Below are 461,373 nucleotides of genomic sequence, written 5' to 3' on the forward strand. Positions count from 1 at the left end.
ATATGTTAAGCAGGAAGAAGCGGTGTTATTTGTTTTTCTACCCCAAAGTAAGCTGGGACATAGAGGTATTAGGGTAAAGCTTAGAGAACTCAATGAAGATAAAGTTTATTCTTTTAATTACAATGGTCAACAGATAAGAAAGACTGGGAATTATCTTATGAAGTATGGGATAGATTTACGTTTAGTAGGGGATTATGATAGCACCATAATTCACTTCAGTGTAGTACAGTAAACCTTACTTTATGGTGTATATTTAAAAAGCTGCCACCAAGCTTTGAAAAATAAAGCTTAGTGGCAGCTTTTTGATTTTATAATTTTCTTCTTCTAATCCATACGACAACTCCTGTTATTAAAACTACTGCAGGAATAACAAGTACTACAAAAGCTGAAGCTGTTAGTCTGCTTAACCCGCTTACTTGTAGTGTATAGTTATCTAAATTTTTTGGCCTAACTGATATACTATCTTTTTTACCTTGAGCCCAGCTAACTGAATTCATAAAGAAGTCTAAATTAGCATTATTACTTAAAGATATTACTTGAGAACTAGTGAAAGTTGAATTAGAAACCACAACTATTTTTGTATCACTAACTTTAGGATCATTGGATTTATCTGTTACTGCTACGGCTATATTAAAAGGTCCATTTAAATCACCAGTTTGTTTTTCTAGTGTGTCAGTTTTTAAATTAGTTTTTCCCCAGGAATCATTAGAAGTTGTTAACAATGGCTCAATTGTTAAGGAACTTCTTTTATTTTGTGATATTCCTATGCTTTGAGCACCAGGGATAAGCACACGTAGATTATTATCAATTAATGAATTTAAAATATCATGATTCTTTTGATCAGGTAACAGAGATATAGGATTTTGAGAAACATAAGCGCTGTTACCTTCAACTGTAATGGCTCTTTGTAAAGATAAACCATAGTAGTTTAACACTGATTGAAAGTTTGGTAAATCATTTTCTGTTAAATCCATTAAAAATAGTGCTTTACCGCCCTTTGAAAGATAGCTTTTTATAGCATCTGCCTCTGGCTGAGATAGATCTCTTTTTGGAGAGCTCACAAGTAAAACAGAATCTTCTTTCAAATTAGCATCTTTTAGTGATAAGTTAATAGGTGTTACAGTGTAATTTTCTAAAGACAACTGATTTGCTACTTGTGGAGAGATTTCACTTTCTCCTTGTCCTTGTAAAGTATATATAGTAGTGCTTTTATTAGAGGTTACATATAATATACCAGAGGTTATACTTTGCTCAACCGCAAGAGATTGGGTTGTTGGCGCATAAGGATTACTGTAATCCGCATTTATAAAAGAATTTGGATCTAAAACTTTGAATTTAGAACCATTTTCGACTACTACAGAACCAATATCTACTTTATTGTTATCCTTGCTAAATTTTTGGGCTAGCTGAGGATATTTTGAAGGATCTTTATATACAATCTTAATATGCTTTGAATGTGCTGCATATTGATCCAAAATAGTCTTTACGGTATAGTTTTCTTGACCAGATTGATAAAATCCATATATTGTTATATCTTGTTTCAAGTTATCTAAAACTTTATAGGTTTGATCGGATAAGGTGAATATTTTACTTTTAGTTAGATCCTTACTCCAATTCAATTTTCCGATACCTAAATTTAGTGCTATCAAAACAACTAAAGATAATGCTATTGTTATTGTGGTTAATCCGCCTTTTTTTAATTTTTTTTCATTAAAAAAGTTTTTTATATTTATATTTTTCATTTATCAGTTCACCTCCCTAGTTCCATCTTCTTCTATCAATAATGTTTATAGTTAAAAGTATAAAAAATATAGAAAATGATATATAGTAAACTATTGAACTAGCACTAAGCATACCCATATTAAATGGTTCATAACGTTTCATTAGTGAGAACCAACCAACAAATTTTGCTATAAATCCATCATATAAATTTTTATTTTTTAGATAAATTATAAGAACTATCAAAGAACCTAGGATTCCTGTGGAAATACTAACATATACATTTTGAGTATTATAATACAAAAATAAGCTTATAAGAACTACTAAAACTACTGCAAAAATTACTCCAGATATAATGCTTGTAGGTAATCCACTGCCAATCCAATCAAGTATCCATATGATAAACAAGGCACCGAAGGTACCAATTGCAGCAGTAACCTGATTTTCTGTTAAGGCTGAAACAAAAATACCTATAGAAATAAAACATAGTCCTATTAAAACAAAGCCTATGTATGCACCAATAGTTTCACCTAATGGTATGGATCCAAAGCTTTTTAATATTATTGGGTAAATAAAGGTTATTACCCCAGCAAGTAAGAAAACAGCAGCAGCAGCTAAAAACTTACCTAAAACTATCTCCCATATTCTAAGTGGTGTCGTTAATAATAACTGATCTGTTTTTTCATGAGTTTCACTGGCAATTGTCTTCATAGTTAAAATAGGTACAAGAAATAAGAAAACAAAAATCATAGCGTAAAGTAGATTAGGATAAAGTCCACTGCCAGGTATTAAGTTTGATAAAGTAAAAAATATTCCTGATATTAATAGAAAAACGAATAGAAAAATATAGGATGCAGAAGAGTGAAAGTATGATTTCAATTCTTTATTTAGTATTTCCAGCATCTAAAGACACCTCCTTGGTTTGTTCTGTTACTTCTAAGAATATTTCTTCTAGAGTTAAATTTAATGGTTTTATCATAAGTAGAGGTATATTTGCTTTACTGAAAGCATTAAATAAATCCTCACGTATATCTCGGTCATTTTTAGATTCTACTACTAAATCTATAGTGTTAGGTTCTTTAACACCATCATCTTCTATAGAATTTATATCAGGTATTTTGTTTATAACTTCTTTTGCCTGATCCATTGATCCTTTTATTCTTAGAGACATTTTAGTTCCATAACTTAAATTTTTAGATAAATCTTCTGGTGTACCTTCTGCAACAATTGAGCCTTTATTTATAATTACAACTCTATCACATACAGCGCTAATTTCTGAAAGTATATGTGAGCTTAAAATAATTGTATGCTCTTTACTAAGCTGTGTAATTAAGTTTCTAATTTCAATAATTTGTTTAGGATCTAAGCCTACCGTTGGTTCATCTAATATAAGAACCTCAGGGTTTCCTATGATAGCTTGTGCTAATCCAACCCTTTGTTTATAACCTTTAGAGAGATTTTTTATAAGTCTTTTTCTCACATCATTTAGTTTGATAGAATCTACAATTGTATCTATATGCTCTTTTCTTTTGCTTTTTTCAACTTTTTTTAATTTACTTACAAAATGTAGATACTCTTCAACTGTCATATCTGTGTACAAAGGAGGAATCTCCGGTAAATATCCTATTTTTTTCTTAGCTTGAATTGGATTTTTAAATATATCAAATCCATCTATCATTACTGAGCCTTCTGTAGCGGAGAGGTAGCCAGTTACTATGTTCATTGTAGTAGATTTTCCAGCTCCATTTGGGCCCAAAAGACCTAAAATTTCGCCTTTTTTTATTTCTAAGTTAATATCTTTTATGGCTACATGATTTTCATAAGATTTTGTTAGATTTTCAATTTTAATCAACATTATCACCTCTAGACTATTTTTATCTTACTTGAAATTTATAACAAATGAATATGGCGTTTATGTGACAGAGTTGTGACTAGTATGTAAAGTTATTGTTAATAGAAGAAAAATAGACCATAGCTTTACTATCACAAGAGTAAAGCTATGGTCTATTAAAGTTTTTACTGAAGTCTTATCTATCAAATCAAGTATAGGGGAAGACTTATCATTCATTTTTTTTAGTAAAGATATTACAAGTTATCTTAATCCTATCCATGTGGCAAGATTAAATATTGAATGAATTGTTATAGGTACCCATAACGAATTATATTCTTTAAATAAATATCCCAAAACGAGACTAACCAATGAAATGGATATGATAGATCCCATTAGATCAGTTTGAGATGGCAACCATATTGGTATATGAATTGTTACAAATAATATGGTAGTTAATAAATTTGCTAGCCAAAAGTGAAAATATTTTAATAACTTTTGTAGAATAAAGCCTCTAAATGGTATTTCTTCAAGTATTCCTACCAATAATCCACTTACCCATAGTATACCGATATTTAAATTTATAGATCTTCCTTGTATTATAATATTCTTAATTATAAGCGATATTATAAATATAATACTTATGAAAAAACCAGTTGATATACTTTTTAGTAAATTACCTTTAAGTTTTAGATATTCAAGAGGATTAACTTTATCTCTTAACTTAAGATACAAGATAATTGGAATTATAAATATAAATAAATATAATGATAAATCGGTTATAAATAAACTTATATTAGCAGATATTTTACACCACCATCCTGTTAATCCATATACATGAATTCTTTGTTTCAATACTAAATATAGAATCCTATTGTTTGTATACATTACAACAACTTAAATTAAAATAAAAGATAAATATAATTATTATAAACAAGATTTATTTACTAAAGCATGATTTTAACGATAAGCTGTATATTTGTAATTATATCAAAAAATGATTAGATTACAAATTATGTTACTTAAATGAAAGTAGAGTAGTATAATAATTATCTTTTGGTATAAATGTTAATTTATTAAGAATATAACATATTTAAACATAATAACATGATAATTTTTAATTGTATTTAAACACTAGAATAATTAAATGTTTAGTGGTATAATATTTGGAGAAATTTATCAAATTGAGGAAAAAATGTTATAGTATTAAAGGGGGAGGGGATATCATGGATATTGCAGAAAAACTCAGTGAAAAGTGTACTAGTTTTATTAAGGATAACACAAATAAAACTGAAACAGAATTAGAAAAAATTCAATATGGTATACATGTAATTTTAATCAATATATTCAAGTTAATTCTGCTTTTTCTTACTGCATATTTTTTAGGTATATTAAATTACACTATTGTAGCATATTTAAGTTTTGCTACTCTTAGATCTTTTGCAAATGGAATTCATGCGAATTCTAGTATAAAATGTACTATTACTAATTATATAATTTTTTTTGGAAATGTGTATTTAAGCTTAAACTTTTCTTTAAATAAAATATATGTAGCAAGTATATTTGTAATAAGTCTCATACTGGTTATATTATATGCGCCAGCAGACACAGAAGAACGCCCACTTATGAGTAAGAATTTAAGAGGTAAATTAAAGTTTAAATCTATTTTAATCGTTTTGGGATTTGGTAGTGTAACCCTATTATTGCCAGGTAGTGTATATACGAATTTAATTACCTATTCTACTTTACAAGAGTCTATACTAATTACTCCTATGATTTATATTATATTTGGAAAAAAATATAAAAATTATGAAAGGATTAAAATTTAGATAACTTATTTTTGTAAAACTTATGGTGTTATCAGTACAGGATTATTATTTTATTAATTTGTAGCAATTGACATGATACCTATAGCAGAAGTAGATTGAAATAGAAAAGATATTATTAGTGAGAGGAGATGTAAAAATGCTTAATATTATAATTTGTGAAGATAATAATTATCAAAGAGAGCAGATTGAAATTATTATTAAAGATGAACTGAAAAAATTAAATTTAAATATGAGTATTGTCTTATCTACTAATACCCCAGAGAATGTGATTACATATTTAGAGAAATATAAAACAAACACATTTCTATACTTCTTAGATGTTGATTTAAAATCTAAAATAAATGGAATAGAACTTGCAAAAATAATTAGAAAAAGTGATCCTATGGGTTATGTCGTATTTGTAACATCTCATGCAGAACTCACGCTACTTACGTTTCAATATAAGGTACAAGCCATGGATTATATAGTTAAAAATAATTTAAATAGTATGAAAGATAAAATCAGTGAATGCATTAACGAAGCCTATAATGATTATAAAAATTCCAATACTATTAAAACAAATTCAATACAAATAAATGCTGGAAATAAAATCGTTTATTTTAATCTTGATGATATTTTATTTTTTGAGACAACCAGTAAGGATCACAAGATAAGAATACATACTTGTGAGGAACAGTTGGAGTTTTACGGAACATTAAAAGAGATTGAAAAAATGGTATCTTCTAATTATTACAAGCCCCATAGATCTTATTTGGTAAATACTAAGAAAATCAAAGTGATTGATAAAGATAATTTTATTATATATATGATAAATGGTGAATCTTGCTATGTAGCTGCACGATATCTGAAAGGATTGTTGAATAAATGTTCGATTTAATTTTCGAAATATTGTATCCATTAATCTTAGTGCTTAGCATTACAAGTATTATGATCAATATTTCACCAGATAAGCTAGAAAGAAGAAGTATAGGAATATTTATTGTAGCAAACTATTTTATCACTATACTTATACACATTTATAGGAAAGATACTATCTTAGCTGTAGTAGTAATCTTTAATATATTTTTGTACTTATATATAGCTTCTAGGCGTATATGGAGATCTATAGTTATAGCTCTATGTGTAAACATTATCTTTGCTGCAAGTGATGCTATAGTAGGATTTATTGATATTAACATTTTAAATTTTACTTATTCACAAGTAATTAGTAATTTAAAAATATATTTTGCTACAGGATTGCTTATCCTTTTAATATCTCATTTTCTCAGCAAAATAATGAGAATAATTTACAATAGAATATATACTGAAGGTAGTAATATCAAGGAATATTTAAAGGAAAACTTAATAGCAATCTTGTATATAGTGTCAGGGTTAGTTATCGTAAATGTTCACTTAATAATGTATAAAAGTCTAGTTAAGTCTATAGGTAGAGTTAACACTTTTTTAAACATGATACTCATAATAGAGTTTATTGGTATGTCAGTTTTATTGATACATTCAAGTAGTAAAAATATTAAAAATAAGCTTCGACAAGAATATAAAGAAAAGGAATACCAGCAACTTAAAGAGTATACAGATAAAATTGAAGATATGGATAGTGATTTGAGAAGATTTAAGCATGATTATATAAATATACTTCAAACATTAGGTGGATACATAGAAACAGGAGATATTGATGGATTAAAGGAATATTATCATAACGATTTATTGAAAGAGAGTAATGAAATAATAGATAAAGATAGATATTTATCATTACTAAAACACATTAAGATTGATGCCCTAAAGGCATTGATATCTTCAAAAATTATTAATGCATACTCATGCGGTATAGAAATGCAAATAGAAATTATTGATGATATACATGAGTTATCTATGAACACCATAGATATATGTAGGATTACTGGAATATTTATTGATAACGCTATAGAGGCAGCAATTCTATGTGACAAAAAGTATGTTAAAATTGCTATAGTAAAAAATGATGATTCTACAGTATTTATTATAAGTAATTCATGCTTAGAAGACACTCCACCAATTTATAAAATATACGAAGAAAATTTTTCTACGAAAGGTGATAACAGAGGAATTGGACTGAAAACAGTTAGACTCATTGTCAATGAAAAATATGATAATGTAATTCTAAATACTAAAATTAAAGATTGTATATTCAAACAAGAATTAATAATATATGATTTAAAGGCATGATAACTTAAAAAGTTTCATGCCTTTTGTTATGCAGTTAGTCCATTTTGTATAAAGACTTTGGCATCTTAGGCTCTCCAAATGTGTGTACCCAGCACATTGAGGAGGAGGTTGTTGCAACAAGCATTGCAATTGTACTTGCAAACAATGCTATAAGTCTTTTTGTAGTTTTTTTTTCCATATTCTCTACAATCCCTTCTAAATTTAAATTGATATAATAGTTAGATTATAACATTTAATTTACAGGTTGTTCCATAAAATATCGTGAAATACATGTATTTATATCGTAAAATATACCTATTATATTCTGCAGCGTAAAAAGCTATCTTTTCAATGTAACAAATTAGACATTATAACAGCTATCAAAATAAAAGTAAATATAAATGTCGTAAATTTATATTATTATGTCTTAAATGTACTTTTATGTAAATTAAGTAATTTTATGACGATATAAGGTGATCTCATGGTATTTGTATTTAATTATTTTCCATATGTAGATATAATTAGATTAAACTAATTATTGGCTATAAATCTTATAGTTTTTAGTTAGTAAATAAATGAATATAGGGGGAATATTCTTATGAAAAAAATTAAATACCTTGTTGCTACTATTATGATAAGCACACTTATGATTACAGGTCCAGCTGTAAAAGCTGCACCAAACGATGGGCATAATTTTACTAAAGGCAAATTATCAGAAAAATTAACAAAAGATATGAGCGGTGTTCAAAAGTTCTTTAATGATAACAAAGGTAAATTTGAAGTAGAGAATGTAGAAAATGATCTTACAAAAATTGATGAGAAAAACGATAGCCTAAATTTTAAACATATAAAGCTCCAACAAATTGTACAAGGCATTCCTGTCTACGGAAATCAATATATTGTTCACTTTAATAAAAATGGTGAAATATACGCAGTAAATGGAAAATTCGACTCATCAGCAAAAAAGATTAAAATAAATAAAGAAAAATTTATTAGTGAAAATAAAGCAATAGAAACAGCAAAATCTCAAGTCAAATTTGATACTCTTGAAATAACTCCTAAGGCAAAGTCTTATATATATAAAGTAAACAGCGAATACATTCCAGTTTATGAAGTAAGAATTAATTTTATAAGTCCTGAACCAGGAGATTGGCATTTCTTTATAAATGCTTACAATGGACAAGTTGTTGATAAATATAATTCTATTACTAAAGTAGCAACTACTGGTACCGGAACTGGAGTGTTGGGTGATACAAGAACATTGAATTTGGATAAAGTCACAGTTGGATCAAAAACTCAATATCAAATGAAAGATACAACACGTGGTGCTCAAATTACTACTTATAATTCTAAAAATACCTCTGCAGAGCCTGGAACTTTAATTTATTCAACTACAAATGTAATTAGTGATAAGGCTGCAGTAGATGCACATTATTACTCAGGAGTTGTATATGATTACTTTAAAAAGAAATTCAACAGAAACGGAATAGATGGAAATAATATGGCTATGAAATCAAGTGTACACTATTTAAGAAATTGGGTTAATGCACAATGGACTGGTACTCAAATGATGTATGGTGATGGTGATGGAGTTAAAGCTACAGCATTATCAGGAAGTCTTGATGTAGTTGGCCATGAAATGACTCATGGTGTTGATCAATATGAAGCTAATCTTACCTACAGGGATCAATCTGGTGCATTAAATGAATCTCTTTCGGATTCCTTTGGAGCATTTATTGAGTTCTATGCTCAACCATCAAAAGCAGATTGGCTTTTAGGAGAAGATGTTTGGACTCCTAATACACCAGGAGATGCACTTAGAAGTATGGCAAATCCTACTCTTTATGGCCAGCCAGATAATATGAAAAATTATGTATATACCTCTGATGATAATGGAGGCGTTCATACTAATAGTGGAATACCTAATAAGGCATGTTATCTGATTGCTACAAATCCAAGTGTTGGAATTCAAAAAGCAGAACAGATTTATTACAGAGCGTTGTGCAACTATTTAACATCAAGTTCTACATTCCGTGATGCTAGGTTAGCACTTGCACAGTCAGCAGAAGATCTTTATGGAGCAAATAGCGCAGAATATAATGCTGTAATTAGTGCATGGGATAGTGTGGGAGTTAACTAATAATTTTAGTTATCTAAAATAAAAATCTAAATTGATAATGCTACTCGAAAGTGAATATGGCATACCTTCACCTAAAATGTTACATAAACACATACATAGGAGGTAGTTGGTATGCCATACAATTAAGAAAAGCATGTGGTTTTAAACAAAACGTTATAAAACCGCATGCTTTATATTTATTATAATACTATTTTAACATTATACTCCTTAAGCCAGGTGTTAACCTGTATCAAATAAGCCAGTAACTGAGGTCCCCTCATAAGCTGACCAAACCAAGGTTCTTTAAAGGATGAACCACCGGTCTCAATTAAAATTTTTACTGAATTCTTATCTATCAAATCAAGTATAGGTGATGATTTATCATTCATTATATCTGTCATCCAATTCTGAACTATCTTTGTATATTCAGGATTATGAGTTTTAGGGTATGGGCTCTTCTTTCTATCTATAACATCATTAGGAAGAATTCCTCTTAAGGCTTTTCTGAGTATGCCTTTTTCCCTATTATTACAGAATTTAATTTCGGAAGGAATATTAAATGCATATTCAACTAACCTGTAGTCTGCAAAAGGTACTCTTACTTCTAAGCTGTTTGACATACTCATTCTATCTTTTCTATTTAATAGTGTAATCATAAACCACTTCATATTGAGATAGAATAACTCTCTCATTCTATGCTCGAGCTTAGATTCGCCATCTAAGTGAGGAACCTGTTTTATTGATTTTTGATATTCTTCGTTTAGATAACCTTCTAAATCCAGAGATTTAAGTTGATCAGATAAGAGCTGTTTTCTAGCACTTACTGATTTAGACCAAGGGAATGTATTTGCATAAATATCTTCAGGTCTTCTAAACCAAGGATATCCTCCAAATATTTCATCTGCACACTCACCAGATAGTGCAACAGTAGCGTGTTTTCTTATTTCCTTACAGAAAAGATATAGTGATGAATCTATATCAGACATACCTGGTAAGTCACTGGCTCTTACTGAGTCTACAAGAGCCTGAGCTAAGTCTTTGCTGCTGTTAACTATATTGTGGTGATTACTGCCAATATATTTTGACATTTTTAAAGCCCATTCTTTATCAGAGGTAGGTTCAAATTCATTAGACTCAAAGAATGCGTCGTTGTTTTCATAATCTATAGAATAGGTATCTAAAGTTAGACCTCTCTTTTTAAATTCAAAAGCTGCCACTGCTGAAATAATACTGGAATCTAATCCTCCAGATAAGAAAGTACAAACAGGAACATCAGCAACAAGTTGTCTTTTCACTGCATCAATTAAAAGACTTTTTACATGGTCAGCAGTAGTATTTTCATCTTCAGTGTGAATATTACATTTTAGTTTCCAGTATTCTTTAAGCTTTAAGCCATCTTTATCATAAATCATATAGTAAGCGGGAGGTACTTCATGGATATCTTTAAATATTCCACTTCCTAAGCCTCGGGCAGGTCCCATAGCAAAAATTTCAGTTAGCCCCTCTTTAGTTACTATAGGTTCAACATGAGGATGGGCAAGCAAGGTTTTGATTTCAGAACCAAATATAAGAGAATTACCCTTGATAGTATAGAAGAGGGGTTTAACTCCTAAAGGATCTCTTGCTATAAATACTTTGTTATCAGAATCATTCCATACTGCGAAAGCATATATACCATTGATATATTTTACACAATTTAATCCCCAGTGAATGTAAGATACCAAAAGTACTTCCGTATCAGAATAAGATTCAAAAGAATAACCTTCACTTATAAGAATTCTTCTCAAGTCTTCTGTGTTATAAAGTTCACCATTATATACAATAACGTATTTGTTTCCGCCAATTGTTTTAATCATTGGTTGAGCGCCACCTTTTGGATCTACAACCACAAGTCTTCTATGTCCTAAAGCTGCATGTCTTGAAAAAAAGTAACCTTCATCATCTGGTCCTCTTTTGCTTAAGGTTTTTGTCATGTTTTGAACTATTATTTTCTCTTTGGAAATATCTCTGTTAAAATTAATCCAGCCAGCAATTCCGCACATTTTCGTTCCTCCAATTTTTTATTTCTAGTGCACTATATTTGTTATAATTTATAGTTTATGCTTGAAAAAGTTATATGTTACTTTTTGACAAGTGTATTAATAGAGAAATTCAATTTTTATAAGATTTCTTAAGAAAGTATATTTTATGATATATATGAGTGTGTCAATATGGAACAGTTTACATTTATATTCATATTTATCGCAACAAAATGGAACAAGTTATATTGAATATTCCAATTTTTTGGAGTATTATAATAATTAAGATAGCTATTAATTATTTTGAAGGGGGACAATAAGATATGAAAAGATTTTCCTTACTATTCGCGGGGTTAGCTGTTGTACTATCCTTAGCAGGATGTGGAAGTAAACAAGCTCAACCAACGCAGGCAGAGCAAAAACCAGAAAGGACAATGATTCTAGCAACTACAACAAGTACTCAAGATTCAGGATTATTAGATAATATACTTCCTGTTTTTGAGAAAGAAAGTGGTATAAAAGTTAAAGTTGTAGCAAAGGGAACAGGAGAAGCAATGAAGATGGGGGAAAGAGGAGATGCTGATTGCTTACTTGTTCATGCAAAAGCACAAGAAGAAAAGTTTGTAAAAGATGGATTCGGGGTAAAAAGATATGATGTCATGTATAACGATTTTATAATAGTAGGACCTAAAAATGATCCAGCTAAGATCAAGGAACAAGCAGCAAGTGATCCTATAAAGGCATTAAAACTTATAAGTGAAAGCAAATCACCTTTTATATCAAGAGGAGATGAATCTGGAACACACTCAAAAGAAAAAGAACTTTGGAAAGCTGCCGGTATAACTCCAAGTGGAAGTTTTTATATTTCAGCAGGAAAAGGAATGGGAGCAGTACTTCAAATGGCAAAAGAAAAGAATGCATACACTCTAACAGACAGAGCTACATATTTATCAATGAAGGACAAGCTGGATTTAATAATTATGACAGAGAAAAATGATAAGTTATACAATCAGTATGGTGTAATAAAATTAAACCCTGAGAAACATAGAATAAAGGAAAAAGAAGCAGATGAATTTATAACATGGATACTATCAGATAAAACTCAAAAGCTTATTAGTGAGTTTGGAAAAGATAAATTTAATCAATCATTATTTATTCCAAACGCTAAAAAGTAGTTATAGTTGAACCTGTGGCATTATTAAAGGTATGTCCAGGTTCAATTTAAAATATAGATAAATAATATAAAAGTTAGGAGTGATATAAAGGTGGATTTATTTAATGTGGTTTCGGTTAATGATGCGCAGGATATTTTAGATGAGAAATTTTATTATAAATTAGAAAAAGAAGAAATTAATTTAGAAAAGGCTGTCGGAAGAATACTTTATGAAAATATTATATCAAAAGTAAATGTTCCTGAATTTAGAAGATCAACAGTGGATGGCTATGCGGTAAATTGCAGAGATGTAGCTGGAGCTAGTGAATCCATACCGGCTATACTTAATTTAAAAGGAGAAGTTTTAATGGGTGAATTAGCCGGACACAGCATAGATTTACCAGGAGAGTGTGTTTATGTTCCAACGGGAGGTATGATTCCTGATGAGGCAGATGCGGTAGTCATGATAGAATACACAGAAAAGTTAGATGAGGAAACAATACTCATAAATTCAACTTGCGCTAATGGTGATAATGTAGTACAAATTGGTGATGATATATCTATTGATGAAGTTGTCATAAAAAAAGGAACAAAATTAAGACCATATGAAATAGGTGTTCTATCTAGCTTAGGATTTACAGAAATTCCTGTATTTAAAAAACCAAAGGTAGGCATAATTTCGACTGGAGATGAAATTGTTGGTATAGGTGAAAGGCCAAGGCTAGGACAAGTAAGAGATATAAATACCTATTTGCTTTACTCATCTATATTGAAAGATGAAGCAGAGCCGATAAATTATGGAGTAGTTAAAGACGAATATGAATTGCTAAAAAGTACGGTAGATAATGCTTTAAAGCAATGTGATTTAGTTTTGATCTCAGGGGGAAGTTCTGTAGGAGTAAAAGATCAAACTATAAAGGTAATAGATTCATTTCAAGAATCAGAAGTGCTAGTACATGGAATTGCCATTAAGCCAGGTAAACCAACAATAATTTCAAAGGTATGTGGAAAGGCTGTTTTTGGTCTTCCAGGACATCCGCTTTCTTGTGCTATTATATATCAGATTATTGTAAAAAACTTTATTAACAAATTGCAAAACAATAGAGATGAAGAGTATCCAGTTCAGTGCAGATTTTCAATAAACTATCATAAGGCCAAAGGAAGAGAAGAATATCTGCCGGTAGTATTGAAGAATATGGATAATGAATTTATAGCAGAGCCTATATTTTCAAAGTCAGGTCTTATTACAGGATTTTCAAAAGCCTATGGGTATATAAAAATAGATAAAAATATAGAGGGATTAAGAGAAGGAGAGAAGGTTTTAGTTTATAAATTTAGCTAAGATATCTGAAAGAAAATAGACTGGCATACTGATTAGATATTTTCTTAAAATGTCTCAATAAGAATGGGGGGATTACCATGGGTCAAAATTTATATTTATCAAATTATGAGCTTAATGAAGCAATAAAAATATTATTTGAAAAAATCGAAGAAAAAGGTTCTTACGAAGAAATAGATACGGAAAAAGCTTGTGAAAGAATTACATGGGAACCAATATACTCTGTAATATCATCACCTTTTTATAATTGCTCAGCTATGGATGGTATTGCCTTAAAGTCAGAAAGCACATATGGAGCCTCTGAAAAAAGTCAAATTGAACTCAAAGAGGGAGAAGACTATATTGTTGTTGATACGGGAGACCCAATACCTAGAGAGTATGATTGCGTGATTATGGTAGAAGACTTAATTGGAAATAAGGAGGATAGCGTAAAAATATATAAAAGTGCAGTAGCATGGCAAAATATAAGGCCTTTAGGAGAAGATATAGTTGAAAATCAACTTATAGTTCCTTCCAATCACAAAATTCGTCCCGTAGATATAGGTGCAATGCTTGCAGGCGGAGTAAATAAGGTTAAGGTGTACAAAAGTCCAGTTGTAGGTATTATTCCTACCGGCACGGAACTAGTAGAACCAGGTAGTGACCTGAAAGTGGGAGATATTATAGATTTCAATTCAAGGGTATTTTCTGCACAAGTTTTAGAGTTCGGAGGAGTTCCCAAAAGATATGAAATATTAAAAGATGATTATGAGCTTATAAAGAATACTTTAATAAAAGCAGTAGAGGAATGCGATATAGTACTTATAAATGCTGGTTCTTCAGCTGGAAGGGAGGACTATACAGCAGATGTAATTAGAGAATTAGGTGAAGTTTTTATACATGGTGTGGCAATTAAACCAGGAAAGCCTGTAATAATGGGAAAAGTTAAAGGTAAGCCTGTACTTGGAATACCTGGATATCCTGTGTCAGCTTATTTTGTTATGGAGTCTGTAGTAAAAAAACTTATTGAGCAGTATATTGGTTTTGAAGGGAAAGAGTTAAAAAAGGTAAATGCAATAATATCAAGAAGAGTTATGTCTTCCTTAAAATATCATGAGTTTGTAAGAATAAAGTTAGGATATGTAGGAAATAAGCTTATAGCAACTCCATTAACTAGAGGAGCAGGTGCTACCATGTCATTGGTTAGAGCTGATGGAATCCTTGAAGTTCCACAAAGTGTAGAAGGTATTGAAGCTGGTAAACAAGTAGAGGTTAAGCTCTTAAAAGAGGAACAAGATATTAGAAACACTATTGTATGTATAGGAAGTCATGATCCAATAATAGATATATTGGCTGATCTAATACATGTTAAGAAAAAAGATAACTATTTATCATCAGCACATGTTGGAAGTATGGGTGGAATAATGGCATTAAGAAATGGAGAAACACACATAGCACCTATTCATTTGCTAGATATGGAAAATGGAGAGTATAATATATCCTATATAAGAAAATATTTATCGGATAAAAATATTAAATCAATAAAATGTGTAAAGAGAATTCAAGGGTTGATGGTTCAAAAGGGAAATCCTTTAAATATAAATTCAATTAAGGATATAGCAGAAAAAAGTCATAGATTTGTAAATAGACAAAGAGGAGCTGGCACAAGATTATTATTTGATTACAACTTAAAAAAGTTAAATATAAATCCTAAGGAGATTATAGGATATGAGAGAGAAGAATATACTCACTTAGCAGTAGCTGCGGCTATTGGAAGTGGCGATGCAGACTGCGGACTTGGAGTATACTCAGCAGCTAAGATGATGAATTTAGATTTCATACCTATTTGTAATGAGGAGTATGATTTAGCTATTCCATATGAATATCTAGAACTAGATATAATTAAAGGATTATTAGAAGTTATAAAAAGCAGAGAGTTTTTAAAGGAACTAGAAAAATTAGGGGGATATGAATATTCGGATGTTGGTACTATAATATAATTAGATAATAGAAGGGGGCTTGAAAATGGATGATAGATATGGGAGAAGCATAGATTATCTTAGGGTTTCTCTTACAGATAGATGTAATTTAAGGTGTATATACTGTATGCCAGAAGAAGGAGTATATAAAAAATCACATGAGGAAGTATTGAGATTTGAGGAAATTTTAGAGGTTGTAAATGCCGCTGCCCTTCTTGGCGTAAAAAAGATAAGATATACAGGGGGAGAACCCTTAATATTAAAGGGAATAGAAGAACTTATAGAAAAAACTTCAAAAGTACCTGGAATTAAAGACATAGCTATAACTACTAATGGAATTTTGCTTGAGGGTTTAGCGGATAAATTAAAAGAGTCAGGTTTAAATAGGGTGAATATAAGTCTTGATACCTTAAAGGAAGATAAGTTTAAGCAGATCACTAGAGGTGGAGATATAAATAAAGTTTTAAGAGCTATACAAAAATGTATAAGCATTGGACTTACACCTGTAAAAATAAATACAGTGCTTATAAAAGGAATTAACGACGATGAAATTTCTGACTTTATTAACCTTACAAGAGAACTTCCTGTAGAAATTAGATTTATAGAGCTTATGCCAATTGGACAAGGCGAAAAGCTTTATAAAAAAGGATTTATGTCATCAGATGAAGTTGTAGCTAGGTTTCCAGAGCTAAAGCCTCTAGAAACAAATAAAAATAGTACAGCCTCCTTATATAAAATAAAAAATTCGAAGGGAAAGGTTGGATTTATAAGTCCTTTAAGTTGTAAGTTCTGCGCAAGTTGTAATAGAATACGACTTACATCTATGGGAACTATCAAGCCTTGTCTTCATTCAGCTAATGAGTTGAATATAAAAGGGTATTTGAATAATGAAGTTTTGCTTACATCATCACTGAAAGAGGCTATATATAATAAGCCTTCACAACATAACTTAGAATGTGATAAAAAAAGCAGTAGCAATAAAATGATGTATCAAATAGGAGGATAACTTTATTTTAAAAGGAGGATTATATTGGAAGTAAGAAAAGAAGGCCAAAAATCATATGTTTATGAATCTCATAAAAGGTGTATTAATACGGGAATAGACACTAATCTTATATTTAGCAGAAAAATACTGCATGGAAAAGATTTTGAGGATAAGTTGAATCATAATAAGGAATTAATACTAAATGCTACTCCGTTTATAGATGAGTTATATAACTTTGTTAAGGGATCAAACTTTTTTGCTATATTAACTGACGGAGAAGGATGTATATTAAACGTTATTGGTGATGAAGGGATATTATCTGATGCCTTTAAATTTAAGATGATACCCGGTGCATATATGGATGAGGAGAATATTGGTACCAACGCTATGAGTCTGGTTTTAACTGAAAAAGTGCCAGTACAGGTATCATCAAATGAGCATTATATCAAGGCTTACCACAAGTGGACTTGCTCCGCCGCTCCTATAAAAGACGACGTTGGAAATATCATGGGAGTATTAAACTTAACTGGCTACAGTGAATTTGTTCATTCTCATACACTGGGTATGGTGGTTGCAGCTGCAAAAGCTATTGAGAGAATGATAGAAAATAATAAGAAAGCAGCATATAAAAAATCCAGAAGACTTGCAGATAGAATACTTTCCTGTAAGGCCATATATACTTTCAATAAGATTATTGGTCAGAATGAGAAATTTATTCAAATAATTGAATATGCTAAGAAGATTTCAGATAGTAAATCTACTATTTTAATAACTGGAGAAAGTGGAACTGGTAAGGAAGTTTTTGCTCAATCTATCCATAATCATAGTGATAGACATGATGAAACCTTTGTGGCAGTAAATTGCGGAGCGATTCCTAGAAATTTAATAGAATCTGAACTTTTTGGTTATGAAGAAGGAGCTTTTACTGGGGCTAAAAGAGGAGGATATGCAGGTAAGTTTGAAATTGCTGACGGAGGAACTATTTTTTTAGATGAAATTGGTGAGATGCCTCTCGATATGCAAATTAAGCTTTTGAGAGTAATTGAAGAAGGAATAATAAATAAGATTGGAAGTTCAAAACAGATTCCTGTGAATGTTAGAATTATTGCAGCTACAAATAAGAATTTAAGAAGTGAAGCGGAAAAAGGAAGTTTTAGAAAAGATTTATATTATAGACTAAATGTTCTTCCGGTACATCTTCCGCCTTTGAGAGAAAGAAAAGATGATATACCACTATTAATTAATTATTTTATGAAAAAGGCATCAAAACACTTAGAGAAGAATATAGTTAAGATAAATGATAGTCAATTAGAGTATTTTATTAATTATAATTGGCCGGGAAATATAAGAGAGTTGGAAAATATAGTTGAATTAATCATTAATACAGAGTCTGTTCCGATAGAACTTTTAGCAAAGGATACTTCATCAGAAATATTTGAGAGTAACTTACCGGATGAGTGTTTAAAGTTAGAATATATAGAAAGACAGCATATTATAAAAGTATTAAAAAGATATAATGGAAATGTAGCTGCTACTGCTAAATCATTAGGTATTGGAAGAAATACACTATATAGGAAAATGAATGGTTACTCTATAGATTGTTCTGTTTTAGGACGAAATTCCAAAATGGAACAATGATAATCGTTTTATGTGCTCTCTTTTGGAACAAAGTCTCTAAATTTTATAGGGGCTTTGTTTTTTTATTTAGATTATTATTAAGCCTATATTTAAGTCTAGGCTTAAATATAGGCTTAATACAAGGAAAAACTTGATGTAATTTAATATTGGCACAGTAATTGCTTATATATAAATATGAAATATCTATATATAAGGGGGATGTATAACATGTTCGGTTATAATGGAAAAGTTTTAAGAATTAATTTAAATGACAAAACTTTTAAAGTTGAGGTTTTAGACATTGATAAGGCTAAAAAATATTTAGGCGCTAGAGGTTTAGGCGTAAAAACATTATTTGATGAAGTAGATCCTAAAATAGATCCACTTTCACCAGATAACAAATTTATTATTGCTACAGGTCCACTTACAGGAACACCAGTACCAACAAGTGGAAGATTTATGGTAGTAACTAAATCACCTTTAACAGGAACTATAGCCATAGCTAACTCAGGAGGAAAATGGGGAGCAGAACTTAAGGCAGCTGGTTATGACATGCTTATAGTAGAAGGAAAGTCAGACACTCCAGTATATGTAAATATAGTGGATGATAAAGTTGAGTTTAAGGATGCTTCAAAGGCTTGGGGAAAACTTGTTTTGGAAACTACAACTATGCTTCAGAACGAAACTGATGCTAAGGCTAAGGTTTTATGTATAGGACCTGCTGGAGAAAAATTATCACCTATGGCAGCAGTTATGAATGACGTTGATAGAGCCGCTGGTCGTGGTGGAGTTGGAGCAGTTATGGGCTCTAAGAACCTAAAGGCTATAGTTGTAAAAGGAAGTGGAAAAGTTAAATTATTTGATGAGGAAGTGGTTAAGAAAGTTGCTTCTGAAAAAATAGCAATCTTAAGAAAAGACCCGGTAGCAGGTACTGGTCTTCCAACATACGGAAGTGCAGTATTGGTTAATATTATTAATGAGAATGGAATACATCCAGTTAAAAACTTCCAAGAAGCATATACAGAAAATGCAGATATGATTAGTGGAGAAACTCTAACTAAAGATTGTTTGGTTAGAAAAAATCCTTGCTATAGATGCCCAATAGCATGCGGAAGATGGGTAAAACTTGATGATGGAACTGAATGCGGAGGACCTGAGTATGAAACACTATGGTCATTTGGATCAGATTGTGATGTATATGATATAAATGCTGTTAATAGAGCAAATATGCTATGTAATGAATATGGATTAGATACAATTTCAGCAGGAGCAACTATTGCAGCAGCAATGGAACTTTATCAAAGAGGATATATCAAAGATGATGAACTATCTGCAGATGGTGTGTCACTAAAATGGGGAGATGCTAATGCTATAGTAGAATGGACTAAAAAGATGGGAGAAAGGGAAGGTTTTGGCGATAAGTTAGCTGAAGGTTCATATAGATTATGTTCAAGCTACGGAGCTCCTGAACTTTCAATGACAGTTAAGAAACAAGAGCTTCCAGCTTATGACCCTAGAGGTTGTCAAGGACACGGAATAACTTATGCTGTTAACAATAGAGGAGGCTGTCATATTAAAGGTTACATGATAAGCCCTGAAATACTAGGGTATCCAGAAAAACTTGATAGATTCTCATTGGAAGGAAAAGCAGCTTACGCTAGAGTATTCCATGACTTGACAGCAGTTATAGATGCACTTGGATTATGTATATTTACAACTTTTGGACTTGGTGCTCAAGACTTTGTAGATATGTATAATGCTGTAGTGGGAGGAGAGCTTCACGATGTTAACTCATTAATGATGGCAGGAGATAGAATTTGGACACTAGAAAAATTATATAATCTAGCTGCCGGAATAGATAGTAAGCAGGATACTTTGCCTAAGAGATTATTAGAAGAGGAAGTTCCAGACGGACCTTCAAAGGGACATGTTCACAAACTAGATGTTCTTCTTCCTGAATACTACTCAGTAAGAGGATGGGACGAAAATGGTATTCCTACAGCAGAAACTCTTAAAAAGCTTGGGCTTGACGAATATATAGGAAAATAGTAAATACCAATTTAATGAATACTCTCGCTCTTAGGAGTGGGAGTATTCAAAAGCATAAGTTGAGCTAGTCTATAGAAATAGCTCTTTATAATGAATGGAGTGGGAGCCTTACATTTGGTTGTTATTGAACAAAATAAAAATGATTTAGGAGGTGATAAGATGAAAATTGAAGTAAGATTATTTGCAACATTTAGAGAAGGAAGAGAGAAAAAATACTTTTTAGAACTTGAAGAAAATATAACTCCAAAAGATATTTTAGATATACTTAAAATAAATTCAGAAGAGGTTGCTATATTGTTGATTAATGGAATTGACGGTAAGTTAGATAAACCTCTTAAAGATAATGATATCTTATCATTATTTCCGCCAGTAGGAGGGGGCTAATTTGGAGAGATATAGTAGAAATATGCAAACTCTATCTTTAGAGGAAAACAACAAGCTAAAAAATCATAAAGTATGTGTGATAGGGTGCGGAGGACTAGGTGGATATATAATTGAAATGTTAGGTAGAATTGGAGTAGGTCGTATTACTGCGGTAGATGGCGATGTATTTCAAGAATCCAACCTAAATAGGCAAATCTTATCTGATGTTCATTCTCTAGGCAAAAGTAAATCTATTGCTGCTAAGGAGAGGATGATGAATGTTAATCCACTAATAGAAGTTAACTGCGTAAATGAACTTCTTACCAAAGAGAACTCTACTGAAATTCTAAAAGGACATGATGTTATAGTTGATGCATTAGATAGTATAGATGCAAGACTTATGCTGCAAGATGCCTGTGAAGAATTGAATATACCACTAGTATCTGGAGCTATAGCTGGTTGGTATGGCCACGTAACCACAGTATATCCAGGAGACAAAACCTTAAATATTATATACGGAAAAAAAATAGGAAAAGGCGTTGAAGCAAAATTAGGTAATCCATCTTTTACACCAGCTCTTGTAGCTTCGATTGAAGTAAGCGAGGTTATAAAAGTATTAATTGGAAGAGGAGATTTACTTAGAAAAAGAATACTATTTATAGACACATTAAGTCAAGATTATGAAGTAATTGAATATGAAAGATAAATGCATAGATGAACAGCTCATCTATGCATTTATTTTTTATTGAATTTCTCTAAAATAATAAGTGGAAAAATATCACACTTTTTTATAAATGTCAGTATAGTAATAAATAAGTATGCTTTAGTATTAATTTTTTAAATTATATACTAAAAAGGTTACAAGTAATGGCAGATATAAAAAAGGGGGACATTCATGAGTAAACTCAATATATATGGAAAAATAGATCTTAATGAATGTAAATACTTAGGAAGAGGCAGAAATGGCAAGGTATATTTACTGACTGATGGAAAAACAGTAATTAAAATATGTAGAATAGAGAAAAGTTGTATTGATGAATACAAGGTTTTAAAAGCAGCGGAAGGGAGTAGATATTTCCCTAAAGTTTACGAAAGACTTGGAAAAATTATGTTTAGAGAATATGTTGGAGGGGAAAAACTTCCTGTATATTTGAGGAAAAATAAACTAAGCAGAGAACTAGCAATAAGTTTAATTGGGCTTATTGAGGAATTTAAAAGACTTGGTTTTAGAAGATTAGACATAAGAGGAGAGCATATCTATGTACAAAAGGATGAGAGTGTGATAGTAATAGATCCATCAGGGCAAATAATAAGATCAGCTCGTTATCCAAAATCTATGATTAAAGAACTTAGAAGACAAAAATGTGCAAAGAGATTTTATGAAATATTAAAAGAAGTAAGGCCAGATTTGTATAGACAGTGGAAAAGATAGAAGTAAAATTAGCTGCAAGGCCGAAAGTTAACTTATACTCAGGGATATGTTGCCAAGCTTTAGCTAAGGTTCTCTTAAAACCCTTCACTAAGACTGGCACAAAGTTTTTAAATCTACTTCAGCTTTGAGAACATATCCCTCTGTATAAGTCAACTTTCTAGTTGGAAACCCTATAAAAATAGATTTGAATTTACTGTAAACTAAGGCCTAAGGACATAAATTCTCTTATAACTTGTATTTGGTCTTTAGGTACATTAGTAACTTGAAAAGATTTACTGTCATCTGTTTTGCACCAAATTACAAAATCCTCGCAGTTGTTTTGGAGAAGATCATAGTGCTTTTCTCCTAATCTTTCCTTTGATCTTTTAATAGTTTCTTCAGCATTAAATTTAGAATAATCTTTTAGGTCTAGTACAAAGTATTTACCATCAACAAAATAATTGTTCATATCTGTTTCCATGATTTCGGTATCTTCTGCTTTACCAGTATTGCTCCAATAGTGGATTACTTTGTTGTTACCTAAATATAAACCATAGTGATCATATTTATACCCCATAAATTCTCCAGAAACTCCTACAATATCTCCAATTTGGGCTTTCCTTTTTACTTTTACAGGCGCTTGTCTAACATCTTTTGTAACTTTAAATCTTACAACTTTTTTATTTTTAAGCTCAAAGTTTTCAAAATGAATCTTAGGAGAAACATTTATGGAATAATTTTTATTGAGAGAATATCCATCAATAGGTGGATTTATAATAATACTTTTCTTATCGGTACTTAAAAATACATAGGAGTCAACAGAATTACCATCCTTATCTTTTATAATGATATTTTCTTTTGTAGTATTATCAAAAACTATAGGATAATCAAATGTTACCCTAAATTGTTTATATTGAGATACCTCCAAAGGTTTTATATCAGCAGGATAAAATTTATAAATACAATAAAAAGTTATTATTAGCATAAATAAAAATAGAATTACTTTAAAAGGTTTCTTTACCATTCTAGCCTCCCTATATAATCATAAGTTATAAAATAGTTTAACATAATAATTATAATAAAGACAATAAACAGCTATTTGTAATTTTTCAAATAGCTGTTTTAAAATCTATTAATTTAAATATTTATCAAGTATATCATAGAGATACTGAAAATCAATCGGTTTAGCTAAATAGTCATCCATACCTGCAGATATAAACTTTTCTTTATCTCCAGACATAGCATAAGCAGTCATGGCGATAATCGGGGTATGTTTTTCTAATGAATCTTCATTATCACGGATTATTCTTGTAGCATTTACTCCATTTAACTTTGGCATTTGAATATCCATGAGTATTAAATCAACTTTATTTTCATTAAATAATTTTATAGCTTCATTTCCATCAGAAGCGATTAGATAATTATAACCTTTTTTATATAGTAAAGTTGAAATAAATCTCTGGTTTACTTCATTGTCATCTGCTATTAAAATAGTTTTACTATATACATTTTTTGATCTCAAACCTGGAGTGTTTTCTGATTGGCTAAAAATGTTAGCAGATGTATCAATATTTTTAGAGCAACTAGCTTGTTTAGAATCATCAACAGGTAAAAACTCTGCGGTAAAGTAAAAGCAGCTTCCATGGTCCTCTTTACTATTGACCCATATATCTCCATTCATCATCCCTACTAGGTGTTTACATATAGCTAGTCCAAGACCTGTTCCTCCATATTTTTTTGTATATGAATCATCCACTTGGCTAAAGGTTTTAAAGAGTCTATCCATTTTATCATCAGGTATTCCTATCCCTGTATCAGATACGGAAAATTGTACCTTTACTTTTCCAGTAGGACTAGGAATATGCTTAGCACAAACAATGATACTTCCTCTATCAGTAAACTTAAGAGCATTGGTCAAAAGGTTCATTAAAATTTGATTTAATCTCAATGGATCACCAATTAGAGAACCTTTTGTTAAAGTTGGCTCCACAAAATATATAAATTCTAAATATTTTTTATTTGCAAGAATTGAGAAGTTTTTAACTAATTTATTTATAGTTTCTTCCAGATTAAAAGGAACCAAATCTAATTTAAATTTTCCAGACTCTATTTTAGAAATATCCAGTACATCATTAATTATATCTAACAGATGCTGAGATGAAGTTTTAACTACATTTAAATATTCTGTTTGTTCTTCCGTAAGATCAGTCATTAAGGATAACTCTGTCATTCCCATGATACCATTTATAGGAGTTCTTATTTCATGACTCATATTTGCAAGAAATCTACTTTTAGCAATACTAGCTTCTTCAGCAGCAATTTTTGCTTTTCTTAGCTCCTCTTCATTTTCCATTCGCTTGGTAATATCTCTTCCAATAGAGTAAACCACTTTATCTTCCTTTACTATAAAAGAACTCCACTCTATCCATTTATAGTTACCATCTTTACAGGTATATCTATTTCTATATGTGATTCTGCCAGTTTCTAATAGTGAATTAATAGCATTAAAGGTGGCATCAAAATCATCTATATGTAGAAAGTTAGCAAAGTTTTTGTGTGAAAACTCATCTATACTCCAACCTAAAATCTTTTCTACAGCTGCACTAACTTCTAAAAAATTACCTTTAAAATCTAAGATACAGAAAATGTCGTCAGACAAACTAGTGAAATTTCCAACCATTTTTTCTATAGTTTTGACTTTTGTAATGTCCTGTACCTGAGCTAGTATAGATGTTATATCTCCATACTCATTTAAAATAGGAGTAATTAACATATCAAAATAACATATTTCATTTTCAGAATCTAAATAAGTTTTATTTGACTTAAGATTATATCTGCAGACTAGTCTTGATATTTTCTTACTCTTTACCTTATCTTTTATTCTATTTGGAATATATGGTGATTCAAAAAAATTATCGTATTTAAAGTCAGAAATAGTGTTTATTTTAAACATATTGCAAAAGGACTTATTTGCAGAAAGTGTATTCCCACTAGAGTCAAATATTTCTATGCCTATAGGAGATTGTTCATATATATTTCTAAACCTTTTTTCACTATCGTATAACTTTTCCGTAAGCATCTTATTTTCAGTTATATCTCTAGAGATAGTACATGAACCTATTACCTCTCCTTTATAATTTCTTAATGGAGATACATTTACAGACAAAAATATTTCTTCGCCGTTTTTACATAATCTTTTAACTTCATAATTTTTAATTTCTTCACCAGACTTAAGTGTATCTAACATTTCTCTAATATTTTTTCCACTTCTATCGTTATCAAGTATTGATAAGTTTTTACCTATTATTTCGCTTTGAGTATATCCATAAATTTTTTCAGCAGCTCTATTCCAACTTATTACAACACCATCTACATCTTGTCCAATTATGGCGTTTTCAGAAGAATCCTCAATAGCTGTCAATAATAGAGCCTTTTTAATATATTCATCTTTTTCAAGATGATAATTTAACAATAGAATTATATCATCTTTTGTTCTTATAAATTCGCCATTAAACTTCCATTTTATATTTTTAATTTTTATTTCATTTTGAAATGCGTAATTAGATATATTGTGTTTTTTGAAATGATTAAAGTTATCCTCGATAAACCATAATATATCATTGAGTTTGCGACCAACAATCGATAAACTTTCATCCATGTATATGCTAGTAAACATTTCAACTGCTGGAGGAGTAACAGCCTTAACCTGATTGTTAGTGTCAATCAGAATAAATGGTACTCCAATATTAGAAAGAAAGTGTAAACATTTGTATATATTTTCACTGCTCTTAAATAAGTTTTCCATAGTCTAATATAAAATAGCTTTTGCTATTTTAATAATTCACCTCTTTTCTGAAAAGGATTATTAGTTAAAATAATAACTATAATTACCTATCTTAAGTATATTACTTTAAAAATCCTTATTCAATAATAAGTTACTTATAACAAAAAAAGCAGTATATGTAATAAGCTTACATATACTGCTTTTTGTTATTTTAATTCTTCTAATAGCTGCTCAATTTTGGGAGTACAACGTCTTCCACAGCAAGGTCCAGAGCCAGCTCCAGTAGCCTTTCTAACTTCATCTATAGTTTTGGCTCCGTTTAATATAGATTTTTTTATTGATGCTCTTGATATACCTTTGCAAAGACAAACTTTTGTAAGCTTATCAAGAATTTCAGCATTTATATTTTGTTCCATTAATATCACTCCAATTATAAATTTTTATATAATAACTAATTATATTAATATCCTATTATATATTATTGAAAAAAATGGGGGGGCTCAGATTTAATTTATATATAAATTAAATCTGAGGGGATTCATCAGATTATAATAAATAAGGGAATAAGTGAATCAATATTTATATAATAATAAATATTTTATAATATTTATTATTATATAAATATTATAAAATTATTTTTCGAAAAAGTAAAGAAAAATTTAATTTACAAAAATGATATTATATTTTATTATTGTAGAATCAATTATTTTGGAAGTAGTTGTTATCCGTGAGCACTAATTTATTTCTTGTTTTGGAAGGAGCATATTACGATGAAAAATATTATAAATAAAATTCTAATAATAACTTGTTTATTTTTATTAAGTTCCTGTAATAATAAAATAAGTACAGAGAATAAAAATTCCAGCACTATTCAGAATACAAATCAAAGCACTAAAAGTACTTTGCAAAATGAGAAACAAAATAATGAAAAAATTATATATGAGATACTTGGAAAATCAAATAAGCTTACAGAAAAAGAAAAGGCTAGTGCGAGGAAGTGGATGGAAGATATTATTAGAGTAGCAAGAGAGAATCCTGATTATGTATTTGTGAATGGAGATACTGCTAAGAAACAAGTTGCATTGACTTTTGATGATGGTCCCGATGGAAGAACTACCCCAAAGGTTTTGGAAATATTAAAGCAAAATAATGTGAAAGGAAACTTTTTCTTTATAGGAGAAAATGTCGTTAAATATCCTAGTGTAGTAAAAAAAGCATATCAACAAGGGAATTTAGTATTAAATCATAGTTATAACCATCCAGATTTTAAGAAAGAAAATAACGATACAGTTAAAAATCAAATTCTTAGAACTGAGAATGAAATATTTAAGATAATTGGGAAAAAGCCTGCAATTATACGTCCACCTTATGGAGATATAGATGAGCGGATAGTAAAAGGTATATTGCAAACAGATAATAAAGCAGTTATATGGTCTATAGACACTTTAGATTGGTCACAAAAGGAAAGAGATAATATAATAAAAAATGTACTTGATAATTTGCGCCCTGGAGATATAATTCTTATGCACAGCAATGGTGATAAATCAGAAACAGCAGCTGCATTACCTAAAATAATATCAGGTATAAAAGAAAAGGGATATGAAATAGTCACATTAGATAAACTATTGGATATAAAGGCATATAAATAAAAATCCTACAATTTGTTCATATTTTATTCAAAATATTGTCACTTAATTGTCATTTTGTAAAATTAGAATTAACAATGCAGTAAAAATTTCAAAAGAAAGGAAGATATACTATGTTAAATTTTAAAAAGCTAGTATTACCAGCTATGCTAGCTGCATCAATATTAATTCCTGGTGCAGCTTTTGCAAGTCCTGTACAAAATACTGCAAAAAATGTGACAACAAATACAGTATCACAAAAAATGGAACATAAAAAATATAAAAATTTAATGGTTGATTTAAATACTCTAGAAAATTATGTTCCAGGATCTAAAGCTCAGCTTGAGCAAATCTTTGCAGAGAGAAGAGAGCTTATGAAACAGTTTAGAGAATTGTATTACAGCAAACTTGGAGTAGACACTTCTTTTATGAATGACTTTAAGAAAATAGTTGAAGATACTCACAAAAAAGTTGAAAGTGGAAATATGACAAAAGAGGATGCAAAAAAATATATTAAAGAACAGAAAAAAGAATTCAATAAAGAGCATGCAGATGAAATTAAAAAGTTGAAGGCAGCTAAGAAAGATTATGAAGAAAAACATAAAGATGAAATTACTGCCATCAAGCAGATGAAAAAGCAAAGTGTAGATATAACAAATGCTTTAAACGATGCTCTTAAATCAGGAGATGCAGCAAAGATAAAAGAAGCATATAATAATTATTTAAGCAATATAAAAGCTTCAAATGAATTCTTGAAAAATCAAATAAATTCATTAAAATCAGGAAAATAGAATAAAGTTAATAAAAGGTATTAGATACAATAAGATTTATAGTATCTAATACCTTATTTTAGTACACATTAGTAATATATTAAAAAAGTCTAAACAAAGTATCTGCAAAATTAAAAATTTAATTATTGACAAGTTTATCTAGTAGATAGAGTCTCTAGATAATCATTTCTAAGCTTTAGGTATTTGAAAGAGTAGAACCTTGTTTATAACTAATAGAATATTTTTTTTATCAAACACAAATTATATATAGTGTAAATTTTTAAAACTAATTATTTTGAATATTTATACACATTAATTGTTTTAATACAAAATAAGAGTTAGAAAATTAAGTGTATTGAATAATTATTCATCATTTTTTAATTTTAACATTTAATAAATCTTTAAAAATATGCAAAAAGTTAAATTGTACAGAAAAAATTAGAGTGAGGGTAAAATTTAAGGTAGTTGTATTGATACACTAAAAAATCCGACTTTGCAAGTCTTGATTTTTGTCTAACTTTATGGTGAAATATAAGCAGTCAAATATAACAATTTTTATTCAGGCACTTATGTAAACGACTGCGATTAAAAGAAAGGATGATAATAATGACAAAGGGAGTATTAAAAAATTTGCAACCAGTTGAAGTATTTAGATATTTTGAAGAACTTTCACAAATTCCAAGAGGATCAGGAAATGAAAAAGAGGTTAGCGATTATTTAGTAGCTTTTGCTAAAGAGCATAATCTAGAGGTAATTCAAGATGAAGCTTTAAATGTTATCATAAAGAAAAAAGCAACACCAGGATATGAAAATAGTCCTGCTATTGTTATACAAGGTCATATGGATATGGTATGTGAAAAAAATGTTGCTACAAAACATGACTTCACAAAAGACCCACTACAATTAAGAATTGTTGATGATATGGTTTATGCAACTGGAACAACACTTGGAGCAGACAATGGAATAGCTATTGCTATGGGATTAGCTGTTTTAGCTTCAAATGAAATAGCTCACCCTGCTGTAGAATTAGTTTGCACAACTGAAGAAGAAACAGGAATGGGCGGAGCAACTGAATTAGATCCTAAAAATATAGATGCAAGAATACTTATCAACATAGACTCAGAAGAAGAAGGAACATTCCTTGTAAGTTGTGCTGGTGGACTTACAGCAAAAACAATTATACCTGTAACATTAGAAGATGCAGATAAAAGTCTTAATACATATACAGTAAGAATCAGAGGATTAAAAGGCGGTCACTCTGGAATGGAAATTGACAAAGGAAGAGCAAACTCAAATAAATTAATGGGACGTATTCTTATGGAACTTAGCTCATTAGTAGACTTTAGAGTGGCTTCAATAAACGGAGGATCAAAGCATAATGCTATTCCACGTGAAATGGATGCTATTATATTAATAAAAGCTGAGGATAAAGCTAAAGTACAAGAAAAGCTTGCTGAATTAGAGGGAACATTTAAAAATGAATTTAGAACACCAGATCCAGATGTAAAAATAGAATTTGAAGAAATGACTCCAGGAGTTGCTAGAGTATTCTCAGTACAAAGTCAAAATAACGTGATAAACTACCTATACCTTGTTCAAAATGAAATCAATTCTATGAGCATGGATATTAAAGGATTAGTAGAAAGCTCATTAAATTTAGGTGTAGTAACAACTAGAGAAAATGAAGTAGAGTTTATTAGTGCTGTTAGAAGCTCTGTAAGAAGCTTGAAAATGGAAGTGTTTAACAGAATAGCTGCATTAGCTAAGCTTGTGGGAGGAGAAGTTTCTACAGAGTCAAATTATCCTGAATGGGCTTATAATCCAGATTCAAAAATTAGAACAATCTTTGAGGATACTTATAGAAAAATAAATGGAAAAGATGCGAAAATAGATGCAATTCATGCAGGACTTGAATGTGGATTATTTGGAGAAAAGTTCAATGGAGAAATGGATATGATATCCTTTGGACCAAATTTATATGATGTACACACTCCAGATGAACACATGAGCATTTCATCTGTTCAGAGATCATGGGAATTTTTACTTGAAGCATTAAAAGCTATAAAGTAGTATAATAAAGACCTGTTGTCAAATGCGTTTTGACAACAGGTCTTCTTTTTAAGCAGACATACAAAATCTTAAGCAGACATACAAAATCTTAAGCAGACATACAAAATCTTAAGCAGATATCCAAAATCTTAAGTAGGCATCCAAAATCTATGATTTTGAGATGATCACTTACACAGAGTGCTGATTTTGATATGGTCGCTTAAGCAGAGAACTCAAATCTATGATTTGAAGTGAATCGCTTACTCAGTGAGTACTCATTCGACGATAGGAGAAGGAGTTTCATATTAATTATTAAGCAACTTATATTTATTAATTTTGTGTTAATTGTTTAGGCACATTTAATGGGATGTGTTAAAATAGAAATAGTATATAAAACCTGAGGGGTCATTCGTAGTAATATATATAAAATAGAATGAGGAATGATAACTATGGAAACATCAACAAACAAAAGAACAAAAAAGAGAGTAAAGAAACCTAAGAAAAAGAAACCAATTTCTAAGGCTTTATTAATTTTAATGTCAATAATTTTACTTATAACAGTTTTTAGCTTTGGCAAAATAAAAGATGTATTTTCCTTATATAGGGATGCAGGTACTAAAGTTAAATCAATTTCAGAAGCTACTTTTAATAGTAGAGGTACTGTGTATATCTATGACAATAAGAAAGAAGTTATTGATAAACTTTATGATTCAAAGGATGTAGAGTATGTAAACTATGGACAGACTCCGCAAGCAGTAATGCAATCTTTTGTAGCTATAGAGGATAAGGATTTCTTTAACCATCATGGGGTTAGTCTTAAGGCTATTACAAGAGCAGCATACTCTATGGTTAAAAACAAGGGAGAAATTACCCAAGGCGGAAGCACTATAACTCAACAACTAGCTAAAAATGTCTTTTTGACACAACAGCAATCTATGAAGAGAAAAATTGAAGAGATGTTTATAGCACTAAAGTTAGAGAGAATGTATACTAAAGAACAAATACTTGAGTTTTATGTAAATAATATTTATTTTGCAAATGGAGCATACGGTATACAAGCTGCATCTAAAAAATATTTTAGCAAGGAAGTTAAAGAATTAGATTTATCTCAAATAGCTTTTCTTGCAGCTATACCAAATAATCCAGAATATTATGATCCCCTAAAGAATGAAGGTAACACAATACAAAGAAGAAATTTAATATTATCTAAAATGAAGGAATGTAATTTTATAACTCAAGGTCAATATGATGAGGCTGTAAATGAAAAAATAGCTCTGAATCCAGAAAAAGCGTATACAAAACAGAGCTATATTAGTTCATATGCAGTAGACTGTGCTGCAAAAGCATTAATGGAACAAAAGGGCTTTGATTTTAGAAATAGTTTTAAGAATGATAGTGATAGGGAAACTTATAATAAGAGTTACTCAGATTTATATACAGAATCTGTAAATGAAATATACAGAAATGGGTATAAAATATATACGTCAATAGATATGGAGAAACAAAAACTGCTTCAAGAATCTGTTGATAGTAAACTATCTGATTTTACAGAAAAGCAGGATGGTATCTATTCACTGCAAGGATCAGCTGTAACTATTGATAATAAAACAGGTACTGTAGTTGCTATAGTTGGAGGCAGAACTTCAGATAAAAAGGATTATTTAAATAGAGCATTCCAATCCTTTAGGCAGCCAGGTTCAACTTTAAAACCTCTTGTTGTATATACTCCTGCTTTGCAAAAAGGCTTTACACCTTCAAGTGTAATAGAGGACAAGTATATTGAAGGAGGACCACATAATAGTGGAAATGCTTACTATGGCAATGTAACTTTAAGTTACGCTGTACAGCTATCTTTAAATACAGTTGCAAATCAAATTTTTAAACAAATAACTCCTGAGTATGGTATTTCGTTCTTAAAGTCAATGAATTTTAGTAAAATAGTTAAAAAGGACTATACTTTATCCACGGCATTAGGAGGATTAACAAACGGGACTAGTGTTGTTGAAATGGCATCTGGTTACTCTACCCTTGCAAGAGCAGGGCAATACATTAATCCTACTTGTATACAAGAAATAATTGATTCTTCAGGTAATAAAATATACAAAAATAGTTATAAAACAAAGGAAGTTTATACAAAACAAGCAAGTACGTGGATGACGGATATATTAAAAGGAAGTTTTGAGAATCCATTGGGAACAGCACACAAATTAAAATTATATAATATGACAGCAGCAGGAAAGACTGGAACAACAGACAATTCAAAAGATGGATGGTTTTGTGGATATACACCATACTATACTACTGCAGTATGGGTAGGATATGATAAACCAAGAGAGTTAGATAGATTGTACGGTGGCACATATCCTGGGGGAATATGGAAAGACTATATGAATAAAATACATCAAGGTTTAGATAATATAGACTTTGAAAGACCAAATGGTGTTCAAGAATACAGTGACGATACTTCAACTAATGTGCCTGCTAATAATGAAACTCAAAAAAGTGAACAAGGTTCTGCACAAGATGCAGTAAAGAAGTATGAAAGTTGTAAATTGGATACGTTAGAAGATATTAAGCTGGCGGAACAATATGAAAATGAAGCGACTACTAGTGTTCAACAGCTAAAAGACTTAAATGTTAGAGAGCAGCTCTTGAGAAAAATATTAAACAGAAAAGCGGCAGTAACGCAAAGAAAAATTGAATTGCAGCAGGGTAATAAAAACACTGATGATAATACCAATAATGGTACAACTCCTCCATCTAATGTAGATAAGCCTAATGGAGATACAAATAATAATAATAATAATGGCAATGCTAATGATGGACAAAAAACAAATACTAATAATAATTCTACACAAAATTAAATAGTTTGTATTAGTTAAAGATAAAGAGCATTTCTAAACAGAAAAATTCTGGTGGGATGCTCTTTATTTATTGTAATTAATGTAAAAATTTATAATTTATAATTTATAATCAAGATACATAAAATAAGAAAAATCGGAGGTGGTATATATGAAAAAGAAGATTATAAAGGTTTCTTTGTTATTTTTTTGTGTTATTAGTATATTCAATAGTATGGCATTCACAGTACATGCATATGACAATAAAAGTATATGCTATTTAAATACTGGAGAGAGTAAAGAGAAATTATATGAAGACTTATTATCAGCATTACTATTTCAGCATATAGACTATGCAATAGAAAGCTATTATGGAAAGCCAAAACAATTTACAAATCCTAAAATTTTAAAAATAAAAAGATTAGAAAAAGATTCATATTATTTTGAAGCAACAATTCAAGTGGAAACTTTTGATGGATTAAAAAAATCAAATCTTTCTACTGATGTAATTACAATAAGAAATGATGACGGAGATATAGAAGTTACTAAATTTGAGCATAAAGATACAGTTATTAAAAGTTAATAGCAAAGTTATAGTTAATAATCCCCCGATTAGTTAGTTGGGGGATTATATTTGTAGTACTTTACATTATTTTATAGTACTTAGGTTGCCTTACTATATTTTGGCCTGTCTTTATAAAATAGCCCCCTGTAATCAGTGTTGTTAAAATTATCAATCCATTAATTATATATTTTCTATTGTCGAAAATATATATGTTTTGATTTCTGTTAACACTAATAATTAATAAAATAGTAAATATAAACCCAACCAGGATGAACATTTTCCCGACTATACGTTTCCAAACTTTTAAGTTATTTTTAGCTAGGCTAGTCATACCAATAAAACTTATGATTGATAAAATTATATATTTTATGAATAAATTTGATTTATTTAAGGAAAATGTGGTTAGCAATAAAAATGAAACACCAGCAATAAAGAAAAGACACATAAATATAGCTGCTAGAATAACTTGTGAACGTCTCAATAATATCACTCCTTTTATTAGACTAACATATTATTTTATTTTGTATATATAAAATATATTACTACATTTACAACGATTTGTTAATATATGTAAATAAAAAATACTATTCATATTTGGACATTTAAATTATTATAATAAGTTTTTATAATATGAAAATTGTAAAAATTGTCACGATAGTGTATTATGGTTATGAGTGTTTTAATATTAACAAATATAAAATTTACATGCTTTGGGAGGCATTAATATGATTTTTATTAAAAATGAAAATACAAATCCGTACATGAATCATGCAATTGAAGAATATGTATTAAAAAATTTTAATGAGGATTGCTTTATGCTTTGGAGAAATGATCCATGTATATTAATTGGAAAGCATCAAAACACTCTTTCAGAAATAAACATTGACTATGTAAATAATCATAAACTTCCTGTAGTTAGAAGAGTTACTGGAGGAGGAGCTATTTTCAATGATTTAGGCAATTTAAATTTTACCTTTATATCTAATAACAGTGAGAACTGCTTTGCAGACTTTGAAAAATTTACATATCCTATAATACAGGCTTTAAAAAAGTTATCTATAAATGCCGAGTTATCTGGCAGAAATGACCTAACTATTGATGGGAAAAAGTTTTCAGGAAATGCTCAATATAGTTATAAAAATAAAATACTTCATCATGGAAGCATTTTATTCTCAGCAGATATGACTAATTTAGTACAAGCTTTAAAAGTAAAAGATATAAAATTTCAAGATAAAGCAGTAAAATCAGTTGGAAGCAGAGTTACCAATATAAAAGAACACCTTAAGAAAGATATGAGTGTCGTAGAGTTTAAAAATTTTATAATAGAATCTGTTATGAGTGACCAGAAAAATGCAAAGCTTCATGAATTTACAGAAGAAGAATGGAATGAAATACAAAAGATATCAGATGAAAAATATGCTACCTGGCAATGGAATTACGGAAATTCACCCCAATTTAATTACTTTAATGAAAAGAAATTCAAAGGTGGAATTGTTCAAGTAAATATAAATGTACATAAAGGATTAATAAAAGATATAAAAATATATGGGGATTTTTTCAGTGAAAAGGAGATAAATGAACTTGAAGAACTTTTAAAAAATGTGAAATATTTAAAAGATGAAGTGATTAATGTTTTAGACATGGTTGATATAGAAAAGTATATGATCAACGTCTCTAAGGAAAATTTATTGGAAATTATATTTGGTTAAATACAACTAAAGGATTTGAGGTGTATAGTATGTACGAGAGAAAGCCTGAATGGTTAAGGGTTAGGATTAGAGGAGGAGAAATGTCTGGAACTGTACATGAGGTATTAAAGAAATATTCTCTTAATACTGTTTGTACAGAGGCAAATTGTCCTAATAGAATGGAATGCTATAATAAAAGAACTGCTACATTTATGATCTTAGGGAAAAATTGTACACGTAATTGTACTTTTTGTAATGTTACAAAGAAAGAGCCAGAGGCGGTTGATGTAAATGAACCAGTTAACGTAGCTAAAGCTGTAGAAAAGTTAAATTTAAAGCACGCGGTAATAACATCTGTTACTAGAGATGATCTTAAAGATGGTGGATCAGCTCATTTTGCAGAAGTGATAAAAGAGATAAGAAAACTAAATAAGGGTGTAACTATAGAAGTTTTAATACCAGATTTTAATGGTGATGAACAAGCCTTGAAAAATGTAGTAGTTGCAAAGCCAGACGTTATAAACCATAATGTAGAGACAGCGCCGTCTTTATATAAAAAGGTTAGACCTATGGCTATTTATAAAAGATCCTTAGAATTATTAGCTAATGTAAAAGCCATGGATAACTCCATTTTGACTAAATCAGGATTTATGTTAGGGTTAGGTGAAACAGAGGAAGATGTAATAGGTATATTGAAGGATTTAAGAGATGTTAAATGTGATATTGTAACAATTGGACAGTACTTAGCACCTTCATCAAAGCATCATCCTATTATAGAATATGTTCATCCAGATATATTTAAAAAATATGAAACTATAGGCTTGGGAATGGGTTTTAAACATGTAGCTTCAGCACCATTGGTTAGAAGTTCATATCACGCTGGAGAGATTTTCGAATAGTTTCATAATGAAATGAAAAAAATGAATTTCTCAAAATGATACCGATTTTGTATCGTTTTGAGAAAATTTTTATTCTAAAGCACTGAAAAACTCATTAATACGCTTGGTATAAAACTTGCTTTATTATAGATAATAAAGAAAATTAGAAGAGGGTTTTAGGGGGGGTTTTTATTATGCACATTCCAGATAATTATTTGAGTCCATCAACTTGTGCAGTTATAGGAACAGTAATGCTACCAGTATGGGCTAGAGCAGTGAAGAAAGTAAAGGCAGAAGTAAGTAAGAGAAAAATGCCTATATTAGGTGTTTGTGCAGCAGTATCTTTTTTAGCTATGATGTTTAATATTCCGGTACCAGGAGGAACTACTGCTCATGCAGTTGGCGCAGTTTTAATAGCTATATTAGTAGGACCTTATGCAGCTTGCATATCTGTTACGATAGCGCTGCTAATTCAAGCCTTATTCTTTGGCGATGGAGGTATACTAGCACTTGGTGCTAACTGTTTTAACATGGCTTTTGTTATGCCATTCTTAGGGTATTATATATATAATTTTATAAAAACTAGAGTAAAAAGTGACAAAGGAGATTATATAGCAGCCTTTGTTGCAGGTTATGTTGGAATATTGGCAGCAGCGTTTTTTACAGCTCTTGAATTTGGTATACAACCGCTTTTATTCAAGGATGCAGCAGGTGCAGCTATTTACTGTCCTTATGGATTAAATATATCTATACCAGCTATGGTACTGCCTCATTTACTTGTTGGAGTTTTAGAAGGAGCAGTTACTGCAGGTGTTTATTCATATGTTAAGAAAATGTCGCCAGGAGTTATATATGAAGGCAAAGCTACAAATAAAAAATCTCTGTATGGATTACTTGCTGCAATGATAATTCTTACTCCGATAGGTTTATTAGCGACAGGAACTGCTTGGGGAGAATGGGGAGCAGATGAGATAAAAGAGCTAGTAGGATACGTACCAAAGGCATTTGAAAGTGGATTTAGTCTTAATGCTATAGCACCGGATTATGCTATAGGTGGCGTAAATGAAGTTATAGGTTATATTATATCTGCAGCCGCTGGTGTTGCTATTCTTTTAATAATATTTAAGATATTAAGCTCAACTAAGAAAGAGCAAATTGCTAGCAGCAATAAAGCAGAAAATATTTCATAGATTAAAATAAAAAATAGTATGGTGCTATATAGTTATAGCACCATACTATTTTTAAATATTTGCTTTAATTAATTAAGCCTTAAAACCGGAGACCTTATCGTATAGTTGCTGAGCGAGTTCTGATAGTTGTGATACACTAGCTGCAACTTGTTGTACAGAGGCTGTTTGTTCCTCTACTGCTGCTGCCATGCTTTGAGTATCTTCTGAATTCTTACCAGCTATATTAGAAATACTTGAGGCTGTTGACTTTATATTATTAAATTCATCAGTGATTTCCTTATTTATTTTAGTTATATTTTGAACGCCTGAATAAGTATCATTGGCTTTTTGAACAATAGAGTTCAAGGAATCACTGCATTTTTTCATAAGTTCTACTTCTTTTTGAACTTCCTCAACACCATTTTTCATATTATTTTTAGTTGTATAAGTTTCATTTTGTATATTATTAATAATAGGTATTATCTGCTTTGTAGCATTAGCAGTTTGGTCTGCTAGTTTTCTCACCTCATCAGCAACAACAGCAAATCCTTTTCCAAGTTCACCGGCTCTTGCAGCTTCAATTGATGCATTGAGAGCCAATAAGTTTGTTTGATCCGATATGTCCGTAATAAGCTCTATTATTCTACCTATTTCCTTGGAGCTTTCTTCTAAAGCGCTTAATCTTTCAGAAACTTCACTTGAGGTGCTTGATATTATATTTAGTTGAATAACAGAAGCCGCTAAATCTTTGTTTCCAGATAAAGCTTCCTTTTCTGTTTGTAAAGAATGTTTGAGAACATCATCAATTATAAAGGCAATATTGTCTATTTTTTCTGAAAGAATATTTACTTTATCGAGTAAATTATTAACTTGATTTGTTTGGTCCATACTTCCTTCTGAGACCTCTTGTGCAGATACCGCTATAGTCTCAGTAGCTTGGCTGTTCTGGTAACTAATGTCCGATATTTGTTCTGATGTATCCTTAACACTTCTTGATGCATCACTGACAGATATTATGATTTGATGTATATTTTCTACAAATATATTAAACCATTTTGCTAATTGACCAATTTCATCTGCTGAATTTATGCTTATTCTTTTAGTTAAATCGCCGTTACCGCTAGCTATGTCTTTCATTCTATCTGTTAAATTCTGTAGTGGATTTATTATAGTTTTTCTTACAGTAAAAATAGAGGATATGATAATAATTAATGCTATTATGAGAAATATGCTACTTAATTCCTTTGATAACATAACTTTTTTGTTAGAATTATTATCTAACATGAAAACAACTTCATTAATATTATTTACAATATTATTTATATTTTTATTTATATAGTTTAAAGAGTTTTGCTGTGAAGATAGGTCAGGGGAGTCAATTATGTTTGTATATTCCTTTTTAAAATTTTGCCAGTCGCTATTAATTTTTTTTATTTTTTCTAGAATAGCGTTGTCATTACAGGCTGTAAGTTTAAGATCCTTGTCCCCTTTTTCAAGACCTACTAATATCTTTTCGAATTGCGTAATCTCCTTCTGCATATCTGACTTTATCTTATCCTTTTTAGTGTTATCCTTCTCACTTATATATAGATTAGCCATATAAGCTAGTTTATAGCTCCTCATCCTTTCGCTTCCAAAAAGGTTTATAGCTGGGGCATCACCTTTCAAATTATTAAAGGTAACAAAATTAGTGGTAACAATAGAAATTATAAGTAATGAAAGAAAAAATAATATTAATTTTAACTTCGTGTTTATTTTCAAATAACATACCTCCTAATATATTTTATTACTGTATAATCATTATTAGAAAATTACTTTTACAGCATATAAATATTATATTATTAATTATTGAATATAAAAAGCATTTTTTAACAATAAAATATAAAGTAATATTTTTATTAGAAAGTGTGGGAAAAAGAATTTGGTTTGCAATTATAATGACTACATTATCTACTGTACTATTGTCATGAGATTTTCCTTAGGAGCAGGCTCTTTTTCGTTAATCTTATCATTATTGTTGAAAAGTAGCTTTCCAAGTATAAAAATAATCGCAGGAGCTATGATTCTAGGATGTTTTAGCTATGGTTTTAGCATTGTACTATTTGTATTAGCTTTAAGAGGATTAGGGAGTGCCAGAACCAGTGCCTTATTTGGAACAGCACCATTCATTGGTACTATATTATCATTTATATTATTTAATGACAGGATAAGTGTAACTTTCATTGTAGCTTTACCTTTAATGATTATTGGTGCAATTTTGCTTCTGAGAGAAAATCATGAGCATGAGCACAGACACTGTCATGGTGATGGACATCATGAGCATCTACATAAAGAAGAAATTGATGATTTTTATGTATAGAATTATGATAAAATAAGAGTGGGTGATATTATGAGTACAAAGTGGACAAAAGAACAAAAGGATGCTATTTTTACAAGAAACTGCAACTTGTTAGTAGCAGCAGGTGCTGGCGCTGGTAAAACTGCAGTTCTGGTAGAAAGAATAATAAAAAGAATAACTGATGAAAAAGAAGATATAGATATTGATAGACTATTAGTTGTTACATTTACTAATGCTGCAGCAGCTGAAATGAGAGAGAGAATTGGAGATGCTATAGCAAAGGAACTGGAAACAAATCCAGATTCTAAAAAGTTGCAAAAACAACTTACGTTGTTAAATCAATCAAATATAATGACTATACATTCATTTTGTTTAAAAGTTATAAAAAATAATTTTCATCTCATAGATTTGGATCCGAGCTTTAGAGTTTGTGATAATACTGAGTCTATACTTTTAAAACAAGAAAGCTTAGAGGAACTGTTTGAAGAAAACTATGAAGATAGTAATAATGAAATTTTCCTAGAACTAGTAGATGCATATGGTGGAAAAAGTGATTTTCAAGTTCAAAATATGGTGATTAGTCTATATGAATTTGCTAAAAGTTCGCCCTGGCCCGAAAAGTGGCTAATGGAAATGGCCGAAAGATTTAATCTAGAAGGTGAATACAACTTTGGGGAGTCAGATTGGGCAAGTATATTACTAGATTATTTAAAAGTAGAGGCTTATGGATGTAAAAGTAAAATGAAAAAGGCTATAGAAATAGTAGAAAAGGCTGAAGGAATAGACTATTACTTAGAACCATTTAAAAATGATCTGAATAATATCAATGAAATATGTAATTGCAGTTCATGGGATGAATTTAAAGAAAAGTTCTTGCTTTTGAGTTTTGAAAAACTTCCTATAAAAAAGAATAAGGATGCAGATAAGATAGCAAAAGAAAGAACAAAAAAAATTAGAGATGAAGTTAAAAAGAAACTCAATGATATAAAAGAAGATATTTTTGATGGTAATGACAACATTGAAAGAAATTTGAAAGAATTATATCCTATGATGAAATGCTTAGTAAATTTAGTAATAAATTTCGATAAAAAGTATGGTAACAAAAAAAGAGAAAGAGGTATGGTAGATTTTAATGATATTGAACATTTTTGCTTAAATATTCTTACTACAGAAGATGATAATGGTAATATAGTACCTTCAGAAACAGCTTTAGAGTATAAGCAGCAATTTGAGGAAATACTTATTGATGAATATCAAGATAGTAATGAAGTTCAAGAGGTAATAATGAACATGATAGGAAACAAGAACGATATTCCTAATATGTTTATGGTAGGTGACGTTAAGCAAAGTATTTATAGATTTAGGCAGGCTAAACCTGAGTTGTTTTTAAGTAAATACAATACTTATTCAGAGAAAGCTGAAGATAGAAACAGAAAAATAAAATTATTTAAAAATTTTAGAAGTAGATCAGAGATAATATCTGGTGTTAACTACTTATTTAAACAAATAATGTCTGTAAATGTTGGAGAGTTAGATTATGATGAAGAGGAGGCTCTTAAAAGTGGAGCAACTTATCCAGAAACAGAGCAGATTTGCGGAGGAGACATAGAACTACATCTTATAGATAAAAACAGTGATAGTTTAAGTGAAGAATATGAATCTGAAGCTATAGATATTAATAATGATTCGGAAGAAGTGTTAGATAACATACAAATAGAAGCTAGGCTAGTAGCAAGAAGAATTAATGAACTTGTTAACTCTACTGATGAGCAGAAGTTTCATGTATATGACAAAAACATTAATGGATATAGACCTGTAAGGCACCAAGATATAGTGATACTTATGCGTGCTACGGCTAATTGGGCACCAACATTTGTAGAAGAGCTTACCAGTATAGGTATACCTGTTTTTGCAGATACAGCTACAGGGTATTTTGAAACCATTGAAATTAGAACAATAATGTCATTGCTGCAAATAATAGATAATCCTATGCAAGATATACCACTAATTGCGGTCTTACGTTCACCTTTAGAGTCTTTTACTTCGGAAGATTTAATGGATATTAGAATGATAAATAAGAATGTATCATTTTATGAAGCATTAAAATACATATGTAAGTGTGATGAAGAATTTGAAAGTAATAATGAAGAACTTGTTAATCTAAGTCATATAACAGAGGAACTCAGAAGGAAAGTATGTAACTTTGTAGAAAGAGTTAATATATGGAGAGATAAGGTAATTCATATGTCTATCGATGAATTCATATGGTATCTTTATAAATCAACTGGGTACTATGGGTTTGTGGGAGCTATGCCAGGAGGAAAGCAAAGACAGGCGAATTTGAGAATCCTATTTGAAAGAGCAAGACAATATGAAAGAACAAGCTACAAAGGACTTTTTAATTTTATAAATTTTATAAATAAACTTAGAAATAGCAGCGGCGATATGGGAAGTGCAAAGATTCTCGGTGAAAATGAAGATGTAGTAAGAATAATGAGCATACATAAAAGTAAGGGGTTAGAGTTTCCGGTAGTAATACTTGCAGGATGCGGTAAAAATTTTAATTTAATGGATATGAATAGAAATGTATTATTTCATGGAGAATTGGGGCTTGGACCAGATTATGTTAACCTTAGCAGAAGAATATCATATCCAACCATTGTAAAACAGGTATTAAAGAAAAAATTAAAGCTAGAAACATTATCTGAGGAGATGAGGATTCTTTATGTTGCTTTTACAAGAGCTAAAGAGAAGCTTATATTAACAGGCGTGGTAAGTGGTTTTGAAAAGGTTGCTGATAAGTGGTGTGGTGCATTAGATTTTAATAATATTAAAATACCTGAATATGCTGTTATGAATGCTAAAAGCTATTTGGATTGGATAGGGCCTTCGGTAGCAAAGCATGTAGATGGAAGACTAATTAGAGAGTGTGCAGGCAGCAACTATAATTTGCAAAATCAAATAGATGATGAATCAAAGTGGAGTGTTAAGGTTTGGAGTAAAGAAGATTTTAAGGGCAATTCTAGTGAAGACTTAGAAGAAATAGATATGATAAAGGAAATAGAAAGTATTAACTCAAATAATGAAATAAGTGAGTATAATCCAGAAATAAATAGAAGACTCAACTGGGAATATAAATATAAGGAAGCATGTAGTATACCAACAAAGTATTCTGTATCAGAATTAAAAAGAAAATTTTCTATGATAGAAAAAGGAGACAGCAGGGAATTAATAACTTCATCCACTCTAAAAAAACCGTCTTTCCTTCAGAAAAATAAATATATATCTCCGGCAGAAAAGGGAACTTTAATACACCTTATTATGCAACATATAAATTTAGACAAGACATCTTGTATTGAAGATATAAAAGAGCAGATATGCAGCTTAGTAATAAAAGAATTTATTACAGAAGAAGAAGCGAAAGTTATACCTATAGAAAAAATATTATTATTTTTTAAGTCTAGCATAGGGGGAAGAATGAAAAAGGCTTTGAAGATCTATAGGGAGGTTCCATTTTTTATAGAGCTATCTTGCACTGATATATACAATGAACTGCAGAAGGATATATATGAAGATGAAAAAATAATACTTCAAGGAATAATAGATTGTTATTTTGAAGAAGATGAGGAATTAGTAATTTTAGACTATAAAACAGATTATATAAAGGATATAAACGAAACTAAAGATAAGTATAAGCTGCAGATACATTATTATACAAGAGCTCTGGAGATGATGACAGGTAAACCTGTTAAAAACAAATATCTATATTTATTTTCCACAAATGAAATATTAGAACTGTAGTAATTAGGGGGGGTATTATGAAAAGTAAAATAGTGGCTTTAACTACAATGTTGTTTTTAGGAGTATTTTTAATAGCAGGTATAGGGATATCATATATAGGTAAGATAATCCTTCAAAATGTTCTTGTGGAAACTTTAAATAAGCAGGATGAAATAAACAATATAGTATCAAGGTTTAACCAGCAGAACATTAAAGTAATATTAATAGTAGTACTTATCTGTGGAATATTATCCTTTATTGCATTTGTTGTGTACTTTAATAGAGTATTTAAAGGCTTGGAGGATTTTAAAGGTGACCTTATAAAGATATCAGAAGGTCAATTAGCTGTAAGAGTTAGAAGTAACGGTTTTTTAGATGAGTTAGCTAAAAGTGCAAATACAATAGTTAATAATACTAAGAAAATTTTAAGTGAAATAGCGGAAGTATCACAAAAAAATAGAGATTTAACATTAGTATTGCAAAAAAATACAAAGCAGACAGAAGCAGCTGCTGGTGAGATAGCTAACTCTGTTCTAGCAATAGCGGAATCTGTATCGAAGCAGTCGCAGGATGCATCTTCTACAGGTGAAAGTACTAAATTAATGGCTGAAAATGCAGGAGAAATAGCAGAGCACGCAAGTGATACACAAAGTATTGCTGAAGAAATGATAAAAGTAATTAAAGAGAATGGAGAAGTTTTTAATAATATAATATTAAAAATGAAAAGTACAGGAGATATCAGTAATAATTTAGCTAATAGTGTTAAGGAACTTCAGAATGAAGCAGACCAAATAAATAATATAGCAAAAGTTGTAACAGAGATAAGCGATAGAACTAATTTGCTAGCATTGAATGCGGCTATTGAAGCTGCTCGTGCTGGAGAACATGGCAAAGGTTTTTCAGTAGTAGCTGAAGAGGTTAGAAAATTAGCAGAGCAGTCCTCTAGTTCGGCTGGAGAAATAAGAAAGCTTATTGAAGATATAACTGATAAAATCACAACAATAACACAAGAAGCTGACATGCAGGTTAAAGGGATAAATGAAGACATACTATTTGCTGATAAATCTAAAGATTCTTTTACTAAAATAACAGAGTCTACTCAGTCAACTTATAAAGCAGTAAATGCTATACAGCAGCTAGCAAAAGATACATATACTATGTCAGACAACGTTAATGATTTGGTAAATGATATGATTTCTAGTACTCAAGAGTCTTTAGCATTTACACAAGAGGTTTCAGCTTCAGCAGAGGAACAAACAGTTTCTATGCAGGAGCTTACTGGGTTAATTGATAAGATAAATGAATCTGCTGACGGTATTGATCTAAAGCTTAAAGAGTTCATTAACAATATAAATATAGGGGAAAAAGAAGAAAAAATTATCAAGGGAGGATTTGATAAATTAAAAGATATTCTAAAGGAATTAGATAGCAGGTCCTTGGGATTTGATAACTCCTCAAAATTTTTAAAAGAATTGTTAGATGCCAATAAAGAATTTGAATATATAGGTATAATTGATAGCAAGGGAATAATGAGATCTGCGAGTCATCAAATATCGAAAGATAATAATGATTTTTCATTTCGTCCATATTTTAGAGAATCAATGAATGGTAATGAATATAGTACTGAACCATATATATCTAATGTGAGCTTTAATTATTGTATAGCTATATCAATGCCTATGAAGGATTCAAAGGGAAATATCAATGGAGTGATTATGGCAGATATTTGTATTGAACAATAAATAAAACATATATAAACCGGAATTCTACTTTAAAAAACTAGAATTCCGGTTTTAATAATAAATAGTATAACAATAATTATACTAACAAATACTAACTATAATTGTTCAGTCTTAAAATTAATAGTTTTATATAATTTCGCAATACATATTAAAAAAATAGTAATAATCACACTATTGAATTATAAAATTGGTGTTAATTTATTGTGCTAAATGATTTTATTCAATATTCTTAATAAGGATAATATCAGATTCACATTTAAAGGTAAATTGCCATTTCACATGAATAGTGATATAATTTTTAGGCGAGGATTATAAAAAGAATGAGCATAGGAGGCATAAATATGTCAAAAGTTGTAGAGAAATTTTTAAATTATGTTAAATTTGATACTAGATCAGATGAAGAATCTACTACTGTCCCAAGTACTTCAAAACAATTAGTTTTAGCAGAAGAATTAGTAAAAGAGCTAAAGGAAATGGGATTGAAGGATGTATCCTTAGATAGCAACGGATATATAATGGCTACTTTACCAGGGAATACAGATAAAAACGTTCCTGTAATCGGTTTTATAGCTCATATGGATACAAGTCCAGAAATGCCAGGTCATAATATAAAGACTAAGATTGTTGAAAATTATGATGGTAATGATATCGTTTTAAATGAAGAGCAAAAATTAATTCTTCGTGTAGAGGAATCACCAGAAATAAAAGACTATATAGGAAATACTTTAATCACTACAGATGGAACAACTTTACTTGGAGCTGATGATAAAGCTGGTATAGCTGAGATAATGGCAGCAATGGAATACTTAACTCAACATCCAGAAATTAAGCACGGAGATATTCGTGTTGGGTTTACTCCAGATGAAGAAGTTGGACGTGGAGCTGACCACTTTGATGTTGAAAAATTTAATGCAGATTTTGCTTACACTATGGATGGTGGAGCAATTGGAGAATTAGAGTATGAAAACTTCAATGCAGCATCTGCTAAAATAGTTATATCCGGAAGAAACGTTCACCCAGGATATGCTAAGAATAAAATGATAAATTCTATGCTTATAGCTAAAGAAGTTATGAGTATAATGCCTGAAAATGAAACTCCTGGTACAACAGAAGGATATGAAGGATTTTATCACCTTGTTTCAATGAGTGGTGGAGTAGAGGAAACACAATTAAGTTACATAATAAGAGATTTTGATGCAGAGAAATTTGAATCAAGAAAGACTTTTGTGCAAGATGTAGTTAACAAAGTTAACGAAAAATATGGTTCAGGCACTGTAGCTGTAGAGATAAAAGAACAATATAGAAATATGAAAGAAAAAGTAGAGCCTGTAAAATATATAGTTGATATTGCATTCGAGGCTATGGAATCAGTAGGTGTAAAACCATTAGTTAGACCTATAAGAGGTGGTACAGATGGGGCAAGACTTTCTTTCATGGGACTTCCTACACCAAACATATTTACTGGTGGACACAATTTCCACGGTAGATTTGAATATATTCCAGTTCAATCAATGGAGAAAGCAGTTGAAGTTATATTAAAGATAGCTGAACTGTCTTCAAAAATGGAAAAATAATAAGATTAAAAAAGACCGAAGGTTAACCTTCGGTCTTTTAATTCTATATTTTACTACTTAGCTAAGGAATTATTAGTATTAACATTATTAAAGATAAATTGCCATTTATTGTGAATAATGATATAATTTTTAAGCGGAGATTATAAAAAGAATAAATAATAGGGGGAATTATTATGTCAAAAGTTGTCGAAAAGCTTTTGAAGTATGTTAAATTTGATACTCAATCAGAGGATGGCGTTGATAAGTGTCCAAGTACTGAAAAACAATTAGTTTTAGCTGAAGTACTAGTAGAAGAACTAAAAGAAATAGGAATGCAGGATGTATCTTTAGATGATAATGGATATGTAATGGCTACGTTGCCAGGAAATGTAGATAAAGATGTTCCTGTAATCGGTTTCGTAGCTCATATGGATACAAGCCCAGAGATTTCAGGAGAAAATGTAAATCCTAAAATTATTAAGAACTATGATGGTTCCGACATTGTTTTAAATGAAGAGAAAAATATAGTTCTTCGTGTATCAGAATCACCAGAGCTAAAAGACTACATAGGTAAAGATATAATAACTACAGATGGAACAACTCTACTTGGAGCTGATGATAAAGCTGGTATAGCTGCAATAATGGCAGCAATAGAACATTTAATACAACATCCAGAAATTAAGCATGGGGATATTCGTGTTGGATTTACTCCAGATGAAGAAATAGGTTGTGGAGCTGATCATTTTGATGTTGCAAAATTCAATGCAGATTTAGCTTACACTGTTGATGGTGGAGCAATTGGCGAATTAGAGTATGAAAACTTTAATGCTGCCAGTGCTAAAGTAGCTGTAAACGGAGTAAATTATCACCCAGGATATTCTAAAAATAAGATGATAAATTCAGCTCTTGTAGCAAATGAATTTATTTCTATGCTTCCAGCAAATGAAACTCCAAGTACTACAGAAGGATATGAAGGATTCTATCACTTATTATCTTTTAATGGTGGAGTGGAAGAAACTACTTTTAGCTATATAATAAGAGATTTTGATGCTCAAAAGTTTGAGAAAAGAAAAGCATTAATGCAGGATATAACTAATAAGTTAAATGAAAAATATGGTGACGGCTGCGTAGTTACTGAAATAAAAGAACAATATAGAAACATGAGAGAACAGATAGAGCCTGTAAAATATGTTGTAGACATAGCATTCCAAGCTATGGAAGAGGTAGGAGTAAAACCTATAGTTAGACCTATAAGAGGTGGTACAGATGGAGCTAGACTTTCATTTATGGGACTACCTACACCAAACTTATTTACTGGTGCTCACAACTGGCATGGAAGATTTGAATATATGCCAATTCAATCAATGGAAAAATCAGTTGAAGTTATAGTTAAAATAGCAGAACTATATGGTAAAAGAGAAAAATAGTGCAAATGCAATTCATAACATAAAAAAACTGCGACGCAGTTTTTTATAGATATCCAATCTGAGTGTTTGATTTATTAGCGGTATTCATAGGGGTACCTTAGTTAAGCCAATTATCAAAGTTAGATATCTATCAGACAAGTAACTAGAAAGTTAGCTTATACAGAGGGATATGTTTCCAAATCTGAAGTAGATTTAAAAACTTTAGACTGGCTAAAAGTTTTTAACGTGCTGAAGCTTGGAAACATATTCCGGCGTATAAGCTGACTTTCAGCCTAATCCCCTATATAGGGTCTTGTGTCGCATAATTTTTATAATGTGCTATTTAGCTATAGAGTTATCACATCTATAGTTCCTAACATAGTCTTCAAAACACCATTTAGAGTGAAATTTTGCTGCACTTCTGTAACCAGACTTAAAAAGTCTCAATGTTTTATCTGCATATATGTTAAATTCAGTAGGATCTACTCCCTCAGTTGGGATAAGTACAGTTCTAACTAAATTCTCGTCTTTTAACCATTCTCTGTTTTTTTCAACTGAAAGAGTATTGGCTATATCTAAAAGAAAAGATAATGGGTCTGTTTTTCCAAGACGTGTATTGCTAATTTCAGGAGCATCAAATTTAAAGCCGATAGTTGGCCATCTTGGAATTCCATGAATATCAAAGATGTTTATAGGGAAATTACAGCATACAGCACCGTCTACTATATAACTTTTTCCATGGGCATGAATAAATTCTACAGGCTTAAAGTAAAAGGGAATACTTATACTCATTCTTATCGCTTTTACAATGGGAAAGTTCATAGGATCAATGCCGTATTCCACTAAACTATCTGGTAGAATTAATGTTTTTCTCAAAGTTATATCCGATGCTATTATTTTAAGTCTGCTTTCTCCATTTGAACTTACATCTTTAAATTTGCTTACACCTTTAGCTTTTAGTAATTTGTTAATCCAATCTTCAAAATAATCACCAGAATAAATTCCTTTTTGAAGCACAAAACCCAAGGCTTTTCCCAGTAATGGTAGTTTTTGAATTCCGTCTTTATCCAAAAAGTCCTTAAAGTTCATTTCTATTAAAATTTTTTTTAATTCTTTGGCATTATATCCTGCTGCCAATAATGAGGCTATAACGGCCCCAGCTGAAGTTCCGGCTAATCTCTGCCACTCATATTCTTGTGTCTCAAAGTATGTTAAAGCACCGACAATACCAATGGCTCTCATACCTCCGCCTTCAAAAACAGCATCAGCTTTCATAGTATAATACACCTCTTTAAATTTTTTAATTTAATAGCACTATTTTTATAAATTACGAATATATATATATATTATTAAAACATGTAGTGAAAGGTTATCCAAATATTTGAAAATATTAAATAAATTTTTTTGAATTGCAGTTTAAAAATAATAAAAGTGTGATATTATATAGTTATATTTTTACATATATGTATTTATATTTAAAATAAAACTATATATAAATATTGAATTTTAGATAAAATAAAGGAGGAAAGACTTATGAAGGATGGTAATATTTTAAAAATACCAATGGATGTAATTGAGGAGTGCTTAAAGGAATGTTTAGATGATCCTAATAATAAGGAAAATAAAAAAGAAAAAACAAGCTTTGTTAGCAATAAGTAACAGTAGCCTGTTTTTATTATGCACTTAAATATTCACTATTAATAAGAATTTAGCATTAATAATAAGAATATTTCTTTTCAAGTGTTCTAAATATTATAACTAAAACTGAAGTGATTAATAAGTATATGGCAGCAGCTATCATAAATGGTGTTACGGTGAAGTCTCTGGTTACAATCTCTTTTGCAGCCCTTAGAAGGTCACCTATACCAATAGCTGCAACCAATGCCGTATCCTTAATAAGGTTTATACTTTCACTACAAATAGGAGGAATAACGTTTTTAATTGCCTGTGGAATTATAATATATACCATAGTTTGTCTATAATTCATACCTAGAGCTTTTGATGCCTCAAATTGACCTTTATCTACAGATTCAATACCGGCTCTGAATATTTCAGCTAAATATGCTCCATAGTTTATACTAAAAGCAATACTAGCAGCAGTTAACGGTTCTAATCTTATACCTATTACAGGAAGACCAAAGTAAGTAAAAAACAGTTGTAATAGCAAAGGAGTTCCTCTAAAGGCCCATGTATATAAACTTAATATAGTTTTTAAGGGTTTTATCTTTGAGATTTTTCCTATAGCAACTAGGATTCCTAAAGGTACTGAGAATATAGACACTATTATAAAAAGTTTTAAAGTTATTAAGCTTCCCTTTAGAATAAACCCTGTAATATCCGTAAGATTAGCCATTTAAACCACATCCTATCTTTCTATTTTGCAATAATATTTTTGCCAAACCACTTTTGAGATATTTTATCAGCAGTTCCATCAGCCTTCATAGCGTCTAAAGTTTTATCTAACTCTTCTTTAAAGCTTGAATCTGTCTTTCTGATACCTACACCATAATCCTCTTTTCCAAAATCGTCATTAAGAGTTTTGTATATTCCAGGCTTTTTAGCTAAATAATATCTGCCAACAACTTCATCTACAACTACTGCATCTAAGCGTCCTTGTTTCAAGTCCATCAATGCTTCAGTATTATCTGAGTACTTTTTAACTTCTTTTAGAGTTTTTGAAGTATTTGTATCTGCGGATAAAGCAGCTTCGCTACTACTTCCAAGTTGTAATCCCACTACTTTACCTGATAAATCTTTCTTAGAGCCTATCTGCGAATCATTTCTTACTACAATAATTTGCTTGTTTTGAAGATATACTTTTGAAAATGCTATCTGTTCTTTTCTTTTATCTGTAATAGTTAGTCCATTCCAAATTACATCTATGTCTTTATTATTTAAGCTAAGTATAATTCCATCCCATTGAACAGGTTTAAATACTACTTTAACTCCCATTCTTTTTGCTGCTTCTTTAGCTAAATCAATGTCAAAGCCAACAATTTCTCCTTTGTCATCTTTAAATCCCATAGGAGGAAAGCTATCATCTAATCCAACTACAAATTGTCCTTTTTGTTTAATGTCATTCCAAGAGTTATCACCAGACTGCTTGGCTTGTCCACAACCTGATAAGAATATTCCTAATGTAAATATAACTATAGTCAATAATATTAATCTTTTTTTCATTTTTACTAACCTCCAAACAATTTTAGATTAATTACAGTACTTATTATACTTTAGCATACTAAATTTGTAAAGTAATAAAATAAAAATATTATTAATATGCATATAAAAATATATACAAAAACATAAAATTATTATATAATTCAGAAAATTAATATTTTAGGAGGGGTTTAGATGAGCAAATTAGGAAAAAAAGTTGGATTCATAGGTGGAGGCCAGATGGGGGAGGCTATAATTAAAGGGATAATTAATGCAGGGTTATGCAGTGTTGAAGATATTTATGTAATGGATATTTTAAATTCAAGATTGGAATACCTAAAAGAAAATCTTCATATAGTCAATTCCAGTAGTGATAGAGGTACAGGATATGATTACTTAATAAATAATTGTGATATTATAATATTAGCTGTAAAGCCTCAATCCCTAAAGGAAGTTTTAGAGAGTATAAAGAATTGTAAATGGGATGAAAGACATATGATAATATCGATAGTGGGAGGCGCTAAGACTTCTACTATTGAAAAATACTTAGAACAGGTTCCAGTAGTGAGAGTCATTCCTAACACTCCGATGCTGGTTAATATAGGTGCATCAGGATTGGCTTTAGGGAAAAATGCAGTTCAGCAGCATGGAGAGCTAGCCTTATACATATTTAAGGCATTAGGTGTTGCTTACTTAGTTCCAGAAGCTTTAATTGATCCTATAACCTCCGTAAGTGGATGCGGACCTGCATATATCTACATGCTAATTGAAGCTATGGCTGATGGTGGCGTAGAAATGGGGCTTGCACGTGATATGGCTCAAACTTTGGCAGCACAAACTGTTATGGGGGCCGCTAAAATGGTACTTGAAACTGGTGATCATCCAGGAAAATTGAAAGATAAGGTTTGTTCACCTGGAGGTTCTACTATTGCGGGAGTAAGAGCCTTAGAGCAAGGAGGATTTAGAGGAATTGTAATGAACGCAATCGAGGCAGGTAAAGTGCGTATGGAAGAAGTGGGAAAGAAAGCAGATTAAATCATATAGAAAAACACAAAAAATAATTTAGATTTAGATAGTCTTTTGAACCCTGCACAATCTGGGGGAAATCTACCTGATAGAATAGTTTAAGGAGGAGTTAAAATGAGTAAAATAAGAAGTACTGATGAGCCAGTGGGAAGAATGGCTAAACTCATGGCAGAACTTTATTATTTCATGGCTAAAGAGATGATTGATAGGTTAGGTGAGGAGAAGGGAAAAGAAGCTGTAAGGGCATCGATAAGTAAATTTGCAGAAGCAAGGATAAATTCAATGTATGAAGAGGCTAGGGAAAAAGGATTAGAACTAAATCTTGAAACATATGTAAAAGTAAGAGATATGCCAGGCATTTCCTGGGAAAGAGATCCAAATAATCCTGAAGATATAACATATTGTCCAATGCATGATATGTGGAAAGAGCTAGGTGTAGAAGATATAGGAGCTATATATTGTGAAATAGATGATATATTGTATAAAGCTTTTAATGCAGAGTTTGAAAGACCTTTATGTAAAACCAGTGGAGATAACTGCTGCAGATTTATTGTTAGACCAAAAGATAAGTAATATAAGTTACAAATATTCAACATAGATACTTGACTTATTAGCAGTATTCATAGGGGTGCCTCAGACTATGGAGTTGCAAACCAGAAAATTGACTTACACAAAGGGTTATGTTTCCAAAGTTTTTAACGGACTGAAGCTTGGAAACATAGCCCGGGGTGTAAGTCAATTTTCTAGCTTGAAAACCTATAGCTTTAATGCTTTAGCAGCGGCTTTAATATCCTTCTTATCAAGAATTGCTGATATTACAGAAATCCCGTCAACGCCTGTTGACAGTACTTCTCTAAAGTTTGATTCGTTTATGCCGCCTATAGCTACAGCAGGTATATTTATTTTATTGTAAATTTCTCTTAAGCCGTCAATTCCTATAGGAACATCTATATCTTTTTTAGTTCCTGTAAAGAATATAGCGCCTATGCCTAAGTAATCTGCTCCATTTTGCTGTGCTTCTAGTGCCTCTTCTAAGTTACCTGCAGATATGCCAATGATTTTGTTTTTGCCAAGTATTTTTCTGGCAATAGATAAATGCATGTCATCTTGTCCTAAGTGGACTCCATCTGCATCAATTGCTTGCGCAATATCTATTCTGTCATTAATTATTAGAGGAACTTTATAATAGTCAGTTACTTCTTTTACTTCTAATGCTACTCTGTAAAACTCTCTTGTAGATATATTTTTTTCTCTTACTTGAACAATAGAGGAGCCTCCTAGAATTGCTTCTTCTACAACGGTTTTCAGGCTTCTTCCTTTTAAAAAATTTCTATCAGTAATAAGATATAAGCTATAGTCTACTGCCATATTATCCTACCTTCTTTCTTAATTTTTTCCTCAGATAAAGTATAGATACAGTCAATTAATTTAACTCTGAAGCTTCCAGGAAGTCTACATATTTCATATGCTTCCTCGCCAGCTAAATTCATTGAAAGAATCGCACATACAGTAGATATAAGCTTGTCTTCATATACTCCAGCTGTTGCAGCGCAAAGGGCACCAACCATACAGCCGGCACCAGTTACTTTTGTAAGCATCTCTGTACCGTTCTGGATAATAGCACTGCGATTTCCATCTGTTATAAAATCATCTTTTCCTGTGGCTGCAACAACACAATTATATTTTTGCGCTAATGATATACAAGATTCTAGAGCTCCTTCACCACTATCAAGAGAATCTACTCCACGAACCTCACAGACATCTCCTGCTAAGAATTTTATTTCTCCGATATTTCCTTTGATAACATCTACTCTGCCAAGTTCTAAAATTCTCTTAATTACTGAATTTTTTCTTGGAATAGCAGCACAAGCTACGGGGTCTAGTACTACAGGAGTATTGTTAACTTTAGCAGATATAGCTGCAAGTACAGCAGCTTCTTCTTGTTCTTTAGTAAGTGTTCCGACATTTATGTAAAGAGCTGATGAAATTTTTGTAAAATCAAAGACCTCATCATAGGCCTCACACATAGCTGGGGAAGCACCGTAGGCTAAAAGTATGTTAGCACAATCATTTATAGTTACATAGTTAGTGATGCATTGTACTAGGGGAACTTTTTTTCTTAAGTCATTTAATACCTCGCAAACTTTATTAGTATAATTCAAACCTTCTGAAGCGTTAATCATGTTTAACTCCTCCTAAATATAAAAATAATTAATTCTATTTATAAGAAATATCAGCTTTTTTGTAAACTTCTACGAAATGCCCAACAGGTCCAACGCCATGGCCGATAGAGAAAGAATTTTCTATTGCCTTCGTTATATAGTCTTTTGATAATTCAATAGCCTTTTTTATATCATTGTTTTTTGCCAAATGAGATGCTATCGCAGAGGATAGAGTACAACCGGTACCGTGAGTATTTTGAGTATCTATTCTATGACCTTTCAAGGTTAAAAAATCAGATCCACAGAGTAGTATATCATTGGCATCATTACATCTATGACCGCCTTTCATAAGTACATTTTTGGCACCTAATCTTTTAATCATTAATGCCGCTTCCTTCATATCATCAGAATCTTCTATTTTCATGCCTGTTAAGACTTCAGCTTCAGGAATATTTGGAGTCACAACGTCTGCTATAGATATTAAATCTTTTATGGCTTCCTGTGCTTCAGGTCTAAGTAAGAAATATCCACTTTTTGAAACCATCACAGGGTCTACAACTACATTTTTCGCATTGTATTCTACGAGCAAATCTTTTATCGTTTTTATAATCTCTATATTGGAGACCATTCCTATTTTCACAGCATCTACTTCTATGTCATCAAATATTGATCTTATTTGGGCTTCTATAAGTTCTTTAGACACCTCCATCACATTTTGAACGCCTATAGTATTTTGAGCTGTTACTGCTGTAATTACACTCATTCCATAAACACCAAGGGCACTCATAGTTTTTAAATCTGCTTGTATACCTGCACCACCACAGCTATCAGAACCTGCAATTGTTAATACCTTTTTCATATAAACACCTCTATTCAAAAATAGTACTTAAGTATAATATAGTTTTATTAAATGAAACTCCTTCTCCTTTCGTCGAATGAGTACTCGCTGAGTAAGCGATTCACTTCAAATCAGAGATTTGAGTTCTCTGCTTAAGCGATCATCACAAAATCACAGCTTTTGGATGCCTGCTTAATGGGTAGAATAAGACTTTTAAAGCGCAAATTTGTAATATAAAATCGTGATTTAAATCTATGTAATAATTTATTGAATTAATAAATTAAAAAAAGTGTATTGCAGAAAAGCAATACACTAGGTTTGTCTAATTATAATATTATAGCTGCTTCCCTACGCCAGGTCTAACTGGATCAGGTTCAAAGGGTTAGAGTAAAACTCCTCTCAGCCTATTTTTAGGCACCCCCACAAAATATTTAGTTTTATACCTAATATTTTACTACAATAAATAAAATTATCAATAGGGAACTCCACATGTAGAAAACCACTTACACCATAAAAAATATAATGAGTGGTACTTTCATTATTTCCTTAAATGTATAGAATAGAATTAAGAAGAGTAAAAATAATTGATGGAGGAATAAAAAATGAAGATAGGAGTTATTATGGGAGGCATATCTTCCGAGAGAGAAGTGTCTTTAAATTCAGGAAGGGAAATAGTGAACTATTTTGATAAGAATAAATATGAGGTTGTTCCTATTGTTATAGATAAAAAAGATGACATAATAGATAAAGCTAAAGATATAGACGTTGCATTTATTGCGCTTCATGGTAAGTTTGGAGAAGATGGTATAATTCAAGCTGTACTCGAAACAATGGATGTTCCATACACAGGTTGTGGACCTTTGACCAGCGGTGTATGTATGAATAAGGATATAACTAAAAAGGTATTAAGATCAACAGGAATTAACACTGCAGATTGGCTATGCGTTAGAAGCGTAGAAGAAATAGACTATGATTATATAGACAAAATGGGATATCCTGTGTTTGTTAAACCAAACAGTGGTGGTTCTAGCGTAGCTACAAACTTAATTAAGAAAAAAGAAGATGTAGAAAACGCAGTAAGACTAGCGTTAGACTATGATAACGAAGTTATGATAGAAAAGTATATAAAAGGTGATGAAATAACTTGCTGTATACTAGATGGAAAAATGATGCCTATAATTGCTATAAAGCCAAAGGCAGAATTCTTTGATTACACAGCAAAATATGCTGATGGTGGCTCAGATGAAATTATAGTTCAGTTTGAAGAAGGTCTTCAAAAGAAAATAGAGGAGATGGCATTAGATTGCTGGAAGGTTTTAAAGTGCAATGTATATGTAAGAGTTGATATGATAATAAAAGATGGAGTACCTTATATACTTGAACTTAATACGCTTCCAGGAATGACTAAAAATAGTCTTTTTCCTAAGAGTGCTAAGGCTGTAAACATGTCATTTACTGAATTATTAGATCAAATAACAGAAATTTCATTAAAAGAAGTAAGGTAATTAAAACTTAATCTAAGTAGATAGTAATGATTACAAGATCAAAGACTCTCCTCAGAATATGAGGAGATTTTTTTATGAAAAAGTGTTGACATGCAGCTTTTAGATTATTATAATGTAAATTAATAAATTGAATAACAATTCTTACTTATCAAGAGAGGCGGAGGGACTGGCCCTATGAAGCCCGGCAACCAGTATTATTTTATATAATACATTGGTGCCAATTCCAGCAGCGAAGGCTGAGAGATGAGGATAACGATGAGTTTCAAGCTCGAGGTTTTCCTCGGGCTTTTAATTTTGCAATTCATAAGAATATGGCCGGCCGAAAAAATATTTATATTCTTATAATTGCTAGTAAGTCCATCTTAGCCGTTAAAAATAGCTGTTTCTGCCTTTGAAGGTAGAGATTTTGCAAAACCATATAAACAGGATTCTTGGATTCAGGTGGAGTTTTAAACTCCATCTGAAGCTTAGAAGCCGTTATCCAGGGTCGTAGCGCCACTTATCCCCAACTTTAAGAAGTTGGGATGTTAGTGGCGATAGACATCGGATAAACTAAAATTTGATTTATTAAGACTAAAATACTAGGAGGTAATTTAATTATGAAAAAGATTATATCAATTGTTATATCATTAATTTTTGTTTTTGCATTAGTAGGATGTGGAGAGAAAAAAGAGGAATCATCTAATAAGGATACTAAAAAAGTGATAAAAATAGGTGCAACGCCTGTACCACATAAAGAGATACTTGAACAAGTAAAACCAATACTTCAAAAAGAAGGCTACGATCTTCAAATCGTTGAGTTTACTGATTATGTAACACCAAATACAGCTTTAAATGATGGAGAACTTGATGCAAACTTCTTTCAGCATATACCTTATTTAACTAAGTTTAATGAAGAAAAACATACTGAATTAGACTATACAGTTAAAGTTCATATAGAGCCAATGGGAGTATATTCAAAGAAGGCTAAAAAGTTAGAAGAGCTTAAAGATGGTGCTGAAATAGCTATACCAAATGATCCAACTAATGGAGCAAGAGCATTAAAAGTACTACAAAGTGCTGGACTTATAAAGTTAAAGGATGGAGAGCTAATATCTAAATTAGATATAACTGAAAACAAAAAGAATATTAAAATTAAAGAACTTGATGCACCACAACTTCCAAGAGTTTTAGATGATGTAGATGCTGCAGTTATCAATACGAACTATGCAATTCAAGCAAACCTAAATCCTACTAAAGATGCTATTGCAATAGAATCAAAAGATTCACCATATGCTAATGTAATTGCAGTTAGAAAGAAAGATAAAGACAAACCATACATTCAAGCTTTATCTAAAGCATTAAATTCACCAGAAGTTAAAAAGTATATAGAAGATAAATACAAAGGAAGTATAATACCAGCATTTTAACATAGGTTTTTAGCTAGAAATCTTTATTTATCACCTCATTTATGTGAAAATATAATTGAGGTGAAAATTTATGTTTATTGATATAAAATTAGATAAAAACACACCTGTGTATATACAGCTAAAAGACCATATAAGTGAGTTGATACTTAGAGGAATGTTAAGAAGTGGAGAGAAACTTCCATCAACTAGGGAATTAGCTTCAATTCTAAATGTCAGCAGAAATACTGTGATTAATGCTTATGAGTTTCTCCAAGAGGAAGGTTTTATATATATGGAAAAAGGAAAGGGAGCTTTTGTATCAGATGTAAAAGTGAACTTTCAGGAAAAATGGACCGTAGATTGGAGTAGTCATATAAATAGCTATGCAAAAGCTTCAGAAGAACTGGATATAATAAAACATGAAACAAAGTGGAAAAAAGGTATGATATCCTTTAAAAGTATAGCCCCTGATGAAAGTCTTTTTGATGTGGAGGAGTTCAAAAAATCCTTCCTAAATAGAATTTCAATAGAAGGGGAGAAGATATTAAATTATGGCTATGCTCAGGGATATAAGCCTTTAATCGAATACTTATTTAAATATATGAGTAATAAAGGTGCAAATATCGAAGGTAAAGATATACTTATTACAAATGGTTTTACTGAGGGTTTCAATTTAATATTATCCAGTCTAACTGAAAAAGGAGATAAAATATTATGTGAAAATCCTACTCATAATACTGCTATAAAAATTATGAAACTTCATGGTTTAGAAGTCATAGGGGTAGACATGGAAGATGATGGTGTCAGTATAGATAAATTAAAAGAAAAGCTTTCAAAAAACAAAATTAAATTATCTTATTTTATACCATCATATCATAATCCTACCGGTGTAGTAATGTCAGTAGAAAAAAGAGTTGAGGTATATAAGGCTCTAAAAGTCCATAATGTACCTATAATTGAGGATGGATTTAATGAAGAACTTAGATATTCAGGAGCACATGTTTCACCTATTGCATCATTAAGTGGTGAGGGAAATAGTGTAATATATATAGGAAGCTTTTCAAAAATACTTTTTCCAGGAATAAGAGTGGGATGGATTCTAGCTGATAAGAAGCTTATAGACTACTTAGAAAGCGTAAAAAGAAGCAGGAATATTCACACGTCCTCACTAGATCAGGCTATCTTTTATGATTATCTTAGTGGAGGAAACTTTGAAAAGTATATTAAAAAAGCTAGAAAAGTTTATAAAGAGAAATATGAGTTTGCAGTAGAATGTGCTAAAAAATATATTCCATTTAATAAGCTTTTTGGAGAAGGTGGTCTTCATATTTTCATAGAATTGAATGATATTAAATCTAGAGAAGTTCTAGAGAAATGCTATGAGAATGGAATTATTTTTACACCAGGGGATATCTTTTATACAGATAATAGAGGATACAATACTCTAAGATTAGGGTTTTCAAGAGTAAGTAAAGAAGACATAGAGAAAGGCTTTAAAATAATTGGTGAAGTTATCAAAAATAAGATTTAATAAAATTACAATGGGGCTTTGAAACATAAAAAGGAGGCTATTAAAGTGAGTGTAGAAAATGTAAGAAATTTTTTTAAGGAAAGAAATCTGGAAGACCCAGTCTTTGAATTAGAGGACAGTGGAGCTACAGTGGAGCTGGCCGCGCAAGTTATAGGAGTAGAAGCTAAACTTATTGCTAAGACGCTGGCATTCAAATTAAAGGAGAAGGATATATTAGTTGTAACTCGTGGTGACGCTAGAATAGACAATAAAAAATTTAGGAGTTTTTTTAAAACAAAAGCTAAGATGCTTGATTTCAATGAAGTGGAAGAGATAACTGGCCATCCAGTAGGTGGAGTATGTCCATTTGGTTTAAAAAATCCTTTAGAAGTTTATGTAGATGTATCCATAAAAGATTTTGATTTTGTATATCCAGCTGCTGGTTCACGAACAACTGCATTGAAAATATCTCCAGAAAATATTCGAAGATTTACTAATGCTGAATGGGTGGACTTATGTCAAGGAGAATTGGTTTAATACATAAGAAACAGGGCAAAACTATGTAAACTAACTTCTATTTCTACATCGAGATAGAAGTTAGTTGTTTTTTATTAGCGGTCTTTAGTTTTATAAAGCAATTAGTGTAAAAGTGTACTTTTATTTTATTTCTAGAGTATTTTAAAATACGTTTTGTTGATATAAAATTAAAAAATTGATTTTTGAATCTTCTATTTATATAATAATATTGGTATGTGATAATGCTATTTAAAATATAGAATAGTAAGAAAGGTGATTACGTGAAAATTTCAACAAAAGGTAGATATGGGTTAAAGGCACTTATTGATATTGCTATGTATTCTAATTCTGAAGTAGTTACATTAAAGAGTATTTCGGAAAGGCAAAATATTTCAGAAGGATATTTAGAACAAATTTTTTCAACACTAAGAAAAAGTGGTTTAGTTATAGGAAGAAAAGGGGCTCAAGGGGGCTATACTCTATCAAAGTCTACCAATACAATAACTATTGGGGAAATATTAAGAACTCTAGAAGGAGATCTAGATTTAGTAGATGTTAGTAATACAAATGCTGCGGATGATTTAGAAAGATGCATAAATGAAAACTTATGGAATGTAATAAATAAAAATATTAATGATTATTTTGATAATATTACATTAGAGAATTTAGTTAACAAATATAAAAATGAAGTAAATAATTTTATGTACTTTATTTAAATAAACAATAGTTTATAAGAACTCATTTTTATAATGTTCAACAAATACAACCTTTTTGTCAGTTATAGTAGTGATAAAAGAGGTTTTTCAATTTTTTACTTATATATTAAAAGAAAATATGAATTTTTGCTGCTAAAGGCCATTTTTCTTAATTTAAGAAAATGGCCTTTTTTATTTAGTATATTTATTTAAAAAATCCTTAAAATAAATATACTAATATCCTAACATGGTGGTGAAATAAATGAATAAAGGGCTAAAAGTATTTTTGATTATTTTAGGTATACTTGCGATTATATTTTTACCTTTAATAGGTAGTTATAACTCTATAGTAGGACTTGAACAAAGAGTGGATGCAGCACAATCTAATATAGATACACAACTTCAAAGAAGATCTGATTTAATCCCCAATTTGGTGCAAACTGTTAAAGGATATGCTTCACAGGAACAAAAAATATTTACCGATGTTGCTAATGCAAGGTCTAGACTAGCAGGGGCACAAAATATTTCTGACAAAGCAAATGCAGATGCTCAGCTATCAACAGCACTTTCAAGATTGCTAGTTGTAGTCGAAAGGTATCCAGAGCTAAAGTCTAGTCAAAATTTTAAAGATTTATCTGTAGCCTTGGAAGGGACTGAAAATAGGATAGCTATTGCTAGACAGGATTATAATACTAATGTAAATAATTATAATACATCAATAAAAAGATTTCCCAATTCTATAATATCAAGTATGTATGGTTTCACTCCAAGACCATACTATAAGGCGAGTGAAGGGGCACAGGAAGTTCCAAAGGTGGACTTTACAAAATAGCTTGATTTTATAGCTTAGAATCAAAGAGAGATTTAAGCTATAATCTAGCTATTGTAAGGTACATAAAAGGTAAACATACATGGAAAAAATAAAAAATAATTTTAAAATAACTAAATTGTTTTTTATCTTTATCTTAATTTTTAATTTATTTTCGCCTAATATTATAAAGGGAGTTTCAAATATACCTAATCCAACGAATTTGAAATATATAAATGATTATGTTGGAATTGTTGATGATAATACTAAAAACTATATTGTATCACTTGGCAGTGAATTAGAAAGTAAAACTAGTGCTCAAATGACCATAGTTATAATAGATTCATTGAAAGGAAGAGATATAGAATCATATTCTAATGAACTTTTCAGAACTTGGGGTATAGGCCAAAAAGGTAAGGATAATGGGCTCTTAATATTATTATCAGTAAATGATAGAAAGTGGAGAGTAGAAGTAGGCAGAGAACTAGAGGGGACAATAACTGACATATATTCTGCTAGAGTTATGAATAATACGGCAGTACCACTTTTCAAGGAAAACAAATATAGTGAGGGATTAAGTAATGCTTATTCAATTTTTGCAAAAGATATAGCTAAGGAATACAATATTACTCTACAAGGGAATAGAGAAGTTAAGGATGTTACCCAGCAGCAAAAGGTGAAAGTTATAAACCCTATTATTATATATATTATTTTGGGCATCTTTGCTCTTGATATCATATTAAACAGAGCTAGAATAACTAGATTTCTACTTTATGCAATTTTTTGGAATTCTTTTTGGGGCGGAGGCCCAAGAGGAAGAGGCGGGGGAGGTCCCGGTGGGGGAGGCTATGGCGGATTTGGCGGTGGGAGCTCTGGCGGTGGAGGTTCTTCAGGAAATTGGTAAAATACTGTTCCGAAAAAATTAATTTTCGGAACAGTATTTTTTTATTGAATCTGTCCATTCTTTGATTTCTTTTCCGCTAGCCCACTGAGCCATAATCATAGTTTCATTTTTACCTAATTCTAGCTCTAGAGCTGGGTTACCAAAAGCACCATTAGAATATGGATACATAGTTAGCTTATTAGATGTAAATATACCAACCATATCCTTGTTCGGTGATGAAATTACATCTTCTGTATCAGGAAATGTTTTTACGATAGACTTATAGTTTGTATATAATTCATTATTTGAAGATACACTTTGAGGTAAATAGAGCTCTGTTTTGAATAAAATATAATTATTATACGTAGCGCATTTAAAGGTTTTTGCTATTTGAGGCACCCATCTACCGTCCTTTCTTCCGATGTTCCAAAATTCACCGGATGTAGTATTTATAGCATTTTTTTCGGAACATTCCCCTAAGTTTATTTTTTGATTCCTATATTTGTTTATAATAGGTATAGATTTTTCACTAAATATATCTTTCATAGTGACCTTGTTTTCTGTACTTTTATAGTTTGTCAGATTCTCTAAATCTATTACAGCACAGGTGTTATCACGGTAATATTTATTACCATCATGTGAAATTATATATGTAGAAACTCCAACGTAATTCTTATCAACGAAAGTTAGTTTGCTTCTATAGGTGCTGAATTTATACTGGAAGGTTTCAGGAGTGTATCCATCTCCAAAATCATTGGCCACAAGATATTCAATATAGTCCTCTGTATTTGTGAAGTTATATCTAACAGGTTCAATTCTCCAAAGGCTATTCTTATGAGGAACAACGACAAAATTTATTTCATTTATAATTTTTAAATTATTATTACTATCAGGTGTAATCCATAAGGTTCTATAAGTGCTTGTATCCTTATCTAAGTCATTTCTAAAACTAATCAGTAGGCCTGAGTTAAATTCTGAAGATAGATTAGTGTTAAAATTGAATGATTTCTCATTAGTAAGCTTATGGAAATATATTTTAACGCTAAAAATGAATAAGACAACTATAAAAAATACTGACAAGTATAAGGAATAATTTTTTTCTCTTTGTGAAAAATTCATATCCTACCTCCTTAATAGGAAAACTATTTTTGCTAGTATAGAGTAACTTGAGTAACTTTAATAATTATTTCTCCATAATTAAACATATGATTATAAAATTGCTTTTAATATAAAAATAGATTTAAAATTATTTTGAGAATTTTGAAGGAGTGTTTATGGGAAAATTCATTTATGTAAATTTTTTTGCTGGAAATTATTGAACTATAATCGCATTTGTGATTAATTGTAATAAGTGGGATAATTTCTCATAAGTATATAATGTGTATTTAGGAAAACAAAAAATAAATACATGTTGTATAGGTTTGCTAAAAATAAAAAATAGAAAGGGGAATTTTGCATGGGGGCAAAAGCAAAGAAAGGTGATTGGGTCCAAATCCACAGCATAGTATTAAAGGCTCAAGAAAGGACGGGGAAGATTCCAGAAGACACGAAGAAGGTTCCACTTGAAATGTGGGTAAAGGGATTTTTAAATGATGACTCTAATTTTGGAGATATAGTTTCTGTAACAACTTTAACTGGAAGACAAGTGAAAGGAGAACTTGTTGAAGTTAATCCAAAATATATTCATAGCTTTGGAGATGAATATGTTCCAGAACTTTTAAGAGTTGGCATACAAGTTAGAAGTATTTTGAAGGAAGGTGAAGACTAATGGTTAAGGATAATAGTTATTCAGCTGTTATTGGAAGAAATACAGAAATAATAAAAAATGCAACAGGTGTTGATTATTCAAAATACGAATCTGGCGGAATTGCTTTCGATTATGAAAAAATGATGAATGATATTGGATATACGTTAGAAGATATAATAAAAATACAGAGAGAGGTAGGAGTTGGGAATACACCTCTTTTGGAGTTGAAAAATCTAACTGCCTTAGCGAAAAAGACTGCTGAAAAAGGTAAAGGAGCAAGAATATTTGTAAAAGATGAACAATGTAATCCATCGGGAAGTTTCAAAGATAGAAGAGCATCAATTTCAGCATATCAAGCTAAAAAGCTTGGATATAAAGGAATTGCTGCTTCAACCAGTGGAAACTACGGTGCAGCTGTTGCGTCTCAAGCAGCGATAAGAAACTTAAAATGTATAATTGTACAGGAGTGTTATGATTCAAAGAAAGTTGGACAACCAGAGATATTGGAAAAGCAGAGAAAGTGCGAATCATTAGGAGCAGAGGTAATTCAGCTATCTGTGGGACCAGAACTTTTTTACACTTATCTAAGAGTATTAGAAGAAACAGGATATTTTAATGCATCTCTTTATTCTAACTATGGAATAGCAGGTGTTGAGTCTCTTGGTTATGAAATAGCAATACAGTGCAGGGATATGTTAGGGAGAGATCCAGACTACGTTATTGCAACTCAAGCAGGTGGTGGAAACTTAACCGGAACTGCTAGAGGACTTATAAAAGCAGGAGCAGTAAGTACAAAGATTTATGGAGCAAGTGTTGATTTATCAGGACTACATATGGCTTCTGATAAAGATTTTAATAAGAAATCCTTTACAACTGGTCATACTGGGTTTGGCGTTCCTTATGCAACTAATCCAGATCATTCTGATGTTCCAAGAAGTGCAGCAAGAACATTAAGATATATGGAAGAGTTTTTAAATGTTAAACAAGGGGAAGTATTCTATATGACAGAGGTTCTAGCTAATTTAGAGGGAATGGAAAGAGGGCCAGCAGGAAACACATCCTTAACAGCGGCTTTTGCTTTAGCTAGAGAATTAGATGAAGACAAAGTTATAGTAGTTCAGGAAACCGAATATACTGGAGCAGGAAAACATCCATTGCCACAATTAGCATTTGCCAAAGCAAATGGAATAGAAATTAAATTTGGTAATAGTAATGAGGAAAAAGCAGGGATAAATATAATTCTTCCAGAGCATCCATCACATATAAAAACTAGGTTCGCAGATATGAATAAATTAAGAAAATCATATATTAAGAATGCTGCAAAACATGTAGGAGCAACAAGTGCAAGTGAAGAAGATATACAGTTCTTAATGGATGATACAAGATCAAATAGAGAATTTGTCATTGAAACTTTAAAAGAATTGGGGATAGAAATTAAGTAGTATGTAGAATTCCATAACATATATTAATAAAAAGGGGGAATTGTTTATGGAAGGAAAAGAAAATACGCCGATTCTAAAAAGAGAGATTAACCTCATGCAGGCGACACTGCTTGTAGTCGGTATAGTTATCGGAAGTGGTGTTTTCTTTAAGCCGTCATCTGTATTCAAAAATTCTGGAGCGCCAGGGCTTGGAATTCTTGCTTGGATAGTTGGATGTATAATAACGGTAGCTGGAGCGCTTACTATTGCTGAAATAGGTTCCGCTATTCCTAAAGCAGGTGGGTTATTTGTTTACTTAAGAGAATTGTATGGGGAAAAATATGCATTTTTACTTGGTTGGGTACAAACACTTATATACTATCCAGGGGTGTCAGCAGCTTTAGCAGTAGTTTTTGCGACGCAATGTACAAGCTTTATAGATTTATCGCCAGCAGGCCGAAAAGCGGTAGCTATAGGACTCATTATATTTCTTACTATTGTAAATCTTATTTCTACTAAGTTTGGAGCCAAATTTGCGGCAGTATTTACTATTGGAAAGCTTATACCTATAGCTGTAATTATTGTATGTGGTTTTGCTATGGGAAAAGTTCATGAATTTACTCCAATGACAACTTCAGCGAGTACTGGAGCAGGTTTTGGGGCTGCGCTTTTAGGAGTTCTGTTTGCTTATGAAGGATGGGTTGCAGTGGCTAATATGGCTGAAGAAATGAAAAATCCTGCTAAAGATTTACCAAAAGCTATAGTCGTAGGCTTGATTATTATTACTATAGCATACTTAGGTGTTAATTTAGCAATAATTAATACAATGTCAGTAGCTGATGTTGCCGCGTCTAAAAAAGTAGCTTCCGATGCGGCTGTTATACTATTTGGGCCAGTAGGAGAAAAGCTTATCGCAGCAGGTATTTTAATTTCTATCACTGGATGCTTAAGCGCATTTATAATGACTGGTGCAAGAATACCTTATGCTATGGCTATAGATAATATATTTATATTTAAAAGCTTCTTTAGAAAGTTAACTGAAAGACAAGCGATTCCTGCTAATGCACTTATATTTGAAAGCATACTAGCTTGTATATATGCTTTATCTGGATCTTTTGATACTTTAACTGACTTAGCAGTATTTGTTATATGGTTATTTTTTATACTTGGCATAGCGGGTGTATTTAAATTAAGAAAGAATTTCAAACACCTTATACCACAAGATTCATATAAGGTTCCATTATATCCTGTAGTTCCTATAATAGGCATAGTTGGAGCACTATATGTTGTTATAAGTACTCTTTTCACTGGAACTGCTAATGCATTATTTGGTCTTGGAGTTACTTTAGTTGGGGTTCCAGTTTATATGTACATTAAAAAATCTGAAAGTAATAAAGGAATTTCAATGTAAACAGAAAAAAAGCTATAGAATCCTGTTTAGTTTCTTTATAGAAGCTAAGCAGGATTTTTGTTTACAAAATGTTAATAAGTTTGACACTAAGATGTCAAGCAGTACATATATATTTAAAAGTATGTTCAAAGATTTTTAAAAAAATGTTTACTTAATATTCAAATATAAAATGCTTATAAGGGAAGGGATGAATTTATGCAAGCTGCCAAAATAAAAAAAATCTTAATAGCTCTACTTGTGGTAACTGTAGTTGGATCAGCATCATATTACGGTTATAAAAAGTATACAAGCAGTAAAACAACTACTACAGCTAAATTTGCAACAGCTAAGGTTAAAAAATCAGATATAGCAGTAACTGTTGAAGGAACAGGAATGGTTACTTCAGCTGAGGAAACAGATATTTATTCTTCTAATGGTGGTATTGTACAACAATTACCTTTTAAACTAGGGGATACTGTTAAAAGTGGTGATTTGTTTTGTAGAATCGACGATACGACTTCACAGAAAAACATAGACACAGACAAAAATAATATAGCTCAAAAAACTCTAGATTTAAAAAATCTAGAAATTACTTTAGATAATTTATATATAAAAGCTCCTATTGATGGAACTGTAAAATCAGTATTTGCTACTGCTGGAGATGATGTTGCTTCTCTTAAACCAGCATATGGTGGCTTAGCTGTAATTACTACAGGTAGTGATGGATCACTAGAAATACCTATACCTTTCCCACAGTCAGGAAAAATTTCACAAGTATATGTATCCTCAGGTAGCACAGTAAAAAAAGGAGATACTCTATTTAAGCTTGATGATTCAACTATAAAAAACAATATGGAAGCAATAAAGTTACAAATACAACAGCTTCAAAATGATTTGAACACTCAACAAAATAATTTATCAAAAACTTCAATAATATGCCCAAAGGATGGAATTATATCAAATTTAAACATAAAACAAGGTGATTATGTTGATAACACTAAACTTATAGCTGCTATTATAAACCCATCCAATTTACAAATAATAGTACCAATAGATGAAATGGATATAGATAAAGTAAAAGTGGGAGAAGATGCGACTATAAAGGTAGATGATATAAAAGATAAAACATATACAGGACATGTAGAAAAGGTTTCTCAAGTTGGAAAGACGACTAATAATGTTACTACTTATGATGTTACATTATCATTAGATAACTCAGAACGATTAAAGGTGGGAATGAATGTCAATGCAACCATTGCCGTTGAAAAGAAAACAAATGTACTAGCTATACCAACAGAAGCTGTTACAGAAAGAAACGGCAAAAAATATGTAATGGTTCAAAGTAATACTTCAAGTAATGGCATTACTAGCAAGGGAATTAGTAATGTTCAACGTAATAATGATACTAATAGTAGTGAAAATAATAGTTCTCAATCTAAAAATGGTAATTCTAGCACAGGAAACAGCAAGCAATCAAGAAATAATTCGTCAGGCCAGAATAGTACAAATAGGAATTCATCAGGTATTCCAGGAAAACCTGTTGTTATACAAACTGGAATACAAAATCAGAATATGGTTGAAATAATTAGTGGACTTTCTGAAAATGAAACAGTAATAATACAATTTCCACAGTCAAATAACAGTAATCAAAATATGATGAGAAACGGAATGAATGGAATGAATGGAATGAATGGCGGATTTGGAGGAACTGGAAATGGAGCTGCTAGAACTTCAGGTGGCGGTGGTAGAAATTAATATAGGGTTACAAGGCGGTCAATTGATTTACACCCCGGACTATGTTTCCAATCTTCAGTCCGTCAAAAACTTTTAGTCAGTCTAAAGCTTGTATTTCAAGATAACCTAAGAACTTTCGAGAACTCGCTATGCTCAAACAACTCTAAAGTTCTAAGGTTCTCTTAAAACACTTCGCTAAGACTAACACAAAATTTTTAAATCTACCTTCAGCTTTGGAAACATAGCCCTTTGTATAAGCCAATTTTCTAGTTTGAAATCCTATAGGTAAGTTAAAATATGCAGTTTAGAAATGAGGGATAAATTTGAGTTGTGCTGTAATTGAAATGAAAAATATCAGTAAAGTGTACAAGGCAGGAAGTAATGAATTTAAAGCACTTTATGATGTTAACTTAACTATAAATAAAGGTGAATTTGTATCCATTGTAGGACCTTCAGGTGCAGGTAAATCCACATTAATGAATATAATAGGATGTCTTGATAAGGCATCTTCAGGACAATATATGTTAGATGGAATAGATACTAATTGTAGCGATGGTAAACTGGCAGAAATAAGGAATAAAAAAATAGGGTTCATATTTCAAAACTATAACCTTTTACCTAAGCTGAGTATATTGGACAACGTACAGTTACCGTTAATATACCAAGGAATTAATGATAAAGAAGCAAAACAAAGATCAATTGAGAGATTGCATAAAATAGGACTTGGAAACCATATAAAACATAAGCCCCCTGAACTTTCTGGTGGTCAAATGCAAAGAGTTGCTATAGCAAGAGCCTTGGTTACTAGGCCAGAAATGATATTAGCTGATGAGCCTACAGGAGCTTTAGATAGTAAAACTGGTAAAGAGGTTTTAGAAATTCTTAAACAATTAAATAATGAAGGTAATACAATAGTTCTTATAACTCATGATAGGGATATTGCAGCACAAGCAAAAAGAGTAATAACAATAAGTGACGGAACTATAGCATCAGATGAGGTAAAGATTGATTCAGATGTGGCTTATACCTTATCCAAATCATAGTTGAACTTATAAATGATAGAAATACAATAAGAATTATTAAAAATCCTTAAAGGAGAGAATAGTAGAGATGAAATTCACGAGTATAATGAAGATGGCGTTTTTTTCTATACTATCAAATAAGATAAGGTCTCTTTTGACTATGCTTGGGATAATAATAGGAATTTCTTCTGTTATAGTTTTAGTAGGTATGGGAGAAGGTACTAAGCAAAAGGTTGCTTCGCAAATAGAAAAATTGGGAACTAATCTTATAACAGTAAATATAGTAGGTAACAGAAATAAGGCTGTATCTACTAGTGAGCTAGAAGAATTAAAGAAAAAGCCAGGGGTAAAGGACATAGCACCAGTATTAAATCAAGGTAATATAAACATTAAAGGCGGGGACAAAACCGCAACAACCACTATGGAAGCTAGCACTCCTAATTATTCTACAATAAGAAAACTCAATGTGGATAGTGGAAGATTTATTGAACAAAATGATCTGGACAACAGATTCAAAGTAGCTGTAATAGGTGTTACTGTAGCAGATGAACTTTTTGGTAGTAGAAATGTTGTAGGAGAAGCTATAAACATAAATGGATACAACTTTAATATAATTGGAGTCTTACAGGCACAAGGAGGTAGTGGCGGAAATTCAGGAGATGACAGGATAATAGTCCCACTAACAACAGCGCAAAGAATATTGAAAAGCAGAGATATTAGAACTTTTTATATTGAAGCATCAGACAAGGATAGTGTAAGTGAAGCAATGGGATATTTACAATTATTCTTAAACAAAAAGTATAATAATGATACGAAAAGTTATAGAATATTTGACCAAACGAGCTTATTGGAAACATCTAATCAAGCAAATGATAGTATGACAGCAATGCTGTCTGGAATAGCAGGCATTTCACTAGTTGTAGGCGGCATTGGTATAATGAATATAATGCTGGTATCTGTTATTGAAAGAACAAAAGAAATTGGTATTAGAAAAGCAATAGGAGCTAAGCGGGAGAATATACTCACGCAATTTTTAATTGAAGCAGGAAGTATAAGTGGCATAGGTGGAATGCTTGGTGTGCTATTTGGATATGCCTTTGCATACATTGGAAATAACTACTTAAAAATGGATATTACAATATCAAATAATGTTGTTGCTGTTGCTTTCTTATTTTCTGTACTTGTTGGAATAGTATTTGGTATGTATCCCGCGAATAAAGCCTCTAAACTAAATCCAATTGATGCGTTAAGATTTGAATAGACTTTATGTGGGAAACAAAGCAAAAAATTAGTTTCCCTACAGAAGTGAGAATTATATATCTTCAACTATGGGTAAAAGTATTTTAGGGTAGAATGTTGTTAAAACTAATAAAATTAGTTTTAACAGTATTTTTTGCAAATATTATTGACAAAACTTTCTAAGAAAATAAAACTAAAAAATTCGAATTTATTTTATATAAAATGGGATTGTGGGTGTTTTAGTTGGGCCTCCAGTTTATATGTATATTAAAAAATCTGAAAGTAATAAAGAAATTCCAATGTAAATAAATAAACCTCTGTTGATTACATATTATGTATACTCAGCAGGGGTTATTTTTATATATTGATGAATAGTTTAAATTGAATTTTTAGTTGTACTTTTTTACTAAAAATTAAATATTTTAAAGAGTACTTCAATAACTATTTAGAAATATTTCTAAATATTTCTAAATAGTTATTGACACCATAAGTTGGTTGTACTATTATCTATTTAGAAAAGTTTCTAAATAGATAATGAGAGGTGATGCTTTTGGGGTTTGCTGAAACCTTTAAAGCTCTTTCTGACCCCATAAGACGTGAGATACTAATTATGTTAAAGGATGGAAAGATGTCTGCAGGTGATATAAGTTCAAAATTTAATATGACAGGTGCCACTATATCCTATCATTTATCCATTTTAAAGAAATCTGATCTTATATCAGAATCAAAATACAAAAATTATATTTATTATGAGCTTAATACTTCTGTATTTGAGGAAATTATGCTCTGGTTTTCACAATTTAAAGAGGTGAATAAAGATGAAGAATAAAATTAAATTATTTTTATACCTAATAATAACTTTGATGCCACTAATAGTAACCCTGATTTTATTCCCTACATTACCAGAAAAAGTTCCTATGCATATAAATTTTAGAGGAGAAATAGATGGATGGGGAGACAAGTATCAGTCATTAGGTTTGCCTATAATAACAATTATACTTAGTTTTGTTATTCCTAAGTTTTACAAAATGGAAAACAACGAATATAGCTATAGGCCTATTAATATGATTAGTTTTGGATGTGTATGTTTATTTAATATACTTACTTATATATTTTTGTATACAGCATTTTATCCAATAAATCATAATTCTAATAATATTATTTCTGCAGCGCTATGTATATTTTTTATTGTAACTGGAAATTTCCTACCTAAGATTAAGCAAAATTCTTTTGTAGGTATAAGACTTCCATGGACACTTAATAATGAAGCTGTTTGGTATAAAACCCATAGGTTAGGTGGAATGGTGTGGGTTTTAGGTGGCATAATTATGCTTCCATTGTGCTTATTTTCTAGCAGCAGTCATAGTCCAATAATATTGGTTATTGGATTAGCTATAATTACTATTATTCCTTCAGTATATGCTTATGTTATATACAAAAGGATAAATATATAGAATACAAAAAGTGTTATAAATATATTTTTTTGGGGGGAGCAATATGTTAAAAAAACAAATAAAATTAAGGATAGCTTTAGCTCTTGCGGCTTGTGCTATTTTATCCTCTTCTGTTTACGCTGATTCCAGGGTAGAAAGATTATATGGTAACGATAGATATGAGACAAGTATTAATATAGCTAATTATTCTAAATCTGGTCAGTTGGATAGTGTTATTGTTACTAATGGAGAAGATTTTGCAGATGCACTTTCAGGGAGTATACTTCAAAGTTTAGGAAATTACCCTGTAATGCTTGTAAATAGAAGTGTAAAAAATAGCGACAAAACTTTAAATTATATTGAAAATAATTTAAAGAAAGATGGTACTATATACATCTTAGGTGGAGAGGCTTCTGTAAATACTGAATTTGAAAGCTACTTTAAGGAAAAAGGCTTTAATAAAGTGGTAAGGTTAGGCGGAAAGGATAGATATGAAACAAATATTAAAATAGTAAATTCAGCTAATGTAAAAGAAGGTACTCCAATAGTTATAGCTAATGGTGAAAATTTCCCCGATGCTTTGAGTATATCAAGTACAGCAGCATACAAAGGATATCCTATTTTTATAACACCTTCAGATAGCATTCCAAAGGCGGTAGAAGAAAAAATAAAGGAGATCAAGCCTTCAAAAGTATATATTATAGGAGGAACAGGATCTATAAGCAGCAGCATAGAGAATAAAGTAAAAGAAATTTCAAAGGATGTAGTAAGAATACAAGGCAAGGACAGATATGAAACTTCCATGAATGTATGTAAATATTTTGATAAAAGTTCAGATAACATAGTAATCGCTAGTGGGGAAGCTTTTCCAGATGCACTTTCTGGTAGTGCAATTGCGGCTAAGTTTAAAGCTCCTATAGTTATAACAGATGAATCTAACGCTAATAGCTTTAAAAATTATGTAGATAGTCAAAAGTTTAAAAAAGTTATAATACTGGGAGGAGAAGGTGTAGTTTCAAAAAATATTGAAAAAAGTTTAAATGATAATATAGAAATAAATGTAACTAATGATTTGAAAGCCAAAGCTGAGAGTTTTGTAAACTATTTGGCAGCTAAAGACATAGATAGAGCTGTAGGAGAACTAAGTAGTGATCTAAGGTCAGGCAGTGGAGAAAGTATAATGAAAAATTATTTTTCCAGTTTAAGCTTTAAAGGAATAGATATGAATCCTATAAGCATAAAGCAGGAAGATTTACCACTTGGAAACATGGTAACACTAACTTATAAAGTAGTAGGGGCTTCTACAACTATAGATACAAAAATAAAATATGATAATAATGGACAAGTTTATGATTTCACAGCTAAAGCTACTCCGGGAGAAAGTAAATACAAACTTCCTGTTTATGCAAATACAGATAACTTTACTGAAAAGGATGTGCTTATAGATGATGGAAAATATAAGCTGTCGGGAGTATTAAGTATACCTAAAGGAAATGGACCATTTCCGGCAGTAGTACTTGTTCATGGAAGCGGTGCTAATGATAAAGATGAAACTTATGGAGATACGAAGGTATTTAAAGATATATCATCAGGACTTGCTTCAAAAGGAATAGCAGTACTGCGTTATGATAAAAGAGCAAAGGAATATGGTTGCCTAAGTTCAGTAGATATAAAACTTGATTTAAATAAAGAAACTGTAGATGATGCAGTAAGTGCTGTAAACTTACTAAAGAAAACTGAAGGTATTAATCCAAATAAAGTTTTTGTTTTAGGACACAGTCAGGGTGCAATGCTTACATCAACAATAATAAAAGGTTGTGGTGATAACGGAGCAGCTGGTGGAATAATGATGGCTGGACCAGTAGATTTTCTTGATACATTTTTAGAGCAAAGTAAGTATTTAAATTCTATAGGAAATATGACTGAGGAACAGTTAAAATCTATACAAGGCTTATACGATTTAGTAAAAAATAATAAGGAGTTTTCAGGAAATATACCTGACGATTCACCGATGTTTGGCGCTTACCCATATTACTGGTTAAGTGTTAAGAATTCAACTCAGGTAAGTGATGCTGTAAATCTAAAGGTACCGCTTCTTATTCTTCAAGGAAAGATGGACTATCAAGTGGATATTTCTAATTTAGATAAGTGGAAAAATGTATTAAGAAATAAGCAAAATGTGGACTATAATTCTTATGATAAATTGAATCATTTTTTTATTGAAACAAAAGCTAAAACCCCAGCAGACTATGGTAAAGCTGCTAATGTTCCCGATTATGTTATAAATGATATAATAAGCTGGATAAATAAGTACTCAAAATAAATTTAAGATTTGTAGCAGAAAATATCAAAAAATCTCCTTCATAATAAATTAAAGTTATATGGTATAGGAAATAATTAGTTGGAGGAGATTTAATGAAGACAAAAGCTTATTACATGAATCTTACAGGAAGTCATTATGAGGTAGGAAATTATTTGAGGAATATAGTAAAGGCATTGCCAGATGCTGGTGAAAGTTATAAAATTAAAGGAACAACATTTTCAAAAAAGAAATTAATGAAATTTCTAGACTCTTTGATGAATTTTATCTTGGTATTATGGATTAGCTACATTAGGAGTTTTAACTCTTATAGCATCAGACGAAAATCAAATAGTTAAAGACATAAAAGAAATTAGTGACTTTATTTATGAAAAAAAAGGATATGGAATGTGGAGTTTAGAAAAATCTATGAGAATCATACTCTCAGCTAATTTAGTTTCTGACTTTTATGTGGATGAAATGAAAAAGGGTGTGATGGAGGTATCTTTAGCAAACAGTATTAGTGCCATCATTACTGCTGCCTCTGCATCATCTTCAAGTTCATCATAATGAACAAATACTAGGTTCAGATAAAGCCTAAACTTTGTCTGAACTTATTTTTTATTCAAGTAACGAATTTAACTGAATATATACACAGTATTATGCTATAATTTTAGTAAATACTAAATAAGCGAATTTTAACTATAAGCATGATAACTAATGGAGGTATACATATGAAAAATATTGAAGAAAAAATTATATATAAAGGTAAATGGATAGCTCTAAAGGAAACTTCATATACAGCTAAAAATGGAGAGAAAATAAGATGGGAAAGTATAGAAAGAACTAATACTAATAGAACTGCAATTATAATAGCTAAATTAGTTCCATCCAACAGATATGTATTTATAAAGCAATATAGACCAGCTATAAATAATTATATCTTAGGTTTTCCAGCTGGGTTGATAGAAGGAGAAAGTTTAGAAGAAGAGGCATTAAGGGAGTTAAAAGAGGAAACTGGTTATTTTGGAACTGTAAAAAGTATAAGCCCTACTCTATATTCTAATGCTGCATTATTAGCTGATACTGTTCGATTAGTGAATATAGAAGTTGACGAGAGCTTAAAAGAAAATAAACACCCAGTTCAGCATTTGGAGGCAGAAGAGGAGATAGAAGTTATATTAGTTTCCAAAAGTAATGTGAAAGATTTTTTAATAGAAGAGCAAAAGAACGGAACAGCAGTAGGAGTGGGACCATGGTATGTATTTTGTGGTATAAATTGTTTTTAAACTTTTATTTGGAGATGATTTAAATGATAAAATTATTAATAATAATGTGCAGTATAATTGCAATACTGTTAACTTTAGTAGTGGTATTGGTATTCATATTTTTGGCTTCTGGAAATAAAAACAAGAAGTAGAATGTATATAGTTTAACATATAAAAGTAAAGCTATATACATTCTAATAGTTTTATGAATATATATCAGAAAACTCTATATTTATTCTTTCAACATAATTTTTGGGGACATATACATTTTGGCTGCTCATATTATCATCTTCTGTAAGAATTGCAGGCAACTTTATTATAAATTCTGTACCTTGTCCATAAGTACTTTTGACGAAAATTTCGCCACCATGAAGTTCAACTAATGACTTCACTAAAGATAAACCTATGCCGCTGCCTTCATGGTTTCTTGTTAGTGATTTATCTACCTGTCTAAATCTTTCAAATATTATGGAAAGTTTATTTTCAGGTATGCCAATACCGGTATCCTTTACGGAAATTACTATGTTATCTGCAGCGTCATGTACTGTTACAAGTATTTCTCCTCCAGGTTCTGTGAATTTTACGGAATTGGATATGAGGTTTAAAATAATTCTTTCTATTTTATCGGGGTCACATGAAATAAGCTTCTCTTCTACATCAGTGTCAAAGATAAGTGTTATAGATTTATGTTCAGTATATTTAGCAACTGATAAGGTAATATCTTCTACTATACTTACAATGTTATAATTAGAAGGATGTATTTCAAAGTATCCAGAATCCATTTTAGTTATATCGATCAGGTTGTTAACAAGTCTCAGTAATCTAAAACAATTCTGTTTCATTGTAGTTAGATATATTACCGATTTTTCTTTTGAGAGGCTTATATTACTAGCCGGATTCAATATTTGCAGGGCACTTAAAATAACATTTAAAGGAGTTCTTAACTCGTGTGAAATATTTGCAAAGAATTCAGTTTTTATTTTGTCAAATTCTCTAGCTTCTCGAAGCAGCCTAGCATTCTCTTTAAATTTCTCCTGTAACTCTGCAGCTTTTTTATTTTGACTTATATCTTGAGCAACTACAAGGGATGCTACAGTTCCTTTATATGGGAAAAGGCCGCTAACTACCTGAACATCTATAATAGAGCCATCTTTTTTTATGAATTCTTCTTCAATTAACGGAGCAAATTGCTTATAAGCTTGTACAATATTAGTTCTTTCTCTAGCTAATTCATGAAAATCCTTACTAATAAAATCAAATATCTCTTTTCCTATAAGTTCAGTAGGAGAATCTAAACCTAACATTTTTGCAGTAGCGTTATTTGCAAAAACTACTTTGTTATCTATATGTAATAATATGCTTGCAGGAAGAAACTCTATAAGCTTCCTATAGTAGTTTTCGCTTTCTCTTAATAATTTTTCATCTAGCTTTTGCTTTGTTACATCACGAAAACTGTATAGCCTTCCGATTAGTATATTGTTCTTTATTAATGGGCTAGAAAAACTTTCAAATATCCTTCCGTCTCTTAGTTCAAGTAAAGTGAAAAATTTTCTTTTAGTGTTAAACACTTGTTTAATCTTATATTTTATATCTTCTGCGTTTTTAACTTTATTTATAACAAACTTAAGAATATTATTTTTACTTATAGGATTATCGTAGATTTCCATGATGTTTTTTATGTATTTATTGTAATTGATTACTTTTCCAGTTGGATCTAGTACTAAAATCCCTTCGGCAGTAGAATCAAATATAGCTTTTACTGTTTCTTTATTCTCATACAATTTATCTTCTGTATTTTCTAATTTTGTGCAATCCTCTGTTGAAAACATAACTCCATTAAAACCATCTACATTATTTAGAATATTAATTTTTATATTAAAATATTTAATCAGTAAATTTGTATTATCAGTATAGAAAAGAAATCGATCTAGAAATATTGTTTCCTTAGAAGAAAAAATATTCTTTAATCTGTTTGCTATAGAATTAAATAAATAGGAAAACTCATCAAAAAAGTTTTTTCCGATAATATCCTCACGATGAATACTAGTCATAGATTCTTGAGCGGAATTCCAAAGAATGATATCAAAGTTGTTATTTAAGACCACAATACCAACAGGGGTATTTTCTATAATATTTTCAAGCATATCGCTAGGATAACTTATATTATTGTTTTTCATAAAAGAGGAATAATATGAGTTAGACATTTCAACCTCCTTCTTAAGTAAAAATTCATATTGTTATATATTCTACATATATTCTACAAAATGATGTAAAATCCTTTCAAAATATTTAAGTTTAGGATATACTTAAATAAAAGCTTAATATGTTTTGTTATAAATTAATGATTTGAGTTTTATGCTGTTTTCAGACAATGCATAGATATTAGGTGAAGATATGGATCCGTGAAAATAAGTGTTTAATTATGATATATTTTTAACAGAAAAGTATTTTTTATTTTAATTATTTAGAAATTGTTGGTATAATAGTGATATTTAAGTAAGATTATTTTTTCACTTATATTTAAATACATAGAATGTGCAGGTGTGATTTATGGAAGAATGGCTTTTTAAAAAAGATAACTATGTACCACAAAATGATAAGGACAAGTTTATAGATAAAAGTATATTTTCTATACTTCATGTGTTATCCTTAATAAAGAGAAACTCTAAGATTAATAATGGTTTTATATATAATATTAATAGTGTTGTAAAGGTTTTATTTACAGTTTTAAATATAATATTTTTATCAATGTCAAAAAACTTTACATATATACTTTTAGTAGATGTATATTTTTTATTAATTTTAAGCTTATTAGATGTAGAAGACATAAAAAAGGTTTTATCTATAAGTTTAGTTGTTCCCTTATTTACGTTAGTAATGCTTGCACCTTCAATAATAATGGGAAATGTAAAAAATAGTATTTTATTAATCACAAAGGTAATTGGCACTATACTTATTGTTAATATCCTATCTTATACTACTAAATGGCATGATATAACAAAGGCACTAAAGCTTTTCTTTATACCAGATGTATTTATATTGGTTTTTGATATTACTATAAAATATATATACATTTTAGGTGAATTCTCATTAGAAATGTTTTATGCATTAAGGTTAAGATCTATTGGAAAAAATGATAATAAATATTCATCTGTAACAAGAATAATGGGTAATCTTTTTTTAAAGTCAAAAGAAATGGGCGATGAAATGTATTCAGCTATGGAATGTAGAGGGTTTACAGGAGAATATTCATCTTATACAAATTCAAAATTTGGTATCAAAGACTTGATATATGGCTCTGTCAATATGCTTGTTATATTGTTGTATTTTTATTTTGCTAGGATGTGATATTATGATTCAAATTAAAGATATTATCTTTAAATACAAAGATGCAGAAGTGTTAAAAAATATAAACGTAGATATTAAAGAAGGAGAATCAATTGCTTTAATAGGTCCAAATGGAAGTGGAAAATCAACTTTTTTGAAGTTATTAAATGGAATAATATTTGCGACAAAAGGAAAGTATTATTTTAACAGTGAAGAAATAGATAAAAAGAAAATGGAGAATAGTAATTTTAGTAAGCTTTTTCATAAAAAAGTTGGATTTGTATTTCAAAATTCTGATGCACAACTTTTTTGTTCAAATGTTTACGATGAAATAGCCTTTGGACCAAGACAAATGGGAATGGACGATAAGGAAGTAGACAGAAGAGTTTGTGACTGTTTGAGACTTCTTGATATTGAAGATCTAAAAGATAGAGAGCCATATAACTTAAGTGGTGGAGAGAAAAAAAGAGTTGCTATAGCTGCGGTACTTGCTTTAAATCCAGAAGTTTTAATTTTAGATGAACCTATGAATGCAATTGATCCAAAGGGAAAAAAGTTTTTGAGAGAGCTTATGATTAAACTAAATAACAGTGGAAAAACTATAATTTGTTCTACTCATGATTTTGAATATGTACAAGGTATCTTTAAGAGAGTGCTAGTGTTTGCCGAGGATCATAGTATTATAAGAGATGACAATTATGATATTGTAATTAATGATAATAGCTTTTTAATAGAAAATAACATAAAGTGAGAAAAAAGGCATTAGACATTGCTGAGGTTATTTTTATAAGTTATTATGGCTACATATTACAAATAGATATTATTGACATATATGTTGGGCTATAATAAACTAAGATTGAAAAATAAATATTACGAGTTTAGGTGCCTTTTAAAAGGTGAAAAGGGAATGCGGTTAAAGTCCGCAGCAGCCCCCGCTACTGTAATTGATGACGAACCTTCAGCATGCCACTCTTCATAAGAGGAAGGTGAAGGCGAGAATGATTCATGAGCCAGGAGACCTGCCTAGATGTGAGTAGTATAAGCTTTCGGAGGGAAAGTACTTTTAATATGATCACTTCCGGCTTAAGCCGGTTTTTTTATGTTAAAAGCAGCAAACTTTGGAAGTTTGCTGCTTAAATTTTTGAAAAAAATGATTATATGTAATTTGGTGTAAAAATGATTTAGCAATTAATGTATAATTGATAAAGCGGAATTTATATATACAAGAGGGGGATATATATTTATGGCAAAAATAATGATTCAAGGAACTGGATCTTCTGTAGGAAAAAGTATACTAGTGACGGCGTTATGCAGAATTTTTAAGCAGGATGGATATTCAGTTTGCCCGTTTAAAGCTCAAAATATGTCGTTAAATTCATACATAACTTTAGATGGCAAAGAAATGGGACGTGCTCAAGTACTACAAGCATATGCTGCAGGTCTTCAACCAGAAGCATATATGAATCCTATACTTTTGAAGCCTACATCAGATAAAAAGTGCCAAATCATAGTTAATGGTAAGGTTTACGGAAATAGCACAGCTATGGAATATCATAATATGAAACTAGAATTTAGAGATATGTTAAAAGATCATTTTGAAAGTATGGAACAAAAATTTGATATAATAGTAATGGAAGGCGCAGGAAGTCCTGCAGAAATAAATTTAAGAGACAGAGACATAGTAAACATGGGTATGGCGGAACTAGTTGATGCACCTGTAATTATAGCTGGTGATATAGATAAGGGAGGCGTTTTTGCATCACTTGCTGGTACAATGCTCTTATTTACTGAAGAAGAAAGAGCTAGAGTTAAGGGTACTATAATTAATAAATTTAGAGGAGATGTGGAGATATTAAAACCAGGTCTTACTATGCTAGAAGATATTATAAAAGTGACCTGTATGGGGGTAGTTCCACATTTTACCCTGGCATTGGAAGATGAAGATGGAGCAGTAGAATTTAATACTAAAATTACAGGTAATATTGATATCGCAGTAATTAAGTTGCCACATATTTCTAATTTTACTGACTTAGATGCTTTAAAAAGTGAGGAAGATGTTTCGGTAAGATTTGTAACTTCCGTAGAAGAACTAGGACATCCTGATCTTGTTATTATTCCAGGAAGCAAGAATACTATTGAAGATTTGCTTAAATTAAGAGCATGTGGATTGGAAAAAGCTATAAAGGATTATAGTAGAACTGGATTACTTATTGGTATATGTGGTGGTTATCAAATACTTGGAAAGGTTCTAAAGGATCCTTATGGTGTAGAAACAGATGTAAAAGAGACAGAAGGTATGGCAGTGCTAGATGTAGAAACTGTTTTTGAAGAAGAAAAAGTAACTACAAGAGTAAATGCTGAAAGTATGGAAAAGTTTAATGTGTATAAGAATGAGGAGTTAAAGGAAAATAGAAAACTAAATATTTATGGCTATGAAATTCATATGGGAATATGCAATTATGGTAAAAATGCAAAACCTTTATTTAAAATTATGGATAAAAACGGTGAAAAGGTTGAGCTTAATGATGGAGCTATAAATGAAGAAGGAAATATTATGGGAACTTATATACATGGAATCTTTGATGGAGTAGATTTTAGAGAATATATTCTAAATAAGATAAGGGTATCAAAAGGATTAGAGGTTAAAAAGTCAAGCACCTATGAAAGTCTTAGAGAAAAAGAGTTAGATAAGCTTGCTGACATTGTTAGGGAAAGCTTGGATATTAATAAAATCTACGAAGTAATGGGAATAAATAGTAATGGGAATAAATAAATTTTTGAGGTGAGAAATTTTGATTACATCTTTCCTTATGACCAATGTTTTAGACATATTGTTAGCCATGCTAATAGATTGGATAATTGGAGATCCTCATTGGTTTCCGCATCCAGTTATTTATATAGGCAAACTCATAGCTTATTTAGAAAAAAAGGGAAGAAAGCTGTGCAAAACTGATGCTGGCATTAAAGCTTTTGGAGGTCTTATCGTAGTAGTAGTTGCACTTATAAGCTTTATCATTCCATTTTTTATACTTGCCATAACAAAACATGTTTTATGGTTATATCATGTTTTAAATGTAATGATAATATGGACTACCCTTGCAGCTAAGTGTTTGAGCAGCGAAGCTAAAAATGTGTACTATGCATTAAAGAACAATGATTTAGAAGATGCTAGAATAAAACTTTCATATATAGTTGGAAGAGATACCAAGAGCCTTGGTGATAAAGAAATAATAAGAGCAGATGTAGAGACAGTAGCAGAAAATGCAGCAGATGGAGTAATTGCTCCGTTATTTTATGCCATAATTGGGGGAGCTCCTTTAGCAATGATGTATAAAGGTATTAACACAATGGACTCAATGCTTGGATATATGAATGAAAAGTATAAACACATTGGATTCTTTCCAGCAAAGGTAGATGATGTAGTTAACCTTATACCTGCAAGGCTTACAGGGTTACTTATCTGTATAGTTGCCTTTATTGTAAAGGGAAATCCAATTGAAAGTTTTAAAATAATGATAAGAGATAGAAAAAATCATAAAAGTCCTAATTGTGCTTATCCAGAAGGAGCTGCAGCAGGAGCTATGAGAATACAACTTGGAGGTACAAATATTTATTTTGGAGAAGTTGTATACAAACCAACTATTGGAGATAAGAAGCTGGATCTAAGTTTTGAGCATATAAATGACTGCATAAAGCTTATGTATGCCGCAGAAATACTGATGGTTGTAATGTATATCTTAGGAATATTAATGATTAAAGTTTAGTTATCAATAAATAAACATATGTTAATTACAGTAAAACATATAATACTAAAATAAATATACAGGAAGTGATTACATTGGAGCATGGAGGAGATGTTTATACAGAAGGTTTGTTCAAAGGCAAGAAACTAATTGATTTTAGCTCGAATATAAACCCTCTTGGGGTGCCGAAAAGCTTTAAAAATCATATAGAAGAAGCTTTGAACTCTGTGGAAAGATATCCAGACATACAATATAGGAAGCTGAAAGGTTATATTGTGGATTATATAAAATTTAGTAAAGATTATTTTGAAAATGAGCTAACCCATATAGAAACGGTAGACTCAAAATTATATGAGGATAGCATAGTACTAGGAAACGGAGCAGCAGAAATTATAGATTTATCAATAAGCTGTTTTAAAAGTGTATGTTTGACGGTACCATCTTTTGTAGAGTATGAAAAAAGCGCTCTAAAATGGGGATGTGATATAAAGTACTCCTTTTTAACAAAGAATTTAGAGTATGATTATGATGATATATATTTAAAGCTCAAGGAAACAGAGGCTTTAGTTATAGGAAATCCTAATAATCCCAATGGTTCAGTAATAGACAGGAATAAATTTAAAGAAATTATGGATTATTGTGAGAAGAATAATAAAAAAATTATTATTGATGAGGCTTTTATTGAATTCACAGGAAAAAGAGGATTTAGTTTTTTAAAAGAAGCGGAAAGTTATAGTTGTATATTTATAATAAAGGCTTTAACAAAATTTTATGCTATGCCTGGAATAAGGCTAGGCTACGGAATATCAGCAGATAAGGAAATGATAAAAAAAATAGAAAGTAAACAAAACCCATGGAATGTAAATTGTTTTGCTGAAATTGCAGCAAAATATTCTTTGAGTGACAAGGAATATATAGAAAAGTCATTAGAGTGGGTTGAAGTAGAAAGAGAATTCATCACTGAAGAGCTGAAAAGTCTGACTTTTATTGAAAGAGTATACAATACATATAGTAATTTTATTTTGTGTAAGCTTCAAGAATTAGATTGTAATAGTTTATATAATCTATGCTTAGACAAAGGAGTCGTTATAAGAAAGTGTGATAACTTCATGGGATTGGACAAAGATTATGTAAGGTTTGCTATAAAAGATAGAGCATGTAATGAACTGCTTATAAAAACCTTAAGATCATTAAAATTTTAATTAATTATCAAAAATATGGGGGAATATAAATGAAGAAAAAATATACGATACTTATGACCCTAGCATTAATTATAAGCTTAACTACTAGTGTGTATGCAATGCATATATCAGAAGGATTTTTACCACCGTTATGGTGTGGTGTATATTTTGTTTTATCTGTACCTTTTATTATTATGGGATTAAAGCACATAAAAAAGAAAACCGCAAAAAACAAGGATATAAAGATGCTTCTAGGACTTGTAGCTGCTTACGCTTTTATACTATCAGCCATGAAGATACCATCTGTTACAGGAAGTTGTTCACATCCTACAGGAACAGGTCTTGGAGCAATATTGTTCGGACCTTTTGTAATGTCAGTTATAGGGCTTTTGGTTCTTATATTTCAGGCTCTGCTTTTAGCACATGGAGGAATAACTACTTTAGGCGCAAATGTATTTTCAATGGGAATTGTAGGACCAATAGTGTCTTACTTAATTTTCAAAGTTGTTAAAGGAAAAAATAAAAAAGTGGCTGTATTTTTAGCGGCAATGTTTGGAGATTTAGCAACATATTTAACTACATCTGTACAGTTAGCCTTAGCTTTTCCTGCTAAGACTGGAGGAGTTTTAATATCCTTCATAAAGTTTTTCTCTATATTTGCAATAACTCAAATACCGCTTGCTATAATTGAAGGTATTTTAACAGTAGTTATATTCGAATTTATAGAAAATTACTCATCTAAAGAATTAAAGGATTTAAGTGAGGTGTAGTGTATTGAAGAAAAAAAATATTTTGCTAATCCTTTTATGTATAGTTTTAATGAGTTTATCTTTTATTATTGGAAGTATGAGAGGCGGAAGCTTTGGGGGAGCAGATGAAAAAATAGAAACTACTATAAATCAGGTAGATAAAAATTATAAGCCTTGGGCCAGTAGTGTGTGGCAGCCGCCGTCAGGTGAAATAGAAAGTTTTCTTTTTGCACTTCAGGCTGCTATAGGTGCAGGATTTATAGGGTATTATATAGGAAGGAAGAAAAATGCTAAAACTGATAATGGCTCTGTCAAAAATCAGTAAGCTTTCCGATATTCATCCTGGTGAAAAGATGCTGTTAAGCATATTTCCTATTGCGGCAATAGGTTTTTCACATAGTGCTGTTCCAATAATATTAAACATAATAGTTTTTATAATATTACATGCATATAGTAAAAATAATAGAAAAATAGTAACAAAGTTCACGTTGGAGATAGGAGCATTTGCTGCATTTTCTTCTATAACCTTTATCTTTGATTATGGGTTAAGCTACTGTGCTATTATTTTGCTTAAAAGCTTATCAGCAGGCTTGTGCCTATCCTTTTTTTCTTTAACCACTCCAATAGATGATGTTTTATTGATATTATCTAAGCACAATTGGTTAAAAGACTTATGTGATATAACTAAGAGTATGGAAAGATTTTTAGTAGTAATAGATGAAGAATACTATATACTTTATAATTCAATAAAATCTAGAGGCGGATTTGATGGATTTAAATTAAGAATTAGAAATACAGGAAAGATGGCCGGTCTGTTATTTATAAATACAATGAATAGATGGAAAAGCATAAAAGATGGAATCGATAGTAGAGGATATAGAGGATATACTCCATACTTAGCAAAGGAATTTAATTTTTCATTTTTTAGATTAGGAGCTGTATGTTTATATACTATAACACTGACACTAGCGATTTATACATTTAATAATAGTCCTATATTGTTTAAGTAGATATATTACAAATTTAACTAGATTATAGTAGATTTAATGGAGATGGTGAAATGATACAACTTATAGGTCTGAAAAGTGACGTTAAATTAGAAGTGAGAGAAAAGTTTTCAATAATACAAAAGCGTTGTGAAGACTATGTAAGAAGATTAAATAAGGTTTGTGATGAAGTCGTAATAATAAGTACCTGCAATAGAACAGAGATATATTTTAATTCCGGTAGAACTGATGAAAGCATGGTAAATGATATTTTTGAAGTATTGAATTGGAATAAAGATTTAGTTAACTACACTTTTCATTACAAGGGAAAAGAAGTTGTAAGGCATATCATGGATGTGGTATGTGGATTTCAATCTCTAATTTTAGGTGAAGATCAAATTTTAGGGCAGGTAAAAGATGCCTATGAAACAGCTTTGCAGGTTAAGTCTATCAATAAGGAATTACAGAGACTTTTTCAAGCAGCTGTAACCTGTGGAAAAGAATTTAGAACTGAATCAAGTCTTTATAAAATACCTGTTTCCTCTTCATCAATAGCAGTGGCTGAAAGTCGAAAACATGGTGCAAAAAAATTTATGATATTGGGCTTTGGTGAAGTTGGTCAGCTAACAGCTAAATATATTTTATCTGGTTCTTTTGAAGTGCTTTATATAGCTGTTAGAAATCCTAATGTTGTTGACATAGAAGATAAAAGAGTAAAAGTTATTTCTTTTGAGGATAGAGTAAAATACTACGAAGAGGTTGATTCAATAATATCCTGTACTTCAGCACCTCACTGTGTAATAAAGAAAGATAACTTACCACAAAGACCGTTACTTATCTTTGATTTAGCTGTCCCAAGAGATGTAGAGATAGAGGTTCAGTGTTTAGATAATATAATATTATATGATATTGATAAGGTTAGCTCTATTGATGATGAGAACAGAAGAAAAAGAAAAGAAATAATGAAGAATAATAGGTCTATTTTAGATAAATACATTAATGAGTTTATCCAATGGCAAAAAATACAGGATATTTCTCCGGAAATAGTTAAGCTTAAAAAGTGCGGAGAAAGAGTTTACAAAGAAAGATATAAAACTTTTAAAAACAAAAGAAATACAAAAGACGCTGATAAGCTTGCAGAAATACTTCTGAAAAGTACGTCAGATGCTTTTATTAACAGGGCAATAGATGTATTGAAAGAAGAGCAGTTAAAGGGGCGTGTAGACGATTGTATGAGAATAATAAAGAAGATATTTTACGTGGTAGAATAGACTATACAATGGTATCATTAATATCCCCAAAAATAAACGTGCTTATCATAGGAGGCGGAAGAGCAGCGTTAACTAAGGCTAGAACTTTTGTTAAAAAAGGCTGCAGAGTATGGGTAATTTCAAAAGAGTTTACTCAGGAATTTAATGAACTAAGCGGTTACCCAAATTTAAAATGTATTAAGGGCGAATATAGTAAGCATTACATAAGCGATAAGCATATAGTAATAATTGCTACTAACTGCGAAGAGACAAACCAAAATATAAGAAATCACTGTGAAGAATTTTATAAACTATATATAGATTGCAGCATGCCCAAAAAGGGGCTATGTATCACAACTTGTCAAAGAAGTACTAAAAATATTACCTTTGGAATTAATATAAATGATTTCAGTCCTAAAACTTCAGTTTTTTTAGCTGATAAGATAAAAAATCAATTAGAAAAATATGATGATTTTGTGGCATTTACAGCTTTTATAAGAAACAGTATAAAGGATTTTGAAAATAAGAATGAAATAATGAATTTTATATGCTCTGAGGATTTCCTATTCTTTTACAACAAGGGGATGGCAAAGAGTGTATTTCAAATGTTTTATCCAAATACTCAATTGTTTAAGGACTAACAAATAAAAAGGTGGGATTAATTTTGAAGCTAAGAATTGCAACCCGTAGAAGTAGGTTGGCCCAGGTTCAAACAGAAAGCATAATGAAGCTTTTAAAAGAAAACTATAATATAGATAGTGAAAAACTTCTTATAGAGACTATTGGGGATAAAAGACTTGATGTAGCATTAAACAAGATAGGTGGAAAAGGCCTTTTTGTCAAAGAAATTGAAATGGCTCTTCTTGAAGGAGAAGCAGATGCAGCAGTTCACAGTATGAAAGACGTACCATTTGAAGTGCCTGAGATGTTTAAAATAGTTGCAATACCTGTAAGAGAAGATGTAAGAGATGTATTTGTTTCTATGAATGGAGTATATTTTACAGAATTGCGAAAGGGAGCAAGAGTAGGTACAAGCAGTAACAGAAGAGCTGCTCAACTTAAGCTTTTAAGACCAGATTTAGAGATAGTGCCTATAAGAGGAAATGTTCAAACTAGAATAGATAAAATAGAAAGAGAAAATCTAGATGGAATAATACTAGCCGCTGCAGGTCTTAAGAGATTGGATATGGAAAATATAATTACTGATTATTTTGCAGTAGATGGAATAATTCCAGCAGTAGGTCAGGGAGCTCTAGGAATTGAAGTTAAGAAAAATAGCATAAATGGAGAAGTGTTTAAAAAGCTTGAATGTGAAGAAGCTAGAATATGCGTAGAGGCAGAAAGAAGTTTTATGAGAACCTTAGGTGGAGATTGCCATGCGACTATAGGGGCCTATGCAGAATTAGAAGGAAATATAATGAATATAATAGGAATATTTCAAGTGGGACAGAAACTAATTAAAAAAGATATAAGCGGAAACAGAGAAAATTATATAGATCTTGGCAAACAATTGGCTGAAAAAATATTGAATGCATAGGAGGAACTAAAAATGGGTAAGGTTTATCTTATAGGGGCTGGACCTGGGGATGAGGAGCTTATAACCTTAAAGGCAATTAGAAAATTAAAAGAATGTACTGCAGTAATGTATGACAGATTGTCAGGAACAGGTGTTTTAAAGTATTTAGATGAAAAGTGTAAGATATATTATTGTGGTAAAGAACCAGGATGTCATTATAAAACTCAAGATGAAATAAATGAGATGTTAGTTCAGTTGGCTAAAGAAGGCCATATTGTTGGAAGAATTAAAGGTGGAGACCCATACATATTTGGCCGAGGTGGAGAAGAAGCTTTAAGACTTATAGAAGAAGATATAGAGTTTGAAGTTGTACCTGGAATTACTTCTCCAATATCCGTACTAAACTATGGAGGAATACCTGTAACTCATAGAAAAATAGCGCAAAGTTTTCATGTATTCACAGGAAAGAGTGCTGCAAAATTAAATATAAATTGGGATGCAGCGGCACATGTAGGAGGAACCCTTATATTTTTAATGGGATTTGAAAATCTAGGAGTAATTTCTGAAAACCTAGTAAAATGTGGAATGGATGAGAATACGCCATGTGCAGTTGTAATGAGAGGAACTACTGCTAGACAGAGAAAAGTAGTCAGTACTTTAAAAGACATACAGGAGAGAGCTGTAGAAGCTGGACTACACTCACCATGCATAATAGTTGTAGGTGAAGTAGTTAAGTTTAATGATGAATTAAATTGGTATGAGAAAAAGCCGCTATTTGGAAGGAATATATGCATTACACGGTCAAAGGAGCAATCTGCTGAGATAAGAGAAAGATTAATAGATTTAGGTGCACAGGTTACAGAAATAAATTCAATAAAGATAAAGTTTACTTCAGAAAATATGAATGAGCACTTAGATAAACTTCCAAATTATGATTACATAGTTTTTACAAGTGTTAATGGAGTAAATAGCTTCTTTGATCAGCTAGTTGATAAAGACTACGACATAAGAAGAATAAATGGAACTTTTGCGGCTATAGGACCTGCTACAGAAAAGGCTATTAAAGCAAGAGGAATCATTCCTAAAATTGTAGCAGAAAAGTTTGTAGCTGAAAGCTTATTTGATAAAATGAAAAATTTTGTAAAGCCAGGTGACAAAGTATTTCTGCCGAGATCAAAACAAGCAAGACCTTATTTAGCAGATGTATTAAAAGAAGCCGGATGTATAGTAGATGAATGCTACACCTATGAAACGGTAATAGGTGATTTGATTGATAAAAGCTGTTTTGAAGATGTAGATACAGTGGTATTTACTAGTCCTACTACAGTAAGAAATATGATTGAACTTGTAGGATTAGATTCTATAAAAGAAAGAAATGTTATTTCTATAGGACCAATAACAGGTAATGAGTTAGAGAAACATGGAATAAGTTATTCAGTTTGTAGTGAGTATACAACTGATGGAGTTATTAATGAGCTAATCAAAAAATAAAATTTAAATGATTAAAAAATAGAAAAGAGGTAATTTATTATGTTTAGAAGACACAGAAGACTTAGACAAAACGAAGTTGTAAGATCTATGGTGAGAGAAACTATAGTTGATCCATCAGATTTTATATATCCTTTATTTGCAGTAGAAGGAACAAATATTAAAAGAGAAATTTCATCCCTACCAGGAAACTATCATCTCTCTGTAGACAGATTGCAAGAAGTAGTAGAAGAAATGAGAGAAGTAGGAGTTAAAAGTGTAATATTATTTGGAATTCCTGAGCATAAAGATGAATGTGGAAGCGGAGCTTATGATGAGAATGGAATAATACAAAAGGCTATAAGAAAAATAAAGGAAATTGATAAGAATATCTATGTTATTACAGATGTTTGCATGTGTGAATACACAAGTCACGGACATTGTGGAATAATCCATGGTGAAGATGTAGATAATGATGAAACTTTAGAATACATGGCTAAAATAGCATTATCTCATGCTAAGGCAGGAGCAGATATGATAGCACCTTCTGATATGATGGATGGAAGAATAGATGCTATAAGAACAATTTTAGACGAGAATGGCTACAAGAACGTTCCTATTATGGCTTATAGTGCTAAGTATTGTTCAGCTTTCTATGGTCCTTTTAGAGAAGCAGCAGATTCAGCACCTTCATTTGGAGATAGAAAAACTTATCAAATGGACCCAGCTAATGCAAGAGAAGCCATGCTTGAAATTGAAGATGATATAGATGAGGGAGCAGATATTATAATGGTTAAACCAGCATTGCCTTATCTAGATATAATAAGAATGGCTAGAGATAGATATGATGTACCAGTAGCTGCTTATAATGTAAGTGGTGAATATGCTATGGTTAAAGCTGCAGCTAAAGCAGGCCTTATAGATGAAAAGAGAGTTGCTTTAGAGATGTTAACATCAATAAAGAGAGCAGGAGCAAAAATGATTATAACTTATTATGCTATAGAAGCAGCTAGGTGGTTAAGAGAAAAATAGATTGTTGAAATGCTAACAGTTGATTAAATAGGTAGTAATATCTTGGAGGCATGACAATTAATAATTGTCATGGGCAGATAAGGAATACAGGAGGCATAAAATGAGAAACTCAGATATATTTAATGAATCTAAAAAATATATGCCAGGAGGAGTTAATAGTCCAGTAAGAGCTTATGTAGGGCTAGACATAGATCCTCCTATAATTAAAAAGGGTGCTGGGGCATACATCTATGATGAAGATGGAAATGAATATGTAGATTTTATAGGTGCCTGGGGACCAATGATATTAGGTCATTGTGATGAGGATGTAGTAAAGGCTATAAAAGATACAGCAGAAAAATCAATAGCTTTTGGGGCGCCAACAGAACTAGAATTAAAGCTTGCAAAGTACATTTGTAATACTGTAGATAATGTTGATATGTTAAGAATGGTTAACTCAGGTACAGAAGCTACAATGAGCGCTATTAAACTTGCAAGAGGATGCACAAAACGTGATAAAATAGTTAAGTTTGCAGGCTGTTACCATGGACACTTTGATGGATTCTTAGTAGAAGCTGGTTCAGGAGTGCTTACTTCAAATATTCCAGGTTCACCAGGAGTACCAGTAGGAAGCATAGAAAACACCCTTATAGCTCAATACAATGATAGTGAAAGTGTAAAAGAGCTTTTTGAAAAGCATGGAGAAGATATAGCGGCAGTTATTTTAGAACCAATAGCAGGAAACATGGGTGTTATTCCAGCAGATAAGAAATTTATTGAAGATTTAAGAGAGATATGTACAAAATATGGAGCTATCTTAATATTCGATGAAGTTATGACAGGCTTTAGAGTAGCTTATAAAGGAGCAGAGAGCCTTTATGGAGTTAAGCCAGATTTGAAAACTTATGCAAAAATAATGGGAGGTGGGCTTCCATGTGGTGCATATGGTGGAAGAAGAGATCTAATGGAACAGCTAGCACCAATGGGTCCGGTTTATCAAGCCGGTACTATGTCAGGAAACCCTCTTGTTATGGCAGCAGGTTATACACAACTTCAAAAACTATACAATAATCAAGGCTACTATGATCAAATGGGTAAGCTTGGCGAAATGCTTCAAAAGGGAGCAGAAGAAGTTGCTAAAGAAAAAGGATTACCGCTAGTTATAAACAGACGTGTAAATATGATGACAATGTTCTTTAATGAAGGTGGAAAAGTAACTAATTTTAAAGAAGCTAAAGCTTCCAATACTGAACTATATGGCAAATTCTTTAAGCATATGCTAAAGAATGGAATGTTCTTATCACCATCTCAATTTGAAGCAATGTTTATATGTACTAGACATACAGAAGAGCACATAGAAAAATATATAGATTTAATGAGAAAATTTTAGTTTAGGCATCTGAAAGAAAATAGACTAGTATACTGACTAGTTATTTTCTTGAAGATGCCACAGAAAAATACTGCGGAAAGAGGCGATGTGGTTTGAGAAGCTTAGTCATATCCTCGAATAGCAGTGGTGGAGGAAAAACTACAATAACACTAGGACTTATGAAAGCTTTGATGAAGAAAGGCTTTGATGTTCAAGGATACAAAGTAGGACCAGATTATATTGATCCAGCTTTCCACAGTTATATAACAGGAAAACCTTCAAGAAACTTAGACTTGTACCTTATGAGGGAAGAGGGGGTAAAGGCCTCCTTTTCTAGAGGTACAGGAGACATTGGAGTAGTAGAAGGAGTTATGGGTTTTTATGATGGTAAGGGAATAGACTCGATGTATTCTACTGCACATGTATCCAAGGTTTTAAACCTTCCAGTACTGCTTATCATAACACCAAAAGCACAGAGTACTACACTGTGTGCTGAAATTAATGGAATATTAAATTTTGAAAAAAATAATATAGTTGGAGTTGTATTTAATAGTATTAGTGAGAGTTATTACAAGCTATTAAAGACTGCAGTTGAAAAAAATTGTAACACTAAGGTTTTTGGGTATGTGCCTAAAGATGAAAAGCTTGCATTAAAGAGCAGACATTTAGGTCTTGTTCAAAGCAGCGAAATAGAGGATTTAAATGAGAAAATAGAGTTATGCAGTGAATTAATATTAAAACATGTTAATGTAGAAGAATTATTAAAATATTTTAAGGAAACAGAAAAGTACAGAGATAACTTTCATATTGAAAATAAAAGTATACGAATAGCGGTACCTTATGACAAAGCATTTAGCTTTTATTATAGGGAAAATATTGAGCTTTTAGAAGAAGCAGGAGAAGTTATCTATTTTAGTCCATTAAAGGATAGAGAATTACCGGAAAATATAGACTTTTTGTACATAGGTGGAGGCTATCCTGAAGTATTTATAAAAGAATTAAGCAACAATAAATCTATGCTTAGAAGCATAAGAGAAAGATTGGAAAGTGGACTAGGTTGTTATGCTGAATGTGGTGGATTAATGTATCTTACCAGTGGCATAGAAGATACAGATAGTAAAAATGTATTTGAAGCAGTAGGTTTTTTAACAGGACATGCTTATATGACTAAAAAACTTCAAAACTTTGGATATGCAAAGCTGAAGGTTGAAAAAGAAAATGATGTTTTGCCTACTGGGTTAGAAATAAACTGTCACGAGTTTCATAAGTCCTATGTAAGTTTAGAAGAAGAAAAAATTTACGGATTAATAAAAGAGACTTATGATGGCTCCCTAAAAACATGGAATTGTGGATATGCAAAAAATAACACATTAGGGACCTATGGACATGTTCATTTCTTTGGAAATATGAAAATGATTAAAAGTTTATTAGATAGATTTTAGATCTGAAACTTATTGTGGTGTTAAGGTAAGTAAAGGGGGAAAAGGCATGGGAGTGCTACTTGAAGAAACCTTGAAACATATAAAATCAGCAGATAAAGAAGCTATTAAAAAAGCATGGAATAGATTGGACAACCTTACTAAGCCTATAGGAAGCTTAGGTGAATTAGAAGAAATAGCTGCAAAAATGGCTGGTATTACAGGAAAAATTCATAATAAAATAAATAAGAAAACTGTAGTAATAATGTGTGCTGATAATGGTGTTTATGAAGAAGGAGTGAGTAACAATACACAAGATACAACAGTAACAGTTACTAACAACTTTACTAAAGGTATAACTGGTGTATGTGTCTTAGCTAAATATGTAAATGCGAATATTACTGTTGTGGATATTGGGGTAAAGGAAGACTTTAATCATCCTAAGATAATAAATAAAAAAGTAATGTATGGCACTAACAATATTGCTAAAGAGCCTGCAATGACAAGAGAGCAAGCAATTCAAGCAATAGAGGCAGGAATAGAAATTGTAGATAACTTAGTAAAGGAAGGTTACAATCTTTTAGGTACAGGTGAAATGGGAGTTGGTAACACTACTACCAGTGCAGCAGTTTTTAGTGTGTTATCAGGAATTTCTCCAGAGGTTGTAGTAGGAAAAGGTTCGGGACTTACAGAAGAACAATTAATAATTAAAAAAAGTGTGGTTCAAAGAGCAATAGAAACAAACAGTCCTGATAGAGATGATATTATAGATGTTTTATCGAAGGTTGGAGGATTAGATATTGCTGGCCTTTGTGGATGTTTTTTAGGAGCAGCTAAAAATAGGATGCCAATTGTAATTGATGGATTTATATCCTCAGCTGCAGCACTATGTGCAAATAAATTAAACAATAATGTCAGAGATTTTATATTCCCTTCCCACCTTTCAGCAGAACCGGGAGCTGCATATATGATGCAGGAACTTGAATTAAATCCAATGCTTAATTTACGAATGAGACTTGGAGAGGGAAGTGGATGTCCTCTAGCATTTAATATTATTGAGGCTTCATTATGTGCTATGGACAACATGGCTACCTTTGAAGAGGCAGCTTTAAACAAAGAATGTTATGTAGATATTAGGGAAAAGAAGTAGTAATAAAAGGGAGAAAGATATGATGGATTATATAAAGGTTCCTATGGATATAGAAAAAAAGAGCTTTGAAATAATTGGAGAAGAAATGGGTGAGCATAATTTCTCTGAGGAAGAGCTTCTTATAATTAAAAGAGTTATACATACTACTGCAGATTTTGAATTAAAGAATTTAACATATATCAGAGACGGAGCTATAGCTAGTGCCTTGGAACTTCTAAGAAAAGGAGTAACTATATATACAGATACTAATATGGCTGCCTCAGGAATAAATAAAGGCGTATTAAGCAAATTAAATTGTAAAGTAGAGTGCTTTGTATCTAGAGAAGACATAGCGCAAATAGCTAAAGAAAGAGGAATAACTCGCTCTATGGCAGCGGTAGAAAAAGCTGTAGAGGAGGGAGTAGAATTCTTTGTATTTGGAAATGCACCTACAGCATTATTTAAACTTAAAGAGTTAACTTTAGAAGGAAAAGCTAATCCTAAATTTATAATTGGTGCGCCTGTTGGATTTGTAGGAGCAGCTGAGTCAAAAGAGGAAATAGAAAAGTTAGGAATTCCTATGATTACTGTAAGAGGAAGAAAAGGTGGAAGCAATATAGCTGCTGCAATTGTAAATGCTCTTATGTATATGATTACTAGGTAGTATGGGGAACAAGACCGAAAGGTAACTTACGCTTCGGTCTATGTTTCCAAGCTTCAGTACGTTAAAAACTTTTAGTCAGTCTAATGCTCGAATTTTAAGCAGAGAACCAAAATCTATGATTTTGTGTGAATCGCTTACTCCTCTGACGTAAGGATGAGGAGTTTCATATGACATAAGTCGCTATGCTCAGTCGGACCAACTTATCAATTAGCATTGATAAGTCGCTCGTGAAAAGCCATTTAGGCTTTTCACTATCTAAGGTTCTAAGATTTTCTTAAAATTCTCCGCTAAGACTGACACAAAGTTCTTAAATCTACCTTCAGCTTTGGAAACATATCCCTTCGCATAAGTTACCTTTCTAGTTAGTGTCCCTATATCTAGTATATTTACTTAATATTTTAGATACATAGGAAAAAAATCTCTCAGATATAGAAGGTGAAAATATGCTAGATATGTATGTAAATTGTGATGGAAAAAGATTAAGATGTGGATATACAACAGGTTCCTGTGCAGCAGGAGCAGCTAAAGCAGCCACTTCTATGCTTTGTTTTGGTGGAAACTTAAAGGAAATAAATATAGATACCCCAAAAGGAATAAAACTTACACTTCCAATAGAAAAGATTGAAAAGGGACAGAACTATGTGGAATGTTGTGTTATAAAAGATGGTGGAGATGATCCAGATGCTACTCATGGATTAGAGATATGGGCAAGAGCAGAAAAAAAAGATTCTGGTTATAGCTTAAAAGGTGGTAAAGGAGTAGGAGTAGTTTGCAGTGATGGTCTTTATGTAAAAAAAGGAGAACCTGCTATAAATCCGGTGCCAAGGTCTATGATTGAGAAGGAAGTAAAAGAAGTTCTGCCAAAGGAAATGGGAATTGAAATAACTATATTTGTACCAAAAGGCGAAGAAATAGCTAAAAAGACCTTTAATCCAAGACTTAATATACAAGGTGGAATATCTATCCTTGGAACTACAGGTATAGTAATGCCTATGTCTGAAGAGGCACTAATAAAATCTGTAGAGCTTGAGGTGAATCAGAAAATAGCTCAAGGATGTGAGGACCTAATACTCTTATTTGGTAACATGGGAGAAAACATGGCAAATAAGCTGGGGCTAGATAAGAGTAAAATGGTCATAATGTCTAACTATGTTGGATTTACTTTAAATTGCTGCATGGATAAAAAAATTAATAAAATATTGATGGTAGGACATATAGGTAAGCTTTGTAAAATTGCCTCAGGATGTTTCAATACTCACAGCAGGGTTTGTGATGTAAGATTGGAGACTTTAGCTCTAGAGCTGGCATTGATGGGAGCTAATACGGAACTTGTGCAAAAGGTGTACAATGAAGAGACTACTGAAGGAGCTGTAAAACTTCTGGGCGATGGGTATGAGGAGTTATACAGAAATATAGGAGTTAAGGTTAAACAGAGAATTGAACAGTTTACATATAACACTATAAAGGCAGATGTTATTATGTACTCAATGGAACGAGGAGTACTTTATAGCAGTTTGTAAGTAAATAAGGAGTTATAAGGTAATATGAATGGGAAAGTTTATGTTGTTGGAATAGGACCTGGTAGTAAAGAGTATATACTGCCTAAGGCAATAGATACTCTTAGTAAATGTGATTTAATTGTGGGTTTTAAAAGAGCTGTTGAAAGCTTAGAGTTCATAAATGTAAATAAGATTGTTGTAAGTAAGATTGCTGAGGTAATTGACATTATTAATTGTGATAAATACAAAAGTATAGGTATTGCAGCTTCGGGAGATCCGCTTTTTTATGGAATAACGGATTATATAAAGAAAAATTACTTGGGAAATATTGAAGTAATTCCGGGACTAAGTTCTTTTCAGTATATGATGGCTAAGCTAGGCAAAAGCTGGCATGGAGGTTTTTTAGGAAGCCTTCATGGTAGAGAGCAAAATTTTCATCAAATTGTAGAAGAAAATAAAATTTCCATATGGTTAACTGACAGCAAGCATTCACCTTCTTATATGTGTAGCTTGCTAAAAGAAAAAAATATTAGAGCAAACATATATGTAGGGCAAAATCTTTCTTATGAAGATGAAAAAATTATTGGTGGAAGTATAGCAGAAGTAGAAAATATAAAATTTGATGGCCTATGTGTAGCTGTCATTGAAAATTTATCTAAAGAGTAAAAGTTAAGTAAAATATCTGTATTTAAAATATAGAGGAGAATAAGTTTATGATCTATATAAAGGATGAAGAATTTATAAGAGGAAACTGTCCTATGACTAAAGAAGAAGTTAGAGTCTTAAGCACTGCAAAGCTTCAGCTTGAAGACTATTACAGAGTTCTAGACATTGGGGCAGGAACAGGTTCAGTAAGTATACAAATAGCTAATATATGTTCAAAGGGCGAAGTAGTTGCCATAGAAAAAGATGAAGAAGCATTAGAGATTATAGAAAAAAATAAGAATAAGTTTAATGCAGGTAATCTTAAAGTAATTAGGGGAGAAGCATTAGCTGTTGAAGAAAATATATATGGGATGTTTGACGCCATATTTATTGGAGGCAGCGGTGGCAATATAGAGGATATAATTATGCATTACCACTTGAAATTAAAAAGTGGATGTAATATGGTTTTGAATTTTATTACTCTAGATAACTTATATAAAGCTATGAATACACTAAAAGACTTAAATTACGAAATTGAGTGTGTCCAAGTCTCAGTAAATAAAATCAAAGGCAAAAGTTATATGATGGTTGCAAATAATAGTATCTTTATTTTAACTGGAAAAAAGATTTAGGATACTAGGCCGAAAGTTAACTTATACGCCAGGATATGTTTCCAAGCTTCAGCACGTTAAAAACTTTTAGCCAGTCTAAAGCTTGTGTTTCAAGATAACCTAAGAGCCTTCGAGAAACTCGCTATGCTCAGACAACTCGAAGGTGCTAAGGTTCTCTTAAAACCCTTCACTAAGACTGGCACAAAGTTTTTAAATCTACTTCAGCTTTGGAAACATGTCCCTCTGTATAAGTCAACTTTCTAGTTAGTAACTCTATAAAAAAGTATATGGAAGGATGTGAAATATTTGGATAATAGTTCTATTAAATTAGGTACATTGTACGGTATAGGAGTTGGTCCAGGAGATGAAGAACTGCTGACTTTAAAAGCTGTAAATGTTATAAAAAAGTGTGATGTAGTAGTTGCTCCATCTGCTAAAGAAGGTGGAAGCAGCATAGCACTAGAGACAGCTAAAAACTTTATAAGCGAAGATAAAGAAGTTATTGTAAAGCACTTTCCAATGGGGGGAGCAGAGCAGGAAGAGAAAATATATAAGGCATTTAAAACTATAGAGGAAAAACTTAAGGAAGGAAAAGATGTAGCTTTCTTAACTATAGGAGATCCATTTGTATATAGTACTTACATATATCTTTTAAAATACATAAAAGAGCAGGGATATAATACAGAAACAGTTCCAGGAATTACATCCTTTTGTGCAAGTGCAAGCTTAGCTGGAGAAAACATCGTTATAGGTGATGAAAGAGTATTAATAATGCCAGCAACACAAGTTGATGAAATAAAGGATGAAAAGTTTGTAGTTATAATGAAATTATACAAGCTTGAAGAGAAGGTATTAAATACTCTTGAAGAAAAAGGTTTTAGATATGTATATGTAAAAAGAGCATATAGAGAAGGTCAGCAGGTAATTAGAGATAGAGAAGAAATACTAAAAAATAGAGATTATATGTCACTTATCCTAGCACAAAGAGATTAAGGCATCTTAAATTATAAAAAGGAGAGACTTATATGGAGAATATAGTATATTTCATAGGAGCAGGTCCAGGAGATCCAGACTTAATAACAGTTAAAGGTAGAAAGATATTATCCGAAGCAGATGTAATAATATATGCAGGTTCACTGGTAAGCAAAGAACATTTCGAACATTGCAAAGAAAATGTAGAGATACATAATTCAGCCTCAATGACATTACAAGAGGTTATTGATGTGGTGGTAAAGTCTTATAATGAAAATAAAAAAATAGTAAGACTTCATACAGGAGACCCAGCTATATATGGAGCAATAAAAGAGCAAATGGATGAGCTTGAAAAGTTTAACATACCCTATGAGGTTGTTCCAGGAGTAAGTTCATTTACGGCTGCTGCAGCGGCAATTAAAAAGGAATTCACACTTCCAAATGTAAGTCAAACAATTATACTTACAAGAATGGAAGGAAGAACTCCAGTACCTGAAAAGGAAGACTTGGAAAGATTGGCAGGCATAGGAGCTTCTATGGCTTTATTCCTATCAGTTGGTATGATAGATAAAGTTGTAGAAAAGCTAAGAAAAGGTTATGGAAGAAATGTTCCTGTAGCAGTTATACAAAGAGCAACTTGGGGAGATGAAAAGTATGTTATAGGAACCCTTGATGACATTGCGGAAAAAGTTAAAGAAGAAAACATAACTAAAACTGCTCAAATACTTGTGGGAGATTTTATAAACTGTGAGTATGATAAGAGCTTATTATATCATGAAAATTTCACTCACATGTTCAGAAAGGGAAAAGATGAAAATAGCAGTAATTAGTGTTACGAAATCTGGAGATGCTATTGCAGAAAAGCTTAAAAATTCTTTGGATATAGAACTGTATTCTAAAGAATTAATAGAGAACTTCAGACTTAAAGAAATTACTGAAAAACTCATGAAAGAATATAAGGAAATAATATTTATAAGTTCTACAGGCATAGCTGTAAGAGCAATAGCAGAATACATAACATCGAAGGATAAGGATCCAGCTATAGTAGTTGTAGATAATTCCAGCAACTTTGCAATAAGTCTTTTAAGTGGACACTTAGGTGGTGCCAATGAATTAGCTTTGCAGGTAGCAAAAATCTTAAATAGTATACCTGTTATTACAACTGCTACGGATAACTTAGAGGTTGAAGCTCCAGATATGATTGCTAAGAATAATGATTTAGTAATAGATAGTCTAAAAGATGCGAAAAAAATTGCTGCATTACTTGTTAATAAAGAAAAAGTAGGTTTTATAGATTTAAAATCAAAAATATCTTTACCAAAAGGATATACAGAAGATTTTGATGACATAAATGGATTAGTTTATGTTACACATAATTTAAATGAAGATGTTTATGAATTGAATAATATAGAGAAAAATAATAAGCTTAGTGAAAAAGTAAAGGATATTGACAATCTTAAGCTTATAAGAAAAGATATTGTACTTGGCATAGGTTGTAGAAAAAATTTTGAGCCTGAAAAGATGAGGGATACAGTTGAAAAACTGTTAAAGGAAAAAAATATAGATAAAAGAGCAGTGAAATTCATTGGAACTGTAGAAGTAAAAAAGGATGAAAAAGCTATACTAAAGCTTAGTGAACATCTAGGCTGCAAAATAAAAATATTTTCCATAGAAGAAATAAAAAAGGTTCAATATAAATATTTAGGCAGTGACTTTGTGGAAAAGACCATAGGAGTACGTGCGGTATGTGAACCCTGTGTTGAGTTATTAGGAGCAAGATTAGTTTCGGAAAAAATAAAAGCTAATGGAATGACAGTGTGTATAGGAGAGTTAGATACTTTCTAAATGTATGTAGAAAAGGATGTGTTAATTTGGGTAAGCTTTATGTTATAGGAATTGGTCCTGGAGGACTTGATCATATGACCTTAAAAGCAGTAAAAGCGCTTGAAGAAAGTGATGTTATAGTAGGATATACAAAATATATAGAGTTTATAAAACCTTTAGTTAAAGATAAGCCTGTAGTTTCTACAGGAATGCGTGGAGAAGTAGAAAGATGTAAGCAAGCTTTAGAATTAGCTAAGGATAAAATAGTATCAATAGTAAGTACTGGAGATGCTGGAATATATGGTATGGCTGGACTTATTTTAGAAATGAGAAAAGATGAAGATGTAGAAGTTATTCCAGGGGTTACAGCATCTTCAGCGGCAGCTTCAGTAGTTGGAGCACCTCTTATGCATGATAATTGTAATATAAGTCTAAGTGACCTTATGACGCCATATGAACTTATAAAGAAAAGAGTGGAACTAGCTGCAGAAGGAGATTTTATAATCTCTCTTTATAATCCTAAAAGTCACGGAAGACCTTTATATTTGCAAGAGTGCATGGATATTGTAAAAAAGTACAGACAAGAGAATACTCCAGTGGCAGTAGTTAAAAATGCATTAAGGGATGGGCAGGAAACAACTTTATTTACTATAGACACTTTTGATGACAGTGAAGTTGATATGTTCTCAATAGTAATAATAGGAAACAGCAGAAGCTTTATAAAAGACGGAAAATTTATAACACCTAGAGGATATAGGGTATAAGGGAAAAGTCCAAAATTTAACTTTGTAGATTGTATCCCTATATAAATAGTAAATAAAAAAGTTTAAGTAATTATGAGGTGAAATAGATGAGTGGATCAAAAAAAGGTATATTAGTAGCAAGTTTTGGAACAAGTATTATGGAAACCTTTAAGGCATGTATCGAATCTACAGAAAATAGAATAAAAGAGTGTTTTCCTGAGTATGAGATAAGAAGAGCATTTACTTCTGGCATGATTATGAAAAAGCTAAAGGAAGAAATGGATCTTCATATAGATAATGTTGAAGAAGCTTTAGAAAAGATGAAAAATGATGGTTTTACAGAGGTATATGTACAACCTCTACACATTATGCCTGGAGACGAGTATGATAAGTTAGCACGTCAGGTCAATAAATATATAGATTCCTTTGATAAGCTAGTTTTAGGAAGGCCTATATTATATAGAGAGAAAGACTATAAGATAGCTATAGATGCTTTAAAAATTCAGCTTCCAGAAATGAGAGAAAATACTGCTGTAGTGCTTATGGGGCACGGTTCCACACATCATGCTAATTCATGTTATGCACAGCTACAATGTATGTTGAATGATGCTGAATTAGGAACTATATATGTTGCAACAGTTGAGGGATATCCTACATTAGAAAGCATAATTCCAAAGCTTAAAGAAGAAAACATTAAAGAAGTTACTTTAATGCCATATATGCTTGTTGCAGGAGATCATGCTATTAATGATATGGCTGGAGATGAAGAAGATTCATGGAAAAGTCAATTGGAAGAACAGGACATAAAGTCACATGTATACCTTCATGGATTAGGTGAAAATAAAGAATATCAAGATATATATGTACAGCATGTTAGAGATTGTATAGAGGGCAATCCTTTAATGGCTGAATAATAAGTTGGTGATTAAGAAATGATAGGATTAATTCTTGGCACTTCAGAGGGAAGAAAAATTCTTTCTTTATTAAACAATTATACAGAGGATATTTTAGTGTCGACAGCAACAGAATACGGTGGTGAAATTTTAAAAGACTACAAATATTCATATTTAAATACTAATCCTCTAGATTTAGAAGGGCTAGTAAGGTTGTTTAAGGAGAAAAATGTAAATTTACTAGTAGATGCTTCTCATCCTTATGCTTTAGAAATTAGTAAAAATGCTATGAAGGCTTGCGAAGTTTTTGGTATAGAATATTTGAGATATGAAAGGCCTTCATGTGTTGATAAATTTAAAAATGAAGAGAAAATTATAGAATTAAAAGACTATGAGGAACTTTATGATAAGCTAAAAAATATTAAAGGTAATATTTTAAATACCACAGGAAGTAGAAATTTGGACAAGATTCTTTCTATGAATCTGGAAAACAGGATTATCCATAGAGTTTTACCATCAGTGAAAGTTATGCAAGAATGCATTAATAAGGGTTTAGATGCAGGAGATATAATTGCAATAAAAGGCCCTATAAGTTATGAGCTAAATTGTGCCTTTATTAAGGAATACAAGGCGCAGGCAGTTATTCTTAAGGATAGTGGTATTCAGGGTGGTACTGAAGAAAAGCTTAGGGCTTGTGTTGATAATAATATTTATGGATTTATCATAGGAAGACAAACAATGAAATATAATAATGTCTTTTATGATACAGAGGATTTGGTTAACTACTTATTAGATAGAGTGAAACTAAAGTAAGATTAGTTATTTAATATGATTAGTACTATTTTAATAAGCTTAAGATACTGGCTATGAAATAAAGACTTAAGCTATCAAAGAGTAAAGGATGTTAGATTTTATGGAGTTTACAATAAGTTACCCAGGAAGTTTTGGAGAAATACTACAGGGAAAAGTGAAGAATAAAGATCTTCTGTTGTCTTGCCCTGTAGATATATATACAAAAGTAAAGGTTTTTGAGTGTAACAATATACAAAAAAAATATAATAACAAAAAATCCGCAGACTTTCTTCGAAATGTTTTGGAGTTATGGGGTTATGGCCAGTATTATAATACTATAGATATAGAAATAAACTCTAAAATACCTTATGGAAAAGGACTTGCTAGTAGTACTGCAGATTTATGCGGAGTATATTATTGTCTGCTCAAAATGTTTAATAAAGAGTTTAACGAAACAGAGCTTATGGAACAGTGCATAAAAATAGAGCCAACAGACAGTATAATATTTAAAGAGATGACTTTATTTGACTATAAGAAAGGCTTATATAAAAAACAGATGGGAGAATATATTTCTTATAATATACTAGCCTTTGAAGGAAACAAGGTTGTAGACACCGTAGAATTTAATAGTAAAAAGCTACCGACCTTAAGTGATGTAGATGATTTAATTCCAGTTTTAGAAGAGGCTATAAGAGAAAAGAACTTAAGAAAGCTTGCTTATGTTTCTACGGAAAGTATAATAAGAAATCAAAAAAGACTTTATTATGACTTTTTAGAGCAAATTATTGATATAAAGGATAAAACTCATGGTTTAGGTATAATGGGAGCTCACAGTGGAAATGTGTTGGGCATTATATATGAAGATGAAGAAAAACTTAATTATGCAAAAGAATTTTTTCAGAATGTAGCAGAATATAAGGTATATTCAGTAAAAACTTTAAATTCTATTGAAATATAAATAAACTATTATGAAGAAAGAAGGCATTGTTATGGAAAAAGGATATATTCAAGTTTATACTGGTAATGGAAAAGGAAAAACCACTTGTGCTTTAGGGCTATCTCTTAGAGCGGTTTGTGCTGGAAAAAAGGTTTTCTTTGGACAATTTACTAAGGGAATGAAGTACAGCGAATTAAATGCACCTAATTATTTACCAAACTTTACATTAGAACAGTTTGGCAGAGATGTTTTTATACTTGGAAACCCAACAAAAGCAGATAAAGAAGTTGCTAGGAAAGGTTTGCAAAAAGCAGAAGAAGTTTTAACTTCTGGTGAATATGATGTTGTAGTTTTAGATGAAATAAATATTGCATTGTTTTATGAACTTTTCTCAGTAGATGAAGTTATAGAAATTTTAGATAAAAAAGCTGAAAAAACAGAAGTAATTCTCACAGGAAGATATGCAAATGAGAGAATTATAGAGAAGGCAGATTTAGTTACAGAAATGAAAGAAATTAAACACTACTATACTCAAGGTGTTCCAGCAAGAAAAGGAATAGAAGACTAAAAAAGAGGGTTTTGGACCCTCTTTTAGTTTATTTCATTTGTATACCTCGGATGAGGTACAAAAAATTCATCTATTTCTATCGGCATAAAGCTCAACCCCCAAGTACTTAGCGTTATTTTACTTTTTTGTGTAACATTTTCGTTATTTCTGCTTATTATGAAACAAAGACTATTTAAAAATTTTTAAACTAGGGGGTGAGAAAATGGTTACGACTATGATTATTGCCTTTAGAGAAAGCTTTGAAATGTTGCTGGTTATTGTTCCGCTTTTAGTATATCTTTCTAAGATAAATAGAACAGACTTGAAGAAGTATTTATATGTTGGTTCAGGTAGTGGAGTTGCTTTAAGTGTCTTAACTGGGGTAATTATATTCAATCAAGCTAAGTCTATAGATGCAGCAGTTCAGCATATATTCCAAGGATCTATGATGCTATTTTTGGCAGCTTTGATATTATACAGCATAGTTCTTTTAAGAAGGCAAAGTAAAGCTCTACCAACTAAAGAAGAAGACAATATGAATGTAAAGATTACAGCTGTAAGTTTATTTACACTTGCATTTTTGACAATATTTAGAGAAAGCTTGGAAATAACTATTTTTACTTTACCTTTTATAAATGAAGCAGCTTTAAATATAGCAATTGGTATAATATTAGGAGCTTTGATTTCAATTATTTTAATGTATCTTGTGTACAAGCAAACCCTAAAACTTAGTATAGAATTAATATTTAATGCACTAACAATAATTTTAATACTCATAGGTGCTTTGATGTTTGGAGAAGGGCTTGCAGAGTTAATGCCTTCTATGGGAGAGTCAATTGAAAGAGCAGGAGAATTGATCTATGCTATTCCAACTCTTTATATATTTTTGAAAGACATGATGAAAAAATATATTAAAAAATTGTAATTAACTATAGAAAATATAAAGGCATAGTATATCTTATACAGGTATATACTATGTCTTAATTTTTTTATTTGTAGGATATTATCAATTTGCATGAATTATCTGTAAAATATAAATTTTCTGTAGCAAGGAAGTGGAGAATTCATTAGAAATAGGGAATATATTAAAGAAATAATATGATTAATTAATAAATATCATTAAATGGACTTTCAAATGATTGGATATATGGATTAGTCCAATTATGAGTCCATTGACTATTTGAAGGGAATATTATAGAATTTATATAGTAGCTAGAAGGCGCAATAACAAAGGCTTCCTATGTATAATTATCTAATATATGCCTTCTAACTATTTAATACTTTTACATAATTGTTTATAAAATGGATTAATACATTGTTTTTATTAAGGAGGCATCATTAGATGTTAATTAAAAAGGAAAATCTATTAAGAGTTGCGATGATAGTTGTCGGCAGTTTAATATATTCTATCGGAGTTAATATATTTATAATACCACATAAATTTTTGAGTGGAGGGGTAGCTGGTATAGCAATAATTTTACAGTATTTAACTACAATGCCCTCAGGTTATTCTGTAATTCTTATAAATATACCTATATTTTTAATAGGAATAAGAGCTATAGACAAGGAATTTGGTATTTTCAGTTTTATTGGAATGGCAGCAATGTCTCTATCTCTAATATTTACAAGAAATCTTCATAATCTTTATTATATGACGGATCCATTACTTTCTGCTTTATGTGGAGGAATTTTAACAGGCCTTGGTGCAGGAATCATATTTAAAAATAGAGCCTCACAAGGAGGAACAGATATTATAGCGGTAGTAGTTAAGAAAAAGTATGGTATGTCCATAGGAAGAATAGCATTTATGATTAATGTAGTAATAGTAACTATGGGAGTATTTATAGGAAGCTTGGAAACAGCTATATATACTTTAATTTCAATGTATATGAGTACTGCAGTAATAGATAAAATAATTCAAGGCTTTGATAAGGAAAAGGTAGTGCTAGTAGTAACTCAAAATAGTGATAAAATAAAACAGGTTATACTAGATAAGCTGGGTAGAGGTGTAACTTATCTTTATGGTGAAGGTGCCTATACTGGTGATAAAAAGAAAGTTATATACTGTATCTTAACACCAAAAGAAATTGAACAAGCTAAAAACTTAATTGAAGATATAGATTCAAGTGCAGTAGTATCAATAATGGATACTGCTGAAGTAAAAGGAAAAGGCTTTAAGGCCGCAGCATTTTAAAATTTAATATTACTAGAATTTATCATCCCCCAGATGGTAGTTTACGCTCCCTAGTTTAGTTTCAAAACTAAACTAGGGAGCAATTTTTATATGGAGTTATTGACTTAGTTAAATTTTATCCATGTATTGTTATTTATATTTTTTTCTACATAGGGAAAACTAAAGAACACTATTAAAAGGTAGATGATTATTATGAATAAATCACCACTAGAAGAATACATGGATAAGTTGAAGAACATGGATGACAAAGAGTATCTATATGGCGTTATTCTCTATCATGTAGCGCCTACATTACTAAGTGATAAACCATCCTGTATAATTACATTAGGTAAGAACAAGAGAAACTTGAACTTATTGTGGGAAAGATATAGGGAAGATTTTTTATCTATAAGTGAACTAGAGATATACGAAATAAAGAAAAGATTTGAAAGTAAAACTTTATTTATTTATGACAGGGATATGCTTTCTAAAATTATTTATCAGGATGAAAATATAAGGTTTCTAAAGAAATTTGGTTATGACAAAAATTTAAGTGTAGATGAGATGCTGCAATTACTGAAGGAAAGATTTAAATACTTTTGTCCGCATGAAATGGGAATATTTCTAGGTTTTCCATTGAGAGATGTGGTTTGTTTTATGGAGCATCCTGATCAAAAGAGTCTGTTATCTGGATATTGGAAGGTTTATGATAATGTTCATTATACTGAGAAAAAGTTTACCAACTATGATAATGCAAAATATACTATAGTTAAGGCTGTACTACAAGGTATGCTGCCATCTTTAATTGTAGAAAATAAAAAGAGAGAAATAATAATGTATTAAAAGAGCAGAGATAATTTAATATCAGCCTGCTCTTTTTTAGCAAAACATTTTGTTATTTATTCATAAGCCTCTCTTTAATTGCCTCCTGAATAATTACGCCAGCTGGAGTTAAATTTTCCTTATGAAAAAATATTACCGCTGGCTCAACTTTATCTGTTTTTTTATTGATATTAGTGGTATTTACATCTTTTCTCATAAAAATACCTCACATAAATATATTTAAATAAACAATCTTTGAAATGTATTTTTAGTTGTTTATTAATATAATATTCTTAGCTGTGAGGGTAAAAAGTATTCTAAGATCTCAAATTTAACTTACAGTCTTTTTGCTTAATAGTACTACAAGAAGTAGCGCCACAGATGTTAAAGCTATAGTTCCTCCTGGAGCACTATTAATAAAATAGGACAGAAATAATCCAACAACAATATCTATGAATCCAAAAATTATAGAAAATATTAATGTAGTTTTAAATCCTTTGTGCAATTGAAGAGCTGCAGCAACAGGCATTGCTATCATAGATGATATGACTAAGATACCCATTATTCTTATAGATACGGAGACTGTTGCACCAACAAGTAGAGCAAAAAGATAATTTATAAGTTTAACTTTTACTCCAGCAATTTTTGCCCCATTTTCATCAAAAGTTATGTAAAGAAGATGATTGTAAAGCAATGAAAGAGCTATAACTGAGATAATGCTCAGTGCAAAAACTGTATAAAGCTCATTTTTTGAAACTGTTAATATACTTCCAAATAAGTAAGAGTTAACATTAGCATTAGTTTTACCAGTACTTATTAATGTAATGGCTATACCTATAGATAAGGTCATTACAATTACAAGTATTAGTTCCGCGTATTTTTTATAATAATCCCTTAAAAATTCAATTAAAAGACCACATATGGAGGTAAATATAAAAGCACAAATTATCGGATTATATCCAAGAATTAGCCCTAGAGCGACTCCTGCAAAAGAAGCATGTGATAAAGCATCCCCCATCATAGAATATCTCTTAAGTACAAGAAAAACACCTACTGCAGGGCATAAAATAGATATAAATACTCCTGCAATAATTGCATTCTGCATAAAACCATACTGTAACATTTTTTCCTCCTTTTAGTCGGAACACTGGCTAATTTTGCTTGTTTCCCTTCGGGCACTGGGTAACTTAAGATTTTCGCTTTCGCTCACAAGTTAGCCATAAAAGTTCATTTAGAACTTTTACCTAGCAAAATTATCCGTTAAAGTCCATTTAGGACTTTAACCTCCAAAATAATTTTTGTTTTGATAATTTGTTATATTAACTAGGAAACTCTTATAATTCTTTTATATTCTTCTATTGTGTATAAACTTGCAGAACCGCTGTCCATAATGCAAATATGTGTGGAACAATCTAAAGCAGCTTTAAGATTATGTTCTACAGCTAATACTGTTATACCTAAATGTACATTCAAATGTTTGATTATGCTATATATTTCTTTCTGACTTTGTATATCAATACCAGTAGATGGTTCATCAAGTATTAGTAATTTGGGATTACCCATTAAAGCTCGAGCAATGAATATTTTTTGTTGCTGTCCACCAGACATATTCCCTATTAAAGTATGCTGAAAACTTTCCATTCCTACAGCGTCTAAACTTCTATGAATTGTTCTTGGATTTTTTAGCCTTAAAATTTTCATATGGCAGCTTAACATTTCAGTAACAGTGATAGGAAATTGAGAGTTAAAACTTTCAACTCTTTGAGGTACATATCCAATTTTATCAGTATGTAAATCTATATTTCCACTGGAAGGATTGAGCAAATTTAATACAAGCTTTAAAAGAGTAGTTTTTGCACTACCATTTTCGCCAAGTATAGATACATAACTTCCATCCCGTATATTTAAATTTACATTATTAAGTATATATGGTTTATTTCCTGTATATGAAAAATTTAAATTTTTAATTTCAACCATAAATAAGTTTCCTCCTGTTTTATATTTTTCAAAATTATGTAAATAATAACTATTATATTACATAATGTATTCAATAAACAATAATACTATTAAATATCATTGACAAAAAAAACATACAATATTATTATATATCCAGATGCAAATTATTTGCAACAACACTTAAAAATTATTTATTATTTAATATAAATAATAAAAATCAGGAGGCTGATATATTATGATAAAAAAAATGGGGATGCTAGTAATAACACTATTTTTGATGGTTAGCTTAACGGCCTGTGGAAATAAGAGCGGAGATGCCTCTGCAAAAGATAAAAATACTTTTGAAGGTAATGATAAAAAAATTAAAGTAATGACAAGTTTTAATGCTTTGTCACAGTTTGCAAAAGCAGTGGGAAAGGATAAGGTTGATGTTCAAGTAATCGTGCCTAATGGAACGGAACCTCATGATTTTGAACCAAAGCCTAAAGATTTGGCAAACTTAAGCAAGGCTCAAATATTTATATACAACGGATTTGGAATGGAAGGATGGGTAGAAAAATCTTTAAATGCAGTAAATAATAAGGACTTGGTGGTAGTCGAAGCATCTAAAGGTTGCGATCCAATAAAAAACACAGATGAAGATTCCATAAAGGAGCATGGACAATATGACCCACATACATGGATAAGTTTAAGTATGGCTAAAATAGAGTCAAAGAACATAGAAGAAGCGTTAATTAAAGTTGATCCATCAAATAAAGACTACTATGAAAAAAACTATAATGAGTTTGCATCTAAGCTTGATGCTATGTTAAATGAATATAAACAGAAATTTAGTGGAGTTAAAAATAAAAACTTTGTAACTGGTCATGCGGCATTTGCATATTTCTGTAGGGACTTTAATTTAAATCAAAATAGCGTAGAAAATGTATTTGCTGAGGGAGAGCCAACTCCAAAAAGAATGCAGGAGCTTATAGATTACTGTAAAAAGAATAATGTTAAAACTATATTTATGGAGGATATGGCTAGCTCAAAAGTATCAGAAACTTTAGCCAAAGAGGTTAACGCAAAAGTCGAAAAAATATATACTACAGAAAGTCAAGAGGATGGAAAAGATTATTTACAAAGCATGAAAGAAAATTTAGAAAAGGTTTATGAAAGTCTGAAATAGCAGGTTATATACCTGTTATTTTTTTATAATAAAATATTAATTTAATAAATTTTAATACATTTATTAAATTAGCTGAATATAATAGTAGTAATGGAAGAGGGGAGGTTAAAGCCCTAAATGGACTTTAACGGGATGCCTAGCAGAGGAAACTGGCTAGGCATCCCAGTGATTTAATTGCTCAGTCTTCCGACTGGAAGGAGGAATGATTTTGAAGAAGACCTATGTTTTAGATACCAATGTTATTCTGTACTCACCAGGAGCAATTTTTACCTTTGGAGATAATGATGTAGTCATACCTGAGGTTGTGTTTGAGGAGCTAGACAGTTTTAAGAAAGACAAAAATGACCTTGGAGCTAATGCGAGACATGCGGCAAGGTTGATAGACAGTCTTAGAAAAGAAGGCAATCTCAATAAGGGGGTAGAACTCCCTGGTGGTGGAAAGCTTAGGGTTGAAATGAATCATTATGATACACAAATTCCACCATCTTGGGACAAAGCTAAGCCTGATAACAGAATAATACAGGTATGCAAAGGTCTAAAGGAGCAAGGGAAAAATGTTTGCTTAATTACAAAAGATACCTTTGAAAGAATTAAAGCTGATACAGTTAATATAGATGTAGAGGACTTTCATGAAAAAGTTGTTCCAGATCATGAAAGTCAATATACGGGACGTATGGATGTTTATGCAACATCTGAGAAAATATCAGAATTTTACCGTAAAAAATTTATGAATATAGATGATCTGTTATATTATTCAGTTGAGCTTGATAAATACTTGAAGCCTAATTTAGACAACAATCAATTTATTATAGTACACTGCCTTCATAACCCAAAACAAACAGCATTGGGAAGATTTGATGGAAATAAAATAGTGCAGCTATATTATAAAGATAATATACCTCTGGGAGTTAATGCGAGAAATGTAGGGCAAAGGTTTATACTAGAAGCATTATACACAGATGCAGAAAAAGCTCCATTAGTAATAATAAAAGGCCCAGCTGGTACCGCTAAGACGCTTTTTTCACTTGCAGTAGGGTTAGATAAGATTATGGAAGAAGGAAAAGATCAATTTAGAAGGATTTTAGTTTGCAGACCCAATGTTACTATGGATGAGGATATAGGATTCTTGCCTGGAACAGAACAGGAAAAAATATCGCCTTTTATGAGACCGGTATTGGATAATCTAGAGATATTAGTAGATTCAGATGAGAAGGAAAGATATAAAAATGAAAAAGAATTATCAGATAAAATAAAAGAGTTGTTTGATAGAAGAATTATAACTACAGAAGCAGTTGCATATTTAAGAGGAAGGTCTATAGTTAAAAATTGGGTTATTATAGATGAAGCACAAAATCTTACACCAAAGCAGGTAAAATCTATTATAACTAGAGTTGGAGTCGGTACAAAACTTATTTTGATAGGAGATCCAGAACAGATAGATCATCCATTTTTAGACTCTAGATCAAATGGACTGTGTTATGCATCAGAAAAAATGAAAGGAAGTGCTCTGTGTTATCAAGTAACTTTAAAATATGACGAATGTGAAAGGTCTCCATTAGCTTATGAAGCTTCAAAAAGGCTTTAAGTATAGTAATATTGCTAAATTTATAAAACAATTAAAAATATATGAGAAATTAAACATCCAAAAAGCATTAAGAAGGTTTTAACCAGAATTATGTCTTTTTGGATGTTTAATTTTTAAATAACAAAGTTTTTGCTATATTTATAACTATTTCTATTTAAAAAATATATCATTTATTGTACAATGTTGTAAGGTATTAAATTTAGAAAGGGTAGGTTTAACGAATGAATAAGAGAAAAACCGAAGGAACTAAGAAAAAGTCAATTTGGAAATTGATCTTAGGTTTTTTGATTTTTGAGATGATATTTACAGGTATTACTGCGCCTCTAATAGTATTTCATGGGCCATTTGAAAACGTAAAGAAGACAATAGTAGGTGCTGCTATGACAACACTTAGCCATCAATATATAGCTAAATTATTTTTATCAGAGGAAGAAATAAATAAAATTTTAGGAGAAAATGTTGTTGAAACTATTCAGCAAGATAATGCACCTATAAATTTTAAAAATACTCATGATAGTAATATTGAAAGAGAAGATATTAGTGATGGAAGAAAGTTTAAAGGATATATGTTAATTGTACATGATCCTACTAGAGTTAAAGTAGGTTATAGCAAAAAATTAGGTGTTGAAGGAGAATTAACAAGTCAGATAGCTAGGGATAACGGGGCAGTAGCTGCAGTTAATGGTGGAGGCTTTACAGATAGCTCATCTGGAGATAGTAAATGGACAGGAACTGGTGGAAAGCCTGTTGGAATACTTATGAGTAATGGGAAAATACTTTACAATGATTTAAAGGAAGATGAAGAAAGAGATGTAGTGGCTATTACTAAAAGTGGAGCGCTTTTAGTTGGGCCGCATAGCTTAAAAGAACTTAATGAACTTGGTGCTACAGAAGCCATTTCTTTTGGACCTGCATTAGTAGTAAATGGTAGAGGTACTATAAAATCCGGTGACGGAGGCTGGGGAATAGCTCCTAGAACAGCTATTGGACAAAGAAAAGATGGAGCTATACTTTTATTAGTTATTGATGGAAGACAAACTACGAGTGTAGGAGCTACGCTAAAAGATGTTGAAAATATAATGCTTCAATATGGTGCTGTTAATGCAACAAACTTAGATGGAGGATCATCTTCAACAATGTATTATGAAGGTGATGTAATAAATAATCCTTGCGATCCTTTAGGAGAAAGATCAGTTCCATCGGCCATTTTTGTTAAATAATTGTGGAAGTAAGTAAGATAATTATTAGAAGGAGAGTAAGGAATGAAGATTTTTAAAAGGATTTTTTTATGGATTCTTATATCTTTAACCATACAGTTTGCAGGACTTTTCTACGCAGAAAAGTATTTATTAGCCACAAACACATCTATCAAGACTAAAAAAGTTGTAAAAAGCGAAGTCAAAAAGCAAGATGCAGAGGTGAAGGTACCTGATAATGCAACTCATGTTAATGCATCCTTTAATGCAAGATATTTAGCTTACTATGACGGAGATGTTTTAAAAGTAATAAATACAAAAACTGGAGAAGAAAAGAAAGTAGATTTCGAGGATGGGGTACAGGTTTCATTTTACAAATGGCTTCCAGATAGAAATAGAATGCTTATAGCAGAAAAAGAAACAGGCAAAAAAGGCTCCAGTTTCAAATTAGCATACTATGATGTAGATAAAGATGTTAAGGAAGATATTAAGGAACTAGATTGGGCAGATAAAAATGCAGAGGTAGAGGATATTCAAGCTTCACCTTTAACAAATATTATATATGTTAAAGTAGCAAACGGTGGTAAGAGAAGTAGTATATATTGGATTAATATAATGAAAGAAATGAAAAAAGTAGATACAATGGCTTATATGATAGGAAAGATAAAAGTAGTTCCTCATGAAGATAAGCTTATATATGAGGATCTTACTCATCATAGAATATATACAACAGGACAAGATGAACCTCTTGATATAAATGGAGTAAACAATCCCTCACTAATAGCTGTAGATGATGAGGACAGAGTATATATTGGTGAAACTCAAGATGATAAGATTAGCAAAATTTATTATGGCAGTGTAAAAGAAGGAAGAAACTCTCTGCAAACTATTGATTTAGGCACTGCAGTAGATAAAGATGCGATATTCGTGAGTTCTCAAGGAAAGATTTATATAAATGATAACCTTAAGGGAGTTGTCAGAGAAGTTGCTTCAGGAAAAGAGTATATTTATCAAGGAAGATTTATTCAAATGTATACTGATGGAATAATATCAGTAAGTGACGGAAAAATGGTGAAAACTCTATTTAACTAAAGATATTTGTAATTGTTAGGGGATGTTAGGATAGAATTCTGTTCTAGCATCCCTTGTAAATTTTAATTTGTTTGTTTAGATTACTGTAAATAAACTTAGTTGGTGTTTAAAACGCAAACTGAAGTAAGTTTCACTTTATTGAGTAATGTCAATACTTTTGTTATAATGAAAGTAATTTTGTTTAAATGTAGTAATAATGTAAGAAAGGGTGATTTGATTTTGAATAACTGGTTACTTGAGAAAATACTTATAATACCAGCCATACTTATAGGTTTTGCATTTCATGAATATGCACACGCATTTGTAGCTGACAGACTTGGGGATAAGACTCCAAAGTTTCAAGGAAGACTTACCTTAAATCCATTTGTTCATATAGATTTAATGGGGTTTTTAATGATATTAATTGTAGGTTTTGGGTGGGCAAGGCCTGTAGAAACCAATCCTAGTGCTTTTAAAAATAGATATAAGGATGATTTAAAAGTTTCCATAGCTGGACCAATTGCTAATTTAATCGTAGCATTTATAGGTGCTATATTAGCAGCGCTTCTATCGAAATTCGGTTTTTTTGGTATGAAAGGTATACCTTTATTATATGGAATTGTTGGTAGTATGCTTTCTGCAATAATAAGTATAAATTGCATGCTTTTTGTCTTTAATCTAATACCACTTCCTGGATTAGATGGATTTCATGTGCTGAGAGATTTGTTTCCATCGACTTACTATAAGATATCAGATTCCATATATAAATATCAGATGATTATACTAATACTTTTTATAGCAACTCCAATTTCAACTTATATTGTTGGAATTCCGTCGCATTACTTATATAGTACATTTTTAAGAATTGCTAGTACCTTGATATAAGACACATGAATTTTTCTACAAAAGAAGGAGGTTTCATATGAGACTTAGAAAAAAATGGTGGGCAAGACCGGAAATGGAAGCAAGCCCTTTAGTAATAATAGAGCCAAAAGAACTTAAAGGAAAGTGGCAGGAAGAGTTTAAAAATAATAATGATATATACTTGGAACTAGGTTGTGGAAGAGGAAGATTTATAACTACCAGAGCACAACAAAATTCTAATATAAACTTTATAGGTGTAGACCTTAAAGATGAAGTTTTAATATATGCATTGAAAAAATTAGAGGATACTGAATTGCAAAATGCAAGGCTTATTCCTATGAATATAGCTGGAATTTCTGAAGTCTTTGAGAAGGATGAAATAAGCAGGATATATATTAACTTTTGCAATCCTTGGCCGAAGGAGAGACATAACAAAAGAAGGCTTACTCATTCAAAGTTCTTAACAGAGTATAAGAAATTTTTAAAGCCTAACAGTGAGATATGGTTTAAAACAGACGATACAGAACTATTTGAGGATTCACAGGAATATTTCAAAGAAAGTGGATTTTCTATAGAGTATTTAACATACGATTTACACAAAAGTGATTTTACGCAAAATGTAGTTACTGAATACGAGGAAAAGTTTACTTCACTTGGAATGAAAACTATGTTTTTAATAGCAAAGTTATTGTAGTCCGAAAAAATAGTTCTGACACTTAAAAAAGTCCTGACAAAAAAATGAAATATATAATTTATGAAGAATCTCCTCTTTTGATTTAAAACTAAATCAAAAATGGGGGATTTTTTTATTGTTTCCTGTGCTTAAGCTTTAAAGATTGAGAAAAAAGATTATAAATTTTATTTATATTTTTTAGAAAATTTATTTTATTAGGTTTGATATAGATTTATTCTTATTACAATGATAAAATGTAAAACATTAATTAGAAATAGATAAATGATTTTTTGCTTCTAAGTACATTACAATTGACGGAGGATAAAAACATATGATGACATTTATAATCGAATTGTTAATCAGAACTTGTATAGAAACAGTATATCTTATAGGAATGATTGTTTTAGTCGGATTGCTTCTTGGAGTATTACGAAATAATTCTATAAGAAATTTTCAGAGACGTTTTGGAAGTAAGGCATTAATGATAACAGGGTTTATTGGTGTTCCAATTCACGAATTGAGTCACGCCATCGTTGCTTTGCTGTTTGGACATAAAATTACTAAGATAAAATTACTTCAAAAACCGGATGAAAATGGGGTAATGGGATACGTACAACACAGCTATAACCAAGGTAGTGTTTATCAGCAGATAGGAAACTTTTTTATAGGCATAGCACCTATATTTGGAGGAATTTTTTCTATAATAGCTTTAATGAGATATATAATACCACAGGCTTATAACGGGTTTATCAATATATTAATTAAAAGCTTACATGTTACAGTGTTAAGCAAAAGTACAATTGAAGGAATAATTAATTCTTATTCTGGGTTGGTAAAAGTTATATTCTCCTTGAAGAACTTTGAAAATCCATACTTTTATGTATTCTTATTTATATCTATATGTATATCCTCTCATATATCTTTAAGTTCTGCCGATATAAAGGGAGCTTTCAGAGGATTATGGATTATATTTCTAATATTATTTATGGTGAATACTTTAAATTTATCAAAGTATATATTAGCTATTGATTTAATAAGGTATAACATTTTAATAACGGGAGTTCTAATGATAGCTGTAATGCTTTCCACAATAACATTTTTTATAAGTTTGATTTTTATTAGATAAGTTAGGAATAAGGATAGAGTCCGTATATAATAATTCTAACATTTGTAGGACCACATAATCCTCCATATGGAATAGATACTTTAACTATAACCAAAAATAATGGTGAGATAAAAGTAGAAGAATTTAAACATGAAAATGTAACAGAATAAATAATAGGAAAATAATCCACATTTCTGGAATAAATTGAGCCAGAGATGTGGATTTTTTATTGAGATTTTTTCGTTACCTCTTTTCATTAAAGAAATTACTTTTTTTGCTTTGAGCTATACTACAAATCCTTGTGAATGCAAGATGTAAAACTTATTGACATGTATAGTTTATAGACAATTTTCAAGCATTCAATTATTGCGGGAAAAGCTAGTATTAACAAAAAATATGTATAAATAATATACATAAAGTCAAAGAAGTTAATTTATAAGAAATTTAGTAAGACCACGTATTTTGAGGGGGTTAACACAGATAAATAATATGGCATGGTTTTTGCTAAATACATTAATGAAGGGGGGATTACTTTGAAATATGAAAACGTTGTTCTAGATAAACAAAATCATATTGCTACATTAAGCTTTAACAGGCCATCGGTATTAAATGCATTAAATAGTGATGTTTTAAAAGAATTTAATCAAGTATTAGATGAAATAGAAAATGATGAAGAAATCTATGTCCTAATAGTAACTGGATATGGTAAAGCTTTTATTGCTGGAGCAGATATATCAGAAATGAAGGATAAAACTCCGGAGCAGGCTAGAAAATTTGCGGAATTAGGGTTAGGCGTATTTAGAAAAATGGAACTTATGGAAAAGCCAATTATAGCAGCTATAAATGGCTTTGCATTAGGTGGTGGATGTGAATTAGCTATGAGCTGTGATATAAGAATAGCTTCAGAGAAAGCAAAGTTTGGACAACCAGAAGTTGGATTAGGAATCATCCCAGGTTTTGCAGGAACTCAAAGACTATCACGTTTAGTTGGAGTAGCTAAGGCAAAGGAGATAATTTTTACTGGCGATATGATCAATGCAGTTGAAGCGGAAAAACTAGGATTAGTAAATAAAATTGTACCTCACGATGAGTTAATGGTTGAAGCTTTAACTTTAGCTGAAAAGATTGCTTCTAAAGCACAGGCCGCAATAAGATATTCAAAAACTGCTATAAATAGAGGTGCGGAAAGTGATATAGAAACAGGAATGCTAATAGAAAAAGATCTATTTGGGTTATGTTTCTCAACTAAGGATCAAAAAGAGGGTATGGAAGCATTTTTGGAAAAAAGAAAAGCAAATTTTATAAATAAGTAAAATTATTAAAATACGGTGTGTTTTTAGGAGGAATTGGAATGAAAATATTTGTTTTAGGAGCAGGAACAATGGGCTCAGGAATTGTGCAGGCTTTTGCACAAACTGGATATGAAGTAGTAATGAGAGATATTGAAGAGAGTTTTGTTCAAAGAGGATTTGACATAATTTCTAAAAATCTTGAAAAAAGTGTTCAAAAAGGAAAAATTACTGCAGAAGAAAAGAAAAATATAGTTAGCAGAATAACACCTACAACAGATATGAGTTTAGCTAAAGATGCAGATTTAGTTGTGGAAGCAGCAGTTGAAAATATGTCAATTAAGAAAAAGATATTTGCAGAGTTAGATGAATTATGTAAGCCAGAAGCTATACTTGCTACAAATACATCATCATTATCTATAACTGATGTAGCAAGTGCAACTAAGAGACCAGATAAGGTTATAGGTATGCATTTTTTTAATCCTGTTCCAGTTATGAAATTAGTAGAAGTTATAAAAGGAATTGCTACTTCAGAAGAAACTAAAAATACTATAGTTGAGGTTTCTAAGAAACTTGGAAAAGATCCTGTAGAGGTTGAAGAGGCGCCAGGCTTTGTAGTAAACAGAATCCTTGTACCTATGATAAATGAAGCGGTAGGAATTTTAGCAGATAATGTTGCAAGCGCTGAAGACATTGATTTAGCTATGAAGCTAGGAGCTAACCATCCTATGGGACCATTAGCATTGGCTGACTTAATAGGAATTGATGTATGTTTGGCTATTATGGAAGTACTATATGCGGAATTTGGAGACTCAAAATATAGACCACATCCATTACTAAGAAAGATGTCAAGGGCTGGATATTTAGGAAAAAAGTCAGGAAAAGGATTCTTCGATTATAACAAATAATTGATAAAGTTCCACAAGAATATATAAGGAATTAATTGGAGGGTTAGAACATGAGAGAAGTAGTTATAGCAAGTGCGGTTAGAACAGCTGTAGGTTCTTTTGGCGGAAGCTTAAAGGATGTGTCAGTAGTTGATTTAGGAGCTATAGTGATTAAGGAAGCCTTAAATAGAGCAGGTGTAAAACCTGAATTAGTAGATGAAGTTATTATGGGAAATGTATTACAAGCTGGAAATGGTCAAAATCCAGCAAGGCAATCTGCTGTAAAAGCTGGCATTCCAGTTGATGTGCCATCCTTTACTTTAAATAAGTTGTGTGGATCCGGCTTAAGATCAGTTAGTTTAGCTTTTCAAATGATTTTATCTGGATATAACGATATTATAGTTGCTGGTGGAATGGAGAGTATGTCTAGAGCACCATATATTTTAAAAGATGCAAGATGGGGACAAAGAATGGGCGATGGAAAGCTAGTAGATGACATGGTATTTGACGGACTTACAGATGCTTTTAATGGATATCATATGGGAATCACAGCGGAAAACATAGCAGAACAATGGAATATAACTAGAGAAATGCAGGACACATTTGCTTTAAATTCTCAATTAAAAGCTGAAAATGCAATCAAAGAAGGCAAATTTAAAGATGAAATAGTTCCAGTAATTATACCGCAAAGAAAAGGAGAACCAAAGGTATTTGACACAGATGAATATCCTAAAGCAGGAGTTACAATTGAAAGTTTATCAAAATTAAAACCTGCCTTTAAAAAGGCTGGAACTGTTACTGCAGGTAACGCATCAGGGATAAACGATGGAGCTGCGGCATTGGTTATAATGAGTGCTGAAAAAGCAGCTGAACTAGGTATAAAACCATTGGCGAAAATTGTATCCTTTGGTTCAAAGGGATTAGACCCTTCAATTATGGGATATGGACCTGTTCCATCAACTAGAGAAGCTTTAGAAAGAGCAAAGTTAACTGTAAAAGACTTAGATTTAATAGAAGCAAATGAAGCTTTTGCTGCACAAAGTTTAGCTGTAGCAAAGGATCTAGAATTTAACATGGATATTGTAAATGTAAACGGTGGGGCTATAGCTCTTGGACACCCAATCGGAGCTTCTGGTGCTAGAATTTTAGTCACACTAATTTATGAAATGATTAAGAGAGATGCTAAAAAAGGTCTTGCAACCTTATGTATAGGTGGAGGACAAGGAGCAGCAGCTATTATAGAAAGATAATTAATAATTACTATAAAGTTAGAATGTAAGGAGTGTCTAAGGCTGTGGACCATTTTGGCTGTGGACCTTAAGCTCTTAACAAAATATATAAGGCATAGTAGAAGTTGGACAAGTATATGATTTGACTAGTTGTTATTCTAAAATATACAAACTATCCTTAATAATTAAACAAAGGTATACTTTATCTTTCTTCTACTATGTATTAAAAAATAGGAGGTAAAATCATGCAAGGTTTAACAATCGATCAAATAAAAGTTGGAGATAAGATTTCTATTGAAAAGACTATATCTGAAACAGATGTATACTTATTTGCTGGAATTACTGGAGATTTAAATCCAGCACACGTAAATCAAGCTGCATCAGAAAAAACAATGTTTAAGAGTAGAATTGCACATGGAATATTAGTTTCTGGTCTTATTTCAGCTTGTCTTGGTATGCATCTTCCTGGACCAGGAACAATTTATATGGGACAACAGCTTAAGTTTACTGCACCAGTTTATATTGGAGATACAATTAAAGCAGAAGTAGAAGTTATAGAAATGAATGTAGAGAAAAATAGAGTTAAACTAAGAACGGTTTGTACTAATCAAAATGGAAAAGTTGTTGTAGATGGAGAAGCATTAGTTATGCCTCCTAAAAAAGTTTCTGAATAGCTATTCTTAAATAAAATTTAAATAGATCAGTTAATTATATTTTACCTATATAAGATTGAACCCTTCCAAATAGACATAGCTAAAATCAATCTGATATAGGTAAAATATAAAATAAAGCAAAATTAATATATAAGAATTGTTTGATTATTAACAAACAATCAAATATCTATCTAAAAATCAAGAGGAGGACCAATTATGGATTTTACATTGTCAAAGGAACAACAATTAGTACAACAAATGGTAAGAGAATTTGCTGAAAATGAAGTTAAGCCATTAGCAGCAGAAATTGATGAAACAGAAAGGTTTCCAATGGAGACAGTAGAAAAAATGGCTAAGTACGGAATGATGGGTATTCCATTTTCTAAAGAATATGGCGGAGCCGGTGGAGATACTCTTTCATATATATTAGCAGTTGAGGAGTTATCAAAGGTTTGTGGTACTACTGGAGTTATTCTTTCAGCTCACACTTCACTATGTGCTTCAGTAATTGATAAATATGGCACTGAAGAGCATAAACAAAAGTACTTAATACATCTTGCAAAGGGAGAAAAGTTGGGAGCCTTTGGATTAACAGAACCAAATGCAGGAACAGATGCTGCAGGGCAACAAACTACAGCGGTTCTTGATGGAGATAACTATATAATTAATGGACAAAAAATATTTATAACAAATGGTGGAGCAGCAGATATCTTCATAGTATTTGCTATGACAGACAGAAGCAAAGGAACAAAAGGAATTTCAGCATTTATAGTTGAAAAAGGATTCAAAGGTTTCTCAACAGGTAAGCTAGAAGACAAGATGGGAATTAGAGCATCTTCAACTACTGAGCTTATATTTGAAGACTGTATAGTACCAAAGGAAAACTTACTAAGCAAAGAAGGAAAAGGCTTTGGTGTTGCTATGGGTACTCTTGATGGAGGAAGAATTGGTATAGCAGCTCAAGCACTAGGAATAGCTGAAGGTGCTTTCAATGAAGCGATAGCTTATATGAAAGAGAGAAAACAATTCGGCAGATCTTTAGATAAATTCCAAGGACTATCTTGGATAGTAGCTGAATTGGATACAAAAATCGAAGCAGCAAGACACTTAGTATACAAAGCAGCATGCAAGAAAGATGCTGGACTTCCTTACTCTGTAGATGCAGCAAGAGCTAAGTTATTTGCAGCAGATATTGCTATGGAAGTAACAACTAAGGCTGTTCAGCTGTTTGGTGGATACGGATATACAAAGGAATATCCAGTTGAAAGAATGATGAGAGATGCTAAGATAACTGAAATATATGAAGGAACTTCACAGGTTCAGAAGATGGTTATCTCAGGAAGTATATTTAGATAAGAATAGACAAGGAGGACAACATTAATGAATATAGTAGTTTGTTTAAAACAAGTTCCAGATACAACAGAAGTTAAAATAGATCCAAAGACAGGAACTCTTATAAGAGAAGGAGTTCCATCAATAATAAATCCAGATGACAAAAATGCTTTAGAAGAAGCACTTGTATTAAAAGAAAAGGTAGGGGCAAAAGTTACTATAATAAGTATGGGACCACCACAAGCAGAAGCTGCTTTAAGAGAAGCAATAGCTATGGGAGCAGATGAAGCAATTCTTATATCAGACAGAGCCTTTGCAGGAGCAGATACATTGGCTACATCAAATGCATTAGCAGGAGCATTAAGAAAGTTAGACTACGACATAGTATTTGCAGGAAGACAGGCTATAGATGGAGATACAGCACAGGTTGGGCCAGAAATAGCTGAGCATTTAAACATCCCGCAAATCACTTATGTAGAAAAAGTAGAAGTTGAGGGAGATTCCTTAAAAGTACAAAGAGCATGGGAAGATGGGTACGAAGTAATAAAGGTTAAGACTCCAGTTCTTTTGACAGCTATAAAAGAATTAAATGAACCAAGATATATGCATATGGCAAATATCTTTGAAACATACAAGAAAGAAATAAAAGTATGGAGTGCAGCTGATATAGATGTAGACAAATCTCTTCTTGGATTAGCTGGATCACCAACAAAGGTTAAGAAATCTTCAACAAAGGAAGCAAAGGGACAAGGAGAATTAGTAAATCTACCAGCAAAAGAAGTAGCAGCATATGCAGTTTCAAAATTAAAAGAAAAACACTACATCTAAGCAGGCATCCAAAATCTCTGATTTTGTGATGATCGCTTACTCATTTAAAAATTACAGGAGGAGTTTAAGATGAATATAGCAGATTATAAAGGTGTATGGGTATTTGCTGAGCAAAGAGACGGAAAACTTCAAAAGGTATCTTTAGAATTATTAGGAAAAGGCAGAGAACTAGCAGACAAGTTAGGCGTAGAGTTAACAGCTCTTTTACTTGGAAGTCATATAGATGATATAGCAAAAGAATTAGTAGCATATGGAGCAGATAAAGTAATATATGTAGATAATCCACTTTTAAAACACTTTACAACAGATGGATATACAAAGGTTATATGTGACTTAGCAAAGGATATAAAACCAGAAGCAATACTAGTTGGGGCTACATTCATAGGAAGGGATTTAGGACCAAGAGTAGCAGCAAGACTTGCTACAGGACTAACAGCCGATTGTACATCTCTTGATATAGATCCAGAAAACAAAAACTTACTTATGACAAGACCAGCCTTTGGTGGGAACTTAATGGCTACAATAGTTTGTGGAGACCACAGACCACAGATGTCTACAGTAAGACCTGGGGTATTTGAAAAGTTAGCTAAAGATACTGAAAGAATTGGAGAAATCCAAAAGGTAGCTGCAAACTTAACTGAAGCAGACGTAAGAACTGAAATGTTAGAAATAGTTAAAGCTTGCAAGGGCTGCATGGATATTGGAGAAGCTAAGATAATAGTTGCAGGTGGAAGAGGAATAGGAAATAAAGAAGGTTTTGAGGTACTAAAAGACCTTGCTGACGCTTTAGGTGGAATAGTAGCTGGATCAAGAGCAGCTATAGACAACGGATGGTTAGATAAAGCATATCAAGTTGGACAAACAGGTAAGACAGTTAGACCAAATCTTTATATAGCTTGTGGTATATCAGGGGCAATACAGCATTTAGCTGGAATGCAGGATAGTGATTACATTATAGCTATAAATAAAGATGCAGATGCTTCTATAATGAAAGTAGCTGACCTTGCATTAGTTGGAGATTATAAGAAGGTTATTCCTGAACTTGTAGCTCAAATTAAAGAAATGAATTAATTTAAAAAGTTATAAAATCTCTTTGTAGAATAAATTATAAAGTTACAAGATTACTTTTTTAACTAATTTCAAATCATGCCTAGGAACAACTTCAAATTTAGGTAGTAATAAACTGGGACTGTGTCAAAAGCATAGTCTCAGTTTTTATTTAATGATATAATACTAGTATGTATTTTGCTTGATTAGATGGTTTATTATAATATTTATTATAACAATACTAAGAGTCAAAAACTAAACGATATAGCTATGATTAAATCTATGAAATACGGCTTAAGAGGGGGATGGTTTATGTTTTTCAAGGAATGCTTTCAGTCTATTGTAGAAAATATAAATGAGGCTGTGATAGGAGTTGATAATACAGGAATTATATTTGTTATTAATAAAATGGCGGAAAAGTTGTTGGGAGTTAATGCTGAAAGTGGATTAGGGTTACATATCGAGAAAATCATACCTGAAACAAATCTACCCAGAGTATTGAAAAATTGTGAAAATGAAATTAATCAGAACTTTATAACCAATGGAAGAGAATTTATAACAAATAGAATTGTTATAATGTCGGAAGGAAAAGCAAAAGGAGCTATAGCTATTTTTTATGATATTACTAATCATAAAAAAATGCAGGAAGAGTTGAATGCAGATAAATCATATATTGATATTTTAGACACTATAATAAACACCTTTAACGAATGGATAGTAGTAACAGATGAAAAAGGTATTATTACTATGATGAGTAAGGCTTATAAAGAGTTTGTGGGGTGTGCTAATCCTGAAGGAAAGCTAGTAGATGAAGTAATAGAAAACACAAGGATGAGTAAAGTTATAGAATCAGGTGTAGCAGAAATAGGGGACGTTCAGGAGATAAAAGGGAATAAAATGATTGCTATGCGTGTTCCACTAAAAAAAGATGATAAAGTTATTGGTGCCATAGGAAAGGTAGTATTTAAAGATATTAGTGATTTTCATTCTCTTAGTAAAAAATTAAATAATTTAGAAAAAGAAGTTGAGTTTTATAAGAATGAACTTGATAAAGAAAGAAAAGCTAAGTATTCAATTGAAAATATAGTAGGAGATTCACCTAAAACAAAGGGAGTAAAATCTTTAGTAAAAAAGGTTGCGAATACTAATTCAAATGTTTTAATAATTGGAGAAAGTGGAACAGGGAAAGAACTATTTGCTCATTCTATTCATAATGCAAGTAAAAGGTATTTAGCACCATTTGTAAAGATAAATTGTGCAGCGATACCCTCGGAACTATTAGAAGCAGAGCTATTTGGTTATGAAGAAGGGGCTTTCACGGGGGCAAAAAAAGGTGGCAAAAAGGGTAAATTCGAATTAGCCGACGGCGGAACTATATTTTTAGACGAAATAGGTGATATGCCTATGAATATGCAGGTAAAGCTCTTAAGAGTCATTCAAGAAAAAGAGATTGAAAGAGTTGGTGGTAATACGCTAAAGTCAATCAATGTCAGAATAATAGCTGCTACTAATAAAGATCTTGAAAACAGCATTAAAGAAGGAAAATTTAGAGAGGATTTATATTATAGACTTAATGTAATGAAAATTTCAATACCTCCTTTAAGAGAAAGAAAAGAGGATATACCTAAATTAGTTAATGCACTTAGAATTAAGGTTGCAAGTAGATTAGGAGTATATGTAGAGGGAATATCTAAGGAGGCATTAGATTGTCTAGTTAACTATGATTGGCCTGGAAACATCAGAGAGCTTGAAAACGTTATCGAAAGAGCGATAAATTTATTAGACTCAGATATAGTTATTAAATTAGAACATCTATCTGAAAGACTGACAAAAAACAAATTCAAACGTTATAGTAATAAAAGTAAACATCTGAAAGTTATTGTCGAAGAGGTGGAAAAAGAAGTTATTCTCGAGTGCCTTAAGGAAACTAATTGGAATAAGAATAAAGCAGCTAAAATATTAGGTATAAGCAGAGCTGGATTATACAAGAAAATAGAAGAATATAAATTAGAGAGTTTAACCTAAAATATATTTATTGCTTGAGTATTTTAAACCTACATGTCAGAATAAAATGTACCCTTTGTCTAGGACAATAAAAAAAGACTATGCTGAATTAAGAAGATGATTTCTGTACTGAACAGGAATCATCTTTTTTAGTCCCCATTGATATCTGTAATTATTATAGTAAATCATGTACTTCGGATAAATAATTTTAGAAATAAATTTTAAAACATGTTGAAAATGATGTATAAAAAAAATACATGTAAATAAAATAGTCGTTTATAAAACTTGCAAAATAAAGGATATAAAGAAATAATAAATAATTAATGTACATAAAATATACATTAATTATTTATTTATTTTTTGTGTTAAATTAATTGAATAATAAATATTCTAAAAACATTGATATTTAAGAGTTTTGTTAACTTACAAATAATTCTATAGTTTATAGAAGTTTTGGCATGATAGTTGCTATATAAAATAGTACTACATAACTATAACATGGAGGGAGAAAAATGAAATCTAAAGTTATATCAAAAGAACAAGCAGTTGCCCTAATAAAAAATGGTGATACTGTTGCTGTAGGTGGTTTCATTGGATGTGGACATCCAGAAGAAATTACTATGGAAATAGAAAGGCAATTTTTAAAAGCACAAACTCCTAAAAATTTAACATTAGTTTATGCAGCAGGTCAAGGTGACAGTAAGGAGAGAGGATTAAATCATCTTGGACATGAAGGGTTATTAGGTAAAGTAATAGGAGGCCATTGGGGATTAGCACCAAAGCTTCAAAAATTAGCTTTAGAAAACAAGATAAAAGCATATAACTTGCCACAAGGTACTATATCACATATGTTTAGAGATATTGCCGCTGGAAAACCAGGAACATTAACTCACGTTGGTTTGAAAACCTTTGTTGATCCTAGAATTGAGGGTGGCAAGCTAAATGAGATCACTACTGAGGAGATAGTAAAGGTAGTTAAAATTGAAGATAAAGAGTATTTATTGTACAAAGCTTTTCCTATCAATGTTGTACTTTTAAGGGCCACATATGCAGATGAAGATGGAAATGCAACCTTAGAAAAAGAAGCTGCAACACTTGATGCAACAGCAATGGCACAAGCAGCTAAAAACTCAGGTGGATTAGTTATTTTACAAGTTGAAAAGATTGTAGCGAAGGGAACGCTAGATCCAAGAAAAGTAAAAATACCAGGAATATATGTAGATGCAATAGTTGTTGGAACACCAGAAAACCATATGCAGACTTTTGGCGAGAGTTATAATCCATGCTATGTTGGAGAAGTTAAAGTTCCTGTAGATTCATTAGATCCATTACCGCTTAATGAAAGAAAAATAATAGCTAGAAGAGCAGCTATGGAGCTTATACCTAATTCAGTTACAAACTTAGGAATTGGCGTACCAGAAGGAGTAGCAATAGTAGCTAATGAAGAGGGGATAGGAGATGAAATGACTTTAACTGTAGAGGCAGGCGGAATCGGTGGTGTACCTGCAGGCGGCCTAAGTTTTGGAGCATCTACAAATCCACAATCTATATTAGATCAAGCTAGTCAATTTGATTTTTATGATGGAGGCGGCCTTGATGTAGCCTTTTTAGGATTAGCACAATGTGATAAGGTTGGAAATGTAAACGTTAGTAAGTTTGGACCTAAAATTGCAGGCTGCGGTGGTTTTATTAATATAACTCAAAATGCTAAAAAAGTTGTATATTGTGGTACCTTCACGGCAGGTGGATTAAAGATAAGTGTTGCAGATGGTGAATTAGTAATAGAGAAAGAAGGAAAGGCGAATAAGTTCATCAATGCTGTTGAACAGATTACATTTAGCGGAGAATATGCAGCGGATATTGGACAATCTGTCCTTTATATCACTGAAAGAGCAGTATTTAGATTGTCTAAAGATGGATTAGTTTTAGAAGAGCTTGCTCCAGGAATCGATTTAGAGAAAGACGTACTAAATCACATGGAATTTAAACCAATAATATCTTCTAATTTAAAAGGTATGGACGAAAGAATCTTTAAGGAAGAGTTAATGGGGATAAAAATTAGATAAGCAGGCATCCAAAATCTATGATTTTGTGATGATCGCTTACTCATTCGACGAAGGAGAAGGAGTTTCATAAAAAATATATACAAAGTATAAATTAAATGGAGGTTTTATTAATGGGCGTTATAGGAATTATTTTAGCTCTAGGATTATTAATTTTCTTAGCCTATAGGGGATTTTCAGTTATAGTATTTGCCCCTATTTTCGCACTATTAGCGGCACTTTTATCTGGAATGGCTCTTATGCCAACTTATACGGAAATATTCTTGCCTAACTTAGCAAACTATGTAAAAGTATACTTCCCGTTCTTCTTATTGGGAGCAATATTTGGTAAAGCTATGGAGCAATCTGGTGCTGCCAAATCTATTGCAAAGGCTATTATAGGAAAGTTAGGAAAAGAAAGAGCAATGGTTGCCGTAATTTTATCAGCAGCTATTCTTACTTATGGTGGAGTTAGTCTTTTCGTTGTTGCTTTCGCAGTGTATCCTTTTGCAGCTGCTATATTTAAAGAAGCAGATATACCAAAGAGACTTATACCTGCAACTATTGGAATGGGAGCTTTCACTTTCACAATGGATGCTATACCAGGAACACCACAGATTCAGAACTCAATACCAATGAAATTTTTCAATACAGACCTTTATGCTGCACCAGTTTTTGGTATACTTGGAACTATAATTGTTTTTACAACTGGAGTAGCTTACTTAGAATGGCGTAAACGTAAAGCACAAGCAGCTGGTGAGGGTTATGGACAAAATCATAAAAATGAACCAGTAATTGTTGAAGATACGAACTTACCTAATCCTTTATTATCAGCTTTACCATTGGTTTCAGTGCTTGTTATAACTTTAATCTTACAAAAAATGGTTTTCCCTCATTGGGATATTACATCATGGGTAACCTTAGCACCTTACAATGTAGCTAAAACAGGTGTTGTAGGAACTATGAATAACTGGGCACTTATAATTGCGCTTGTTGTAGGTATAATACTTTCCTTTATTATAAACCCAAAAAGTATTAAAGGAAATTTAGCAACTGCTATCAACGCTGGAGCAATAGGTTCATTATTAGCAGTTTTAAATACTGCATCTGAAGTTGGTTTTGGTAACGTTATAAAATCCCTTCCAGGATTTAAAGTTATTGCTAATCATTTAATAAATATAAATCCTAATGGCAGCCCATTACTATCAGAAGCAGTAAGTGTAAACGTTCTTGCTGGTGTAACTGGTTCAGCATCTGGTGGTATGAGTATAGTACTTGATATGTTTGGAAAACAGTACTTAGATTGGGCTAATAGAATTGGTATGAGTCCTGAATTACTTCACCGTGTTGCTGCAATGGCATCAGGTGGTATGGATACATTACCTCATAATGGAGCAGTTATTACACTTCTAGGTATCACAGGTTTAACTCACAAACAATCATACAGAGATATCTTTGCTATTACTATAATAAAGACAGGAACATGTTTCCTACTTATCTTATTACAAAGTATCTTCCATTTCGTATAAAAGAAGCAGAAGAAATAGGGACGATTACTTAGCGAAGATAGGTTCGATGTTCAAAAAAGGAAACAGTCATTTAAACTTTGTAAGTTATAAATCCTTTCGAATATATACTTTTAACTGCATTTTACTTATCGGTATATGCAGTTAAAATTTTTTATTGAGGTGAATAATTAATGAGTAACGAATTTAATGAAAATAGTGAAAAATGTATATATGGTACTGCAATAGATAGTGCAAAATATATATATGAGCTTTTTGATGGTAATAGCACTGTAGCTATATACGACATGGAAAAAGTAATAGCATATCACGAAGCAAAGGAAATGAAACTTGGAATTACAGTAGGAGATTTAATCAAATCAAAAACTATTATTTATGAAGTCTTAAGAACTAAAAAACGTGTTTTCCTTCAAATTAGTAAGGAAAATTCTCCTTTTGGAGTTCCTTACATAGGAATGGGAATTCCAATAAAAAACGGAAATGTAATTATAGGAGGAATAACAATTACATCTCCTATAGTTAAGCAGGAAATATTAAGAGAAACTTCATCACAGCTTAGTGAAACATCTGACCAAACTAAAGAAGCTTCTGAAGGAATTGCAATGAACGCCAGTAATATAGCTACAGCAATGGATCAGCTTTCTATAAATTCAGTTCAAGCTCAAAATGAATTAAATGCTATAAGTGATGTAATTGCATTAATTAAAGGAATAGCTGATCAAACTAGATTATTAGCATTAAATGCAGCTATAGAAGCAGCTAGAGCTGGAGATGCTGGACGTGGCTTTGCTGTAGTCGCCAATGAAGTTCGTAAATTGGCTCAAGATACTAGTGGAAACGTTCAGGAAATATCTAAAAAACTTTTATCAATATCTTATATAGTTAATATAGTAATAAAAAAAATAGGAGAGCTTGATACACTTTCACAAAATCAAGCAGCAGCTACAGAAGAAATTACAGCTTCAATGAATAGCTTAGATGAAAGTATAAAGAAGATTATGGAGATTGCAAACAACTTGACTAATTAGCTTAGTAAATTACAACATTTACAGTAAGAAAAATAGCCTGTGTAAACTCCTATCAGAATATGCTTCTTAATATAAATTCAAGGAAGTACACAGACTATTATTTTAAAACTAATATATAATTAATTTAATGATTTAAATAAGTTTAATTATATACAAAATGCAGTTTTCACGCCTTATTTCAATAAATATTATTGAACAATAAATTTTTTTGCTAGTTTTATTGGGATATAGGATTCTTTTGCACTTCTTAGACCTTCAATCCCAAGATCCTGCTCTCTATTTATAAAAGGAACATCACTAAAATAAGCATCAACAAATGCTTTGTTTATAAAATTATATAATCCCCTAATGTCCGAATCTGCCTTTTCTATATGAATTATTGCCATGTCTTTGTTAACTTTTTCTCCTATGGTAAAAGCGGAAACTTTGTTATCAATAAATACGACCATACCTTCAAAATTTAATATGGAATTATTTTTTAAAAGTTCTTCTATAGCCCTTAATTCATATAGCAAATACCCTTTGCAAATATGCTTATGACACCACTCTCGAGCAGCTTTTATACAAGGTTGTATTAACTCTGCTGTTATAGGAGATGTTTCATAACTATAATTTTTAATAAAATGATTATAATTATTTTTTTTCTTATGGAGTTTTTTCCCTGACAAGCTTATAAGTTTGCTGCTCTCATATATATAATCAAAGTTATCTCTGTCTTCTAATATAGTAAAAGTATTCTCACCATATATATCATTAAGGTCATTAATAAAGCACTCCTCAGCATCTTTAAAAAGATACTCAAGTTCAAACTTACTTTTATTTTCAACTAAAAAATCTATTATATACTTCAAGTTTTCCTTTTTATATCCTATAGGCTGCATAAAATGATAGCTTCCATTAAAATCTGTTTTCTTTATAATCAAGACATCTTTATGAATGGTGTATTGTATGTCACATGCTTTTCTCCAAATAAAAAGATTAGTAAATGAATACTCACAAGTCTCATATATATACGGTTCTAAATATTTATCAAAAATTTTTTTATCTTCAATTGTAAGTGGTTTAAAATGTAGCATATTAAATACTTCCTTTCTTTGAAAACAAATACTAAGTGATACTAAATATTACCTAATTTTATATAAGTATTATATTATAAAACTGTTATTTAATAAAGTGAAACTTAGATAGATTCAGTTTTTCTATTTAATATATTATATATTTTATATATTATTTAGCATTCCAAGTAAAAATAAATTTACATATGTTAAGTACAGTTAACCTTGTGTTAAATTATGGTTATTATAGTATGAGGTGGAATATAGAGGTGCTAAAATAAATCTAGAATTAACATCTATGGTAGATTGTTCAATATTTAGATTTAGGGGGACTAGATGTGAAAAAAAGAATAAAGTTTAAGAAGACTATTTCGGATATTTACGAAAAGTTAAAACTTTTAAAGCCTATGAAAGAAAAGAAAAACAATAAAAACTTAGAAAAGTTTATCAGTAAGATGAGAATATTAAGACCTGAGATTATAAATAGTGTTTCAGTAAAAATAACTCTTCAAATAGGAATTCTTATTATATTCACATGCGGTATCCTAGGTACAGTATCTTATAATAGTTCTTATAAGGCATTAGGTGACACCATTGAATCATCTCTTAAGTCCAGAGCCTCAGAGTCAGCTAAGCTTATAAACTCTACACTAGAGCAAGACATAAAGGTAATGAGTGCACTAGCAGAAAGACCTGAAATTAAATCTATGAATGTTCAAAATCAAATACCAGTGCTTTTAGAAGAGGCACAGAGATTAAATTATGTGAATTTAAATATCATGGATTTAAATGGAATAATATACTTTTCAAATGGAGAAAAAACAAGAATAGATATTGAAAATATTTCGAGAGACAATGAATATCTAAAAAAAGCATTAAACGGTATACCAGCAGTTTCAGATCCCGTGACTAATACTGAAGGAGAACAAATTATTGCAGTAGCTGTGCCTATAAAAGATAAAGATGATAAGATTTCAGGCGTATTATTTTCAAATATGTCAACGAAAAAGCTTAATGAAATAGTTCAAAAGATGAAAGTAGGAGACAGCGGATTCTGTTTTATAATAAATAAAGATGGAACTAAAGTAGCACATAAAAACATGAAACTGGTTCTGAATAAAGATAATACGCTTAAAAATGTGAAAGAGGATTCAACATTAAAACAATTAGCTGAGTTAGAAACCAAAATGATTAAAGGAGAAACAGGATCAGGATTTTACAGCGAAAGTGGTGTGGAAATGTTCATGGCATATGCGCCTATTCCCAATACTAGTTGGTTTTTAGCATTAAGTATGCCTAAAAATGAAATATTCAAACAAGCGAACATACTTAAGTATGATATAGCAGCTATTACACTGATATTTATTCTTATAGGAGTGGGCGTAGGGCTGCTAATATCAAAATATATAAAAGTTCCTCTTTTAAAAATAAGAAAATATGCAAAAGAACTATCAGAGTGCAATTTATCACATAGAATAGAGATATTAAGAAGTGATGAGTTTGGACAAACTGCATCAGCATTAAATAATGCTATTGATAACATAGAAAATATAATAAATTGTGTTAAACTAGAAAGCAAGAATACACTTGATTCAGTACAGAACATAAATGATATGTTTATGAGTGTACATAGGAATGTGCAAAGGGTTTCTGAGACTGCAGACCAGATAACAGCAAATATGCAGGAGTCTTCGGCATTTATAGAAGATATAACTTCAAAAACTGTATCTGCGAAAGAGGAAATAAATAGGACTGTAGTTGAATCTCAACAGGGACTTAAATTAGCAAATGAAATAAAAGATAGAGCAACTATTATGAGAAAAGAAACAAATCAATCTAAAGTTAAAATGCAAGAAAGCTATGCAGTGTCTAAAGAAAAATTGAGTGATGCATTACAGGATATTAAGGTTGTTGAGAATATTTCCGTTATGACGGAGCAAATAAGAGAAATATCTAAAAAAACAAACATATTAGCTTTAAATGCTGCTATTGAAGCTGCAAGAGCTGGCGAAAATGGAAAAGGCTTCGGAGTTGTTGCAGGTGAGGTAAGAAAGTTAGCTGAGCAGTCTGCTGTTGTCGTGTCAGATATTCAAAAAAATATACGAGGAGTTTTAGCGGCAGTTTGTCACTTATCAGATTCTGCAGAATTTATACTAGATGTTATGAAAAATACAGTACTTGATGATTATGAAAAAGTGATAAATATAAGTGAAGATTATAAAAATGACGGAGAAACCATACAAAATATAGTAGAAAGGTTTTCGATTCTGTCAGAAGAAATGTATAAATCTATAGAAAATATAACTGAAAATATGGAGTCATTAACAGTTACAGTAGGGGAATGTGCAGAAGCTTCTGGACTTATATCTGAAAATATAAATAAAATTAGCAGTAGGACTGATCATATCGCGGCTCAGTCTTCAAAAAATGCAGAAGGTGCTGAGGAGCTTCTTAAGCTTGTAAGTGAGTTTCAAGTATATGAAAGTAAGACAGAAGAAAATACAATTATAATTGAAGAGAATATGAAAGATGAAATAAGTAAAAGTGCCTAGTAATATTTAGGTATAATTTAGTATTTTATTATAGTATAATAGATTTAGTTAATATAAACTAAAATATTAAAAACTCCTACTTAATATTAAGTAGGGGTTTTTAATGTTAACTGAGTAATATATAAGGAGTGAACATTATAAGTGGAAAATTTAAAAGGTAAGGTTGCAATAGTAACGGGGGCGTCAAGAGGCATAGGCAGAAGTATTGTTTTAGAACTTGTAAAAGCTGGAGCAAATGTAGTTGTAAATTATAAATCTAACGAAAAAGAGGCAAATAAAACTTTAGAATATATAAAAGATTTAAAAGGAATTGGAATAGCAGTTAGGGCAGATGTAAGTATTTATGAAGAAGCAAGGATGCTTGTTAATAAGGCAATAGAACAATTTGGGAAAGTAGATATTCTAGTCAATAACGCAGGAGTATCTAAGATTGCACTTTTTATGGATATGAATGAAGAAGAGTGGAACCAAATAATAGATATAAATCTTAAAGGAACAATTAATTGTTCTCATAATTTAGTTAAACATATGATTTCTAGGAAATGTGGCTGCATAATAAATATATCTTCAATGTGGGGGAATATTGGAGCGTCCTGTGAAACAATTTATTCTGCAACAAAAGGAGCAGTGAATCTGTTCACTAAGGCGTTAGCAAAAGAATTAGCGCCTTCTAATATAAGAGTAAATGCCATAGCTCCAGGTGTTATTGATACAGAAATGAATAATTGGCTAAGTGAAGATGAGAAAAAAGGGCTAGAAGATGAAATACCTATGGGGAAGTTTGGAAGCGGACAGGATGTTGGAAAAACAGTGTTATTTTTATGCGGAGAAGGGTCTCAATATATAACCGGACAAATATTAACTGTAGATGGAGGGATGACTTAAAATTAAGTGTTTTTGTATGAAATATAAAATAAAATTTATCCGAATAATAAACAAGATATATACAACTTATGTACAAGTTATTCACAGACTTATCCACAGGCTGTGAATAAAATATAGAAAAGTATAAAGTTTTAATATATATAGATTATTCTTGAAATTGTATAAGGAGCAACTTAACATATAATTAAAAAAATTAGCTTATTAATAGTATTATATTAATAAATATCTCTTAAATTTGTTAAAGCATAATATATCCAGGTTTACAATAAAATAATTGTGAATATAGACTAGATTTTTTCTTGAATTTGTTTTATTATAGTGACATAATTATCTGATTAATAAGATTTTTTAGAAAAGGGGTTGAGGGTATCGTGATATATTCATTAATTTTCGGGTTAGTAACATTAGGATTCGGAATAATACCTAAAATAGTAAGACCTAAAAAAATAAATTCATGGTATGGTTACCGTACAACTTTATCAATGAAGAATCAGGAAACTTGGGACGAAGGAAATAAGTATTCTACTAATCAGTATATAATAGCTGGAGTTATACTACTTATTTTAGGGAAAATAGGATTTGCATTATTTCAAAGTAAAGGATATTTAGTTCCTTTAGTTGCATTTATTCCAGTATTGATGTTAACTGTATTTACAACAGAAAAACATTTAAAGAAAGTTTTTGATAGTAATGGCATAAGAATTAGCAGACCTATGAAGTTAAATAAAAAAGAGCAAAGTAGCTAAATTGAAGGGTTAGCAGGAAGTATTTGCTAACCTCTTTATTTTTTGTTTATATTAAAAATAAGCTTAATGTTACGAAAATAATATTAATAATAATTTGCAATTTTAGTTTTAGGAGGTGACCTAGTTGTTTTGCAGTAAAAAATGTATGACAACTTTTATAATTACTTTTGTACTTTCTATGTTCTTTATTTTTGGTAGAGTTTGTCATGCACAAGAAGACTATAAAATAATGCAATCTAAAGAAGCAGTAGATTCAAAAAAAGTTTGGACAATCAAATTTAATAATGCCGTTGATTATACTAAAATGAGTGACTATATACAGGTTTATGAATATGGAACGAATAACAAAGTACAAGTTACTCTAAGTTATAATTTAGAGGATAGATCAATAAGTGTAACCCCTTTAAGTAGCTATGAAAACAACAAGATTTATACCTTAGAAATTGACAGTGGACTTAAATCTTCAATAGGGAAAGAGTTAAAGACACCTGTTAAATTTAATTTTACTATTAAAGATAGCACTGTTACACAAGTTGAAAATTCTAATCATATTAATGCTGATGATAAAGAAAAACTTTTGCAAGAAAAGACAAACCAGATAATATTACAAGTTATAAAGCCTAATATGAAAGATTATGAGAAAGAGCTAGCTCTTCATGATTATTTGGTAACACATTCTACATATGATAAGAGACTTTTCACAGGAAATATGCCAGATGAATCTTATACTGACTATGGTGTACTTATTAAGGGTACTGGGGTCTGTGAAGGATATGCTAGGGCAATGAAGCGTTTATTAGACGCTGTAGGTATAGAGAGTATAGTAGCCATTGGTGAGGCAAAAGACGGAGAGGAATGGATTGGACATGCTTGGAATATTGTTAAAATAGGAGGACAATATTATCAACTAGATCCAACCTGGGATGATCCAATAACAAGTGATGGAAAAGATGTTCTTAGGCACTCTTATTTTAATATTACAGATAAGCAAATATCTGCAGATCATAGATGGGATGAAAATTATCCAGTTTGTAATAGCACAACTTATAACTACTACAATTTGAATGTTTCAGAAAAGGATGATGGACAAGATATTACAACAGTAAGAAGTTACTATCAATTCTATGGTCTAATTAAAAACTCTATGGAGAATAGTGTCTCCAGCATAAGTATGAAAATATTAAATTATGATGAAACTACTTATGATGTGAGTGCTACTCTAAAGAAAATAATGAAAAGCAATCCACAAATAGATTATAATGGATGTAGTATAAAATCATATTATGACGACGTAAATAATGTGGAATATGTAAAAATAATTTTTGATAAGTAGGAACATAGATATCCAACTTGGATGCTTGACTTATTAGCGGCATTCATAGGGGTACCTCTTCTGTACTGTTAATAATTTTAGTTATCTCTAAGGGCTTGCTGGTTAAGCAGAGAGCCAAAATCTGTGATTTTGTGCGAATCGCTTACTCCTCTGACAAAAGGAAAAGGAGATTCATATAATATCTATGGTCTTAAATAAACTCGCTGTGCTCAGTCGGACCAACCTATCAATTAGCATTGATAAGTCGCTCGTGAAAAGCCATTTAGGCTTTTCACCAGTATTTAAGATTGTTGAGGTTCTAAAGCAGCTTCGCTAAGAGCTAACATAAAATCATTAAATGTACTGCCAGATATACCCCTATGAATACCTTAGTTAAGTCAATTATCGAAGTTGGATATCTATAATTTTCGTTAGTAAAAAAATTACTTATAAATTCGGTTGAAAATTGTCGCTGTAGATAAAGCTATAATTAAAATTGAAATACAATTAGGAAAGCGAAGAAAAAAGGTCTTACTATAAGTTATTTAAGTCATAACGCTTAGCAAAATAGATTTAGAGAATATTGATATTTTATTATATTTGTTCTATTATTTATATAACAAATATAATAAAGGAGGATGAATTATGGTAAGTAATTTATCAATAACTTTTATGATTGTATCTATGCTTTTATCTTTCGTACTACCGCTTGTATTAATAGCTTATTTCTATAGAAAATATAAAATATCAATAAAAGCAGTATTGGTAGGTGTTTTAATATTTATAGTATTCTCACAGGTGTTGGAGAAAATGCTTCATTGGTATGTACTAGTTAGAAATCCGCAAACTGCTGTAATGCTTACAAATCCTTGGATATATATGGTGTATGGAGGTTTGGCAGCAGGAGTTTTTGAAGAAGTAGGTAGATTCATCGGATTTAAGTTTTTACTAAAAGGCAAAACTCAATGGAAAGATGGTATGGCGTATGGTATTGGGCACGGTGGTATTGAATCCATATTAATAGGCGGAATGATGAGTTTACAATATATTGTATATTCAAATTTAATAAACTCAGGAATGTTTGAAAAAACTCTTGGAGCAAAAGTGCCTATTAGCTCATTGGAGTCACTAAAACAAGTTTTAATCAGTTCCTCGCCATATTATTTTGGAGTTATAGGAGTGGAAAGGGTCTTAGCAGTAACATTTCATATAGCACTATCATTGTTAGTATTATATGGAGTAAAGAATAGAAAAAATATTTATCTTTTATATGCAATAGTAATACATGCACTAATTGATTTCCCAGCAGCGTTATTTCAAACTGGACAAATAAAAAGTGTATGGATAGTTGAATCTATTTTACTAGTAGTGGCTTTAATTAGTTTAATATTTATAATAAAATTCAAATATATGTTTAGCAAAGCGAAAGATTAAAATAGTTAAATACTTTTGGAGGCAAAGCTATAGTTTAGGAGGGTGCAAATGTTATTGAAAATAAATTTTGAATCGGACGTACCAATATATGCACAACTTAAGAATCAAATTATACGAGGTATAGCTAAAGGTGAATTAGATGAAGGTGAGAGTCTGCCATCTGTAAGACAGATGGCAGAAGACATAGGTATTAATATGCATACTGTAAACAAAGCATATAATCTTCTAAAAGGCGATGGATTTATAACAATAGATAGAAGAAAGGGAGCGATAGTAAATAAAATCCCTATTCCTTCTTCAGGAGAGTACGATGATATACTAAAAGAAGAATTGGAGTCTATTATATCGGAAGCGTACTGTAGAGGAGTTAGTGAAGAAGACTTTGTTGAAGCCTGTAAAGGGATATATAGTATTTATAAAAGAAAATAAATATATAATGCAATATTAAAAGCTATTTTATGGAGGAATATATCTATGAGTGATAAAGCTATGGTTCTAATAACAACAGTTCCAATTATTATAATAATGCTTATAATACAAATGATTACACCTAGGCTTACAAGAAAAGATATCTACTTTGGTGTTAGAGTACCAGAGGAAGAGGTGGCAAAGGAAGAGTTAACAAGTATATATAAAGAATATATTAAAAATAATCTTGTGATATCTGTGATTTATATATTAGTTTTTTCTGTTCTTGTATACTTATCAGAAAAGTTTTGGGTTATTACTCAAATAGTAGGTATATGTTTATATTTAATAATATCATTTTTAATTTATTATAGATCAAATAAAAAAGTGAAAGAGATTAAAGATAAGAATGGTTGGTATAAAACTAAAAAGCCAGTTACAGTAATAGATACTAAGTTTACTAAGGACAAGAGAAAAGGCATTTTAGTATCACCTTGGTGGTTTATAATACCTGGAATTATTATAATAGTGAATATAATTATAGGTATAAATGTTTATGATAGACTTCCAGATTTAATACCTACTCACTGGAATGCATTAGGTCAGGTGGATGGATGGACTAAAAAATCCTATAAGGCTATGCTGCAAATGCCTTTTGTGCAGTTTTTTATGACTTTGGTATTATTCTTCTCATACAAGATTATAGGATGGTCAAAGCAGCAGATAAATGCATCTAATCCAGAAGAATCAAGAGAGAGGAATATAATTTTTAGGCGTAGATGGTCTGGGTACATGGTAATTATGGTTATACTGATTAATCTTCTTTTTACCTATGCAAATTTAAACATACTTCAAGTTATAAATACTAGTGGAAAAGGTATGATGGCAGTTACATTTTCATTTACAGGTATAGTTTTTGTTTTATCTATATATATGAGTTTAACAACAGGGCAAGGTGGAAGTAGAATAAAATTAAAAAGAGAGACCAATACTTCAAGTGGTTTAGTAGATAGAGATGATGATAAGTACTGGAAGCTTGGAAATAGCATATATGTTAATAAAGATGACCCATCGCTTTTTGTTGAAAAAAGATTTGGTATAGGTTGGACTATGAATTATGGAAGAATAGAAAGCATAATAATAACAATTGTATTGTTAGTTTTAATTATAGCAATGCCACTATTTTTTAGGTAAAGATATTAAACTAGACCGAAAGTTAACTTTCGGTCTTTTAATTCTATGTTTATCTCATATGAGAAATAGCACCAGATAAGAATGGAATTAGCCATATTAACCAAACAGCTATGCTGAACTTGTGAAACTTTGCAATCATTGCTTCGTTCTTTTTAATTAAAACATAAGTTGCCCATAGAGCATGAATGATCATTAAAATTATGGCAATTAAACCTGTAATTCCGTGAATAACACTTCCAGTTGACGAAGTTTTTGCTATAGACTCCATAACTAATGTACCTGTTGTATCACATGCTAAACCAATAAAAAACATTACTAAATGCCAAGGTTTAAGTCTCCCTCCGAGTTTTTCAGCCCATACACCTACTGTATAGAATAAAAGTGCTAAATTCATAAAAACAACTGCATAAATTAACATATTCATTTCTCCTTTTAAACTAAATTTTTTAAATTAAATTCATTTAAATAATATTTGCTTTCTCTTATATGAACTAAGTTCATATAGTTTTAAAAAAATATCTCATATTTTAATGTGAGAGATAGAGATTTTAACTAATAGATTTTCTCTTGCATTTTCAATGAGCTTTGGCATATTATTATTTTTTATGAACTGTGTTCATATTATAACATCAATATATTGAAATATCAATACATAATGTAGTGGCAATTAAAGGGAACCTAGATATCTAGGTTCCCCGTACTAAATTACTTTTTTATTAGTTTATCCGATGACTACCCGCTCTAATACTCCCTCGCACTCTGTGAAAGCGATCATCTCAAAATCATAGATTTTGGATGCCTGCTTTTCTCAAAGCGGGAGTAAAGAGCGGCTACGTCCCTGGATTCGTTCAACTAAGAATCAGGTGTGGGTTAAATGCCTAAATGGCATTTAACGGGCAAAGCCCAGGGTCGTAGACGAAACCCCATCTGATTCAAGTTTCACTTCATAAATCTTATAACTGAATTTTCTGCATGGAATTATTATATAACAATATGCCTTTATAGTTTAATATAGTCAGAGTGTACATATCCAACTTCAGAACCAGCTTTCACTTTATACCAGCGTCCACTAGTACCTAAAATTTCTACTTTACTTCCGTAAGGTAAAGCTGATAATACTCGTCCTGTCCATGGAGTATTTCTTAAATTTAATGTTGATGATGCATCACTAAGATTTACGGTACCAATTTTGCTAACTGAAGAAGTTGTAGCGGATGATGACTCAGCAGCAGTCCCTTGAGTTTGAGACACTGATACATAATTAGCAGATATATAACCAACAGTTCCATTGATATTCACTTTATACCAGCTGCCACTAGTTTCTAGAATTCCTACTTTTGTACCATGTGGTAAAGATCCTACAACTTGTCCACCAGGAGTGCTTCTAAATTTTAGCGCAGAGGATTTATCGTTTAAGTTTACAGTGCCAGATTTTAAAGTAGGCGCCTTATCTGTTGATGTTGATGAATTACTAGTATTTGGAGGTGTACTAGATGAAGCATCTGATGTAGATGTACTTATGTATTTAGAACTTACATATCCATAGGATGAATTAAATTTAATTTTATACCAATCTCCATAAGTAGCAACTATACTTACTGTATCTCCTTTTTTTAATGTACCAAGAATGCCTGACGAAATACTACCACTATTTCTAACATTTAATGATGAACTTGTGCTAGATAAATTTACAACACCTTTTTTTGTATTAGTTTCATTAGGCGTAGATGGTGGTGTATTATTAGCTGGAGTTTTATCAGTTTCAGATGAAGAATACTTTTCGTTAAGATATATATATCCCTTCAGATGTAAGTTACCTCTATCTTTTATTTCTTCCTTTGATAAAGATTTTACAGTTCCATCGTAATCACCTCTTACACTAAAGTTTCCTTCATTAAAATATATGGTATTTCCTTCAACACTTTCAACAAAAGCTACGTGGCCATAACCGTATTTCCCGCCAGACCATACTACTATAGAATTAGGTTTTGGCTCAGTACCGTATTTATATACATGATCTTTTTCATTAGCATACCACCAGTCTACTGCATTACCATAAAATTCAGAAGGCAGTGATATTTCAAGTTTTTCAAGAGCCCTTCCGTATGTAAACCAAGTACATTGACCTTTGTAACCATACTTAGTAAAAATATTTGTATTACTAGTGTAAGCACTACTTTGTGGATTAGGTGAAAATCCAGCAGCATGTACATTATTATGTAATAGACATTTACTGTTCATGATGGCTGCGGAAACAAAGAAAGCAAAAACTAGCTTTTTAGATCTATTCATGCTGTACCCCCTGTTATTTAATTTTTATATATAAATTATATTAAAAGTTTCATTTAAATTTAAATTCAAAGCTATTATCGTTTACAAATTTAAATAATTAATAGTTTATAGTAATATCTTACATGTATTTATCATACATTAATATTTTATCATAAATTTTAGTGGATTTGGTACAAAGATGTACATAAATATTATAAAATTTGAATTGTAAATAAAACATAAATTATATAAAATATTATAATAAGGTTTTGACTTTGTTAATTATGAAATGATTAAGAATGAGAAAAGAGTTGATTTTATGCAAATCAATGAGATAAAGATTTCCGTAAGGAATTTGGTAGAATTTGTTTTAAGAAGTGGAGATTTAGATAGTAGATTCACAGGAAGCAGTAGAGCATTGGAAGGAACAAAAGCCCACCAAAAAATTCAAAAAGAATACAAAGATAAGTTTTCTAAGGAAAAACAAATTCCTATAGATGAACTTGTAAATAATAAAAATATTAAAAAGGAATATTATGCTGAGGTAGTATTAAGGCATAATATTGAATATAAAGATTTTTTATTTATAGTTGAAGGTCGTGCAGATGGAATAATAATAGAAGGAGATAATTTTATTATAGATGAAATTAAAACTGTAACAAGACCTTTGGAAACTGTAGATGAAGATTATAACCATCTTCATTGGGCTCAAGCCAAATGTTATGCTTACATATATGCTCTGCAAAATAGTTTGAAAAATATAGATGTGCAGATCACTTACTATAACATAAATGATAATGAAACTAAAAAGTTAATACAAAATTTTAATATTAATGATTTAGAAAGTTTTTTTAATGACTTATTAGAAAAATATTATTTTTGGGCTAATCTAATAAAAGATTGGAATATAAAAAGAACTAATTCAATAAAAAATATAGATTTTCCATTTAGTAGTTACAGAAAAGGCCAGAGAGAACTAGCTGTGGCGGTATATGGAACTATAAAAGAAGGGAAAAATATTTTTGTACAGGCACCAACAGGAATAGGTAAAACCATATCTACATTATTTCCTTCGATAAAAGCTATGGGTGAAAATTTAACTTCGAAGGTTTTTTATTTAACTGCTAAAACAATAACAAGAAGTGTAGCAGAAGAAGCTATAAGGCTAATGATAAATAAAGGATTAGAGTTAAAATCAGTTACATTAACTGCTAAAGACAAAATATGTTTTAAAGAAAAATCATCCTGTAATCCAGAAGAATGTGAATTTGCCAAAGGGCATTTTGATAGAATAAATAATGCATTAAGGAAAGTTTTATCAGAAGAGAATATCATGGATAGAGAAACAATAATAAGATATTCCCGTGAATTTAATGTTTGTCCTTTTGAATTTTCTCTAGATTTAGCCTTATTAGCAGATTGTATTATATGTGATTATAATTATGCTTTTGATCCCAGAGTATATTTAAGGAGATTTTTTGATAATGATGAAAATTACGTTTTCTTAATAGATGAAGCTCATAATTTAGTAGATAGGGCCAGAGATATGTTTTCAGCAGAGCTTTATAAGAGTAAATTTTTAGAATTAAAAAAGATAATGAAAAATAAGGAACTCAAAATATATAAAGCTTTAGATAAGATTAACTCCTATATGCTAAAATTAAAGAAATTATATAAAAATCCTCATATTCAAAGTAATAACTTAGAAGAGATTTATCCTTTACTGAGAAAGCTTGTTTCAGAATCAGAACAGTGGCTTACTCAAAATAATAAAATAGAAGGACATGAACAGTTATTAGAACTTTATTTTAATATATTGACCTTTATAAGAATATCAGAGTTTTATAACGATGCATATGTTACTTATATAGAAGAACAAGATAACGATATTAAAATAAAAATGTTTTGTTTAGATCCATCGTCATTACTATATGATAGAGTAAAGCAAGCGAAAGCCTCAATATTTTTTTCAGCAACACTGGCTCCTATAAATTATTTTAAGGATATGTTAGGTGGATGTGATAACGATTATATTTTAAGGTTAGAATCTCCATTTCCATTAGATAATAGGGCAATATTGATTGGAGATAGAGTACCGACAAGATATAAATATAGAGAAAAAAGTTATTCAACAATCGTTCAGTATATTAAAACAACTGTAAGTAGTAAAAAAGGAAATTATATAGTATTTTTTCCTTCTTATAAATATATGAAAGATGTTTATAGTGAATTAAAAGAGCAGTATCCTCATATTAAGACTTTAATTCAAGATAGCTCTATGAAAGAAGAAGAAAGAGAGTTATTTTTAAGTGAATTTAAGGAAAATAATGAAGAAACTATGGTAGCTTTTGCAGTGCTTGGAGGAATATTTTCAGAAGGCATAGATTTAAAATATGATAGGTTAATTGGAACTATTATTGTAAGTGTTGGAATTTCTCAGGTATGCTTGGAAAGAGATATAATTATGGATTATTTTAATAAAAAAGATAATAAAGGCTTTAAATATGCTTATATGTATCCTGGAATGAATAAAGTTTTACAAGCGGCAGGTAGAGTTATTAGAACAGAAATTGACAAAGGTGTTATAATTCTTATTGATGATAGGTTTTCGGATTTAGAATATAAAAAGCTTTTTCCTAAAGAATGGTATCCTAATTTAGGTGTTAGAAGTATTAAAGATATAGAAAATAATCTTAAAGGTTTTTGGGGAAAATACTAAGTACCAAAACATTTAATAAAGGAGGAAACATCATCGTGGATAATTTAAATGAAATATTTGATGAAATTGATAACCATCTAATGAATGATGACAAACCCTCAATATATCTTAATGATTTGGTTAAAAGTAGAGTGTTCTCAGATTTGTATCCATTTACATTATTAGGAGAATTAATTGAAACACCTCAATCTCCAATATATCATCCAGAAGGAAGTGTATGGGAGCACACTATGATGGTCGTCAACGAAGCTGCTAAAAGGAAGAAACAAAGTGAGGATCCAAGAGCCTTTATGTGGGCTGCGCTTCTTCACGATATAGGAAAACCTCCTACTACTAAATTGAGAAAAGGTAGAATTACTTCTTATGACCATGATAAAGTAGGCAGAAAAATAGCTGTAGAGTTTTTAAAAAATTTTAAATGTAGTGATGATTTTGTAAGAAAGGTATCTTCTCTGGTAAGATGGCACATGCACACGCTTTTTATAGTTAAAAAACTACCTTTTGCAGATATAAAGAGTATGCTTTCAGAGGTAAATGCTGATGAAATAGCACTATTCTCTACCTGTGATAGGTTGGGAAGAGGAAATATGACAAAAGAAAAAGTACAAGAAGTTGAGAAAAATATGAAATACTTCATTAACGAATGTGAAAAGCATATGGGTGTAGGTGTATAACAACAAAGAGAGATGTTGCATTGGCAACATCTCTTTTTATTTTTTATAAAATTAATAAAAAATTGGTGATACTTTTCCATTAATGTTCATATTGTAAAAGTAGGTTGTCACATAATTAACAGAAAAAATATTAACATACATTAAATTTAAAGGGGATGACATAATGGAAAGATTAAAATCATTTATATTAGAGATATCCATAGTTATATTAGTTTTTTTCATAGTATGTATAGCTGGTTTGGTAGATATAAAAGCTAGAGAATATCCTAAAGATCAGCAAAGGATTAAAGAAATAAACGTTGTGTTAGAAAGTGATAAAAAAGATATTGAGGAAATGAGTATCAAAATAGAAAAACAGCATCAGGAGCTAGAGAAAATAAAAAAGCAAATGGAAACTCTTAAGGAAAAAGGCAATAGTGAAGAATGGAATAATACAGTTATAAATTATAATAATAAATTAATTCAATATAATAAGGATCTATCTGAATATAAACAAAAGTTAGATGAATATAACAAAAGATATAATAATTTTAAATCTCAAGGTAGAAATAGTGAAAATGTAATGGAATGGGTTAAATCGGTATTAGGAATTTAAAAATTATGCGACATAAGCTCTTTGTATAGGGCATAGGCTGAAAGTCAGCTTATACGCCGTGATATGTTTCCAAGCTTCAGCACGTTAAAAACTTTTAGCCAGTCTAAAGCTCGTGCTTCAAGACAACCTAAGAACCTTCGACAAAACTCGCTGTGCTCAAACAGGTCTAAAGGTTCTAAGGTTCTCTTAAAGCTCTTCGCTAAGACTGACACAAAGTTTTTAAATCTACTTCAGCTTTGGAAACATATCCCTCTGTATAAGCTGACTTTCTAGCTACTTTTCCTATAAAAACTGTGTCGCATAATTTTTATAATACTTGCCTTATTTTAATCTTACATATTACTTTGGATGAATTTTATTTTGTTTAAATATTTTCTATATATATGTAAAAATTGTATAATTAAGATAATATATAAGTGAAGAAAAAATAAAAAATAACGAAAATATTAAAAAGAAAATTAATTGACAAAAACATGAAATGGGTGATAGCATGAAAAACAAACATAAAGCTTTTCCTTTGATATTTTTGATATTTGGAATATTATTAATAGCAGCTATTTCTGGTCTATCTATCAGAAAGCATGTAAAAAGCGGCAGTATTAATGAAAAATCTCAACAAGCGTCTATAGGAAATAATAAAGAAAAAAATAAGAATGATTCAGAAATTTTTTTTGATAAACCTAAAGACATGCCATCACAAAATATGATTAAGGTGTATAAGGAAAAAAGAATACTAGAGCTTTATGGTGATGAAAAGCTTATTGGAAGATTTAAAATAGGGCTTGGAAGAGACCCATGGAAAGATAAAGAGGAAGAGGGAGATAACAGAACTCCAGAGGGAAGTTACTATATTTGTTCTAGAACTGGAGAAACTAAATATACATACTTTATGGGCTTGAGTTATCCTAATATCAATGATGCTCAAAGGGGATTAGAAAAAGGTCTTATTGATAAGGATGTATATAATAGAATTAAACAGGCTATAGATGAGAAAAAGCAGCCAACCTGGAACACTCCTCTAGGTGGAGCAGTGGGTATTCATGGAGGAGGCAATAAATATGATTGGACTTATGGATGTATTGCTCTCACAAATGAAGATATAAACATTGTGAAACAATATGCACCTATTGGGACTTTAGTAGAGATTTATAAGTAAAAAATAGATGGAAAATGCAGGCAAGTTATTGCCCGCATTTCTTATTTATTTTTTACTTATGCTTTTTAATGCTTTAACTAGAACATCTATATGCTTTTTAGTATTAAAATAACCTATTCCGATTCTAACGGCTCCTTTTTTTAGCGTTCCCATTAACGTATGTGCTGTTGGTGCACAATGAAGTCCTACTCTAACCATGATATCGTATTTAGCATCTAGTTCATGGGCAACATCTTCAGCAGGAATATCACCTAAATTAAAAGCTATAACTCCAACTATTTTTGTTGAATCTTTAGGTCCGTATATTTCTATATCTTTAACTTCAGAAAGTCTTTTTAGAGCATAATTTATAATAGATTCCTCTTTTTCCCTTATTTTATCTACCCCGATTGTATGAACATACTTAAGAGATTCACCAAGTCCTACAATTCCCGCAACATTTGGTGTACCAGCCTCGTATCTGTTTGGTAGATAATCTGGTTGAAATTCAAGTGTTGAGTCACCACCAGTTCCTCCAGCTTTTAAAGGTTCAATGCATAAATCACAATTTATTAAAAAACCGCCAGTGCCAGTTGGGCCAAGAAGACTTTTATGTCCGGTAAATGCTAAAATATCTATGTTATCTTTAACTACATCAATTGGATATGCCCCAGCGGTTTGAGCTGAATCTACAAGTAATCTAATATTATGTCTTTTAGCAATTTTACCAATTTCACTTATTGGCTGAATTGTTCCTAGTACATTTGAAGCATGTGTAAAAACTATAAGCCTAGTATTTGGTCTAATAAGTTTTTCAATATCTTCTGCATTAGTAATCCCCTCTTTAGTACATGGAACTGTTGAAATTTCTAGACACTTATCTCTTTCTAGCGTTTTTAATGGCCTCCACACAGCATTATGTTCTATGCCGCTTGTTATAACATGATCGCCTTTTGCTAAAAAGCCATTAATTACAGTATTTAATGATTCGGTAATATTTGAGGTAAATATGACCTTGGCAGGGTCACTTCCGTTAAATAACTTACAAATCATTTCTCTACAAAAGTAAACTAGCCTATCAGCTTCAACGGCAGCTTTATATCCGCCTCTTCCAGCAGTAGCACCAATATTTTTAATGTAATCTGTCATTTTATTAATCATCACATCAGGTTTTGGATAAGATGTAGCAGCATTATCAAGATATATTCCCAATACAAACACTCCTTCATACAAAGTACCATAGATTATAATATGGTACTATTTTTGAAAGTGTTACTGAATATAGGGTTATAAGGACGAAAGTTAATTTTCCTAGATATGCAGAAACTAATTTTTATTTATTTTTTTTAGTATTAGGGATACAGCAAGAGAAATAACACTGCTGAAGGATAGAATTTGATAAAGAAAAAATACATTTGAATACTGAAGAAGAAAGCCACCACCCATATTTCCGACAAAGCTGCCTAGTCCGACTCCAATAGCAGAATATAAGGTTATTCCAGAAGTCCTCATTCTTTCAGGTACAATTCTGTTGATATAGTTTAATGCTGCAACTAAATACAAAGGGAAAGTTATTCCTTGCATTAGCTGTATTAATATTACAGTATTATAATTTTGGCATATAGAGTCTAAAAAATATCTAAGAATGTATAGAATAAAGCAAATTATATAGAGATTCATATCCCCAACTTTCTTTAATAGTCTGTTGCCAAAGAAAAAAGCGGGAAGCTCACTTATTGCGACAACAAACCATAGAAGCCCAAGGTTAGATACATCTCCACCAGTTTTTTGTATAAGTATTGTAATATAATTACCATTTGCCCCCATGGATATATTTATAAAAAAAACCGTTATTATAAATACGAAAAATTTTTTATTTTTAATCAACACTAATAAATCATTAGGGTTTATCTTGTAAGCAGCAGGCCTTCCTTTAAAAGATACAGTTTTTAATAGAAAAAATCCAATTATAGACAAAATGAAATAGACATAAAATGTGCTATTTATGTTGGTTTTCTTTATAATAATTCCCATAACGAGAGCAATAACGGCATAGCCTGCAGATCCCATTAGCCTTACCTTGCCATATTGTATAGCTTTATCTTTTTCCATTAGATCATAACAATAGGAATCTGCTAAAGATGCTATAGGGCTTAAAAAAATCATAAATATAATAAGTACTATCAGTATTGGTATCCAACTTTTAACTAGTGAAAATAACAATACAACAATACAGCTTATTACTATTGATATAAGTAGAGATGACCTCTTGTTAAAATATTTATCTGTTATGTATCCCCAAATTGGCTGAATTATAACACCTACTAAGGAATTAACAGCTAAGGCTATGCCAATTTGTGAATAACTCAAGCCTTTGATTGTAAAATAAAGAGTAATGAAAGGATAATAGCATGCCATGAATCCATAAATTATAAAATAAAAGGAGTTAAGCTTAAAAAGTAAGTTTTTATTTTTCATACACACCTCATTTAAGACATCTGAAAGAAAATAACGAGTCAAAGATGCCTAAATTAAAAACTAGAATACTATAATATTATAAAGCAAATTTAATATTATTACTAATAACGCTAATAAAAATAATGTGTACAAGCTATTGACGGAAAATAATTATATTTATATAATGAATATATGAACAAATATTCATATGAAGCATATAATGAATTATAAAGTTAAAATGAATATAGATTAAGAGGAGGTTAAAGTCCTAAATGGACTTTAACGGGTAATTTTGCTAGGTAAAAGTTCTAAATGAACTTTTACGGGTAACTTGTGAGCGGAAGCGAACATCTTAAGTTACCCAGTTCCCGAAGGGAAAGGAGCAGAATTACCCAGTGTTCCGACTAAAAGGAGGAAAATGAGTTTGATGGAACAAAAGAATATTATTGAAAGTTGTAATTGTAAAATAATACATGAGGATTTGGTGACTAAAGTAAGAGAATGTATCCCAAAGGAAGAAACACTATACGATTTAGCAGAACTTTTTAAGGTATTTGGAGATACCACAAGAATTAAAATATTATGTGCCCTATTTCAGTCAGAGATGTGTGTATGCGATATGGCTGCATTACTTGGAATGACTCAATCAGCAATATCACATCAGTTGAGAGTATTAAAACAAACTAGACTAGTTAAATTTAGAAAAGAGGGTAAGGTTGTATATTATTCTCTAGATGATGAACATGTAAAACAAATATTTGATCAGGGGCTAATACATATAAATGAAAAATAGCTCAAAGTGTTCTTATTATTAAAAGGGGGGGGATAAAAATGATCACTAAAGCCAAGAGCCTAAAACAGCCTAAAGGCAATGTCAAAATATCAAAAACAGGAATGGCAAGTATTAATAGTGTAAGAAAGGTAAATAACTCTAATAAAAAATATACCTCTAAGAAAAAATACACCTCAGAAGCAAAAAAAATAGCAAGCCTTATAGCTGCTGGAAAAGATACTGTAAATGTTACAAAATCCAATGATAAGATAAATGAAATGAATACGTCCAATTCTTATAAAAAGAAACTAATACTTGAAGGATTATGTTGTGCCAACTGTGCAGCTAAAATAGAAAGAGAATCTAGAAATATATCTGGCGTGAAAGAAGCTTCTATAAACTTTATTTCAAAAGAGCTAACTATAGAGGTTATAAATAGAGAGAATGAAAAAAGAATAGTTGAAGATATAGAAAGAATTGTTAATAGAATTGAACCGGATGTAAAAGTGATAAGCGATATTAAAAATAAAAAGCACTCGCATGGACATAGTCACGAGGGAGACGAGGAAGAACTAGATAAAAATGAGCTGTTTAGGTTAGGAATAGGAGCAGCAATTTTTGGAATAGCCTGTGCATTTAGTTTCTCGGCAACAGTTGAATTTATATTATATTTTGTTAGCTATATACTGATAGGTGGAGAAGTTATTTTAAGAGCACTAAAAAATATTTCTAAGGGACAAGTGTTCGATGAAAACTTTTTAATGGGGATTGCAACTGTAGGAGCTTTTGCTATTAGGCAGTATCCGGAAGCCGTAGCGGTTATGCTATTTTATCAGGTTGGAGAGTTTTTCCAGGATATTGCAGTTAACCGCTCAAGAAAATCAATTTCTGAACTAATGAATATTAGACCTGATTTCGCAAATGTGAAAAATGGAATACTTATAAAAAAGGTATCTCCAGAAGACGTAAATATAGGAGACATAATAGTTGTTAAACCAGGAGAAAAAGTTCCACTAGATGGAAAGATAATTGATGGAAAATCTATGGTAGATACTTCGGCTTTAACCGGAGAATCTGTACCAAGAGAAGTGCAGAATGGAGATAACATTCTAGCTGGCTTTATAAATAAAAATGGTCTTTTGAATATTAAGGTGACAAAAGAATTTAGTGAATCTACAGTAGCTAAAATACTAGATTTAGTTCAAAATGCAAGCAGCAAAAAAGCACCTACAGAAAACTTTATAACAAAATTTGCAAGATATTATACTCCTTTCGTAGTTATATCAGCTGCTGCTTTAGCTTTTATTCCGCCGTTAGTTATAAGTGGAGCAAGTTTTTCAGAGTGGATATACAGAGCCTTAGTATTTCTAGTTGTATCATGTCCTTGTGCTTTGGTAATATCCATACCTTTAAGTTTCTTCGGAGGAATAGGAGGAGCATCTAGAAATGGTATATTAGTTAAGGGCGGGAACTATTTAGAAGCTTTAAATGATGTTGAGATAGTAGTATTTGATAAAACAGGTACACTAACAAAAGGCGTATTTAAGGTTACTGAAATAAAACCTAAAAATAACTTAACAAAAGATCAGCTATTACAATATGCTGCTTTTGCAGAAAGTTACTCAAATCATCCAATTGCAACTTCAATTTTGAAAGCTTATGGTAAAGAAATAAATAAGAGTGAAATAAAGAGCTATGAAGAAATACCAGGTCAGGGAATCAAAGTAAGATTAAAAGATAAAGAAATATTTGCAGGAAACATTAAGATGATGGAGAAACAGAATATTTCTTATGATAAGATACAATCACTTGGTACCATTGTCTATGTAGTTGTTGACAGACAATATTCTGGATACATTATAATATCCGATGAAGTAAAAGAGGATTCAGCTAAAGCTATAAAAGCATTAAAATCAGTAGGAGTCAAAAAGACAGTAATGCTCACAGGAGATACTAAAGTTGTAGGCACAAAAGTAGGAGAAGATTTAGGGCTAGATGAAATATATTCAGAACTTCTTCCAGATCAAAAGGTTGAAAGAGTCGAGATTTTAGACAAACAAAAACCATCTAAGGGAAAATTAATCTTTGTTGGAGATGGAATAAACGATGCACCTGTGCTTGCAAGAGCAGATATAGGGATAGCTATGGGGGGAGTAGGTTCAGATGCAGCTATTGAGGCGGCTGATGTAGTTATTATGACAGATGAGCCATATAAAATAGTTTCTGCAATAAAGATAGCTAAAAGAACAAAAAGCATAGTAATGCAGAATATAGTTTTTGCCTTAGGAGTTAAACTAGTAATTTTAATTTTAGGTGCATTTGGAATAGCTACCATGTGGGAAGCAGTATTCGGCGACGTAGGGGTTGCATTGATAGCAGTATTAAATGCTATGAGAGCAATGAAAATAGAAAAAATATAAAATATTACTAAGTTTTCGTAGAAATTTTATAAGGAAATAGATGAGGCTATGTTTCTCATCTATTTCTTTATTTCTAATACTTCTTTTAATCCTTCTGAAGTTAGGGATGTTCCAGCGCGGCCCTTTTGAATTCGAACGAGCCCTTCATTAGATAAATCATCAAGTGTTTTTCTTACATCGCTTTCTGTTATAAACACACCTGCCTCACGGGCTTTATCTAATATATTGCGGCGTCCAATACCTTTTAACTCTTTTCTAGAATCGTATAAGCATTTGAGAATAAAAGTTCTGCAATCCATTAAATTAATATCTTCTAAATTATTTGTTACGTTATGATCATTACTTATAAGGAACTTGTTTAAATCATTTACTTCAATTGTTTCTTTTTCAAGATATGCTAGATACTCAATACAATTTCTTAGCTCTCTTAGATTACCTTCCCAATTATATCTTAATAGAAAGTTTTTTGATTTGTCGGATAGCTTATAAGTTGCACCTATTTGATTTCTTATATGTTCAAACAATACTAATACATCATTTCCTCTTTCTCGTAAAGGTGGAATTGCTAAAGGCAACACATTTAAGCGATAGTATAAATCACTTCGAAACTTACCTTCTTTCACTAATTGCTTCAAATTTTTATTTGTAGCAGCTATAATTCTTATGTTTACATGGATAATATTTTCCCCACCAATACGCATAACCTCTCTTTCTTGAATGACTCTTAGTAAACGACTTTGCAATTGCAAAGGCATTTCACCAATTTCATCAAGAAATAACGTTCCATTATGAGCTATTTCAAACATTCCCATCTTTCCACCTTTTTTTGCTCCAGTAAAAGCACCTTCTTCATAACCAAAAAGTTCACTTTCAAGAAGATTATTAGGAATGGCAGCACAATTAATCGCTACAAATTGATAATTCTTTCTAGTGGAAGCATTATGAATAGCTTGAGCGAAAAGTTCCTTTCCAACTCCGGATTCTCCAGTGATTAGTATAGATGAATTTGATTTAGCCATTCTTTTAGCCATATTCTTAGTATCCTCAATAATATCACTAACTCCAATAATACTTTCAAATGTATATCGTGCTTTGTGTCCTTTGCTGAGCAATTGAGTTCTCAATTTATGCTGGCTTTTTTCCTTTTCCTCAAATATATTTGCAATAATTAAAAATCCAGTTATATCGCCTGCCGTTTTAACAGGCACAATTTGAAAGGAAATATAATTACTATTAATATTTATTAATTCTTGATCAATTAATATCTTTTTTTCAATTGCTTTTTTTATTGAAGAATGACGGATAACACTTACAACATTCATTCCAATATTCTTTGAATTTAGCTTAAATATTTCAGAAGCTTTTTTATTTAAGGCAAAAATAATTCCGTTTACATCAGTAGCAATAATACCCTCATCAATTACATTAAGTAATTCAAAGAACCTACTTTCTAGAATAGTTGCTCTATCTAATAATGTAGAAATGCTGCTTGATGCCTTCTTCAAATTTTTAAAGTACTTTAAAAATCTATCACTTCTTAATAAGTCTTCGCGATCTATTTTGATAGCTACATCACTTAGAGTTGAAATATCTAAAGTTCTATGTCCTATATCAATAATTTGTTTAACAAAAGATGGAACTTTATCTGCTTCACCAGGTGTTAAAGCAATATCAAGCTTTGGAATATTTTTTTTACCAGGATAAACAGGAATAAAATCATATTGAGTTAAACCAATTTGCCTGAATAGGGACAATGTTTCCATAGCCATTTCAGGGCTATAATTTACCAGAAGTATCTGTGAAGTAGATGGAATTTTAATAATCTTTTCATATTGTTCTTGCGTAATTGTGGTTGCTAGAATAATCACTTTTGCATTTGCAGGTATATATTTTTTTATTTCTACATATATGGAATAAAGAGATATTAGTAGTACATCTGCTTCTATTATATGGGTAATAGGATCGTTATCGAAGGAGTAGGTATCCACAGTTATCAAATCTAAAAATAAATCTTTCAATACTTTTTTATGTAGTTTTGCTACAGTTGAAAAGTTTGTAACAACGGCTATTTTTTTCATGTTACCTCCATTAATTTTATTACAAATCATTTTAAGGGATAGTAGGTTAATTATATTTAATTTTAATATTAATTTTACTATATTACAAATGTGGTTTAATAAAAATTAATAGGAAAATGGGGTAAATGGGATAAATGGATTTTAAATAACCCGTTTACCCTATTTATTTTGTAAATTGCTAATGAAATACTTGATAATCGGATAATATTTCTCGTATTACACATTGGCATCATAATTGCTTATATAAATAATGTATTTGCAAGTACTTTGAAATTAATTATTAAGAAAATAAAAATTACCATACAAGGAGGACCAAAAATGAAATATAATTTTGACGAAATTATAGACAGAAAAAGTAATTTTGCAGCAAAATATGATGAGTTAACACTTAAATATGGAAAAGGTGACTTAATACCAATGTGGGTTGCGGACATGGACTTTAAAGCACCACAACCTGTAATTGACGCAATGAGAAATAGATTAGAACAGGGTATATTCGGATATACATCAAGACCAGATTCTTATTATGAGTCAATTAGTCAATGGTTAGAAAAAAGACATGGTTGGAAGGTTGACCCTAAACATATCATTCATAGCCCATTGGTTATTCCTTCAATAAATGTAATAATCAAAGAATTTACAAAGCCAGGGGATAAGATAATAATTCAAACACCTGTGTACTCTCCATTCTTTGACGTTGTGAATAACAATAACAGAGAGTTAGTAATTAATCCTTTAAAATTAGTTGATGGAAATTATGTAATGGATTACAAGAACTTAGAAGAAGCGGCTAAATCAGGAGCGAAAATGCTTCTATTATGTAACCCTCATAATCCAGTAGGTCGTGTATGGACTAGGGAAGAGCTAGTAAAACTTGGAGACATTTGTTTAAAATATGGCGTTAGAGTTGTTTCTGATGAAATACATTCTGATCTTATATACAAGGGTAATAAACATGTACCATTTGGAATGATTTCAGAAGACTTTTTCAAAAATTCTATAACTTGTAGTGCACCAAGTAAGACATTTAATATTGCGGGCTTACAGGCTTCATATGTAATTTTTCCAACTGAAGAAGAAAAACAAATATTTGATCATGCATGGACTTTAATTGATATTAAAAGAAATAACTGTTTCAGCCTTGTTGCAACTGAAGCAGCATATAGAAATGGAGAAGAATGGCTTGAACAGCTATTAGAATACTTACAAGGAAATGTTGATTTAGTAAAGGATTACTGTGAGAAATATATACCTAAGATAAAGCCAAATAGACCAGAAGGAACTTATTTAATATGGATAGACTGTAGAGAGCTTGGAATGGAGAAAGATCAGTTAACTAAATTTATGATAGATGAAGTAAAAGTAGCATTTAATGCTGGATACGCGTTCGGTATTGAAGGTGAAGGCTATATTAGAATGAATATAGCATGTCCAAGGTCAATAGTTCAAGAGGTTTTAGATAGATTAAAAACAGCTATAGATAAATTATAAAGAATAAATATAAAAATGTATTCATTAGGGGGAAAATTACATGGGCCAAGAACAGAAACAACAACTTAAAAAGACGATGAATGTATTCCAAGGTATTATGTATGTAATAGGACTAGTAATTGGTTCAGGGGTATTTCTAAAACCGGCAGTAGTATTAAGAAATACTGGTTCCACAGGTGAGGCACTTTTAATGTGGATTTTTGGTGGTGTAATTACTATAGCTGCTGCTCTTACTGTAGCAGAGTTAGCCGCTTATATACCTAAGATTGGTGGATTATACACTTATTTAGTAGAATTATACGGCGAAGCCATTGGTTTCTTATTTGGTTGGGTATCAGCATTAGTAAATGCTCCAGGGACATGTGGTGCAGTTGCAATAGCTTGTGCTACATTTGCAACATTCTTTTTACCAATGACTGCTGTGCAGCAGAAGATCTTCGCTATATCTCTTGTTATAATATTGGTTATAGCACAGATAATTTCAACAAAATATGGAGTGTGGCTGCAGACAGCAGCAACAATAGGAAAACTTCTACCGATTGCAGCTATTATAGTTTTTGGTTTAATTAATGGTACGGCACATGATATTAGTTTTGCAACAATAGGAAATGTGAAAAGTGCGGGGACTGGAGTTGCATTACTTGGTGTACTATGGGCATATGATGGTTGGGTTACTACCTGTACACTAGCAGCTGACATGAAAGAACCGGAAAGAAATATACCAAAAGCTGTAGTTATAGGTATATCAACTGTTATGATAGTATATGTTGCATTTAATGCAGCTATATTCAATGTATTACCAGGTTCAGTTGCAGCAAATTCACAAAAAATAGGAGTAGATGTATGTACAAAACTCTTTGGTTCAGCAGGAGCTGCGTTTATAACAGCTGGAATGATGATTTCTGTATTTGGAACTTTAAATGGAATGTTAACCTGTGGTGCTAGATATACTCTTGCAATGGGAGAACGTGGACATTTGCCAGCAGCTAATGTTTTAGGTGCATTGCATCCTAAACTAGGTACTCCTATTAATGCGTTAATATTCCAGGCAGTAGTTTCCATAGTATATATACTAACAGGTACATTTAACTCAATAACTGACCTAATTGTATTCGTTTTATGGATTTTCTTTAACTTAGGTATTGGTGGTGTATTCATTCTTAGAAAGAGAGTAACTCGTAACCCAAAACTTTATCATGTTCCGCTATTCCCTATACTTCCTATAGTAGGATTTGTGGGAGGTTGTTACTTGTTATTTGCTACATTTAAAGACTCACCTTCTAGTGCTTTGTTAGGACTCGCAATAACTTTAATAGGTCTGCCTGTATATTTTTATTGTAAGAATAAAGCAATAAAAGAAGAACCAATAGATAAGAATATGAATTAGGCAAGCAAATAAAATTGCTTATTGATGATTCTAGATATAAAGCAATAAATACTTAATAGGTATATAAATAAACCCGGTAATTTTTACCGGGTTTATTTGTTGAGAGCTTTCATATAAGCCTTCATTTCATCGAGAGTCATAGCACCTGTTTTCTTATAAATTATGTTTCCATTTTTATCAATAAAAAACGAAGCTGGTATTCCTGTTATGCTGTATTTGGATGCTGTGCTCTGGTCAGAATCTAGCAATATTTGAAATTTATAACCATTTGAATCTATAAATGATTTAACTGTATCTTTATCTTCTCCTATATTTACAGCGATAATTATAAAATCACTATTTTTATTTTCCTCATATAGCTTCTGAATATCAGGCATTTCAGATCTACAAGGAGGACACCATGTTGCCCAGAAATTCAAGAATACACTTTTCCCTTTTAAGTCAGACAAAGATACTTCGTTGCCATTTAAGTCTTTAAGCTTAAAATTTGGAGCTTTTACTTTTACAGAATTAGGATTAATCACTACTGAGGGATCTGGCTGATTTGTAGTAGAATCGCTTGGATTCTGAGGCTTTTGTTTAGTAGATAAATTATTATTTATATTGTTATTAAAATTTTTTACTTCGTATACAGCTACACCTAAGATTAAAACAATCAATAGTGCTAATATACCCTTTTTCATTTTTTTCTCTCCATTCATTTAAAAATTAAAAAAATATAAGTAACGACTTAGTATATTAATGGTGTTAGTAAAAATCAGAATACCCATCAATACCATTAATATTCCACTAACAGCAGATAATATAGGTATGTACTTTAATAATTTTACCCTATACTTTAGAAAGTTTTCAATAAGTAGTGCAGTCAAAACAAAGGGAATTGCTAATCCTAAAGAGTAAACAATAAGAAGAAAAATCCCTTTGCTTATAGTTGCAGTACTAGCAGCATAAATTAATATTGATGAAAGTATAGGACCTATACAGGGGGTCCAGCCAGCAGCAAAGGCCATCCCCATGAATATTGAGCTAAAATTGCTTGGAGCATTGATGGTAGATAAAAATTTTTTTTCATAGTAAAATCTCTTTATCTTAATCAATCCTAAAGTGTGTAATCCAAATAATATTATTAAGACTCCTCCAACTTTTCTTAAAAGCCATTGATAGTTAATCAAAATCTTTCCCAAGGTGGTAGCAGAAGCCCCCATAATAATAAATATGATAGAAAAACCTATTACAAAACCTAAGGATTTATATAATGCATTTAATTTTGATTCCTTGTTTAGCTCGGATATAGAAGTACCTGTTAAATAACCTATATATGCTGGTACGAGAGGTAGAACACAGGGAGAAAGAAATGAAAGTAGTCCAGCAGAAAAAGCTAATATAGCAGATATGTTTTCCAAGATTAAAGTCACTCCTAACTTATTAAAATTAATGTGTATTTAATATTATAACTAAAAAATGTGGATAAATTATGAAGATGAATAAGATATATCAAAGTAATAAGTAAATTGAACAATTATTTTTGAATGAGGCTAATATTAATTAAATTTATGAACCTTTATATATTTAGGTATTAAGAACATATTAAATAGATATAGTTAAAAATTTTAGGAGATTTTGTAGATTGGCATAGAAATGAAAAGAATTAGTACAGTAAAAATACCTGTATCAATCTATTTTTAAAATTCGCCTAAAATCAAAGGAAAAAAGGTATTGATACAGTTAAAAATAAATTGTATAATAGACTCATAAGTAAAACAACAGATTTTAAATTTTCAAACTATTATAGTTTGATTCCGTTATATAGTTAAAATTATAGATTTAAATCAAGGAGAGATGTAAAATGATGAAACAATGGCAAGGATTCCAATTAGGAAAATGGACAGAAACAATAGACGTAAGAGACTTCATACAAAAGAACTATACAATGTATGATGGAGATAAAAGCTTCTTAGCAGCGACCACAGCTAAAACTAAAAATTTATGGGACAAGGCAGAAGCTCTTATTATAGAAGAAATTAAAAAAGGCGTTATGGACGTTGAAGCTAATGAATTCTCTGGTATAAACAACTTCAAACCAGGATACTTAGATAAAGAAAATGAAGTTATAGTAGGATATCAAACAGATGCTCCACTAAAAAGAATAATGAACCCATTTGGTGGAATGAGAATGGTTGAGCAATCCCTTGAAGAATACGGCTTCAAAATGGATGAAGAATTAAACAAGAACTTTAAGAAATACAGAAAAACTCACAACGAAGGAGTTTTCGATGCTTATACAGAAGAAACAAGAAAAGCAAGAACAGTAGGTTTACTTACAGGACTACCTGATGCTTACGGAAGAGGAAGAATAATAGGTGACTACAGAAGAATAGCACTATATGGAATGGACTTCCTAATAGCACAAAAGAAGAAAGATTTAAAAGAATTAAAAGGATCTTGTGATGAAACTATAAGACTTAGAGAAGAAGTTTCAATGCAACTTCGTGCTATGCAAGAATTAAAAGCAATGGCTTTATCATATGGAATAGATATATCAGCACCAGCTTCAAATGCTGTAGAGGCAGTTCAATTCGTATACTTTGGATACTTAGCTGCAGTAAAAGAAAATAACGGAGCAGCAATGTCACTAGGAAGAAACACTACTTTCTTAGATATATTCATAGAAAGAGATCTTCAAAGTGGAGCTATAACAGAAGCTGAAGCTCAAGAAATAATAGACCAATTTGTTATAAAACTAAGAATGGTAAGACACTTAAGAACTCCTGAATACAATGACTTATTTGCAGGAGACCCTAACTGGATAACTGAATCAATCGGTGGAGTTGGAGTTAACGGAAAGTCATTAGTTACTAAAACAGCTTTCAGATTCTTACACACACTAACAAACTTAGGACCAGCACCAGAGCCAAACATGACAGTACTTTGGTCAGACAAACTTCCTAAAGGCTTCAAGAAATATTGTGCTGAAATGTCAATAAAGACAGACTCAATCCAATATGAAAATGATGATATAATGAGACCAATATATGGAGATGACTACGCTATAGCTTGTTGCGTATCTGCTATGGAAGTAGGTAAGAGAATGCAGTTCTTCGGAGCAAGAACAAACTTAGCAAAAGCATTACTTTACGCTATAAACGGTGGAGTAGATGAAAAGAAAAAAGCTAAGGATGGCAGCTTAATAGAAGTAGTACCTGGAATAGAAAGAATAACTGATGAAGTTCTTGATTTCGATAAAGTAATGGCTAACTATGACAAAGTATTAAAATATGTAGCTGAGCTATATGTTGATACAATGAACACAATACACTACATGCACGATAAATATGCTTATGAAGCAGGACAAATGGCTCTTCACGATACAAAGGTTAAGAGATTCATGGCATTTGGTGTAGCAGGATTATCAGTTGCAGCTGACTCCTTAAGTGCAATAAAATTTGCTAAAGTTAGACCAATAAGAAATGAAGAAGGAATAACAGTTGACTTTGAAATAGAAGGTAACTTCCCTAAATACGGAAATGATGATGATAGAGTAGATGATATAGCAGTAGAATTAACAAAGAAATTCTCAACTGAGCTTAAGAAGCATAAGACATATAGAAATGCAGATCACTCACTATCAGTGTTAACTATAACATCAAACGTTGTTTATGGTAAGAAGACAGGATCAACTCCTGACGGAAGAAAAGCTGGAGAAGCTTTTGCACCAGGAGCAAACCCAATGCACGGAAGAGATGAGAATGGAGCTTTAGCATCACTAAACTCAGTAGCTAAAATACCATACAGAGAATACTGCCAAGACGGTGTATCAAATACATTCTCAATAATACCAGATGCACTTGGAAAAGATGAAGAAAGCAGAATAAATAACCTTGTAAACTTAATGGATGGATACTTTGCACAAAGTGCATTCCACTTAAATGTAAATGTACTTAGAAGAGAAACTTTAGTAGATGCTATGGAAAATCCAGAGAAGTACCCAACTCTAACAATAAGAGTTTCAGGATATGCTGTTCACTTCAACAGATTGACTAAAGAACAACAAAAAGAAGTTATAAGCAGAACATTCCACGAAAAAATGTAGTAAATAACACTATTATTATAGATAGAGTTGTTATAAAAGGAAGGGAGCTTAATAAAGGCTCCTTACCTTCCCCCTATTAGTGTAGTATAATAAGGTAAGTAAATGTTAAAGATAGTCCTAATGTTATCCAATCCCTATAATTGAATATATAATTAAAATGGCCCGTTGTTTTAATAACAACGGGTATATTTGCAAATAATACTTATAAATAAAAAAGGTGGAGATAAATATGACAATAGGAAGAATTCATTCCTTTGAAAGTATGGGGTTAGTTGATGGACCAGGAATCAGATGCATAGTATTTATGCAGGGGTGTGCATTGAGATGCGCATATTGTCATAATCCTGATACATGGGCTTTTGGACAAGGAAACGAGATGACACCTCAGGAAGTGCTTAAAAAGTTAATTAGATTTAAACCCTACTTTAAAAATGATGGTGGTGTTACTTTTTCAGGTGGAGAACCACTTATGCAGCCAGAGTTTCTTATAGAAACATTAAAATTATGTAAAGAAGCTGGAATTCATACAGTTATTGATACAGCAGGATACGGAATCCCCAAATATTATGATGAAATACTAAAATATACAGATTTAGTTCTTCTTGATATTAAGCATGTAGATGATGATGGCTATAAGAATCTTGTAGGACAGAGCAAAAATGGATTTGATGAGTTTTTGGCTGCAGTGCAGAAAGCTAATACTAAGCTATGGATAAGACATGTGGTTGTACCAGGTTTAACAGATTCTGAAGAACATATAAAAAAGCTGGCAAAGATAATAAAAAACATAAACAACGTAGAAAAAATAGAGCTTCTTCCGTATCATACATTAGGAGTAGATAAGTATACTAAATTAGGAATAGAGTATAAGCTAGCAGATGTAGACTCTATGGATATGGAAGACATTGAAAAACTAGAAAAAATATTAAAAGAAGAATTGAGATAATATTTAGCATAATTTTACGGGAGTGTTTTCTAAAGAAAATACTCTTTTTATGTTTAAATTATAGACAAAAATAATTCCAATGCAACCTTTAAAAAAAGAAAATTCAAGTGCTTAAAAAGTCGCATTAGAATTTTAATAACACTGAGAAAAAAATATAATATATTTTAGGGGGAGAGTCCTAAAATAAATGGATTAAAGTTAGTGAAAGCAACAATAACTTAACCCTATATTAATTATAACATAGCAAAATAGAAAATCAATAATTGTTTGACAATATTTAGAAAATTATAATAATAGCATAAATTGCTATTAGAATCTTTCGGTAAATGTGTTTTATTAATATATAATTATTCTGTGCAAAAATGAAAGATTATTCTATGTTATATTATACAAAAAATGGATAAATACTTAATAAAATTGAGAACCAAGCTTAAAGATTGAGTTTTATAATTCAAAATGGAAATTGTTTTATTATGCACAAATATGTTATACTAATTATATAATAAATATTATAATACATATCATTCGCCTAAAAAAATCAATATAGTATATCATTAATATTAAATACATCAATATTTTAAAGGAGAAAGATTAAGATGATTTTCTATGATGAAAACAACTTAGATATAATAGAAAAAGATATAAGATATATTCAATTATTGGCCAAGCAATATCCTACAATATCAAGCGCAAGTACAGAAATAATAAATTTACAAGCTATTTTAAATTTGCCTAAGGGAACGGAACATTTTATAAGCGACGTGCATGGAGAAAATGAATCCTTCACACATATGCTGAAAAATGCCTCAGGAGTGATTAAAAGAAAAATAGATGACGTTTTTGGAAATTCTTTAAGGGAAGAGCAGAAGGCAGGCCTTGCTACGTTGATTTATTACCCAGAGCAGAAATTGGACCTAATTAGACAAACGGAGAATAATTTAGAGGATTGGTATAAGATAACCCTTTATCAACTTATAGAGTTGTGTAAGAATGTATGCTCAAAATATACACGTTCTAAGGTTAGAAAAGCTCTTCCTGAGAATTTTGAGTATATAATAGAGGAATTACTTCATGAGCAGGATGATAGAGTTGATAAACAAGCATATTATAATGGAATTATAAAAACTATAATAGATATAGATCGCTCAGGAGACTTTATTATAGCTATAGCCAGTGTAATCCAAAGACTTGTTGTTGATAGGCTTCATATTATTGGTGACATTTACGACAGAGGTCCTGGGGCGGATATAATTATGGATGCTTTAATGAAACACCATTCTGTAGATATTCAGTGGGGCAATCATGATCTTTTATGGATGGGAGCAGCTGCGGGATGTGAAGCTTGTATATGCAATGTGCTTAGAATATCATTGCGATATGCAAATTTGAGAACTATAGAAGATGGTTATGGAATTAACTTATTGCCATTAGCTACTTTTGCTATGGAATTTTATGGTGAAGATGAATGTAAAGGTTTTGTTCCTAAAACATTAGATAAGAATATCAGTGCAGGAGAGATGGATCTACTTGCCAAAATGCATAAAGCTATATCCATTCTTCAGTTTAAAGTTGAAGGTCATATTATAAAAAGACACCCAGAATTTCAAATGGATGATAGACTTGTTTTAGATCATATAGATATAGAAAAAGGAGAAATTAATTTATATGATAAAACTTATAAACTAAATGATACAAGCTTCCCAACAATTGAATGGAATGATCCTTATAAACTTAGTGATAGGGAAGTAGATTTGTTGGGAAAACTAACAAGATCATTTATTAACAGTGAAAAGCTTCAAAGACATATTAAGTTTCTGTATAGTAAAGGAAGTATGTATTTAATATATAATTCTAATGTTTTATTCCATGGATGTATTCCATTAAATGAGGATGGAAGCTTTAAAGAAGTTAAAATAGGAAATATAAAATACAGTGGTAAAGACTTGCTAGATAGAATAGATCGTGTGGCTAGAGATTCATATTTCTTTAAAGAAGATATACAAGGGAAAAAATATGGAATGGATATGATGTGGTATTTGTGGTGTGGTCCAGATTCTCCGGTATTCGGTAAGGCTAGAATGACTACCTTCGAAAGATATTTTGTTAATGATAAATGTACACATCGTGAGCAAAAGGATTACTACTACAGTTATAGAGATAATGAGCAAGTATGTAAAAATATATTAGCTGAATTTAATCTTGATCCTAAGACTTCACACATTATTAATGGTCATATTCCTGTAAAAACAAAAGAAGGAGAAAGCCCAATAAAAGCAAACGGAAGGCTACTTGTAATTGATGGAGGTTTCTGCAAAGCGTATCAGCCAGAGACGGGAATTGCAGGATATACTTTAATCTATAATTCATATGGTCTATTGCTTACTTCCCATGAACCTTTTGCAGCTATTAAAAATGCTGTAAAAGAAGATAAGGATATACTTTCATCAACAATGATATTAGAGCATGTAGTAAGTAGAAAGAGAGTAGCAGATACAGATGTAGGTAAAGAGTTAACAGAGCAGATAGCAGAAATGGAAAAGCTTCTTATTGCCTATAGAAAGGGTTTAATCAAGGAAGGAAGCAAAGAAAAGATAGTATAAACAATAAATTTAATAATGATCAGACGGAAAAGGTTCCGTCTGGTTTTTTAATTTTTCTAAAAAACAAAAAACATCAGCAGTGGATGCTGATGTTTGGTTTAATATTTATTTATAAACAGGATACTTATTACATAATTCTATTACCTCTGTTTTTATTTTTGATAAATCAGTATCTCTATTTTCTATAGCATAGTTTATAAAGTATGCTATTTTCTTCATTTCTTCTTCTTTAAAGCCTCTTGTAGTTACTGATGGAGTACCTAGTCTTATACCACTTGTAACAAAAGGACTTAATTTTTCGAATGGTACAGTGTTCTTATTTACAGTAATACCTATGCTATCTAAGAGTTTTTCTGCATCTTTTCCTGTGATATTCTTATTTGTTAAGTCTACTAAAACCAAATGATTATCTGTACCACCAGATACTAATCTAAATCCATATTTCAAAAGCTCCTCTGCTAGGACACTACAATTTTTCACTACTTGATCTATATACTCAGTATATTCATCTGTCAATGCTTCACCAAAACATACTGCCTTCGCAGCAATAATATGCATTAGAGGACCACTTTGAACTCCAGGAAAAACAGACTTGTCTATGTCTTTTGCATATTTTCCCTTACATATAATAGCTCCACCTCTTGGCCCTCTCAAGGTTTTATGAGTTGTAGTTGTTACAAAATCAGCATATGGTACAGGTGACATATGTTTTCCAGCAGCAATAATTCCAGCTATGTGAGCCATGTCTACCATCATGTAGGCACTGACCTCATCGCAAATTTCTTTTATTTTTTTAAAGTCTATCTCTCTAGGATAGGCGCTGGCGCCAGAAACTATCATTTTAGGTTTATATTTTAATGCAAGCCCCCTTAACTCATCATAATCTATTCTTTCTGTCTCTCTGTTTACTCCGTAAGAAACAAAATTATAAAGCTTTCCTGAAAAGCTGGCACTACTTCCATGAGTTAAGTGTCCACCGTGAGTTAGATTCATACCAAGCACTGTATCGCCTGGTTGAAGAACAGCCATATATACAGCCATGTTTGCCTGAGATCCTGAGTGAGGCTGCACATTTACATACTCAGCATTAAATAGCTTCTTCATTCTATCTCTAGCTAAATCTTCTACTACATCTACGACACTGCATCCCCCATAATATCTTTTTCCAGGCAAGCCCTCTGCATACTTGTTTGTTAAAAAAGAACCCATAGCTTCCATAACGGATTTACTTGCAAAGTTTTCTGAAGCAATAAGCTCTATTCCTTCCTCTTGTCTTGACTTTTCTTGTTCAATAACTGTAAATATTTTTTCATCTGTATTTTTCAGATTTTCAAAATTCACTTTTGTAGCCCCCTTTTACTTTTAATGATGTTATTTATAAATTGCCCCATAGTAGGATTATAAAGTAATTTTTGAAAATTATCAAGTTAATTAAAAATAATAGTTTTTATTATAAATATTTTAAAAAAATACGACTATATTTATTATATTATAATTAAAATGTTTGTTTAACATAAATAAGTTCTTACAATCAGATTTTATAACAAAATGTCATAGATTATATGAAATATAGAATAAATACATTTAAACATAACCACAATAATATTACTTAAATGATTCCAGTTTAATGTTGGAGGGGATAAATATTATTAAGAATAGATTGATTACTACTCTTATAACTATAAATCTAATATTACTTTCGATTATACTTTTAGGAAAGATTAATTTTATTCATAGACTTGCAGCAGCATTAACTAAAGCTTGTTTGATTCCATTATTTGTTTCCTCTCTTTTATTTTATATAATCAGACCTCTTAATAATAACTTTATTAAGAAAGGTATTAGTAGAGGAAAATCAAGTTTAATTACTCTTAGTATATTTTTATTTACATTATGTGGGATTTTATCATATTTTAGTAAATATGCTTACTATCAATTTGATCAGATAATTAAGCAGCTTATGACTATTATTAACGATAGAAATCAAATTGATGGTTTTGTAAATTGGATTAATCAATTTATTAATATTAATGAGATATATACTCTATTAGCAGGTGTAGTTAAAATATATATTATTAAAATAGGTAAAAGTTTTAAAACTCTTTTAGGTTATTTTATGAACACCTTCTCGATGGTATTTCTTATATTAGTTATACTATTTTATATGTTGAAAGATGGAGATAAGTTTAAAAATAAAATAGTTTCTCTTGTACCTAAAAAATATAAAAAGCTCTCAGATGAAATACTATCTGAAAGCGATTCTATACTTAGTCATTATGTCAGTGGTCAGGCAAAAGTGGCACTTGCTCTAAGTTTGATGATATTTTTAGGATATAAGATTATTGGAATGCCAAGTGCGCTACTACTCTCTACGATAACTTTCATTCTTGCCTTTATACCTTTTGTAGGCTTTTTTATTTCAATGATAATTCCTGTAGTTATTGCTCTCAGTATAGGATGGAGGCTGGTTCTGAAGCTTGCATTGGTATTCATTATTGTACAGACCTTGAAAGGAAGGGTTGTAGTACCAACAATAATGGCTAAAAATATGAATATACATCCTCTAACTGATATCTTTCTAGTAATAGTAGCAATAACTGTAGGAGGACCTTTTACAGCCTTTGCTGTGGTACCTGTATATGCGATTTTAAAAAATCTATGTATGACACTAAAATTATTTGATAGTTAATACATAAATAATGTGTTAATAGTTAACTTAAATATTATTTAAATGTAAAAAATGGTGTATAATAACATAGGGCCTTAGTATAGACAAGCAGCTTTCAAAAAGAGTTCATATTATTATGAAAGAGAGAAAAATTATGAGATGGATTGATTTAATAAAAACATATAAACCCTATAATGAACAAGAGAAAAAAGATAAAGAAATAATTTTGCATTGCATAAATACATTTGATGATGTATTAACTAGAAATAATGAGATTATGCATATAACAAGTTCTACATTTATACTAAACAAAGCAAAAGATAAAACATTGATGATACACCATAATATATATAATTCATGGTCATGGACAGGCGGGCATGCAGATGGAGAAGAAAATTTATTAGCTGTTGCCATTAAGGAGGCGAGAGAGGAAACTGGAGTAAAAAATGTTCGACCTATTATTTCAGATGTATTCTCATTGGATATACTGCCTGTACTGGGTCATGTGAAAAATGGAAAATATGTATCAGCACATTTACATTTGTCCGTTGCTTATCTAGTTGAGGTTGATGAAGATGAATTACTTATTGTTAAATCCGATGAAAATAGTGATATTAAATGGATTCCAATAGAAAAAGTAAATGAATATAGCAATGAACCTCATATGCAGAAGTTATATGATAAATTAATATTAAAAATTAAGGAATCAAATATTTAAGAGAAACTAACCAGAAAGTTAACTTTCGGTCTAGTACTTTTATATTATCAAAAACAACTACAATATATTTAGACTTACATAAAGGAGCGGCATTTATGAATAAAACGAGACTAAAAGAAATTGACATTTTGAGAGCTACCGCATTTATTTTCGTTGTGGCACAACACACAGTGGGTGGTTTTTCTAATGTTGAAGGCATTAATTTTTTTGATTACACAATATTAAAGTTTTTATATGTTATGGCTAAAACAGCAGTTCCAATCTTTCTTTTTATAAGTGGACTATCTCTTTTTTATGTTTACTCAGATAAATTTGATTGGAAAAAGTACTATATTAAGAGAGTTAAATATATTTTTATACCTTATATAATATGGTCAGCAATTAATATGATTAAACTTGGTAATACAGATCGATTTAAAGATTTTATAGTACAAGTTATAGCAGGTAATGGTGGATATCACTTGTGGTATATGGGGATGATTGTCAGATTATATTTATTTTTCCCAATAATACTTTTTATAGCAAAAAAAGTTCATTTAATGGGCACTAAAGTTAGAAAATCGGTTTTTATAGGATTAGTTATTCTATATTATTTAATATCAAAGTATCAAAATATTATATCCGACAATATTAGTTTTCTTATATTCAGGAATCCATCTGAAATACAGCATAGAATTGTAAACATATCTATATTATTTTGGTTTTTATATTTTGTCTTAGGAATTTATTTTGCTTTAAATTATAGTTATTTTAAAAAGAAAGTTTTAGAGTATAAAGGTATAGTACTAGTAGGCTATTTTTTACTGTTTATATATGCCTATTTAAATGAAGTAAACATTGTAAGATTTGTTAGGGTACTATCTTTATTATACCCAGTATTTTCGATATTGGTCTTTTATATAATGTGTGTCTTTTTATCAGATAAAAATAGAATTTATAATGTAATGAACTTTATAGGTAAATACTCCTTTGTATCTTATATGGCACATATTATAGTCATAAATTATGTTGTTAATGAAATCAGAATCAACTTATATATCAAAGATTACTTAGTTTTAGGAGTTTTAGCGTGGATTACAACGGTAATAATAACACCAGTTTTATTCAGTATAGTTAGTTATATTCCATACTCACAATATATAACTGGCGTTAAGAGTAAAAATATATTGAATATAAGAACTTTGTTTAGTAATGAATACAAGGAATCTGCTTAATAATTTCGATGATTATATAAGTTAAAAATAAAAAACTTTGAATACCGACCTAACTCGTGATATTCAAAGTTTTTACTCCATTATAATAGTGATGAAAATACTCTGCAAAAGGCTTCAAATGCCTTGACCAATGGGGAAAGATTATTAAAATAGCTTTCAGTCACCCGCTTACTTACTTTTAAATCTTGAAAAAATAGATTTTCAAGTTGTTCAGTAATCTCTTCATCATAAATTACAGCATTTATTTCATAGTTTAGTACATAGCTTCTAATATCCATATTTGCGGTGCCGATAGTGCATATTTTGCCGTCGACAGAGGTTGTTTTTGCGTGTATAAAACCCTTGGGGTTATAGAAGTGAACCGATACTCCAGTTTTAATTAAATCTTCAAGATAAGTTCTCGAGGCAAAATAAACTAAAATATGATCATACCTTGCTGGAAAAAGTATATGAACATCAACTCCGCTTAGTACAGCAATTTTTAATGAATTAATTATACTTTCACTAGGAATAAAATAGGGAGTTGTTATATAAATGTGATCTTTTGCCATATTTATCATTTTTATAACAGCCTGCTCTATAGCAGGAAACTCTGAGTCAGGACCACTTTTTACAAGCTGCATTAACTTACCTTCTCCACCTTCTGTTTCAGGAAAAAATTCATCAAAGTCATCTCCGTAGTAAAAAAATTCTTCGTTAGCTTCTTTTATCGTAGCAAAGTCGTCTAAAAATACTGCCTGAAGACCATATACAAAGTCTCCTTTAACCATAATATGCGTGTCTCGCCAGTAACCGAATTTACTGCGACCTACATATTCATCACCTATATTTATTCCGCCTATAAAGCCAACCTTGCCATCAATTACAACTATTTTTCTATGATTGCGATAATTAATTTGAGTATTAATTTTTCTAAGAATTGGAGCTAAAAAGTAAGAGTATTGTACTATGTCTACTCCTACAGCCTTTAATTCCTTAATATAATTTTTACCTAGTCTTATACATCCTACTCTATCCAATATTAATCTAATTTTAACTCCTTCTAAGGATTTTTTTACAAGTATATCCTTTATTTCATTGCCAATTTCATCACTCTTTACTATATAGTATTCCATATGGATATGACTTCTAGCTTTTAGTAATTCCTCTTTTAATGCTGCAAACTTTTCAATACCATCCTTATAAATTTTAATGCTATTACTGTTAAAAAGAGGAGACTCACTATTTTTGGATAATAATTCTATTAAAGGAGCATAGGTATGGTCTTTTATACCTTTCATCGCTTCATATATTAATCTTTCAATATTTATTCTTGTTTCGTCATGAAGCTTATGTTTCTTCCAGTTACGTCCTAAAAAAATATATAAAAATAATCCTATTGGTGGAAATAATATAAAAACTAGCAGCCAGGCTATGGTTTTCTCGGGATTTTTCCTTTCTAGCACTATTACAAATATAGATATAATGGCGTTAAAGGCAATTATCCAGTATAAAGCTGATCTCATGTTGCATTACACCTCCCATTATAAGAATGTTTATAACTTACAGCTAAAAAATGTGCTTCATTAGGATATAATAAAAATAATACTCTTATTATCGAAGGAAATAAAGGGTTTTACAGTGAAACATAGAATATTTTATATTTATAGAATACACTTATGATAATAAAATTAAACATAATTATTTGAGAGGATGAAGAATTATGGAATTTGATAAAATAATATATTATGGCTCAACACCGATTTTTGTACTACTATTTATATTTTTGGTTGTTCTCCTTGTTAAACAAATAAAGAAGAATAGATAAGGTGGCCTGGCTTTTAGTAGCATCTTTAATTAAGATGCTATTTTTATTTTTACTCCTTATTCTTTCAAAAGGAATAGACTATAGCTTTAAAACACAAAATACTTATAATATGAAATATTAAGGAAGTGATTAATAGTATGTCAATGACAACTGTAAAAGCAACAACTAGAAAATTTGAACAAGGTAATGCTGTAAGATGTGAATGTAATGGATTTAGTATTATACTAGAACCAACTTCAACAACACAAGGCACAAACGCTAATATGAATCCTATGGAAGCAGTTCTTTGCGCATTAGGTGGCTGTGAAGCACTTGTTTCGATGAATTATGCTAAAAGTAATAATATCAATTTAAAGGATGTTTATGTTGAGCTCGAAGGGAACTTAGATTCAGACGGTATGTCAGTACAAAATGTTAAGCCCGGTTTTAATGATATAAAATGTAAGGTATATCTGGATACTGATGCAAACGATCAGCAAGTCAAAGCATTAACAGATTTCATAAAAAACAAAGGACCAGTAGTTGATACCGTTAAAAATCAAGTTCAGTTAGAAATACAAAGTGTAGTAAGAGCATCAGTAAAATAGGTTAAATATTTTTTAATATTATGATTTTAATGCAGGAAAGTATTAAATTTTAACACCTTCCTGCATTTTCATGATGTATATTTTAACTTTTTATGGTACAATTCTATTAATAAGTTTACAAGGGGGATACACGAATGAAAAAAATAGTTAGTCTAGTTGCAGCTGCTGCTATTACATTAGGAATTTCAAATGTGGCATTTGCAAAAGATGGATTCAATGTTAGTAGATTGTATGGAGCTGATAGATATAAAACATCTATTAGTATTTCAAACAACTTCAACAGTGGAACAGTTCAAAATGTTATAATTGCAAGTGGAAAGGATTTTCCAGATGCTTTAGCTGGAAGTGTACTTTCTAAAAAACTAAATGCGCCAATAGTGTTATCTGGTGGAACTGTGAATGACAGCGCAGATAGTATACAGTACATAAAAGACCATTTGGACAAGAATGGAACTATATATTTATTAGGTGGAACAGCATCTATTAGCAATGAATTTGTAGACTATATGAAGAATCAGGGCTATAATAACTTTGTTAGATTAGGTGGAAAAGACAGATTTGATACTAATAAGTATATTGTAAACTCAATGAATGTTGAAAAGGGAACTCCTGTAGTTATAGCAAATGCTTATGGATTTGCTGATGCATTAAGTGTGTCAAGTATTGCAGCACAAAAAGGATATCCTATAATAATGACTTCAACATCAAGCTTATCTGACGAAGCTAAAGATATGATTAAAAATATTGAGCCTAGCCAAGTATATATAATAGGTGGCTATGCTTCAGTTGGAGATAATGTTGTAAATCAAATAAAAGGTATGCTTCCATCATTACCAAATGATAAGATAATAAAATTAGCAGGACAAGATAGATATGAGACTTCATTAAGTGTATGCAAACACTTTAACTTAGACACTGATACAGCTGTAATTGCAAATGGAGAGAATTTCCCAGATGCATTATCAGGTAGTGCATTAGCATCAAAGCTTAATGCTCCAATAGTACTTGTTGATGGACAAGATATAACTAAACAAAAGGACTTTATATATGGAGGCAATTTTAAAAATATAGTTCTACTTGGAGGATATGGTTCAGTAGACTTTCCAGTTGAGTATTTATTAAAGGGTTCAGCATATATAACTCAAGAAGAAAGAGATTATATAAATAAACTAACAGAATACTGTGACGGTTATAAGACTGAGAGTACAAAGGCTGAAAATTATTTTCAAGATGTTATGAATAAGGTTACATCAGAAGATATGTTAGCAGGTTTTGAAAATCCTGATACAATGATGAGCACATTAGATAAGTTTATTGAACTATATAAAGGCTGTAGCTCTGCTATGGACACGTACAAGCAAAATTTAGTTAGTTTAAGAGATAAAGCTTCTAGTCTTCAAACTACAAATGGAATTGAAGCTCTTAAACAATCTTATATAAACAATATAAACCTTGATATACAGTCTGCAGATAAAGCTAGTGCTTTATTAAACTCTTATGTGAATGCCTTTAGCTCCTTTAGAGATGCTGTTAACTCTGGTGACGAAAGCAAAATTGAAGAAGCTGTTAGAAACTTAGAAAGCGTTGGGTCAAGCAGTCTTGAAGAACTTAACAGCTTAAAGGGTGGAGATCAAGGTATTAATGCATTGAAAGAAAAGTTAGTAAAGATAAAATCTAATATGGATTAATAATAAATGACAGGTTTGTACAAACCTGTCATTTATTGTAATTGTATAAAGTTTTATTCGATGTATATGTAAAAATAATAGTTCTTAGACTTTATCTATTTCAGGTACAACTTCAACATTTTCCTTTTCTTTATTACCAAAAAAGGTTGAAAGCAAAATAAATGTTCCTCCTATTATTTGAAGTAAGGTTAAGCTTTCGTTCAAAAATATAGTACTAAAAATAACAGCAGAAATTGGGTCTATATAGCTTACCACGGCTACTGTCTGAGCTTTTACATCTTTTATTGAAGAGAAATACACAACATAAGGTATTCCTGTATGAACTATTCCCACAATCAATATAAAAATTGCTGTTTTCATGCTAGATATATGAAGGTTATTTCTATAGAGTATAATAGGCAGAAGAAGTAATGCTGCAGTGGAAATTTGAATAACTGTCATTTCATATCCGGATAGGCCTTTAATATATTTATTCAGTAAAACCACTGAAGCATAGAATATAGCTGCAATAAGTCCAAATATAACACCTTTAGTATGGTTAAATGCAATATTTGAAGTTGTTGATTGATTACTCATTATTAAAAAAAGACCAGCCATAGCTCCTATAACAGCGAATAACTTTGACTTAGTGAACTTTTCTTTTAGCACAAAAGGAGATAGTAGTATTACAAATACAGGAGCACAATAATAGCTTAAAGTAGCATTAGAGACGGTAGTATACTTATAGGATTGAAAAAGAAATATCCAATTTAATCCCATAGCTATGCCTGAAGCAATAAGAAAACAAATGTTTTTCTTTCTATTTTTCCTTTGCTTTTCATCTAATTCTATTTTTTTATTATTTTCTTTACCAAATTTAAGTGCTAGACCATATAATATAAGTACAGTACTAGCTATAATTGCACGTAAAAAAACTGTCTCCATTGAAGGTAAGTCGATGTTTTTTACGAAGAGACCTACACTTCCCCATATAACCATAGAAATAATAATTTTAAACAATGAATTCAAGAATAAAACCCCCCATAGAACATTAGTTAAACATACAATAATATTCGTTATAGAATATCATAGCAATAGTTGTAAGTTAATTCAATGACAATTTGAAATATTATAAATCAAACAATTTTCATAATTTTTGACAAGTGTAATCATAATAAAGCTGTGATATAATTATAATATAAATGTGAATTAATTTAATCTATTAGTGGGAGGGGAAAATTTGCTTAAATGTGAAGTCTGTGGTAAGCAAGCGGATAAACACCATATAGTGTATAGAAGCCAAGGAGGCGTGGATTTTCCGCTTAACTTTAAATATCTTTGTTCTGAACACCACAGGGGGAAGAACGGACCGCATAAAAGCAGAAAGCTTGATTTAGAATACAAACTCGAATTGCAGCAAAGGTTAAATGATTTATTATATAGAGACTATTATAAAATAGATGAGTTAGTATATCTTCTTCAAATAAATAAGGGTATGTTGAAGAGGCTTTTAAAAGATTATAGGTTATATAAAGAAGGGTATAAAAAAGCAGATATAATATATAGACTAATGGGTAGAAAAATATACACAGAAGACATGCTAGAAGAATATTATGATTTTATAGCAAACTTTTAAATTTTATCTATTAGTATCAAATTAAATATTATGAAACGAAATTGGCTATCTAGAATTTTAAAACATAAAAATATACAGATGAAAAATGACAAGTGATAAAATTATAAAAGTCACTTGTCATTTTCTATAATCTGTGGTACATATAAAATATCAACAAGTTAATTTTCTTAATAATTTGTAAATTGAAATAAAATAAAAATAAAATTTTATTTTATTTCACTATATAGTATATTTTTAGAATAACTAGGCGTATTAAATCTCAAACTGAAAACTCTAGATATGTTTCTAAAAGTTTATGGGAGAAGGGGGCAACAAAAATGAGAGAGGACATATTGATGCTTTTAAGTTTGGAAGAAATTGAAAACACGATAAAGGGTTTGAAAATAGCATTGGAACACATTAATAAGAATAAAGTGGACATAGATGAAAATATGGAGGAACGTATAACTGACATGTTAAGAAAACTTCTATATGTTAAAACCGAATACTCAAATAAAGCTGACTAGAATTATTAATTAAATGCCTTACAGTAGGGTAACTTCAATTGTAAGGCATTTAGCTTAAATTTTACAGTTGTATAGAATGATTTATATGAGGCAAAATATATATGTAGTACTTAAAAGAATGGAGGATTAAAATTTATAAATGTGTAAAGGTTTTCGGGTTTGTTGACACATACATAAAATATTATTGTAAAATATACATATAATTAATAAAGGAATGTGAAGAGTATGAATATAGCATTTTTTCTTACACCAAAGAGTGACGTAGTTTATGCAACTTTAAGTACAACGATGGGACAAGTATTAGAATTGATGGAAAAAGAAAGATATACAGCTATTCCAATAATTGATGATAAGGGAAAATATGTAGGGACTTTAACAGAAGGAGATTTACTCTGGAAGTTAAAAAATACCCCTGGATTAAATTTTAATAATGCATATGATGTGCTTCTTAGAGAAGTACCAAGACGTAGGTGTAATAAATCTGTTTTTATTGATTCAAACATTGAAGACCTATTAAGGCTTTCAGTAAATCAAAACTTTGTCCCGGTGGTAGATGATAATAGAACTTTCATAGGGATAATAAAAAGAAGTGATATTATTAATTATTTTTATGATACTTTATTTAGTAAAGATAAGAGTATAGTATAGGTATGAACTAAAGTCCCTCTAGTTTTGTCCAGAGGCAATATGCATAAGACAAAACTAGAGGGATGTTTTTAAAAGTGTGAACCGTTATCATTATTACGCATAACTCTTCCTTTTGCCTGATAAATAGAGTCATTACCGTGGTCCATATATCCAGTTGTTGAATTTAAACTATTTTCATTATGATCTTTCATAGATTGTGCTACGGAATTTAGGATGCTATTTGAACTATCTTTTTTAAATACCTTTTTCTTACTCATAAATCCATCTCACCTTTATAATTTTATTTTTATTTAATAAATCTTTTAATTCATTTTAAATATTACTTTGCTGAAAATTTTCCTGATAGTCCAGGTGTTTCTTTAGAAGCTCTTCGTGTTTCTTGATTTTTATCTTTGTACTTATATTCCTTGTCTTTTGTAAATACCTCAACTTTTTTCTTAACCATTTATAACTCCCCTTTCAGAATTTATTTTCTCCTTGTGCGACATGTTTTATTCCATAATAACAATTCATTGATTTATGAAAAATTCAATTATTTGCAGCAAATGGAATGATTTAATAGAAAACTTTTGTTACAGATGGAACATAATAAATATATCTATAAGCTGGCATCCGGAGGTGATTTTTTTGTATCCAAGTATAACAGATATATTAAAAATAAATGACACAAGCATATTAATTTCAAAAATGAATCATCAATCGAATATAGTAATAGGTGTGCCACATCATACTCCAGTAGGGACTTTTATGATGCCCTGTGAGGATCATATATATGGAGATCAAAACACAGGGTATGTTGGTCATAATTTAGCAGAAAATTTAAATTGTAATTTTTTATGTGCATGTAATTATTTTATAGATTCAAATAAAAATAAAAATAATAATTATAGTGATTATTATATGGCATTAGAGAAATGCAATCTAAAGTATTTGGTTGAAATTCATGGCCATGGAGTAGAACATTGCGGTAATGATATTGAAATATCTTCAGGAAGTAAAGAAGATGAGTTTCATGCAATAAAGTTAAAAGATGAAATAAGAAGAATTATTGGTGCTCAATTAGAAGAAGATGAGAATAATGAGGATCTACGAAATCTTGAAAAAATAAATATAAATGCAGACTTTAATAAAATACACTACAAAGCCAGTAAGTCAGCAACAATAGTTGATAAAAGATGGATTAGCTATCATATAGAGCTTCCACTTATATTAAGAATAGAGGATAATAATGGGTATTTACCAAAGACGGGTTTGGAATTTGTTAACATATTATGCAAATCGATAAAAAATATTTGTTTATATTGACAATAATAGATTAATAGTATTATAATATTATTAAATTAATAAATGGCAATCCTTTGACGAGGAAGAGTAGCTATTATGTTTAATCACAGAGAACTGAGGGTGGTGGGATCTCAGTATGACAACAAATAGTGAATGGACCTTAGAGGAGTAAATTGAAATTCAAGATTCTTGAAGAGTAGTGGTTACCGTTAGCCGTACGTTATAATGGCTAGAGCATGTTGGTGCTTGAAGATGAGAGGTGTTTAATTATTATTATTTTTAAATACAATTTAGGTGGTACCGCGGATAACTCCGTCCTAATTTTTAGGATGGAGTTTTTTATTTTGTATAAAAATAAGTTTAATTTAAATAGGTTATCTATTTGAGGTTTTAGTGAAAGTTTTAAGAGCGCTCATGAATTTTCATTAAATATAAATATATAGAAAATTATTATTCAAAGGAGAGATTTTTTATGAATTCAAGAATAAATTTAAAAAGAATTATTATAAATTCACTGTTTTTAGGAATAGGTGCAGTCATTCACCAAATTGCTCCACCTATATTATTAGGGATGAAGCCAGATTTTTCTCTTGTGATGCTATTTATCATATTAATTTTGAATGACGATTATAAAACTTGCTTAAGTGCTGGAATTGTAGCAGGTTTATTATCAGCTGCCACAACAACTTTTCCTGGAGGTCAGTTAGCAAATATAGTAGATAAACTAATAACTATGAATGTAATATTCTTTTTATTGATACCTTTAAGAAATATATCGAATAATCAAGTGAAAATCACTTTAACTGCAGTAATAGGCACTATAGTAAGTGGAGCATCATTTCTATTTACAGCTTTAATAACAGTAGGTTTGCCTGCAAGTTTTAAGGTATTATTTATATCAGTAGTGCTGCCTGCTACTTTAATAAATACTATAGCTGCGTTTGTATTATTTAATGCTTTGAATGCTGCTACAAAAAGAACGGCTAGAGAAATATAATTTATATATTAATACTATATTTAAAATAATAACTACCTTAGATAGAATACAATTTTATCTAAGGTAGTTAATCAATGTTTTAGTCAAATCTTAATTGATCGTAAGCCTCTTCTCTATTTTCTTGTTTTTCTTTTATATTTTTAAGAGTTTGATCATCCATTTTTGAACCAAAATGGTCTACATATTCTTTTGTGTCTTCTATATTTTCTTTAAGATTTTCAAGTGGATGATCGTCATAAGTATCTCCATATATTATTGTATTTTTTAAATGTTGAATTTCAGCTTTTCTAGCTGCTTGAATATCTCTTGCATGAGCTTTTGCTTTAGGATCACCTATTTCTGAATATTGCTCAAGATGTCTTTCAGTTCTAGTGTAATTTTCCACAGTAGTAATCAATTCATCTAAACGATGTTCAGTTTTTTCTTCAAGTCTTCTTTTTTCTATTAAGGAATTTTTTTCTCTGTCTTGTTCATTTCCCATTGTGAAAGCCCTCCTCATAAACTATCTATTACATACTTATTTTGAGTTTTACAAGAGGGTTTAATACTATAGAAAGTTTTCTAAAATTACAATATCTTATTAGAAAAAATATTAAAATTTAATATTATATTATTTAATATTACGAGTATATTGTTATTATAGATATCTTAAGTTTTTCATGCTTATGTCTAATACTTTAAAAGAATGAGTAAGTGCTCCAGTAGATATAAAATTTACTCCAGTTTTAGCTATAGAATCTATTGTGTCTAATGTAACATTTCCTGAAGCTTCGGTTTGAGTTTTGCCATTTATAATTTCTACTGAAGTTTTTAATGTTTCTATATCCATATTATCAAGCATAATTATATCAGCACCACACTCTAAAGCTTCTTTGAGTTGAGCTAAAGTTTCAACCTCCACTTCTATTTTTCTAACAAAAGGAGCATTTTTTCTTACTAAATCAATAGCGTTTTTAATTCCACCAGCAGCATCTATATGATTATCTTTTATTAAAACTCCATCATTTAATCCAAATCTGTGATTAGTTCCGCCGCCAATTTTTACTGCATATTTTTCAAAGATTCTCATATTAGGAGTAGTTTTTCTTGTATCTAAAAGTCTAACATTAGTTCCTTCAAGTTTTTGTACAAATTTTTTTGTAAGAGTAGCTATTCCACTCATTCTTTGAAGAAAATTTAAAGCGACTCTTTCTCCGCTAAGTAAGATTTTAGTATTCCCTAAAATTTCACCAAATTTGTCACCTTTTTTTATTTCATCTCCATCCTGTACATAGAATAATACTTCAGCATCTCCAAGAATGAAAAAAACTCTCTTAAAGACTTCAGTGCCAGCTATTATACCATCTTCTTTAGCAATTAAATCTACGACTGCGTTTTGTTCGCTGCCTACTATAGATTCTGTTGTTATATCTCCATATTGTATATCTTCATTAAGAGCACTTTTTATAATATCATCAGCAAGTAACCAATTCATTTCTTATGTCTCCTCTCAATTTACATAATGTATCAATTAAAACATCTCTATTTAAATTTTTATAATAGTCTAAGGTGCATTGAATTTTTTCTGGCTTTGTTATTTTAAATTTTATATTTTTTATTTCCTTATTTATCTTCTTCGCACCTCTTTTTGAAAATACTAAACCTTCTAATAGAGAATTACTAGCTAATCTATTTGCGCCATGAACACCTGTACAGCTAACCTCACCAAAGGCGTATAAATTATTCATGGAGGTTTGTCCGTATAAATTTACATCTATTCCTCCCATAAAATAATGTTGCGCAGGAGAAACTGGAATTGGTTCCTTGCATATATTTACACCATTTTTTAAACATTCTTCATATATATTGGGAAATCTTTCTAATAAAAAATCTTTATTCATAAAACTAACATCAAGATAAACATTTTTAGAATTAGTTCTTATCTTTTCCTCACATATATGCTTTGTAACTATGTCTCTTGGAAGTAATTCATCTACAAATCTTTCGCCTCTGTTATTTATAAGTTTTCCTCCTTCACCCCGTACTGATTCTGAAATTAGAAATTTTCTACAATTTAGACTCTCATCAAAGAATGCTGTAGGGTGAAATTGTATATAGTCTAGATTTTTAACTTTTATATTATTTCGTATAGCTATAGATATACCATCACCTGTAATTATTCTTTGATTTGTAGAATTTTTAAAAATTCCTCCTATGCCACCTGTTGCTAATATACTAACCTTAGCATGAATATTTATTTGTTCATTATCTTTTATACAAATTGCTCCAGTGCACATATTACCATTTTTTAATATATCTACTAGCTCACAATTTTCATATATAGTAATATTATTTTTTGACTTTACTTTATTTAAAAGAATTTCTTCAACTCTTTTCCCAGTTATATCCTTATAATAAACAATTCTATTGATGCTATGGGCACCTTCACGTGTAAAACATAAAACTTCTTTATCTTTTTCAAAATCTACTCCAAGTTTGCAAAGAGTATCTATATTATCTATGGATTCTTCTACTAGAACTTTAACAGCATCAATATCATTTTCATATTTCCCAGCTTTTAAGGTATCTTCTGTAAAAAGATCTATGTCTGTATATCCTCTTGCTACAGATATTCCGCCTTGGGCTAAAGCAGTATTACATTCATCTTTTCTTCCTTTAGAAATCATAACTATATTCAAGTTATCACTTAGGTTTAGAGCAGAATATAGTCCAGCAACACCAGTACCAATAATTAAAACATCAGTAATTATGTTCATATATTTTAACCTCCAAGCTTGTGCATGTTTGATAAAGCATTGTAGGCTTTTTGTCTTATATTTTCATCTAATTCTATATTATATTCCATGTTTAAAAGACAATTATATACATCTTTTAAATAGGTTTTTTTCATGTTTATACAACTCATTCCGCCACCAGGAATGTAAAATTCCTTATCAGGATCATTCAATTTCATTTGATGAAGAACACCTTCCTCAGTAGCTATAAGAAATCTTTTATTAGAGCTTTTATTAACAAATTTTATGATTTCTCCTGTACTTCCAATAAAATCTGCAGCATCTCTAACAGGTTTTTCGCATTCGGGATGGGCTGCAATTAGTATATCAGGATGCAAGTTTTTGGCTTTAGCTAATTCTTCAGGTCTAACTTTTTTGTGAGTTATACAAAAACCATTCCATATAATAAACTTTTTTTCAGGAACCTGTTCTTGAATATATTCTCCTAGATTTTTATCAGGGAGGAATATTATTTCCTCTTCTTCTAAATTTCTTATTATTTTTAGAGCGTTGGAAGAAGTACAGCATACATCAGATATAGCCTTCACTTCTGCAGAAGAATTTATATAGCATACAACCTTTGCATTTGGATGCTTTTTCTTTAATTCTTCAACACCCTCAGCATCGGCCATATCTGCCATAGGACACCCAGCATCTATTACTGGAAGTAATACAGTTTTTTCAGGAGAAAGTATTTTGGCACTTTCAGCCATAAATTTTACACCACAGAAGACTATTACTTTTTCCTTGCAATCTTTGGCTATTTTACTTAGATAGTAAGAGTCGCCAACTGCATCTGCTATATCCTGAATATCGGATCTTTGATAATAATGGGCTAAAATTATAGCTTTTCTTTCTTTTTTTAATTTTAATATTTCATCTTTAAAATTAATCTCCATACAAGTTCCCCCAGAATACACATTTATTTTACAGATGTATATACACCTGTAAAATAAATATACCACTAAAAGTATATTATATCAACTTGGTTGGTTAATATTTTAAGTTAGTGAATTAAAGTATTTGAAGAAATAAATGTAAAATTCTTGTCAAATAATTTATAAACATGTCTTATGAAATTTTACAAAACTGCATCACATAATATAGTAGTTTATATTATTATATAGTATAATAGTACTTAACAATATAAAGTAGTTTATAAAATAAAATGAACTTATTAAGGAGGTTTACTCATTGGAATTTGATAAAGAAATACTTAAAGGTTATATTGACACAATTATATTATGTGTTTTGCAAGATGGTGATATGTACGGATATGAAATTGCTAAAAAAATAAAGGAAAAATCAAAAGAAAAATTTGAAATAAAGGAAGCTACTTTATATGTATCCTTAAAAAGGCTAGAAAAAAAGAATTATTTAGAAGGATACTGGAATGATGATGAAAGAACCGGAGGTGGAAGAAGAAGATACTACAGAATTACTGAAGAAGGCAGGAAGTATTTTTCAGGAAAGGTAGAAGAATGGGCACTTTTAAAATCATTATTAAATAATTTTATGGAGGTTATATTAGATGAATAAAATTGAGCGATATATCTATAAAATTTATGAGAATTTTGATAATGCAGATGAAGATACAAAAATATTGAAAGAAGAAATGAGAAATCATCTGTATGAAGAAGTAGAAGAATTAAAAAAGCAAGGACTAAGTGAAGAAGAGAGTATAGATAAGGCATTGAAATGTTTTGGAAAAGAGAATTCTGTTGTGAAGGAAATGAACTATATATTGAGAAATCGTAGTATATTTACAAAAATGCTTACTAAGGCAGGTATTATTGTCTTTATTATAGGATGCTTATTTCAAGTAATTAGTATATTCCATAACGGTGAAAACATCCAGTATTTTAGTGGAGATTTAATTAAAAATGGATTTAGAAGTATTTCATATCTATTATTTATGATTTCACTAGCCATTTGAGATATAGCTTTCTATTATTATTACTATCTTAAAAATAATGATTTAGTTGTTATGGCGTTTTTATTTTGTGATTTTGTCATATGTGTACCTTTCTGCTTCATATGGATTTATTTTCCGTACCATAAGATGGCAGGCATGGCTTTTATATTAGGGATTACTTTTATAATAACTTTACTTCTAAGGGTATATTATATTAAAAGAAAAAAATGAAATTATTATATAGATTTACAGCTTTCGGTCAAGTAACCATATATGGCTTTTTAAAGTTTAGGTATAGGTAATATGTACAAGTATAATAATTATTACTGCAGGAGATTATAAATAATACACGTAATAACCTTACATTAACAAATAATGGAGGTGTTCTATATATGAAGATAGGTGACAAAAGAAACTATAAACAAAAAGGATTTAGAGAAGGAACTAGGTTTTCAAAAAATCAGATAAAACAAACTATAGAAAAAAGAGCTTATAACGAAAGTGGATGGAACAATAAAGACGGAGAACAATATGAATAAATAATATTAAAGTAAATTTTAAATTATTAGATTTGATTATTAACAAATATAGTGATAAAATTATAACTAACCAAGTTATTTATGAATTCAGATAATTTTGGAAAGCTTCTGGAATATTTGACGCATAAATAGCACTATCTATACTTTTAACCTAACAGAGAGGAACGCTCTGATCTGAAGGGATTGTAGATTTATAAGTAGGTAGTCGGTATATATTTTATATATCTATAATTTGCGAATAATCTAACTTTCCCTAAGAATACAATGAATTTCCGATTTAAGAAAGAAATCTATTCTTAAAAGAAGAAATTTTAACTAGTCAATAGTTTAAATTTTTGAATTTAAACTGATCTGACAGATAAAGTATTTTAGGGAAAGTTTTTGTTTTTTTGTAGTAATTTTTAAAACTAAGAGAAGATATACTTCACTTATTTTTGAAATAAAATTACAATTTTTACTCAAAATGTTTGTTTAAGCAGACATCCAAAATTTATAATTTTGAGATGATAGCTTACACATCGTGCCGATTTTGATATGGTCGCTTACTCAGTGAGTACTCCTCTGAGTTTACGAAGAGGAGTTTCATACATCACTTTAAAAGAATAATATTTTCAAAAGTTATAGGAGGAATAAAAATGAGAGAGTATTTAGCAGAGGAGTTTATTATAGACTCTGAGATAAGAGAGTCTATAGAAGAGGGAAAGAAAAAGACAAATGACAGAGAGTATGTGATGAGTCTTATTGAAAAGGCAAAAAGCTGTAAAGGACTTACACATAGGGAAGCAGCAGTATTATTAAATATTGAGGACAAAGAAATACTAGAGGAAATGTTTAGTGCTGCAAGAAAGATAAAGGAAACTATTTATGGTAACAGAATAGTGCTATTTGCACCACTTTATGTAAGTGACTATTGTGTTAACGGATGTAAATATTGTGGATATAAGTGTTCGAATGAAGATTTTCCAAGAAGAAAGTTAACTATGGATGAGATAAAAGAAGAAATAGAACATATCGAAGCCCTAGGTCATAAAAGAATTGTGCTGGAAGCAGGAGAAGATCCTAAAAATTGTTCTTTAGACTATATAATTGATTGTATTAAAACTATCTATTCAATGAAATTTAAAAACGGAAGCATTAGACGTATTAATATTAATATTGCAGCTACTACTGTAGAGGATTATAAAAGATTAAAAGACGCAGAAATAGGAACATATACACTTTTCCAAGAAACATACCATAAACCAACTTATGAAAAATTGCATCCTACTGGACCAAAGCATAATTATAATTGGCATACTACAGCTATGCATAGAGCAAGAGCTGCAGGTATTGATGACGTAGGAATAGGTGTACTTTATGGCTTATATGATCATCAATATGATACTGTGGCTATGCTTATGCATGCTGAACATCTTGAGGAAGCAACAGGGGTTGGTCCACATACTATATCTATGCCAAGATTAAGAGCTGCCGATGGAGTAGACATTAAAGAGTTTCCATATTTAATTACTGACGAACAGTTTATAAAAATAGTAGCAGTTTTAAGACTTGCGGTTCCATACACTGGAATGATTCTTTCCACTAGAGAAGAATCAAACTTTAGAGATAAGGTTATATCAGTTGGAATATCACAGATAAGTGCTGGTTCATGTGTTGGGGTTGGAAGCTATTCAGAAAAGAATGCGCTTAAGCATTCTGATGAAAAACCTCAATTTGAAGTAGCTGATCATCGTACGCCATCTGAAATTCTTAAGAATCTTTGCAAATCCGGTTATATTCCAAGCTATTGCACTGCGTGCTATAGAGCTGGAAGAACTGGCGATAGATTTATGGAGTTTGCGAAAAGTGGTACGATTCACAATTTCTGTTTACCAAATGCACTGATGACATTTAAAGAATATTTGATAGACTATGCAGATGAAGAACTTAGGGTAGTAGGAGAAGAAACTATACAGAAAAATTTACTAGATATTCCAGATGAAAGGGTACGTATGGAAACCATAGATAAACTTAAAAGAATAGAGCAAGGTGAAAGAGATTTAAGATTTTAAAGCTTATAATGTAATAAAAAAACACTATGAGACTCATTTGATTTATGAGTTTCATAGTGTTTTTTTATTACAAATTTAATACAAAAAATTATATATTATACATTTCTAAAAAATAATTATTAATGATGATTATTTATCCATAATAGTAATCATACTTTAGTTTAATAAATTAATTACATTATAGGAAAAATAAATCAAATTTTAATGTTATTAAAATTTATGTGGGATATTTAATTAGAAAAAACGGGTAATTGTGAAAAAATAGACAGGTGAAAGAAATTAAAATTCTTTTTGCATGATAAATTTTTTGTTTTTGTATTTATATGACTTATTTTTTGATATTTTAATGGAAAAATAAGTTATTTTTTGAAGTTAAATTATAATTGTACTAAAGTATGGTTTGCAAAAATGAATATTTCAACCTATCCACTCATACTTTTAGATGGTTATGTAGGTTTTAAAGAATGATATATTATATAAAGAATTATCTTTAAATTTAGTAAATTTTGACGATTAAAAGGGGGATGTCTTATGAAAAGCAAAAAATTATTAACGTTAATGCTTACAACGGTAATAGTTTCCACCACTATGTTTGTAGGCTGTGGAGGAGGAAGCACAGCAACCAGTGGAACAAGTGGAAAGATGGATAAGGAACAGTATATGAATTTGGTTTTACAGATGGAGCCAAAAACAATAGACCCATCAAGATCTACAGATAGGTACAGCAACATAGTAATAACTGATACTCAAGAGGCTTTAACAAGATGTGAAAAGGAAAATGGAAAAGATGCAGTTAAGCCAGCAGGAGCTGAAAGCTGGAAAACTTCAGAAGATGGATTGACTTGGACTTTTAAATTGAGAAGCAATAAGTGGTCCGATGGACAAGAAGTAAAAGCTAAGGATTATGAATATGCTATGAAAAGAACATTGAATCCTGCTACAGCATCAGAATACTCTTATATGTTATATACTATAAAAGGTGCGAAAGAATATAACAAAGGTAAAGGTAGTGCAGAGGATGTAGGAATAAAGGCTTTGGATGATAAGACTTTAGAAATAAAATTAGCTCAACCTTGTGCTTATTTCCTAAATACAACTTACTTTAGAGTATTTACACCTCAAAGACAAGATATAGTAGAGAAGAGTGGAGAAAAATATGGTTCGGAATCCGATACGGTAATTTCTTCAGGGCCATTTATAGTTAAAAGCTGGGTTCATAAAAATAAAATGGAGTTAGAAAAGAATCCAAATTATTGGGATAAAGATAAAGTTAAATTAAATAAGGTTACATTAAAAATTATAGAAGATACTCAATCAAGAATGAATGAACTATACAACGGATCCATAGATTCAGCGGATGTTGAGAAGAAAGAATGGATAGATAAATTAGAAGCTACTAAGAAATTTGAGCATGTAGCAGGAGTAGATCCATCATCAGATTATATGTTCTTTAATACTAAAGATAAGCTATTCTCAAATGCTAAGGTAAGAAAGGCGTTTACACTAGCTTTTGATAGAGAAGATGCTGAAAAGACATTATATCCACTTACGAGAAAAGCCTTCTATGGATGGGTTCCACCAGGAATGCAAATTGGAGGAGAAGATTTTAGAACTAAGGCTGCAGAAGAGCCTCTTAAGAAGTTAAAAGAAGAAGTAAAAGATCCTAAGGCATTACTTGTTGAAGGGCTAAAAGAATTAGGTATGGATCCAGACCCAGCAAACTTAACTGTTACTGTAACAGCTGCAGGGACAGATGCAAGAGCAAGACAAATGGAAGAGTACAGGCAACAGGCCTTCCAGAAAGCTTTAGGATGTAAGGTTAAGATTGATTACATGGATTGGGGGATATTCCAAGATAAGACAAAAAAAGGGAAAAACTTTCAATTGGCTGCAATGGCTTGGACTGGAGATTATAATGATCCTATGACAATGCTAGATATGTGGACAACTAATTCGGATATGAATAGAACTTCTTGGTCAAATGCAAAGTATGATGAATTAATAGATAAGGCATCAAAAACTATGGACCAAAAGGTGAGATTTGAAGCGTTTAAAGAAGCGGAACAAATCCTATTACATGATGATCTTCCTATAGCTCCAATAGATTATAGAATTAAGACAAATTATAGAAGAACTTATGTTAAAGGAATGAGCGACACATTATTTGGATCAACACTAGAATTTAAATATGCTTATACTGAAGGAAGAGATTCAAAGTAAAGGTTTTCTTAGCTACAGCAGTGTATTTTAATACTCTGCTGTAGTATTTATAGGGATAGATTCAAATAATTGTTTTCAAAACAACAGAGTTGTTTTGATGCTTAATATGCAATTGGATTGGGGGAATCATCATGCTTAAATTTATTCTAAAAAGAATAGGGTATATGATAGTAACTTTGTGGGTTATTATAACTATAACTTTTGGGCTAATGCATGCTATACCAGGGGATCCGCTATCAGGTCTTGCCAGAGATCTGCCTGCTGAAATAAAGGCTAATTATTATGCTAAATATGGACTTGATAAACCTGTTTCACAGCAATATGTAATTTACTTAAAAAACCTAGTTAAAGGAGATTTAGGTGAATCTCTTACTAATCCTGGTAGAGACGTTAAAAATACTATAAAGCAGCAAATACCAGTAACAGCGCAAATAGGATTGCAAGCTATAGCCTTTGGTTTTGTTGTAGGTATAATTTTAGGAATTATTGCTGCATTCAATAGAAATAAAAAACCGGATTTTCTTGTCATATTTATAGCTCTTTTGGGAGTATCCATACCAAGTTTCGTGGTGGCTGCTCTACTTCAATATTCTTTAACGGTAAAAGTAACCTTATTCCCTACAACTGGTTGGGGAAGTTTTAAATATTCAGTACTTCCTGCACTTGCCTTAAGCTTTGCATCAATTGCTACTTATGCAAGATATATGAGGACAAGTTGTTTGGAAGTAATAGGTCAGGATTATATACTTACGGCGAAGGCTAAAGGAGTATCTGGATTCAATCTAGTATGGAAACACATTGTAAGAAATGCTATACTTCCTGCTATAACTATATTAGGACCACAGATAGCTGGCATAATGGTAGGCTCTTTTGTAATAGAAACTATTTTTTCAATACCAGGTTTAGGTTCAAATTTTGTAACAAGTATTACTAACAGAGACTTTTCTATGATTATGGGAATGACGGTCTTCTATGCTGCCTTATATGTTGTAGCTTTATTAGTAGTAGACATTCTTTATGCTCTAATAGATCCAAGAATAAGACTTGATGGCGCAAAGAGATAGGGGGTATAGTGTAATGGCTGAATTAGCAGAAAATAAGATTAAATCAAAAAAAGAAAAATTCACTATTATAGGTTGTAACGATTTTACTGGAAATGAAATAGTAAGACCTAATATATCATATTGGGAAGATGCATGGAGAAGGTTAAAACAAAATAAAGTTGCTATAGCCTCATTAATAGTATTAGCCATAATAACTTTATTATGTATTATAGGACCTTATCTTACTCCTTACAAATTTATGGCTAATGATTCCTCATCCATAAACTTAGGACCAAGTGGAAAACATTATTTTGGTACAGATGATTTAGGAAGAGATATGTTTGCGAGAGTGTGTGTTGGTGGAAGAGTATCTCTTATAATAGGATTAATAGGTGCGCTTATTGATACTGTTGTTGGTGTACTATACGGTGGAATTGCCGGTTACTTTGGTGGAAAAGTAGATGATATTATGATGAGGATTGTAGAGGTTTTAATTAGTATACCATATTTAATAGTAGTAGTTTTAATGTCACTTATCTTAGGTAAGGGAATAGTGTCAATTATAATTGCTATGACAATTACAGGATGGGTTGGCATGGCAAGACTTATTAGAGGACAAGTTATGCAGATAAAGGAACAAGAGTATGTACTGGCTGCTAGAGCTCTTGGTGCAAGTCCGATGAGAATTATACTTAAACATTTACTGCCAAATACAATAGGAATTATGATTGTTGCAATAACTTTTGATGTACCTGTATTTATATTTGGCGAGGCCTTTTTAAGCTTCATAGGACTTGGAATACAATCTCCAAATACGAGCTGGGGAGCAATAGCTGCTACTGCACAACAATATTTGATGTTCTACCCAACACAGTTATTTTTTCCATCACTATTTATAAGTTTGACTATGCTTTCCTTTAACCTTTTAGGTGATGGTTTAAGAGATGCACTAGACCCAAGATTACGTCAATAATGGAGGAGGACTAAGATATGGAAAAAGTTTTAGAGGTTAAAAATTTAAGAGTATCTTATCATACTTATGCAGGGGAAGTCCAATCTGTTAGAGGAGTGGATTTTTACCTAAGTAAAGGAGAAACTTTAGCTATAGTTGGAGAATCAGGTTGTGGGAAAACAGTAACAGCAAAATCTTTGATGAGATTAATACAAACTCCTCCAGGAGAAATAAAAAAGGGGTCAGAAATATTATTCAATGGAAAAAATATTTTAGATATGCCTCAAAAGGAATTAAAGAAGCTTAGAGGAGAGGAAATAAGTATGATTTTCCAGGACCCTATGACTTCATTAAATCCTACAGCTAAGGTTGGAGATCAAATTGCAGAAAGTTTAATTATTCATAGAGGAATGGGTAAAGCAGAGGCCTTAAAAGAAGCAGAAAAAATGCTTAAATTAGTTAATATACCTAATGCAGAAAAGAGAATAAAGCAATACCCACATGAATTTTCAGGTGGCATGAGACAGAGAGTTATGATAGCTATTGCACTTGCTTGTAATCCTAAAATATTGATTGCAGATGAGCCCACCACAGCACTTGATGTTACAATACAAGCTCAAATAATAGATCTTATAAAAGAACTTCAAGAAAGGCTGGGAACTGCGGTAGTTATGATCACTCATGACTTAGGTGTAGTGGCAGATATAGCTCATAGAATTCAGGTAATGTATGCAGGGAAGATAATAGAAAGAGGAAATACTGATGAAATATTCTATAATTCACAGCATCCGTATACTTGGGCTCTCCTGCAGTCTGTTCCTAGGCTTGATACTAAGCATAAAGGAGAATTGTATTCAATACAGGGAACACCTCCTGATTTACTAAAGCCGCCTATTGGATGTCCCTTTGCGTCAAGATGCAAATATTGTATGCCTATATGTAGAGAGGAAATGCCAGAGGCTACAAGGTTAAGTGGGACCCATGAAGTACTTTGCTGGTTGAAGGATCCGGATGCCCCACAGGTTGAAAATCCAATAGTGCTTAGTGGAGGTGCAAGATAGTTATGAGTGAGAATTTAATAGAGGTAAGAAACCTCAAAAAATATTTCAATGTTGGGAGAGGTTCAATACTTAAAGCTGTTGATGATGTAAGCTTTAATATAAAAAAAGGAGAAACCTTAGGTCTTGTTGGTGAATCCGGTTGTGGAAAAACAACCTGTGGAAGAAGTGTACTAGGTCTTTATTCTGCAACTGATGGTGAAGTATTATTTGAAGGAGTCAATATTCATAAAATAAATAAGAAAGATAGAATTAAGTTTACTAGACAAGCTCAAATTATATTTCAAGATCCATATGCATCCTTAAATCCAAGAATGACAGTAGGAGATATAATTGGAGAAGGGATAGACATACATAATTTATATACTGGCGAAAAAAGGATGGATAGAATATATGAAGTTCTTGAATTAGTTGGTTTAAATAGAGAACATGCATCTAGATTTCCACACGAATTTTCAGGTGGACAAAGACAGAGGATAGGTATAGCGAGAGCTCTTGCTATAGAACCTAAATTTATTGTTTGCGACGAGCCTATATCAGCATTAGATGTTTCAATACAAGCCCAGGTAGTTAATCTTTTAATTAAACTACAAAGAGAATTAGGATTAACCTATCTATTTATTGCACATGATCTTTCTATGGTTAAACATATATCTGATAGAGTTGGAGTTATGTACTTGGGATCAATGGTGGAATTAGCTTCTAGTAAAGAGCTATATGATAATCCAGTACATCCTTATACAAAAGCACTACTTTCATCAATTCCAATTCCAGATCCTGAAGTTGAGAAAAGGAGAAGAAGAATAATGCTTGAAGGAGAAGTTCCAAGTCCAATAGACACAAAACCAGGCTGTAAATTTGCAGCTAGGTGTGCATATGCTAAACCAGAGTGTATGGAAAAGACTCCAGAATTCAAAGAAGTAGAGAAGGGGCATTTTGTAGCATGTCACTCGCTTTAGAATTTAAAAAAGTATGGGTAAATTTATCATGAAACTTATTTTCTAAAAATAAATATAGTTTAATTATAGAATGAGTAGCTTTAAAATAAAGCTACTCATTTTAATGCTATTTTACTTATAACAATATCCCTCCAGTATAAAAGTTATTAGTGCTGGTAAAATGTAATATACAATTATCATTGTGAGTAAAAGAGTGTAAATTTCCAATAACATAATTTGTAATAAAATGATATAATGTAGATAGATAACATTTTCACAAATAGCATAATTTAATATCGAGGAGGAAAATCATGTTTCTGATGATTGACAACTATGATTCATTTGTGTATAACTTGGTAAGATATTTAGAAGAACTAAAAGAAGACGTTAAAATCTGTAGAAATGATAAGTTGACTTTAGAAGATATAGAGGGAATACAGCCAGAAGGAATTATAATTTCACCAGGTCCTAAGTCACCTGAACAATCCGGTATTTGTGTAGAGGTAATTAAAAAATTTAGTGGCAAGATTCCCATTCTAGGAATATGTCTTGGACATCAAAGTATAGGATACGCCTTTAATGCAAATATAGTTAAAGGTGAGGAACCTGTACATGGAAAGGTGTTTGAAGTTTATCATAAAAATAGTGGAGTATTTAAAAAAATTAAAAACCCAGTAAAAGTCACAAGATATCATTCCTTGATAATAGATAGAAAGACCATACCGGAATGCCTTGAAGTAACTTGCGAAACTTCTGATGGAGTGGTAATGGGAATTAGACATAAAGAATACCTTGTTGAAGGTGTACAGTTTCATCCTGAAGCAGAACTTACAGAGTGCGGACATCAAATGCTTAAAAGTTTTCTAGAAGAAGCAAGAGAATTTAATAAGTTTAGGTATCTTCAAAAAAACAGCTAGTCAGTATGCTAGTATATTTTTTGAGAATACCCTAAATAAAAATAAATGGACTGGGGGATAGCTATATGCAGGTTTTAGTTGAAGAAATAAAAACAGGGCTGGATGCTTTTGATATATATTCATTATTTAAAGAGGATAAAACAGCTGCAATTTTAGATAGTGCTATGACATGTGAAAATTTAGGACGATACTCCTTTGTAGGTTTAAATCCTTTCACTACATTTAAATATGAAGAAAAAACATGTACTATAAATGGAAAAAGAGTTAGTGGAGAACCTTTTAAAGAACTTAAAAAGCTCATTAATACATATAAAGTAGAAAATAATACGGAACTTCCATATATAGCAGGAGCTATTGGATACTTTTCATATGATTTAGGAAGAACTATAGAGGAGCTTCCTATTATAGCTTTAGAAGAGGTGAAAATACCTGATTGCTATTTTTATTTCTATGATAATGCTATTATAGTTGACAATCTAGAAAAGAAAACTTATATTACTGCTTTAGGGATATTAAAGTTAAGTGAAAATAGTGTTGGGGAAATAAGAGACAGAATATTAAAAGGGAATAGGGTTAAATATGATGAATTAAATAAAAGCGATACAGAATTTACATCAAACTTTGGTAAAGATGAGTACATAGATACTGTAGAAAAGGTTAGACAATACATAAAAACTGGAGATATATACATCACTAATTTAACTCAAAGATTCTGTTGTGATACAACAAAAGATCCTTATGAGGTTTATAAAAATTTAAGACACATAAATCCGACGCCTTTTGCAGCATTTATGAATATTGAGGACTTCAGCATTGTATCATCATCACCAGAGAGATTCTTAGAGATAAAAAATAATATTGTTGAGACAAGACCTATTAAGGGTACAAGGCCTAGAGGAAGAAATTGTGAAGAAGATTTAAAAAATAAGCTGGAGCTTATAAATAGTGAAAAGGATAAATCAGAGTTATTGATGATTGTAGACCTAGAGAGAAATGATTTGAGTAAAGTTTGTAAGCCTTTTTCCGTAAAAGTTACGGAATTATTTAAATTAGAAGAATACAGCACAGTATTCCATCTAGTGTCTACTGTAGTAGGAGAACTTAGAGATGAATATACTGCAGTAGATTGTTTAAAAGCTTGTTTTCCAGGAGGGTCTATAACTGGAGCACCTAAAGTTAGAGCTATGGAGGTCATAGAAGAATTAGAGCCTACAAGAAGAAACATATATACAGGATGTATAGGGTATTTCGGATTTGACGGAAATGCTGACTTCAACATAGTTATAAGAACTATACTTATGAAAGGCAAAAAAGCTTATCTTGGAGTTGGCGGAGGAATTACATGGGAGTCTCTAAAAGAAGCGGAATATCAAGAAACTCTAGATAAGGCTAAAGCTTTAATGAGAGTGTTATAAGAAAAAATTTTGTAAGATGTTAAGCTATAGAATTGTGTAGCTCTAGTATAAATAAAAAGGTGTGATAATACTTATGATAGTTTTAAATGGAAAACTGATAGAGGGACAAAAAGTTTTCTTAGATCAAGGTTTTTATTTTGGAAGAGGACTTTTTGAAACTATATTAGTTAAGAATAAGCCAGTGTTTCTTAAAGAGCATTTGAATAGAATAAATAATAATCTTAAAGTTATAGGGATTAACAGATATATAGAAGATGATGATGTAATAGATGCGATAGATAAACTAAAATGCACAGATTGTATTTTAAAATTAGTGGCTACAGAGAAAAATGTTATTTTCACTGATAGAAAAAACAATTATTCAAAAGAACAATATGAAAAAGGCTTTAGTGTAAAAATAAGTTCTATAAGAAGGAATAAGTATTCAACAATGACGTATTTAAAATCACTAAATTACCTTGAAAATATTTTGGAACACGATAAATGCATTGATGAAGGTTATAACGAAGTATTATTTTTAAATACGGAAGATAATTTGACAGAGGGTAGTATTTCAAATGTATATTTTATTAAAAACGACAAAATATATACGCCATCTGTTGATTGTGGATTGCTTAATGGAACAGTAAGAAAATTCATTATAAACAATTTTGAAGTAGTAGAAGGAAAATTTCAAAAAGAAGATTTAATAAATTCTGATGGTATTTTTTTAACTAATAGCGTTATGGGAATTATGAAGGTATCAACTTTGTATAATAAGGAGTTTCAAGATAATATTATTATAGAAAATATAAGACAATATTATGAAAATTATATAAAAGAAAAATATTAATAAGGAGGAAATCTGGAGTATTAGTTGAGGATTATAGGGTCACTTGGCGGTAAGTTAATTTATACATCGTTTGTTTCCCTATATATAAAGCCAAAGCTAGCCAGGAGTGCTATGACAAAAATAATGAGAATAGGAAAAAAAGACTTTGAACTTGGTAAAAGAACGTACATAATGGGGATACTTAATGTTACCCCAGATTCATTTTCTGATGGTGGAAGATTTAACGATATAGAAAGAGCAATAAATCACGCTAAGGAAATGGTAGCTCAAGGTGCAGATATAATAGATATAGGGGGAGAGTCTACAAGACCTAATCATAAGTCTGTATCAGAAGAAGAGGAATTAGAAAGAGTCATTCCTGTAATTAGAGCATTATCTAAGGAAATAGATGTACCAATATCAATTGATACCTATAAAGGTAAAGTTGCAGAGATGGCAATAAAAGAAGGAGCCGCACTAATAAATGATGTTTGGGGATTTAAGAAAGATCCATATATTGCAGAAGTAGCTGCGAAGTATAATGTGCCATGTTGCTTAATGCATAATAGAGACAATAGGAATTATAGTAACCTTATGGAAGATGTTTTAAAGGATTTGGAGGAAAGTGTAAACATAGCGTTAAAGGCTGGAGTAAAGCCAGAAAATATAATATTAGATCCAGGTATAGGATTTGCAAAGGATTATGAAGAAAATTTAATTGTAATGGATAATTTAGAAGAGCTAAATAAATTGGGATATCCAGTGCTTTTGGCAACTTCCAGAAAATCGATGATTGGAAATGCTTTGAACTTACCATCGGACGAAAGAGTTGAAGGTACGGTTGCCACTACTGTTATAGGAATTATGAAAGGATATGATTTTGTTAGAGTACACGATATAAAAGAAAATAAGAGAGCTGCAGTTATGACTGATGCTATAGTTAGAAGAAAGTAGTATTTAAACTGAGAAAAGGAGGGGACACCCTCCTTTTAAATTATAAAATTTTAATACTGAAAATTAATTTATATACTTATAAATTAAAAGAATAAACAAGGCCTATTTTGAATATAAAATATTGATAACTATTTCTATTATGAAAATTAGTACATAAATATCACAAATTAGCTACATTATAAATAAATTAAATAATAACCTAAAATTATTTTTTTAATGGTAAAGGGGGTATTGATGTATGGACATACTTCAAGATATAAATGGGCAGGATCTTAGGAAAAAGGCTATTGATGAATTAATTGAAGTTCAAAATAAAATAATAAATGACTGCTTAGATAGATATAATTTTTATAAAGTTGAGCTTGAGAAAATAAATATATTGGAAAGTCTAGAAGGCAATATTATTGAAGGTGGAGAAAAAAGAAACAAATATACTTCGGAAATTGATGGTGCTCTAAAAGAGGCGAAACAAGCTATCAGTTTAAAAATAAAACTTGAAAATCTTAAATAGGTAATGAAGCTTTTATAAAAAAACAAAACAACTCTTATAAGAGCTGTTTTGTATATGATATATTTAAATGGGGAGTCAAATAATTATAACAGTATTAGACTGTTATTTGAATTTTAACCAAATAATAAAATATTATACATTGTGTTATGTAATTAAGTAAAATAGTCAGATAGAATAATATACTATCTGACTTTTTATTTTTAATTTTCCAATGAGTAGAGAGCTATACTCTTCAAAATTGTATGAAGTATGTTTTGAGATTATTTTTTAATAATTTTCTACAAACATTTCAAAATATCCTTGTGGATGTGCACAAGCAGGACATGCTAATGGAGCGCTTTCACCTTTATGAATGTATCCGCAGTTATTACATTTCCATAAAACAGTTTCATTTTTTGTAAATGCCGTATTATTATTTAAATTATCAAGTAACTTTCTATATCTCGCTTCGTGGTGCTTTTCTACTTCAGCTATTTTATTAAAAACCGCTGCTACAGCTGGAAAACCTTCTTCTTCAGCAGTCTTTGCAAATTCAGGGTAAAGGTCTGTCCATTCTTCATTCTCACCATTTGCGGCTGCAAGAAGATTTGTTTTAGTGTCTCCTAGAGAAACAGGGAATGTTGCATTTATTTCTACTGTTTCTCCTTTTAAGTCTTCATTTAGAAATTTAAAAAATCTTTTTGCGTGCTCTTTTTCATTTTCAGCTGTTTCTATAAATAAATTAGAAATTTGTATATATCCTTCTTTTTTTGCAACAGAAGCGTAATAGGAATATCTGTTTCTTGCTTGTGATTCTCCTGCAAATGCCTTCATTAAGTTTTCAGCAGTTTTTGTACCTTTCAATGATTTCATAAAAATCCCTCCTTAAAATAATGTATATTTACTACATTCTACAAATATCTTATTATCCCTTTCAGTTTTGAGAAAATTAATAAAGTAGCTCATTGAAAAGCACATTATATACATACTTTCTACAGCATTAGCATGGACGTAGGTGTTTAATATTTTCAAAAGAGATAGTGAAAAAATTATAACTGCAGCTTAAACTGCAGTTATGTTTAGTTAATCTAGTGCATACTAGATAGAATTTTTTATTAATGATGATGGTGATAGTGGTGATATGGATAATAAGGATAATATGGATAATATGGATAATATGGATAATAAGGATAATATGGATAATAATGATGGTGGTAAGGGCGATGATGATATTGTCTGAAATCCTCATCAGCGTTATCATCCTCATCATCTCTATATTTCATATGATCCATACATTTACATTTTTCTTTATAATCCATGCTATATGGCATTGTTTGAGTAGGCATCATTTGAGCAGGGGAAACCTGTGATGGTATCATCTGATGAGGCATCATTTGCTGACCATACATCATTGGACAACAGCACATCATAGGACAACACATTTCGGAGTGATGATATTTATGGTGACCGTGATGGTGATGGTGATGATGATGACGACGAGTTTCATCAAGATTTGGATTAATTACTTCATTAAGATTTTGATTAGAATCTAAATTTTCGTTTCTGTACATTAATGTACCTCCATAAAATTCTTACACACAGTATTATAGTATGTATGGATATAAAAAATGTTACAGATTTATAAAAATTTTTTTGATAGAATCTATATAAATATATTAGCAGCCTCTCTGAAAAAGTATTTATCAACTTCAGATGGTTATTTATTTTACAAAACGTTAATAAAGTAAATAGTTATTTAACTTAGACGACACAAGAATGTAACAATTACCATTTATAATAATAATTGTCCTAAGTTAATAAAGACTTAGAGGAAATAGCTGTCCCCTTATAATTAAATATATATTTCACAAAGGCACTAGTAGAAATACTTGTGCTTATTCTTTTGAAAGAAGGAAGGGAAGCCATTTGACAAACTTATATAGGTATATTAAAATATACTAAGATTTATAAAACCGAATAAGACAGTTCGTAACCATCCTGTCTATAAACAAAACTATGGAATTGACTATTAAGACTAGTAGATTGTTTGTATATGAGGGGCGGAGTGCCTCTTTTTATTTTTTGTTGGTCTCTTTAGTTTAATTTCGTATTTTTGGGCAGGCTAAGCCCTTTTTTTATTGGTTAAATATGAACAATATCCCAACGAGGTGAACTATGAAAAAGATTGGAGTAACGACTACAGTACCTATAGAAATCTTAATTGCTGCTGACTATGAAGTTATTGATCTTAATAATATTTTTGTTACATCAGAAGATTACTCTAAGTATATTGATATAGCTGAAAGGGAAGGATTCCCCAAAAGCTGCTGCGCTTGGAAAAAAGGTATGTATGGCGTATGTGTTGAGCATGAAATAAAAGAACTAGTGGGAGTTACAGAAGGCGATTGCTCTAATACAAAGGCGCTGGAGGAAGTATTAGATATGCAGGGAGTTAAAATTTATCCTTTTGCATATCCACATGGACGTAAACTAGAGGATGTTAAAAGATTACTAGATAACTTCATGGATATGTTTGATGTAAATTTAAGTGATGTTGAGAAAGTAAGAAAAAGGTTAAATAAAGCAAGAGCTAAGGCAAGAAAGTTAGATGAGCTTACCTTTATTAATAACAAGGTGTCTGGTTTTGAAAACCACTTATATCAGGTAAGTTGCAGTGATTTCAATAGCAATGTAGATAAATTTGAGGAAGAGCTTTATGAAAAAATTGAAGAAATAGAAAAAAGAAGCCCTATTGATAAAAAAATAAGACTTGGATATATAGGTGTTCCACCAATGACCTGTGATATATATGATTATGTTGAAAATTTTGATGCTCATTTTGTATACAATGAAGTTCAAAGGGAATTTGCTTTCCCAAGAGCTGATAAAGCGGAAAATATATATGAACAGTATTATGATTATACTTACCCTTATGATATTAAATTTAGATTAAAGGACATAAAAAAGCAAATAAAAGAAAGAAAAATAGATGGAATAATACATTATACTCAGGCTTTTTGCTACAGACAGATAGAAGACATAGTGATGAAAAAGCAGCTAGATATTCCTGTACTTAATATAGAAGGAGATAAGTTGAATTTTTTGGATGCGAGAACAAAGCTTAGGCTCGAGGCATTTTTAGATATGTTATTAGACCTGAAAAAATTTCAAAAATAGCTTAATGCAGATAATAAAGAAGGTGAAGATGTGAGAAGACTTGGTATAGATTTAGGAAGTAGAGAAGTAAAGCTTGTACTGTTATATGATAAAAAAGTAATAAAAAAGTTTAAGATAAGTACTATGTCTTTTTATAGAGATTACTGCAGTTTCGATGGAAAAATAATAGTTAATCTTGACAAACTGGATGTAGGACAAATAGATTCAGCAGTATCCACAGGTTATGGAAGAAATAATACAGATTTAAGTTTTTTTACTCCCATAAATGAGATAAAAGCCCATGTCTATGGAGTACTATTTCAAACAGAGCTTAAAGATTTTATTCTTCTAGATGTAGGTGGACAGGATGTAAAGGTAGTTAAGGTTGAAAAAGGAATCATAACAGATTTAGAGTTAAATGAAAAATGTGCTGCGTCCTGTGGAAGATATTTAGAGAATATGGCAAACGTTCTTGAAATGCCCTTAGATGATATGTTTGAATACTATGAAAATCCAGTAGAACTGAACTCAACTTGTGCAGTTTTTTCGGAATCGGAGCTTATAGGAAAAATTGCTGAAGGAATTAGTATGGATAGGCTCTGCGCAGGAGTAAATTATTCTTTATATAAAAGATTAGAACCTTTACTTAAAAAGTTTTATGGTAAGACTTTAGTTTTATCAGGTGGAGTAGCAAGAAATAATGCTTTAAAAACATATTTGCAAAAAGATTATACTGAAATAATAAATTTACAAGATGCTCAATTTAATGGAGCTTTAGGATGTTGTTATTATGCTGAAAGGATGGGATTGTAATGAAAAAAGCAGTAGTTTTGTTGTCTGGAGGCTTGGATTCTAGTACGGCAGTTTATTTAGCTAAAAAAGAAGGCTTTGAAGTTTATGCGGTATCCTTTGATTATGGGCAAAGGCACGATAAAGAGCTTAATTGTGCTAAAAATGTAGCGGAAAAAGCAGGAGTTAAAGAACATGTAATTGTTACTACTAACATGAATGTTTGGGGAGGCTCTGCTTTAACTGATAAAAATATAGAGGTTCCTGAAGGAAAAGAGGATAGTAAAGACATACCAGTTACCTATGTTCCAGCAAGAAATATGATATTTTTAGCTTATGCTGCATCCTATGCAGAAGCTATAGGTGCTCAGGATATATTTATAGGTGTAAGTGAGGTTGACTACTCCGGATATGTAGACTGTAGAGAAGAATTTATAAATGCTATGGAAAATGCAATCAATCATGGAACTGTTTGTGCGGTAGAACAGGGAAGAAAAATAAAAATACATGTCCCTTTTCTTAATATGACAAAGGCTGAGGAAATAAAGCTCGGTATGGAGCTTGGAGTAGATTATAGTTTAACATGGTCCTGCTACAAGGGAGAAGCTTTAGCTTGTGGAACTTGCGATAGCTGCATGTTAAGATTAAAGGCTTTTGAAGAAGCAGGATATAAAGATTCTGTAGAATATAATCTATAGGGTTGATAGACGGTCAGTTAAAAACCCTATATAAGGTTTCTAGGTTGAAAGTTAGTTTTTATGTAATTAAAAGGAGAAAGAATATGCAAATTAATGTTGTTAAAGATAAAAATATATCATCTGTAAAAAAATTAGTTATTTCTGGACTTGTTATCGGAATGTATGTAATAGTTATGTGCTTAACTCAAAGTTTTGCCTTTGGACAGTATCAAATTAGAATTGCCACTTCATTATATGCATTAGGTGGAATATTTCCATTTTTAATTGTACCAATGGGTATAGCAAACCTTATTAGCAACACACTAATGGGGGGACTTGGAATTTTTGATATGGTTGGTGGAGCAGCAGTTGGAATGATGGCATCAGGACTTGCTTATTTAATTAAGAAACTTAATCTAAATGACTGGTTTGTAGCACTTCCTATAGTTTTTATACCAGGACTTGTAGTTCCAATTTGGCTGTCACTTTTAATACATGTGCCATATAAGATACTAGCTATAAGCATATGTATAGGACAAATTATTCCTGCAATAGTAGGAGTATTACTTATGAAACAATTAAGAAAGATTTTATAAGATTATAGGTAATTAAAGTCTGTAGACAAGATTTGTTGTTTACAGACTTTAATTATTTGATAGTGAATTTATTCTTATGTTTGTTTACTACCTGGCGCCAATTGGAATATAATTAACTTAAATACTATGCAAGGTAGGTGACGGGGTGGCAGGAAGAGTAAAAAATTTTATATTTAAAAATAAAATGAGATATGCAAAGGGAGCAATGGCTCTATTTTTAATAAATATCCTACAAGTTTCTATTCCAAGAATTACCGGGGAAATTATAGACCGTATTCAATTTGGAAGTATAAATGCTAACAATGTTGGCATGTACGCATCTATTATAGTAATTATTGCAATATCTATTTTTGTATTAAACTACTTAAGCAGACTGCAGATAACAGGTGCATCTATGTTATTTCAATACGAAACTACAAATGCAATATTTAAACACTTAGAAAAGCTTTCTATGAGTTTCTTCAACAAAAACAGTGTTGGTGAGCTTATGGCACTTTCAGTTAACGATGTTAATGCATCACGTTTAGCTTTAGGCAGAGGTGTTAACTTAATTATAGATACATTTTTCCTTATGCTTCTAAGTATAGCAGCCATGGGAAAAACTATAAATATGAAGCTCACTATCATGGCTTTTTTACCTATACCAATTTTAATAGTTGTAGTAGCAAAGTTTGGGGTTGTAATAAATAATAGATTTAAAAAAGTACAAGAATCTTTTGCTAGTTTAACTGAAAAAGTCCAGGAAAATATCGCAGGTATTAGAGTTATAAAAACCTTTGTACAGGAAAAAGAGGAAATTGAAAATTTCAAGATAATAAATGAAAAAAATTATGAAACAAACATACAACTGGTCAAAGTTTGGGGAATATTTTATCCTTTTATTGAATTTTTGAGTGCTATTTCTTATTTGATTGTATTGGTTTATGGCTCTTCTTTAGTATTAAAAAAGCAGATAACTATAGGAGATTTTATTGCGGTAAACAGCTATATAGGAGTTTTAATAAGGCCTATAAAATTTATAGGAAGGATTGTTAATATAGTTCAAAGAGGAAAGGCATCAAAAGATAGAATAGAGAAATTGTTTAATGAAAAACCTGAAGTACATGATAAATCAGGTTTTAAAGACAAGTTTGATAACTTTAAACTTAGCGGAAAGGTAGTTTTTAAAAACTTAACTTTCTCATACAGCAAGGAGTCTAAACCTGTACTAAAAAATATAGACTTAACTTTAGAGCCTGGAAAAACTGTAGCTATTGTCGGAAAGGTGGGAAGTGGAAAGTCCACCCTGGCAAATTTGATTTTAAGATTGTACAATCCTCAAGAGAAAGGACAGCTTATAATAGACGATATGGACATTAAAGAAATACCTGTTAAGATTCTCCGTGATAACATAGGATATGTACCGCAGGATAATTTTTTATTCTCTGAGTCAATAAAATATAATATAGCTTTTTCTGAAAAGGATTATAGTACGGAACAAATAGAGAACGCAGCAAAGATAAGTCAAGTATATGATAATATAATGGACTTTCCAGATAAATTTGATACTATGCTTGGTGAAAGAGGTGTGAATATATCTGGTGGTCAAAAGCAGAGAATTTCCATTGCTAGGGCTTTAATAAAAAAGCCTTCTATACTTGTACTAGATGATTGTTTATCAGCAGTTGATACAGAGACAGAAAAAAATATATTGGATGGATTAAAATATAGTATAAAAGATTGTTCATGCTTGATTATATCTCACAGAGTTTCCAGTATAAAACATGCAGATGAGATTATTGTACTAGACAAAGGAAGCATAGTAGAAAGAGGTGCTCATGCAGATCTCATGAAAATAGGTGGTTTATATTACAGAATGTATGAAAAACAGATATTACAGGAGAAAGCTGTAAATTACTAAGGAGGATGTTTATGCCTAGAGGTTTTGGCGGCGGGGGCTTTTCACAAGGTTCTTCGGGAAAAAGATTTAGAACTGATGAAAAAAATCATAAAAAAAGCGATAGAGAATCAACAAAAAAACTAATAAAATATGTAGGCCCTTATTGGAAGTATTTTTTGCTGTCGCTTACTTTAATTCTTATAGTGTCAACTGCCCAGTTAGCAAGACCTTATATTGTAAAAATAGTAATTGATAACTATATAAAAAAAGGCTTATCAGGGGCTTTGCCAGTAAAACAATGCGAAGCAGCAATAAAATTCTTAGGTTTAATTTATTTTGTACTTATGGTTGCAGAATTTATTTTAAGTTACTTTCAAGCCTATATTTTGGAGCGTACTGCTAAAAAAATCATTATGAATTTGAGACAACAAGTTTTTAGTCATATACAAAAGCTTCCCATATCCTATTTTGATAAAAATCCAATTGGGAAAATAGTAACAAGAGTTACCAACGATACAGATTCTTTAAATGACATGTTTACAGATGTAGTAATAGGTTTTTTGCAGAATGTATTTATTATGATAGGAATAGTATTAGTTATGATAAGTTTGGATTTAAAGCTTACTGTAATATGTCTTTTGGTTACACCTTTAATGTTTGGAGTTACCCTTCTGTTTAAAAAAAGAGCAAGAAGGATTTTTGGTGAAATAAGAAATAAATTAGCTTCCATAAATGGCTTTTTATCAGAGCATATATCTGGGATGAAAATTATTCAAATGTTTAACATGCAAGACAAAAAATACAATGAGTTTCAAAATATAAATGAAGAATATTATAATGCAAATTTAAAGCAAATCGTACTCTTTGGTGTCTTTAGACCTTTTATGGATGTAGTAAAAACCTTATCATTAGCACTTATATTATTTTACGGAGGTACAAGGCTTATCAAAGGAACTATAGAAGTAGGAACTCTTTATGCTTTTATTAATTATATAAATAGATTGTTTCAGCCTATTATTGAGCTTACGGACCAATATAATACATATCAAAGCTCTATGGTTTCTTCTGAAAGAATATTTAGTATACTAGATGAGAAAACTGAGGATGAGCATAGTGATGGATGTAATTTAAATAAGGCAAAAGGAGAAATTGAATTTAAAAATGTGTGGTTTGCTTATGAATCTGAAAACTGGATTTTAAAGAATCTTTCTTTTAAAATATTACCTGGACAATCTGTCTCTTTTGTAGGGGCTACAGGAGCGGGGAAAACAAGTATTATAAACTTGCTTTGCGGCTTTTATGAAAATCAGAAAGGTGAAATACTTATTGATGGCATAAATATAAAAGATATAAAAACTGAGGAGCTGAGAAGAAATATAGGATTAGTACTTCAAGATGTATTTTTATTTGCAGGAGATGTTGAAACTAATATAAAGTTATTTAATAAAGAAATATCATTAGAAGATGTAAAAAAATCTGCCCAACATGTAAATGCAGATTATTTTATAGAAAACTTTAATGATGGATATAAACATAAGATTAATGAAAAAGGAACAACGCTTTCAATGGGACAAAGACAGCTTATTTCTTTTGCTAGAGCATTGGTTTTTAATCCGTCAATTTTAGTTATGGATGAGGCTACATCAAATATTGATACAGAAACAGAGGCAATAATTCAGGAGGCTTTAGAAAAGCTTATGAAAAACAGAACCACTATTGCAGTAGCACACAGACTATCAACCATAAAGAAGTCTGATAATGTTATTGTTTTGCATAAAGGAGAAATAAAAGAAATAGGAAATCATAAGGAACTTATGACCAAAAAAGGTTTTTATTATAGTCTTTACAAACTGCAGTATGAGAACTTATAATAAACCAGGTGTTAATTTAAATATATTTAATCTTTTATTCTTGCACTTACTTTCTAGTAGGTGTATTTTTTTATATATAAGAGACTTACCAAGTTTTAGCATATTCGCCTTAAAGGAGGAATGAGGTTTGATATCATCACTAAAAAAATATGAAAAGAGAAAAGCTCAGTATAATCTATTGCTTAAAAAGCAACAGAAACGTATAGATAAGATAAGCACCCTACGATTAGTTATTTTTGTACTAGGGCTTGCAATTTTAATAGGAGCGTATATCTTGAGAAGGTATTACTTATTTGATTTATTGGTTCTAGTAGTAATTGTTCTATTTTGTTATTTAGCCTATTTACATAAAAGTATAGAAAATAAAAATAAGTATATAGCTGCATTATATGAAGTAAATGAAAGCTCCATAAAACGATTAAAGGGAGATTGGAAACTCTTTGAGGATACCGGTGGAGAGTTTATAGATGAAAATCATAATTACTCATATGATCTTGATATTTTTGGTAGAGGTTCTTTATTTCAATGGATAAATGTAGCCAATACTTATCTGGGAAGACAAAAGCTTAAAGAGATGTTAACAGAAAAACCTCAAAATGAACAGAACATATATTATAGGCAATCTGCAGTTAAAGAACTTGAGAAAAAAATATATTTTAGGCAGAGACTTGAGGCAGAAGGAAAAATAATCAACAACAGTCAGAATCTCAAAGAGCTTTTTTTATGGATAAAAGAAAGAAGTAACTATATATTAAAAAGACAAGTAATTTGGAGCTTAAGAATTTTTTCAATGGTAACTGCGATAACTACCTTAACCTTGGTGGTTAGAATAATTGATTATGTACTGGCTGTTTTATTAGACATTGATAGAAGTGCTCCAAAAATATTTTATTTAATTCCTTATTATATTCCTATTCTTCTCATTTTGATTCAATGCTTTATTTTAAGAATAAAAAGAAAAGATAGAATAAAAAATTTAATTATTGCTGAAAAATATAACGATAACATAAAAACATATAGAAATATGCTTAGACATATAGAAAAGCATAAATTTAAATCAGAGTATATTGTAAATTTATGTGAAAAACTTTACGATAATGATGGCCTAAGTGCATCTAAACAGATAGATGTTTTTTCTAAAATTTGTGAATCAATAGCTAACAGACGTAATATGCTATATCCTATTTTAAATTCCATTCTCATGATAGAATATCACTGGGCTATTTCTATTGAAGAATGGAAGATAAAATCAGGAAATAATTTTGAAAATTGGATTAATACAATAGCTGAATTAGAAGCTTTATGTAGTATTGCGGTTATCAAATACGATAATCCCAATTGGAGTATGCCTAAGATTGTAACTGGACCCTCAAAGATTATAGCTAAAAATATGGGACATCCACTTCTGGGAGAAGAACGGGTATGCAATAACTTAAAGCTAGAGGAGCCCTATCAATTTATGCTTATAACAGGCTCCAATATGTCTGGGAAGAGTACATTTATGAGAACTGTGGGAATTAATATTGTATTAGCATATGCAGGAGCTCCTGTATGTGCAGATGAATTTTATTGTACTATTATGGATCTATATAGTTGTATGAAGGTAAGTGATAATTTAGGTGAAAGTATATCTTCCTTTTATGCAGAGATATTAAAAATTAAAAATATTGTTAAGGCTTCAAAAGAAGGAAAGCAAGTACTATTTTTATTAGATGAAATTTTTAAAGGAACTAATTCAAGAGATAGGCACACTGGAGCTATGATTTTAGTAAAACAATTAAGCAAAACTGGAAATTTAGGCTTTGTATCCACTCATGATTTAGAGTTAGGTGAGCTGGAAAATCATAAAAATTCAAAAGTTAAGAACTATCATTTTTCCGAATACTATAGAGAGAATAAAATTTATTTTGATTATAAATTGAAAGTCGGAGTTTCACCTACAAGAAATGCCGTGTACTTAATGAAGTTAGCTGGCATTGAAATATAAGAAAACAATGAGGCAAAGTAATATTTTTTATTAAGGTTAATGAAGAACAGAAGTCTGTCAATAGAGTTTTTAGAAACTTGTTGACAGACTCCTGTTTTATGCTTTATTAAAATACTCAGCTATACTCTTAAAGCAAGTATCCACCATAAATTCTATGTCCTTTTCCTCTATAACATAAGGTGGAAGAAAATAAAGTACATTCCCTATTGGTCTAAGCAGAAGGCCATTTTTTAATGCTATTTTATAAATTTCGTATCCTATCCTTTGCTGCCATGGGAAAGGCTCCTTAAGTTCTTTGTTCTTAACTAACTCTATTGCTATAATCATGCCTAAAGTTCTCACGTCTCCTACATAAGGACTATTTCTAGCCTTTTCTAATGTAAGCTTATTTATTAATTTCGATTTTTCCTTATTCTTTTCTAATATATTCTCATCTTTGAAGATTTTTATATTTTCAAGGGCAATAGCACAGGCCATGGCATTTCCTGCATAGGTGTGGCTGTGTATGAAAGCTTTAAAATCACTATATTCTCCGTAAAAGCAATTATATATTTCTTCGCTGGTCATTACTATGGACATAGGCATATACCCAGCAGAAAGTCCTTTAGAAAGACACATAAGGTCTGGGCTTACTTCCGCATGTTCACAGGCAAACATTTTTCCAGTTCTTCCAAAGCCCATAGCTATTTCATCTGCTATAAAGTGTATGCTATATTTGTCGCAGGCTTCTCTAAGCTTTTTCAAATATATTGGGGAATACATTCTCATACCTGCAGCTCCTTGAACCATAGGTTCTATTATGACACCGCATAATTCTTCATTATGCTGTTTAAGTGATATTTCCATAGAGTCAAAACATTCTGCACTGCAGCTTTCTCTATTTTTTCCGTATTTACATCTGTAGCAGTCGGGTCCTTCAATTCTGATCGTGTTTAAAAGCAGCGGTTTGTACATCTTACTGTATAAATCTAAATCTCCTACAGATAGCGCGCCTAAAGTTTCACCATGGTAAGCACCAGTTATAGCTGCAAATCTAGTCTTTTGAGTATTCCCGCTCTGTTGATGATATTGAAAACTCATTTTTAAAGCAATTTCCACTGCTGAAGAGCCGTTATCTGAAAAATATACCTTTTTTAATCTGTCTGGTGTTAGCTTTACTAATTCCTCTGATAAATCTATTGCAGCTTTATTTGAAAAGTTAGCAAAAATAACATGTTCTATTTCCTCTATTTGCTTTTTTAGAGCATTGTTTATTCTATCATTACTATGTCCAAAAGTAGTTGTCCACCATGATGATATACAATCCATGTAGCTTTTTCCCTCTACATCATACAGGTAGCAGCCCTTTCCTTTTTCGATTACTATAGGAGGCAGATCCTCATAATCCTTCATCTGAGAACAAGGATGCCATATATAATTTAAGTCTCTTTTCGTATATTCATTCATTCCTATACACCTCTGTAATAATTTGATTATCTATAGATTTCATCCATACAATTTATTAAATCCTCTACCTTTAGAGACTTCTCTATTTCTTCTCTCAACTTCTCTATTCCTAATGGGCTTTCCACAGAATCTATTTTTGGCAGTACAGCTAAAATAGGTACCTCTGTGAGTTTTTTTATGATTTTTATGTTATCATCACATAGAGAATTTTTTTCATATCCATTAATTATGATGCCTTTAACTTTTATGCCCAAGCTTTCTATATACTTAATGGTTATAACGGAATGGTTTATTGTTCCTAGTAAAGCTCTAGCTACAACTATTACACTCATATTGAGTTCTTTAATTAAATCCTCTAAAAGATATACTTGATTTCCTTTATCTATTAGGGGACAAACTATTCCTCCGCTTCCCTCAACTATTATGTAGCCATATTTTTTCTTAAGATCATTAAATTTTTCCTTTATTATATCTATATTAATTATGTCATTTTCTAATTTAGAAGCTAGGTGAGGGGAAACTGCATTTTTATATACATAGGGAACTATATTTTCGTAAGGCTCCTGCAGTCCACTTACTTCTTTTACAAACTTAGCATCTCCAGGAATAAGAGTGTTATTACATTCTACAGCACCACTTAAGGCCCCTTTAAAATAGCAGCTATTATATTCTTTTTTTCGTAAAAGGTACATAAGTGCTGCGGTAACCACCGTTTTACCTACATCAGTATCTGTACCAGTTATAAATATTCCTTTACTCATCTATACCAACCTCTAATCCTAAGGTTTCTATCATATTTATATCCTCTGCAATTTTATTTCCAGAAGTAGTTAGATAATTTCCGGTGATAGTAGCATTGGCACCTACTTTAAAGCAGTTTACTCCAAAGCCCTCTAAAAGATTTCTTCCTCCAGCTAATCTAATATAGGCCTTAGGATTTATAAATCTAAAGATAGCTATGGTTATTAATATTTCCTCTTGAGCTAAAGAAGGGGTATTTTCTAAAGGTGTGCCTTTTATAGGATTTAGCACATTAACAGGAATAGATTGTATTTCTAAATTTTGAAGCTCTAAAGCTAGTTTTATCCTATCCTCCATGGTTTCACCCATTCCTATAATTCCACCACAACATACCTTTAAGCCTGCTTTTTTCGCATTATTTATAGTCTCTATTCTTTCATCATAAGTATGGGTTGTACATATTTTTTCGTAGTATTCCCTGTTGGTTTCTAGATTATGATGGTACATTGAGACTCCTGTCTTTTTTAACTCTACAAGCTCTTCGTAACCGATTATTCCTAAAGAGGCACAAAGTTTTATCTTTACATTTTTTTTGAGGCATTTATATATGTCTAAGGCTTTTTGTAAGTCTTCCCCCTGTAGCCCTCTGCCGCTAGTTACAAGGGAAAATCTATTTACTCCTTCTTTTTCATTTTCCATTGCCAACTTTAAAGCCTCTTTTTCATCTACCAGGCTGTATTCTTCTACATTGGTATGGTAGTGGGCTGACTGAGCACAATACTTGCAGTCCTCAGAACATCTTCCTGACTTTGCATTCATAATAGAGCATAGATCCACTTTTCTTCCACTAAATTTATTGCGGATTCTATCTGCTGCTTTAAATAATTCTTCTATATTTTCTACTTCAGAAAGCAGAAGAGCTTCTTCAAAATTAATCTTTTTGCCTTCATTTATCTTATTTTCTAATTTTAAAATTAAATTTTCCATGTTATTCTCTCCTAATTAAGCTTTATTTAGTTTTAAACTGGTAAAGTGGCTAAGAAAAGCTTTACTAAAGTAATCTCTTTCACTTTACTCTTAACTATTGTCAACTGAATAAAATGATTTTGGTTAACAATTAAATAATACAAAACCTAATAAATTTTGTCAATTAAATATTGGTCTAGTATAAATTTTAGTCAAGCCTCTAATTTAAAAAATAAAATTAGGACTTAAAGAAGCCCTTGCATCAGTAGAAATGACAACATCAAGATAGGATGACTTTTAAAGTTATATCTGAAATAAGAAAGAATATGTAATAATTATTAAGAATTTAAGGAAAAATATAAGCAATACGTGGGAAATATATGAAAATTATTTTGATGATGCATTAAGGAGGAAAATATGAGGGAGAAAATTAGAAAACTATTGTGCATTTCAACTTGTTTAATAGTAGTATTATCTCTAATCGGTTGTGCTGTGAAGCCAGATACCACAATAAATAACTTTTTTGATGCACTTAAAAAATCTGATATTCAAACAGCCTCAAAGTATTTATCGAGAAATGATTCAGCAAGTGTAGGAGGTTTAAAGTTTGATAGACCTGAATATGAGAGACTTGCTAAACTAATATTTTCAAAGCTAAGTTATCAAGTAATATCATCAAATACCTCTGGGGATACTGCCTTAGCTAAAACAAAGATTACCTCACCAGATTTGAATAAAATCAGTGGGAAAATGGTAACAGATATATTTCCAGGCTTGTATAGCAAAGCGTTAAATGGTGAGCAAATGACACAAGACAAGATAAATCAGTTAATAGAGCAGTACTACTCTAAGAATCTCAATGAGTCTTCAGTTCCTACTGTTACCAACGAAGTGGATATAAAACTTGTTAAAAATAAAGATAAAAATATATGGCTTATAGAACCAAATGAAAATTTAGCAAATGCAATGACAGGAAATTTATTTAAAGCATTTAATCCTATGACAATAAATAACAGTACTAGTATCAGTAAGAATTCAGAAGGAAAGATATATGGAATTAATGAGGAGGCTAGAATAGGCAATACTTCTATTACAATAACTAACTTTCAAAAGTCTTTTGGAGACGATTATATAAAAGCAGGGCAGGGAAATGAATTTATAATAGTTACCTTAAAGGAAAAAAATATTGGAAGTGGTAATATAGACTATAATGAAGCATTTTATCAGATTCAAAATTCAAAAGGACAGATAAAAAGCCCAGCTCCAAAGGGCTTTAATAGAAGACTGGACTCAGGAAGTTTGGTGCCTGGGGGAGAGGTAGATGGTACAGTAACCTTTGAAGTACCTAAGGATGATCCTCAATTAAGTCTTATATACAATCAAGCTTCAAAGCCTGTATTAAAATTTAGATTAAATTATTAAAAATAAAGATTTCTCTAGAATTGTATTCTGGAGAAATCTTATTCACTTAATATTTTGGAAAATAAAGACTTTGCAAAAATGCAATAATGATTATAAAATAATAATAAGTAAAAAATAATTTTATTTGGAGTTGAAGTAATATGGAAAATACTTTAAATGTAATAAAAGATAAAACGTTAACATACGAGCAAAAGGTTTTAACTCTTGCTCGAGAGGCTGAAGCTAGCTTAAATGTACTGAATATAAGTAAAGAGGTACAGAGCTTAAGAGATGAGGGTATAATTTGTGACTTGAACGAAGGAAACGCCCCATACAGACCAAGATATATAGTTCCTGATTATGAAAAGTTTATGAAGCAGGGCAGTGAATTTCTAGGTTTAGAGCCTGCAAAGGATATATGGGAAGCGACTAATAATTTATTGATATTGTACAAGCATGTTCCTTCAATTACTGCTATGCCTGTATATATAGGAAATATAGATACGTTACTTGATTCATTTATAGATAATGAAGAAGAAGCATACAAGGCAATAAAATTATTTTTATTGCACATAGACAGAACTATAACTGATTCCTTTTGTCATGCTAATATCGGACCTATAGAAACTAAAGCTGGAAGAATAATATTAAAAGTTCAAAGAGAACTTCAAACAGCTATACCTAATATAACTTTAAAGTACAGCAAAGATACTTCCGATGATTTTGCAGCAGATGCAGTAAGTACAGCATTAGTTACGGCAAAGCCAAGCTTTGCAAATCATGAGATGTTTTCTGAAGAATTTAATAAGTATGGTGATTACGGTATTGCAAGTTGTTACAATGGATTATATATAGGGGGAGGAAGTTATACATTAGTTAGATTAAATTTGGCTGGATTATCTAAAAAAGCTAACAGCGTAGAAGAATTTATAAATAATACACTCCCAGATGCTATGTCAAAGATGTCAGATTATATTGATGAGAGAATAAAGTTTATTGTAGAGGAAAGCTCATTTTTTGAAAGCAGCTTCTTGGTAAAGGAAGGCTTAATAAGTCAAGATAGATTTACAGCTATGTTTGGGATGTTTGGATTAGCTGAGTGTGTAAATACTTTACTAAAAGCAGAAGAAAAGAAGGATAGATTTGGTCATAGCGAATGTGCTAATAAATTAGGAATTTCAATTATTGATAAAATGTATGAAATAGTGAACAACAGAATAAATCCATACTGTGGTGCAACTGATAATCACTTTTTATTACATGCTCAGGTAGGCATTGAAACAGATAAAGGCACAAGTCCAGGATGCAGAATACCTATTGGTGAGGAGCCAGAACTACCTGTTCATTTATTGCAAAGTGCTAAATTCCATAAATACTTCCCATCAGGCATAGGCGATATATTTCCTTTTGAAATAACAGCAAAAAATAATCCTAAAGCTGTATTGGATATAATAAAAGGTGCCTTTAGAGAAGGAATGAGATATTTCTCCTTATACTCATCAGATAGCGATGTAATAAGAATAACAGGATATCTAGTAAAAAAATCTGATATAGAAAAGTTAAATAGAGGAGAACAGGTACTTCAGGACACAGTAACCCTTGGACTTGGAGCTGTGAAAAACTCAAGGATACTTGAAAGAAAGGTAAGAGATAATGTCTAAAGGACTAGTAAATAAAATTATTCCTTTTAGTATGGTAGATGGACCAGGAAATAGGATGGCTATATTTTTTCAAGGATGTAATTTTGACTGCCTATATTGCCATAATCCTGAAACAATAAAAAGATGTGCGCAGTGTGGAACCTGCTTATTCAGCTGCAAATTTGACGCTATATCTATGGTAGGTGACTCAGTGATATGGCAGGAAGAAAAATGCAAGGATTGCGGAGAATGTATTAAGGTATGTAAGAATAGTTGCGGCCCTAAGACAAAAGCAATGAGTGTAGGTGAAATATTACAAGAAGTTATAAAAGTTAAGCCATTTATTTCAGGGATAACCGTATCAGGAGGGGAATGTACCCTTCAAAATAAATTCTTAGTAGATTTATTTGAAAAGGTAAAAAAGTTAGATCTTACAGTATTTGTGGATACAAATGGATCTACAGATTTTAGTAAGAATAAAGAGCTTGTAGATCTAATGGATATGGCAATGTTAGATATAAAATCCTTTGATAGGGATGAACACATAAAGCTAACAGGAAGAGACAATGATATAGTATTAAAAAATGCAGAGTATCTTGCTGGCATAAATAAGTTATACGAAGTTAGAACTGTAATAGTGCCAGGTGTTTTAGATAATTTTAATAATGTAAATGAAATAAGCAAGCTTATAGCATCATTAAATCCTGAAATAAGGTATAAGATTATAAAATATAGACCTATTGGTGTACGTACGGATAAAATAGAGGCTGTTCAACCTAATGATGAAATGATGGAAGAGCTTAAGGTTATAGCTAGCAAGAACGGATGTAAAAATATAATTATAGTATAAATAAGAGGCTGCTGGAAAAAGTAATCCAGCAGCTTTAACTTTATATTGATAAATAAAACATTTAAGAGGTAAAATATATATAATAATAAAGTCATTTTGAAGCGGAGGAAAGAAAATGTTAAGTTTTGTTGTTGCAATATCAAAGAATAATGTTATAGGATTGGATAACAAAATACCTTGGTATTTACCAGATGATCTAAAGAAATTTAAAGAAATTACAACAGGTAAAACTAAGACAATGATTATGGGAAGAAAAACCTTTGAATCTCTTCCGCAGATATTACCAGACAGACATCACATGGTACTTACAAGAGATAAAAATTATAAAGTGGATGATAACAGAGTTACTATAGTTAATAATGAAGAGGACTTAGAAAACTATATTAAGGATAAAAAAGAATATTTTGTAATAGGTGGAGAAGAAATTTTTTCATTATTATTTCCATATACAAATAAGATGTACATAACTGAAATAGATGCGGACATACCAGGAGACACCTTATTCCCTAAATACAATGAAAAGGAATGGAATGTTATTGAACTGAAAGAAGGTAAAATTGACGAAGATAATAAATATGTACATATATTTAAAATTTTAGAAAGAAAATAGAAAATATATAGAGAGAACTCAACCAGAAAGTTAATTTATACAGAGGGATATGTTTCCAAAGCTGAAGGTAGATTTAAAAACTTTGTGCCAGTCTTAGTGAAGGGTTTTAAGACAACCTTAGCACCTTCGAGTTGTCTGAGCGTAGCGAGTTTCTCGAAGGTCCTTAGGTCGTCTAAAACACAAGCTTTAGACTGGCTAAAAGTTTTTAACGTACTGAAGCTTGGAAACATATCTCGGCGTATAAGTTAACTTTCGGTCTAGTACTTCTATATTTCAAGATTCATTTTGTATTTTAAGAAGTTATATCATAACCTGCATGCCTTATGCAATGTTCTATTTTTCCAGGATTAGCTGGCTCATTGTATTGTATTTCAATAGTTCCTCTAGCAAGATCTACAGCTACCTCTTGAACACCTTCAACTTCATCTAAAGCATTTTTAACTTTAGTTTTACTTTGAGTTCCTGCGAGTCCTGATACATTATAATGTAGTGTTTTCATGACGATTCTCCCTTCAATCATAATAGTATATTTCAAATATAGTATTACAATAAAGAGAAATTTTATCCGATGACCACCCGCTCTAATACTCAAAATGAAATTCGAATAAAAATTTTTGAATTTTAAATATAAATTATAGATAAAGGTTAATATACATTTAAGCAGGGAGCCAAAATCTTAAGCAGGCATCCAAAATCTATGATTTTGATATGGTCGCTTACTCAGTGAGTACTCCTCTGACACAAGGAAGAGGAGTTTCATTTGTAAATATTATATATACAAGTTAATACTAATCCTCTAATAAATTTTAATAGGAGTGATAAAATGCCGGAGCGATACTGGCCTGAAACAGTAATTTTATGGGGTGCGGGAGCTACTAAATCACTTGGATTATATGCAACAAAGGAATTAATACAGCTAGTAATAAAGATTAATAAAAATGACTTTTCATTCTTGGAAAATAAAAATGAAAAACTAAAAAATGCTTTTAAGAAACTGATAATGGAGGATTTATCTAAAGACTCTAAGCTATCAAAAATATATGATTTAAAGGCATTAGCAACTATTATAAATACTAATACTAAATTAAACATGCATGAGCTTTTTACAATGCTGGATCAGTTAATAGACAATGGTATGGGATTTAATGCATTTTATAATGGAAAAACAGAATTTCTAAGAGTTGAGAGAATTATTGGTGCTAAAAGATGCTTAATTTTGCTTATTGAAGAACTGGAAAGGCTTAGTGTGCAAAGTAGCCCAGGTTATATGGATGAAGAACTTGTGAATCCATACTATCAATTTTCGAAAATTTTGACAGAACTTATGAAGGAAGAGGCTAAGTACTTTGAAGATATGGGGTACAGAAGAGATACAAGAAGGTTCTATCTTTACTCCTATGCAATAATATCCTTTAACTGGGATCCAATACTTCTTTGGAATATCTTTAATGCTCATAAAGAAGAAAATGATAACCCTAGGCACTTAAAAGATGGATTAAAGCTTAGACTATTTGATGACTTTGGCACTAGAATAGCATCAACAGAAATTGGAAAGGATGAATCGGAAATATGGTATACCTCTGATGAATCTCAATGTAAAAGGGTTAATGATTATAAGTATCCATCTAGAATAGTAAGGATAGGGAAAATCTTGTTTCCTCATGGTGTGTTTGGCTCAAGAATATGCCCAGAGTGCGGAAAATATATAACTACCTTTGGTGCTAAATGGGATAGGCTGTCTACTGAAGTTTTTGGACCATCGGTATTTGGAGGGCTTCAGAAAAACTGGAAGTATAAAACCAAGAAAGAATGTGAATATAGAAGAGGAGCAATTGAATGTCCTTACTGCGGTCAAGTAACTTATCCATATGATATGCCTTTAATAATGCAGACTTTAGCTAAAAAGAGAAGTATACCTCCTTTGGAAGAAATAAAAACTGAGATGGGACTCTTGATGAAAAATGCAAAGCACATTATCTTTGCTGGATATAGTCTACCTTTTGATGATATTATGGTAAAAACCTTTTTTATGTCTTCTATCTCTGGAAATGATAAAAGCAAATTAAAATGTACTGTAGTAAATTTCGATGAAAATTATTCAAGTGACGTAGAATGGCTAAAAGATGAAGAAATAGAGAAGTATATAAAATCAAATAAAGATAAGTCAGTGGTAGAATGCATAGAAAATGTTTGTGATATATTTAATATTCAAAATGTAAGAATATCTCTTAAGGGTATACCAAATGTATTTATGGAAAATGGAAAGTGTAGTAAAGCTAAGATTATTGATTTATTATATCCTAAAGAGTATTTTCAGGAAGGCTTTCCTGTTAAAAGGGATTAAGAAGATAAATTAGGAGTAACCTTAGAGAAACTATGAAACTAAAAAGTACTGTATTGAAAGGATTTTTACACAGAAATATAATTAATATAATAAATAAACAAAAGGAGAAATATGAAAATGTTAAACTTTAATTATGATATTCCAACAAAGATTTTCTTCGGAAAAGACCAAATAAGTGTTTTAGGAGAGCAAGTAAAGAAATACGGCTCTAAAGCTTTATTAGTGTATGGAGGAGGAAGTATAAAAAAGAGTGGGCTATACGATAGAGTAGTAGAAATATTTAATAATGCAAATATACAATTCCTAGAGCTATCAGGGGTAGAGCCTAACCCTAGAATTACAAGTGTAAGAAAAGGAGCAGAGCTTTGTAAGGGAAATAACATAGATTTTATTTTAGCTGTAGGCGCAGGAAGTGTAATTGACTGTGCAAAGGTTATTGCTGCAGCTAATTACTATGATGGAGATCCATGGGATTTCTTAACTAGGAAAGCGCCAATACAGAAGGTGCTGCCTGTTGGTACAATACTTACTCTTGCAGCAACAGGTTCAGAAATGGATCCATTTGCGGTAATAAGTAATTTAGATACAAATGAAAAACTAGCAACAGCACATCCAGATATGTCGCCAAAATTTTCAATCCTAGATCCAACATATACTTTTACTGTTCCAGCTAGTCAAACGGCAGCAGGAACGGCGGATATAATGAGCCATATTTATGAGAATTATTTTAGTAATACTAAGTCTGCCTATCTTCAAAGCAGAATGGCAGAAGCAATGCTTAAAACTTGTATAAAATATGGTCCTATAGCATATAAGGAACCTGAAAACTATGAAGCAAGAGCAAATTTAATGTGGGCATCAAGTCTAGCAATTAATGGACTAATAAGCTATGGTAAAGAGACTGAATGGTCTGTTCATGCTATGGAACATGAATTGAGCGCATTTTACGATATAACTCACGGTGTTGGTTTGGCATTGTTAACTCCTCACTGGATGAAATACATCTTAAATGATGATACAGTAGATGGCTTTGTTGAGTATGGAGTTAACGTTTGGGGACTTGATTCAGAAGGAGATAAATTTGAACTAGCTAACAAGGCCATTGATATGACAAGAGAATTTTTTGTTTTCTTAGGTTTACCAACAAAGCTCCAAGAGATTGGGATAGATAGAGAAAATCTAGAAACAATGGCTAAAGGTGCAGTAAGATACGGTGAGATAGGTAACTTTAGAAAACTAAATGCTGAGGATGTTCTAAAAATCTTTGAATCAGCATTATAAAAAGAAAGCTGAAGAAACTTTAAAATTGAGTGGTTGTATAACATATCTGGATTACAGGAAAACTAGTTATAAAATTACTCTAATAAGTTTCTTTAGTTTTTTATTTTTTATGGTTGAAAAATATATTATATTGTGTTAATATAAACATAAGTTAAATCAATAAGCAAAAGTTAAGAAAATAAATAAGATATTTAGCATTGAGGGGAATTTTATGACTAATAGAGAAGAAGAAATTTTAAGGCTAATTAAACAAAATCCAATGATAGCACAGAAAGAGCTTTCTGATGCTTTAGGTATTACCCGTTCTTCTGCTGCAGTGCATATAACAAACTTGATGAAGAAGGGATATATCAAAGGGAAAGGCTATATATTGAATGAAGAACCCTATGTTTGTATTGTAGGTGGTGCGAACATTGATATTCAAGGCTTTCCTAATCAGAAGCTGATTACTAAGGATTCTAATCCTGGAGTAGTTAAAATATCTCTCGGTGGTGTAGGTAGAAATATAGGTGAAAATCTTAAAAAGCTTGGATCAGAAGTCAAACTCATTACGGCTTTGGGAGATGATGTATACGGCAGCAAGATACTAGATGAAGCAAGATCCATAGGAATGGATATGCAGCACTCTTTAATACTTGAAGGACAATCTACTTCTACTTATTTATGCATACTTAATGAAGATGGAGATATGCATGCAGCTATTGCATATATGGATATCTTTGAAGGCATGACAGTGGAGTTTATTCAAAAGAAGAAACATGTAATAGAAAATTCTAGTATATGTGTTGTAGATACAAATATTCCTGAAGAAACTATAGAATATATTGTTACAAGTAATAGAGACACAGAATTTTTTCTAGATACAGTATCTACGTCAAAGGCAAAAAAGGTAAAAAATATTATTGGTAATTTCCATACTATTAAGCCAAATAAAATTGAAGCTGAAATTCTTTCAGGTATAGAAATAAAAAGCAACGATGATTTAAAAAGATGTGGAGAGTATTTTTTAAACCAAGGCATAAAAAGAGTATTTATTACCTTAGGGGAAGAAGGAGTTTATTATAACGACGGCATAGATGAAAATATAGTAAAGACACCAAGAATTAAGGTAGTAAATGCAACAGGTGCAGGAGATGCATTTGTAGCAGGACTTGTTTATGGTAAAACTAAAGATTTTACAATAGATTATTCAGTAAGATTTGCTATGAGCGCTTCTATATTGGCGCTGTCTCATAGTAATACTATAAATCCTAATATGTCACATGAAAATGTAATTAAAAAGATGGAGGAGTTAAAATTATGTTAGAAAAATACTTAGATATAAAACCAGAGGTAAAAAAGGCATTGGAAGAAGGAAAGCCAGTAGTAGCATTAGAGTCTACAATAATATCACATGGTATGCCATATCCTAAAAATGTTGAAACAGCAAAAAAAGTTGAACAAATACTAAGAGATAAAGGCGTTATGCCGGCAACAATTGCTATACTAGATGGAAAATTAAAAGTAGGAATAAATGATGAAGAGCTTGAACACTTAGGAAAAAGCCAAAATGTGCTTAAGACAAGTAGAAGAGATATACCATTTATAGTTGCTAAGAAACTAGATGGAGCAACTACAGTAGCTACTACTATGATAATAGCTGCACTTGCAGGAATAAAAGTTTTTGCAACAGGCGGTATTGGAGGAGTGCACAGAGGAGCACAAGAAACTTTTGATATATCAGCTGACCTTCAAGAGTTAGCGCATACAAATGTGGCAGTAGTTTGTGCTGGTGCAAAATCAATCTTAGATTTAGGTTTAACTTTAGAATATCTAGAAACTAACGGGGTACCTGTAATAGGATTCGGTACAGAAGAATTGCCAGCATTCTATACTAGAAAAAGCGGCTTTAAGGTAGATTATAGAGTTGATTCTGCAAAAGAGATAGCAGATACAATAAAAGCAAAATGGGATTTAGGCCTAAATGGAGGACTTGTAATTACAAATCCAATTCCAGAAGAAGATGAAATGGACTATGATACAATAACTAAAGCAATTGAGGACGCAGTAAAAGAAGCTGAAGAAAAAGGAATAAAAGGTAAAGAATCAACACCTTTCTTACTTGCTAAAATAAAAGAAATAACAGGTGGAAATAGCTTAGAATCAAATATTAAGCTTGTTTACAATAATGCAAAACTTGCTGCTGATGTAGCTTTAGAATTATCTAAATAATGACGGTGATTGTGCTTTAAAAATCAATTAAAGCACAATCATTTTTTGTTTTTATAATTATTAAAATTGACATGCAATTTAGTATTTTTATGTAATTTAGATTAATTGTTTACATATTGAAATTTTTATTTTAAGTGATAAAATGAAAATGTCGGTATTCGTATGAAACTGAACATCTAATTTATTAAAACTATTCCGAATTATATCCAAAGTAGGAATAAGAACGGAGGGAACTATGGAAAGAGGATTAAGAACGACAACAAGATTTAACACAAGACAAATCACTACAATTGGAATGCTATCAGCAATATCAATTGTACTAGGAGTAACTGGATTGGGATTTATACCTATTCCACCGGTAAAGGCTACTATAATGCATATTCCTGTTATTATAGGAGCTATTTTAGAGGGGCCAGTAGTAGGGGCTATGGTTGGCTTGATATTTGGTATTTTTAGTATTGTACAAGCCATAACTACGCCAACACCAGTATCATTTGTATTTATGAACCCTCTAGTATCAGTACTTCCTAGAGTACTTATAGCATTAACGTCTTATTATACGTACAAGGCTATAAAAACTAATTTTAAGGCATTAAACATGTCTGTTGCAGCAGCAATAGGTTCACTCACTAACACTTGCGGAGTTCTAGGAATGATTTATCTATTATACTTAGAACCATATGCAAAAGCACTGCATTTAAGTACTAGTGCTGCTCAAAAAGGAATAATTACAATTGGTGCAACCAATGGTATTCCGGAAGCAATAATATCTACAATAATAACAGTTTCAGTTGTAACTGCTATTAATAAAATAAGACGCAAATAAGAAAATTACCCTATAAATTTAGCTTTAGTCTAAATTTATAGGGTTTTTTATAATTGATTAGAAATATAAATAAAATACATTATTGGAATAGTTAAGATTCGTTTTCGAATTTATAATCAATTCTTATATGGAAAAATATGTATAAAACATGATATAATTAATTAAAACTTTGTGCTTTGGAGGACGCTGTAGTGGAAAGTATAGAAAATGATAATTCAAAACAGAGCTATTATATAAACTCTTTAATTAAATCTTTCGGGGTGTTAGAAATTTTATCTGAATATGATGAGATGAGTATTTTAGAATTAAGCAAGGCTTCGGGTATAGGAAAGAGTTCGATTCACAGAATATTAGGCACCTTTAAACACATAGGATATGTGAATCAAAATAATATAAATGGGAAATATTATGCAACGATAAAGCTGTTTGAACTGGGAAATAAAGTGGCAAATAGAATGCCTTTAAGAAAAGTAGCACGACCTTTCTTAGAAGAGCTATTCGAGGTGTGTCAGGAGACTGTAAACATAGGAATATTGGACAAGCAAGAGGTTGTATATCTAGATAAAATAATTACAAGAGAACCTCTAAGAATAGAGTTAGATATAGGTAGAAGAGTACCTGCCTTTTGCAGTGCTATGGGAAAAGCTATATTAGCCTTTAATGATACTGTCTCTATATCAGAACTACAACTTAGAAAAATTACAGATACTACTATAGACACCTATGAGGAACTAGAAAATCAGTTAAAACAAATAAGAAATCAAGGTTATGCAATAGACAACGAAGAGTATATTAAAGGACTTACTTGTATATCTGTGCCGTTGAAGGTTGATGACAATATGTCTTATGTTGCTTTAAGTATAGCATCGCCAAGTGCTAGAATAACTGAAGAAAAAAAACAGATATATATACAGTTATTGCGAAATACCGCTGATAAAATAACAAATGCGCTAGGAGCTTGGGGTAAACACTGTATTTAAATATAAAGTTTGAAAACTGTTGATAAGTTATATATCAGCAGTTTTTTATTTTGCATTAATACATATCCATAGAAAAGAGATATTTAAATATAAATAGACTTTATAAAATTTATTTAATTAATTTAAAGTTTTAAGAAAATGTAAATTAATTAGTAATTTTTGTATTATTAAAAGCATATTAATATACCAATGTGAAATTAATTCTGCTATACAGAATTTTATTCCACAATATAGAATTCAGGGAGGGAAGAAAATGACAAGACAAAAAGTGGCTATACCAAGCTTTAAGGATATGAAAAAAGAAGGTAAAAAGATAAGAATGGTTACAGCTTATGACTATCATACTGCGGCACTAGTAGATCAGGCTGATATTGAAATGATACTGGTTGGAGACTCATTGGCTATGGTTATGTTAGGATATGATTCTACAGTTGGAGTTACAATGGAAGATATGATTCATCATATTAAGCCTGTAGTTAAAGGTGCACCAAATACTATAATAATTGGTGATATGCCTTTTGGTTCATATAATGTTAGCTGTGAACAGGCAGTTATAAATGCTACTCGCCTTATGAAAGAGGGAGGGTGTGATTGTATAAAGCTAGAAGGTGGGTTAGCTGTAACAGATAAAGTAGAAGCTATTGTTAATGCCGGTATTCCTGTTATAGGGCATATAGGACTTACTCCTCAAACTAGTTCGCAGTTAGGTGGATTTAAGGTTCAAGGAAAAAATATTGAAGATGCTAAAAGAATAGTAGAAGAAGCAAAGGCATTAGAGAAAGCTGGAGCATTTATGATAGTAATAGAATGTGTCCCATCTGCCATAGGAAAATTAATATCTGAAAGTATAGGCATACCAACAATTGGTATAGGTGCAGGGCCAGACTGTGATGGTCAAGTGCTTGTAACTCATGACATGATGGGGATGTATGGAAAGTTTACACCTAAATTTGTGAAAAAATATGCTAATTTAAGTGAAATAATTATTAATGCATTTAATCAATATTCTGAAGAAGTACAGAGTGGAAGTTTTCCAGATGAAAAGTATAGTTTTGGAATGAAAGAAGAAGTTCTAAAGAAGTTATATTAAATAACACTTTAGCAATATAAAGCTAAATTATTGTGCTGATATATCAGCACAATAATTTAAAATCGGAGGGGTATCATTTATGAAAATAGCCATAATAGGTGCTGGTGCTATGGGAAGTTTATATGGGGGATATCTTTCAAGAGCCGGGGAAGATGTATACTTAGTAGATATTTGGCAATCGCATGTAGATGAAATAAATAATAATGGTTTGATAATAAAAGAAAGAGAAGATGAAATCATAGTATATCCTAAAGCTTTTTCTAAGGCAGAAGAAATAGGCTCTGTTGATTTGGCAATTATTTTTGTGAAATCTATATTAACTGAAAAGGCGCTAGCAAATAATAAAGCAATTTTGGGAAGTGACACTTTAGTGATGAGTTTACAAAATGGCTATGGCAATATTGAACAAATAGAAAAGTATGTTAAAAGTGAAAATATAATAGCAGGAACTACTGCACATGGAGCTACTATGCTTGGACCTGGCAATATCAAGCATGCAGGAAGTGGAGTTACACATATAGGATGGTTGAAGAATAATAAAAATAATAGTATAGAGCAAATTGCTATAGCTTTAAAAAGAGCTGGTTTTGATACTAATATTTCAGATAATGTAATGGAGCTTATATGGTCAAAGCTTATAGTTAATGTAGGGATTAATGCTCTCACTGCCATACTAGAAGTAGAAAATGGGAAATTATTAGATGTTGGTGAAACGAAATATCTTATGAAATTAGCTGTGGAAGAGGCAATAGATGTAGCAGAAGCTTTAGGAGTTAAGTTTAATAGAGATGAAACAATAGAGAAGGTTATGCAGGTTGCCTATAATACAGCAGGAAATAAATCCTCAATGCTTCAGGATATTTTAAATAAAAGAAAGACTGAAATAGAAACGATAAATGGTGCAATTGTTAGGGAGGGAATGAAACATTTTGTAAAAACTCCAGTAAATACTGTACTACTTAATCTTATAAAAGCAAAAGAAGTTATTTAAATTATGAAAATTCAAGGATAAATGAGCATACTAAAAAAATTAAAAGATTATAGAAAGGAGTTTTTGTATGAACGGATATATTGTAGCAATTGCATTATATTGTATAGCACTGATATTAATAAGTATAGTTGTTTCTAAATATGTAAAGGGTGGAAATGATTTTATAGTAGCTGGAAGAAAGTTCAACTCTGGATTATTATTTGCTACATTAATAGGAGGGAATATTGGAGCAGGATCTACAGTTGGTATTACTGGATTAGCATATACATCAGGTATATCAGCAGTTTGGTGGATGATAATGTCAGCTTTAGGAAGTATGGTTCTTGCATTTATAGTTGGTCCTAAAATTTGGGAAGTATCTATAAAATATAATTTGCTTACTGCTGGTGACTTTTTAGATAGAAGATATTCCAAAAAGTTTAAAGGTGTTTTTTCTACTATGATGGCAATAGGAACTCTAGCTTTATTTGCTGGTCAACTTATGGGCGTTGCGTGGATATTAAATGTCACTGCTGGTGTACCTAAGGTCACTGGAATAATTATTGGTGCAATAGTTGTTACTGTATATTTTGCATTTGGAGGAATAGTATCAGCTGCATATGTAGGGATATTGAAATTAGTAGTAGTTTTAACAGGATTTATAATCGCTGTGCCTTTTGCACTAAGTCATGTTGGGGGATTAGGCGGATTACACACATTGGTGGCAGCAAACTTAGGAAGTGTGGCTAAAACAAATAGTTATTTCAGCTTCTTTGGATTAGGTGCAACTGTTATAATAGGATACTTTTTTATGTTAACTCCTTCATTTTTCATATCACCTGGCTTAATTGGAATAGTATTTGGATCTAAAGACAAAGCAACTGTAAGAAAGGGTACAACATATAATGCAATAGTTCAATTCATTTTTGCTTTCATTCCTGCAATACTTGGTATGTGTACCTTTGCATTGTTTCCGCATTTAACTGTTCAGGATTTGGCATTACCTACAGCAATGAAGGAATTACTGCCTTTCTGGGTATCAGCAATAGCTTTAGCAGCGGTTTTTGCCGCTGAAATAAGCACTGCAGACACAGTTTTATATATGCTAACTACATCTTTTACAAATGACATATATAAGACCTTTATAAAACCTAAGACTACTGATACCGAATTATTAAGAATGAGCAGATACGTTACTTTTGTTTCTGGAATTCTCGGAGTTGGGATGGCATTATTACTGCCTAATATTATAACAGCACTTTCAATTTTTTATACATTAATGTCTGTATCTCTTACTGCACCGTTACTTTTTGGAATATTTTCAAATCGGCCAACAGTAGCAGCAGCTTCCGTTTCAGCAATATCAGGCGTAGCACTTACAATAATATTGACATTTGGATATAAGGTAAAGCTTTTTGGAATTTTAAATGCTCAAAGTACCGGAATTCTTTTATCAATAATAATTATGATTATAATTATGTACGCATTTCCTGCAAAAGCATTTAAAGATGGCAAAAAAGAAATAGAGATGAATGTATCAGAATAGAAATATTTATGGAGGTTTAATAATGATTTTTGATTATTCGTATGCTGATTATGCTTTTAAAAATGGAAGAGTAATAACAGTGAACGAAAGAGATGAAATTGTTGAAGCAGTGGCTGTAAAAGGCAATAAAATAGTATATGTAGGAGATAACGCAGGATTAGAAAAAATTATTGATAATAACACCAAGGTTATCGACCTTAAAGGGCGCGCTTTGACTCCAGGATTTATTGATACACATTACCATCCTATTTTAAACGGATTCTTTGGAAATACGGAAGATGCTGCAATTATAAATACTGGATATCCTAATTGTAAATCCATTAAGGATATTATCGAGTTAATTAAAAAAGCTGCTGCAAAGAGAAAGCCTGGCGAATGGATTTCTATGATGGGCTATGATCAAAATAGAGTTGAAGAAAAGAGACATATTACAATAGAAGAAATGGATGAAGCTGCTCCAAATAATCCTGTACAGTGCATAAGAATGTGCGGGCATATTTGTATGTATAACACACTTGCTCTTGCTCAAGCTGGAATATATACTCCTGAGGATGCAAAAAAATTTGCTAAGGATGAGGTTGTCGTTGAAAATGGTAAATTAACTGGTATGGTTAAAGATCATTCACATTTTTATCTTTGGAGTAAGGTTATTTATACTGAGGAGCAGCAGAAGGCTGCTGCTATGAAATCAAATAACTTGCTATTAAGGAATGGAATTACTTCTGTTCATGATGCCGGAGAGTGCGACAAGCCTTCCTATCATATAATGCAGAATCTTTGTAGAACTGGAGAATTTAAGGTTAGAGAATATATGATGCTTCATAGTATTTTTGGGAAACCTCTTTCTCTTGAGGATAATGAACATTTCCTTGCCCTTGGACTGCAGAGCGGAATAGGAGATGAACACTTTAAAATCGGTACTTGTAAATTTATGATAGATGGAGGAACAAGCGGGCCTTCCTGTGCAACAAGAGAACCTTACTGTCATGACCCTGATATGCCTGGTATACTTGGATGGCAAAGAGAGGAAGTAGCTGAATATATAAAAATAATTAATGACGCTGATTGTCAGGCATCAGCACATGCCGTTGGTGATTTGGCTATCGAATTTATGGTTGAAGGTTATGAAAAGGCCTTCAAAACAAATTCGAGACCTGAAGCTAGACATAGAATTGAACACTGTGCTATTGTAGACCAGGACCTTATCGATAGAATGGCTAAGTTAAACATTTGTCCTAGTACAAACCCTGGAATGATAGCTTGGAATGGAAGAAATTATACTAGGTTCTACGGTGACAGAATGAAATATTTTATAGCATTAAGAAGCATGATTGATGCAGGTGTTATGGTTTCAATTGGAAGTGATGCACCATCAGGACCTGTAGAATCAATGTCTATATTGGATGCTTGTGTAAACAGAATTGACAGAGTAATAAATGAGCCAGTAGATCAGACTCAGAAAATTACTATATTGGAAGCAATTAGACTGTATACTTACAATGGAGCTTACTCCAGCTATGAAGAAAAGATTAAAGGCAGCATTGAAGTTGGTAAATTAGCGGATATGGTTGTTATCTCTGAGGATATTATATCATACCCTCAGGATAAGATACTTGATATTAAAGTTGATATGACTATTATTGACGGAAAAATTGAGTATGAAAGAAAATAGATCTTAATTATAACAAGTGAATTAAATGGCAAATTAATACTTAATGCATAAAATAACATTATAATTAAAATTTTACATGGAGGATTTATATGTGCCAATGTCCTTACTTTAATATGTTAAGAAATTCTATGTATTATATTCCTTATATGCCAGTGCCATTTATGAGAGGTTATGAAGATAGTTTAAGAGAACTTTCCTATAAGAAAAGTTTTACTACTGAAGAAGCTTTATGGATTGCTAAACATCTTAATATAAAGTTTGATAAATTTGACCTAGAGCAGTTTAGAATTGGATTGAATGTTGAGTTAGAACACGGAAGGATAAATCCGTTTACTAATATTACTAACGATGACTTCATTTTGACTGGTAAAATTACGCTTGCTCATTTGAATGAATTCCCTGATTATTATAAAAGGCTTACAAAGATGGAAGAGGAAGCGGAAAAATATTGGGGATACGAAGATTAAAGAATCTAACCATATAACAGTTAGAAACCTCGTAAATTTTTGCGAGGTTTTTTATTTATCTAATTTAGAAGCAACTTATTGTATTTGTTAGGCAAAAGGTAATATTTAAAATGCTCAAATCATATAAATATATATGCATAAATATATTCTGCTATAGTAAATTAAGTTCTGCCATATAGAATGTTTCAGGAGGTGTGTATAGGCATATAATTTACTTTATCAATTCTTATGGAGGGAGTAATGTGAAAGAAAGTAAAGGCCAAAATATAGGATATGCACAGAGTTATAAAGAGCAGCTTACAGTAAGAAGTTTAATAATTGGAGCACTAGGGGCATTTATAATCACATTGAGTTCAATGTATGTAGCATTGAGAATGGGAGCACTTCCTTGGCCTACTATTTTTGTTGCAATTCTATCTATGGCAGTTTTAAAAGGATTAGGCAAGACAAACTTAAATGAAATAAATGTAGCAGCAACGACTATGTCAGCAGGTGGCCTTGTTGCAGGTGGCTTAGCTTTTACAATTCCAGGTATATGGATGATAAATAAGAATGCGGCAGTAAGTGTTGTATCTCTATTAATGGTAACCTTGTCTGGAACAATATTAGCATTGATATTTACACTTCTTATAAGAAAATACTTTATAGAAAAAGAACAACTTCCTTTTCCGATGGGAATAGCCGCTTCACAGACTTTAATTGCAGGAGATGAAGGCGGAAACAAAGCTAAAACCTTGTTTATAACCTTAGGTATTACTGCAATATTTACAGCCATAAGGGATTACTTCGGTAAAATACCAGCAGCTATAACATCAACTTCACTTGCTGCTAAAAATATATTTTTCGGAGTATGGGTATCTCCAATGGCGGTGGGTATAGGATATATAATTGGGCCGTTATACATGGGAACATGGTTTTTAGGAGCAATATTAAGTTATTTTGTTATAATACCAGTAGGTGTTGCCCAGGGAATATTCAAAGATGTAGCCGCTGCTACTGCATTTAAAGATAGCCTAGGGATAGGTTTTATTGTAGGAGCAGGTATAGGTGTTCTATTAAAAGGAATTCTTCCTAAGGCTAAAGAAATATTTGGACCAATGCTTAAAGGGAAGACTGGTGATAATAATATAAATCTAAAATGGGCTCCTATAGCTTTTGCTGTAATAGCATTTATGTTAACGGTATTTACTGAAATGAAGCTTGTTCCAAGTATTATAACTATATTTGGCGTATGGATTACTACATCTATGGCTGCAACTATAACAGGTCAGACTGGCATTAACCCTATGGAGATATTTGGGATATTGATATTATTATTGGTAAAAGCTATCGTAAATGTTGGGCCTATTGAAGCATTTTTAGTAGCTGGTGTTATTGCAGTAGCCTGTGGTCTTGCAGGAGATGCTCTTCAGGACTATAAAGCAGGATATATTTTAAAAACTGATCCAAAGGCACAGTTAATTGCCCAGACAGTAGGAGGTTCAGTTGGTGCTGTGGTGTCAGTTGCAGTTCTATTTGTTATGCATAGAGCTTATGGAAATATGGGACCAGGAACGGAATTAGTAGCACCTCAGGCTTATGCAGTTTCTACTATGGTTTCTGGATTACCAAATTTTAATGCATTTATTGCAAGTCTTATTATAGGAACAATACTATTTATGTTAGGAGTTCCTGTAATGACTGTTGGGATAGGAATATATTTACCTATGTTTATATCAACAGCTGCCTTCATAGGCGGATTGTTAAAGTTTATTGTACAAAAATTGAAACCGGAGGCAGATGACAATGGACTCCTTATATCATCGGGTCTTCTTGGAGGAGAAGGAATTACGGGGGTAGTCATAGCATTAATTAAAGTATTTACTTTAGGATAGCACTAAGCGTAAAATATTAGTTAACAGAGTTTGTGGTATTTACAATAGGAGGTAAAAATGCAAGAAATATTATTTAATCAAATAGAAGGAATAAAGATTGGAAATGCGCAAAACTTAAATGGTCCTACTGGATGTACTGTAGTAATATGTGAAGAAGGAGCTTCTGCCGGTGTAGATGTAAGGGGTGGATCACCAGGTACTAGAGAAACAGATTTACTTGATCCAGTAAATTTAGTAGATAAAATTCACGCTGTAGTTTTATCTGGAGGTAGTGCTTTTGGTCTGGATGCTGCCAGTGGTGCGATGCAGTATTTAGAAGAAAGAAATATAGGGTTTGATGTTAGTGTTACAAAGGTCCCTATAGTGTGTTCAGCAGTACTCTTTGATTTAGTTATAGGAGATTACAAAATAAGGCCAGACAAAAGCATGGGATATGAAGCCTGCGTAAATGCAGAGTTAAATCAGTGCAAGGAAGGAAACATAGGAGCTGGAACAGGAGCGACGGTAGGCAAGATACTTGGTCCTGAGTATTCAATGAAAGGTGGACTTGGATGTTATGCCCTTCAGGTTGGAGATCTTAAAGTAGGCGCAGTTATTGCGGTTAACTGTCTCGGAGATGTAATTGATCCAGCTACAGGGGAAATTATTGCAGGAGTTTTAGATAAAGATAAAAAGAACTTTGCAGGCACAGAGAAAATAATGATAAATAATTATAGCGAGAAGAAGAATTTATTTAGTGGAAACACTACTATAGGAGTAGTTGTAACAAACGCAAAGTTTTCAAAGTCAGAAATGAACAAAATAGCTTCTATGGCGCACAATGGTTATGGAAGATCTATGAGGCCAGCTCATTCAATATTTGACGGAGACACTATTTTCACTATGGCAACTGGAAAAGTAGAGGCAGATATAAACGTTGTAGGACTTCTGGCTGCAGAGGTTGTTGAGCAAGCTGTAGTAAGAGCAGTTAAAAATGCTGAAGGTATTTTTGGATATAAAGCTTATAAAGATATGATTTAAGTATTAATGAAAAGCAGGCTTATGCAGAGCGAAGTGAGCTATTGTGTGATGAATGAAATTATCATACAATAGCTTTTCTTTGTTATCCAAAAGTTATTATTTATGGTAGAATAAAAATAAATGAAGAGCAAATCTTATATATATGAATGTGTAAGGAGATGAGTTGTATGTCAGTTAATGATAATGAAATAAACTCAATGAATGAGATTATAAGCGACATTGAGTCTTCAATGAAAAAAGTGAGAAGTGGAGAGGTTATAAAAGGAAAGGTTATTTCAGTAACAGATAGTGAAGCTATAATAAATTTGGGCTATATGTCAGATGGAATATTACCTAGAAGTGAGATAAGCGAAGATTCAGAAATAAATCCTAAAGACGTCTTAAAGGAAAATGATGAAATTTATGTTTATGTATCAAATATGAATGATGGAGATGGAAATATTCTGCTATCGAAAAAAGCAGCAGATAAAATAAAGGTATGGGATGAACTTGAAGATTCTCTTAAAAATAATAACACTTTTGAGGTGACTGTTAAGGAAGTTGTTAAAGGTGGAGTTGTTACATATATAAAGGGAATAAGAGCCTTTATACCTGCTTCACAACTTTCAGTATCATATGTAAAGGATTTAAATGAGTTTATAGGAAAAACACTAAATGTAAAGGTAATTGAGCTTGATAGATCCAAAGAAAGAATAGTTTTATCAAGAAGAGAAGTGGAAAGTGTTGAATTAGAAGTTAAAAAGAAAGGTTTATGGAGCGAAATTAAACCTAGAGAAAAAAGAGCTGGTGTAGTAAGCAGATTAACTAAATTTGGGGCATTTGTTGACTTAGGAGGAGTAGATGGATTAATTCACCTTTCAGAGTTATCATGGAAAAGAGTTAAAAATCCTTCTGAGGTAGTTTCAATTGGAGATAAAGTTGAAGTATATGTTCTAGATGTAGATAAAGAGAATAATAGAATTTCCTTAGCATTAAAAGATGTAAGCGAAGACCCTTGGAATAATGTTCAGGATAAATATAAAGTTGGAAGTGTGGTAGATGGAACTGTATCTAAATTTTTAAACTTTGGTGCTTTTGTAGAGATAGAACCAGGATTAGAAGGGTTAGTGCATCTTTCAGAAATATCCGAGGAGCGTATTTTAAAGCCTTCAGACGTATTAAATATAGGCAATAAGGTTAGGGTGAAAATACTAGATATTGATCCAAAGGCAAAGAGAATGAGTTTAAGCATTAAGGACTCAGCTGAAAAGCCAAAAGAGGATTTTGAAAAATATGTTGATACACAGGAATCTGGAGTAAGCCTGGGAGAATTATTTGGAGATAAATTCAAAGATTTGAAATTTGATTAGTATATAGAGATAAAGTGCTGAAAGTCAGCTTATACGCCGGGATATGTTTCAAAGCTTCAGTACGTTAAAAACTTTTAGCCAGTCTAAAGCTTGTGTTTTAGACGACCTAAGAACCTTCGAGAAACTCGCTACGCTCAGACAACTCGAAGGTGCTAAGGTTGTCTTAAAACCCTTCACTAAGACTGACACAAAGTTTTTAAATCTATCTTCAGCTTTGGAAACATATCCCTTTGTATAAGCTGACTTTCTAGCTAGTTTCTCTATATATAATCATTAATATAATGGGTTACTTATAAGGATGGGTTTTTAATGCCCTTCTGTATAAGTAACCTTTTTATTTGGAATAATATTTACATGAGAACATACGTTTGGTATAATTATGTTATATGGTATGGAGGCGTGTATATGGACATATTGGAAAAATTAAGAATACTATCATCAGCTGCTAAATATGATGTATCCTGTTCTTCAAGTGGAAGTAACAGAAAGAATACTAAAGGTGGATTGGGGAATGGGTATGAAAGTGGCATATGTCATAGTTTTGCAGCAGATGGAAGGTGCATTTCTCTTTTAAAAGTCTTATTAACAAACCAGTGTAGCTTTGATTGTGTTTATTGCATTAACAGAGTATCTAATGATATAGAAAGAGCTTTCTTTACTCCAAAGGAAATAGCAGACCTAACCTTAAATTTTTACAGGAGAAACTACATAGAAGGATTATTTCTAAGCTCTGCAGTTTTTAAAAACGCCAACTATACAATGGAGTTGCTTATAGAAGTAGCAGATATTCTTAGAAATGAACATAGATTTAATGGATATATTCATTTAAAAGCTATACCAGGTGCCGATGAAGCACTAATAAAAAAGGCTGGTATGTTAGCAGATAGAATGAGTGTAAATATTGAACTTCCTTCGAGTAACAGTCTAAAGCTTTTAGCACCGCAAAAAAATAAGGAAAAAATACTTAAACCTATGTCTTTTATAGGAAGAGAAATTTCTATCTTACAGGAAGAGAGAAAGATCTATAAAAAAGCACCTAAGTTTATTCCAGCAGGGCAAAGCAGTCAATTAATAGTTGGAGCAACACCAGAGAGTGATTTGCAAATTATGAGATTATCTGAAAACTTATATAATCATTACAATCTTAAGAGAGTTTATTATTCAGCTTATGTTCCAGTTGTGAAAAGTGCAAAACTACCTGATATAAAGAGTCCTCCATTAATAAGAGAACACAGATTATATCAAGCAGATTGGCTTTTAAGATTTTATGGTTTTTCAGCAAAAGAGCTTCTAGATGATACTAATCCTAATTTTGATATAAAACTAGATCCCAAAACCGATTGGGCACTTAGGCACTTGGAGAACTTTCCTGTAGAAATAAATTTAGCACACTATAATACACTGCTTCGAGTGCCAGGCATAGGGGTAAGATCAGCTATGAGGATAGTAAAGATAAGAAAAGTACAATTTTTAAGTTTCGAAGATTTAAGAAAACTAGGTGTAGTTTTAAAAAGAGCGAAATATTTTATAACTTGCAGAGGAAAGTACTATGGAGAGACCTCTTTTAAGGAAGAGATAATACGGGAGAAAATTGAAGATAAAATAATAAGTAAGGAAAAGCTCAATTACAAACAGTTATCATTTTTTTCAGAAACCCCAGCATTATATAAACCACAAGATGCTTTAACTAGTTTTACAGGAGAAATTTAATATAAAGTATTGTTGGTGTTACGATGAAGCTTTTACTCACTTGAACTATCTAATAATGAACAAGGAGGACTTCGATGATTTGTTATATATATGATGGAAGCTTCGATGGCTTACTTACGGCAGTCTATGAATCTTATTATATGCAGGAAAAACCGGAACAGATTTTAAGAGAAGAGCATTTTTTACCAGACTTTTTTATAGAGCCAATATACATTAAGACAAGTAAAGAAAAAGCTGATAAAGTATATAATGCTATAAAAGACAAGGTCTCTTATGAAGTATTAAGATATGTTTTTTATGTTTTTTTGTCTGAATTAAAAGAGTCTAGCACTCTAATTTATAGATATTTAAAACTAGCATTTAAAATAGGAAAAGATATAAATTTGCATATGCATAATAGTATAGTTTTATCTGTACATAAAATAAGTCATAAAGTTACAAATGAGGCGCATAGAATGCTAGGATTTATAAGATTTAAGTTCCTAGCTAGTAATGTATATTACGCAGCTATGGAACCTGATCATAATATACTTCAGTTAATTATGCCTCATTTTTCTAAAAGATTTTCTTCTCAGAATTTTATTGTTCATGATAGGAAGAGAGAAATAGCTGCCTTATATAATAAAGAAAAATGGGTAATTGTTGATATGTTAAAAGTTGATGGTGAAAAATTATTTTTAAATAGTAATGATGAAGTTTATGAAAAATTGTGGAAACAGTATTTTAGCTCAATTACAATAGAAAACAGAAAAAATAGAAAACTTCAAAAAAGTTATATGCCAGAAAGATACTGGAAATTCCTAACTGAGATGCTTTAAGGTAATAATTAAGTGTACTATAATACATATAATTGTTACCCTTTAAATTTTGACAAAAAATAACCTGATTTTAATATGCAAACATAATATAGTATGGTAAAATATACATAAATATATGTTTGTATCGAGTTATTTTAAATTTTTTTGAAGTAAAATACATTTAGTTCAAAAAAATTTATTACGAAATTTAAAATTTTAAAGTATAATTAATAATTCAGGAGTTTTTACAGAAAATGGAACAAATAAAGGCTGGTGTTTATGTGGAATACAAATTTTCTGAGCTTGTGGATATAAATCATTTAAATAGCTTAATTGAAAGTTTTCGCTCAATAACTGGAATCGGCTATACCATAAAAGAAATTAGAAATGATGACTTTACAAGTATTACTAGTAGTAAAATATGCTGTGATTTTTATAAAGTAAATGAAATAACAAAAATGAGATGCAAAGAGTCTCAAGATGCTATAATTAAGGAACTTAATGAAGGAAAAGACTATGTGATTCATAAATGTAAGAATGGTTTAGTGCAAATAGTGGTTCCAATAATAATTAATAAAGTTCTTGTTGCCATTATTTATGCAAATCGGATGTTTTTTGAAGAGCCTAATATGGAGTATTTTAAAAATCAAGCATTGGAATTAGGTTTTAATGAAGATGAATACCTAAAGACAATTAAGGAGATTCCGGTAGTTTCAAAGAAAAAAATCAAACCAATTACAGACTTTATTTTAAGAATCAGTAAGTTACTGGCAGAAATGGGATGCAGACACTTAAATGAATTAGAAGCAAACAAGAAATTAAGCGAAAGTTATTTAGAGCTTTCAGGAGTTTATCAACAACTGAGAGCAGCGGAGCAACAGCTTAGAAATCAGTATGATGAATTAGAAAAAATGGCATATTATGATCCACTAACTGGTTTGCCAAATTGGCATTACATACAGAAAGAAATAACTAAATATTCCAACGAAAATGACTCGTCAAAACTAGCTATTATGTATATAGATTTAGATAACTTTAGAAATATAAATAATGGCTTTGGCCATCATTATGGTGATAAATTATTGCAGGAAATAGGGAGGTCGCTGCAGACGCTTCTAAAAAAGAACTGCATAGTTTCAAGGGCTAGTGGAGATGAGTTTTTGATTGTTCAATATGGTGTGAAAAATAGAAAAGAAGTTTTGAAAACAGTTGGTAAAATTTCCGGATTGCTCAATAGTACATGGCAATTAGATGAAAAAGAGTTTTTTGTATCAGCTAGTATAGGAATAGCAGTTTTTCCAGAGGATGGACAAGACTTTGATAAAATTTTAAGAAGTGCAGAGATAGCAGTTAATAAGGCTAAGGAGCTTGGTAAAAATTCTTATATGTTTTTTGAAAAGCCACTGTATGATGAAATATCAAGGAAAACAGAGATGGAAAAAGAACTGAGAACTGCTATAAAAAATGATGAGCTTATACTGCATTATCAGCCTCAGGTAGATATCAAAACGGGAAAGATAGTAAGTTTAGAAGCACTGTTAAGATGGAACAGTAAAAAGTTTGGATGGGTCTCTCCTTATGAGTTTATTAAACTAGCTGAAGAAACAGGATTGATTATTCCTATAGGACAATGGGTATTAAAAACAGCATGCTTACAAAATAAGGATTGGAAAAGCAAAGGGTACGATTATGAATTTATCTCAGTAAATGTTTCTGTTACACAGATACAAAATAGAAATTTTCTTGATAGTGTGAAGGAAATCCTAAGTGAAACAGGAACTAGACCAGAATGTTTAGAGCTGGAAATAACAGAAAGTGTCATGATGGAAACTATTGAATCTAATTTGAGAATACTTAATGAATTGAGAAACATGGGAATAAGAATTGCTCTTGATGATTTTGGAACAGGATATTCTTCCTTAAACTATCTAAAGAGTTTGCCTATTAATACATTAAAACTTGATAAAAGCTTTATAGATGGTTTATGCAAAAATTCTTATGAAGAACTTATTACATATGAGATAATAAAGCTTGCTCACAGAATGGATTTAGATGTTGCTGCAGAAGGTGTAGAGTTTGAAGATCAATTAAAATCTCTTATGGAGAAAGAATGTAATAGAATCCAAGGATATTATTTTAGTAAGCCTTTTCCACCAGTAGAAATAGAATCAGTATTAGAGAGAGGTTCATTTAATATTTATAGAATGTAATAAAATACTATAAACAGGATTCTTGGCTTCAGGTGGAGTTTTAAACTCCATCTGAAGCTTAGAAGCCGTTATCCAGAGTCGTAGACATCGGATAAAGATATAGGTGAAGGAAAATAGTGTCCTTCATCTATATTTTTTATAATTAGTTATATTTCAAAATCTTTATAACATCTTCCCTTTTCAAAAGAAGCTTGAATAAAGGGTAGCCGATACAAGTTACAACTACAAATTCTCCTAAAGCTACATATAGTGTAGATAACCAAAAGGGTTGGTTTAGGACAAAAAATAGCTCAGCTCCTACAATTAAACCATTCATAATGGTTGGCCAAAGTGTAGATATAAGTAAATTTTTAGTTTTACTGATCATATATACGCTTATAAGTGTCGCACTTGTACCTACTATTACATCAACTATACCTAATGGACTATAAAGGTTCGATATAGCACATCCTAATCCAAGACCTATGATATAAACTGGATCTATAAATGCAAGTAGAGTCATAACTTCAGAGAATCTAAATTGAATGGCCCCATAGCTTAAAGGAGCAATTGCTAATGTTGCAACAGTGTAAACAGCGGCAGTTATAGCTATTTTAACAAGTTTTTTTACTTTCACCACAGTTTCCTCCTTTCAGTCGGAACACGGGGTAATTAATCCCATTCGCTCCGCTCATAAATTACCCGCTAAAGTCCATTTAGGACTTTAACCTCCTATTTTCAAAATTAAGCCTCATACCATGTGGTATGAGGCAATGCTCAATTCTATAGTATATCATAACTAGACATAATAAATAAATGATTTTAGATTTATTTTTATTAAGAATTACAAGATTCAGCAGGTCTTCTCTTTCGATTTTTTAGATATCCAAAGGCACCTCCACACAAACCGCCTATTATATGAGCGGAATGAGAAATATTGTCTACGGCAAAAATAGCATCTAATACTTCTCTACCTAGGAAAAAAATTGCTACTAAAATAAGTGTCAATGGAATTTTACCGGATTCAGTGTTGGCAAAAGAGCTTAACAATATTAGCATAAAAACAATTCCACTAGCACCAAGGAGGGCAGTTGGAAAGAATAATGTATTAATAATTCCGGTTATAAATGCGGTGAAAACCATCATTTCTATTAAGTTGTTAGAGCCGTATTTTTCCTCAACCATAGGGCCAACAAGAAGTACAATTAAAAAGTTCCCAGAAAAGTGACTCCAATTAGCATGACCAAATACATAGCTAAATAAACGTATATATTGTAGTGGATCAGTTATAGAAGTCTTATAGTTTGTGAAGAGATATCTCGTTGAAGCTCCAGCTGTAGCTTTGCCTAAAAGATATGCTACAAAAGCTATGAATGTAAAGGTTAGTATTACAGGGGAATTATATTGAATTTTCTTAAACATATGAATCACCTTCTTTTGTTTATAAAATTTATTATCCTTAATATAAGTTATATTATCCAAATTTCTTTATTTTAAAATATGTGGTTAAAGGTTTTCTTAATCTTATAAGTTGAAAAGCTACATCTATGGTTGGAAATCCTATAAGTTGAAAGAAACTAATAATATCACTGTATAATTTTATAAGTTCATTTGATGAAGTGGAATTCTCTATTGAGAAAAACATATCGTTCTCCAATAAAATTGTTCATATAATTAATATATGAATAAAAGTAGAAAAAGTGCTTAAGCTAAGAGCAAATATTAATTTATAAAAAAAATGAAAAAAATTATCAAAAGTTGTTGACAATAATACCATAACGTATTATAATCTATAAATGTGTGGTAAACAAATTAAACATTGGGATATCGCCAAGCGGTAAGGCACCAGACTTTGACTCTGGTATTCGTAGGTTCGAATCCTGCTATCCCAGCCATTTTGGTTTACTAGCTCAGTCGGTAGAGCACATGACTTTTAATCATGGTGTCCGGGGTTCGATTCCCCGGTAAGCCACCAATAAGTAGACATCCTAAACTTTGATTTTGTGATAGTCACTTAATTAACTACATTTAAATAATTTGCAGGTGTGGCGGAATTGGCAGACGCACTAGACTTAGGATCTAGCGCCAACGGCGTGGGGGTTCGACTCCCTTCACCTGCACCACTAAAAAGACATGATTGATATTTCAATCATGTCTTTTTTATTAAAAAATAATTTCTGAAAATATTTAACATCATGAAACATGATAATATATTTTTTACAAAAGCAAGTATCACTTTATTATATATAAATAGAATATTAATGTTGTAATATTGTAAAAATATATATAATGACCTGTGTTTTAAGGAGGGCTATCAATGTCCAGTATTACAACAGAATTGCTTTTAATATTTATATTAATTTTAATTAATGCTTTTTTTTCAGCCTCTGAGATGGCCATTGTATCTTTAAATAGAACTAGAATGAATCATCTGGCAGAGGAAGGAAATGAGAAAGCTAAACTGATTCTAAGGTTGCTGAATGAACCTAGTAAATTTCTAGCCACAATACAGGTAGGAATTACATTAGCAGGATTTTTTGCCAGTGCTTCTGCAGCAACTACACTTTCTGAAAGATTTTCACTGGTATTAAGGTCATATGGTATACCATATAGTAATAGGATATCAGTTATTTTGATTACTGTTTTTTTAGCATATATTACACTTGTTCTAGGAGAATTATTTCCTAAAAGAATTGCATTGCAGAACTCGGAAGAAATTGCGATGTTTTCTGTAAAACCAATATTATTTGTATTAAAAATAATGCTTCCCTTTGTAAAGTTATTATCTAGCTCTACAAATTCACTAATTAAAATTTCAGGTATAACATTAGAAAACTTAGAGGAGAAAGTATCTGAAGAAGAAATAAGAACAATGATAGATCTAGGACAGGAAAATGGCGTTTTTAATGAAACAGAGAAAGAAATGATAAATGGGATATTTGAGTTTGATGATACTTTAGCAAAAGAAGTTATGACACCAAGAACAAATGTATTTGCCGTAGATATCAATGAGCAAAATGCCTCAATAATAAGTGAAATATTAGAAGAAAAATACTCGAGAGTTCCTGTGTATGAAGATGATATTGACAATATAATAGGAATCTTATTTATAAAAGATCTGTTTGGTCAGTTGCTGAAAACATCAGCGGACAAAATTGACATTAGAAAATTGTTGAGGCCTGCTTATTTTGTGCCAGAAAATAAAAATATAGATATATTGTTTAAAGAATTGCAGAACTCAAAAAATCACATGGCGATTCTTATAGATGAGTATGGAGGATTTTCTGGAATTACAACAATAGAAGATCTTATAGAAGAGATAATGGGTAATATATTTGACGAATACGACGAATATGAGCAAGATTTTAGAAAGATAGATAGTGGAACATATATAGTTAGTGGTTCACTATCAATAGATGAAGTAAATGAACTCTTAAATCTAAACCTTCAATCTGAAAACTCTGATACCATTGGAGGTTTTGTGGTAGATCTTCTTGGTAGTATTCCTAGAGATGATGAGGAGAATACCATAGAATATGAAAATATAACATTTAAAATTGAGAAAGTAAATGAAAAAAGAATAGAAGAACTTAAAATATATGTAAATGAGTGAAAGTCTCTTAAATTAGAATAAGGGACTTTCACTCATTTGCATAATCAGACAGACTTTTAGACCCAAAATTCTAATTAATATGTTAAAATAAAGGAAAGTGAATATCCATTGATGAGGTGAAAAAATGAGATACCTAGAAGTAAAAAGAAAATTATTTGATAATCTCTTCAGTGAGAAATCCATAATAGTAAGTGGAAAGTCGGGAAGTGGAAAAACCACATTAGCTATAGAAAAATATAAGCATATGATTGAAGAAGAAAAAATAAATAGTGAGAATATATTAGTCTTAGTGATGAACAGACATCAAGCTATGACTTGGAAAAAAGAGCTGTGTTTAAAAACAGCAGGTGAATTTAAGATATATACTTATCAAAATTTTGTAAGTAGGGAGCTATCGAAATTTTGGCCAATAATAGAGAGTAAGTGCAGTGAAATAGAAAAGAAATCCTTAAAGCCTGAATTTATATCAACGGATTTGGCAAATTATATGATGGAGCTTCTAGTTAACTATTATAGAAGGAAAGGATATCTTTTAGACATAACTTCACACTCAAGTAGTATAGCCTCCAACCTAGTTTCTAATATAAACAAGGCTGCTATGTCATTAGTTAATTTTAAAGAAATAGGAACTAGGCTATATAATTCTCTTCAAATTAAGGAAAGTATAAGTAGAGAAAACTATGAACATATGGATTCTATAATAGATTACTATATCAACAGCTTTTTGAAACAGGGGGTTGTGGACTATGGTATTGGTATTTATTTATATAACAATTATTTGATTAATAACGATGTATATGCTAAAAAATTAAATAATATAAAATATATTTTAGTTGATGATCTTAATGAAATATCGCCGGCACAGCTGTTACTTGTAAATAAGCTTATGTGCACTGTAGAAAAAGGATATATGTTCTATAATCAAGATGGTGGATTTGGCACATATTATGGAGCCGATAAGCAATACTTAATGAGCAATATAGAATTTCCTTATCAACAACTAGAGTTAGAAGAAAGTTTTATGTGTAGAGACTACTTCATGGAGTTTTCTAAGGAAATTAGTGTAGATAACTTAGGAAGTATTTCAGCTAAAAATAAAGAAATACCTGTTTACTTTGATATATCATCTCAATTACGTAGTGAAATGCTAGAAAAAATATCTAATAAAATTAAGGACCTTGTTAAAAATGGAAAAAGTCCAGAAGATATAGTAATAATATCACCTTCTAATGATGTTGTTTTAAGCTCTGAAACAGAATATAATTTGCGAGATTTGCGAATAGGAATTATAAATACTTCTAAGAAATCCAGGCTTATAGATAATTCATATGTACACAGCTTGATAGTGATAGCTTGTCTTTGTAATAAATATACTGAAATTAATTTAACTAAAGATGATTATAAAAGATTTTTTTCTACAGTTTTGAATATAGATATGGTTAAGGCTTCTATAGTATCAAAGTCAATAATAAATTGTGGAGAATTACAGCAATTGACTTCAGAGGTTACTGAAAGAATAGGTGTGGATGTTGAAGGTAGGTATAATAATTTAAAAGAATGTATACAGAAATATAAGCATTACATAGAAGAAAAGAGTATGTCTTTAGATGAATTGTTTAGAAGAAGTTTTTTAGAGCTTCTTATAACACTTCCTCATGCAAAAGATAACATACAAATTTGCAAAAATTTAAGTGAAACTGCTGAAAAGTTTATAGAAATGTTAACACAGTTTAATACAAAAAATAATCCGGAAGAAAAATTTATTATATTTCTAAAAAGTGAAGCGGCAGATTTTTATTCTTTAAGGGAATTAGAGGAACTGTTCCTAAATAACAACGGCATAGTTATAACTAATCCTTATAATTTTCTAACTTGTAATTTAAAGAGTAAGATTCAGATATGGGCAGATGTAAGCAGTGATATGTGGGCACCAAGAAACATAAAAGAACTAACCAATACCTATGTGTTAAGAAGTACATGGAATGCAAATGAAGTTTATAGTTCAGATATAGAAGAAAATAATAGATTGAGTAATTTAGTTTCAATAATGAAGTGTCTTATGAGAAAATGTAATGAAGAGATTTACTTTTACGGAAGTGAATACTCCTTAAATGGGTATGAACAGCAGGGATATTTTTCTGATATTATCTTAAACATCTTTGGTGAAGGAGGTGTCTCTGGTGCAGTTTAGGGAGGACCAAAAACCTATAATGGAGTACAGAGGAGGTACTATGGCAGTACCGGCAGTACCAGGAGCAGGAAAAACTTTTATTGTAGCTCATCTGGCAGCTAAAATTATTGAAGAAAAAATACATAAACCAGGAAAAGTGCTTGTAGTAACTTACATGAATAGTGCAGTAAACAATTTTAAAGGCAGGATATCCTCTGTATTAGAAAACAAAGGCATAACTGCAAATGGTGATTATGAGGTTATGACTATTCATAGTTTGGCAATGAAAATATTAAAAGAAAGACCGGATGTAGTTGGAGTTAATGAAGAATTTCAAATAATTGATGATTTGAAAAAAATTGCTTTTCTAAATGAATGTATTGAAAACTGGAGAAGAAAAAACGGAGAGAGAATATTTAGGCTTCTCTTGTCAGACAGTGGCAATAAGAAATACAATGAAAAAGGCGAGTACTATTGGAGAGACTTTTTTACCATAGCTGATAACTTAATTAGTGAACTTAAGCTTAATAGTATTTCCTCGGAATTACTTTTAGAAAAGTTAGAGAATGTTGAAGGAATTAGTATTGTAAAAAGTATTTCTCAAATTTACGATGCTTATATTAAGAAGCTTAGAATGGAAGGATACATAGATTATAACGATTTGCTGCTGCTATCATATAAGGCATTACTACTAGATGATAAACTGAGAGAGAAGTTCAAGAACAAATATAGCTTTATTTTTGAAGATGAATGTCAGGATTCTAATTTAGTGCAGAGCAAAATACTACTGCTGCTTTCGGAAAACAACAATAATCTTGTGAGAGTTGGAGATTTAAATCAGAGTATAATGGGAACCTTTACTTCATCAGACCCTAAGTTTTTTGCGAATTTTTGTAGTCAAGCTGAAAGAAAACATATTATGAATATGGCAGGAAGAAGTTCAAAGGAAATTATAAACTTAGCTAACTACTTAGTAAGTTATGTAAGGTCAGAACATCCTGAGGAGAAGTGTAGAGGCGCTCTTGAGGAGCAGTACATAAGAGTAATGTCAGGTATGGAGGAATTTAAGAATCCTGAACCAGAGGATTATGGTATATATAGTTATTGTTTTAGTTCTTGGGATAAGGTGAAAGAGACAACACTAAAAGCAGTTAAAAATTTTAAAATTAAGAATCCAGATAAGACTATAGGGGTTTTGGTACCATATAATAATCAAGTAACAGAGCTTGCAAAAGAGCTGAGGAGAATTGGAATTGAATGTGATGAGTTATCCACAACTTCAGAAAAAAGAATTAAGATTACTAACACACTAGGATACATGCTGCGTTTTTTATCAGAACCAGATAACGTTATGAGATTTAAAGAACTAATGAACTGTTTGATAGGTGAAAACCTTCTGGGAAAGGAAGCATTGATAAGTAGGATATCCAACTGCGAAATTGAGGATTTATTGGAAAATAAAATAATAGATTTATATGAAAATCAATTTAGTGAAGAAAAACTAGCAGATAGAAAACTAGTTGAACTATTCGAGAAATATATGGATACTATAAAAGACTTACTTAAACATAATGAAATGTCTATGGAAAGACTAATTTTATATATAGGTAATCTTCTAAATTTAGATGTAAATGATAAGGCTATGGTTGAAGCCGTTGCTTCCTATATACAATATGAACAAAGATATAAAACTGATTTAACTTTAGAGGAAGTTTCTCAAAGACTTTTGGATGTAAAGAATTCAGTATTTAAGCAAATAGCAGATGTTATTTATGAAATTCAGGGATATGAGCCTACGCCAGAAAGAGTAACCATATCAACCTGTCATAAATCAAAGGGTCTAGAGTGGGATTGTGTATTTTTACTTTCTTTAACTGATTATAATTTCCCTTCTTCATTAAGTGGAAAATTTAGATCTGATCATTATTATTTTAAAGAAGAATTTAAAAATCCTATTGCTTTAGGAAAGGCAGAAATACAAAAAATGCTAGGGCAATCTATAGGTAATAATCCCTTTATTCAAGCACGAGCAGATGTGGTTAACGAAAAAATAAGACTTTTATATGTTGGAATAACAAGAGCAAAAGAGTATTTAGTATTAATGTCTAATTATGATGAAGGTAAAAAGGATTGTCCATCAAAATATTTTGATGTTTTAAAGAAATTTATAGAAAATAGAAAAGCTACGTATAAAAGGATGTGAGGACAGTGCTGGACGTTAGAAAGCTGAGTTATTTTTATTATAGTCAAAACTCATTAAATACTTTTAGTAAATGCCCTTTAAAATTTAAATTAAAATATTTTGATAATATGTCATGGAGAAATGATTCAGAAGAGGATATAGAGTATTATGAAGGAATAAAAATAGGTTTAGATTTTCACTTAATCTGCGAAAGATATTTTTCTGGCATTCCTTTGGGAAACGAAAATTGTAATGAAGATATTGCTAGATGGACTGATGAGCTTCTAAAGCTAATGCCTATAGAAAAGCAAAATGTATATTTACCTGAGTATGAAATAAAAATAATAAAAGACCATGTAAGACTTCAGGCAAAATATGATTTAATCGTTATAAAACCTAATAATGATGTTGAAATATGGGATTGGAAGACTGAAAATAGGAAACTATCCCATAAGGAATTAGAAGGTAGATTTCAAACCATAGTATATATGTATGCTGCAGGAGAAAAACTCAGTGAGACTTTAGGCAAAGAAATAAAGTTAAATCAAATAAAAATGATTTACTGGCAGCCACAATATGCAGAACATATAATTACTATTTCTTACTCTGAAGATAAACATAGAAAAAATGAAAGCACTATATATGAACTCGTAGAGAATATTAATCAATATGATTTTGTAAGAGATTTCAATAAAGACTTATACATAAAACAATGCAAATTCTGTGAGTTTAATTATTTCTGTAATAATCAAAAGATTGAATTTAAATAGTGGAGAGCTTAAGTTTACTATGAATTAGAGGTTATAAATAAGTAGATATGCCATATCTGCTTATTTAAGCCTCTTTTTTTATTTTCACAATTTTTTGTAAAAATAAAATACGACTTTTTTCGATTATAATAGGTTAAGATATAAAGTAAGAGAGGAGAAATATTATGGAGATAAACAACTTTATTTTACCTAATTATTCTAAAGGTGATAACTTTGAATATGGAATAAAGATTGTGCCGAAAAGAATACCTGATAGATTAACGGATAGCATAGTTGTATCTATAGAGAAAAACATTAAAGGTAAAAATAGGTACAACCTGTGCTTTAAAAGGAAAAGAGACCTTGAAGTCATTAATAATAGCTATAGCTTATCAAAAGAAGTTTTTAAGGAATATATAAGTTTTCTTGTCGAGTTTGCCAATGAGTTAAATGGAGAAAATAAAAATAATAAAGAATTTAATATTAAAAATCAGGGTAAAATAATAATATCCTCCCTTAATAAAGAATATATAAAAATATCCTCCATTAGGGTAAATAATAATTCTTCAGTAAGAGTATTTTTTACCTTATCGGAAAAAGAATTATTAACCTATATTAATGTGTTAAAGGATATATATCTTGAAAAATGCATTAATAATTATTTAATCTACCAAATGAATTATTTGGTTAACCCTTTAACTAAAGAAGAAAGAAAAAATCTCTATATCGGTGCACTATATGCTTTTGCTGATAGTGCATTAGATAACAGGGATAAAAAGAGATTTGATATGCTATCAAAGGAAATTAGAAAAATCTTAGGTAGCTAAGGGAAACAGGTATCTAAAACAATAATTTAGATGCCTGTTTTTATTATTAAGTTAAACATTTAATAGAAAACTAATGTATTTTTTATCGTTTAAAATCAGATTATATGTTTTTATGCAAAAAATATATATAGACAACGATAAAAAAATTATGGTAAAATAAATTGTTCGCATAAGAACATTAAGGAAGCTAACAATTATATATCGAATAATTGTTAATCTAGGGCTACAATCTTCTCAAAGAATGAGTAAAGATTGTCTATGTCACTAGATTCGTTTGCTAAAAATCAGATGGAATTAAAGTTCCATCTGATTTAAGGTTTATTTTATATATACTAAGGAGGATTAATATGAAAAAGATAGTACCTTTATTAATAGCTACAGCCATGATTTTTAGTGGATGTGGTTCTACTAAAAATACTTCAAATGAAAACACTAAGACTTCCTCAACACCTCAAGAAATATACATTTTTGCAGGTAAAGTACAAGCAGATAACTCAGTAAACCTAATGACAAAGCTTCCTGCAAAAGTTGCAGAAGTGAAAGTAGACGTTGGAAGTAAGGTTAATGCAGGAGATCCTATTATTGTTTTAGATACTCAGGATATTCAAGCTCAAGTAAATCAAGCGCAGGCAGCGGTAGAAACAGCTCAAGCTGGTTTAGATAAAGTTAAAACTGGTTCAAGGCCAGAGCAAATATCTTCAACTGAGGCTTTATTACAAGGAGCGCAAAAGGCATACGAACTTGCACAGACTGCTTATGATCGTCAAAAAGAATTATATGACGGTGGATTTGTTTCAAAGCAAGACTTAGAGAAACTAGAGGGTCCAGTTGCATCAGCTAAGTCTCAATATGAATCAGTACAGCATCAGTTAGAGCAATTAAAAAATGGTGCAACTCCACAGGATGTAAATGCTGCAGCAGCAACTGTGAAACAAGCTCAAGCGGCTGTTGAAACAGCAAAGGCTAATTTAAATTATGGAACTATTGCATCACCTATATCAGGAACTGTTACTGCTAAAAATATAAATGTAGGTGAAATGGCAATAACAGGACAAAACCTTGTTACTATAGTTAATAATGGACAGCTTCATATAGATGGTTATGTGCCTTCAGATCTAGTAGCACAATTGAAAGTTGGACAACCTGTTATAGTAAAAGTATCTGACGTATCAGATAAAAAGTTTCAGGGAGAAATATCTGTAATAGATCCTCAAATCGATACACGTAATAAGCAAGTGCTAGTTAAGGTAACGCTTAAAGATGGTAATGATGCTTTAAAACCAGGAATGTTTGCAGAAATAGGATTAAATAAGTAAGGGTAGGTGAAGCAGGTATGAAATCAAAAAGAAAAACATTAATAACAGCAGTACTAGCATTAATGGTAATAGCTATGGCGGGAGTTGGAACGTATTACTGGTATAATAATACTTACTATGTTTCTACTGAAGATGCAACGGTTACCTCTGATTTAGTTAAAGCAGGTCCGCAAATTTCTGGAAAGCTATTAGAACTTTATGTAAATGAAGGTCAACATGTTGAAAAGGGACAGATAATAGCTAGGCAGGACATGGGAACCCTGCCTGATACAAGTTTAGAAATGTCAATTGTTAGAGCACCAATTACCGGTACTGTAATTAAAAAACAAGGAACAGTAGGTGAAATAGTTTCGCCAGGACAATCACTAGCTATAATGATAGATCCATCTGCGATTTATATAAATGCCAATATAGAAGAAACAAAATTAGAAAAGTTAAAAATAGGGCAATCGGTGGATATTACAGTAGATGAGTATGGTAGTAGTAAACTAACTGGAAAGGTTCAATCTATAGGAGAAGCGACAGCAGCAACATTCTCATTGCTTCCTACTTCTTCAGGAGGAACCTTTACGAAGGTCACACAAAAGGTTCCTGTAAAAATTAAACTTGATAAATATAATGTCAAATTGCAACCAGGAATAAGCGTAGTTGTTAAAATACATGTTAAATAAATATTACTGCATATAAAGGCAGGTGATTTTGATGGAAAATGAGAAGGAAGCTTCTTTTTATAAATGGTTAGCGCTTAGTGTAGTAGTTATAGGTACCTTCATGTCAATATTAGACAGTAGTATTGTAAATATAGCTATACCTAAGATGATGGCAGTTTATGGGGTATCGATAGACCAAATAAATTGGGTATTAACTTCTTATATGCTAACACTAGGAGCTGTAATACCTCTAACAGGATATTTAGGAGATACTTTTGGAACTAAAAAAATTTATATTTTTGCTTTGGCTCTATTCACTATAGGTTCTTTCTTATGTGGATTTGCATGGAATGTTACATCTATGATAATAGCCAGGATTATACAGGGTATAGGCGGCGGAATGATCATGCCAGTAGGTATGTCTATAATATATGAGATATTTCCACTAGAGAAAAGAGGGATGGCCTTAGGTTTCTGGGGAATTGCTGCAATGGCAGCTCCTGCTATTGGACCAACCCTTGGTGGATATATAATACAGTATTTAGATTGGAGATTAATATTCTATATAAATGTCCCAATAGGTATAGTAGGGGTAATCTTTGCAGGTTTAATATTAAAGGATCGTCCACTTAATTTGGGAAAAAAGCTGGATTACATAGGAGTGATTACTTCTGTAGTTGGTATGGTATCGCTTCTTTACGTTCTCGGAGAAGGTTCAAGTATAGATTGGTCTGATGTAAAGTATCCTATATTGATTGTACTAGGTATTTTTAGTTTGGTACTATTTGTTATAAATGAGCTTACAATTGATGAACCTTTATTAGATTTAAGAGTACTTAAAATATTTCCTTTCTCCTTAAGTATCATTATATCAGCAGTATTAAATATGGCGTTATATGGTGGAATTATGCTGATACCTCTATATTTACAAAATATAAGAGGATATTCTGCAATGCAAACAGGTATGCTCATGTTTCCTAGTGCTATAGTAACAGGTATAATGATGCCTATTAGTGGAAAGCTATTTGATAAAATTGGAGCTAGACCTCTAGTTATAAGTGGAGTAGGTATATTAGCATATGTCAGTTATGAGTTATCTAAAATTACATTAACCACTGATCCAAATACTATTAAGTGGCTTTTGATGGCTAGAGGTTTTGGAATTGGACTCGCTATGATGCCATCATCAACAGAGGGGATGAATCAGGTTCCAAAGCAGTTAGTTGGTCGTGCATCTGCGTTATCCAATACAATTAGACAGGTTGCCGGTTCTTTGAGTGTAACTATACTTACTACAATTTTAAAAAACAGACAAACCTCTAATTACTATGGATTAGCTGAGAGATTTACAAGCTTTAATCCTTTTAATACGGATTATCTAAAAGGACTTCAGGGATATTTTATGGGAACTGGAATGCCACAGGGGAGTGCGCAGGGTGTAGCTCAAACAGTTGCTTATGGACAGATACAGAAAATGGCCTTTTTATATGCAATGAATGATACATTGTTAGTTACAGTTTTTGCGGCTATAGTAGTAATTCCTCTAGGAATGTTGATTAAAAGAAAGAAATTTGGGAAAGTTGTAGGTAATGACAAAGTATTAGCTAAAGGAGATGTGTCAGGTGAACCAGCAACTAACTAATTATGCAGAAGAATTTGTTGACATCTTTAGATCTTTGCACAAAAGTTTTAAATCACATATTATAAAAGAAGCTTGTAATTACGGTTTTACAGTTCCACAGGTATTACTTATGCATGAGTTATATCATAATCCAGGGATTACTTTAAACGAGTTAAGTAAAAAACTCAGTCTATCTAAAAGTACTGTTTCTGGAATTATTGATAGACTGGAAAAGAACGAATATATAGTAAAAGAGATTCCCGAAGAGAATCGTAGAATAGTTAAAATATCATTATCGGAAAAAGCATTAAAGCATCAAGAGTGGATTAATAATATTAAAACTCAACATTTATCAGAACTTTTTAATAAGTTAGGTTTAGAGGAGACAGAAAAAATTATTGATGCTTTTAGAAAATTAAATAATGTTGTTACAACTTATGATGAGAACAATTAAAATACTTATAAAGTAATTAATGAAGTCCTTTGAATAAGGAAAGTTATCCTTATTCAAAGGGCTTCATGCCAATAGCATTGTAGAATTCTTTGTCTATGTCATGTGTAATGGAAAGCTTGTTATCTTTCCTAAATTTAATTATACAACTTTTCATACCCTCACCATAAATACCATCTAATGTTCCGGTATAATAGCCTCTGTGCATTAACCTTCTTTGGACTTCATATACATCTCCCCCAGTATCGCCTGGCAATAAGGTTCTAAATTTATTCCAATACAGCCCATAAGGACCTCCATAAATCACTACAGTTGTTCCACAATCAACATATTTATAAAGGTTTTCTACATCCTCATTAAACATCCTAATACATCCAAGAGATTCAGCTCCTCCAATGGTTAAAGGCTTGTTGGTACCATGTATTCCATATTTTCCCCAAGGGACACCAAGTTGCATCCATCTTGTTCCAAATCCTTTTCCCCAGCCTGATTCTTTATTTATTATAGACCATGTGCCTATTGGAGAAGGAGTAGATTCTTTACCTCCTGCTACGGGATATTCTTTTACTATTACATGAGTATTATTGTCTATTAAATATAACCTGAGTTCTGTTAAATCTACCAATATGGCATATTTATTATTTGTGGCTGTATTTATTTTTGTTGTATAGGCTTTTGCAGTTATTAGTGGAAAATAAGTCAAAAATATTGCTAGCATCAATATTGATAATATAATTTTATGTTTTTTCATTTTAACACCTCAGCACAAATAAATATTAAAATCTTACCTTAATATTTTTTAACTATTTGCGCTTATTTACTCTTGTAAATTTTACCTTGATACTCTAAAGTGATATTCTGGAGTATCTGCTGTAATAGTCCTAAATTCATATCCCATATTTTTGTAGTATTTTATTATTTTAGGAAGAGCTTCGCAGGTGGTTTTGTTTGGTTGATCGCAGTGAGCTAATAAAAATATTTTGTCTGGATTAATACATTTTTGAGTAGCTTCCCTAAATAGCTTATCTGGCGGAGTATTATAATCTATTCCATCTGATAAGCTTAAGTTCCAATCATATATTTTATAATTTTTGGAGTGTAACTTTTCTAAAAGATCTTTGCTTAAGTGTTTTTTGCTGCCGGATGGAAATCTTATTACTACCGGTGAAAAACCAACAACTTTTTCCACTTCAGAAGCTGTTTTATCCATTTCATCTATAAAAGCCTTATCATTTGCATATATTTGTCTATATTTATGAGTATAAGTATGAAGCCCGATACTGTGACCTTCTTCATGCATTCTTTTTAATGTTTGTTCTCTTCCATTAATTTTATAACCTACCACGAAAAAGGTGGCTTTTACTTTTTCTTCTTTTAGAATATCTAAAATCTTATTAGTAACTACTGTACTTGGTCCATCATCAAAGGTTAAATATATAACTTTGGCATTCTCAGTGGATGCAGCGTTAACACTAGTAGCTGCATAGTTATTGAAGATAAAAATAGCAAACAAAAATACTGATATGAAAATTATAGTTTTACTTTTTTTGGGTATCATACGCTCACCTCCATGTATAGGGCTTTGAGGTTAAAACTTCAAGGCCATTACCCATTTATGTGTATTAAGAAAAATCTTATTTGGTTATCTCCCCAGCCTAAGTCCCATGGTACATGGTATCTATCAGTAGTATGAGAATTAATTAAAGGATATCCATGAGAATCCCAGCCTGTGACTACTCCAAAGTGATCAATATTTCCTTTCTTCTCGTAGCATACAAGATCTGCTAGCTGTAACTTTCCAACTGTTCCTGTCGGCAAATCTGGCAAAGGAGCGGTTAATTCCTTAAAGGTACCTTTTTTAATAACACTGCCCTTGCCGCTATATACTAAGTAGTTTTTTAATCCATCTGCATTTACCCAAGCAGAAGTTCCTGGGCTATTTCCCCATCTTGAATATTCGCAGCGCCAGGTATAATCCATAGGAATACCGCCAGCCTCTTTATCTCCAAGTACTTGAGATGCAAAGTTTGTGCAGTCTCCACCAATACCATTGAAGTCCTTATATTTTTTATTATATTTAAAGTTATTACCGCTTCCCCAAGCAGCACCACAATATTTGTCAGCATATGCAGCGGCCTTATCTCTATCATAATAAAGTTTTTTATATGTTTGACTTGAGCTTTGAGAAGGTAGTATATGTTTTATATTCATAGTAGATGAATTTGGCGGTGTAGGGGGCTCTATGTTGCTCTTTATATCTCCTGTATAAGCTTGAAGCGCGTCTTCAAAGCAGTCTGTATACCAATCATTATATATCAACCATTTATCATCTTTTTTGATTAGACTTAAAGTGTGTCTTATTCCAACTCCAAAAGAATTTATAGCAGGAGTTTCATCTTTAGGATAGGTGTAATCGAACTTATAGCTTTCTTCTAAAGCTATCTTAACTAATTTTGTTCCAGGGTAGACTTTCTTTATTCTTACTGTAGATTGAACATTTGCAAATTTCATTCCCCGTTGACTAGACCAATCATTCAAATATTTGACACGTTTAACTTCATGTTCTAGTGCCCATACACCATATTTCTGAGATGTGTCAAAGTATTGTTTTAAAGATAATAAGTCACCGGTAATGAAGGCAGATGAACGCTTATTATACATATCTTCTACAATTGTCTTTAATTCATTCTCATCATACCCGAAAGCTAGCATGAATTTTGATAAACTTCTAGTGTTATTTGAAATCTTGTTTTTCTCATCTTTTGTGTAAGGATTTTCTACTGCAGAAGTACTGCCCCGCTTACTAGAAGTAGCAGAGGCTATATACTTTCTTTGCAAGGAAAAAAATGTAATATTAATGGTGAGAATTACGATTACATATATAATGAATCTCTTTTTATAATTTAGTTTTCCATTCAAGATAGACCCTCCTTATGCTAAATTATGTTAATAATCGCTTGGTTATATAGGCTTACTTTAGTATTTACCTTTTTAGTTGTTTTAATATGGACATTATATAAAATGTAGCCTTTAATTTCTTCCACAGTATTAGTTATTTGGTACATATAGTTTTTTTTGCATATTACGTATTTTAATATATAATATTTTTGCATATTACGTATTTTAATATATAATATTTACATATAATTTAAATTTAATTTGCATTATGAGAATAATAAATCTACAAAGTCGCTAACGCATTTAAGAAGCCTGTGTTATAGATTTGGAGCAGTAAACAAATAATAGTATTAATATTTTTAGGGAGTGATATATATGGAAGTTTACTTTGATAATAGTGCAACAACCAAGCCGTACGATGAAGTAATGGAAGTTATGATAGATACAATGAAAAACTATTATGGAAATCCATCTTCGGCCCACACATTGGGACTAAAAGCAGAAGGAAAAATGAACGAGAGTAGACAGATAGTTGCAGATACTTTGGGATGTAGTAGAGAAGAGGTTGTATTTACATCAGGCGGTAGTGAAAGTAATAATTTTTTAATAAGAGGTTTTATAAAAGAAGGTGCTCATATAATAACAACTAAAATAGAGCATCCTAGTATAATAGGCACTTGCAGGCAGTTGGAAAGCGAAGGTATTAAGGTTACATATCTGAATGTAGAGAACAATGGTAAAATAGATTTAGATGAACTAGATAAAAGTATAAATAAAGATACTCAATTAGTAAGTATTATGCATGTAAATAATGAAATTGGCACAGTTCAGGATATTGAAAAAATAGGTAAACTTATAAAAGAAAAAAGTAGCAAAATTAAGTTTCATGTAGATGCTGTACAAAGTTATGGAAAATATAAAATTAATGTACAAAAATATAATATAGATTTGTTATCTGCTAGTGGTCATAAAATTCATGGTCCAAGAGGAATTGGTATAGCCTACATTAGAAAAGGACTTATGCCTAAACCTTTAATATTTGGTGGCGGGCAAGAAAGAAGTCTTAGATCCGGTACAGAAAATCTTGCGGCAATGGTTGGTTTTGCAAAGGCCGCAGAAAAAATATATAAAAATGTAGAAGAAAATTATAAAAAAGTGTCTGAAGTTAAGAATTATTTTATAAATAAGCTACAAAGTATATTAGATATAAAAATTAATAGTAATGGTGAAGAGTATTCTCCCTATGTATTAAGTGTTTCCTTTAGAGGTGTCAGAGGAGAAGTATTGCTTCATTCGCTAGAAGCAAAGGGAATATATGTGTCAACTGGCTCTGCATGCTCAGCTAGAGGTAATAAGGAGAGTCATGTATTACATGCAGTAGGATTAAAACCTGAAGAAATTCAAGGAACTATAAGGTTTAGCTTTTCAGAATATAACACAAAAGAAGAGGTTGACTACACAATAGAAAACTTAGAGAAATCATTAAAATTTTTGAGGAGAGTTAGCAAATGAAGAAACTTTTATTAGTAAAATATGCACCAGAAATATTTTTAAAAGGATTAAACAAAGGTAAATTTGAAAGAAAGTTAATTGATAATATTAAGAGTGTATTAAAGGATTTAAAATATGATTTCGTTAATGATACAGGAAGATGGTTTTTAGAATTTGAAGATATAGAGGAAGGGCTAAAGAGAGTAAAAAGAGTATTTGGAGTTTCAGAAGTATGTATTGTAACAGAAGTAGAAGCTGATATGAAAGAAATAAAAAAACAAGCATTAAAAGAGGCAGCAGATATTAAGGGGGATACATTTAAAGTTCAAACAAACAGAGCTAACAAAAGTTTTCCTGGAACTTCTATGGATATAAGCAGGGAAGTAGGAGCTTATATTCTAATGAATAGTGAAGAATTGAAGGTTGATGTGAATAATCCTAAGGGTGTTATAAATATAGAGATAAGAGAGAAAGCATATGTGTATTCTAAAAGAGTAAAAGCAGCAGGAGGAATGCCTTATGGTACTAACGGAAGTACAATGCTTATGCTTTCCGGTGGTATTGATTCACCAGTTGCAGGATATATGATGGCTAGACGTGGAGTTCAGTTAAATTGTGTTTATTTCCACAGTCATCCTTATACCAGTGAGAGAGCAAAGGAAAAAGTTAAGGATCTAGCAAATATATTAAAGAGTTATACTGGAGATGTTAAATTATATGTAGCGCCTTTTACAGAAATACAAATGCAGATAATTGAAAAATGTAGAGAGGATGAACTTACTATAATAATGAGAAGATTTATGATGAGAGTAGCTTGTAGACTTGCAGAACTAAAAGGAATACATTCTGTAACTACTGGTGAAAGCATAGGTCAGGTAGCAAGCCAGACGATGGAAGGACTTGTTGTAAGCAATGATGTGGCTGACAGACCAGTATTCAGACCGTTAATTGCTATGGATAAGGTTGATATAATGGATAAAGCGAGAGAAATAGACACCTATGAAACCTCTATATTGCCTTATGAAGATTGCTGCACTGTTTTTGTGCCTAAACATCCAAAAACAAAGCCAAGATTAGATGAAATAAGAAAGTCGGAAAGTGTTTTAGATATAGAAAGGCTTGTAGAAGATTCAGTTGCAAATTGTGAAGTTTATTAAAGATAATATAAGGTTCAAAGCCGTTAAGCTTTGAACCTTATGTTAATTATCTACTTGAATAAATGTTAACTGCCCTCCAGGATAGACACCATTGTTAGTCACCGTATAGTTATCATTATTATGCATAGGATAAAAATGAGGAAAATTATTTTTGTCATGGGTTGGATTAGTTTGATCACATAGTTGCAGGAAATTAACGAAGTCAGTATTTGGATGTTTTAATGGTTCTATTGGAATAGTTGCAATTGAATTTTGATTTTTATCTAGTAAGTCTTTTAGCTGACTGCGCAAATAAGGAATTGTAGATAGACCTTTCGATATATAGTTTTCATAGCTTTCTGTTTTGTTGTCAGCAGATATAATTATGTCGTAGGTTTCACCAGAGGATAAAGAAGCAGTACAGCCTATTTCTTGAACGTGATTACCGTGTTTTTCAAGATTGAGTATAGCACTTAATTTTAAAAATTGGTTTAACTCTGCGTCCTTTCCGGCTACTGAAAAGCTCCATCCGTGTACATGCCAAGGGACCACTTGATATCCCATGTTAATAATTCTGAGAAGTACTTTTTGTCCATTCTTAATATGAACATAAGATTCATAATTTATTTGATCAGTATTAGGCTGTTTTTTATCTTTTTTCGTTTTAGGATGAGGATATAGAGTATGAGGAAAAGCTCTTCCATTAATAAGCCAGTAATCTGGTTTATAGTTTATTGGATTATAAAATTTACTATTTAATACATTGCTATGCCAATTGGAATCTATATTAGATAAAAGAATAATATATTCCTTATCAAAATATGTGTATGGATTAGCATAAGCAAAGTTGCGATTTATAGCACTTGGAGAAACGTTGGCGAGAATTTGCCTTTCAAAATACCATTTATCAGATCTACTTTTGTGTACTCCAGAATCTTCTAGATTTTTAAGCGATGGGTATATAACAACGGCACCATACATGCCCATTTGAACATGCTGAGAAGCAGTTGCATGGTTGCTATACGCATAAGTTCCACTACGCTCAGGTTTAAAATAGTAGGTTGCAACAGGAGGAGAATCTTTGTAATTTATCCATGTAGGAACACCAAAGGATGTTTCAGGAAAACCATCTATTTCAGCAGGTAGATTTGCTCCCTGGATATGAATAGTATGAAGTTCCGTAAGATCACTTCTATATTTCATACCAAGATTTATAAGCGTTATAAATATATCATCATCCACTTCACCACTTATAATTGGAGAGGGGATTGTAGCTGTTCCTTTCATGTTAACATATTTATTCCAGTTTAAAGGATTTTGCCAGTTAAGAGAAGGATCAATTATATCGGTATCAACCCTAAAAAGACCACCTGTGAATCCGAATATATAAATATCCTTTGTATTTTCTGAATTGTATAATATATCCGATGTAGTAGGAACTTTTATAAAACCATCAGTGGAAAATAGAACATAATGTCGTACAGACACTATAAACACCTCACTTTTGATCTGCTTTGTTTTTATAAAAAAGTTTTTATTTTATAATATTCATATGTAAGTATTAAGGTACATATAAAAAGCAGCTATTGAAGTTATCAATAGCTGCTATAGGATTACAAAGCCTAAAGTTAACTTGCTACTTTGCATACCTATAAATTACAATAGAATCAACTTTTGATATGTCTATCTCGAAGTTATCCCAAATAAATCCATTCCATCTCCAGCCTCCAATTCGTTCTCCAACAGCGAAGGTTATCCAAGTCCAAAATTGTGCTCTATCCTTGAGCCAAATATAAGCATATTTATTTATAATATTATCTATTGACAGTTCCATTTTATTTAATGCTTGAGTTTTAGTTGGAAAAAAGTTTGGCGGAGGACTCAGCGGAGGAGGAGAATTTAATGATCCCACTACACCTCCTACTGGAGGTGAACAGAAATGGCCTCATCTAAAAGCTAGCGACATTGAAAGCTTTCTATCTGTCTTAAATCCATTCCGAAGAAAACCCATCTACGGCCATTCCATCTCCAGCCAGAAACGGATCTTCTATCGACACGGATAAGCCATGCCCAAAAACCTCTTCCTCTTCTAGGCCATATATACACAAATCTGAAGAGACATGGTCTAATTGAACCAGGGCTAACAGCGAATGGCTGGGCTTGAGACTTTTGTGGAGCAAAGGATGGTGGCGGTGAGCTAGGAGGTCTTGAGCCTGCACCTGGGCCGCCAGGTCCACCGCTAGGGCCACCACCAGGTCCACCACTAGGTCCACCGCCAGGTCCTCCGAAAGGTGGCCCACTAGGGAATTGTTGACGGAATAAATGCATCATTGGGCAATCAAAATAGTCACAATACATATGATTTAAACTCTCCTTTTACACACTACACTACATACTATGTAATAAAGAAGAAAAATGTTATTAGTTTGTTTGAAATATTTTTGAACTCATTTAAGGTCATTATATCTAAAACAGTTTACAATATGGTCATTTATAATACCTGTTGCTTGCAAATGAGAATAAATTATGGTAGAACCTAAAAATTTAAAACCTCGCTTTTTTAAATCTTTACTTACTTCATCTGAAAGAGCAGAAGTTGCAGGTACATCAGATATACTTTTCCATGAATTAATTACAGGTCTATAATTGACAAATTTCCATATGTAGTTATCAAAGCTTCCAAATTCTTTTTGAATATTTAAGAACATTTTTGCATTATTTATTGAAGCTTCAATTTTTCTTCTATTTCTTACTATACCATTATTCTGAAGAAGTTCATTTATCTTCTCCTCAGAGTAATTTGCTACTTTGGCAGGATCAAAGTTGTCATAAGCAATACGATAGTTTTCTCTTTTTCTAAGTATAGTAATCCAACTAAGTCCAGCCTGAGCAGATTCTAATACAAGGAATTCAAAATGTTTTCTTTCATCATGAACAGGAACACCCCATTCTTCGTCATGATATTTAATATATAAGGGGTCATTTCCGCACCAAGGACATCTTTCCAATATTTTCACCTCAATTTTTTATAACGGCTTCAAAGAACGAAAGACAACTTTCGAGTTTGAAGAACTGTAATTTTTATTTTTAATTATATATTAAATTGCACATAAATAGTAGTGTAAGCATAACATATATTTCATACTTAATTATTAAGTAAGAGATGGTGGAATATATGATAATTGATTTTTCCTATATAAAAAAGAAAGTAGATTTTGTTAAAGGCTATATATTGAAGGGGAGCTTCTATAGGTGCAGCTATATTAGGTATAAAAGCCTATATAGAAACCCTGCGCCGGGAACGGAAAACGTAGAATTATATAACTTTGAGCCTAGAGGGAAAACACAAGCTTCCGTGCTTATATTGCACGGTTTAGGCAGCAGAAATATTAAATTTATGCTGTGGCTCGGTACGCATTTAGCTTCTGTAGGTGTTAACTCTACAATTATAATTCTTCCAGGAAACTACACTCGAGTGGAGGATAAATCCGTTAGTGGGCGAAGCTATATATGGCCTGATATTAAGGTTATGTATCAATTCTGGGAACATGCGGTAGTTGATGTACGTTCAACTATAGACTTGCTTCAGCAGGAAAAGCTTTGGAATGAAAACAATTGTGTAGTTGGCTATTGTCTCGGAGGGATGATTTCTTCTATTGTAGCGTCAATGGATAAAAGAATTAATCAAACTATTTTCATGACTACAGGAGGCAATATACCTAAAATAATGCATGAATCACATGTTACAGCTTTTGCACGAAGACTTTTTGAAAAGGGATATGGTAAAGAATATTATATAAATAACAAAGAAAAACTATATGAAATATATAATAATCAATTTAATAGTGTAAAAAATATGAGCTTACTAGAAATACTAAGATCTGAGGATTTACATCCCTTTTTTAGGATAGATCCTATATCGTATGCCCATCTGCTGGAAAAGAAAAGAGTTACTTTTATAGATGCATTATTCGATGAAACATTACCTTTTAAAAGCAGAATTCAGCTCTTTAAAGAAATGAAGGGTTCAACCAGATATATAATACCAACCACCCATATTAATTGGCTTCCTTTTGAATCGTTACTTGCACAATATATTCTGATTAAAGTAAATATTAATGACAAAAAAGCTGCAAATTTAGTTGTAAAAAAACAAAAAGTTTTTGATTATATAACACATAAGCTTTTAGGAAAGCTTTAAAATATAGATAATTAAGTACGAAAGTTAACTTATACGCCGGGATATGTTTCCAAGCTTCAGTACGTTAAAAACTTTTATTATATACGTAACTTTATACAATTTAAATGTATATTTATTAAAGAATTAAATACTATATAAGTGAAATATAATGAATGGATTAGTAGGTTAAGTGGAATTTAATAATAAATCATAGTGAATAATATTAATATTCATCATTTTATCTATAATATTTGTAAAAGTATTAAAAGTGTTCCGAAAAAATATTTTATAAAATTTTTAGATTTTTTGAATATTTTATATTGACATGTATTATTATAAATAATATAATGATTAACAATGAAGGAACTATACAAAATGATAACATAAATGCAATGATAAGGAAGAGTAGGTAGAAAACTGTTCTAAGAGAGAGAAACTCATTGGCTGAGAGGTTTCTCGTTCGAGATCTATTGAAAACCACCTTGAAGTTGAGTGCTGAAATTACAGTAGGTATATCCGTTTGCCAGCGTTAAAGGTACAAAGATAACAGTTCTTCATATAATCTATTATTTTACGATTATATTGAACGTTAATTTGGGTGGAACCGTGATTAATACTCGCCCCATGTTTTGGGTGAGTTTTTTATTTTATTCTAATATATTATCTGTATAAGTTAGTTACCATATAGAATTAATACGAATAAAGACAATGAAAAGGAAGAGTAGGCAGTAATCTGTTCAAAGAGAAGGAAACTCATTGGCTGAAAGGTTTCTTGTTCAAGAGCTGCGGAAAACCACCTTGGAGTTAAGTACTGAATAAGGCATCTTCGACTTGTTATTTTCTTTCAGATGCCTAATAGTAAGTATTTTCGCTTGCTAGCGTTAAAAGCACAAAGTGATAGTGTCTAAAATTAAAGGCTAAATCAAATAGCTATTTACTATGTATGTAATATAGAATAGTATTTGTAGAGCTACTAATTATTCATTATAATTTGGGTGGAACCGCGAATATAACTCGTCCCATTTTTGTGGGAGGAGTTTTTTTATTTATATAAAAATACAAAAATACACAAAAAAGTAATTTAAAGGAGGAAAAATTATGAAAACCATAACCAGTTGCACCGTTAACAGTTCTATGAAGATATTAAGAGGTAGGAGGGATAAATATGGCTTGCATAGCTATGCTTGGCTATGGCACTGTAGGTAGTGGTGTAGCAGAACTTATATATAAAAATAGAGATAAATTCAAAAAAAACCTAAATGAAGAATTAGTTTTATCAAAAATTCTTGTAAGAGACATAAATAAGCACAAAGAAAAAAATAAGGATTACATTTTAACTAATGATGTAGAAGAAATTTTTAATGAAAATGTTGATATAGTAATTGAGGCGATGGGAGGGGTTAACCCATCTTACGAATATGTTAAAAGGGCATTGCTATTAAAAAAACATGTCGTTACAGCAAATAAAGATTTAATTGCAGAGTATGGTACAGAACTTTTAGATATAGCAAATAAAAATGGAGTTGAATTGAGGTTTGAAGCTAGTGTAGGAGGAGGAATACCTATACTAAAGTCATTAAGTGAATGCCTTGTCGGAAATAGAATAAAAAGCATTAAGGCGATTTTAAATGGAACAACAAACTTTATCCTTTCTAAGATGAGCAAAGAAAATATGAATTATAATGATGCCTTAAAGCTTGCTCAAAAACTTGGATTTGCAGAAGCAAATCCTGAAAGCGATGTAATGGGGTATGATGCTGCGAGAAAGCTTTCTATATTATCTACTATAGCCTTTGAAAAGAGAGTGAATTGGAGAAATATAAAAATAAGTGGAATAACAAATATAGATACTGGAGATTTTAAATATGCTCAAAGAGAAGGCTGTGAAATAAAGCTTGTAGCTATGAGTGAATTGCAGAATGAGGAGCTATATGCTACAGTGTCGCCAGTCATGGTAAGAAAAAATTCCACTTTAGGAAGAATTGAAAATGAATATAATGCTATTTTGGTAGATGGGGATGCAGTAGGAGATGTTGTATTTACAGGTAAGGGAGCTGGAATGTTTCCTACAGCCAGTGCAGTATTCTCAGACATAGCAGATATTATTCAAAGTAAAAAAGAAAGCACGCTGATTTTTAATTATGATAAAGCAGATGTTAATACTCTTTGGAAGAGAGAAAGTAAATGGCTTCTTAGAATAAAAACAGAGGAAAGAATAAAGGCAATGGAAGCTCTATCTGAATATTTTTCAAGCTGCAGCATTATTAGCAAAGAACTTTACAATTTAGATGGAGAAGTAGCTGCCTTTGTTAAATCACAAAATGAAGCCGTATTAGATAGATTTATAGAGGATATAAAAGAAAGAATTAATACTGAAGAGATTAAAAAAATCTTAATATTGGAGGACTAGAATGATGAGATGGATGGGGTTAATAAATAAATATAATGAGTACTTGCCAGTTAGTAATGATACGAAGATAGTTACACTTTCTGAAGGTAATACTCCTTTAATAAGAGCAGAGAATTTAGAAAAACTTATGCCAGGTCTCGAGATATATTTAAAGTACGAAGGGCTAAACCCAACAGGATCTTTTAAAGATAGAGGAATGACTATGGCAGTTACAAAAGCTGTGGAAGAGGGCTCGAAAGCAATAATATGTGCCTCAACAGGCAACACTTCAGCAGCGGCCGCTGCATATGCAGCAAAGGCAGGAATAAAGTGTGTGGTACTAATACCAAATAAAAAAATAGCAATGGGAAAGCTTGCTCAGGCAATAGCTTATGGCGCAAAAGTTATAGCTATAGATGGTAACTTTGATGATGCATTAAATATGGTAAAGGAAATATCAAACAAGTATCCTATTACTTTGGTAAACTCAATAAATCCTTTTAGAATAGAAGGTCAGAAAACAGCTGCTTTTGAAATTTGTGATCAGCTTGATGTTAATCCAGATTATTTATGTATACCTGTGGGCAATGCAGGAAACATAACTGCTTACTGGAAGGGTTTTAATGAATATAAGAGTTGTGGAAAAATCAGTGAGATGCCTAAGCTTCTAGGTTTTCAAGCGGAAGGAGCAGCTCCCATAGTGGATAATAGAATTATTGATAATCCAGAAACAATTGCAACTGCCATAAGAATTGGTAATCCCGCAAGCTGGAGCAGAGCTGTATCTGCTCTAGTAGAATCAAAAGGAATTATAGATAAGATAAGTGATGAAAAAATATTAGAGGCTTATAAAATGCTTGCGGAGTCAGAAGGAATATTTGCAGAACCAGCATCATGCATCTCAATTGCAGGTTTATGCAAATTATATAAAGAAGGTAGATTGCAGCATGATAAAAAGGTGGTCTGTGTATTGACTGGCAATGGACTTAAAGATCCTGATGTTGCTGTAAATATTGGAGGAGATATCATAACATTACCATGTGATTTTAGCGTTATTGAAAAAGAAGTGACAAAGTAGAACTATAGATATTTCTAGGTTTAAGATTGATAAAATAAAAAGGTGGGATAATGATGATAAAGGTAAGAATACCAGCTACAACAGCAAATATGGGGCCAGGCTTTGATTCTTTTGGTATGGCGCTTAAGCTTTACAATGAAATTGAAATTGAAGAGAGAAAAGGTGAAACTATAATATTAAATAATGGAATAAAAAGTGAAGAGAATTATAAAGATAATTTAATATATAAAAGTTTAATAAATACTCTTGGTATATTTAACTACGAGTATGATGGATTTATCATAAATGTTTCAAAATGTGATATTCCAATTTGTAGAGGTCTTGGAAGCAGCGCGGCATGCATAGTAGGCGGAGTAGCAGCAGCTAGTTCATTAATGGGAAATAGATTATCACTTGATGAAATAATAGAAATAGCTACAGAAATAGAAGGTCATCCGGATAATGTAGTTCCTGCAGCAGTAGGGGGAATGGTAGTTTCTATTAAGGATGGCGAAAAAGTAAATTATTCAAAGATAAGGGTTCCAAATGAACTAAAATTTGCTGCAATGATACCGGATTTTCAGGTAAGCACAGCTCTATCAAGACAAATACTACCTCAGGCATATGTAAAAGAAGATTGCATTTTTAATATATCAAGATCTGCTATGCTAATAAGTGCTCTTTATAATGGGGAATTTGATAAGCTTAGAACATGTTTCAATGATAAAATTCATGAACCATATAGAAAAAAATTAATAAAGAATGCTGAAGAAATACTGGAAAAAGCAAGAGAAACAGGTGCTGTTGGAGAATTTGTGAGTGGTTCAGGATCAACTCTTATGGCAGTAGTTGATAAGGATACAGAAAAATTTGAGAAAGAGGTTAAAGATTTTTTAGGAAAACTTGAGGATAAGTGGAGATTAATTTTATTAGAACCAGATGTAGAAGGTATTAGGGTTGCTAGTTGTTAAGATTATTTTATATAGGAATAAAATTTTTAGATAAAGATATATTAAATTTGTTTGATGTATCAGGTTGATTACATCCCCTATATTTTTAAAAATATAGGGGATAACTTATTGGCTTTCCTTTGAGTAATTTCTCACACAATATATTTTACTTAAAGTAAATATCAGTGACAAAAAATCTGCAAATTTAGTTGTAAAAAACAAAGAATTTTTGGTTATACAACATATAAGCTTTTAGGAAAACTATGAGTTTTATATAAGTGAATATCATTATAGAATTGCTAATTATTCACTATAATTTCGGTTTGTATAAATGTTGGAATATATGATAGAATATACTATGATGGTAAAATAAATATAAAAAAGTAAGTAAAATACATTGTTGTGAGGATGGGGAAAAAATATATGTTGAGTAAAAAAATAAGAAATTCAGTTATTATATTAGCATTAATAACAGGATTTCTAAGTATAGAAACAAATCATGTTGAAGCAAAAGTAATTCCAAGAACCTATATAATATCTAATGCCTCAACCTATGAATTAACATATGGGAACATTCAAGTAGCCCCTTACAGTAGTTATGAAAGCAGATTAGATGAGGCAAAGACATTAGTAACTAAAGCTGAAAATTCAGGAATAGATTCAGATATATTAAATGCAAAAAACTTGGTCGATACCCTTACGGATGGACAAGATAAAACAGATTTACTAAGTAGAATTAAAAATATTATTCCATATCGAGATAGATTAACAGCAGCTACAAATGCAGTAGTTAAGGCAGAAGGTAGTAGAGATCAAATTGATGTTAATTATGCTATAGGCTTAGTTAATGCTCTACCGATTGGAGATGATGGAAGTAGTTTATTAAGTAGACTTGATAAAGTACAAGCTATAATAAACAACAATCTAGCAGAACAGCAGGCTTTAACTAATGCTACAAATGCAGTAATTAAGGCTGAAGGCAGCAGAGCTCAAACTGATGTTAATTGTGCTAGAAACTTAGTTAATGCTCTCCCAATTGGAAATCATAAAAATAACTTATTAAGCAGGCTTGACGCGATACAAACTATAATAGATAACAATACAACATATCCACACGCTTTAAGCAATGCTATAAATGCAGTAATTAAAGCTGAAGGCAGCAGAGCTCAAACGGATGTTAATTATGCTAGAGACTTAGTTAATGCTCTCCCAATTGGGAATGATAGAAATAACTTATTAAGCAGGCTTGATGCGATACAAGCTATAATAAATAACAATACACCATATCAACAAGCTTTAAATAATGCTATAAATGCAGTAAATAGAGCAGAAAGCAGTAGAGTTCAAACGGATGTTAATTATGCTAGAAGATTGGTTAACTCTTTACCTTGGGGAAATGACAGGAGTTCTTTATCAAGCAGATTAGATTTAATACAAAGAATTATAGATAATAGAAATGATGGAGATACAAATTATTATAGAGCAGTAAATGATGCAACTAATGCTGTAATAAGAGCTGAAAACTTTAGATCACAAGTAGATATAGATTCAGCAAGAACTTTAGTGAATAATCTAAATTATGAAGATAGGGTTTATTTAGGTGCAAGACTTGATTCAGTACAAGCTATAGTGAATAATAGGTTACCAAATCAACAAAGTCTAATCAATATTGCAAATGATGCAGTAATAAGAGCTGAAAGAAGTCTAATACAAAATGATGTTGATAGTGCAAGAGTCCTAGTAAATTCACTTTCAGATGGAACTTATAAAACAAGCCTAAATTATAGACTTAATGTAGTACAAAATGTCATCAGTAATAGGTATTTACCAAGTATCGTTAAATCTCGTCAGTTGCCTATATTGGATAATAGATTAGTTAATCCACATAAGGTTTGGGTTATATCATTTGACAAGGAAGTTGAAATTAATAGTTCAACCATGCAAAATATAACAGTAACTAATAGCAGAGGGAATAGAGTTGATGTAAGCCTTATGTTAACTACTAATAAATCGATAGCAGTATTAAGCCCAAGTAATGGGTATACCATTGGCGAAAGGTATACGTTAAATGTAAGTAATGGAATACGTTCCAAAAACCGCCAAAAATTAAACAGAGAAATTAGAATGAACTTTACTATTACAAGATAATAAATTTAAAAAGGTATTGCTTCAAATATTGTTGCAGTATCTTTTTTTATTATAATGTTATTTAAAAATGTCTCCAGTCGTTTAATATTTGTTTTAAGCTAGCTACAGCATTTGTGTATACTACATTTATGTATTCCTGCAGTGCTAATTCTGCAATAAGGATTACTACAGCTACACAGGCTGCAGTAAGTATTATTGGTAATAAGGCTATAAAAACTGTTATAAGGGAACTGGTTATATATGATTATGTATAGCTTAATTATAAAATAGGTTAATTTTGAAATACATAGAATATAATATATGTAAATAGTGTTTATGGAAGTGGTAAGAATGAAAGGAAATTTTAAAAAATCTCTTGTAATAACTATAGTATTGATAGAATTAATTATCTATATATCCTTTATATATATAGATTTTACCAATGGGTACAGTAATAGCTACTCAACAGTATTAAAGTATATTGGTATATTGCTAAGTTTAGCATTAAGTTTATTAATTGGAGATAATGGCTATAATAAGAAGGATACTAGGCTTCTACAATTGGCATTATGTTTTACTGCGGCAGCAGATTTATGTTTGTTAATACTGGATTATTATACTGTAGGAGTTCTTCTATTTTGTTTTGTACAAATCACTTATATAATCCGCCATGCAGGTATTTTAAAGAATAATATAAAAATTTTTGGTTCGTTAATATTTGTTATTTTAGTATTTGTAATGATATTAGACACAAATATAATACATATAAATATTATAAGTAGAGAGCTTTTAATTATAGGTTGTATTTATGCAATTTTACTAATTTCCAGTGTATATAGTGCATGGAGAGTTTTTAATAGAGGATCTTACACATCCTTAAGTTGCTATCTAATTTGTATAGGTATGACCTTGTTCTTCCTTTGTGATATCAATGTTGCTATATCTGCGCTAATTAATAATGTTTTTATATTTGGAGTCAGCTTAAAAGGCGTTTCAAGGTTCTTGGTCTGGATATATTATCTTCCAGCTCAGGTTCTACTTGCCCTTAGTGGATATAGAACTTATGGAATAGATAAAAGAATAACTTGAAAATTATAAGTCTATTATAAAGTAATCAATTGTAAGGGGATGTTAATATATGCATTTATGCACAAACTGTGGGGAAAAAGTTAATGATGAATGCAGATTTTGCCCAGAATGTGGAGCTCTTCAAAGTGGCAGAAGTCATATTAATAGGGTAAAACATAAAAGGATGCATCGGGAAAGTACATCAAAAGTATTTTATAAATCTAAAACTATACCCTTTAATGCAGGTATGAGGCAGCCAAACATAAAAAAAGCTATTAAAAATCCCATAATTATAGGTGCTCTTATTGGATTGCTTATTATAATTATAGCTTTAGGAAGGAGTTTCTTTTGATCTTTAAATAAATAGGGTTTCTAAGTAAAAATTCAACTTAGAAACCCTATTTATTAATTATATATTGTGTAGTCTTTAGGTTCATCATAGGTTATTAATGACTTTAATTGATCATTAACAGTTCCTTTTGCAATAAATTCTGCTCTTCTACAGTTTACACAATAGTGCCAAGGATACCATGTAGGTACTTCTTTCCAGTTTGTGCTTCCGCATATGGGACATACTATTTCCTTTTCAAATATTGAGATTATACAAATAAGTATTGCACCTATCAGCGAAATGCAAAAGAAACCATACATGATTCTTGTCCACAATGGAAAACTAGTTGAGTATGCTGATTGAAAAAGTCTATAAGCCGCTCCTCCAAAAATCAGTAGGATCAAAATGTTATAAAATTTAGGCTTCATAAATTGCTCCCCCAAAACATTAATTTTTAAAATTGTATAATCTCATGGAGAGAAGTATTTCTTACTCTCTATTTTATTTCTTTTAACTTACAATAATGACTTATATTTATTTAAATAATAGTTATTTAATGTACACATAATATTAAAGCAGAAATAGAATTAAGGAGGCATTTATATGTCAGAAAGAAGTCATATAGATTTATCAAAACTTGAGAAAGTGCCAGAAGGACAGCCTTTTGTGTATAAAGATGTTGTTAGTGATGAGTTTCCAGTGGAGGAGCATACTTTAGATGGTCGAAAATTTAAAAATGAGGTTGAAGACGGAGAGCATAATTCAATAGTAGTTGCTAAGGATGATGATGAGCATAGAGTACTATATAAAAAAATAAAATAACCTGTTAAATTTAGAGAGTCCTGTAGATTAGTGACTCTCTTTTGAGATATAATAATTTAATGAAAGTTTACTTTGATTTATAAAGTGAGGTATTTGATATGAATAAAAAAGATTTAGCCGATTTAAGAAAAGAATTTAAACTAAGTAGTTATATGATGCCTATTAAAGAGATATATAGTGTATATTTAAAAAAGGATAATGGAGAAATTATAACAAGAGAACTTAATTATTTTGAAATTATGGACATAGAGAAAAAGGAACTTTATCTAGACAATTTTAAAAAAGTACTAACTGGAACTATAGACACAAAAGTTTTTGAGTTGGATTTTATAATGAAAACTACTGATGAAAACATTACTGAGGAGGCTTCATCAGAGGAAAGTACACAAATTATTCTTTATAATGCTTTAACTTCTGGGAACAGTATTACAGAATGTGCTGACAAGATAGTAGATAAAATATCTAAGCATTATACATATGATACAGATATAGTTATAAATTTTGTTAAGGCAGAATACTATAAAGGCAATAAGAAAAGGAATGAAGAAGCAGATGAGGCAATTGATGATTATGTACAAGCTATTGAATTTATACTGTGCAGCATAAATAAAGTAGATGTGCCTAAGAAAGTTTTAAAATTTGACTATTCAGAAATGAAATTTAAACCTACATCCGCATTAGATATTACTGTAAACTTAAGTTCGCCATTAGATGGATTTATGTTTCCGAGCTTTAGTAGTGAGTATGTAGATGTAAATAAGGTTATCTATTATTCTTCAAAATCTAAACAAATGAACACTATCTTTGTTGAAGAGGTTTTAGAAAGCAGTGTTAAACCTACTGCAATAGAAGAAAAAGAAAGTTTTAACATTATATTAAATACTGTTGTTGGAGATAAGATAAAACCTGAAACTATGCAGGAGATATATGAGCAAATCAATGAAAAAATTGAAGATAGTGAAGATATAGAGGAGGAGCCAACTGTTGATATGAAGGAAATTCAGAAGGTTTTAGAGAACAGTGGTATAGAAAATACAGAGGCTGTAAAGAGTGCTTTTGAACAGGTTTGTGGAGGAGACTACGATTTTAAAGTAAAAAATATAGTACCAGACTTTAGCAGCAAGTCAGTTAAAATCGAAAATGAAGCTACAAGTATAATTATAAATCCAAATGAACTAAGTGGAATAAGACAGGTTAAAGATAAAAATGGGAAAAAATACTTGATGATAGAGATTACTGAAGATGTAGAGATAAGTGGATTTAAATTAGAAACAGAAGAAATGGAATTAATATAAACTTCAGTGTATTAGAAAGGGGATTTCTAAAAGGCATAATTAGCCTTGAAGAATAATCCTCTTTTGTTTTTAATTTATGTTTATGCAAAAGGTAATAATAGGGCTTTCCACATCAGAATATTTTTCCTTTACATGTTTTGAAAATATATTTTTTATGGAACACAAAAACGTACATGTGAATAGTATAAATTACAAAGTGAGACAGCCAGGATTGACTAATTATGAATTCATTAGATAAAAAGGAGGATAACATCATTTATGTATAATGATTATCAAAATAATAACTATCAAAACAATAATTCAGCTAATAGGTGCGAGCCTTGTGCAGAGGTTAATGCTAAGACTGAAAATATGTGTGAACAAGTTTGTGTAAATCCTAATGTTATTCCTAGTGGAGATGTATTTGTTAAGATTCCAGTTTTACTAGCAGAGACAAGTATAACAATTCCTGTTGAAGCTACTATCACATTAGATATGAATGCTGTAGAGATTAAACGTATTAAAAAGAATGTATTTTTAACTCAATGTCGTCTTATCCCATTTTCTCAAGATAAGCATAAATGCACTGGTTTACTATTTATATCCGGTTTTATTAGAAAAAATATTGAGTATGCAACTCAAACTTGTGAAAGCAATAATAGTAGAAACATTTGCGGAGATATAAGACAGTGTACAGTTAAAGTACCTTTTAATTGTACTACTAGAGTTAAATTCTTTAGAGAACCATTCTTCTGTAAAAACCCTAATGCAGAAGAACTAGAATTCTTTACAGATAATCTTAGAAGCTGCGATGCTTGTGCAGATCCTGTAATTGGACGTGATCCTTGTGATCAGAATTTTACTTCTACAGAAATATTTAATGAAAAACCTTTCTGTGAGTTAGTAAAAGCATGTATTACTGAAATTGATATCCATAAATGTCCAGAGACTTCCTGTGAAAACCCTACGGAACAAAGCTTCCGTAAATTCACTGAAAAAGTAGTAGTAGATTTAACAGTAAAAGTATTACAAAAACAACAAGTAAGACTTAATTCATTGGGAAATCATGGAAAATGCGATGAACCTTGTAATAAGCAGTGCTTTAAAGCTCCTGAATGTCCTTCATGTGAGCCACGTATGCATCAGCATCAGCATAAATGTCCACCACATCATCAGCACCAATGTCCACCACATCATAAACAAAGAGATTATTAAAAACTAGAAAATTAATATTATACTATTACTCTATTAGATATTAATTAATTAATATGCTTCAGACCTAAAGCTTACTTAAGAGAGGTTTTGGGTCTGTTTTTAATTTATGTTTATGTAAAAGTTTTTTATGAATAATTGATGTTTACCTTCAAAGTTATATTTTTTATGTAACACAAAGACATAAATATGAATAATATAAATTAGACAGTGAGACAGCCAAGGTTGACTAATTATAAGTTCATTGGATAAAAAGGAGGATAACATCATCTATGTATAATGATTATCAAAATAATAACTATGAAAGTAATAACTATCAAGTAAGTCCTGAAAATCAAGGGTGTGCAAACCATAATTCAGATAATAGGTGTGAGCCTTGTGCAGAGGTTAATGCTAAGACTGAAAATATGTGTGAACAAGTTTGTGTAAATCCTAATGTTATTCCTAGTGGAGATGTATTTGTTAAGATTCCAGTTTTACTGGCAGAAACAAATATAACAATTCCTGTTGAAGCTACTATCACATTAGATATGAATGCTGTAGAGATTAAACGTATTAAAAAGAATGTATTTTTAACTCAATGTCGTCTTATTCCATTTTCTCAAGATAAGCATAAATGCACTGGTTTACTATTTATATCCGGTTTTATTAGAAAAAATATTGAGTATGCAACTCAAACTTGTGAAAGCGATAAGAGTAGAAACATTTGCGGAGATATAAGACAGTGTACAGTTAAAGTACCTTTTAATTGTACTACTAGAGTTAAGTTCTTTAGAGAACCATTCTTCTGTAAAAACCCTAATGCAAAAGAACTAGAATTCTTTACAGATAATCTTAGAAGTTGCGATACTTGTGCAGATCCTGTAATTGGACGTGACCCTTGTGATCAGAATTTTACTTCCACAGAAATATTTAATGAAAAACCTTTCTGTGAATTAGTAAAAGCATGTATTACTGAAATTGATATCCATAAATGTCCAGAGATTTCATGTGAAGACCCTACAGAACAAAGCTTCCGTAAATTCACTGAAAAAGTAGTATTAGATTTAACAGTAAAAGTATTACAAAAACAACAAGTAAGACTTAATTCATTAGGAAAGCCTGAAAAATGTCATGAACCTTGTAATAAGCAGTGTTTTGAAGCTCCTGAATGTCCTTCATGTGAGCCACGTATGCATCATCATCATCAGCATCCACATCCATGTCATAGGCCACACGAGTATTAAAAATAGAAATTTAACAATTCATTATTAACTTATTACTTTAGTAATTTAGTACTTTATTGGATGTTAACTGCGGACCCAAAGCTTACTTAAGAGAGGTTTTGGGTCTGTTTTTAGGAGGAGATAAATATTGGTACACAAAAAAGCACGGACTAGAATTATTACTAAAAAAATAGAAAATGAACACATAAATATAGCCTATCCTCAGTTGAAATTAAAGCATAAAAAAGTACAACATAAAATTAATAATCTAATTGCAGATATGATACAAAGTTTTATAGAAAAAGAAACTAATAAATTTTTAGACCAAAGAGATATATATGGAGAATACAATATTACACTTAATGAAAGAAATTTGTTAAGTCTAATTATTGAGTTTTACTCCTGTCTACCAGGACAGAATACAGCTTTTAACTTATTAAAATCTTTAACTATAAACACAAGAGAAGCATATATATATAATTTAAAGGACCTATTTTACGAAGGAAGTAATTATGAATATATAATTAACAAAATAATTTTAGAAGATATAAAAGAGAATAGTATTCCTATAATTGAGGAATTTGCAAATATAAATAAAAGTAGAAGATTTTACCTTACAGAAGATTGCTTGATAATCTATTATGAACTTAATAAGAATTCTAAGTATGCTTATATATATTCTTCTCCTCAATTTATTATACCATTTAATTCTATAAAAGATATTATTAATCCTAAAGGACCTATTGTTAAGTTATTTTATGAAGAGTAGTATCTTTCAGCTACTTTGATTTATAGCAATTTTGAAAGGAGAGTAAATTATGGGTAGGAGACATCATTCAGGAGAGCATTATAAGGATTCTCAAAAAAGAGAATCCGATGAAAAGAATCTCAAAAGAAAGCATAATAAAAGAGAAGATAAAGAAGATGATTATAAAAAAAATGACAATAAACATGACAGTAAAAGAAAGCATGATGAAAAGCATCATAAAAGAAAGAAAGATGAAGATCATTATAAAACTGAACATGATAAAAAACATGATAAAAAACATCACAAAAGACATAACAAAAGAGATTATTCAGAAAAACACCATGATAAAGAACTAGTATCAGAAGAATATAGAGAAACTGTAGAATATAATGACCTAAATGAAAATTTCGATTCCTTTAAAACTGATAGTATAGAAAATAATAACCGTGATTTCTTTAAAGCTAATAGTGAAGATAATAATAGTTGTGATGTATTAGAAGATAATATAGAAGATGATAACTATAATTCTTCTGAAAGTAATAGTGAGGAAAACAATAGTTATGATATATCAGAGAATGATATAGAAGATGATAACTATAATTCTTCTGAAGCTAATAGTGAGGAAAACAATAGTTATGATATATCAGAGAATGATATAGAAGATGATAACTATAATTCTTCTGAAGCTAATAGTGAAGAAAATAATAGTTATGATATATTAGAAGATAATATAGAAGATGGTAACTATAATTCTTTTGAAAGTAATAGTGAGGAAAACAATAGTTATGATATATCAGAGAATGATATAGAAGATGATAACTATAATTCTTCTGAAGCTAATAGTGAAGAAGTCAATAGTTATGATATATCAGAAAATGAGATAGAAGATGACAACTATAATTCTTCTGAAAGTGATATTAAAGAAAACAATAACGATGAAACTTTAGAAAATAATATAAAAAGTAATAACTATGATTCCTTTAGAAATAATGACTCAGAAAATAACTATAATAGTTCTAAAGGTCAATTACCAGAAAATAAAACTTATATCCCTATAGATTCACTAATAGAAAATTATAAAAAAGTTTTATTAAAAGATTTAGATATACCTATAGATAATAACTCCATAACAGAGGACTATATTGTACCTAATGAAGAATTTATAAAAAAAAACTATAATAACTCTGCAACTGGAGAATTCATAAAAGAAAACCGTAATATATCTACAAGTGAAAAAACTTTACCAGAAGATTGTAAAAAATCCCTACCAGAAGTTCAGACATTACCATTGATTCAACAAAATCAAGAGGATAATTGTAGTGAGAATATATATAAGAGCAATATAAGCAAAAGTTATATTAAAGATGAAAAAGAAAAATTCACTAAAGAGATTCATAATAAACCTGTTAAGGAAAAGGATACGGAAAATAAATATAGTAAAGCTAATAATAGAATCCATAAAAGCCATGTGGATAAAATCACCAATGACCAATGTAAAGTAAGTGTTATCTCAGAGACGCTACCTCTTTGTGAGAACGTACCTCATACTTCTGATGTTACTAAAGAACCTGTAACAGTAAAAATTCCAGTAGTGTTAACAGAATGTAAGATAACTATTACTATTGAATCTTTTCTAAAATTAGAGGATGCTATTTCAGAAATTAAGCATATTAGGAAAAATGTATATTTAAACCAGTGCAAACTTATTCCTAGCTCTGAAGATGGGGAGCCTAATACTGGAATACTATTCATAGATGGTTTTATTAGAAAGAACATTGAATATACCACTGAAGAATATACTCGTAAAGGAGTATCAAATGGAAAGGTAAAACATTCTACAGTTAAGGTACCTTTTAAATGCACTACCAGAGTTAAATTCAAAACTCAACCTAAGTTTACACCAACTACTCCTCAAGATGAAGTAGAACTATTAGAAACTAACATTAGAGTTTGTGACCCTTGTGAAGAAGGTATAGTTGGACGAGATATTTGTGAGCAAAGCTTTAAGTTCACAGAATTTTTTAATGAAAAAGTATTCTGTGAATTAATTAGTGCTGAAATTGTTGAATCGGATATTCTTGAAAATCCAACAAAAAAGGAATGTAAATTACCTATAGAACAAACCTTCCACAACATTACTGAAAAAGTGGTACTATTTCTAACAATAAAATTGTTACAAAACCAACATGTAGAAATTCCTTAGATAGCATAGCTTTTAAACTTAATTCAGGTGGAGTTTGTCTACGACCACTGGGCAAGTCTGCCCGTTAAATGCCATTTAGGCATTTAACCTCCATCTGAATATTAATTTATAATATAATTTAAAGTTAACACATATCTAACATTATATCTATTCTCTTTTTCAGAACCTTATATACATCTTCACATTTTTCATTTATGTGATAAATTAGATGAGTGGTATCTCTAAGTTGTGAAGTTTTAGGATGAACTACTGGGGAAGTAGCTAAAAAGTTAACAGATGTAGCTAAAGTAGCAGAAGATGCAGTAAGTTCATATAGAGTAGTAAGTAAAGGAACTACACAGTTTTCATAATAAATTCGTTGTGATGGATCTATATTCAATCTTGCTAATTGCTCTCTAATATTGTTGATATTTTGAAGCAATGCAGAAGTTTGACTAATATTTTGAAAAATATTTTCACAGGGATTAGCTGTAGGGGGTACATTTGTAGTAGAAGGTGCAGCAGCTTCGCTAGGAGCAGTAGTGGTTTCAGTGACATTAATGTTGCTAGTGCTTAAAGGTTTAATATAAGTTACTCTGTTTTGTGACAAGTTAAGTTGAATATTTTGTGCTGTTTCGATTCCAGTTTGAATAATATGATTCAGGTTCTCGTTAGGGTCATTAGTGATAATACGGCTATTACTGGAAGCACAGTTGTTAATAGAAGTATTATTTTGTGATGTATTAGTATTATTATTGATATTATTAGTAGTATCATTTATAGTGTTATTGTTAGTAGTATTTTTATTAGAAGATTGTGATGAATTAGTTTGTTTGTTAATATTATTCCCCATAATTTATCACCCTAATTATATTTTATATATTTAACTTTTAAAATTTTGCTATTGAAATAAATAAGCATGGTGATTAAAAAATATATATTATAAAAATTACAACACATAATTATAGATATAATAATATATATTGCTGTAAAAATATATTATTACAGTCAGTATGTAAGTATATAAACTATCTGATTAATTTATGAATTAGATCAATAAAAAAGGTTGTTGATAAGTGTATTATCAACAACCGGATACTGTATTTTAAAAATACAGTATATGTGTTATAAGGAAGCGTTAAGCGTTTAGTTCTAGTTCATCGGCTTCAGTGTCATTAAAGCCATTCCTATCAAACTCATTCTCGGAGTTAGCTACTAAAAGTGACACTACAGATGCTCCAGTGACATTAGTTGCTGTTCTTGCCATATCTAATATAGTATCAATTCCAAGAACCATAGCAATTCCTTCAATCGGTAAACCTAAAGCTGCAAGAACAACAGTAGCCATGATAGAAGCAGTTCCAGGTACACCAGCAGTACCTATAGAAGCTATTGTAGTTACCACTATCAGAAGAATATAGCTTGATAAGGACATAGGAACATTAAATACTTTAGCTACAAAAATTGCAACGATAGCAGGATATAGACCACCGCATCCGTTCATACCCATTGTAGCACCCATTGGGGCAACGAAACTTGCAACGTTATCTGAGATTTTTACATTGTTAGTTAATGATTTTAATGTTACAGGCAAGGTTCCATAGCTGCTTCTAGTTGTAAATGCAACAACCTGTGCAGGGTAAATCTTTTTAAAGAAGCGTATAGGATTAACTTTAGCAACAAAGGCTAGCAAACTTCCATGTACTAGTACTATTTGTAGTATGCATGCAACATAGACTGCTACAATTACCTTAGTAAGAGGAAGCAACGTAGATAGCCCATATTGTGATGATACTGATGTCATCAATCCAAACACTCCGTATGGTGTAATCTTTAATACTATTTTTGTTATTCTAAACATTATTATAGAAAATGATTTAAAGAAATCTTTTACGGGTTTTACTAGCTCAGGGTTCTTTGAATTCTCTATAGTAATAGCAACACCAACAAATATAGCGAAAATAATAACTGGAATTATTTTACCATTAGACATTTCAGATACGGTATTAGATGGAACCATATCTAACAATACCTTTGCAAATGTAGGAATTTCTCTAGCTTTAAAGTTAGCGCTTTTAGTAAATTGCATGCCAGCTCCTAAATCTAACACTAAAGATACAACTACTCCGATAACACAAGCAATAGCTGTGGTAAATAAAAGCCAACCGATAGTTTTAGTACCTACTTTTTTTAGTTTATCAGGGCTTTCTAAGGAAGCAATACTTGATATAACAGTAGCTGTTACAAGTGGTATAACAAGCATTTTAATAAGACTTACATATATTTGCCCCAAAGGTTCAATAAACTGAACATTTTTCTTAAGAACTGCTCCAGCAGCAACACCTATTAACATGGCAATTAATACTCTATTTCCAAAGCTTACTTTTTTCTTTTTTAAAAAATATAAAAATGCTAATGCTATGATTGCGATTAATATACTCATATAATTTGAATTCATAGTTATCCTCCTAAAATTTTATTTATAATATATTTTGTATAAGCATATAATACATATCACTTGCGCGCATAAGTGTATGCAAATAAAAAAACCTTCCACCTCTGTTAATAACAGAGGCAGAAGGTTACTTCCGCGGTTCCACTCTGATTAGACATTACTGTCCATCTCTAATCTGGTACAATTAATACCATATCTCTATAACGGGAGAACCCGTAGAAACCTACTATAGTTCGGCTCTATGCTCACAGGGGCACTTCAACTATAATCTTCATAAAGCTCTCTCAACCTAGAAGCTTCTCTCTGTAAGTTTCATATAGTTTACTTTTCCTGATCAAAGCATTTAAATATATAATTCATATTGAATTACTAGGGATTTTATATTTATGATTATAAATCCTTATTTTATAAAAATCAAGTGTTTTAATAAAATAATATAAATTTAAATTATTCCAATTTGCATTGTGAAATAATAAATGTATAATAATATGTTAGATATATAGTATTAAATAAAGGAGCAAAGCTATGATTGTCGAAGGCTATAAGATAAACAATTATAAAATAATAGCAAAGAATTTTTATAGAGAACGCTTATTAGATAAGGCTCTAAATTTTTATAAAAAGGCATATAACTGTGATGGTGGTAAAAGAGATACCGAACTTTTACTGGATATGGCATTGATTTACGATGAATTAGGAGAATACGATTTAGCTGAACAGAAGTACAGGGAAATATTGAAGATAAACCCTGAAGATGAAAGAGCATATTATGGCATAGCAATAATATATGACAATATGAAAGAATATTACAAGGCTGCAGAATACTATAAAGAAGCAATTAGAATTAATCCTCAATATAATAGAGCGTACTTCTTTCTTGCAGGTGCTTATGACGAATTAGGAGAAATAAATAAAGCTATTGAATGTTACGAAAAGGTTCTAGAGATGAATAATAAGGACTTTTGGGCACATACAAACCTAAGTGCTATATATGAAGAGTTAGGGGATTATGAAAGAGCGCTTAAAAACATAAATGAAAGTTTACAAATAGATCCTAATCACTATTTAGCTTTATTTAATAAGGCTGTAATTTTGGGAAGAATGGGACAGTTAGAAGAAGCAGAAGAATATTACAAGCTTTCCATAGAAGAAAATGAGAATTATTCATATAGCTATCTGAACTTAGCCGTTATATATAAAAACAAACAACTATATGAAAAGGCCATTGAAATTATAAGTAAGGGAATTAAATATAACCCTGATGCTGAATTCCTATATTATAATAGAGCTTGTTTCTATGTGAAACTCAATAGCTTTAACAATGCAATAGAGGATTTAAATAAGGCTATTGAACTTTATCCTAACTTTAAAAAATACATAGAAAAAGATGAAGAATTAGATCCTATAAAGAAGTTTTTGAATTAGTTATTAAATGTGATTAAATTGATGTAAAAGTCCATAAGGTACATAAAACGTAAGAGATTCATATAATACTATTAAATAATGTGAGAGAGAACAAGGAAAAGGTTTAAAATGTGGAGCAAATATATACTAGAATTTATTTTTTTAACCTTTAGTTTAATTACACCACCTGCTCTTGCAATTTTACTAATATATGATTCAAGAGAAATTGCCAATAAGATAAGAAAGTTAAAATAATATTATTGTATAGTTACTAGCTGATTTAGAAATTTACAATTCATAAAATAAAAATAATACTAAGTATTATTTTTTAGAGGACAGTTGACAGTGAAGGTGAGTTTTCCTCCTTCACTGTCAATTGTCCTCTAATAGAATGTAATCATTTGGAATAACAAAGTAAAACTCTGTTTCTGAATTAGGTATGCTTGTAACGCCATAGGAAAAACTATGCTTTTTTAAAATCTCAGCACATATTGCTAAACCAATGCCCATACCGCCTCTTTTATCATTTACAGGTCCTTTACCAGGAGTACAGTTAGATGAACTTTCTTTAATGTTAGATTTTATATTCTCACCTTGTTCTTTAGTAATACTGCCATTTTTTATAGCCTCATCAACAGCTTTAGTTCTTTCCTCTACCATAGCTGACTTAAATTGATCTTCCGTTATACCTTTATCCTTTGCAATATCATACATAGTTTTTCCTGAGTTTCTTGCAGTGGATATATCAGAATCGCTAATGCCAAATTTATTTTCTAGTATATTTGTCATGAAATCATAGCCTCTCATACCTGTTATTTTGCCAAAGCCATATCCGGAACATGTTACACTGCTGCCAGTAGTTGTCGGCGTTTTAGAGTCTGCATAAGCAGTAACTCCCACGCCTAATGATAATACTAATGTTAAAGCAATAATTAAATTTTTCTTTTTCATTTTCATTACCTCCACACAAAGCCTATTGCAAATATCTATTATAAAAGATATCCTGCAATAGAAAATTTTTATATTTGACTATATATTACACTGGGCATATGATTAAAATGTGTAACAATTGTGATGGATTTGTGAAAGTTAATTTTATTTATAAGATATATTAATAAATAAAAAAAGAAAATTTTTATTTGCAGGTACAGTGAGACTATAAAGTCAAGAGGAGGAGAGAACTTTGAATATAGACATAGATTGCATGGGAGCTATGTGTCCAGTTCCTGTAGTTAAAGCACAAATTCAATATAAAAAAATAAGTGCAGGGGGCAGTTTAACTATAATAACTGATCACAGCTGCACATCACAATCTATAAAAGATGCTTTTAAAAAATATAATTGTGAAATACAAGTAGAAGAGGACGAGGGGATTTGGAAAATAATAATTAAAAAGCTAGCTTAGCAAAAAGTTTCTTTGCCGTACTTTTTTATGTAGGAAATAAAATCCTTAATATGAGGATGATTAGCTCTATTCTTCTGATATATCATACATATATTATGCTTTGGTGCAGCATCTTCTATCGGTGTTGTTTTTAACACTCCTGAATACAATTCCTTTTTTACCGAAGTATAAGGTAAAATCGATACTCCATGATTAGCTATTACAGATGCTTTTATTGACTCAATGGTATCCAACTCTAGTTCGATATTTAAATCCTTTACGTTAATATTATTTTTAAAAAACATATCTTCAATAGACTGTCTTAAAAAACTTTCTTTAGGTCCCATGATAAGTGGAAGTTTGTAAATTTCATTTAAGGAAATAGTACTGGCATCTATGTAGTCATTTTTTTCTGAATAAATAAACACTAAGTTTCCTGTAGAGACAGTAATGCACTCTATTCCTTCCTGTTTAAATTTTGTATCTATAAAACCTATATCCGCGCTACAATTAAGTATATTTTCTATTACATTTTTAGTTTTTTCTGTTTTAAGATTAAATCTTATATCAAGATGATTTTTTTTGTATAAGTGTAAAGTACAGGGTAATAAGTACTCACCAACGCTATTGCAGGAAGATATTTTAATTTCATTTATCGATGATTGTTTTGATTGTTGTAGTTCTTTTAACATATTATCATACAAATTTATAATAGTTTCTGCGTAACTAGCGACAATATCACCTTCTTCTGTAAGTGTTACTCCTTTATTGCTGCGTATTAATAAATTTGAATCTAGAGACTTTTCAAGAGATTGAAGTTGCTGACTAAGAGCAGACTGAGTTAAATGAAGTTTTTTACAAGCCTTTGAAATACTATTTTCTCTATATGTTTCTATAAAAGATATTAAGTAATCTATATTCATTGACCAATTACCCTTTCTTTAGTAATATTTATGATATTATTATAAAGCATTTTATAAATATTATAAATATTAATAGGGGTATAACTTTTTCTAATTTTATATCAGATAAACTTATGACACAAAATTAACAATCTAGACTATAATTGAAATTGTGACATGAACAAACTTTTAACAAGCTTATGATAGTTAAATAACAAACTTGTAAGGAGGTGGAAATATGGCAGAGATTAAAGCATCAATAAACAGGAGACCAAAAAAGAAGAAAATAAATCAAATTCCTTTTGGAGTAGCACTTCTCATAGGTATAATTGGAGTAGGATTTTTTATGGCCAACAATTCTTCAAAGTCGGCTCTTATGTGGATATTCGGTGTTATAGCTGGATTTACACTACAAAGATCTAGATTTTGTTTTACAGCATCCTTAAGAGATCCTGTATTAACTGGAGGCACTAGCTTAACTAAAGCTGTAGTAATTGCTATTGCAATTGCAACAGTAGGATTTTCATCCATTCAATTTGCAGCAGCTTCAAAAGGTGCAGCAGTACCGGGAAATATATCACCAGTAGGTGTACATATTGCGGTTGGAGCCATCTTATTTGGAATAGGAATGGTTATCGCAGGAGGATGTGCTTCAGGTACTCTTATGAGAGTAGGAGAAGGTTTCTTAATGCAAATGCTTTCACTAGTGTTCTTTATAATAGGTTCACTATGGGGAGCAAAGGACTTTGGATGGTGGTCAAAAAACTTTATGCCTAAACAAGGTGTATTTTTACCAGATGTACTAGGATGGGCACCAGCTATTTTTTTACAGTTTGCATTATTATTAGGAATTTATATACTAGCGGATTGGTTTGGTAACAGAAGTACCAACTAATAGGTGATAACGATTAAATGAGCAATGTTAAAAATAATTAGTAGATTTAGTGAAAATTTAAGGAGGAATTTATTATGTCAGAAAAAAGATTAGATTGTTTAGGAGAAGCATGTCCAGTACCTCTAGTTAAAACACAAAAACAAATGGAGAAATTAAGCATTGGAGATGTACTTATAGTTGAAATTGATCATAGCTGTGCTATGAAAAATGTTCCAGAATGGGCTAGAAAAGAAGGACATAATGTTGAAATAGAAGAAGTAGATGACGGACAGTGGGAAGTATTTATTGAAAAGACTAAATAGTCTTTTTAATATAAAGTATTGAGTGGTGAAATTAATGGATATTAAAAATAATGTATACTACAAGAAATTTTTAAAAGATCCATGGTCCTACACGGCAGGCGGAGTGCTTTTAGGAATTATAAATATTGGAATGTTCGCTTCAAGTGGTAAGGCTTGGGGAGTTTCAACTCCGTTTTCTTATTGGGCAGCTTGGATATACCAGTCTATAGGTGGACATCCAGAAAAATGGTTTTACTATCAGCAAAAAGCACATGCGGCAGCTTTAAAGGCTGGATTTCTAAATGATTTACATTCTGTATCAGATATAGGAATTATAGCAGGTGCATTTCTCGCTACGCTGCTTGCATCACAATTTAAAATTAAGAAGATTAAATCATGGAAACAAGTTGTTGCAGCAATACTGGGTGGACTTTTAATGGGATATGGCGCAAGAATCTCCTTTGGATGTAACATAGGAGCGCTGTTTAGTGGAGTTGCATCGATGTCATTACATGGATGGATGTATTGGATATTTATATTTGTTGGAGCATGGATAGGCAGTAAATTATTGGTTAAGTTTTTCATGTAAATATATAAAAATAGAAGTAACAAATATTTTGAGGAGGAGTTTCGATGGAAAAGAAGCATGAATACTATGACGTAGTAGTTATAGGTGGAGGTGCCTCCGGCTTAACATCAGCTATATATTGTGGCAGGGCAAGATTAAAAACTCTTTTAATAGAAAAATCTCTTGTTGGTGGATTAGCTACATATACAAATGAAATGGCGAACTATCCAGGATTTCCAGAAGGTATAACAGGAACAGAGCTTATGAATTTATTCCATAAACAAGCTAAAAACTTTGGAGTAGATTTTAAGTTAACGGATGTTAAGGGTGTACAACTCGAGGGAAAAGATAAGCTAGTAGAAACTTTCAGAGTAATATATCATGCTAAATCAGTAATACTAGCTACAGGTGGAAAACCGAGAGTAACAAAGGCAGTAAATGAAGAAAACTTTTTATATGATAAAGGAATATCTTTCTGTGCAACATGTGATGCTGCATACTATACAGATAAAACAGTAATGGTTATAGGAAGTGGAGATGCAGCTATAGAAGAAGGAATGTTCTTAACTAAATTTGCAAAAAAAGTTGTAGTTTCTGTAATACATGATGAAGGAATAATGGATGCTAATAAGATAGCTCAGGAGCAGGCATTAAAAAATCCTAAAATGGAATTTGTATGGAATACAGTTGTAAATTCCTTTGAGGGTGATGATAGATTAAAGACAGTTGTACTTAAAAATGTAAAAACAGGGGAGTTAACCGAGGTCAATGTTGATGGATGTTTCTTATTTATAGGATATGTTCCAAATACAGAGTTCCTGAAAGAAAAAGTAAACTTAACTCCACAAGGATATATTATAACTAATGAAAAAATGGAGACAAGCATAGAAGGTGTATTCGCAGTAGGAGATGTAAGGGATAAGTTTTTAAAACAAGTTGCTACAGCCGTTGGAGATGGAGCTATAGCTGGAGTTGGAGCGGAAAAATATATTGCTGAATCAGAAGTATTTGAAAATGAAATTATGCAAAAAGAAAAAATAGGTCTAATATATCTATGGTCTCCAGTTGATGAGAAGAGCAGGGAACTACTTATTGATATAGAAGAAGTAGAAAAAGAAATGGCTGATGTTGTGAAAGTCAGTAAAATAGATGTATATAAAAATGCAAGCCTTGCTTCAAGACTTGGAACAGTAGAAGCTCCTTGTTTAGTTTACACTAAAAATGGAGAAATAGTAGCAAAAGACAACAATATAACTAAAGAAAATATAATGAATATAATAAAGAATATTTAATATAAAATTGTATGATTCTGAAAACCCATGATATAAACAATCATGGGTTTTAGGTTTATCTTTTAATTTAATATTAATTTTTAAAACATTACTAAAGGAATACATAAGTTTTCATTATACATATATAAGTTATTATAATTTTAGGTTTTTGTTAATATTTGATATAATTTTATTTAATAACAAATTAGGATGGGGGAAGTAAAATGAATAAGGAAAAAATAGCTGAATTAAAACTTCAAGGACTTATTAACCAAAGGGATACCCGTTATTTTTCTTTAAGAATTATAGCCGAAGCTGGAAATATGTCATCCAATCAAATGGAGAATGTTTTAAAGCTTGCAAATAAATATGGCAGAGGATATATAGGCTTTACAACTCGTTTAGGAATTGAAATTCCATGGATAAAAGAAGAAGATATAGAAAGTGTTAAAAAAGATTTAGAGACTTTTGGGTTAAGAGCAGGAGGAACTGGAAAAAAAGTAAGACCTCTTGTTTCTTGCAAGGGAACAGTATGTACCCATGGGCTAGTAGATACACAGCAACTATGTAGCAAGCTGCATGAAAAGTATTTTGCATATAATTTACCTGCTAAATTTAAAATAGGAATAGTAGGATGCCCAAATAACTGTGCTAAAGCTTCTTTAAATGATCTTGGATTTATGGGACAGAGAGTACCAAGATTAGAAAGAGATAATTGCAAAGCATGTGGACTTTGTGCATCAGTATGTAAAGCTGGAGCCATTGAGAAAATAGATAAGGTAGTAAAGTTACATTCTGAAAAGTGTTTAGGATGCGGAAAATGCATCAGCGCATGTAAATTTAATGCTATGGTAACTGACAAAGAGGGAGTTGCAGTATTTATTGGAGGAAAGTTTGGTAGAAAGTATAGATTAGGAGACAGACTTGATAATATTTTTTCATTAGAGCAGTTAGATGGACTTACACAAAAAATATTAGATTATTACAGCGAGAACGCAACTACTGGCGAAAGATTTGCAGACATGATCGATAGAATAGGATTTGAAAAGGTAAAAGAGGCATTATAGTTTCTACATCAGAACTTCATTTAGAATCTTATTTATATAGGGTAAATAGACCGAAAGTTAACTTATAATCCGGTCTATTTACCCTATATTACTTTTCTTTAAAAAGTTCTTTGGCTTTTTCGTCGGAGAATCCAGGAATATAGTTCTTTAGTTCGTTAAATTTAGTATCTGAAGGAACGATGTCTGGGATTTCAAGCTTTTCAATATATTGACAGATTTAAAATATGTTATATAATATTGTTTCTAAATTTAGCAATAAGAAAAAGGTTCCAAAGTTTTTAAAATCTAAATACTTTAGAAGTTTAATAATAGTAAGTATGTTTACTATATTTACTTTGGGGATTAAAAAGAACTGGGGGAACCTTTATGGAATTGGATTAGTGTTTTATAGAATGATCGTTGTTACTACCTTAGTTGGAATAGTTCTATCATTTTTCTATAATCAAAGAACTTGGTGCCACTTTTGTCCAATGGGAAGTATAGCTGCATTTATATCCAAATTTAGAAAAAGTAAAAATGTTCTTCAGGTATCATCAACATGTGTTTCATGTAAGCTATGTGAAAAGAAATGCCCATTAGGAATAGTGCCTTACGAATATAAAGGAGATTTGCTAAGCCATCCAGATTGCATACAGTGTGGAAAATGTGTAACAACATGTCCTAGACAATCAATTGGATATAATGAAAACAATATAGAGTCTAAGTGTAATGTATAAATTTTAATAATATTTAATATTTTCTTAAAGTTATATAAAGTAAAAAAAATAAGGTACGATAACATATTAGAAACAACTGAGGATAATTATAGGAGGCGCTATAGCATGAGAAAGAGAAACCTAAAATTAGTAATTTTAACACTTACAGTAGCTGCTTTTCTTTCTTCAAATATTACTGTATTTGCCAAACCAGTGCAGGTAGAGAAAAGTAACGGCAGTTCAAATCAGAATGTAAATAGTTCAAATCAGAAGGTAAATAGCTCTAATAACAAGTATAGCAAGAAAGCAGAAAAAGAGGTTTATATAATATCTCATAGGCTAGATGGTATTGAAGTTTCATTGAAGAGCGTTGTTAAAAAAATGGATGCATATCTCAGTACTACAACATCATCTGCTATAGATACTGATACTACAACATCACCTGCTGTAGATGTTAATAACACAACTGATACTATAACAGAGGAAAATACCAATGTTAGTGAGAGTAATGTTAATAACTCCACAAGTGAAGATTTAAGCGATGATTTTGAAAATGAATATAAAGAAGAAGACGGTGGAAGATATGATAGTTTTTATGGTAAACTAAATGCTATTAGCAATAGACTTAATACTGTAGAAAGACAACTTAGTAGAATCAGTGATTCTGATAACCCTGAGTTGGCTCAGTTAAATAGTAGAGTAGCTAGTTTAAAGGATCAAGTAAAAACTTCTATGGATAGTTTGGCAAAGGTACAAAAGCAAAGTGTAGATAAGATAAAGACAAAGTCTAATAAAAAACAAATGGAAGAACAAAAAATAAACCAGGATAAAAAAATTTGGAAAATTCATTTTAGTAAAGAGCTAAAAGGAGAAACGGTTAACTCAAAAAATATTATGATAGTTGATTCAAATAATAATTTAGTGGATGCTAGCATATCATATGATAAAAATAATAAGAGTGTAGTGATTGAGACCAAGGATGGCTTTAATAAAGGTGAAACATACTTTATTCTAATTGGAGATGAGGTTCAATCTAGTGAAGGTGAAAAATTAGATAAACCTGTAGAGAAAAAATTTACTGTAAATTAATTACTTGAAAACAGCTGTTATTGCTATATGGCAAGCACAGCTGTTTTTTATATAGATATATTTAAATAGGGAGTATGCATCTTCATAAAATCTTCATAACAAAATGATATGCTTTCTTAAATATCAGTTTAGGGAGGAATTATTATGAGTATGACACATTATATGTCACTTTTGGCAGAAAATCAGCCGTGGAATCTTATAATTTTTATGGCTATACCGGTTATAATGGCTGAAACACTTACAATTACAGAGTTTTTTATTATATTCAATAAAACTAGAACTGGAGGAATCAGAACTCTAAATAAAGTAATAGGAATTTTAGACGGATTTTATTTTACAGGTATTTTTATTTACTTACTTATAACTGCTGTTATACCACTAACTAAAACTGGTGGTTGGCATACTTGGGTAGACGTTGTTGCTGTAGGATTCTATTTAAGCGGAGTTTTATTTCTTCTTCCAATTGCACTTATGGAATTAGGAATTATATTTAGAAACAAGAGTTTTGAGGAAAAGTTAAAAATTCACTTTATGTTGGTAGGCGGATTTCTTGTTGTTGCCCATATTGCGATGATTTTTGGAATGGTAAATCCTGAAATTATAAGCAATATGCCTGGCATGAATCACAATATGTAGAAGACAAATTTATAAGATATTATGATAATAGAAAGGTACTTATTAGCAATAGCTTAGTAAGTACCTTTTTACACATAGTTTACATTACCTTCACATAAGATTCATATCTTATTTTTATAATTTGGATTGAGCTGTATTTTTTATAGAGCTTCAAGGCTGAAAGATAGCCTAATATCTCTATAAAATATCGGAAGGAGGAAGTTAAAATGAGACGAAGTATATCTTTACTAATTACTGCAGCAATTACCAGCTCTATGTTTTCTTATGTTTACGCAGAAGGAATTGAAGACAAGCAAAATAAATTAAATGAGGTGAATAATTCTATTCAACAACAAAAGGACAAACTAAAAAGTATTAATAACAACAAAGAGAATGTACAAAAAGAACTAGAAAATTTGGACAAGGATATGTCACAAGCCTCTGCAACACTTCAGACTTTAAATGGTAAAATTTCAGATTTGAATTCTAGGATAAAAGTAAACGAAAAAGAAATTCAATCGAAACAACAAGAGTATATTAATGAAAATGAATTGTTCAAGCAAAGGGTTAGAGCACTATATGAGTCAGGGAATAGTGCATATTTAGATGTTATACTAAATTCAAAGGATTTTTCTGATCTTATAGGTAGAATGGATATAATCAAAAAGATTATTGATTATGATAAGAATCTCATATCTGACATAAAAGAAAAACAGGAAAGTTTAGAAAAAAAGCAGTCAGAACTTGAAAAAAATAAGAAAAGCGTATTGAGCTTGAAAAGTGAAGCAGATGAGAAATACAAGATATTGAAATCAAAGTCTACTGAAAAGAAGCAGTTAGTTGAAAAATTAGATAAAGACAAAAAATATTATGAAAATATGATAGCCCAGGAACAATCGGAATCTCAGGAACTTACAAAAACTATTCAACAGATGAAAAAATCATCATCATCATCATCATCATCATCTTCTTCAACACAAATTAATTCTAATGGAAAGCTATTTTGTGTTACAGGCAAACCATATGCTATAACATCTTCTTTTGGTATGAGATATCACCCTGTACTTGGATATAGCAGATTGCATGCAGGAATTGATATAGGGGTGCCAATAGGTACACCAGTCTATGCACTTGAGGATGGGGTAGTAATTGCAGCACAGTCTATGTCTGGATATGGAAATGTGGTTATGATTAATCATGGGAATATAACTTCGGTTTATGGACATAACTCCTCTTTAGCAGTATCTCCGGGACAAGTTGTAAAAGGAGGACAGCTAATTTCTTATTCAGGCAATACTGGTGTTTCGTCAGGACCACACCTTCATTTTGAAATCAGAAATTCTAGTGGACAACCAATAGAGCCTAGCGGATACTATGTGCGATAAACTACAAAAAAATACATAATTCTAAAACATTCTGTATTTAAGGAAATAAAATCCTGAATAAATATTCAAAAAATCTATTGATTTTTCAATTTAACCCGACTATAATTAAAACATAAATTCTTAGTAATTCAATAAGAATTGTACGATTTCAATGCTTTGATCAGGAAAAGTAGTCTATATAAATCACACAGAGAGAAGCTCCTTGGTTGAGAGAGCTTTATGAAAGAGTATAGTCGAAGTGCCCCTGTGAGCTTAAAACCGAAATTTAGTAGGCTTTTACGGGTTCTCCCGTTATAGAGATATGACATTATTGTGTCAGAATTAAAGATGAGCAGCAATGCTTAATCAGAGTGGAACCGCGGAAGTACCCTTCTGCCTCTGGATATTTTCAGAGGCAGAAGGGTTTTTTGATTTTATCTAATTGGGCCCAACTAGATAAATCCAAATATAAATAAAGTTTTAGGAGGGTTAAAATGAATTTAGGAAATTTAAGTGTAATTATAGCTTTAGTATTATTAGCATTCTTATACTTTTTACAAAAGAAAAATATTAGTTTTGGATATAGAGTTTTAACAGCAATGTTACTTGGCATTATATTTGGTGCTATTTTTAAGAAAAATGCTCTTTTAGTTGATCCTATCGGACAAGCATTTATTAGCTTAATTAAGATGATTGTAATTCCTCTGGTTATGACTTCTTTAATATCCAGTGTTACATCATTAGATAACCCAGAGCAACTTAAAAAAATAGGGTTTAAAACTATAGCCTTACTTTTAACGACCACAGCAGTTGCCACTGCTATAGGAGCCCTTGTTGGTACTGCTATGAATTTGGGAAATGGAATTCAGTTTATTAAAGATGCTTCATTTAAAGCAAAGGAAATTCCAACCTTTGCAAGTGTGCTTTTAGATATGATTCCTTCAAATCCCGTAAATGAAATGGCTAACGCAAAGGTGTTACCGGTTATAGTATTTGCTACATTTATAGCTGTAGCAATAATTATTGAAGGCTCAAAGGATGCTCAGGCGATTAAACCTGTAAAAGATTTTATAAATTCTTTTGCACAAATAATGTTTAAAATAACTAAGATGGTAATTGCCTTAACTCCTTATGGTGTATTCAGTCTTATGGGGTCTGTAGCCGGCAAATATGGACTAGCTACATTAATTCCTTTGGCTAAAGTAATACTAGCAATGTATGCTGCATGCATTATTCATTTAATACTAGTACATGGAGGATTAATGGCACTAATAGCTAAAGTTAACCCAGTTAAATTCTTCAAAAAAATCTCACCGGCAATGATTGTTGCTTTTACAACAAGAAGTAGTTATGGTACTTTGCCAGTGACAATGAAGGCTCTAACAAATGAAGTAAAAATATCTGAAAAGATAGCAAGCTTTGCAGCACCGCTGGGATCTTCAATTGGAATGAATGGTGGCGGGGGATTATATCCTGCAATCGCAGCTGTATTTGTAGCAGGTGTATTTAATATTCACCTTACAATTACACATTATTTACTACTAATAGCAACAACTACAATTGCATCTATCGGAATCGCTGGAGTTCCAGGAGCAGCTACTATTGCAGCAACTGTTGTGCTAACAAGTTTAGGTCTTCCAGTATCAGGCTTAGCGATGCTTCTAGGAATAGATGTTGTAATTGATATGATTAGAACTATGACTAATGTAGTAGGTTCCTCAGTGGTAGCACTTTTGGTAGCTAACTCTGAAAATGAATTTGACAGAGATTCCTTTAATAATGAGAAAAAAGAAGACTTAGAATCAATTGCAGCATAAGCAGTTTTACAAAAAACTTGTTTTAACTGTATAATAAATAATTTTTATATAAAAATATTTGTAGGACTAAAGGAGGTTAACAAATGTCAAATATCTATATTATACATGAGAATAATGAATGGACTGAACCATTAAGAAAGGAATTAGAAAAGTTAAATTTACCTTATAAAGAATGGTATCTCGATAAGGGTGTGTTAGATTTTTCACAAGCACCACCTGAAGGTGTTTTCTATAATCGTATGAGTGCATCCTCCCATACTCGTGATCATCAATTTGCAGCAGAATACACTGCTGGTGTACTTGCATGGTTGGAAAGTTATGGCCGCAGAGTTATAAATACAAGTCATGCGCTACAATTAGAAGTTAGTAAAATAGCGCAATATACAGCACTTAATGCTTACAGAATTCGCACTCCACGTACAGTAGCAGCTATAGGTAAGGAACAAATTTTAGAAGCAGCGGAAGGTTTTACAGGTTCTTTCATAACTAAACATAATCGTGGTGGAAAAGGCTTGGGAGTTCAGCTTTTCAATAGCATAGATGCACTAGAATATTATTTGAATAGTTCAGAATTTGAAGACTCAAGAGATGGTATAACCTTAATTCAAGAATATATTAAATCAAGCGAATCCTTTATAACACGTTGTGAATTTGTTGGTGGAAAATTTATTTATGCAGTGCAGGTTGATACATCAAAGGGCTTCCAATTATGTCCTGCTGATGCTTGTCAAATAGGAGATGCATTCTGTCCTGTAGGTGTAAGCGAACCTGAAAAACCGAAATTTAGAATCATTGAGGGATTTGACATCCCTATAATTGAAAAGTATGCTCGTTTTTTAGAAGGAAATGGTATTCAAATAGCTGGTATAGAGTTTATAACTGATGAGAATGGTGAAATCTTTACTTATGATGTAAACACTAATACAAACTACAACGCAGCTGCAGAAGCAGTAGCTGGAAAGTCTGGTATGGGATCAATAGCTAAATATCTTGGTGAAGAATTTCAAAAAATAAATAATTCTAAGCAATAAAAATGTATCATATAACTACTTAAAATTTTTAAGAACCCTAAACTCAACAGTTTAGGGTTCTTTAGTCCTTAATTATATGTTTAATTATCATCTTAACGTCTTGGAAAATACATAATAATTAAAACTCCAACAAGAGCAATAATTCCTCCAATAATGTCAGCCTTATCAGGAACAATTTTATCAACCTTCCAACCCCATAAAATTGAAAGAACTATAAAAATACCCCCATAGGCCGCATATACTCTTCCGAAACCAGCATTAAAGGATTGAAAAGTAGGTATAATCCCATATATAGCTAGACCTAAAGCTCCAAAGAGTCCATACCAAGGGCTTCTACCATCCCTAATCCATAACCAAACTAGATATCCTCCTCCTATTTCAAATAATCCTGCCAAGATAAAATAAAATAACGATTTTATAACATCCATTTTAAATGCACCTTCCGCTAAGAATGTGATAAATATTAGTTACGATAGAATTTTTTATGTTTTCAAGATCCATTTTAGAGTCCTCCCTATGAACATATTGAATTAGGTTAATCAAAAATAATATAAGTTCATATGTTCCTTTTCATATTATATAGTAATGTTAATATATCTAATTTACAAGAAGAAAACTATTATTGATAATTATTTTAAATTGTTAATGGTAATCAATATCGTTAACAATTTGATTATATATTAAGCTTTTTAGAATATCAATGGTTTTATTTGTTGGCATAATAAAGTTTATAATTTTAATAATTGGAAAAACAAAAAAGGCCGCCTATACAAAGCATAGGCAGCTTGAAGTTTTTATTGTTTATACATTACGAACTTTACTAAAGTTTTTTAGAAGTCTAACATAATGATTTGCTTCTCTAACTACATGATCACCAAGTAATGGAACTATTAAAGACTTAATATTACAGTGAAGTATGCCTTCTGTACCTTGCTTCTTAAAATCTCTAATACCAATAGTAGATTTAAGAGTTTCCCGTGTAACTTCAGGTAGGAGACCAAGGTTTACTGTTAGGCTTTGGGCTTCAGCAGTTAATTCATCAAATTTCTCACCGTAGTCATTAGCTGTATCAAATAATTTAACTTCTGTTGGATCCAATAATCCTCTAATAAACTTTGCGTGTTCAGCCATAATTCTACTCCAGAATATTTCCTGATATACTGCATCTTGTACAAAGTTAACTTCCTGTCTATTTTGCAACATAATCAGTGTTCTTAGATATAACTGTGCCTCTCTAAGTATATGATCTATAAGTAATGGATAATTAGTAGTAAATACTTTACATGCTAAGACATCTCTTAACAATCTGCTTTTAAATAAAATAATTTGGTTAGCTGCGACCATAGCTCTTTGATTTAATTCAGTTACACTTCTAACAATATCAAAAGATTGCCTAGCATTGGTGCATTTAATTAAATTTGCTTCCATTTTAGTGATATTGCAATCGATTGGAATTGAGGTATAATATTGAGTTTTGCATTCGGCATCAATGGTCATGTCAGTAATTAACTCTCCTGAGTTTGCTACTTCTGGACTGATAATTCCATCAGAAAGCTTTATGGTTTCTACTAAGAGTTGACTAAACTCCTCTTTTATCATATTTGCTTGTTGTGCTAAGTTATGATTCTTTGGAGTAAAACCTGCTTCCAAGAAAATGGCATGTTCTTTAGCAATTCTCATAAAGAATAGATTTAATTCTAAGGATTGTCTAACAAACTCTCTATTAGATAACATTATAAACTCCTTTTAATCGCTACATTCTATTATATGAATTGAATTCTTAAATGGTTACTGTCAACATAATTAATTTTTGCTTAAATATCTATATTTTCAAAGCTTGTTGCAAATTTACATAAAAAATCCTCAATATAATGAGGTTCTAAATTCTGAAGTTCTTCTGGAAGTGAATTTATAGGAATATAAGGGAAGGAGTTATCACCATTATAATATTTTACGATATTATTATATTTATCTTTAAATAAGTTCTTAGCACCAGTAATTGATCCGCAGTGAACATATACTCTGCTTGGATAAATGTTGTAATGTGCCCCAATTCTCAGTGAGCAATCATATAAATTTAAAGGTCCGAAATACTTAATAATATTATTTCTTCTTAAGTTATAAACAGTATCTAGTATATCAGTAAAACATAGACTATTTGATATTTTTTCTTTTATTAAATCATCTTTTAAACACTGATACATATTGTTAGCCATATTAAATCTGAGTATATTGTCTTGTGCAATTACCTTATCATTAGAACCTATTTCAAATACAGAATGGTAAATTAATTCATCATAATCTTCTATTTCTTTAAATTTTTCTAGTTGTTCTTCAAATTTTTCCATAAATTTTTCTTTGTAGTTTTTAACTAATTCATTTAAAGGAGTAGACATGATATTTAACCTCCAGTGTAATAGATTATTCATATAATTTTATGAATCGGTATAGCAAATGATGTGTAATAATTATATAAAAGTTTAAGTTGAAAACTGCCTAAATGGAAGTAAGGCATGAGATAAATAAGAATTAAAAGGATCTGAAGATTCTCAGACCCTTTTACTGAGTGTAAGCTTATATAAATTAAAAGTATATTAAATACATTATAATACCGTATATCGAACAAAGTCCAAGAAAAAAAGGAGTGATACTAAGTCTGAATTTTTCCTTTTTATAGGCTACAATATTTAATATCAGAGATAAAATACAGAAAATAAGCATTAAAATAAATAAGTAATATGCATAGATCATTAAATCCGTATTCCATGTTTTGCGAACAGGTAAATCTTTAAGCCTATTAAAGTAGGTTTCAAAAGGAGGTCTAGCTCTATCTACTACAAATGCGGAAACAAGGCCAATTATCCAAATTAGTATATTTGTATATATGACGATTTTAGTATAAATTTTTTTCTTGTTTTCCATAGACACCACTTATTAAATTAAAATTTATCTAAGTGGATTTCACCTCACTTTCTTTTAGAATTTAATATATTTTATTCAAGGAAAGTGTAAAAAATTACATAGATAAGTTTTTATAAATATATGAAAAATATGGTATAACTTCATTATAAATGATTTTAGGTACAAGTCTAGATACATATTATAAATTTGATACAGAGAATTGAATAGGAGCTTTTTAGTGTTACAGCACCTCCATGTATCTTACATACTTCATATTGCATCTTGAAAGAAATCCATAGTTTCAATTTATAAAATTCAATAAAATAGAATTATGAAAAAGCAGGAGGTGTTGATTTTGAAAATAATAATTTTAAATGGAAGTCCAAAGTCAGAAAAAAGTGTTACAGTACAGTCAATGAAGTATTTGGAACAGAATTATGAAAGTCATGAATTTGAATATATACAGGTTATAAAAGAAATAAAAAAATATGAAGAAAATGTGGAAGCGTTAGAGACCTTATGCACAAAAGTTAAGGAAGCAGATGCTGTTATATGGGCATTTCCACTATATCATGCTTTAGTACCTTCCTATTATAAAAGACTAATTGAATTAATATTTAAAAATAATTTAGAAGGTTATTTCTCAGGAAAATATACTAGTGTGTTTTCTACCTCTATTCATTATGCAGATATTCATGCTCATAACTATATGAGGGCAATTTGTGAGGATTTAGGCATGAACTATGTAGAATACTTGTCCCATGATATGAATGATTTAGTAAAAGAAAAGAGTAGAAGGGAACTTAAATTATTCTTTGAAAACTTACAGACCTATATTAATGAGGGCTTAACTACTAATAAACTATTTAGTATGCTAAGTAAAAGTACCTTTAAGTATAAAGCCGGCGAAACAGATAGATTTATTCCTACAACTAAGAAAATAATTATTATAACGGATGTAGAGAAAGAGGATAGTAACCTTAAAGAAATGATTGATAAATATAAAAGCTATATAAAAGGCTCTGTAGAAGTTCTTAATCTCTATGATGTAGATATAAAAGGTCCTTGCCTAGGCTGTTGTAAATGTGCTGCGGAAAATATATGTGCTTATAATGATAAGGATGGCTATAGAAAATTTTTAGATTATGTTATTAATAATGCAGATATAGTTATTTTTGCAGGAACTATAAAGGATAGATATTTATCCTATCGTTTTAAACTTTATTATGATAGAAGTTTTTGTTACACTCATATTCCTTTCTTAAGAGGCAAGCAAATAGGATATATGATTTCAGGTAGATTAAGTGAACATCAGAACTTAAGACAAATACTAGAATTATACACTGGAGAGGATAGAAATTTAATTGGATTTGTTACCGATGAAAGTGAAGATAGCGATACTATAGACAAACAAATATATACTTTTGCTAAAATCAGTATAAGTTACTGTGAAAGAAACTATTTTAAGCCAGAAACCTTTTTAGCTGTAGCTTCAAGAAAGTTGTTTGCTGATTCTATAGAAGGAGAGTTAGGAGCTATCTTTGCAGCGGACTATAAATACTATAAGGAAAATGGAATGATGAAAAAAATATCCTTTAAGCAGAAAATGCAAGGAAAAGTTATGAGATATTTTATGGGAAAAGAAAGATTCAGAAAAGAAGTACAGAAAAATGCAATTGATTATATGATTACTGCCCATAAAAAAGTTCTTGAAAAGGATAAGGTGAAAGACAATGGTAAGTAGTTTAAAAGCATGCTTTAACGTAACATTTGGGTTTATTCCTTTAATATTTCTTTGGAGTATATCAAATAAATGGGGGATTGTTTTAGGCCTAGTGTCTATTTCAATATTGTTCATAAGAAACCTTATGAACAAGAATATAGGAATTATGTCTGTTGTGTTATTAGCTTACTTTGCTATTTCCAATGTACTATACTTTTATTTTAAAATAGACGTTGTTATTCAGTACAGATATTTAACTTCATATGTAGTGCTGGCACTTATGGGATTTATCTCTACTAGACTAGGAAAACCATATACTATGTATGAAGCTAAAAGTGGATATGGAGAAGATTTTGGAGAGTCGCCATTATTTATAGAAGTTAACAGTCTTATAACTAAAATATGGGCAACAATTTATTTAGTTAATGCTATTATAGAATTATTAGGGCATAACACTAATACTGTTATAGTTATGAATATATTAGTGTCTGTAGGGGTTGCACTATCAATTATAATCCCCGGGTTACTTCCGGAAGCTTAAAGTAAAAGAGGGTTTTATATGGAAATAGATTTAATTTGTTGTGAAAATATGAGAAGAATATTAGAAGAGATCCTTACTAATCGTAAAATAAGGATTAGTAAGGATGCTAAAGTATGTATTATTGAAAAAGGCTTTGATTTAGAAGAAGGCAAAATAGGTATATATTTTGATATGGCAACTGTAAATGTTTTAATAGGCTATTTAGATCAAGTATCAATGAATAAAGAAGAGCTTAAAAATATAATTACAGGAAAATGTGAAGAGGACGAGCTTAAAGTGCTGACTTATGATAACATTTATTATTTTGAGGCTATGGGTAATGACGTTTTTTGTAGGACAAGAGATAAAAGATATAAAGTCAAAGAAAAGCTTTATGAATTAGAAGAAAGGCTTGAAAATAAAGGATTTATAAGAGTAAGCAAATGCTTTATTGTAAATATAGTAAAAGTAGATCGCATTATTTCATGGTTTAACAGTAAGCTTATATTAAAAATCATAGATATAGAGGAAGAAGTTTATGTTACACGAAAATATTTAAATGATTTTAAAAAATTTCTTGGGTTTTGAGGAGTTTAAAGTATGAAAGAGAATTTAAAGGATTTTTTATTTAACTTGATAATATCTGTATTTATTGGGCTATTTGTTGGTATGGCCGCAGTTACTGCCATAAATATGAACAGTGAAGCTGTAGTTACTCTGACTATTAGCTCAATAATTGGAGGAGTTATTGGAACAGTTTCTAGACTTGTTTTCATATATATATTTGATATAAAACAAAAGGATGTAAAGTTGGCCTTTATATCGGTGTTTATAATAATTTGGGTTATTTCCTGTATGCCATCTTTTTATAATTATTTAGCTAAAAATAATAATTTTTCTATAGCAGAATTAGTATCAATTTTAGTATCAGCAGAGTGTCTTGGAATGAGCTTTTGCTATTATTCTTATAAAAGATGTTTGAAATTTAACTTGAAGCTTATGAATAAGAAAAAGCAGTTAATAAAAAGGTATTAAATGTTTTAAAGCTGCTAGATTAAGTAGCAATTTATAAAGAGAGCTTAAACCAAAGCTCTCTTTATTTTTGCATATTTTCTTAGTGTTTTTCTGCTGGTCAGCTATAATCTATGTACTTTAAGATGTAATAATAATTTAAGTATGTGAAAAGCTATTAGGGTATTAATTAAAAGGAGGAGTATTTTATGAGAGTTACAAATAAAGAAGAACTTCTTCAAAAAATTAAAGAAGTTAGAGAAGCACAGAAAGTTTTTGCTACATATACTCAAGAAACTGTAGATGAAATTTTCAGGCAAGCAGCTATAGCCGCCAATAATGCCCGAGTTCATCTTGCTAAAATGGCTACAGAAGAAACAGGCATGGGTATTGTGGAGGATAAAGTTATTAAGAATCACTTTGCCGCTGAGTATATTTATAATAAATATAAAGATGAAAAGACTTGCGGAATAATTGAAAGAGACCCTTCCTTCGGAATTATCAAGATAGCGGAACCTTTTGGAGTGATCGCAGCTGTTATACCTACAACTAATCCAACGTCTACAGCAATTTTTAAGTCACTTATTGCATTAAAAACTCGTAATGGAATTATATTTGCTCCGCACCCTAGAGCAAAGAAAAGCACTATAGAAGCCGCAAGAATTATACTTGACGCCGCTGTAAAAGCAGGAGCTCCTGCTGGAATAATAGGTTGGATAGATGAGCCAAATGTAGATCTCACTCAATTGCTCATGGGAGAATCAGATATAGTTTTAGCTACTGGCGGGCCTGGCATGGTTAAGGCTGCATATTCCTCAGGTAAACCAGCTATAGGTGTAGGATCAGGAAACACCCCGGCAGTTATTGATGAAACCGCTCATATAAAAATGGCTGTAAGTTCAATAATACTTTCAAAAACCTTTGATAATGGGGTAATATGTGCTTCAGAACAATCTGCAATAGTAGTTGAAAAAGTCTATGATGAAGTAAAATCAGAATTTGAAGAGAGAGGGGCTTACTTCTTAAATGAAGAGGAAAGAGATAAAATAAGAAGAACCATAGTAAAGGAAAATGGAGCCCTTAACGCAGATATAGTAGGCCAGGATGCAAGAAGGATTGCTGCAATGGCTGGAATTCAAGTGCCTGATTCTGTAAAGGTACTTATTGGTGAAGTTGAGTCTGTAGAATTTGAAGAACCTTTCTCACATGAAAAATTATCTCCGGTATTGGCCATGTATAAGGTAAAAGATTTTACAGAAGCTTTACATAAGGCAGCAAGGCTTATTGAACTTGGTGGTTTTGGCCACACATCAGTACTCTATACGGATCAGACTAAATGTAAAGATAGAATTGAAAAGTTCGGTGCAGTTATGAAAACTGGAAGAACCATTATTAATATGCCTTCTTCCCAGGGGGCTATAGGTGATATATACAATTTTAGACTTGCGCCATCCTTGACATTGGGGTGCGGCTCTTGGGGAGGAAATTCTGTATCAGAGAATGTAGGAGTAAAACATCTAGTAAATGTAAAACACGTGGCTGAGAGAAGGGAGAATATGCTGTGGTTCAGAGTACCTGAAAAAATCTACTTTAAGTATGGATGTATGGGAGTTGCTCTTGAAGAACTTAGAGACATGAACAAAAAGAGAGCCTTTATAGTTACAGATAGAGTTCTATATGATTTAGGTTTTGTAAATCATGTAGTAAGTATCCTTGAACATACAGGCATAGATTGCAGAGTATTTTTTGATGTAGAACCGGATCCGACTTTGGCAACTGCACGTAAAGGTGCCTCTGAAATGAACAACTTTAATCCTGATGTCATAATAGCATTAGGTGGAGGTTCTCCTATGGATGCAGCAAAAATCATGTGGGTACTTTACGAGCATCCTGATGTAAGATTTGAAGACCTTGCTATGAGATTTATGGATATAAGAAAAAGAGTATACAGATTCCCTGATCTCGGCAGGAAAGCTATGATGGTTGCTATTCCAACTTCAGCAGGAACAGGGTCTGAGGTAACTCCTTTTGCAGTTATTACAGATGAAATAACTGGAGTAAAATATCCTCTAGCAGACTATGAGTTAACTCCAGATATAGCTATAATTGATGCGGAGCTTATGATGAATATGCCAAAAGGTCTTACTGCAGCCTCAGGTATAGATGCTCTTACCCATGCTATTGAGGCTATGGTGTCTGTATTGGCTTCGGAGTACACGAATGGCTTAGCCTTAGAAGCTATTCGACTTATATTTAAGTATCTACCTTTATCTTATACAGATGGTGCAAATAACGTAAAAGCAAGAGAAAAAATGGCTCATGCAGCTACCATGGCGGGTATGGCCTTTGCTAATGCTTTCCTTGGTGTATGCCATTCAATGGCTCATAAGCTAGGTGCTATGCATCACATACCTCATGGAATAGCAAATGCACTGCTTATTAATGAAACAATTAAGTTCAATGCAGTTGATAATCCGAGAAAACAGACAGCTTTTCCTCAATATAAGTATCCTAATGTAAGGTGGAGATATTCAAGAATTGCTGACTATCTAAACTTAGGTGGAAATACTGAAGATGAAAAAATACAACTTTTGATAAATGCGATAGATGAATTGAAAGCTAAAATCAATATACCAAAAACCATAGAGGAAGCAGGAGTAACTAGTCAGCGCTTTTATGCAACTCTTGATGTGATGAGTGAGCAGGCTTTTGATGACCAATGCACTGGTGCAAACCCAAGATATCCTCTGATTGGTGAGATAAAACAAATGTATATAAATGCCTTTGAAGGAACTAATAATGAAAATCGTCAGTAAATGTAAAATTTATTGAAATTGAATATAGAAAAATAGTAACACAGACTCTAATAGTGCTGTGTTACTATTTTTTTAATTATAAAAAATACCTATCCTTAAAAGATGATATTATAGATAAATAATTTTTAGAAAAATAAAAATATGGAAACGTTAAAATCTTTAGTATATACTGTAAAATATATATTTATATTTAATTGAGGGTGATTTTTATGAAAACAGGAAAAGTATTAATAGTAGATGATGAAATTAATATAACAGAACTTATTTCTGTAAATCTTGAAGAAAATTTTAATGTAGTGTGTTGTCATGATGGCTTGGATGCGGTAGAACTTGCCAAAAAAGAGCTTCCAGATATTATACTGTTAGATATTATGATACCGGGAATTGATGGATTTGAGGTTTGTAGAAGAATACGAAATGATGAAAGTACTAGAAAAATACCTATAATAATGCTTACAGTAAAAAGGGAAGAAAATGATAAAGTCAGAGGATTGAAGCTAGGTGCAGATGATTACATAACCAAGCCTTTTGGTATAAATGAATTATTAGCTAGAATAGATGCTGTACTTAGAAGAGTAGATACGGTGTCTGTCGCTAATAACACAAATGACAACATTATACAAATAGGTGATATAGAGATTGATAATAATAAATACGAAGTTAAAAAGAAAGGTGTTGTCATAGAACTTACTTTAAGGGAATTTAAGCTATTACAAACCTTGGCTAAAAATAAAGGAGAATTAGTTTCAAGAGAAGTTTTACTGAGTGAAGTATGGGGATATGGTAACCTGGGAGATTCAAGAACACTAGACGTGCATATAAGAAAATTGAGAAAAAAATTAGAGGATAATGATAGATTTCCTAAGTATATAGAAACAGTAAGAGGTCTTGGATACATGATTAAATAAAGGCTGATAATAGTAGTTTAAAGTAAATATTATATTAGAAATAGGTGATTTAATGAGAAGAAAATTATTTATTACTTATATTATTTTAGTAATGGTAGGCTCTTTAATCACAGGAGCATTGTGCTTAAGTTTTGTAAGAACCTACTATGTAAAAAACCTTCAAGATAAGCTTATCAGTAATGGCAAACTGATTACTAATACGCTTTTAAATTTAGTAGATGAAAGAGCTGAAGTTAACTATCCTGTCATGGCACAAAAATTTTCTTCTCAAACTGATGCACAAATATCTTTTATAGATGATAAGGGCAATGTTTTGGCGGATTCCAGTAGCAGCTTAATATTTGAAAATCAGCTTGATAAACCAGAGATACAAAATTGTCTACATAACAAATCAGCTGTCAGTGACAGATACAATAGAATTAAAGGAGAGAGGTTTCTTTATGTAGCATTAAGTCCAGTAAGAATATATGATAATGCAATTATAGTAAGGCTTGGAGTGTCTCTTAAGGGGTTTGATAACCTTAATAAAGTATTCTTAAGCTGTACTTTAATTTCCATACTTATAGGTGTTATTGTAGCGGTAGTCATTGGATGCTTTTTTTTAGATAATATGATGAATCCATTGCAGAAGTTAAATAATGCAGCTAAAAGAATATCAAAAGGAAATTTTAACTATAAGGTAAGGATCAGTACAAAGGATGAACTTGAAGAGCTTGCAGATAGTTTTAACCATATGTCTTCTACAATAAATAATGTAGTATCACAGTTAAATTATAGAAACTTAGAACTAAATTCAATCTTAAATAGTATAACTTATGGAATATTAGTAATTGATATCAACTGGAATGTAATACTTTCAAACCCTGCAATAATAAAAATACTAAAGTTAGATAAAAACTTTAATATAGGACATAATTTAAAGTCTAGTATAAAATCACAAGAACTCTATAATTTAATTGAAGAAACATTTAATAATAACATACATAAAGAAAGAGAACTAAAGCTAACGGATAGTGATGATAAAATATATAAAGTATATACTAATTTAATAGATTATGATATTGAAAACTTGGCACATGAAAAAGGTATAGTTATTATTTTACAGGATATTTCAGAAATGAAGCATCTTGAAAAAATGAGAAGTGAATTTGTCGCTAATGTTTCTCATGAATTAAAGACACCACTAACTACTATAATTGGTTTTGTAGACACTTTAAAAAGAAAGGCAGGAGAGGATAGGGAAAAGAGACAAAGGTTTTTAGGGATTATAACAGAGGAAGTAGAAAGATTAAAAAGGCTTATAGAGGACATACTTTTGTTGTCTCATTTAGAAAATCAATCTTCTTTAAACAATCTAGAGGAAGTAAATATATATAAAGAGTTAGATAATATTGTATATATGTTGACTCCTTCAGCAAGTAAAAAGAGTATATGTATCGATCTAATCATAAAGAAAAATTTTATATTGTATGTAAAAAATAAGGATTGGTTCAATCAGGCTGTAATCAACCTTATAGATAATGCAATAAAATATACACAGCCAGGAGGAAGCATTAAAGTTTTATCATATATAAAAGAAGATATGGCTTTTGTTAGTGTAAAAGATAATGGTGTTGGTATACCAAAAGAAGATGTAGCAAGAATTTTTGAGAGATTTTATAGGGTAGATAAATCTAGAAGTCGTAATCAAGGAGGAACAGGACTTGGTTTAGCTATTGTAAAGCATATAGTGTCTGAATTAGAAGGCAGTATATATTTAAATAGTGAGCTAAATAAAGGCAGTGAATTTATTATACAGCTTCCCTTAAATAAATAAAAAAGCAGATTAGAAACTAACTAAAATTAACTAATAAGTCTTATTATTAAAAAATGGCAATTTCAGAAAACGTTGACAATGGGTATCAAATTATATATAATGTTAATAATGTTAAAAGTGTTAACAATGTTAATATTGTTAATATTGTTATATAAATATTATATATGGTTTTAAATATTAAAATATTATTGATTTGGAGTTAATTAAAGATGATTAATTTTTTAAAACCATCAGCTGCTAAACCTTATTTATCTGAAGAAAATATAGACAAGGAATACAGAAAATTACGTTTCCAAGTACTTACAACTATATTTATTGGATATGCAGCTTATTATCTTGTAAGAAAAAATTTTATACTAGCAATTCCTTATTTAACAAATGAAGGTTTAGACACGGCAAAATTAGGTTTTGCTGCCTCAGTTTTACCTTTCAGTTATGGGTTAAGTAAATTTTTTATGGGGATTGTTTCTGATAGAAGCAATGCTAGAATATTTTTGCCTTTAGGTCTTATATTATCCAGTATTATCAGTATTTTGCTAGGAATTACATCAAACATAGATTTAATAATAATTCTCATGTTTATTAACGGTTGGATTCAAGGGATGGGATGGCCAGCTTGTGGACGAGTAATGGCTCATTGGTTTTCAGATAGAGAAAGAGGCGTGAAAATGTCTATATGGAATGTATCTCATAATTTGGGAGGAGGAGTTTTGGCTACTATATCAGGTATTGGGATAATTATTTTTGGTACCTGGAAAAGCCTATTCTATTTCCCCGCAATTATTTCTATATGTATAGGTATAGCTTGTCTTATATTTTTAAGAGACACGCCTCAATCATGCGGGCTGCCTCCAATTGAAGAGTATAAGAATGATTATCCGAAAGCAAGTGTAGAAGACAGAGAAAGAGAATTACGCGCAAGTGAAATACTGTTTAAGTATGTATTAAATAACAAGTTTTTGTGGTATTTAGCTATAGCTAATATATTTGTATATATGGTTCGCTATGGAGTTTTAGATTGGTGTACTTTTTACCTTACTACGGTAAAGGGAGCGCCTCAATGGCTTTCACAAAGATGTTATTCTTTATATGAATATGCTGGCATACCAGGAATATTAGTTTCAGGTTGGTTAAGTGATAAATACTTTAAAGGTAGAAGGGGACCAATTTCAGCCATCTGCATGACTTTTGTGACACTGGCTATATTACTTTATTGGATGAATCCAGCAGATAATTATAGTGTTGATGTAATAGCTTTAATGCTTATAGGTTGCTTGATCTATGTTCCTGTAGTTCTCGTTGGAATTGCAGCGATAGATATAGTGCCTAAAAAAGCCGCTGGGACAGCTGCAGGTTTTACAGGGTTGTTTGGATATTTATTTGGAACGGCTTTGGGAGATTGGCTGATAGGTGTAATCCTTAAATACAATGGCTGGAACTTAGTTTTTATGATGCTTGTTTGTGCTTGTATTTTAGGAACATTATTTCTTGCGTTAACTTGGAATCTTCATGATAGAGAAAAAACTAATGAAGAAGAGGAATACCTTGTTTAATTCATATTTATATCATAAAAAAGTGAAAAGCTCTAAAATTAGAGTTTAAATATATTACAATACAAGGGGGGACTTTTTAAATGTTTGGAATTTTTAAGCCTGCACCTCATATCAGTAGGCTGCCAGAAGAAAAAATCGATTCAGCCTATAAAAGATACAGAATACAGGTGTTTTTAAGTATCTATATAGGATATCTTATCTATTACTTTGTTAGAAGTAACTTTTCTTTAGCTAAAGCCTATTTAATAACTCAAGGTTTTACTAAAACACAATTGGGATTTGTTGCTTCAGCTCTTGGATTATCTTATGGAATAAGTAAATTTGTTATGGGTAATCTATCAGACAGGTCAAATCCAAGATACTTTTTAGCAGCAGGTTTAATACTTTCGGGAGTTGTAAATTTATTTTTCCCAATTACATCAAGTATTACTTTTATGTTTATATTAATGCTTTTAAATGGTTGGTTTCAAGGAATGGGATGGCCTCCATGTGGAAGAACAATGACTCACTGGTTCTCCGATGGGGAGCGTGGAATTAAAATGTCTATTTGGAATACTGCCCATAATGTCGGTGGTGGATTTATAGCGGTTATTGCTTTAATTGGTGTTTCAATGTTTGGAAGTTGGAAGGGTTTGTTTTATTTACCAGCTATAATAGCTATTGTTGGTGGTATATTATTTATTATATTTGCTAAGGATACACCACAATCTGTTGGACTTCCTCCAATAGAAGAATATAAAAATGATTATCCAGAAGTAAATGTAGATGATAGAGAAAGGGAAATGACAGGTAAAGAAATACTATTTAAGTATGTATTGAATAATAAGTATTTGTGGTTTATTGCCATTGCAAACGTTTTTGTATACTTAGTTAGATATGGAGTTATAAATTGGGTTCCAACATATTTGCAAGAAGCAAAGCATTTTACTCGTAAAGATACAGCTATAGCTTTTCAGATATATGAATATGCAGCAATTCCAGGAACTATAATAGTTGGATGGATAAGTGATAAATTATTTAACGGTCGTCGTGCACCAATGGGTATAATTTGTATGATTGGCGTTACGTTAGGTGTATTCGTTTATTGGAACAGCAGTAGTCTTATAGTTATAAATATTACACTAGCAATTATAGGTGCATTAATATATGGACCAGTAATGCTTATAGGTGTAAGCGCATTAGATATGGTTCCTAAAAAAGCAGGCGGTACAGCAGCTGGTTTTACAGGCCTTTTTGGATATATGGGAGGACAGGTTGTAGCTGAAATAGTAATGGGGATAATTGTAGATAGGTTTGGTTGGAACGGCGGATTTATGCTACTTTTAGTATCTTGTGTACTTGCTATAGTATTTTTATCCTTTACTTGGAATGTTCATGATAGATCTAAATATAATGAGAATACAGAGGTAACTGTATAGGGTTTCATTTTGAAACCCTATTTTTTGAGTTAAAATTAAATTTATTTTTGTTAACCTAAGGCACTTTCTAAAGTATTAATATATCCATACAATATTTTCTTAAGGTCCAATATATCTTTCATTTCATAATATCCAGATTTTTTATAAATATAATTTACTGCATTAACAGCTCCTAGTGCAAAAGCTTTTCTTGAAAAAGATTCATGGCTTATCTCTATTTTATCATTTTCTCCAATTATAAGAACCTCATGCTTTCCTACCACGCCGCCAGCACGTACAGCATGAATAGGTATATCTTTATTATATACTCCTGCTGTTTCAAGTCCATTTTCTATTTCATGGGATAGTTTTAAAGCAGTACCTGAAGGCGCATCTTTTTTATTCTTATGATGGATCTCTGTAATTTGAAAATCGTAGTTACTTAATATATTTGCTGCAATATTACTTAAAAGCATTACTACATTTACACCTAAGGTAATATTGGGTGCGTACACTATACCGTTGCTAAACTTATAGGCTATACTCTGAAGCTTATCAATATCTTCTTTAGTAAAACCTGTAGTGCCTATAACCAAGTTCACCTTCATTTTAGATAGTGTTATAACATTTTCCATAGTTGATTTAGGACTTGAGAAGTCTATAACTACATCAGGTTTAGTTTTAAAAATAATAGATTCCAGCTCATCAGAAGTGCTTATTTTTATTCCTGTTTTGTGCTTTCCAAGTAATTCTCCTAAGTCCATTCCTTTTTTTGAACTCTCTGCACTGCAAATTACTGCCACAATTTCCATGTTAGCTTGTTCTAAAATTCCCTCTGCTATATGTTGTCCTGTTTTGCCTAAACCTATTAAGCCTACTTTAATCATATAAAATACCCCCTCTTTTGACGCTTACGAGGTTAGCTGACGGACTCGGACGGGAGGTTTATTCCTACCCAATCTCAATTGAGATTCGCCCCGAAGTATTGGTTCCCCCGTTCTTTTTAGGATTCAGCGTTCTTTCAAAATATAGTAACAACTTTATTATAACATACAAGTTGTTGCATGTCATTAATAACCAATGTAACTATTTCGAATTTGAGTATTAGTTTACATTTTGTACAAAATTCTAAATGTTCTTATTTTAATGTAAATCAAGATCCAGATAAAGTTATTCATTATAAGTTTAGCTAAGTTGTTAAATTATTATTTACATAATAGAAAGAATAACCTATACTATTTATGGATTTAATTAATCCAACATATTTGAAGGGGGGAATTGTTTTAAGATGAAGTACATCTTAAAACAAAATTTAAAATGTCAGAAGAGTATGTGACGAAACCTGTATATCAAAAGATTGCAATTGATATAGCAAATAGAATAGTAGGTGGAGATTTTTCTATAGGTGATAAACTTTATGGAAGATCATCTCTTGCAAGTCATTATAACGTCTCACCGGAAACTATTAGAAGGGCAATCATTCTTTTGAATGAAATGGATATAGTAGAAGTAACAAAAGGCAGTGGAATTACTGTTAAATCCGTAGATAACTGTTTAAGGTTTATAGATAAATTTAAAGATATAGGTTCTGTGAATTCCTTAAGAAAAGAAGTATTAGATTTGCTAGAGGAGAAAAATGTATTAGAAAGAAAAATAGAAGGAGTAATTAAAGAACTTATAGATTATTCCAATAGATTTGCCAGTACTAATCCTTTTGTACCTTTTGAGTTTGAAATAGATAAAGGGCTCAATATTATTGGAAAGACTATATCGGAAAGCAAGTTTTGGCAAAATACAAGTGCTACCATAATAGGTATAAGACGGGAAGGGAATTTGATACTTTCTCCAGGACCTCATGCTATATTTGAAGAAGGTGATATCTTCATAGCAATAGGTGATGAATATAGTTATTATAGAATTAAAAAGTTTCTTTATGAAGAGAATAAATAATTGAATTCAACATAAGTAACATCCGTAGATTTACGTAAATGAAATCCACGGATGTTCTTTTTCTGCATATATATAACTATTTTCTATTTAAAGTATTTATCGTAGTAACTACCATCATAATTTCTTTCTCTTAAAGGACAAACCTTAGCATTACACATATAACAATTCTTATAATCAGTTTCATTATGAAAATAAATTCCAGAGTAGGTTTTTTCGGGAGACATAAAGAAATTGCTATCAAGGACAACTCCTGTAGAGATAACTTTATCTCCTAAGATACTAAAAATATTTTTTTGCTCTTTAATATCCCAATCTACAGTGGAACCTGGATTTACTCTTGCTAAATTTCCTGTATTAAAGTTTTTTTCTATGTAATTTTTAAGTAGGGTATGACATTGAATTAAGATTTCTTGGGTTATAAATTCAGCAACCTTTTTTTCAAATTTATTATTATTAGAATCACACCAATGTTTGAGTTCGGTACCACAAGTAACTATATAGGGAAAAGCTCTGTTTTCTGAACTCAAGTTTATACTAATAACTCTACTATTAAATCTTATTCCATCTAACGCTACAAAGTTATCTCCTCTTTTACATATAAAACATTCCTTAAAAACAGTCTTAGGAACCGCTATCTTTTCAGCTTCCTTTGCCAAACTTTCTACGATTCTAATATTCTTATCATGAGAAAGATTTAATTTTTTTGATATTTCATAAGGATTTATAGAAAAATTAAAATCTTTAATTAGTATACAGTTATTCATTTCCACATCCCCCATTTAAACTATTTGTTATAAATAATTTTAAAACTTTTGGTAATGACTGTAAATCTAGTTTTAAATAAAAAAATGCAGGGCTTAAGCTTTTGTGATAAAATATATCCCAAGATAAAAATAAGATATAGTATTGTACATTAAATGTTAACTAGAAGGACGGGATATAATGGATTTGATAGAAATTGTTAAGGCTTTACCTAAAACAGAATTGCATTGCCATTTAGATGGCAGCATAAGGACAGAAACTATACTTGATATTGCTGAAAAAGAAAATATTGAAATTCCAACAAAAGAATTATTAGAGTTTGAAAAATGTGTGAAAATCCTTGGAGAGTGTAATTCGTTAAAAGAGTACTTAGATAAATTTGATTTACCAATAAAAGTTATGCAAAAACATGAACATATATATAGAATAACTTGTGAATTGTTAGAAGATCTTTCAAAACAAAATGTGAGATATATCGAAATAAGATTTGCACCATTTTTTCACACCAAACAAGGGATGTCAGCAGAAGAGGTTATAGAGACAGTTTTAAAGGGAATGAAAGATAGTAAGAAAAAGTATGGAATAATGTCCAATTTAATAGTATGTGCCATGAGACATGAGAGCATCGAAACAAGTAAGCAATTAGTAGAAATATCTAAAAGATATCTTAATAAGGGAATAGTTGCAGTAGACCTAGCAGGTAATGAACATGATTTTCCACCAGAACTTCATAAAGAAGCTTTTGATTTAGCTAATAGTTATGGATTTCATTGTACTATACATGCAGGTGAAACTGGTATACATGAGAACATAATAAAATCTATTGAATTATTGCACGCAGAAAGAATTGGTCATGGTGTATATGCATTTAAGGATGAAAATACAGTCCAATATCTAAAGGACAATAAGATTCCTCTAGAAGTTTGCATAACCAGTAATGTAAACACAAAGGCTGTTGAGTCTTACAATGAACATCCAGTAAAGACGTATTTGGATGAAGGATTAGTTGTAACAATAAATACAGATAATATTACTGTCTCAAATGTATCTATAATTGACGAATATAATTATTTAATAAAAGAGCAGGGATTTACGCTGCAGGATATATTAAAGGTAATAAAAAATGGAATAGAAGCTTCTTTTGCTTCTAAGGAAGAAAAAATTATTTTAATAAAAGAATACGATGATGCTTTACGAAAACTTAAACTTGTTTAGCAATAATATGAAAGCTGTTGGTGGTATTATAAAACATAATATCATCAACAGTTTTATTTATATGTAAAGAAAATTTTTGCTTAAAAATAAAACATTAATCTGTATATATATAAGTATATTATATTATAAGTAATTTTGTTAAAGTAATATATTATTTTAACAAAGAATAAAAAAGCACCATATAATATTATAAGTAAGTAAGGGAGGTAATATATGACAGAAAAGCATAATAAGCATTTTAGAGTAATAAGTAGAATTTTCTTTATGATGTTGGGAGCTACTTTAGTATCAGTTGGTTTGGAAGTGTTTCTCATACCTAATAATATAATAGATGGAGGAATAACGGGTATTTCGATTATTTTAAATTATTTAACCAAAATTCCTCTAGGAGTATATATTTTCATATTGAATGCCCCTTTCTTGTTAATAGGATACAAACAAATCGGAAAAACCTTTGCACTTTCTACATTATTTTCAGTAACTATGTTATCAATTGGAGTAACAGTTTTTCAACCTATAGATAGTATAACTCAGGATGTATTATTAGCCTCTGTTTTTGGAGGTATAATAGTAGGAGCTGGTGTTGGACTGATAATACGAAATGGTGGTTCATTAGATGGAACAGAAATTGTAGCTATTATAATGGATAAAAGCTCATCATTTTCCATTGGAGAAATAGTAATGTCTTTCAACTTATTTATACTAAGTAGTGCGGGTTTTATTTTTGGATGGGATAGAGCTATGTATTCATTAATAGCATACTTTATTGCATTTAAGGTTATTGATATTACTGTTGAAGGGTTAGATGAATCGAAGGCCGTTTTTATTGTATCAGAAAAATATACTGATATAACCGAGGCTATAATGGCCAGGCTTGGTAGAGGTGTTACTCTGCTTAAAGGTAAAGGAGCATATATGGGAAGGCCGACAAATGTAATATATGTTGTGGTAACACGTCTAGAGATATCTAAATTGAAATCAATTGTGCATGGCTTCGATGAAAATGCTCTTGTTACTATTGGGAGTGTAGAAGTATCGGGGAAAATACACAGAAAACGAGCTATTCATTAAAGAAAAGCACAATATAGGAAAGGGAATGTAAATAAATTTTATTTTTATTAGTATATTTACATCCCCTTTTCTATATAAATTTAAAATCTATATAATAATTATTAAAGTTTAACTAATTAATTATTATGCACTGGATAAGAATTATCCAAGATTCAGATAAGTTGCAGATTCAAATCTGAATCTAAGAAATTCTTTATAAAATAAAATATTCAATTGAATAAAATCATTATTTATTTAGTCTTAAAGCAATGGTTGACCAGAAATCGCTATTTTCTAGACCTAACCTCCACATTGCTGCTCCAGATAAATCGCAATTATTTACAATATCTAATTTGTAGCCTATGCTTGTACTATTTTCAAACCAAACTGTGTGATAGACCCCTGAGCTATCGGTGTAGTTAAAGTAAGGACTTTTAGAAGTTGAGTCCCATTTTACAGTAGAATTATATTTTGCAGCTATGTTATATGCCTGTTGAATGCCATATGCATCGGCTTTTTCTCCAGTGGATGTCCAATCGTATGCATAGGAAGCTATGCCAACTATTATTTTATCTTTTGGAACGACGGTAAGAGTATAGTTTACTACATTCTGCACCCAATTTATAGATGCTATGGGACCAGGTGTTCCACCGGACCAATGTTCATCATATGTCATAAGTATGATCTTATCCGAATACTTAGCAATTTCAGCATAATCAAAAGCACCAGCCCAGTTATCATTAATACTATCTCTAGTTTTAGCTGGAACTGCTATTGTTACTTCAAAGCCCTGAGAATGAAGAACATTATAAAGTTCTTTCATAAAAGTAGAAAGATAATCTCTGTCATAATAATAAATTCCCTCTAGGTCTATATTAACTCCTTTATAGTTATTCGCAACTAACATGTTAAGTATGTTATTAATCAACTTATTTCTATTACTGCTGTTTTCAAGTACACTTTTTGCTATATCTCCATCAAAATTATTAGTTATCATAGCTAAAGTTGAGATTTTATTTTTAGAAGCATAATTTAATTGATCTATTGGTATATCGCCGCTTAAGTTTCCATATCCATCAGTATCAAAGGTATCTGTTGCTATTTCATCTATTAAGTCGGAATTACTTACTAGTGAATTATAGGAAGCGTTATCTCCAGGATAATAATATGTGCTATAGCCTAAAAGAGTTTTAGATGGTTTAAGTATTCTTTCTACTAAGGAATCAGGTATAATGGAGGTTCCACCAAGCAGTTTAAGGAAGGAAATGGACTCACTATTAGACTCAATTATAGATTTAGCTCTATAGTAGGAACCATCCGTTAACACAATTGGTGCAGAATTTTTTGCAGCTGCAGAAGATCCACTTAGTGCATCGGGAAAATTCTCACCACTTGCAAAATAAACACTATTAAAATTTATATCCTTTGAAAATTCATTTAAAATTGCTGCATTAGTGCTATATCTGTCAATTCCGCTTAATCGTTTTACATTTTCAAGTTCATTAACGGCATTATCGCTTATGGCACCTGTTCCCCCGATTACATAGAAATTATTTATATTATTGGCATTTATGTACTCCTTAACATTAGATGGAAGAAATTTTGAAGTAGAAAACAATATAGGCATTTGCTTTGAAGCAGCTATAGATGCTGCTGACAACGCATCAGGAAAGTTTTCTCCAGAACAAATAAATGCTCCATTCTTTGAGCCAACAACCTCGGCTACCTTAATACTAGTTTCATATCGATCTTGTCCATATAATCTAGTAAAGGATATGTTAAGAGAGGTAAGTGTATCTTCAATATTTTTAGATATTACCCCTGGACCACCAATTATAAAAACATTTTTTGTTTGTAGACGCTTTATTTCTTGTAGTATTTCACTATTTAAGTTTTCCTTTTCTGTCAGCAAAATTGGAGCATCATATTTTTTTGCTAAAGGTGCAGCACTAAGGCCATCAGGAAAATTTTCTCCAGAAACTAATACTACATAGTCTGATTGACTCCAACTATCATGAGATATTTTTACAGAAGTTCCGTATCTGTCAACACCGGCTAGTCTCACAGTTGAAGCCGCAGCAGACGCTTTTGATGACATTAATGATAGAACAATAAAAAAAGAACAGGTTAGCGATAGATATTTCTTCGTATTTAACATTGATTGCCTCCTTAATTAGTATACAAGTTATTACATTAATTTTAAAAACTTGTCCATTATTTAAGTACGATAAAACTATTTAATTTATATAGGTATAAGCAATATGTAATTTATTACCATAGAAAGTCATATGAAGTATAAAAGTATATCTATCCATAATTGAAATTATGACCCAAGTGAGATGAAGTTTATTTACCTAAAGCCATGAATCCTGTCTATGTATTGAAGAAGTTAAAACTCAAAAAGAAATAGCACAACTTGTTGCTGCGCTATTTCTTTAGGGTTGGTTGTTAAATTATATGGGGATTAAGAATGGTTTTAAGTACTTACGTATATTTTATTAAGCATTTTTCATGCCAATAGAGTAAAGGGCCATTTTACGTGGAACCATATTGAAAAATTTATCATAATGAGAAGTTATTTTTGTTAAAAGAAAAAGATTAAAGTTAGTATTTATCAAAAAATAATATAATTTGTTCTTATCAAAGTGATAATTAATATTTTATCAAAATGATAAAAAAATATCAAAATGATAAAATATTAAAGTTATTGGTTACTGTTTAATTAATATAGGATTCTAAGTCTTTTATGGAAATTAGCGCAAAAATAATAGAATATTGATACGCATTCGTAGTAAATTACGTGAAACAATAATCTATATTATTATGTTATAATAAAGCTACATGAATGTTAAATTTACATATAGATTTTATTTATTGGAGGAATAGAAATGCAAATAGGTTTTTTTGATTCTGGTATCGGAGGTATTACTGTATTGCATGATGCGCTAAAAATGTTACCTCATGAAGATTATATATATTACGCAGATACATTAAATGTTCCATATGGACCAAAACCGAAAGATGAAGTGAAAAAACATATTTTTAATGCTATAGAGTTTATTATTCAACAGCGAGTTAAGGCAATAGTTATTGCCTGTAATACTGCCACAAGTGTAGCAATCGAAGATCTAAGATCTAAATATAGTATTCCAATTATAGGAATGGAACCTGCTGTAAAACCTGCTGTTGAAAAAAATAAAGATGTAAATAAACGAGTTCTGGTAACTGCTACTGCTTTGACTCTAAAAGAAGAAAAACTACAAAATCTTATTACTAAATTAGATAACGAACATATTGTTGATTTACTACCGCTTCCAGGATTGGTTCAATTCTCGGAAAGATTTGAGTTTAATGATCAAATAGTATTACCTTATCTTCAAGAACAGTTATTTAGATATGACTTAAGTAATTACGAAACCATTGTTTTAGGGTGCACTCATTTTTCTTTTTATAAGGATATGTTTAGAAAATTACTTCCACCACATACTAATATAATTGATGGAAACATTGGCACTGTAAAAAATCTAAAAAGAACTTTGGAAGAAATAAACTCTTTAAATGAAGGTAACGGAAATATTACTTTCTATAATTCAGGATACAAGGTTGAAGATAAAGCAAAATTAGATAAATACAGTGAATTATTTAAAAGATTAGATGATATTGACGTATAAAATTCCCTACCATAGAACATTACTCAATATGCTTTAAGATTAAAATATAAAATTTTATGAATCATCTTTCTTATACTATGTATTAAAGGAGGGCAAGTGCCATCCTTTAATTTTTTATATTATCTATCATTAGGTTTTCCTAATACATACATATTGATTTGATCACTAGCCTCATAAGAGAAACTACCTGTATAAACATTGAGGAGCTTCCAGCCTTGGCCGAGTAAATCATTTACTTCATTTTGACTGTGAGTTTCTTGCACCTTAACGATATCTAATAAATTCTCATTTATCATATATTTACCATCTCCTTTGACGTTGCTAACATTAGTTAACAAGTATAGGCATTTTATCAATTAATTGCTATAATATATATTGTATAATTTAGTTAAAAAGTTTATGGGTACAATCATTAAATAAATAACTTTGATACTTAATTTAGACATAGACACAACTATTAACAGTGTTAATAAATTGAGTATCTACAGATAAAATTAGATTGTGTAATTGAGTAAAATATATGTTTTGAGAGGTGAATTTTATAATGAAAAAGCTGGTTGTATTTTATTCCTTTGAGGGAAACACAAGGTATATTGCTCAAAGTATTGCAAAAGCTATTAATGCGGATTTATTAGAGCTAAAACCGAAAAAAGATGTTAAAAGTAAAAGTTTTATGAAGTATCTTTGGGGTGGAAAACAGGTTGTACTTGGACAAAAACCTGAACTTGAAAGATTAGATAAAGATCCTAATGAATATGACTTTATAATTTTTGGCACACCAGTCTGGGCCTTTAGTTATGCACCGGCATTTAAGACCTTCTTTTCTCAAATAAAAATAACTGAAAAAAAGGTTGCTTTATTTTGTTGTAATGGCGGTGGTAAAGGTAAGACATTTACAAATATGAGAGGTGAATTAAAAGAAAATGACATATTAGGAGAAATTGAATTTATTGATCCAATTAAAGGTGATGAAAAGAAAGCGGAAGAAGCTGCTGGGTGGGCTAAAAAGATTTTCAGTGATATAGAAGAAGGTTAAGGATACCTTCTTCCTATCCTTTTAATTTAAATACAATTAAACCAATTATCATTAAGAATAGTCCTGCTATCTTAGTAAAATCAAACTTGACTTGAGTTACTCCAAACCATCCAAAGGTATCAATTAGTGTGCAAATTAGCAACTGGCTAATTATAAGTAATGATACAGATAATGTTGGACCTAGTAGAGATATTCCTTTCATAACATAGAAAACTATAATAACACCAAAGACGCCTCCGAATAAATATATCTTGTTTACCTCATCTATTCTGCTAATATTGCCTTTAGCAAAAATAGTTATCACTAACAAAGAAAAAAGAAGTCCAACAGCATGTACAACAGCTGTCGTTTCCCATAATCCTATTTTATCACTTAAACGTGTATTAAAAATTCCTTGTATACCTATTAAAATTCCAGCTAGCATTGAAAGAATTGCACCAATCATAAATATCCTCCTTTAAACATTATAATTTATGCTTATTTGATACAGACGTAGTCCCAATAATTAATTTATACAAGCGTTGTTTTATAGGTGATGTAATTATTCATACATGTTACCATCAGATAACTCTTTTAACTTATCTATATCTTTTATAACAATTATGCTGCCTTTTTTTTCTATAATGCCTTTAGAACTAAAATCATTAATAATTCTGTACAGATGTCTGTAACTGGTACCAAGTAAAGTAGCTAGATCAGTAAATTTCGAAGTCTTAATCTCACTAATATTAGTAGAATTATTTTCATCAACGCTTATTGATAAAAGATAGCTAGCTAGCCTACTTTCAAGAGGGTATAAAAGATTTATTGAAGCTGAGTTTGAAACGGCGTATAGCTTTTGGCTGATATTCTTTATTATAAATCTCAAAAATTTAGAGTCGTTATATGCATGACTTAAAAGATCATTTGTTTTTATGCCTATAATTATAGACTCATTAACAGATTCTACATTACACTGAATTTTAAAATCTGTTAAAAACTCAATATCGCCTAGTATATTTAGAGGTTTGTTGAACCTGAGTAGTATAGATTTGCCATTATCATGTAATGTATATACCTTAAGTTTACCTTTTACGAGAAAGTACATATAATTCATTTCACTACTTTTGGAACAAACTAATTCACCTTTGCTAAAGCTAAAAAGTTCCATATATTTAATCATATCTCTTTCAAATATAGAGTTTAAGTCATATTTTTCTATATAGGAAAGGAGCATGCTTAAATTATTAATTCGCCTCATTATTACCTCCATTTTTAAGTATTATGATGTATAATAGTACATATTCTAAGATATTGTATATTTTAAAACAATAAAAATTATCTAACATAATTAGTATAAATGAGCGATTAGAATAAAAAAAGGACATATGTCATATTAGACTTGTTATATATATTATTTGTTAATAAAAAATTATTATTTGTATATTTATCCTTAAACAGATAATATAGAATCTGTAAGATCAATAAGAAATAGTTAAAATATGAGGTGCAAAGGATGAGTCAAAATAATATTATAGAAGTTGAGAATTTAAGCAAATCCTTTGGAAAAAGGACAGTTATTAATAATATCAGTTTAACTGTTGAAGAAGGAGATATATATGGTTTTTTAGGACAAAACGGTTCAGGAAAAACTACTACTATTCGTATGCTTTTAAACCTCATGCATCCAGATAGTGGTACTATAAGGTTAAACAAATATGATTTGAAAAAAGAATTTCATAAGGCTATAGAGAAGGTTGGAGCTATTGTTGAGGTGCCAAAATTTCACTCTTATTTATCTGGCCGTAAAAATCTTGAGCTTATGGCAAATTTAATACCAGATATACCTGAAGGAAAAGTAGATGAAGTTTTAGAAATGGTTGGTATGTTAAATAGAGCTGATGATAAAGTAAAAACATACTCGCTAGGTATGAGGCAGCGGTTAGGTATTGCCAATGCCTTGCTAAATGATCCTAAGCTTATAATATTGGATGAACCAACTAATGGACTTGATCCACAGGGGATGAAGGAAATAAGAGACATGATATGTAACTTAGCCTATAAAAATAATATAACTTTTTTCATATCTACACACTTGCTTTATGAGGTAGAGCAAATTTGCAATAAAGTAGCTATTTTGCATGGCGGAAAACTATTGGCTCAGGGGAAGGTTGCAGATATGCTTAATCTTGATCTGGAAGTTATCGATGTTCATACACCTTTTCAAGATAAGATGATCAGTATAGTTCAGAACCTCAATTATGTTAAGTATTTTGAAAAAAAACAAAAGTGTGTAAGGTTAAAAATGGAGAAAGGCTTTAGTTCTGAATTAAATCGTCATTTAATAGTAAATGGTATAGATGTTGAGTATTTGATTCCTCAAAGCCAGTCTTTAGAATCATTCTTTATAGAACTTACAGGAGGAAAACAAATTGAGTAATATTATAGTTAACGAAGTTTATAAGTTATTAGCACGTAAAAAGATATACATATTTATGGTTATATTATTTTTATTAGTTCTAATCATGACAATAAGTACTTCTATAACGAATAAAGCTTTTGGTTCTAGTAATCTAAATGCGAATCAAGCGATTTCTCCTATGCAAATTAATGGTCAATCATTTCCCATTACATTACTGGATGGTATTATTAGTTTTGCATTGCCTATTATGGTGATTATATTAGTCGCTGATATCGTTACTGGAGAATATGCAGAGGGTTCCTTGAGATTACCTCTCTTAAGGCAGGTTTCTCGTACACAACTATTATTATCAAAGGTATGTGCCTTAGCTGTTGCAATTATGATATTACTATTTTTTACTGCAGTATTAGGTTACATATTAGGAACGGTTGTTTTGGGGTGGGGAGATAAGTTTTTATTAAAGAGTATGGCACTACCACCAAGCTATGGTATATTATTTACACTGTCTATTTATGGATTTTCAGTGTTGCCTTTGCTTTCTTTTGGAATGATTATACTACTATTTTCAGTTATGCTATCAAACGAAGGAGCTGTAATAAGTACGGGTATGGGGATACTTATTACCCTTATGGTAATTAACGAAATGTTTTATAAAATTTCTCCCTATTTAGTCAACAATTATTTTAATGTTTATAATTTAATAAGTTCTGATTCTGGAATCGAAAATATATTTATGGCTTCAATAATTATATTAATATATGGAGTATTATTTTATATTTTAAGTATAAACATTTTTAAAAAGAGAGATATTTTAATTTAATAAATTTTAGAGAGGATAACTTTATGGAAATATTAAATTCAGTAGAAGAAATTAAAAATTTTATAAAAGATAATAGAATATCTATGATTTATTTTTCATCAAATAGCTGCAGTGTTTGCGTTGATCTTTTGCCAAAGGTTCAAGAGCTACTTAAAGCATATCCTAAAGTTAAATTTGCAAAAATAGAAATTGATAGTGTTCCAGCAGTTGCTGGCACTTTTAGTGTATTTACTTTACCTTGTATTCTTATGTTTATAGATGAAAAAGAAATAATACGTGAGGCAAGATTTATTAGCATTATGGAACTAAAAGAAAAAATTGAAAGGTATTATAGCCTTATATAAGAAGATCAAATTATATGTGAGTATAATAAACGGCGAAGATGTTGTGTTATAATATTTTATGCAAATGCTGCAGTAGATTAAAACATTATAGAATGGAGAATTAGATATGATTGAATTAAAAGTTAAAAGAATAAATGAGGAAGCTAAAATGCCAGAGTATGCTCATGCAGGAGATGCTGGATTAGATTTATTTTCAGTAGATGACCTGAGGATATTACCTGGGGAATCTAAGCTTATTAAAACAGGAATACAGATAGAACTTCCTAAGGGAACTGAAGCTCAGATAAGACCAAGAAGCGGACTAGCCTTAAAAAATCAAATAACAGTGTTAAATACACCTGGAACAATAGATGAAGGCTATAGAGGGGAAATAGGTGTTATATTAATTAACCATGGTAAGCAGGAGTTCCATGTAGAAAAAGGCATGAAAATTGCACAAATGGTTGTTAAACCTGTGTTCACTGTTACTATAAAGGAAATAGAAGAACTTACAGATACAACAAGAGGGGAAGGCGGCTTTGGTTCTACAGGAATTAGATAAGGTTCGCATCCACTAGGTTATGGAAGTTCTCGAGAAAAGAATGGAAGCATAAAATAGAGTGTAAAAATACATAACAGGTGACAGCCATCAGTTATTATATTGATGACTGTCATCATAGTAGATTATTTTCTATTTATATAAAATATGTGTAGTCTCTAAATAGTTGAATTTATATCCAACCCATTCGCTAACATTAATAGCAGGTTTATTTTCGGGATGATGACATACAAGCACTTTCTCAAAATCAACATTTTCAAATAATCTTTTATACATAGATGAATAAAGCCATTTTCCTAAACTTCTTCCTCTATATGGTCTTTTAACTCCAATCATAAATTGATAAGGAAAACGGGTATCGTTATTGTTTACACGTATATTTGATTTAGCGATCATTTCATTGTTTGAGTTGAAAATCATATAGCAATGATGAGTAATATTTTTTTCTTTATTAGAATTATTGATTTGTCTTTGTTTTTCAGGAGTTATAACAAATGGTACATAACCATCCTCATTTACATCTGTCATATCTTCCATAGTTTCCATAAATAAATCACAGTATTGTTGAATATACTTATCTGAAATAATATTAGTATATTTAATAGAAAGATCGGCATTTTTTGCTTCAAATTCTTTTATAGATTTATTAAGTAGGTCTATATCTATGTCTTCTTTTTTCAAAGTATAGTAGTTAGCTCTTAAGTTTACCTTGTTGGTATGTCTTTTTATTAGTTTTTCCAATTCATTATTATATGTAACTACTGCAAGTTCACCATGTCGATTTAGCTTTTCTTGAACTAATTCATTTATAGATTTAAGCATAGTTTCATCAATTATTGAATCACATAAAGATATACTTAATTTATATTGTTCTTTTCCACTCCAATCAGCAGATTTAATGCAACTCAATATTCCACATATTAAAGAATCTTTTTTAAGTACAAATAACTCGTTATCAATTCTATTAAATGTTGATAAAAATAAATCTTTATAATTATTAATATCCTTAAACTGATCTAAGAGGTTGTACTTTTTTACTATATTCTTATTGATTAAATATAGGCTTCCAGCTTCCTTATCTGTCAAATTATTAGGATCAATTTTATAAATTTTGTACATTGCTCTTACCCCCACATTTTATTATTTTTTAAAATGATAAACATTATAATATGTTTTACACCATTAATATACATTATAGTATTTTTATGTCATAAACATCTATATGAAATTAAGCTAGAATTAAGGTTGGCTGAATGATAACTTAAACTCCCTTAGTTATTATAAATACATAAGATAGTTGAGAGGAGAAATGAAAATGAAAAAATTATTTAAAGCTTTAATAATAGTGATATTAATGGGTACAGTAACATCTACAATAGGTAGATTTACAGGAATTAATTTAGATGGTTTATATAGATCAGGGGTATTAATGTATATTTTATATTTTGCTTCAAGTGAATTTAACGCTAAGGAAGCAAAAGTTAAATAATAAGAAGAGTGCGAGGTAGAGCGTTATGGATAATTATATTGTAGAAACTAAGAGCTTAACAAAAATTTTTAAGGATTTTAAAGCGGTAAAAAATATAGACTTAAAGGTTAAAGCAGGAAGTATTTATGGATTTTTAGGGCCAAATGGAGCAGGGAAATCTACTACTATAAGAATGTTATTAGGATTAATTAAACCAACTTCTGGTGAGGTAAAGGTTTTTGGGAAAAGTATTGAGGATCAGAGAGAGGAAATATTGAAAAATGTTGGTGCTTTAGTTGAATCACCTTCATATTATGGGCATTTAACTGCTTATGAAAATCTAGAAATAACTAGAAAGGTTTTAAAGCTTAATAAGTCAGAGATTGATAGGGTACTAGACTTTGTAGGGTTATCTGAAGTTAAGGATAAGAAGGTAAAAGAATTTTCCTTAGGTATGAAGCAGAGATTAGGTATAGCGCAGGCTTTAATGGGAGATCCCAAATTAATAATCTTAGATGAACCAACTAATGGATTAGATCCTGCTGGTATTCAAGAGATTAGAGAGCTGATTAAATCATTGCCGAGGAAAAAAGGTATTACAGTAATAGTATCAAGCCATATTTTAAGTGAAATAGAGCTGATGTCGGATGAGGTTGGAATAATTAAAAAGGGTGAGCTTTTATATCAAGGCACTATAGAAAGCTTAAGAGGAAATAACAACTCAAAAATACTTGTAGGAGTTTCAAATAGACCAGGTACGTTAGAGCTGCTTCGTAAGAGAGGATATAGAGTGAAAGAAGAAAAAGGTAAGTTATGTGTTACTGCCGAAGGCTTATCAGCATCAAAGTTGTGTAAAGAGCTTGTATTATCAGGGGTTGAGGTTAATTACTTATCAGAAGATAAAAAGTCCTTAGAGGATATATTTTTATCATTAACAATGGAGGGAGAGGTATGTTAGGGGATTTAATAATCAATGATATGTATAAACAAAAGAGAAGTATGCTAATTTTTATGATTATAGCTATACCAGTATTTACTTCACTGTTATTATTAATTGATTTTGGTATAAGGTATGAAAGTTATCTTTACCCACTTGCAGTCCAAAAAGGCATTACATCCTGGCAAATGCTATTGTTAGAACAAAAGATGGTTTTCTTTAAGGAATATTTACCTTTGTTTGGAGCCATAATAATTTCTTCTTTGTTTGACAATGAATATAAAAATAATGGATGGACACTGTCTTTAGCTCATCCTGTTTCAAGAGAAAAAGTTATCATATCAAAATTCATAACAAGCTTAAGTTTTATGACAATTATGCTGCTTGTAAATATTTTATCATTAATCCTAGTAGGAAAAATCATGGATTTTCCAGAAGCTATTGATGGAATGTATTTTGTAAAAATGTTTTTTATACAGCTTATATCAGTGGCATCAGTAATGACAATACATTTATTTATTACAATAAAAAATAAAAATACCTTAAAATCAATATGGATAGCTGCTATTTTATCCGTTGTTTCTTCCCAGATATTTTATAGAGGAGAAACTTTAAGCAAATATAACCCTTATTCCTTTTCATCTTTTTCAGATGGATTAGCGCCAACAAACTTAAGACTGCAAATTGTAATGTCAGTAGTTTTGATTATTATAGGACTATTGAGTACATTGATATATTTTAATAAAAAAGAAAGTTATTGATAGGAGGGGCATTATGGAATTATTAAAAGTTGAGTTATTAAAGTTAAAGAGGCTTTCAATTTTTCAAATGGCAATTTTGGCACCAGCGTTGGTTCTTCTATTAGGTATAAAATTCTACAGCTTTATAAAGGTAAAGACCCCGCAAGTTAACCCTTGGGAGGGGCTAGCAGTAGGTTCTGACACTATATTTGTAGGAGCGGCTTTACCTATTCTAATAATGTACGTGATAATAATGATGAGCAGGATAGAGAACTTAAATAATGGTTGGAAGCAGCTTTTAGTTATGCCTGCTAAAAGAGAAAGAATATATTTAACAAAATATTTAGTGGTACTCTTAGTTTTAGCAGCAACTTTAGCTGCATATTTAATAGAGTATACAATAACGGCATATTTGCTTGGAGCTAAGGGAATTATTCCAGTAGAAATGTTTGTAAATATAATATTTATCTTCATAGCTCTACAGCCTTTTATAGCACTATTATTCTTTTTATCAAATAGGTTTAGTTCATTTGTTTTATCTCTAGGAGTGGGAATGATATTTATTATTTCATCAATGTTAATAGTTCAATCAAGCTTCTGGAAATATGTTCCATGGACTTATCCTTTAGCATTAATACAAGGTGATCTTAATATAGCAACAGAAGTATTACCTTTTCTTCTTATAAGTGCCTTTATATTTATATCTATTTTTTTCTTAGATATGTATGACTTTAGGAGAAGAGATATTATATAAGTTTATATATGGTATAATATAGAAAAACTGGCTGATAGCGAGGTGTCCATTTTGATAAGAGAAGATGAATTGTTAGATAAAAAAATATTACTTGTAGATGATGAAGAGCAATTATTAAGTCTGTTAGAGGAAGTTTTAAGGAGAGAGGGATTTAATAACATCTATAGAGCTGATACAGGAATAGATGGTATATTAACTGCAAAGGAAATAGAGCCAGATTTAATAGTTCTTGACGTTAATTTGCCAGACATCGAAGGTTATATGGTGTGTGATAAAATAAGAAAGTTTTCTTTTTGTCCTATAATATTTCTGACAGCAAAAGGAGAAGATGAGGATAAGCTTAACGGATTAGAAGCTGGTGGTGATGACTATGTTACTAAACCTTTTAATATAAAAGAAGTTGTTTTAAGAATAAAAGCGCAATTAAGAAGAAATAACTACATACCTATGGAAGTGAAAGAGAAGAAATTGCAGTTTGGAAACATTACTATAAACGAAGAAAATGGAGAAGTACTAAAGGGAAAAGAGATAATAACCTTAACAGCCAAGGAATATCAACTATTATTATTTTTAGCTAAAAATCCAAATAAAATTTTTAGCAAAAATAGTTTATGCACTAATGTATGGGGTTTTGATTATGATAGCTACGATAATACCATAATGGTGCATATAAGACATCTAAGAGAAAAGATTGAGAAAGACCCGAGTAATCCAGAATATATAAAGACTTTAAAAGGGTTAGGATATAAGTTGGTGGTTGAATAGTATGAAAAGAAAATTGACAATGCAATTTTTATTTTGGAATGTAATTATTTTATTTTTAATACAATTTGTGTTTTTTGCTGTGAATATATTGAGTGTTCATAAGGGGATGGCTTTTTCAAAGAACTTTTATAATTTCACATTTAGTACAGCTGAGTTTTCACAAAAGTATGAAGACAAGTTAATAAATGGACCTCAAAGCTTTAATTTAAATGAAGATGACATAAAAGTATTAACAGAAAACAATATTTGGCTTCAAGTTCTAGATAGTTCTAATAGAGAGGTTTATAATGAGAACAAGCCCAAAGAGATACCAACAGAGTATTTAGCGGGAGAACTTGTGGATTATACCGTTAATGGATGGAAAATGCCAAAACCTTCTACTATACATACAGGGGTATTTAATAAGAGTGGACAGAAATACAGCCTGATATTAGGATTTCCAATAGAAAAAATATCACAGCGTATACTTGTCTTTAGCGAGGAAACTATAAAGTTTTATTTTGCACTAATAATTTTAACTCTTGTTTTGACAATATTAATGGGGTATTTATTTAGCAGAAAGCTTGCAACACCTATAGCAGATATTATAGACAATATTAAGATCTTATCACAGGGAAAATTTAAGATTAAAAGTATCAAAAAAGTAGGAGTTTACACTGAGGTAAATGAAAATATTAATAAATTGGCTAAGAAATTAGAAGAAAATGAAGAGGAAAGAAAAAGCATTGATAAGCTAAAGGAAGAGTGGATTGCAAATATCGCTCATGATTTGAAGACTCCTTTGGCGTCAGTTAATGGATATGCTCAACTTTTATTAAGTGATGATTATCATTTAGAAGATAAAGATGTTAAAAGATATGGAGAAATTATTATAAATAAAACAGAGTATATTCAAGAATTAATTAATGATCTTTCCTTAATGTATAAATTTAAAAATAAAGTAATTCCACTTAAGCTGGAAAGAGAAAATATAGTTAATATTGCACGAGAAACAGTAATTGATATTCTGAATAATCCAGTTTACTCTGATAGAAATATTAACATTAATTATGATTCTGAGGAAATATACATATGCTGCGATAAAAAATATATAAAGAGGGCTTTATGCAATTTTTTATTCAATGCAATAGTTCATAATCCAAAGGATACAATAGTGGATATTAATATAAGTGAAAAATCAGGCGTTATGATAGAAATTAAGGATAATGGAAATGGAATTAAGGAAGAAGATTTAAAATCTCTATTTCATAGATATTATAGAGCCACAAATACAGGTGAAAGCCACAAGGGTTCCGGTCTTGGAATGGCTATAAGCAAGGAGATTATAGAAGTCCATAATGGAGAAATAGAGGTGTTTAGTAAGGTTTCAGAAGGAACAAAGATAGTGATAAAATTATAAGTGGATTGGTTACATCGCTAAATTTATAAAAAAGAAAAAATCTATATTCTAAGGAAAATGGGAGCAAATAAAAAGGAAGTTGAGGGTTCTGGTAATCTGACGATCATATATAAACGGCTGTCTGTAGGTGCCTTAAATGGATGCTTACAGGCAGTTGTATTTTTTGTTAATTTATTATGCAACTATTTTCTATGATTTTTTTGTCTAATAAGTGTAAAGTGAGTACATTTAAAAATTATCAAACTAAATTTAGTGCTGATATTTAAATGCATAGTTTTAGTATTTACTACATATACGCTTATTAATTTCTAGGAGGAAAATATTATGGACTTGTTAATAAAAAAAGCTCAAAAGGGTGATGAAGAGGCCTTTATTAAAGTCGTTGATGAATATATGTGTCAAATGTATAAAATAGCAAGAAGTAGACTTAAAAGTGAAGAAAGTATAGGTGATGCTATACAAGAAACTATTCTCGCTGCCTTTACCAATATTAAACAACTTAAAGAGCCGCGGTATTTCAAAACTTGGATAATTAAAATATTAATAAATAAATGTAATGACATAATAAAAGACGATAAAGTTTTGTATGTTTGTGACTATAGCTTATTGGAAAACACTAGTCTTGCTTATAGTGAAAATTCAGAGGATAAATTAGATTTTGAATGTATTTTAAATAAATTGACCTATGAATATAGGTTAGTTGTAGTTATGTATTATGTAAATGGATTTACCACAAAAGAAATTAGCGAAATACTCAATGAAAAAGAAGGTACTATTAAAAGTAGACTAAGTAGGGCTAGACAACAATTAAAAACCCATTATCTTAAAGAAAATATATTTTAGGAGGTATTTTATAATGAACATTAATTTTGAAGATGAAATAAAGAAGATCCTAAATGAGGATGTAGCAATACCAGACAGTGTTTTAGAGAAGAAAGAGATGGCTTTTAATAAAATAAGAAAAAGCAGAAATGTAAAAGTTAAGTTTTCATATAAACAAAAGCTAGTAGCTTCTATAATGGCTGTAACTATTATTGGAGGAATCGTCTTTGGAACTACTGCTATAGCATCAATAAAAAAATGTCTATTTCAGAATGACTATGGAGTTCAGAAAGCAGTAGATAATGGCTATGTTCAAAATACCGAGAATAATGTTATGAAAAACAATGGCGTGGAGATAAAGGTAAGTAATGTATTAAAAGACAGTAAAAGAGTAGCCTTATCCCTAAATCTAAAGTTTACTGATAAAAATACACTGAACTATTTTAAGTATATGAAGCTTAGCTGCAGTATCAAGACTGATGGTGGTAAAGAAATACCATTTTCCTCCGAAGATTATAACTACAGCATAGATAAAGAAAAAGGAGAATTAGTTTTTAATGATATATTAAGCGTTTCAGACGGATTCGGTGATGAAAATATGGTATCAGCATCAAAGGAGTTTAAAGATATAAATAGTTTTAATCTTGAGATAAAAAAAATAGAGTTACTTGCTGATGCTTCAGCACAAATAGATTCGAAGACTTTACCAAAGTTAGATAATGACACAAAAAAACAATTGGAAGAAGCAGGAGTAAAGTTATACAAAGTAATTGAGGGTACATGGAAAACTAATATAAAATTAGATGAAAAGTTTAAAGATGTTAAGCCAATTGCATATAAAACTGCTGAAAATAATGATTTTATAAATATTGTTTCTGCTGAAATGCTACCTACTGGAATGGATATTACTTTTAATTTTAATAACCAAACAAAACCTTTAAGTCAAGAAACTTTGAAAGAAATTGATAAAATCACATTAGTAGACGATAAAGGAATTATCTATAAACCAACAGAAAGAATTTTGCAAAATGGCAATGATAATAATAAAACTAATGTAACAAAGACCTTTTGTGTTACAGCTTTTGATAAGATTGGAAATTTAAAAATGATTGTTAAAGATTTAAATGGAAATACTCAAGAAATTAAATTAGTTAAAGTGTCCTCAAATTAGCTATCGCAGCTTTATAGTAGATTTCATTCACTATGATTCGATCTCCACTATACAATCTCCACAACTGCTTGTAGGTACCTTAAATAGCTACTTACAGGTAGTTGCATTTTTAGTACAAAATAATTTAGAAGATTTTGTTGAGTGGGTAAAAATTTTTAGAATTAAAAATAATAGATTTCTGAAATAGTATTATTTACAAGAAAACTATCTTAGAAATCTATATCCTAATTTATCAAAATTAATTTTTTTAAAGTTCTTTAAAGGAAGTTACAACTTTTGTTAATTCATCTTTACTTTCATCAAATTTAGTTGTAAGAGTCCATGCAGATACTTCATGAAAAGCTTTTGGAGAATCTACTATTGCATATACATAAGATACTTTAATATTATTTATTTCACCTTTAATTACAAAAGTTTTAGCTTTACGTCCATTTATCTCTGCATCTTTAACTTCTGAAATTTCAGCATTGGTTATTGTTTGTTTTAAATATTTGACAGCTGTCTCGTAACACTGATCTAATGTTATTTTTTCAGAAAAGTTTTCTTTGGATGTAGAAACTACTACAGCATATTTTTCAGCAGCTTTATTTCCTACTGGTATAGAAACTTTTGGATTGATCTGTTTTAGTTCATCAAGCTGAGTCCAATTATCAGGTATTGTTATTTGTACCTTATTATCTGGGCTTTTAAAATCTTTTGTTTTTGCCTTTTTATCTTTTGCTGTCTCAGATTTTGTTGTTTCGTTAGCTGGTTTTGTAGTGGTTGTTTTAGAACCACAACCAACAGTTGCTGTGATTAATAGTATAAGCGAAGAAACACTTATAATTTTTATTATCCTTTTTTTCATAAAAATCCCCCTTTTTCTCGTTAAATACATGATTTGACATGGAAATAATAACATAAATTTACCTTTTTTGCAATAAGAAAAATAAATTTATTATATGACTGTAGGGTTAGGATTAGGTGTTGATGATTATATTGCTAAACTTTTTCCTATTGTATAGTTTCGTTATTCCAATTTCATATTCCAGTCCAGTCTATTCCAAGGACTTTCTTTAAGAAGCTTTTTCTGCTCTTATAATAAAGAAAAGGGTGAAGAAGTAATAACCTTAACAACAACTATGCCTTGTATTCACCAATGAAACCCTATAATAATATTGACACTCTAGATTTATTTATATAAAATTATGATATATGAAAACGGTTGAACACTATTATAATAAGGAATAGGGTGTGAATTGAATGAGTGTCACAATAAAAGATGTGGCGAGAGAGGCAAATGTTTCTCCATCAACGGTATCAAGAGTTATTGCTGAAAATCCTAGGATAAGTGATGAGACAAAGAAAAGGGTTAACGAGGCAATAAAAAAACTAAATTATCATCCTAATATAATAGCTAGAAGCTTGACTAATAAGATAACCAAAGTTATAGGCATAGTTTTGCCAAGTGAAGCAGAGGATTTATCTAAGAATCCCTTTTTTATACAGGTTATGACAGGCATAAGTGCTTATGCTAAAAAGTCAGGATATTACATAATGTATACTTTTTGTAAGACGCAAGAAGAAGAAGAGGAGTCTATAAAAAATTATGTAAACAGTAATTTAGTAGATGGAATAATTCTTACTGTAGCTCGTTTTAAAGACAAGTGTATAAAATATCTTCAAGAAATAGATTTCCCTTTTGTAGTAATCGGAAGACCTGAAGATACAAAAAATGTGCTTTGGGTAGATAACGATAATTTTCATGCTATGTATAATGCAGTTAGTAAATTGTTGCGTAAAGGACATAAGGAAATTGCTTTTATTGGAGCTAATAGCGAGCTAAATGTATCTAAAGATAGATTAAGTGGATACAAGCAAGCACATAAAATTCACGGTATTGATGTTGATGAAAGTATTATTATAGAGGTTGATGCTTTTAAAAAAGATTTAGGTTATGAAGCAGTGAAAACAATATTAAATATAAAAATTCCTACAGCAATAGTAACTACAGATGACCTTCTCGCTTTTGGAGTTAATTCTTATTTGTTAGAAAACAACATTAGAGACATAAGCATAGTAGGTTTTAATAATAGTCCACTAGCAGAATATCAAAAACCCTCTTTAACTTCAGTAGATATTAATTCAAGAGAAATAGGATACTATGCTGCAAAGTTATTGGTTGATAGACTCCAGAATAGAGTAAAAGAAACACATTACATCATAGAAACTAATTTAATAGAACGGGAATCAACTGTAAAAAAATAAAAATTGCTTGTACTATACTGTACAGGCAATTTTTATTTTATCTGATTATGCCTTAATGATGAAATTGTAATTAATTTGAGCAATATGTATTGACAACCTTTTCACTAGAAAATATAATTTAATCATAGAGCAATCGTTTGCACAAATAATATAAATATAACAAGTAACGTTTGCGCAAGGTTAAATAATAGTTTATAATTATTTAAGATTGGGGAGGAAAAGAAAATGTCTTTACAAAAATCAAAGTTGATTTCATTCGATTTTTGGCAAAAATTTGGTAAGGCTCTATTGGTAGTTGTTGCAGTAATGCCTGCTGCAGGACTTATGATTTCTTTAGGAAAGGTTTTAGGAATATTCTTTGGAGGTTCAGCAATTATTAATCTTGTTGGACACATAGTTGAAGATATAGGCTGGGGAATAATAGTTAACTTAAACCTATTATTCGCAGTGGCGATTGGAGGGTCCTGGGCTAAGGAACGCGCTGGGGGTGCTTTTGCATCTTCAATAGCTTTTATACTTATTAATCGTATTACAGGAGCAATATTTGGGGTATCATCTGCAATGCTTGCAGATCCTAATGCAGTTGTAACAAATATCTTAGGCGGTAAACTTTTAGTTAAGGATTACTTTATATCAGTACTTGGAGCACCAGCTCTAAACATGGGCGTGTTTGTAGGTATAATTTCAGGTTTCTTAGGAGCAGCATTATACAATAAATATTACAATTATAACAAGTTGCCTAACTCACTTTCATTTTTCAATGGAAAGCGTTTTGTACCTTTCGTAGTTATAGCACAATCACTTGTTTTTGCAGCAGTACTTGCCATATTTTGGCCAGTTGTACAAGCCGGAATAAATAATTTTGGAAAATGGATAGCTACATCAAAAGACAGTGCACCATTTATATCTACCTTTGTGTATGGTTCTCTCGAACGTTTATTATTACCTTTTGGATTACATCACCTAATAACAATTCCAATAAATTATACTCCTCTTGGAGGAAATTATAGTATACTAACTGGTGATAAAATAGGACAGATTGTGTCTGGACAAGATCCATTGTGGTTGGCTTGGGTTACTGATTTAAATAATTTAAAAGCGGCAGGGGACATGGCTGGCTATAATAATTTACTTGCAACAGTGCATCCTGCACGTTTCAAGTTGGGTCAAGTAATAACTTCCACAGCGACGTTAATAGGTGCAGCTGTAGCAATGTATAGAAATGTAGATGTGGATAAAAGAGCAAAGTATAAATCTATGTATCTTTCAGCAGCATTAGCAGTATTTTTAACAGGTGTCACAGAGCCTATTGAATTCATGTTTATGTTTACTTCACCTATTTTATACGGAGCTTATGCTATACTTACAGGTGTTGCTTTTGCAATGGCAGATTTAATTAATTTACGTGTTCATGCTTTTGGTTTTATAGAATTATTAACTCGTACTCCAATGATGGTAAATGCAGGATTAACAAAGGATTTAATAAGTTTTGTTCTAGTAGCAATAGCCTTCTTATTTATTAGCTACTTCATGTTTAACTTTATGATTAAAAAGTTTAATATCCCTACACCAGGTCGTGCTGGTAATGAGGTAGATATTGTTGAAAATAACAATAATTCAAAGGAGCAAAATACAGAAGCGAAGAATGAAGTTGCCTCTGCAGTAAAGGATGAAATAGCCCATAATGCTATAAAATTACTAGGTGGAAAAGAAAATATAGTAGATGTAGATGCCTGTATGACTCGTCTACGTGTAACAGTTAAAAATACAGAGTTAGTTGCTAAAGAAAAAGAATGGAAAGATAATAAAGCTATTGGGCTAATAATAAAAGATAAAGGTGTTCAAGCTATATATGGACCAAAAGCTGATATTATAAAATCAAATATAATAGATATTTTAGGTGTTTAATATGAAACTTTTAACTTTAAACTGTCATTCTTGGATGGAAAACAATCAAGAAGAAAAAATAAAAATTATTGCAAGAACCATATATGAAAAAGACTATGATGTAATTGCTCTTCAAGAAGTAAATCAATCCATAAAAGAAGAAAAGATTTTTGCAAACATAAAAAAGGACAATTTTGCCTTAGTTTTAATAAAAGAGTTAAGTAAACTAGGATGCAATAAATACAAAATGCTTTGGGATTTTTCACATATAGGCTATGAAACCTATGAAGAAGGGGTAAGTATTCTTACTAAACATAAAATAGAAGAAGAACACTCCTTCTTCGTTAGTAGGAGTAGAGACTTAAGCTTTTGGAAGACTAGAAAGGTTGTTGGTGCATCTATAAGAATTAATGAAAAGCTCGTAGATTTCTATTCCTGTCATTTAGGATGGTGGAATGATGAAGAGGAGCCTTTTAAAGATCAGGTGGATAAACTGCTGAGCAGAATAGAAAAGGGCAAATTGACATTTTTTATGGGAGACTTTAATAATAACAGCTTTGTAAAAAGAGAAGGGTATGACTATTTAATAAAGAATGGATTATATGATACCTTTTTAATTGCTAAGGAAAAAGATAGTGGAATAACGGCAAAAGGAAATATAGATGGTTGGGATCAGAATAAAAATGATTTGAGATTAGATTTAATATTAGCAAATGAAAAATTAGATATTAAATATTCTAAAGTAATATTTAATGGTATTAATAATATGGTAGTGTCAGATCATTATGGAGTAGAGATAGAAATATGGAGGGATTATTATGGAAAGTAAATATATCATAGGTATTGATTTGGGCGGAACAAAAATAAGTGGAGCTCTTGCAAATTTTAATGGAGACATAGTTGCAAAGTATACACTTCCTACAAAAGTAGAAGAGGGAGAAGAGGCAGTATTAGAAAGAATAATATCTGTAGGAGAAAGGGTATTAGAGGAATCTAAGGTTAATAAAGATGATGTTTTAGCTATAGGAATAGGATGTGCAGGGATTTTAAATATAAAAGAGGGGAAAATTGTTACTGCTCCTAATCTTCCTTTTAGGAATTTTAATGTGGTTAAATCTTTAAAAGATAAGTTCAATATTCCAGTTTACTTAGACAATGATGCTAACGTAGCAGCTATTGGTGAGTATGTTTTCGGAGCTGGAAAAGGTACAAATAATATGGTGTTTATAACAGTTTCCACTGGCATAGGCGGTGGTGCTGTGCTAAATGGGAAAATCTATAGGGGAAATACTTGCAATGCCTTAGAAATAGGACATATGACTTTAGAAAAAGAGGGTCCTCGCTGCAATTGTGGAAATTATGGTTGTGCAGAGGCCTTAGCCTCAGGTACAGCTATAGGTAGAGCTGCAAATGAAGCAATAAAAAAGGGAGAAAAAACTTCTTTAGCTGATTATGAAAAGGTAACATCCTTTGAGGTATTTAAAGAAGCGGAAAAAGGGGATGAATTAGCACAAAAGGTACTTAACAAAGCTTTAAATTATCTTGGAATATGTGTTGCTAATGTAATCACCTTCTTTGATCCAGAGGTAGTTATAATTGGAGGTGGAGTTTCAAAAGGAGGAGAAATAGTCTTTGATAAGATAAATGAAGTAGTTAAGGCTAGATGTTTTGAGGCTATGTGGAAAAGTACAAATATAGTACCTGCGGCATTAGGAACTGATGCAGGAGTTATAGGGGCTATTGCTCTTGCCATAATGGAAAGGAAAGATACTATATGAAGAAAGTTTGGTGGAAAGAAGCCATTGCCTATCAAATATATCCAACAAGTTTTATGGACTCTAATGGCGACGGAATAGGTGATTTACAGGGGATAATTTCTAAGCTGGATTATTTAAAAGACCTAGGAATTGATGTAATATGGATTTGCCCAATGTATAAATCTCCAAATGATGATAATGGCTATGATATTAGCGATTATCAAGATATTATGCAAGAATTTGGTACAATGGATGATTTTGATAAACTGATGAAGGAAGTTCATAGACGTGGCATGAAACTTATAATTGATCTGGTTATCAATCATACTAGTGATGAGCATCCATGGTTTATTGAGTCTCGTTCTTCAAAGCATAACCCAAAGCGTGATTGGTATATATGGCGTGATGGCAAAGCTGAAAATGAACCAAATAACTGGGAAAGTATTTTTGGCGGCTCTGCCTGGGAATATGACGGAGCATCAGAGCAGTACTATCTGCATTTGTTTTCAGCAAAACAACCAGATTTAAACTGGGAAAATAGAGAAATGCGTGAATCTGTCTATAGTATGATTAACTGGTGGTTAGATAAGGGTATCGATGGCTTTCGTGTTGATGCAATAAGCCATATTAAAAAAGAAGATGGACTACAAGATATGCCCAATCCAGAGGGACTAAATTATGTAACATCCTTTGAAAAACATATGAACGTAGATGGGATTCATAAATATCTTAAGGAATTAAAAGAAAGCACTTTTGATAAGTATGATATTATGACTGTGGGTGAAGCTAATGGTGTAAAGGTTGAGGATGCAGAGCTTTGGGTTGGAGATAAAAATGGAAAGTTTAATATGATATTTCAATTTGAACATTTGAATTTATGGGATGATGGAATAAGTAATAAACTTAACCTTGTAAGATTAAAGAAGGTTTTATCAAAATGGCAAAAAGGATTGGAAAATAGAGGATGGAATGCGTTATATATTGAAAATCATGATATACCTCGTGCTGTATCCACCTGGGGTAATGATAGAGAATACTGGCGTGAAAGTTCTACTGCATTAGCGGCTATGTATTTTATGATGCAGGGTACGCCTTTTATATATCAAGGTCAAGAAATTGGCATGACTAATGTTAAGTTTGAAAGTATTGAGGAGTACAATGATGTAAAAACTCAGAATATGTATGCTATTAAAAGAGAGCAAGGTATGAGTTATGAAGATATAATGAAAATTATATGGTCATCATCAAGAGACAACTCCCGTACTCCTATGCAATGGGATGAATCAGCAAATGCAGGATTTTCAGCGGTTAAGCCCTGGATTGGGGTTAATCAAAATTACAAAGAGATTAATGTAGAAAAACAACTAAAAGACCCAAATTCTATACTGAATTTTTATAAAAAAATGATTTCCATTAAAAAGCAAAATGATATATTTACATATGGCAGCTATGACTTGATTTTAGAGGAGAATGAGCAAATTTATGCATACACACGTACTTTATATGAGGAAAAAGTTATAGTTATATGTAATTTATCAGCCTTAGAATCTGTATATTATCATAAAGATATAAAACTATCATATGATAATTTATTATTATGCAATTATGATGTACATGAGCATAGTTATATAACAAGCTTTGTGTTAAAACCATATGAAGCAAGGGTCTATAGAGTATTGTAACTAAAATAAAGCTGTATCTAAAAGCGAAATAATATGCTTTTAGATACAGCTTTTAGTTTGTAATGAAAGATTATATGCTGGATAAATTTTTGCGAAAAAACTAATAATATTAGTAGATTTGTCGACTATGGTATTATATACTAATTTCAATATTAAATTTACCAAGCGGAGGAGATAATATGGGTGGAGGAGATAACGTAGTAAAAAAGTTTCTAGATGTTTTAATTGGCGAACCTCTGGCAAATGAACAACAGGCACATGAAAAATATAATGTTCCTTTTGGACTTGCAATAATGGCTAGCGACGCAATATCATCAGTAGCCTATGCAGCAGAAGAAATTCTTTATGTATTGATAGCTGTAATAGGATTAATGTCCTATGTTTGGCTTGGATGGGTTTCTCTGATGATTATAGGACTTTTAATAATACTAACAGTGTCATACATACAGATTATAAGAGCATATCCACAGGGTGGAGGAGCTTATGTAGTAGCAAAGGAAAATTTAGGAGTAAAGGCAGGTTTGATTGCTGGTGCTTCGCTTCTGATTGACTATATTCTTACGGTAGCTGTTAGTGCTAGCTCAGGTGTTGCTGCAATTGTATCCGCATTCCCAAGCTTAGGAAGACACACAGTTGCTTTAGTTGTAGGACTGATAGCGATATTAACCATTTTAAATTTAAGAGGGGTAAGTGAATCATCGAAAATTTTCAGTATCCCAACCTACTTATTTATATTAAGTATGATATTTATGATTATATATGGTATGATAAAATTTTCAATATATGGAGCTCCAACTCCTATGGTAAATGAACAAATAAAGGCATCTGGAGCTGTAAGTATATTTTTAATTTTAAGAGCCTTTTCATCAGGATGTTCAGCCTTAACAGGTTTAGAAGCAGTTAGCAACTCTGTTCCAAACTTTAAGGAACCTAGACAAAAAAGTGCAATAACCGTTATGGTTTTGCTGTCTGCATTAATATTATTTATATTTGGTGGAACTTCATTACTTGCGAGATTTTATCATGCAGTTCCAGTAGGATATCCTACTGTAATTGCACAAATTGCATATGGTGTTTTTGGTAAAACCTTTATGTTCTATGTTGTACAATTTACTACTGCTATAATACTTCTTATGGCATGTAATACTGCTTTTACAGGGTTTCCAATGCTTATGTATGTAGTAGGAAAGGATGGTTTTGCTCCTAGACAATTTACTATAAGAGGAAAAAGACTAAGCTTTTCTACAGGAATAGTGGCACTATCTTTCGTAGCATGTGTACTTGTTATTATATTTAATGCCACAACGCATAGATTAATACCACTATACTCAGTTGGTGTTTTCCTATCCTTTACATTAGCACAAACAGGTATGGTTATTCACTGGAAAAGTGTAAAAGAACCAGGATGGAAAAAGCGTGCATTTATTAATGGCTTTGGTGCATTTATAACAATTATTACAACACTGATAATTACTTTTGAAAAATTTGCTGAAGGTGCCTGGATAGTTGCAATACTTATTCCTTTAATTGTCCTTGGCATGACGAGGATTAAGAGACATTATAATCGTGTGGCAGATTTTTTGAGGGCTAATCGTGACGAATTAATAAAATCTCAATTAGACAGAAAGTTTACTCATATAATGATTGTTCCTATAGAAAGTTTAAATAAGGGAGCGTTAAATGCACTCCAATATGCAAGGAGTATTACACCAGATGTGATAGCTTTAAACGTCTCTACAAACAAAGAAGGAATGGAGAAGCTGCAAACTAGGTGGAAGGAATTGAATACAGATATACTTTTAGTTTCAAAGTACTCACCATACAGAGCTGTAGTTACACCATTAATCAAGTATATAAGTGATATAGTAGAAGCAGCAGGAGAAAATGAAAAAATAACAGTTGTGCTGCCTGAATTTATAGTTCACGAATGGTGGGGAGAAATCCTGCACAATCATACTAGCTTTTTTATTAGAGAAACTTTGTTAAGAAACGAAAATGTTGTAATTGCAACGCACCCTTATCATTTAGCTGAAGATGAAGAATAATTATGATATTACTAATATTTTTATATTAATATTCTCCTTATGGAAAGATATGCAGAGATAGAAAATATACTGCATATCTTTTCTATTTAGTAAGTATGAATTTATTGATAAACTTAGATGGTAATATATACGATACATAAAATAGAGGGTAAAGGTATGGAAGTAATAGAAGGTGAATACATAGTTAATGATTACGCTGTTTATAGTTTGATTTTTGATGATTACAAAATGTTAAGATAAGTGTTATATTTTTCACAAATTAGTATTGATTTGGAGAAAATTTTGGAATAGTTTGAAAATTTGGCAGGTTTTTTTTGTATTTTGTAGAATATTATAGTAAAAATGTATTCAGGAGGTGTATTATGGAATCAGCTTCGAGAAAATCTTTTAATATTTTTAATATTTTTAATATTTTTGATTCAACTAAACCTATAAGGAAACTAAATTTTCATAAAGTCATAATTTTTATTAGCACTGTGTTATTCATTCTTTATGCAGAAATGAAAAATTATATCTTTTTTCATAGTACTATAGAAACGCTGAATACAGCTATTTGCTTTGGGTTAAGCATTATTGCCGTTAACACCTATAGAATATCTTGTAACAATTATTTTACCTATTTAGGTATTATGTATGGTTTTGCCTCTTCTTTTAACTTCCTTCATGGTGCAGCTTTTGCCGGTATAGTTAGCAGCTCAAAAGATTCAATCAACATATCTGTACAGTTTAATATAATATATAGACTTATGGAAGGCTTTTCACTTATTATATCATTTATATTTTTACATAAAAAAATAAAACCTTATTTAGTATTTTACTGTTATGCATTAAGCTCTATTTTTCTGATATATATAATTGTTAATACAAATTTACTACCAGATTTTTTTGTATATGGTTCAGGACTAACTAGGTTTGAAAATAAGTGTGAATATATAATTATTTTTAGTATGATAGTATTTATTTATCTATTGATAAAAAGTAAAAATTATTTTAGTGCTAAAATTACCATTTATATGATTATATATGTACTTACAACAATACTAATAAGATTCGTAGCTATTTATACCAACTCTGTTTATAATGATTTTAGTTTAATAGGGCATATCTTAAAGTTTATATCATATTATTTTTTATACAAAGCTCTAGTAGCAGAAGTATTGAATACTCCTTTTGATATGTTATTTCGTAAACTAAATATGAGAAATTCGGAGTTAAAATTAAAAGCTTTTGATTTAGAAAAGGCAATTAATAAGCTAAATGAAGAAAAATTTAGGTTAGAAGAAATAAAGAAGGAGCTTGAGATTAGCAAAGATATGTATAAGAGACTCTTAGAGTTTTTGCCTGACGCAGTTATATTGAGAACTGGTGACAGAATAATTTTTGCTAATAACGCAGCTGTTGTACTATTTGGAGCAGAAAATCAAAAAGAACTAGTAGGGAAATCACCGGCTGATTTGACGTATGAAGAACACTTAGAAGATTTAAATGATAGATTAAATAGACAAAGAAGGGGAGTCAAAAATAGTTTTGATTTTGTTGAATATAGATTAACCACATTAGATGGCAGAATTATTGATGTTGAGTTAAAAAGTTGCTCAATTATGATTAAAGAGGAGAACCTGTTTATAACAGTTATATATGATGTTTCTGAAAGAAAAAAAGCTGAGAAAACTGCTAGATTATTAAATGAAGCTCGTGAAAATGAAAGGCTTAGAACAGAGTTTTTTGCAAACCTATCCCATGAGTTCAGAACTCCCTTAAATGTAATATATAGCGCTTTACAAGTTATGGATATAAAGTTTAAAGATGAAACTATAGAAAAGTATAATTTTATAATAAAACAAAATTGTCATAGGCTATCAAGACTAACAAATAATATAATTGATTCAACGAAAATTAGTTCCGGATTTTTGAAGTTGAATTTATCTTATAGTAATATTGTTTCTGCTGTTGAAGATATTTCATTATCCGTTTCTTCATATATAGAATCAAAGGACATGATATTGATATTTGATACAGAAGTTGAGGAGAAATATTTAGATTTTGATCCAGAAGCAATAGAAAAGGTTATTTTAAATCTCCTATCGAATGCAGTTAAGTTTGGAAGAGAAAATGGAACAATATTTGTTAATGTTTTTGATAGAAAAAACGCTGTAATCATATCTATAAAGGATAATGGAATAGGGATTTCAAAGGATCAACAGCCTTTTGTATTTGATAGATTTAAACAAGTGGATAAGTCCTTTACTCGAAATAGAGAGGGAAGTGGTATTGGATTAGGATTAGTAAAGTCTCTTATTGAGCTTCACGAAGGAAACATTACACTAATAAGTGAAGAAGGATTCGGAAGTGAATTTATTATAGAGCTGCCTGCAACAGAATTTTGTAAAGATTATTCTAGCAGCACGTCAGCTTTAGAGTATAATTTAAATGAGAAAGTAAGTATTGAGTTTTCCGATATATATTCATAAGTTTAATATCATATCTTTCATAGATGAATAATTGTATATCATATAATATATACTAATGATAACTTATAATTATATTTTAAACTATTGATTTTAGTGTATAATTATGGTAGAATATTTAAAACTAAATTATTAAAAGCTACGAAGAGAAGAAGTAAGATATATATGTCTTTTACAGAGAGTTCCTAGCGCTGAGAGGGAGCAAAGAAAAGTATTCTGAATACATCTCTGAGCATCACACCAAACCTTTCATTTTTGAAAGAAGTAGGCTGCTGACGGACCCTTTCCACCGTTAAAAGGATAGAGTATCTTGTAATTTTATTATTGCATTGTACTCGAAAAGGTTAATACTGTAAGGTATTAATAAATAAAGGTGGTACCACGGGAATACACTCTCGTCCTTATATATTTATAAGGATGAGAGTTTTTTTATTTTTAAATATATTTTCTTTGAAAATTTATATATCATCAATTTAAATAAAGGAGGAGTTTATATGATGAATGTTAAAGAACAAATTAAAATTATACAAAAAGGGGCTGCTGAGATAATTAATGTTGAGGAATTAGAACAAAAATTAATTAAATCACAAAAAGAAAATAAGCCTTTAGTAGTCAAATTAGGGCTTGACCCAAGTGCGCCAGATATACATCTTGGGCATGCAGTAGTTTTAAGAAAAATTAAACAGCTTCAAGATTTGGGTCACAAGGCAGTTATAATAATAGGAGACTTTACAGGAATGATAGGTGATCCTACAGGAAAGTCTAAGGCAAGAAAGCAATTAACTAAAAAACAAGTAATTGAAAATGCTAAGACTTATGAAAAACAAATATTCAAAGTTTTAGACAGAGAAAAAACTGAAGTAAGATTTAATAGTGAATGGTTAGGAAAGCTGAATTTTAGAGATGTAATTGAACTTGCTTCAAAACTAACAGTAGCAAGAATGCTTGAAAGAGAAGATTTTAAAAATAGATTTAACAATCAAATTAGTATTGGAATACATGAATTCTTTTATCCTTTAATGCAAGCTTATGATTCAATAGAATTAAAGGCGGATATTGAATTAGGAGGAACTGATCAAAGATTCAATATTTTAATGGGAAGAACTATGCAAAAAGAATACAATCAAGAAAGTCAAATAGCTATGTTTATGCCAATATTGGAAGGAATAGATGGCAAAGAAAAAATGAGTAAAAGCCTTGGAAATTACATTGGAATAAACGAAAGTGCAGAAGAAATTTACACTAAAGTTATGCAAATTCCTGATGAATTAATAATAAAATACTTTGAATTAGCTACTGATATACATCCAGATGAAATTGATAAAATAAAAGCTATGCTCGGAACTAATGGGGATAACCCAAGGGATGTTAAGATGAGATTGGCAAAGGAAATTGTAATATTATATCATGGTGATAAAGCAGCATCAGCAGCAGAAGCTCATTTTAAAAGTGTTTTTCAAAATAATGAGATTCCTGAAGATATACCTAGTGTAGATATAGTGGAGGGTGAACGTATAATAGATATTATTACTAAATCAAAGCTTGCACCTTCGAAGAGCGAGGCAAAGAGATTAATGCTTCAAGGAGGAATAAAGGTAAATGGAGAAAAAGTTTCAGATTTTGAGAATACCTCTCTGAAAAATGAAGACATAATTCAAGTAGGAAAGCGAAAGTTTGTTAAAGTATTAAAAGAAGCATAAATATTTTTAAGAGCATAATTTGCCGAATATAACCTTCTAAATTTAGAAGGTTAAAACTTTTGTATTTATATTATGAGAAAGTACCGTAATTTTCAACTTTATTAAAAGGTAGTATTCATGAATTAAAACAAATAATAATTAAATAATTTTTTAACAAAGTTTATAAAGATATTGCAATTATTAGAAAATGTTGTATAATAAAGATGTGAGGTATTTTAACAATACGTAAGAGCTAAAATAGAAATATAAGTAAGTTATTAGGGGAAATACAGAATATACGTACATGAAAAGAATACAAATGTATTATTTTAGATAGATGTTATTGTTATAAAATATACAATTGAATTAAAGAGTATTATATAAAAAATGTTAAAAAAAATACAATAATCATGTGAATATTATTAATTATAGAGGGGGAGATAGTATGAACATTTTTTTAAAGCAAAATAAAACTCAAGACTATCTATACAACTCAGTTAGAAAGTTAGAAAAAATAATGGATGTATATATTAGCAGCTTAGATGCAATGAAGGATTGTATTGATAAATGTACGATAAGAATTGAGAAAATAGAAAGTGAAATTGACAAATCCCAAAAAGAAATTGAGATTTGCAAAAAGAAAATGTATGAAAGTATTAATAATGCTCCAAAAAGTAGATATTCTAAATTAATGAAAGAACATGATAATTTACGAGAATATTTAGATGAGCTGCAAAAAAATTATAATGCAGAAAAATATGCTATAAAAAAATTAGAGAACAGCTGTTGCGAATTAATTATAAAAATTGATGAAGTAAAATGGAGCAAAAATCAAATAGAAGGTAGATATATTGATGTGAAAATAGGTAGGACAACAAAAAGTTTGATGGTAAGCTAACTAGGAATATAAAATATAATGTATAATGAATTGAAATAACCTCTAATTTAATTAAATATTAAATTAGAGGTTATTTCGTTGTTATATGTTAGTAGCAGCATATAAATTACTTAATACCACTTATTTTACCTTTTAAAGCTTTTAAGCGTCCGTTTACATAGTTAAGAAGCTCAGATTTATTATCCTTTATATCATTTGGAGCATTGGAAACTATAGTAATAATATCTAATTTATTTGCTTTTACTTCATTGCCCACTTCAAAAGCTAAGCACCTATTTTTTACTTTCCAATAGGTATTGTTAAATTCAACTGCTTGCCTCTTATTGTAGTATCCTTTTTCAACACCAAATTGAAATAAGTCTGCTGCTGCTTCTAATTCTTCTAAATCCTCAGCTTCTAAAGTTTCGTTAATAAGAGTCTGAAATGTTTTCATTTTAGCCCCCCTCTTTTTATTGTAGTAATAATATTTTAAGCTTATAATATGGTTCATATACTGGAGTATATTGGTCTCAATACCATTAGTATAGACAGTAACATTTATACCTTTTTTATTTGTTTTTGTCAATATCTATTTGAAAGTTATAGTTATATATTCAGAGTTGTTTAATTCATCGGTATAGTATGTCCAACTATAACTTCCTCCTTTTGACAATGAGTTATAAGCTTTATTTACTGCTGAAGCTACATCATATACATTGGCGTCGTAATTTAAGACTCTAAGACTTAATACAGAATCACCGTTGGTAAGAGAAGTTTTTATAGATTTATGGAAATCGCTGTAGCTTTTTATTGGTATTATCACGTTCCCATTTTTATCTTTTTCAGCAATATTTAAATTTTGAAAATTATAGGTTGTACTAAAACATTGAGGATACTCGCTTTTGTTCCATTTATGATTTTTATTTATCTGATCATCTGTAAGATTGAAATAAGTATATCTTGAATCGTTAGACCCGTCTTCAGTTACAGGGTCATCCCAGGTTGTATCTAAATGATAATACTGTCCTCCTATTTTAACAATATTCCAAGCATGAGCCACCCAACTTTTGCCGTCATTAGCATCTCCTGATATCACAGTGGATTCAATACCGACAGCTTTTAAAAGCATGTACATTGCTTCTGAATATCCTTGACAAGCTCCAATGCCATTAATCAATACACCATAAGCGGTGTTAGAATCATTTGGCATGTTTTTGGTGAAAAATCTTTTATCATATTTAGTGTTGTTTACTAAATAATCATGGAGAACTACTTCTTTTTCATAATCTTTCATATCCGGTTTAATTATCTTTCCCACAATTTCTTGAACTTTTTGTTGAACTGCCTTTTCCTTATTTTTCAGAGTTTCTGTACTATCACTGTATTTAAAATCAATCTTTACCTTAAAGGGTATAGATGGTTGTACAGAAATTTTTGCTTCTGTACAAACACCTTGAAGTTCAGGATTATCCTTTAGGACTTTTTTAAATGAATCTAAATTATACACATTTTTATCGTAATGGCTTATTCTAAGAGTTAAACTGCTATCATAGCTGAGCATAGCTTTTTTTATAGCATTATAGTATTCATCGTAATTGTTGATTTTTATACTAGACTGAGAGCTAGTACTACTAAAAACGCCTTTAGAGGATTGAGAAATAAAAATAATAATTAAAACTATTAAGGAAAATATAAAGACTTTACATAGAGTCTTAGCTTGAGTGTGTCTAAACATAATTATCTCCTTTTATATAAGGTTAATATTGTTGATATAATCTTCTATCCATATAAGTACCATGATTTTATTTTTAGAACAACAAGAATATAAATACACAATTGGGAGTTTATTGGAATAAATAAAATAACTAATTAACTGAATATTAAAACATTTGGTTTTGCGTATGATTAAACTTTATTTTTTTTCGATATAATGATAAAATATAGATTAATTATGAAAGAAAGTACTTTGTTTAGGTTCAATATGGGGAGGGTTTTCTTTATGACAGATGAATTATTATACAAATATGATGAGAATAAATATAATTTAGGAGTTTTACCAGATGAAGCGGAGAAAGCCCTAATAGAAGGAAATAAAAGATTCGTAGCTGGGAGGTTTTTAAAAAAAGATTTTTCAGAAGAGATCCGCTTAAGGCTTTCTACAGACCCACAAAGACCAATGACGGTGGTGCTTACTTGTGCCGATTCAAGAGTTGCTCCAGAAGTAATATTTGATCAGGGGTTAGGAGATATTTTTGTTGTACGCAATGCTGGAAATGTAGTTGATAGTGTTGTACTTGGCAGCATTGAATATGCAGTAGATCAATTTAAGATACCATTGATTCTTGTATTAGGTCATGAAAACTGTGGTGCAGTTAGATGCGCAGTAGATGGAACTGAAACTTCACAAAATATAAGGACAATTATGGATAAAATTATACCTACTGTAAAATCAATAAAATCTTCTAACACTAATGATGATGTAGATGAAATTGCCTCAAAAGTTGAATATGAAAATGCAAGACAATCTGCTAAAAGAATTTTAGAAAGTTCCATAATTAGTCGCTTTGTAGAGGAGAGAAAGGTTAAAGTAATTACAGCTAAATATCATTTGAAAACAGGAAAAGTAGAGATATTAAAGTAATAAGTATAACTTTATGGGTTATATTTGGACAAAATATAGGGACTAAACTCTTCTCTATGGAATATAGTAAAGAAAAAGCTATATACAAGGGAGGAGGGATAGTTTACTATGGATTCAGAACAGTTAAATATACTTGGAGCTCAGTTAACTTTTTTAGGCGATGGCTTACTGCTTTTAGCTGAAGAAAAAGAGGCAAGCTTAGATCAGATAAAAGACAAGAAGAAAAAAGAGGAGCAAAGCCAGTTAGTTACTAATTTAAATATATGTGGGAATTTTATTGTTTTATTAGGAGATACAGCATCTGCATTAGCAACACAACAAGAAGCAGAAAAAATTTTTAAAAATCCTAGAAAGGTTGATTCTGTTACATTAGAAGCTACTCATGAAAATTTAATTGGAGACTGGTTAAATGTTGCCGGTGATGCTTTTAATTATAGAGCAGCAGTTTTAATAGCCAGTGTTCGTTAAAAATTATAACAGTAAAATAAATTAATTTATTTTAAAAGAGTGCCTTGATTTATAGGTGCTCTTTCGCTTTGTATTAAATGTAAAATTTTAATACTTTCTTATATTTTGGGCAAAATATAAAAAAGTATATTAAAAAGATTTCTAACCTCAGTATTTACAGTATTTTTTTATATTGTCAAATTAACACTTGATAATATAAGGAGATTATATTATAATGAATTGATTTATACGGAAAGAAGGAATGTAAATGAAAGAAATGAAGTTTAGTGATTTAGGACTTAATAGTGATATACTTAAAGCCATTGATGGCATGGGATTTGAAGAGCCTTCTAATATACAGGCTGAAGTTATACCTGTTATTTTAGAAGGTTTTGACGTTATTGGCCAGGCTCAAACTGGTACGGGAAAAACACTTGCTTTTGGTGCGCCAGTTTTGAGTAAATTTAATGGATCACAAGGAAAAATATCAAGTATCATATTAACTCCTACAAGAGAATTAGCTATACAGGTAAATGATGAATTAGTGCGTGTGTCTAAATATTCTAGAATAAAGCTTTTACCTGTTTATGGCGGTCAACCTATTGAAAGACAGATTAAAGCTCTAAGAAAAGGAATAGATATGGTGGTTGGTACTCCTGGTAGAGTTTTAGATCTTATAAGAAGAAATGTAATTGATTTAAGTGGTGTTAAATTCCTTGTGCTTGATGAGGCTGACGAAATGCTTAACATGGGCTTTATTGATGATATAGAAAGTATTATACAAGAGTGTGAAAGTGATAGACAGACATTACTATTTTCAGCTACTATGCCTAATGAAATTAAAAAACTAGCAAAAAGATATATGAAGTCTGATGCTAAACATATATCAATAGTGAAAAATGCAATGACAGTATCTACTATTAATCAGTACTACTATGAAATTAAGCAAAAAGATAGATTTGAATCTTTATGCAGAATTCTTGATGTAGATGAGCCTACTACAGCAATTATTTTCTGTAAGACTAAAAGAGGTGTAGATGAATTAGTAGAATCCATGCAAGCTAGAGGATACAATGTAGAAGGTATGCATGGAGATATGAGCCAGAATCAAAGAATGAATACACTTAGAAAGTTTAAAGAAGGAAATCTAGAATTCCTTGTGGCAACAGATGTTGCAGCAAGAGGTATTGATGTTGAGAATGTATCACATGTTATCAACTATGAATTACCACAAGATATAGAATCATATGTACATAGAATTGGTAGAACAGGAAGAGCTAATAGAGAAGGAATAGCATATACTCTTGTTACTGCTAGAGAATATATGACTCTTAAGCAAATAGAAAAGGTTACAAAAAGTAAAATAAAGAGAAAAGAAATACCATCAATTGATGATATATTCCATTCAAAATATAAAAATATATTAAATAGAGTAAAAGAAACTCTAGAGCAAGAGGATTATAAGAAGTTTGTTCCTTTAGCCGCAGAACTTGATGAGGAATTTAATCTTGTTGATGTAGCTGCAGCTTTAATGAATATAGTTTACGGCAAGGAAATAAGCTTTGATTATACAGAAGATCGTATAGGTGGAGAATCAAGCTATGTTAGATTATTCCTAACTGTTGGACGTATGGATAGGGTTAATCCAAAAGAAATGCTTAGATTCTTTGGTGATAATGCAGACGTACACAAAGAAGATATCGGAAATATAGATATACTTGAAAAGTTCTCCTTTGTTGATGTAGCTGAAAGCGCAGTTAACTCATTGATAAAGAACTGCTCAGGTAGAAAATTATGTGGAAGAAAATTAAAGATAGAAGTATCTACAGGAAGAAGATAATTTTCGCTATAATATAAAAAGGTCCTGATTGCAGAAGCAATTAGGACCTTTTTATATTGACTAAAATACTTTTATGGATGTTTTCTTTGGAAGCATTCCTAGAAATTTTGCATTTTCATTTGCAATTCTTAAACCGTATCCGCTGTCATCTGTGGATGAATAAAAGACTTTTAATCCATCTATTTGTGTAAAGTTTTCCATAGGAATTCCGTTAAAATTTAAATGATTACCTTGAAGTCCTAAGGAATAAATTCCTTTATCAACTTCACCAGAAAAAACATCGAAACATCTAATTTGTTCCCATGAATTATTTACTTTCTGATATACTTTGCAGATATGACCTGAAGTATTTACCAGTACATAATAATCTGTGTTTGATTTAAAGTTCTTAGTTTCGTCTGATATATACTTAATATTTTCATTTATTTTATCTATTATTTTGGTGTCTATTTTACCGGTAATAGGTAAATTATTTTTTTTCTGAAAGTCCTTTATAGCTGTAACTGTATCAGAACTTTTTAAGTTCCCTGTTAGCTGTATTTTATATCCTAAGTATATAAGCTTTCTTTGAATATCCGTAGATACAGGGCTAAATCCATCACTATCGTCTATGGAATAATTAGAGGAGTATTTTAACAAGGCTTTAGCTGTCTGTGGTCCAAATATTCCATCAGCTTTTAAAGAAAATTTCTTTTGAATTTCCAACACCGCCTCTTTAGTATATTGTCCGTACACTCCATCTTCAGCTAGGCCAGCACCACAGTATAGGTTTAAGGCACTTTGTATGTCTTTAACTATAGTGCCCTTATCACCAGGCTTTACAACTTTATTAGAGCTCATATTATAATTATATGTTGGTTCTTTTGAAATGCTATTTGTTGATGGTTGCTGTGCATGCACAGGTTTATTTGAAACAGATATTCCAGCTGCAATAGATGCTATAACCAATAGTTGCTTTGTATTTTTCAAGTTATCTTCCTCCTTTGTGATAAATAAATCGAAATGTGTAACTATTTTGTGATAAATAAATCGAAATGTGTAACTATAATGAATTTAATGAAAATTCATGTAGAATAATAAGTTTTATATATGTTATATACGAATATAGTCTTGATTATTGAGGGGTATTATGTAAAAAAATATCATAATATATGGTCAAATATCTAGAAGTTAACTTTCTACATTGTATATATGGATTACTTAGGATTGGGAGGAATATATTGTATATATGTAAAACTAAATATATTATTAGAGTATAAAAATATCTTATAGTATAGACTATAAAGTTCTATCAAGAATTAGGGAGATTTATTTAATGATAATTAAAGAACTTAAAATTTTAGATAGCAATGTAATGAAAGAAATTCGAGAAGTGGAGGAAGAATGTAAAAAACATGATGGGTTAAAAGGATAAAAGCATGTTGTAGTTAACATGCTTTTACTCAAAATATTTCAGTCTGAGTTAGTGCATTTATGATAAGGTTTAAAGGAAATCCCAGAAAGTAGCAGGTTCCAATAGCGGCTAGTGTATCATAAACATTAGATTTATTAAAACTATTTATTTTAACTTTTTTTTCTGATCCATTAAAATCTAATATAAAATTTATACCAGATTGAGAGTATCGTATATCCTTTGCCATAAAATCTGCAGTTGCATTTATGCCATAAGTGATTGCATCAAAAGGAGCATTTTTACTTATTTTATTTAAAAGCGGATCATCTACATTAATCAATCCAAGCCCGCATACTTTAAAAAGTTTCATCATTGAATTTTTATAGTTGTCTTCGTTTTTTACATTAGACAAATTTTTGTTTAAATCTGTAAAAATCCTAATATCAAAATCATACAAATTAGCTCTGTGATAGGTTAAAGATGAATAACTGTATTCTTTTATAGATATATTTTTAGCAGTATCTACAATTTTTGAGTTTCTACCTAAATACTGAAGTATTGCTCTTATTAGACGAGTGACAGGCTTTCTATCTTCACTACCAGTGATTCCAATAAAATTAAATTTTTCTGATGGTTTATCATTAACTTGAATTACATCATATGAAATCTTATTGAATATCTGACGATGTTCCATTTATATTCCTCCTTCATTATTTCAACTAAGCTTCAAATGAGATTTTAAAACTTTATTTAAAACAAATTTTACTTTATAGCTTATACTATTATTATAGTAATAATTTTTACTATGTTTATTGCTAAAAATGCTTAATATATTGCAAAAGTTGTTTTATTATATAGTAGAGAAAAAAATATATATGAGGAGTAAATTATGAATGATAACAATCATGTCCTAAATATAAAAAGAGGATATCTAAAGGAAGATTTTATTTTCTTTCACTTAAAAGAGAAAAAACAAATAGAATTTGAGTTTCATTACCATGATTTTAATAAAATTGTAATATTTATATCAGGAAAAGTTACGTATTTAATTGAAGGTAAAGCTTATGAGTTAAAACCCTGGGATATACTTTTTGTGAGCAGCAATGAAGTTCATAAACCAGTTATTGATCCAGAAGAAATTTATGAACGTATAGTTATATGGATTAATTCAAAATTTTTAGAGAAGCATAATACGGAAGGTAACAATTTAATGACATGTTTTGAAGTAGCGTCTAGCCAAAAGTGCAGTCTTTTAAGGCTAAATCCTGAATTGCTAATAAGTATAAAGAATACTATGTCCCAGCTTGAGGCTGCATATAAAGATACTGAATTTGGTAATTATGTATTGAAAAATGCTTTGTTTTTACAGGTGATGGTATACTTGAATAGACTGGCATTAAGAAGTGAAAATAATAGTAGAAATAGTGACATTAAGTATGATGAAAACATAGATGCCATTTTAAATTATATAAATACAAATCTTAATAGTGATTTATCTTTAGATAAACTTTCAGACAAGTTTTACATGAGTAAATACTATTTAATGCATAAGTTTAAGAAATATACAGGATACACAATCTATAATTATATAATGCAAAAAAGGATTATAATGGCTAATAATTTAATAAAAGGTGGGAAACCAATAACAGAAGCTTGTTTTGAATGTGGATTTGGTGATTATTCAAGTTTCTTAAAAGCTTTTAAGAAAATTTTCGGGACATCTCCGAAACAGTATTATAAAGCATTAAAAGAGCTTGAATAATCACAATAAGAACTTCCTCGATCATTATATTAGACGTATGTTATTAGGAATCTGCTTCAAAAAATTATAAAAGTATTTAATATAATTGAGTATAGATATATTCGTTCCGTTTATAAGTACAGTACGTATTTAAACATAAGCCAGTAGTGGCAGAAGCTTCCTGCCAAAACAAATATGTGGAATATCTCATGAAAACCGAAGTATTTTAAATTAATTTTAGGCCATTTGGTTGCATAAATTACGCCTCCTACAGTATAGGCAATTCCACCTGCAAATAGCCATGCCATTGCTCCAGGAGGGAAAACCTTATTTAGAGGATATATAGCTATAATCACTAACCATCCCATAAAAATATAGAAGAGAGTGGATAACCATCTTGGAGCGTTAAACCAAAAGTTCTTTATTATTATGCCTATAATTGTAAGACCCCATATAGTACCAAAAATACTCCATCCCCAGGCACCTTTTAGAGCAATTAAGCAAATAGGAGTATAACTTCCAGCAATTAAAAGATAAATCATAGAGTGATCAACTCTTCTAAGTATATTAATTGCTTTTTGAGAAACAGATGCCAGATGATATATTGAGCTAGCAGAATAAAGTAATATTAAACTGGCTCCAAAGATAGAAAAGGTTACAATATGCCAGACACTATTCTGTGTAGCAGAATAGACAATCAAAATAACTAACCCTACAATTGAGGCAAAGACACCAAATAAATGTGTTAATCCGCTAACCGGTTCACGAAGCTTTGCAAACATAACATCATTCCTTTCAAACTATTAATATTTATATTTTAACACGTAGTTTTGAAAACTACGTGATGTTATGTTTAGATCATATATCTATATTAGCTATATATCAAATTGAATTTTAGTTATGATTTCTAAGTTATGGATGATTTAAAGGATATAACTCTTCATACATATATCTTTCACGGTTTTTTACAACTATATATTATTAGAAGATAAAATAGGTTTTATGACAATAATAACTACAACCTTATATATTTATATTTGTATTTTACTACAAATAATAGCGAAAATACACCAGGAAATGAAAAAGATTTCAATAGCGAATAAACACTGTAAATTTAAGATATAGTGCTTTCTTCATAAAATCTACACAGATACTTGTTATTCTGATAATATAAGTGTTATTGAGGTGAGTGATATGAACAATATATTAATTATAGAAGATGAGAAAAAAATATATGATGTATTAAAGGCTTACTTGGAAAAGGAAGGATATAAGGTTTATTGTGCAGATAGTGGAACAGAAGGGTTAAAACTCTTCGATTCTATCAAATTCAAGCTGGTTATATTAGATTTAATGCTTCCAGATATCCAAGGAGAAGAAATATGTGAAATTATGAGAGCTAAATCAGATGTATACATCTATATGTTGACAGCCAAGTCTTCATTAGAAGACAAGATAGAAGGGCTTAATATAGGAGCAGATGAATACTTAGTAAAGCCTTTTAGCCCAAGAGAGCTTACTGCTCGTGTAAACGCATTATTTAGAAGAATAGATACAGAAGATTCTAATGCTTTATCTTTTAATAATAATGAATTAGAAATATATAAAGACAGCAGAATAGTAAAGTTAAAAGGAGAGGAAGTAGCATTAACCCCTAATGAATTTGATATACTATATCTACTTGCAGTAAATAAAGGTAGAGCATTTAGTAGAGAGCAATTAATAGAAAAAGTGTTTGGAATAGATTTCGAAGGATTCGATAGAACAGTAGATGTTCATATAAAAAATATAAGAAAGAAAATAGAGGCTGATAGTAAAAATCCTAAATATATTTTAACTGTTACAAGAGTGGGATATAAGTTTGGTGGTGAAAGTTAATGTATAGCATAAGAAAAAAACTTAGTATTATATTATTAGTGTGCTCAGTGCTCGCAACAGTACTTACTGCTATTTTTGTAAATTTCACCATAAATAATATGTTTGATCAGTACATGGTTGATATTCAGAATAAAAGAAACGAAAGAATAGTACAATATTTTCAAGAGGTCTATAAAAGAGATAAACAGTGGACGAAAGAATCAGGAAGAGAAATGGAACATGAGGCCTTTATGAGTAATTACTGTTTAACTTTATTAGATGCAAATAAAAAGCTAGTTTGGACAATGGATCCAAATGATATTAGAGAAAAAAATCATCTGACAATGATTAATGATAAAGAAAAGGGAGTGTATAATACAATTAATCTTCCTATTAGATACAATGGGAAGATTGTGGGATATGTGGGCATAGGTCAATATTCTTCGGTTTTATTATCTTCAGAAGATATAAATTTCAAACTGTCAATAAATAAAGGAATTGCAGCAAGTATTATCTTTACTTTAATTATTGTTATTTTTACAAGCTTATATTTTTCAAAACAATTTTCTGTACCTATTAGAGAGGTATCTGATATATCTGTTAATCTTTCACATGGTGATTATAATACTAGGTCAAATGCTAAGACTGATATACTAGAGCTTGAAAATCTTAAAGATAGCATAAACACATTAGGAGAGAAGCTTAAACAACAGGATTTATTAAGAAGAAGATTGGTATCTGATATTTCTCATGAAATTAGAACTCCTTTAAATATACTTCAAAATAATTTAGAAGCTATGATTGATGGAATTTTTCCTGTGAATACTGAACAGTTAACAGCTCTTAATGACGAAGTTATTAGGTTTGGAAAGCTTTTAAATAACCTAAATGTTTTAAAAGAATCTGAAGCAGAAGGTATTTTACTAAACAAAGAAAAAGTTTCAATAGACGAGCTTATAGCATCTGTATGTGATGATTTTACGATTGTATCAAAAGAAAAAAATATAAAGTTAACTTATAATCTTAAACATAATGAGGATTATATAATTTTAGGTGATAGAGATAAATTAAAACAAGTGTTTATAAATATCTTATCTAATGCAGTAAAATTTACAAATGAGAATGGTAAGATATGGGTTAATCTTACAAAAAATAAGAACGAGATTATTGTTAGTATAAGAGATACTGGTATAGGAATTAGTAAAGAAGATTTGCCATTTATATTTGAAAGACTCTATAGAGGAGACAAAAGTAGAAATAAGATTGATGGAAGCGGTATAGGGTTAACTATAGTAAAAAATATATTGACTTTTCATTCTGCCTCTATTAATGTAGAAAGTGAAGTCAATAAAGGTTCTACATTTACTATACATTTTAAATCTTTATCTTCATAATTTCTTCATAAAATTAATGTATTATGTATATAAAGACAAGAGAATTGAAAAGCTTAATTATATATTTAGTTGCTATTGAATAATTGATTCAATAGCAATTAAAAAAATTTATTACCACCCCACAGGGGTGAGGGAGGCGCTACATGAACGAGGAAAGAAAAAAAGCTTTACAAGCATTAAAAACTTCAAAAGGACAAATTGAAGGAATAATAAAAATGATTGAGGAAGGCAGATACTGTATTGACATATCTAACCAAATAGCTGCATCACAGTCATTGTTAAAAAAGGCTAATTTATTGATTTTAAAACAACATTTAAATCATTGTGTAAAAGATGCTTTTATGAACAATAGTGGAGATAAAAAAGTAGATGAGGTAATAGATTTGCTTTCAAAATTATTAAAAGATTAAACAAAGGAGGAAGAGGTAATGACAAGTAGAACCTTAAAAATAGAAGGAATGACCTGTGCAGCTTGTGCTAAAGCTGTAGAAAGAGTGTCAAAAAAACTAGATGGTGTTACTGAGGCTAGTGTAAATCTTGCAACAGAAAAGTTAAGTATTAATTTTGATGAATCAAAGCTTAATGTTCAAGATATACAAGCGGCAATAGAGAAAGCAGGATATAAGGCTTTAATGGAAGCTACAAATAAAACCTTAAAAATAGAAGGAATGACCTGCGCAGCTTGTGCTAAGTCAGTAGAAAGAGTATCGAAAAAGTTAGATGGAGTATATGAAGCAAATGTAAATTTTGCAACGGAAAAGCTGAACGTAAGCTTTGATGCTTCAAAAGTTAGTGTTGCAGACATAAGAAAAGCAATAGAAAAAGCAGGATACAAAGCTCAAGCAGAGGCAGTAAATAAGGTGCTAAAAATAGAAGGAATGACCTGTGCATCCTGCGTTAAGGCTGTAGAAAGAGTTACTAAAAAATTAGATGGTGTTTTAGAGGCAAATGTAAACCTTGCAACAGAAAAACTAAATGTAAGTTTTGAACCTTCTAAGATAAAGTTATCAGATATAAAAAAGGCAATTGAAAAGGCAGGCTATAAAGCATTAGAAGAAGAGACTACTGTAGATACAGATAAAGAAAAGAAAGAAAAAGAGATAAAAGCTTTATGGAACAGGTTTCTAGTGTCTGCTATATTTGCAGTTCCACTACTTATAATAGCTATGGGTCCAATGATTGGTGAGAAATTAGGATATATGCCGCCACCATCTATCGATCCTATGATGCATCCTAAAGGGTATTCTTTACTACAATTATTGCTAGTATTACCTATAATGGTTGCTGGTAAGAAGTACTTTACTGTAGGTTTTAGGTCATTATTTAAAAAGAGTCCTAACATGGATTCTCTTATAGCTATAGGTTCATCAGCTGCCTTTATTTATAGTGTTTTTGCAGTATATCAGATTCTTTTGGGAAATTTGAATTACCATTTATATTTTGAGTCAGCAGGTGTTATACTTACTCTTATTACCTTAGGTAAATATCTAGAGTCTGTTGCTAAGGGAAAAACTTCAGAAGCTATAAAGAAGCTTATGGGACTTGCACCAAAGACTGCAACAGTAATTAGAGAAGATAAAGAACTAGAGATACCTATAGATGAAGTTGAGGTTGGAGACATAATTGTAGTAAAACCTGGCGAAAAAATACCTGTAGACGGAGAGGTCACAGAAGGAATCACCGCAGTAGATGAATCCATGCTTACAGGTGAAAGCATACCGGTAGAAAAAAATGTTGGAGACAAAGTCATTGGAGCAAGTATAAATAAAAATGGTTCGATCAGATACAAAGCTACTAGAGTTGGTAAAGATACCGCATTGGCTCAAATTATTAGACTAGTAGAAGAAGCACAGGGATCTAAAGCTCCAATTGCTAAATTAGCAGACGTTATATCAGGATATTTTGTGCCGGTAGTAATAGCATTGGCGGCAGTATCTGCTTTAGCTTGGTATCTATATGGTGAAACTGGAGTATTTTCACTTACAATATTTATATCGGTATTAGTAATTGCTTGCCCTTGTGCTTTAGGATTAGCAACACCAACTGCTATTATGGTAGGTACCGGAAAAGGTGCTGAGTATGGTGTGCTTATAAAAAGTGGTACTGCACTGGAAACAGCACATAGAATTCAAACTATAGTATTTGATAAAACTGGAACTATAACTGAAGGCAAGCCTAAGGTTACAGATATAATTACAACTGAAGGTACAGATGAAAGCTACTTGCTTCAATTGGCAGCCTCAGCAGAAAAAGGTTCCGAACACCCCTTAGGAGAAGCAATAGTTAAAGAGGCTGAAAATAGGGAAGTTGAACTAAAGAAATTAGAGTTATTTAAGGCTATACCAGGACATGGAATAGAAGTTACGATAGATAACAATAGAATTTTGCTTGGAAACAAAAAACTTATGGATGAAAGCAATATTTCCTTGGAAAATTTAGAAGAGAAATCACAGATTCTAGCTGGAGAAGGTAAAACTCCTATGTATATAGCACTTGAAGGAAGGCTTATTGGTATAATTGCCGTAGCAGACACAGTTAAGGAACACAGTAAGAGAGCCATAGAGAAACTTCACTCTATGGGAATTGAAGTAGCAATGATAACTGGAGATAACAAGAAAACCGCAGAAGCAATAGCAAAGCAGGTTGGTATAGATAGAATACTTGCAGAGGTTTTACCTCAGGATAAGGCAAAAGAAGTTAAGAAGCTTCAGAGTGAAAACAAAAAAGTTGCTATGGTTGGAGATGGTATAAATGATGCTCCAGCATTAGCGCAAGCAGACATAGGAATAGCTATAGGGTCTGGTACAGATGTAGCTATGGAATCTGCAGATATAGTTCTAATGAGAAGTGACTTAATGGACGTAGTTACAGCTATAGATTTAAGTAAGAAAACTATAAAAAATATAAAACAAAATCTATTCTGGGCTTTTGGCTATAACACCTTAGGCATCCCAGTAGCTATGGGTATACTATATGCATTCGGAGGACCTCTTTTGAATCCGATGATAGCAGCTTTAGCCATGAGTTTAAGCTCAGTATCAGTTTTGAGTAATGCTTTAAGATTGAAAGGCTTTAAGCCATCAATATAAACAGACATTTATATAATGAAAGGAGAAATAATTATGAAGAAAAAAATAATAGTTGAAGGCATGAGTTGTGGACATTGCGTTAATCATGTTAAAACAGCCTTAGAAGATATTAATGGAGTAACTAATGTATCCGTTGATTTAGCTTCTAAAACAGCTGTAGTTGAGGCTGGCAGTGACATCCAAGATGCTGATGTTAAATTTGCTATTGAAGATGCAGGTTACGAAGTAGTAAGTATAGAAGAAGTGTAGTAAATAGAATTTTATAAGAAGAGGGTATCCTAAAAGCTGGCTTTTAGGATACCCTCTTCTTATAAAATACAAACTATTAAGGATATTGTTACTACCAATAATAATAAAAATAGCCTTGAGTAAATTTATTCAAATTACATATAATACTTTAAGACATAATCGAGAACATATAGAAAGGAATATGATTAACGGATAATGAAAAGTAAAAGTATTGTAAGTGTAATTATTGTTTTAATATTAGCTATGGTTTCTGTTTTTAAGCTCACAAATGGAAAGAATAATAATCAAGTGAAGCTAGATAATGCTTCGAAGGTAAGATCTATAGAAGCAGATAAATTAGGAAATGATAAAAAGGGAACAATTAAAGAAGAAACAGAGAAAAAAGATTCTATTGATAAAAATGCAGTTAACAAAAATATAAAGGATGTTAATAGAAAGGAAGCTGTCACTGAAAAACAGGATAGTATTAACATATCTTCTAGTATAGTAACATCAGTTCCATGGGAGAATGATGAGAATTTCAAAAAGGCTCAAGAGAAATATGGAACACATATAATGATGTCTGCATATTGTGCTGTATTAAATGATCCCCTTCCAGGAGAAGAGGAGAATGTACATGTTGGAGCTAAACTATTATGTGGAACCTTAGTTGAGTCAAGTAAAGTGTTTTCACAGAATAAAACTATAGGACCGTATATACAGTCAAAGGGATATAAGGGAGGCCCTACCTATGTGGGTTCAAATTTAACAGAAACCATTGGAGGCGGGGTGTGTAAGATTGCATCAACACTTTATAATGTAGCTATAATGAGCAATTTACAAATTGTTGAAAGGCATGCACATTGTATGCCAGTTTCTTACGTACCATATGGACAGGATGCTACGGTTTGCTATGGCAGCATGGATTTTAGGTTTAAGAATAATACTAATTCTTCTATACTTATATGGTCTCAAGGTATAGATAATAAACTCTATATTGGTTTTTATGGTAAGAGCAAACCTCCCAAAATAGAATGGCATCACCAAGTGCTAAGTTCAAAAAAAACCACAAAAGTCTATAAAACAAACCAATCTTTGCCATCAGGTGAAGAAAAACTTGTTGTGGCAGGAATGGACGGTGCAACCATAAAGTCCTGGATAACAATAGAAAATCCAGATGGAACTATACAAACCAAACAATTAGGTGAAAGTAAGTATTTACCATTGCCATATATTTATGAAAGACGGAGCTAATGTATAAATCTACTAACTACAAGGGACTAATGACAGAACTGATTATAAATGGTCAGATTATGAATTCCCATTTAAAAATGATGAATTTAGATATTGAATGGCTATTAGATCAATTGAAAACAAGAAATATTAAAAATATTGATGACGTTATATTTACTGGTATTCAAACTGATGGACAGTTATATATTGCATTTAAAAATAAGATAAATTGAATATAAATTTTTGATTACGTCAATAATTAATGTTGTATTAATTATAAAGGAAGGTGAAAATATGGAAAAGACTGTTCTGCATAAATTTTGTCAAAAAATTAATAATTATTCTTTTTCCATTGATTACTGGGATGGATCAAGTGAAAATTATGGTCAAGGTGATCCTGTCTTTAAAGTCATATTTAAGGATAAAATTTCTGGGATAAAGATATTAAAAGATCCTTCATTGGCCTTTGGAGAAGCTTATATGGATGGAATTATTGATTTTAAAGGCAATCTTCAGCAAATTGTTGAAACAGCCTATAAAATTAATATTCCTTTTTTTGAAAAGAAGAGTTTTGGAAGATTGAAAAAGTTTTTCTACAGTGAAAATAGATCAACTTCTTTAATAAAACAGAGAAAAGATATTGAGCACCATTATGATTTAGGAAACGATTTTTATGAACTGTGGTTGGACGAAACTATGAGTTATTCCTGTGCTTATTTTTGTTCACCAGAGGATTCTCTTTATCAAGCCCAATTACAAAAAATTGATTACATACTAAAAAAGCTGCAGCTTCATCCGGAAGAATCCTTACTAGACATAGGATGTGGATGGGGTTGGTTGATTATTCGTGCTGCACAGCAATATGGAGTAAAAGCTTTAGGTGTAACCTTGAGTGAGGAACAATATACCAAAACAAAGCAGCGTATTGCAGAACTTGGGTTAGCAGGACAGGTAGATGTAAAATTGATGGATTATCGAAATCTTGCAGAAAGCGATGGTGGTAAATTTAATAAAGTTGTCAGTGTTGGAATGGTAGAGCACGTGGGAAAAGCAAACTTACCTAAGTATATGCAGGCAGTAGATAAACTTCTTGCTCCTGGAGGCATATCTGTTTTGCATTGTATTACGGGACAAATCGAAGGGCCTTGCAATCGATGGATTCGTAAATACATTTTTCCAGGAGGATATATTCCTTCAATTCGTGAGTTAATTTGGCTTTTACCTGAAAACGACTTTCACTTACTAGATGCAGAAAGTCTGCGATTACATTATGCAAAAACTTTAGATCATTGGGCAAAAAACTTTGAAAAGAATATAGATCATGTTCGAGAAAAATATGGTGAACGTTTTATCAAAATGTGGAGATTATACCTAAATTCTTGTGCTGCATCCTTCCGTGCTAGTGATTTAGACATTCACCAAATTATTTTCTCAAAAGGACTTAATAATAATTTGTCAATGACAAGGCATCATTTGTATCGATGAATTATGATATCATATTTAAGTTCTCAAAAAACCTCCTTGTGTTTTAATGGATTTTGAGAGAAACCATACACAAGGAGGTTTTTATATAAATAATAAACTAGTTTTTCATAAATTAATAGAGAAAATCTTAAAGTTTATAGTATATATTGCATTATTTATACAGTAAATACTTTTTGTTGAATATAGGGTTTCAAGCTACTGAATATATTTCTGTCTGATTTTTTCTAAATCCGCAGTCTTAATATCATCAACTACCTCAACAATGCCGATTACTGTGCTGTCCTTTACAATTCCATAACCGCCAACTTTATCAAAGGTAATGTTTAAATCAACAACAGCTTTCTTGCCATCAAAGGATTTAAAAACATCTCCATTTTCTGCATGAACTAATTCAAATTTCCCGTCTGGATTATCAAATGAGGTTAAATCAAATGTCAGCTTAGTGTTTAGATTTTTAGCTACAACAACAATAAGTGGTTTAAATTCATACCCTACTCCCTTAATTGTAACACTTTGGTTTTTGCCAGCAACAATTGCGGTTTTAACTATGGTTTCAGTTGGAACTTTACTCAAGTCATTGCCATATATGCTAGGAGCCTGTGAGGAGCTAGATGAATTATCACTAGGTGGAACAGCGCCTCCGCAGCAGCTTCCACCTCCAGCAGGAGGTAATGAAGGATCAGCCTTAGATGTATCTACAGTGTCTAAGTTATCAACTACTTTGATAACACCCCTTATCATACCCATCCAGCAACTAAAATTTAGATCTTTGTCCGTTGGTGTAAACTCTATTACATTTTCGCCACTATTTAATTGTTGTTTTATGTTTAAGGATGGCACTACTATTGCGTTATTACAGGAGGTTATTTGTTTTCCATCTATAATCCACTTAACAGGTACTCCTTTTTTTACATATAGTACATTAGGGGTGTAGCCTCTTCCATCTGCAGTCATATTTATTGTTTGAATACCGTCTTTTAAGGTAGCTTTACTAATATTGGCACCAGAGGAGCCTACAGATTGACTATTACTAGGCAAAAGAGAAGCTATAGAAGGAACAAAATTTACTCCAGCTAAAGATAAACCTCTGTTACCCATTATAAGTCCTAAAATAATTACAAGAACTCCACTAAATTTTAAAATCTTTTTTGTGTACCCTTTACTTAAAAGACCAGATACTGCGCCAAAAGCAAGCATTAAAGGCACTGTACCTAAAGCAAATATAAACATTGAAAGAGCACCTTTAGCAGCACTCCCTGTACCAAGAGCGTATAGCTGCATTGTCTGAAGAGGTCCACATGGCATTAAACCATTTAAAATACCCACCATAAAAGGTGTTTTAGGCTTATTTTTCACCGAACAAAAGGACCAAGGAAGCCTTATTTGAAGCTTTCTAAATAGGCCGAAACCTGCCATATTGAATCCCATAATAATCATAAATAAGCCAGCAAAAATCTGAAGAGCAGCCTGAGTCTTTATAGATAATGAAAGTATTGAACCTAGTGCACCTACAACTCCACCAAGAACAGTATATGATATTACTCTTCCAGTATTATATAATAAGGCAGGTTTAATAGCTTGAAACTTACTTCTGCTTTCATTGGATAAACTTTGAGAAAGCATTATGCCGCCACACATACCTACACAGTGTATGGAAGTGAGAACTCCTACAATAAAGAGAACAAAATAAGTTGCTCCTTTAAGCATGTTGTTCATGTCAAAGCCGCCTGTAGAATTCCCTATAAGAATAATAGCTAGAGCTACTATTAATATACCTGCAAAACCAAAATTAGAATCTTTTTCAGTACTATAACCAGCGGCTTTTATAGCATTTTTTATTTCTTTTAAACTGCAGATATCTGAATCAAATTCTACTTCTACAAGATGTTTACTATAGCTGGCTGTAATATTAAAAACCCCTACCAGCCCTTTTAGCGATCTTTCAATAGTTTTTTCACATGATGTACAAGTCATATCGTATACTTCTATTTTTACAATTTTAACACTCATAAATTCACCTCATAAATTATTGTCTCAATTCAATTTTATACTAATAGAATATCTGCAGCATATATTGAAAAATATATGCTGCAGCCGTATTAATTATAAGTATATAAAAAAGTTATGTAGAATTTATGAAGATAGACTAAATGAAATGATTAAAGTCTTAATTTTCTATATAATTAGAATTTTTCTTAACATTTGTAGCGACTTTTAATTTTGATGTTTGTACTAAAATTACTCCACCTAAAATTGTTATTGTGGCTAAAATTATTTTTATGGATATAACTTCTTTTAGAAAAATAGCACCTAATATTACTGCCACCGGTGGATTTACATATGCATAGGTACCAGCTTTTGCGGCAGGCCATTTTTGTAAAATATAAATATAACAGCTATAACCAACCATAGAACCAAAGACCACCAGGTACAATAATGCACCTAATCCTTTAGCAGTAAAGTGTATTCTTGAGAATTCACCTAAAAAAGTTCCAATTATTGATAAGCAGATTCCTCCTGAAAGCATTTGTATGGCAATATTTGATATTGTTGATGCAGAAGAAGTAAAGCTTTTAGAATACACTGACCCTGATGCCCAGGACAATGATGATACAATCAGTAGTGACATACCTATAGTATCTACTGAAGTTTTATTCCAATCTGAAAGCACCAAAAAAGATACTCCTATAAAACCAATGAATAATCCTAACCATCCTTTTCCGTTGAGTTTTGTTTTGGAAGGTAATAAGGATTCTATAAGTGCCATAAAAAGAGGCACTGTTGCTACCATTAAAGATGCTATACCTGAGCTAACTCTAGTCTCAGCCCACACAACTGCACCGTTTCCTCCAACTAAAAGAAATATACCTACAATAGAAATTTTAAATACTTCAGATAAATTTTTAGGCATAGATAAGCCTTTTAATGCAGCATATCCAAACATCAAGGTACCTGCAATTATAAACCTAATACCTGCAAAAATTGTTGGTGGTAACTCACTTACGCCAATTCTTATTGCAAGGTAGGTTGAGCCCCAAAAAATACAAACGGCAATATATGCTAATACCACTTTTTTGTTTTCATTCTTAATAGTCAATTCCATTTCCACTCCTCCATTCAATGCTTATATATTTACTCTCTACGTATTCCATTTTCTAATATAGTTGATAAAATGAGAGTAGTTGATGTTTCCTTAATACCTTGTATTTTCCATAAGGTATCAATAAAATTAGAAATATCCATTGGAGTGCTTGCTCTTATTTTTAGCACTATACACCATTCACCAGCCAATCTGTGGCATTCTTCAATAAATACGTTATTAACCTGCAATAATAAAATTTGATTTATAGTTTCTTTAAAATTTTCACAACTAATTTTAAGATATAAGAGAGTTTTAATTGGTTCTCCAAGCATTTCCCAATCTACTATTGCTTTATAACCTTTTATAATACCATCTGCTTCTAATTTACTTACTCTTTGATGGATTGCAGGTCTTGAAATGTGGAGTGACTTGCTAATCTCTTCATGAGACATCCTTCCATTATTCTCTAGTGACTTTATGATACTTTTATCTATGTTATCCATCTTATTCATGATATCCCTCCTAATTACTAAGTATAATTTAAAGCTTTAACATGTCAACTATTAGTAATATAAAAGTAGAAAAGTATTACTAATAGTATGTTATTAAAATTTAAAGTTAAGAATTTAATAGTTTCATAAATTATAAAAAATCAGCATTAATTACTATTCGTAATTAACTCAGTTAAGCAGGCATCCAAAATCTTAAGTAGATATCCTAAATCTATGATTTGGTGATAGTCACTTACACAGCGTGCTGATTTTGAGATGATCGCTTACACAGAGTGCTGATTTGGAGTGAGTCACTTACTCAGCGAGTACTCATTCGACAATAGGAGAAGGAGTTTCAGATTTAGATTGAAATAATAGTTAATTTAAGGATACCAAAAATTGAAAAATAAAAAAAATAAATAACTACTTGATTAATTTTTATTTATGTAGTAATATAATCACATAAAACATAGTGGATTACTAATAAATGCAATGACGAGAAGAGTAAGTTAAAGGAAACTGGCAGAGAGAAGTCTTCATTGGGTGTAAGAGACTTTGAGTTGAAATTAACAGAAGTGCATCTCTGAGCACTGAATTGAAGCCTAGTAGACTTCAGCGGGTACGCCCGTTAAAGCGTTGAGGTATTGTTGTACCAAAAAGAGTTGTTATGTACTTATGATTACTTAATTGTACATAATAAACAGAGTGGAACCGTGGAAGTTATACTTCTGCCTCTGTAATAGAGGCAGGAGTTTTTTGTTTTTTGTAATCCGGATACAAAAAGCAAGAATTATAACTTATAATTTGGCATTTATATAAATTTTTCACTTTAATAGTTTTTAGTAATAGTTTAATAAAATTAATGGAGGTAACAATTATGATAAAAAATAAAAAAATGAAAACAATAATGGCATTAGGAATATTAGCGGTTATGGCCTTTACAGGATGTTCATCAACAACTTCTAGCCAATCACAAAAAAGTGAACAAGCTAAGGTTATAAAAATAGGTATGTCTGGTGGATATTATCCTTATACCTTTAAAAATAAAGATAACAAGATTGATGGTTTTGAAGTAGATGTTTGGAATGAAATAGGTAAGAGAACAGGATATAAAACAGAATTTGTAACTTCATCTTTCAGTGGACTATTTGGAATGCTCGATGCTGGAAAAATTGACACTATAGCAAATGAAATAACAATAACAGATAAAAGAAAAGATAAATATTTATTTACTGAGGCATATGTATATTCCGGCGCACAAATGGTGGTTAAAAAAGGCAACGATTCAATTAAAACTCTTGAAGACTTAAAAGGCAAAAAGATAGGCGTAAGTTTGGGAAGTAACTATGAACAGATAATAAAAGAATTTGATAAAAATAATGAAATTAAGGTAGTGACCTATGATAATGATGGCGGAATGAGACAAGATGTTGTATTAGGAAGAACTGATGCTATGATGGATGATAAGGTATCAGCACTAGCTGTAGTTCAAGAAAATAAGCTGCCACTTCAATTAGCTGGTAAAGATGTTCAGCCATTAGAAAATGCTTTTCCTTTTGTAAAAAATGATGAGAATAAAGTTGTAGTTGAAAAAGTTAACAAAGCTCTTGCTGATATGAGAGCTGATGGAACTCTAGAAAAGTTATCTAAAAAGTGGGTTAACTTAGATATAACTAAAAAATAATGTTAGGTGGTTATGCTAATGAAACCAGATTTTGATATAAATTATATGATGCAATCATTTCCAGTACTTGCTAAGTATATCTATCTAACAGTTAGCTTGGCAGTAATATCAATGATAATTGGATTAATCATAGCTTTAGTATTAGTAGCTATTGGAACTTATAAAATAAAGATTTTAGATCCCTTATCTAAAATATATATATCATTCTTCAGGGGAACGCCTTTGCTAGTACAGCTTTTTCTACTGTACTATGGTTTACCTCAGATTATACCTGTATTCAAAAGTCTTGATGCTTATACTGCAACTGTAATTGGTTTAAGTATGAATGCTTCAGCTTATATGGTAGAGACACTACGTGGAGCCATAAGCTCTGTAGATAAAGGGCAAATGGAAGCCGCTTTGTCAATAGGAATGTCTCATTGGCAGGGAATGAAAAGAGTAGTACTTCCACAGGCAGCTAGGGTAGCTATACCTTCCCTAGGAAATACTTTTGTAGATTTGTTAAAGAGTTCCTCTTTAGCATTTACCCTTGGAGTGGCAGAAATTTTAGCACAAGCTCAGATGTCTGCAGCAGCCACATATAAGTTTTTTGAAAATTATTTAGCGGTGGCATTAATTTATTGGGGTATCGTAATATTCTTTAATTATATTCAGAGGATATTAGAAAATAAAATGAATCATGCATACTAATAGGAAGTGATAAAGTGATAGATATAAAGAATGTAAAAAAGAGCTTTAATAATTTAGAGGTATTAAAGGGTATAAATTTGAGTGTAGAAAAAGGAGAGGTCGTAGTAATTATAGGACCTTCCGGATCGGGTAAATCAACATTTTTGAGGTGTATAAATTATTTAGAGACACCTGATGAGGGAATTATTCAAATTGGAGAAGTCTCCGTCAATGCTTCAGCAGCTAAAAAAGAAGATATAAAGAACTTAAGGAAATCAACTGCTATGGTTTTTCAAAGTTATAATTTATTTAAAAATAAAACAGCACTTGAAAATATAGCAGAACCTTTAATTATAAATAAGAAAATAAATAAAAATGAAGCAATAGAAAAGGCAGAAGAATTATTAAAGATAGTTGGTTTACATGATAAGAGGAGTAATTATCCATCTACATTATCAGGAGGACAACAACAGAGAATAGGAATTGCTAGAGCTATGGCTGTAAATCCAGAAGTTATACTATTTGATGAGCCAACTTCTGCATTAGATCCAGAACTAGTGGGAGAAGTTCTAAATGTCATAAGAGATTTGGCTAAAAAGCATATGACTATGATTATAGTCACTCACGAAATGGCTTTTGCAAGAGAGGTAGCAGATAGAGTTATATTTATGGACAAAGGAGATATCATTGAAGAAGGTACTCCACAAGATATTTTTACAAGTCCTAAAGAAGAAAGAACAAAAAAATTCTTAAATCAAATAATAGGTAAATAATAAATAAAAAGCAAGTGATTTTTACAAGAGTAAAATTACTTGCTTTTTATTTATAGAGTTATCAAGCCGAAAATTGACTTATACGCTGGTATAAGTCAATTTTCTAGTTTGTTTCTCTATATAGATAAACCAACTCCATGATTGACTTATTCAAAATATTATAGTGATTTCTGCACAGACTAAAGTTAAGTAAAACTTAGTTAGGAGAGGTTACTATGGGTAGAAGAGGTATGGAAATTGAATCATTATATGGATTCACAACAGAAGAACTTAAGAAAATAAGAAATTCACATGAAGATGAATTTGCTAGAAATGTATTAACTGCTGTGATTATGCGCTACGAGGGTTTTAGTACCATAAAAATTGGCCGATTCTTATTAAAGTCTAAACAAACAGTTATAGACTATATAAAAAGATGGAATTCTAGGGGCTTAAAGGCATTAGAAAATCATCGTGGAGGTTCAGAGGGAACTTTTAGTGCTGAGATGTTGGATGATCTAATAAATACTGTATTACACACACGGCCTAATGATTTTGGATTTATAGGTAACGTATGGACCTGTCCTCTTCTTGTAGAGTACATTTATCAAAACTATGGCGAAAAGTACTCTAAGGAATATATAAGAATATTGTTAAAACGAAATAATCTTAGCTATAAAAGAGCGCAGCGCAAGCCGACTAAGGCTGATAAGGTTGAACAAAAAACCTTTTTAAAAAATGAAAACCCTTCTAATTTCTGTAGAAAACTCTTCTGAGTGTGTATTTTATGCCATGGATGAAACTGGTCTTAGGACGGAGTCTGATATTCGTAGAACGTGGAGTCTCGTAGGAATATCCCCTGTTTTAGAGAGCAACAATTGCCATGAAGGACTTAACCTAATAGGTGCTACTGAAATTACTAAAAACTTTGATACTGTCATAGATGCCTATTCGGCAAAACAAGTAATTACCTCTGAAGAAGTGAAATTGTTTCTTAAGCGACTACTTGATATCAATGTAGGTAAAAAAGTATATGTTCTATTAGATAATGCGGGATTTCATGTTAGTAAGGCTATGCAGGCTTTCGCCGAAACTCATAGAGGTGAGTTGTTTTTAATAAATACTCCTAGATATTCTCCTAAGCTAAATCCTCAGGAGAATATCTGGAATAAATTAAAAAATTGCATGTTTAGTGCAAGTGCATATTTTTCTATTGATGAACTTTTTGAGTCAATCAAAATGGTTTATCATCATTTTAATGAACAAAAGGATATGATTAAGTCCTTAGTTTACGCTAAAAATTACTATAAATAAGTCTAGCTTTGAGTTTGTTTATCTATATTGTCTAATTGATTTATTGAATATAAACTTTCGGTTTTTTAGCTTTATAGCATTTAGATTTGTACCACCAATTTATAAATAGAATAGTTCGAAAATTTCTAGTATTATGTTTTTAGATTGTAAATTAAAAAAGTTTAAAAAAAATACTTTTTTTAGAAACTTTAGTGTGGATGTAGGTGTATATATTTATATGTACTATCTTATAAATAGTATATAGGGATAATATGATTTTTAATTATAATTGGTGGGGCGGTATATGATAAATGTAGATAGAAATTTAATAGTAAGATGCAAAAGGCATGAGAAAACTGCTCTTACTGAATTGTTTAAGAGATATGAAAATTATTTATATAGGATTTGCTATACTTATTCGCAAAATCAGCAGGATGCTTTGGACTTAATTCAAGAAATTTATATAAAAATATTTAATAATATAGATAAGTTTAATGAAGATATGCCATTTCATCCATGGGTGAGAAAATTATCAGTAAATATTTGCTTGAATTTTAGAAGAACTATAAAAAATAATGTTATATCTCTAAACGAAGAATACAATGAAGATAGAAACGTAGAAGATACTATTGCTTCTGACTTCAATGTTGAAAGTGAAATTGAGAAGATAGATGTTAGAAAAATTATAATAGAAAATATTAAAGCTTTACCAGAAAATTATAGATTAATTATAATGTTAAGATATTATGAAGACTTAAGTTACAACGAAATTTCTGAATTATTATCTAAGCCTCTTGGTACTGTTAAAACAGAACTTTATAGAGCAAAAGCCATACTGAAAAAGCAATTGGAAGACACGTGGGAGGTATAATATGGACTGTAAACTTGATAAGAATTTACTTTATGCTTATGCAGATAAAACCATAGATCCTTTGGAAAAGATTTTTGTAGAGGAACATCTAAAGTATTGTGATTCCTGCAAGAAAGACTTAGATGTTATTTATCTCATAGATGAAAATTTAAATAACATTCAAGAGGATTTAATTCTACCTGAAAGATTAAGTATGATTTCAAAATTAGTAGTTGAAAATTGCTTAGCGCAAACTGATCAAGAAGATTTTAAATCTAAAGTTGAAAATCTCTATAATTCCTATAAAGAAATTAATAAAACTATAAAAGATTCTCAAAATCTCTATAAATTAAATCCCTTCAACAAATTTATTTATAAGAGTGTCAATAAATCTATAGATTATATGAAAAAGCCTGTAAAAAAATATGTTAAGAAGAAAGTAGCTAAAATAAGTCTTTTCAATTTATTTAATGCAGGATAAGTATTTAATTATATAGATATTTTTGAAAGGATGTAATTTAAATGGTTATAATGACTATAGTATTAAAAATATTAACTATATTAATATGTATTTTATTGAGCTTATTAATAGCTTTGATATTTATTCCTTTTGAATACAGTTTAAATTCCCAAATTAAAGAGAGTATAAGTTTTGAAGCAAAAGTATTGTGGATGTTTCATTTGCTAAAAGCTAACTTTTTAAAAGAAGAATCTGGATTAAAAATAAACTTTTTTATTAGAAACAAACGTATTTTTTCTATAGATCCTACTAAAAAATCTAATCACAGCAAAAAAGAAAAAAAGCATAATAAAAAATCAAATAAGGATAATAAGAAGTTTTTTAAACAAAATTTCTTGAGTTATGCAATTTCTTATTTTAAAGATATATTGAAAATAATAAAACCTAAAGGTATAGAAATAAAAGGAGTATATGGATTTTATGATCCTTCTATTACGGGCCTTTTAAGTGGCTTTATTCCAATACTTGAACAGATAATACCTTCTAGTGATATAAAGCTCCAACCGATTTTTGATGATGAATTTATAGATATAAAGACTAATATAAGGGGAAAAATAATTTTATTTTCTCTAATCTATAGAACTCTTAAATTTATACTAAAAAAAGAAGTTAGAAAAACTTTGTTTAAAAAATCAAAAACTGTTGAAACTTAATTAATATTTTATGTGTATTAATTAATGAAGACAAAATTAAAAATAAGTAATATTAAATAATTGAAATAAATATAGGGAGGAATTAATTATGCAAGCAGGATCATCTATTCCAGAAAATTTAGAGGTGCTATTTAACAAACTAGAGAAATTCTTAAAAACTGAAACTGTAGTTGGAGAGCCTATTGTAATTGGAGAAACAACTTTAGTACCTATTATATCTGTAATGTTTGGATGTGGTACTGGTTCAGGCGGTGGTACTGATGAAAAAGGAACTAATGGTACAGGTTCAGGTCTTGGATTAGGAGCTAGAGTTATTCCTAATGCAATACTTGTAATTAAAAAAGATGAAGTTACAATGCTTCCTGTAAAGGGTAAGAACAATCTAGGAAATCTTGTAGAAATGGTTCCAGAAATAATATCTAAGATTGATTTAAGCAAGTTTAGTAAGAAGAATCCTGAGAATAACGATAAAGCTAAAAGTGAAGAGGATAACAAATAGAATTAATGATCAATTATGAACCCTATGTTTTAAGCATAGGGTTTTGGTTGTTTATAAAGCACTATTAATATTTAAGTTATTTAGAGTTTTAAATTACAATTTCCATATAATGTCAAAGAGCAAAATATGGTGATTTTGAAAGTTATAATTCGCAACATTAAGATATAAATATGTAAAATAAAAATAACATATGCTATGCTATAAATTATGCCTTTTTATGTCAAATAATTAATTTGAGTTTTTTATATATAAGTAATATAATATTACATAAAGTGAAGTTAATTACTACTTATTACATAACTTATAAGAGTAATAATTATTTATCAAAAATATACATTAACATATTAACAATTTTGGGGTAGGTTATAAATTATTTGAAATGTGGTAAAGACTTCTATTTAAATATTAAGAAAAGGGGGATATGATATGGAATTTTTAAAGACTATTATTAATTCACCTGCTGTTATGATAATAGGAGGAATTCTTTTCATCTTACTTTCAGGTTATGTGATGATTAATTATAACGATGCTTATTGGGGAAACAAAGATAGTGATGGAAATTACAAGAAAAGTGATAAGCCTACTAATAAAGAATAACAAAGTCCCTGACTGTATAGCAGTTAGGGACCATTTGATGATTATAATTAAGGTTATTTGCTTTGGTATGTACTTAACATGCGTTTAATAAAATTTTTCATAGTTTCTCTGACATTATATTCACCATCATGAAGACACCAATCATATACAACACCTCTTGCTACTACAAATAATTGTTTGGTAATTTCTGTAGCAGGTATATCTAGATTGAGATATCCATTTTTCTGGGCATCTATTATTATTTCATTTAAGAGACCTTGCATATATCTGCCCTCAGTGATAAACATTTTATTATCAAAAGTATACAGTTGTTTTGCCATATCAATACCTAAAGATTCATCATATTTCGCATAAAAGTCAAAGTAATCTATAATTTTATCAAATGTAGATTTGTCTCCTAAAGACTTTGAAACTTCTTCTCTAAAGTAGTCATCAGCTTTTTTAAATATCTCAACTAAAATATCATTCTTTGAGTTAAAGTGAGTATAAAATGAGCCTACAGAAACCCCAGCTTGCTTACAGATATCCTCTATTCTAATATTTTGATAGCCGTTGTTCTCCAACAATTCAACTGCAGCATTATATATCTTATTTTTTGTATTTATTGCTTGGATTTGTCTATTAGTTAACTTTTCTTCCATTCCACTCATTCTCCTATTCGAATATGTACTAATCTTAGCTTATATATAAAAAAATCTATTGTCAATTATATACTATTATTTTGAAAATTCTTAAAGTTTATATTGACAATAAAATAACAAAACTATATAATGAATTTATTCGGTGAATTAATTCAATGAATAAATTCATTTATAAGTCTACAAATAAAAATAATCTATAATAAATTTACGGAGGGTTTTATATGAAAACAAAATATCAAAATCTCTTTGAACCAATAAAGATTGGGAAATTAGAAATTAAAAATCGATTTGTTATGGCGCCAATGGGACCAGGTGGCCTTTGTGATGCAGATGGAACCTTCAATGAGCGTGGAGTAGAGTATTATGTAGAAAGAGCAAAAGGTGGTACTGGACTTATTATGACCGGTGTTACTATGGTAGAAAATGATATTGAAAAATGTAATTTACCATCAATGCCATGTCCAACACTTAATCCATTAAACTTTATTAATACAGGAAAAAAGATGACAGAAAGAATACATGCTTATGGAGCAAAAATATTTCTTCAACTTTCAGGTGGATTTGGACGAGTTAGCATACCTTCAATAGTAGGAAGAACAGCTGTAGCACCGTCCCCTATACCACATAGATGGCTCCAAGATGTGACTTGTAGAGAGTTAACTGTTGAAGAAATAAAAACTTATGTCAAAAAATTTGCAGAATCAGCACTTATAGCAAAAAAAGCAGGCTTTGACGGAATTGAAATACACGCTGTACATGAAGGATATCTTTTAGACCAATTTGCGATTTCGTTCTTTAATAATAGAACAGATGAATATGGTGGAAGTTTAAGAAATAGATTAAGATTTGCTACAGAAATAGTACAAGCTATTAAAGAAACTTGTGGACAAGATTTTCCTGTTTCACTTCGTTATAGTATTAAAAGCTTTATTAAGGATTGGAAAGAAGGTGGACTTCCAGGAGAAGAGTTTGTTGAAAAAGGTAGAGATATTGAGGAAGGTATTGAAGCTGCAAAAATCCTAGAAGAAGCCGGTTATGATGCTTTCAATGGTGATGTAGGTTCTTATGATTCATGGTATTGGAGTCACCCACCTATGTATCAAGAAAAAGGATTATATCTTCCTTACAATGAAATATTAAAAAAGGTGCTTAAAGTACCAGTAATTACAGCAGGAAGAATGGAAGACCCAGACCTTGCAAGTGAAGCTATAGCACAAGGAAAAACAGACATGATTGCGCTAGGAAGACCATTACTTGCAGATTCGGAAATACCTAACAAGATAATGATGGATAAATATGACAAAGTACGTCCATGTCTCTCATGTCAAGAAGGCTGTATGGGTAGATTGCAAAATTATGCTAATATCTCCTGCGCAGTAAATCCTGCTTGTGGAAGAGAAGCAGAATATGGATTAGATCCTGCTAGAAAAGTTAAAAATGTAATGATAATTGGCGGTGGTGTAGCAGGACTAGAAGCTGCAAGAGTAGCTGCAATAAGAGGGCACAAAGTTACTTTATTTGAAAAGGGAGAGAGACTTGGAGGAAATGTTATTCCTGGTGGAGCTCCTGACTTTAAAGAGGATGATATAGCACTTGCAAATTGGTATACTAACGAGCTTAAAGACTTAAATGTAGATGTTCACTACAATACAGAAGTTACAAAAGAAATGGTTAAAAATTTTAATGCAGATGAAGTTATAGTTGCAACAGGTTCAAAACCAAGAAAATTAACTATTCCAGGCGCTGATAGGGTATATACAGCAGAAGAAGTTCTTCTTGGTAAAAAAGATGCAGGAAGTTCAACTATTATAATTGGCGGTGGATTAGTTGGTTGTGAAACTGCTTTATGGCTTGTTAATCAAGGTAAAAAAGTTACTATTGTTGAACTACAAGAAGACATCTTAAAAGTTGGTGGACCACTTTGTCACGCTAATGAAGATATGCTTAAAGATTTAGTTAAATTCAAGAAGATAGATCTTAAAGTAAATACTTCTGTTGCTAGTGCATCTGAAGGTGGCTTTATTCTAAAATCTGGTGACAAAGAAGAAGTTATTGCTGCTGATTCTGCAATCATAGCAATTGGATATACTTCAGAAAAATCTTTATATGATGAAATAAAATTTGAAATACCAAATGTTCATTTATTAGGTGACGCAAATCAAGTTTCAAATATAATGTATGCAATATGGAATGCATATGAAGTTGCTAGAAATATTTAATATAGATAAGCAACCTATGGATAAGTCAAGCATCAAAGTTTTTTATCTATATTTAATTGAATAAGTTGATGTTATAAATAAGTCTAATACAGCTTAAAAAGCAGGTACAAGAATTAAATAATTCTTGTACCTGTTTTCTTTATTTAGATTTAGTATAAAAAGTTTACTACAGATATACCAATTTCAGTATAAAAAATGATGCTTTAATGTTCTGTTATGTCACAATTTACTAATATTATGTGATGTTTCGTCACAATAATGTAAGTTTGCATGAATGTAAGTTTGCATGTTAAATGTAGTAAGATATAGAATTGAATAACTTACAAAGATTAGGAAAAAATAAATTTACATTTTAAATTATGTAGATTAACTTATTAAGATATATTTTTTAGAAGGAGGTAAAAATAGTTGAGCAATGTAATTGGAGTTGGAGTAAGCGTACCAAGAAAAGAAGCTTTTGATAAAGTTACGGGAGCAGCAAAATATACTGATGACATAATCCTTCCTGGTACTTTACATGCCAAAATGCTCACAAGCCCCTTTGCACATGCAAAGATTAAATTAATTGATATATCTCAAGCTGACAAATCACCAGGTGTTCAGGCAGTAATAACTGGAGATTATTTTCCTGTACTCTCTGGATCAGTAATAGAGGATAGACCTCCGATAGCAAGAGATAAAGTACGTTATAATGGTGAACCTGTTGCAGTGGTTGTTGCAAATAGTGAGCAGGAAGCAATGAAGGCCTTAAAGCTAATAAATGTAGAATATGAGCCTTTGCCTGTTGTTAACTCAATAAGTGATGCTTTGAAGCCAGGTGCCACTCTTATACATGAAGATCTAGGTCAGTACAAATATACAGTGGAGGATGTGTATCCCGAGGTAAACACTAATATTTCAGATCGAATTCAAATAAGAAAAGGTGATGCGGTAAAGGGCTGGGCAGAAAGTGAAGTTATAGTATCGGGAAGCTTTTCACTTCCACAGTCAGACCATATTGCAATGGAAACTCGAAATGCGAGAGCCCAAATTATGCCTGACGGAAGGATAATAATTTATACTTCTTCACAAGCTCCCTTTTCTGTTAAGAGGCGTCTAAGTAAGATTTATAATATACCAGAAGGAAATATAATTGTTAAAGTACCATTTGTAGGTGGAGGATTTGGCGGCAAGGCAGCTGTTCAGCTGGAATTTATCGCATATCTTGCTTCCAAGGCTGTTAATGGTAGACCGGTTAGGATAGCCAACTCAAGAGAAGAGGATATTAAAACCTCGCCGTCTAGAATTGGAGTTGAGGCAAATTTAAAAATAGGTGCAACAAAGGATGGAATTATTAAAGTTCTTGAAGCTAGATACATGGTTGATAATGGGGCTTATGCAGATACTGGGCCACGTATGGCTAAGGCTATAGCGGTAGATTGTTCGGGGCCCTATAATATTGAAAATATATGGTGTGATTCAATAAGTGTTTATACTAATCATACATATGTTACTTCTTACCGTGGATTCGGCCATACAGAGTATACCTTCTGTATGGAGAGAATGATGGATAAGTTGGCGGCAAAGCTTGGCATTGATCCCTTAGAATTAAGGGTTAAGAATACTATAAGACCTGGTCAATACTCACCTACACAAGTAAAAACAACTTTAAGTAATGTAGGCAAATTAGAAGAATGTTTGACAAAATTAAAGGAATTAGCCAAATGGGATGAAGGTCAGGTGATAAAGACAGAAGAAGGTATGATAAAGGCAAAAGGAATAGGATGTTTTTGGAAAACATCTGATTCACCTACAGATGCTGTTTCAGGAACCTTTCTCACTTTTAATACAGATGGAAGTATAAATATAAATAACGGTGCAGTTGAAATTGGACCAGCAACAAAGACTACTTTAGCTCAAATACTTGCTGAGAAACTAAAAATGGATGTAGGTAGAATTCATGTATTTATGGGAGTGGATACTCAAGTTTCACCAGAACATTGGAAAACCGTTGCAAGCATGACAACATTTATGGCAGGCAGGTCAGTTCTTAGAGCTGCTGAGGATCTTATAAGGCAGCTGAAAAGCTTAGCTGCTATTGTTATGAAATCTCCACCAGAAGATTTAGAGGTTGCAGAAGAAAAAGTGTATTTGAGGCAAGATCCAGAAATATATGTTTCATTCAAAGATTTAGCCCGAGGTTATAAACATTCGAATGGCCTTGCAGTTGACGGACAGATACTTGGGCGTGGAAGCTTTATAATGAGCCACATTACCGATATAGACGAAGAAACGGGAAAAGGCAAACCTGGACCAGCATGGACGGTAGGTGCTCAAGCAGTTGAAATTGAGTATGATCCTACCAAGTTCACATATAGACTTTTAAAAGCAATTACTGTTTTAGATGCAGGTAAAGTAATCAATCCCAAAACCTCCAGAGGACTGATAATGGGAGGAGTAAATATGGGGTTTGGGATAGCTACTAGGGAGGCTTTCGAATATGATGAGGATGCTACACTACAAACTACTACACTGCGAACGTATAAACCTATGAGGTTTGGTGAAAATCCAGAATATGTAGTTGATTTTATTGAAACACCTCAAATTGATGCACCCTTTGGAGCACGTGGATTTGCTGAACATGGCATAATAGCAATTCCAGCTGCATTTGCAAATGCTATGTCACATGCAGCTGATTATGAATTTGATAAACTGCCTATCACGCCTGAAGCAATTTGGAAGGCTAAGACTGGAGGAAAATATGATACCCTTTGATTTTGAATATTATAAACCTGAAACTCTTGAGGAAGCTCTTCAATTATATATTGAATTAAATAGCAAAGGAAAGAAACCTTTGTATTACGGCGGTGGAACTGAGATTATAAGTATGGCAAGAGCGTATAATGTATATACTGAAGCGGTAATTGACATAAAAGCAATACCTGAATGCAATCTTCTAGAATTAAGAGATAATAAACTTATTATTGGTTCTGCTGTGACACTTACACAAATTGCTGAATCGAATTTATTTCCTTTACTTGGTTTAACAGTGCAAAGAATTGCAGACCACACTATACAAGATAAAATCACACTTGGAGGAAATATGGCAGGAACAATTATATATAGAGAAGCTGTACTGCCTCTTTTAATATCAAATAGTGAAGTGGTTATAGCAAATTCAAGTGGCAGAAAGCAAGTCTTACTAAGTGATGTATTTGATAAAAGAATACAGCTTATTGATGAAGAATTTATAGTAAGTGTATTAATAGATAGCCGATTTCTTTCTCTACCATATTTGCATGTAAAAAGAACTAAGAGTGATAAGATAGATTATCCGTTAATTACTCTTACTGCACTTAAAGATAATAATAGAATAAACATTGCCTTTAGCGGGGTTTGTGATTACCCATTTAGATCTTCTTTAATTGAAGATTATTTAAATGATAATAGCTTACAAAATAATATGCGTATTAATAATATAATAGATAACATACCAGATTCAATATTAAGTGATTTAGCCGGATCAGCTGACTTTAGAAAGTTTATGCTGCAAAAAATGCTTACAGAAGTCTTAGAGAAGCTGGAGGGATGATTAAATGCTAAAGATCTCTGGTAAATCAATAATAACCTTAAATGTTAATGGAGAAGATAAAGAAGTTGCTGCAAAGCCCTCAGACATTCTATTAAATACTCTTCGTAATGAGCTAGGGCTTACAGGGGCTAAACCAGGTTGTGAAAATGGAGACTGTGGTTCATGCACCATTCTTATAGATGGATGGCCTATAAAATCTTGTTTAATGCTGACAGTTGAGGCAATAGGCAAGAAAATAGTTACTGTTGAAGGTTTAGAAAATGCACCAATACAAAAGGCCTTTGTAGATAATTGGGGCTTTCAATGTGGATACTGTACATCTGGATTTTTGATGGCTTGTCATGCTTTAGCTAATATACACCCTGATGCAAACGACCATGTGATAGAGCAGTGGCTGCAATCCAATATTTGTAGATGTACTGGTTATGAGGAGATAAAGGATGCGATCAAATCAGTTATGACATCTAAATAAGTTTAACAGTTTAGAAAGATTAATATAATAAATTAAAAAGCTTAGTTAAAAACTAGGTTTATCCTATTAAAATTTAACTAAGCTTTATTACCATATGGAATTTGGGGAACTAGCTCAATTCACCCATGATTTTATTTAAGTTATTCATTTCATTAAAAAATATATTTTTATGGGAATTAATAACTATATCAGTATTATTTATATCAAGTTTACTATCATCATTAACATTTTTATCTTTATTGGTATTAATATAATTAATTATTTTTACTTGTTCAAAGATAATAGTAATGACATATATCATATTCTCTAGCTTACTTTTTGAAAGAGAAAACTTTGGGGTAAGCTTAAATTCTTCAGTATATATTTTCAATTTTTTTTTCATATCATTTAATTCCAACTCCATGTTGGACAACTCGGCTTTGTTTTCAAAAAAATCTTTGGTATTGGCTATATTTAATAAATGCTCTTTCATATTTTTCGCTTGATTCTTGAGTAACTGCTTTATATCTGGATTGAAAATATAGTGGTTTACAAGTGTGGTGATGCCTATACCTATAAATGTGTCAAGAAGTCTATGAGCACTATATACTATAGCTGAGGATCCTTTTATTCCAACCATAATGGATGCAAATACTAAGCAGGCAATAGATGTAGTGCTATCCCACTTGAGATAGTTACATACATAAATAATTAATATGACTCCTAGACCAATTAGGAGTACATTCTGTTCTTGAATAGTTACAAGTATAATACCAATAAGAGCACCAATGGAACTACCAATAATTCTATTTACTCCAAATTTAATTGTCTCTCCAAAGAAAGTTGATATCGGCATAACAGCAGGGAGCAAAACAAAAAAAGGAAATTTAAGCTTTAATAAGTCTGATACTAGCATACATAAAGAAGCAGCAATTCCAACTCTAATTGCCTTTCTTTTTAAATCCATTACTTCACCTTCTTAAATACGTTAATTATTTTTGCTAATAACCATATAATCTCCACAAGTGAGTTGAAGCACTTTTGCTTTCAAAGCTTTTGAGATATCCATTGGGATAGCTAGGATATTGTCTGTAGTCAATAATAAGAGTAAGATATCTTGCTATAGTTCCACATAATACCGGTATTAATATTAAAAAAATATAATACTGTGAAAGTGTTTCTTTTTCCATAGAATCCTTCCAATATTTGGACCTTAATATGTAATTACAAAGTAATAATATATAATAGCTTTTCGTATATGATGTAAATTAGTAATAAGCTAAATATAGTTAATATTACAAAGACTTCTGTAAAAAATACAGGCAATGTTTGGAATAATGCGGCTATACAAGCCATGAACCCAACTAGTACAATTATTTCGATAGCTTAAGCTTGCAACTAGCAGTCTGGGAATTAAGAAGATTGGGAATTCAAAGGTTATGAATGCTATATTATTAGGTACTATTATTAAGGCAATGGAGCTTGAACAAATAAATTAGGACAAAATTATAAGAGACAATGTAAAAGAAAAATTTGTTAATTTAAATTTAAAAGCTATTGAACTAGGAATGAGTTTAGTATAAAAATAGATGTAACACTAAAATCAAAGTGTCACATCTATTTTTTTAAATAAAAGATCCAGAGTTATCTGATTTGTATTTTTCGGTATATCTATATGCCTTATTTGCGGCATCGCCTACGTATAAAACCGGGTCAAGTAATGAGTATATTAAATGCTCTTCATCATCTAACAAATCTGTAGAAATACATCTGCCTTTTATAGCTGCAAATATAGTAGTAATACCTTTAAAATCTTCTAATTCAGTAACATTAGTTAAGCTGCACTCTATAGAAATAGGACATTCCTTGATCATAGGTGCTTTAATTATGCTTGATTGAACTGGTGTTAAACCAGTCAATTTAAATTTTTTGCTTTTATTACCGGATAAGTATCCGCAAATATCCATTTCCTTCATAAGATTTCTATCAGGGATATTAACAACAAAATCTTTTACTCTTTTTATTTGATTTAGCGCATAGCTGTTATTTCCAATTCCAAGGCATATCATATTTGTCAATGTAAAAGAAGATGATAGAGTTGTGATGTTAGGAACACCATTTTCATCATAATAGCTTATTAATATAACAGGAAATCCATAATATAATTTTTTAAAATCAACACTTTTTTTCTCCATTATTATCACCTCGTAATTAATTGTAATTTTAATCTAAAATGAAGGCTGTGATATAAGTCACAAAATCCACATAAAAAATAAAAGTACTGAACTATAATTTTATAGTAAATTATAACTAGTATCGAACATAGTATAAAGCAGGAGTAATTATTTTAATATTTATAAAATTTTGAGAAAATAATACTGTAAGATGAATTTTGTAATTATAGTAAACAGGCATGACTTAAGTTTCGTAGTTAAAGCCTTATAAAGAGGAGGGAGTTATATGAAACTAATCATAGCCATTGTTCAGGACAGGGATGCCAACAAACTGATGAAAGCACTAATTAAAGAAAATTTTAAAATGACAAAGCTGGCATCTAGTGGAGGCTTTTTAAGGTCCGGGAATACTACGCTTATGATAGGTGCAAATGAAGAATGCGTTGATAAGGTAATTGCAATAATAGGAAATACCTGTAAGACAAGAGAAGAAACATTGGTATCATATTCTACCACAGAAGCTACAGGTATATATATGCCTTATCTTAGTGATTCTAAAGTTGAAGTAGGTGGAGCAACTATATTTATAGTAGATGTTGAAAGGTATGTAAAAATCTAAGTATTTTTATAAAATTATAATTTTTTAGGTGTATAAGATTTAAATCTCATACACCTGTTATTTACTTTTATTTTTTTGATAACTTCCTCTTCCTTCAGTATCAACTTTAACCTTAACATTTACTTCTATGATAGATTCACTTATTACTTTGTTCCAATCTACACCTTTTCCTCTTCCGTACTTAGCAGCAGCTACTCTACCTAAGCCTAAGACATCGGTTTTATACTGGCCTTTAATTTTATTGTTAACAAAGTTTTCACACATCTCTTTTACTGAATTTTCCATATCAGTAGTAAATTTCTTTAAAACCTTTGGATCTGAATTAAGGTTTTTATATAATGTATTAGATGCAATTGAACCATTTAGATTTAAATCTATTGTAAATTTAAATTTTTCTCCTTCTTTAGAACATTTAACCTTTCTTTTAGATTTAGGGTAGTAATTTATATATTCTTTAGAGTTTTCTTGTATAGTGAATGTTCCCATTACATTATCGAATTTTAATAAGTTTATAATTCTAGCTTCTTCAAGATTTGTTTTTGCTATCATTTTATCTCCATTAAAAAGAGCAAGACCTGTTAATTCTATATGTTCGCCCTTTATTTCTATATAAGGCAGTACAACATTTCTACCTTCTGCATCCACTCTTACAATCATATCCAGCAGGGTAAACTGTCTTTTAGGGAAAAAATTAAATTGGCTTGAACTATCTATCAATCCTTCGAGATATTCTGCAGAATTTGCAAACCCTTTAACTGGATGCTTTAAAATATCCTCTGCTTTTCCTTTACATACTGCTACAGGCGCTCTATCATTAATTTCTGGATTATTTACTAATATATCTAAGACAGGTCTTATGCCATATGCAGATGCCCTTTCACTTAGTATAAGAATTCTTTCAAGTCCTAATAGAAATCTTTTACTAGATTTTATTTGGCGCGTTTCTCTAGTTTCTCCTATAGATGTACCTGTGCCATTCAATACAATACTGCTTATTCCAGGTTCTTCAAAAATATATATAGAAATAGGAACACCATAAGATACTTCTTTTTCAGTTTTTCCTTCCAAGTCATATCCTATGCCTATAGGAATTTCTAGATTTTCCACTAATTCTCCTTTAGGACCTATGATGGAATATATAAAAATTATTAGTATAGTTAAATATATAATAAGTTTACCCTTTGAATTGCTTTTCATTTTCATCACCTTTTTTTATGGTTAATATTAGTGATATTATAGTAAGATATAACAGATTAAATATTGTATATATAGGTATAATTTTGCTTAAAGAAGCATTTCTTGTTGTTGGAGGCCCATACTTAGTGGAAATGTAAAAAGCAAATGGATACATTAATAAAACAAAAGTCTTTCTGGTGGCTGCCTTTGTTATTTCACTTAGACTGTATGTAAAGGCATAATAATAATTGCTTATAGTTTTAAACATTATAATAGACCACATAATTATAAATATATATCTAAAATTATTTATTATGGGTATCCTTATAGATTCACTTACTGTAACTATAGGCCATAAAAATTTTGGGATAATATCTATACCGAGATAGTATATAGATATGAAGACAAACCATGTATAAATGATCATTGTAATAATTATACTTTTTATACAAGCTTTTTTTAGTAGTGTACTATCCTGCAAATATGGGTATATTAAAAATACAATTTCTATACCAGAATAGGAAGAGGCTGTTTCTTTGATGCCCTTTGTTATATTTATTAATCCGGAACCGAACACAGGACTTACATTTAACAAGCTTCCGTCTTTTAATGCAGCTAGTGGAATAAAAAATAATATGCAAGTTAAATAAAAAACTATTTCGTTAATCCTTCCAATTGTTTTGACCCCTTTGTAAGCAATAAAAGCTGGTACTAAAAAAATTATTAACAAAATCTGATAATTGGATAAAAATCTCATCATATATATTCTAAGCACATTACCTATTCCAGAGACTACTTCTGTTGCTAGCATAAGAAAAAAAGTCATAAATATAAAGTTTAAAGTAGTGCCTAAAAATTTCCCGAAACATTTTTTACTTAATGTTAATATGTTTTGTTTAGGAAACTTTTTACACATATAGTTTGCCATAAAAATTATATACAGAGGGTATATGGCACCTAATATAGTTGCTATCCATCCATCTTGTTTTGCGGCTTTTGTCACATCAATAGGTAAAGATAATATTCCAATTCCAATCATGCTTCCTACCAATGTAAGTGTAAATTGAGATGAAGTTAACAGACTATCAGTATCTTTATCCATTATTTTTCCTCCTAAATCTCCATTTTAAATTACTTTGTTTTACAAGATTATTATTAGGAGTGATTTCAGAATTTTTATTTAGCATCCAAATAGAAGTTCTTAAAATATTACTCATTATATTACTCTTTTTAAAAGAAAAGTAAGGCACTCCATAGCTATCTAAGGAACAAAGATAAGCTAACATAAAAAACAATGATATAGATAATCCAACCCCTCCTAACAAATCTGCCATTAATAGCACAGGAAGACTTATAAGCCTTATTGAAAGTGACATTTCATAACTAGGTATTAAGAAAGTAGATGTAGTTGTAATTCCTACTACAAGTAGAGTAAGGGAACTTACAACTTTAGCTTTAAGTGCAGCGTCTCCTATAATAATACCGCCTACTACACTTAGAGTCTGACCTACTTTTCCAGGAAGTCTAAGTCCACCTTCTCTTAAAAATTCCACCATTAAATTCATAGATAATATAGACATAAAAGGAGTTAAAACTATGCCTTTTCGCGATGAAATAATAGATTTTATAAAGGTTGAAGGTATTAACTCAGGATTAAATTTTATTATTGTAACGTAAACAGCTGGAAGAACTATAGTTATAAAAGCGGCGAAGTATCTTAATATTCTAGTAGTGGAGGCCACTACAGTTCTTAGGTAATAATCCTCTACTGTTTCAAAAAATTCAACAAATTGTGCAGGAAAAATTACGACAAAAGGAGTTCCTTCCAATACTAGAGCTATTTTTCCCTCCATTAACTTTGCCTGCACTCTATCTGGTCTTTCAGTAGAAAAAGTTTGAGGAAAAATGCTAAAAGAATGTTTCTCGGTGTATTGTTCAATAATAGAGTTAGCTTGAATATTATCTACATCAATGGAAGCTATTCTATCTCTTATTTTTTTAAGTAAATTTTTATCTACTATATCATCTATATACATAAGTACTGCATCTGTTTGAGATCTTCTTCCTAAAGTAAACTGTTCTGTTTTTAAATTTTTATCCTTTATTCTTCTTTTTAATATGCTTATGTTTATTTCTAAATTTTCTACAAAACCATCCCGAGGGCCTTTTACAGAAGTTTCATTTTCAGGGTCAGTTATGCTTCTATGAGCTCCTCCAGTAGTATCAATTATAATAAAATTATTAGAGTCTTCAATCAGTATTGCAGATTTCCCTCTTTTGATACTATCTGCAACCTGATTTATATTCGTTTCGACATTTGTGTTACTTACAGTAATATATCTTTTAATTAAATAATATTCTATATTTGGCACAATTGATAAGTCATCTTCCAAATAAAGCATTAGAGGTTTCAATATGTCTCTATCTATTACGTTTTTATCAGATAGTCCATTTATATAAATGATAGCAGCTTCAATACAATTTTTTTTGCCAATGATGAATTCCTTTATTACTAATTCATTTTTGCTTCCAACTAAATTTTTAATTTCATCTATATTTTGTTGTAAATTATTCATAAAATCACCTAAATATATATTTTTTTTTAGTATTCCACCAACATGTAAAATTATTAGATTTTATAGAAATGAAAGAATTAATTCTATTAATTAAAATTTGAAGTACATATAGGTAGCATTATGCTGTCTTTTTTATTTTTGCACAACACTTTTGTGATATTAATCACATTTTTTTATTAACTAGTTTTATAAAATATGATTGTATAAATTATCTATAATATTATTCTTGAAGAAGGAAGTGCAGAAAGATGAATGAAAGATTTAAAACAAACAGAGAATTTCTAAAGGCTAATTTTCAGGTTTTAGATGATATTAAAACCGATATACAAAAAGGCATACCAGGTATACCACCTCAGAAGAAATATGATAAAGATTTAAAAGTTATAGAATTGCCAGAAATAAAGAAAGATATAATTTCAAAACATAATGTATTTGATTGCTTAAAAGATAGAAGGAGTGTAAGAAAATATTCCTGTGAAAGCTTAACCTTGGAAGAACTTTCATTTTTACTTTGGTCTACTCAAGGAGTGCATAAGATTATAGGTAATGGGCCGGCCTCGCTAAGAATTGTTCCTTCTGGCGGAGCTTCACATCCATTTGAAACATATTTATTTATAAATAGAGTAGATTCTTTAGAGCAAGGTGTTTATAGGTATCTTCCTTTTGAACATAAACTTATATTTATAGATAAACTTAATGACATGGAAAATAAAGTTGATCTAGCTACACCAAGACAACCTTTTGTTCCTAATTTTGCATCAAAAGGAGCTGTAATTTTTGCCTGGAGTGCTATACCTTATAGAGCGGAATGGAAATTTGATATTACTGCCCATAAAAAGATATTGATAGATATAGGTCATGTTTGCCAAAACCTTTATATAGCTTGTGAAGCAATAAAGTGTGGAACTTGTGCTATTGGAATCTATAATCAAGAATTTATAGATAAATTGTTAGGTTTGGATGGAGAAAACGAATTTATAGTTTATATGGCTTCAGTTGGAAAATAGGAAGCCTTGAAATTTTTTATAAATTAATATATAATTATTACAATATTCAGAATATTTTCAAGCGTTTATAGTTAAATTTAGAGTCTGTTATCACCAAATCTCAAATTTAAAGGAGATGGTTTGAATGAAGTTAATTATTGCAATTGTTCAGTATAAAGATTCTAGCGGACTGGTAAATGCATTAACGGAAAAAGATTTTAGGGTTACAAAGCTTGCATCAACAGGAGGGTTTTTGAGATCAGGAAACGTCACTCTTTTAGTAGGAGTTGAAGAAGAAAAAGTAGACAATGTTATAGAAATAATAAAGGATACCTGTAAAAAAAGAGAAAAAACTATAATATCTCCTTATCCAGTGGCAGAATCAACAGGTATGTATATTCCTTATACCTATGAAATTGAAGTGGAAGTGGGAGGAGCAACTATATTTGTTGTTGATGTGAATAACTTTATCAAAATTTAATTTTTATAAGCATATTAGGTAATATTCCACCAATTAGTCATAAAGGACTGTTGGTGGTTTTTTGTTGCAAAAAAAGTGGTCTAAATTGTTAAAATAAATTTTTTAAAGGATACAAATAATAAAAGCATAAAAATGGTACTGGGAGCTGAAAACTATGGGGAGAAATGAGAAAGATAGAGGAATAATTAAAAAAATACTACTTTGTATCTTAGTTATCATATTCATTTCAGGAATAAGCTTTATATACTATGTAAATAAACAGCTGAATAATGTTACAATAACTCCATTACCAAAAACTGATACAGAACTAGGTATTAAACCTAAATTAAGTGAAAACAAAGCAATTGAAAATGAAACAATACCAGGTGAAGTAAAACAAGAGGATAATATATTGAATATCGCGCTTTTCGGAATAGACAGTAGAAACTCTAAAGTCGATATACCTCATTCAGATTGCATAATTGTAGCCACTGTAGATAATAAACATAATAAAATAAAGTTATCTTCTATAATGAGAGACACATATGTAGAAGTTAAGGATCATGATAAGACAAAAATTACAGAAGCTTACTTTTATGGTGGCCCAAAATTGGCGGTTAGGACTCTTAATGAAAATTTTAATCTAGATATTAAAGATTATGTAACAGTAGATTTTGCTGGACTTGCAAAGATTGTTGATAGTTTAGGTGGAATAGATGTCAATATAAAAAAACATGAAGTAAGAGAGATTAATAAGTGGATAGCAGAATTAGCAGAATTACAGCACGTAAGATATACACCTATTTATAGATCAGGAGTTCAAAAACTAAATGGAATTCAAGCTGTTGCCTACTGTAGAATAAGGCAGGTTGGAGATGGAGATTTTGAACGTACTGACAGACAAAGAATGGTTTTAGGTGAAATTTTAAATAAGCTTAAAAACATAGATATTACAAGATACCCCTATTTAGCAGCAGAGATTTTGCCTTATGTTGAAACTAGTATATCCAAATCTAACATTATTACGCTAGGTGGCAAGATTATGATGTCTGGTATTTCAAATTTAGATCAACAGAGATTTCCGGTTGATGGCTACTGCAAAGGAGAGATTATAAATAAAATATGGTATCTGGTACCTGAACCAGATATAGGTACCCTTTCAGAACAAATTCATAGATATATATATGATGATATAAAGCCTGTTTCAAAAGAACCACTGTTTTAAAGATATTAGCTTATGAAGTAGTTGATAGCTACTTCTATTTTTTTGAAATTAAATGGAAAGCTGCAAGTTGGTTATTGCAGATTATTCACAAATAGAACTTAGGGTAATTGCTGAAATATCAAGGGATGAGACAATGATAAATGCCTTTAAAAATAATCAAGATTTGCATAGATTGACTGCATCTCTTCTTTTAAGTAAGCCTTTTGATAAAGTTACTAAGGAGGAAAGACAGTCAGCTAAAGCAGTTAATTTTGGTCTTGCTTATGCCATGGGAGCAAAGGGCCTTCAAGCTTATTCATTAACTAATTATGGAGTAGAAATGACAGAAAAACAAGCGGAGACTTTCAGAAATAAATTTTTTCAAGTCTATAAAGGTGTTGCAAAATGGCATGAAAGTGTCAAGAAAAGAAGTTCTAAAGAAAGCTGTACTTTGTGTGGAAGAAGAGTATTATGGAAAGAAAATTTAGGAGCAGCAGCACTTAATACTCCTGTACAAGGAACAGCTGCAGATATAGTTAAAAATGCTTTGGGAATGCTTATAAAATAGAATTAGAAGGAACAGAAGCAAAAATAATAGGAACTGTTCATGATGAAATAATTTTAGAAGTCCCTAAAGAAAAGGCAGAAAGAGCGGCGGATATTCTAAAGTGCATTATGGAGAAGGCAGGAGAAAAATATATGAAACAAGTTCCTCTAATGGCAGAGGTTTTCATAGGGAGTAGTTGGGCGGAAAAGTAACTCTTTAGGAACAAGTTTATAATATAGGTATTAATTTAAAGACAAATAAATAATTACAAAATTTGAAATATGAGTATTTTAATACATATATATACTTTGGGGACGGATTATAGAAAATTATTCAAATGTTTATAGATTACAAAGATAAAAATGGTGGTAAAAGGGCTTTGCTATCATTTTTTTGTTTTTTGAATTGAATCAAACTTAAAAGAAAACTTGCAAAAATATATCTTGAAATAAAAAAATGTAGGAAATTATGCAAAATCTATTGCATTTATTTTATGCTGGTAATATAATAAAGAAAATAAATGATTCCATTCATTTTATAAATAAAAACTACATGCAAAGAAATTTTTATTTCAATAGGGGGAAAATTATGAATTTTAGAGTTGAAAGTGATTCAATAGGTACTAAGGAGGTTCCAAAGGAAGCCTACTATGGTGTACAAACATTAAGAGCAGCAGAGAATTTTAAAATAACAAGACTTAAGATGCATGAGGATTTTATTAAAAGTCTTGCACAAATAAAAAAAGCATCCGCTATAACTAATTGTGAAATCGGTTTATTAGAAAAAAATATAGAAAGAGCAATTGTACAAGCATGTAATGAGATAATATGTGGCAAACTACATGAAGAGTTTATCATAGATCCTATTCAAGGAGGAGCAGGTACATCTGCTAATATGAATGCTAATGAAGTAATCTCTAATAGAGCTATAGAAATTTTAGATGGCGAAAAGGGAGATTACAGCATTGTACACCCTAATGACCATGTAAATATGGGACAGTCAACTAATGATGTTATTCCAACAGCAGGTAAAATGACTATATTAAAGCTTATCCCAAAAGCATTAAAGCAATTAAAGAGATTATATGATGCTCTACAAGAAAAAGCTATAGAATTTGATGATATTATAAAAATGGGAAGGACTCAAATGCAGGATGCAGTACCTATAAGATTAGGTCAAGAATTTAAAGCATATAGTTCTGTAATAAAAAGAGATATATTAAGACTTGAAAAAGTACAAGAAGAAGTAAGAGTTGTAAATATGGGTGGTACTGCAGTAGGAACAGGAATAAATGCAGATAAGCAGTATTTAAGTAAAATAGTATGTAATTTATCTAATGTTGCAGAGATAGAATTAAGACAGGCTGAAGATTTAATAGATTCAACACAAAATTTAGATGGTTTTGTAGCAGTATCTGCAGCTGTTAAAACTTGTGCTGTTAACCTATCAAAGATTTCAAATGATTTAAGACTTATGTCATCAGGACCAAGAACAGGTTTTGGAGAAATAAATCTTCCTCCAAAACAAAATGGTTCTTCAATAATGCCAGGCAAAATTAATCCTGTAATACCTGAAGTAATGAGTCAAGTAGCATTTAACATCATAGGAAATGATATGACAATAACTATGGCTGCAGAAGCTGGACAATTAGAATTAAATGCATTTGAACCGGTTATCTTCTACAATTTATTTGAGTCTATAGAGACATTAGGTAATGGTGTAGAAACTTTTGTTGATAACTGTATTTGTGGAATAACTGCAAATAGAGAAAGATGTAAGAACCTAGTAGAGAATAGTGTAGGTATTATCACTGCTATATGCCCACATGTAGGATATAAAAAAGCAGCAGTAGTAGCAAAAACAGCTATAAAAACTGGTGAATCCGTAAGAGAACTTATATTAAAACAAGGACTTTTGAAAGAAGCTGAACTTAATGATATACTAGATACTGTAGCAATGACAGAGCCTGGCATATCAGGGAAACAAATGCTAGTTAAATAATACTTAGGAGGTTTACAAATGAGCGATTTAAGAGAAAGAGCATTAAAATTCCACAAAGACAATGAAGGTAAGATTGCACTACACTGCAAAGTACCAGTAAAAAACAAAGAAGACTTAACTATGGCATACACTCCAGGTGTTGCAGAACCATGCCTAGAAATCAACAAAAACTTTGATACAATCTATGACTACACTTCAAGAGGAAACTGGGTAGCAGTAGTAACAAATGGTACAGCAGTATTAGGTCTTGGAGATATAGGAGCAGGAGCAGGACTTCCAGTTATGGAAGGTAAAGCAGTTTTATTTAAGGCTTTTGGTGGAGTAGATGCTTTTCCAATATGCTTAGATACAAAAGATGTAGATAAAATAGTTGAGACAGTAAAGCTTATGGAGCCAACTTTTGGAGGAATAAACTTAGAAGATATAAAAGCTCCAGAGTGTTTTGAAATTGAGAAAAAGCTTAAAGAAATTAGTAATATACCAATATTCCATGATGATCAACATGGAACAGCTGTAGTATCAACAGCTTGCTTAATAAATGCATTAAAACTTACTAATAAGAAGTTTGAAGATATAAGAGTAGTTGTTAATGGAGCAGGTGCAGCAGGAATAGCTATAACTAAGCTTTTATTAAAAATGGGTGCAAAAGATATAATTCTTTGTGATACTAAAGGAGCTATCTATAAGGGAAGAACAGCTGGTATGAATCAATATAAAGAAGAAATAGCAGGAATAACAAATCCTAACTTATTACAAGGAGATCTTGCTACTGTACTAAAGGGAGCAGACGTATTCTTAGGAGTATCTGTTGCTAATTGCGTAACTCAAGAAATGGTAAAGTCCATGAATAAGGATGCAATAATAATGGCAATGGCAAATCCAAATCCAGAAATACTTCCACACTTAGCTGTAGAAGCTGGAGCAAAAGTAGTATGTACAGGAAGATCAGACTTCCCAAATCAAGTTAATAACGTTGTTGCATTCCCAGGAATATTCAGAGGAGCTTTAGATGTTCAGGCAAAAGATATAAATGATGAAATGAAAATGGCTGCAGCTTATGCAATAGCAGAGCTTGTAAGCGAAGAAGAATTAAATTCAGAGTATGTTATACCTCAAGCCTTTGATCTAAGAATAGCACCAAAGGTAGCTGCATATGTAGCAAAAGCAGCTATAGATACTGGAGTTGCTAGAAGAACTGATGTTACACCAGAAATGGTTGCAGAGCACACAAAAAAATTATTAGGAATTTAAACTATACAAAACCGCAGAACTAGATAATAGTTCTGCGGTTTTTTGCACTTATATTGATTTTTTATCATAAAATATATAGATATCAATAATACGGAGTGAGTTTTGTGAATTTAAAAAATTCAAAGATAGAAAAGTTTTTTTCTATACTTTTACCTTTAGAGGCAGAGATTATCACATACTTAAAACAATCAGTGAGACTTGGAGACTTAGATGGAGACGGCAGACTTGAAGCTGTAGTAGCATATAAGTTTATGGGAAAACAGTATTTAGGAGTCTTTAAAAAACGAGGTTACAATTGGTATAATCTTGGGCATATTCCGGGTAAAAGTCAGGATATATATGATTTTTATTTAGAGGATTATACTGGCGATGGGAGAAAGGATATTGTTATAAAATGGAAAATAGATGATACATGGTGTGAGTTAAATATATGGACATGGAGTAATGGAACCTTAATAAAAATTGTGAAGGAAAGAAAACCGCTAAATTCCTTAAGAAAAAAAATAGGGTTATATCCAGGATCCCGTCGAGAATTAGAAGGAGTAAAATATGGATATATCGATTCAAGTGGAAAATTAATAATTCCAATTAAATTCGATACTGCAGAAGACTTTCAAGAAAATGGCCTGGCTATTGTAAGAATAGGTAACAAAGCGGGAATAATAGATGAAAGTGGTAATTATGTTGTACAGCCTAAATACTCATATATAGATAGATTTAAAGAAGGAAGAGCTATTGCTGCAGAAGAACAAAAATACAAAGTTATTGATGAAAATGGAAAAGAGTTGTTTGAAAATGATAGTTATATAGGTGAATTTAGTAATGGAAGAGCACCTTTTACAGTAGTAGAACAAGATAGTCTGTGGAAATATGGATATATTAATCTACAGGGGGAAGTAGTAGTTCCTCCACAGTTTTTATCTGCTGAAAGCTTTAATAAGGGAAAAGCATTAGTAAAACTAGGAGACAAAAGATATGCAATTATCGATTTAAAAGGAAATGTTTTAAATACCTTCCCCTATGAATTTATAGGTGATATGAACGAAGGAATGTTATTTTTTAAAGAGAAGTTAGATGGGAAATTTGGATTAATGGATGAGAGTGGAAATGTAATAGTTGCTCCTAAATATCAAACTGTAGAAAGGTTTAGAAATGGAACTGCTATAGTAGGTGAAGGAGAAGACGGCATAATAAAAGTTGGTGTCATTGACAAGATGGGAAACTATATTATTGATCCTAAATATCATGATATTCAGTTTTTAGGAGAAGATAGACTTGCTGTTGGGATTCCTATTATTGGTAAAGAGGCCTATCTACCATCTAAGTATGCAATCGCAGATAACAAAGGCAATGCTTTAACAGATTTTATATTTTACGGAGTATCAGAATATAAGAATACATTAGCCTCTGCTTATGATGATAAGTTTACTTATTTTATTGACAAACAAGGAAAGAGAGTAGATAGCTTACCCAAGGTTGAGGGTTCAGGAACATTAACTATGTTAGATAATATAATTCAAGCTAATGTAGACTCTAGGATTTCATACTATGATAAATCAGGTAAGCCTATTTGGAGCCAAAATACTGAAGTTCCACTTGAAAATGGCTATGTTGTAAAAGAGAAAAAATATAAACCTAATAGAAACTATATTGTATATTATCCTCAGCTTGGAGGAGTTAAGGATAAAAATAAAGAGAAAGTGATAAATGAAAGACTAGCTCAGTTATCTCAATTAAAAGAAGTGGGTAGCGGTGAACTAGAATACTCGTATACTGGAGATTTTAACATTACCTTTTTTAAAAAAGATTTATTAGTATTAGAACTTCTCGGATACAATTATCCTCTTGGTGCAGCTCATGGTATGCCTAGCAGAATTTTTGCACATATCAATTTGAAAAATGGGAGCTTTTATGATCTAAAGGATTTATTTAAAAAGAACAGTGAATATGTGAAGAGATTAAGTGATATAATTCAGAAGCAGATAGACGAGAAGGGAGAACATTTGGGAGTTTGGAAAGATCAGTACAAAGGAATTAAGGCAGAACAACCATTTTATGTAACTGAAGATGCCCTGCATATTTATTTTGAGCCCTATGAAATTGCTCCATATGCATCAGGTTTTGTTACCTTTGATATTCCTTTTGCTGAGATTATGGATATCATAGATATAAAGGGAGGCTTTTGGAAGGCTTTTCATTAGAGAAATGTGTAGGGCTACAAGGCCGAAAATTGACTTACACGACGGGATATGTTTCCAAGCTTCAGTCTGCGTATTTAAATCTACCTTCAGCTTCGGGAATATATCCCTTAACTAGCTAAATAAGCTTTAATATTACTCCTTGAAGGTATTTTATATATAGTGCCTTTAATTTAGAACAGCATTATGCCTTCTAAGGAATACATATTTTTATGAGATTAGTAAAAAATAAAATATATGCTTTAATAATACATTTGCAAAAGGTGTGTAAGGAGGCTTATGATGGAAGATTCGAGAATACATAATTTAAATGTTTTTTCTAGTGTTCACGAACCGTACTGGATTGCATCAACAAGTAAAACAGATTATCCTGCATTAAAAGAGGATATAAGTGTTGATGTTGCTATAGTTGGTGGAGGTATAGCAGGAATAACTACTGCATTTCTTTTAAAAGAAAAAGGTTTAAAGGTGGCTATATTAGAGGCTAATAGGATTGCTCATGGTACTACAGGACATACAACTGCCAAAATAACTTCACAGCACGGTTTAATTTACGACAAGATAATATCTAAATTTGGAAAAGAAAAGGCGAGACAGTATGCAGATGCCAATGAATCGTCTATTCATTTTATTGCAAATTTAGTGAAGGAAAGAAATATTGATTGCGACTTTTGTTGGCGTCCTGCCTATGTATATACTCAATCTGAAGAATATATAAATAAAATTGAAGAAGAGGTAAAAGCGGCTTCGAGCTTAGGGATAAAGGCAAGTTATCAAGAGAATATTTCACTGCCTTTTAAAATAAAAGCTGCTATCAAGTTTGATAATCAAGCTCAATTTCACCCACTAAAATACATACTTTCATTAGCTAAGGAAATACCAGGTGATGGTAGTCATATTTTTGAATTTACTAAAGTTGTAGATATTGAAGATGAAGAAAGAGGTACAGTAGTAACAAGTACAGGGAATAAGGTAACTGCATCTAAGATTATTATTGCATCGCACTTCCCATGCTACGATGGGCTTGGAATGTATTTTGCAAGGATGTATGCTGAGAAGTCATACGTACTTGGAGTTAAAGTTAAAGATAAGTTTCCAGAAGGTATGTTTATAACAGCTGAAGAGCCAGGACGTTCTCTACGTTCTCAAAAGTATGATGATGGCGAAATTATACTAGTTGGTGGCGAACATCATAAAACAGGAAGCGAAAAGCAAACTAACGTACACTATGAAAACTTAGGGAAATTTGCAAATGAAACATTCCACTTACAAGAAATATTATTTAGGTGGTCTACGCAAGACTGTACCACTGTGGATAGCGTTCCTTATGTTGGTTATCTTACATCTAATACATCTAACATATTAGTAGCAACAGGCTTCGCTAAATGGGGAATGACAAATAGTACAGCATCGGCAAGAATATTGACAGAGTTGATTACAAAAGGAGAAAGTCCTTGGGCACCTGTATATAATCCATCTAGGTTTGATATAATTGCTTCAGGAGCAAAATTAGTATCTGAAAATTTAGATGTAGCAAAAAAACTTTTGGGCGGAAAACTCACTCCAGCTCCAAGTGACGTAGAGATTAAAAATGGCGAAGCCAAAGTAATTAATGTGGACGGAGAGAAAGTAGGAGCTTATCGTGATGAACAGGGACAGTTACATATAGTCGATATAACCTGCACTCATTTAGGTTGCGAATTAGTATGGAATGAAGCTGAAAAAACTTGGGATTGCCCTTGCCATGGCTCGAGATTTAGCTATGAAGGTGAAAATATTGAGGGTCCTGCCTTTAATCCGTTGAAGCATCTAGGTGAAGGTAAAAATATAAAAGATGCAAATATATTTTAACTATAAAATATAGACACATTATACAAATGTAAAAAATAAAGAAAACTAGTTGGTTCATAAAACGTACCCTATAGAGTAGGCAAGAAAAAAGTCTACGATATAGGGTATTTTTGATTCCACATAAAATCCACACAAATTAGTGTTATAGTAAAGTAATGATATTTAAAAGATTTTATTATTGTATTAAAAATAAAAAATAATTTATTAATTTTAACATATTGATATTTAAAAAAAATTAATATATAATAATTTTGTCGAATAAATGATAATAATTTTCAGTTTCAAATGATATGTATTTTCAATCCTTTAAATTGAAAATTATTATTAAATAGAATTAAAGAAAGAGGTAATCAAAGTTGAAAAAAATATTTACATTCTTTTTGCTTGTTATGCTTACCGTATCCATCTTGCCTAGTACGGTTTTTGCAGCTAGTGCTGAAGAAGATTTAAGTAAAGCAAACCAGGCTGTGTTAAAAGCGATTGAGTTAGCTCAATCTGGTGATATGGAAAAGGCCAAAGAATCTTATAATAATTTTCAAGATAGTTGGAGAGATTTTGAAGATGGAGTAAAGGCTGAATCAAAAGAAGCTTATGGAAGCATCGAAGATAAAATGGGCATGGTTACATTTTTGTTTTCTCAAAATCCAATCCAAAAGGACAAACTAGTACAAGCTCTTAAAGATTTAGATGCTGTAAATAAGGACTTTGCTTCAGGAAAGTTTAAAAATAGTGAAAATAATAAAAAAGATTCAAAAGATAATAAACAGAGTAGTACTACTATTGGTGATTTAGTGGTGCTCTTAGAAAAAGCAAAATCTCAAATAGATAATGGAGATACAGCAGCTGCTTTAAAAACTATGAATGACTTTAGTTCTTCGTGGTTAGATGTTGAAGGAGTGGTTCTTACTAAGTCTAAAAAGGTATACGATGATGCAGAAAAAGACATGGTTAGTGTTAAAGCATATCTTTCAACTAATCCAGTGCAAACTGATAATGCTTTAAAAGCAATTAATAAAATGCATACATATTTATCACCACTTGTGGGCGGAAATTCTTATTCAATGATCGATGTTATTACTATAATACTTCGTGAAGGTTTAGAAGCACTACTTGTAGTAATAGCACTGCTTGGTTATCTAAATAGGGCAGGGCATGAGGACAAGAAAGGCTGGATATATGGAGGAGTTGGCATAGGATTAGCTGTGAGTATAGTGCTAGCAGTGGTTGTAAAAGTCTTATTTTCATCTGGCACCTTTGGAAATAACAATTTTCTAATTTCAGGTTGGACTGGGGTATTTGCTGCAGTGATGCTTATGTATGTTAGTTACTGGCTACATAGTAAATCTAGTGTTAAGGCATGGCAAAGTTATGTCAATGATAAAGGGTCTCAAGCCATAGCTACTGGTAGTTTATTTTCTTTAGGATTATTAGCCTTCTTAGCAGTATTTAGAGAAGGAACTGAAACAGTTTTATTTTATATCGGTATGGCCTCATCAATTAAGTTATCAGACTTACTTATTGGTATTGCAATAGGCATGGCTATATTAGTCATTATAGCTTTACTTATTTTAAAGGTTGGTTTACGTGTTCCAATGAGACCATTCTTTATGGTGTCAAGTTTATTAGTTTTCTACTTAGGATTAAAGTTCACTGGCATGGGAGTAAATGGACTACAATTAGCAGGACTATTACCTGCAACCTCCAGCGATATTCTTCCAAGCATAGCTTGGATTGGGATGTATCCAACTTGGGAAGGCTTTATTCCACAGTTGATTCTAATTATAGTTGCAATTGTAATGGTTATATTAAATCATACAAATTCAAAAGGTTTAAAAGCTAATTAAGATAAAAATTAAATGTTTTAATGTTTAGGAGGAAAGAGTATAATGATGAATTTCAAAAAATTATTTATGGTAAGTTCTCTAGGTATAGTACTAACTTTTGCAGGATGTGGCACACAAAAAACTGAACAAGCTGCAAATTCAGCGCAAAATCAAACTAAACAGGAGGCAACTGCGGAAAAACAAAAAACTCTTACTATTCAAGAGGGAAGCAATAATATGAAAGAGGTTATTAAGCAAATGAAAACAGAGCTTAATAATAAGGAAGAAGACAAGGTTATAAAAACTTCTGAAGGTTTAGAAGGAAACTGGAAGATATTTGAGGATAATGTTAAGGAAAAGTACTTTACTTTATATGAAAAAGTTGAAGATCCATTACATACTATAACTGCAGCAGTAAAAGTAAAACCTCTTGATGTGAATGTTATGAATACTGCTATGGAAAACTTGGACAAACAGCTAGATCAAGTAAAATTAGCAGACTTAACTACAACTGGTATCCAAAATATGAGAGATGTTTCAAAAAAGATGAAGGAACAGCTAGCTAATAAAGAAGAAGATAATGCTATTAAAACTTCTGAAGGATTAGAGGGAAATTGGAAGCAATTCGAGGATAACATTAAAGCAAAATCTCCAGCACTATATGAAAAGATAGAAGAGCCTTTACATACTATAAATGCTGCAATAAAAGTAAAGCCACTTGATACTAATGTATTAAATACTGCACTTGATACTCTAGATAAACAGCTAGAACAATATCAATTATCTGATTTAGTTTCAACTGGTACTCAAAATATGAGAGATGCCTTAAAGAAAATGAAAAATAAGATTGCACAAAATGATGAGGAAAGAACTATAAAAACTTCTGCATATTTAGAAATAAACTGGAAAAAGTTTGAGGATAATGTTAAAGCAAAATCTCCTGATCTATATGAGAAGATAGAAGAGCCTTTACATGCTATAAATGCAGCAGTGAAAGTAAAGCCACTTGATGCTAAGACACTAAATACTAATATTGATAATTTAGATAAGCAGCTAGAGCAATTACAAAAATTACAATTCTAATGATACAGCTATATGTCCTGATGTTATAGGATATATAGCTATTTTTGATTCTATATGTAGTAAAAAATAAAAAAATATTTGATACCTATTAGCTAGTATAGAATTGTAATATAATGCGACTCAACTATTAAAGTTATTGGATAACTATACCATGTTTTATATAAATATGAAAGTATATATAAAACATGGTATAATATTAATTAAGTCTCAGTCATAAGACATTATAAAAAAACAACATTTACAAATTGGGGGTATAAACATGGAAATTACAAAGTGTTATGATGTTAAAATTACAATATTAAAAAAATTAAAGGTTGAAGATATCCATAAAGATTACGCAAAAAGTAACATTCCTGTAGTTTGTGCAAAGGGACAAGAAGGGGATGAATACATATCCAAAAATTGTGATATGCCAAATAAATTCTGTATTGGTGCTTGGGAAGGATTGAAAAGTAAAGTTGCTCTTTTAGCGTCAGGTGATAATAGTCCTTATGTAAAACAAAATGGAATAGCAATACATTCATGTAACGACGGACTTCACCCAGTTATTTACAAATTGGAAAGAATAGAAGCCTAGTTTTAGGTAATCTTAAATAATTAATTTATATTTTTCTTATTAGTCACTATAAATATTAAAATACAAATAGTTTTCAAACACCATATTATTCAATGAATTTTATGGTGTTTTTACATCGCGCTTCAAAGACATTACGAAATGTCACAACGCATAAATCTCTTGTAGATGTTAAAATCTCTGCTCCAAGTATTCTGGCGAATTGGTTACAAAGACTGAAAGTATCTTTAGTATGGTTACAAGAATCTTTCATTTGTTTATGATGATGTGTCATCTTAAGTCCTTCTATGATATTTTTTAGAAAATCAAGATTGTATTTTGTCCTTAGTTCTTATATAAAACTTGATTTTCTATGTAATATAAAGGGGGGACTTTTGGTAGTATAGTATGAAATTTGTCTACATTATGTGATTAGTTAAATCCAACTTTTAAATATAATATGACAAAGAAAAGTCATGCAGCATATCAGGATTTACTGTACCTTCATCTCCAATGATTCTCAGTAACTATTTAATAAGGTAATGAATAGAATAATAAAGGAGATTTATCAATTAGTAGGAGAGAAGCTTCATGATAACTTATAAAGTTCAACATGATGATACACTATATACTATAGCGCATCGTTTCGGAATTTGTGTTAGAATGCTTGCATTGTCTAATAATATATTTTGGCCGCATCAAATATCTGAAGGGCAAGAACTATTAGTTCCAATTGGAATATCAAATAAGGACTTAAATTTTAGAAATCATAAATCAGAATATGATATAGAAACCATAAAAAAGATTTTTTCTCAGGAAGGTACTACTTCGGGAGGAGTTCTTAAATTCACTTTTCCACGTTTTGATTTAAAGGTTAAAATAGATGGTATTATAATAGAACCTGATCTAGCACTGACCTCCTGGGTAGCCTTTAATCAATTAGGAAATCACAGCATGATGATGGGAGATCTTGTTTTGCTGGAAAATGAAGTAGGTCCTGTTATGTCAAGCCTAATTGAAAATGGAATTGAAGTAACAGGGCTTCATAATCACCTACTGCATGAATCACCACGAATTATGTATCTGCACATTAAAGGCGAAGGAGATTCAATTAAACTTGCTCAAAGTGTAAGAAAGGCACTTTCTTTAACAAGAACTCCTTTTAACATAAAAAAACAACAACCTCCTTCTCAAATTGATTGGAAGGTAATTGAAGATATTTTAGGACACAAAGGTTCGCATAAAGGTAAAGCGCTGCAGCTATCAGTTCCAAGAACTACAATAATTTCAGAGGATGGTCATCAATTATCTCCAGCAATGGGAATATCACATGCCATCAATTTTCAATCAGTAGGACGAAACGTTGCTACAGCAGGTGATTTAGTTTTATTAGCGAATGAAGTCAATCCAGTTGCAAGCATCTTAAGAAAGAATAATATTGCTGTGACTGCTATTCACAATCATATGCTTACCGAAGTTCCTCGACTATTCTTCATGCATTTTTGGGCAGTTGATAAACCAGAAAAATTAGCACAAGCATTTAAGTCTGTTCTTGATTTAGCGAAATAACTAGAAACCGAAAGTCTCTTTTTATGATAATAAGTACAATAATATACGGTTAAGTAGTTGAAACTTAATAAAAACAAGATAGAGCATTTTTTCTCTACCTTGTTTTTCTACTTTTATATATTATTATAAAATAATAAAGTTTTTATTTGTTTTTAAAATTCAATAGTAATGCAGAATTTATAATAACCGCAACTGAGCCTACATTGTGAACTAAAGCACCCAGTATTGGATTTAAGATACCTGTCATTGCTAATATAATAGCAGCAAAATTTAACAGCATAGAAAGAGATAAGTTCCATTTAATTGTACTCATAGTTTTTTGAGATAAACTTAATAGGTGGGGAATAGATTTAATATCGTCACTAACAAGAGCAATATCTGCTGCATCAACAGCAATGTCACTACCTATACCTCCCATTGCAACGCCTACGTATGCTTTTTTTAATGCAGGCGCATCGTTAATACCATCACCAACCATGCAAATCATTTTATTTTCATTTTGATATTTCTCAATTGCCAACATCTTATCTTCAGGTAAGCATTCTGAGTGAAAATTAGTAATACCAACACTCTTAGCAATATGAGAAGCTGCTTGCGGGTTATCACCAGTTAGCAATATGATCTCTACATTGATCGATTTAAGATTTTTAATCATATCAATAGAATCTTTACGCAATGTATCAGATAAGGCTATAAAACCAGCCTCGCAACTATTAACAGCAATATATATAATTGTACACCCATCATTTCTGTAGCTGGATGCCTTGTCTAATATATCTTGAGACATTGCTACTGAGTTTTCAACCAGCAATTCTGCATTTCCCGCAAAAATTATATTATCTGAAACTGTTGCTTTAACACCACGACCTGCAATCATTGCAAATTCCTGTGGATCTTCTAGAGCTATGTTTGACGTAGTTTTAAAATGCGATACAATAGCTTTACCTAATGGATGTTCAGAACGTAGCTCAGCAGAAGCTGTAAGCGTCAATAATTTTTCTGAACTTATATTCGCATTAAAGCTTTCAACTGCTACTACAGCAGGCTTACCATAAGTGAGAGTACCAGTTTTATCAAATGCAATTCTAGTTACTTTTGACAGTCTTTCTAACGCATCTCCTTCACGGACAAGGATACCATATTTCGTAGCATTACCAATACCAGCCATAATCGCAGTAGGAGTTGCGAGCACTAAAGCACATGGACAGAATACAACAAGAATGGTAACTGAACGAATTATCTCTCCTGTAACAAACCATGTACCAACTGCAGATAAAAGAGCAATCACAACTATCCAAGTAGCCCATCTATCTGCCATGCCAACAATTTTAGCCTTACTTGCATCAGCAGACTCTACAAGTCTAATCATCCTCTGAAGTGAGCTGTCTTCACCAACCTTAGTAGCCTTCATATCAAATGTACCAAATTGATTTACTGTACCACTGGAAACCTCATCACCAACACCTTTATCAACGGGCAGAGATTCACCAGTCATTACTGCTTGATTAATAGAAGTTTGTCCAGAAATAATTACACCGTCAACAGCAATAGTTTCACCTGCAAGTACACGAAGTATATTGCCAACCTGAACTTTTTCTGCAGGTATTACGCTTTCTTCTCCATTACGAACAACTCTAGCAGTGCGAGGGGTAAGATGTACCAGTTTTTCAATACCAGCACGTGCTTTAGCAACGGTACGGTCCTCTAATAATGCACCTAATGTCATAATAAATGCAACCTCTCCTGCTGCAAAGGTTTGTCCGATTAAAACAGAGGCAATAAGAGCAAGTGCAACCAAAACGTCTGCTTTAATATCAAATTCTTGTATAAGTCCTTCTGCAGCACCTTTAATTATAGGTACACCGCAGAGAATAATCGCTAACCATGCTGCATCAATTTTTAAATTACCAATATGTAAAAAGCTGATAACTAACGATATAGCTGAAATTATTAGAAATAGCACAACACGTTTATCTTCATCTTTAAAAATGCCTACTAATTTTTTCATTTTGTCACCTAACCCATTCTTGAAAAATGTTCTACTGCTTTAGCAAACTCAGCGATTGTTTTGTCGGCATCGCCATGCTCTATACCATCACGAACACAGTGCTGTAAATGTCCTTCTAAAACTACCTGGCCAACTTTATGCAGTGCACTTTTTGCAGCATTAATCTGTATTAAAATATCTTCACAAGGAACATCTTTAGTTACCATTTCGGAAATAGCTCTAAGCTGACCTTCTATTTTTTTTATTCTTGTTTGAACCTTTGGAATGTCCATACATTGACGCATATTTTTATCCTCCAACATAATAATATTTATTTTATACCTATAGGGGTATACGTATATATTAATATTTAAAATTATTATTGTCAATTACTAAATGTAAAATTAATGTAATACAAGGCCTAGAAAAAAGAATTAATTGACAAGTAATGCAAGTTCAAGTACAATTGAACTATCAAATAAATATCCTTTAGTTAAGAGGGAGTAGCTGCCTTGAAAGAGGTGATAAAGTCAACATACTGACCACTGGTCTGGCTTTATCGTAACTATTTTAGTTAAGTGAGACTTTTAGCGCAATGTTTACATTGTGTTAGAAGTCTTTTTTGATGCAATTTATCATTTCATCAAGAAAGACTTCTAACAGGGTGTATTATTGCGCTGAGAGTCTTTATTTTTTATAGAGAAATAGTAGTTGAAGGGAGGAGAGTTAAGTTTCATAACTAAAATAATTTGGAGGGTGTAAAAATGGCATCATTTATTAAAGCATTATTATTAGTTGTAGTTGCGGAAATGGGGGACAAAACGCAGCTACTAGCTATGGCTATGGCCAGCAAATACAAGGCTAAACAAGTTCTTATGGGTGTCCTAATTGCAACTATTCTAAATCATGCATTGGCAGTTGCAGTTGGAAGCTATTTAAGTTCTGTAATTCCAATGAATGTGGTAAAAGTAGTTGCAGCAGTGTCATTTTTGGCCTTTGGCCTTTGGACAATTCGAGGAGATAAACTAGATGATGAAGAAAACAAAAAAGTAAAGTTTGGCCCTATAGTCACAGTGGCTATTGCCTTCTTTATAGCTGAAATGGGAGATAAGACGCAGCTTATGACCATAACTATAGCAGCAGAAAATCAACATCCGCTGCTTATACTGATGGGAACGACAGTAGGAATGCTTATTGCGGACGGTATAGGTATTTTAGGTGGAGCATGGATGTGTAGGCATATACCAGAAGTATATATTAAATGGGTAGCAGGAATTATATTTATGTTCTTTGGAACATTGACTTTATATAATGCTGTATCAGCTGCATTTTTACGACCAATGTATATAGTTCTATATTTAGCACTTATGGGAGTACTAATATATCTTTTTGGAGTAAAATTTGCTTACTTTGGTCAAGTATGTGATATAGCTTTACCTAAGGAAGAAACTTCAACAGGTAGTATTGATTAAACTACTATTTGAGACTCTAGATACAATGGTTCTATCATTGTGCCTAGAGCCTTTTCTATTTACTAATTTCTAACACCCGATGAATTGGTCAGTATTTATAGGCTAATTTGCAAAGGTAAAATCATTACTTAAATTTGAAATTCTGCCTTTGAACCTAGATGACTTATAAACCTTATAATCTGTTGTTGTAATTTCACAGGCTAAATTTGGCATGCTATCTATTAATTTTATACCTTTCTCTGTACCTAATTCAAAGACAGTTAAAGACATAATATCTGCTAGCATACTGTTATCTGCAACATCACCAGATACCATGACAGTTACACTCATAATACCGTTGTCTACTGGATAGCCTGTTGAAGGATTTAGTATGTGATGATACCTTTTTCCATCTTTAATGAAATATCTTTCATAATCACCAGATGTGGATAATGCCTCATCTGATGCTTTAATAATTCCTAGATAATTTCCGGCAATTTCATTTCTAGGATTCTTGATTCCAATGGACCAGGGATGGCTATTTTCACTTTTTCCGACTGCATAAATAGAACTGGAACCTAAGTTTATAAGTCCATCTTTAATGTTATATTTTTTATAAATCTTTAACACTTCATCAGCGGCAAAACCTTTAGCTATGCCGCCTAGATCTATAGACATTCCGGATTCTTTTAGCATGACACTACTATTCTTTTCATCGATGATAATTTTTTCGTATCCAACTAAAGGTAGTTTAGATTTGATTTCATCCTCAGAAGGCACTTTTGCTTTATCGGTACCTATTCCCCAAAGATTTATTAAGGGACCTACTGTAATATCCCATGCTCCATTACTTAATTTTGAGTATTTTTGTGAAGCAACTAGCATTTTTATTATCTCTGGGTGAACTTTTACATAATTCTTACCAGCAGCATTATTAATTTTGCTTACATCGCTACTGCTAATAGTAGAACTAGCCATATCATTGAGTTCATATAATTTTTGGATACTCTCATCAACTGCTTTTTGTGCATTTGGACCATAGGCTGTTAGCTTCATAGGCGTATCCATTGTTATAAAATTTTTCTCATATGCTTTGTTTTCACTAACCTTAGAACATGCACTTAGAGACAGCGTAAGTAAGATAGAAACTCCAAGAACATATATAAGTTTTTTCATCTGTATTCCTCCAGTTTTATATAGAATATTAAATTATTCCATGAGCATTTTATCTGAATTTTATCACAATATTGTGTGTTTTTTATGGAGAACTGCTAGGAAAACTTAACTATATATTTTTTGTTGATTTCACATAAAATCCACACAAACTTCTGTTATTATAAACTACAGAATTTAAAAGCCTATTTAGAATGCCGGGTTAAATTAGGTTGGTCAAAATCTTAAATATCTTACTAAATTTTTAAGTTGATATGAGGTGGGTAAATGTTAAACAAAACGAAAATATTAGTTTTAGGTGCAGGGTACAGTGGAGTGCATGTGGCTAAAAAGCTAGCTAAGAAATATAAAAAAAATAATAATATAGAGATTACATTAATAGATAAGAATCCTTTCCACACTTTAATGACAGAGCTCCATGAAGTAGCAGGGGGAAGAGTTCAACCTGAATCAGTTCAGATTGAACTAAGTAAAATATTTAGTAGGACAAAAGTTAATGTAGTTACAGACTATATTGAAAAAGTAGACATTGATAAAAAAACAGTAGTTACAACCTTTGGAAATTATGAGTATGACTATCTTGTAATAGGCACAGGTTCGGAACCAGCATTCTTTGGCGTGCCAGGAGTAAAGGAAAATGGATTTACCCTTTGGTCTTTTGAAGATGCAGTAAAAATAAGAAAACATATCCAATTCATGTTTTCAAGTGCAGCAAAGGAAAGAGATGAAGTAAAAAGAAGAGAGATGCTTACTTTTATAGTAGCAGGTTCAGGATTTACAGGTATAGAAATGGCTGGTGAGCTTCTTGAGTGGAAGAGCAGGCTTGCAAAAGAATATAATGTAGATCAAAAAGAAATTAAGCTTTTAGTAGTAGAAGCAATGTCAACAATTCTAAATATGCTTGATAGACAGCAAGCTAATAAAGCTGAAAAATATATGGAAAAGCATGGAGTTAAACTGTTAAAGAACTCACCAATAGTTGAGGTAACTCCTAATAGCATAAAGTTAAAAGACGGACAAGAAATTCCTACTAGAACTGTAATTTGGACTTGTGGCATACAAGGAAACCAAGAGGCAGGAGAATACGGACTGGAAAGAGGACGGGCTGGAAGATTATTAGCTAACGAATATATGCAAGCAGTAGGTAAAGAAAATGTTTTTGTAGCAGGTGATATTACCTACTATGAAGAACAACCAGGAAAAGGAACGCCACAGATAGTCGAAGTAGCTCTTCAAACTGGAAACTCTATAGTTAAAAACATAATTGCTTCCATAGAAAAGAAAGAAATGACAAAGTTTAAGTCAAACTATCATGGTTTTATGGTTTCCATTGGTGGAAGGTATTGCGTGGCAAACCTTTCAGGTATGAAATTGTCAGGTTTCTTTGCTATGGTCATGAAACATCTTGTTAATCTTCATTATCTTTGGGGAGTAAATAATATTAATGCATGTTTCCACTATTTGATGCATGAGTTCTTCTCAATGGAAGATAAGAGAAGCATAATGAGAGGACACTTATCCTCAAAAGCTAATAGATTATGGCTACTGCCACTAAGGTTATTTATAGGCTGCATATGGGTACTTGAAGGCCTGAAGAAGCTTTATGGTGAAAATACTTGGGCACAGAATGGCTTTAGTTCAATAGTTAAGGGGATAGGTTCAGACAGCTGGATTAAAGCAGGAAATATGAAAATGCCTTTTGATTGGCTAGTTGCGGCTGGTTCAGGAGCTTCAGAACAGGCGGCAAATGCAGTATCACAGCCTATACCAATATTGAGTCAAATGCCTGGTTTTTATAAGGCAATAATGAAGATTATGATACCAAATCCGGACATTGCAATTTGGTTCCAAAGAATGGTTGTATTTATGGAGATATGCATCGGACTTGCTTTGCTTGCAGGGTTATTTACATTCATCGCAAGTGCAGCATCAGCGTTCCTAGTTACTAACTTTGTGCTTTCAGCAATGGGTGACTGGAGTATATTATGGCATTTCTTTGGTGCCATTGCATTAATGGGAGGAGCAGGTAGAATATTCGGTTTAGATTACTGGGTAATGCCTTGGCTTAGTGACAGGCTAGGAAATTGGTGGCTTGGAAAAAGAACTTCAATTTATAAGTAGAAAGTATATGTTACACAGGAAGGGCTCAGTGGAATATTTAGTATATAGGTAGAGTGAACTTCACTCTACCTTGTGATTTATTGAAGTTTATGAGATAAGTTGTCAGTAGAATTTAAAATAATATAATAGCGAGGTAATATATTTATGTTTAAAAAATGGGATATAATCCTCATAGCATTATTAGTATGTTTATCATTTGTTCCAGTACTTATTTCTGGAGTAATGATGAATAGAGACTATAAAGAAACCTACGCAGAAATAACTTTAGACGGAAAGCTTTATAAAAAAATTCCATTATCTGAGCATAAAGGAGAAGAGGAGTTTACTGTTAAAACTAAAAACGGGTATAACTTAATCAAAATAAAAGATCAATCTGTTGCTATAATCGATGCAGATTGTCGAGATAAAATCTGTGAGAGACCAGGATTTATATCAAAGCCTGGACAGAGTTTAGTCTGTCTTCCTCATAAGTTGATGGTAGAAGTAAGAGGTTATGACAATAAAAATGGTGATGAAATTATAACAGCAAGCTGAGGTGAGTTAAATGAGAAAAACGTCTAGAACGATTTATATAGGGCTCTTAGTTGCTCAGGCATTGGTTCTTTATATAGTTGAAGGGATGATACCAGTACCCTTTATAACGCCTGGTGCAAAACTAGGGCTAGCTAACTTAGTCACAGTTATTGCGTTGTATACCTTTGATAATAATAAGGATACTTTTTTAGTAGTTATACTAAGACTTATGTTATCAACTATGTTTGGTGGTAATTTATCCTCTTTTATGTATAGTGCCTCAGGTGCAATTCTCAGTTACTATATCATGATTTTTATAAAGAGGATAGGAAAAGATAAACTTAGTATTATAGGAGTAAGTGCTGCAGGCGCTGTTTTTCATAATGTAGGACAACTAATTATAGCTTCTGCTATAGTTCATAATATAGACGTTATGCTCTATTTACCTATATTATCTATAGCCGGCATTGGAACAGGGATTTTTATAGGTATAACAGCAAATTATATGGTAGAACATATGACTAAACTGCCATATTTTAAAAAAGTTAGTACGGGAGGAAATAGATGTGGATAGCATATGGAATAGATATAATGACATAAGAGAAGAATTGCAAGAAGTAATTACTGTTATGGAGAATAATACTAAATGCAAAGATAAAAAAATAGAAAACTCCATTAAAGATTTAATTCACTCTGGTGGTAAATTATTAAGACCTGCTTTTGTTATAGTATCTTCGCATTTTGGTGATTATGATGCTGAAAAGGCAAGATCTTTGGCTGCTGTAATAGAACTTCTTCATATGGCCACTTTAATCCATGATGATGTTATAGATGATTCAAAAATTAGAAGAGGTCAAGAAACTATTCAATCAAAATACGGAAAAGATTATGCAGTTTATATAGGAGATTTTCTTTTTTGTGTGTGCTTTAAAATTTTAGCTTCGTCAGCAACTCTTCAAAGTATAAAGATAGATAGCAATTCTATGTCTAGAATCTGTTTAGGAGAAATAGATCAGCTGAACTCAAGATTTGATAGTAAAGTTTCAGTAAAAAGATATCTAAACAGAGCATCTGGTAAAACAGCGGAGTTATTTTCGCTGTCATTATATATTGGAGCAGCAGAAAGTGGATGTGATGATACCACTTGCAAAAAGCTCTGGCAGATAGGTCATAATATCGGAATGGCCTTTCAAATTATAGATGATGCGCTAGACTATACAGGAACTAATGATTCAATAGGAAAATCTGTAGCCATTGATATAAAACAAGGTATATTTACACTCCCACTTATTTACGCTGCAAAGAAAAATAGCAAGGCTTTTCAGCCTCATTTTGAAAAGCATAGTTTTTCAGATGAAGACGTAAGACAAATAATAAAGTTGGTAAATGAAAACGGTGGATTGGATAGAGCAAAAGAACTTGCAGCCAAGTATACAAGGAAGGCATTTAAAATGATAGATAATCTTCCTCAAAATCCATATAAGACAATTTTAAAAGAAATTACTAAAGAGCTATTAGAAAGAAAGTATTAGCAAATTGGAGGATTAAGTGTGGGATTAGGCAGTTTTTTAAATTTAGTTGAAATAAAAACAAAAGTAGCAAGCATTATTCCCTTTACGCTAGGAACATTATATGCAGTATATAGGTTCCATAAGTTTAATTTGAAAAATTTTATTCTAATGCTTGTGACAATGTTAGCCTTTGATATGGTTACAACTGCAATTAATAATTATATAGATTTTAAAAAGGCAAAAAAAACTAGTGGATATAATTATGAAATTCATAATGCTATTGTAAAATACAACTTGAAAAGTAGCTCTGTTATAGCTATTATTATTCTCTTGTTGTTTATTTCAGTATCTTTTGGATTTGTATTATTTTTAAATACTAATATCGTAGTACTAGTTCTTGGTACCATATCCTTTATTGTAGGTATTTTGTACTCCTATGGACCTATACCTATATCAAGAATGCCTTTAGGTGAGATATTTTCGGGATTATTTATGGGATTTATTATAATGTTTTTATCTGTATATATACATGTATATGACCAAAATGTAGTATCAATAGTTTTTCATAATGGAGTAATGAATGTAAGTATAAATATTATTGAAGTTCTATATATTTTTTTGACATCACTGCCATTGGTAAGTGGCATTGCAAATATCATGCTTGCAAATAATATTTGTGATATTGAGGATGATATAGAAAATAAGAGATATACTTTGCCAGTATATATAGGAAGTACAAATGCATTAATGTTATATAAAGGACTCTATTATGTAGCATATCTATCAACAATATTAATGATAATGTTAAGAGTTGAACCTGTATTCTCCCTAGTTTCTCTAATTACTTTTTTATGGGTAGATAAAAATATAAAATTATTTTATGAGAAGCAAACTAAGAAGGATACTTTTATTACATCTGTTAAAAACTTTGTACTAATTAACACTGTTCAAATAGCATCTATAAGTGCATCTATAATAATGAATAAGTTATAAAAGCATTGTTAAAGGTTTAGCGATAGGAAGCTAAATTTATTTAAATTTTTTAGATACAATTAATAAAATCACATAAAATCTCCACAAATAGTTGTTATAATGTTCAAAGAAAATGGGTCAAGAGATTTATAAAGACTTAGACTATTATAATAACTTCTAAAATTTAAAAATACTATAAAAGGAGATTCAAAAAATGAGAAAAGCACTAGGAATTATTTTATCATCTGCTTTAGTTTTTTCATTGGCAGGCTGTGGAGCTAAATCTGAAAATACAGCAAGCAATGCATCAAGTACTACTCAAGGGGCATCCAAGTATAAAGATGGGACTTATGATATAAAAAATAAAAGTGAGAAACCAGGTTTTGAGGAAGCCATAGTAACGATAAAAGATGGAAAAATCCAAAATGTTGACTTAAAGAGACTAGACAATAATTCAAAAGAAATTAACTATGATGAATGGAATGGACAAGGTGGTAAACCGAATTTAAAGCAAGCTAAACAAGATTTATCAAAAGCAATGATTGAAAAGCAATCAGCTGATGTTGATGCTACCTCTGGAGCTACTGTATCTTCAAATGGATGGAAGAAAGCAGTTTCTGATGCATTAGCAAAAGCTTCAAAATAATAACTTTAAATATAACGAAAAAACGGACTATATAAATAGTCTGTTTTTTCGTTATATTTAAGTAAGGCTTAGTAAAAAAGCGAATAGAAGATGTAAAAATAAATATTATAATAGACTTTGAGATATAGTATAATTACAAACAATCTATGGCCTTAAAAGATAATAATTAGCTTTTCAAGCATATAGAAGAAAAGTTCATATAATTGACTTAAGACATTTTATAAATATAGGGGGTAACGCTGTGCTAAATACTAAAAAAGTTCTTGTAGTAGATGACGAAGATAAAATAGTTGATGTTATAAAATCCTATTTAGAAAGAGATGGCGCTGAGGTATTTGTGGCTTTTCAAGGGAAGGAAGCCTTAGATATTTTTGAAAGAGTTAACCCAGAATTAGTAATACTTGACCTTATGTTGCCGGACATGACTGGAGAAGAGATTTGCAAAGTTATAAGAAAGAAGTCGAGAGTTCCAATAATAATGCTTACTGCTAAGATTGATGAGAAAAGCATAATATCTGGATTACATATAGGCGCAGATGACTATGTCACTAAGCCTTTTAGTCCAAGAGAACTAATGGCTAGAATATTTGCTTTATTAAGAAGAGTAAGTGAGGAGGCAGTACCATTATCAGATGTAGTGTCATTAAATAATGGTGACTTAGTAGTGGATGTTCTTAAACGAGAAGTAAGAAAAAAAGGTGAGGTTGTAGAACTAACTATAACAGAATATAAAGTGCTAATGGCATTCTTAAAGTATCCTCAGAAAGCATTTACAAGAGAAGAACTAATAAGTATTGTTCTTGGAAAAGATTATGGTGGATATGATAGAGTTATAGATACTCATATAAAAAACTTAAGACAAAAATTAGAAACAAACCCTAAAGAACCTGAATATATAATTACTGTCCATGGCACAGGATATAGGTTTGGAGGAGAGTAACATGAAGAAAAGTCTTAGAAGAAAGTTATCACTTTCCTATATACTTGTGGCAATGATTTGCGTATTTCTTATTAGTATACTTTCAAATTTCTTTTTAAAAAACTTATTTAAGAATTATATTACTCAAGAACATGAGATAAAGAATAACGCTATAGTTGCAGCCATAAGCAAACAATACTTAGGCGATGGAAAGTGGAATACCGATGAGATTAAAAATCTTGGTGTAGATGCAATTGAAAATGGATTATTTGTTAGCGTAAAAGATATATCAGGGGAAATAATATGGGATGCAGAAGTTTATAACAGAAGTAAATGTGAATCAGTTAAAAATCGATTAATAGTTAACATGGAAACACATTTTCCAAAGTGGAAGGGCATATATACAAAAAACGAATATCCTATATTAGTCAATTCGAATAAGGTAGGATGTGTATATATAGGATATTACGGACCATTTTACTATAGTGATAATGATATTTTATATGTTAAGACACTAAATAAGATATTGTTATATGTTGGTATAGTATCATTATGTATTGCTTTAGCATTAGGACTTTTAATGGCTAAAAGACTCAGCAGCCCCATACTAAATGTCATAGATATTGCTGGCATGATATCAAAAGGAAACTATACAGAGAGAATACAAATAAATTCCGACATAGATGAAATAGATAAGCTGACAACAACAATCAATAATCTTGGAGCATCCCTCTATGATCAAGAAAAGCTAAGACAAAGGTTAACTAGAGATATTTCTCATGAACTTAGAACTCCTCTTTCAACATTGCAGAGTCATATGGAAGCATTGATAGATGGGGTGTGGGAGCCAACAGCAGATAGGTTAACAAGCTGTCATGAGGAAATACTAAGATTAAAACGTCTTGTAGGAGACTTAGAAAAGCTTGCTGAGTATGAAGGAGAGAATCTTTTATTGAATATAACTAGATTCAGTTTAGGAGAAGTGATCAGCAATATAGCAGTAAACTTTGAAAAGGAATTTTTAAATAAAGGAGTGAATTTAAGTTTTAGTGATAGAGATATTACCATAAATGCGGACAAAGATAAGATAATTCAGGTTTTAGTAAATTTAATATCTAATGCATTAAAATATACAGAAAAAGGCGGAAAGGTAGAAGTGAGTCTATTAGAAGATAGCGAGTTTGTTGAATTAAACGTGAAGGATACAGGGATAGGCATCTCTAATGAGGACTTACCTTATATATTCGAAAGGTTTTATAGGGCAGACGAATCTAGAAATAAATTAACTGGTGGAGCAGGAATAGGTCTTACAATAACAAAGTCAATTATTGAAGCTCATGGTGGAATTATAGCTGTTGATAGCAAAATAAATGAAGGAACTAACTTTGTAGTTAAAATACCAAAAAACCTAGAAGTGACAGATTAAGTACTTTGAGGTTTATTCATTACTGTGATGGAACAGACCAGAATCTTTAATATAAGTGATGATTGTGAATTTTACGGTATTTTTATATTGCACTTTAAAGATATTACGAGTTGAAGTTATGAATCTTATAAGAAGGATATTCAAAAGAACTTATAGAACTATTAAAGAAAAGTATATACTGAATAAAAGAGTATCTAATAGCAAAAGATTTTAAGGTTATAGGAGAGATTGTATGGAAAAGAGATATGTCATAGGAGTTGACTTAGGAGGAACAAAAATTAGCACTGCTCTTGCAGAATTAAATGGGAATATACTTAGTAAATATACTATTCCTACAAATGCTGCGGGAGGAGAACAGGAAGTATTAGGAAGAATACTTTCTGCTATTGAAAAAGTATTAGCGCTTGGAGATAAGAAGGTTGATGAAATAAAGTCCATAGGAATTGGATCCCCTGGACCTTTAGACTCCAAAAAAGGAATAATACTAGAAACCCCTAATCTACCATTTGAAAATTTTCATCTTGTTAAGCCTATAGAAGAAAGATTTAAAATACCTACCTATTTGGAGAATGATGCTAACGCAGCAGCTATAGGTGAATTCATGTTTGGAGCGGGCAAAAATACAAAAAATATGGTTTATATTACCGTAAGCACTGGCATTGGTGCAGGTGCTATTGTTGATGGAAGAATCTATCGAGGTAATACCTGTAATGCATTGGAATTAGGACACACTACTATATTGCCTGAGGGACCAAGATGTAACTGTGGCAACTATGGCTGTTTAGAAGCGCTGGCATCAGGTACAGCTATTGCGAGAATAGCAAATGAAAAGCTTAAAGCTGGAGCGGAAAGTTCACTAAAGAGCTACAAAGTTGTAACCTCTTATGAGGTATTTGAAGAAGCAAGAAAAGGTGACAAGCTATCATCAGATATAATAGATAAAAGCCTTGAATACTTAGGTATAGGAGTATCAAATATAATTACTATCATGGACCCCGAAATAGTGGTGCTAGGAGGGGGCGTATCCTTAGCGGGAGAGATAGTTTTTGATAAGGTGAATGAAGTAATTAATAAAAGGTGCTTTAAAGTATTAAGAGAAAATTGCAGAGTTGAACCTGCAGCTTTAATAAAGCAATCTGGAGTAATAGGAGCTGTTGCTCTAGCTATTATGGAAAGTCAATAGTTTAATAATATAGAGCTACTAGGCCGAAAGTTGACTTATAAGCCGGGATATGTTTCCAAGCCTCAGCACGTTAAAAACTTTTAGCCAGTCTAAAGCTTATGTTTTAAGCAGAGAACCAAAATCTTAAGCAGATATCTCAAATCTGTGATTTGGAGATAGTCGCTTACACAGAGTGTTGATTTTGTGTGAATCGCTTACTCCTCTGACGTAAGGAAGAGGAGCGTCATATAGCATTAAGCCGCTGTGCTCAGTCGGACCAACTTATCAATTAGCATTTGATAAGTCGCTCGTGAAAAGCCATTTAGGCTTTTCACCAACTCTAAAGTTCTAAGCTTCTCTTAAAACCTTTCACTAAGACTGACACAAAGTTTTTAAATCTACCTCAGCTTTGGAAACATATCCCTCTGTATAAGCTAACTTTCTAGTTAGTTTCTCTATAAAGGACTAGACCTAAAGTTAGTTTTTCTATATAAAAAAATTACCCCTACGTTAGTTAGTGGTAATTTTTTTATATTTATGTGAACATTTGCTATTTGTTATTCATCTAATAAGTGTAAAAAAGTTCCTTAGCTAAGGGGAATACGTAAAATAGGAGGGGATATGGTGGAAGCAGTTTCATCAGTGAAAGATAGTGGGGACAGAATGCAGGATATAAAACTGGCTAAAAAAGGTGACAAGGCAGCTTTTGTAAGAATAATTGAGGAAAATAAAGCATCTATGTATAGAGTTGCAGTAAGCATTTTAAATAATGAGCAGGATGTGGAAGATGCTTTTCAAAATACTATAATAAAGGCTTATGAGGGCATTGGTAGTTTAAAGAAAAACCAATATTTTAAAACATGGCTTATAAGAATTTTAATAAACGAGTGTAATGCCATTCTTAGAAGCAATAAAAAAATAGTGCATGTAGAAGAATTTGATGATAAGGCTTCAAGTGATTTCTCTAACCTAGAACTTACAAATGCAGTTAATTCTCTTGAGGAAGACTTAAGAGTTGTGACAACTTTGTTTTATTTTGAGGACATACCTCAAAAGGATATAGCTAACATTCTAAGTATTCCTGAGGGGACGGTACGTTCTAGACTTTCAAGAGCAAGAAACAAACTTTATGAAATGCTAAAAGAAAGGTAGGAGAGATATATGGATAAAGATTTATTATTTGATGATATTTTAAAGGAAAAAGCAAATAACGAAAAGCTTGTACTACCAGAAAAACTGGATTTGAAAATAAAAGATACTCTAAATAATTTACCTGAAAGAAGTAATAAAAAAGGTAAATTTATAAAAAAGGTTGGAATCGCTGCTGCAATTACATTAGCCTGTGGGGTTGGTGTTAGTATAAGTTTTCCAGCTTTTGCACGCAATCTTCCAGTGGTAAGTTCTGTATTTCAATACCTAAGTGAAAAGAATATTATTGATAAAGATTATGTAAGATATAGTGCAGATTTAAATATGAGTAAAAGTTACAATGGAATAACTGTAACTATTAACAGTATAGTTTATGATGGTATAGATTTAAGCATTGGTTATACTGTTGAAAGTCAAAATGAAATTAAAGAAACACCTGTTATTATAGGACCGAATATGAAAATCAATGGCAAAACAGTTGGTTTTGGAGGTGGAGGTGGTGGAGAATTTAAGGACAAAAAAACCTACATTGGAGTACGAACTGTTAATATGGCAAAAGACTATTTGCCTAAAGAAGTTACTAAACATATAGTAGGAGGGAATGTGAAAATTCCTGATGAATTTATTATGGATTTTAATATAAGAGATCTTTCACAAAATATGAAGGGAAAGTGGGATTTTAAATTTAAGGTTTCTACTGAAAAAATAAAGAGCAATGTAAAATCAATAAAAACTAATATAGATTTGTCAGCTGTAAGACCTGGATTAAAGGTAAATGAGGTTATAATATCACCAATAAATACGGTATTAAGAACTGTGGAGAAAAGCAGTGAAGGTTTAGTTTTAGATGGAATGTATATTGTATTTGATGATAAAGGAAGACCACTTGAAATGAAATCAGGAAGTGGTAATGGTTCAGCAGAAGTTGATACTTTTTATACACAGTTACTATTTAGAAATGTGTATGAAGATAGTAAAACTTTGACTTTTATACCTTATATGGATTCAAAAGAGATTTTGAAAGGGAGAAATGATGAAGTAGAGAATTGGAGAAAGAAAAATAATGGTAGAATGGACGGTTTTAGATCAACGTATAAACCAGTTACTAAAGAAGTTTCTTTAAATTTAAATGGTACCACTATTCTACAGGAAGGAAAACTAGGGGATTATAAAGTAACAAAAATTGAATTTTTACAGAATAAGACACTAATTCATTATGAATGTACTAAGCTTCTTCCTATGATGTTTCCTTATGAAATAAGTTTAATTGATTCATCAGGAAAAGTATATGAGTTAAATAAAACTATGGTAAAAGAAATAGATTCAGTAGCTCATAAATATATAGGGGAGCTTCCTGCTATGAATAAAGATATGAAGTATAAGCTAAAGTCTAGAGATTTTGAAAAATTGTACGAAGTTAGGGAAGATGCAAAGTTCACTATTCAGATAAAGTAGAAGATATGCTTTCGGAAACCCTATATATAATTTATAATTTCTATTTAAGAAATAAGGGGTGTAAGTTGAATTTTTTCTTACACCCCTTTAAGTCCGACCTTACGCCCAAATGGTTACGCAGTCGCTGACTTAAGCTTTAATTTATTCATAAATTTATGAATAAAATGAGCTACTCCATTAAGGTCATTTGACACTGAAACATGACTGCATATAGTTTTTATATCATCCTTGGCATTTCCCATTGCAACGCTTATTCCGACTTTTCTAAACATAGATATATCATTATAATTGTCACCGATTGCTGCAACATCTTTTAATGGAATGCCTAAGTAATTAGCTAGATATTCTAAAGAATTACCTTTGGAGGCATTTTTATTAATCATTTCAAAGTTATATTCTGATGAGACAACCATAGATAAATTCTTATATTTGCTATAGCGATCTCTTCCATACTGAAGCCTGTTCTTATCGAAAGAAACAGCAGTTATACTGCAAAAATCTAAGTCCGAATTTAAAATATCATCTTTACAATTTATAAGTTTAATACCTTCTTGAGAGAATATTAAGCTTGTCATATCACTGACGATGTTTATAGGAAGAGAAGGATCATTGGCTTTTGCTATTTTAAAGTCTTTTTCCAGTATTGTTTTTGTATCATATGGCAAAAATAAGTTTTTATCTGTACATATTTCAAAAAAATATTCATTTTCATAAAGCCAATTTAGCACATATTCAAGGGACTCTTTATCTATAGTAGAAGACTTTAATTTTTTTCCTTCCTTAGAAAATACTAAAGCACCATTATTTGAAATTATATGGGCATTAATATTTGCCTTTTTACATATGTGAATAGCATCAGAGTAGGTTCTACCTGTTGCAATTGCTATTTCTACTCCTTCTTGCTGAGCTAATTTTAAAGCCTCAATATTTTCTTTACTTACTTCATGATTTGAATTTAAAAGAGTTCCATCTAAATCTGTTGCAAAAAGTTTCATTACACACACCTCACATTACTCAATTACAATTAAATTTACATTATTTTTATCTAAAATTTTCATAAATTCTTCATCAGGATATTGATCAGTAATTATTAAATCTATCTGCGAAAGATCGCATACTTTAAAGCTTGCAGTTTTGTTAAACTTTTTATGGTCCGCTAAAACTATAGACTCTTTAGACTGCTCTACCATTTTTCGCATAACTGCAGCATCCTCATCATCAGCAACAGTGATTCCATTAGAGGATATAGCTAGTGCTCCTAAAAAGGCCTTGTCAGCAAAATAATATGACAACATGTTTATTGTTGCATTTCCGTATAAATATCTATGCTCATTGCTTAGCTTTCCTCCAAGTAAAAAGGTGTTGACCTTAGATTTCTTGGAAAGTATATCTGCTACATTTATTGAGCTCGTAATTATATTACATTCCTTATCTTCTAATAGTTCAGCACAAGCTTGAACTGTTGTTGAAGTATCTAAAATTACAGTGTCTCTTTCTTTAATGAGAGAAGCGCTTAGTTTAGCAATTTTATGTTTTTCTTCCACATCAAATAGGAGCCTTTCAGAATAGCTTTTTATCTCTTCATTTGGTACTGGAAGTATTGCCCCACCGTGAGTTCTAATAATAGCACCTTGCTTTTCTAAGTTAACTAAGTCTCTACGAGCAGTATCCCTTGAAACATCGTATAACTTACATATGTCTTCTACACTTATTCTTTTATTTTTACTTAAATAATCTAGTATTAGCTGCATTCTCTCTTCTTGATACACATAAATCACCTCTGAAATCATAATGCTGTATAAGTAAATTGTAATGATTTATAAGTGATTTGTCAATGTTTTGTAAGTAAATATAAGTGAATATAAGTTTTTTAAGTTATAACATTGGAAACAATATAGAGTTACAGATGCGAATTTTGATATGCGAATTAAATATATATTTATAAAGTACAGTAAAGAAAAAACCTAATGTTTGTATTTGGTTAAATCTTGTAATATGATTAGATTAAATATATTAATATGAGGGTGAAGTATATGAAAATAACTGTACTTGTAGAAAATACTAAAGGTGAATTAGAAGATTTGATTAATGAACATGGACTGTCTTTATATATAGAAAAAGGTAATAAACGTATACTATTTGACACTGGTAAAACTAATAATTTTATAATCAATGCACAGAGGCTAGGAATTAATTTAGAAAATATAGATATTGTGGTTCTTTCTCACGGACATTCGGATCACGGAGGAGGGCTTCTATCTTTTCTAAAAATAAACAACAGAGCAAAGGTATATATGAAAAGGAAGGTTTTTGGAGACTATTACTCAGGAAATATACTTTTTAAGAAAAGTATCGGAATTAATAAAGAAGTATTTGAAAAGTACTCCAGTAGGATAGAATATGTTGATAACTTTACTGAAGTAATGGAGGATGTTTTTATCATTACAGATATACAAAAGAATCATAAAGTTCCTGAAGGTAACAAGTATTTATTTGTAAGAGAAGGTAATAAAATAGTTAATGATAAATTTGAACATGAATTAATTATGGTTATAAAAGAAAATGAGGGAATATGTATGTTTAGCGGATGTTCTCATAATGGAACTGTGAATATGATAGAAGCTGTTAATAAGTTATTTCTAGGGACAAGTATTAAAGCACTTATAGGTGGGTTTCATTTAGCTAAAATACCAGCAATGGATATCTTCAGTACATCACAGGATGAGATTGATTTAATTATTAATAAAATTATTAATGAAAAAATAGAAAAAGTATATACTGGACACTGTACAGGAGAGAAAGCATATAACAAATTAAAACAGGGTTTAGGAAATAAGATTGAATACATTAGAACCGGAAGTGAAATTCAGATTTAAAATATAGATATCCAACCTGAGTGTTTGACTTATTAGCGGTATTCATAGGGGTACCTCTTTTGTACTGTCAGATGTACCCCTATGAATACCTTGGTTAAGTCAATTATCGAAGTTGGATATCTATATAGACATAGAACCTATAAGGTAGACATATACTCTGTAGTTTGTTTAATATTTTTATTGGGGGAAAAGGAATATGGACATAAAAACTATTGGGGATATTATTTCAGAATATGTTAATGGGATAATCATATTGGACAAAGAAGGAAGGATTATATGGAGTGATGATTTATATAAAGAAATTTCTTATGAAAAAGAGATTTTAGGGAAAAAGTTTAGTGATGTATTTTCAATAGATCTAAATCAAATAAAAAACATTACAATTAATAATTTGTCAGGGAAAAAGTACAAAATGAAATGTAGAAATATCAAGGAAGGTGAAGAGGAATACATACTAATTGTTATAGATGAAATAACAGACTTTAATAATAAGGATACGAAAATATATTGTCTAGAGAAAATAATCGATAGCATTAATGACGGAATCATTATAAGCAATTATGAAGGTCGCATTGTTTTATATAATAAATCACAGGAAAAATTAGAAGAATTGAGTTCAAAGGAGGTAGTAGGTAAATTCCTTTGGGAAGGTTATCAATCTAAGCCGGAGCTCTCAGAGCATCAGAAGGTATTTAAGACTAATACTCCAATAATAGATAAATATCAGGCACATTCATATAAGGGAGATGTAGCAAAATATGTTTCTTATAGCACATATCCTATTGTAAAAGATGGAGAAACCATAGCTGTATATTCTGTTTGTAAAAATGAAAGTAGTTTACAGGCCTTGCTTCATGAAACACTTGAGTTAAAACGTAAATTATATAGTAAATCTAAATATAATGAAAAAAAATATCAAAAAAATGGTACACAGTATATATTTACAGATATCATAGGTGATAGTAGTGTTATGGTTAATTTGATAAAAGAATGTCAGACTATGGCTTTGGTTAATAGTCCCATATTAATTGTAGGGGAAACTGGCACAGGAAAAGAAGTGTTCGCTCAAAGTATACATAATTTTAGCAAAAATAATAAAGAGGCCTTTGTTGATATTAATTGTTCTGCTATACCAGAAAATTTATTGGAAAGTATATTATTTGGTACTGTAAAAGGTGCATATACAGGAGCTGTAGATCAGGTAGGTTTGTTTGAAGAAGCTGGGGAAGGAACATTATTTTTAGATGAAATTAACTCTATGCCTATTTTAATGCAATCAAAACTATTAAGAGTATTGCAGGAAAAAAAGGTTAGAAGGGTAGGCGGCATAAAATCTATACCAATTTCCTGTAGAATCATTAGCGCTGTAAATGAAGATCCTCAAAAAGCAATTAAAGAGGATAAATTGAGGCAAGATCTTTACTATAGGCTTGCAGGTGTTAGTTTGTATATTCCTCCACTTAGAGAAAGAAAAGAGGATATAGTAACTACAATAGAATTTTTTATTAACAAATACAATAAAATGCTTAATAAAAATGTTAAATCAATGTCGAAAGAACTTAAGGAAGTAATGATAGATTACAAATGGCCTGGCAATGTAAGAGAACTGGAACATGTTATAGAAAATATAATGATTAGAACCGCAGATACTCAAACTGAATTAAAAATATTAGATATTCCGCATTATATTAGAGATGATATGATTGGTTCAATATCTATAGACAAAATTCAGAAAAACAAACGTGGGCTACCAGATATACTAAGGGGCGTTGAAAAAGAATTAATATTGGAAAGCTTGAAGAAAAATAATTGGAATATAAGCAGAGCAACAAAGGACTTAGGAATAATAAGACAAAGCCTTGAGTATAGAATGAAAAAACTAAAAATAGAAAAACCAGCAGACAAGTAAAATTGCGATTATTAAGAAGTGCATAAAATTTAGATAATAATATAAAAATTAGTACACTGAATTTACTGGGTTGAAGTGGTTCATTGCATAAATTTTATGCAATAAAATGAAACTTCGCTTACACAGGGGATTTAATGAAAGATAGCTATCTAATAAATTCTTCTGTGAATTTTAGCAAAAATACTAAGCTTATGAAGCCTTTAAGTTAAAAGGCTTTATTTTTTTTCAATATATAGTTTTTGGCATAAAGGTTGCTTATATTACAGTGTATAAGGAATTAAAGGGGGATTTATTAATGAAACCAGAAATACTTTATTCGGTAAAAGCTCAAAGGGGATCAGAACTTCGCTGTAAGGGATGGAAGCAGGAAACAATTCTTAGAATGCTTGAGAACAATATGGAAAATGCAGAGATTCCAGAATTGCTCGTTATATATGGTGGCAATGGAAAGTGCGCACGTAACTGGGAATCCTATCATGCTATTGTTAAGTCTCTTAAGGAATTAGAAGATAATGAAACATTAGTTGTTCAATCTGGTATGCCTGTGGCAATTTTCAAAACTCATAAATTAGCTCCTAGAGTTGTCATGGCAACAACAAATATTATGAAAGCAGACTGGCCAACTTTTTATGATTTACAGGATAAGAATCTTACTATATTTGCACAGTATACAGCGGCTCCTTGGGAATATATAGGAACACAGGGGGTTATACAGGGAACTTTTGAAACTCTGTCAGCTATTGCTATAAAAAGATTTAACAATAGCTTAGCAGGCAGAATTTATCTTACAGCAGGAGCAGGGGGAATGGGTGGCAACCAGAGCTGGGCAATGAAAATGCATGGTGGAGTTGCTATTGTAGTAGACGCAGATGAAAGAGTAATAAGAAGACGTATAGAAAAAGGCTACATGGACAAGATTGTTTACACTTTTGATGAAGCTAGAAAAATGGCAGAAGAAGCTGCAGCTAAGAAAGAGCCATTGGCAGTTTCAGTAGTAGGCAACGCAGCGGATATATACTGGGAAGCCTATGATAAAGGGTTTATGCCAGATATTATAAGTGAAATGTGCCCATGTCATGATCCAATCTCCTACATACCATCAGGGTATACTGGAGAACAGGCAGATGAATATAGAGTTAGAGACAGAAATGCATATTTACAGGATGCAAGAGAAACTATGAAACGTCAATTAAGAGCAATGATTGCATTTTCTAAGAAGGGCATAGAAGTATTTGAGTATGGAACAAGTATAAGAAAAGAGTGTATGGATGCTGGAATGCCTAGAGAAGAAGCACTACAGATACCAGGCTTTGTATCCGCATATATAAGACCACTATTCTGTGAAGGTAGAGGGCCTTTTAGATGGACCTGTATATCAGGAGATCCAGAGGATTTAAAGATAACAGATGATTTAGCACTTGAAATATGCAAAGGAGATCCATTAGTAGAAAGATGGATAAATCTTGCTCGTAAAAATCTACCAATAGAGGGATTGCCAGCAAGAATATGTTATATGGGGTTTGGGCAAAGAAGAAAATTTGGTTTAGCAGTTAATGAATTAATTAAAAAGGGTGAACTAAAGGGACCAGTAGCATTTTCAAGAGACAATCTTGACTCTGGCTCAATTGTAAATCCAACCTTTGAATCAGAGAATATGAAAGATGGCGGAGATTTAATATCTGACTGGCCATATTTAAATGGTTTATTAAATTGTGCAGGCATGTGTGATTTGATTGCTATACAGGCAAACTACTCAATGGGTGAAGCTGTTCATACTGGGGTAACTATGATTGCAGATGGAACTGAAGAAGCAAATTTTAGACTAGATGTATGCTTAACTGTTGACTCTGGAATAGGTGTAGTAAGACATGCACAAGCAGGCTATGAAACAGCTAAGGCTGTAGCTAACGGTGAAGGAAAGCTTACAGAGGATAGCATAAAGATACCTTTATGGTGGACACCAACAGCTACCTTTGGTCCAGAAGGAAAAGCATCACGCTAAAAACTTGAAAATAGTTTTTTAGTTGAGAATTGAGAGCTAAGAGTTATGGAGGTTTTTCCTCTTTAACTCTTAACTAAAGTTATTGGTAGTACAGAAGGGATATCCCTATGAATACCGATAATAGGTCAAGCATCTAAGTTTGATATCTATATTCATTAATAAACTTAAAAACATAGCAGCATGAAGGGGGAGGAGTGTAATGAATAATTTTGTAATAATAGACGGAAATAGTCTTACTATTGAAGAAGTGGTCAAGGTTGCAAGAGAAGATGTAAAGATAAAACTTTCAGAACAAGCTAAGGAAAATATTATTACATCGAGGAAGACTGTTGAAAAACTAATAGACAAAGGTCAAGTAATATATGGAATCAATACTGGTTTTGGTAAATTTAGTGAGGTAGCTATATCACCTAAAGAACTTGAGCAATTACAGAGAAATTTAATTTATTCTGATGCAGTTGGTACAGGAGATAATTTTTCTGTAGAAGTAACCAGAGCAATCATGCTTCTTAGAATTAATGCTCTTGCTAAGGGGCACTCAGGAATAAGACTTGAAACCGTTGAAACATTAATAAATATGTTAAACAGTAGAGTGCATCCATTAATCAGAGAACAAGGGTCAGTAGGAGCCAGCGGAGATTTATGTCCACTTGCTCACATGGTACTTGTTATGATAGGTGAAGGTAATGCAGAATATAATGGCACAATTATGAATGGAAAAAGTGCTATGGAGATGGCTCAAATTCCTATAATCAGTTTAGTAGCAAAAGAAGGTTTAGCACTTATCAATGGGACCTGTGCTATGACTGCAGTTGCCTCTTTGGCTGTGCATGATGCTTATATTTTATTGAAAAGTGCAGATGTTGTGGCAGCCCTATCTATTGAAGCCTTAGAAGGTATTGTTGATGCTTTTGATGAAAAGATTCATAAAGTTAGGCCGCATAAAGGCCAGATCCTTTCTGCAAAAAACTTACGGAATCTTTTAAAGGAAAGTAAGCTTACTACAAGGCAGGGAGAAAAAAGAGTTCAAGATGCTTATGCTTTGAGATGTATACCACAAATACATGGTGCAAGCCGTCCAGCAATGGAATATGTAAAAGCAGTTGTGGAAATAGAGATAAATTCAGCAACGGACAATCCGTTAATTTTTTCAGAAGAGAAAGAAGTTATTTCTGGTGGAAACTTTCATGGACAGCCTGTGGCAATAGCTATGGATACTTTGGGAATTGCAGTAGCAGAGCTTGCAGATGTCTCTGAAAGAAGAATTGAGAGGTTACTAAATCCAGCATTAAATGATCTACCTGCATTTTTAACACCGGTTGCAGGGATAAATGATGGTTATATGGTAGCACAGTATGCCGCAGCATCTCTTGTATCAGAAAATAAAATACTTGCCCATCCAGCTTCTGTTGATTCTATACCTACCTGTGCTAATCAAGAAGATCATGTAAGCTTTGGAACCATTGGTGCTAGGAAGGCAAGTCAAATAATTAAGCATACTCAAAGAGTTCTTGCAACAGAACTTGTATGTGCAGCTCAAGGTGCTGACTTTAAGGGCAAAGATAGGCTTGGAAAAGGTACAGCGGCAGCATATGCAGTTGTGAGAAAAAAAGTTGATTTTTTAGAAAATGATAGAATACTTTATTTAGAGATTGATGATAGTCAGGAAATTATTAAATCTGGAGAATTACTAAAGGAAGTTGAAAAAGTAATTGGCAAAATAGAATAGGTTTTTTATTATGGAGATCCAAATATGAATATCTATGACTAAACTAAATATCAAATTTTTTTGCCTATATATTATGCTGGGAGGAAAGAATGTTGGAGGATAAAGAAAGTAAAATTAAGATTGATTTGTTAATAAAAGATTGTGCTCAGCTTTTAACCTGTAGAAAAAATTCTGAGGATTTAATTGGACTTGTGGAAAATGGTTATGTTGCAGTTTCAGGAGAAAGCATTGTTTCAGTAGGAAATAAAGAAGAGGTTATGGCGGTTATTGATTCTAGTGAGGCTGAAATTATAGACGGTAAGGGAAAAGTAGTTCTTCCAGGCTTTGTAGATTCTCATACACATCTTATATTTGGAGGGTCAAGAGCTAAGGAATATTCTGCAAGGATGTTAACAGATGACCCTGAAATTCTTAAAGCACTAGGCATAAAAACTGGAATCATGGCAACTGTTGAAATGACAAGAAAATCCTCTGAAGAAGCGTTGTTTAATGCAGCAGCAGGCAGAGTTAACCGTATGCTTCAAGCAGGTACAACCACCGTTGAAAGCAAAAGCGGATATGGGTTATCCACCATTTCAGAGATTAAAATATTAGAGATAAATAAAAAATTAAATGAAAGCATGAACATAGATGTAATCTCAACGTTTTTAGGAGCACATGGGTGGCCGGAAGATCTTCCAAAGACAAAGTATATTGATATATTACTTAAGGATATGATCCCTTATGTTGCAGAGGAGAAACTTGCACAATTTTGTGATGCTTGGTGCGATGATGGGCATTATACAGCAAAAGAGTGCAAAAAAATTCTTAAAGCTGCTAGAGATTATGGATTAGAGCCTAAAATTCATACCGATGCTTATTCATATATTGGAGGATCAGATTTGGCAGCAGAGATGAAAATGGTATCTGCTGATCATTTAAACTACACTCCCCAAAATGTAATAAAAAAATTAGTAGAGAAAGGTGTACCAGGAGTTTTGCTGCCAGGAATAGATTTTACTGTAAACCATCCTAAACCCTTTGAAGTACGGCCTATGATAGAAGAGAATTTAACAATAGCGTTAGCAACTAATTGTTGTCCAGGGTGTTATATAGAATCTATGCAATTTATTATAGCTTTAGCATGCCGTCAGCATAAAATGAGCGTACAAGAAGCAATAGCAGCGGCAACTTTAGGCGGAGCATTTGCTCTTGGGCTTAATAAAGATAGAGGATCTTTGGAAATAGGCAAGCTTGCTGATATTCAGATATGGGATATTTCTCAGTATGAAGATGTAGCATACCATATTGGTGGCAACCTCGTTGAGAAGGTTATAAAAAGAGGCAAGATTGTTGTTGATAAAGGTAGGAATAAATAATATGTGCAATTTTCATATTCTTAATCAAATAATTGATTCTAAGGACTTTACAACTGGCGGTGGTTCAGCATCAGCTATGGCTGGCGCTATGGCAGCAGGACTAGTAGCTATGGTGGCGAGACTATCGTTAAATAAACAATATGTTCTATCAGATGATGAGTATGACGCAATAATAGAAGAAGCAGACAAAATTGCAAAAGAGCTAGAACTTGGAGCTAAGTTAGATGCAGAAGCATACAAGTTGATTAAGGCAGCTTATATACTTCCTAAAGATACAGAAAGTGATAAGAAAAGAAGAAGTAAGGCTATAGAAAAAGCAGGGATTGAAGCTGCCACAGTTCCTATGGAGAACGCAATTAAATGTAAAAAAATATATGAATTTTGTCTCATACTAAAGGGGAAATCTAATCCCAATGCAGTTTCAGATCTAATGACAGCGGAGGGGCTAAGTAAAACTGGAATTGAAGGTTGTGTGCTAAACATTGAAGCAAATCTTCCTCTAATAAAGGATGAAAATATAATAATCAAATTTAAGAAAGAAGCAGTTGAATTAAGACAAATTTAGCATGTGTGAAAGGAGATAAATTTAACATGAGAGTATTGTTGAGTGAAGTCAATATCAGCGAAGGTAGAAATGATGAAGTAATTGAAAAAGTTAAGTCTGCCCTTTTAATAAATAATGATGTTAAAATGATTGACTTTAATTCAGATAGAGATCATAATCGATCAGTTTTTACCTATATAGGAGAACCGGAAGCGGTTTTAGAAGCCACAAAAAGATTAGCAGATAAAGCCATTGAATTGATTGATATGACAAAGCACAAAGGAAGTCATCCAAGAATGGGTGCTATAGATGTTGTGCCTTTTGTTCCTGTAGAAGGTATAGAAATTCCAGAGGCCGTTAAAATAGCAAGAGAATTTGGGAAGTATATGGGGAGCAAGGGAGTACCAGTTTATTTTTATGAGGATGCGGCAGTTGAGCTAAATAGAAAAAGCTTAGTTGATATAAGAAAAGGTGAGTATGAAGGCTTGGCAGAAAAAATGAAAAAAGCAGAGTGGATACCTGATGAAGGGCCAAAAGAATTTGTACCTAAGAGTGGAGCTTTAGTTACAGGAGTTAGATTTCCGCTGATAGCCTTTAATGTAAATTTAAGAACTAATGAACTTGAGATTGCTAATCAAATTGCAAAGGCAGTTAGAAATATAAGTGGAGGTTTTAGATTTGTAAGAGCCATTGGACTGCATATTACAGAAAAGAATATGGTTCAGGTTTCAATGAATCTTATTAACTACAGTAAAACACCTATTCCAAGAGTTATGGAAGCAATCCGATGTGAGGCAGCACGATATGGTGTTTTGATAGCAAGTGCAGAGCTTGTTGGACCACTTCCATTGCTGGCAATTGAAGAAGTTGTAAGACACTATTTACAGGTGCATGATTTTTCTATAAAACAAATTATAGAAACAAACTTAATATGATAAAGAATAGGAAAAGCACCTCTGTTTAATATGAATAGAGGTGCTTTGTTTTTAGATTAAGTAATGTTAAAATATGAATTATGGGTAAAAAAATGGGTTTAAGTAATAACTTTGGAAAAAGTTAAAGTATACTAAAGGGGAGGGAGTATTAAGATGAAAAAGAAAGGAGTTGTTTTACTATGTTTTATCACAATAGCTACGGCGACATTTGCAGCTTTCCAAAAATATAATACAAAGCATGTGGATACAACAAAATATGTGGATACGACAGAATACGTTGACATATATGATACCGTTAAAGAAGCATTTCTAACTGATAAGGGGTATACAGGTGAAATTCCTAAACATATGTCACAAGAAGTGTTTAAACGTACTAATATTTATAATGCTTATAATGTAAATAATCCAGAATACAAGAAACCTTTTAAAGTAATCTTCCAATTAAAAAAAGGTTCGCAAAAGAAAGAAAATGACAAAATCTATGTAACAATGACTTACTCAGTTGAGATAAAAGATTCAAAGGACAAGACCGTAGGTGGTTCATGGAATATACCAATTACTTTTACTGTCAAGAAGGATGGTGATAACTGGTACATAATAGACAAAGATGAGCCAGCTTAAAGTATACTTAAAATTAGTTAAAAGCTATTACAATATAAGGAGGTATCATAAATGGAAAATGAGGATTCACTGAGAGGTGTTATTGCAAATGTAATTGGTGGTATTTCTTTAGGAATATCTTTAATTATGATTGTACTTATATTGAATTGGTTTTTTAAAATAACACCATACCAAAAACTAGAAGGTATGCCTTTACTCATAACACCTTTTATAACTCCAATAGGTTTTATTATGGGGGTAATATCATTAAAAATATCACGTAATACATTTGGTAAGTGGGGCGTAATTAGTAACGTTATATTATTTATACTGCCTTTTTTATACTGGTATTTGGGGACTCTAATTTTTGGACCTTAATCTATGATTAAATAAGATTTAATAGGAGCTACATGATGAAGAAAAACATTTTAATGATTACACCAGAAAACAAAGAAATCAATAACTTTAGAAAAAAACAATATAATAATTTTATTCAAATTACTATGCCATATTTAGCAGCTTTTATTGATGAATCAAAATATAACATTACTTTAGTTGATGAGTACAATCAGGAGATAGAATACGATAGCAAGTATGATTTAGTTGTTATAACTGTAAATACACCAAATGCAATACATTGTTATAATATTTCTCAAAAATTTAGAGAACAAGGTGTAAAAGTAGTTATGGGAGGACCACATGTAACTTTGTTACCAAATGAGGCCATAGAGCATTGTGATTATATTATAGTTGGAGAAGCTGAAGAAACTTGGACTCAGTTTCTTAATGATTTCTATAACAATTGTGCAAAGAATCAGTATATCTGTGAAGACGCACCTTCTTTGAAAGGGATTCCTATACCGAGAAGGGACCTTGTTAAAGGCAGATATTTTACAAAAGGAGCAGTTTTTGCTACTAGAGGTTGCCCTTATAAATGCAGCTATTGTAATTTAAAACAAATATATTGCGACTCCTTTAGAACTCGTCCTATAAATGAAGTGATAGAAGATATAAAAAGCATTAAAAGTAAATACTTTGTATTTTGGGATGATAATTTCTTTGGTGATATAGAGTATGCTAAAAAACTAATGATTGAACTTACAAAATTGAAAAAGAAATGGGCTGCACAAGTTACATTGGAACGATGTCAAGATGAGGAGCTTTTAAGAATTGCAAAAAAATCAGGGTGCATATATTTCTTTGTCGGATTAGAGTCCTTTTCGCAAGATGGACTTGCAAGTGTTAATAAGGGAATAAATAATGTGAGTAAATATAAGAGCATAATAAATCTATTACATAAAAATGGAATATCAATACAAGCAGGGATAATATTCGGCTTAGATACAGATAAAAAAGATATATTTGAAAAGACACTTAATGCCTGTAATGAACTAGGGATAGATGGAGCTACAGTAAGTATATTAACTCCATTACCAAGAACTCCTATATATGAACAAATGAAAAATGAGGGAAGATTAATAAGCAATAAATGGACATACTATAATGGTAAAACACGAGTAGCATTTAAACCTAAAAATATGACTGCGGGAGAATTATATGATGGTTATATGTGGTTTAGAAAAGAATTCTATTCTATAAAGTCTATTTTTAAAAGAATGTCAGTTTCCAAAACAAATCTATTATACAATTTTGTAGTGAATTTAGGATACAAAATGTCCATATTGGATACTAATAAAAAGTGTTATAAGTAATTGTAATGGACGCTTTGAGGCTATTACTGATAATCCTATAATAACTAGTAAGATTTTTGATAATCCCTTTGATGCAAAATATGAAAAGAAATAGAGTATTCCGTTTATAAGAATACTCTATTTAATACTACATAATTGTTACTATACTTCAGCTTGAACCTGTTTTATTTTTAGTAAGTCTACCTTTGGCTTTGGTAAAATAAAGGCAATTATAGTTGCTATTACAGGTAAAATTGTTAAACATGTCAATGCCTGCCTAATTCCATAATTATCTGAAATCCAGCCTAGAAATGGAGCTGCTACCCCTCCTATACTTACAGCTAGACCTAAGGTAACTCCAGAAGCCAGCCCCATATGATTAGGCAAGTACTTTTGTCCTAAGACTACCATAGGGCTAAAAGGTGCAAAAAGTGTTAATCCTATTGGTATTAAAAGTATCATAGATGTCAAAACAGTATGAACGTTAACGAATATAATTAATAGTGGTATTAAAATACCAAACCCTACCTTTACAACATTTCTTTGACCATAGTGATCTGCTAAACGACCGGCTATGAGAGTACCTATAGCGCCCATAACAAGTAAAATAGTTAATGCTGTACTTCCCGTTGTTTTAGATTGATTCAAAACATGTATAAAATATAATGGTAGAAAAGTATTTAGACCAAAAAAGGTTATAGAACGACAGGTGATTGGTCCTAAAAGCTTTAAAAAAGAATTCCATTCATCTTTAACTTCCTCAGAGGTTATAGTTCTTTTTGTTATTTTGGAAGATTCTTCTTTTTCCTTTTGTAATAAAGATGGAATCTGAATCATGAAAATAATACTTACAATTAGCACTGGAACAATTAAAAATATGCTTCCTTTTAAGCCAAAGATTAATAAAAGGGGTGTAGTAAGTATTGGACCTAATGCGAAGCCCACATTTCCGCCTGCTGTAAATATGCTGACACCAGTTGCCTTTTTTTCTCCTGATACGTTGTTTGCCAATTGAGCACCTCTAGGGTGAAATGCAGCTATACCTATGCCGCTAATAGCAACTGCAGTGAAAATAAGCCAATAATTTGAGGCATAGCCGGCACCAGCCAGTCCTAAGCCTGCTAAAAGCATCCCAAGAGGCATTATCCAGGGAGTTGAAATTTTATCTGCAAAATAACCAAACAATGGTTGTACAATTGATGAACTAAAATTTGCTGCAAATATCAAGCTCGCAGCAGCTGCATAACTAAGATGTCGTCCACTTATCAAGAATGGAAGCATAGCAGGAAGTGCACCTTGGTTTATGTCTGTTACCAAATGTCCTGCACATAATAAACCTATATGTCCACGTTTCATAGTATCACTCCTTGAGTAGTTATAAATTCCTATACCATTATAGCAAAGAAAGAATCATTTAAAAAACCTGAGAATATAGGCATAGACGTCGTATAATATATTTAATTAGCAGTATTTAAAATAGGGTTTTAATTCTATATATTTTTGTAAAAACAATGAATTTTTTAAAGTAAAATGAAAATAGAAAGGGAATGAAAAATGAGAACAGAAAGTGGGTACACTTAAGAAATTTAAAAGCTTCAAAATTAAGACAGATGGAATTTTAATTCCACCTGAATTCTAGTTAAATAAGTCTGGAAATATAAGGTGATTAGTGAATGAAATTCTCAAACCCATCAGCATATTTTGTAGGTGAAAATTCAATTATTTCGTATTCTGCAATTTCCTTAATATAAAATGGGTCTTCTTTAATTATGTTTTGAACTTCTTTCCTATCTCTCGCATTACATAGAATCACTCCACCTATTCTTGGATTTCTTCTACCTGAACAAATGAATTTTTGTAGTGAATAATACTTATCTAAGTACTTTACATGGGAAGTTAATTCATTGTCAACTTCATCCAGGGGCTTTATGTACCTTAATACTAAAATAAACATTGATATTTTCCTCCTAAAAATTAATTTACATTATCCTATTAGAACTATATCATATTTGGAGGTTATTACATACTGCTTCTTGTATAATAAATATAAAGCCTGTAGTTAATAAAATATTAAAGGAGAGAATATCACATGGATATTAAAAATCAAAAAGAATATTTTAATAACACTTATGAGAGATGGAAAGAAATATCTAATGAAAAAGATAATATTATAAACAAGGCTGTAAATGCATTAGGGATATCAAAAGGAGACTCAGTACTGGACGTGGCATCAGGAGTAGGTGTGTTATATACAGCTTTGAAATACAAACAGCTAAGTAATTATGTTGCTTTAGATATATCGGAAAAAATGCTAGAGGAACTAAAAACTTTATACCCTGAAGCAAAAACTATATGTGCTGATTTTGACAAAGAGGTGGAACTAGAAGAAAAGTTTGATTATATTATAATATTTAATAGTATTCCTCATTTTGCAAATTTAGATATAGTATTTTCTAATGCAAATAAGCATTTAAAAAATGGAGGAACTTTTGCAATAGTTCATACACGAACTCGAGAAGGACTAAAAGAGCATCATAAAAAAATAGGATTTAATTTAGGAAGAGAAGCAATTCCAAATGATGATATTTTGGATAAGCTTGTGAAAAAATATGGCTTTGGAGAAAGTGTTATAGAAGATGATGATTTTTTCTACTTTAGTTGTATAAGATAGCAAATATGACATACTGATGTCATATAGCCTTATGTATAATTAAAGAAAAAACATGAGGTGATTGTGATGAATTATGAAATAGTAAGCTTGGAGAAAAAGGTAGTAGTTGGATTAATGAAAAAAACTACAAATAGTAACAATCAAGCGGTTACAGATATTGGATTGTTGTGGCAAGACTTTTTAGGCAGCGGTGTTTATTCAAAAATTAAGAACAAGACAAATTATAAAACAATAGGTTTATATACTGATTACGAAGGAGATTTTACTAAGCCTTATAAATTCTTTGCTTGTTGCGAAGTGGATAAATCTGAGGAGGTTGTATTACCTTTTGAAAAAAAGATAATCGAGCCTGGAAAATATGCGAAATTTATTGTTAATGGGCATATCCAAAATGCAGTGAGTGAATTTTGGATGGAGCTTTGGAAAATGAATTTGGATAGAAAATATGCTAGTGATTTTGAAGAGTATCAAAATATTTCAGATGATATAAATAATCAGGAAATACATGTTTATATTTCAATAAATTAAGTTATAGTGTAGGAATTTTGCTTGGTGTACCATATAAAATATTAGGTATTACAGAGTCTTTATGCCTTTTCAGCATCCACAAAAAAATTTAAGCAAGAGAAAAGAGTTTAAAAAAGGGTGGTAATATATTACTAAATTGATTATAATAATATATAGATTTAAATTTACTTAAGGAGGGTCTAGTATGAGATGCATGATATACAGTAGTTCATCTGTAAAAAATGGAAATATGTTTTTTTACGGGAGAAGTGCGTCCTTTTTTAGGAAAACTGTATGTATAAAATCATGCTTAATTAAATGCTAGGATCTCTTATATTTTAGCACGGATTATAGCTCTATGGTTTTATACTATAGAGCTTTTCTTATTAATAAAATAAACTTTAGTTTTTTGCCAGTCAATATGGTGATAAAATTAAAGTTTTTTGGATGTACACTCCTATAAGCCAGTAAATCAAAGTTGATGATTTATGTGGCTTATTTGTTTTTTTGTAAAAATATTTTAATAGAAGTTATAACAATGAAAAATAGCATTAAATATTCCTATAATATTTAAGCTTAAAAATATAAATTAAACAATTAAGGAGAATGAAAATTATGATAGCATTAGCTCTAAATAATATTAAAAAATACTACGGAGGAACTCAAATTATTGATAATATGAGTTTTGAAGTACATGAAGGTGAAAAGGTTGGTATAGTTGGCAGGAATGGCTGTGGAAAAAGTACAATATTAAAGCTTATTATGGGGCTCGAAACAGAGTACAGTGGAAATATTATAATAAAAAAAGATTCTAAACTAGGATATGTAGACCAGCTGCCAAGCTATAATGAAGATTTTAAGGTTATTGATGTGTTAAACCTAGCCTTCAATACTGAAAATGAAATCTTAAAAAACATGAAAAAGCTAGAAGATATAATGGCAAATCTCAAAGAAGATGAATTGGATAAAATTCTTAAAAATTATAATGAACTTCAACAAAGTTATGAACAGATAGGAGGCTATGAGACAGATGAAAGATTAAGCAAGATTTGCATTGGGCTTAATATAACTGAAGATTTTAAACAAAGAAACTTTAGCACGTTAAGCGGAGGTGAAAAAACCACTGTACTTCTTGCTAAGGTGCTGCTTCAAAAGTCTGATATTCTACTTCTGGATGAGCCTTCTAACCACCTTGATTTAAAGTCAATAGAATGGCTGGAGGATTTTCTAAAGAACTATAAAGGTGCTGTGATTATAGTATCTCATGACAGGTATTTTTTAGATAGAGTAGTAACTAAAATAATTGAAGTTGAAAATATGAAAAGTAAAACCTATTTGGGAGGTTACTCTCAATACCTAGAACAAAAAGAAAAAGATATTGAACTTCAACTTGAAGCCTATAATGTTCAGCAGAAAAAAATTAATGCTATGGAAAAGTCTATTAAAGATTTAAGAGATTGGGGAATGAAAGGAGATAATGAAAAGTTCTTTAAAAGAGCTGAAAACATTAGAAAGAGATTAGAAAAAATAGAAAAGGTAGATAAACCTAAGCTTGAAAATCGCAGCATGAATTTAAACATTAATATAGGTCAGCGTTCAGGAAAAGATATAATTAAATTAGAGGATGGATTTAAAAGTTTTAAAAACAAAATTATTCTAAAAGATGCTAATCTTCATTTTAGATATGGAGAAAAGCTGGCTTTAATAGGAAGTAATGGTTGTGGAAAATCCACTCTATTAAAATTACTGCTAAAAGCTTTAAATCCTCAAGAGGAGTCTGAAGATTATGTATTAGATAGTGGAAAAGTACAAATTGGTACTTCTCTAGAAATTGGATACTTACCTCAAAATGTGGTATTTAGCAATGAAGAATTCTCATTATTAGAATGTTTTAGAGAAGATATAGAACTACCTGAAGGCAAAGCTAGAGAGTATCTTGCAAAGTTTTTGTTCTTCGGTGAAAATGTATTTAAAAAAGTCAAAAATCTTTCAGGTGGAGAGAGAAGTCGTCTTTTACTTTCAAAACTTATGTTTAGAAAAGTAAATACTCTTATTTTAGATGAGCCAACAAATCATTTAGATATTGCATCCAGGGAGGCTCTTGAAGAAACATTAAAAGAATTTAAAGGAAGCATTTTATTTGTCTCTCATGATAGATATTTTATTAATACAATCTGCAGTAGAATAGTTGAACTTAAGGACGGGGTGCTGACTTCCTATGAAGGAAACTATGAATACTACAAGTTAAAAAGTAATAAAGAGCCAGAAAATGAAAAGTTAATTGTAAAAGAGACTGAAGATAGGAAAATATATAATAAAAAAATAAAGAACAAGGAAAAAACTAATGAAAAAAAGGCTGATGTTATTGAAGAGAGAATTCAGGAATTGGAAAGTAAAATCAATCTAATTGAAAAAGAAATGGGGAGTTGTAATGAATATTCTAGACTTAATGAACTTCATATCCTAAAGGAAGATATCAATTTAGAAATTGAAGATCTAATGGAGCAGTGGATGCAAATTTCATAAAACAATTCACTAAGTAAGATTGATAAAAAGTTTTTAAATCTACTTTAGGCCTTGGAAACATATTCCTCCGTGTAAGTTAAGCAATAAAGTTCAATATCTATAGTAAAAAGTTGTAAAATTATTTATAATTAAAATAGCTATGGAAATTTCACCTATAAATAACTAAAGTAACAAAATGATAAACTACATGGGGGAATATTTTTATTGAAAAGCTATCTTGAAGAAGTTTTTTCAAGGTATATAATTTTATGAAAGTGAGAGTATAGGATGTTAAAAAGGAAATATTTATTTTTTGTAAGTTTTTTAGTAAGTACTTTATTTTGTATGTCAGTTAAGGTATCTGCTGCAATGGTTCAAAACAGATTTGGAGGCGTTGACAGATATGCTACTAGTATCAGTATATGTGAAAATAACTGGGATAAATCTGACTATGTAATTTTAGCTTCAGGAGAAGGCTTTGCAGATGCTCTTTGTGCTGCACCTTTAGCAAAAAAATATAATGCACCAGTTATATTGACAAATGGAAAGATTTTAAGTGAAGATATAGAAAAACAGTTAACTAGATTAAATGTGAAGCAGGTATTTATAATAGGTGGCACTGGAGTTGTATCAACGAATATAGAAAAACAGTTAGATACTATGAAAATAGGACATGAGAGAATAGCTGGCAATGATAGGTATGATACCAGCTTAAAGGTTGCACAAATTATAGGAAATGATAAAGGGATAGTTCTGGCATCAGGTGAGAACTTTGCAGATGCATTATCAATAGCACCTATAGCTGCTGTTAAGGGAATGCCTATATTATTAACTAGTAAAAATAATTTACCTCAAGGTGCAAAGCAATATATACAAAATAGCATCCAAAAGTGTTATATTGTTGGTGGTGTAGGCGTAATCAGCAATAGTACTACTGATTACATTGCTGATTACAAGAGATTAGGCGGCATGGATAGATATGAAACTAATCAAAAAATAATTGATGAATTTTCTAGTGATATAAACTTTAGCAGTATCTATGTAAGTTCAGGGGAAGGTTTTGCAGATGCATTATCTGGTTCAGCAGCGGCGGCAAAAACAAACTCACCCTTAATACTTACAAATGGTAAGTCCTCAATTACAAAAACTCAATTTTATTCTAAAATTTCTTCAGAAAGTGAGTTTAGGGTATTAGGGGGAGAGGCAGTTGTGCCAAATGAAGCTGTAGAAAATTTATTAATTGATAAAGTGGAAAGTAATTTTAAACTTGGAGATGATTTATTAATAAGTAAATACAGTAATTTAATAAAAGGTAAAAACATTGGACTTGTTACCAATCAAACAGGGGTAAGCAGTAGGGGGATAAGTACTATTGATATATTAGCAAATTACGGTGAAGCTAAGCTTACAGCTCTCTTTGCACCAGAGCATGGGATTGATGGAAAAGCTAAAGCTGGAGATTATGTAAAATCATATATTGATGAAAGATTAAGGATTCCCGTATATAGTCTTTATGGAGATACAAGGATGCCTACAGAAGAAATGCTATCTAAGGTAGATGTTTTAGTGTTTGATATACAGGATATAGGAGCACGTTCTTATACTTTTATGTCTACATTAAATTATTGTATGAAAGCAGCAGCTAAGTATAATAAAGAAATTGTTGTTTTAGATAGACCTAATCCATTGGGAGGAGAAATTTTAGATGGTCCAGTGTTGGAAGATAAATTTAAAAGTTTTGTAGGGGTAGATAATATGCCAATGACTCATGGTATGACTGCAGGGGAGTTAACTCAATTCTTTAATAGAAACATAATGGCCAAGCTTACGGTGGTACCTATGGAAGGATATAATAGAAGTATGATATTTCAAGACACTGGATTAAGCTGGATACAAAGTTCCCCATATATACCAAACATAGAATCTGTTTTTTGTTATTCATCTACTGGACTTGGTGAGGGAACTACAGTATATCAAGATGACTATTTTACATGGGTTGGAGGAAAAGGTATTGATTCTGAAAAGTTTGCTCAGCTTTTAAATGCAGCTAATTTGTCTGGAGTTAAATTTAAAGCAGCTTCACAAAATGGATTTGGTGGAGTAAAGCTTGAAATTACAGATTATCATACATTTAATCCTGCGAGAACAGGAATATATGTATTAGCTTATGCTCACTCCTTAAACAATTTTCAAGTTCCTAAAAGTACAGATACAATTAATATGTTTGATAAAATAATGGGTACTGATAAAATTGGACAATACCTAGAAATGGGCTATACTCCTCAGCAAATTGAAGCAGAATATAAATTAGGACTTGAGCAATTTAAGGCTGAAAGAAGGGAATATTTGTTATATAATTAATTTAATATAAAAAATGATAGAGGTGGTATTTTGAATTTTCAAGGTGTTACTATAGGATTAATTTCTTTTTTAATAATAGGAATCTTTCATCCTATTGTAATTAAAGCAGAGTACTATTTTAGTAAAAAGATTTGGCCTGTATTCTTAATTGTTGGTATAGTATTTATATTTTTATCTATGAGTATAAATACACAAATATTATCAGCTATACTAGGTATTACGGGGTTTTCATGCCTTTGGAGTATTCACGAAATTTTTGAGCAGGAGAAAAGAGTACAAAAAGGATGGTATCCAAAGAAAGAGTAAAAATATACTTTATAATCTATATTATAAGTTTGAATTGCAGAATATCAAGATATATCTGCAATTCATTTTATAGGGGGAGATTGTTACGTTTAAAAAAATAATAAGTGAAGAGTGTAGGTCAAGAATTAAATTGGCAGAGGAAATTGCAAGTAAATGTCCCTTAGAGTACGGAAAAGAAATTATTATCACTGGATCTGTTTCAAGAGATCTTGCAGATGAGAATTCTGATATTGAAATTGAATTTTTAGTTGATGATTTAATGCCAGAATGTGATATGGTCAATTGGATTAAAGAAATTGGGGGAACAGAGATATATCCCTATGGTGCACCAATAGGGGATGGTTCTGTATGGATAATATTTAAATATAAAGATTATTGGATTGAAGCAGGATGGCAAAAAATTAAGACTATGAGAAATAATATAAAATCAATTATAGAAGGTGAAGTTTATACTCACGATAAGCTCACTTTAGCTTCAACATTCAAAAATGCGATTTTTATAAGAAAGAATGGAATATTGGATAGCTTACAAGAAGAGTTAAATTCTTATCCAGATGAACTTCAGAAAAAGATTATAATGAATACCATTGGTCCATGGACTATAGATTTGGGGTTAAATGTAAGAAGAGTATTAGCTAAAAGAGATGATAAAATGCCATTACTTGAGAGAATGATAGCAGACATTCATAGGGTGTTAAGGATTTTATACGCAGTAAATAAACAATGGGAGCCAGACTGGAAGTGGACAAAACACATAGTTAAGGATTTAGATATAAAGCCTCAAAATTTAATTAAGAGAATAGATTCTATTATATGTATAAAAAACAGTGAGGAAAGTCTAAAAAATTGTTTTCAGTTAATACATGATACTTTATCTCTTATACCAGAAGATGTAGAATCTGAAAATACAATTAGAAAAATTATGAACAATATTAGTTAGCTAAACTATAAGGAGTGAAATTTCTTAACAATATCTTTGTAGCTCGACAGAATAAGATTTACTCTATATCCTAGAGGGAGGTAATTTCTTATGAAGGCTAAATCTAGGTTATTGGTACTTATTTTTTCGTTTATATTTATTTTAGGTTTAATATACTTAGAAACCGAAATATTATTTCCAAGGGACTATGGTGCTACAGTCAGTATAGAAGGTACACAAGGACATGGAAAGTTAATAAAGGAACAACAGAATGACAAATACTATATTAGTTTTACTGAACATGATAATGGAGAATCAAGTCCTATAAAGCTAGAGTGTACTAAGGAACAATATGATTTTATTAAAAGTGGTAGGGAGTATCACGTATTATATAAGAAGAATTATTTTAATAGAAAATCTGGTAAAGTTTTAATGCTTGATGATAAACCTATATATAATGGCGGTTATCAGATAGCGAAGCTGGAATTACTTTAAAAGTGAGGGGTTGTTGAAAAACAATCCCTAGAGGAGTTTTTATGAATAGTATTTTATGAATAGAAGATGATATAAAATACTATTAAGAATATACACGATATATACACCAATAAGTTTTATGAAATGTACTGCCAACATCATCAGAAACTCTAATATACCATCGCTGAATGAAAATATTAATTCCAGAAAAGAAAAGCAGAATATCAGTAAGGAATATTTAGTTAAAGGAAAGAAGATACTATATGTATAAGCCTAATGGAAGCGTTGGAATTAGAGGAGGATATGAATGATATGAGTGACATAATTAATAACAGGGAGTATAGACAGAAAGTACTAAAAGAATTAATCAATGAGCTTCACAATGGTAAGAATGTTGAGGAAGTTCAGGAAAGGTTTCATGATCTGGTTCATAATATATCCACAAAAGAAATATCAGAGATGGAAGCTGCTTTGATTAAAGAAGGAATGCCCGTTGAGGAAATCCAAAGATTATGTGATGTCCATGCTGCTGTGTTTAAAGGTTCTATAGAAGAAATACACCATCCCGATAAGGCCGCAGGGCATCCTATTCATACATTCAAACTGGAAAATGAGGCTGTTAGAAAATATATTTATGAAAATGTAAAAAAGAATTTAGAAGACTTTAAAGAAAATGATAATAAAGATAATAGATATAAACTTATTGAAAATTTCAATATGCTGTGGGATTTAGATAAGCATTACAGCAGGAAAGAAAACTTGTTGTTCCCTTACTTGGAAAAGTACGGAGTTACTGCACCGCCGAAGGTTATGTGGGGGGTAGATGACGAGATAAGGGCAGGTATAAAAGAAACAAAGTCTATGATTCAGAATGATTCAAGCAGTAAGGAAAACATTATATCTAAAATAGATGAAATTACAAATAAAATACAGGAAATGATTTTTAAAGAGGAGAATATTCTTTTTCCCCTCAGCATTGATAGTCTAACTGAAGATGAATGGTATGAAATTGAGTCAGATAGTGATAGTATAGGCTATTGTTTAACTGGTCCAGCAGATAAATGGAAACCTGCCAGAGCTGATGTGGAAGCTAGAGAACAGGAAAAGAGACTTGCAGGTGAAGATTCAGAGGGATATATAAAATTTGATACTGGAATACTAAAGGCTAAAGAAATAAGCGCAATTTTTGATCACCTACCTGTAGATATAACTTTTGTTGATAAGGATGGCGTTGTCAAATATTTTTCTAATAGTAAAGAAAGAATATTCATTAGAACAAAGGCAGTAATCGGACGAAAGGTTCAAAACTGTCATCCACCAGCTAGCGTGCATGTAGTTGAACAAGTAGCTGAAGACCTTAGAACTGGTAAGAAGGAGCACGAAGACTTTTGGATTAAGATGGGAGATTTATATATACTCATAAGATACTTTGCTGTAAGAGATGATAACGGTGAATTTCTTGGAATACTTGAAGTTAGCCAAAATATTAAACCAATACAAGAAATTACAGGAGAAAAGAGACTAATATCTGATTAGTGTTGTATTTATATAATGATAGAGTTCAAAAGAAAATTTTAAAAAATATAAAATAATATATAGCATAATTGCGTATTAATCATAAAAATAAGCCGGTTAGGGTGATAATCATCTTACCGGCTTTTTAATATTGTATAATCTAATTATTTTACTGCAGCATATGCTTCAGCAGCAGCAAAAAGGTAGTAGCAAAGACCAATCTGTTGAGATTCTAACATATTTCTATGAAAATCATCTTCTAAAAAAAATCTAGACTGCATAGCAAATGTCTTTGCATCTATACTTACACCATGATTATTTAAAAATGCAATATGCTCTTCTAATATTTTTTGTAACTTTTCATCTGTAATCTTCCAGCCATTTACAAGAGCATCTGATACAGATTTAATAAACTGCTGTCCTTCTGCTGCTTTTTCGTTTAATTCTTCTATATTGATATCTTGATTATCTAGAATATCATGACCATATTTATCTTTTAAATATTCATTTTGCTGCGAAAGTGCATTTTCCCACTCTTCTTTATTTAATCCTTTAAACATTTCTGATTTATTCATAGTTTTCTCCTTCTTAGTACTAATAATTGAATTTTCTAGAGTTTTTAATAAACAATCTAGTCTATGCTTGCGTGATAAAAGTAGTTCATGTTGTTTAGTTAAAGATTCTAATCGATTAGGTTCATCATCTAAGGCCTTCTTAATATCCCTGAGAGAAAAATCAAGTTCTCTATAAAATAAAATCTGTTGTAGACGCTCAAGTTCTTTTATTCCATAAATACGATAACCAGCATCACTAATTTTGCAAGGTTCTAGTAAACCTATCTTGTGATAATGATGCAGTGCTTTTACTGTAACTCCTGTTAGTTCTGCAACTTCTTTAACTGTATATTGCATAATATTTCACCTCATTCATAATTATAGGCGCTTCTTTAAGATAATAGCTGAGTCTATATTAAATATGGAGTATTTCCTAGGACATATATTTGCCTTTCTATTAAGATGAATAGGTTATAATCTCATATATGCGCATATGCTTTGATTACAGTTATATAATAATCTATTCTGTAAGGTAAGAGTCAATAAAAATTTTAAAATATATTTAAGGACTACATTGATATTTCTATGTTAAAATTATAATTAATTAGCATTATGTGGATAAAAGAAAAGTTAAGAAAGTATGTATTTTTTCTGGAGACTTATTTATCTAGGGACTTATAGATTTAAAAAGTAAGGTATAGGAGGATACACTGCATATGGAAATTAAAAAAGGAAAAATTGAAGATGTGAAGGTAATAATGAATATAATTAAAGATGCTATTATTGATATGGAGTCAGAGGGGATATATCAATGGGATGACATTTATCCAAACGAAGAGGTAATAACTAATGACATTAATAGTGAAAATCTCTATGTCTATATAGATGAGTGTGTTATCAAGGGTTTTATTGTATTAAATGAATGTCAGGACAAAGCATATGAATCAATAAATTGGGAATACAACAGTGGTAAGCATCTAATTATTCATAGATTATGCATTAATCCTCAATATAAAGGTAAAGGTATTGCAACCACTCTTATAAGGTATGTAGAAAAGTTAGGACGAAAGAATAAATATGAATCAATACGCTTAGATGCATTTAGCAAAAATAGTCATGCATGTAAGTTGTATGAGAAAAATGGTTATAACATAAGAGGAATAGTAACTTTTAGAAAAGGTGATTTTTTCTGTTTTGAAAAAGCACTGCAAAAGCGATAAAGGAGGATTCTAGTTATAATGATAAAATCATTGTTATTAGGTGTAACTGTTGGGATATTAGGCTATATTATATGCTATGCATTAGCGAGGAGTCAGGGAATTGCTACCTCATTGAGTTTTGCAGCTATGTTATTAGTAGCTGTGGTTATTACTTGTTCTAGCCTTATTCTTACAGCTATAAAACAAAATAAATAGGTATTAAATGTGATAAGCTTGCTAGCAAAGCAGAAGATTGGAGAAAAATTTAGGGCTTATACTATTAATTATTGTTAGTTGTTTAAGTATTGTTGAAGGAGATAATGTTTCAGGTACTCCTGTAGATATATTTAACAAAAGCAATATTTCTTCTGAAGAATTAGCACAATATAACAGTGTCTATATCTCTAGGTGTAAGTTTATTCATAAATAATTTTTCATAGAGGTTTGTTGAAGTTACTTTAAAAGTAGCTTCTTTTTTGTGTATTATATTCAAAACATAAGCAAATATTATCTCTAGAGGTGATAAAATGCGAAAAAATAAATTGATTTTGTTATTTTCAATTTTAATTTTAATTATATGTTTTTCTATAGGATGTAAAACAAATAAATCAGCTCCAAAGAGCAGTACTAATACTCCAAATAGTAATAGTGAGCAGGTGAAAAAAGATAGCGAATCGCAAGAAAAGACACAAGCACCACCTTCAAAAGCTGAATCGATTCCAGAGCCTAAAGCTAGCATAGAATACAAACCTGTTCCAGAACCTAAGCCTGCACCGGAACCTAAACCTACTCCAGAGCCTAAACCTGCTCCAAAGCCAGAACAGCCTAGAAGACAAGAAAGCGAAAATAAGGTATTAACTACTTTTAGTACAACAATTTTAGATAGTGATGAAAACAGAGTTAATAATATAAGACTTGCGTCTCAAAAAATAAATGGATTTGTACTTAAGCCAGGGGAGACTTTCTCCTTTAATAAAATTGTTGGAAAGAGAGATTATAGCAAAGGATATAAAAAAGCTAAGGTTTTGGTAAATGGAGAATCAAATGAAGGTGTTGGAGGAGGAATATGTCAATTAAGTAGTACTGTATATAACGCTGCTCTAAAATCTGGTATGCAAATTATAGAAAGGCATACTCATAGCGGCGAGGTTGGATATATTCCAAGAGGTCAGGATGCTGCAGTAAGTTATGGATATAAAGACTTAAAGTTCAAAAATGTTAATAACTATCCTGTAAAGTTTATAGTAAGTATAAAAAACGGTAAGGTATATGTTTCTACAATTAAGAGCATGTAGATATAAATATAACTCAATAAATCATAAAGAAGTCAAAAGAGAGAAATATACTGTAAAGGTATCTCTCTTTTTCTATAAGAATTGAATTTAAATATTTGGATAGTGTAAGGTGCAACATGTATAATATTAATATAAAAAATATCAAATAAACGAGGTAAGGATCTATTATGTTTGCAAAACAATCTGTGATAATTAAACATGAAAAAGGATTGCATGCGAGGGCTATTGCAATGGTAGTTCACAAAGCTAGTGAAATACAAAAAAAATATAATGTAGAACTATTTATTACATATAAAGATAGAAACAAAATACCTGCTACAAGTGTTATGCCTTTAGTGCTTTTAAAGGTAAAGAGAAATGAAGAAGTAATTGTTGAGGCTTATGGTGAAAGGGTGAAAGCAGCAGTTAATGAATTATGTGATTTTCTTCAAGGTGACTTTGATATTTCTAATAAAAATGAAATAAATCAAATAGATAACATAATAAATACTAACACTATAACCTGGGAACAGGTTTTTGAGAGCATGGCTAATGGAATAGTGGTTAGTGATGAGAATGATGTAATAACTGTTCTTAATCCAGCAGCAGAAAATATTTTAGGAATAAATGCTTTAGAGGCAATTGGTAAAAAGGTTTACCATATAATACCTAACTCTAGGTTGCATATTGTAAATAAAACTAAAAAAGCAGAGCTCATGTGTAAGCAATTAATAGGAGATTCATTAATATTAACTAATAGAACACCTATTTTAATTGATGGACAATCTAAAGGAGCGGTAGCAAGTTTTGAAGATATTTCTAATTTTGAAAAAATAACAGGAGAACTTAAGGAAGTAAAGGAGCTAAAAGAAAGACTACAGCTTATATTGGAATCTGTTCAAGATGGTATATGTGTAATAAATAATGAAGGGGTAATAACTTATGTAAATCCAGCTTACTTAAAAATTCTAAATGAAGAGGGAAAAAATTTAATAAATAAGAATGTAAAAGATATATCTCCTATGGGGGCTAGAAAAAAAGTATTAGATACAGGTAGGTTTATAACAGGAGCAATAAGTTATAAGAAAAATGGAGTTACTATTGTATCAAATATCAGTCCAATAATCATTGATGGCGAGATGAGCGGTGCAGTTTCTGTTGTAAAGAATATAACTGAGGTTCAAGGTCTTTATGAGAAATTAAACAAAGTATCTGCAAAGGCAGAATATTTAGAAGAACAGCTTTTAAGAACCAGGAAGCCTCATAGAGCTTTTGAAAAATTTAAAGGTAAAAGCGGTAAGGTGATAGACGCTTTAGCAGTAGCTACTAAAGCAGCTCAAAGTAATTCTACAGTTTTAATAAGAGGTGAAAGTGGTACTGGTAAAGAATTAATTGCTGAGGGTATTCATTTTTCAAGCAAAAGGGCTTCAGGGCCGTTTATAAGAATAAATTGTGCTGCAATTCCGGCTAACTTGTTGGAAAGTGAGTTGTTTGGACATGAAAAAGGAGCTTTTACTGGAGCTATAAAAAGAAAGTTAGGTAAATTTGAACTAGCACAAAATGGCACCATTTTTTTAGATGAAATAGGAGAACTGGACAAAAGTGTTCAAGCAAAAATTTTAAGAATAATACAAAATAGAGAGCTGCAAAGGTTAGGCGGGGAGGAAACTATAAAAGTCAATGTGAGAATTATAGCTGCTACTCACAGAGATTTAGAGCAAATGGTTAAAGAAGGAGACTTTAGAGAAGATCTATACTATAGGTTAAATGTCATACCAATAATTATTTCACCACTTAGAGAAAGAAAAGAAGATATAGCTTTATTGGTGGAACACTTCATTGAAAAGTTGAAAGGTGAAGAGAATATAAAAGGTATAAGTAAGGATGCTATGGATGTACTTGTTAGCTATAAGTGGCCGGGAAATGTTAGAGAGTTAGAGAATCTAATAGAAAGAATTGTTGCTCTCACTGATAATGAGTACATAGAGGTAGAGGATTTGCCATCATACATAAAGGAAGAAGATACACCTAAAGATGAAAAAGAAAAAACAGTGGAAACAGAGTGCTTAAATGCTAGCACCATATTAGATAGCATAAAGGAGAATGAAGAAATACTACCTTTAGCGGAGTATGAAAAGATTATTATAGAAAAAGCGCTAAAAAAATATGGCAGCTATAATGCTGCAGGAAAAGCTTTAGGTATTACACATAAAACTGTAGCGGCAAAGGCAAAATTGTATGGAATTGAAAAAGTTGTACTTTGGTTAAAATGAACACATTGGTAATAAGTATCAATAATTAACTAAAATATCAATTAGTATATGCATTTTATTTATGATCATTTAAAAAATTAGGCATAAGTGTGTATAACCAGTGTAAAGCTATATATTAGAGGTTGCGCATTGATTTTACAAAATATTACTTTAAAACGTTTTCTTTTGGCATGTATTTTGCTAATTTAAATAAGCACAAAATAATAGGTAATAAAATAAATTAAATTTTGGAGGAATATATTATGAAAAAGTTGATAAACAACCCTAATTTAGTAGTAGAGGATATGATAAAAGGAATGATAGCAGCTCACCCGGAATATTTAAAAAAGAGTGATGCTGGAAACATATTAATAAGAAAAGATTCGCCAGTAAAAGGTAAAGTTGCCTTAGTAAGTGGAGGAGGAAGTGGGCATGAACCAGCCCATGCAGGGTATGTAGGAAAAGGAATGTTAGACGCTGCAGTCGCAGGTGCTGTATTTACATCTCCAACCCCAGACCAAGTTTATGAGGCAGTTAAAGCTGTTGATGGTGGAGCGGGAGTACTTTTAATAGTAAAGAATTATAGCGGAGACATAATGAATTTTGATATGGCAAAAGATATGGCTGATATGGATGGAATAAAGGTAGAAAGCGTAGTAGTAAATGATGATGTAGCTGTTGAAAATAGCACATATACAGCTGGAAGACGTGGAATTGCAGGAACAGTTTTTGTACACAAAATAGCTGGAGCAAAAGCAGAACAGGGTGCAAATTTAACAGAGGTAAAGAGAGTTGCTGAAAAGGTAGTAGAGAATGTACGTAGTATGGGAATGGCATTAAGCTCATGTATAGTTCCAGCAGCAGGAAAGGCAAACTTTATATTATCAGAAAATGAAGTAGAGATAGGTATGGGAATACATGGTGAACCAGGAACTCATAGAGAAGCTATAAAAACAGCAGACGAAATAACAGAGCACTTAGTTACTAAAATATTAGAAGATATGTCAGTAGAAAAAGGGACTGAAGTTGCAGTTATGGTTAATGGATTATCAGGAACTCCATTGATGGAACTCTATATAGTTAATAAAAAGGTAAGTGAAATGTTAAGTGAAAGAGAAATTAAAATTCATAAAACTTTTGTAGGAGAATTTATGACTTCATTAGAAATGGCAGGCTGCTCGGTTACTATATTGAAATTAGATGATGAGTTAAAAACATTATTGAATGAGAAAGCAGATACTCCTGCATTAAAGGTATATTAATTATTAAAGAAATACTAATATATCTATAAAAATTTAAGGAGAGATATGATATGAGCATAAATGGAGTGCAGTTAATACAAATATTAAATAAAATTGGCGAAGTTATGAATGAAAATAAAGCATATTTAACAGAGTTAGATGCCGCTATTGGTGATGGTGATCATGGATTAAACATGAGCAAAGGCTTTACAGCTGTAAAGGAAAAATTGAAGGACGATAATGGAATCAACATAGGGGATACTCTAAAGAAAACTGGTATGGCATTAGTATCTAATGTAGGTGGGGCATCAGGTCCTTTATATGGAACAGCTTTTATGAAAGCTGCAACTCCAGTAAGTGGCAAAGAAAGAGTGGATATAAATGATTTTATAAAAATGCTAGAAGAAGCATTAGCAGGAATTAAGATGAGAGGAAAAGGAGAGCTGGGGGATAAGACTATGATAGATGCTATAGAGCCAGCATTAGAAGCATTGAAGAGTTCCGTAGCTTCCCGTTTGAGTCCAATAGAAGCTTTAGAAAAAGCTAAAAGTGCTGCCTTTGAGGGTGTTGAAAATACTAAAAAAATCATTGCAAAAAAGGGAAGAGCAAGTTATTTAGGAGAAAGAAGTATAGGACATCAAGATGCAGGGGCTACTTCAAGTTATCTAATATTCAATACCATTTATGAAGAAGTTAGCAAAATGTAAATACATTATAAAAGAATTGAGGTATGAAATATGGTAGGAATAGTAATTGTATCACATAGCAGTAAGATTGCAGAAGGAATAGAAGAATTAGTAAGCCAAATGGCGATAGGAGGAAAAATAGCTACTGCTGGAGGGACTACTGACGGAAGATTAGGTACAGATGTAGACAAGATTCTTGGCGCTATAAATGAAGTTTATTCTGAGGACGGAGTGCTTATACTTTTTGATTTAGGTAGTGCATATATGAATGCGGAAATGGCTATAGAATGTTTAGATGAATGTATGAAGAATAAGGTAGAAATAGTTGATACAGCATTAATAGAAGGGGCATTAACCGCATCTGTTGAAGCTAGCATAGGAAAGAATAGAGAGGAAATAAAAGAATCCTTAAAGCCAATGTGTCTTGGTAAAATGCCTTAAATCTTAAAGAGGAGTTCAAAAAGAGAGAAATATACTAAAAGGTATTTCTCTCTTTTTCTGTGATGATTGCTTTAAAAAAGTGCATATTTTTATAGGATTAGTTAGCTTTATGTTTATTATCAGTAAATATAATACCTGCTAACACTGCGGTAACTGGAGCAGCTAGTACTAGTCCAAAGCTTCCTACTAAAGTATGAAGTATTTCTGCTGATACATAGGTTAAATTTAATATGTTAAGTATAGGAGTTCCTTGGGCCATAAATACCATCAACATAGCAGTATATCCACCAGAATAGGCTAGAAGTAGAGTAGTGGTCATAGTTCCAACTACGGCTTTTGAAACAGACATACCACTTTTTATAGCTTCTTTCTTTGTAATACTTGGATTATTTAAAACTACTTCGTAAACTGCAGTGGATATGTCCATAGTTACATCCATTACAGCACCAGAAGAAGCTATAAATATGCCTGCAATAAATATACTAGTAAGATTTAAATATCCATAACCTGAATATAGCAAGGTTTCAGAAAAAGGTACAACAGCACCATGAATTTTAAAACTTAATCCAAATATTAGGGCGAAAACACAGGTTATAATTATTCCACACATAGAACCAAGAAAAGATACCAACGCCTTTTTATTTATACCTGCCACAAGATATGTAGTAACTCCTATGAGCACAGTTACTACAAGCAAAGACACTAATATAGGATTGAAACCTTTTAAGAAGGAAGGAATAAGTACCTTCCATATCATAAGCACTGTAAATATAAAGGAAAGAACTGATTTAACTCCTGTCCATCCTGAGAAACCTACAAGTATACTTATAAAAATTATAAATAAAATCAGTTCTAGAGTCAGTCTATAATGGTCTATTATGTTTACGAAGTTAAGTTTATTACTAATTGTATCTATAACTACAAAAGCTTTATCACCTACGGAGAAAATTTTATCCAATTCTAATTGACCACGTAAATTGTTAGGCGAAGTAAATTCTTGGGATTTAAAAGGTCCATTTAAAATTCTAACTCTTACGGATTGAACTCCGGTTTTAACAATTCCCCTCTGTTCTAATTGAGAATTATCTACAGCGATAATCTCTGCCTTTGCTCTTATACTTTCTGTTTTAGTTTTATCAAAGCCTGTAGGTTTAAAAAGAAGAATTAGGTTAACTATTATAAGAAGGAATATAAATATAAATTCTTTTTTTTTAATAAAACTTACCATTAATTAAACCTCTTTCCATTAATTCTAAGAAAACATAATGGACATTTGACAAATATTATGCTGCCAAATGTCCATGGATATAGTGAAATGTTATTTATCTCCGGATACTTCCATTATTGAAGTTAACTTTTTAAATAAATCAGTGTTATCGTAATAACCTTTAAACATTTCATTTGCAACGCCTGTAGCATACACTGGAGTAGGTATTCCTGTATGAGCATAAGATGTAAAGCCTATACCAGCTTTATGATCCAGTATATGAGTTAAAGTAACAGTAAATGGGTCATAAGTACCATATAATAAATTTGATTGTTCATCGTTGTTTCTTTTCTCTTTATCTGTCATACTTTGAACTAAGGCTGCTTTTAAATCATCCATATCCTTTGGACTAAGAGCCATACCTATTTTTTCAGTAGCTTCTTTAGAGCTAGGGTTTTTCTCATCAGCAGCTAATTTTGATAAATTATTATATTCATCAGCAGCCATTGGTTCTAATCCATAATGCTCTTTTATTAGAGGAAGTAAATCTTCAAGTTTTGCATTTTCAGCAGTATGCCCAGCTTTTTTATACTCCTCTACTTTTTTAGTAAATTCATCATAGGATATATTTTGTTTGTCTATTTTATTAAAGAAAGTATTGTAACCAGTTCCAGCAAAACCTATTGTAAATCCACCAGTTTCATGATCTGCAGTGACAACTATTAAAGTTTCATCTTTATGTTTTTCATAGAAATCTAAGGCTTGTTTTATCGCATCATTGAAGGCTGTAACTTCATGTATAGAAGAAGCAGCATCATTGGCATGACATGCCCAGTCTACCTTACCACCTTCTACCATCATAAAGAATCCCTTATCATTATTTAAAAGCTCTATACCCTTTTTAGTAAAATCAGCTAAGGGTATGCCATCTTTATCATTGTTTATAGCAAAAGGGAGAGCTTTATCTTCATCAAGTTTAGGGCTTACTGCCATAACTTTCCCAGAATTTCCATCTAACTTTTCAAAGGCTGATTTATCCTTTACAACTTTATAACCATTCTTCTCAACTTCATTGTAAGCATCTGACTTGTCTTTTTTTGGACCGGTTGGCTGTTTAAAGCCACCACCGCCAAAGTAATCATAATTGCTCTTTGCAAGATCTAAAGCTATATCATAGTAATTGTTTCTTGAAGGGTTATGAGCGTAGAAAACTGCAGGAGTAGCATGGTCAATTGAAACAGAAGAAACAATTCCTACCTTCATTCCCTTTTTCTTTGCCATTTCAGCCATAGATGTATATTTTTCTTTTTTAGATGGATCCATGTTTATAATACCATCGTTAGTTTTATGGCCTGTAGCAATAGCAGTACCTGCAGAAGCTGAGTCTGTTATAAAAGTATCTGCCGCATATGTAGTATTCATACCTTGAGATGGGAATTGAGTAAAGGCTAATTTTTCAACATTAGGATTTTTAGCATCCTTTTTATTTCCAAGAAAAATTTCTGTGGAATTTATTTGAGGTATAGCCATACCATCGCCTATAAATAGAAAAATATATTTAGGGTTTTTCTTTCCTGTATATATGTTGGAATTTGTACTAGTTGGGGCATCTTGTTTACCACAGCCAGCAAAAATTAATGTGGTAGTCATAACTACACTTAATATTGTAGTTATTATTTTAGTTCTTTTTAGCATATGAAAACCTCCATTAAATAGTAAAGTATTATTCATAAAATATAAACATAACACTGTCTATTCTATAGAGAAGATGTTATGACACAATTAATTATTTGTTAAATTGTGTTAAAAATAGATGATTAAGGTGAGATAATAGTATGGCTATAACAGAGTGCAAGCAGAGAGCCCAAATATCTGACTTAGTGTGAATCGATTTCACAGAGTGTGTTGAGGTATTAATGGCGGTAGACATCGGATAAAATAGGAAGAAATATATTGACAATAAGGAAAATAAGGGTTATGATTAATTCGTACTCGGACGAACTAAACTAAATAAATAGAAAAATAGTAATTTAAAATCAAAATATTATATAAAAAATAATTAAGAATAGATAAGGTTTTAAAAATAATAAAAGAGAGAAAACTAATGTATTATATGATGGTTATTGGGTATAAAGGTGTGAAAATAAATTGAGAAAGGTTGATATAATGGATTTTAAAAAGCTTACATTAGAAGATAAACAGTTGTTTAATAAATATTTAAATCCGTATAAATTTTTAAGCTGTGAATATTCATTTACTACTTTATATATTTGGAAAGATGCCTGTGATATTCAGTATTCAATATATAAGGATTCACTGATTATAAAGAAAAAAGATTTTGAAGGAAACTATTACTTCATGCAACCTTTGGGATATAAAGAAGAAGATTTAAAAGAATTAGTAAGATGTTTATTACAATATCAAAAAGAAAATAATATGAAGTATATATTTAAGGATTTAGAAGAAGATTTTGCGGAAAAAATAAAAAGTTTTTATAAAGAAGAACAGAATGTTTATATTAAAGAGGATAGGGACAACTTTGATTATTTATATGAAGCTGATAAGCTAATAGAACTTTCAGGAAAGAAACTTCATGGCAAGAAAAATCATTATAATTCTTTTGTTAAGAACTATGATTATGAAGTAAAAGAGATTATTGATGGAAAGATTATTGATGATGTAATAAATGCTGCAGAAAAATGGTTTAGAGAAAATAATAATAATGATAAGATGCTTTATTATGAAACTGCAGCTATAAAAGAAATTGTTCAAAATATAAGTTTATTCAATTTAAAAGGAATAGCTGTCTATGTAGATAACCAGGTAGTAGCCTTTAGTTTAGGAGAAAAGCTTAATGATAAGTTAGCAGTTATCCATATAGAAAAAGGTGATATGAATTATAAAGGAGTTTATAGTTTTATTAATAAAACCTTTATAGATATGTGCTTTAGTGATGTGAAAATAATAAATAGAGAACAGGATTTAGGTATAGAAGGACTTAGAAAAGCTAAACTTTCTTATTACCCCTTTAAGTTAGAGAAGAAGTTTATTCTTAGCTATTAATGAATGTCTTAAGATAAGACATTCATTAATAGAACTTTTAACGAACAGTGGGTAAAGAAAAAAGATGAGTAAAACTATAATGAAAAAATTGACATAAAATTTTATAAGTGATAATATTAATTTGTTTATTAAGGAATAGGAGTTAAGAAATGAAACACAAATGTATTATTGGAAAAATAGATAAAATATGTTCAATATCTGATAGATACATGTCTAAAAGAATAAAGGAAGAAGGTTTGCCAATATTAAGAAATCATATATCCTTATTCTATATACTTCCTGAAGATGGAACATCATTATTGTTTAATGAAATAGCAAATAGGTGGGAGATTTCAAAGTCATCTCTATCGGATATTATTGCTAAATATGAAAATCAAGGTTTAATAAAAAAATGCTGTTGTTTTGAAGATAAGAGAAGTGTATACATAAGTTTAACTCCGAAAGCTATATATATAAAAGAGAAGTTAGATAGAATTGAAAATGAATTTCTAGATTTATTATTAAGAAATTTTGATAAAGATGAACGTAATGTATTTGAGGATAATATTGACAAAGCTTTACATAATATTGAAGAACTACTCTGATAGTATTTTTAAACAATAAAAGTTCATTAGCGAACGAAGGAAAATGTATTTTGCAAAACCAATACATATTACAAAACATTTTAATTAAAAGAGGGGAGATTTGTAAAATGATAAAAGTTGTAGCAAAAAAACTTGTTAATGAAGGTAAAGTTGAGGAAGTTATAAAATTATATGAGGAGCTAGTTAGAGAGACAAGAAAAGAAGAAGGATGCATAAAATATGAGTTATATCAAGATGAAAAAGACTCTAGAATATTGGCAGTAATTGAAGAATGGGAGAGTAAAGATGCATTAGAGAAACATATGAACTCAGAGCATTTTGTTAGAATAGTTCCTATGATAGGTGAACTTGCTGAAAAGAAAAAGGATATTAATATATACAATAAGTTGATTTAATAGTATTAAAGGGTAGTCAGAATTTGACTGCCTTTTATTTTTTATTCTGTTAATAATTAGGTAGGTGTTCCAATTATTGTGAGATTATAAAGGAATAATACGGCAATAGTCATTGTAATAATATAGGTAAAGTAATAAAATGAAACTAAAAAAGAGGTGATCGAAATGGATGAAGATATAAAAAAATCAGTTATTATGATAGTTGATGATGTTTCTGAAAACTTAATGCTGCTTGTAAATATAATGAAGAACCAAGGTTACAAGATAAAAGCATTGCCTAACGGGAAAATGGCAGTAGAAGCAGCTTTAAATAATCCTCCAGATCTTATTTTACTTGATGTTATGATGCCGGATATAGATGGTTATGAAGTTTGTAAAATTCTAAAAAAAGATAAAAGATTTGAAAACATACCTGTAATATTTATTAGTGCTTTGTCAGACTCCTTTGATAAAGTTAAAGCTTTTGAAGTAGGTGGCGTTGATTATGTGTCCAAGCCTTTTGATTCAAGAGAAATTGGAGCTAGAGTAAAAGCTCATTTAACTATAAGATATTTGCAAAGGAAGGTAGAAAGGTACAATGTAGAGTTGGAAAGAGTTGTATCAGAACAGGTAAAGGAAATTTCCAAAGGGCATTTATCAATAATTGCAGCTATGACAAAGCTTGCAGAGGCAAGAGATGATGATACTGGAAGACACATTGAAAGAACTCAAAATTTTTGCAAAATAATTGCAGAAGAGCTGCAAAAAAAAGATGAATTTAAAAGTATAATTGACGATAACTTTATTATTAACATCTTTAACTCCTCTCCCCTTCATGATATAGGGAAAATAGCAATGCCTGATAGAATTCTTTTAAAGCCTGGTAAGTTAACTTCTGAAGAGTTTGAAATAATGAAAACTCATGCAGAGATTGGTAGAGATTACCTAAAGGACGCCTATAATAAATTAACTAAAAACAGTTTTTTAAAAATGGGAGTTGAGATTGCCGGTGGGCATCACGAAAAATGGGATGGTAGTGGATATCCTATGGGACTTAGTGGCACTGATATACCATTAAGTGCAAGGATTATGGCAGTAGCTGATGTATATGATGCTTTACGTTCTAAGAGAGTTTACAAAGATTCTTTTTCACACGAAAAAAGTGTGAAAATTATATTAGAAGGTAGAGGGAAACATTTTGATCCCATTGTTATAGATACATTTTTGAACGTGGAAAAAGATTTTAATAGAATAAGAGAAAATATGGGAGATATATAATAAAAATGAATAAAGGTATAAGGGATGAAGTAAAAGAAAGAGGCGTATTAGAAAAAGAAAAGTCATATAAAAGCAATATCATATTTGAAGAGCAGAAAAAAAGAGAAAAAGCGCTTAAAGAAAGTGAAAAGCTTTATAAAAGTATATTTGAGCTATCAGGGGTAGGTATTGCAGAGGTATCACCGGATGGGATGTTTTTAATGATTAATGAACCTTTTTGCAAAATCACCGGATACAGTGAAGAAGAGTTAAAAGAAAAATCTTTTGAAGATATTACCTATTCAGAGGATATAGATGTAGATTTAAATTATGTAAATGATCTTCTTACAGATAAAATTGATGGCTACAACATAGAGAAAAGATATATACGTAAGAATGGTTCTGTTGTATGGGTTAATCTAACTGTTTCTTTAGTTCGTGATAATGATAAAAATCCTAAATATTTTGTAAGTGTCATCAATGATATAACTGATAATAAGAAAAATGAAATAGAGTTAAAAAAGCAAGCTCAAGCAGTATTTTATTGTCCTGTAAGTATAGTAGTTACAGATAAGAATGGAATTATTGAGTATGTAAATCCCGCCTTTGAAATAATATCTGGTTATAAAAAAGAAGAGGCTTTAGGTAAAAATCCAAAGATTCAAAGTTCCGGTGAAGAAAATAGAGAGTTCTATAAAAACCTATGGGGTACTATCTTGAAAGGTGAAATATGGAAAGGAACTTTTAAAAATAAGAAAAAAAATGGAGAAATATATTGGGAAGAATCTTCAATCTCACCAATTATCAATTTACAGGGAAAAATAACACACTTTGTAGCTGTCAAAGAAGATATAACTAAAAGAAAACTCATAGAAGAAGAACTAATAAAGTCTAAAATAGAAGCAGAAAGTGCTAGTAGAGCAAAAAGTGCTTTTCTTGCAAATATGAGTCACGAAATAAGAACACCTTTAAATGCTATTCTTGGTTTTTCGGAATTATTATTAAATGACAGCAATTTATCAGAGGAGCAAAAGAGTAAGGTTGAAACTATAAATCGCACTGGTGAGCATTTGTTAAAAATGATAAATGAAATACTTGAAATCTCAAAGATAGAAGCAGGTAAAGCTTCTATAAATTTAAGTAAATTTAATATGTATAGGGTAATAGAGGATTTGAAAAATATATTCTATTTGAAAGCTAAGGATAAGAGCATTTGTTTAAATTTTTTTATTGATGATGATGTTCCAGAGGTCATAATTACCGATGAACTAAAGCTTCGACAAATATTGATTAATTTAGTTGGGAATGCCATAAAATTTACAGATAAAGGC

Annotated in this window: 423 protein-coding genes, 3 tRNA genes, 1 pseudogene, 5 riboswitches and 7 other annotated features (2 of these 439 cut by a window edge); of the genes and pseudogenes, 330 read left to right on the forward strand and 97 right to left on the reverse strand. The window is 31.0% G+C overall.

What is annotated here, in order from left to right:
- On the forward strand, nt 1–232 hold the final stretch of the coding sequence (locus ACZ5N4_RS02625) for an alpha-galactosidase (protein ID WP_464206921.1). Its footprint begins 1,838 nt before the window's first position; only the last 232 of its 2,070 coding nucleotides appear in the window; its start codon lies off the left edge, out of view; it ends in the stop codon at nt 230–232.
- A gap of 76 nt (nt 233–308) precedes the next feature.
- On the opposite strand, the gene ACZ5N4_RS02630 is transcribed toward ACZ5N4_RS02625, so the two are convergent.
- The 4 genes from ACZ5N4_RS02630 to ACZ5N4_RS02645 form a co-directional block, all read right to left on the reverse strand.
- The gene (locus ACZ5N4_RS02630; protein ID WP_464206923.1) at nt 309–1,742 is read right to left on the reverse strand and encodes a GldG family protein; all 1,434 of its coding nucleotides are present in this window, start codon (nt 1,740–1,742) and stop codon (nt 309–311) included.
- Between the two features lie 16 nt (nt 1,743–1,758).
- Nucleotides 1,759–2,622 (reverse strand): ABC transporter permease, encoded by an 864-nt coding sequence (locus ACZ5N4_RS02635; RefSeq protein ID WP_464206925.1) that lies wholly within the window; start codon nt 2,620–2,622, stop codon nt 1,759–1,761.
- Nucleotides 2,603–3,574, reverse strand: a complete 972-nt coding sequence (locus ACZ5N4_RS02640) for an ABC transporter ATP-binding protein (RefSeq protein ID WP_464206927.1) — start codon at nt 3,572–3,574, stop codon at nt 2,603–2,605. The genes ACZ5N4_RS02635 and ACZ5N4_RS02640 overlap by 20 nt, the downstream gene beginning before the upstream one ends.
- A 237-nt stretch (nt 3,575–3,811) precedes the next feature.
- On the reverse strand, nt 3,812–4,402 hold the full coding sequence (locus ACZ5N4_RS02645; protein ID WP_464206929.1) for a lysostaphin resistance A-like protein: 591 nt from the start codon (nt 4,400–4,402) through the stop codon (nt 3,812–3,814).
- A gap of 371 nt (nt 4,403–4,773) precedes the next feature.
- On the opposite strand from ACZ5N4_RS02645, the gene ACZ5N4_RS02650 reads away from it, so the two are divergent.
- From ACZ5N4_RS02650 to ACZ5N4_RS02660, 3 genes are all read left to right on the forward strand, one after another.
- Nucleotides 4,774–5,376 (forward strand): accessory gene regulator B family protein, encoded by a 603-nt coding sequence (locus ACZ5N4_RS02650; RefSeq protein WP_464206931.1) that lies wholly within the window; start codon nt 4,774–4,776, stop codon nt 5,374–5,376.
- Between the two features lie 136 nt (nt 5,377–5,512).
- Nucleotides 5,513–6,253 carry a LytR/AlgR family response regulator transcription factor gene (locus tag ACZ5N4_RS02655; RefSeq protein ID WP_464206933.1) on the forward strand — a complete coding sequence of 247 codons (741 nt, stop codon included), beginning with the start codon at nt 5,513–5,515 and terminating at the stop codon, nt 6,251–6,253.
- Nucleotides 6,241–7,581 (forward strand): sensor histidine kinase, encoded by a 1,341-nt coding sequence (locus ACZ5N4_RS02660; RefSeq protein WP_464206935.1) that lies wholly within the window; start codon nt 6,241–6,243, stop codon nt 7,579–7,581. Before ACZ5N4_RS02655 ends, ACZ5N4_RS02660 begins: the two co-directional genes overlap by 13 nt.
- Before the next feature lie 34 nt (nt 7,582–7,615).
- Here ACZ5N4_RS02660 and ACZ5N4_RS02665 read toward each other — a convergent pair whose 3' ends face one another.
- Nucleotides 7,616–7,759, reverse strand: coding sequence for an AgrD family cyclic lactone autoinducer peptide (locus ACZ5N4_RS02665; protein ID WP_464206937.1), 144 nt, complete (start codon nt 7,757–7,759; stop codon nt 7,616–7,618).
- A gap of 399 nt (nt 7,760–8,158) precedes the next feature.
- Here ACZ5N4_RS02665 and ACZ5N4_RS02670 point away from each other — a divergent pair, with 399 nt between their 5' ends.
- Entirely contained in the window at nt 8,159–9,700 is a 1,542-nt protein-coding gene (locus ACZ5N4_RS02670) for a M4 family metallopeptidase (RefSeq protein ID WP_464206939.1), read from the forward strand.
- A 179-nt stretch (nt 9,701–9,879) separates the two neighbouring features.
- On the opposite strand, the gene asnB is transcribed toward ACZ5N4_RS02670, so the two are convergent.
- Nucleotides 9,880–11,721 (reverse strand): asparagine synthase (glutamine-hydrolyzing), encoded by a 1,842-nt coding sequence (gene asnB / locus ACZ5N4_RS02675; RefSeq protein WP_464206941.1) that lies wholly within the window; start codon nt 11,719–11,721, stop codon nt 9,880–9,882.
- A gap of 299 nt (nt 11,722–12,020) precedes the next feature.
- Between asnB and ACZ5N4_RS02680 the strand changes: the two genes are divergently transcribed.
- From ACZ5N4_RS02680 to ACZ5N4_RS02720, 9 genes are all read left to right on the forward strand, one after another.
- Nucleotides 12,021–12,872, forward strand: a complete 852-nt coding sequence (locus tag ACZ5N4_RS02680; RefSeq protein WP_464206944.1) for an ABC transporter substrate-binding protein — start codon at nt 12,021–12,023, stop codon at nt 12,870–12,872.
- 90 nt (nt 12,873–12,962) lie between these two features.
- The gene (locus tag ACZ5N4_RS02685) at nt 12,963–14,192 is read left to right on the forward strand and encodes a molybdopterin molybdotransferase MoeA (RefSeq protein WP_464206946.1); all 1,230 of its coding nucleotides are present in this window, start codon (nt 12,963–12,965) and stop codon (nt 14,190–14,192) included.
- 77 nt (nt 14,193–14,269) lie between these two features.
- A complete protein-coding gene (locus tag ACZ5N4_RS02690) occupies nt 14,270–16,168 on the forward strand; it encodes a molybdopterin biosynthesis protein (protein WP_464206948.1) in 1,899 nt (632 codons plus the stop codon).
- Between the two features lie 25 nt (nt 16,169–16,193).
- Entirely contained in the window at nt 16,194–17,153 is a 960-nt protein-coding gene (gene moaA, locus ACZ5N4_RS02695; protein ID WP_464206950.1) for a GTP 3',8-cyclase MoaA, read from the forward strand.
- A gap of 81 nt (nt 17,154–17,234) precedes the next feature.
- Nucleotides 17,235–18,770, forward strand: coding sequence for a sigma-54-dependent Fis family transcriptional regulator (locus ACZ5N4_RS02700; RefSeq protein WP_464210793.1), 1,536 nt, complete (start codon nt 17,235–17,237; stop codon nt 18,768–18,770).
- 207 nt (nt 18,771–18,977) lie between these two features.
- Entirely contained in the window at nt 18,978–20,798 is a 1,821-nt protein-coding gene (locus ACZ5N4_RS02705) for an aldehyde ferredoxin oxidoreductase family protein (RefSeq protein WP_464206952.1), read from the forward strand.
- Nucleotides 20,799–20,957: 159 nt separating this feature from the next.
- A complete protein-coding gene (locus ACZ5N4_RS02710; protein ID WP_464206954.1) occupies nt 20,958–21,182 on the forward strand; it encodes a MoaD/ThiS family protein in 225 nt (74 codons plus the stop codon).
- A gap of 1 nt (nt 21,183) precedes the next feature.
- Nucleotides 21,184–21,867, forward strand: a complete 684-nt coding sequence (locus ACZ5N4_RS02715; RefSeq protein WP_464206956.1) for a HesA/MoeB/ThiF family protein — start codon at nt 21,184–21,186, stop codon at nt 21,865–21,867.
- Nucleotides 21,868–22,056: 189 nt separating this feature from the next.
- Nucleotides 22,057–22,593: a serine/threonine protein kinase gene (locus ACZ5N4_RS02720; protein ID WP_464206958.1), complete on the forward strand. Its 537-nt coding sequence runs from the start codon at nt 22,057–22,059 to the stop codon at nt 22,591–22,593.
- 190 nt (nt 22,594–22,783) lie between these two features.
- Here the strand turns inward: ACZ5N4_RS02720 and ACZ5N4_RS02725 are convergent, their stop codons facing one another.
- The 3 genes from ACZ5N4_RS02725 to ACZ5N4_RS02735 form a co-directional block, all read right to left on the reverse strand.
- Entirely contained in the window at nt 22,784–23,596 is an 813-nt protein-coding gene (locus ACZ5N4_RS02725; protein WP_464206960.1) for a lecithin retinol acyltransferase family protein, read from the reverse strand.
- A gap of 108 nt (nt 23,597–23,704) precedes the next feature.
- Nucleotides 23,705–26,377 (reverse strand): PAS domain S-box protein, encoded by a 2,673-nt coding sequence (locus tag ACZ5N4_RS02730; protein ID WP_464206962.1) that lies wholly within the window; start codon nt 26,375–26,377, stop codon nt 23,705–23,707.
- A 185-nt stretch (nt 26,378–26,562) separates the two neighbouring features.
- The gene (locus ACZ5N4_RS02735; RefSeq protein ID WP_178907506.1) at nt 26,563–26,772 is read right to left on the reverse strand and encodes a (2Fe-2S)-binding protein; all 210 of its coding nucleotides are present in this window, start codon (nt 26,770–26,772) and stop codon (nt 26,563–26,565) included.
- Between the two features lie 354 nt (nt 26,773–27,126).
- Here ACZ5N4_RS02735 and ACZ5N4_RS02740 point away from each other — a divergent pair, with 354 nt between their 5' ends.
- The 9 genes from ACZ5N4_RS02740 (at nt 27,127) to cbiM (ending at nt 37,961) form a co-directional block, all read left to right on the forward strand.
- The gene (locus ACZ5N4_RS02740) at nt 27,127–28,005 is read left to right on the forward strand and encodes a polysaccharide deacetylase family protein (protein WP_464206964.1); all 879 of its coding nucleotides are present in this window, start codon (nt 27,127–27,129) and stop codon (nt 28,003–28,005) included.
- Between the two features lie 110 nt (nt 28,006–28,115).
- Nucleotides 28,116–28,772, forward strand: coding sequence for a hypothetical protein (locus ACZ5N4_RS02745; protein WP_464206966.1), 657 nt, complete (start codon nt 28,116–28,118; stop codon nt 28,770–28,772).
- Nucleotides 28,773–29,357: 585 nt separating this feature from the next.
- The gene (locus ACZ5N4_RS02750; protein ID WP_464206968.1) at nt 29,358–30,821 is read left to right on the forward strand and encodes an aminoacyl-histidine dipeptidase; all 1,464 of its coding nucleotides are present in this window, start codon (nt 29,358–29,360) and stop codon (nt 30,819–30,821) included.
- 428 nt (nt 30,822–31,249) lie between these two features.
- The gene (locus tag ACZ5N4_RS02755; protein WP_464206970.1) at nt 31,250–33,664 is read left to right on the forward strand and encodes a transglycosylase domain-containing protein; all 2,415 of its coding nucleotides are present in this window, start codon (nt 31,250–31,252) and stop codon (nt 33,662–33,664) included.
- Between the two features lie 148 nt (nt 33,665–33,812).
- Nucleotides 33,813–34,223 (forward strand): DUF3888 domain-containing protein, encoded by a 411-nt coding sequence (locus ACZ5N4_RS02760; protein ID WP_464206972.1) that lies wholly within the window; start codon nt 33,813–33,815, stop codon nt 34,221–34,223.
- Nucleotides 34,224–34,549: 326 nt separating this feature from the next.
- On the forward strand, nt 34,550–34,738 hold the full coding sequence (locus ACZ5N4_RS02765; RefSeq protein ID WP_464206974.1) for a hypothetical protein: 189 nt from the start codon (nt 34,550–34,552) through the stop codon (nt 34,736–34,738).
- A gap of 192 nt (nt 34,739–34,930) precedes the next feature.
- On the forward strand, nt 34,931–35,914 hold the full coding sequence (locus ACZ5N4_RS02770) for a lipoate--protein ligase (RefSeq protein WP_464206976.1): 984 nt from the start codon (nt 34,931–34,933) through the stop codon (nt 35,912–35,914).
- A gap of 29 nt (nt 35,915–35,943) precedes the next feature.
- A complete protein-coding gene (gene lipA, locus ACZ5N4_RS02775) occupies nt 35,944–36,792 on the forward strand; it encodes a lipoyl synthase (RefSeq protein ID WP_464206978.1) in 849 nt (282 codons plus the stop codon).
- 173 nt (nt 36,793–36,965) lie between these two features.
- The gene (cbiM, locus tag ACZ5N4_RS02780; protein WP_464206980.1) at nt 36,966–37,961 is read left to right on the forward strand and encodes a cobalt transporter CbiM; all 996 of its coding nucleotides are present in this window, start codon (nt 36,966–36,968) and stop codon (nt 37,959–37,961) included.
- Nucleotides 37,962–38,033: 72 nt separating this feature from the next.
- Here cbiM and ACZ5N4_RS02785 read toward each other — a convergent pair whose 3' ends face one another.
- The gene (locus ACZ5N4_RS02785) at nt 38,034–39,701 is read right to left on the reverse strand and encodes a methyl-accepting chemotaxis protein (RefSeq protein WP_464206982.1); all 1,668 of its coding nucleotides are present in this window, start codon (nt 39,699–39,701) and stop codon (nt 38,034–38,036) included.
- 205 nt (nt 39,702–39,906) lie between these two features.
- Here ACZ5N4_RS02785 and ACZ5N4_RS02790 point away from each other — a divergent pair, with 205 nt between their 5' ends.
- From ACZ5N4_RS02790 to pepT (ACZ5N4_RS02810), 5 genes are all read left to right on the forward strand, one after another.
- Nucleotides 39,907–40,299 carry an EamA family transporter gene (locus ACZ5N4_RS02790; RefSeq protein WP_464210795.1) on the forward strand — a complete coding sequence of 131 codons (393 nt, stop codon included), beginning with the start codon at nt 39,907–39,909 and terminating at the stop codon, nt 40,297–40,299.
- Nucleotides 40,300–40,326: 27 nt separating this feature from the next.
- Nucleotides 40,327–44,079 (forward strand): helicase-exonuclease AddAB subunit AddA, encoded by a 3,753-nt coding sequence (gene addA / locus ACZ5N4_RS02795; protein WP_464210797.1) that lies wholly within the window; start codon nt 40,327–40,329, stop codon nt 44,077–44,079.
- Between the two features lie 17 nt (nt 44,080–44,096).
- Entirely contained in the window at nt 44,097–45,800 is a 1,704-nt protein-coding gene (locus ACZ5N4_RS02800; protein ID WP_464206984.1) for a methyl-accepting chemotaxis protein, read from the forward strand.
- Between the two features lie 341 nt (nt 45,801–46,141).
- Nucleotides 46,142–47,374, forward strand: a complete 1,233-nt coding sequence (gene pepT / locus ACZ5N4_RS02805) for a peptidase T (protein WP_464206986.1) — start codon at nt 46,142–46,144, stop codon at nt 47,372–47,374.
- Between the two features lie 173 nt (nt 47,375–47,547).
- Nucleotides 47,548–48,780, forward strand: a complete 1,233-nt coding sequence (gene pepT, locus ACZ5N4_RS02810) for a peptidase T (RefSeq protein WP_464206988.1) — start codon at nt 47,548–47,550, stop codon at nt 48,778–48,780.
- Nucleotides 48,781–49,098: 318 nt separating this feature from the next.
- Here pepT (ACZ5N4_RS02810) and ACZ5N4_RS02815 read toward each other — a convergent pair whose 3' ends face one another.
- The gene (locus tag ACZ5N4_RS02815) at nt 49,099–50,034 is read right to left on the reverse strand and encodes a patatin-like phospholipase family protein (RefSeq protein ID WP_464206990.1); all 936 of its coding nucleotides are present in this window, start codon (nt 50,032–50,034) and stop codon (nt 49,099–49,101) included.
- Nucleotides 50,035–50,292: 258 nt separating this feature from the next.
- Between ACZ5N4_RS02815 and ACZ5N4_RS02820 the strand changes: the two genes are divergently transcribed.
- Entirely contained in the window at nt 50,293–50,418 is a 126-nt protein-coding gene (locus ACZ5N4_RS02820) for a hypothetical protein (protein ID WP_464206992.1), read from the forward strand.
- A gap of 55 nt (nt 50,419–50,473) precedes the next feature.
- Here ACZ5N4_RS02820 and ACZ5N4_RS02825 read toward each other — a convergent pair whose 3' ends face one another.
- Both ACZ5N4_RS02825 and ACZ5N4_RS02830 read right to left on the reverse strand, forming a co-directional pair.
- Nucleotides 50,474–51,112, reverse strand: a complete 639-nt coding sequence (locus ACZ5N4_RS02825; protein ID WP_464206994.1) for an amino acid ABC transporter permease — start codon at nt 51,110–51,112, stop codon at nt 50,474–50,476.
- 20 nt (nt 51,113–51,132) lie between these two features.
- The gene (locus ACZ5N4_RS02830) at nt 51,133–51,939 is read right to left on the reverse strand and encodes an amino acid ABC transporter substrate-binding protein (RefSeq protein ID WP_464206996.1); all 807 of its coding nucleotides are present in this window, start codon (nt 51,937–51,939) and stop codon (nt 51,133–51,135) included.
- A gap of 171 nt (nt 51,940–52,110) precedes the next feature.
- Between ACZ5N4_RS02830 and proC the strand changes: the two genes are divergently transcribed.
- Together proC and ACZ5N4_RS02840 are read left to right on the forward strand one after the other, a co-directional pair.
- Nucleotides 52,111–52,950: a pyrroline-5-carboxylate reductase gene (gene proC / locus ACZ5N4_RS02835; RefSeq protein ID WP_464206998.1), complete on the forward strand. Its 840-nt coding sequence runs from the start codon at nt 52,111–52,113 to the stop codon at nt 52,948–52,950.
- A 105-nt stretch (nt 52,951–53,055) separates the two neighbouring features.
- The gene (locus ACZ5N4_RS02840) at nt 53,056–53,514 is read left to right on the forward strand and encodes an L-2-amino-thiazoline-4-carboxylic acid hydrolase (protein WP_464207000.1); all 459 of its coding nucleotides are present in this window, start codon (nt 53,056–53,058) and stop codon (nt 53,512–53,514) included.
- A gap of 183 nt (nt 53,515–53,697) precedes the next feature.
- On the opposite strand, the gene thiE is transcribed toward ACZ5N4_RS02840, so the two are convergent.
- The 3 genes from thiE to thiD are packed head-to-tail and all read right to left on the reverse strand — an operon-like array spanning nt 53,698 to nt 55,962.
- Entirely contained in the window at nt 53,698–54,309 is a 612-nt protein-coding gene (thiE, locus tag ACZ5N4_RS02845) for a thiamine phosphate synthase (protein ID WP_464207002.1), read from the reverse strand.
- Complete coding sequence (gene thiM / locus ACZ5N4_RS02850; RefSeq protein WP_464207004.1) at nt 54,300–55,124, reverse strand: hydroxyethylthiazole kinase; 825 nt, start codon at nt 55,122–55,124, stop codon at nt 54,300–54,302. The genes thiE and thiM overlap by 10 nt, the downstream gene beginning before the upstream one ends.
- Nucleotides 55,125–55,158: 34 nt before the next feature.
- On the reverse strand, nt 55,159–55,962 hold the full coding sequence (thiD, locus tag ACZ5N4_RS02855; RefSeq protein WP_464207006.1) for a bifunctional hydroxymethylpyrimidine kinase/phosphomethylpyrimidine kinase: 804 nt from the start codon (nt 55,960–55,962) through the stop codon (nt 55,159–55,161).
- Between the two features lie 307 nt (nt 55,963–56,269).
- Nucleotides 56,270–56,373, reverse strand: a riboswitch (TPP riboswitch).
- Nucleotides 56,374–56,543: 170 nt separating this feature from the next.
- Between thiD and ACZ5N4_RS02860 the strand changes: the two genes are divergently transcribed.
- The 7 genes from ACZ5N4_RS02860 to ACZ5N4_RS02890 all read left to right on the forward strand — a co-directional run bounded on the left by ACZ5N4_RS02860 (nt 56,544) and on the right by ACZ5N4_RS02890 (nt 63,267).
- Nucleotides 56,544–57,446 (forward strand): D-alanine--D-alanine ligase, encoded by a 903-nt coding sequence (locus ACZ5N4_RS02860; protein ID WP_464207008.1) that lies wholly within the window; start codon nt 56,544–56,546, stop codon nt 57,444–57,446.
- A 142-nt stretch (nt 57,447–57,588) separates the two neighbouring features.
- Nucleotides 57,589–57,696, forward strand: a riboswitch (SAM riboswitch).
- Between the two features lie 346 nt (nt 57,697–58,042).
- A complete protein-coding gene (locus ACZ5N4_RS02865; RefSeq protein WP_464210799.1) occupies nt 58,043–58,855 on the forward strand; it encodes a MetQ/NlpA family ABC transporter substrate-binding protein in 813 nt (270 codons plus the stop codon).
- 70 nt (nt 58,856–58,925) lie between these two features.
- Nucleotides 58,926–60,365 carry a MocR-like pyridoxine biosynthesis transcription factor PdxR gene (gene pdxR / locus ACZ5N4_RS02870; protein WP_464207010.1) on the forward strand — a complete coding sequence of 480 codons (1,440 nt, stop codon included), beginning with the start codon at nt 58,926–58,928 and terminating at the stop codon, nt 60,363–60,365.
- A 45-nt stretch (nt 60,366–60,410) separates the two neighbouring features.
- Nucleotides 60,411–60,881 carry a YbaK/EbsC family protein gene (locus tag ACZ5N4_RS02875; protein ID WP_464207012.1) on the forward strand — a complete coding sequence of 157 codons (471 nt, stop codon included), beginning with the start codon at nt 60,411–60,413 and terminating at the stop codon, nt 60,879–60,881.
- A 260-nt stretch (nt 60,882–61,141) separates the two neighbouring features.
- Nucleotides 61,142–61,576, forward strand: a complete 435-nt coding sequence (locus ACZ5N4_RS02880; RefSeq protein WP_464207014.1) for an RrF2 family transcriptional regulator — start codon at nt 61,142–61,144, stop codon at nt 61,574–61,576.
- Between the two features lie 241 nt (nt 61,577–61,817).
- Nucleotides 61,818–62,387, forward strand: a complete 570-nt coding sequence (locus ACZ5N4_RS02885) for a LemA family protein (RefSeq protein ID WP_464207016.1) — start codon at nt 61,818–61,820, stop codon at nt 62,385–62,387.
- Between the two features lie 79 nt (nt 62,388–62,466).
- Nucleotides 62,467–63,267: a TPM domain-containing protein gene (locus ACZ5N4_RS02890; RefSeq protein WP_464207018.1), complete on the forward strand. Its 801-nt coding sequence runs from the start codon at nt 62,467–62,469 to the stop codon at nt 63,265–63,267.
- Between the two features lie 18 nt (nt 63,268–63,285).
- Here ACZ5N4_RS02890 and ACZ5N4_RS02895 read toward each other — a convergent pair whose 3' ends face one another.
- On the reverse strand, nt 63,286–64,365 hold the full coding sequence (locus tag ACZ5N4_RS02895; protein ID WP_464207020.1) for a hypothetical protein: 1,080 nt from the start codon (nt 64,363–64,365) through the stop codon (nt 63,286–63,288).
- A gap of 337 nt (nt 64,366–64,702) precedes the next feature.
- On the opposite strand from ACZ5N4_RS02895, the gene ortA reads away from it, so the two are divergent.
- The 12 genes from ortA (at nt 64,703) to ACZ5N4_RS02955 (ending at nt 76,820) form a co-directional block, all read left to right on the forward strand.
- Nucleotides 64,703–65,014 carry a 2-amino-4-oxopentanoate thiolase subunit OrtA gene (gene ortA / locus ACZ5N4_RS02900; RefSeq protein ID WP_464207022.1) on the forward strand — a complete coding sequence of 104 codons (312 nt, stop codon included), beginning with the start codon at nt 64,703–64,705 and terminating at the stop codon, nt 65,012–65,014.
- Nucleotides 65,014–66,435 (forward strand): 2-amino-4-oxopentanoate thiolase subunit OrtB, encoded by a 1,422-nt coding sequence (gene ortB / locus ACZ5N4_RS02905; RefSeq protein WP_464207024.1) that lies wholly within the window; start codon nt 65,014–65,016, stop codon nt 66,433–66,435. Before ortA ends, ortB begins: the two co-directional genes overlap by 1 nt.
- Nucleotides 66,436–66,481: 46 nt before the next feature.
- Nucleotides 66,482–67,825: an APC family permease gene (locus ACZ5N4_RS02910; RefSeq protein ID WP_464207025.1), complete on the forward strand. Its 1,344-nt coding sequence runs from the start codon at nt 66,482–66,484 to the stop codon at nt 67,823–67,825.
- A gap of 195 nt (nt 67,826–68,020) precedes the next feature.
- Entirely contained in the window at nt 68,021–69,559 is a 1,539-nt protein-coding gene (locus ACZ5N4_RS02915) for an efflux RND transporter periplasmic adaptor subunit (RefSeq protein ID WP_464207026.1), read from the forward strand.
- 323 nt (nt 69,560–69,882) lie between these two features.
- The gene (locus ACZ5N4_RS02920) at nt 69,883–70,581 is read left to right on the forward strand and encodes an ABC transporter ATP-binding protein (RefSeq protein WP_464210801.1); all 699 of its coding nucleotides are present in this window, start codon (nt 69,883–69,885) and stop codon (nt 70,579–70,581) included.
- Between the two features lie 67 nt (nt 70,582–70,648).
- Nucleotides 70,649–71,821 carry an ABC transporter permease gene (locus tag ACZ5N4_RS02925; protein ID WP_464207028.1) on the forward strand — a complete coding sequence of 391 codons (1,173 nt, stop codon included), beginning with the start codon at nt 70,649–70,651 and terminating at the stop codon, nt 71,819–71,821.
- Between the two features lie 528 nt (nt 71,822–72,349).
- Entirely contained in the window at nt 72,350–72,628 is a 279-nt protein-coding gene (locus tag ACZ5N4_RS02930; protein ID WP_464207030.1) for an autorepressor SdpR family transcription factor, read from the forward strand.
- Entirely contained in the window at nt 72,618–73,253 is a 636-nt protein-coding gene (locus ACZ5N4_RS02935) for an SdpI family protein (RefSeq protein WP_464207032.1), read from the forward strand. The genes ACZ5N4_RS02930 and ACZ5N4_RS02935 overlap by 11 nt, the downstream gene beginning before the upstream one ends.
- Before the next feature lie 43 nt (nt 73,254–73,296).
- Nucleotides 73,297–75,555, forward strand: a complete 2,259-nt coding sequence (locus tag ACZ5N4_RS02940) for a cell wall-binding repeat-containing protein (RefSeq protein ID WP_464207034.1) — start codon at nt 73,297–73,299, stop codon at nt 75,553–75,555.
- Nucleotides 75,556–75,647: 92 nt separating this feature from the next.
- Entirely contained in the window at nt 75,648–75,890 is a 243-nt protein-coding gene (locus tag ACZ5N4_RS02945) for a hypothetical protein (protein ID WP_464207036.1), read from the forward strand.
- Nucleotides 75,883–76,101 carry a DUF4003 family protein gene (locus tag ACZ5N4_RS02950; protein ID WP_464210803.1) on the forward strand — a complete coding sequence of 73 codons (219 nt, stop codon included), beginning with the start codon at nt 75,883–75,885 and terminating at the stop codon, nt 76,099–76,101. The genes ACZ5N4_RS02945 and ACZ5N4_RS02950 overlap by 8 nt, the downstream gene beginning before the upstream one ends.
- 164 nt (nt 76,102–76,265) lie before the next feature.
- Complete coding sequence (locus ACZ5N4_RS02955) at nt 76,266–76,820, forward strand: NUDIX domain-containing protein (protein WP_464207038.1); 555 nt, start codon at nt 76,266–76,268, stop codon at nt 76,818–76,820.
- 182 nt (nt 76,821–77,002) lie between these two features.
- Here ACZ5N4_RS02955 and ACZ5N4_RS02960 read toward each other — a convergent pair whose 3' ends face one another.
- A complete protein-coding gene (locus ACZ5N4_RS02960; RefSeq protein WP_464207040.1) occupies nt 77,003–78,976 on the reverse strand; it encodes a sensor histidine kinase in 1,974 nt (657 codons plus the stop codon).
- Between the two features lie 373 nt (nt 78,977–79,349).
- Between ACZ5N4_RS02960 and ACZ5N4_RS02965 the strand changes: the two genes are divergently transcribed.
- The 31 genes from ACZ5N4_RS02965 (at nt 79,350) to ACZ5N4_RS03115 (ending at nt 109,088) form a co-directional block, all read left to right on the forward strand.
- A complete protein-coding gene (locus ACZ5N4_RS02965) occupies nt 79,350–80,147 on the forward strand; it encodes an energy-coupling factor transporter transmembrane component T family protein (protein ID WP_464207042.1) in 798 nt (265 codons plus the stop codon).
- 4 nt (nt 80,148–80,151) lie between these two features.
- Nucleotides 80,152–80,877: an energy-coupling factor ABC transporter ATP-binding protein gene (locus ACZ5N4_RS02970; RefSeq protein ID WP_464207043.1), complete on the forward strand. Its 726-nt coding sequence runs from the start codon at nt 80,152–80,154 to the stop codon at nt 80,875–80,877.
- A gap of 112 nt (nt 80,878–80,989) precedes the next feature.
- Nucleotides 80,990–81,167: riboswitch (cobalamin riboswitch) on the forward strand.
- Between the two features lie 202 nt (nt 81,168–81,369).
- Nucleotides 81,370–82,899: a cobyric acid synthase gene (locus ACZ5N4_RS02975; protein WP_464207044.1), complete on the forward strand. Its 1,530-nt coding sequence runs from the start codon at nt 81,370–81,372 to the stop codon at nt 82,897–82,899.
- 37 nt (nt 82,900–82,936) lie between these two features.
- On the forward strand, nt 82,937–83,890 hold the full coding sequence (cbiB, locus tag ACZ5N4_RS02980) for an adenosylcobinamide-phosphate synthase CbiB (protein ID WP_464210805.1): 954 nt from the start codon (nt 82,937–82,939) through the stop codon (nt 83,888–83,890).
- 74 nt (nt 83,891–83,964) lie between these two features.
- Nucleotides 83,965–85,071: a pyridoxal phosphate-dependent aminotransferase gene (locus tag ACZ5N4_RS02985; protein ID WP_464207046.1), complete on the forward strand. Its 1,107-nt coding sequence runs from the start codon at nt 83,965–83,967 to the stop codon at nt 85,069–85,071.
- A 29-nt stretch (nt 85,072–85,100) separates the two neighbouring features.
- Nucleotides 85,101–85,820, forward strand: a complete 720-nt coding sequence (locus ACZ5N4_RS02990; RefSeq protein WP_464207048.1) for an energy-coupling factor ABC transporter permease — start codon at nt 85,101–85,103, stop codon at nt 85,818–85,820.
- A gap of 4 nt (nt 85,821–85,824) precedes the next feature.
- Entirely contained in the window at nt 85,825–86,124 is a 300-nt protein-coding gene (locus ACZ5N4_RS02995; protein WP_178907457.1) for an energy-coupling factor ABC transporter substrate-binding protein, read from the forward strand.
- Nucleotides 86,087–86,809, forward strand: a complete 723-nt coding sequence (cbiQ, locus tag ACZ5N4_RS03000) for a cobalt ECF transporter T component CbiQ (protein WP_464207050.1) — start codon at nt 86,087–86,089, stop codon at nt 86,807–86,809. Before ACZ5N4_RS02995 ends, cbiQ begins: the two co-directional genes overlap by 38 nt.
- A 50-nt stretch (nt 86,810–86,859) precedes the next feature.
- A complete protein-coding gene (gene hemA, locus ACZ5N4_RS03005) occupies nt 86,860–88,056 on the forward strand; it encodes a glutamyl-tRNA reductase (protein WP_464207052.1) in 1,197 nt (398 codons plus the stop codon).
- Nucleotides 88,014–88,676, forward strand: coding sequence for an NAD(P)-dependent oxidoreductase (locus ACZ5N4_RS03010; RefSeq protein WP_464207054.1), 663 nt, complete (start codon nt 88,014–88,016; stop codon nt 88,674–88,676). Before hemA ends, ACZ5N4_RS03010 begins: the two co-directional genes overlap by 43 nt.
- Nucleotides 88,677–88,699: 23 nt before the next feature.
- Nucleotides 88,700–89,572, forward strand: coding sequence for a hydroxymethylbilane synthase (gene hemC / locus ACZ5N4_RS03015; protein WP_464207056.1), 873 nt, complete (start codon nt 88,700–88,702; stop codon nt 89,570–89,572).
- A gap of 12 nt (nt 89,573–89,584) precedes the next feature.
- A complete protein-coding gene (gene cobA / locus ACZ5N4_RS03020) occupies nt 89,585–91,042 on the forward strand; it encodes a uroporphyrinogen-III C-methyltransferase (protein ID WP_464207058.1) in 1,458 nt (485 codons plus the stop codon).
- 39 nt (nt 91,043–91,081) lie between these two features.
- Nucleotides 91,082–92,050, forward strand: a complete 969-nt coding sequence (hemB, locus tag ACZ5N4_RS03025; RefSeq protein ID WP_464207060.1) for a porphobilinogen synthase — start codon at nt 91,082–91,084, stop codon at nt 92,048–92,050.
- 100 nt (nt 92,051–92,150) lie between these two features.
- Nucleotides 92,151–93,419, forward strand: coding sequence for a glutamate-1-semialdehyde 2,1-aminomutase (gene hemL / locus ACZ5N4_RS03030; protein WP_464207062.1), 1,269 nt, complete (start codon nt 92,151–92,153; stop codon nt 93,417–93,419).
- Between the two features lie 92 nt (nt 93,420–93,511).
- On the forward strand, nt 93,512–94,840 hold the full coding sequence (locus ACZ5N4_RS03035; RefSeq protein ID WP_464207064.1) for a cobyrinate a,c-diamide synthase: 1,329 nt from the start codon (nt 93,512–93,514) through the stop codon (nt 94,838–94,840).
- Nucleotides 94,841–94,886: 46 nt separating this feature from the next.
- Entirely contained in the window at nt 94,887–95,966 is a 1,080-nt protein-coding gene (cobT, locus tag ACZ5N4_RS03040) for a nicotinate-nucleotide--dimethylbenzimidazole phosphoribosyltransferase (protein ID WP_464207066.1), read from the forward strand.
- A gap of 19 nt (nt 95,967–95,985) precedes the next feature.
- A complete protein-coding gene (locus ACZ5N4_RS03045) occupies nt 95,986–96,609 on the forward strand; it encodes a precorrin-8X methylmutase (protein WP_464207068.1) in 624 nt (207 codons plus the stop codon).
- Nucleotides 96,610–97,052: 443 nt separating this feature from the next.
- The gene (gene cbiD / locus ACZ5N4_RS03050; protein ID WP_464207069.1) at nt 97,053–98,129 is read left to right on the forward strand and encodes a cobalt-precorrin-5B (C(1))-methyltransferase CbiD; all 1,077 of its coding nucleotides are present in this window, start codon (nt 97,053–97,055) and stop codon (nt 98,127–98,129) included.
- A 24-nt stretch (nt 98,130–98,153) separates the two neighbouring features.
- Nucleotides 98,154–98,774 (forward strand): precorrin-6y C5,15-methyltransferase (decarboxylating) subunit CbiE, encoded by a 621-nt coding sequence (cbiE, locus tag ACZ5N4_RS03055; RefSeq protein WP_464207071.1) that lies wholly within the window; start codon nt 98,154–98,156, stop codon nt 98,772–98,774.
- A gap of 47 nt (nt 98,775–98,821) precedes the next feature.
- On the forward strand, nt 98,822–99,385 hold the full coding sequence (cbiT, locus tag ACZ5N4_RS03060) for a precorrin-6Y C5,15-methyltransferase (decarboxylating) subunit CbiT (protein ID WP_464207073.1): 564 nt from the start codon (nt 98,822–98,824) through the stop codon (nt 99,383–99,385).
- 285 nt (nt 99,386–99,670) lie between these two features.
- Entirely contained in the window at nt 99,671–100,357 is a 687-nt protein-coding gene (locus ACZ5N4_RS03065; protein ID WP_464207074.1) for a cobalt-factor II C(20)-methyltransferase, read from the forward strand.
- Nucleotides 100,358–100,389: 32 nt separating this feature from the next.
- Nucleotides 100,390–101,166, forward strand: a complete 777-nt coding sequence (gene cobM, locus ACZ5N4_RS03070; protein ID WP_178907443.1) for a precorrin-4 C(11)-methyltransferase — start codon at nt 100,390–100,392, stop codon at nt 101,164–101,166.
- Nucleotides 101,147–102,181, forward strand: coding sequence for a cobalt-precorrin 5A hydrolase (gene cbiG, locus ACZ5N4_RS03075; RefSeq protein WP_464207076.1), 1,035 nt, complete (start codon nt 101,147–101,149; stop codon nt 102,179–102,181). Before cobM ends, cbiG begins: the two co-directional genes overlap by 20 nt.
- Nucleotides 102,182–102,207: 26 nt before the next feature.
- Nucleotides 102,208–102,924 carry a precorrin-3B C(17)-methyltransferase gene (cobJ, locus tag ACZ5N4_RS03080; RefSeq protein WP_464207078.1) on the forward strand — a complete coding sequence of 239 codons (717 nt, stop codon included), beginning with the start codon at nt 102,208–102,210 and terminating at the stop codon, nt 102,922–102,924.
- 86 nt (nt 102,925–103,010) lie between these two features.
- Nucleotides 103,011–103,817, forward strand: coding sequence for a sirohydrochlorin cobaltochelatase (locus ACZ5N4_RS03085; protein ID WP_464207079.1), 807 nt, complete (start codon nt 103,011–103,013; stop codon nt 103,815–103,817).
- A gap of 18 nt (nt 103,818–103,835) precedes the next feature.
- Nucleotides 103,836–104,609 (forward strand): cobalt-precorrin-6A reductase, encoded by a 774-nt coding sequence (locus ACZ5N4_RS03090; RefSeq protein ID WP_464207080.1) that lies wholly within the window; start codon nt 103,836–103,838, stop codon nt 104,607–104,609.
- 100 nt (nt 104,610–104,709) lie between these two features.
- A complete protein-coding gene (locus tag ACZ5N4_RS03095; RefSeq protein ID WP_464207081.1) occupies nt 104,710–105,546 on the forward strand; it encodes a GHMP family kinase ATP-binding protein in 837 nt (278 codons plus the stop codon).
- Nucleotides 105,547–105,571: 25 nt separating this feature from the next.
- Nucleotides 105,572–106,093 carry a cob(I)yrinic acid a,c-diamide adenosyltransferase gene (locus tag ACZ5N4_RS03100; RefSeq protein WP_464210807.1) on the forward strand — a complete coding sequence of 174 codons (522 nt, stop codon included), beginning with the start codon at nt 105,572–105,574 and terminating at the stop codon, nt 106,091–106,093.
- 202 nt (nt 106,094–106,295) lie between these two features.
- Nucleotides 106,296–106,997: an FTR1 family protein gene (locus ACZ5N4_RS03105; protein ID WP_464207083.1), complete on the forward strand. Its 702-nt coding sequence runs from the start codon at nt 106,296–106,298 to the stop codon at nt 106,995–106,997.
- Nucleotides 106,998–107,414: 417 nt separating this feature from the next.
- Nucleotides 107,415–108,266, forward strand: a complete 852-nt coding sequence (locus ACZ5N4_RS03110; RefSeq protein ID WP_464207084.1) for a YitT family protein — start codon at nt 107,415–107,417, stop codon at nt 108,264–108,266.
- A gap of 192 nt (nt 108,267–108,458) precedes the next feature.
- The gene (locus tag ACZ5N4_RS03115) at nt 108,459–109,088 is read left to right on the forward strand and encodes a DUF3793 family protein (RefSeq protein ID WP_464207085.1); all 630 of its coding nucleotides are present in this window, start codon (nt 108,459–108,461) and stop codon (nt 109,086–109,088) included.
- 52 nt (nt 109,089–109,140) lie between these two features.
- Here ACZ5N4_RS03115 and ACZ5N4_RS03120 read toward each other — a convergent pair whose 3' ends face one another.
- From ACZ5N4_RS03120 to ACZ5N4_RS03130, 3 genes are all read right to left on the reverse strand, one after another.
- The gene (locus ACZ5N4_RS03120; protein WP_464207087.1) at nt 109,141–109,284 is read right to left on the reverse strand and encodes a hypothetical protein; all 144 of its coding nucleotides are present in this window, start codon (nt 109,282–109,284) and stop codon (nt 109,141–109,143) included.
- A gap of 114 nt (nt 109,285–109,398) precedes the next feature.
- The gene (locus tag ACZ5N4_RS03125) at nt 109,399–110,190 is read right to left on the reverse strand and encodes a metal ABC transporter permease (protein ID WP_464207088.1); all 792 of its coding nucleotides are present in this window, start codon (nt 110,188–110,190) and stop codon (nt 109,399–109,401) included.
- 200 nt (nt 110,191–110,390) lie between these two features.
- Nucleotides 110,391–111,044 (reverse strand): metal ABC transporter ATP-binding protein, encoded by a 654-nt coding sequence (locus ACZ5N4_RS03130; protein WP_464207090.1) that lies wholly within the window; start codon nt 111,042–111,044, stop codon nt 110,391–110,393.
- 214 nt (nt 111,045–111,258) lie between these two features.
- Between ACZ5N4_RS03130 and ACZ5N4_RS03135 the strand changes: the two genes are divergently transcribed.
- From ACZ5N4_RS03135 to ACZ5N4_RS03210, 16 genes are all read left to right on the forward strand, one after another.
- Nucleotides 111,259–112,191: a metal ABC transporter substrate-binding protein gene (locus tag ACZ5N4_RS03135; protein WP_464207092.1), complete on the forward strand. Its 933-nt coding sequence runs from the start codon at nt 111,259–111,261 to the stop codon at nt 112,189–112,191.
- Nucleotides 112,192–112,399: 208 nt separating this feature from the next.
- Nucleotides 112,400–113,776, forward strand: coding sequence for a PhoH family protein (locus ACZ5N4_RS03140; protein WP_464207094.1), 1,377 nt, complete (start codon nt 112,400–112,402; stop codon nt 113,774–113,776).
- 221 nt (nt 113,777–113,997) lie between these two features.
- Nucleotides 113,998–114,996 (forward strand): phosphodiester glycosidase family protein, encoded by a 999-nt coding sequence (locus tag ACZ5N4_RS03145; protein WP_464207096.1) that lies wholly within the window; start codon nt 113,998–114,000, stop codon nt 114,994–114,996.
- A gap of 42 nt (nt 114,997–115,038) precedes the next feature.
- Complete coding sequence (locus tag ACZ5N4_RS03150) at nt 115,039–116,064, forward strand: NHL repeat-containing protein (RefSeq protein ID WP_464207098.1); 1,026 nt, start codon at nt 115,039–115,041, stop codon at nt 116,062–116,064.
- Between the two features lie 213 nt (nt 116,065–116,277).
- Entirely contained in the window at nt 116,278–116,928 is a 651-nt protein-coding gene (locus ACZ5N4_RS03155) for a site-2 protease family protein (RefSeq protein ID WP_464210808.1), read from the forward strand.
- 37 nt (nt 116,929–116,965) lie between these two features.
- Nucleotides 116,966–117,601: a tRNA (guanosine(46)-N7)-methyltransferase TrmB gene (gene trmB / locus ACZ5N4_RS03160; protein WP_464207100.1), complete on the forward strand. Its 636-nt coding sequence runs from the start codon at nt 116,966–116,968 to the stop codon at nt 117,599–117,601.
- A 313-nt stretch (nt 117,602–117,914) separates the two neighbouring features.
- Nucleotides 117,915–118,706, forward strand: a complete 792-nt coding sequence (locus ACZ5N4_RS03165; protein WP_464210810.1) for a hypothetical protein — start codon at nt 117,915–117,917, stop codon at nt 118,704–118,706.
- Between the two features lie 32 nt (nt 118,707–118,738).
- Nucleotides 118,739–118,855: a DUF3888 domain-containing protein gene (locus ACZ5N4_RS03170; RefSeq protein WP_464210811.1), complete on the forward strand. Its 117-nt coding sequence runs from the start codon at nt 118,739–118,741 to the stop codon at nt 118,853–118,855.
- A 324-nt stretch (nt 118,856–119,179) separates the two neighbouring features.
- Nucleotides 119,180–119,998, forward strand: coding sequence for a short-chain-enoyl-CoA hydratase (locus ACZ5N4_RS03175; RefSeq protein WP_464207102.1), 819 nt, complete (start codon nt 119,180–119,182; stop codon nt 119,996–119,998).
- A gap of 38 nt (nt 119,999–120,036) precedes the next feature.
- Nucleotides 120,037–120,882 (forward strand): 3-hydroxybutyryl-CoA dehydrogenase, encoded by an 846-nt coding sequence (locus tag ACZ5N4_RS03180; protein WP_464207104.1) that lies wholly within the window; start codon nt 120,037–120,039, stop codon nt 120,880–120,882.
- Nucleotides 120,883–120,932: 50 nt separating this feature from the next.
- On the forward strand, nt 120,933–122,111 hold the full coding sequence (locus tag ACZ5N4_RS03185; RefSeq protein WP_464207106.1) for an acetyl-CoA C-acetyltransferase: 1,179 nt from the start codon (nt 120,933–120,935) through the stop codon (nt 122,109–122,111).
- Nucleotides 122,112–122,335: 224 nt separating this feature from the next.
- Nucleotides 122,336–122,764 (forward strand): MaoC family dehydratase, encoded by a 429-nt coding sequence (locus ACZ5N4_RS03190; RefSeq protein WP_464207108.1) that lies wholly within the window; start codon nt 122,336–122,338, stop codon nt 122,762–122,764.
- A gap of 195 nt (nt 122,765–122,959) precedes the next feature.
- Nucleotides 122,960–124,099: an acyl-CoA dehydrogenase gene (locus ACZ5N4_RS03195; protein ID WP_464207110.1), complete on the forward strand. Its 1,140-nt coding sequence runs from the start codon at nt 122,960–122,962 to the stop codon at nt 124,097–124,099.
- Nucleotides 124,100–124,123: 24 nt separating this feature from the next.
- A complete protein-coding gene (locus tag ACZ5N4_RS03200; protein ID WP_464207112.1) occupies nt 124,124–124,903 on the forward strand; it encodes an electron transfer flavoprotein subunit beta in 780 nt (259 codons plus the stop codon).
- 69 nt (nt 124,904–124,972) lie between these two features.
- Nucleotides 124,973–125,974, forward strand: coding sequence for an electron transfer flavoprotein subunit alpha/FixB family protein (locus ACZ5N4_RS03205; RefSeq protein ID WP_464207114.1), 1,002 nt, complete (start codon nt 124,973–124,975; stop codon nt 125,972–125,974).
- A gap of 288 nt (nt 125,975–126,262) precedes the next feature.
- Nucleotides 126,263–127,975 (forward strand): sigma 54-interacting transcriptional regulator, encoded by a 1,713-nt coding sequence (locus ACZ5N4_RS03210; RefSeq protein WP_464207116.1) that lies wholly within the window; start codon nt 126,263–126,265, stop codon nt 127,973–127,975.
- Between the two features lie 78 nt (nt 127,976–128,053).
- Here the strand turns inward: ACZ5N4_RS03210 and ACZ5N4_RS03215 are convergent, their stop codons facing one another.
- Nucleotides 128,054–128,224, reverse strand: a complete 171-nt coding sequence (locus ACZ5N4_RS03215) for an IS3 family transposase (RefSeq protein WP_464210812.1) — start codon at nt 128,222–128,224, stop codon at nt 128,054–128,056.
- 242 nt (nt 128,225–128,466) lie between these two features.
- Here ACZ5N4_RS03215 and ACZ5N4_RS03220 point away from each other — a divergent pair, with 242 nt between their 5' ends.
- The 3 genes from ACZ5N4_RS03220 to ACZ5N4_RS03230 all read left to right on the forward strand — a co-directional run bounded on the left by ACZ5N4_RS03220 (nt 128,467) and on the right by ACZ5N4_RS03230 (nt 132,550).
- The gene (locus tag ACZ5N4_RS03220) at nt 128,467–130,020 is read left to right on the forward strand and encodes an acyl CoA:acetate/3-ketoacid CoA transferase (RefSeq protein WP_464207118.1); all 1,554 of its coding nucleotides are present in this window, start codon (nt 128,467–128,469) and stop codon (nt 130,018–130,020) included.
- A 110-nt stretch (nt 130,021–130,130) separates the two neighbouring features.
- The gene (locus ACZ5N4_RS03225; RefSeq protein ID WP_464207120.1) at nt 130,131–131,525 is read left to right on the forward strand and encodes a GntP family permease; all 1,395 of its coding nucleotides are present in this window, start codon (nt 130,131–130,133) and stop codon (nt 131,523–131,525) included.
- Between the two features lie 170 nt (nt 131,526–131,695).
- Complete coding sequence (locus tag ACZ5N4_RS03230) at nt 131,696–132,550, forward strand: methyl-accepting chemotaxis protein (protein ID WP_464207122.1); 855 nt, start codon at nt 131,696–131,698, stop codon at nt 132,548–132,550.
- 188 nt (nt 132,551–132,738) lie between these two features.
- Here the strand turns inward: ACZ5N4_RS03230 and ACZ5N4_RS03235 are convergent, their stop codons facing one another.
- Nucleotides 132,739–133,626: a DUF2156 domain-containing protein gene (locus ACZ5N4_RS03235; RefSeq protein ID WP_464207124.1), complete on the reverse strand. Its 888-nt coding sequence runs from the start codon at nt 133,624–133,626 to the stop codon at nt 132,739–132,741.
- A 317-nt stretch (nt 133,627–133,943) separates the two neighbouring features.
- Between ACZ5N4_RS03235 and ACZ5N4_RS03240 the strand changes: the two genes are divergently transcribed.
- From ACZ5N4_RS03240 to ACZ5N4_RS03270, 7 genes are all read left to right on the forward strand, one after another.
- Nucleotides 133,944–136,157: a methyl-accepting chemotaxis protein gene (locus tag ACZ5N4_RS03240; RefSeq protein WP_464207126.1), complete on the forward strand. Its 2,214-nt coding sequence runs from the start codon at nt 133,944–133,946 to the stop codon at nt 136,155–136,157.
- A gap of 141 nt (nt 136,158–136,298) precedes the next feature.
- Entirely contained in the window at nt 136,299–137,042 is a 744-nt protein-coding gene (ymfI, locus tag ACZ5N4_RS03245) for an elongation factor P 5-aminopentanone reductase (RefSeq protein ID WP_464207128.1), read from the forward strand.
- A 371-nt stretch (nt 137,043–137,413) separates the two neighbouring features.
- Nucleotides 137,414–137,788, forward strand: coding sequence for an SdpI family protein (locus ACZ5N4_RS03250; protein WP_178908339.1), 375 nt, complete (start codon nt 137,414–137,416; stop codon nt 137,786–137,788).
- Between the two features lie 124 nt (nt 137,789–137,912).
- The gene (locus ACZ5N4_RS03255) at nt 137,913–139,121 is read left to right on the forward strand and encodes a transglutaminase domain-containing protein (RefSeq protein ID WP_464207130.1); all 1,209 of its coding nucleotides are present in this window, start codon (nt 137,913–137,915) and stop codon (nt 139,119–139,121) included.
- A gap of 624 nt (nt 139,122–139,745) precedes the next feature.
- Nucleotides 139,746–140,534, forward strand: a complete 789-nt coding sequence (locus ACZ5N4_RS03260; protein ID WP_464207132.1) for a YhfC family intramembrane metalloprotease — start codon at nt 139,746–139,748, stop codon at nt 140,532–140,534.
- A 48-nt stretch (nt 140,535–140,582) separates the two neighbouring features.
- Nucleotides 140,583–140,963, forward strand: coding sequence for a GntR family transcriptional regulator (locus tag ACZ5N4_RS03265; RefSeq protein WP_464207134.1), 381 nt, complete (start codon nt 140,583–140,585; stop codon nt 140,961–140,963).
- Nucleotides 140,964–141,008: 45 nt separating this feature from the next.
- Complete coding sequence (locus ACZ5N4_RS03270) at nt 141,009–142,136, forward strand: DUF1648 domain-containing protein (RefSeq protein WP_464207136.1); 1,128 nt, start codon at nt 141,009–141,011, stop codon at nt 142,134–142,136.
- A gap of 49 nt (nt 142,137–142,185) precedes the next feature.
- On the opposite strand, the gene ACZ5N4_RS03275 is transcribed toward ACZ5N4_RS03270, so the two are convergent.
- Together ACZ5N4_RS03275 and ACZ5N4_RS03280 are read right to left on the reverse strand one after the other, a co-directional pair.
- Complete coding sequence (locus ACZ5N4_RS03275) at nt 142,186–142,554, reverse strand: HsmA family protein (protein ID WP_464207138.1); 369 nt, start codon at nt 142,552–142,554, stop codon at nt 142,186–142,188.
- 581 nt (nt 142,555–143,135) lie between these two features.
- On the reverse strand, nt 143,136–144,428 hold the full coding sequence (locus ACZ5N4_RS03280) for an SH3 domain-containing protein (RefSeq protein WP_464207140.1): 1,293 nt from the start codon (nt 144,426–144,428) through the stop codon (nt 143,136–143,138).
- Between the two features lie 268 nt (nt 144,429–144,696).
- Between ACZ5N4_RS03280 and ACZ5N4_RS03285 the strand changes: the two genes are divergently transcribed.
- The 4 genes from ACZ5N4_RS03285 to ACZ5N4_RS03300 all read left to right on the forward strand — a co-directional run bounded on the left by ACZ5N4_RS03285 (nt 144,697) and on the right by ACZ5N4_RS03300 (nt 149,551).
- Nucleotides 144,697–147,126: an ATP-dependent DNA helicase gene (locus tag ACZ5N4_RS03285; RefSeq protein WP_464207142.1), complete on the forward strand. Its 2,430-nt coding sequence runs from the start codon at nt 144,697–144,699 to the stop codon at nt 147,124–147,126.
- A gap of 80 nt (nt 147,127–147,206) precedes the next feature.
- Nucleotides 147,207–147,800, forward strand: a complete 594-nt coding sequence (locus tag ACZ5N4_RS03290) for an HDIG domain-containing metalloprotein (protein ID WP_464210814.1) — start codon at nt 147,207–147,209, stop codon at nt 147,798–147,800.
- 163 nt (nt 147,801–147,963) lie between these two features.
- Entirely contained in the window at nt 147,964–148,395 is a 432-nt protein-coding gene (locus tag ACZ5N4_RS03295) for a hypothetical protein (protein ID WP_464207143.1), read from the forward strand.
- A 490-nt stretch (nt 148,396–148,885) separates the two neighbouring features.
- Nucleotides 148,886–149,551: a L,D-transpeptidase family protein gene (locus tag ACZ5N4_RS03300; RefSeq protein WP_464207145.1), complete on the forward strand. Its 666-nt coding sequence runs from the start codon at nt 148,886–148,888 to the stop codon at nt 149,549–149,551.
- A 45-nt stretch (nt 149,552–149,596) separates the two neighbouring features.
- Here the strand turns inward: ACZ5N4_RS03300 and ACZ5N4_RS03305 are convergent, their stop codons facing one another.
- Nucleotides 149,597–150,751, reverse strand: a complete 1,155-nt coding sequence (locus ACZ5N4_RS03305; protein ID WP_464210816.1) for an aminotransferase class V-fold PLP-dependent enzyme — start codon at nt 150,749–150,751, stop codon at nt 149,597–149,599.
- Nucleotides 150,752–150,856: 105 nt separating this feature from the next.
- Nucleotides 150,857–152,008, reverse strand: coding sequence for an MFS transporter (locus tag ACZ5N4_RS03310; RefSeq protein WP_464207147.1), 1,152 nt, complete (start codon nt 152,006–152,008; stop codon nt 150,857–150,859).
- A gap of 406 nt (nt 152,009–152,414) precedes the next feature.
- On the opposite strand from ACZ5N4_RS03310, the gene ACZ5N4_RS03315 reads away from it, so the two are divergent.
- The gene (locus tag ACZ5N4_RS03315) at nt 152,415–152,780 is read left to right on the forward strand and encodes an ArsR/SmtB family transcription factor (protein WP_464210818.1); all 366 of its coding nucleotides are present in this window, start codon (nt 152,415–152,417) and stop codon (nt 152,778–152,780) included.
- 32 nt (nt 152,781–152,812) lie between these two features.
- Nucleotides 152,813–155,179, forward strand: a complete 2,367-nt coding sequence (locus ACZ5N4_RS03320; protein ID WP_464210820.1) for a heavy metal translocating P-type ATPase — start codon at nt 152,813–152,815, stop codon at nt 155,177–155,179.
- Nucleotides 155,180–155,238: 59 nt separating this feature from the next.
- Here the strand turns inward: ACZ5N4_RS03320 and ACZ5N4_RS03325 are convergent, their stop codons facing one another.
- Nucleotides 155,239–157,257, reverse strand: a complete 2,019-nt coding sequence (locus tag ACZ5N4_RS03325) for a sigma-54 interaction domain-containing protein (protein WP_464207149.1) — start codon at nt 157,255–157,257, stop codon at nt 155,239–155,241.
- Nucleotides 157,258–157,575: 318 nt separating this feature from the next.
- On the opposite strand from ACZ5N4_RS03325, the gene ACZ5N4_RS03330 reads away from it, so the two are divergent.
- Both ACZ5N4_RS03330 and ACZ5N4_RS03335 read left to right on the forward strand, forming a co-directional pair.
- Nucleotides 157,576–158,748: a MalY/PatB family protein gene (locus ACZ5N4_RS03330; protein ID WP_464207151.1), complete on the forward strand. Its 1,173-nt coding sequence runs from the start codon at nt 157,576–157,578 to the stop codon at nt 158,746–158,748.
- 40 nt (nt 158,749–158,788) lie between these two features.
- Nucleotides 158,789–160,135, forward strand: a complete 1,347-nt coding sequence (locus ACZ5N4_RS03335; protein WP_464207153.1) for an APC family permease — start codon at nt 158,789–158,791, stop codon at nt 160,133–160,135.
- A gap of 92 nt (nt 160,136–160,227) precedes the next feature.
- On the opposite strand, the gene ACZ5N4_RS03340 is transcribed toward ACZ5N4_RS03335, so the two are convergent.
- Nucleotides 160,228–160,818: a TlpA family protein disulfide reductase gene (locus ACZ5N4_RS03340; protein ID WP_464207154.1), complete on the reverse strand. Its 591-nt coding sequence runs from the start codon at nt 160,816–160,818 to the stop codon at nt 160,228–160,230.
- 18 nt (nt 160,819–160,836) lie between these two features.
- A complete protein-coding gene (locus ACZ5N4_RS03345) occupies nt 160,837–161,538 on the reverse strand; it encodes a cytochrome c biogenesis CcdA family protein (protein ID WP_464207155.1) in 702 nt (233 codons plus the stop codon).
- A 443-nt stretch (nt 161,539–161,981) separates the two neighbouring features.
- Between ACZ5N4_RS03345 and pflB the strand changes: the two genes are divergently transcribed.
- From pflB to ACZ5N4_RS03360, 3 genes are all read left to right on the forward strand, one after another.
- Complete coding sequence (pflB, locus tag ACZ5N4_RS03350; RefSeq protein WP_464207156.1) at nt 161,982–164,225, forward strand: formate C-acetyltransferase; 2,244 nt, start codon at nt 161,982–161,984, stop codon at nt 164,223–164,225.
- 229 nt (nt 164,226–164,454) lie between these two features.
- Complete coding sequence (pflA, locus tag ACZ5N4_RS03355; RefSeq protein ID WP_464207157.1) at nt 164,455–165,171, forward strand: pyruvate formate-lyase-activating protein; 717 nt, start codon at nt 164,455–164,457, stop codon at nt 165,169–165,171.
- 596 nt (nt 165,172–165,767) lie between these two features.
- Nucleotides 165,768–167,771, forward strand: a complete 2,004-nt coding sequence (locus tag ACZ5N4_RS03360) for a fructose-1,6-bisphosphatase (RefSeq protein WP_464207159.1) — start codon at nt 165,768–165,770, stop codon at nt 167,769–167,771.
- Nucleotides 167,772–167,876: 105 nt separating this feature from the next.
- Here the strand turns inward: ACZ5N4_RS03360 and glyA are convergent, their stop codons facing one another.
- On the reverse strand, nt 167,877–169,112 hold the full coding sequence (gene glyA / locus ACZ5N4_RS03365; protein ID WP_464207160.1) for a serine hydroxymethyltransferase: 1,236 nt from the start codon (nt 169,110–169,112) through the stop codon (nt 167,877–167,879).
- 319 nt (nt 169,113–169,431) lie between these two features.
- Here glyA and ACZ5N4_RS03370 point away from each other — a divergent pair, with 319 nt between their 5' ends.
- The 3 genes from ACZ5N4_RS03370 to ACZ5N4_RS03380 all read left to right on the forward strand — a co-directional run bounded on the left by ACZ5N4_RS03370 (nt 169,432) and on the right by ACZ5N4_RS03380 (nt 172,371).
- Nucleotides 169,432–170,460: an AI-2E family transporter gene (locus ACZ5N4_RS03370; RefSeq protein WP_464207161.1), complete on the forward strand. Its 1,029-nt coding sequence runs from the start codon at nt 169,432–169,434 to the stop codon at nt 170,458–170,460.
- Between the two features lie 133 nt (nt 170,461–170,593).
- Complete coding sequence (locus ACZ5N4_RS03375) at nt 170,594–171,157, forward strand: NUDIX hydrolase (RefSeq protein ID WP_464210822.1); 564 nt, start codon at nt 170,594–170,596, stop codon at nt 171,155–171,157.
- Nucleotides 171,158–171,252: 95 nt separating this feature from the next.
- The gene (locus ACZ5N4_RS03380) at nt 171,253–172,371 is read left to right on the forward strand and encodes an acyltransferase (RefSeq protein WP_464207163.1); all 1,119 of its coding nucleotides are present in this window, start codon (nt 171,253–171,255) and stop codon (nt 172,369–172,371) included.
- An 80-nt stretch (nt 172,372–172,451) separates the two neighbouring features.
- On the opposite strand, the gene cls is transcribed toward ACZ5N4_RS03380, so the two are convergent.
- Nucleotides 172,452–173,876 (reverse strand): cardiolipin synthase, encoded by a 1,425-nt coding sequence (cls, locus tag ACZ5N4_RS03385; RefSeq protein WP_464207165.1) that lies wholly within the window; start codon nt 173,874–173,876, stop codon nt 172,452–172,454.
- A 445-nt stretch (nt 173,877–174,321) separates the two neighbouring features.
- Here cls and ACZ5N4_RS03390 point away from each other — a divergent pair, with 445 nt between their 5' ends.
- Nucleotides 174,322–174,765 (forward strand): OsmC family protein, encoded by a 444-nt coding sequence (locus tag ACZ5N4_RS03390; protein WP_464207167.1) that lies wholly within the window; start codon nt 174,322–174,324, stop codon nt 174,763–174,765.
- A 134-nt stretch (nt 174,766–174,899) separates the two neighbouring features.
- The gene (locus tag ACZ5N4_RS03395; protein WP_464207168.1) at nt 174,900–176,453 is read left to right on the forward strand and encodes a cell wall-binding repeat-containing protein; all 1,554 of its coding nucleotides are present in this window, start codon (nt 174,900–174,902) and stop codon (nt 176,451–176,453) included.
- Nucleotides 176,454–176,537: 84 nt separating this feature from the next.
- Here ACZ5N4_RS03395 and ACZ5N4_RS03400 read toward each other — a convergent pair whose 3' ends face one another.
- Nucleotides 176,538–177,461 (reverse strand): DMT family transporter, encoded by a 924-nt coding sequence (locus ACZ5N4_RS03400; protein WP_464207170.1) that lies wholly within the window; start codon nt 177,459–177,461, stop codon nt 176,538–176,540.
- Nucleotides 177,462–177,672: 211 nt separating this feature from the next.
- Here ACZ5N4_RS03400 and ACZ5N4_RS03405 point away from each other — a divergent pair, with 211 nt between their 5' ends.
- From ACZ5N4_RS03405 to ACZ5N4_RS03415, 3 genes are all read left to right on the forward strand, one after another.
- The gene (locus ACZ5N4_RS03405) at nt 177,673–178,068 is read left to right on the forward strand and encodes an HNH endonuclease (protein ID WP_464207171.1); all 396 of its coding nucleotides are present in this window, start codon (nt 177,673–177,675) and stop codon (nt 178,066–178,068) included.
- A gap of 317 nt (nt 178,069–178,385) precedes the next feature.
- On the forward strand, nt 178,386–178,574 hold the full coding sequence (locus tag ACZ5N4_RS03410) for a hypothetical protein (protein ID WP_308041433.1): 189 nt from the start codon (nt 178,386–178,388) through the stop codon (nt 178,572–178,574).
- A gap of 225 nt (nt 178,575–178,799) precedes the next feature.
- Nucleotides 178,800–179,222, forward strand: coding sequence for a CBS domain-containing protein (locus ACZ5N4_RS03415; RefSeq protein ID WP_464207173.1), 423 nt, complete (start codon nt 178,800–178,802; stop codon nt 179,220–179,222).
- A 68-nt stretch (nt 179,223–179,290) separates the two neighbouring features.
- On the opposite strand, the gene ACZ5N4_RS03420 is transcribed toward ACZ5N4_RS03415, so the two are convergent.
- On the reverse strand, nt 179,291–179,479 hold the full coding sequence (locus ACZ5N4_RS03420; RefSeq protein ID WP_464207174.1) for a hypothetical protein: 189 nt from the start codon (nt 179,477–179,479) through the stop codon (nt 179,291–179,293).
- Between the two features lie 62 nt (nt 179,480–179,541).
- Nucleotides 179,542–179,667, reverse strand: coding sequence for a hypothetical protein (locus ACZ5N4_RS03425; RefSeq protein WP_464207175.1), 126 nt, complete (start codon nt 179,665–179,667; stop codon nt 179,542–179,544).
- A gap of 74 nt (nt 179,668–179,741) precedes the next feature.
- Here ACZ5N4_RS03425 and ACZ5N4_RS03430 point away from each other — a divergent pair, with 74 nt between their 5' ends.
- Nucleotides 179,742–180,527, forward strand: coding sequence for a hypothetical protein (locus ACZ5N4_RS03430; RefSeq protein WP_464207177.1), 786 nt, complete (start codon nt 179,742–179,744; stop codon nt 180,525–180,527).
- A gap of 44 nt (nt 180,528–180,571) precedes the next feature.
- Nucleotides 180,572–180,829: a binding site (T-box leader), on the forward strand.
- 149 nt (nt 180,830–180,978) lie between these two features.
- On the forward strand, nt 180,979–181,503 hold the full coding sequence (locus ACZ5N4_RS03435; protein WP_464207178.1) for a tryptophan transporter: 525 nt from the start codon (nt 180,979–180,981) through the stop codon (nt 181,501–181,503).
- Between the two features lie 79 nt (nt 181,504–181,582).
- Here the strand turns inward: ACZ5N4_RS03435 and ACZ5N4_RS03440 are convergent, their stop codons facing one another.
- The 4 genes from ACZ5N4_RS03440 to nadA form a co-directional block, all read right to left on the reverse strand.
- A complete protein-coding gene (locus ACZ5N4_RS03440) occupies nt 181,583–181,984 on the reverse strand; it encodes a hypothetical protein (RefSeq protein ID WP_464207179.1) in 402 nt (133 codons plus the stop codon).
- Between the two features lie 156 nt (nt 181,985–182,140).
- Nucleotides 182,141–182,977, reverse strand: a complete 837-nt coding sequence (nadC, locus tag ACZ5N4_RS03445; RefSeq protein WP_464207180.1) for a carboxylating nicotinate-nucleotide diphosphorylase — start codon at nt 182,975–182,977, stop codon at nt 182,141–182,143.
- Nucleotides 182,958–184,259 carry an L-aspartate oxidase gene (locus tag ACZ5N4_RS03450; RefSeq protein ID WP_464207181.1) on the reverse strand — a complete coding sequence of 434 codons (1,302 nt, stop codon included), beginning with the start codon at nt 184,257–184,259 and terminating at the stop codon, nt 182,958–182,960. Before ACZ5N4_RS03450 ends, nadC begins: the two co-directional genes overlap by 20 nt.
- Nucleotides 184,260–184,264: 5 nt before the next feature.
- The gene (nadA, locus tag ACZ5N4_RS03455) at nt 184,265–185,176 is read right to left on the reverse strand and encodes a quinolinate synthase NadA (RefSeq protein WP_464207183.1); all 912 of its coding nucleotides are present in this window, start codon (nt 185,174–185,176) and stop codon (nt 184,265–184,267) included.
- 295 nt (nt 185,177–185,471) lie between these two features.
- Here nadA and ACZ5N4_RS03460 point away from each other — a divergent pair, with 295 nt between their 5' ends.
- The 14 genes from ACZ5N4_RS03460 (at nt 185,472) to ACZ5N4_RS03525 (ending at nt 199,601) form a co-directional block, all read left to right on the forward strand.
- Nucleotides 185,472–185,816, forward strand: coding sequence for a PadR family transcriptional regulator (locus tag ACZ5N4_RS03460; protein ID WP_464207185.1), 345 nt, complete (start codon nt 185,472–185,474; stop codon nt 185,814–185,816).
- Nucleotides 185,809–186,213, forward strand: coding sequence for a permease prefix domain 1-containing protein (locus tag ACZ5N4_RS03465; RefSeq protein WP_464207186.1), 405 nt, complete (start codon nt 185,809–185,811; stop codon nt 186,211–186,213). Before ACZ5N4_RS03460 ends, ACZ5N4_RS03465 begins: the two co-directional genes overlap by 8 nt.
- A 371-nt stretch (nt 186,214–186,584) precedes the next feature.
- Nucleotides 186,585–186,731 (forward strand): hypothetical protein, encoded by a 147-nt coding sequence (locus tag ACZ5N4_RS03470; RefSeq protein ID WP_178907044.1) that lies wholly within the window; start codon nt 186,585–186,587, stop codon nt 186,729–186,731.
- Nucleotides 186,732–187,366: 635 nt separating this feature from the next.
- Nucleotides 187,367–188,782, forward strand: coding sequence for a [FeFe] hydrogenase H-cluster radical SAM maturase HydG (hydG, locus tag ACZ5N4_RS03475; RefSeq protein ID WP_464207188.1), 1,416 nt, complete (start codon nt 187,367–187,369; stop codon nt 188,780–188,782).
- 531 nt (nt 188,783–189,313) lie between these two features.
- A complete protein-coding gene (locus ACZ5N4_RS03480; protein ID WP_464207189.1) occupies nt 189,314–191,002 on the forward strand; it encodes a peptide ABC transporter substrate-binding protein in 1,689 nt (562 codons plus the stop codon).
- 131 nt (nt 191,003–191,133) lie between these two features.
- Nucleotides 191,134–192,066, forward strand: coding sequence for an ABC transporter permease (locus ACZ5N4_RS03485; protein ID WP_464207191.1), 933 nt, complete (start codon nt 191,134–191,136; stop codon nt 192,064–192,066).
- A gap of 13 nt (nt 192,067–192,079) precedes the next feature.
- A complete protein-coding gene (locus tag ACZ5N4_RS03490) occupies nt 192,080–193,018 on the forward strand; it encodes an ABC transporter permease (protein ID WP_464207193.1) in 939 nt (312 codons plus the stop codon).
- Between the two features lie 17 nt (nt 193,019–193,035).
- Nucleotides 193,036–194,058 carry an ABC transporter ATP-binding protein gene (locus ACZ5N4_RS03495; RefSeq protein WP_464207194.1) on the forward strand — a complete coding sequence of 341 codons (1,023 nt, stop codon included), beginning with the start codon at nt 193,036–193,038 and terminating at the stop codon, nt 194,056–194,058.
- 2 nt (nt 194,059–194,060) lie between these two features.
- Nucleotides 194,061–195,014 (forward strand): ABC transporter ATP-binding protein, encoded by a 954-nt coding sequence (locus tag ACZ5N4_RS03500; RefSeq protein WP_464207195.1) that lies wholly within the window; start codon nt 194,061–194,063, stop codon nt 195,012–195,014.
- A 290-nt stretch (nt 195,015–195,304) separates the two neighbouring features.
- A complete protein-coding gene (locus ACZ5N4_RS03505) occupies nt 195,305–195,910 on the forward strand; it encodes an anthranilate synthase component II (protein WP_464207196.1) in 606 nt (201 codons plus the stop codon).
- Between the two features lie 65 nt (nt 195,911–195,975).
- Nucleotides 195,976–197,325 carry an aminodeoxychorismate synthase component I gene (gene pabB, locus ACZ5N4_RS03510; protein WP_464207197.1) on the forward strand — a complete coding sequence of 450 codons (1,350 nt, stop codon included), beginning with the start codon at nt 195,976–195,978 and terminating at the stop codon, nt 197,323–197,325.
- 73 nt (nt 197,326–197,398) lie between these two features.
- Nucleotides 197,399–198,157 (forward strand): aminotransferase class IV, encoded by a 759-nt coding sequence (locus ACZ5N4_RS03515; RefSeq protein WP_464207198.1) that lies wholly within the window; start codon nt 197,399–197,401, stop codon nt 198,155–198,157.
- Between the two features lie 123 nt (nt 198,158–198,280).
- Nucleotides 198,281–199,090 carry a dihydropteroate synthase gene (folP, locus tag ACZ5N4_RS03520; protein WP_464210823.1) on the forward strand — a complete coding sequence of 270 codons (810 nt, stop codon included), beginning with the start codon at nt 198,281–198,283 and terminating at the stop codon, nt 199,088–199,090.
- Nucleotides 199,091–199,328: 238 nt separating this feature from the next.
- On the forward strand, nt 199,329–199,601 hold the full coding sequence (locus ACZ5N4_RS03525; protein WP_464207199.1) for a hypothetical protein: 273 nt from the start codon (nt 199,329–199,331) through the stop codon (nt 199,599–199,601).
- A gap of 267 nt (nt 199,602–199,868) precedes the next feature.
- On the opposite strand, the gene rbr is transcribed toward ACZ5N4_RS03525, so the two are convergent.
- Together rbr and ACZ5N4_RS03535 are read right to left on the reverse strand one after the other, a co-directional pair.
- On the reverse strand, nt 199,869–200,453 hold the full coding sequence (rbr, locus tag ACZ5N4_RS03530) for a rubrerythrin (protein ID WP_464207200.1): 585 nt from the start codon (nt 200,451–200,453) through the stop codon (nt 199,869–199,871).
- Nucleotides 200,454–200,695: 242 nt separating this feature from the next.
- Nucleotides 200,696–201,151 carry a hypothetical protein gene (locus ACZ5N4_RS03535; RefSeq protein WP_464207202.1) on the reverse strand — a complete coding sequence of 152 codons (456 nt, stop codon included), beginning with the start codon at nt 201,149–201,151 and terminating at the stop codon, nt 200,696–200,698.
- A 604-nt stretch (nt 201,152–201,755) separates the two neighbouring features.
- Here ACZ5N4_RS03535 and ACZ5N4_RS03540 point away from each other — a divergent pair.
- The 7 genes from ACZ5N4_RS03540 to ACZ5N4_RS03570 all read left to right on the forward strand — a co-directional run bounded on the left by ACZ5N4_RS03540 (nt 201,756) and on the right by ACZ5N4_RS03570 (nt 210,535).
- A complete protein-coding gene (locus ACZ5N4_RS03540) occupies nt 201,756–202,757 on the forward strand; it encodes a 2-hydroxyacyl-CoA dehydratase family protein (RefSeq protein WP_464207203.1) in 1,002 nt (333 codons plus the stop codon).
- Between the two features lie 30 nt (nt 202,758–202,787).
- Entirely contained in the window at nt 202,788–203,549 is a 762-nt protein-coding gene (locus tag ACZ5N4_RS03545; protein ID WP_464207205.1) for an acyl-CoA dehydratase activase, read from the forward strand.
- A complete protein-coding gene (gene queC / locus ACZ5N4_RS03550) occupies nt 203,549–204,223 on the forward strand; it encodes a 7-cyano-7-deazaguanine synthase QueC (RefSeq protein WP_464207206.1) in 675 nt (224 codons plus the stop codon). Before ACZ5N4_RS03545 ends, queC begins: the two co-directional genes overlap by 1 nt.
- Before the next feature lie 83 nt (nt 204,224–204,306).
- Nucleotides 204,307–204,798, forward strand: a complete 492-nt coding sequence (locus ACZ5N4_RS03555) for a QueT transporter family protein (protein ID WP_464207207.1) — start codon at nt 204,307–204,309, stop codon at nt 204,796–204,798.
- A 184-nt stretch (nt 204,799–204,982) separates the two neighbouring features.
- Nucleotides 204,983–206,698 carry an ABC transporter ATP-binding protein gene (locus tag ACZ5N4_RS03560; protein WP_464207208.1) on the forward strand — a complete coding sequence of 572 codons (1,716 nt, stop codon included), beginning with the start codon at nt 204,983–204,985 and terminating at the stop codon, nt 206,696–206,698.
- Between the two features lie 11 nt (nt 206,699–206,709).
- A complete protein-coding gene (locus ACZ5N4_RS03565; RefSeq protein WP_464207210.1) occupies nt 206,710–208,548 on the forward strand; it encodes an ABC transporter ATP-binding protein in 1,839 nt (612 codons plus the stop codon).
- Nucleotides 208,549–208,675: 127 nt separating this feature from the next.
- Nucleotides 208,676–210,535, forward strand: coding sequence for a MutS family DNA mismatch repair protein (locus tag ACZ5N4_RS03570; RefSeq protein WP_464207212.1), 1,860 nt, complete (start codon nt 208,676–208,678; stop codon nt 210,533–210,535).
- A gap of 96 nt (nt 210,536–210,631) precedes the next feature.
- On the opposite strand, the gene bioA is transcribed toward ACZ5N4_RS03570, so the two are convergent.
- The 3 genes from bioA to bioB are packed head-to-tail and all read right to left on the reverse strand — an operon-like array spanning nt 210,632 to nt 213,709.
- Nucleotides 210,632–211,981 (reverse strand): adenosylmethionine--8-amino-7-oxononanoate transaminase, encoded by a 1,350-nt coding sequence (gene bioA, locus ACZ5N4_RS03575; RefSeq protein WP_464207214.1) that lies wholly within the window; start codon nt 211,979–211,981, stop codon nt 210,632–210,634.
- 26 nt (nt 211,982–212,007) lie between these two features.
- Nucleotides 212,008–212,742, reverse strand: coding sequence for a dethiobiotin synthase (gene bioD / locus ACZ5N4_RS03580; RefSeq protein ID WP_464207215.1), 735 nt, complete (start codon nt 212,740–212,742; stop codon nt 212,008–212,010).
- Nucleotides 212,735–213,709 (reverse strand): biotin synthase BioB, encoded by a 975-nt coding sequence (gene bioB / locus ACZ5N4_RS03585; RefSeq protein WP_464207217.1) that lies wholly within the window; start codon nt 213,707–213,709, stop codon nt 212,735–212,737. Before bioB ends, bioD begins: the two co-directional genes overlap by 8 nt.
- Nucleotides 213,710–214,105: 396 nt before the next feature.
- Between bioB and ACZ5N4_RS03590 the strand changes: the two genes are divergently transcribed.
- The 4 genes from ACZ5N4_RS03590 (at nt 214,106) to ACZ5N4_RS03605 (ending at nt 218,189) form a co-directional block, all read left to right on the forward strand.
- Entirely contained in the window at nt 214,106–215,110 is a 1,005-nt protein-coding gene (locus tag ACZ5N4_RS03590; RefSeq protein ID WP_464207219.1) for a DUF4352 domain-containing protein, read from the forward strand.
- Nucleotides 215,111–215,250: 140 nt separating this feature from the next.
- Nucleotides 215,251–216,750, forward strand: a complete 1,500-nt coding sequence (locus ACZ5N4_RS03595) for a YjjI family glycine radical enzyme (protein WP_464207221.1) — start codon at nt 215,251–215,253, stop codon at nt 216,748–216,750.
- Entirely contained in the window at nt 216,743–217,579 is an 837-nt protein-coding gene (locus ACZ5N4_RS03600; RefSeq protein WP_464207222.1) for a YjjW family glycine radical enzyme activase, read from the forward strand. The genes ACZ5N4_RS03595 and ACZ5N4_RS03600 overlap by 8 nt, the downstream gene beginning before the upstream one ends.
- A 115-nt stretch (nt 217,580–217,694) precedes the next feature.
- Nucleotides 217,695–218,189, forward strand: a complete 495-nt coding sequence (locus tag ACZ5N4_RS03605) for a dihydrofolate reductase (protein WP_464207224.1) — start codon at nt 217,695–217,697, stop codon at nt 218,187–218,189.
- Between the two features lie 292 nt (nt 218,190–218,481).
- Here the strand turns inward: ACZ5N4_RS03605 and ACZ5N4_RS03610 are convergent, their stop codons facing one another.
- Nucleotides 218,482–218,688, reverse strand: coding sequence for a heavy-metal-associated domain-containing protein (locus ACZ5N4_RS03610; RefSeq protein ID WP_464207226.1), 207 nt, complete (start codon nt 218,686–218,688; stop codon nt 218,482–218,484).
- A 324-nt stretch (nt 218,689–219,012) separates the two neighbouring features.
- On the opposite strand from ACZ5N4_RS03610, the gene ACZ5N4_RS03615 reads away from it, so the two are divergent.
- The 17 genes from ACZ5N4_RS03615 to ACZ5N4_RS03695 all read left to right on the forward strand — a co-directional run bounded on the left by ACZ5N4_RS03615 (nt 219,013) and on the right by ACZ5N4_RS03695 (nt 240,536).
- Nucleotides 219,013–220,533: a hypothetical protein gene (locus tag ACZ5N4_RS03615; RefSeq protein WP_464207228.1), complete on the forward strand. Its 1,521-nt coding sequence runs from the start codon at nt 219,013–219,015 to the stop codon at nt 220,531–220,533.
- Between the two features lie 117 nt (nt 220,534–220,650).
- Nucleotides 220,651–221,814, forward strand: a complete 1,164-nt coding sequence (locus tag ACZ5N4_RS03620) for an iron-containing alcohol dehydrogenase (RefSeq protein ID WP_464207230.1) — start codon at nt 220,651–220,653, stop codon at nt 221,812–221,814.
- 211 nt (nt 221,815–222,025) lie between these two features.
- Nucleotides 222,026–223,120 carry a PfkB family carbohydrate kinase gene (locus tag ACZ5N4_RS03625; protein WP_464207232.1) on the forward strand — a complete coding sequence of 365 codons (1,095 nt, stop codon included), beginning with the start codon at nt 222,026–222,028 and terminating at the stop codon, nt 223,118–223,120.
- Nucleotides 223,114–224,025, forward strand: coding sequence for a pseudouridine-5'-phosphate glycosidase (locus ACZ5N4_RS03630; RefSeq protein WP_211144841.1), 912 nt, complete (start codon nt 223,114–223,116; stop codon nt 224,023–224,025). The genes ACZ5N4_RS03625 and ACZ5N4_RS03630 overlap by 7 nt, the downstream gene beginning before the upstream one ends.
- A 235-nt stretch (nt 224,026–224,260) precedes the next feature.
- Entirely contained in the window at nt 224,261–224,851 is a 591-nt protein-coding gene (locus tag ACZ5N4_RS03635; protein WP_464207233.1) for an ECF transporter S component, read from the forward strand.
- Nucleotides 224,852–225,042: 191 nt separating this feature from the next.
- A complete protein-coding gene (locus ACZ5N4_RS03640; protein ID WP_464207234.1) occupies nt 225,043–225,831 on the forward strand; it encodes an IclR family transcriptional regulator in 789 nt (262 codons plus the stop codon).
- 253 nt (nt 225,832–226,084) lie between these two features.
- A complete protein-coding gene (gene panB, locus ACZ5N4_RS03645; protein ID WP_464207235.1) occupies nt 226,085–226,921 on the forward strand; it encodes a 3-methyl-2-oxobutanoate hydroxymethyltransferase in 837 nt (278 codons plus the stop codon).
- A gap of 79 nt (nt 226,922–227,000) precedes the next feature.
- Nucleotides 227,001–227,912, forward strand: a complete 912-nt coding sequence (locus ACZ5N4_RS03650; protein ID WP_464207237.1) for a ketopantoate reductase family protein — start codon at nt 227,001–227,003, stop codon at nt 227,910–227,912.
- Between the two features lie 67 nt (nt 227,913–227,979).
- Nucleotides 227,980–229,437, forward strand: a complete 1,458-nt coding sequence (locus ACZ5N4_RS03655; RefSeq protein WP_464207239.1) for a sodium:solute symporter family protein — start codon at nt 227,980–227,982, stop codon at nt 229,435–229,437.
- A gap of 22 nt (nt 229,438–229,459) precedes the next feature.
- Nucleotides 229,460–231,109 (forward strand): amidohydrolase, encoded by a 1,650-nt coding sequence (locus ACZ5N4_RS03660; RefSeq protein WP_464207241.1) that lies wholly within the window; start codon nt 229,460–229,462, stop codon nt 231,107–231,109.
- An 89-nt stretch (nt 231,110–231,198) separates the two neighbouring features.
- Complete coding sequence (locus tag ACZ5N4_RS03665; RefSeq protein ID WP_464207243.1) at nt 231,199–231,576, forward strand: DUF5661 family protein; 378 nt, start codon at nt 231,199–231,201, stop codon at nt 231,574–231,576.
- A gap of 242 nt (nt 231,577–231,818) precedes the next feature.
- Nucleotides 231,819–233,450, forward strand: a complete 1,632-nt coding sequence (locus ACZ5N4_RS03670; protein WP_464207245.1) for an OPT/YSL family transporter — start codon at nt 231,819–231,821, stop codon at nt 233,448–233,450.
- A 57-nt stretch (nt 233,451–233,507) separates the two neighbouring features.
- Nucleotides 233,508–234,470 carry a P1 family peptidase gene (locus ACZ5N4_RS03675; protein WP_464207247.1) on the forward strand — a complete coding sequence of 321 codons (963 nt, stop codon included), beginning with the start codon at nt 233,508–233,510 and terminating at the stop codon, nt 234,468–234,470.
- A gap of 167 nt (nt 234,471–234,637) precedes the next feature.
- A complete protein-coding gene (gene rpsA, locus ACZ5N4_RS03680; protein WP_464207249.1) occupies nt 234,638–235,819 on the forward strand; it encodes a 30S ribosomal protein S1 in 1,182 nt (393 codons plus the stop codon).
- Nucleotides 235,820–236,224: 405 nt separating this feature from the next.
- Nucleotides 236,225–237,529, forward strand: a complete 1,305-nt coding sequence (locus ACZ5N4_RS03685; RefSeq protein WP_464207251.1) for a putative DNA modification/repair radical SAM protein — start codon at nt 236,225–236,227, stop codon at nt 237,527–237,529.
- 74 nt (nt 237,530–237,603) lie between these two features.
- The gene (locus ACZ5N4_RS03690; protein ID WP_464207252.1) at nt 237,604–238,347 is read left to right on the forward strand and encodes a TIGR03915 family putative DNA repair protein; all 744 of its coding nucleotides are present in this window, start codon (nt 237,604–237,606) and stop codon (nt 238,345–238,347) included.
- A 233-nt stretch (nt 238,348–238,580) separates the two neighbouring features.
- Nucleotides 238,581–240,536, forward strand: coding sequence for an EAL domain-containing protein (locus tag ACZ5N4_RS03695; RefSeq protein ID WP_464207253.1), 1,956 nt, complete (start codon nt 238,581–238,583; stop codon nt 240,534–240,536).
- A 142-nt stretch (nt 240,537–240,678) separates the two neighbouring features.
- On the opposite strand, the gene ACZ5N4_RS03700 is transcribed toward ACZ5N4_RS03695, so the two are convergent.
- The 3 genes from ACZ5N4_RS03700 to ACZ5N4_RS03710 form a co-directional block, all read right to left on the reverse strand.
- The gene (locus tag ACZ5N4_RS03700; protein WP_464207254.1) at nt 240,679–241,152 is read right to left on the reverse strand and encodes a QueT transporter family protein; all 474 of its coding nucleotides are present in this window, start codon (nt 241,150–241,152) and stop codon (nt 240,679–240,681) included.
- 200 nt (nt 241,153–241,352) lie between these two features.
- Nucleotides 241,353–241,937 (reverse strand): rhomboid family intramembrane serine protease, encoded by a 585-nt coding sequence (locus ACZ5N4_RS03705; RefSeq protein ID WP_464207255.1) that lies wholly within the window; start codon nt 241,935–241,937, stop codon nt 241,353–241,355.
- A 52-nt stretch (nt 241,938–241,989) separates the two neighbouring features.
- On the reverse strand, nt 241,990–242,160 hold the full coding sequence (locus ACZ5N4_RS03710) for a hypothetical protein (RefSeq protein ID WP_211144855.1): 171 nt from the start codon (nt 242,158–242,160) through the stop codon (nt 241,990–241,992).
- 175 nt (nt 242,161–242,335) lie between these two features.
- Between ACZ5N4_RS03710 and ACZ5N4_RS03715 the strand changes: the two genes are divergently transcribed.
- From ACZ5N4_RS03715 to ACZ5N4_RS03770, 12 genes are all read left to right on the forward strand, one after another.
- Nucleotides 242,336–242,410 (forward strand) — tRNA-Gln (locus ACZ5N4_RS03715).
- 4 nt (nt 242,411–242,414) lie between these two features.
- Nucleotides 242,415–242,490, forward strand: a tRNA-Lys gene (locus ACZ5N4_RS03720).
- Between the two features lie 64 nt (nt 242,491–242,554).
- Nucleotides 242,555–242,638, forward strand: a tRNA-Leu gene (locus ACZ5N4_RS03725).
- Between the two features lie 194 nt (nt 242,639–242,832).
- Complete coding sequence (locus tag ACZ5N4_RS03730; RefSeq protein ID WP_464207258.1) at nt 242,833–244,128, forward strand: hemolysin family protein; 1,296 nt, start codon at nt 242,833–242,835, stop codon at nt 244,126–244,128.
- A gap of 124 nt (nt 244,129–244,252) precedes the next feature.
- Complete coding sequence (locus tag ACZ5N4_RS03735; RefSeq protein WP_464207260.1) at nt 244,253–246,319, forward strand: UvrD-helicase domain-containing protein; 2,067 nt, start codon at nt 244,253–244,255, stop codon at nt 246,317–246,319.
- Nucleotides 246,309–248,501, forward strand: a complete 2,193-nt coding sequence (locus tag ACZ5N4_RS03740; protein ID WP_464207262.1) for a UvrD-helicase domain-containing protein — start codon at nt 246,309–246,311, stop codon at nt 248,499–248,501. The genes ACZ5N4_RS03735 and ACZ5N4_RS03740 overlap by 11 nt, the downstream gene beginning before the upstream one ends.
- A 5-nt stretch (nt 248,502–248,506) precedes the next feature.
- On the forward strand, nt 248,507–249,250 hold the full coding sequence (locus ACZ5N4_RS03745) for a PD-(D/E)XK nuclease family protein (protein ID WP_464207264.1): 744 nt from the start codon (nt 248,507–248,509) through the stop codon (nt 249,248–249,250).
- A gap of 164 nt (nt 249,251–249,414) precedes the next feature.
- Nucleotides 249,415–250,056, forward strand: a complete 642-nt coding sequence (locus ACZ5N4_RS03750) for a hypothetical protein (RefSeq protein ID WP_464207266.1) — start codon at nt 249,415–249,417, stop codon at nt 250,054–250,056.
- Between the two features lie 347 nt (nt 250,057–250,403).
- Nucleotides 250,404–251,372 carry an HlyD family secretion protein gene (locus tag ACZ5N4_RS03755; RefSeq protein ID WP_464207268.1) on the forward strand — a complete coding sequence of 323 codons (969 nt, stop codon included), beginning with the start codon at nt 250,404–250,406 and terminating at the stop codon, nt 251,370–251,372.
- A gap of 17 nt (nt 251,373–251,389) precedes the next feature.
- On the forward strand, nt 251,390–252,043 hold the full coding sequence (locus tag ACZ5N4_RS03760; RefSeq protein ID WP_464207270.1) for an HlyD family secretion protein: 654 nt from the start codon (nt 251,390–251,392) through the stop codon (nt 252,041–252,043).
- Between the two features lie 31 nt (nt 252,044–252,074).
- On the forward strand, nt 252,075–253,664 hold the full coding sequence (locus tag ACZ5N4_RS03765) for a DHA2 family efflux MFS transporter permease subunit (protein WP_464207272.1): 1,590 nt from the start codon (nt 252,075–252,077) through the stop codon (nt 253,662–253,664).
- On the forward strand, nt 253,645–254,097 hold the full coding sequence (locus ACZ5N4_RS03770) for a MarR family winged helix-turn-helix transcriptional regulator (protein WP_464207274.1): 453 nt from the start codon (nt 253,645–253,647) through the stop codon (nt 254,095–254,097). The genes ACZ5N4_RS03765 and ACZ5N4_RS03770 overlap by 20 nt, the downstream gene beginning before the upstream one ends.
- A gap of 49 nt (nt 254,098–254,146) precedes the next feature.
- Here ACZ5N4_RS03770 and ACZ5N4_RS03775 read toward each other — a convergent pair whose 3' ends face one another.
- The 3 genes from ACZ5N4_RS03775 to ACZ5N4_RS03785 all read right to left on the reverse strand — a co-directional run bounded on the left by ACZ5N4_RS03775 (nt 254,147) and on the right by ACZ5N4_RS03785 (nt 257,013).
- A complete protein-coding gene (locus ACZ5N4_RS03775; protein ID WP_464207276.1) occupies nt 254,147–254,845 on the reverse strand; it encodes a L,D-transpeptidase family protein in 699 nt (232 codons plus the stop codon).
- Between the two features lie 81 nt (nt 254,846–254,926).
- Nucleotides 254,927–255,652 carry a polysaccharide deacetylase family protein gene (locus ACZ5N4_RS03780; protein ID WP_464207278.1) on the reverse strand — a complete coding sequence of 242 codons (726 nt, stop codon included), beginning with the start codon at nt 255,650–255,652 and terminating at the stop codon, nt 254,927–254,929.
- A 47-nt stretch (nt 255,653–255,699) separates the two neighbouring features.
- Nucleotides 255,700–257,013 carry an amidase domain-containing protein gene (locus tag ACZ5N4_RS03785; RefSeq protein WP_464207280.1) on the reverse strand — a complete coding sequence of 438 codons (1,314 nt, stop codon included), beginning with the start codon at nt 257,011–257,013 and terminating at the stop codon, nt 255,700–255,702.
- 354 nt (nt 257,014–257,367) lie between these two features.
- Between ACZ5N4_RS03785 and ACZ5N4_RS03790 the strand changes: the two genes are divergently transcribed.
- Nucleotides 257,368–258,504 carry a cysteine desulfurase family protein gene (locus tag ACZ5N4_RS03790; RefSeq protein ID WP_464207282.1) on the forward strand — a complete coding sequence of 379 codons (1,137 nt, stop codon included), beginning with the start codon at nt 257,368–257,370 and terminating at the stop codon, nt 258,502–258,504.
- Nucleotides 258,501–259,640, forward strand: a complete 1,140-nt coding sequence (thiI, locus tag ACZ5N4_RS03795) for a tRNA uracil 4-sulfurtransferase ThiI (protein ID WP_464207283.1) — start codon at nt 258,501–258,503, stop codon at nt 259,638–259,640. The genes ACZ5N4_RS03790 and thiI overlap by 4 nt, the downstream gene beginning before the upstream one ends.
- A 42-nt stretch (nt 259,641–259,682) precedes the next feature.
- Here the strand turns inward: thiI and ACZ5N4_RS03800 are convergent, their stop codons facing one another.
- From ACZ5N4_RS03800 to ACZ5N4_RS03815, 4 genes are all read right to left on the reverse strand, one after another.
- On the reverse strand, nt 259,683–261,107 hold the full coding sequence (locus tag ACZ5N4_RS03800) for a multicopper oxidase domain-containing protein (protein ID WP_464207285.1): 1,425 nt from the start codon (nt 261,105–261,107) through the stop codon (nt 259,683–259,685).
- A 148-nt stretch (nt 261,108–261,255) separates the two neighbouring features.
- The gene (locus tag ACZ5N4_RS03805) at nt 261,256–261,531 is read right to left on the reverse strand and encodes a hypothetical protein (protein WP_464207287.1); all 276 of its coding nucleotides are present in this window, start codon (nt 261,529–261,531) and stop codon (nt 261,256–261,258) included.
- A 44-nt stretch (nt 261,532–261,575) separates the two neighbouring features.
- Nucleotides 261,576–261,977, reverse strand: coding sequence for a hypothetical protein (locus ACZ5N4_RS03810; protein ID WP_464207288.1), 402 nt, complete (start codon nt 261,975–261,977; stop codon nt 261,576–261,578).
- 89 nt (nt 261,978–262,066) lie between these two features.
- Nucleotides 262,067–262,630, reverse strand: a complete 564-nt coding sequence (locus ACZ5N4_RS03815) for a DNA-3-methyladenine glycosylase I (protein WP_464210825.1) — start codon at nt 262,628–262,630, stop codon at nt 262,067–262,069.
- 164 nt (nt 262,631–262,794) lie between these two features.
- Between ACZ5N4_RS03815 and ACZ5N4_RS03820 the strand changes: the two genes are divergently transcribed.
- The 8 genes from ACZ5N4_RS03820 (at nt 262,795) to ACZ5N4_RS03855 (ending at nt 271,742) form a co-directional block, all read left to right on the forward strand.
- Complete coding sequence (locus ACZ5N4_RS03820; RefSeq protein ID WP_464207290.1) at nt 262,795–263,820, forward strand: alpha/beta hydrolase; 1,026 nt, start codon at nt 262,795–262,797, stop codon at nt 263,818–263,820.
- Between the two features lie 362 nt (nt 263,821–264,182).
- Nucleotides 264,183–264,427, forward strand: a binding site (T-box leader).
- Between the two features lie 71 nt (nt 264,428–264,498).
- Nucleotides 264,499–264,824, forward strand: a binding site (T-box leader).
- Between the two features lie 140 nt (nt 264,825–264,964).
- Nucleotides 264,965–266,209: a homoserine dehydrogenase gene (locus ACZ5N4_RS03825; protein ID WP_464207292.1), complete on the forward strand. Its 1,245-nt coding sequence runs from the start codon at nt 264,965–264,967 to the stop codon at nt 266,207–266,209.
- Nucleotide 266,210: 1 nt separating this feature from the next.
- Nucleotides 266,211–267,266 (forward strand): threonine synthase, encoded by a 1,056-nt coding sequence (thrC, locus tag ACZ5N4_RS03830; RefSeq protein WP_464207294.1) that lies wholly within the window; start codon nt 266,211–266,213, stop codon nt 267,264–267,266.
- A 53-nt stretch (nt 267,267–267,319) separates the two neighbouring features.
- Nucleotides 267,320–268,216, forward strand: a complete 897-nt coding sequence (gene thrB, locus ACZ5N4_RS03835) for a homoserine kinase (RefSeq protein ID WP_464207296.1) — start codon at nt 267,320–267,322, stop codon at nt 268,214–268,216.
- Nucleotides 268,217–268,618: 402 nt separating this feature from the next.
- A complete protein-coding gene (locus ACZ5N4_RS03840) occupies nt 268,619–270,343 on the forward strand; it encodes an Ig-like domain-containing protein (RefSeq protein ID WP_464207298.1) in 1,725 nt (574 codons plus the stop codon).
- A 113-nt stretch (nt 270,344–270,456) separates the two neighbouring features.
- Complete coding sequence (locus ACZ5N4_RS03845; RefSeq protein WP_464207300.1) at nt 270,457–270,597, forward strand: hypothetical protein; 141 nt, start codon at nt 270,457–270,459, stop codon at nt 270,595–270,597.
- A gap of 76 nt (nt 270,598–270,673) precedes the next feature.
- On the forward strand, nt 270,674–271,411 hold the full coding sequence (locus tag ACZ5N4_RS03850) for a lysoplasmalogenase family protein (RefSeq protein WP_464207302.1): 738 nt from the start codon (nt 270,674–270,676) through the stop codon (nt 271,409–271,411).
- Nucleotides 271,412–271,460: 49 nt separating this feature from the next.
- On the forward strand, nt 271,461–271,742 hold the full coding sequence (locus ACZ5N4_RS03855; RefSeq protein WP_464207304.1) for a hypothetical protein: 282 nt from the start codon (nt 271,461–271,463) through the stop codon (nt 271,740–271,742).
- A gap of 53 nt (nt 271,743–271,795) precedes the next feature.
- Here ACZ5N4_RS03855 and ACZ5N4_RS03860 read toward each other — a convergent pair whose 3' ends face one another.
- Nucleotides 271,796–272,149 carry a hypothetical protein gene (locus ACZ5N4_RS03860; RefSeq protein ID WP_464207306.1) on the reverse strand — a complete coding sequence of 118 codons (354 nt, stop codon included), beginning with the start codon at nt 272,147–272,149 and terminating at the stop codon, nt 271,796–271,798.
- A 175-nt stretch (nt 272,150–272,324) separates the two neighbouring features.
- Between ACZ5N4_RS03860 and ACZ5N4_RS03865 the strand changes: the two genes are divergently transcribed.
- From ACZ5N4_RS03865 to ACZ5N4_RS03890, 6 genes are all read left to right on the forward strand, one after another.
- The gene (locus tag ACZ5N4_RS03865; RefSeq protein WP_464207308.1) at nt 272,325–272,543 is read left to right on the forward strand and encodes a hypothetical protein; all 219 of its coding nucleotides are present in this window, start codon (nt 272,325–272,327) and stop codon (nt 272,541–272,543) included.
- A gap of 98 nt (nt 272,544–272,641) precedes the next feature.
- Entirely contained in the window at nt 272,642–273,838 is a 1,197-nt protein-coding gene (locus tag ACZ5N4_RS03870) for a DUF4317 family protein (protein WP_464207310.1), read from the forward strand.
- Between the two features lie 258 nt (nt 273,839–274,096).
- Nucleotides 274,097–275,032: a CsxC family protein gene (locus ACZ5N4_RS03875; RefSeq protein WP_464207312.1), complete on the forward strand. Its 936-nt coding sequence runs from the start codon at nt 274,097–274,099 to the stop codon at nt 275,030–275,032.
- 269 nt (nt 275,033–275,301) lie between these two features.
- Nucleotides 275,302–276,255, forward strand: a complete 954-nt coding sequence (locus tag ACZ5N4_RS03880) for a CsxC family protein (protein WP_464207314.1) — start codon at nt 275,302–275,304, stop codon at nt 276,253–276,255.
- A 127-nt stretch (nt 276,256–276,382) separates the two neighbouring features.
- On the forward strand, nt 276,383–277,003 hold the full coding sequence (locus tag ACZ5N4_RS03885) for a DUF3298 domain-containing protein (RefSeq protein ID WP_464207316.1): 621 nt from the start codon (nt 276,383–276,385) through the stop codon (nt 277,001–277,003).
- 49 nt (nt 277,004–277,052) lie between these two features.
- A complete protein-coding gene (locus ACZ5N4_RS03890) occupies nt 277,053–279,185 on the forward strand; it encodes a CsxC family protein (protein WP_464207318.1) in 2,133 nt (710 codons plus the stop codon).
- Between the two features lie 124 nt (nt 279,186–279,309).
- Here ACZ5N4_RS03890 and ACZ5N4_RS03895 read toward each other — a convergent pair whose 3' ends face one another.
- Nucleotides 279,310–280,017 carry a hypothetical protein gene (locus tag ACZ5N4_RS03895; RefSeq protein ID WP_464207320.1) on the reverse strand — a complete coding sequence of 236 codons (708 nt, stop codon included), beginning with the start codon at nt 280,015–280,017 and terminating at the stop codon, nt 279,310–279,312.
- Nucleotides 280,018–280,302: 285 nt separating this feature from the next.
- Nucleotides 280,303–281,622, reverse strand: coding sequence for a dicarboxylate/amino acid:cation symporter (locus tag ACZ5N4_RS03900; protein ID WP_464207321.1), 1,320 nt, complete (start codon nt 281,620–281,622; stop codon nt 280,303–280,305).
- Between the two features lie 109 nt (nt 281,623–281,731).
- Nucleotides 281,732–281,966 (reverse strand) — a binding site (T-box leader).
- 178 nt (nt 281,967–282,144) lie between these two features.
- Here ACZ5N4_RS03900 and ACZ5N4_RS03905 point away from each other — a divergent pair.
- Nucleotides 282,145–283,044, forward strand: coding sequence for a tetratricopeptide repeat protein (locus tag ACZ5N4_RS03905; RefSeq protein WP_464207323.1), 900 nt, complete (start codon nt 282,145–282,147; stop codon nt 283,042–283,044).
- 351 nt (nt 283,045–283,395) lie between these two features.
- On the opposite strand, the gene ACZ5N4_RS03910 is transcribed toward ACZ5N4_RS03905, so the two are convergent.
- Nucleotides 283,396–283,974 carry a hypothetical protein gene (locus tag ACZ5N4_RS03910; protein WP_464207325.1) on the reverse strand — a complete coding sequence of 193 codons (579 nt, stop codon included), beginning with the start codon at nt 283,972–283,974 and terminating at the stop codon, nt 283,396–283,398.
- A 232-nt stretch (nt 283,975–284,206) separates the two neighbouring features.
- On the opposite strand from ACZ5N4_RS03910, the gene ACZ5N4_RS03915 reads away from it, so the two are divergent.
- Complete coding sequence (locus ACZ5N4_RS03915; protein WP_464207327.1) at nt 284,207–284,428, forward strand: sulfurtransferase TusA family protein; 222 nt, start codon at nt 284,207–284,209, stop codon at nt 284,426–284,428.
- On the opposite strand, the gene ACZ5N4_RS03920 is transcribed toward ACZ5N4_RS03915, so the two are convergent.
- Nucleotides 284,425–285,330: a LysR substrate-binding domain-containing protein gene (locus tag ACZ5N4_RS03920; protein WP_464207329.1), complete on the reverse strand. Its 906-nt coding sequence runs from the start codon at nt 285,328–285,330 to the stop codon at nt 284,425–284,427. The genes ACZ5N4_RS03915 and ACZ5N4_RS03920 overlap by 4 nt on opposite strands.
- Before the next feature lie 217 nt (nt 285,331–285,547).
- Here ACZ5N4_RS03920 and ACZ5N4_RS03925 point away from each other — a divergent pair, with 217 nt between their 5' ends.
- The 11 genes and pseudogenes from ACZ5N4_RS03925 to ACZ5N4_RS03975 all read left to right on the forward strand — a co-directional run bounded on the left by ACZ5N4_RS03925 (nt 285,548) and on the right by ACZ5N4_RS03975 (nt 296,002).
- On the forward strand, nt 285,548–286,204 hold the full coding sequence (locus ACZ5N4_RS03925) for a YeeE/YedE thiosulfate transporter family protein (RefSeq protein ID WP_464207330.1): 657 nt from the start codon (nt 285,548–285,550) through the stop codon (nt 286,202–286,204).
- A gap of 74 nt (nt 286,205–286,278) precedes the next feature.
- Nucleotides 286,279–286,506: a sulfurtransferase TusA family protein gene (locus ACZ5N4_RS03930; RefSeq protein ID WP_178908539.1), complete on the forward strand. Its 228-nt coding sequence runs from the start codon at nt 286,279–286,281 to the stop codon at nt 286,504–286,506.
- 34 nt (nt 286,507–286,540) lie between these two features.
- Nucleotides 286,541–287,074 carry a YeeE/YedE thiosulfate transporter family protein gene (locus ACZ5N4_RS03935; protein WP_211144896.1) on the forward strand — a complete coding sequence of 178 codons (534 nt, stop codon included), beginning with the start codon at nt 286,541–286,543 and terminating at the stop codon, nt 287,072–287,074.
- A 44-nt stretch (nt 287,075–287,118) separates the two neighbouring features.
- The gene (locus ACZ5N4_RS03940) at nt 287,119–288,345 is read left to right on the forward strand and encodes an FAD-dependent oxidoreductase (protein WP_464207333.1); all 1,227 of its coding nucleotides are present in this window, start codon (nt 287,119–287,121) and stop codon (nt 288,343–288,345) included.
- 203 nt (nt 288,346–288,548) lie between these two features.
- Nucleotides 288,549–289,391: a 4Fe-4S binding protein gene (locus ACZ5N4_RS03945; RefSeq protein WP_464207335.1), complete on the forward strand. Its 843-nt coding sequence runs from the start codon at nt 288,549–288,551 to the stop codon at nt 289,389–289,391.
- A gap of 233 nt (nt 289,392–289,624) precedes the next feature.
- Nucleotides 289,625–290,107, forward strand: a pseudogene (locus ACZ5N4_RS03950) (4Fe-4S binding protein); the annotation flags it as partial.
- A 105-nt stretch (nt 290,108–290,212) separates the two neighbouring features.
- Nucleotides 290,213–291,175 carry an Ig-like domain-containing protein gene (locus ACZ5N4_RS03955; protein ID WP_464207337.1) on the forward strand — a complete coding sequence of 321 codons (963 nt, stop codon included), beginning with the start codon at nt 290,213–290,215 and terminating at the stop codon, nt 291,173–291,175.
- Nucleotides 291,176–291,319: 144 nt separating this feature from the next.
- Nucleotides 291,320–291,811 (forward strand): DUF6803 family protein, encoded by a 492-nt coding sequence (locus tag ACZ5N4_RS03960; protein WP_464207339.1) that lies wholly within the window; start codon nt 291,320–291,322, stop codon nt 291,809–291,811.
- A gap of 206 nt (nt 291,812–292,017) precedes the next feature.
- Entirely contained in the window at nt 292,018–293,175 is a 1,158-nt protein-coding gene (locus ACZ5N4_RS03965) for a murein hydrolase activator EnvC family protein (RefSeq protein WP_464207341.1), read from the forward strand.
- Between the two features lie 147 nt (nt 293,176–293,322).
- Nucleotides 293,323–293,558 (forward strand) — a binding site (T-box leader).
- Between the two features lie 90 nt (nt 293,559–293,648).
- Nucleotides 293,649–294,971, forward strand: coding sequence for a dicarboxylate/amino acid:cation symporter (locus ACZ5N4_RS03970; protein WP_464207343.1), 1,323 nt, complete (start codon nt 293,649–293,651; stop codon nt 294,969–294,971).
- Between the two features lie 83 nt (nt 294,972–295,054).
- Nucleotides 295,055–296,002 (forward strand): ATP-grasp domain-containing protein, encoded by a 948-nt coding sequence (locus ACZ5N4_RS03975; protein WP_464207345.1) that lies wholly within the window; start codon nt 295,055–295,057, stop codon nt 296,000–296,002.
- Nucleotides 296,003–296,094: 92 nt separating this feature from the next.
- Here the strand turns inward: ACZ5N4_RS03975 and ACZ5N4_RS03980 are convergent, their stop codons facing one another.
- From ACZ5N4_RS03980 to ACZ5N4_RS03995, 4 genes are all read right to left on the reverse strand, one after another.
- Entirely contained in the window at nt 296,095–296,430 is a 336-nt protein-coding gene (locus tag ACZ5N4_RS03980) for a YnfA family protein (RefSeq protein WP_178908549.1), read from the reverse strand.
- 373 nt (nt 296,431–296,803) lie between these two features.
- Entirely contained in the window at nt 296,804–297,736 is a 933-nt protein-coding gene (locus tag ACZ5N4_RS03985; protein WP_464207348.1) for a DUF2935 domain-containing protein, read from the reverse strand.
- Between the two features lie 80 nt (nt 297,737–297,816).
- Nucleotides 297,817–298,398 (reverse strand): hypothetical protein, encoded by a 582-nt coding sequence (locus ACZ5N4_RS03990; RefSeq protein ID WP_464207350.1) that lies wholly within the window; start codon nt 298,396–298,398, stop codon nt 297,817–297,819.
- Between the two features lie 187 nt (nt 298,399–298,585).
- Nucleotides 298,586–298,924 (reverse strand): hypothetical protein, encoded by a 339-nt coding sequence (locus ACZ5N4_RS03995; protein ID WP_464207351.1) that lies wholly within the window; start codon nt 298,922–298,924, stop codon nt 298,586–298,588.
- A gap of 325 nt (nt 298,925–299,249) precedes the next feature.
- On the opposite strand from ACZ5N4_RS03995, the gene ACZ5N4_RS04000 reads away from it, so the two are divergent.
- The 9 genes from ACZ5N4_RS04000 (at nt 299,250) to glpT (ending at nt 310,668) form a co-directional block, all read left to right on the forward strand.
- The gene (locus ACZ5N4_RS04000) at nt 299,250–300,647 is read left to right on the forward strand and encodes an NAD(P)H-dependent oxidoreductase (protein ID WP_464210827.1); all 1,398 of its coding nucleotides are present in this window, start codon (nt 299,250–299,252) and stop codon (nt 300,645–300,647) included.
- On the forward strand, nt 300,637–301,167 hold the full coding sequence (locus ACZ5N4_RS04005) for a hypothetical protein (protein ID WP_308041538.1): 531 nt from the start codon (nt 300,637–300,639) through the stop codon (nt 301,165–301,167). Before ACZ5N4_RS04000 ends, ACZ5N4_RS04005 begins: the two co-directional genes overlap by 11 nt.
- An 18-nt stretch (nt 301,168–301,185) precedes the next feature.
- A complete protein-coding gene (locus tag ACZ5N4_RS04010) occupies nt 301,186–301,734 on the forward strand; it encodes a LytTR family DNA-binding domain-containing protein (RefSeq protein WP_464207354.1) in 549 nt (182 codons plus the stop codon).
- A gap of 12 nt (nt 301,735–301,746) precedes the next feature.
- Complete coding sequence (locus tag ACZ5N4_RS04015) at nt 301,747–302,181, forward strand: hypothetical protein (RefSeq protein ID WP_464207356.1); 435 nt, start codon at nt 301,747–301,749, stop codon at nt 302,179–302,181.
- Nucleotides 302,182–302,366: 185 nt separating this feature from the next.
- Nucleotides 302,367–304,973, forward strand: coding sequence for a bifunctional acetaldehyde-CoA/alcohol dehydrogenase (adhE, locus tag ACZ5N4_RS04020; RefSeq protein ID WP_464207358.1), 2,607 nt, complete (start codon nt 302,367–302,369; stop codon nt 304,971–304,973).
- A gap of 209 nt (nt 304,974–305,182) precedes the next feature.
- Nucleotides 305,183–305,881 (forward strand): response regulator, encoded by a 699-nt coding sequence (locus ACZ5N4_RS04025; protein WP_464207360.1) that lies wholly within the window; start codon nt 305,183–305,185, stop codon nt 305,879–305,881.
- A gap of 52 nt (nt 305,882–305,933) precedes the next feature.
- Nucleotides 305,934–307,697, forward strand: coding sequence for a HAMP domain-containing sensor histidine kinase (locus ACZ5N4_RS04030; RefSeq protein ID WP_464207362.1), 1,764 nt, complete (start codon nt 305,934–305,936; stop codon nt 307,695–307,697).
- A 209-nt stretch (nt 307,698–307,906) separates the two neighbouring features.
- Entirely contained in the window at nt 307,907–309,250 is a 1,344-nt protein-coding gene (gene pgtP / locus ACZ5N4_RS04035) for a phosphoglycerate transporter protein PgtP (protein ID WP_464207363.1), read from the forward strand.
- A gap of 80 nt (nt 309,251–309,330) precedes the next feature.
- Entirely contained in the window at nt 309,331–310,668 is a 1,338-nt protein-coding gene (gene glpT, locus ACZ5N4_RS04040) for a glycerol-3-phosphate transporter (protein WP_464207364.1), read from the forward strand.
- A 50-nt stretch (nt 310,669–310,718) separates the two neighbouring features.
- Here glpT and dapB read toward each other — a convergent pair whose 3' ends face one another.
- The gene (gene dapB, locus ACZ5N4_RS04045; RefSeq protein ID WP_464207366.1) at nt 310,719–311,534 is read right to left on the reverse strand and encodes a 4-hydroxy-tetrahydrodipicolinate reductase; all 816 of its coding nucleotides are present in this window, start codon (nt 311,532–311,534) and stop codon (nt 310,719–310,721) included.
- A 5-nt stretch (nt 311,535–311,539) separates the two neighbouring features.
- A riboswitch (cyclic di-AMP (ydaO/yuaA leader) is annotated at nt 311,540–311,673 on the reverse strand.
- Between the two features lie 291 nt (nt 311,674–311,964).
- Here dapB and ACZ5N4_RS04050 point away from each other — a divergent pair.
- On the forward strand, nt 311,965–312,597 hold the full coding sequence (locus ACZ5N4_RS04050; RefSeq protein ID WP_464207368.1) for a GntR family transcriptional regulator: 633 nt from the start codon (nt 311,965–311,967) through the stop codon (nt 312,595–312,597).
- Nucleotides 312,598–312,680: 83 nt separating this feature from the next.
- On the opposite strand, the gene ACZ5N4_RS04055 is transcribed toward ACZ5N4_RS04050, so the two are convergent.
- Nucleotides 312,681–313,361 carry a hypothetical protein gene (locus ACZ5N4_RS04055; protein WP_464207370.1) on the reverse strand — a complete coding sequence of 227 codons (681 nt, stop codon included), beginning with the start codon at nt 313,359–313,361 and terminating at the stop codon, nt 312,681–312,683.
- Between the two features lie 178 nt (nt 313,362–313,539).
- On the opposite strand from ACZ5N4_RS04055, the gene add reads away from it, so the two are divergent.
- Together add and ACZ5N4_RS04065 are read left to right on the forward strand one after the other, a co-directional pair.
- A complete protein-coding gene (gene add / locus ACZ5N4_RS04060; RefSeq protein ID WP_464207372.1) occupies nt 313,540–314,574 on the forward strand; it encodes an adenosine deaminase in 1,035 nt (344 codons plus the stop codon).
- A gap of 213 nt (nt 314,575–314,787) precedes the next feature.
- Entirely contained in the window at nt 314,788–315,645 is an 858-nt protein-coding gene (locus ACZ5N4_RS04065) for a YitT family protein (protein ID WP_464207374.1), read from the forward strand.
- Between the two features lie 226 nt (nt 315,646–315,871).
- On the opposite strand, the gene ACZ5N4_RS04070 is transcribed toward ACZ5N4_RS04065, so the two are convergent.
- Nucleotides 315,872–317,782 carry a cell wall-binding repeat-containing protein gene (locus ACZ5N4_RS04070; protein ID WP_464207376.1) on the reverse strand — a complete coding sequence of 637 codons (1,911 nt, stop codon included), beginning with the start codon at nt 317,780–317,782 and terminating at the stop codon, nt 315,872–315,874.
- Between the two features lie 730 nt (nt 317,783–318,512).
- Between ACZ5N4_RS04070 and murI the strand changes: the two genes are divergently transcribed.
- Nucleotides 318,513–319,295 carry a glutamate racemase gene (murI, locus tag ACZ5N4_RS04075; RefSeq protein WP_464207378.1) on the forward strand — a complete coding sequence of 261 codons (783 nt, stop codon included), beginning with the start codon at nt 318,513–318,515 and terminating at the stop codon, nt 319,293–319,295.
- A gap of 119 nt (nt 319,296–319,414) precedes the next feature.
- On the opposite strand, the gene ACZ5N4_RS04080 is transcribed toward murI, so the two are convergent.
- On the reverse strand, nt 319,415–319,591 hold the full coding sequence (locus tag ACZ5N4_RS04080; RefSeq protein WP_464207380.1) for a hypothetical protein: 177 nt from the start codon (nt 319,589–319,591) through the stop codon (nt 319,415–319,417).
- Nucleotides 319,592–319,839: 248 nt separating this feature from the next.
- Here ACZ5N4_RS04080 and ACZ5N4_RS04085 point away from each other — a divergent pair, with 248 nt between their 5' ends.
- Nucleotides 319,840–320,331 (forward strand): flavodoxin family protein, encoded by a 492-nt coding sequence (locus ACZ5N4_RS04085; protein ID WP_464207382.1) that lies wholly within the window; start codon nt 319,840–319,842, stop codon nt 320,329–320,331.
- Nucleotides 320,332–320,344: 13 nt separating this feature from the next.
- On the opposite strand, the gene ACZ5N4_RS04090 is transcribed toward ACZ5N4_RS04085, so the two are convergent.
- Nucleotides 320,345–320,776 carry a DMT family transporter gene (locus tag ACZ5N4_RS04090; RefSeq protein WP_464207384.1) on the reverse strand — a complete coding sequence of 144 codons (432 nt, stop codon included), beginning with the start codon at nt 320,774–320,776 and terminating at the stop codon, nt 320,345–320,347.
- A gap of 96 nt (nt 320,777–320,872) precedes the next feature.
- Complete coding sequence (locus ACZ5N4_RS04095; protein WP_464207386.1) at nt 320,873–321,571, reverse strand: cyclic nucleotide-binding domain-containing protein; 699 nt, start codon at nt 321,569–321,571, stop codon at nt 320,873–320,875.
- Nucleotides 321,572–321,826: 255 nt separating this feature from the next.
- On the opposite strand from ACZ5N4_RS04095, the gene ACZ5N4_RS04100 reads away from it, so the two are divergent.
- The 4 genes from ACZ5N4_RS04100 to dut all read left to right on the forward strand — a co-directional run bounded on the left by ACZ5N4_RS04100 (nt 321,827) and on the right by dut (nt 324,437).
- Nucleotides 321,827–322,750, forward strand: coding sequence for an ABC transporter ATP-binding protein (locus tag ACZ5N4_RS04100; protein ID WP_464207388.1), 924 nt, complete (start codon nt 321,827–321,829; stop codon nt 322,748–322,750).
- A complete protein-coding gene (locus tag ACZ5N4_RS04105) occupies nt 322,743–323,552 on the forward strand; it encodes an ABC transporter permease (protein ID WP_464207389.1) in 810 nt (269 codons plus the stop codon). Before ACZ5N4_RS04100 ends, ACZ5N4_RS04105 begins: the two co-directional genes overlap by 8 nt.
- A 23-nt stretch (nt 323,553–323,575) precedes the next feature.
- Complete coding sequence (locus ACZ5N4_RS04110) at nt 323,576–323,896, forward strand: thioredoxin family protein (RefSeq protein ID WP_464207391.1); 321 nt, start codon at nt 323,576–323,578, stop codon at nt 323,894–323,896.
- A 106-nt stretch (nt 323,897–324,002) separates the two neighbouring features.
- The gene (gene dut / locus ACZ5N4_RS04115; protein WP_464207393.1) at nt 324,003–324,437 is read left to right on the forward strand and encodes a dUTP diphosphatase; all 435 of its coding nucleotides are present in this window, start codon (nt 324,003–324,005) and stop codon (nt 324,435–324,437) included.
- A gap of 129 nt (nt 324,438–324,566) precedes the next feature.
- Here dut and ACZ5N4_RS04120 read toward each other — a convergent pair whose 3' ends face one another.
- Entirely contained in the window at nt 324,567–325,553 is a 987-nt protein-coding gene (locus ACZ5N4_RS04120) for a GNAT family N-acetyltransferase (protein WP_464207395.1), read from the reverse strand.
- Nucleotides 325,554–325,749: 196 nt separating this feature from the next.
- Between ACZ5N4_RS04120 and ACZ5N4_RS04125 the strand changes: the two genes are divergently transcribed.
- From ACZ5N4_RS04125 to ACZ5N4_RS04160, 8 genes are all read left to right on the forward strand, one after another.
- Nucleotides 325,750–325,923, forward strand: a complete 174-nt coding sequence (locus tag ACZ5N4_RS04125) for a hypothetical protein (RefSeq protein WP_464207397.1) — start codon at nt 325,750–325,752, stop codon at nt 325,921–325,923.
- Between the two features lie 25 nt (nt 325,924–325,948).
- Nucleotides 325,949–326,860, forward strand: a complete 912-nt coding sequence (locus ACZ5N4_RS04130; protein WP_464207399.1) for an ABC transporter ATP-binding protein — start codon at nt 325,949–325,951, stop codon at nt 326,858–326,860.
- Nucleotides 326,854–327,600, forward strand: coding sequence for an ABC transporter permease (locus tag ACZ5N4_RS04135; RefSeq protein WP_464207401.1), 747 nt, complete (start codon nt 326,854–326,856; stop codon nt 327,598–327,600). The genes ACZ5N4_RS04130 and ACZ5N4_RS04135 overlap by 7 nt, the downstream gene beginning before the upstream one ends.
- A gap of 13 nt (nt 327,601–327,613) precedes the next feature.
- Entirely contained in the window at nt 327,614–328,333 is a 720-nt protein-coding gene (locus ACZ5N4_RS04140; protein ID WP_464207403.1) for an ABC transporter permease, read from the forward strand.
- Nucleotides 328,334–328,384: 51 nt separating this feature from the next.
- On the forward strand, nt 328,385–329,098 hold the full coding sequence (locus ACZ5N4_RS04145) for a response regulator transcription factor (protein ID WP_464207405.1): 714 nt from the start codon (nt 328,385–328,387) through the stop codon (nt 329,096–329,098).
- 1 nt (nt 329,099) lies between these two features.
- Nucleotides 329,100–330,497, forward strand: a complete 1,398-nt coding sequence (locus ACZ5N4_RS04150; protein ID WP_464207407.1) for a HAMP domain-containing sensor histidine kinase — start codon at nt 329,100–329,102, stop codon at nt 330,495–330,497.
- 324 nt (nt 330,498–330,821) lie between these two features.
- Nucleotides 330,822–331,340 (forward strand): RNA polymerase sigma factor, encoded by a 519-nt coding sequence (locus tag ACZ5N4_RS04155; RefSeq protein WP_464207409.1) that lies wholly within the window; start codon nt 330,822–330,824, stop codon nt 331,338–331,340.
- Between the two features lie 13 nt (nt 331,341–331,353).
- Nucleotides 331,354–332,490: a hypothetical protein gene (locus tag ACZ5N4_RS04160; protein ID WP_464207411.1), complete on the forward strand. Its 1,137-nt coding sequence runs from the start codon at nt 331,354–331,356 to the stop codon at nt 332,488–332,490.
- A gap of 247 nt (nt 332,491–332,737) precedes the next feature.
- On the opposite strand, the gene ACZ5N4_RS04165 is transcribed toward ACZ5N4_RS04160, so the two are convergent.
- Nucleotides 332,738–333,337, reverse strand: coding sequence for a PsbP-related protein (locus ACZ5N4_RS04165; RefSeq protein ID WP_464207413.1), 600 nt, complete (start codon nt 333,335–333,337; stop codon nt 332,738–332,740).
- A gap of 395 nt (nt 333,338–333,732) precedes the next feature.
- On the opposite strand from ACZ5N4_RS04165, the gene ACZ5N4_RS04170 reads away from it, so the two are divergent.
- The 10 genes from ACZ5N4_RS04170 to ACZ5N4_RS04215 all read left to right on the forward strand — a co-directional run bounded on the left by ACZ5N4_RS04170 (nt 333,733) and on the right by ACZ5N4_RS04215 (nt 347,153).
- Nucleotides 333,733–334,737, forward strand: a complete 1,005-nt coding sequence (locus ACZ5N4_RS04170; protein ID WP_464207414.1) for a LacI family DNA-binding transcriptional regulator — start codon at nt 333,733–333,735, stop codon at nt 334,735–334,737.
- A 225-nt stretch (nt 334,738–334,962) separates the two neighbouring features.
- Nucleotides 334,963–336,645 (forward strand): PTS transporter subunit IIBC, encoded by a 1,683-nt coding sequence (locus tag ACZ5N4_RS04175; RefSeq protein ID WP_464207416.1) that lies wholly within the window; start codon nt 334,963–334,965, stop codon nt 336,643–336,645.
- A gap of 1 nt (nt 336,646) precedes the next feature.
- A complete protein-coding gene (locus ACZ5N4_RS04180) occupies nt 336,647–337,453 on the forward strand; it encodes an endonuclease/exonuclease/phosphatase family protein (RefSeq protein ID WP_464207418.1) in 807 nt (268 codons plus the stop codon).
- The gene (locus tag ACZ5N4_RS04185; RefSeq protein WP_464207420.1) at nt 337,443–338,402 is read left to right on the forward strand and encodes an ROK family protein; all 960 of its coding nucleotides are present in this window, start codon (nt 337,443–337,445) and stop codon (nt 338,400–338,402) included. The genes ACZ5N4_RS04180 and ACZ5N4_RS04185 overlap by 11 nt, the downstream gene beginning before the upstream one ends.
- Nucleotides 338,399–340,063: a glycoside hydrolase family 13 protein gene (locus ACZ5N4_RS04190; protein ID WP_464207422.1), complete on the forward strand. Its 1,665-nt coding sequence runs from the start codon at nt 338,399–338,401 to the stop codon at nt 340,061–340,063. The genes ACZ5N4_RS04185 and ACZ5N4_RS04190 overlap by 4 nt, the downstream gene beginning before the upstream one ends.
- Before the next feature lie 179 nt (nt 340,064–340,242).
- On the forward strand, nt 340,243–342,108 hold the full coding sequence (locus ACZ5N4_RS04195; RefSeq protein WP_464207424.1) for an APC family permease: 1,866 nt from the start codon (nt 340,243–340,245) through the stop codon (nt 342,106–342,108).
- Between the two features lie 117 nt (nt 342,109–342,225).
- Nucleotides 342,226–342,348 (forward strand): hypothetical protein, encoded by a 123-nt coding sequence (locus tag ACZ5N4_RS04200; RefSeq protein ID WP_464207426.1) that lies wholly within the window; start codon nt 342,226–342,228, stop codon nt 342,346–342,348.
- Between the two features lie 122 nt (nt 342,349–342,470).
- Nucleotides 342,471–344,579, forward strand: coding sequence for a sensor histidine kinase (locus ACZ5N4_RS04205; RefSeq protein WP_464207428.1), 2,109 nt, complete (start codon nt 342,471–342,473; stop codon nt 344,577–344,579).
- 129 nt (nt 344,580–344,708) lie between these two features.
- Nucleotides 344,709–344,982, forward strand: a binding site (T-box leader).
- Nucleotides 344,983–345,070: 88 nt separating this feature from the next.
- Entirely contained in the window at nt 345,071–346,276 is a 1,206-nt protein-coding gene (tyrS, locus tag ACZ5N4_RS04210; RefSeq protein WP_464207430.1) for a tyrosine--tRNA ligase, read from the forward strand.
- Between the two features lie 424 nt (nt 346,277–346,700).
- Nucleotides 346,701–347,153 (forward strand): hypothetical protein, encoded by a 453-nt coding sequence (locus ACZ5N4_RS04215; protein WP_464207431.1) that lies wholly within the window; start codon nt 346,701–346,703, stop codon nt 347,151–347,153.
- 106 nt (nt 347,154–347,259) lie between these two features.
- Here the strand turns inward: ACZ5N4_RS04215 and ACZ5N4_RS04220 are convergent, their stop codons facing one another.
- Together ACZ5N4_RS04220 and ACZ5N4_RS04225 are read right to left on the reverse strand one after the other, a co-directional pair.
- Nucleotides 347,260–347,586: a hypothetical protein gene (locus tag ACZ5N4_RS04220; RefSeq protein ID WP_178908592.1), complete on the reverse strand. Its 327-nt coding sequence runs from the start codon at nt 347,584–347,586 to the stop codon at nt 347,260–347,262.
- A 135-nt stretch (nt 347,587–347,721) separates the two neighbouring features.
- The gene (locus tag ACZ5N4_RS04225; RefSeq protein WP_464207433.1) at nt 347,722–348,867 is read right to left on the reverse strand and encodes a transglutaminase domain-containing protein; all 1,146 of its coding nucleotides are present in this window, start codon (nt 348,865–348,867) and stop codon (nt 347,722–347,724) included.
- Between the two features lie 264 nt (nt 348,868–349,131).
- Between ACZ5N4_RS04225 and ACZ5N4_RS04230 the strand changes: the two genes are divergently transcribed.
- The 3 genes from ACZ5N4_RS04230 (at nt 349,132) to ACZ5N4_RS04240 (ending at nt 352,060) form a co-directional block, all read left to right on the forward strand.
- A complete protein-coding gene (locus tag ACZ5N4_RS04230; RefSeq protein ID WP_464207435.1) occupies nt 349,132–349,773 on the forward strand; it encodes a carbonic anhydrase in 642 nt (213 codons plus the stop codon).
- A gap of 108 nt (nt 349,774–349,881) precedes the next feature.
- The gene (locus ACZ5N4_RS04235; RefSeq protein WP_464207437.1) at nt 349,882–350,241 is read left to right on the forward strand and encodes a hypothetical protein; all 360 of its coding nucleotides are present in this window, start codon (nt 349,882–349,884) and stop codon (nt 350,239–350,241) included.
- 247 nt (nt 350,242–350,488) lie between these two features.
- Nucleotides 350,489–352,060, forward strand: a complete 1,572-nt coding sequence (locus ACZ5N4_RS04240; protein WP_464207439.1) for a DEAD/DEAH box helicase — start codon at nt 350,489–350,491, stop codon at nt 352,058–352,060.
- A 60-nt stretch (nt 352,061–352,120) separates the two neighbouring features.
- Here the strand turns inward: ACZ5N4_RS04240 and ACZ5N4_RS04245 are convergent, their stop codons facing one another.
- Both ACZ5N4_RS04245 and ACZ5N4_RS04250 read right to left on the reverse strand, forming a co-directional pair.
- On the reverse strand, nt 352,121–353,029 hold the full coding sequence (locus ACZ5N4_RS04245; protein ID WP_464207440.1) for a peptidoglycan-binding domain-containing protein: 909 nt from the start codon (nt 353,027–353,029) through the stop codon (nt 352,121–352,123).
- 473 nt (nt 353,030–353,502) lie between these two features.
- A complete protein-coding gene (locus ACZ5N4_RS04250) occupies nt 353,503–354,147 on the reverse strand; it encodes a Mur ligase family protein (RefSeq protein ID WP_464207442.1) in 645 nt (214 codons plus the stop codon).
- A gap of 195 nt (nt 354,148–354,342) precedes the next feature.
- On the opposite strand from ACZ5N4_RS04250, the gene ACZ5N4_RS04255 reads away from it, so the two are divergent.
- A complete protein-coding gene (locus tag ACZ5N4_RS04255) occupies nt 354,343–355,215 on the forward strand; it encodes a helix-turn-helix domain-containing protein (protein WP_464207444.1) in 873 nt (290 codons plus the stop codon).
- 110 nt (nt 355,216–355,325) lie between these two features.
- On the opposite strand, the gene trhA is transcribed toward ACZ5N4_RS04255, so the two are convergent.
- Nucleotides 355,326–355,976 (reverse strand): PAQR family membrane homeostasis protein TrhA, encoded by a 651-nt coding sequence (trhA, locus tag ACZ5N4_RS04260; RefSeq protein ID WP_464207446.1) that lies wholly within the window; start codon nt 355,974–355,976, stop codon nt 355,326–355,328.
- A 412-nt stretch (nt 355,977–356,388) separates the two neighbouring features.
- Between trhA and ACZ5N4_RS04265 the strand changes: the two genes are divergently transcribed.
- From ACZ5N4_RS04265 to ACZ5N4_RS04300, 8 genes are all read left to right on the forward strand, one after another.
- Nucleotides 356,389–357,072 carry a response regulator transcription factor gene (locus ACZ5N4_RS04265; protein ID WP_464207448.1) on the forward strand — a complete coding sequence of 228 codons (684 nt, stop codon included), beginning with the start codon at nt 356,389–356,391 and terminating at the stop codon, nt 357,070–357,072.
- Complete coding sequence (locus ACZ5N4_RS04270) at nt 357,072–358,445, forward strand: sensor histidine kinase (RefSeq protein ID WP_464207449.1); 1,374 nt, start codon at nt 357,072–357,074, stop codon at nt 358,443–358,445. The genes ACZ5N4_RS04265 and ACZ5N4_RS04270 overlap by 1 nt, the downstream gene beginning before the upstream one ends.
- A gap of 143 nt (nt 358,446–358,588) precedes the next feature.
- A complete protein-coding gene (locus ACZ5N4_RS04275; RefSeq protein WP_178908605.1) occupies nt 358,589–358,855 on the forward strand; it encodes a metal-sensing transcriptional repressor in 267 nt (88 codons plus the stop codon).
- 18 nt (nt 358,856–358,873) lie between these two features.
- Nucleotides 358,874–361,534, forward strand: coding sequence for a heavy metal translocating P-type ATPase (locus ACZ5N4_RS04280; protein WP_464207451.1), 2,661 nt, complete (start codon nt 358,874–358,876; stop codon nt 361,532–361,534).
- 33 nt (nt 361,535–361,567) lie between these two features.
- Nucleotides 361,568–361,783, forward strand: a complete 216-nt coding sequence (locus ACZ5N4_RS04285) for a heavy-metal-associated domain-containing protein (RefSeq protein WP_464207453.1) — start codon at nt 361,568–361,570, stop codon at nt 361,781–361,783.
- A 195-nt stretch (nt 361,784–361,978) separates the two neighbouring features.
- Nucleotides 361,979–363,016 (forward strand): VanW family protein, encoded by a 1,038-nt coding sequence (locus tag ACZ5N4_RS04290; protein WP_464207456.1) that lies wholly within the window; start codon nt 361,979–361,981, stop codon nt 363,014–363,016.
- Between the two features lie 29 nt (nt 363,017–363,045).
- The gene (locus ACZ5N4_RS04295) at nt 363,046–363,228 is read left to right on the forward strand and encodes a YetF domain-containing protein (protein ID WP_464207458.1); all 183 of its coding nucleotides are present in this window, start codon (nt 363,046–363,048) and stop codon (nt 363,226–363,228) included.
- A gap of 61 nt (nt 363,229–363,289) precedes the next feature.
- Complete coding sequence (locus ACZ5N4_RS04300) at nt 363,290–364,480, forward strand: class I SAM-dependent methyltransferase (protein ID WP_464207460.1); 1,191 nt, start codon at nt 363,290–363,292, stop codon at nt 364,478–364,480.
- A 195-nt stretch (nt 364,481–364,675) separates the two neighbouring features.
- On the opposite strand, the gene ACZ5N4_RS04305 is transcribed toward ACZ5N4_RS04300, so the two are convergent.
- From ACZ5N4_RS04305 to ACZ5N4_RS04315, 3 genes are all read right to left on the reverse strand, one after another.
- Nucleotides 364,676–366,490, reverse strand: coding sequence for an urease accessory protein UreH domain-containing protein (locus ACZ5N4_RS04305; RefSeq protein WP_464207462.1), 1,815 nt, complete (start codon nt 366,488–366,490; stop codon nt 364,676–364,678).
- A 157-nt stretch (nt 366,491–366,647) separates the two neighbouring features.
- A complete protein-coding gene (locus ACZ5N4_RS04310) occupies nt 366,648–367,583 on the reverse strand; it encodes an EamA family transporter (RefSeq protein WP_464207464.1) in 936 nt (311 codons plus the stop codon).
- Between the two features lie 29 nt (nt 367,584–367,612).
- Nucleotides 367,613–368,074, reverse strand: coding sequence for an Lrp/AsnC family transcriptional regulator (locus ACZ5N4_RS04315; RefSeq protein WP_464207466.1), 462 nt, complete (start codon nt 368,072–368,074; stop codon nt 367,613–367,615).
- 462 nt (nt 368,075–368,536) lie between these two features.
- Nucleotides 368,537–368,792: a binding site (T-box leader), on the forward strand.
- A 138-nt stretch (nt 368,793–368,930) separates the two neighbouring features.
- Between ACZ5N4_RS04315 and ACZ5N4_RS04320 the strand changes: the two genes are divergently transcribed.
- The 10 genes from ACZ5N4_RS04320 to ACZ5N4_RS04365 all read left to right on the forward strand — a co-directional run bounded on the left by ACZ5N4_RS04320 (nt 368,931) and on the right by ACZ5N4_RS04365 (nt 375,570).
- Nucleotides 368,931–369,737 carry an amino acid ABC transporter substrate-binding protein gene (locus ACZ5N4_RS04320; protein ID WP_464207468.1) on the forward strand — a complete coding sequence of 269 codons (807 nt, stop codon included), beginning with the start codon at nt 368,931–368,933 and terminating at the stop codon, nt 369,735–369,737.
- A gap of 18 nt (nt 369,738–369,755) precedes the next feature.
- Nucleotides 369,756–370,427, forward strand: a complete 672-nt coding sequence (locus tag ACZ5N4_RS04325) for an amino acid ABC transporter permease (RefSeq protein WP_464207470.1) — start codon at nt 369,756–369,758, stop codon at nt 370,425–370,427.
- Between the two features lie 14 nt (nt 370,428–370,441).
- Complete coding sequence (locus tag ACZ5N4_RS04330) at nt 370,442–371,179, forward strand: amino acid ABC transporter ATP-binding protein (protein ID WP_464207472.1); 738 nt, start codon at nt 370,442–370,444, stop codon at nt 371,177–371,179.
- Nucleotides 371,180–371,394: 215 nt separating this feature from the next.
- Complete coding sequence (locus tag ACZ5N4_RS04335) at nt 371,395–371,934, forward strand: helix-turn-helix domain-containing protein (RefSeq protein WP_464203245.1); 540 nt, start codon at nt 371,395–371,397, stop codon at nt 371,932–371,934.
- Nucleotides 371,897–372,472 (forward strand): transposase, encoded by a 576-nt coding sequence (locus tag ACZ5N4_RS04340; protein WP_464203244.1) that lies wholly within the window; start codon nt 371,897–371,899, stop codon nt 372,470–372,472. Before ACZ5N4_RS04335 ends, ACZ5N4_RS04340 begins: the two co-directional genes overlap by 38 nt.
- Before the next feature lie 283 nt (nt 372,473–372,755).
- Nucleotides 372,756–373,322 carry an RNA polymerase sigma factor gene (locus tag ACZ5N4_RS04345; protein ID WP_464207474.1) on the forward strand — a complete coding sequence of 189 codons (567 nt, stop codon included), beginning with the start codon at nt 372,756–372,758 and terminating at the stop codon, nt 373,320–373,322.
- A 1-nt stretch (nt 373,323) separates the two neighbouring features.
- Complete coding sequence (locus tag ACZ5N4_RS04350) at nt 373,324–373,782, forward strand: zf-HC2 domain-containing protein (RefSeq protein WP_464207476.1); 459 nt, start codon at nt 373,324–373,326, stop codon at nt 373,780–373,782.
- A gap of 41 nt (nt 373,783–373,823) precedes the next feature.
- The gene (locus ACZ5N4_RS04355) at nt 373,824–374,474 is read left to right on the forward strand and encodes a DUF2953 domain-containing protein (RefSeq protein WP_464207478.1); all 651 of its coding nucleotides are present in this window, start codon (nt 373,824–373,826) and stop codon (nt 374,472–374,474) included.
- Between the two features lie 88 nt (nt 374,475–374,562).
- Nucleotides 374,563–374,973 carry a GerW family sporulation protein gene (locus ACZ5N4_RS04360; RefSeq protein ID WP_464207480.1) on the forward strand — a complete coding sequence of 137 codons (411 nt, stop codon included), beginning with the start codon at nt 374,563–374,565 and terminating at the stop codon, nt 374,971–374,973.
- A 426-nt stretch (nt 374,974–375,399) separates the two neighbouring features.
- The gene (locus ACZ5N4_RS04365; RefSeq protein ID WP_464207482.1) at nt 375,400–375,570 is read left to right on the forward strand and encodes a hypothetical protein; all 171 of its coding nucleotides are present in this window, start codon (nt 375,400–375,402) and stop codon (nt 375,568–375,570) included.
- Between the two features lie 53 nt (nt 375,571–375,623).
- On the opposite strand, the gene ACZ5N4_RS04370 is transcribed toward ACZ5N4_RS04365, so the two are convergent.
- On the reverse strand, nt 375,624–376,211 hold the full coding sequence (locus ACZ5N4_RS04370) for a TetR/AcrR family transcriptional regulator (RefSeq protein WP_464207484.1): 588 nt from the start codon (nt 376,209–376,211) through the stop codon (nt 375,624–375,626).
- A 221-nt stretch (nt 376,212–376,432) separates the two neighbouring features.
- Here ACZ5N4_RS04370 and ACZ5N4_RS04375 point away from each other — a divergent pair, with 221 nt between their 5' ends.
- The 4 genes from ACZ5N4_RS04375 to ACZ5N4_RS04390 all read left to right on the forward strand — a co-directional run bounded on the left by ACZ5N4_RS04375 (nt 376,433) and on the right by ACZ5N4_RS04390 (nt 382,473).
- On the forward strand, nt 376,433–378,430 hold the full coding sequence (locus ACZ5N4_RS04375; protein ID WP_464207486.1) for an oxidoreductase: 1,998 nt from the start codon (nt 376,433–376,435) through the stop codon (nt 378,428–378,430).
- Nucleotides 378,431–378,838: 408 nt separating this feature from the next.
- Entirely contained in the window at nt 378,839–381,184 is a 2,346-nt protein-coding gene (locus ACZ5N4_RS04380; protein ID WP_464207488.1) for a xanthine dehydrogenase family protein molybdopterin-binding subunit, read from the forward strand.
- On the forward strand, nt 381,171–382,001 hold the full coding sequence (locus tag ACZ5N4_RS04385; protein WP_464207490.1) for an FAD binding domain-containing protein: 831 nt from the start codon (nt 381,171–381,173) through the stop codon (nt 381,999–382,001). The genes ACZ5N4_RS04380 and ACZ5N4_RS04385 overlap by 14 nt, the downstream gene beginning before the upstream one ends.
- A gap of 4 nt (nt 382,002–382,005) precedes the next feature.
- A complete protein-coding gene (locus ACZ5N4_RS04390; protein ID WP_464207492.1) occupies nt 382,006–382,473 on the forward strand; it encodes a (2Fe-2S)-binding protein in 468 nt (155 codons plus the stop codon).
- A gap of 109 nt (nt 382,474–382,582) precedes the next feature.
- On the opposite strand, the gene ACZ5N4_RS04395 is transcribed toward ACZ5N4_RS04390, so the two are convergent.
- The 3 genes from ACZ5N4_RS04395 to ACZ5N4_RS04405 form a co-directional block, all read right to left on the reverse strand.
- Nucleotides 382,583–383,419, reverse strand: coding sequence for an FUSC family protein (locus ACZ5N4_RS04395; RefSeq protein ID WP_464207494.1), 837 nt, complete (start codon nt 383,417–383,419; stop codon nt 382,583–382,585).
- Between the two features lie 34 nt (nt 383,420–383,453).
- Entirely contained in the window at nt 383,454–383,642 is a 189-nt protein-coding gene (locus tag ACZ5N4_RS04400) for a YIEGIA domain-containing protein (protein ID WP_464207496.1), read from the reverse strand.
- 435 nt (nt 383,643–384,077) lie between these two features.
- Nucleotides 384,078–384,647 carry a flavin reductase family protein gene (locus tag ACZ5N4_RS04405; protein WP_464207498.1) on the reverse strand — a complete coding sequence of 190 codons (570 nt, stop codon included), beginning with the start codon at nt 384,645–384,647 and terminating at the stop codon, nt 384,078–384,080.
- A gap of 265 nt (nt 384,648–384,912) precedes the next feature.
- Here ACZ5N4_RS04405 and ACZ5N4_RS04410 point away from each other — a divergent pair, with 265 nt between their 5' ends.
- Nucleotides 384,913–385,245 (forward strand): cyclic-di-AMP receptor, encoded by a 333-nt coding sequence (locus ACZ5N4_RS04410; RefSeq protein ID WP_464207500.1) that lies wholly within the window; start codon nt 384,913–384,915, stop codon nt 385,243–385,245.
- A gap of 57 nt (nt 385,246–385,302) precedes the next feature.
- Here ACZ5N4_RS04410 and ACZ5N4_RS04415 read toward each other — a convergent pair whose 3' ends face one another.
- From ACZ5N4_RS04415 to ACZ5N4_RS04425, 3 genes are read right to left on the reverse strand one after another with little or no spacing between them, the layout of a single operon-like run.
- Nucleotides 385,303–386,442, reverse strand: a complete 1,140-nt coding sequence (locus tag ACZ5N4_RS04415; RefSeq protein ID WP_464207502.1) for a Ger(x)C family spore germination protein — start codon at nt 386,440–386,442, stop codon at nt 385,303–385,305.
- Entirely contained in the window at nt 386,420–387,523 is a 1,104-nt protein-coding gene (locus ACZ5N4_RS04420; RefSeq protein WP_464207504.1) for a GerAB/ArcD/ProY family transporter, read from the reverse strand. Before ACZ5N4_RS04420 ends, ACZ5N4_RS04415 begins: the two co-directional genes overlap by 23 nt.
- Nucleotides 387,516–388,997, reverse strand: coding sequence for a spore germination protein (locus ACZ5N4_RS04425; RefSeq protein WP_464207505.1), 1,482 nt, complete (start codon nt 388,995–388,997; stop codon nt 387,516–387,518). Before ACZ5N4_RS04425 ends, ACZ5N4_RS04420 begins: the two co-directional genes overlap by 8 nt.
- Nucleotides 388,998–389,245: 248 nt before the next feature.
- Between ACZ5N4_RS04425 and ACZ5N4_RS04430 the strand changes: the two genes are divergently transcribed.
- From ACZ5N4_RS04430 to ACZ5N4_RS04490, 13 genes are all read left to right on the forward strand, one after another.
- Nucleotides 389,246–390,004: a SagB/ThcOx family dehydrogenase gene (locus ACZ5N4_RS04430; RefSeq protein WP_464207507.1), complete on the forward strand. Its 759-nt coding sequence runs from the start codon at nt 389,246–389,248 to the stop codon at nt 390,002–390,004.
- Nucleotides 390,005–390,128: 124 nt separating this feature from the next.
- The gene (locus ACZ5N4_RS04435) at nt 390,129–390,464 is read left to right on the forward strand and encodes a cyclic-di-AMP receptor (protein WP_464207509.1); all 336 of its coding nucleotides are present in this window, start codon (nt 390,129–390,131) and stop codon (nt 390,462–390,464) included.
- A gap of 154 nt (nt 390,465–390,618) precedes the next feature.
- Entirely contained in the window at nt 390,619–391,668 is a 1,050-nt protein-coding gene (locus ACZ5N4_RS04440) for an LCP family protein (protein ID WP_464207511.1), read from the forward strand.
- A 52-nt stretch (nt 391,669–391,720) separates the two neighbouring features.
- On the forward strand, nt 391,721–392,215 hold the full coding sequence (locus ACZ5N4_RS04445; protein WP_464207513.1) for a DNA polymerase: 495 nt from the start codon (nt 391,721–391,723) through the stop codon (nt 392,213–392,215).
- 50 nt (nt 392,216–392,265) lie between these two features.
- On the forward strand, nt 392,266–392,406 hold the full coding sequence (locus ACZ5N4_RS04450; protein WP_464210828.1) for a hypothetical protein: 141 nt from the start codon (nt 392,266–392,268) through the stop codon (nt 392,404–392,406).
- Nucleotides 392,407–392,782: 376 nt separating this feature from the next.
- On the forward strand, nt 392,783–394,195 hold the full coding sequence (locus tag ACZ5N4_RS04455) for an aspartate ammonia-lyase (RefSeq protein ID WP_464207515.1): 1,413 nt from the start codon (nt 392,783–392,785) through the stop codon (nt 394,193–394,195).
- Between the two features lie 18 nt (nt 394,196–394,213).
- Nucleotides 394,214–395,446 (forward strand): NAD(P)-dependent malic enzyme, encoded by a 1,233-nt coding sequence (locus ACZ5N4_RS04460; RefSeq protein WP_464207517.1) that lies wholly within the window; start codon nt 394,214–394,216, stop codon nt 395,444–395,446.
- A 104-nt stretch (nt 395,447–395,550) separates the two neighbouring features.
- Nucleotides 395,551–397,647: a WG repeat-containing protein gene (locus ACZ5N4_RS04465; protein WP_464207518.1), complete on the forward strand. Its 2,097-nt coding sequence runs from the start codon at nt 395,551–395,553 to the stop codon at nt 397,645–397,647.
- A gap of 279 nt (nt 397,648–397,926) precedes the next feature.
- Nucleotides 397,927–399,495 (forward strand): FAD-dependent oxidoreductase, encoded by a 1,569-nt coding sequence (locus ACZ5N4_RS04470; RefSeq protein WP_464207520.1) that lies wholly within the window; start codon nt 397,927–397,929, stop codon nt 399,493–399,495.
- Nucleotides 399,496–399,851: 356 nt separating this feature from the next.
- Complete coding sequence (locus ACZ5N4_RS04475) at nt 399,852–401,339, forward strand: FTR1 family iron permease (RefSeq protein ID WP_464207522.1); 1,488 nt, start codon at nt 399,852–399,854, stop codon at nt 401,337–401,339.
- A 42-nt stretch (nt 401,340–401,381) separates the two neighbouring features.
- Nucleotides 401,382–402,401 (forward strand): hypothetical protein, encoded by a 1,020-nt coding sequence (locus ACZ5N4_RS04480; protein ID WP_464207524.1) that lies wholly within the window; start codon nt 401,382–401,384, stop codon nt 402,399–402,401.
- A 259-nt stretch (nt 402,402–402,660) separates the two neighbouring features.
- Entirely contained in the window at nt 402,661–402,978 is a 318-nt protein-coding gene (locus tag ACZ5N4_RS04485) for a TIGR04076 family protein (RefSeq protein ID WP_464207526.1), read from the forward strand.
- Between the two features lie 567 nt (nt 402,979–403,545).
- Nucleotides 403,546–404,523, forward strand: coding sequence for a DUF1259 domain-containing protein (locus tag ACZ5N4_RS04490; protein ID WP_464207528.1), 978 nt, complete (start codon nt 403,546–403,548; stop codon nt 404,521–404,523).
- Between the two features lie 142 nt (nt 404,524–404,665).
- On the opposite strand, the gene ACZ5N4_RS04495 is transcribed toward ACZ5N4_RS04490, so the two are convergent.
- Nucleotides 404,666–406,531: a heavy metal translocating P-type ATPase gene (locus tag ACZ5N4_RS04495; RefSeq protein ID WP_464207530.1), complete on the reverse strand. Its 1,866-nt coding sequence runs from the start codon at nt 406,529–406,531 to the stop codon at nt 404,666–404,668.
- 8 nt (nt 406,532–406,539) lie between these two features.
- Complete coding sequence (locus ACZ5N4_RS04500) at nt 406,540–406,815, reverse strand: metal-sensing transcriptional repressor (RefSeq protein WP_178908258.1); 276 nt, start codon at nt 406,813–406,815, stop codon at nt 406,540–406,542.
- Nucleotides 406,816–406,996: 181 nt separating this feature from the next.
- Nucleotides 406,997–407,087, forward strand: a riboswitch (yybP-ykoY riboswitch).
- A gap of 187 nt (nt 407,088–407,274) precedes the next feature.
- Between ACZ5N4_RS04500 and ACZ5N4_RS04505 the strand changes: the two genes are divergently transcribed.
- Entirely contained in the window at nt 407,275–407,982 is a 708-nt protein-coding gene (locus ACZ5N4_RS04505) for a TMEM165/GDT1 family protein (protein ID WP_464207533.1), read from the forward strand.
- Nucleotides 407,983–408,084: 102 nt separating this feature from the next.
- On the opposite strand, the gene ACZ5N4_RS04510 is transcribed toward ACZ5N4_RS04505, so the two are convergent.
- On the reverse strand, nt 408,085–409,137 hold the full coding sequence (locus ACZ5N4_RS04510; RefSeq protein WP_464207535.1) for an FAD:protein FMN transferase: 1,053 nt from the start codon (nt 409,135–409,137) through the stop codon (nt 408,085–408,087).
- Nucleotides 409,138–409,401: 264 nt separating this feature from the next.
- Between ACZ5N4_RS04510 and ACZ5N4_RS04515 the strand changes: the two genes are divergently transcribed.
- The 11 genes from ACZ5N4_RS04515 (at nt 409,402) to ACZ5N4_RS04565 (ending at nt 421,008) form a co-directional block, all read left to right on the forward strand.
- A complete protein-coding gene (locus ACZ5N4_RS04515) occupies nt 409,402–411,255 on the forward strand; it encodes an FAD-dependent oxidoreductase (protein WP_464207537.1) in 1,854 nt (617 codons plus the stop codon).
- A gap of 144 nt (nt 411,256–411,399) precedes the next feature.
- Nucleotides 411,400–411,789: a NusG domain II-containing protein gene (locus tag ACZ5N4_RS04520; RefSeq protein ID WP_464207539.1), complete on the forward strand. Its 390-nt coding sequence runs from the start codon at nt 411,400–411,402 to the stop codon at nt 411,787–411,789.
- 10 nt (nt 411,790–411,799) lie between these two features.
- Nucleotides 411,800–412,342: a Gx transporter family protein gene (locus ACZ5N4_RS04525; protein WP_464207541.1), complete on the forward strand. Its 543-nt coding sequence runs from the start codon at nt 411,800–411,802 to the stop codon at nt 412,340–412,342.
- Nucleotides 412,335–413,300, forward strand: coding sequence for a polyprenyl synthetase family protein (locus ACZ5N4_RS04530; RefSeq protein ID WP_464207543.1), 966 nt, complete (start codon nt 412,335–412,337; stop codon nt 413,298–413,300). Before ACZ5N4_RS04525 ends, ACZ5N4_RS04530 begins: the two co-directional genes overlap by 8 nt.
- Nucleotides 413,301–413,318: 18 nt before the next feature.
- Nucleotides 413,319–414,272: a 1,4-dihydroxy-2-naphthoate polyprenyltransferase gene (menA, locus tag ACZ5N4_RS04535; protein WP_464207545.1), complete on the forward strand. Its 954-nt coding sequence runs from the start codon at nt 413,319–413,321 to the stop codon at nt 414,270–414,272.
- Between the two features lie 193 nt (nt 414,273–414,465).
- Nucleotides 414,466–414,897, forward strand: a complete 432-nt coding sequence (locus ACZ5N4_RS04540; RefSeq protein WP_464207547.1) for an FMN-binding protein — start codon at nt 414,466–414,468, stop codon at nt 414,895–414,897.
- Nucleotides 414,898–415,138: 241 nt separating this feature from the next.
- On the forward strand, nt 415,139–415,837 hold the full coding sequence (locus tag ACZ5N4_RS04545) for a response regulator (RefSeq protein WP_464207549.1): 699 nt from the start codon (nt 415,139–415,141) through the stop codon (nt 415,835–415,837).
- Between the two features lies 1 nt (nt 415,838).
- The gene (locus tag ACZ5N4_RS04550) at nt 415,839–417,242 is read left to right on the forward strand and encodes a sensor histidine kinase (protein WP_464207551.1); all 1,404 of its coding nucleotides are present in this window, start codon (nt 415,839–415,841) and stop codon (nt 417,240–417,242) included.
- Between the two features lie 232 nt (nt 417,243–417,474).
- Entirely contained in the window at nt 417,475–418,425 is a 951-nt protein-coding gene (locus ACZ5N4_RS04555; protein WP_464207553.1) for an ROK family protein, read from the forward strand.
- A 600-nt stretch (nt 418,426–419,025) separates the two neighbouring features.
- The gene (locus ACZ5N4_RS04560; RefSeq protein ID WP_464207555.1) at nt 419,026–419,556 is read left to right on the forward strand and encodes a sigma-70 family RNA polymerase sigma factor; all 531 of its coding nucleotides are present in this window, start codon (nt 419,026–419,028) and stop codon (nt 419,554–419,556) included.
- Nucleotides 419,557–419,565: 9 nt separating this feature from the next.
- A complete protein-coding gene (locus ACZ5N4_RS04565) occupies nt 419,566–421,008 on the forward strand; it encodes a DUF4179 domain-containing protein (protein WP_464207557.1) in 1,443 nt (480 codons plus the stop codon).
- 113 nt (nt 421,009–421,121) lie between these two features.
- Here the strand turns inward: ACZ5N4_RS04565 and ACZ5N4_RS04570 are convergent, their stop codons facing one another.
- Complete coding sequence (locus ACZ5N4_RS04570) at nt 421,122–422,003, reverse strand: Cof-type HAD-IIB family hydrolase (RefSeq protein ID WP_464207559.1); 882 nt, start codon at nt 422,001–422,003, stop codon at nt 421,122–421,124.
- A gap of 15 nt (nt 422,004–422,018) precedes the next feature.
- Nucleotides 422,019–422,777, reverse strand: a complete 759-nt coding sequence (locus ACZ5N4_RS04575) for a DeoR/GlpR family DNA-binding transcription regulator (protein WP_464207560.1) — start codon at nt 422,775–422,777, stop codon at nt 422,019–422,021.
- A gap of 264 nt (nt 422,778–423,041) precedes the next feature.
- Here ACZ5N4_RS04575 and ACZ5N4_RS04580 point away from each other — a divergent pair, with 264 nt between their 5' ends.
- The 10 genes from ACZ5N4_RS04580 (at nt 423,042) to ACZ5N4_RS04625 (ending at nt 434,673) form a co-directional block, all read left to right on the forward strand.
- The gene (locus ACZ5N4_RS04580; protein WP_464207562.1) at nt 423,042–423,884 is read left to right on the forward strand and encodes an MBL fold metallo-hydrolase; all 843 of its coding nucleotides are present in this window, start codon (nt 423,042–423,044) and stop codon (nt 423,882–423,884) included.
- A 196-nt stretch (nt 423,885–424,080) separates the two neighbouring features.
- Nucleotides 424,081–425,793, forward strand: coding sequence for a sigma-54 interaction domain-containing protein (locus ACZ5N4_RS04585; RefSeq protein ID WP_464207564.1), 1,713 nt, complete (start codon nt 424,081–424,083; stop codon nt 425,791–425,793).
- 295 nt (nt 425,794–426,088) lie between these two features.
- Nucleotides 426,089–427,795 (forward strand): urocanate hydratase, encoded by a 1,707-nt coding sequence (locus tag ACZ5N4_RS04590; RefSeq protein ID WP_464207566.1) that lies wholly within the window; start codon nt 426,089–426,091, stop codon nt 427,793–427,795.
- A gap of 199 nt (nt 427,796–427,994) precedes the next feature.
- A complete protein-coding gene (gene hutH, locus ACZ5N4_RS04595; RefSeq protein ID WP_464207567.1) occupies nt 427,995–429,524 on the forward strand; it encodes a histidine ammonia-lyase in 1,530 nt (509 codons plus the stop codon).
- Between the two features lie 89 nt (nt 429,525–429,613).
- The gene (gene hutI, locus ACZ5N4_RS04600) at nt 429,614–430,882 is read left to right on the forward strand and encodes an imidazolonepropionase (RefSeq protein ID WP_464207569.1); all 1,269 of its coding nucleotides are present in this window, start codon (nt 429,614–429,616) and stop codon (nt 430,880–430,882) included.
- Nucleotides 430,860–431,447: a cyclodeaminase/cyclohydrolase family protein gene (locus ACZ5N4_RS04605; RefSeq protein WP_464207572.1), complete on the forward strand. Its 588-nt coding sequence runs from the start codon at nt 430,860–430,862 to the stop codon at nt 431,445–431,447. Before hutI ends, ACZ5N4_RS04605 begins: the two co-directional genes overlap by 23 nt.
- Before the next feature lie 26 nt (nt 431,448–431,473).
- Entirely contained in the window at nt 431,474–432,361 is an 888-nt protein-coding gene (ftcD, locus tag ACZ5N4_RS04610) for a glutamate formimidoyltransferase (RefSeq protein WP_464207574.1), read from the forward strand.
- 153 nt (nt 432,362–432,514) lie between these two features.
- The gene (locus ACZ5N4_RS04615; protein ID WP_464207576.1) at nt 432,515–432,982 is read left to right on the forward strand and encodes a hypothetical protein; all 468 of its coding nucleotides are present in this window, start codon (nt 432,515–432,517) and stop codon (nt 432,980–432,982) included.
- A gap of 51 nt (nt 432,983–433,033) precedes the next feature.
- Complete coding sequence (locus ACZ5N4_RS04620; protein WP_464207578.1) at nt 433,034–433,339, forward strand: hypothetical protein; 306 nt, start codon at nt 433,034–433,036, stop codon at nt 433,337–433,339.
- 35 nt (nt 433,340–433,374) lie between these two features.
- Nucleotides 433,375–434,673, forward strand: coding sequence for a B12-binding domain-containing radical SAM protein (locus ACZ5N4_RS04625; protein WP_464207580.1), 1,299 nt, complete (start codon nt 433,375–433,377; stop codon nt 434,671–434,673).
- Nucleotides 434,674–434,814: 141 nt separating this feature from the next.
- Here ACZ5N4_RS04625 and ACZ5N4_RS04630 read toward each other — a convergent pair whose 3' ends face one another.
- Both ACZ5N4_RS04630 and ACZ5N4_RS04635 read right to left on the reverse strand, forming a co-directional pair.
- A complete protein-coding gene (locus ACZ5N4_RS04630) occupies nt 434,815–436,008 on the reverse strand; it encodes an MFS transporter (RefSeq protein ID WP_464207582.1) in 1,194 nt (397 codons plus the stop codon).
- Nucleotides 436,009–436,318: 310 nt separating this feature from the next.
- Entirely contained in the window at nt 436,319–436,606 is a 288-nt protein-coding gene (locus tag ACZ5N4_RS04635) for a YciI family protein (protein ID WP_464207583.1), read from the reverse strand.
- Nucleotides 436,607–436,741: 135 nt separating this feature from the next.
- Between ACZ5N4_RS04635 and ACZ5N4_RS04640 the strand changes: the two genes are divergently transcribed.
- From ACZ5N4_RS04640 to ACZ5N4_RS04675, 8 genes are all read left to right on the forward strand, one after another.
- Nucleotides 436,742–437,323: a class I SAM-dependent methyltransferase gene (locus tag ACZ5N4_RS04640; RefSeq protein WP_464207585.1), complete on the forward strand. Its 582-nt coding sequence runs from the start codon at nt 436,742–436,744 to the stop codon at nt 437,321–437,323.
- A gap of 66 nt (nt 437,324–437,389) precedes the next feature.
- Complete coding sequence (locus ACZ5N4_RS04645) at nt 437,390–437,851, forward strand: GyrI-like domain-containing protein (protein ID WP_464207587.1); 462 nt, start codon at nt 437,390–437,392, stop codon at nt 437,849–437,851.
- Between the two features lie 594 nt (nt 437,852–438,445).
- Complete coding sequence (gene abc-f / locus ACZ5N4_RS04650) at nt 438,446–440,356, forward strand: ribosomal protection-like ABC-F family protein (RefSeq protein ID WP_464207589.1); 1,911 nt, start codon at nt 438,446–438,448, stop codon at nt 440,354–440,356.
- Between the two features lie 267 nt (nt 440,357–440,623).
- Entirely contained in the window at nt 440,624–442,696 is a 2,073-nt protein-coding gene (locus ACZ5N4_RS04655) for an exo-beta-N-acetylmuramidase NamZ domain-containing protein (protein WP_464207591.1), read from the forward strand.
- A gap of 30 nt (nt 442,697–442,726) precedes the next feature.
- Nucleotides 442,727–443,002: a DUF4491 family protein gene (locus tag ACZ5N4_RS04660; RefSeq protein ID WP_464207593.1), complete on the forward strand. Its 276-nt coding sequence runs from the start codon at nt 442,727–442,729 to the stop codon at nt 443,000–443,002.
- Between the two features lie 130 nt (nt 443,003–443,132).
- The gene (locus ACZ5N4_RS04665) at nt 443,133–443,942 is read left to right on the forward strand and encodes a DUF4037 domain-containing protein (protein WP_464207594.1); all 810 of its coding nucleotides are present in this window, start codon (nt 443,133–443,135) and stop codon (nt 443,940–443,942) included.
- 90 nt (nt 443,943–444,032) lie between these two features.
- On the forward strand, nt 444,033–444,416 hold the full coding sequence (locus tag ACZ5N4_RS04670) for a hypothetical protein (RefSeq protein ID WP_464207596.1): 384 nt from the start codon (nt 444,033–444,035) through the stop codon (nt 444,414–444,416).
- A gap of 291 nt (nt 444,417–444,707) precedes the next feature.
- A complete protein-coding gene (locus ACZ5N4_RS04675; RefSeq protein ID WP_464207598.1) occupies nt 444,708–445,931 on the forward strand; it encodes a DUF438 domain-containing protein in 1,224 nt (407 codons plus the stop codon).
- 143 nt (nt 445,932–446,074) lie between these two features.
- Here ACZ5N4_RS04675 and ACZ5N4_RS04680 read toward each other — a convergent pair whose 3' ends face one another.
- A complete protein-coding gene (locus tag ACZ5N4_RS04680) occupies nt 446,075–446,821 on the reverse strand; it encodes a MerR family transcriptional regulator (protein ID WP_464207600.1) in 747 nt (248 codons plus the stop codon).
- A 359-nt stretch (nt 446,822–447,180) separates the two neighbouring features.
- Between ACZ5N4_RS04680 and ACZ5N4_RS04685 the strand changes: the two genes are divergently transcribed.
- From ACZ5N4_RS04685 to dhaM, 8 genes are all read left to right on the forward strand, one after another.
- Nucleotides 447,181–447,684: a GNAT family N-acetyltransferase gene (locus ACZ5N4_RS04685; protein ID WP_464207602.1), complete on the forward strand. Its 504-nt coding sequence runs from the start codon at nt 447,181–447,183 to the stop codon at nt 447,682–447,684.
- Between the two features lie 18 nt (nt 447,685–447,702).
- Nucleotides 447,703–447,879, forward strand: coding sequence for a hypothetical protein (locus ACZ5N4_RS04690; RefSeq protein ID WP_464207604.1), 177 nt, complete (start codon nt 447,703–447,705; stop codon nt 447,877–447,879).
- Between the two features lie 37 nt (nt 447,880–447,916).
- Entirely contained in the window at nt 447,917–448,093 is a 177-nt protein-coding gene (locus ACZ5N4_RS04695) for a hypothetical protein (protein ID WP_464207606.1), read from the forward strand.
- 97 nt (nt 448,094–448,190) lie between these two features.
- The gene (locus ACZ5N4_RS04700) at nt 448,191–448,958 is read left to right on the forward strand and encodes a VanW family protein (RefSeq protein WP_464207608.1); all 768 of its coding nucleotides are present in this window, start codon (nt 448,191–448,193) and stop codon (nt 448,956–448,958) included.
- A 185-nt stretch (nt 448,959–449,143) separates the two neighbouring features.
- Nucleotides 449,144–451,210: a sigma 54-interacting transcriptional regulator gene (locus ACZ5N4_RS04705; protein ID WP_464207609.1), complete on the forward strand. Its 2,067-nt coding sequence runs from the start codon at nt 449,144–449,146 to the stop codon at nt 451,208–451,210.
- Between the two features lie 242 nt (nt 451,211–451,452).
- The gene (gene dhaK, locus ACZ5N4_RS04710; RefSeq protein ID WP_464207611.1) at nt 451,453–452,451 is read left to right on the forward strand and encodes a dihydroxyacetone kinase subunit DhaK; all 999 of its coding nucleotides are present in this window, start codon (nt 451,453–451,455) and stop codon (nt 452,449–452,451) included.
- A gap of 50 nt (nt 452,452–452,501) precedes the next feature.
- Nucleotides 452,502–453,137 carry a dihydroxyacetone kinase subunit DhaL gene (gene dhaL, locus ACZ5N4_RS04715; protein ID WP_464207613.1) on the forward strand — a complete coding sequence of 212 codons (636 nt, stop codon included), beginning with the start codon at nt 452,502–452,504 and terminating at the stop codon, nt 453,135–453,137.
- Nucleotides 453,138–453,167: 30 nt separating this feature from the next.
- Entirely contained in the window at nt 453,168–453,557 is a 390-nt protein-coding gene (dhaM, locus tag ACZ5N4_RS04720; protein WP_464207615.1) for a dihydroxyacetone kinase phosphoryl donor subunit DhaM, read from the forward strand.
- A gap of 97 nt (nt 453,558–453,654) precedes the next feature.
- Here the strand turns inward: dhaM and ACZ5N4_RS04725 are convergent, their stop codons facing one another.
- A complete protein-coding gene (locus ACZ5N4_RS04725) occupies nt 453,655–454,785 on the reverse strand; it encodes a YibE/F family protein (protein ID WP_464207617.1) in 1,131 nt (376 codons plus the stop codon).
- A gap of 90 nt (nt 454,786–454,875) precedes the next feature.
- The gene (locus ACZ5N4_RS04730) at nt 454,876–456,459 is read right to left on the reverse strand and encodes an alkaline phosphatase (protein WP_464207619.1); all 1,584 of its coding nucleotides are present in this window, start codon (nt 456,457–456,459) and stop codon (nt 454,876–454,878) included.
- Between the two features lie 468 nt (nt 456,460–456,927).
- On the opposite strand from ACZ5N4_RS04730, the gene ACZ5N4_RS04735 reads away from it, so the two are divergent.
- The 5 genes from ACZ5N4_RS04735 to ACZ5N4_RS04755 form a co-directional block, all read left to right on the forward strand.
- Complete coding sequence (locus tag ACZ5N4_RS04735) at nt 456,928–457,827, forward strand: DUF2156 domain-containing protein (protein WP_464210829.1); 900 nt, start codon at nt 456,928–456,930, stop codon at nt 457,825–457,827.
- 149 nt (nt 457,828–457,976) lie between these two features.
- Nucleotides 457,977–458,411, forward strand: a complete 435-nt coding sequence (locus ACZ5N4_RS04740; protein ID WP_464207620.1) for a MarR family winged helix-turn-helix transcriptional regulator — start codon at nt 457,977–457,979, stop codon at nt 458,409–458,411.
- Nucleotides 458,412–458,518: 107 nt separating this feature from the next.
- Nucleotides 458,519–458,806 (forward strand): putative quinol monooxygenase, encoded by a 288-nt coding sequence (locus tag ACZ5N4_RS04745; protein ID WP_464207622.1) that lies wholly within the window; start codon nt 458,519–458,521, stop codon nt 458,804–458,806.
- 165 nt (nt 458,807–458,971) lie between these two features.
- Nucleotides 458,972–460,063 (forward strand): response regulator, encoded by a 1,092-nt coding sequence (locus tag ACZ5N4_RS04750; RefSeq protein ID WP_464207624.1) that lies wholly within the window; start codon nt 458,972–458,974, stop codon nt 460,061–460,063.
- Nucleotides 460,064–460,068: 5 nt separating this feature from the next.
- Nucleotides 460,069–461,373: the 5' portion of a PAS domain-containing sensor histidine kinase gene (locus tag ACZ5N4_RS04755; protein WP_464207626.1), read on the forward strand. 528 nt of this gene lie beyond the right edge of the window; only the first 1,305 of its 1,833 coding nucleotides appear in the window; it begins with the start codon at nt 460,069–460,071; its stop codon lies off the right edge, out of view.

The organism is Clostridium nitrophenolicum, from assembly GCF_055391695.1.

Coding starts and splice junctions, on each gene's coding strand:
- ACZ5N4_RS02745 (WP_464206966.1), top strand. CDS start 28,116: ATGTTAAATTTTAAAAAGCTAGTATTACCAGCTATGCTAGCTGCATCA.
- ACZ5N4_RS04015 (WP_464207356.1), top strand. CDS start 301,747: ATGAAAGAGAATTTAAAGGATTTTTTATTTAACTTGATAATATCTGTA.
- ACZ5N4_RS02770 (WP_464206976.1), top strand. CDS start 34,931: ATGATTTTTATTAAAAATGAAAATACAAATCCGTACATGAATCATGCA.
- ACZ5N4_RS04275 (WP_178908605.1), top strand. CDS start 358,589: ATGAACGAGGAAAGAAAAAAAGCTTTACAAGCATTAAAAACTTCAAAA.
- ACZ5N4_RS03735 (WP_464207260.1), top strand. CDS start 244,253: ATGAGATACCTAGAAGTAAAAAGAAAATTATTTGATAATCTCTTCAGT.
- ACZ5N4_RS04440 (WP_464207511.1), top strand. CDS start 390,619: ATGGGGAGAAATGAGAAAGATAGAGGAATAATTAAAAAAATACTACTT.
- ACZ5N4_RS04080 (WP_464207380.1), bottom strand. CDS start 319,591: ATGATAAATGAGAATTTATTAGATATCGTTAAGGTGCAAGAAACTCAC.
- ACZ5N4_RS04480 (WP_464207524.1), top strand. CDS start 401,382: ATGATGAATTTCAAAAAATTATTTATGGTAAGTTCTCTAGGTATAGTA.
- moaA (WP_464206950.1), top strand. CDS start 16,194: ATGGATGATAGATATGGGAGAAGCATAGATTATCTTAGGGTTTCTCTT.
- ACZ5N4_RS04325 (WP_464207470.1), top strand. CDS start 369,756: ATGAAACCAGATTTTGATATAAATTATATGATGCAATCATTTCCAGTA.
- ACZ5N4_RS04675 (WP_464207598.1), top strand. CDS start 444,708: ATGAGTGACATAATTAATAACAGGGAGTATAGACAGAAAGTACTAAAA.
- hydG (WP_464207188.1), top strand. CDS start 187,367: ATGAGAGAGTATTTAGCAGAGGAGTTTATTATAGACTCTGAGATAAGA.
- ACZ5N4_RS03500 (WP_464207195.1), top strand. CDS start 194,061: ATGAGTGAGAATTTAATAGAGGTAAGAAACCTCAAAAAATATTTCAAT.
- ACZ5N4_RS03595 (WP_464207221.1), top strand. CDS start 215,251: ATGGAAAATACTTTAAATGTAATAAAAGATAAAACGTTAACATACGAG.
- ACZ5N4_RS04255 (WP_464207444.1), top strand. CDS start 354,343: ATGAATGATAACAATCATGTCCTAAATATAAAAAGAGGATATCTAAAG.
- ACZ5N4_RS02735 (WP_178907506.1), bottom strand. CDS start 26,772: ATGGAACAAAATATAAATGCTGAAATTCTTGATAAGCTTACAAAAGTT.
- nadC (WP_464207180.1), bottom strand. CDS start 182,977: ATGAATTGGTTACTTGCTGATGATATTATAAAAAGTGCTCTTAATGAA.
- ACZ5N4_RS04025 (WP_464207360.1), top strand. CDS start 305,183: ATGAAAACAGGAAAAGTATTAATAGTAGATGATGAAATTAATATAACA.
- ACZ5N4_RS03285 (WP_464207142.1), top strand. CDS start 144,697: ATGATTAAGAATGAGAAAAGAGTTGATTTTATGCAAATCAATGAGATA.
- ACZ5N4_RS03440 (WP_464207179.1), bottom strand. CDS start 181,984: ATGGGAAATGAACAAGACAGAGAAAAAAATTCCTTAATAGAAAAAAGA.
- ACZ5N4_RS03880 (WP_464207314.1), top strand. CDS start 275,302: ATGTATAATGATTATCAAAATAATAACTATGAAAGTAATAACTATCAA.
- ACZ5N4_RS03145 (WP_464207096.1), top strand. CDS start 113,998: ATGAATAAGAGAAAAACCGAAGGAACTAAGAAAAAGTCAATTTGGAAA.
- ACZ5N4_RS03890 (WP_464207318.1), top strand. CDS start 277,053: ATGGGTAGGAGACATCATTCAGGAGAGCATTATAAGGATTCTCAAAAA.
- ACZ5N4_RS02965 (WP_464207042.1), top strand. CDS start 79,350: ATGGAAGAATGGCTTTTTAAAAAAGATAACTATGTACCACAAAATGAT.
- abc-f (WP_464207589.1), top strand. CDS start 438,446: ATGATAGCATTAGCTCTAAATAATATTAAAAAATACTACGGAGGAACT.
- ACZ5N4_RS03420 (WP_464207174.1), bottom strand. CDS start 179,479: ATGAGTAAGAAAAAGGTATTTAAAAAAGATAGTTCAAATAGCATCCTA.
- ACZ5N4_RS02800 (WP_464206984.1), top strand. CDS start 44,097: ATGAAAAGTAAAATAGTGGCTTTAACTACAATGTTGTTTTTAGGAGTA.
- ACZ5N4_RS03630 (WP_211144841.1), top strand. CDS start 223,114: ATGTTAGAAAAATACTTAGATATAAAACCAGAGGTAAAAAAGGCATTG.
- ACZ5N4_RS03090 (WP_464207080.1), top strand. CDS start 103,836: ATGATAGGATTAATTCTTGGCACTTCAGAGGGAAGAAAAATTCTTTCT.
- ACZ5N4_RS03555 (WP_464207207.1), top strand. CDS start 204,307: ATGCAAATTAATGTTGTTAAAGATAAAAATATATCATCTGTAAAAAAA.
- bioB (WP_464207217.1), bottom strand. CDS start 213,709: ATGGAAAATTTAATTTTAAAATTAGAAAATAAGATAAATGAAGGCAAA.
- ACZ5N4_RS02935 (WP_464207032.1), top strand. CDS start 72,618: ATGAAGAATAAAATTAAATTATTTTTATACCTAATAATAACTTTGATG.
- ACZ5N4_RS02970 (WP_464207043.1), top strand. CDS start 80,152: ATGATTCAAATTAAAGATATTATCTTTAAATACAAAGATGCAGAAGTG.
- ACZ5N4_RS03300 (WP_464207145.1), top strand. CDS start 148,886: ATGAAAAACAAACATAAAGCTTTTCCTTTGATATTTTTGATATTTGGA.
- ACZ5N4_RS03965 (WP_464207341.1), top strand. CDS start 292,018: ATGAGACGAAGTATATCTTTACTAATTACTGCAGCAATTACCAGCTCT.
- pdxR (WP_464207010.1), top strand. CDS start 58,926: ATGTTTATTGATATAAAATTAGATAAAAACACACCTGTGTATATACAG.
- bioA (WP_464207214.1), bottom strand. CDS start 211,981: ATGAATGAATATACGAAAAGAGACTTAAATTATATATGGCATCCTTGT.
- ACZ5N4_RS03045 (WP_464207068.1), top strand. CDS start 95,986: ATGATGGATTATATAAAGGTTCCTATGGATATAGAAAAAAAGAGCTTT.
- ACZ5N4_RS04320 (WP_464207468.1), top strand. CDS start 368,931: ATGATAAAAAATAAAAAAATGAAAACAATAATGGCATTAGGAATATTA.
- ACZ5N4_RS03980 (WP_178908549.1), bottom strand. CDS start 296,430: ATGGATGTTATAAAATCGTTATTTTATTTTATCTTGGCAGGATTATTT.
- ACZ5N4_RS03590 (WP_464207219.1), top strand. CDS start 214,106: ATGAGGGAGAAAATTAGAAAACTATTGTGCATTTCAACTTGTTTAATA.
- ACZ5N4_RS03200 (WP_464207112.1), top strand. CDS start 124,124: ATGAATATAGTAGTTTGTTTAAAACAAGTTCCAGATACAACAGAAGTT.
- ACZ5N4_RS04225 (WP_464207433.1), bottom strand. CDS start 348,867: ATGTTTAGACACACTCAAGCTAAGACTCTATGTAAAGTCTTTATATTT.
- ACZ5N4_RS03325 (WP_464207149.1), bottom strand. CDS start 157,257: ATGAAAAAAATAGCCGTTGTTACAAACTTTTCAACTGTAGCAAAACTA.
- ACZ5N4_RS03490 (WP_464207193.1), top strand. CDS start 192,080: ATGGCTGAATTAGCAGAAAATAAGATTAAATCAAAAAAAGAAAAATTC.
- ACZ5N4_RS03910 (WP_464207325.1), bottom strand. CDS start 283,974: ATGAAAAAGAAAAATTTAATTATTGCTTTAACATTAGTATTATCATTA.
- ACZ5N4_RS02815 (WP_464206990.1), bottom strand. CDS start 50,034: ATGAAAGCTGATGCTGTTTTTGAAGGCGGAGGTATGAGAGCCATTGGT.
- cbiG (WP_464207076.1), top strand. CDS start 101,147: ATGAAAATAGCAGTAATTAGTGTTACGAAATCTGGAGATGCTATTGCA.
- ACZ5N4_RS04240 (WP_464207439.1), top strand. CDS start 350,489: ATGAAAGAAATGAAGTTTAGTGATTTAGGACTTAATAGTGATATACTT.
- ACZ5N4_RS04635 (WP_464207583.1), bottom strand. CDS start 436,606: ATGTTTATTTTAGTATTAAGGTACATAAAGCCCCTGGATGAAGTTGAC.
- ACZ5N4_RS03875 (WP_464207312.1), top strand. CDS start 274,097: ATGTATAATGATTATCAAAATAATAACTATCAAAACAATAATTCAGCT.
- murI (WP_464207378.1), top strand. CDS start 318,513: ATGCAAATAGGTTTTTTTGATTCTGGTATCGGAGGTATTACTGTATTG.
- pabB (WP_464207197.1), top strand. CDS start 195,976: ATGCAGGTTTTAGTTGAAGAAATAAAAACAGGGCTGGATGCTTTTGAT.
- ACZ5N4_RS03710 (WP_211144855.1), bottom strand. CDS start 242,160: ATGTTTTTCTCAATAGAGAATTCCACTTCATCAAATGAACTTATAAAA.
- ACZ5N4_RS03130 (WP_464207090.1), bottom strand. CDS start 111,044: ATGGTTGAAATTAAAAATTTAAATTTTTCATATACAGGAAATAAACCA.
- ACZ5N4_RS04460 (WP_464207517.1), top strand. CDS start 394,214: ATGAGCGATTTAAGAGAAAGAGCATTAAAATTCCACAAAGACAATGAA.
- ACZ5N4_RS04070 (WP_464207376.1), bottom strand. CDS start 317,782: ATGTTAAATACGAAGAAATATCTATCGCTAACCTGTTCTTTTTTTATT.
- ACZ5N4_RS04055 (WP_464207370.1), bottom strand. CDS start 313,361: ATGAATAACTGTATACTAATTAAAGATTTTAATTTTTCTATAAATCCT.
- ACZ5N4_RS04390 (WP_464207492.1), top strand. CDS start 382,006: ATGCTAAAGATCTCTGGTAAATCAATAATAACCTTAAATGTTAATGGA.
- ACZ5N4_RS03205 (WP_464207114.1), top strand. CDS start 124,973: ATGAATATAGCAGATTATAAAGGTGTATGGGTATTTGCTGAGCAAAGA.
- ACZ5N4_RS03110 (WP_464207084.1), top strand. CDS start 107,415: ATGTTAATTAAAAAGGAAAATCTATTAAGAGTTGCGATGATAGTTGTC.
- hemB (WP_464207060.1), top strand. CDS start 91,082: ATGTTTAGAAGACACAGAAGACTTAGACAAAACGAAGTTGTAAGATCT.
- ACZ5N4_RS03540 (WP_464207203.1), top strand. CDS start 201,756: ATGAAAAAGATTGGAGTAACGACTACAGTACCTATAGAAATCTTAATT.
- ACZ5N4_RS03705 (WP_464207255.1), bottom strand. CDS start 241,937: ATGTTTAAGAAAATTCAATATAATTCCCCTGTAATACTAACCTTTACA.
- ACZ5N4_RS04170 (WP_464207414.1), top strand. CDS start 333,733: ATGAGTGTCACAATAAAAGATGTGGCGAGAGAGGCAAATGTTTCTCCA.
- ACZ5N4_RS03655 (WP_464207239.1), top strand. CDS start 227,980: ATGAACGGATATATTGTAGCAATTGCATTATATTGTATAGCACTGATA.
- ACZ5N4_RS03375 (WP_464210822.1), top strand. CDS start 170,594: ATGAGATGGATTGATTTAATAAAAACATATAAACCCTATAATGAACAA.
- ACZ5N4_RS04150 (WP_464207407.1), top strand. CDS start 329,100: ATGAAAAGAAAATTGACAATGCAATTTTTATTTTGGAATGTAATTATT.
- ACZ5N4_RS03945 (WP_464207335.1), top strand. CDS start 288,549: ATGAATAAGGAAAAAATAGCTGAATTAAAACTTCAAGGACTTATTAAC.
- ACZ5N4_RS04220 (WP_178908592.1), bottom strand. CDS start 347,586: ATGAAAACATTTCAGACTCTTATTAACGAAACTTTAGAAGCTGAGGAT.
- ACZ5N4_RS03990 (WP_464207350.1), bottom strand. CDS start 298,398: ATGTCTACTCCTTTAAATGAATTAGTTAAAAACTACAAAGAAAAATTT.
- thiM (WP_464207004.1), bottom strand. CDS start 55,124: ATGATTAACGCTTCAGAAGGTTTGAATTATACTAATAAAGTTTGCGAG.
- ACZ5N4_RS03225 (WP_464207120.1), top strand. CDS start 130,131: ATGGGCGTTATAGGAATTATTTTAGCTCTAGGATTATTAATTTTCTTA.
- ACZ5N4_RS04670 (WP_464207596.1), top strand. CDS start 444,033: ATGAAGGCTAAATCTAGGTTATTGGTACTTATTTTTTCGTTTATATTT.
- ACZ5N4_RS04285 (WP_464207453.1), top strand. CDS start 361,568: ATGAAGAAAAAAATAATAGTTGAAGGCATGAGTTGTGGACATTGCGTT.
- ACZ5N4_RS04555 (WP_464207553.1), top strand. CDS start 417,475: ATGGAAAAGAGATATGTCATAGGAGTTGACTTAGGAGGAACAAAAATT.
- ftcD (WP_464207574.1), top strand. CDS start 431,474: ATGAGAGTATTGTTGAGTGAAGTCAATATCAGCGAAGGTAGAAATGAT.
- ACZ5N4_RS04485 (WP_464207526.1), top strand. CDS start 402,661: ATGGAAATTACAAAGTGTTATGATGTTAAAATTACAATATTAAAAAAA.
- hemL (WP_464207062.1), top strand. CDS start 92,151: ATGAGAAACTCAGATATATTTAATGAATCTAAAAAATATATGCCAGGA.
- ACZ5N4_RS03505 (WP_464207196.1), top strand. CDS start 195,305: ATGTTTCTGATGATTGACAACTATGATTCATTTGTGTATAACTTGGTA.
- ACZ5N4_RS04230 (WP_464207435.1), top strand. CDS start 349,132: ATGACAGATGAATTATTATACAAATATGATGAGAATAAATATAATTTA.
- ACZ5N4_RS03235 (WP_464207124.1), bottom strand. CDS start 133,626: ATGCTACATTTTAAACCACTTACAATTGAAGATAAAAAAATTTTTGAT.
- pflB (WP_464207156.1), top strand. CDS start 161,982: ATGATGAAACAATGGCAAGGATTCCAATTAGGAAAATGGACAGAAACA.
- ACZ5N4_RS04200 (WP_464207426.1), top strand. CDS start 342,226: ATGGTAATATATACGATACATAAAATAGAGGGTAAAGGTATGGAAGTA.
- ACZ5N4_RS03660 (WP_464207241.1), top strand. CDS start 229,460: ATGATTTTTGATTATTCGTATGCTGATTATGCTTTTAAAAATGGAAGA.
- ACZ5N4_RS04690 (WP_464207604.1), top strand. CDS start 447,703: ATGATAAAATCATTGTTATTAGGTGTAACTGTTGGGATATTAGGCTAT.
- ACZ5N4_RS04565 (WP_464207557.1), top strand. CDS start 419,566: ATGGATAAAGATTTATTATTTGATGATATTTTAAAGGAAAAAGCAAAT.
- ACZ5N4_RS04195 (WP_464207424.1), top strand. CDS start 340,243: ATGGGTGGAGGAGATAACGTAGTAAAAAAGTTTCTAGATGTTTTAATT.
- ACZ5N4_RS02915 (WP_464207026.1), top strand. CDS start 68,021: ATGCAAGCTGCCAAAATAAAAAAAATCTTAATAGCTCTACTTGTGGTA.
- ACZ5N4_RS03935 (WP_211144896.1), top strand. CDS start 286,541: ATGGATATTAAAAATAATGTATACTACAAGAAATTTTTAAAAGATCCA.
- ACZ5N4_RS02670 (WP_464206939.1), top strand. CDS start 8,159: ATGAAAAAAATTAAATACCTTGTTGCTACTATTATGATAAGCACACTT.
- ACZ5N4_RS03610 (WP_464207226.1), bottom strand. CDS start 218,688: ATGAAAACACTACATTATAATGTATCAGGACTCGCAGGAACTCAAAGT.
- ACZ5N4_RS04520 (WP_464207539.1), top strand. CDS start 411,400: ATGTTTAAAAAATGGGATATAATCCTCATAGCATTATTAGTATGTTTA.
- hemA (WP_464207052.1), top strand. CDS start 86,860: ATGATACAACTTATAGGTCTGAAAAGTGACGTTAAATTAGAAGTGAGA.
- ACZ5N4_RS04515 (WP_464207537.1), top strand. CDS start 409,402: ATGTTAAACAAAACGAAAATATTAGTTTTAGGTGCAGGGTACAGTGGA.
- ACZ5N4_RS02680 (WP_464206944.1), top strand. CDS start 12,021: ATGAAAAGATTTTCCTTACTATTCGCGGGGTTAGCTGTTGTACTATCC.
- proC (WP_464206998.1), top strand. CDS start 52,111: ATGAGCAAATTAGGAAAAAAAGTTGGATTCATAGGTGGAGGCCAGATG.
- ACZ5N4_RS03970 (WP_464207343.1), top strand. CDS start 293,649: ATGAATTTAGGAAATTTAAGTGTAATTATAGCTTTAGTATTATTAGCA.
- ACZ5N4_RS04430 (WP_464207507.1), top strand. CDS start 389,246: ATGAATGAAAGATTTAAAACAAACAGAGAATTTCTAAAGGCTAATTTT.
- ACZ5N4_RS02885 (WP_464207016.1), top strand. CDS start 61,818: ATGAATAAAGGGCTAAAAGTATTTTTGATTATTTTAGGTATACTTGCG.
- ACZ5N4_RS04540 (WP_464207547.1), top strand. CDS start 414,466: ATGAGAAAAGCACTAGGAATTATTTTATCATCTGCTTTAGTTTTTTCA.
- ACZ5N4_RS03750 (WP_464207266.1), top strand. CDS start 249,415: ATGGAGATAAACAACTTTATTTTACCTAATTATTCTAAAGGTGATAAC.
- ACZ5N4_RS03180 (WP_464207104.1), top strand. CDS start 120,037: ATGAAAATATTTGTTTTAGGAGCAGGAACAATGGGCTCAGGAATTGTG.
- dhaL (WP_464207613.1), top strand. CDS start 452,502: ATGAGCATAAATGGAGTGCAGTTAATACAAATATTAAATAAAATTGGC.
- ACZ5N4_RS03125 (WP_464207088.1), bottom strand. CDS start 110,190: ATGTTACAGTATGGTTTTATGCAGAATGCAATTATTGCAGGAGTATTT.
- dhaK (WP_464207611.1), top strand. CDS start 451,453: ATGAAAAAGTTGATAAACAACCCTAATTTAGTAGTAGAGGATATGATA.
- ACZ5N4_RS04615 (WP_464207576.1), top strand. CDS start 432,515: ATGAAAAAGAAAGGAGTTGTTTTACTATGTTTTATCACAATAGCTACG.
- cobA (WP_464207058.1), top strand. CDS start 89,585: ATGGGTAAGGTTTATCTTATAGGGGCTGGACCTGGGGATGAGGAGCTT.
- ACZ5N4_RS04585 (WP_464207564.1), top strand. CDS start 424,081: ATGGACATAAAAACTATTGGGGATATTATTTCAGAATATGTTAATGGG.
- ACZ5N4_RS03315 (WP_464210818.1), top strand. CDS start 152,415: ATGGAACAAAAGAATATTATTGAAAGTTGTAATTGTAAAATAATACAT.
- ACZ5N4_RS03465 (WP_464207186.1), top strand. CDS start 185,809: ATGAATAAAATTGAGCGATATATCTATAAAATTTATGAGAATTTTGAT.
- ACZ5N4_RS04395 (WP_464207494.1), bottom strand. CDS start 383,419: ATGGATTTAAAAAGAAAGGCAATTAGAGTTGGAATTGCTGCTTCTTTA.
- ACZ5N4_RS02755 (WP_464206970.1), top strand. CDS start 31,250: ATGGAAACATCAACAAACAAAAGAACAAAAAAGAGAGTAAAGAAACCT.
- ACZ5N4_RS03760 (WP_464207270.1), top strand. CDS start 251,390: ATGAAATCAAAAAGAAAAACATTAATAACAGCAGTACTAGCATTAATG.
- ACZ5N4_RS03995 (WP_464207351.1), bottom strand. CDS start 298,924: ATGGAAAACAAGAAAAAAATTTATACTAAAATCGTCATATATACAAAT.
- thrC (WP_464207294.1), top strand. CDS start 266,211: ATGATGAGATGGATGGGGTTAATAAATAAATATAATGAGTACTTGCCA.
- ACZ5N4_RS02910 (WP_464207025.1), top strand. CDS start 66,482: ATGGAAGGAAAAGAAAATACGCCGATTCTAAAAAGAGAGATTAACCTC.
- ACZ5N4_RS02760 (WP_464206972.1), top strand. CDS start 33,813: ATGAAAAAGAAGATTATAAAGGTTTCTTTGTTATTTTTTTGTGTTATT.
- ACZ5N4_RS03335 (WP_464207153.1), top strand. CDS start 158,789: ATGGGCCAAGAACAGAAACAACAACTTAAAAAGACGATGAATGTATTC.
- hutI (WP_464207569.1), top strand. CDS start 429,614: ATGTTGGAGGATAAAGAAAGTAAAATTAAGATTGATTTGTTAATAAAA.
- ACZ5N4_RS03115 (WP_464207085.1), top strand. CDS start 108,459: ATGAATAAATCACCACTAGAAGAATACATGGATAAGTTGAAGAACATG.
- ACZ5N4_RS02640 (WP_464206927.1), bottom strand. CDS start 3,574: ATGTTGATTAAAATTGAAAATCTAACAAAATCTTATGAAAATCATGTA.
- ACZ5N4_RS04215 (WP_464207431.1), top strand. CDS start 346,701: ATGAACATTTTTTTAAAGCAAAATAAAACTCAAGACTATCTATACAAC.
- ACZ5N4_RS04410 (WP_464207500.1), top strand. CDS start 384,913: ATGAAACTAATCATAGCCATTGTTCAGGACAGGGATGCCAACAAACTG.
- ACZ5N4_RS04730 (WP_464207619.1), bottom strand. CDS start 456,459: ATGCTAAAAAGAACTAAAATAATAACTACAATATTAAGTGTAGTTATG.
- ACZ5N4_RS04110 (WP_464207391.1), top strand. CDS start 323,576: ATGGAAATATTAAATTCAGTAGAAGAAATTAAAAATTTTATAAAAGAT.
- ACZ5N4_RS03265 (WP_464207134.1), top strand. CDS start 140,583: ATGTTATTGAAAATAAATTTTGAATCGGACGTACCAATATATGCACAA.
- ACZ5N4_RS03695 (WP_464207253.1), top strand. CDS start 238,581: ATGGAACAAATAAAGGCTGGTGTTTATGTGGAATACAAATTTTCTGAG.
- ACZ5N4_RS04680 (WP_464207600.1), bottom strand. CDS start 446,821: ATGCAATATACAGTTAAAGAAGTTGCAGAACTAACAGGAGTTACAGTA.
- ACZ5N4_RS02660 (WP_464206935.1), top strand. CDS start 6,241: ATGTTCGATTTAATTTTCGAAATATTGTATCCATTAATCTTAGTGCTT.
- ACZ5N4_RS02720 (WP_464206958.1), top strand. CDS start 22,057: ATGAGTAAACTCAATATATATGGAAAAATAGATCTTAATGAATGTAAA.
- ACZ5N4_RS04400 (WP_464207496.1), bottom strand. CDS start 383,642: ATGGAAAAAGAAACACTTTCACAGTATTATATTTTTTTAATATTAATA.
- dut (WP_464207393.1), top strand. CDS start 324,003: ATGATTGAATTAAAAGTTAAAAGAATAAATGAGGAAGCTAAAATGCCA.
- ACZ5N4_RS04550 (WP_464207551.1), top strand. CDS start 415,839: ATGAAGAAAAGTCTTAGAAGAAAGTTATCACTTTCCTATATACTTGTG.
- pepT (WP_464206986.1), top strand. CDS start 46,142: ATGTCAAAAGTTGTAGAGAAATTTTTAAATTATGTTAAATTTGATACT.
- ACZ5N4_RS02840 (WP_464207000.1), top strand. CDS start 53,056: ATGAGTAAAATAAGAAGTACTGATGAGCCAGTGGGAAGAATGGCTAAA.
- ACZ5N4_RS04740 (WP_464207620.1), top strand. CDS start 457,977: ATGAAACACAAATGTATTATTGGAAAAATAGATAAAATATGTTCAATA.
- ACZ5N4_RS04685 (WP_464207602.1), top strand. CDS start 447,181: ATGGAAATTAAAAAAGGAAAAATTGAAGATGTGAAGGTAATAATGAAT.
- thrB (WP_464207296.1), top strand. CDS start 267,320: ATGATAAAGGTAAGAATACCAGCTACAACAGCAAATATGGGGCCAGGC.
- ACZ5N4_RS03135 (WP_464207092.1), top strand. CDS start 111,259: ATGATAAAAAAAATGGGGATGCTAGTAATAACACTATTTTTGATGGTT.
- ACZ5N4_RS03730 (WP_464207258.1), top strand. CDS start 242,833: ATGTCCAGTATTACAACAGAATTGCTTTTAATATTTATATTAATTTTA.
- ACZ5N4_RS04470 (WP_464207520.1), top strand. CDS start 397,927: ATGGAAGATTCGAGAATACATAATTTAAATGTTTTTTCTAGTGTTCAC.
- ACZ5N4_RS04335 (WP_464203245.1), top strand. CDS start 371,395: ATGGGTAGAAGAGGTATGGAAATTGAATCATTATATGGATTCACAACA.
- ACZ5N4_RS04280 (WP_464207451.1), top strand. CDS start 358,874: ATGACAAGTAGAACCTTAAAAATAGAAGGAATGACCTGTGCAGCTTGT.
- bioD (WP_464207215.1), bottom strand. CDS start 212,742: ATGAGTAAAGGAATATTTATAACTGGTACAGATACTGATGTAGGTAAA.
- ACZ5N4_RS04620 (WP_464207578.1), top strand. CDS start 433,034: ATGGAAAATGAGGATTCACTGAGAGGTGTTATTGCAAATGTAATTGGT.
- ACZ5N4_RS04270 (WP_464207449.1), top strand. CDS start 357,072: ATGTATAGCATAAGAAAAAAACTTAGTATTATATTATTAGTGTGCTCA.
- hutH (WP_464207567.1), top strand. CDS start 427,995: ATGAATAATTTTGTAATAATAGACGGAAATAGTCTTACTATTGAAGAA.
- ACZ5N4_RS04645 (WP_464207587.1), top strand. CDS start 437,390: ATGAATTATGAAATAGTAAGCTTGGAGAAAAAGGTAGTAGTTGGATTA.
- ACZ5N4_RS03685 (WP_464207251.1), top strand. CDS start 236,225: ATGGACATATTGGAAAAATTAAGAATACTATCATCAGCTGCTAAATAT.
- ACZ5N4_RS04445 (WP_464207513.1), top strand. CDS start 391,721: ATGGAAAGCTGCAAGTTGGTTATTGCAGATTATTCACAAATAGAACTT.
- ACZ5N4_RS03515 (WP_464207198.1), top strand. CDS start 197,399: ATGATAGTTTTAAATGGAAAACTGATAGAGGGACAAAAAGTTTTCTTA.
- ACZ5N4_RS04010 (WP_464207354.1), top strand. CDS start 301,186: ATGGAAATAGATTTAATTTGTTGTGAAAATATGAGAAGAATATTAGAA.
- ACZ5N4_RS04100 (WP_464207388.1), top strand. CDS start 321,827: ATGAGTCAAAATAATATTATAGAAGTTGAGAATTTAAGCAAATCCTTT.
- ACZ5N4_RS03925 (WP_464207330.1), top strand. CDS start 285,548: ATGGCAGAGATTAAAGCATCAATAAACAGGAGACCAAAAAAGAAGAAA.
- ACZ5N4_RS04140 (WP_464207403.1), top strand. CDS start 327,614: ATGGAATTATTAAAAGTTGAGTTATTAAAGTTAAAGAGGCTTTCAATT.
- ACZ5N4_RS04570 (WP_464207559.1), bottom strand. CDS start 422,003: ATGAAACTTTTTGCAACAGATTTAGATGGAACTCTTTTAAATTCAAAT.
- ACZ5N4_RS03390 (WP_464207167.1), top strand. CDS start 174,322: ATGACAACTGTAAAAGCAACAACTAGAAAATTTGAACAAGGTAATGCT.
- ACZ5N4_RS04750 (WP_464207624.1), top strand. CDS start 458,972: ATGGATGAAGATATAAAAAAATCAGTTATTATGATAGTTGATGATGTT.
- ACZ5N4_RS03860 (WP_464207306.1), bottom strand. CDS start 272,149: ATGAAGCCTAAATTTTATAACATTTTGATCCTACTGATTTTTGGAGGA.
- ACZ5N4_RS03810 (WP_464207288.1), bottom strand. CDS start 261,977: ATGTATTGTGACTATTTTGATTGCCCAATGATGCATTTATTCCGTCAA.
- ACZ5N4_RS02705 (WP_464206952.1), top strand. CDS start 18,978: ATGTTCGGTTATAATGGAAAAGTTTTAAGAATTAATTTAAATGACAAA.
- ACZ5N4_RS02765 (WP_464206974.1), top strand. CDS start 34,550: ATGATTGATAAAATTATATATTTTATGAATAAATTTGATTTATTTAAG.
- ACZ5N4_RS02960 (WP_464207040.1), bottom strand. CDS start 78,976: ATGAAAAACAATAATATAAGTTATCCTAGCGATATGCTTGAAAATATT.
- ACZ5N4_RS04090 (WP_464207384.1), bottom strand. CDS start 320,776: ATGATTGGTGCAATTCTTTCAATGCTAGCTGGAATTTTAATAGGTATA.
- ACZ5N4_RS03395 (WP_464207168.1), top strand. CDS start 174,900: ATGAAAAAAATAGTTAGTCTAGTTGCAGCTGCTGCTATTACATTAGGA.
- ACZ5N4_RS03165 (WP_464210810.1), top strand. CDS start 117,915: ATGACATTTATAATCGAATTGTTAATCAGAACTTGTATAGAAACAGTA.
- ACZ5N4_RS02725 (WP_464206960.1), bottom strand. CDS start 23,596: ATGGTAAAGAAACCTTTTAAAGTAATTCTATTTTTATTTATGCTAATA.
- ACZ5N4_RS04290 (WP_464207456.1), top strand. CDS start 361,979: ATGAAAAGTAAAAGTATTGTAAGTGTAATTATTGTTTTAATATTAGCT.
- ACZ5N4_RS03435 (WP_464207178.1), top strand. CDS start 180,979: ATGAATTCAAGAATAAATTTAAAAAGAATTATTATAAATTCACTGTTT.
- ACZ5N4_RS03495 (WP_464207194.1), top strand. CDS start 193,036: ATGGAAAAAGTTTTAGAGGTTAAAAATTTAAGAGTATCTTATCATACT.
- ACZ5N4_RS03480 (WP_464207189.1), top strand. CDS start 189,314: ATGAAAAGCAAAAAATTATTAACGTTAATGCTTACAACGGTAATAGTT.
- ACZ5N4_RS02940 (WP_464207034.1), top strand. CDS start 73,297: ATGTTAAAAAAACAAATAAAATTAAGGATAGCTTTAGCTCTTGCGGCT.
- ACZ5N4_RS02825 (WP_464206994.1), bottom strand. CDS start 51,112: ATGGCTAATCTTACGGATATTACAGGGTTTATTCTAAAGGGAAGCTTA.
- ACZ5N4_RS03290 (WP_464210814.1), top strand. CDS start 147,207: ATGAATGATGACAAACCCTCAATATATCTTAATGATTTGGTTAAAAGT.
- ACZ5N4_RS04050 (WP_464207368.1), top strand. CDS start 311,965: ATGTCAGAAGAGTATGTGACGAAACCTGTATATCAAAAGATTGCAATT.
- ACZ5N4_RS02945 (WP_464207036.1), top strand. CDS start 75,648: ATGAAGACAAAAGCTTATTACATGAATCTTACAGGAAGTCATTATGAG.
- ACZ5N4_RS03690 (WP_464207252.1), top strand. CDS start 237,604: ATGATTTGTTATATATATGATGGAAGCTTCGATGGCTTACTTACGGCA.
- ACZ5N4_RS04625 (WP_464207580.1), top strand. CDS start 433,375: ATGAAGAAAAACATTTTAATGATTACACCAGAAAACAAAGAAATCAAT.
- cbiD (WP_464207069.1), top strand. CDS start 97,053: ATGCTAGATATGTATGTAAATTGTGATGGAAAAAGATTAAGATGTGGA.
- thiE (WP_464207002.1), bottom strand. CDS start 54,309: ATGGCAGTAGACTATAGCTTATATCTTATTACTGATAGAAATTTTTTA.
- ACZ5N4_RS03600 (WP_464207222.1), top strand. CDS start 216,743: ATGTCTAAAGGACTAGTAAATAAAATTATTCCTTTTAGTATGGTAGAT.
- ACZ5N4_RS04510 (WP_464207535.1), bottom strand. CDS start 409,137: ATGAAAAAACTTATATATGTTCTTGGAGTTTCTATCTTACTTACGCTG.
- ACZ5N4_RS02740 (WP_464206964.1), top strand. CDS start 27,127: ATGAAAAATATTATAAATAAAATTCTAATAATAACTTGTTTATTTTTA.
- ACZ5N4_RS04305 (WP_464207462.1), bottom strand. CDS start 366,490: ATGAGTGTTAAAATTGTAAAAATAGAAGTATACGATATGACTTGTACA.
- ACZ5N4_RS04425 (WP_464207505.1), bottom strand. CDS start 388,997: ATGAATAATTTACAACAAAATATAGATGAAATTAAAAATTTAGTTGGA.
- ACZ5N4_RS04065 (WP_464207374.1), top strand. CDS start 314,788: ATGACAGAAAAGCATAATAAGCATTTTAGAGTAATAAGTAGAATTTTC.
- ACZ5N4_RS03665 (WP_464207243.1), top strand. CDS start 231,199: ATGTGCCAATGTCCTTACTTTAATATGTTAAGAAATTCTATGTATTAT.
- ACZ5N4_RS04205 (WP_464207428.1), top strand. CDS start 342,471: ATGGAATCAGCTTCGAGAAAATCTTTTAATATTTTTAATATTTTTAAT.
- cbiQ (WP_464207050.1), top strand. CDS start 86,087: ATGCTAAAACTGATAATGGCTCTGTCAAAAATCAGTAAGCTTTCCGAT.
- ACZ5N4_RS02975 (WP_464207044.1), top strand. CDS start 81,370: ATGGCAAAAATAATGATTCAAGGAACTGGATCTTCTGTAGGAAAAAGT.
- ACZ5N4_RS04455 (WP_464207515.1), top strand. CDS start 392,783: ATGAATTTTAGAGTTGAAAGTGATTCAATAGGTACTAAGGAGGTTCCA.
- ACZ5N4_RS03820 (WP_464207290.1), top strand. CDS start 262,795: ATGATAATTGATTTTTCCTATATAAAAAAGAAAGTAGATTTTGTTAAA.
- ACZ5N4_RS02655 (WP_464206933.1), top strand. CDS start 5,513: ATGCTTAATATTATAATTTGTGAAGATAATAATTATCAAAGAGAGCAG.
- ACZ5N4_RS02665 (WP_464206937.1), bottom strand. CDS start 7,759: ATGGAAAAAAAAACTACAAAAAGACTTATAGCATTGTTTGCAAGTACA.
- trhA (WP_464207446.1), bottom strand. CDS start 355,976: ATGTTTGCAAAGCTTCGTGAACCGGTTAGCGGATTAACACATTTATTT.
- ACZ5N4_RS02635 (WP_464206925.1), bottom strand. CDS start 2,622: ATGCTGGAAATACTAAATAAAGAATTGAAATCATACTTTCACTCTTCT.
- ACZ5N4_RS03855 (WP_464207304.1), top strand. CDS start 271,461: ATGCATTTATGCACAAACTGTGGGGAAAAAGTTAATGATGAATGCAGA.
- ACZ5N4_RS02920 (WP_464210801.1), top strand. CDS start 69,883: ATGAAAAATATCAGTAAAGTGTACAAGGCAGGAAGTAATGAATTTAAA.
- ACZ5N4_RS03605 (WP_464207224.1), top strand. CDS start 217,695: ATGTTAAGTTTTGTTGTTGCAATATCAAAGAATAATGTTATAGGATTG.
- ACZ5N4_RS03185 (WP_464207106.1), top strand. CDS start 120,933: ATGAGAGAAGTAGTTATAGCAAGTGCGGTTAGAACAGCTGTAGGTTCT.
- ACZ5N4_RS03085 (WP_464207079.1), top strand. CDS start 103,011: ATGAGTGGATCAAAAAAAGGTATATTAGTAGCAAGTTTTGGAACAAGT.
- ACZ5N4_RS04160 (WP_464207411.1), top strand. CDS start 331,354: ATGAACATTAATTTTGAAGATGAAATAAAGAAGATCCTAAATGAGGAT.
- ACZ5N4_RS03425 (WP_464207175.1), bottom strand. CDS start 179,667: ATGGTTAAGAAAAAAGTTGAGGTATTTACAAAAGACAAGGAATATAAG.
- ACZ5N4_RS04030 (WP_464207362.1), top strand. CDS start 305,934: ATGAGAAGAAAATTATTTATTACTTATATTATTTTAGTAATGGTAGGC.
- ACZ5N4_RS04135 (WP_464207401.1), top strand. CDS start 326,854: ATGTTAGGGGATTTAATAATCAATGATATGTATAAACAAAAGAGAAGT.
- ACZ5N4_RS04095 (WP_464207386.1), bottom strand. CDS start 321,571: ATGAGGCGAATTAATAATTTAAGCATGCTCCTTTCCTATATAGAAAAA.
- ACZ5N4_RS03450 (WP_464207181.1), bottom strand. CDS start 184,259: ATGAACATAATTACTGATGTTTTAATTATTGGTACTGGTGTTGCTGGA.
- ACZ5N4_RS02925 (WP_464207028.1), top strand. CDS start 70,649: ATGAAATTCACGAGTATAATGAAGATGGCGTTTTTTTCTATACTATCA.
- ACZ5N4_RS03780 (WP_464207278.1), bottom strand. CDS start 255,652: ATGATACCCAAAAAAAGTAAAACTATAATTTTCATATCAGTATTTTTG.
- cbiE (WP_464207071.1), top strand. CDS start 98,154: ATGAATGGGAAAGTTTATGTTGTTGGAATAGGACCTGGTAGTAAAGAG.
- ACZ5N4_RS02860 (WP_464207008.1), top strand. CDS start 56,544: ATGAAGATAGGAGTTATTATGGGAGGCATATCTTCCGAGAGAGAAGTG.
- ACZ5N4_RS04310 (WP_464207464.1), bottom strand. CDS start 367,583: ATGGAATTGACTATTAAGAATGAAAACAAAAAAGTGGTATTAGCATAT.
- ACZ5N4_RS03675 (WP_464207247.1), top strand. CDS start 233,508: ATGCAAGAAATATTATTTAATCAAATAGAAGGAATAAAGATTGGAAAT.
- ACZ5N4_RS03775 (WP_464207276.1), bottom strand. CDS start 254,845: ATGAAAAAACATAAAATTATATTATCAATATTGATGCTAGCAATATTT.
- ACZ5N4_RS03230 (WP_464207122.1), top strand. CDS start 131,696: ATGAGTAACGAATTTAATGAAAATAGTGAAAAATGTATATATGGTACT.
- ACZ5N4_RS03195 (WP_464207110.1), top strand. CDS start 122,960: ATGGATTTTACATTGTCAAAGGAACAACAATTAGTACAACAAATGGTA.
- ACZ5N4_RS04655 (WP_464207591.1), top strand. CDS start 440,624: ATGTTAAAAAGGAAATATTTATTTTTTGTAAGTTTTTTAGTAAGTACT.
- ACZ5N4_RS02830 (WP_464206996.1), bottom strand. CDS start 51,939: ATGAAAAAAAGATTAATATTATTGACTATAGTTATATTTACATTAGGA.
- ACZ5N4_RS03905 (WP_464207323.1), top strand. CDS start 282,145: ATGATTGTCGAAGGCTATAAGATAAACAATTATAAAATAATAGCAAAG.
- ACZ5N4_RS03895 (WP_464207320.1), bottom strand. CDS start 280,017: ATGGGGAATAATATTAACAAACAAACTAATTCATCACAATCTTCTAAT.
- ACZ5N4_RS03625 (WP_464207232.1), top strand. CDS start 222,026: ATGACTAATAGAGAAGAAGAAATTTTAAGGCTAATTAAACAAAATCCA.
- ACZ5N4_RS03975 (WP_464207345.1), top strand. CDS start 295,055: ATGTCAAATATCTATATTATACATGAGAATAATGAATGGACTGAACCA.
- ACZ5N4_RS04495 (WP_464207530.1), bottom strand. CDS start 406,531: ATGAAAAAATTAGTAGGCATTTTTAAAGATGAAGATAAACGTGTTGTG.
- ACZ5N4_RS04350 (WP_464207476.1), top strand. CDS start 373,324: ATGGACTGTAAACTTGATAAGAATTTACTTTATGCTTATGCAGATAAA.
- ACZ5N4_RS04340 (WP_464203244.1), top strand. CDS start 371,897: ATGAAAACCCTTCTAATTTCTGTAGAAAACTCTTCTGAGTGTGTATTT.
- ACZ5N4_RS04085 (WP_464207382.1), top strand. CDS start 319,840: ATGAAAAAGCTGGTTGTATTTTATTCCTTTGAGGGAAACACAAGGTAT.
- cbiT (WP_464207073.1), top strand. CDS start 98,822: ATGATCTATATAAAGGATGAAGAATTTATAAGAGGAAACTGTCCTATG.
- ACZ5N4_RS03985 (WP_464207348.1), bottom strand. CDS start 297,736: ATGTTATCTAATAGAGAGTTTGTTAGACAATCCTTAGAATTAAATCTA.
- ACZ5N4_RS03940 (WP_464207333.1), top strand. CDS start 287,119: ATGGAAAAGAAGCATGAATACTATGACGTAGTAGTTATAGGTGGAGGT.
- ACZ5N4_RS04370 (WP_464207484.1), bottom strand. CDS start 376,211: ATGGAAGAAAAGTTAACTAATAGACAAATCCAAGCAATAAATACAAAA.
- ACZ5N4_RS04525 (WP_464207541.1), top strand. CDS start 411,800: ATGAGAAAAACGTCTAGAACGATTTATATAGGGCTCTTAGTTGCTCAG.
- pepT (WP_464206988.1), top strand. CDS start 47,548: ATGTCAAAAGTTGTCGAAAAGCTTTTGAAGTATGTTAAATTTGATACT.
- ortA (WP_464207022.1), top strand. CDS start 64,703: ATGGGGGCAAAAGCAAAGAAAGGTGATTGGGTCCAAATCCACAGCATA.
- ACZ5N4_RS04180 (WP_464207418.1), top strand. CDS start 336,647: ATGAAACTTTTAACTTTAAACTGTCATTCTTGGATGGAAAACAATCAA.
- ACZ5N4_RS04580 (WP_464207562.1), top strand. CDS start 423,042: ATGAAAATAACTGTACTTGTAGAAAATACTAAAGGTGAATTAGAAGAT.
- ACZ5N4_RS03175 (WP_464207102.1), top strand. CDS start 119,180: ATGGTTTTTGCTAAATACATTAATGAAGGGGGGATTACTTTGAAATAT.
- ACZ5N4_RS03870 (WP_464207310.1), top strand. CDS start 272,642: ATGAATAAAAAAGATTTAGCCGATTTAAGAAAAGAATTTAAACTAAGT.
- ACZ5N4_RS02630 (WP_464206923.1), bottom strand. CDS start 1,742: ATGAAAAATATAAATATAAAAAACTTTTTTAATGAAAAAAAATTAAAA.
- ACZ5N4_RS03220 (WP_464207118.1), top strand. CDS start 128,467: ATGAAATCTAAAGTTATATCAAAAGAACAAGCAGTTGCCCTAATAAAA.
- ACZ5N4_RS03190 (WP_464207108.1), top strand. CDS start 122,336: ATGCAAGGTTTAACAATCGATCAAATAAAAGTTGGAGATAAGATTTCT.
- ACZ5N4_RS02730 (WP_464206962.1), bottom strand. CDS start 26,377: ATGGAAAACTTATTTAAGAGCAGTGAAAATATATACAAATGTTTACAC.
- pflA (WP_464207157.1), top strand. CDS start 164,455: ATGACAATAGGAAGAATTCATTCCTTTGAAAGTATGGGGTTAGTTGAT.
- ACZ5N4_RS04505 (WP_464207533.1), top strand. CDS start 407,275: ATGGCATCATTTATTAAAGCATTATTATTAGTTGTAGTTGCGGAAATG.
- ACZ5N4_RS03470 (WP_178907044.1), top strand. CDS start 186,585: ATGAAGATAGGTGACAAAAGAAACTATAAACAAAAAGGATTTAGAGAA.
- ACZ5N4_RS04355 (WP_464207478.1), top strand. CDS start 373,824: ATGGTTATAATGACTATAGTATTAAAAATATTAACTATATTAATATGT.
- ACZ5N4_RS04175 (WP_464207416.1), top strand. CDS start 334,963: ATGTCTTTACAAAAATCAAAGTTGATTTCATTCGATTTTTGGCAAAAA.
- ACZ5N4_RS04185 (WP_464207420.1), top strand. CDS start 337,443: ATGGAAAGTAAATATATCATAGGTATTGATTTGGGCGGAACAAAAATA.
- panB (WP_464207235.1), top strand. CDS start 226,085: ATGACAAGACAAAAAGTGGCTATACCAAGCTTTAAGGATATGAAAAAA.
- ACZ5N4_RS04500 (WP_178908258.1), bottom strand. CDS start 406,815: ATGCGTCAATGTATGGACATTCCAAAGGTTCAAACAAGAATAAAAAAA.
- thiD (WP_464207006.1), bottom strand. CDS start 55,962: ATGAAAAAGGTATTAACAATTGCAGGTTCTGATAGCTGTGGTGGTGCA.
- ACZ5N4_RS02690 (WP_464206948.1), top strand. CDS start 14,270: ATGGGTCAAAATTTATATTTATCAAATTATGAGCTTAATGAAGCAATA.
- ACZ5N4_RS03955 (WP_464207337.1), top strand. CDS start 290,213: ATGAGAAAGAGAAACCTAAAATTAGTAATTTTAACACTTACAGTAGCT.
- ACZ5N4_RS04435 (WP_464207509.1), top strand. CDS start 390,129: ATGAAGTTAATTATTGCAATTGTTCAGTATAAAGATTCTAGCGGACTG.
- ACZ5N4_RS04345 (WP_464207474.1), top strand. CDS start 372,756: ATGATAAATGTAGATAGAAATTTAATAGTAAGATGCAAAAGGCATGAG.
- ACZ5N4_RS03765 (WP_464207272.1), top strand. CDS start 252,075: ATGGAAAATGAGAAGGAAGCTTCTTTTTATAAATGGTTAGCGCTTAGT.
- adhE (WP_464207358.1), top strand. CDS start 302,367: ATGAGAGTTACAAATAAAGAAGAACTTCTTCAAAAAATTAAAGAAGTT.
- ACZ5N4_RS04415 (WP_464207502.1), bottom strand. CDS start 386,442: ATGAAAAGCAATTCAAAGGGTAAACTTATTATATATTTAACTATACTA.
- ACZ5N4_RS03900 (WP_464207321.1), bottom strand. CDS start 281,622: ATGAATTCAAATTATATGAGTATATTAATCGCAATCATAGCATTAGCA.
- ACZ5N4_RS04560 (WP_464207555.1), top strand. CDS start 419,026: ATGGTGGAAGCAGTTTCATCAGTGAAAGATAGTGGGGACAGAATGCAG.
- lipA (WP_464206978.1), top strand. CDS start 35,944: ATGTACGAGAGAAAGCCTGAATGGTTAAGGGTTAGGATTAGAGGAGGA.
- tyrS (WP_464207430.1), top strand. CDS start 345,071: ATGATGAATGTTAAAGAACAAATTAAAATTATACAAAAAGGGGCTGCT.
- ACZ5N4_RS03920 (WP_464207329.1), bottom strand. CDS start 285,330: ATGAATATAGATTACTTAATATCTTTTATAGAAACATATAGAGAAAAT.
- ACZ5N4_RS02650 (WP_464206931.1), top strand. CDS start 4,774: ATGGATATTGCAGAAAAACTCAGTGAAAAGTGTACTAGTTTTATTAAG.
- ACZ5N4_RS03560 (WP_464207208.1), top strand. CDS start 204,983: ATGAGATATGCAAAGGGAGCAATGGCTCTATTTTTAATAAATATCCTA.
- ACZ5N4_RS03755 (WP_464207268.1), top strand. CDS start 250,404: ATGAAAAAGATAGTACCTTTATTAATAGCTACAGCCATGATTTTTAGT.
- cobT (WP_464207066.1), top strand. CDS start 94,887: ATGGGAGTGCTACTTGAAGAAACCTTGAAACATATAAAATCAGCAGAT.
- ACZ5N4_RS03415 (WP_464207173.1), top strand. CDS start 178,800: ATGAATATAGCATTTTTTCTTACACCAAAGAGTGACGTAGTTTATGCA.
- ACZ5N4_RS04300 (WP_464207460.1), top strand. CDS start 363,290: ATGGAAAAGACTGTTCTGCATAAATTTTGTCAAAAAATTAATAATTAT.
- asnB (WP_464206941.1), bottom strand. CDS start 11,721: ATGTGCGGAATTGCTGGCTGGATTAATTTTAACAGAGATATTTCCAAA.
- ACZ5N4_RS03850 (WP_464207302.1), top strand. CDS start 270,674: ATGAAAGGAAATTTTAAAAAATCTCTTGTAATAACTATAGTATTGATA.
- ACZ5N4_RS03430 (WP_464207177.1), top strand. CDS start 179,742: ATGAAAAATTCAATTATTTGCAGCAAATGGAATGATTTAATAGAAAAC.
- ACZ5N4_RS03620 (WP_464207230.1), top strand. CDS start 220,651: ATGTTAAACTTTAATTATGATATTCCAACAAAGATTTTCTTCGGAAAA.
- ACZ5N4_RS04120 (WP_464207395.1), bottom strand. CDS start 325,553: ATGTACAAAATTTATAAAATTGATCCTAATAATTTGACAGATAAGGAA.
- ACZ5N4_RS04490 (WP_464207528.1), top strand. CDS start 403,546: ATGATAACTTATAAAGTTCAACATGATGATACACTATATACTATAGCG.
- dapB (WP_464207366.1), bottom strand. CDS start 311,534: ATGATTAAAGTAGGCTTAATAGGTTTAGGCAAAACAGGACAACATATA.
- ACZ5N4_RS04405 (WP_464207498.1), bottom strand. CDS start 384,647: ATGGAGAAAAAAAGTGTTGATTTTAAAAAATTATATTATGGATTTCCT.
- rpsA (WP_464207249.1), top strand. CDS start 234,638: ATGTCAGTTAATGATAATGAAATAAACTCAATGAATGAGATTATAAGC.
- ACZ5N4_RS04385 (WP_464207490.1), top strand. CDS start 381,171: ATGATACCCTTTGATTTTGAATATTATAAACCTGAAACTCTTGAGGAA.
- dhaM (WP_464207615.1), top strand. CDS start 453,168: ATGGTAGGAATAGTAATTGTATCACATAGCAGTAAGATTGCAGAAGGA.
- ACZ5N4_RS03790 (WP_464207282.1), top strand. CDS start 257,368: ATGGAAGTTTACTTTGATAATAGTGCAACAACCAAGCCGTACGATGAA.
- pgtP (WP_464207363.1), top strand. CDS start 307,907: ATGATTAATTTTTTAAAACCATCAGCTGCTAAACCTTATTTATCTGAA.
- ACZ5N4_RS02895 (WP_464207020.1), bottom strand. CDS start 64,365: ATGAATTTTTCACAAAGAGAAAAAAATTATTCCTTATACTTGTCAGTA.
- ACZ5N4_RS03635 (WP_464207233.1), top strand. CDS start 224,261: ATGGAAAGAGGATTAAGAACGACAACAAGATTTAACACAAGACAAATC.
- ACZ5N4_RS04375 (WP_464207486.1), top strand. CDS start 376,433: ATGAAAACAAAATATCAAAATCTCTTTGAACCAATAAAGATTGGGAAA.
- ortB (WP_464207024.1), top strand. CDS start 65,014: ATGGTTAAGGATAATAGTTATTCAGCTGTTATTGGAAGAAATACAGAA.
- ACZ5N4_RS03930 (WP_178908539.1), top strand. CDS start 286,279: ATGTCAGAAAAAAGATTAGATTGTTTAGGAGAAGCATGTCCAGTACCT.
- ACZ5N4_RS02890 (WP_464207018.1), top strand. CDS start 62,467: ATGGAAAAAATAAAAAATAATTTTAAAATAACTAAATTGTTTTTTATC.
- folP (WP_464210823.1), top strand. CDS start 198,281: ATGAGAATAGGAAAAAAAGACTTTGAACTTGGTAAAAGAACGTACATA.
- ACZ5N4_RS04590 (WP_464207566.1), top strand. CDS start 426,089: ATGAAACCAGAAATACTTTATTCGGTAAAAGCTCAAAGGGGATCAGAA.
- ACZ5N4_RS03865 (WP_464207308.1), top strand. CDS start 272,325: ATGTCAGAAAGAAGTCATATAGATTTATCAAAACTTGAGAAAGTGCCA.
- ACZ5N4_RS03960 (WP_464207339.1), top strand. CDS start 291,320: ATGAGTATGACACATTATATGTCACTTTTGGCAGAAAATCAGCCGTGG.
- ACZ5N4_RS04630 (WP_464207582.1), bottom strand. CDS start 436,008: ATGAAACGTGGACATATAGGTTTATTATGTGCAGGACATTTGGTAACA.
- ACZ5N4_RS04360 (WP_464207480.1), top strand. CDS start 374,563: ATGCAAGCAGGATCATCTATTCCAGAAAATTTAGAGGTGCTATTTAAC.
- ACZ5N4_RS04155 (WP_464207409.1), top strand. CDS start 330,822: ATGGACTTGTTAATAAAAAAAGCTCAAAAGGGTGATGAAGAGGCCTTT.
- ACZ5N4_RS03525 (WP_464207199.1), top strand. CDS start 199,329: ATGGACATACTTCAAGATATAAATGGGCAGGATCTTAGGAAAAAGGCT.
- ACZ5N4_RS03260 (WP_464207132.1), top strand. CDS start 139,746: ATGGTAAGTAATTTATCAATAACTTTTATGATTGTATCTATGCTTTTA.
- ACZ5N4_RS03295 (WP_464207143.1), top strand. CDS start 147,964: ATGGAAAGATTAAAATCATTTATATTAGAGATATCCATAGTTATATTA.
- thiI (WP_464207283.1), top strand. CDS start 258,501: ATGAAGAAACTTTTATTAGTAAAATATGCACCAGAAATATTTTTAAAA.
- ACZ5N4_RS03410 (WP_308041433.1), top strand. CDS start 178,386: ATGAGAGAGGACATATTGATGCTTTTAAGTTTGGAAGAAATTGAAAAC.
- ACZ5N4_RS04235 (WP_464207437.1), top strand. CDS start 349,882: ATGGATTCAGAACAGTTAAATATACTTGGAGCTCAGTTAACTTTTTTA.
- queC (WP_464207206.1), top strand. CDS start 203,549: ATGAAAAAAGCAGTAGTTTTGTTGTCTGGAGGCTTGGATTCTAGTACG.
- ACZ5N4_RS04250 (WP_464207442.1), bottom strand. CDS start 354,147: ATGGAACATCGTCAGATATTCAATAAGATTTCATATGATGTAATTCAA.
- ACZ5N4_RS03825 (WP_464207292.1), top strand. CDS start 264,965: ATGGCTTGCATAGCTATGCTTGGCTATGGCACTGTAGGTAGTGGTGTA.
- ACZ5N4_RS03565 (WP_464207210.1), top strand. CDS start 206,710: ATGCCTAGAGGTTTTGGCGGCGGGGGCTTTTCACAAGGTTCTTCGGGA.
- ACZ5N4_RS03615 (WP_464207228.1), top strand. CDS start 219,013: ATGCCGGAGCGATACTGGCCTGAAACAGTAATTTTATGGGGTGCGGGA.
- ACZ5N4_RS04700 (WP_464207608.1), top strand. CDS start 448,191: ATGCGAAAAAATAAATTGATTTTGTTATTTTCAATTTTAATTTTAATT.
- ACZ5N4_RS04125 (WP_464207397.1), top strand. CDS start 325,750: ATGAAAAAATTATTTAAAGCTTTAATAATAGTGATATTAATGGGTACA.
- ACZ5N4_RS02790 (WP_464210795.1), top strand. CDS start 39,907: ATGAGATTTTCCTTAGGAGCAGGCTCTTTTTCGTTAATCTTATCATTA.
- ACZ5N4_RS04130 (WP_464207399.1), top strand. CDS start 325,949: ATGGATAATTATATTGTAGAAACTAAGAGCTTAACAAAAATTTTTAAG.
- ACZ5N4_RS02955 (WP_464207038.1), top strand. CDS start 76,266: ATGAAAAATATTGAAGAAAAAATTATATATAAAGGTAAATGGATAGCT.
- trmB (WP_464207100.1), top strand. CDS start 116,966: ATGAGACTTAGAAAAAAATGGTGGGCAAGACCGGAAATGGAAGCAAGC.
- ACZ5N4_RS03280 (WP_464207140.1), bottom strand. CDS start 144,428: ATGAATAGATCTAAAAAGCTAGTTTTTGCTTTCTTTGTTTCCGCAGCC.
- ACZ5N4_RS03105 (WP_464207083.1), top strand. CDS start 106,296: ATGGTTACGACTATGATTATTGCCTTTAGAGAAAGCTTTGAAATGTTG.
- ACZ5N4_RS04420 (WP_464207504.1), bottom strand. CDS start 387,523: ATGGATAAAGATACTGATAGTCTGTTAACTTCATCTCAATTTACACTT.
- ACZ5N4_RS04295 (WP_464207458.1), top strand. CDS start 363,046: ATGACAGAACTGATTATAAATGGTCAGATTATGAATTCCCATTTAAAA.
- ACZ5N4_RS04165 (WP_464207413.1), bottom strand. CDS start 333,337: ATGAAAAAAAGGATAATAAAAATTATAAGTGTTTCTTCGCTTATACTA.
- ACZ5N4_RS03330 (WP_464207151.1), top strand. CDS start 157,576: ATGAAATATAATTTTGACGAAATTATAGACAGAAAAAGTAATTTTGCA.
- ACZ5N4_RS02750 (WP_464206968.1), top strand. CDS start 29,358: ATGACAAAGGGAGTATTAAAAAATTTGCAACCAGTTGAAGTATTTAGA.
- add (WP_464207372.1), top strand. CDS start 313,540: ATGGATTTGATAGAAATTGTTAAGGCTTTACCTAAAACAGAATTGCAT.
- ACZ5N4_RS03095 (WP_464207081.1), top strand. CDS start 104,710: ATGGAGTTTACAATAAGTTACCCAGGAAGTTTTGGAGAAATACTACAG.
- ACZ5N4_RS02710 (WP_464206954.1), top strand. CDS start 20,958: ATGAAAATTGAAGTAAGATTATTTGCAACATTTAGAGAAGGAAGAGAG.
- ACZ5N4_RS03150 (WP_464207098.1), top strand. CDS start 115,039: ATGAAGATTTTTAAAAGGATTTTTTTATGGATTCTTATATCTTTAACC.
- cbiM (WP_464206980.1), top strand. CDS start 36,966: ATGCACATTCCAGATAATTATTTGAGTCCATCAACTTGTGCAGTTATA.
- ACZ5N4_RS04190 (WP_464207422.1), top strand. CDS start 338,399: ATGAAGAAAGTTTGGTGGAAAGAAGCCATTGCCTATCAAATATATCCA.
- cls (WP_464207165.1), bottom strand. CDS start 173,876: ATGAGATCAGCTTTATACTGGATAATTGCCTTTAACGCCATTATATCT.
- ACZ5N4_RS03650 (WP_464207237.1), top strand. CDS start 227,001: ATGAAAATAGCCATAATAGGTGCTGGTGCTATGGGAAGTTTATATGGG.
- ACZ5N4_RS04005 (WP_308041538.1), top strand. CDS start 300,637: ATGGTAAGTAGTTTAAAAGCATGCTTTAACGTAACATTTGGGTTTATT.
- ACZ5N4_RS03485 (WP_464207191.1), top strand. CDS start 191,134: ATGCTTAAATTTATTCTAAAAAGAATAGGGTATATGATAGTAACTTTG.
- ACZ5N4_RS03360 (WP_464207159.1), top strand. CDS start 165,768: ATGATTTTCTATGATGAAAACAACTTAGATATAATAGAAAAAGATATA.
- ACZ5N4_RS03270 (WP_464207136.1), top strand. CDS start 141,009: ATGAGTGATAAAGCTATGGTTCTAATAACAACAGTTCCAATTATTATA.
- rbr (WP_464207200.1), bottom strand. CDS start 200,453: ATGAAATCATTGAAAGGTACAAAAACTGCTGAAAACTTAATGAAGGCA.
- ACZ5N4_RS04265 (WP_464207448.1), top strand. CDS start 356,389: ATGAACAATATATTAATTATAGAAGATGAGAAAAAAATATATGATGTA.
- ACZ5N4_RS03840 (WP_464207298.1), top strand. CDS start 268,619: ATGTTGAGTAAAAAAATAAGAAATTCAGTTATTATATTAGCATTAATA.
- cbiB (WP_464210805.1), top strand. CDS start 82,937: ATGACCAATGTTTTAGACATATTGTTAGCCATGCTAATAGATTGGATA.
- ACZ5N4_RS03340 (WP_464207154.1), bottom strand. CDS start 160,818: ATGAAAAAGGGTATATTAGCACTATTGATTGTTTTAATCTTAGGTGTA.
- ACZ5N4_RS04640 (WP_464207585.1), top strand. CDS start 436,742: ATGGATATTAAAAATCAAAAAGAATATTTTAATAACACTTATGAGAGA.
- glpT (WP_464207364.1), top strand. CDS start 309,331: ATGTTTGGAATTTTTAAGCCTGCACCTCATATCAGTAGGCTGCCAGAA.
- nadA (WP_464207183.1), bottom strand. CDS start 185,176: ATGGAGATTAATTTTAAAGATGAAATATTAAAATTAAAAAAAGAAAGA.
- ACZ5N4_RS04365 (WP_464207482.1), top strand. CDS start 375,400: ATGGAATTTTTAAAGACTATTATTAATTCACCTGCTGTTATGATAATA.
- ACZ5N4_RS02820 (WP_464206992.1), top strand. CDS start 50,293: ATGAAGGATGGTAATATTTTAAAAATACCAATGGATGTAATTGAGGAG.
- ACZ5N4_RS04315 (WP_464207466.1), bottom strand. CDS start 368,074: ATGAATAAGATGGATAACATAGATAAAAGTATCATAAAGTCACTAGAG.
- ACZ5N4_RS03275 (WP_464207138.1), bottom strand. CDS start 142,554: ATGTTAATTTATGCAGTTGTTTTTATGAATTTAGCACTTTTATTCTAT.
- ACZ5N4_RS04725 (WP_464207617.1), bottom strand. CDS start 454,785: ATGGTAAGTTTTATTAAAAAAAAAGAATTTATATTTATATTCCTTCTT.
- ACZ5N4_RS04745 (WP_464207622.1), top strand. CDS start 458,519: ATGATAAAAGTTGTAGCAAAAAAACTTGTTAATGAAGGTAAAGTTGAG.
- ACZ5N4_RS03120 (WP_464207087.1), bottom strand. CDS start 109,284: ATGAGAAAAGATGTAAATACCACTAATATCAATAAAAAAACAGATAAA.
- ACZ5N4_RS03535 (WP_464207202.1), bottom strand. CDS start 201,151: ATGTACAGAAACGAAAATTTAGATTCTAATCAAAATCTTAATGAAGTA.
- ACZ5N4_RS03210 (WP_464207116.1), top strand. CDS start 126,263: ATGTTTTTCAAGGAATGCTTTCAGTCTATTGTAGAAAATATAAATGAG.
- ACZ5N4_RS03310 (WP_464207147.1), bottom strand. CDS start 152,008: ATGAAAAATAAAAACTTACTTTTTAAGCTTAACTCCTTTTATTTTATA.
- ACZ5N4_RS02990 (WP_464207048.1), top strand. CDS start 85,101: ATGAAGAAAAAATATACGATACTTATGACCCTAGCATTAATTATAAGC.
- ACZ5N4_RS03380 (WP_464207163.1), top strand. CDS start 171,253: ATGAATAAAACGAGACTAAAAGAAATTGACATTTTGAGAGCTACCGCA.
- cobM (WP_178907443.1), top strand. CDS start 100,390: ATGGAGAATATAGTATATTTCATAGGAGCAGGTCCAGGAGATCCAGAC.